The organism is Steroidobacter sp. (genome assembly GCF_036402275.1).
Taxonomy (GTDB): domain Bacteria; phylum Pseudomonadota; class Gammaproteobacteria; order Steroidobacterales; family Steroidobacteraceae; genus Steroidobacter.
Map to the genome: position 1 here is coordinate 56,488 of NZ_DASWTF010000033.1, position 461,373 is coordinate 517,860.

The 461,373-nt window shown below is 62.2% G+C and carries 384 protein-coding genes, 2 tRNA genes, 4 pseudogenes and 1 riboswitch (2 of these 391 cut by a window edge); of the genes and pseudogenes, 179 read left to right on the forward strand and 211 right to left on the reverse strand.

From position 1 onward, the window contains the following. The 4 genes from VGD45_RS15780 to VGD45_RS15795 form a co-directional block, all read right to left on the reverse strand. A protein-coding gene (locus tag VGD45_RS15780) for an MBL fold metallo-hydrolase (protein ID WP_331156288.1) crosses the window boundary here: on the reverse strand, positions 1-388 show its 5' portion. 503 nt of this gene lie to the left of the window's left edge; the window shows 388 of its 891 coding nt (coding positions 1-388); it begins with the start codon at positions 386-388; the stop codon falls past the left edge of the window. 13 nt (positions 389-401) lie between these two features. Beyond that, positions 402-1,052, reverse strand: coding sequence for a response regulator transcription factor (locus VGD45_RS15785; RefSeq protein ID WP_331156289.1), 651 nt, complete (start codon positions 1,050-1,052; stop codon positions 402-404). Then, on the reverse strand, positions 1,049-2,764 hold the full coding sequence (locus tag VGD45_RS15790; protein ID WP_331156290.1) for a GAF domain-containing sensor histidine kinase: 1,716 nt from the start codon (positions 2,762-2,764) through the stop codon (positions 1,049-1,051). Before VGD45_RS15790 ends, VGD45_RS15785 begins: the two co-directional genes overlap by 4 nt. Before the next feature lie 113 nt (positions 2,765-2,877). Further along, the gene (locus tag VGD45_RS15795; protein WP_331156291.1) at positions 2,878-3,510 is read right to left on the reverse strand and encodes a TetR/AcrR family transcriptional regulator; all 633 of its coding nucleotides are present in this window, start codon (positions 3,508-3,510) and stop codon (positions 2,878-2,880) included. 93 nt (positions 3,511-3,603) lie between these two features. Here VGD45_RS15795 and VGD45_RS15800 point away from each other — a divergent pair, with 93 nt between their 5' ends. The 4 genes from VGD45_RS15800 to VGD45_RS15815 all read left to right on the forward strand — a co-directional run bounded on the left by VGD45_RS15800 (position 3,604) and on the right by VGD45_RS15815 (position 7,722). Continuing rightward, complete coding sequence (locus VGD45_RS15800; RefSeq protein WP_331156292.1) at positions 3,604-4,458, forward strand: metal-dependent hydrolase; 855 nt, start codon at positions 3,604-3,606, stop codon at positions 4,456-4,458. Positions 4,459-4,729: 271 nt separating this feature from the next. Continuing rightward, positions 4,730-5,395 (forward strand): energy transducer TonB, encoded by a 666-nt coding sequence (locus VGD45_RS15805; RefSeq protein WP_331156293.1) that lies wholly within the window; start codon positions 4,730-4,732, stop codon positions 5,393-5,395. A gap of 272 nt (positions 5,396-5,667) precedes the next feature. Beyond that, on the forward strand, positions 5,668-5,802 hold the full coding sequence (locus tag VGD45_RS15810; RefSeq protein ID WP_331156294.1) for a hypothetical protein: 135 nt from the start codon (positions 5,668-5,670) through the stop codon (positions 5,800-5,802). Positions 5,803-5,865: 63 nt separating this feature from the next. Further along, positions 5,866-7,722 (forward strand): asparagine synthase C-terminal domain-containing protein, encoded by a 1,857-nt coding sequence (locus VGD45_RS15815; RefSeq protein WP_331156295.1) that lies wholly within the window; start codon positions 5,866-5,868, stop codon positions 7,720-7,722. On the opposite strand, the gene VGD45_RS15820 is transcribed toward VGD45_RS15815, so the two are convergent. Together VGD45_RS15820 and VGD45_RS15825 are read right to left on the reverse strand one after the other, a co-directional pair. Further along, positions 7,719-10,658 (reverse strand): TonB-dependent receptor domain-containing protein, encoded by a 2,940-nt coding sequence (locus VGD45_RS15820; protein WP_331156296.1) that lies wholly within the window; start codon positions 10,656-10,658, stop codon positions 7,719-7,721. The genes VGD45_RS15815 and VGD45_RS15820 overlap by 4 nt on opposite strands. A gap of 239 nt (positions 10,659-10,897) precedes the next feature. Beyond that, complete coding sequence (locus VGD45_RS15825) at positions 10,898-12,655, reverse strand: thiamine pyrophosphate-dependent enzyme (protein ID WP_331156297.1); 1,758 nt, start codon at positions 12,653-12,655, stop codon at positions 10,898-10,900. A 146-nt stretch (positions 12,656-12,801) separates the two neighbouring features. Between VGD45_RS15825 and VGD45_RS15830 the strand changes: the two genes are divergently transcribed. From VGD45_RS15830 to VGD45_RS15840, 3 genes are all read left to right on the forward strand, one after another. Continuing rightward, on the forward strand, positions 12,802-13,611 hold the full coding sequence (locus VGD45_RS15830; RefSeq protein WP_331156298.1) for an SDR family NAD(P)-dependent oxidoreductase: 810 nt from the start codon (positions 12,802-12,804) through the stop codon (positions 13,609-13,611). Positions 13,612-14,291: 680 nt separating this feature from the next. Next, positions 14,292-15,569 carry an NAD(P)H-binding protein gene (locus VGD45_RS15835; protein WP_331156299.1) on the forward strand — a complete coding sequence of 426 codons (1,278 nt, stop codon included), beginning with the start codon at positions 14,292-14,294 and terminating at the stop codon, positions 15,567-15,569. Continuing rightward, positions 15,551-16,015 carry a DUF2269 domain-containing protein gene (locus VGD45_RS15840; RefSeq protein ID WP_331156300.1) on the forward strand — a complete coding sequence of 155 codons (465 nt, stop codon included), beginning with the start codon at positions 15,551-15,553 and terminating at the stop codon, positions 16,013-16,015. Before VGD45_RS15835 ends, VGD45_RS15840 begins: the two co-directional genes overlap by 19 nt. On the opposite strand, the gene VGD45_RS15845 is transcribed toward VGD45_RS15840, so the two are convergent. Further along, positions 15,988-16,554, reverse strand: coding sequence for a hypothetical protein (locus tag VGD45_RS15845; RefSeq protein ID WP_331156301.1), 567 nt, complete (start codon positions 16,552-16,554; stop codon positions 15,988-15,990). The genes VGD45_RS15840 and VGD45_RS15845 overlap by 28 nt on opposite strands. Positions 16,555-16,652: 98 nt before the next feature. Here VGD45_RS15845 and VGD45_RS15850 point away from each other — a divergent pair, with 98 nt between their 5' ends. Both VGD45_RS15850 and VGD45_RS15855 read left to right on the forward strand, forming a co-directional pair. Continuing rightward, entirely contained in the window at positions 16,653-17,207 is a 555-nt protein-coding gene (locus tag VGD45_RS15850; RefSeq protein WP_331156302.1) for an isochorismatase family cysteine hydrolase, read from the forward strand. Between the two features lie 34 nt (positions 17,208-17,241). Then, positions 17,242-19,284, forward strand: coding sequence for an NAD(+) synthase (locus tag VGD45_RS15855; RefSeq protein WP_331156303.1), 2,043 nt, complete (start codon positions 17,242-17,244; stop codon positions 19,282-19,284). Here VGD45_RS15855 and uvrA (VGD45_RS15860) read toward each other — a convergent pair. Both uvrA (VGD45_RS15860) and VGD45_RS15865 read right to left on the reverse strand, forming a co-directional pair. Next, entirely contained in the window at positions 19,281-21,785 is a 2,505-nt protein-coding gene (uvrA, locus tag VGD45_RS15860; protein WP_331156304.1) for an excinuclease ABC subunit UvrA, read from the reverse strand. The genes VGD45_RS15855 and uvrA (VGD45_RS15860) overlap by 4 nt on opposite strands. Positions 21,786-21,831: 46 nt before the next feature. Continuing rightward, complete coding sequence (locus tag VGD45_RS15865) at positions 21,832-22,032, reverse strand: DUF2905 domain-containing protein (protein ID WP_331156305.1); 201 nt, start codon at positions 22,030-22,032, stop codon at positions 21,832-21,834. A gap of 67 nt (positions 22,033-22,099) precedes the next feature. On the opposite strand from VGD45_RS15865, the gene VGD45_RS15870 reads away from it, so the two are divergent. Next, the gene (locus VGD45_RS15870; protein WP_331156306.1) at positions 22,100-22,543 is read left to right on the forward strand and encodes a SirB2 family protein; all 444 of its coding nucleotides are present in this window, start codon (positions 22,100-22,102) and stop codon (positions 22,541-22,543) included. Here the strand turns inward: VGD45_RS15870 and VGD45_RS15875 are convergent. Next, the gene (locus tag VGD45_RS15875) at positions 22,465-23,346 is read right to left on the reverse strand and encodes a universal stress protein (RefSeq protein WP_331156307.1); all 882 of its coding nucleotides are present in this window, start codon (positions 23,344-23,346) and stop codon (positions 22,465-22,467) included. The genes VGD45_RS15870 and VGD45_RS15875 overlap by 79 nt on opposite strands. A 25-nt stretch (positions 23,347-23,371) precedes the next feature. Beyond that, entirely contained in the window at positions 23,372-23,797 is a 426-nt protein-coding gene (gene rnk, locus VGD45_RS15880; RefSeq protein ID WP_331156308.1) for a nucleoside diphosphate kinase regulator, read from the reverse strand. 105 nt (positions 23,798-23,902) lie between these two features. On the opposite strand from rnk, the gene nhaR reads away from it, so the two are divergent. The 3 genes from nhaR (at position 23,903) to secD (ending at position 27,673) form a co-directional block, all read left to right on the forward strand. Next, positions 23,903-24,817 carry a transcriptional activator NhaR gene (nhaR, locus tag VGD45_RS15885; RefSeq protein WP_331156309.1) on the forward strand — a complete coding sequence of 305 codons (915 nt, stop codon included), beginning with the start codon at positions 23,903-23,905 and terminating at the stop codon, positions 24,815-24,817. 86 nt (positions 24,818-24,903) lie between these two features. Further along, the gene (locus tag VGD45_RS15890; RefSeq protein WP_331156310.1) at positions 24,904-25,254 is read left to right on the forward strand and encodes a hypothetical protein; all 351 of its coding nucleotides are present in this window, start codon (positions 24,904-24,906) and stop codon (positions 25,252-25,254) included. A gap of 100 nt (positions 25,255-25,354) precedes the next feature. Further along, positions 25,355-27,673, forward strand: a complete 2,319-nt coding sequence (secD, locus tag VGD45_RS15895) for a protein translocase subunit SecD (protein WP_331156311.1) — start codon at positions 25,355-25,357, stop codon at positions 27,671-27,673. On the opposite strand, the gene VGD45_RS15900 is transcribed toward secD, so the two are convergent. The 11 genes from VGD45_RS15900 to VGD45_RS15950 form a co-directional block, all read right to left on the reverse strand. Next, on the reverse strand, positions 27,581-28,204 hold the full coding sequence (locus VGD45_RS15900) for a sugar transferase (protein ID WP_331156312.1): 624 nt from the start codon (positions 28,202-28,204) through the stop codon (positions 27,581-27,583). The two genes, secD and VGD45_RS15900, sit on opposite strands and share 93 nt — an antisense overlap. Continuing rightward, on the reverse strand, positions 28,183-29,691 hold the full coding sequence (locus tag VGD45_RS15905; RefSeq protein ID WP_331156313.1) for a B12-binding domain-containing radical SAM protein: 1,509 nt from the start codon (positions 29,689-29,691) through the stop codon (positions 28,183-28,185). The genes VGD45_RS15900 and VGD45_RS15905 overlap by 22 nt, the downstream gene beginning before the upstream one ends. A gap of 13 nt (positions 29,692-29,704) precedes the next feature. Then, a complete protein-coding gene (gene uppS, locus VGD45_RS15910) occupies positions 29,705-30,418 on the reverse strand; it encodes a polyprenyl diphosphate synthase (protein WP_331156314.1) in 714 nt (237 codons plus the stop codon). Positions 30,419-30,459: 41 nt separating this feature from the next. Next, positions 30,460-30,849: a transcriptional regulator gene (locus VGD45_RS15915; RefSeq protein WP_331156315.1), complete on the reverse strand. Its 390-nt coding sequence runs from the start codon at positions 30,847-30,849 to the stop codon at positions 30,460-30,462. After that, positions 30,833-31,432: a hypothetical protein gene (locus VGD45_RS15920; RefSeq protein WP_331156316.1), complete on the reverse strand. Its 600-nt coding sequence runs from the start codon at positions 31,430-31,432 to the stop codon at positions 30,833-30,835. Before VGD45_RS15920 ends, VGD45_RS15915 begins: the two co-directional genes overlap by 17 nt. Before the next feature lie 147 nt (positions 31,433-31,579). Further along, complete coding sequence (locus tag VGD45_RS15925) at positions 31,580-33,421, reverse strand: MHYT domain-containing protein (RefSeq protein ID WP_331156317.1); 1,842 nt, start codon at positions 33,419-33,421, stop codon at positions 31,580-31,582. Positions 33,422-33,688: 267 nt separating this feature from the next. Further along, positions 33,689-36,706: a tetratricopeptide repeat protein gene (locus VGD45_RS15930; protein ID WP_331156318.1), complete on the reverse strand. Its 3,018-nt coding sequence runs from the start codon at positions 36,704-36,706 to the stop codon at positions 33,689-33,691. A 91-nt stretch (positions 36,707-36,797) separates the two neighbouring features. Beyond that, positions 36,798-37,166 (reverse strand): hypothetical protein, encoded by a 369-nt coding sequence (locus VGD45_RS15935; RefSeq protein ID WP_331156319.1) that lies wholly within the window; start codon positions 37,164-37,166, stop codon positions 36,798-36,800. Then, on the reverse strand, positions 37,163-38,674 hold the full coding sequence (locus VGD45_RS15940) for a GMC family oxidoreductase (RefSeq protein ID WP_331156320.1): 1,512 nt from the start codon (positions 38,672-38,674) through the stop codon (positions 37,163-37,165). The genes VGD45_RS15935 and VGD45_RS15940 overlap by 4 nt, the downstream gene beginning before the upstream one ends. 8 nt (positions 38,675-38,682) lie before the next feature. Further along, on the reverse strand, positions 38,683-40,146 hold the full coding sequence (locus VGD45_RS15945) for a M56 family metallopeptidase (protein WP_331156321.1): 1,464 nt from the start codon (positions 40,144-40,146) through the stop codon (positions 38,683-38,685). After that, complete coding sequence (locus tag VGD45_RS15950; protein ID WP_331156322.1) at positions 40,146-40,532, reverse strand: BlaI/MecI/CopY family transcriptional regulator; 387 nt, start codon at positions 40,530-40,532, stop codon at positions 40,146-40,148. Before VGD45_RS15950 ends, VGD45_RS15945 begins: the two co-directional genes overlap by 1 nt. A 182-nt stretch (positions 40,533-40,714) precedes the next feature. On the opposite strand from VGD45_RS15950, the gene VGD45_RS15955 reads away from it, so the two are divergent. From VGD45_RS15955 to VGD45_RS15965, 3 genes are read left to right on the forward strand one after another with little or no spacing between them, the layout of a single operon-like run. Further along, positions 40,715-42,028: a peroxidase family protein gene (locus VGD45_RS15955; protein ID WP_331156323.1), complete on the forward strand. Its 1,314-nt coding sequence runs from the start codon at positions 40,715-40,717 to the stop codon at positions 42,026-42,028. Positions 42,029-42,033: 5 nt separating this feature from the next. After that, positions 42,034-42,564, forward strand: a complete 531-nt coding sequence (locus VGD45_RS15960) for a hypothetical protein (protein ID WP_331156324.1) — start codon at positions 42,034-42,036, stop codon at positions 42,562-42,564. Then, positions 42,534-45,182 carry a CHAT domain-containing tetratricopeptide repeat protein gene (locus VGD45_RS15965; RefSeq protein ID WP_331156325.1) on the forward strand — a complete coding sequence of 883 codons (2,649 nt, stop codon included), beginning with the start codon at positions 42,534-42,536 and terminating at the stop codon, positions 45,180-45,182. Before VGD45_RS15960 ends, VGD45_RS15965 begins: the two co-directional genes overlap by 31 nt. Positions 45,183-45,311: 129 nt before the next feature. Here VGD45_RS15965 and VGD45_RS15970 read toward each other — a convergent pair. Continuing rightward, positions 45,312-45,388 (reverse strand) — tRNA-Arg (locus tag VGD45_RS15970). A gap of 482 nt (positions 45,389-45,870) precedes the next feature. Between VGD45_RS15970 and VGD45_RS15975 the strand changes: the two genes are divergently transcribed. Next, entirely contained in the window at positions 45,871-46,530 is a 660-nt protein-coding gene (locus VGD45_RS15975) for a TetR/AcrR family transcriptional regulator (RefSeq protein WP_331156326.1), read from the forward strand. 50 nt (positions 46,531-46,580) lie between these two features. On the opposite strand, the gene VGD45_RS15980 is transcribed toward VGD45_RS15975, so the two are convergent. The 4 genes from VGD45_RS15980 to VGD45_RS15995 all read right to left on the reverse strand — a co-directional run bounded on the left by VGD45_RS15980 (position 46,581) and on the right by VGD45_RS15995 (position 52,772). Further along, entirely contained in the window at positions 46,581-48,191 is a 1,611-nt protein-coding gene (locus VGD45_RS15980) for a GMC family oxidoreductase (protein WP_331156327.1), read from the reverse strand. A gap of 1 nt (position 48,192) precedes the next feature. Then, positions 48,193-50,469 (reverse strand): TonB-dependent receptor, encoded by a 2,277-nt coding sequence (locus VGD45_RS15985; RefSeq protein WP_331156328.1) that lies wholly within the window; start codon positions 50,467-50,469, stop codon positions 48,193-48,195. A 75-nt stretch (positions 50,470-50,544) separates the two neighbouring features. Then, entirely contained in the window at positions 50,545-51,840 is a 1,296-nt protein-coding gene (locus tag VGD45_RS15990) for an MFS transporter (protein WP_331156329.1), read from the reverse strand. Positions 51,841-52,031: 191 nt separating this feature from the next. Then, positions 52,032-52,772 (reverse strand): helix-turn-helix transcriptional regulator, encoded by a 741-nt coding sequence (locus VGD45_RS15995; RefSeq protein ID WP_331156330.1) that lies wholly within the window; start codon positions 52,770-52,772, stop codon positions 52,032-52,034. 194 nt (positions 52,773-52,966) lie between these two features. Between VGD45_RS15995 and VGD45_RS16000 the strand changes: the two genes are divergently transcribed. Next, positions 52,967-53,974 carry an alpha/beta hydrolase gene (locus VGD45_RS16000; RefSeq protein WP_331156331.1) on the forward strand — a complete coding sequence of 336 codons (1,008 nt, stop codon included), beginning with the start codon at positions 52,967-52,969 and terminating at the stop codon, positions 53,972-53,974. On the opposite strand, the gene VGD45_RS16005 is transcribed toward VGD45_RS16000, so the two are convergent. The 6 genes from VGD45_RS16005 to VGD45_RS16030 all read right to left on the reverse strand — a co-directional run bounded on the left by VGD45_RS16005 (position 53,955) and on the right by VGD45_RS16030 (position 61,704). Next, positions 53,955-55,190: an amidohydrolase family protein gene (locus tag VGD45_RS16005; protein WP_331156332.1), complete on the reverse strand. Its 1,236-nt coding sequence runs from the start codon at positions 55,188-55,190 to the stop codon at positions 53,955-53,957. The genes VGD45_RS16000 and VGD45_RS16005 overlap by 20 nt on opposite strands. Further along, positions 55,187-56,587 (reverse strand): amidohydrolase family protein, encoded by a 1,401-nt coding sequence (locus tag VGD45_RS16010; protein ID WP_331156333.1) that lies wholly within the window; start codon positions 56,585-56,587, stop codon positions 55,187-55,189. The genes VGD45_RS16005 and VGD45_RS16010 overlap by 4 nt, the downstream gene beginning before the upstream one ends. 63 nt (positions 56,588-56,650) lie before the next feature. Continuing rightward, entirely contained in the window at positions 56,651-58,843 is a 2,193-nt protein-coding gene (locus tag VGD45_RS16015; RefSeq protein ID WP_331156334.1) for a TonB-dependent receptor, read from the reverse strand. Between the two features lie 159 nt (positions 58,844-59,002). After that, entirely contained in the window at positions 59,003-59,365 is a 363-nt protein-coding gene (locus VGD45_RS16020) for a response regulator (RefSeq protein WP_331156335.1), read from the reverse strand. 2 nt (positions 59,366-59,367) lie between these two features. Continuing rightward, positions 59,368-60,912, reverse strand: coding sequence for an ATPase domain-containing protein (locus VGD45_RS16025; protein ID WP_331156336.1), 1,545 nt, complete (start codon positions 60,910-60,912; stop codon positions 59,368-59,370). A 33-nt stretch (positions 60,913-60,945) separates the two neighbouring features. Continuing rightward, positions 60,946-61,704, reverse strand: a complete 759-nt coding sequence (locus tag VGD45_RS16030; RefSeq protein WP_331156337.1) for a HAMP domain-containing sensor histidine kinase — start codon at positions 61,702-61,704, stop codon at positions 60,946-60,948. A 171-nt stretch (positions 61,705-61,875) separates the two neighbouring features. On the opposite strand from VGD45_RS16030, the gene VGD45_RS16035 reads away from it, so the two are divergent. Continuing rightward, a complete protein-coding gene (locus VGD45_RS16035) occupies positions 61,876-62,745 on the forward strand; it encodes a class I SAM-dependent methyltransferase (RefSeq protein ID WP_331156338.1) in 870 nt (289 codons plus the stop codon). A gap of 24 nt (positions 62,746-62,769) precedes the next feature. Here VGD45_RS16035 and VGD45_RS16040 read toward each other — a convergent pair. The 7 genes from VGD45_RS16040 to VGD45_RS16070 form a co-directional block, all read right to left on the reverse strand. Further along, a tRNA-Ser gene (locus VGD45_RS16040) sits at positions 62,770-62,860 on the reverse strand. A gap of 204 nt (positions 62,861-63,064) precedes the next feature. Continuing rightward, positions 63,065-63,283: a carbon storage regulator CsrA gene (csrA, locus tag VGD45_RS16045; RefSeq protein WP_116808221.1), complete on the reverse strand. Its 219-nt coding sequence runs from the start codon at positions 63,281-63,283 to the stop codon at positions 63,065-63,067. A gap of 345 nt (positions 63,284-63,628) precedes the next feature. Continuing rightward, positions 63,629-66,265, reverse strand: a complete 2,637-nt coding sequence (gene alaS, locus VGD45_RS16050) for an alanine--tRNA ligase (RefSeq protein WP_349263293.1) — start codon at positions 66,263-66,265, stop codon at positions 63,629-63,631. Between the two features lie 24 nt (positions 66,266-66,289). After that, entirely contained in the window at positions 66,290-66,766 is a 477-nt protein-coding gene (locus tag VGD45_RS16055) for a regulatory protein RecX (RefSeq protein ID WP_331156340.1), read from the reverse strand. Positions 66,767-66,890: 124 nt separating this feature from the next. Beyond that, complete coding sequence (gene recA, locus VGD45_RS16060) at positions 66,891-67,910, reverse strand: recombinase RecA (RefSeq protein ID WP_331156341.1); 1,020 nt, start codon at positions 67,908-67,910, stop codon at positions 66,891-66,893. Positions 67,911-68,056: 146 nt separating this feature from the next. Further along, entirely contained in the window at positions 68,057-68,584 is a 528-nt protein-coding gene (gene thpR, locus VGD45_RS16065) for an RNA 2',3'-cyclic phosphodiesterase (RefSeq protein ID WP_331156342.1), read from the reverse strand. Next, a complete protein-coding gene (locus tag VGD45_RS16070) occupies positions 68,581-69,087 on the reverse strand; it encodes a nicotinamide-nucleotide amidohydrolase family protein (RefSeq protein WP_331156343.1) in 507 nt (168 codons plus the stop codon). The genes thpR and VGD45_RS16070 overlap by 4 nt, the downstream gene beginning before the upstream one ends. Positions 69,088-69,192: 105 nt before the next feature. On the opposite strand from VGD45_RS16070, the gene mutS reads away from it, so the two are divergent. After that, a complete protein-coding gene (gene mutS / locus VGD45_RS16075) occupies positions 69,193-71,763 on the forward strand; it encodes a DNA mismatch repair protein MutS (protein WP_331156344.1) in 2,571 nt (856 codons plus the stop codon). 1 nt (position 71,764) lies between these two features. On the opposite strand, the gene VGD45_RS16080 is transcribed toward mutS, so the two are convergent. Next, complete coding sequence (locus VGD45_RS16080) at positions 71,765-72,430, reverse strand: esterase/lipase family protein (protein WP_331156345.1); 666 nt, start codon at positions 72,428-72,430, stop codon at positions 71,765-71,767. Between the two features lie 102 nt (positions 72,431-72,532). Between VGD45_RS16080 and VGD45_RS16085 the strand changes: the two genes are divergently transcribed. From VGD45_RS16085 to VGD45_RS16120, 8 genes are all read left to right on the forward strand, one after another. Further along, positions 72,533-73,459, forward strand: a complete 927-nt coding sequence (locus VGD45_RS16085; RefSeq protein ID WP_331156346.1) for a DUF1080 domain-containing protein — start codon at positions 72,533-72,535, stop codon at positions 73,457-73,459. 23 nt (positions 73,460-73,482) lie between these two features. Then, complete coding sequence (locus VGD45_RS16090; RefSeq protein ID WP_331156347.1) at positions 73,483-74,610, forward strand: Gfo/Idh/MocA family oxidoreductase; 1,128 nt, start codon at positions 73,483-73,485, stop codon at positions 74,608-74,610. A gap of 30 nt (positions 74,611-74,640) precedes the next feature. Next, the gene (locus tag VGD45_RS16095) at positions 74,641-75,543 is read left to right on the forward strand and encodes a sugar phosphate isomerase/epimerase (protein ID WP_331156348.1); all 903 of its coding nucleotides are present in this window, start codon (positions 74,641-74,643) and stop codon (positions 75,541-75,543) included. A gap of 94 nt (positions 75,544-75,637) precedes the next feature. Beyond that, positions 75,638-76,249, forward strand: coding sequence for a DUF1080 domain-containing protein (locus tag VGD45_RS16100; RefSeq protein ID WP_349263294.1), 612 nt, complete (start codon positions 75,638-75,640; stop codon positions 76,247-76,249). A gap of 107 nt (positions 76,250-76,356) precedes the next feature. Then, on the forward strand, positions 76,357-77,577 hold the full coding sequence (locus VGD45_RS16105) for a nucleoside permease (RefSeq protein ID WP_331156350.1): 1,221 nt from the start codon (positions 76,357-76,359) through the stop codon (positions 77,575-77,577). Between the two features lie 32 nt (positions 77,578-77,609). After that, positions 77,610-78,632, forward strand: coding sequence for a LacI family DNA-binding transcriptional regulator (locus VGD45_RS16110; protein WP_331156351.1), 1,023 nt, complete (start codon positions 77,610-77,612; stop codon positions 78,630-78,632). Between the two features lie 37 nt (positions 78,633-78,669). Further along, a complete protein-coding gene (locus tag VGD45_RS16115) occupies positions 78,670-80,451 on the forward strand; it encodes a GMC family oxidoreductase (RefSeq protein WP_331156352.1) in 1,782 nt (593 codons plus the stop codon). Position 80,452: 1 nt separating this feature from the next. After that, complete coding sequence (locus VGD45_RS16120) at positions 80,453-81,091, forward strand: gluconate 2-dehydrogenase subunit 3 family protein (RefSeq protein ID WP_331156353.1); 639 nt, start codon at positions 80,453-80,455, stop codon at positions 81,089-81,091. A gap of 37 nt (positions 81,092-81,128) precedes the next feature. Here the strand turns inward: VGD45_RS16120 and VGD45_RS16125 are convergent, their stop codons facing one another. The 12 genes and pseudogenes from VGD45_RS16125 to VGD45_RS16175 all read right to left on the reverse strand — a co-directional run bounded on the left by VGD45_RS16125 (position 81,129) and on the right by VGD45_RS16175 (position 88,786). Next, positions 81,129-81,803, reverse strand: coding sequence for a tetratricopeptide repeat protein (locus VGD45_RS16125; RefSeq protein WP_331156354.1), 675 nt, complete (start codon positions 81,801-81,803; stop codon positions 81,129-81,131). Then, positions 81,800-82,123, reverse strand: coding sequence for a hypothetical protein (locus tag VGD45_RS16130; protein WP_331156355.1), 324 nt, complete (start codon positions 82,121-82,123; stop codon positions 81,800-81,802). The genes VGD45_RS16125 and VGD45_RS16130 overlap by 4 nt, the downstream gene beginning before the upstream one ends. A gap of 71 nt (positions 82,124-82,194) precedes the next feature. Further along, positions 82,195-82,707 (reverse strand): protein-tyrosine phosphatase family protein, encoded by a 513-nt coding sequence (locus tag VGD45_RS34125; RefSeq protein ID WP_349263295.1) that lies wholly within the window; start codon positions 82,705-82,707, stop codon positions 82,195-82,197. A 38-nt stretch (positions 82,708-82,745) separates the two neighbouring features. Then, positions 82,746-83,173, reverse strand: a pseudogene (locus tag VGD45_RS34365) (DUF2199 domain-containing protein). Then, positions 83,136-83,483: a hypothetical protein gene (locus VGD45_RS16140; protein WP_331156357.1), complete on the reverse strand. Its 348-nt coding sequence runs from the start codon at positions 83,481-83,483 to the stop codon at positions 83,136-83,138. Before VGD45_RS16140 ends, VGD45_RS34365 begins: the two are co-directional and overlap by 38 nt. A gap of 408 nt (positions 83,484-83,891) precedes the next feature. Then, positions 83,892-84,323, reverse strand: a complete 432-nt coding sequence (locus tag VGD45_RS16145; protein ID WP_331156358.1) for a hypothetical protein — start codon at positions 84,321-84,323, stop codon at positions 83,892-83,894. A 46-nt stretch (positions 84,324-84,369) separates the two neighbouring features. Further along, positions 84,370-84,987, reverse strand: coding sequence for a hypothetical protein (locus VGD45_RS16150; RefSeq protein ID WP_331156359.1), 618 nt, complete (start codon positions 84,985-84,987; stop codon positions 84,370-84,372). A 10-nt stretch (positions 84,988-84,997) separates the two neighbouring features. After that, positions 84,998-85,627 (reverse strand): hypothetical protein, encoded by a 630-nt coding sequence (locus VGD45_RS16155; protein ID WP_331156360.1) that lies wholly within the window; start codon positions 85,625-85,627, stop codon positions 84,998-85,000. A gap of 260 nt (positions 85,628-85,887) precedes the next feature. After that, positions 85,888-86,499: a SecDF P1 head subdomain-containing protein gene (locus VGD45_RS16160; RefSeq protein ID WP_331156361.1), complete on the reverse strand. Its 612-nt coding sequence runs from the start codon at positions 86,497-86,499 to the stop codon at positions 85,888-85,890. 115 nt (positions 86,500-86,614) lie between these two features. After that, positions 86,615-87,010, reverse strand: a complete 396-nt coding sequence (locus tag VGD45_RS16165; protein ID WP_331156362.1) for a hypothetical protein — start codon at positions 87,008-87,010, stop codon at positions 86,615-86,617. Continuing rightward, positions 87,007-87,522, reverse strand: coding sequence for a hypothetical protein (locus tag VGD45_RS16170; protein WP_331156363.1), 516 nt, complete (start codon positions 87,520-87,522; stop codon positions 87,007-87,009). The genes VGD45_RS16165 and VGD45_RS16170 overlap by 4 nt, the downstream gene beginning before the upstream one ends. 892 nt (positions 87,523-88,414) lie before the next feature. Continuing rightward, on the reverse strand, positions 88,415-88,786 hold the full coding sequence (locus VGD45_RS16175; RefSeq protein ID WP_331156364.1) for a DUF6717 family protein: 372 nt from the start codon (positions 88,784-88,786) through the stop codon (positions 88,415-88,417). A 1,057-nt stretch (positions 88,787-89,843) separates the two neighbouring features. Here VGD45_RS16175 and VGD45_RS16180 point away from each other — a divergent pair. Further along, positions 89,844-90,173, forward strand: a complete 330-nt coding sequence (locus VGD45_RS16180; RefSeq protein WP_331156365.1) for a hypothetical protein — start codon at positions 89,844-89,846, stop codon at positions 90,171-90,173. A gap of 116 nt (positions 90,174-90,289) precedes the next feature. Here VGD45_RS16180 and aspS read toward each other — a convergent pair whose 3' ends face one another. The 6 genes from aspS to rluD all read right to left on the reverse strand — a co-directional run bounded on the left by aspS (position 90,290) and on the right by rluD (position 98,120). Then, complete coding sequence (aspS, locus tag VGD45_RS16185) at positions 90,290-92,071, reverse strand: aspartate--tRNA ligase (RefSeq protein ID WP_331156366.1); 1,782 nt, start codon at positions 92,069-92,071, stop codon at positions 90,290-90,292. 114 nt (positions 92,072-92,185) lie between these two features. Continuing rightward, positions 92,186-92,638: a zinc ribbon domain-containing protein gene (locus tag VGD45_RS16190; protein WP_331156367.1), complete on the reverse strand. Its 453-nt coding sequence runs from the start codon at positions 92,636-92,638 to the stop codon at positions 92,186-92,188. Between the two features lie 87 nt (positions 92,639-92,725). Then, positions 92,726-95,302 (reverse strand): ATP-dependent chaperone ClpB, encoded by a 2,577-nt coding sequence (clpB, locus tag VGD45_RS16195; RefSeq protein WP_349263296.1) that lies wholly within the window; start codon positions 95,300-95,302, stop codon positions 92,726-92,728. A gap of 120 nt (positions 95,303-95,422) precedes the next feature. Then, positions 95,423-96,274: a ZIP family metal transporter gene (locus VGD45_RS16200; RefSeq protein WP_331156369.1), complete on the reverse strand. Its 852-nt coding sequence runs from the start codon at positions 96,272-96,274 to the stop codon at positions 95,423-95,425. Positions 96,275-96,412: 138 nt separating this feature from the next. Continuing rightward, positions 96,413-97,150 carry a peptidoglycan editing factor PgeF gene (gene pgeF / locus VGD45_RS16205; RefSeq protein WP_331156370.1) on the reverse strand — a complete coding sequence of 246 codons (738 nt, stop codon included), beginning with the start codon at positions 97,148-97,150 and terminating at the stop codon, positions 96,413-96,415. A 4-nt stretch (positions 97,151-97,154) separates the two neighbouring features. Beyond that, entirely contained in the window at positions 97,155-98,120 is a 966-nt protein-coding gene (gene rluD / locus VGD45_RS16210; RefSeq protein WP_331156371.1) for a 23S rRNA pseudouridine(1911/1915/1917) synthase RluD, read from the reverse strand. 135 nt (positions 98,121-98,255) lie between these two features. On the opposite strand from rluD, the gene VGD45_RS16215 reads away from it, so the two are divergent. Then, positions 98,256-99,041, forward strand: a complete 786-nt coding sequence (locus VGD45_RS16215; RefSeq protein WP_331156372.1) for an outer membrane protein assembly factor BamD — start codon at positions 98,256-98,258, stop codon at positions 99,039-99,041. A 31-nt stretch (positions 99,042-99,072) separates the two neighbouring features. On the opposite strand, the gene VGD45_RS16220 is transcribed toward VGD45_RS16215, so the two are convergent. The 3 genes and pseudogenes from VGD45_RS16220 to sucC form a co-directional block, all read right to left on the reverse strand. Then, entirely contained in the window at positions 99,073-100,704 is a 1,632-nt protein-coding gene (locus VGD45_RS16220) for an NAD+ synthase (RefSeq protein WP_331156373.1), read from the reverse strand. A 352-nt stretch (positions 100,705-101,056) separates the two neighbouring features. Further along, positions 101,057-101,926: pseudogene (sucD, locus tag VGD45_RS16225) on the reverse strand (succinate--CoA ligase subunit alpha); the annotation flags it as partial. Positions 101,927-101,968: 42 nt separating this feature from the next. Next, a complete protein-coding gene (gene sucC, locus VGD45_RS16230) occupies positions 101,969-103,135 on the reverse strand; it encodes an ADP-forming succinate--CoA ligase subunit beta (protein ID WP_331156374.1) in 1,167 nt (388 codons plus the stop codon). Between the two features lie 144 nt (positions 103,136-103,279). Between sucC and VGD45_RS16235 the strand changes: the two genes are divergently transcribed. From VGD45_RS16235 to VGD45_RS34370, 5 genes are read left to right on the forward strand one after another with little or no spacing between them, the layout of a single operon-like run. Continuing rightward, complete coding sequence (locus VGD45_RS16235; protein WP_331156375.1) at positions 103,280-104,965, forward strand: HAMP domain-containing sensor histidine kinase; 1,686 nt, start codon at positions 103,280-103,282, stop codon at positions 104,963-104,965. Then, positions 104,962-106,305, forward strand: coding sequence for a sigma-54 dependent transcriptional regulator (locus VGD45_RS16240; protein ID WP_331156376.1), 1,344 nt, complete (start codon positions 104,962-104,964; stop codon positions 106,303-106,305). Before VGD45_RS16235 ends, VGD45_RS16240 begins: the two co-directional genes overlap by 4 nt. A gap of 15 nt (positions 106,306-106,320) precedes the next feature. Beyond that, positions 106,321-107,334: a glycosyltransferase gene (locus VGD45_RS16245; protein WP_331156377.1), complete on the forward strand. Its 1,014-nt coding sequence runs from the start codon at positions 106,321-106,323 to the stop codon at positions 107,332-107,334. Beyond that, positions 107,331-108,029, forward strand: coding sequence for a class I SAM-dependent methyltransferase (locus tag VGD45_RS16250; RefSeq protein ID WP_331156378.1), 699 nt, complete (start codon positions 107,331-107,333; stop codon positions 108,027-108,029). The genes VGD45_RS16245 and VGD45_RS16250 overlap by 4 nt, the downstream gene beginning before the upstream one ends. A 31-nt stretch (positions 108,030-108,060) precedes the next feature. Next, the gene (locus VGD45_RS34370) at positions 108,061-109,956 is read left to right on the forward strand and encodes a hypothetical protein (protein ID WP_414717583.1); all 1,896 of its coding nucleotides are present in this window, start codon (positions 108,061-108,063) and stop codon (positions 109,954-109,956) included. 1,337 nt (positions 109,957-111,293) lie between these two features. Here VGD45_RS34370 and VGD45_RS16260 read toward each other — a convergent pair. Then, positions 111,294-112,526, reverse strand: coding sequence for a glycosyltransferase family 87 protein (locus tag VGD45_RS16260; protein WP_331156380.1), 1,233 nt, complete (start codon positions 112,524-112,526; stop codon positions 111,294-111,296). Positions 112,527-112,661: 135 nt separating this feature from the next. Between VGD45_RS16260 and VGD45_RS16265 the strand changes: the two genes are divergently transcribed. The 7 genes from VGD45_RS16265 (at position 112,662) to coaE (ending at position 120,755) form a co-directional block, all read left to right on the forward strand. Continuing rightward, positions 112,662-114,521 carry a hypothetical protein gene (locus tag VGD45_RS16265; RefSeq protein ID WP_331156381.1) on the forward strand — a complete coding sequence of 620 codons (1,860 nt, stop codon included), beginning with the start codon at positions 112,662-112,664 and terminating at the stop codon, positions 114,519-114,521. 199 nt (positions 114,522-114,720) lie between these two features. Next, positions 114,721-115,251: a pilin gene (locus VGD45_RS16270; RefSeq protein WP_331156382.1), complete on the forward strand. Its 531-nt coding sequence runs from the start codon at positions 114,721-114,723 to the stop codon at positions 115,249-115,251. 110 nt (positions 115,252-115,361) lie between these two features. Next, the gene (locus tag VGD45_RS16275; RefSeq protein WP_331156383.1) at positions 115,362-115,874 is read left to right on the forward strand and encodes a pilin; all 513 of its coding nucleotides are present in this window, start codon (positions 115,362-115,364) and stop codon (positions 115,872-115,874) included. A gap of 202 nt (positions 115,875-116,076) precedes the next feature. Next, positions 116,077-117,816: a type IV-A pilus assembly ATPase PilB gene (pilB, locus tag VGD45_RS16280; protein ID WP_331156384.1), complete on the forward strand. Its 1,740-nt coding sequence runs from the start codon at positions 116,077-116,079 to the stop codon at positions 117,814-117,816. Positions 117,817-117,833: 17 nt separating this feature from the next. Continuing rightward, entirely contained in the window at positions 117,834-119,051 is a 1,218-nt protein-coding gene (locus tag VGD45_RS16285) for a type II secretion system F family protein (protein ID WP_331156385.1), read from the forward strand. Positions 119,052-119,189: 138 nt separating this feature from the next. Then, on the forward strand, positions 119,190-120,047 hold the full coding sequence (locus tag VGD45_RS16290; protein ID WP_331156386.1) for an A24 family peptidase: 858 nt from the start codon (positions 119,190-119,192) through the stop codon (positions 120,045-120,047). A gap of 54 nt (positions 120,048-120,101) precedes the next feature. Then, on the forward strand, positions 120,102-120,755 hold the full coding sequence (coaE, locus tag VGD45_RS16295; RefSeq protein WP_331156387.1) for a dephospho-CoA kinase: 654 nt from the start codon (positions 120,102-120,104) through the stop codon (positions 120,753-120,755). Here the strand turns inward: coaE and VGD45_RS16300 are convergent. Then, positions 120,743-122,158, reverse strand: coding sequence for an OmpP1/FadL family transporter (locus VGD45_RS16300; RefSeq protein WP_331156388.1), 1,416 nt, complete (start codon positions 122,156-122,158; stop codon positions 120,743-120,745). The two genes, coaE and VGD45_RS16300, sit on opposite strands and share 13 nt — an antisense overlap. 163 nt (positions 122,159-122,321) lie before the next feature. Here VGD45_RS16300 and VGD45_RS16305 point away from each other — a divergent pair, with 163 nt between their 5' ends. Further along, positions 122,322-123,212: a DUF72 domain-containing protein gene (locus VGD45_RS16305; RefSeq protein ID WP_331156389.1), complete on the forward strand. Its 891-nt coding sequence runs from the start codon at positions 122,322-122,324 to the stop codon at positions 123,210-123,212. A gap of 3 nt (positions 123,213-123,215) precedes the next feature. Here VGD45_RS16305 and VGD45_RS16310 read toward each other — a convergent pair whose 3' ends face one another. Together VGD45_RS16310 and VGD45_RS16315 are read right to left on the reverse strand one after the other, a co-directional pair. After that, a complete protein-coding gene (locus VGD45_RS16310) occupies positions 123,216-124,694 on the reverse strand; it encodes a glycine betaine ABC transporter substrate-binding protein (RefSeq protein ID WP_331156390.1) in 1,479 nt (492 codons plus the stop codon). Further along, entirely contained in the window at positions 124,687-125,442 is a 756-nt protein-coding gene (locus tag VGD45_RS16315) for an ATP-binding cassette domain-containing protein (RefSeq protein WP_331156391.1), read from the reverse strand. Before VGD45_RS16315 ends, VGD45_RS16310 begins: the two co-directional genes overlap by 8 nt. Positions 125,443-125,554: 112 nt before the next feature. Here VGD45_RS16315 and VGD45_RS16320 point away from each other — a divergent pair, with 112 nt between their 5' ends. The 3 genes from VGD45_RS16320 (at position 125,555) to VGD45_RS16330 (ending at position 130,457) form a co-directional block, all read left to right on the forward strand. After that, positions 125,555-127,966: a membrane-bound PQQ-dependent dehydrogenase, glucose/quinate/shikimate family gene (locus tag VGD45_RS16320; protein ID WP_331156392.1), complete on the forward strand. Its 2,412-nt coding sequence runs from the start codon at positions 125,555-125,557 to the stop codon at positions 127,964-127,966. Between the two features lie 2 nt (positions 127,967-127,968). Then, the gene (locus VGD45_RS16325) at positions 127,969-128,910 is read left to right on the forward strand and encodes a MoxR family ATPase (protein ID WP_331156393.1); all 942 of its coding nucleotides are present in this window, start codon (positions 127,969-127,971) and stop codon (positions 128,908-128,910) included. A 140-nt stretch (positions 128,911-129,050) separates the two neighbouring features. Continuing rightward, entirely contained in the window at positions 129,051-130,457 is a 1,407-nt protein-coding gene (locus VGD45_RS16330) for a VWA domain-containing protein (RefSeq protein WP_331156394.1), read from the forward strand. A 32-nt stretch (positions 130,458-130,489) separates the two neighbouring features. On the opposite strand, the gene VGD45_RS16335 is transcribed toward VGD45_RS16330, so the two are convergent. From VGD45_RS16335 to groES, 11 genes are all read right to left on the reverse strand, one after another. After that, entirely contained in the window at positions 130,490-130,933 is a 444-nt protein-coding gene (locus VGD45_RS16335) for a hypothetical protein (RefSeq protein ID WP_331156395.1), read from the reverse strand. A gap of 345 nt (positions 130,934-131,278) precedes the next feature. Further along, complete coding sequence (locus tag VGD45_RS16340; protein WP_331156396.1) at positions 131,279-131,665, reverse strand: tetratricopeptide repeat protein; 387 nt, start codon at positions 131,663-131,665, stop codon at positions 131,279-131,281. A gap of 379 nt (positions 131,666-132,044) precedes the next feature. After that, on the reverse strand, positions 132,045-132,386 hold the full coding sequence (locus VGD45_RS16345; protein ID WP_331156397.1) for an SMI1/KNR4 family protein: 342 nt from the start codon (positions 132,384-132,386) through the stop codon (positions 132,045-132,047). A gap of 395 nt (positions 132,387-132,781) precedes the next feature. Continuing rightward, entirely contained in the window at positions 132,782-133,702 is a 921-nt protein-coding gene (locus tag VGD45_RS16350; RefSeq protein ID WP_349263298.1) for a stomatin-like protein, read from the reverse strand. Between the two features lie 66 nt (positions 133,703-133,768). Continuing rightward, complete coding sequence (locus VGD45_RS16355; protein ID WP_331156399.1) at positions 133,769-134,206, reverse strand: NfeD family protein; 438 nt, start codon at positions 134,204-134,206, stop codon at positions 133,769-133,771. Positions 134,207-134,300: 94 nt separating this feature from the next. Then, the gene (locus tag VGD45_RS16360; RefSeq protein ID WP_331156400.1) at positions 134,301-135,413 is read right to left on the reverse strand and encodes a hypothetical protein; all 1,113 of its coding nucleotides are present in this window, start codon (positions 135,411-135,413) and stop codon (positions 134,301-134,303) included. Positions 135,414-135,420: 7 nt separating this feature from the next. Further along, entirely contained in the window at positions 135,421-139,092 is a 3,672-nt protein-coding gene (locus VGD45_RS16365; RefSeq protein WP_331156401.1) for an ATP-binding protein, read from the reverse strand. Beyond that, positions 139,082-139,759, reverse strand: a complete 678-nt coding sequence (locus tag VGD45_RS16370) for a DUF4194 domain-containing protein (protein ID WP_331156402.1) — start codon at positions 139,757-139,759, stop codon at positions 139,082-139,084. The genes VGD45_RS16365 and VGD45_RS16370 overlap by 11 nt, the downstream gene beginning before the upstream one ends. A gap of 5 nt (positions 139,760-139,764) precedes the next feature. After that, a complete protein-coding gene (locus tag VGD45_RS16375; protein WP_331156403.1) occupies positions 139,765-141,234 on the reverse strand; it encodes a Wadjet anti-phage system protein JetA family protein in 1,470 nt (489 codons plus the stop codon). A gap of 139 nt (positions 141,235-141,373) precedes the next feature. Next, entirely contained in the window at positions 141,374-143,017 is a 1,644-nt protein-coding gene (gene groL, locus VGD45_RS16380) for a chaperonin GroEL (RefSeq protein ID WP_331156404.1), read from the reverse strand. Between the two features lie 46 nt (positions 143,018-143,063). Beyond that, positions 143,064-143,354, reverse strand: coding sequence for a co-chaperone GroES (groES, locus tag VGD45_RS16385; RefSeq protein ID WP_116808371.1), 291 nt, complete (start codon positions 143,352-143,354; stop codon positions 143,064-143,066). Positions 143,355-143,619: 265 nt separating this feature from the next. Here groES and cutA point away from each other — a divergent pair, with 265 nt between their 5' ends. From cutA to purD, 12 genes are all read left to right on the forward strand, one after another. Next, positions 143,620-143,943, forward strand: coding sequence for a divalent-cation tolerance protein CutA (gene cutA / locus VGD45_RS16390; RefSeq protein WP_331156405.1), 324 nt, complete (start codon positions 143,620-143,622; stop codon positions 143,941-143,943). After that, complete coding sequence (gene dsbD, locus VGD45_RS16395; protein ID WP_331156406.1) at positions 143,940-146,264, forward strand: protein-disulfide reductase DsbD; 2,325 nt, start codon at positions 143,940-143,942, stop codon at positions 146,262-146,264. The genes cutA and dsbD overlap by 4 nt, the downstream gene beginning before the upstream one ends. A gap of 72 nt (positions 146,265-146,336) precedes the next feature. After that, on the forward strand, positions 146,337-146,999 hold the full coding sequence (locus tag VGD45_RS16400) for a TlpA disulfide reductase family protein (RefSeq protein WP_331156407.1): 663 nt from the start codon (positions 146,337-146,339) through the stop codon (positions 146,997-146,999). A gap of 251 nt (positions 147,000-147,250) precedes the next feature. Continuing rightward, positions 147,251-147,700, forward strand: a complete 450-nt coding sequence (gene aroQ / locus VGD45_RS16405; protein WP_331156408.1) for a type II 3-dehydroquinate dehydratase — start codon at positions 147,251-147,253, stop codon at positions 147,698-147,700. Between the two features lie 61 nt (positions 147,701-147,761). Next, positions 147,762-148,223 carry an acetyl-CoA carboxylase biotin carboxyl carrier protein gene (gene accB, locus VGD45_RS16410; protein ID WP_331156409.1) on the forward strand — a complete coding sequence of 154 codons (462 nt, stop codon included), beginning with the start codon at positions 147,762-147,764 and terminating at the stop codon, positions 148,221-148,223. A 58-nt stretch (positions 148,224-148,281) separates the two neighbouring features. Next, on the forward strand, positions 148,282-149,625 hold the full coding sequence (gene accC / locus VGD45_RS16415; protein WP_331156410.1) for an acetyl-CoA carboxylase biotin carboxylase subunit: 1,344 nt from the start codon (positions 148,282-148,284) through the stop codon (positions 149,623-149,625). Positions 149,626-149,645: 20 nt separating this feature from the next. Further along, on the forward strand, positions 149,646-150,569 hold the full coding sequence (gene prmA / locus VGD45_RS16420) for a 50S ribosomal protein L11 methyltransferase (protein ID WP_331156411.1): 924 nt from the start codon (positions 149,646-149,648) through the stop codon (positions 150,567-150,569). A gap of 38 nt (positions 150,570-150,607) precedes the next feature. After that, entirely contained in the window at positions 150,608-151,834 is a 1,227-nt protein-coding gene (locus VGD45_RS16425) for a DUF3426 domain-containing protein (RefSeq protein ID WP_331156412.1), read from the forward strand. After that, complete coding sequence (dusB, locus tag VGD45_RS16430) at positions 151,834-152,832, forward strand: tRNA dihydrouridine synthase DusB (RefSeq protein WP_331156413.1); 999 nt, start codon at positions 151,834-151,836, stop codon at positions 152,830-152,832. Before VGD45_RS16425 ends, dusB begins: the two co-directional genes overlap by 1 nt. Before the next feature lie 137 nt (positions 152,833-152,969). Continuing rightward, a complete protein-coding gene (fis, locus tag VGD45_RS16435; RefSeq protein WP_331156414.1) occupies positions 152,970-153,197 on the forward strand; it encodes a DNA-binding transcriptional regulator Fis in 228 nt (75 codons plus the stop codon). Positions 153,198-153,260: 63 nt separating this feature from the next. Next, positions 153,261-154,832, forward strand: coding sequence for a bifunctional phosphoribosylaminoimidazolecarboxamide formyltransferase/IMP cyclohydrolase (gene purH / locus VGD45_RS16440; protein WP_331156415.1), 1,572 nt, complete (start codon positions 153,261-153,263; stop codon positions 154,830-154,832). Positions 154,833-154,885: 53 nt separating this feature from the next. Next, complete coding sequence (gene purD / locus VGD45_RS16445; protein WP_331156416.1) at positions 154,886-156,175, forward strand: phosphoribosylamine--glycine ligase; 1,290 nt, start codon at positions 154,886-154,888, stop codon at positions 156,173-156,175. On the opposite strand, the gene VGD45_RS16450 is transcribed toward purD, so the two are convergent. The 6 genes from VGD45_RS16450 to VGD45_RS16475 all read right to left on the reverse strand — a co-directional run bounded on the left by VGD45_RS16450 (position 156,176) and on the right by VGD45_RS16475 (position 162,171). Then, positions 156,176-156,556 (reverse strand): hypothetical protein, encoded by a 381-nt coding sequence (locus VGD45_RS16450; protein WP_331156417.1) that lies wholly within the window; start codon positions 156,554-156,556, stop codon positions 156,176-156,178. A 7-nt stretch (positions 156,557-156,563) separates the two neighbouring features. Next, a complete protein-coding gene (locus tag VGD45_RS16455; RefSeq protein WP_331156418.1) occupies positions 156,564-158,966 on the reverse strand; it encodes a protein kinase domain-containing protein in 2,403 nt (800 codons plus the stop codon). Between the two features lie 201 nt (positions 158,967-159,167). Further along, positions 159,168-159,665, reverse strand: a complete 498-nt coding sequence (locus VGD45_RS16460) for a GNAT family N-acetyltransferase (RefSeq protein ID WP_331156419.1) — start codon at positions 159,663-159,665, stop codon at positions 159,168-159,170. 72 nt (positions 159,666-159,737) lie between these two features. Then, positions 159,738-161,015, reverse strand: a complete 1,278-nt coding sequence (locus tag VGD45_RS16465; RefSeq protein ID WP_331156420.1) for a dicarboxylate/amino acid:cation symporter — start codon at positions 161,013-161,015, stop codon at positions 159,738-159,740. 49 nt (positions 161,016-161,064) lie between these two features. Beyond that, positions 161,065-161,562, reverse strand: a complete 498-nt coding sequence (locus VGD45_RS16470; protein WP_331156421.1) for a hypothetical protein — start codon at positions 161,560-161,562, stop codon at positions 161,065-161,067. Positions 161,563-161,670: 108 nt separating this feature from the next. Then, the gene (locus VGD45_RS16475; protein WP_331156422.1) at positions 161,671-162,171 is read right to left on the reverse strand and encodes a DUF2721 domain-containing protein; all 501 of its coding nucleotides are present in this window, start codon (positions 162,169-162,171) and stop codon (positions 161,671-161,673) included. 135 nt (positions 162,172-162,306) lie between these two features. Here VGD45_RS16475 and VGD45_RS16480 point away from each other — a divergent pair, with 135 nt between their 5' ends. Beyond that, a complete protein-coding gene (locus VGD45_RS16480) occupies positions 162,307-163,002 on the forward strand; it encodes a hypothetical protein (protein WP_331156423.1) in 696 nt (231 codons plus the stop codon). A 4-nt stretch (positions 163,003-163,006) separates the two neighbouring features. Here VGD45_RS16480 and VGD45_RS16485 read toward each other — a convergent pair whose 3' ends face one another. Further along, complete coding sequence (locus VGD45_RS16485) at positions 163,007-164,098, reverse strand: MBL fold metallo-hydrolase (RefSeq protein WP_331156424.1); 1,092 nt, start codon at positions 164,096-164,098, stop codon at positions 163,007-163,009. Between the two features lie 72 nt (positions 164,099-164,170). Between VGD45_RS16485 and VGD45_RS16490 the strand changes: the two genes are divergently transcribed. After that, positions 164,171-165,496 carry a M20/M25/M40 family metallo-hydrolase gene (locus VGD45_RS16490; RefSeq protein ID WP_331156425.1) on the forward strand — a complete coding sequence of 442 codons (1,326 nt, stop codon included), beginning with the start codon at positions 164,171-164,173 and terminating at the stop codon, positions 165,494-165,496. A 90-nt stretch (positions 165,497-165,586) separates the two neighbouring features. Here the strand turns inward: VGD45_RS16490 and VGD45_RS16495 are convergent, their stop codons facing one another. Genes VGD45_RS16495 through VGD45_RS16505 form a run of 3 tightly spaced genes read right to left on the reverse strand, consistent with a single transcriptional unit; the run spans position 165,587 to position 168,418 of the window. Continuing rightward, the gene (locus VGD45_RS16495; RefSeq protein WP_331156426.1) at positions 165,587-166,783 is read right to left on the reverse strand and encodes a DUF1501 domain-containing protein; all 1,197 of its coding nucleotides are present in this window, start codon (positions 166,781-166,783) and stop codon (positions 165,587-165,589) included. A gap of 10 nt (positions 166,784-166,793) precedes the next feature. Further along, positions 166,794-167,009, reverse strand: coding sequence for a hypothetical protein (locus VGD45_RS16500; RefSeq protein WP_331156427.1), 216 nt, complete (start codon positions 167,007-167,009; stop codon positions 166,794-166,796). Beyond that, on the reverse strand, positions 167,006-168,418 hold the full coding sequence (locus VGD45_RS16505) for a DUF1800 domain-containing protein (RefSeq protein WP_331156428.1): 1,413 nt from the start codon (positions 168,416-168,418) through the stop codon (positions 167,006-167,008). Before VGD45_RS16505 ends, VGD45_RS16500 begins: the two co-directional genes overlap by 4 nt. A gap of 158 nt (positions 168,419-168,576) precedes the next feature. On the opposite strand from VGD45_RS16505, the gene VGD45_RS16510 reads away from it, so the two are divergent. Continuing rightward, a complete protein-coding gene (locus VGD45_RS16510) occupies positions 168,577-170,592 on the forward strand; it encodes a S9 family peptidase (protein ID WP_331156429.1) in 2,016 nt (671 codons plus the stop codon). Positions 170,593-170,597: 5 nt separating this feature from the next. Here the strand turns inward: VGD45_RS16510 and VGD45_RS16515 are convergent, their stop codons facing one another. The 3 genes from VGD45_RS16515 to trxA form a co-directional block, all read right to left on the reverse strand. Next, complete coding sequence (locus VGD45_RS16515) at positions 170,598-172,445, reverse strand: bifunctional diguanylate cyclase/phosphodiesterase (RefSeq protein ID WP_331156430.1); 1,848 nt, start codon at positions 172,443-172,445, stop codon at positions 170,598-170,600. A gap of 211 nt (positions 172,446-172,656) precedes the next feature. Further along, positions 172,657-173,913, reverse strand: a complete 1,257-nt coding sequence (gene rho, locus VGD45_RS16520; RefSeq protein WP_331156699.1) for a transcription termination factor Rho — start codon at positions 173,911-173,913, stop codon at positions 172,657-172,659. Positions 173,914-174,152: 239 nt separating this feature from the next. Then, positions 174,153-174,482 carry a thioredoxin TrxA gene (gene trxA, locus VGD45_RS16525; RefSeq protein ID WP_322110882.1) on the reverse strand — a complete coding sequence of 110 codons (330 nt, stop codon included), beginning with the start codon at positions 174,480-174,482 and terminating at the stop codon, positions 174,153-174,155. Positions 174,483-174,969: 487 nt separating this feature from the next. On the opposite strand from trxA, the gene VGD45_RS16530 reads away from it, so the two are divergent. Continuing rightward, complete coding sequence (locus VGD45_RS16530; protein ID WP_331156431.1) at positions 174,970-176,460, forward strand: DEAD/DEAH box helicase; 1,491 nt, start codon at positions 174,970-174,972, stop codon at positions 176,458-176,460. Here VGD45_RS16530 and yrfG read toward each other — a convergent pair whose 3' ends face one another. Further along, positions 176,461-177,150, reverse strand: a complete 690-nt coding sequence (gene yrfG / locus VGD45_RS16535) for a GMP/IMP nucleotidase (protein ID WP_414717584.1) — start codon at positions 177,148-177,150, stop codon at positions 176,461-176,463. It abuts the gene before it with no gap. A 116-nt stretch (positions 177,151-177,266) separates the two neighbouring features. Here yrfG and VGD45_RS16540 point away from each other — a divergent pair, with 116 nt between their 5' ends. The 5 genes from VGD45_RS16540 to VGD45_RS16560 all read left to right on the forward strand — a co-directional run bounded on the left by VGD45_RS16540 (position 177,267) and on the right by VGD45_RS16560 (position 180,233). Beyond that, complete coding sequence (locus tag VGD45_RS16540) at positions 177,267-177,797, forward strand: DUF3301 domain-containing protein (protein ID WP_331156433.1); 531 nt, start codon at positions 177,267-177,269, stop codon at positions 177,795-177,797. Positions 177,798-177,823: 26 nt separating this feature from the next. Then, a complete protein-coding gene (locus VGD45_RS16545; protein ID WP_116808299.1) occupies positions 177,824-178,048 on the forward strand; it encodes a YdcH family protein in 225 nt (74 codons plus the stop codon). Between the two features lie 9 nt (positions 178,049-178,057). Beyond that, the gene (locus VGD45_RS16550) at positions 178,058-179,374 is read left to right on the forward strand and encodes a mechanosensitive ion channel family protein (RefSeq protein WP_331156434.1); all 1,317 of its coding nucleotides are present in this window, start codon (positions 178,058-178,060) and stop codon (positions 179,372-179,374) included. 2 nt (positions 179,375-179,376) lie between these two features. Continuing rightward, complete coding sequence (arfB, locus tag VGD45_RS16555) at positions 179,377-179,793, forward strand: alternative ribosome rescue aminoacyl-tRNA hydrolase ArfB (RefSeq protein WP_331156435.1); 417 nt, start codon at positions 179,377-179,379, stop codon at positions 179,791-179,793. 62 nt (positions 179,794-179,855) lie between these two features. After that, complete coding sequence (locus tag VGD45_RS16560; protein ID WP_331156436.1) at positions 179,856-180,233, forward strand: DUF1761 domain-containing protein; 378 nt, start codon at positions 179,856-179,858, stop codon at positions 180,231-180,233. A gap of 35 nt (positions 180,234-180,268) precedes the next feature. Here the strand turns inward: VGD45_RS16560 and VGD45_RS16565 are convergent, their stop codons facing one another. From VGD45_RS16565 to VGD45_RS16610, 10 genes are all read right to left on the reverse strand, one after another. After that, on the reverse strand, positions 180,269-181,465 hold the full coding sequence (locus tag VGD45_RS16565) for a phospholipase A (RefSeq protein WP_331156437.1): 1,197 nt from the start codon (positions 181,463-181,465) through the stop codon (positions 180,269-180,271). Between the two features lie 81 nt (positions 181,466-181,546). Continuing rightward, a complete protein-coding gene (gene plsB / locus VGD45_RS16570) occupies positions 181,547-184,000 on the reverse strand; it encodes a glycerol-3-phosphate 1-O-acyltransferase PlsB (RefSeq protein ID WP_331156438.1) in 2,454 nt (817 codons plus the stop codon). Positions 184,001-184,074: 74 nt separating this feature from the next. Continuing rightward, the gene (locus VGD45_RS16575) at positions 184,075-184,587 is read right to left on the reverse strand and encodes an alpha/beta fold hydrolase (RefSeq protein WP_331156439.1); all 513 of its coding nucleotides are present in this window, start codon (positions 184,585-184,587) and stop codon (positions 184,075-184,077) included. After that, the gene (gene ttcA, locus VGD45_RS16580) at positions 184,584-185,417 is read right to left on the reverse strand and encodes a tRNA 2-thiocytidine(32) synthetase TtcA (protein WP_331156440.1); all 834 of its coding nucleotides are present in this window, start codon (positions 185,415-185,417) and stop codon (positions 184,584-184,586) included. Before ttcA ends, VGD45_RS16575 begins: the two co-directional genes overlap by 4 nt. A gap of 2 nt (positions 185,418-185,419) precedes the next feature. Then, positions 185,420-186,916, reverse strand: a complete 1,497-nt coding sequence (locus tag VGD45_RS16585; protein ID WP_331156441.1) for a carboxypeptidase M32 — start codon at positions 186,914-186,916, stop codon at positions 185,420-185,422. Between the two features lie 455 nt (positions 186,917-187,371). Beyond that, positions 187,372-190,503, reverse strand: a complete 3,132-nt coding sequence (locus VGD45_RS16590; RefSeq protein ID WP_331156442.1) for an efflux RND transporter permease subunit — start codon at positions 190,501-190,503, stop codon at positions 187,372-187,374. Beyond that, on the reverse strand, positions 190,500-191,582 hold the full coding sequence (locus VGD45_RS16595) for an efflux RND transporter periplasmic adaptor subunit (protein ID WP_331156443.1): 1,083 nt from the start codon (positions 191,580-191,582) through the stop codon (positions 190,500-190,502). Before VGD45_RS16595 ends, VGD45_RS16590 begins: the two co-directional genes overlap by 4 nt. A gap of 190 nt (positions 191,583-191,772) precedes the next feature. Beyond that, positions 191,773-192,726: a cysteine synthase A gene (cysK, locus tag VGD45_RS16600; protein WP_331156444.1), complete on the reverse strand. Its 954-nt coding sequence runs from the start codon at positions 192,724-192,726 to the stop codon at positions 191,773-191,775. Positions 192,727-192,813: 87 nt separating this feature from the next. Further along, positions 192,814-193,908 (reverse strand): class III poly(R)-hydroxyalkanoic acid synthase subunit PhaC, encoded by a 1,095-nt coding sequence (phaC, locus tag VGD45_RS16605; RefSeq protein WP_331156445.1) that lies wholly within the window; start codon positions 193,906-193,908, stop codon positions 192,814-192,816. Then, positions 193,905-194,741, reverse strand: a complete 837-nt coding sequence (locus VGD45_RS16610; protein WP_331156446.1) for a poly(R)-hydroxyalkanoic acid synthase subunit PhaE — start codon at positions 194,739-194,741, stop codon at positions 193,905-193,907. Before VGD45_RS16610 ends, phaC begins: the two co-directional genes overlap by 4 nt. Before the next feature lie 216 nt (positions 194,742-194,957). Here VGD45_RS16610 and phaR point away from each other — a divergent pair, with 216 nt between their 5' ends. Then, positions 194,958-195,482 carry a polyhydroxyalkanoate synthesis repressor PhaR gene (gene phaR, locus VGD45_RS16615; RefSeq protein ID WP_331156447.1) on the forward strand — a complete coding sequence of 175 codons (525 nt, stop codon included), beginning with the start codon at positions 194,958-194,960 and terminating at the stop codon, positions 195,480-195,482. A gap of 8 nt (positions 195,483-195,490) precedes the next feature. Continuing rightward, on the forward strand, positions 195,491-196,954 hold the full coding sequence (locus VGD45_RS16620; RefSeq protein ID WP_331156448.1) for a glycogen synthase: 1,464 nt from the start codon (positions 195,491-195,493) through the stop codon (positions 196,952-196,954). Here the strand turns inward: VGD45_RS16620 and VGD45_RS16625 are convergent. Beyond that, positions 196,944-197,414 carry an LEA type 2 family protein gene (locus VGD45_RS16625; RefSeq protein WP_331156449.1) on the reverse strand — a complete coding sequence of 157 codons (471 nt, stop codon included), beginning with the start codon at positions 197,412-197,414 and terminating at the stop codon, positions 196,944-196,946. The genes VGD45_RS16620 and VGD45_RS16625 overlap by 11 nt on opposite strands. A 116-nt stretch (positions 197,415-197,530) precedes the next feature. Then, complete coding sequence (gene glgC / locus VGD45_RS16630; RefSeq protein ID WP_349263299.1) at positions 197,531-198,790, reverse strand: glucose-1-phosphate adenylyltransferase; 1,260 nt, start codon at positions 198,788-198,790, stop codon at positions 197,531-197,533. 273 nt (positions 198,791-199,063) lie between these two features. Here glgC and VGD45_RS16635 point away from each other — a divergent pair, with 273 nt between their 5' ends. The 4 genes from VGD45_RS16635 to VGD45_RS16650 are packed head-to-tail and all read left to right on the forward strand — an operon-like array spanning position 199,064 to position 203,410. Then, a complete protein-coding gene (locus VGD45_RS16635) occupies positions 199,064-199,765 on the forward strand; it encodes a hypothetical protein (protein WP_331156451.1) in 702 nt (233 codons plus the stop codon). Continuing rightward, positions 199,762-200,271, forward strand: a complete 510-nt coding sequence (locus VGD45_RS16640) for a DUF192 domain-containing protein (protein WP_331156452.1) — start codon at positions 199,762-199,764, stop codon at positions 200,269-200,271. Before VGD45_RS16635 ends, VGD45_RS16640 begins: the two co-directional genes overlap by 4 nt. An 18-nt stretch (positions 200,272-200,289) precedes the next feature. Continuing rightward, entirely contained in the window at positions 200,290-201,594 is a 1,305-nt protein-coding gene (locus VGD45_RS16645) for an aspartyl/asparaginyl beta-hydroxylase domain-containing protein (protein ID WP_331156453.1), read from the forward strand. A gap of 10 nt (positions 201,595-201,604) precedes the next feature. After that, positions 201,605-203,410, forward strand: coding sequence for a tetratricopeptide repeat protein (locus tag VGD45_RS16650; RefSeq protein ID WP_331156454.1), 1,806 nt, complete (start codon positions 201,605-201,607; stop codon positions 203,408-203,410). Here VGD45_RS16650 and VGD45_RS16655 read toward each other — a convergent pair. From VGD45_RS16655 to VGD45_RS16670, 4 genes are all read right to left on the reverse strand, one after another. Then, complete coding sequence (locus VGD45_RS16655; protein WP_331156455.1) at positions 203,403-203,918, reverse strand: hypothetical protein; 516 nt, start codon at positions 203,916-203,918, stop codon at positions 203,403-203,405. The genes VGD45_RS16650 and VGD45_RS16655 overlap by 8 nt on opposite strands. Next, a complete protein-coding gene (locus VGD45_RS16660; protein ID WP_331156456.1) occupies positions 203,915-204,616 on the reverse strand; it encodes an alpha/beta hydrolase family esterase in 702 nt (233 codons plus the stop codon). Before VGD45_RS16660 ends, VGD45_RS16655 begins: the two co-directional genes overlap by 4 nt. 60 nt (positions 204,617-204,676) lie before the next feature. After that, positions 204,677-207,682: a TonB-dependent receptor plug domain-containing protein gene (locus VGD45_RS16665; protein WP_331156457.1), complete on the reverse strand. Its 3,006-nt coding sequence runs from the start codon at positions 207,680-207,682 to the stop codon at positions 204,677-204,679. A 468-nt stretch (positions 207,683-208,150) separates the two neighbouring features. Next, positions 208,151-209,140, reverse strand: coding sequence for a retroviral-like aspartic protease family protein (locus tag VGD45_RS16670; RefSeq protein ID WP_331156458.1), 990 nt, complete (start codon positions 209,138-209,140; stop codon positions 208,151-208,153). 177 nt (positions 209,141-209,317) lie between these two features. On the opposite strand from VGD45_RS16670, the gene VGD45_RS16675 reads away from it, so the two are divergent. Beyond that, on the forward strand, positions 209,318-210,622 hold the full coding sequence (locus VGD45_RS16675) for an aspartyl/asparaginyl beta-hydroxylase domain-containing protein (RefSeq protein ID WP_331156459.1): 1,305 nt from the start codon (positions 209,318-209,320) through the stop codon (positions 210,620-210,622). A gap of 69 nt (positions 210,623-210,691) precedes the next feature. Continuing rightward, a complete protein-coding gene (locus VGD45_RS16680) occupies positions 210,692-211,153 on the forward strand; it encodes a hypothetical protein (protein ID WP_331156460.1) in 462 nt (153 codons plus the stop codon). Here the strand turns inward: VGD45_RS16680 and VGD45_RS16685 are convergent, their stop codons facing one another. The 10 genes from VGD45_RS16685 to VGD45_RS16735 form a co-directional block, all read right to left on the reverse strand. Continuing rightward, positions 211,154-211,822 carry a putative 2OG-Fe(II) oxygenase gene (locus VGD45_RS16685; RefSeq protein ID WP_331156461.1) on the reverse strand — a complete coding sequence of 223 codons (669 nt, stop codon included), beginning with the start codon at positions 211,820-211,822 and terminating at the stop codon, positions 211,154-211,156. A gap of 81 nt (positions 211,823-211,903) precedes the next feature. Then, positions 211,904-214,750, reverse strand: coding sequence for a TonB-dependent receptor domain-containing protein (locus tag VGD45_RS16690; RefSeq protein ID WP_331156462.1), 2,847 nt, complete (start codon positions 214,748-214,750; stop codon positions 211,904-211,906). Between the two features lie 315 nt (positions 214,751-215,065). Continuing rightward, positions 215,066-218,020, reverse strand: a complete 2,955-nt coding sequence (locus tag VGD45_RS16695) for a TonB-dependent receptor domain-containing protein (RefSeq protein ID WP_331156463.1) — start codon at positions 218,018-218,020, stop codon at positions 215,066-215,068. Positions 218,021-218,704: 684 nt separating this feature from the next. Continuing rightward, positions 218,705-219,151: a hypothetical protein gene (locus tag VGD45_RS16700; RefSeq protein ID WP_331156464.1), complete on the reverse strand. Its 447-nt coding sequence runs from the start codon at positions 219,149-219,151 to the stop codon at positions 218,705-218,707. 56 nt (positions 219,152-219,207) lie between these two features. Beyond that, the gene (locus VGD45_RS16705; RefSeq protein WP_331156465.1) at positions 219,208-222,114 is read right to left on the reverse strand and encodes a TonB-dependent receptor domain-containing protein; all 2,907 of its coding nucleotides are present in this window, start codon (positions 222,112-222,114) and stop codon (positions 219,208-219,210) included. A gap of 453 nt (positions 222,115-222,567) precedes the next feature. Further along, positions 222,568-228,354 carry an excinuclease ABC subunit UvrA gene (gene uvrA, locus VGD45_RS34135; RefSeq protein WP_349263285.1) on the reverse strand — a complete coding sequence of 1,929 codons (5,787 nt, stop codon included), beginning with the start codon at positions 228,352-228,354 and terminating at the stop codon, positions 222,568-222,570. Positions 228,355-228,503: 149 nt separating this feature from the next. Beyond that, positions 228,504-230,423 carry a M48 family metallopeptidase gene (locus VGD45_RS16720; RefSeq protein WP_331156466.1) on the reverse strand — a complete coding sequence of 640 codons (1,920 nt, stop codon included), beginning with the start codon at positions 230,421-230,423 and terminating at the stop codon, positions 228,504-228,506. A 30-nt stretch (positions 230,424-230,453) separates the two neighbouring features. Continuing rightward, positions 230,454-231,035 carry a LemA family protein gene (locus VGD45_RS16725; RefSeq protein WP_331156467.1) on the reverse strand — a complete coding sequence of 194 codons (582 nt, stop codon included), beginning with the start codon at positions 231,033-231,035 and terminating at the stop codon, positions 230,454-230,456. Between the two features lie 124 nt (positions 231,036-231,159). Next, the gene (aroQ, locus tag VGD45_RS16730) at positions 231,160-232,437 is read right to left on the reverse strand and encodes a gamma subclass chorismate mutase AroQ (RefSeq protein ID WP_331156468.1); all 1,278 of its coding nucleotides are present in this window, start codon (positions 232,435-232,437) and stop codon (positions 231,160-231,162) included. A 130-nt stretch (positions 232,438-232,567) separates the two neighbouring features. Further along, positions 232,568-232,819 carry a hypothetical protein gene (locus tag VGD45_RS16735; RefSeq protein ID WP_331156469.1) on the reverse strand — a complete coding sequence of 84 codons (252 nt, stop codon included), beginning with the start codon at positions 232,817-232,819 and terminating at the stop codon, positions 232,568-232,570. Positions 232,820-233,082: 263 nt separating this feature from the next. Here VGD45_RS16735 and VGD45_RS16740 point away from each other — a divergent pair, with 263 nt between their 5' ends. Beyond that, a complete protein-coding gene (locus VGD45_RS16740) occupies positions 233,083-233,568 on the forward strand; it encodes a hypothetical protein (protein ID WP_331156470.1) in 486 nt (161 codons plus the stop codon). Here VGD45_RS16740 and VGD45_RS16745 read toward each other — a convergent pair. Together VGD45_RS16745 and VGD45_RS16750 are read right to left on the reverse strand one after the other, a co-directional pair. Next, the gene (locus tag VGD45_RS16745) at positions 233,565-234,917 is read right to left on the reverse strand and encodes an ATP-binding protein (RefSeq protein WP_331156471.1); all 1,353 of its coding nucleotides are present in this window, start codon (positions 234,915-234,917) and stop codon (positions 233,565-233,567) included. The two genes, VGD45_RS16740 and VGD45_RS16745, sit on opposite strands and share 4 nt — an antisense overlap. 20 nt (positions 234,918-234,937) lie before the next feature. Beyond that, positions 234,938-235,666, reverse strand: coding sequence for a response regulator transcription factor (locus VGD45_RS16750; RefSeq protein WP_331156472.1), 729 nt, complete (start codon positions 235,664-235,666; stop codon positions 234,938-234,940). Positions 235,667-235,971: 305 nt separating this feature from the next. Here VGD45_RS16750 and VGD45_RS16755 point away from each other — a divergent pair, with 305 nt between their 5' ends. Then, positions 235,972-236,229 carry a hypothetical protein gene (locus VGD45_RS16755; RefSeq protein WP_331156473.1) on the forward strand — a complete coding sequence of 86 codons (258 nt, stop codon included), beginning with the start codon at positions 235,972-235,974 and terminating at the stop codon, positions 236,227-236,229. Positions 236,230-236,336: 107 nt separating this feature from the next. Beyond that, positions 236,337-236,663, forward strand: a complete 327-nt coding sequence (locus VGD45_RS16760; RefSeq protein WP_331156474.1) for a hypothetical protein — start codon at positions 236,337-236,339, stop codon at positions 236,661-236,663. A gap of 5 nt (positions 236,664-236,668) precedes the next feature. Here the strand turns inward: VGD45_RS16760 and VGD45_RS16765 are convergent, their stop codons facing one another. Continuing rightward, complete coding sequence (locus VGD45_RS16765; protein WP_331156475.1) at positions 236,669-237,475, reverse strand: M48 family metallopeptidase; 807 nt, start codon at positions 237,473-237,475, stop codon at positions 236,669-236,671. Positions 237,476-237,502: 27 nt separating this feature from the next. After that, positions 237,503-238,075 carry an SRPBCC family protein gene (locus VGD45_RS16770; RefSeq protein ID WP_331156476.1) on the reverse strand — a complete coding sequence of 191 codons (573 nt, stop codon included), beginning with the start codon at positions 238,073-238,075 and terminating at the stop codon, positions 237,503-237,505. A 79-nt stretch (positions 238,076-238,154) separates the two neighbouring features. Between VGD45_RS16770 and folE the strand changes: the two genes are divergently transcribed. Both folE and VGD45_RS16780 read left to right on the forward strand, forming a co-directional pair. Beyond that, the gene (gene folE, locus VGD45_RS16775; RefSeq protein WP_331156477.1) at positions 238,155-238,802 is read left to right on the forward strand and encodes a GTP cyclohydrolase I FolE; all 648 of its coding nucleotides are present in this window, start codon (positions 238,155-238,157) and stop codon (positions 238,800-238,802) included. A 258-nt stretch (positions 238,803-239,060) separates the two neighbouring features. Then, complete coding sequence (locus tag VGD45_RS16780; RefSeq protein WP_331156478.1) at positions 239,061-239,822, forward strand: hypothetical protein; 762 nt, start codon at positions 239,061-239,063, stop codon at positions 239,820-239,822. Positions 239,823-239,934: 112 nt separating this feature from the next. On the opposite strand, the gene VGD45_RS16785 is transcribed toward VGD45_RS16780, so the two are convergent. The 5 genes from VGD45_RS16785 to VGD45_RS16805 all read right to left on the reverse strand — a co-directional run bounded on the left by VGD45_RS16785 (position 239,935) and on the right by VGD45_RS16805 (position 245,397). Then, positions 239,935-240,726 (reverse strand): endonuclease/exonuclease/phosphatase family protein, encoded by a 792-nt coding sequence (locus VGD45_RS16785; RefSeq protein WP_331156479.1) that lies wholly within the window; start codon positions 240,724-240,726, stop codon positions 239,935-239,937. Then, the gene (locus VGD45_RS16790; RefSeq protein ID WP_331156480.1) at positions 240,698-242,965 is read right to left on the reverse strand and encodes a VTT domain-containing protein; all 2,268 of its coding nucleotides are present in this window, start codon (positions 242,963-242,965) and stop codon (positions 240,698-240,700) included. The genes VGD45_RS16785 and VGD45_RS16790 overlap by 29 nt, the downstream gene beginning before the upstream one ends. A gap of 108 nt (positions 242,966-243,073) precedes the next feature. Then, a complete protein-coding gene (locus VGD45_RS16795) occupies positions 243,074-244,177 on the reverse strand; it encodes a D-2-hydroxyacid dehydrogenase (RefSeq protein ID WP_331156481.1) in 1,104 nt (367 codons plus the stop codon). Between the two features lie 30 nt (positions 244,178-244,207). Beyond that, the gene (locus VGD45_RS16800) at positions 244,208-245,083 is read right to left on the reverse strand and encodes a dienelactone hydrolase family protein (RefSeq protein WP_331156482.1); all 876 of its coding nucleotides are present in this window, start codon (positions 245,081-245,083) and stop codon (positions 244,208-244,210) included. After that, positions 245,080-245,397 carry a hypothetical protein gene (locus tag VGD45_RS16805; protein ID WP_331156483.1) on the reverse strand — a complete coding sequence of 106 codons (318 nt, stop codon included), beginning with the start codon at positions 245,395-245,397 and terminating at the stop codon, positions 245,080-245,082. The genes VGD45_RS16800 and VGD45_RS16805 overlap by 4 nt, the downstream gene beginning before the upstream one ends. Before the next feature lie 268 nt (positions 245,398-245,665). Between VGD45_RS16805 and VGD45_RS34375 the strand changes: the two are divergent. From VGD45_RS34375 to VGD45_RS16820, 4 genes and pseudogenes are all read left to right on the forward strand, one after another. Next, positions 245,666-246,088: pseudogene (locus tag VGD45_RS34375) on the forward strand (cellulose binding domain-containing protein); the annotation flags it as partial. Positions 246,089-246,139: 51 nt separating this feature from the next. Beyond that, the gene (locus tag VGD45_RS16810) at positions 246,140-247,966 is read left to right on the forward strand and encodes a glycoside hydrolase family 6 protein (RefSeq protein WP_414717585.1); all 1,827 of its coding nucleotides are present in this window, start codon (positions 246,140-246,142) and stop codon (positions 247,964-247,966) included. A gap of 96 nt (positions 247,967-248,062) precedes the next feature. Next, positions 248,063-249,769 (forward strand): lytic polysaccharide monooxygenase, encoded by a 1,707-nt coding sequence (locus tag VGD45_RS16815; RefSeq protein ID WP_331156485.1) that lies wholly within the window; start codon positions 248,063-248,065, stop codon positions 249,767-249,769. A gap of 22 nt (positions 249,770-249,791) precedes the next feature. Next, positions 249,792-252,278 (forward strand): cellulase family glycosylhydrolase, encoded by a 2,487-nt coding sequence (locus VGD45_RS16820; protein WP_331156486.1) that lies wholly within the window; start codon positions 249,792-249,794, stop codon positions 252,276-252,278. A gap of 46 nt (positions 252,279-252,324) precedes the next feature. Here VGD45_RS16820 and VGD45_RS16825 read toward each other — a convergent pair whose 3' ends face one another. Continuing rightward, positions 252,325-256,269: an FAD/FMN-binding oxidoreductase gene (locus VGD45_RS16825; protein WP_349263301.1), complete on the reverse strand. Its 3,945-nt coding sequence runs from the start codon at positions 256,267-256,269 to the stop codon at positions 252,325-252,327. Positions 256,270-256,432: 163 nt separating this feature from the next. Here VGD45_RS16825 and VGD45_RS16830 point away from each other — a divergent pair, with 163 nt between their 5' ends. From VGD45_RS16830 to VGD45_RS16845, 4 genes are all read left to right on the forward strand, one after another. Beyond that, positions 256,433-257,110, forward strand: a complete 678-nt coding sequence (locus VGD45_RS16830) for a YceH family protein (protein ID WP_331156488.1) — start codon at positions 256,433-256,435, stop codon at positions 257,108-257,110. An 81-nt stretch (positions 257,111-257,191) separates the two neighbouring features. Continuing rightward, positions 257,192-258,679 carry a DegQ family serine endoprotease gene (locus tag VGD45_RS16835; RefSeq protein WP_331156489.1) on the forward strand — a complete coding sequence of 496 codons (1,488 nt, stop codon included), beginning with the start codon at positions 257,192-257,194 and terminating at the stop codon, positions 258,677-258,679. Positions 258,680-258,779: 100 nt separating this feature from the next. Further along, positions 258,780-259,451, forward strand: a complete 672-nt coding sequence (locus VGD45_RS16840; RefSeq protein ID WP_331156490.1) for a response regulator transcription factor — start codon at positions 258,780-258,782, stop codon at positions 259,449-259,451. A 75-nt stretch (positions 259,452-259,526) separates the two neighbouring features. After that, entirely contained in the window at positions 259,527-260,960 is a 1,434-nt protein-coding gene (locus tag VGD45_RS16845) for a HAMP domain-containing sensor histidine kinase (RefSeq protein ID WP_331156491.1), read from the forward strand. A 3-nt stretch (positions 260,961-260,963) separates the two neighbouring features. Here VGD45_RS16845 and VGD45_RS16850 read toward each other — a convergent pair whose 3' ends face one another. Beyond that, a complete protein-coding gene (locus VGD45_RS16850; protein WP_331156492.1) occupies positions 260,964-261,806 on the reverse strand; it encodes a secretin N-terminal domain-containing protein in 843 nt (280 codons plus the stop codon). A 182-nt stretch (positions 261,807-261,988) separates the two neighbouring features. On the opposite strand from VGD45_RS16850, the gene motA reads away from it, so the two are divergent. From motA to VGD45_RS16920, 14 genes are all read left to right on the forward strand, one after another. Beyond that, a complete protein-coding gene (gene motA / locus VGD45_RS16855) occupies positions 261,989-262,846 on the forward strand; it encodes a flagellar motor stator protein MotA (RefSeq protein WP_331156493.1) in 858 nt (285 codons plus the stop codon). Between the two features lie 12 nt (positions 262,847-262,858). Continuing rightward, entirely contained in the window at positions 262,859-263,887 is a 1,029-nt protein-coding gene (motB, locus tag VGD45_RS16860; protein ID WP_331156494.1) for a flagellar motor protein MotB, read from the forward strand. A 230-nt stretch (positions 263,888-264,117) separates the two neighbouring features. After that, positions 264,118-264,600 carry a hypothetical protein gene (locus VGD45_RS16865; protein WP_331156495.1) on the forward strand — a complete coding sequence of 161 codons (483 nt, stop codon included), beginning with the start codon at positions 264,118-264,120 and terminating at the stop codon, positions 264,598-264,600. 11 nt (positions 264,601-264,611) lie between these two features. Next, positions 264,612-264,785: a hypothetical protein gene (locus tag VGD45_RS16870; RefSeq protein ID WP_331156496.1), complete on the forward strand. Its 174-nt coding sequence runs from the start codon at positions 264,612-264,614 to the stop codon at positions 264,783-264,785. A 1,600-nt stretch (positions 264,786-266,385) separates the two neighbouring features. After that, positions 266,386-266,811: a hypothetical protein gene (locus VGD45_RS16875; protein ID WP_331156497.1), complete on the forward strand. Its 426-nt coding sequence runs from the start codon at positions 266,386-266,388 to the stop codon at positions 266,809-266,811. A gap of 481 nt (positions 266,812-267,292) precedes the next feature. Beyond that, positions 267,293-267,679, forward strand: coding sequence for a hypothetical protein (locus tag VGD45_RS16880; RefSeq protein ID WP_331156498.1), 387 nt, complete (start codon positions 267,293-267,295; stop codon positions 267,677-267,679). An 862-nt stretch (positions 267,680-268,541) separates the two neighbouring features. Then, entirely contained in the window at positions 268,542-268,964 is a 423-nt protein-coding gene (locus VGD45_RS16885; protein WP_331156499.1) for a hypothetical protein, read from the forward strand. Then, complete coding sequence (locus VGD45_RS16890; protein WP_331156500.1) at positions 268,961-269,320, forward strand: hypothetical protein; 360 nt, start codon at positions 268,961-268,963, stop codon at positions 269,318-269,320. Before VGD45_RS16885 ends, VGD45_RS16890 begins: the two co-directional genes overlap by 4 nt. A 315-nt stretch (positions 269,321-269,635) precedes the next feature. Beyond that, the gene (locus VGD45_RS16895) at positions 269,636-270,097 is read left to right on the forward strand and encodes a hypothetical protein (RefSeq protein ID WP_331156501.1); all 462 of its coding nucleotides are present in this window, start codon (positions 269,636-269,638) and stop codon (positions 270,095-270,097) included. A 24-nt stretch (positions 270,098-270,121) separates the two neighbouring features. After that, the gene (locus tag VGD45_RS16900; protein WP_331156502.1) at positions 270,122-270,520 is read left to right on the forward strand and encodes a hypothetical protein; all 399 of its coding nucleotides are present in this window, start codon (positions 270,122-270,124) and stop codon (positions 270,518-270,520) included. Positions 270,521-270,888: 368 nt separating this feature from the next. Then, positions 270,889-271,389 carry a hypothetical protein gene (locus tag VGD45_RS16905; RefSeq protein WP_331156503.1) on the forward strand — a complete coding sequence of 167 codons (501 nt, stop codon included), beginning with the start codon at positions 270,889-270,891 and terminating at the stop codon, positions 271,387-271,389. Next, positions 271,386-271,871 (forward strand): hypothetical protein, encoded by a 486-nt coding sequence (locus tag VGD45_RS16910; RefSeq protein WP_331156504.1) that lies wholly within the window; start codon positions 271,386-271,388, stop codon positions 271,869-271,871. The genes VGD45_RS16905 and VGD45_RS16910 overlap by 4 nt, the downstream gene beginning before the upstream one ends. 416 nt (positions 271,872-272,287) lie before the next feature. After that, the gene (locus tag VGD45_RS16915) at positions 272,288-272,809 is read left to right on the forward strand and encodes a GFA family protein (RefSeq protein WP_331156505.1); all 522 of its coding nucleotides are present in this window, start codon (positions 272,288-272,290) and stop codon (positions 272,807-272,809) included. Further along, positions 272,799-273,167 (forward strand): hypothetical protein, encoded by a 369-nt coding sequence (locus VGD45_RS16920; RefSeq protein ID WP_331156506.1) that lies wholly within the window; start codon positions 272,799-272,801, stop codon positions 273,165-273,167. Before VGD45_RS16915 ends, VGD45_RS16920 begins: the two co-directional genes overlap by 11 nt. Before the next feature lie 14 nt (positions 273,168-273,181). Here the strand turns inward: VGD45_RS16920 and VGD45_RS16925 are convergent, their stop codons facing one another. The 5 genes from VGD45_RS16925 to VGD45_RS16945 all read right to left on the reverse strand — a co-directional run bounded on the left by VGD45_RS16925 (position 273,182) and on the right by VGD45_RS16945 (position 277,995). Beyond that, entirely contained in the window at positions 273,182-273,916 is a 735-nt protein-coding gene (locus VGD45_RS16925; RefSeq protein WP_331156507.1) for a proteasome-type protease, read from the reverse strand. A gap of 81 nt (positions 273,917-273,997) precedes the next feature. Then, entirely contained in the window at positions 273,998-274,798 is an 801-nt protein-coding gene (locus VGD45_RS16930) for a transglutaminase family protein (protein ID WP_331156508.1), read from the reverse strand. A gap of 53 nt (positions 274,799-274,851) precedes the next feature. Beyond that, complete coding sequence (locus VGD45_RS16935) at positions 274,852-275,799, reverse strand: alpha-E domain-containing protein (RefSeq protein WP_331156509.1); 948 nt, start codon at positions 275,797-275,799, stop codon at positions 274,852-274,854. Between the two features lie 142 nt (positions 275,800-275,941). Then, positions 275,942-277,357, reverse strand: coding sequence for a circularly permuted type 2 ATP-grasp protein (locus VGD45_RS16940; RefSeq protein WP_331156510.1), 1,416 nt, complete (start codon positions 277,355-277,357; stop codon positions 275,942-275,944). Between the two features lie 245 nt (positions 277,358-277,602). After that, on the reverse strand, positions 277,603-277,995 hold the full coding sequence (locus VGD45_RS16945) for a hypothetical protein (RefSeq protein WP_331156511.1): 393 nt from the start codon (positions 277,993-277,995) through the stop codon (positions 277,603-277,605). A gap of 180 nt (positions 277,996-278,175) precedes the next feature. Between VGD45_RS16945 and VGD45_RS16950 the strand changes: the two genes are divergently transcribed. From VGD45_RS16950 to rraA, 4 genes are all read left to right on the forward strand, one after another. Then, positions 278,176-278,475 carry a hypothetical protein gene (locus VGD45_RS16950; protein WP_331156512.1) on the forward strand — a complete coding sequence of 100 codons (300 nt, stop codon included), beginning with the start codon at positions 278,176-278,178 and terminating at the stop codon, positions 278,473-278,475. Between the two features lie 245 nt (positions 278,476-278,720). Then, positions 278,721-279,056: a hypothetical protein gene (locus tag VGD45_RS16955; RefSeq protein ID WP_331156513.1), complete on the forward strand. Its 336-nt coding sequence runs from the start codon at positions 278,721-278,723 to the stop codon at positions 279,054-279,056. Positions 279,057-279,215: 159 nt separating this feature from the next. Then, positions 279,216-279,302, forward strand: a riboswitch (cyclic di-GMP riboswitch). 175 nt (positions 279,303-279,477) lie between these two features. Then, a complete protein-coding gene (locus tag VGD45_RS16960) occupies positions 279,478-281,616 on the forward strand; it encodes a hypothetical protein (RefSeq protein ID WP_331156514.1) in 2,139 nt (712 codons plus the stop codon). 98 nt (positions 281,617-281,714) lie between these two features. After that, positions 281,715-282,197, forward strand: coding sequence for a ribonuclease E activity regulator RraA (rraA, locus tag VGD45_RS16965; protein ID WP_331156515.1), 483 nt, complete (start codon positions 281,715-281,717; stop codon positions 282,195-282,197). Between the two features lie 9 nt (positions 282,198-282,206). On the opposite strand, the gene VGD45_RS16970 is transcribed toward rraA, so the two are convergent. Both VGD45_RS16970 and VGD45_RS16975 read right to left on the reverse strand, forming a co-directional pair. Further along, on the reverse strand, positions 282,207-282,998 hold the full coding sequence (locus VGD45_RS16970) for a DUF2182 domain-containing protein (RefSeq protein WP_331156516.1): 792 nt from the start codon (positions 282,996-282,998) through the stop codon (positions 282,207-282,209). A gap of 37 nt (positions 282,999-283,035) precedes the next feature. Further along, entirely contained in the window at positions 283,036-283,812 is a 777-nt protein-coding gene (locus tag VGD45_RS16975; protein WP_331156517.1) for a DUF899 domain-containing protein, read from the reverse strand. Between the two features lie 93 nt (positions 283,813-283,905). Here VGD45_RS16975 and VGD45_RS16980 point away from each other — a divergent pair, with 93 nt between their 5' ends. The 3 genes from VGD45_RS16980 to VGD45_RS16990 all read left to right on the forward strand — a co-directional run bounded on the left by VGD45_RS16980 (position 283,906) and on the right by VGD45_RS16990 (position 286,590). Next, complete coding sequence (locus tag VGD45_RS16980; protein WP_349263286.1) at positions 283,906-285,126, forward strand: helix-turn-helix domain-containing protein; 1,221 nt, start codon at positions 283,906-283,908, stop codon at positions 285,124-285,126. 41 nt (positions 285,127-285,167) lie between these two features. After that, a complete protein-coding gene (locus VGD45_RS16985) occupies positions 285,168-285,809 on the forward strand; it encodes a glutaminyl-peptide cyclotransferase (RefSeq protein WP_331156519.1) in 642 nt (213 codons plus the stop codon). A 109-nt stretch (positions 285,810-285,918) separates the two neighbouring features. After that, on the forward strand, positions 285,919-286,590 hold the full coding sequence (locus VGD45_RS16990; RefSeq protein ID WP_331156520.1) for an acetyltransferase: 672 nt from the start codon (positions 285,919-285,921) through the stop codon (positions 286,588-286,590). A 7-nt stretch (positions 286,591-286,597) separates the two neighbouring features. On the opposite strand, the gene VGD45_RS16995 is transcribed toward VGD45_RS16990, so the two are convergent. From VGD45_RS16995 to VGD45_RS17010, 4 genes are read right to left on the reverse strand one after another with little or no spacing between them, the layout of a single operon-like run. Beyond that, positions 286,598-287,665 (reverse strand): carotenoid 1,2-hydratase, encoded by a 1,068-nt coding sequence (locus VGD45_RS16995; RefSeq protein ID WP_331156521.1) that lies wholly within the window; start codon positions 287,663-287,665, stop codon positions 286,598-286,600. Further along, complete coding sequence (locus VGD45_RS17000) at positions 287,665-290,220, reverse strand: FtsX-like permease family protein (protein ID WP_331156522.1); 2,556 nt, start codon at positions 290,218-290,220, stop codon at positions 287,665-287,667. Before VGD45_RS17000 ends, VGD45_RS16995 begins: the two co-directional genes overlap by 1 nt. Continuing rightward, complete coding sequence (locus tag VGD45_RS17005; protein WP_331156523.1) at positions 290,217-290,906, reverse strand: ABC transporter ATP-binding protein; 690 nt, start codon at positions 290,904-290,906, stop codon at positions 290,217-290,219. The genes VGD45_RS17000 and VGD45_RS17005 overlap by 4 nt, the downstream gene beginning before the upstream one ends. A 24-nt stretch (positions 290,907-290,930) precedes the next feature. Continuing rightward, positions 290,931-291,605, reverse strand: coding sequence for an outer membrane beta-barrel protein (locus VGD45_RS17010; protein ID WP_331156524.1), 675 nt, complete (start codon positions 291,603-291,605; stop codon positions 290,931-290,933). 160 nt (positions 291,606-291,765) lie between these two features. On the opposite strand from VGD45_RS17010, the gene VGD45_RS17015 reads away from it, so the two are divergent. The 5 genes from VGD45_RS17015 to VGD45_RS17035 all read left to right on the forward strand — a co-directional run bounded on the left by VGD45_RS17015 (position 291,766) and on the right by VGD45_RS17035 (position 299,193). Then, positions 291,766-294,426, forward strand: a complete 2,661-nt coding sequence (locus tag VGD45_RS17015) for a glycosyltransferase (RefSeq protein ID WP_331156525.1) — start codon at positions 291,766-291,768, stop codon at positions 294,424-294,426. A gap of 84 nt (positions 294,427-294,510) precedes the next feature. Then, the gene (locus VGD45_RS17020) at positions 294,511-295,008 is read left to right on the forward strand and encodes a MarR family winged helix-turn-helix transcriptional regulator (protein WP_331156526.1); all 498 of its coding nucleotides are present in this window, start codon (positions 294,511-294,513) and stop codon (positions 295,006-295,008) included. A gap of 5 nt (positions 295,009-295,013) precedes the next feature. After that, a complete protein-coding gene (locus VGD45_RS17025; RefSeq protein WP_331156527.1) occupies positions 295,014-296,435 on the forward strand; it encodes an efflux transporter outer membrane subunit in 1,422 nt (473 codons plus the stop codon). Positions 296,436-296,458: 23 nt separating this feature from the next. Then, a complete protein-coding gene (locus VGD45_RS17030; RefSeq protein WP_331156528.1) occupies positions 296,459-297,640 on the forward strand; it encodes an HlyD family efflux transporter periplasmic adaptor subunit in 1,182 nt (393 codons plus the stop codon). Between the two features lie 35 nt (positions 297,641-297,675). After that, positions 297,676-299,193 carry a DHA2 family efflux MFS transporter permease subunit gene (locus VGD45_RS17035; RefSeq protein ID WP_349263302.1) on the forward strand — a complete coding sequence of 506 codons (1,518 nt, stop codon included), beginning with the start codon at positions 297,676-297,678 and terminating at the stop codon, positions 299,191-299,193. A gap of 4 nt (positions 299,194-299,197) precedes the next feature. Here VGD45_RS17035 and VGD45_RS17040 read toward each other — a convergent pair whose 3' ends face one another. Beyond that, positions 299,198-300,289 (reverse strand): Gfo/Idh/MocA family oxidoreductase, encoded by a 1,092-nt coding sequence (locus VGD45_RS17040; RefSeq protein WP_331156530.1) that lies wholly within the window; start codon positions 300,287-300,289, stop codon positions 299,198-299,200. 378 nt (positions 300,290-300,667) lie between these two features. Between VGD45_RS17040 and VGD45_RS17045 the strand changes: the two genes are divergently transcribed. The 4 genes from VGD45_RS17045 (at position 300,668) to VGD45_RS17060 (ending at position 307,591) form a co-directional block, all read left to right on the forward strand. Then, on the forward strand, positions 300,668-303,427 hold the full coding sequence (locus VGD45_RS17045; RefSeq protein ID WP_331156531.1) for a serine/threonine-protein kinase: 2,760 nt from the start codon (positions 300,668-300,670) through the stop codon (positions 303,425-303,427). A gap of 71 nt (positions 303,428-303,498) precedes the next feature. Next, positions 303,499-304,974 carry a tetratricopeptide repeat protein gene (locus VGD45_RS17050; RefSeq protein WP_331156532.1) on the forward strand — a complete coding sequence of 492 codons (1,476 nt, stop codon included), beginning with the start codon at positions 303,499-303,501 and terminating at the stop codon, positions 304,972-304,974. Between the two features lie 196 nt (positions 304,975-305,170). Beyond that, positions 305,171-305,803 (forward strand): response regulator transcription factor, encoded by a 633-nt coding sequence (locus VGD45_RS17055; protein ID WP_331156533.1) that lies wholly within the window; start codon positions 305,171-305,173, stop codon positions 305,801-305,803. A 27-nt stretch (positions 305,804-305,830) separates the two neighbouring features. After that, positions 305,831-307,591: a hybrid sensor histidine kinase/response regulator gene (locus VGD45_RS17060; protein WP_331156534.1), complete on the forward strand. Its 1,761-nt coding sequence runs from the start codon at positions 305,831-305,833 to the stop codon at positions 307,589-307,591. A gap of 3 nt (positions 307,592-307,594) precedes the next feature. On the opposite strand, the gene VGD45_RS17065 is transcribed toward VGD45_RS17060, so the two are convergent. Together VGD45_RS17065 and VGD45_RS17070 are read right to left on the reverse strand one after the other, a co-directional pair. Further along, complete coding sequence (locus tag VGD45_RS17065; protein WP_331156535.1) at positions 307,595-308,065, reverse strand: hypothetical protein; 471 nt, start codon at positions 308,063-308,065, stop codon at positions 307,595-307,597. A gap of 5 nt (positions 308,066-308,070) precedes the next feature. Then, positions 308,071-309,492 (reverse strand): GMC family oxidoreductase, encoded by a 1,422-nt coding sequence (locus VGD45_RS17070; RefSeq protein WP_331156536.1) that lies wholly within the window; start codon positions 309,490-309,492, stop codon positions 308,071-308,073. Between the two features lie 141 nt (positions 309,493-309,633). Between VGD45_RS17070 and VGD45_RS17075 the strand changes: the two genes are divergently transcribed. Then, complete coding sequence (locus VGD45_RS17075; RefSeq protein ID WP_331156537.1) at positions 309,634-310,497, forward strand: pseudouridine synthase; 864 nt, start codon at positions 309,634-309,636, stop codon at positions 310,495-310,497. Here VGD45_RS17075 and VGD45_RS17080 read toward each other — a convergent pair. Continuing rightward, positions 310,494-311,399 carry an acyl-CoA thioesterase II gene (locus VGD45_RS17080; protein ID WP_331156538.1) on the reverse strand — a complete coding sequence of 302 codons (906 nt, stop codon included), beginning with the start codon at positions 311,397-311,399 and terminating at the stop codon, positions 310,494-310,496. The two genes, VGD45_RS17075 and VGD45_RS17080, sit on opposite strands and share 4 nt — an antisense overlap. A gap of 158 nt (positions 311,400-311,557) precedes the next feature. Between VGD45_RS17080 and VGD45_RS17085 the strand changes: the two genes are divergently transcribed. Genes VGD45_RS17085 through VGD45_RS17100 form a run of 4 tightly spaced genes read left to right on the forward strand, consistent with a single transcriptional unit; the run spans position 311,558 to position 316,589 of the window. After that, positions 311,558-312,304 carry a PspA/IM30 family protein gene (locus VGD45_RS17085; protein WP_331156539.1) on the forward strand — a complete coding sequence of 249 codons (747 nt, stop codon included), beginning with the start codon at positions 311,558-311,560 and terminating at the stop codon, positions 312,302-312,304. Positions 312,305-312,323: 19 nt separating this feature from the next. Continuing rightward, positions 312,324-313,988 (forward strand): AAA family ATPase, encoded by a 1,665-nt coding sequence (locus tag VGD45_RS17090; protein WP_331156540.1) that lies wholly within the window; start codon positions 312,324-312,326, stop codon positions 313,986-313,988. Next, positions 313,985-314,842: a hypothetical protein gene (locus VGD45_RS17095; protein WP_331156541.1), complete on the forward strand. Its 858-nt coding sequence runs from the start codon at positions 313,985-313,987 to the stop codon at positions 314,840-314,842. Before VGD45_RS17090 ends, VGD45_RS17095 begins: the two co-directional genes overlap by 4 nt. Positions 314,843-314,888: 46 nt before the next feature. Then, entirely contained in the window at positions 314,889-316,589 is a 1,701-nt protein-coding gene (locus tag VGD45_RS17100) for a phosphate ABC transporter substrate-binding/OmpA family protein (RefSeq protein ID WP_331156542.1), read from the forward strand. 28 nt (positions 316,590-316,617) lie between these two features. On the opposite strand, the gene VGD45_RS17105 is transcribed toward VGD45_RS17100, so the two are convergent. The 10 genes from VGD45_RS17105 to VGD45_RS17150 all read right to left on the reverse strand — a co-directional run bounded on the left by VGD45_RS17105 (position 316,618) and on the right by VGD45_RS17150 (position 330,340). Then, a complete protein-coding gene (locus VGD45_RS17105; protein ID WP_331156543.1) occupies positions 316,618-318,585 on the reverse strand; it encodes a M6 family metalloprotease domain-containing protein in 1,968 nt (655 codons plus the stop codon). 10 nt (positions 318,586-318,595) lie between these two features. After that, positions 318,596-320,161 carry a hypothetical protein gene (locus VGD45_RS17110; protein WP_331156544.1) on the reverse strand — a complete coding sequence of 522 codons (1,566 nt, stop codon included), beginning with the start codon at positions 320,159-320,161 and terminating at the stop codon, positions 318,596-318,598. Positions 320,162-320,395: 234 nt separating this feature from the next. Then, positions 320,396-320,608: a hypothetical protein gene (locus tag VGD45_RS17115; protein ID WP_331156545.1), complete on the reverse strand. Its 213-nt coding sequence runs from the start codon at positions 320,606-320,608 to the stop codon at positions 320,396-320,398. Further along, positions 320,598-321,026 (reverse strand): hypothetical protein, encoded by a 429-nt coding sequence (locus VGD45_RS17120; RefSeq protein WP_331156546.1) that lies wholly within the window; start codon positions 321,024-321,026, stop codon positions 320,598-320,600. The genes VGD45_RS17115 and VGD45_RS17120 overlap by 11 nt, the downstream gene beginning before the upstream one ends. Before the next feature lie 98 nt (positions 321,027-321,124). Next, positions 321,125-322,489, reverse strand: a complete 1,365-nt coding sequence (locus VGD45_RS17125) for a heavy metal sensor histidine kinase (protein WP_331156547.1) — start codon at positions 322,487-322,489, stop codon at positions 321,125-321,127. Continuing rightward, positions 322,486-323,172: a heavy metal response regulator transcription factor gene (locus VGD45_RS17130; RefSeq protein ID WP_331156548.1), complete on the reverse strand. Its 687-nt coding sequence runs from the start codon at positions 323,170-323,172 to the stop codon at positions 322,486-322,488. Before VGD45_RS17130 ends, VGD45_RS17125 begins: the two co-directional genes overlap by 4 nt. Continuing rightward, on the reverse strand, positions 323,169-324,578 hold the full coding sequence (locus tag VGD45_RS17135) for an efflux transporter outer membrane subunit (protein ID WP_331156549.1): 1,410 nt from the start codon (positions 324,576-324,578) through the stop codon (positions 323,169-323,171). The genes VGD45_RS17130 and VGD45_RS17135 overlap by 4 nt, the downstream gene beginning before the upstream one ends. After that, on the reverse strand, positions 324,575-327,742 hold the full coding sequence (locus VGD45_RS17140) for a multidrug efflux RND transporter permease subunit (protein ID WP_331156550.1): 3,168 nt from the start codon (positions 327,740-327,742) through the stop codon (positions 324,575-324,577). The genes VGD45_RS17135 and VGD45_RS17140 overlap by 4 nt, the downstream gene beginning before the upstream one ends. Then, positions 327,739-328,932: an efflux RND transporter periplasmic adaptor subunit gene (locus VGD45_RS17145; protein WP_414717586.1), complete on the reverse strand. Its 1,194-nt coding sequence runs from the start codon at positions 328,930-328,932 to the stop codon at positions 327,739-327,741. The genes VGD45_RS17140 and VGD45_RS17145 overlap by 4 nt, the downstream gene beginning before the upstream one ends. Before the next feature lie 154 nt (positions 328,933-329,086). Continuing rightward, positions 329,087-330,340 (reverse strand): serine hydrolase domain-containing protein, encoded by a 1,254-nt coding sequence (locus VGD45_RS17150; RefSeq protein WP_331156552.1) that lies wholly within the window; start codon positions 330,338-330,340, stop codon positions 329,087-329,089. A 177-nt stretch (positions 330,341-330,517) separates the two neighbouring features. On the opposite strand from VGD45_RS17150, the gene hrpB reads away from it, so the two are divergent. From hrpB to acs, 6 genes and pseudogenes are all read left to right on the forward strand, one after another. Continuing rightward, on the forward strand, positions 330,518-333,064 hold the full coding sequence (gene hrpB, locus VGD45_RS17155; RefSeq protein ID WP_331156553.1) for an ATP-dependent helicase HrpB: 2,547 nt from the start codon (positions 330,518-330,520) through the stop codon (positions 333,062-333,064). Between the two features lie 135 nt (positions 333,065-333,199). Continuing rightward, positions 333,200-333,565 (forward strand): hypothetical protein, encoded by a 366-nt coding sequence (locus VGD45_RS17160; protein WP_331156554.1) that lies wholly within the window; start codon positions 333,200-333,202, stop codon positions 333,563-333,565. Positions 333,566-333,901: 336 nt separating this feature from the next. Next, positions 333,902-334,693 carry a DUF4412 domain-containing protein gene (locus VGD45_RS17165; protein ID WP_331156555.1) on the forward strand — a complete coding sequence of 264 codons (792 nt, stop codon included), beginning with the start codon at positions 333,902-333,904 and terminating at the stop codon, positions 334,691-334,693. A gap of 33 nt (positions 334,694-334,726) precedes the next feature. Further along, complete coding sequence (locus tag VGD45_RS17170; protein ID WP_331156556.1) at positions 334,727-334,996, forward strand: DUF4404 family protein; 270 nt, start codon at positions 334,727-334,729, stop codon at positions 334,994-334,996. An 8-nt stretch (positions 334,997-335,004) separates the two neighbouring features. Beyond that, positions 335,005-335,439: an HIT family protein gene (locus VGD45_RS17175; RefSeq protein WP_331156557.1), complete on the forward strand. Its 435-nt coding sequence runs from the start codon at positions 335,005-335,007 to the stop codon at positions 335,437-335,439. A gap of 16 nt (positions 335,440-335,455) precedes the next feature. Next, positions 335,456-337,396, forward strand: a pseudogene (acs, locus tag VGD45_RS17180) (acetate--CoA ligase); the annotation flags it as partial. A gap of 102 nt (positions 337,397-337,498) precedes the next feature. On the opposite strand, the gene VGD45_RS17185 reads toward acs, so the two are convergent. Beyond that, the gene (locus VGD45_RS17185) at positions 337,499-338,002 is read right to left on the reverse strand and encodes a C40 family peptidase (RefSeq protein ID WP_331156559.1); all 504 of its coding nucleotides are present in this window, start codon (positions 338,000-338,002) and stop codon (positions 337,499-337,501) included. A 167-nt stretch (positions 338,003-338,169) separates the two neighbouring features. Between VGD45_RS17185 and VGD45_RS17190 the strand changes: the two genes are divergently transcribed. The 3 genes from VGD45_RS17190 (at position 338,170) to VGD45_RS17200 (ending at position 340,570) form a co-directional block, all read left to right on the forward strand. Next, positions 338,170-339,771, forward strand: a complete 1,602-nt coding sequence (locus VGD45_RS17190) for a M28 family metallopeptidase (protein ID WP_331156560.1) — start codon at positions 338,170-338,172, stop codon at positions 339,769-339,771. Positions 339,772-339,856: 85 nt separating this feature from the next. Further along, complete coding sequence (locus tag VGD45_RS17195; RefSeq protein WP_331156561.1) at positions 339,857-340,105, forward strand: EF-hand domain-containing protein; 249 nt, start codon at positions 339,857-339,859, stop codon at positions 340,103-340,105. A 222-nt stretch (positions 340,106-340,327) separates the two neighbouring features. Continuing rightward, the gene (locus VGD45_RS17200) at positions 340,328-340,570 is read left to right on the forward strand and encodes a hypothetical protein (protein WP_331156562.1); all 243 of its coding nucleotides are present in this window, start codon (positions 340,328-340,330) and stop codon (positions 340,568-340,570) included. A gap of 417 nt (positions 340,571-340,987) precedes the next feature. On the opposite strand, the gene VGD45_RS17205 is transcribed toward VGD45_RS17200, so the two are convergent. The 4 genes from VGD45_RS17205 to VGD45_RS17220 all read right to left on the reverse strand — a co-directional run bounded on the left by VGD45_RS17205 (position 340,988) and on the right by VGD45_RS17220 (position 344,228). After that, complete coding sequence (locus VGD45_RS17205) at positions 340,988-341,368, reverse strand: LytR/AlgR family response regulator transcription factor (RefSeq protein WP_331156563.1); 381 nt, start codon at positions 341,366-341,368, stop codon at positions 340,988-340,990. Positions 341,369-341,440: 72 nt separating this feature from the next. Then, a complete protein-coding gene (locus tag VGD45_RS17210; RefSeq protein ID WP_331156564.1) occupies positions 341,441-342,145 on the reverse strand; it encodes a response regulator transcription factor in 705 nt (234 codons plus the stop codon). Then, positions 342,139-342,555 (reverse strand): helix-turn-helix domain-containing protein, encoded by a 417-nt coding sequence (locus tag VGD45_RS34380; RefSeq protein ID WP_331156565.1) that lies wholly within the window; start codon positions 342,553-342,555, stop codon positions 342,139-342,141. Before VGD45_RS34380 ends, VGD45_RS17210 begins: the two co-directional genes overlap by 7 nt. 191 nt (positions 342,556-342,746) lie before the next feature. After that, a complete protein-coding gene (locus VGD45_RS17220) occupies positions 342,747-344,228 on the reverse strand; it encodes a CHASE3 domain-containing protein (protein ID WP_331156566.1) in 1,482 nt (493 codons plus the stop codon). Between the two features lie 276 nt (positions 344,229-344,504). Between VGD45_RS17220 and VGD45_RS17225 the strand changes: the two genes are divergently transcribed. The 14 genes from VGD45_RS17225 (at position 344,505) to VGD45_RS17290 (ending at position 355,328) form a co-directional block, all read left to right on the forward strand. Next, positions 344,505-344,933, forward strand: coding sequence for a hypothetical protein (locus VGD45_RS17225; RefSeq protein WP_331156567.1), 429 nt, complete (start codon positions 344,505-344,507; stop codon positions 344,931-344,933). A 48-nt stretch (positions 344,934-344,981) separates the two neighbouring features. Further along, entirely contained in the window at positions 344,982-345,302 is a 321-nt protein-coding gene (locus VGD45_RS17230; protein ID WP_331156568.1) for a BON domain-containing protein, read from the forward strand. Positions 345,303-345,452: 150 nt separating this feature from the next. Continuing rightward, positions 345,453-345,710, forward strand: a complete 258-nt coding sequence (locus VGD45_RS17235; RefSeq protein WP_331156569.1) for a hypothetical protein — start codon at positions 345,453-345,455, stop codon at positions 345,708-345,710. A gap of 90 nt (positions 345,711-345,800) precedes the next feature. Further along, complete coding sequence (locus tag VGD45_RS17240; RefSeq protein ID WP_331156570.1) at positions 345,801-346,652, forward strand: DUF692 domain-containing protein; 852 nt, start codon at positions 345,801-345,803, stop codon at positions 346,650-346,652. Beyond that, a complete protein-coding gene (locus VGD45_RS17245; protein ID WP_331156571.1) occupies positions 346,649-347,434 on the forward strand; it encodes a DNA-binding domain-containing protein in 786 nt (261 codons plus the stop codon). Before VGD45_RS17240 ends, VGD45_RS17245 begins: the two co-directional genes overlap by 4 nt. 30 nt (positions 347,435-347,464) lie before the next feature. Then, entirely contained in the window at positions 347,465-348,148 is a 684-nt protein-coding gene (locus tag VGD45_RS17250; RefSeq protein WP_331156572.1) for a fumarylacetoacetate hydrolase family protein, read from the forward strand. Between the two features lie 4 nt (positions 348,149-348,152). Further along, on the forward strand, positions 348,153-348,791 hold the full coding sequence (gene maiA, locus VGD45_RS17255; RefSeq protein ID WP_331156573.1) for a maleylacetoacetate isomerase: 639 nt from the start codon (positions 348,153-348,155) through the stop codon (positions 348,789-348,791). A 24-nt stretch (positions 348,792-348,815) separates the two neighbouring features. After that, positions 348,816-349,616, forward strand: coding sequence for an SAM-dependent methyltransferase (locus VGD45_RS17260; RefSeq protein ID WP_331156574.1), 801 nt, complete (start codon positions 348,816-348,818; stop codon positions 349,614-349,616). Positions 349,617-349,657: 41 nt separating this feature from the next. Further along, entirely contained in the window at positions 349,658-350,197 is a 540-nt protein-coding gene (locus tag VGD45_RS17265; protein ID WP_331156575.1) for a GNAT family N-acetyltransferase, read from the forward strand. A 217-nt stretch (positions 350,198-350,414) separates the two neighbouring features. Continuing rightward, a complete protein-coding gene (locus tag VGD45_RS17270) occupies positions 350,415-350,708 on the forward strand; it encodes a hypothetical protein (RefSeq protein ID WP_331156576.1) in 294 nt (97 codons plus the stop codon). A 58-nt stretch (positions 350,709-350,766) separates the two neighbouring features. Then, the gene (locus VGD45_RS17275; RefSeq protein WP_331156577.1) at positions 350,767-352,533 is read left to right on the forward strand and encodes a GGDEF domain-containing protein; all 1,767 of its coding nucleotides are present in this window, start codon (positions 350,767-350,769) and stop codon (positions 352,531-352,533) included. A 112-nt stretch (positions 352,534-352,645) separates the two neighbouring features. Then, positions 352,646-353,365, forward strand: coding sequence for a response regulator (locus VGD45_RS17280; RefSeq protein WP_331156578.1), 720 nt, complete (start codon positions 352,646-352,648; stop codon positions 353,363-353,365). Continuing rightward, positions 353,365-354,771 (forward strand): ATP-binding protein, encoded by a 1,407-nt coding sequence (locus tag VGD45_RS17285; RefSeq protein WP_331156579.1) that lies wholly within the window; start codon positions 353,365-353,367, stop codon positions 354,769-354,771. The genes VGD45_RS17280 and VGD45_RS17285 overlap by 1 nt, the downstream gene beginning before the upstream one ends. 119 nt (positions 354,772-354,890) lie before the next feature. Further along, positions 354,891-355,328: a hypothetical protein gene (locus VGD45_RS17290; RefSeq protein ID WP_331156580.1), complete on the forward strand. Its 438-nt coding sequence runs from the start codon at positions 354,891-354,893 to the stop codon at positions 355,326-355,328. A 77-nt stretch (positions 355,329-355,405) separates the two neighbouring features. Here the strand turns inward: VGD45_RS17290 and VGD45_RS17295 are convergent, their stop codons facing one another. After that, positions 355,406-357,427: a DUF4394 domain-containing protein gene (locus VGD45_RS17295; RefSeq protein ID WP_331156581.1), complete on the reverse strand. Its 2,022-nt coding sequence runs from the start codon at positions 357,425-357,427 to the stop codon at positions 355,406-355,408. Positions 357,428-357,622: 195 nt separating this feature from the next. Here VGD45_RS17295 and VGD45_RS17300 point away from each other — a divergent pair, with 195 nt between their 5' ends. The 3 genes from VGD45_RS17300 to VGD45_RS17310 all read left to right on the forward strand — a co-directional run bounded on the left by VGD45_RS17300 (position 357,623) and on the right by VGD45_RS17310 (position 360,936). Then, entirely contained in the window at positions 357,623-358,231 is a 609-nt protein-coding gene (locus VGD45_RS17300) for an acyl carrier protein phosphodiesterase (RefSeq protein WP_331156582.1), read from the forward strand. Between the two features lie 16 nt (positions 358,232-358,247). Beyond that, positions 358,248-359,573, forward strand: a complete 1,326-nt coding sequence (locus tag VGD45_RS17305; protein ID WP_331156583.1) for a metal-dependent hydrolase family protein — start codon at positions 358,248-358,250, stop codon at positions 359,571-359,573. Positions 359,574-359,766: 193 nt separating this feature from the next. Then, positions 359,767-360,936: a TonB family protein gene (locus tag VGD45_RS17310; protein WP_331156584.1), complete on the forward strand. Its 1,170-nt coding sequence runs from the start codon at positions 359,767-359,769 to the stop codon at positions 360,934-360,936. A 58-nt stretch (positions 360,937-360,994) separates the two neighbouring features. Here VGD45_RS17310 and paaK read toward each other — a convergent pair whose 3' ends face one another. From paaK to VGD45_RS17335, 5 genes are all read right to left on the reverse strand, one after another. Further along, positions 360,995-362,299, reverse strand: coding sequence for a phenylacetate--CoA ligase PaaK (gene paaK, locus VGD45_RS17315; protein ID WP_331156585.1), 1,305 nt, complete (start codon positions 362,297-362,299; stop codon positions 360,995-360,997). A gap of 33 nt (positions 362,300-362,332) precedes the next feature. After that, complete coding sequence (gene paaI / locus VGD45_RS17320) at positions 362,333-362,782, reverse strand: hydroxyphenylacetyl-CoA thioesterase PaaI (RefSeq protein WP_331156586.1); 450 nt, start codon at positions 362,780-362,782, stop codon at positions 362,333-362,335. 69 nt (positions 362,783-362,851) lie between these two features. Next, a complete protein-coding gene (locus VGD45_RS17325) occupies positions 362,852-366,061 on the reverse strand; it encodes an efflux RND transporter permease subunit (RefSeq protein WP_331156587.1) in 3,210 nt (1,069 codons plus the stop codon). 21 nt (positions 366,062-366,082) lie between these two features. Continuing rightward, entirely contained in the window at positions 366,083-367,438 is a 1,356-nt protein-coding gene (locus VGD45_RS17330) for an efflux RND transporter periplasmic adaptor subunit (RefSeq protein ID WP_331156588.1), read from the reverse strand. A gap of 210 nt (positions 367,439-367,648) precedes the next feature. Next, positions 367,649-369,094 carry an MATE family efflux transporter gene (locus VGD45_RS17335; protein ID WP_331156589.1) on the reverse strand — a complete coding sequence of 482 codons (1,446 nt, stop codon included), beginning with the start codon at positions 369,092-369,094 and terminating at the stop codon, positions 367,649-367,651. A gap of 124 nt (positions 369,095-369,218) precedes the next feature. On the opposite strand from VGD45_RS17335, the gene pbpG reads away from it, so the two are divergent. The 3 genes from pbpG to VGD45_RS17350 all read left to right on the forward strand — a co-directional run bounded on the left by pbpG (position 369,219) and on the right by VGD45_RS17350 (position 371,520). Continuing rightward, entirely contained in the window at positions 369,219-370,079 is an 861-nt protein-coding gene (pbpG, locus tag VGD45_RS17340) for a D-alanyl-D-alanine endopeptidase (RefSeq protein ID WP_331156590.1), read from the forward strand. Between the two features lie 166 nt (positions 370,080-370,245). Then, the gene (locus tag VGD45_RS17345; RefSeq protein ID WP_331156591.1) at positions 370,246-370,401 is read left to right on the forward strand and encodes a hypothetical protein; all 156 of its coding nucleotides are present in this window, start codon (positions 370,246-370,248) and stop codon (positions 370,399-370,401) included. A 276-nt stretch (positions 370,402-370,677) separates the two neighbouring features. Next, positions 370,678-371,520: an oxidoreductase gene (locus VGD45_RS17350; protein ID WP_331156592.1), complete on the forward strand. Its 843-nt coding sequence runs from the start codon at positions 370,678-370,680 to the stop codon at positions 371,518-371,520. 325 nt (positions 371,521-371,845) lie between these two features. Here the strand turns inward: VGD45_RS17350 and VGD45_RS17355 are convergent, their stop codons facing one another. Further along, positions 371,846-372,202 (reverse strand): DUF1428 domain-containing protein, encoded by a 357-nt coding sequence (locus VGD45_RS17355; protein ID WP_331156593.1) that lies wholly within the window; start codon positions 372,200-372,202, stop codon positions 371,846-371,848. 64 nt (positions 372,203-372,266) lie between these two features. On the opposite strand from VGD45_RS17355, the gene VGD45_RS17360 reads away from it, so the two are divergent. Continuing rightward, on the forward strand, positions 372,267-372,902 hold the full coding sequence (locus VGD45_RS17360; RefSeq protein ID WP_331156594.1) for a glutathione S-transferase family protein: 636 nt from the start codon (positions 372,267-372,269) through the stop codon (positions 372,900-372,902). A 1-nt stretch (position 372,903) separates the two neighbouring features. Here VGD45_RS17360 and VGD45_RS17365 read toward each other — a convergent pair whose 3' ends face one another. Then, entirely contained in the window at positions 372,904-374,847 is a 1,944-nt protein-coding gene (locus tag VGD45_RS17365) for a CocE/NonD family hydrolase (RefSeq protein WP_331156595.1), read from the reverse strand. 111 nt (positions 374,848-374,958) lie between these two features. On the opposite strand from VGD45_RS17365, the gene VGD45_RS17370 reads away from it, so the two are divergent. Beyond that, on the forward strand, positions 374,959-375,345 hold the full coding sequence (locus VGD45_RS17370) for a hypothetical protein (protein WP_331156596.1): 387 nt from the start codon (positions 374,959-374,961) through the stop codon (positions 375,343-375,345). A gap of 51 nt (positions 375,346-375,396) precedes the next feature. Beyond that, complete coding sequence (locus VGD45_RS17375) at positions 375,397-377,331, forward strand: S9 family peptidase (protein WP_331156597.1); 1,935 nt, start codon at positions 375,397-375,399, stop codon at positions 377,329-377,331. A 7-nt stretch (positions 377,332-377,338) separates the two neighbouring features. Here the strand turns inward: VGD45_RS17375 and VGD45_RS17380 are convergent, their stop codons facing one another. The 5 genes from VGD45_RS17380 to VGD45_RS17400 all read right to left on the reverse strand — a co-directional run bounded on the left by VGD45_RS17380 (position 377,339) and on the right by VGD45_RS17400 (position 383,502). Then, a complete protein-coding gene (locus VGD45_RS17380; protein WP_331156598.1) occupies positions 377,339-377,773 on the reverse strand; it encodes a GNAT family N-acetyltransferase in 435 nt (144 codons plus the stop codon). An 18-nt stretch (positions 377,774-377,791) separates the two neighbouring features. Continuing rightward, positions 377,792-378,622: a hypothetical protein gene (locus tag VGD45_RS17385; protein ID WP_331156599.1), complete on the reverse strand. Its 831-nt coding sequence runs from the start codon at positions 378,620-378,622 to the stop codon at positions 377,792-377,794. Positions 378,623-378,633: 11 nt separating this feature from the next. After that, positions 378,634-380,268: an IPT/TIG domain-containing protein gene (locus VGD45_RS17390; RefSeq protein WP_331156600.1), complete on the reverse strand. Its 1,635-nt coding sequence runs from the start codon at positions 380,266-380,268 to the stop codon at positions 378,634-378,636. 187 nt (positions 380,269-380,455) lie between these two features. After that, complete coding sequence (locus VGD45_RS17395; RefSeq protein ID WP_331156601.1) at positions 380,456-382,129, reverse strand: MFS transporter; 1,674 nt, start codon at positions 382,127-382,129, stop codon at positions 380,456-380,458. 29 nt (positions 382,130-382,158) lie between these two features. After that, entirely contained in the window at positions 382,159-383,502 is a 1,344-nt protein-coding gene (locus VGD45_RS17400; protein ID WP_331156602.1) for a DcaP family trimeric outer membrane transporter, read from the reverse strand. A 209-nt stretch (positions 383,503-383,711) separates the two neighbouring features. On the opposite strand from VGD45_RS17400, the gene VGD45_RS17405 reads away from it, so the two are divergent. Then, positions 383,712-384,383 (forward strand): response regulator transcription factor, encoded by a 672-nt coding sequence (locus tag VGD45_RS17405; protein WP_331156603.1) that lies wholly within the window; start codon positions 383,712-383,714, stop codon positions 384,381-384,383. Here the strand turns inward: VGD45_RS17405 and VGD45_RS17410 are convergent. Next, positions 384,380-387,874: a PAS domain-containing hybrid sensor histidine kinase/response regulator gene (locus VGD45_RS17410; protein ID WP_331156604.1), complete on the reverse strand. Its 3,495-nt coding sequence runs from the start codon at positions 387,872-387,874 to the stop codon at positions 384,380-384,382. The two genes, VGD45_RS17405 and VGD45_RS17410, sit on opposite strands and share 4 nt — an antisense overlap. 17 nt (positions 387,875-387,891) lie before the next feature. On the opposite strand from VGD45_RS17410, the gene VGD45_RS17415 reads away from it, so the two are divergent. Continuing rightward, the gene (locus VGD45_RS17415; protein ID WP_331156605.1) at positions 387,892-388,419 is read left to right on the forward strand and encodes a hypothetical protein; all 528 of its coding nucleotides are present in this window, start codon (positions 387,892-387,894) and stop codon (positions 388,417-388,419) included. On the opposite strand, the gene VGD45_RS17420 is transcribed toward VGD45_RS17415, so the two are convergent. Next, positions 388,409-390,178, reverse strand: a complete 1,770-nt coding sequence (locus tag VGD45_RS17420) for a diguanylate cyclase (protein ID WP_331156606.1) — start codon at positions 390,176-390,178, stop codon at positions 388,409-388,411. The two genes, VGD45_RS17415 and VGD45_RS17420, sit on opposite strands and share 11 nt — an antisense overlap. Before the next feature lie 250 nt (positions 390,179-390,428). Here VGD45_RS17420 and VGD45_RS17425 point away from each other — a divergent pair, with 250 nt between their 5' ends. Beyond that, positions 390,429-392,696, forward strand: a complete 2,268-nt coding sequence (locus tag VGD45_RS17425) for a di-heme-cytochrome C peroxidase (protein ID WP_331156607.1) — start codon at positions 390,429-390,431, stop codon at positions 392,694-392,696. Positions 392,697-392,829: 133 nt separating this feature from the next. On the opposite strand, the gene tal is transcribed toward VGD45_RS17425, so the two are convergent. Beyond that, a complete protein-coding gene (tal, locus tag VGD45_RS17430) occupies positions 392,830-393,954 on the reverse strand; it encodes a transaldolase (RefSeq protein ID WP_331156608.1) in 1,125 nt (374 codons plus the stop codon). Between the two features lie 169 nt (positions 393,955-394,123). Between tal and VGD45_RS17435 the strand changes: the two genes are divergently transcribed. Further along, on the forward strand, positions 394,124-395,047 hold the full coding sequence (locus VGD45_RS17435; protein WP_331156609.1) for an aspartyl/asparaginyl beta-hydroxylase domain-containing protein: 924 nt from the start codon (positions 394,124-394,126) through the stop codon (positions 395,045-395,047). Between the two features lie 258 nt (positions 395,048-395,305). Then, on the forward strand, positions 395,306-396,091 hold the full coding sequence (locus VGD45_RS17440) for a hypothetical protein (RefSeq protein WP_331156610.1): 786 nt from the start codon (positions 395,306-395,308) through the stop codon (positions 396,089-396,091). A gap of 10 nt (positions 396,092-396,101) precedes the next feature. Here VGD45_RS17440 and VGD45_RS17445 read toward each other — a convergent pair whose 3' ends face one another. The 5 genes from VGD45_RS17445 to VGD45_RS17465 all read right to left on the reverse strand — a co-directional run bounded on the left by VGD45_RS17445 (position 396,102) and on the right by VGD45_RS17465 (position 400,934). Beyond that, positions 396,102-396,650, reverse strand: coding sequence for a DUF2058 domain-containing protein (locus VGD45_RS17445; protein ID WP_331156611.1), 549 nt, complete (start codon positions 396,648-396,650; stop codon positions 396,102-396,104). Positions 396,651-396,733: 83 nt separating this feature from the next. After that, positions 396,734-397,681, reverse strand: coding sequence for an AraC family transcriptional regulator (locus VGD45_RS17450; RefSeq protein WP_331156612.1), 948 nt, complete (start codon positions 397,679-397,681; stop codon positions 396,734-396,736). A 136-nt stretch (positions 397,682-397,817) separates the two neighbouring features. After that, the gene (locus VGD45_RS17455) at positions 397,818-398,528 is read right to left on the reverse strand and encodes a 16S rRNA pseudouridine(516) synthase (RefSeq protein WP_331156613.1); all 711 of its coding nucleotides are present in this window, start codon (positions 398,526-398,528) and stop codon (positions 397,818-397,820) included. Next, on the reverse strand, positions 398,525-399,661 hold the full coding sequence (locus tag VGD45_RS17460; protein ID WP_331156614.1) for a class I SAM-dependent methyltransferase: 1,137 nt from the start codon (positions 399,659-399,661) through the stop codon (positions 398,525-398,527). Before VGD45_RS17460 ends, VGD45_RS17455 begins: the two co-directional genes overlap by 4 nt. After that, the gene (locus VGD45_RS17465; protein ID WP_331156615.1) at positions 399,651-400,934 is read right to left on the reverse strand and encodes an aminotransferase class I/II-fold pyridoxal phosphate-dependent enzyme; all 1,284 of its coding nucleotides are present in this window, start codon (positions 400,932-400,934) and stop codon (positions 399,651-399,653) included. Before VGD45_RS17465 ends, VGD45_RS17460 begins: the two co-directional genes overlap by 11 nt. Positions 400,935-400,994: 60 nt before the next feature. Between VGD45_RS17465 and VGD45_RS17470 the strand changes: the two genes are divergently transcribed. Then, on the forward strand, positions 400,995-401,930 hold the full coding sequence (locus tag VGD45_RS17470) for a 2-dehydropantoate 2-reductase (protein ID WP_331156616.1): 936 nt from the start codon (positions 400,995-400,997) through the stop codon (positions 401,928-401,930). Positions 401,931-401,936: 6 nt separating this feature from the next. Here the strand turns inward: VGD45_RS17470 and VGD45_RS17475 are convergent, their stop codons facing one another. Next, positions 401,937-402,239 carry a hypothetical protein gene (locus VGD45_RS17475; protein WP_331156617.1) on the reverse strand — a complete coding sequence of 101 codons (303 nt, stop codon included), beginning with the start codon at positions 402,237-402,239 and terminating at the stop codon, positions 401,937-401,939. Positions 402,240-402,347: 108 nt separating this feature from the next. Here VGD45_RS17475 and VGD45_RS17480 point away from each other — a divergent pair, with 108 nt between their 5' ends. Beyond that, positions 402,348-403,175, forward strand: a complete 828-nt coding sequence (locus tag VGD45_RS17480; RefSeq protein WP_331156618.1) for a fumarylacetoacetate hydrolase family protein — start codon at positions 402,348-402,350, stop codon at positions 403,173-403,175. 92 nt (positions 403,176-403,267) lie between these two features. Here VGD45_RS17480 and VGD45_RS17485 read toward each other — a convergent pair whose 3' ends face one another. Further along, a complete protein-coding gene (locus tag VGD45_RS17485; RefSeq protein ID WP_331156619.1) occupies positions 403,268-404,536 on the reverse strand; it encodes a VOC family protein in 1,269 nt (422 codons plus the stop codon). Positions 404,537-404,803: 267 nt separating this feature from the next. On the opposite strand from VGD45_RS17485, the gene VGD45_RS17490 reads away from it, so the two are divergent. Genes VGD45_RS17490 through VGD45_RS17500 form a run of 3 tightly spaced genes read left to right on the forward strand, consistent with a single transcriptional unit; the run spans position 404,804 to position 407,855 of the window. After that, on the forward strand, positions 404,804-405,544 hold the full coding sequence (locus VGD45_RS17490) for a histidine phosphatase family protein (protein ID WP_331156620.1): 741 nt from the start codon (positions 404,804-404,806) through the stop codon (positions 405,542-405,544). Between the two features lie 56 nt (positions 405,545-405,600). Beyond that, on the forward strand, positions 405,601-407,664 hold the full coding sequence (locus VGD45_RS17495; RefSeq protein ID WP_331156621.1) for a carbon starvation CstA family protein: 2,064 nt from the start codon (positions 405,601-405,603) through the stop codon (positions 407,662-407,664). Further along, the gene (locus VGD45_RS17500) at positions 407,661-407,855 is read left to right on the forward strand and encodes a CstA-like transporter-associated (seleno)protein (RefSeq protein WP_331156622.1); all 195 of its coding nucleotides are present in this window, start codon (positions 407,661-407,663) and stop codon (positions 407,853-407,855) included. Before VGD45_RS17495 ends, VGD45_RS17500 begins: the two co-directional genes overlap by 4 nt. Before the next feature lie 148 nt (positions 407,856-408,003). On the opposite strand, the gene VGD45_RS17505 is transcribed toward VGD45_RS17500, so the two are convergent. Together VGD45_RS17505 and VGD45_RS17510 are read right to left on the reverse strand one after the other, a co-directional pair. Then, on the reverse strand, positions 408,004-410,169 hold the full coding sequence (locus VGD45_RS17505; RefSeq protein ID WP_331156623.1) for a xanthine dehydrogenase family protein molybdopterin-binding subunit: 2,166 nt from the start codon (positions 410,167-410,169) through the stop codon (positions 408,004-408,006). Position 410,170: 1 nt separating this feature from the next. Then, the gene (locus tag VGD45_RS17510) at positions 410,171-410,650 is read right to left on the reverse strand and encodes a (2Fe-2S)-binding protein (protein WP_331156624.1); all 480 of its coding nucleotides are present in this window, start codon (positions 410,648-410,650) and stop codon (positions 410,171-410,173) included. 226 nt (positions 410,651-410,876) lie between these two features. Here VGD45_RS17510 and VGD45_RS17515 point away from each other — a divergent pair, with 226 nt between their 5' ends. The 4 genes from VGD45_RS17515 to VGD45_RS17530 all read left to right on the forward strand — a co-directional run bounded on the left by VGD45_RS17515 (position 410,877) and on the right by VGD45_RS17530 (position 413,015). Continuing rightward, on the forward strand, positions 410,877-411,347 hold the full coding sequence (locus VGD45_RS17515) for a polymer-forming cytoskeletal protein (RefSeq protein WP_331156625.1): 471 nt from the start codon (positions 410,877-410,879) through the stop codon (positions 411,345-411,347). Between the two features lie 14 nt (positions 411,348-411,361). Beyond that, entirely contained in the window at positions 411,362-411,712 is a 351-nt protein-coding gene (locus tag VGD45_RS17520; protein WP_414717587.1) for a hypothetical protein, read from the forward strand. Positions 411,713-411,752: 40 nt separating this feature from the next. Continuing rightward, positions 411,753-412,334, forward strand: coding sequence for a histidine phosphatase family protein (locus VGD45_RS17525; RefSeq protein WP_331156627.1), 582 nt, complete (start codon positions 411,753-411,755; stop codon positions 412,332-412,334). A gap of 165 nt (positions 412,335-412,499) precedes the next feature. Continuing rightward, on the forward strand, positions 412,500-413,015 hold the full coding sequence (locus tag VGD45_RS17530; protein ID WP_331156628.1) for a DUF1993 domain-containing protein: 516 nt from the start codon (positions 412,500-412,502) through the stop codon (positions 413,013-413,015). 43 nt (positions 413,016-413,058) lie between these two features. On the opposite strand, the gene VGD45_RS17535 is transcribed toward VGD45_RS17530, so the two are convergent. Further along, positions 413,059-415,995 (reverse strand): choice-of-anchor I family protein, encoded by a 2,937-nt coding sequence (locus tag VGD45_RS17535; protein ID WP_331156629.1) that lies wholly within the window; start codon positions 415,993-415,995, stop codon positions 413,059-413,061. Positions 415,996-416,185: 190 nt separating this feature from the next. Here VGD45_RS17535 and VGD45_RS17540 point away from each other — a divergent pair, with 190 nt between their 5' ends. Continuing rightward, on the forward strand, positions 416,186-417,223 hold the full coding sequence (locus tag VGD45_RS17540; protein ID WP_331156630.1) for a fatty acid desaturase: 1,038 nt from the start codon (positions 416,186-416,188) through the stop codon (positions 417,221-417,223). Then, complete coding sequence (locus VGD45_RS17545; RefSeq protein WP_331156631.1) at positions 417,216-417,584, forward strand: DUF393 domain-containing protein; 369 nt, start codon at positions 417,216-417,218, stop codon at positions 417,582-417,584. Before VGD45_RS17540 ends, VGD45_RS17545 begins: the two co-directional genes overlap by 8 nt. 5 nt (positions 417,585-417,589) lie before the next feature. Here VGD45_RS17545 and VGD45_RS17550 read toward each other — a convergent pair whose 3' ends face one another. The 6 genes from VGD45_RS17550 to VGD45_RS17575 form a co-directional block, all read right to left on the reverse strand. Further along, positions 417,590-418,564: a hypothetical protein gene (locus VGD45_RS17550; RefSeq protein WP_331156632.1), complete on the reverse strand. Its 975-nt coding sequence runs from the start codon at positions 418,562-418,564 to the stop codon at positions 417,590-417,592. Positions 418,565-418,715: 151 nt separating this feature from the next. Next, positions 418,716-419,774: an alpha/beta fold hydrolase gene (locus VGD45_RS17555; protein WP_331156633.1), complete on the reverse strand. Its 1,059-nt coding sequence runs from the start codon at positions 419,772-419,774 to the stop codon at positions 418,716-418,718. Positions 419,775-419,823: 49 nt separating this feature from the next. Next, the gene (locus tag VGD45_RS17560; RefSeq protein WP_331156634.1) at positions 419,824-421,008 is read right to left on the reverse strand and encodes an ABC transporter permease; all 1,185 of its coding nucleotides are present in this window, start codon (positions 421,006-421,008) and stop codon (positions 419,824-419,826) included. A gap of 13 nt (positions 421,009-421,021) precedes the next feature. After that, positions 421,022-422,173, reverse strand: a complete 1,152-nt coding sequence (locus VGD45_RS17565; RefSeq protein WP_331156635.1) for an ABC transporter permease — start codon at positions 422,171-422,173, stop codon at positions 421,022-421,024. Then, complete coding sequence (locus tag VGD45_RS17570) at positions 422,170-422,862, reverse strand: ABC transporter ATP-binding protein (protein ID WP_331156636.1); 693 nt, start codon at positions 422,860-422,862, stop codon at positions 422,170-422,172. The genes VGD45_RS17565 and VGD45_RS17570 overlap by 4 nt, the downstream gene beginning before the upstream one ends. A gap of 121 nt (positions 422,863-422,983) precedes the next feature. After that, entirely contained in the window at positions 422,984-424,234 is a 1,251-nt protein-coding gene (locus VGD45_RS17575) for an MFS transporter (protein WP_331156637.1), read from the reverse strand. 154 nt (positions 424,235-424,388) lie between these two features. On the opposite strand from VGD45_RS17575, the gene VGD45_RS17580 reads away from it, so the two are divergent. Then, a complete protein-coding gene (locus tag VGD45_RS17580; RefSeq protein WP_331156638.1) occupies positions 424,389-424,754 on the forward strand; it encodes a DoxX family protein in 366 nt (121 codons plus the stop codon). Between the two features lie 12 nt (positions 424,755-424,766). Here the strand turns inward: VGD45_RS17580 and VGD45_RS17585 are convergent, their stop codons facing one another. Further along, positions 424,767-425,732, reverse strand: coding sequence for a YafY family protein (locus VGD45_RS17585; protein ID WP_331156639.1), 966 nt, complete (start codon positions 425,730-425,732; stop codon positions 424,767-424,769). A gap of 136 nt (positions 425,733-425,868) precedes the next feature. Continuing rightward, positions 425,869-426,501 (reverse strand): inorganic pyrophosphatase, encoded by a 633-nt coding sequence (locus VGD45_RS17590; RefSeq protein ID WP_331156640.1) that lies wholly within the window; start codon positions 426,499-426,501, stop codon positions 425,869-425,871. 125 nt (positions 426,502-426,626) lie between these two features. Between VGD45_RS17590 and VGD45_RS17595 the strand changes: the two genes are divergently transcribed. From VGD45_RS17595 to VGD45_RS17605, 3 genes are all read left to right on the forward strand, one after another. Then, positions 426,627-427,130, forward strand: a complete 504-nt coding sequence (locus VGD45_RS17595; protein WP_331156641.1) for an adenine phosphoribosyltransferase — start codon at positions 426,627-426,629, stop codon at positions 427,128-427,130. A 109-nt stretch (positions 427,131-427,239) separates the two neighbouring features. Next, entirely contained in the window at positions 427,240-429,015 is a 1,776-nt protein-coding gene (locus tag VGD45_RS17600; protein WP_331156642.1) for a redoxin domain-containing protein, read from the forward strand. A 231-nt stretch (positions 429,016-429,246) separates the two neighbouring features. Beyond that, positions 429,247-429,906 (forward strand): TIGR04211 family SH3 domain-containing protein, encoded by a 660-nt coding sequence (locus tag VGD45_RS17605; RefSeq protein WP_331156700.1) that lies wholly within the window; start codon positions 429,247-429,249, stop codon positions 429,904-429,906. Positions 429,907-430,222: 316 nt separating this feature from the next. On the opposite strand, the gene VGD45_RS17610 is transcribed toward VGD45_RS17605, so the two are convergent. Beyond that, complete coding sequence (locus VGD45_RS17610; RefSeq protein WP_331156643.1) at positions 430,223-431,389, reverse strand: metallophosphoesterase; 1,167 nt, start codon at positions 431,387-431,389, stop codon at positions 430,223-430,225. An 84-nt stretch (positions 431,390-431,473) separates the two neighbouring features. Here VGD45_RS17610 and VGD45_RS17615 point away from each other — a divergent pair, with 84 nt between their 5' ends. Beyond that, a complete protein-coding gene (locus VGD45_RS17615; RefSeq protein ID WP_331156644.1) occupies positions 431,474-433,066 on the forward strand; it encodes a hypothetical protein in 1,593 nt (530 codons plus the stop codon). A gap of 11 nt (positions 433,067-433,077) precedes the next feature. After that, positions 433,078-433,551, forward strand: coding sequence for a GNAT family N-acetyltransferase (locus VGD45_RS17620; RefSeq protein WP_331156645.1), 474 nt, complete (start codon positions 433,078-433,080; stop codon positions 433,549-433,551). A 42-nt stretch (positions 433,552-433,593) separates the two neighbouring features. Here the strand turns inward: VGD45_RS17620 and VGD45_RS17625 are convergent, their stop codons facing one another. From VGD45_RS17625 to VGD45_RS17645, 5 genes are all read right to left on the reverse strand, one after another. After that, the gene (locus VGD45_RS17625; protein WP_331156646.1) at positions 433,594-435,333 is read right to left on the reverse strand and encodes a DUF885 domain-containing protein; all 1,740 of its coding nucleotides are present in this window, start codon (positions 435,331-435,333) and stop codon (positions 433,594-433,596) included. A 106-nt stretch (positions 435,334-435,439) separates the two neighbouring features. Beyond that, the gene (locus VGD45_RS17630; protein WP_331156647.1) at positions 435,440-437,848 is read right to left on the reverse strand and encodes a TonB-dependent receptor; all 2,409 of its coding nucleotides are present in this window, start codon (positions 437,846-437,848) and stop codon (positions 435,440-435,442) included. Between the two features lie 49 nt (positions 437,849-437,897). Continuing rightward, a complete protein-coding gene (locus VGD45_RS17635; protein ID WP_331156648.1) occupies positions 437,898-440,855 on the reverse strand; it encodes a TonB-dependent receptor domain-containing protein in 2,958 nt (985 codons plus the stop codon). A 206-nt stretch (positions 440,856-441,061) separates the two neighbouring features. Continuing rightward, positions 441,062-441,664 carry a rhomboid family intramembrane serine protease gene (locus VGD45_RS17640; protein WP_331156649.1) on the reverse strand — a complete coding sequence of 201 codons (603 nt, stop codon included), beginning with the start codon at positions 441,662-441,664 and terminating at the stop codon, positions 441,062-441,064. Between the two features lie 67 nt (positions 441,665-441,731). Then, a complete protein-coding gene (locus VGD45_RS17645) occupies positions 441,732-442,640 on the reverse strand; it encodes a dienelactone hydrolase family protein (RefSeq protein ID WP_331156650.1) in 909 nt (302 codons plus the stop codon). A gap of 83 nt (positions 442,641-442,723) precedes the next feature. Between VGD45_RS17645 and VGD45_RS17650 the strand changes: the two genes are divergently transcribed. Further along, positions 442,724-444,061: a DUF418 domain-containing protein gene (locus VGD45_RS17650; protein WP_331156651.1), complete on the forward strand. Its 1,338-nt coding sequence runs from the start codon at positions 442,724-442,726 to the stop codon at positions 444,059-444,061. On the opposite strand, the gene VGD45_RS17655 is transcribed toward VGD45_RS17650, so the two are convergent. The 4 genes from VGD45_RS17655 to VGD45_RS17670 all read right to left on the reverse strand — a co-directional run bounded on the left by VGD45_RS17655 (position 444,053) and on the right by VGD45_RS17670 (position 450,333). Next, on the reverse strand, positions 444,053-445,597 hold the full coding sequence (locus VGD45_RS17655; RefSeq protein ID WP_331156652.1) for an ATP-dependent DNA ligase: 1,545 nt from the start codon (positions 445,595-445,597) through the stop codon (positions 444,053-444,055). The two genes, VGD45_RS17650 and VGD45_RS17655, sit on opposite strands and share 9 nt — an antisense overlap. 14 nt (positions 445,598-445,611) lie before the next feature. Next, on the reverse strand, positions 445,612-446,868 hold the full coding sequence (locus VGD45_RS17660) for an RNA polymerase sigma factor (protein WP_331156653.1): 1,257 nt from the start codon (positions 446,866-446,868) through the stop codon (positions 445,612-445,614). Continuing rightward, positions 446,855-447,205, reverse strand: a complete 351-nt coding sequence (locus VGD45_RS17665; protein WP_331156654.1) for a YciI family protein — start codon at positions 447,203-447,205, stop codon at positions 446,855-446,857. Before VGD45_RS17665 ends, VGD45_RS17660 begins: the two co-directional genes overlap by 14 nt. 167 nt (positions 447,206-447,372) lie before the next feature. Then, positions 447,373-450,333: a TonB-dependent receptor gene (locus VGD45_RS17670; protein ID WP_331156655.1), complete on the reverse strand. Its 2,961-nt coding sequence runs from the start codon at positions 450,331-450,333 to the stop codon at positions 447,373-447,375. A gap of 423 nt (positions 450,334-450,756) precedes the next feature. Between VGD45_RS17670 and VGD45_RS17675 the strand changes: the two genes are divergently transcribed. Next, positions 450,757-451,698 carry a YbhN family protein gene (locus VGD45_RS17675; RefSeq protein ID WP_331156656.1) on the forward strand — a complete coding sequence of 314 codons (942 nt, stop codon included), beginning with the start codon at positions 450,757-450,759 and terminating at the stop codon, positions 451,696-451,698. 7 nt (positions 451,699-451,705) lie between these two features. On the opposite strand, the gene VGD45_RS17680 is transcribed toward VGD45_RS17675, so the two are convergent. The 9 genes from VGD45_RS17680 to VGD45_RS17720 all read right to left on the reverse strand — a co-directional run. Then, on the reverse strand, positions 451,706-452,347 hold the full coding sequence (locus tag VGD45_RS17680; protein ID WP_331156657.1) for a gluconate 2-dehydrogenase subunit 3 family protein: 642 nt from the start codon (positions 452,345-452,347) through the stop codon (positions 451,706-451,708). Positions 452,348-452,358: 11 nt separating this feature from the next. Next, complete coding sequence (locus VGD45_RS17685; protein ID WP_331156658.1) at positions 452,359-454,044, reverse strand: GMC family oxidoreductase; 1,686 nt, start codon at positions 454,042-454,044, stop codon at positions 452,359-452,361. A gap of 117 nt (positions 454,045-454,161) precedes the next feature. Beyond that, positions 454,162-455,505 (reverse strand): amino acid permease, encoded by a 1,344-nt coding sequence (locus VGD45_RS17690; protein ID WP_331156659.1) that lies wholly within the window; start codon positions 455,503-455,505, stop codon positions 454,162-454,164. A gap of 4 nt (positions 455,506-455,509) precedes the next feature. Further along, positions 455,510-456,817: an amidohydrolase family protein gene (locus VGD45_RS17695; protein WP_331156660.1), complete on the reverse strand. Its 1,308-nt coding sequence runs from the start codon at positions 456,815-456,817 to the stop codon at positions 455,510-455,512. 24 nt (positions 456,818-456,841) lie between these two features. Further along, entirely contained in the window at positions 456,842-457,315 is a 474-nt protein-coding gene (locus tag VGD45_RS17700; protein ID WP_331156661.1) for a cupin domain-containing protein, read from the reverse strand. Next, on the reverse strand, positions 457,312-458,481 hold the full coding sequence (locus tag VGD45_RS17705) for an MFS transporter (RefSeq protein ID WP_331156662.1): 1,170 nt from the start codon (positions 458,479-458,481) through the stop codon (positions 457,312-457,314). Before VGD45_RS17705 ends, VGD45_RS17700 begins: the two co-directional genes overlap by 4 nt. Before the next feature lie 7 nt (positions 458,482-458,488). Then, a complete protein-coding gene (locus tag VGD45_RS17710) occupies positions 458,489-458,926 on the reverse strand; it encodes an META domain-containing protein (protein WP_331156663.1) in 438 nt (145 codons plus the stop codon). An 88-nt stretch (positions 458,927-459,014) separates the two neighbouring features. Beyond that, positions 459,015-460,322, reverse strand: a complete 1,308-nt coding sequence (locus tag VGD45_RS17715; RefSeq protein ID WP_331156664.1) for an APC family permease — start codon at positions 460,320-460,322, stop codon at positions 459,015-459,017. Between the two features lie 16 nt (positions 460,323-460,338). Continuing rightward, positions 460,339-461,373: the 3' portion of an amidohydrolase family protein gene (locus VGD45_RS17720; protein WP_331156665.1), read on the reverse strand. It continues 996 nt past the right edge of the window; 1,035 of the gene's 2,031 nt are visible here — the last part of the coding sequence; its start codon lies beyond the right edge, outside the window; the stop codon is at positions 460,339-460,341.

Here is a 461,373-nt window from a genome sequence, read left to right on the forward strand (position 1 = left end):
GCAGAAAATCCTGGGGCAACCCGCTTTTGAAGAACGCGCCTTCCTGGGGCACGTAGATCGGCACGCCCGGATTCACCTTCAGCAGATAGGAAAGGCCACTGGTGTGATCGCCGTGGCGATGGGAAATGACAACCGCGTCGAGCCGAGTTAAATCGACACCGAGCGCTTTGACGTTGCGCTCGAAGGTGTCGGCGTGGTTGCCCGTATCGAAAAGAATCCTTTTTCCGTCGTACTCCACCAGAGCAGCAAAACCCCAGTCTTTGACGAGCGTATCGGAAGGCGCGCCGAACGCATCGTAAAGATTGGTGATCCGGCTGATCGTAGCTGCGTCACTCCCCGTTACTGCAAACGCAGCGAGCAAGAACGATGCGAGAGCACGCCGCTTCATGACATTTCTCGCGTCAGCGGCGACCGAGCCCCCGCTGGACAGCAAACAACGCCGCCTGAGTACGATCCTCGAGCTTGAGCTTCGCGAGGATGGTGCTGACATAGCCCTTCACAGTGCCTTCGGTGAGATGCAACTCGTCGCCGATCTGGCGATTGCTCATACCGCGAGCAATGAGTTCGAGCACGCTCCGCTCGCGTTGAGTCAGAAGCGCAAGCGGATCCGCCTGGCGATTCCGCAGTTGTTCGACGAGAGAGCGTTGCGCAAGCGGATGTAACCACGTCTGGCCGCCAGCCACGGTGCGTAACGCAGTAACGAAATCAGACTTAGTGACGTCTTTCAGGATGTAGCCGGCGGCCCCAGCCGCCATGATCTCGCGGACTTGCCCGTCCTCCGCATACGAAGTCAACGCGATGACCTTCACGGACGGCGACGTGGCGCGAATCACGCGAATGGCGTCGCTGGCCGCCATGCCGGGCATTTTCAAATCCATGAGCACGATGTCCGGCTGCAGCCGCCGCACAGCCTCGCAGGCTTCGTCACCATTGCCGGCCTCGCCCACGATGACGAACTCTTCGCCATCGTCGAGCAGCGCGCGCAGGCCTTCGCGGACGATGCCGTGATCGTCCACCAGCAGCAGCTTGATGGTTCGCGCCTCGCCTGTCATGGGGTCATCGCCAGCAGTGGAATACGAATACATACGTTAGTCCCTCGTCCAGGCTGCGATTGAACTTCACAGACGCCGCCGAGCGCGGCGGCGCGCTCGCGCATGGTTTGCAGGCCGATGCCCTGCTCGGGAGTGTCCCGCGTGGCTTCGGCGCGCGCCACGACATCGAAGCCGCGACCGTTGTCCTGAATACTCAGCATCAAAACGTCATCGTTCACCGCCGCACTCACATCGAGCCGATCGCCGCCGGAATGGCGGATGGCATTGGACAATGCCTCGCGGCAGATAAGATACAAGCGCTCCTCCAGCGAAGGCGACTGCGAGCGGTACGCGGCGAAATCCAGCCGGATGCTCGGCGTCTGTGGCGCGAGAATAAAAGCGAATCGTTGCAGCGCCGCTGCAAGCCCCATTCTTTTGACGTCGCCGACGCCGGCATTCTCGATCACGTTCAAGCCAGTATCGCCTGTCGGATCCGGCCGTAATTCTCGCAACAACGCACGCATCTCAGCGAACGCCAGTCGCGCCAACTCTTCGATACGACGCGCCCGACGCTCACCTTCAGCAGGATCACGCCGCCAGGCCGGCACGATGGATTGTGACATCAGGCTGATGGACGACAGCGCCTGACTCACCGCGTCGTGCAAATCGCGAGCGAGGCGCTGCCGTTCACGCATGACCGCCGCCTGCCGCGCCTCGCGCGACAAGCTGGCGTTCTTGATGGCGACGGCCAGGTGATCCGCGATGATCTGAATGCTGGCGACGTCGTCTTCGTCGAACGGATTCAACCCTTCGATGTTGATACAGCCGAATACTTCCTCGCCCAGCACGATAGGCATGGCCAGTTCGGTGCGCACGTTGATCGGGATCGGCGGCGGCACATATCGCGGGTCTTTGCGCACGTCGTTGACGATCTGCGGCGTGCGCGTCAGCACAGCAGCGCCCGTGACGCCTCGCGTAACAGGCATGCTGTGTGACAGATCCATCGCGTCGCCATAGTTACCCGCGTGCCCGTCGAACAACAGATATTCCGCATCCTCGTCGCGATAAAGCAACGGAATGACGACGTTGGGATAGCCCAGATGCTCGTGAATCACTTGCGCGGCCGTCGCGACCAGTTCGTTTGCTTCCAAGCCCGCAGTGATCACGCGCGCGATGTGCGCGATGAGCGTCATGCGCTCGGTGCGTCGTTTTTCACGTTCGTAACGCATCGCGTTCTGAATCGCGATGGCCGCGTGCCGCGCAAATACACGCAGCGTTTCCAGATCGGACGCGCCGAATTTCCGAGGCGGCGGCGCACCGAGGCCGAACACGCCCAGCAAGCCACCGCCAGGGCCATGGATCGGCACACCGATGACCGCATAGTCGCGCAGTTCGGGCAAGGAGATTCGCGCCATCTCACTATAGTGATCGGCGATGACCGGCCGCCCGGTCGCGAGCACTTTGCCGATCAATCCCTCGCCTGGTTCGAACTCCAGACCGAGCTCGCTCAGCGGCAGCTGATGAATGGCCTCGACCTGCACCGTATGCCGGCGCGGCACATACAAACCGATGGTGCCCCCGAACGCGCCGAGCAGGCCGCAGGCGCGCGTGATGATGCTGGTAAGCAGCGGGCGCAGCTCCAGCTCGCTGGCGATTTCTTCCAGAATGGTATTGAAAGGCTCGCTCATGGCGGGCACGTCGCGGCCTTCGAATCGCGGTAGTCCGGAGCTCACGGGAGGCTTCTGCGCGCAGGTGGTGGGCGGAGTATTTGCTGGGTGAAAGCTGCGTTCAAGAGGCGCTCCGGTGCACTCACTTTGGTCAGAAAAGCCTGCCCCCATTCGCCATTTCAGCGGTTTTCCGAGGGTCGCGGGGAGCGATTCGGGTCGAGCACCAGAGGCAATAACGCCCCCATCAACTTGCGCACAGTTTCCCGCTCCCGCCCCACCATCTTGCGCAGCTCGTTACCGATGATAGCGTCGCCCAAGGCCGCGACCGTGACGAACAAGGTCGCCGAAGTCACTCGCTCATGAACCGTGGCCGCATCGCCGTCCGCATCCGCACCGCGCTCCACACTATCGATGTAATCGCGCACGACCTCACCGATGGGCGCGAGATGCATGGACTCACCGGTGAGCGCCATCCATGCCGCCAGCCGGGCCGCGCCGCCGCGATCGAAGGCGTCGAACACGATGTCCACGAAATCCTTCACTTCGCCCTTCCCGGCCCGCAGCCGCATGACCGCCGATTCGATCGTGGTGGTCAGCTCGCTGACCATCTGACGCATCAGCTCGGACTGCAGCCCCGCGGCCGAGCCGAAATGATGAATCAGGTTGGTATGGCTCATGCCCAGGTCGCTGGCCACGGCCTGCAATGTGATTGCATCCGGTCCTTCGGCCAGCAGCAGACGGCGCGCCGAGGTCAACGCCAGGGTGCGTGCCTCCTCGGGGGTTCGCCGTACTCGCGGCGACTGCGACTTCACTGTTTTTGCCGCAGTTTTGCTGGGCGGGCGCGGGTTTTTCTTGGGCTGAGTCACTATTGACAACACTCTCAGTAAGAACTTGAATGGCTGACCATGGACACGCTCAGCACCGGCACGCCGGCCCATCTCACGATCACGCCCCGGGACCTGCAACTGGACCGCGACGCCAGCAGCCCGCGATGGTGGCATGGCGGCGACCCGGTGGCGACGGCGTTTTTCAATGCCCTGTCCGCCTCCTTCCCGCAGGGCGAGACCTTCTTCATCGAGTCGGTGCGCCGTTATCGCGACCAGGGCGACGCGCGCCTGCAGGAGCAGATCGCGGCCTTCATCCAACAGGAGGCGGCGCACACCCGGGAGCATGTGGTGTTCAACAAGCTCATCAAGAACGCGGGATACGACACCACGGCGATGGACGCGGAAACGCGGCGTCGTCTCGATATTGCCCGCTCACGCCATCCGGTGGTTCAGTTGGCGATCACCGTGGCGCTCGAACATTTCACCGCGATCATGGCCCACAGCCTGCTGACCGATAAGAACCCCTTGCCGGGCGCGCCGCCGGAAGTGCTGCGGCTGTGGCAATGGCACGCCATCGAAGAGATAGAACACAAGGCCGTCGCGTATGACACGTTCCTCGCCGTGACGCGCGAGCTATCGCCGATGAAACGGTGGGCCTTGCGGTGTCACGTCATGCTGCTCATCGGCGCGCAGTTCTGGTATTCGAACTTCGAGCGCATGGCGGACTTCTTCCGGCAGGATGGCATCAACACGCCGCGCACCTGGTGGCGCGTGTTTACATATTTATGGTTCAGGCCGGGGATGATGCGGAGGATCTTCTGGCCGTATGTGAGTTTCTTTCGACCCGGGTTCCATCCCTGGGATCACGACGATGGCGCACTGGTTCACAAATTCGAGCAAAGCCTGCGGCTGGGCGAGCCCACGGCGCGCTGACAAACATCGCATTCAAGCCCAGTTCGACAACGCCACTCGCTGAAAAATTCCCTAACCGGACAACCGGAAACTGCTTACTTCCGAGAGTCTCGCGGACAGGCGCAGATTCGTGCTGCGAGTGCAGCGCCGATCGTCGTCCGGCGCGAACACAGGGACATCGGATTGGGGGCCATGGGATTGGGGGCCACCGGTGGGGGCCGTCGCCGCGACTCGCGCAGTGCTCGCTCGTGCGCACGGGCGGGTCATCTAATAACAGTCTGGGAGTAAACGAATGACTGCGACGACGCTCAACAGTTTTCCATCGCTACATAGTTTGAATTCACCGCGCGGATGGGTGATGGCCATCATCGTGCTGCTGCACGTGGGTTTTTTCTGGGCGCTGAGTAGCGGGCTGACGCCTTCCATCATGAAGGTGTTCATCCCGGAGGCGCCCGTGTTACTGCCGCCGCCAGTTCAACCCACGCCGCAGAAGCGGGTCGAGATCAAGGAGCCGGTCATCGATCGGACGCAACTCACGCCCACCTACGTGAAGCCGGTGATCGATTTCCCTGTGGACACCCCCGCCGAAACGCCGACCATCTTCGCGCCGGAACCCACGGTGCCGGGCGATTTTACGGATGCCGGCAGCAACGTCGCGCCGACGCCGGTCGTGGTAGAGCCTCGCGTCGACAGTCGTCGTGGCCTGAGCGAGCCCGTATATCCCTCGCAAGTCATTCGCGAAGGCGGCGAAGGCACGGTGGTGCTTTCCATTTATATCCTCGCGGACGGTCGCGTCGGCGAGGTGAAGCTGGTGAGCTCCAGCGGTTACTCCAAGCTGGATGAATCGGCAATGCGCGAGGCCAAGCGGTGGCGCTTCGTTCCCGGCACCAGCGATGGCACGCCAGTGGCGATGTGGAAACAGTTGCCGGTGACGTTCAAGCTCAACACCCGCATGTAACGTAGGCAGGTAACTTCGGCAGCGGCGCCGGCCTGGAGAGCCGGCGCCGTGACCGCTCGAATACCCATAATCCATAGTCTGTCACCTAACGAGGCGTCGGCTGTGGCTGAACTGTAAGTTCAACAGCGACGCGGATCGCGCCCACCCATCGCATTGCGACTCCCTCGCGCCCGCGTAACCTCTCAGTTGAAAACCTGTTTCGGTTTGGCACGGTCGCTCACGCACCGGGCAAGACATCCCGTGTTGCTCGACGTGCGTTACAGGAGAGACCGATGGACAGCGATTCTGTCGAGCTGGTCGAGCTGGTCGACTTGGGCGATGCCACGGAAGAAACCAAACAATATGTTCCGTTCCCTGCGTTTCCTGACAGCATCTATTTCGTCGGATTATTGCCGGACGCAGGCTGAAGGCTAGAGTCTGAGCACCCGGGTGCATGCCGGTCGAATGCACTCGGGTACCGGGGGTTGCACATGTTTCGTTATATCGCGTTGGCTTGGCGGGCCGACGATGCGGCTCAGTCCGCGGCGGCCCGGGTACTGATGGAAAGGCTGCAGTCTCGGGAAAAATCATGGGGTCGAGTTGAACAGAGCAACGGTCTAAGCGTCCTCGCTCCGACATTCCGGCACGGATCGCTCGAGGTTCACCGGTTGCCGGATGGCCAAGGCATGCTGATCGGCGCGCTGTACCCGCGGCTCGACGACGCGACGGATGAATCAGCCGCGCCTCGATTCATCCCCGATGCTCGACAAAGCAAGCAGATCGTGCTCAGCCGCGGCCGATGGCTGATCGAACATACGTGGGGCAACTATGTCGCCCTGCTGCGCGATCCCGCCGATCGACGCACATGGATATTGAAAGATCCCACCGGCAACCTGCCCTGCCTGCGCACGTCGTTCCGCGGCGTGCATGTGATGTTTGGCGACGTGGCGGATCTGGTCGCGACGGGTTTGTTTCGATTCAACATCAGCCAGCGTTATCTGCAAGCTCGCTTGATCCACGGTGGAGTGTTGGATCAGTCGCCGTTGAACGAAGTCGACACGGTTTCGCGAGGCGAATGCATCGAGCTGAGCGACAGGCCGAATGAGTCGCGCGATTTCTATTGGCGCCCGCTGACCTTCGTCGAACCGAGCAGCACGATCGAGGACGCCGACGTCGCCGCGCGCGCCATGCGCGCCACCTTGCGGTCATGCACGAGGACGCTGCGCAAGGATCATGAAAGCATCTTGCATCGACTGTCTGGAGGTTTGGATTCTTCAATCGTCGCGGCCTGCCTTGCCAATGCACCGAGCCGCGCGCAGCTGACGTGCTACACGTACTACATACCGAGCGGGCGCTCGGATGAGCGCCCATGGGCGCGGCTGGTCGCCAGTCATCACGGACTGAGCCACGAAGAACACGCCTCAGGCCCCGACCTGATCCCGTTGCCGGCGTTGCTGGACATGCCTCCCACGAGCGAGCCCACCGCCGGACTCGGTTATCTGCTGAGAAGCACGCTGGAACAGCGTCTCGCGGAGAACCATCGAGCCACAGCAGTATTCTGCGGCGATGGCGGCGACTCCGGCTTTTGCGGCGACACATTCGCGTACGCCGTTTCAGAGTACTTGAAGCGACATGGCTTGCGCTCGCATGCCTGGCGTCTCGCATCATGGGTCGCGGCGTTGACCGAAGAGTCGTCCTGGTCAGTGATGATGAAATCTCTGCGGCGTTGGCGGCGCGGCCCCGGCATGGAGCACCAACGCAAGTTGGTCCTGGCTACATCGCGCTTGTTAGAACCCGACGTGCGCGCCAGCTACTCCGAGATAGTCGCATTCCCTCACCCGTGGCTGAAGGATCTGCAGCCAATTCCGTGGTCACTGGTCAGGCGGCTCGGCACTCTGCTGGCGACTCCGGAGTTCTACAACGTCGCCGCCGATGTCGATGCGCCTGAAATCATTGCCCCGCTGTACTGCCAGCCCATGATGGAGTTGCTGCTGAGAATTCCTGTCGACGTGCATTTCGAGAATGGTCGCGAACGCGGGCTGGCGCGGCGCGCCTTCGCTTCCGATCTGCCCGCCGAGGTTGTCCGCCGCACCTGGAAAGATCGGGTGCCAGGATTCATGGATCAGCTTGTCGCACGCCACCGATCTTTCCTGCGTGAGCAGTTGCTGGACGGCGTCCTCGTGCAAGCACACCTGCTGAATCGCAAAGCCGTCGAAGAAGCGCTGAGCGATCGGGTTAGCAGCAGTGCGTCGCATCCGGGCGAGCTGTTACGACATCTCGACGTGGAGCTCTGGGCGCGGCATTGGCAACCCGCTGCCGCGCATGCCCGCGCAGTCGGGTCGACTTAGAACTGCTTATCGAACCGGACGTACCACGAGCGGCCCTTGAGATCTCCCTGGGAGAGATCGAATCCGGCGGCGTCGCCCACTTCGGCAAAGGACGGGGGCGCATCGAGCAGATTGGAGATGCCCACCCACAGTTTGATGTCATCCCAAGGGGACGACCTCGGCACCATCCGCCCCACGTTCAGCGATGCATGCACGTCCAGCTGTGTTTGCGCCGCCACTTCGCGGCCGACACGCACGCCGGCGATGGCGTCGTCATAAGAAGGCGTGTAACGCGCCACCCCGGCAAGACCATACGGACCGCGACTCCAGCGCATGGAAAAGATCGCGCGCCATTCCAGTATCGAACCGAGTTGGCTGGCGACGCCGACCCGCTCCATCGCAACCGAGTTCGGAATATCTTGCGCTTGATACTTGTCGAACCAGGTCAGCGACAGCTCCGGGGTGAAGCGTCCCCTGTCGGTCAGTACGTCGGCCTTGACGCCGAAATCGATACCCGCAAGGTTCGCGCCACCCACGTCGGTTCGAGAGGCGTCGATGGAGCGCAGGACCCCGTCGCTATCGCGCGTGATGCGGCCCCGGAATTGCGCCTCGTTAGCCAGCACCAACTGCGGTGGCAAGGCGAGCGCGCGATTGCGCACGTCGATGCGCCAATAGTTGGCGGAAAGTTTCCAGTTCGTGGCCGTCTCTGGAGTAAATACGACACCGGCGGTGTATGACTTTGCGGTCGACGGCCGCAGCTCGTCGTTGCCACCGACAGTCAGCCGTACCACGGCCAACTCGTTGCGCGTCGGATCGTTCACCCGCGCTACCGTCGAGAGCTGCGGCAAATACAGCTCGTACAACGACGGCGGACGAAAACTGCCGCTACCCGACAGATGCACCTTCAGGGAAGGATGCGGCTTCCACGCCAGGCCGAGTTGAGAGCGCACTACATCACGGAGGCCTCCGTAGTGATCCCAGCGGGTCCCGCCGGAAAATGACAGCTCGTGAAACCAGGGCCGCTTGGTCGCTTCGCCCACCAGCGGCACGCGCAGCTGAACGAAGGCCGCGACCACATCGCGATTACGATCGAAAGCGGCCGCGCCTTCGTCCGCGGTAGCCACCGATTCGTTACGCCATTCGCCACCGAGCACCGTCATCACGGGCCCGGAACGTAAGTTATAGATGGGCCCCTGTATGAAGCCGGCGAGTTGTTTGCCCTCGGACGCGAACATATCCACGTCGCGCGGCGCGAACATCGTCCTCAGCAGATCCGGTTCTGCCATCGCACCGGGCGTGAACGGATTCAACGCCGTCGCGGGATTCGAGCTCGCCAGCGCGCTCGCCACCGAGCCGAGGTCCAGCAGGTTGGCGACCCAGGTGTCGGTTTCTTCCTTGGAATACAGCGCCGAGACCTCCCAGTCCCAACGCCCCCGCCGTCCCCGCACCGCCGCCACCGAGCGCAACAGATCGGAGTCGAAGAACTGATACTGCGGCGGATATTCGGCGAGCAAGCGATGCGCGAGCACCGTCGTGCCGAACGGATTGAAGGCATTGCTCGCCGGCACTGGCATGCTGAACAACAGCGGCGGCGCGAACTGATAAGTAGACTGCCGATTTGCGTAGAGCACATCCGCGGATAGCGCCAGCCGCCCGGCGATCTCCGTCGCCGCGCTCGCGATCACCGACAAGCGTCTCGCTTCGGGCACCACACTGGAATATTTCAACAGACTTTCTTTGTTCTCCAGGTTTTCCGTGCTCTGGAAATCCGCCACCGTCACCGGCGGAGTCGCATCGAACAGTGGCACGCTCGCGACTGGCCGATCGAGACCGGGCAGATTGCCAGCGAGAGCGCTGATGTTGCCCGGATCGCTGCTGAGCGACCGAAAGTCGCGACCGCCAAAGCGTGTGTAATCCTGATTCCTCCAGAGCGCGCGCTCATAACCGCGCAAGCTGCCCGAATCGAAATAGTCCAGCACCAGCACGCCGCGCAGCTTGTCCTGGTTGATGCCGCCGCTGAAAGTCATGCGCTCCTGCTGCGCGCCACCGTCCGCCGCTCCGTAACGAGCATTGATCTCGGGCCGCGAGATTTTGTCACGTAACACGATGTTGATGATGCCGCCGATCGCATCCGTGCCATACGCGGCGGACGCCGAGTCGAGCACCAGTTCGATCCGCTCGACGGCTGTGATCGGCACCGAATTCAGATCGAATGCGCTCGCGGCGATGCTGTTGGCGCTCGGCAGCGTGCGTCGGCCATTGATCAGGACGAGCGCCGAATCGGCGCCCAACCCGCGCATCTCCGCATATTGGGCGCCACTGGCCCGATAACCTTCCGGGCGCGTGAACGCGGTTTGTGACAAATTGCGGAGCGCCTCCGACAGGGTCGGCGCGCCGACTGCGTCCAGGTCGCTGCGATCCATCACGACCACCGGCGAGACGGATAACGACAGGTCCCGGATCGGCCAGCCGAGCACCAGCACTTCTTCGGGCAAGCCCGGCGCCACGTCGAAACTGCTCGGCCGCAATCCCGTTCCGGGAAGACTCGCGCCAGGCAACGGCGCGGGCGCGGCGCCCGGCGCCTCGACCGAGATCATGGTCGCATCGATCCAGCGAAAGTGGAGCGTGGATGACCGCAGCAGCACGCGCAACGCCCCTTCCAACGTGAAGCGTCCTTTGAGCGGCCCGACCAGAGTGCCTTCTTCCTGATGGCTGCCCGAGAGATAGCCCACCATGATCTGGTCGGCCTGATCGCTCAAGGTTTCCAACGCCAATACCCGGGCGCTGCGGGGAATATCGAATTCGAACTCTTCGACGCGCACTTCTTCTATGGAGCGCGTCTCTTCCTTTTTCTTTGCCGCGGCAGCGGAACCAGCGAGAACTAACAGAATCGGCGCGAGCAGCCACATCAGCGCCGACTGTCTTCCCACAGACCGGCCACGAGATAATGCGATCATGCGCCCCTGCTCGTCGTTATAATTTCATCCGATGTTGGGATAACGCACTGACGTTCGCAACCTGGATTTCCCTGATAAGGCGACTGGTCAGCTAATAGAAAGATCGGCGAGGGCCGGTGGGGTCATCCTCGTTGCGTGTACCTAGTCCTGTCTGTGACTTCGCGGCGGATGTTCGCGAAAGCTTGTATGCAATGGCGCGAGCCATCGCATTGCGCAAATGGGCCGCGGTCGAGGCATCGCTACGACTGAAGCATGCTGCGCGCCGGCTGCTCGTTGAGCGATTGACGAATCTGTTGCGCGCCGGGCGTGCCCTGCTCCAGCGCTTTCTCCATATTGTCCGCGTACTTTTCGTTGCGCTTCGGCGGCAACAGCGGCTCGTTGGGATCGACGTTCATTTCGACCAGCGCCGCGCCGGGATGCGAGAGCGCCTGATCGAGCACGTAGCCACAATCCTCCGGCAGCACCACTCGATAGCCCTTCAAGCCCATGGCCTCGGCCACCGCCGCGAAATCGATGGGCTGCAGATCGCACTCGTACTCGGGGTTGCCTAGAAACATCATCTGTTCCCATTTTATCTGCCCGAGGGTGTTGTTCTTGATGACGACGATCTTGATGGACAGACCGTACCTCACGATGGTCGCGAGCTCGCCCAGTAACATACTCAATCCGCCGTCGCCCACGAAGGCCACCACCTGGCGCTGTGGATACAACAGCGCGGCCGCGATCGCGTAGGGCACCGCGCAGCCCATCGACGCCATCATTCCGGACCCGAAGAAGACCTGCTGGCCGACAGCGTCGATGTAACGCGCGCATAGACCGGTGTTGTGACCTGAATCCCACGCCACGATGGCGTCATCGGCCAAGCGCTCGCTCAACTCACAAGCGGCGCGGCCGGGTTTCATGGGATGTTGGTCGACCATCGCAGCCTCACGCAGGACGCGACGCCATTCGTTCATTCGCTCCTGCGAGCGTTGCAGGAAGTCGCGCGATTGCTTGCGTCGCAGTTTGGCGTTTAGCATCTCCAGCACCGCCTGCGCGTCTCCGACGAGCCCGACCTCCGCCGGCGCACGCAACCCGATACGCGCCGGATCGGAATCGATCTGCACCACCCTCGCCTGCCCCGGCTTCGGGTAATACTCAATGTATGGAAACGTCGAGCCCACGATCAGCAAGGCGTCGCACTCCTCCATCGCCTCCTGCGAGGGGCGAGTGCCGAGCAGCCCGATGCCTCCGGTGGTCAGTGGGTGCGTATCGGGAACAACCGCTTTGCCGAGCAGCGCCTTGATGATCGGGGCGCCGAGCAGATCCGCCGTACGTAACAATTCCTCACGCGCACCCAACGCGCCACGCCCGGCGAGAATTGCAACTTTCGAAGCCGAATTCAGCAGCTCGGCGGCTTTGTAGACTTCCTCCAGCACGGGCAACTGCAATCCTTCCGCCGCCACGACGGAAGTGTGATGAGGCTGGTTGCGTGTAGACGCTTCCACCTCCTGCAACTCCTCTTCCTGCACATCGACCGGCACCGAGAGGTGCGCGACGCCATGCTTGGACAATGCCGTGCGACACGCGAGCGTCACGACGTTCTCGACATGAGCGGCGCTCATTACTCGTGTGCTGTAAACCGCCACGTCGGCAAACAAACGGGATTGATCCACGTCCTGCTGTGTGAACGTGTCGATAAGATCGTGATAGGGCAGTCCGGTGATAGCGATGACGGCGGCGCCATCGCACTTCGCGTCGTAAAGACCGTTGAGCAGATGCACGCCGCCCGGACCGCTGGTCGCGAGACAACAGCCCAGGCGACCGGTGAGCTTGGCGTGCGCGGTCGCCATGAATGCCGCCGACTCCTCGTGCCGCACCTGGATGAAGCGCACCTTGTCCTGCCGCTGGCGAATCGCTTCCATGATGCCGTTGATGCCATCGCCAGGCAGGCCATAGATCGTATCGACACCGCAGCGTGCAAGCGTGTCGATCAGCAGTTCGGCGGCATTGCTCATGACGAATCTCCCTGGCAAAAGTGCACGGCGCATCTCGCGCGCTGATGCGTCTGCAATGCTCGAGTCCGCACGCGAGTTCGCGCAGGAACACGCACGGTGGCAGTGCGTTGCCCTGCCATAGCCCTTTGCGCCGCTGGAGTTACGTCATGAACACCCCCACCCCGGACCTGCAACGTCCTCTTGCATTAGTTACCGGCGCTTCGAGCGGCATCGGCTTCGAGCTGGCTCGCAAGCTCGCCGGGCGGGGTTACGACCTGGTGATGGTTTCGGACAACGAGGAGAAGCTCAACGAAGCGGCCGAGTCGCTGTCAGAGATAGACGATGTGGCGCAGGTCGAAGTTGTACAGGCGGATCTGTCACAGCGCGAGGGCGTGCGGAAGGTTTACGACAGCGTGCGCGCGCTGAAGCGACCTGTCGCACTGTTGGCGGCCAATGCGGGAGTCGGCGTGTATGGCGGGTTCTCCGATGAGACCGATCTCGAGGAGGAAATCTCGCTGATCAATCTGAACGTCACATCGCAGGTGCATCTGGTCAAGCTGATCTCGCGCGACATGCTCGAGCAAGGCGGTGGCGATATTTTGATCACCTCGTCGGTCGCGGGCGTGCTCCCTGGTCCGCGGATGGCCGTCTATGCCGCGAGCAAAGCGTTCCTGCGCTCGTTCGGCCAAGCCATTCGCAACGAGCTCAACGACAAGGGCGTGCATGTCACAGTGCTCATGCCTGGCCCGACCGACACCGAATTCTTCGAGCGCGCCAACATGGAAGACACCGTCGTCGGCGAAGGCGCGAAGCAGGATCCCGCCGAAGTCGCCGAAGCCGCGATTCAAGCCCTCAACGAGAACATGGGCCACGTGGTCACCGGCGCGAAGAACAAACTGCAAATGGGCGCCGCGAAACTGATGAGCGACGAGACGAAAGCCAAGGTCCACGCGAAGCAGACGGAGCCCAAGCACTGAAACAGCTGCCATTCCGGGGCCTAACGGCCGGTCTGTTCTGGAAGAATAGAAATATAAATCTATTTTCCCCCTCCCAACGGGAGGGGGTCAGGGGGTGGGTCTTACACGCCGGCTATCACGCGCGATCGCTGTGATCGCAAGGCCAGCGGCGAACGCCGCATAGACCGCAACCATTCCTGTGGGACTCACATGCTTTTCAAACCCAGGGCGCAAGCGCCGCGGCGTCAAGTAATAATCAACCACGTAAGCTGTCGCTGCACTAGCGGCCGCTTCCGCGCAATGCTGAATCGCTGGCTTGTGCCGACGACCGCCAAACACAGTCTCATGCATCATCGCCCAGAAAATCGACGTGGCGTGATGAATCGCGTAACCCGCCGCCGTATGCCGCAGCGTTGCCTCACGAGTGTAGGCCTCCGCCTCACCCCACAACCACTGACTTGGTCCATTCAAACCGCCGGCGGCACTGCCTTCATGAGCCGCACTGCAGGCCATCAACGCCGCCGCCGACGCCAGGCTGGCGGCGCTTCCTGACACGACCGCTTCGCCTGCCAGACGTTTCATCATCGAGCGCGGTCGCTTGCGCAGCGTCGCGAGCCGGCGCCGAATCGGGGAACGGTGCGGAACCTTGTGGCACATCGTCAGTTCAACCTCGCAGACGCTTTGGGAGTTCCGTTACTGGCATGGTCATCCTGATCACCGGCGCCACAGGATTCATCGGCCGCCGACTGGTCCTGGCGCTACGCGCCGCCGGGCACCGCGTGATCGTCGTCACTCGGCGTGCCGGCACCACTGCCGATGAAGTTTCAGGCGATTTCACGCGTGACCTGGATCCCGCAACGTGGGTCCCCCGACTCAGAGGCGTCGACGTCGTCATCAACGCAGTCGGCATCATTCGTGAGCAAGGCGCGCAGACTTTTGAAAACATTCACACCCGTGCGCCCCAGGCGCTGTTCTCGGCTGCGGTCACCGCCGGTGTGAAAAGGATCGTTCAGATCTCCGCGCTCGGCGCCGACCGGGGTCGCACTGGGTACTTCATGAGCAAACATGCCGCTGACACGTATCTCGCGTCGCTGCCCCTCGCATGGACCATCGTGCAACCATCGCTGGTGTTTGGCGCTGGCGGCGCCAGCGCCAGCTTATTCACCTTGCTCGCCAGCCTTCCGATGATCCCCCTGCCCGGCGGCGGACTTCAGCGAATTCAACCGATTCACGTCGACGACCTGATCGCCGCCATGCGAGAACTCATCGAAACTTCTGTCATGAACCGCCGACGCGTGGTGCTGGCCGGGCCGGAGCCCGTGACTCTGAAAGATTTCCTGCAAAGATTGCGCGCGCGGATGCAATTGCCACGCGCAAGGTTTATAAGCATTCCCGCCGCGCTGATGCGCGCCTCGGCCGCCATCGCCGAGCACTTGCCCGGGTCGCTACTGGATCGAGAAACATTGGCCATGCTCAACGCCGGCAACACCGGGTCTCCCGAGGACACTCAGCGTCTGCTCGGCCGGCAACCCAAGGCGCCAGAGCAATTGATAGCTGACGAGCAGCGCGACGCACTGCGCAGAGAAGCGCAGTTGGCCTGGCTGCTGCCGCTGCTCCGATACAGTATCGCGCTGGTCTGGATCTGGACCGGCATCGTGTCGCTGGGCCTGTATCCGACACAGCAGAGCTACGAACTGTTAGCTCGTGTCGGCATCACCGGCGCGCTGGCTCCCGTGATGTTGTATGGCGCAGCGGTTCTCGATTTGCTGATCGGCGTGGGCATCCTGGTGTTACGACGCCGGGGATGGTTGTGGCTACTGCAGCTCGCCGTTATCGGCGGATACACACTGATCATTACTTTCAAACTCCCCGAATTCTGGCTGCATCCCTACGGTCCCTTGAGCAAGAACCTGGTGATGCTGGCCGCCATTTACATGCTGTACACGCTGGAAGCGCCCCGATGGAATACCTCGTCGTAAAGTGGGTGCACATCGTGTCCTCGACTCTGCTGTTCGGCACGGGGCTTGGTTCGGCGTTCTATATGTTCTTCGCCAGCCTGACGCGCGACACGCGCGTCATCGCGACCGTCGTGCGCTACGTAGTCATTGCCGACTATGCCTTCACCACGCCGACCATCATCATCCAGCCGGTGACGGGCCTGTACCTGATTCATCTTGCGGGCTTCCCTCTCACCAGCACGTGGATCGTCGCATCGTTCGCGCTGTATTTCCTGGCCGGCGCTTGCTGGCTGCCCGTGGTCTGGATGCAGATCAAGATGCGCGACATGGCGGCGACTGCGACGGCCAATGGCGCGGAGCTGCCCGAGCGCTATTGGACATTTCTAAGGTGGTGGGTGGCGCTCGGCATCGTTGCCTTCTTCTCGCTGGTGGTGGTGTTCTACTTGATGGTCGCCAAGCCCGCCTGATAGTTGCGCTTGCGCTCGAAGCGATGCCTGCGAGTGCGCACCAGCTCCTCGAGAATCGGCACACCGGCGAGCACTGCGAAGCTCGCCAGCAGCAGAATGCCCGCCGCCGTTACCGGCGTCGCCATGGACAGGAGCGGCGAAGTCAGCCCGGCGCCGATCTCGTTCCAATGCAGCACCCCGAAGAGGGCGACGGCGACCAGCGGCAGCACCTCCATGAAACCGTGGATATGCTGCTCCAGCGGGGAGATGTACCGCCGGCCATCGGTATAAGAAACATCCATGTGCGCCAGGACTGAGTGCGCCAGCACCAGTACTACCATCGCGCCGAACACCAGCGCATTCATCTCCAGAAGCACGGCCGCGGCGAACGCAATCAGCAACGCCAGAAACTGCAGCAGGTGATACCAGGATTCCACGCTGCCCGAGGTATGTTCGATGTCCGTCTGGCGATGGCACAAGTAGTCGCCCGCGCCCGCCAGCAGCCACAGCGGGTAGATACCCCATAGCAACAAGGTTTCCAGCAGGGCTTGCAAACTCACAGCTTCTCGCTCGGTCCTTTGCTCATGGAAATTCTTGCTGGGTCCACGCGGTTCCGGAACGCCGAGGAACCAATACCGCGCTGTTACATTGTCAGCACATGCCTCGCAAACAAAGCAAGACCGCCCTGTTGATCCTGGACATGATCTCCGAGTTCGAGTATCCGGATGGCGAACGCATCGTGCGTAGCGCGCGCAAGGCGGCCCGAAACATTGCCCGGCTCCGCGAACGTGCACATGCCGCCGACACGCCCGTCATCTACGTGAATGACACGGCTGGCAAGTGGGAATCCGACCAGAAGTCCTTCATCCAGCGCTGCAGGCAGCCGGAATCCCGCGGCCGCGATATCGCCGAGTTGCTCGCCCCAGCGCCCCAGGATTACTTCATGTTCAAGCCACGGCATTCGGCATTCTTCGGCACGCCCCTGCACACCTTACTCGAGCAGTTGCACGTCCGCCGTCTTGTCGCCACGGGAATCACGAGTCATCAGTGTGTGCTGTTTACCGCCATGGACGCGCACGTCCGCGAATTCGAGCTGCTGATTCCTTCGGACTGTATCGGCGCCGGCGCCGCGGCCGACACCAAGCACGCTTTGTACATCTTTTCACACGCTCTCATGGCAAAGATCAGCAACTCCCGTCAGCTGCGCTTCTAAGGAACCGCCACGGCGGGCCGTAGGTTCATTCAGGATGAGTGCCGCGTTCTATGACATCCACTCTCACGGTCTGGTGCGCATCGCCAGCTGTACGCCACGCGTCGAAGTAGGCAACCCGGCGCGCAATCTTCAGCAAACCGTCGAGCTGGCGCGGCTCGGCCATGAGCAGCACGTGGATCTGATGTTGTTTCCCGAGCTGGGGCTGTCGGCGTACGCCATCGACGATCTGTTTCTGCAAGACGCCTTGTTGCAGAGGGTCGAGGACGAGATCAAATCGCTGCTGCAGACGTCGGAAACGCTGCATCCAGTGCTGATCGTCGGAGCGCCGGTGCGGCGAAGCGGGCGTGTCTACAACTGCGCCGTCGTGATCCATCGGGGCCAGTTGCTCGGCGTGGTGCCGAAATCGTTCCTGCCCAACTATCGCGAGTACTACGAGAAGCGCTGGTTCGCCGCCGGCGTCGGCACCGAAGGCCTGGCCATCGAGCTCGCCGGGCAGACCACCGCCTTCGGTGTCGATCTGATCTTCGCCTGTCGCGACGTGGGCGATTTCATATTTCACGTCGAGATCTGCGAGGACTTCTGGGCCGCGACTCCGCCATCGACGCAGGGCGCGCTCGCAGGCGCGCTGATTCTTTGCAACTTGTCGGCCTCCAACATCGTGGTCGGCAAAGCCGACGAGCGCGCCGTGCTATGCGCTTCGCAGTCGGTTCGATGTCAGGCCGCCTATGTTTATTCCGCCGCGGGACCGGGCGAAAGCACGACGGACCTGGCCTGGGACGGACAAGCCTCTATTCACGAGCTGGGCATGCAGCTCGCCTGCACCGAACGCTTTCCACTCGACAGCCAGATGACGATTGCCGATGTGGATGTCGAGCGCCTGCGACTGGAGCGCATGCGAACGCCGACGTTCAACGATGCGGTAGCTGCCGCCGGTCATCCGGAACGCCGCTTCCGTCGCATCGCATTCAGTCACGCGCGCAGCCCCGTCGACGTGGGGCTGAAGCGGCCCATCGATCGCTTCCCGTTCGTACCCGACGACCCGGCCCGCCTGGATCGCGACTGCTATGAAACATTCAATATCCAGGCCCAGGGCTTGATCAAACGCTTGCAGGCCACCGGCATCGCCAAGATCACCATCGGCGTCTCCGGCGGCCTGGATTCGACTCACGCGCTGCTGGTCGCCGCGAAGGCTTTCGATCTCATGCGCCTGCCTCGCTCCAACATCCTGGGATTCACCTTCCCGGGCTTCGCGACCAGCGAGCACACCAAGAAAAATGCCTGGGCGCTGATGCGAGCGCTGAACATCACCGCCGAGGAGATCGACATCACGCCCATGGCGAAGCAGATGCTCGCCGATCTCAAGCATCCTTACGCGGCAGGCGAGCAGGTGTTCGACGTGACATTCGAGAACGTGCAGGCGGGATTGCGCACCGACTATCTGTTCCGGCTCGCCAATCAGCGCAACGCGCTGGTCCTCGGCACCAGCGATCTGTCGGAGCTGGCGCTGGGCTGGTGCACTTACGGCGTGGGCGACCACATGAGCCATTACAACGTCAACGGCTCGCTCGCCAAGACAATGATTCAACACCTGGTCCGCTGGGTCATCGGCAGCGGCCAGTTCGATGCTGGCACCTCGCAAACCCTGCGCTCCATTTTGGAAACCAAGATCTCCCCCGAACTGGTGCCGGGCAAGGGCGCCGCGCTACAGAGCACCGAAGCGAAGATCGGCCCGTACGAGCTGCAGGATTTCAATCTTTATTACATCACCCGCTTCGGGTTGCGGCCGTCGAAGATCGCTTTTCTAGCATGGCATGCCTGGAAAGATGTGGCTCACGGTGCGTGGCCGGAAGGCATGATCGAAGGCATGCGACGGTCCTATCAACTTCAGGACGTCAAACATTGGCTGCAGGTATTCCTGCGGCGCTTTTTCACGCTGAGCCAGTTCAAGCGTTCGGCGCTGCCCAATGGGCCGAAAGTGATGTCTGGCGGCAACCTCTCGCCGCGCGGCGACTGGCGTGCGCCGTCGGATGGCAATGCCACCATCTGGCTCGAAGAGCTGGAGCAGAACGTTCCTTAGCCGCTCGCGTCCTCGAGGAACTCGGCAAGGTACGGCGCTGTCCGGCTGCGCTTGGACTTCGCCACGTCGGCTGGAAGGCCGGTGACTACGACGGATCCGCCCTCGTCGCCCGCGCCTGGACCCATATCGACGACCCAATCGCTGCCCGCGACCACGCGCATGTCGTGCTCGACTACCACTACAGTGTTGCCGGCAGCGACGAGTCGTTCGAGCTGCACCACCAGCCGCTCCACATCCGATGGATGCAAGCCGGTGGTGGGCTCATCCAATACATATAATGTGTCGCCCTTGGACAGGCGTTGCAGCTCTGTCGCCAGCTTGATCCGCTGGGCCTCGCCTCCGGATAGTTCGGTCGCGGCCTGGCCGAGTCGCAGATAACCCAGGCCCACTTCACGCAGCACGTTCAACGATCGATGGATGTGCGGCTCGTCCGCGAAGAACTCCCACGCAGCGTCCACGGTCATCGCCAGCACTTCGGCAACGTTCTTGTCCCGATAGCGAACCTCAAGTGTTTGCGAGTTGTAACGCGCTCCGTGGCACGTGGGACACGGCGCATACACGCTGGGCAAGAACAGCAGCTCCACCATCACGAAACCTTCGCCTTCGCAGGTCTCGCAACGACCTTTGGCGACATTGAATGAGAACCGACCGGCGTCATAGCGACGCGAGCGTGCGGTCTTGGTGGCGGCAAACAGCTTGCGCACGTAATCGAACAATCCGGTGTACGTCGCCAGGTTGGAGCGCGGTGTGCGACCGATGGGCTTTTGATCCACTCGCACCAGGCGCTTGATCCGCTCCATTCCCGCAGTGATCTTGCCGCCAAGCGTTTGCACGACCGTCCGTTCGAGCTCGCTGCCCTCTTCTTCGTCAGGCTCGACCTGCTGACCGAGGTGCGCCGAGACCAGCTCGACCAGCACCTGACTCACCAGCGTCGACTTGCCCGAGCCGGAAACGCCCGTCACGCTGGTCAACAGCCCGAGCGGAAACTGCGCGTCGAGCTTGTTCAAGTTGTTTCTTGTGACGCCGCTCAGCTTCAACCACTCTCGCGGAGCACGCGGCTCGCGAGCGGGCAACTTGAATTCCGAGAATAAAAAACGTCGTGTCTGCGATGCGTCGACGGACGCGAGGCCCTCCGGGCGTCCGCTATACAGGATCTGGCCGCCGTGCTCGCCGGCCTTGGGGCCGACATCCACGATCCAGTCGGCGTGACGAATGACGTCGAGCTCGTGCTCGACGATGAACAGCGAGTTGCCGGCTCGCTTCAGCTGGTCGAGCGCGGCCAGCAATGCTTTGGTATCGGCGGGATGCAAGCCGGCCGAAGGTTCGTCCAGCACGTAGACGACGCCGAACAAATTCGAGCGCACCTGAGTGGCGAGTCGCAGCCGCTGCAACTCGCCCGGCGACAACGTGGGCGTACTGCGTTCCAGGGACAGATAACCCAGGCCGAGATCGAGCATGACGGCCACGCGAGCTTCCAGGTCTTGCACAATTCGCTGCGTGACCATCGCCTTTTCCGGATGCTCGTCTTCAAGCTTGCGCCAGCGCGGCGCCGTGCCAGCCGCATAAGGCTGCAACAGCTTCGCCAGTTCCTTCAGCGGCAACATGGATATCTCCGCGATGTCGAGCCCGGCGAACTTGATCGACAGCGCATCGAGCTTGAGACGCTTGCCTTTGCACAGCGGGCAGTCGGTGCTCACGAGATATTGCGAGACGCGCTTCTTCATCAGCGCGCTCTCGGTATTCGCGAACGTATGCAGCACATAGCGTCTCGCGCCCGTGAACGTGCCTTGATAGCTCGGCTCTTCCTTGCGCTTCAGGGCGCGACGCACTTCATGAGGCTCGTAGCCGGCATACACCGGCACGGTCGGCTGCTCATCGGTGAACAGCAGCCAATCGCGGTCCTTCTTCGCCAGCTCGCGCCATGGCTTGTCGATATCGAAACCGAGCGTGACCGCGATATCTCGTAGATTCTGCCCATGCCATGCCGGCGGCCACGCCGCGATGGCCCGTTCTCTGATGCTGAGCGAAGGATCGGGCACCATGGAAGCTTCGGTCGCATCGTAAATCCTGCCGAGACCGTGACAGGTGGGGCATGCGCCCTGGGGCGTATTGGGCGAGAACGATTCGGCGTAGAGCAGCGCCTGGCCGCGCGGATAGTCGCCTGCACGCGAGTACAACATGCGCAGCAGATTCGACAGCATCGTCACACTGCCCACCGACGAACGCGTCGTCGGCGATCCACGCTGCTGTTGGAGCGCCACTGCCGGCGGCAGGCCGTCGATCTCATCGACCTGCGGCACACCCATCTGATGAAACAGCCGCCGCGCATACGGCGACACCGATTCGAGATAGCGCCGCTGCGCCTCCGCGTACAACGTACCGAACGCGAGCGAGGATTTTCCCGAGCCCGACACGCCGGTGAACACCACCAGCGCATCGCGTGGAATATCTACATCGACGTTCTTGAGATTGTGCTCACGCGCGCCCCGAACGTGGACCATTCCATCCGCGCGCGCTTCGGATTTTTTCACTACCGGCGGCCTGCGATCACTTTCTGAAAATCATCAGGATCGCCGAAATCACGATGCTGACGATGACCATGGTGGTCAACGGGAAAAACAGCTTGAAGCCGGGCCGGTCGATCATGAAGTCGCCGGGCAGCCGGCCGATCGGCAGCTTGGATACCCAGGGCCAGGCCAGACCGACCAGCGCGATGAGCAAGCCGAGGACGATGAGTGAGCGTTGCATGCAAGTGTCTCCGCAACGCATAGAATACACCCTATGCGGCCGTTCCGACGCGCCCGGACGATCCCAAATGATTGAGTTCTATCCACAGATCAAAGCGGTCCACATCGCCGCCGTCATGGCGAGCGGTCTGCTGTTTCTCGTGCGAGGCGCAGCTTTACACACTGGGATGAGCTGGCCGATGGCGGCGCCTGTCCGTTACGTCACCTACACCATCGACACCGTGCTCCTGGCGGCCGCCCTGACGCTGGCAGTGACCCTGCATCAGTATCCGTTCGTGCAGTCCTGGCTGACGGTGAAGGTGCTGCTGCTCGTCGTTTACATTTTTCTCGGCACGTTTGCGCTGAAGCGCGGGGCGACTCGAATCATCCGGGTCCTGTACTGGATCGCCGCGCTGCTGGTCTATGGCTTCATCATCAGCGTGGCCCGCGCCCATCACCCTGCCGGGTTGTTTGCGGACACTGAGCCCCGCGGCACTATCAGCACATCGCAGGTCGCGGCATCCAGGATCTGATTGGCCACGCTTCCGATCAGGGCGCGCCGCATTCTGCCGATGCCATTCGTGCCCATGACCAGCAGGTCCGGCTGATACATTTCGATGGCGCGTCGGATCGACATGGCCGGATGGTGGTCGCAGATAACCACGCCATAACGCGCATGATTCCCACTGACTCGTCTCAGCAGATTGCGAACCTCGTCCGCCGCCTCGCGCCTCGAATGCTCCACATAAGAAACGACTTCCTCCGAGGCAACACCGGCGGAGCGCATCATGCCTTGATAGGGCGGCTCACAAACATGCATGGCCATGGCCTGCGCACTCGGACTCAAGACCAGAGCCTCGGCGGCACGAACTGCTGCCCCACACTCCTCTGAGATGTCGACTGCGAGCAACACATTGCAATAGTCCGCGTCCGCTTTGCCCCGAACGATGAGTAGCGGACATTGACGAGTGCTCAGGATCTTTTCCGCGATGGTCCCTTCGAGAACATCGCGCACGGGACGCTTGCGATGGGGACCGACGATCAGCAGATCGGAGCGATGCTCGTCGATCGCCTCACGAATCAGCCGCGCCGGGCTGCCGGTGCGGACGGCCACTTGCGGCGCCGGACCGTGACGCCACTGTGGAGGACGTGCTCGCGAGTCGAGGTTCGCGATCGCCAACTGCAACGCCTGTTCGATATTGTGTTCCGGCGTGACCGGTGAAACCACGTGCAATAACGCCAGCTGTGCGTCGAGGCGCTGCGCCAGCAAGCCGGCACGATCGATGGCCGCCTCAGTTTTCGGCAGCAAGTCGGTCGCGCACAACAGCTTCGGCATTTCACAACCCTCCGAGCCGGCGTGGCTAGTGTGCTCCGGCTATTCCTAAAGAACCAGCGTTGGCCGGCTGAAGCACTGCCTCGATCCGCAGGCGGCGGATTCCGCCGGGCATGAGCCATTCGACTTCGTCGCCTTCCCGGTAACCGAGCAGCGCGGTGCCGAGCGGCGCCAACACAGAAATGCGGCGCGCGGCCACATCCGCTTCCGCGGGGCTCACCAGCGTCAGCTCCTGTCGCTTGCCGCTGCTCAAATCCTGGATGCGCACCAGCTTGTGCATGGTGACGACGTTGGCGGAGATTTCGCCAGGTTCCAGCACCTGCGCACGCTCGAGCTCGCTCCGCAGTTCCTCCAGATGTTCCTGGTCATGACTCGCGGCTGCGCGGGACATCAGCAATCCACGCAACACGCGTGCATCTGGCTCGGAAATGACAATCGGACGTTCGCGCATCATTGACTCCACTCAGGTTCGAGACCATGGTGGGCTCGATGCGTATTTAGATCAATTAGAATTATTCTTGCTCAGGCTTCGATATTGTCGAAGCTTTGCGGAGTTGTCATGTCCTCGATCATTCCACGACTGAACTATCAACACCTGCTGTATTTCTGGTCGGTGGTTCGCACCGGCAGCTTGACGCGCGCCTGCGAAGAGTTGGCGCTTGCAGCTCCCACCGTGAGCGCGCAGTTGCGCACGCTCGAAGAGCGGCTCGGCGAGAAGCTACTGGTGAAATCCGGCCGCAATCTGGTGCCCACCGATGTCGGCAGGCTCGTTTACAGCTATGCCAACGAGATCTTCGGCCTGGGCCAGGAGTTGCTCGAAGCGCTGGAACAACGCCCGTCCGCGCGACCTCTGAAACTTCTGGTCGGCATCGACGACGTGCTGCCGAAGGAGATCGCGTATCGGATCGTGGAGCCCGGGCTGAAAATGAAACAACCGGTGCGCCTGGTGTGCAAGGAGGGCACGTTGGAGCGGCTGGTCGCCGACCTCGCCATCCACGAAATCGACGTGGTGCTTTCGGACTCTCCGGTGACGCCGTCTTTGAATGTGCGCGCGTACAGTCATTCGCTTGGCAGTTGCAACGTTTATTGGATGGCGACGCCGACCCTCGCCAGAACATTGCGCCGTGGGTTTCCGAAATCGCTGGATGGGGTGCCTGTGCTGCTGCCCACGGACGACACGGCGATCCGACGCGCGCTCGACGAGTGGCTGGACCGCCAGAATGTGCGGCCACTGATGCTCGGTGAGTTCGAGGACTACGCGATGTTGCGCGAGTTCGCACGCGAGGGGCACGGCTTCGCTCCTGTCCCTTCGGTGCTCGAAGCGAGTTTCCGTCGACAGCATGGCTTCGTGCGGATTGGCCTCGCACGCGGCGTGAAGGCGGAGTTTTATGCCATCTCCGTGGAACGGAAGATCAAACATCCGGCCATCGCCGCCATGACCGACAACGCCCGTCAGCTATTCTATGCAAGCTGAGACATCGGTTGCAGCCGCAAGAAACATGATCTAGCCTGCCGGCACCGATGTCCATGTCATTTACAACCTCGTCGCGGAATCTCCGCATGAACGCGCCAGCGTGGCTCGCGTTCATCGCCATCGTCTGGTGGGCGGCGTTGTTCAATCCGGCGCAATCCCAGCAACGGTTCGTGTCGGGCCTGCTCGACGGCGTCGATGTTCCCAGCGCCTTGATATCGCTGGATCGGCAGCCGTCGTTGCAAACCAACGATCGCCGCCGCGCCGAGCCCACACGCGACGGGAATCCACCGGCGCTGGCAATCCCGGCCGCTCGGCTGAGCAATCTGGCTGCGATTTCTGTTCAACCGCTCGTCGCATTCACTCCGTCGCCGGCCGCGCAGCCGGACCGCTCTCCCGCCCAACCAAGGGCCCCTCCCGTCAGCGCTCACGCTGACTAAAAAACCGGGTCGCATCGACTGATGCGTTTCCTTCTCGTGTTGTATCCGACGCCGTAAGCGTCGGTTCGCGCGCTGCTGCGCGCATTGAAAGGGAGATCTCATGGTTCCGTCTAAATGGAAGCTCGTGCTGTACGCGCTGATCATCCTAGTTGGCAGCGTCATCGCACTGCCCAGTCTGCTATCGAGCGAGCAACTCGCGAACTGGCCTCGGTGGCTGCCGCAGAAACAAATTGCCTTGGGCCTCGACCTACGCGGAGGCGCGCATCTTGTGCTCGAGCTGGACGAGCGCGCACTTCAGAAAGAAAAGGAAGAAGCTGGCTTGAGCGACGCCGCGGCTGCCGAACGCCTGAAGTCTGCGCTTCAGCAAAGCATCGAGATCGTGCGCCGTCGCATCGACGCCATCGGTGTGGCGGAGCCGACGGTGCAAGCGCTTGGGAACAACCGAATTCTGGTGCAACTGCCCGGAATGCAGGATCCGGCATCGATCCGCACTTTGCTCGGCAGCACCGCGAAGCTGACCTTTCATCGTGTGGAGTCGTGGGATGCTCGTGGGCAAGGGACTCCTCGCATCGGATCGATCCGTGTACCGGCGGCCGATGGGCCCGTCGATTACATCCTGGAGCAGCGTCCGATGCTCCAGGGCGAGCGGCTCACGCAAGCCAGCACCACTGTCGACTCTCGCACCGGCAGCCCGGTGGTTTCATTTCGCTTCGATGACGAAGGCGCTAAGAAATTCGCCGAGATCACTCGCGACAACGTCGGCCGGCAATTTGCCATCGTGCTCGACGGGAAGGTCATCAGCGCGCCAGTGATCCAGGAGCCGATCCTCGGCGGCGCGGGCCAGATTCAAGGCAACTTCACCATGGCCGAGACCAGCTCGCTGGCCGCTCTGTTGCGAGCCGGCGCACTGCCTGTCCCGTTGCAGATCATCGATGAACGCATGGTGGGTCCGGATCTCGGCAGCGACGCGATTCGCATGGGAGCAATCACCGGCGCCGCCGGCCTGTTGCTCGTGCTCGCGTTCATGACGGTGCTGTATCGAGGCTGGGGCGTCATCGCCAACGTCGCACTGCTGGTGAATGTGACACTCACTCTCGCCGCAATGACGTTGCTGGGAGCACCGCTGACCCTGCCCGGCATCGCGGGCATCGTGCTAGGCATCGGACTGGCCGTCGATGCGAACGTCCTGATCAACGAGCGCATTCGTGAAGAGACACGCAATGGCAAGTCGGCCATGGCCGCGTTGATGAACGGATTCGACCGCGCGTATGCCACGATCATCGATTCCAACGTCACCGCGTTGATCGCGACCGTGCTGCTGTTCTCACTCGGCTCCGGTCCGGTGCAGGGCTTCGCGGTCACGATGGCGCTCGGCATCGCCATCTCGATGTTCACGGCCGTGGCCGTGGTGAAAGCGCTCATGTCGTTGTGGATTCGTTGGCGTCGACCGAGGCAGTTAGTGATTGGCTCGCTGCTGCCCGCTCGCTGGGTCAACGCCACACCGAAGTTCCAGGTGATGCGGGCGCGTTTCATCGGCATCGGCGTTTCGCTGGTGCTGTCGGTCGCTTCGCTGTTCCTGTTCATGAAGCCTGGCCTGAACTACGGCGTGGACTTCACCGGCGGCGCCATCATCGAAGCCTCCTCGCCTACGGCGATGCGCATCGCCGATTTACGGGCGGGACTCGAACAGGCCAATCTCGGAGAAGTGACTCTTCAGCAGGTGGGCGACGAAGGTACGACCATTCTCGTGCGCATTCAGCAGCAACCTGAAGCGAGCCCGGCCGCGCAAACACGGCTTGCCGATCAGGCGAAGGCCGCGATTCTCGAAGTCGAACCCACGGCGAGCTTCGACCGCGTCGATATCATCGGTCCCAAGATCAGTAGCGAGCTCGCGGACGCCGGCATTCTCGCCGTGCTCTTCGCCGGCGTGGCGATGTTTGCTTACATCTGGATCCGCTTCGATTGGCACTTCGCGGTGGGCGCAATCGCAACCCTGGTGCTCGATACGACCAAGACGCTGGGGTTTTTCGCGCTGACTGGACTCGAGTTCAACCTCACAGCGATTGCCGCGCTCCTCACGCTGATCGGCTACTCGGTCAATGACAAAGTCGTCGTATATGACCGTATGCGCGAGAACCTTCGCCTGCACCCCGACGTACCCTTGCGAGAGCTCATTGATCGCAGCATCAACGAGACGCTGGCACGCTCGGTGTTTACATCCATGACGGCCTTTCTCGCCATGGTGCCCATGGCTCTCTGGGGCGGTGCGACGGTTGCCAGCTTCGCCGTGCCGATGGTGTTCGGCATCGTGGTCGCGGCCAGCTCGTCAGTATTCATCGCCGCGCCGATTCTGTTGCTGTTGGGTGAACGCCATCCATCTACGGACCACGGCCTTGCCTGCGACGTTGCCAACAAATGACAGCGCGACCAGGCGCATATCGAGAAGCGCACTCTGCCGTCGTAAGTACAGGCGGTCGAGACGAGCGCTGTGCCGCGCGCTTCGTCCGCCGACGAGCTGCGCAATTCCGGTGATGCCCGGCTTCATTGCAAAACGCCAGTCGTGGCGCGACGACGCCCAGTTCAGTCGCGCAACGTCCTCTGCCGTCAGCGGCCGCGGACCGACGACGCTCATGTCGCCGAGGCAGACATTCACGAACTGCGGCAACTCGTCGAGCCCGGTTCGCCGCAGCCAGCGACCGACTCGTGTAACAGCTCCATCGCGCATGGAACGAAACTTTAGGATGCGAAACGTTTTGCGTGATGCGCCGATGCGCAGCTGTGTGAAAAACGGCGACCCACCATCGTCCAACCAGATCGCGACACAAATGGTGGCCACGAGCGGCGCGAACACAGCACAGGCGCATGCGGCGAAAGCGATATCCATGGCGCGCTTGCCAGCATAGGCGGGTTTATCGGCGCTCGGGTCGATCACACGCCTGGACTGACGCATTGACTCGCGCGTGTCGGGCTCGCCGGCTCGTCGTCCAGCCGGGATCGGAACTTCAAGTGCCGGCGGCGGGAATGTTCGATGAGCGGACGCCACACGGCAGCCGTCAGGCGATGCTTGATCAATAAGTGCCAGAAGCGATTCGAACGCTTGTAGAGATAGCTCATCGCCAGATAGGAGATCACGGCGCGCGGATCTTCCGGGCGGCGTTTCCAGATCGAGGCGTGCGAGAACAAGCGGTCGTAACACCAGGCGTAGCCGCGATCGAGCTCCTCCTGGCTCATGTGCTTGGGCTGAAACACGACGTGCGCCGTGTCGTACTTATCCCAGTCGCGATGAACGATGCGCCCTTCCGCTTCGAGCTGACGGAAGAACGGCGTGCCTGGATACGGCGTCAGAATATGAAACGTGGCGCATTCCAGACGATTCGCGTCGATCCACCGCACCGTTCGCTCGAACACATCCGGCCGATCGTGATCGAAGCCGAGCACGAAGCTGCCGTTGACCTGGATGCCATATCGATGCAGGAGCGCGACTCGGCGAGCATAGTCTTCCGGGGCCGGCGTCCGCTTCCTCGCATCGCTCAGATTCCCGGCGTTGAGCGACTCGAAGCCCACGAACACTCCAGTGCAGCCGGCAAGGGCCATTTCCCGCACGAGCGTCGGATCGTCTGTTACATCGATCGTCACGGCCGCGCTCCAAATGATTCCCAGCGGCTTCAGCGCAGCGCAGAGTTTCCGCAGGTAGTCCGGTCGCGAACCCAGGTTGTTGTCGACGAACACCGTGTACGGTTGCCCGTCGGCGACGATCTCGTCGACGACCTGCTCCACGTCGCGCATGCGGTAAGGCATGTGCAAGCCATCGGTCGCGAGATAACAGAAGCCGCAGCGATTGTGACATCCACGTGTGGCAATCACGCTGGTCGTGGTGAGGAAGGCTTCACGCGGCAATATGGGTCGCCTTGGCGGAGGATCGAGCCGATACGGCCGTGCGTAATCAGCCGTATAGCGCGGACGCAAAGCGCCGCGTTCGATGTCCTCCAGAATCTGCGGCCAGAGCAATACGCCATCGCCAATCGCGATCGCGTCCGCATGTGCTGCCGCTTCATCGGGACATGAAAGCACGTGCAGACCGCCAAGAACGACGATCGCTCCCTGCGCGCGATACCAACGAGCAAGCGCATACGCGCGCTTTGCAAACGTGAGATGTACAGTGATGCCGACGACATGCGGCAGCGGCTCGCGCGGCGGCGGGCCTTGCAACAGGTTCTCGTCCCAGTAGCGAACCTCCCAATTCTCCGGTGTCGCGCCGGCGATGCTCGTGAGCGCCAACGTCGGCGTGAGCACGTGCTTTCCATAGCTCGCGCGCGGATCTTTGGGATAGAAAGGATTGATGAGCAGTGCGGTTCGAGCCTGCGGCGTCCGGCCCATGACAGGCGCAGGCAACTCGGGCGCAACGGCCATATCGGCAGGCACGGGTGTAGCTCGCATTCGCCTTCCCTGGTCAAGCATGATGAACCTCCGGCGAATCCACAGCCTCGTCGTCGATGCGCCCGTAGCGGCGGTCCCTGCGCGAGTATTCGAGCAGCGCGGATTCGAAATCGTCCGCATCGAAGTCGGGCCACAGTCGCGACACGAAGTACAACTCCGCGTACGCGCACTCCCACAACAGGAAATCGCTCAGACGACATTCGCCGCCCGTGCGGATCAGAAGATCCACGTCGCTGACCGGAACGGAATGATTGACCGTGGCGAGCCGATGCGCGAATGCATCGTGATCCAGATCTACGATGTCGCTCGATATCTGACTCGCCCGCATCAAGCTCCATCGCGCGGAGTAGTCGACGGCGATCCGCAGAATCATTCCTTTGCATTGCTCGGTGGATCGCTCGGAATGCTCGATCGCCTCCAGCAGGCGAGGGTCCAGTCGGTCGCGACGCCCGATGACGTTGAGGCGAATGGACTGCTCCAGGCAGCGCTGCGTCTGTTCCTCGAGATAACAACGGAACAAACGGAACAAGCCTCTCACTTCGGCGAGCGGCCGCTGCCAGTTCGCACACGAAAAGGCGTAGAGCGTCAGCACGTCGATACCGCGACCGGCAGCCGCCGTCACGGCTCTGTCGACAGCATCGGCGCCAACGCGATGCCCCGCGGGCCTCGGCAAACCTCGCCGCTGCGCCCAGCGGCCGTTGCCATCCATGATGATTGCGACATGCATTTGTCGAGTTCTCTGCAATACAGAGTGAATGGGCGAAAAAATCAGCCGCGCGTCGCCCGAATGACCGCCTCGACATGATCGAGATAACGGTTCAGCGCCGCCCTGCCCTGCTCGGTGATGCGATAGTCCGTGCGCGGCCGGCGGTCTTCGAACGACTTGGTGCAACTCAAATATCCAGCGTCTTCGAGCTTGCGCGCATGCGCGCCGAGATTGCCGTCGCTGATGTCGCCGAACAGACCCTTGAGCTCGTTGAAGCTCATCTGTTCGCGGACTGCCAGCGCACTCATGATGCCGAGTCGCACCCGCTCGTAGATCAAGCGCTCGAATTTGGTTTCGCCGTCCTGACGCGTGGTCGATGCGACGGCTTCGAGCTTGCGTCGTTGACGCTCGCTCGCGCCGGCGGGTGTACGTGTCTTAGCTTTGGCGGCCATGAGCAGCCTCCCGGGCGATCAATATTCCGAAAAGAATGTGCAGCCCGCCGAATCCGAGACCGAGCAGAGGAATCTGCAACTCGGCGGGCAGCACCAACGCCAGCAGCCCGAATCCGGCGAAGCACGATCCCATCCAGGAAACGATCGGAGTCGTCGATGCGGAGGCCGAGATCAACGCACACCCATACACCAGCAACCAGGTTCCCGGAATCGCGCCGATGTGATCGGCGCGCCATAGAACGGCTGTCATCACGGCGCCGGCAAATAGAGTGGGCAGCAGTGCGAGCGCAAGTTTGCGGCCCGGCGTTCCCGCCGAAACGAAATGAATGGCTGACGCCGATCTCGCGAGCAACAGTCCGCCGGCGATTGCGGCGACGGGCGCCGCGACCAGCCAGATATAGAGCCAATACGGCCGCAGATTCGGAATCGCCGACAGCGCCGCTGCGGCCGTGCCGACGGCGCCCATCGCGATACCCGCCGATCCGGGCACCGCGACGCTACCGGCCGCATCCATGGAGGCGCGGATGTATCGCAGCGTCGCCATTGCATGGGCGTCCAGATTGACCGTTTTCGCTTGCGACATCGTCCTGACCTCTTGAAAGCGTGAGCCAAGGTACGGCCGCGACCTCACTCCGTCAAGTACTCTGCGATGCAGAGTTTATGATGAATTGTGGCAGAAGAAACAGAGTACAAATGGCTCGGAGGGACGACAGGAAAGTCGCCGGTAGGATCAGCCGGCTCTTTGTCGTTGATCCGGCGGCTCGAAGAAACGTTGCAGATGTGCGGCGAGCTCGTCCTGCAAGTACGGTTTGCGCAGGAACGGCCACGATCCGGCGGCGAGCGCCCGGTCGATGGATTCGCCGGCGTAGCCGGAGCACAGCAGGACCTTGATCGTCGGGCGCAATGACGTCGCCTCGCGCGCGAGCTCCAACCCGTTCATTCCGGCCGGCATGATGACGTCGGACATCAACAGATCGAGCGGTTCCGCCGAACGCAGGATGCTCAACGCACGGTCAGCGTTCTCGACCCGCAGCACCTCGTGCCCAAGATTTCTGAGCATGGTTTCAGTGATGGTGGCCACGGATGCATCGTCTTCCGCGAGCAGCACGTGCAGTGAGCGCTCCTGACCGCGCGGCGCGACTGGCTCAACCGAGGGCTCTTCGGCTTTGCCTTCCATGATGGGCAGGCAAATGGTGAAGCGCGTGCCGCGGCCCGGCGCACTGTGCACGTGAACGTCGCCACCCGACTGCTTGACGAAGCCGTACACCTGACTCAACCCGAGGCCGGTGCCTTTGCCCGCCGCTTTGGTGGTGAAGAACGGTTCGAAAATCCGGCTCATGACTTCCTGGCTCATGCCCTGCCCGGTGTCCGTCACATCCAGTTGGAAGTAGCGGCCGGCCGCGAGCCCCGGGACTTCGTCTTGCGTCAGCGCGCGCACGCCGGTTTCAATGGTGATCTTGCCTCCGGGCGGCGTCGCGTCGACGGCGTTGACGATCAGGTTCAGCAGCAAGGCTTCGAACTGCGTCGGGTCGATCAAAGCGACTGCTGCGTCCTTGCCCAAGCGCAAATTCACTTCGAGCGTCTCGTGAGCCACGCCGCGAATCAGCGGTTCGCATTCCCGAACCAGCTCATTCAGATCGCAACTCACAGGCTGCAACGGCTGGCGCCGCGCGAAAGCGAGCAACTGCGCCGTCAAACGTTCGCCGCGCTTCGCGGCAGCTAGCGCGGCTTCGCCGAGTCGTTTGCGACGCTCGTGGTTTTCCGGATGGCGCAGAATGATGTCGAGCGCACCGATGACCACCGTCAACAGGTTGTTGAAATCGTGCGCCACGCCGCCGGTCAATCGGCCCAGCGATTCCAATCGCTGCGCATGGAGCAGCGCCGCCTGCGCATCCGCCTTTTCCGCGAGGGCATCCGCCGCGCGAGACTCGGCAGCGAGTTTTTCGGCGGCGACCATTTCAAAGCGCCGATCGGATAGCGCGGCGATCAGGCTCAGCAGTAAAATAAACAACGTGCCGCCCGTCACCACGATCGCCAGCGCGATCGAGTCGATGCCGGTCGGGATGAAATCGACCCGCGCCTCCCCAGAGGTGACGCGGACACCCGCCATCGCGGTGTAGTGCATGCCCACGATGGCGAAACCGAGCACCAAAGCGGCGCTCGCCCGCTGCACGAATGTTCTCTCCCGCCGCGCGACCAGCAGCGCTCCCGTGGAAGCAGAAACGGCGACCAGAAATGCGAGCACGACGTAAAGCGTGTCGTTGGTGAGCGTCGCTTGGGTGATCACCGCCGCCATGCCCACGTAGTGCATGATGCAAATGCCAGCGCCCATCACCAGGCCGCCGAGGAACAGATACTCGCGGCCGCGCTCGGCGGCGGAAAAGAAGGCGAACGCGGTGACGCCGATCGGCAGAACCAGCGACAGCAAGGTCAGCGGGACGTCGAAACGAACATCGGCGCCCGGGTTGAACCCGAGCATCGCGACGAAGTGCATGGCCCAGATACTCAACCCCATCGCGGCGGCAGCCGCCGCCAGCCAGGCTCCGCGCCAGAAGCCGGTATGTGCGTGCACCCGCCGGAAAAGATCCAGAGCTGTCCATGACCCCAAACACGCGATCAGCACCGAAGAGGCTACAAAGATCGGAGGGTGAATGTGCACGCAATGGCTTCCGTGACCGCAGGCTGCACATTGTAGCCATGTGGTCGGGGGCGTGCGCTGGGTTGCGGTTCGGGTGAAATACGCAGTGGCGCTATTTGGCGACAGCCCCACAATGGGCGGCCGCCGGGTGACGAATCAACCCTGCCCGCCACCCGGACGGGCAAGGCGCGGAGACCCCGCTCAGTAGTACGCGTCTTCCGCATCCATCAGCTGCGACACATATTTGGTCACGACATGTCCCGCGAGGAAGCGACGGGGATCTCGTGCTGTATAGATCAGATCGTCGTATTGCTCCGCATAAGAGCCCATGACTTCAGCCTGCGCGCGCAACTCCGGAGGCAGGCTGGCCATGGCGTCATCCAGTTTCCGTGCATTCGCAGTCAGCCGAAAAGCGCCTTCATCCCCGGCCGGCATCGAGTCCCGTTGCTTCTGCAGTTCCCGCCACACCTTGGCGAGATCCCTGACCCTCCGCAGATCGTAGCGGACGTGCCGCTGCCGCGGATCGAGCTGAAGCAACTTCTGCTGAAAGATCTCGCGCTCCGCCGGCTCGATGTAGGTCCGCTCGCCCAGCTCGTTCAATTGTTTCCAGGCGTTGAGGTAGCCGTCATCCAGAGCGACGGCGTTGCGGAACGACTGCAGCGCTTCGGCGTATCGCCCCTGCTCTTTGCGCAGATAACCGAGCAGATAGTGCGCCTGCGGCTTCTGCCGGTCTCGCTGTAATGCCTGCGTGAACACCTGCTCGGCGATGCTTTTCGCAGTGGGATCCGCAAAGACGTTCTCACATCCGAAGCAATGACTTTCCACGCGGCCGAAGCTGTCGGGCATCAACTCGTAAGCACGGCGATAGTGCGCGACGGCTTCCTGATGTCGTCCTTGCTGCGAAAGCTGAATCGCAAGCCGCGATTGGATGCAGTAGGCATCCGAGAAACGCGCCAGCGAATCGCGGTACATCGCGAACGCGCGATCGTAGAGGCCGACTTCATGAAACTGGTCGGCGCGTTCGGAGATCCGGATCGCATCGAGAGCTTGCCGATACGTCGCCGCCTCTTCATCCCGACCGCTCGCCGCAACGATATCGGCGAGCACGGCATAAGCGCGCAATCGGTCGTCGGCGGGCTGCTCGCCGTCGGACGGATCGATCTCGATGGCGCGACGAATCACTTCCTCGGCTTCTTTCAGGCGCTTCGCGTCGGCGAGCACCCGCGCTTTCCAGATCAATGGCCGCTCTTCGAACTGATCGCGCAGATAAAGCTCATCGAGCTCAGCGATCGACTGCGGTCCCGAGAGCTTCACCAGCAGCTCATACGCAGCGTCATATCCGGGCGATTTCTTTAGTAATGCGCGCAGCGCGCGAAGAGCGGCGTCGCGCTCACCGTTGTCGGCGAGCGCTCGAGCAGCCGCATAACCCACCGGCGTGCCCAGCGAATCTTTTTGCTCGACGAAGTCGGCAAGGTCGCGCGCGCCCCACTGCTTCGCTTGTTGCAACAACGCCAACGCGTCCTCGGGTCGGTTTGCAGCCACGTAGATTCCGACCAGCTCAACCAGTGCCGCGCGCTTGCCCTCATTGGCCATTCCGAATCCGAACTGCTCGGCTGCCTCGGATTCATCCGGATCCCTTGCAAGCTCAGCGATCGCCACTTGCTGCGCACCGACCGCGTTCCCCATGCGGCGATAGGTTTCATAAACGTAATTCGTTTGCACTCTGCGTTCGTACTCGCTCGATCCGCGCACCATCGGCAGCGCGGCTCGGGCGGCAGTCAGCCCCTCCCTCACCAGCTCTCGCCGCGCCAGCAGACGACCGATGCGCGCGAGGCGGGTTGCGTTCGCGACGTGTTTGAGCACATCGCCGTTGTCAGCGCCCGGCGGGGCCGCGATTTGCATCCGTAGAGAGGCAATCGCGTCCTCGATCCGATTGTTTGCAAGCAGCGCTTCGACCTCGACTGCCGCGAGATTTTTGCTCAGATACGCTGGAAGATTGGGCCGCTTCTTCACCTCGCGAACCAGTTCCAGCGCCTGCTTGCTGCGGCCCACGTACGAGGATTGTTCGATATATACATCCCACGCCAGCAACTCGGGCTGCTTCGAGAGCGCTCCGTGCAGGAACTCCACCAGAGCCTCGCTCTGGCCCGCGTCGCGTAGCGCCTTCACCGCGGCCTCCGGCAGATCCAGACCCGTGCTGGAGATTTGCGCCAATACCGCTTCCGCCTTTTGCTGTTGTCTGCCGACGATGGTGCTCAGCAGATAATAGCTCCCTGCTTCGTCCCGACCGTCGCCGCTGAAAATGCCCTCCACCGACTCGAACGCGCCCGACGTGCTAGCACCGAATCTCTGAGTGATCGCCTCGTACAGTGGCGCGGCGTCGATGGAGTCCAGGAGGCGCCATTGCGGCACACGCATCTGAGCCACGTTTTCCAACGCGAGCTGCCGAGCGAGCCGGCGTGTTTCTTCGCCGCCCTGGATGGACATGACCTGTGGTCCGGTCACAGCCCTGCGCAATAGCGGCGCGGCGCGCTCCGCACCCACCATCGCGACCAGATCGGGCGTCATCAAGGATTCGGGAGCCTCGCCCTTGTCAATCGAATTCAGCGCCGCCTCGTAGGCCGACACGACATCAGCCGGCGTGCCGTACATGGAAGCAAAGATAGACCGCGCGCTCACTACTGTAGCCATCGCCTGTTTGCGGGCTTCGGGGTCCAGTTTGGACGCCGCCGACTCCAGCCTGGCGAATGTCGATTTCACCGCGGCGGCATCGTTATTGAGCGCCTCGGTCAGGAGTTGGACAGCGAGATCGGCCACATCAGATTGCGCGGTGTTCTTCACTCGCTCGACGGCAATCGCGCGCATTTCCGGCCATGCCTCGGGCGCCGGAATGGACGCCAGCATGGAGCGAATGCTCACCGATCGACTGATGTCCGGATCGAAACTGGCCGGATCCATTTCCCGCTGCGGCGCTGGCAGCGCCCGGGCGCGATCCAGCTGCTCGAACCATCGTTCGGCGGCGACTCGCGGCGTGAGTTGACGATATTGCTTGCGGAACTGCTGGACATCCGCAAGCAGTTGCGCCGATTCTGAACGAGCCGCCGACTTTGCAGCGGCGCCCTCGATGTGCTGCAGAACCGAGCGCGCGTCGCGCAGATCGTCGGGCCACGCCAACGGCGACAGCAACGCCAGAATTGCCGCGCCGAGAACCTTTTTCATGAGACTTCCTTGCCGGATGGATGACCGCGGCAAGATGCTAGCTGCGCCCAGACCGCGCGACGTGATCTGGTTCACACAGCCACAAGCAAGCTCAGGAGTTGCAGCGGCTCAGGGCTGCGAACACGCGACCTTCGGTTTCGGAAACGAACCAACCCGCGAGATTGACGATGCGGCCGGCGGTGAAGTCCGCCACCACTTCGGTGCGCAGTTGCTCCAACGTTTCCGTGTCGTTCTGTGAAGCCGCTAACAGCTTTGCGATGACGTCCACCTCGGTGGCGGCGGGTCGTTGGGCGAGATACTCACGTCCAAGCTCGTGAATGGCGTCCATATCGAGCTTGCCGAACATGGTCACATCGCAAGCCGCGCTCGCGCCGAACGCCAGTTGTCGATTCACGGCAGTGGATGCGCCTAATGCAACGAGCAATCCCAACAGCCGACGACGATCTAGTTGCATGTTCATGCGCTCAACCGAGGCCGCAGGTGATCGCCCAGGCGGAACGCCAACGCGAGTAGTGTGAGAGTCGGATTGGCGATGCCGCTGGTCGGAAACACGGAGCTGCCGGCGACGTACAGGTTCTGCACACCATGTACGCGGCAATGCTCGTCCACGACTCCGTTCTTCGCGTTCACGGCCATGCGGGTCGCACCCATGTGATGACGAGACAGAGACATTGCAGCGACCAGATCCGCGGCGCCATTTCGCCATTGCAGGCGCCCAGCTTCGGTGCGACCCAATTCGGTGGCGAACATCGTGAGCATCGGCGTGAATCGCTCGGTCTCGGCGGCGCTGAAGCGCATGTCGAGACGGATGCGCGGCATCTGCAGCTCATCGAGCTCGTCGCGGATCAAGCTCAAACGACTGTCGCGATTCGGTGTGTGCTCGATCACGAAATACGCTTCGCGTCGTTCGCTGATCTTCGAACCCGCCAGCCGCCGTGCGAACGCTTGCGGAGTCACGCCGACGCCTGACCCAGCCCCAATGCCGCGAGGCATGGAGATCGTGAGATTCGTCCCCTTGAGATCGCGCTGTGCGGCGTCGGAAACACCCAGCACGATGTGCACCTTGCCGCGATCCAACGCGTCGAACGGCGTCATCGCCGCGGAGCTTCGGATCAGCATTACCGTAGGTTGCTGTTCGTGCTCGATGACCGCATGTCCTTGGAAAGCGCGTCCCAGCCAATCAGAGTGGTTGCCGATGCCGCTACGATGGACATCGTTCGAAACCATGAGCAGGCGTGCATTCTCGATGCCACCCATCGCGAGAATGTAAGTGCTGGCGCGCGCCTGGTGAGTGCGACCGTTCAGACAACGGACCTCCAGAGAGGCCACACGCTGGCCGTCCGCAGACAGCTTGATCCGCGTCAGATTGGCTTTCAGGTGGATGCGCACCCGCTCGTGATTCGAGGCGGCCAGCTTGTAATCGTGATATGTGCTGTTCGCGACTGCGCCGCTACAGCGAGTGTAACAACGGGGGCGAGCGGTGAATCTGCTCGATTTCCCTGCGAACAATGGCTCCGGCGCGCCCGTCATAGCCTGCGCATCCACATGAAAATGCGGCAGCCCCAGCAGGTCGCAAGCTCGATCGTAGAACGACTGCATCGACGCGCGCGTCACCGGCCAGCCGGAGTGAGCAATCCAGTCCCGTCGCTCGAAATCGAGCGGATCCAACGGCGCGCACTTGCCGCCCCACACATTGCCGGAGCCGCCGAGGTAGCGCATTCGCGAAGCAATCAAATAACCATCCATGTTTCGTTCGGCGTTTCCCGGCCCGCCGAGCGTCATCTTGCCCGCATATAAAGACTGCACCCGCGAGTCCTGCGCCTGACCGCCGGACTCGAGCACCAGCACATCGATGCCTGCGTCGCCAAGTTGCCGGGCCAGCAGCAAACCTGCCATGCCGCCGCCGGCGATAATGACCTTGGCTTCCAACAGCGAGCCGTCTTCGAGCTGTTCCGTGTCGATGAGCATGATTGATCCTACGACCTGGCGCCGTTGGCGCGCAGATAGTCCGCGACATCGTGATGTCCGTGCTTCTCGGCCTCGCTCAACGCGGAGCGCCGTTCAGGCCGCAGTGGCTTGTTGGCAATAGTGGAGAAGTTCACATCGGCGCCCTGCCCGACGAGATACTTCACGACGTTGAGATGCCCTCTTTGAGCTGCGTTGATCAGAGGTGTTTCGTCGTACTCGACGAATGCGTTGACGTTCGCTCCGCCCGCCACCAGCATTGTCACGATGCGCTCATGTCCGGAGGCGGCCGCGGCGATGAGCGGATTGCCATCGCGCAGCGATTCGAGATTCACGTCCGCACCCTTCGCTATCAGCAGTTCCACGAGCTGCGCGTAGCCGTATCGAGCCGCGACGATGAGCGGCGTTCCATCGCGCGAGCGACGATAGTCGAGATCGGCTCCAGCATCGATCAGCTCCACCGCACCGGGCGTGTCCCCTTCGAGCACTGCGTCCAGAAGCTCCGCCCCCGCAGCCGCGCTTGCCTTCGAAGTTGCGATCGAGCTCGTTCGCAGTGACTTGGGCGCGGCGATTTGCGCCATGGCTCCGCCTGCGATCCCGATCAGTGCGACGGCTGCCGCCGCAGCCAGCGGTGTCGAGATCGTCCTCGCCGACGATCCGAGCAGCACAATGCGCTTCTCCAGCTGCGTCGCCGGCTCGATTAACGCCGGCGCGAGCAACGGCGTGCGTGCGTTCGAGCTGGCCACTTCCAGCAACGCGCCGCCATAGGTGACCACATCTTCACCGGAACGCAGCACTCGCGCGTCGCAATCGACTTCCACTGCCGTGCGCAGTCGTTGTAACAACCACCACAGCGGCAAATTCCAGGGCATCGCGGCGATACAAACCAGCGCCGCCAGAATCAATTGCGAATCGCGAGCTGCAAGGTGCTCGCCTTCGTGGAGCACGGTCATCCTTTGCACCGAGGCTTCGGCTTGCAGCATCCATCGCGGCAATACGATGCGGGCTGGGAAGAAGCCAACGACGGCTGGTCCGAGGTTGGCATCGACGAACACTTCTCTTCCCGCGACTCGCGTGCGAGTCCAACTCCGAGCCGCGCGTCGCAGGCGAAGCCAGCTGAGCGCGAAGACAGCGAGCACCAGCGCGCTCAGCAATGTCCAAGCGGCGATCAACGCATCGTCCAACGACACGTCAGGAAGCATTGGATCCATCGTCGCTGGGACTGAGCTGTCAGGCACAACGTCGACGGCACCTTCGGCACTCATGACAGCGAACGTCGTATCGACCATGGATTGCGGCGCGATGTCCCTGGGCGTCACGAGCAACACGACTGGAATCAGTAGCGATGCGGCAATTGCGCTCGCCCATCCCCAGCGCGTGGCCCAACCACCGCGCCGGCTCAACTGCTCGATTCCCAGCGCCGCGATGCCCAACACCGCGGTCAGGATCAGAATGTATGCGATCCATGCGAGCATCACTTGCTCCCCTTGGATTTCGATTCCTGGGCTTTATCGTCGAGCAGCTTGCGCAGCCGCGCGATCTGATCCTTCGACAACTTCTGGTCCGACACGAGTTGCGTCATCAGCAATTCGGCGGACCCCTGAAACAATTTGCTGGCCAGATGACTCAACGCGCTCTTGCGGGCCGCCTGCCGCTCGATCGCCGCGGAGTATCGATACGTGCGGCCCTCTTCCTCGTGCTCGACGTAACCCTTGGCTTCGAGCGTGCGCAGAATGGTGAGCACGGTCGTATAGGCCAGATCGTCCGCCAGCCCCTCACGAACCTCGGTGACTGTGGAAGCCCCGCGCTCCCACAACACATGCATGACGTCGCTTTCGCGATCTGTGAGATAGATGTCCATGACTCGCCACTACTAGAACTCTAGTAGAAGCTACGCGCGCTCCGCAGGCCTGTCAACTAGAAGCTTAGTAGTTAGCTCCTGACGCAACGCGAGCACCAAAACGTGCACGCTGCGAGTGGGAGATTGGCGCGGCCGACAACAGGTTTAGCTCGAACGGCCACGCGCCAAATTGGATTCCGATCATGCTGACCCCACAACAACGAAGCGCGCTCGTGGACGCGATGACGGGCGACAGTCCCAGCGTGCGCACCATCGACGTCGGATACACATATATAGGGCAATTCATCGCCCACGACATTACCGAGCCGGCCCACCCTCGTAACAATCATCATCCGACCGCCGCGCTGGATCTGGATAGTCTGTATGGAACCGCCGTGCCGGCAGCGATCGACGCGCGCGGTCGCTTCGAAATCGGTCGTGGCGAAGGCGACATTCCCGACCTGTTGCGAGACGCTTCCGGCCAGGCGCGAATTCCCGACTTGAGAAACGACGAAAACGTCATCGTCGCGCAGCTGCACTTGTTCTGGCAGCGCTTTCATAACTTTTTGCTCGACCAGAGCCTGGCCAAAAATTTCGACGAGGCGCGCGAGCTCACGATCAAAACATTCCTGCTGGTAGTCGTCGAGGACTATCTGCAGCTGCTGCTGGCGCCCAAAGTCTTCGAGCAATATTTCCGACGCGGCCAGCGACATTGGTTGAATCTGCCGAGCAGCCCGGTGCCGCTGCTGTTCTCGAAGGCGGCGTTTCGCTTCGGCCATTCCATGGTGCGAGATTTTTACGAGCTCGCCGGCCGCGTGCGCGACACCGCCGAGCTGTTTCGTGCCGACCGGCCGCTGACCGCGGACTTTCACGTCGCCTGGCGCCAGTTCTTCGGCTGGCCGGACCAGGCGACGGGCGTGCCGGACGCGCTCGCCATCGACACACTGGTGACGCCGACGATGGTGCGGATCCCGTTTCCTCCAGGCCAGCAGACCAACATCGTGGAGAAAAATATTCTGGCCAGCGAGACGCTGCAGCACACGGGCATGCAACTGGTGGAACAGTTCCTGATGCAAAACCCAGAGTTGGCCAGTGTGTTCGACCTCGCGCCGCAGACTCAGCTGTCGCCCGACCTGAAAAAACTGAAAGGCGTCACGCTCGCCGAGCTCCCGCTGTGGCCTTACATCCTCAACGAAGCCGCTGTCGAAGCCGGCGGCGAGCGGCTCGGCACCTTCGGCAGCCTGATCTGCGCCGAGGTGCTGGCCAACTCGATCGAGGACGCGGGCCTGCTGAGCTGGCCGTTGCAACTTGCCGACGCATTGACCTCGCTGGGCGCGCTCGGGACTCGCATCCGGGAAGTGGCCGCCGTGCATGACCGCCCTCTTCCTGCCGAAAACAGCCCTGCTCAGAACAACGCTGCTCAAAACAACCCTGCTCAGAACAACCGAGGGCGCCTGTTCTGCATGCGCCACTTGATCGAACTGCTCGAACCCACATCCGACACACCGAGGAGCTGACGACCATGGCCGATTCCACTCAGAACTACCCACGGCTTGCCGACAACGAGATTCCGCCCGAATTTCTGCCTTGGGTGGCCACGAGCCAGCACGCCGCCACGGAGGTGACCGATCCTTGTTATATCGATCACCGCGCCGTCGACGATCTCTATTTCTATCATCCGGGGTTTCGCGGTAGTCTGCCGCAGCTTTTCAAACACGTCGCCGCGGTCGACCCCGTCACCGGCGAGCCCTGGATCGTGGTCGACGCTTTGTCGAACAACTGGGATGAAAAGATGGCGGAAGTCATGTGGGCGCTGAAGTTCAAACCCAGCACCGACCCGAACCCCATCCTGCTGGCCCATGGCATCCACGAGGCCGGCACGCGCGACATGCATGGCTGGCTCGTGACGGGCTGGAAGGTCGCGACCGGCCGGGACACGCACGGTGACAAGGTGCATCAGGACTTGATCGAATGGACCAAGACCGTCAACGGCCAGCCGCTCGAGATCGTCTCGATCTTTTCGTGGCGGCCGTATGCGCCTGTCTCGGTATAAGAAGTCACTGGATCCAACAAACTTGTCTGCTCGCGCTCTGCCTGTGGTGCCTGGACATCCAGGCAGAGACGCCCCCACCTCCCACCGCGCAAGAAGTCGCTCGCCAGCAAGTCTTCGCACTACTGCACCGCGCACAGAATGTTGCCGGCCGCCGCGAGCACGATCTGCCCCAGGCCTGGGCCCAGATTCAGCAAGGGCTGCAGCAAACTCACGACGATCCCATCGAGCACGCCCAGTGGATGGGGCCGCTGTGGTTCTACTACTTACTCCAGGACAATCATCGTCGCGCCAGCGAAGTCATCGAACAATCGCTGCGACTGTTGACCGAGTCGGAGGCCGACCCGGATCGGCTGGCGGATGTTCGTATCAGCCTGGCGTATTCGTTGACGCTGCTGGGTAAGTTCGCCCAGGCCAAGGATCATTTGCGCCGGGCGATCGTCAGCGCCGCGCCGCAGGGCAACCGAACGCTGCTCGCCGATTTGTATTTCAGCCTGGCCGACGCCTATCGCAAGACCGGCGAGCCGCTGGTCGCGGAGCGTTACTTCTCGGCGGCGCTGCAATTGGATCAGACCAGCGGCGACATCGGCGAGGCCGCCAGTTCGCAGTTGAAACTCGGCAGCCTGGCGCGCGAATCGCGCAACTACGCCGAGGCGGAGCGGCTTCACAACCGGGCGCTGTCGTGGTTCGAGAACGACGGCAACTATCGGGCGATCGTCGCGGCCATCGAGCTCGCGCGCGACTACGCCGCGCAAGGCAAATTGGACCAAAGTCGCCGCCTGCTCGAAAGCAAAGTGCTGCGCGACTCCAGGACGCTGCCCGAGCAATTGCTGGATGCGAAAATTCTGATGCTGAAGATCGCCAACGACCGGAGCGCTCGCGGCGACACCTCCGCGGTCAACAAGAAGCTTGCGACCAGCCTGATCAGAGAAATCCACGCGTTGCTCACCGCCTCGGCGGCCCGACAGCAATCCGATCTCACTGCTCCGACTCAGCGCCTGCAGTTTGCCGAACAAGCCATTCGACGCCACGCCCTCGAGCGCAACACCGGCGCCGTCATTGCACGAGGAGAAGCAACGCTCGATCTGATCGCGCGCGTCGCCGCCGAGCTGCGCGCCAGCAACGACGACGGGCTCGCCTGGCTCGCCCAGGCGCAACCCGTGCTCAACCAATATGTGAAGGCGCTGTACGAGCTCGCCCCGGATCGGGTCTTGCCGTTGCTCGAGAGTTATTACGACCAGCCGCCCGACACCGTTGCAGCTCGACACATCGGCGCCATCGGACGCGCGTTCGAAACCGAGGCGATCCGGCGGTTCGATCGTTATATCGCGGCGGAGATGGCGCTGGTCGACACAGCAGGCGCCCGGGACGAGGCAGATCCAGAGCTCCGGCACCATTTGCAGCTACGAGACCTGGCTCGGGACTCCTATCTGGCCGGACATGGACAGCAACCGGCCAGCCGCATGCCCCGCCGCGTGGAAGCAATCGCGCGCCAGCGGCTGCCGACCATTCCCGGCGGCGACGCAGTCTTGCGCTACTTCGTCCAGGACGGCGTGAGCTTTGGGATCCTGGTAACCCGTGACAGAACTGAATTCTTCGGGCTGCCGCCGCATCCGACAGTGCAGCGTCTGGTACAGGAAGCGTTAGCGACGGTGCAGGTCGCCAATGTGAGCTTCACGCGACAACGCGCGGCGCTCGCCGCCGCCAGACAGTTGTTGCCTCTCGAAATCTTGTTGGAACGTCTCTCTGTACGCCGTCTGGTCGTCGTGACCGACGACACCGTGCAACCGCTGCCGTTCGCCGCCATCGACATCAGCTCCGACCCGCATGTCTACGTTCCTCTGGTGAGCCGCTTCGAGATCGTTCGCACAAAGTCGATCGCGCGTTACTACGCCAGGCAACCTCGAAACACCGGCCGCGATAAGTCGATCTCCGCGACTTATGACGTTGTCGTGTTCGCGGATCCCAAAACGAAGCGCTCGCTCAAGCTGGCGTCGATGCAACCCGACGTCGCAGCCGGTTGGGCGGAGCAACTCGTCGGCCTGCCCAGCGCACGCCGAGAGGCCAAAAGCATCGCCGCGGCGTTCCCGGATCGTCGCGTCAAAACATATATAGGTGTGGACGCCACAAGTCAGACGCTGCTCGCGCGGGAAGCGCGGACAGCGAAACTCCTGCACATCGCGACCCACGGCTATTTCAACTCGGCCACGCCAGGCGTCGTGGGCTTCGCGACGGCCGCCGTCGACGACAAGCAGCGCGGCTTTCTCGGCCTCACCGAATTGTTCGCGGATCAGTTTTCATCGCGGCTGGTCGTCATCAGCGGTTGCGAGACCATGCGAGGGCGCGACTACAGCGGCTGGGGCGTGCGCAGTCTGGCCGATGGATTCATCACCGGCGGCGCGGGCTCGGTCATCGGCGCGCTGTGGAGAGTTCCAGATCGAACCACCTCGGAGATGATGAACGAGTTCTACCGCGCGCTACGACAGACGAACGGCAACAGCGCAGCGGCGTTACGTGAAGCACAGCTGAAGCAGTTCGACTCCCCGCAATCTCAGCCGTTTTTCTGGGCGGCGTTCGCGCTGGAGTCCGCGAACCGACGTTTCGACCGGCATCTTTTCTAAAGCGAGCCGTATCGCGAAACCGTGAGCGCGGCACTCCACACTCCGCGATAAAAAAATCGCCGACCCCTGAGAGAAATTTGCGCGGGGGCACAGAGTGAAAGATGTGGCAAAAATCAGTGCCGACAAAGATGGCGCGCCCGGAGAGATTCGAACTCCCGACCTCATGGTTCGTAGCCATGCGCTCTATCCAACTGAGCTACGGGCGCAGCACTGATGTGGCCGACGGCGGCCGCCGTCCCTGCTATGGGACCGCGCTGGTGGAGAAGGATTTCCCGAGCAGGATCAAGGGCTTAACCTCGTCTGCCGGACCTTGTACCGAGCCATCCGCTGACCGTCGCGGGCGCTTTGGACGCCGCGAGGGCGCGCATCCTACCACAACGCGACAGGAATGCAGCTAGTCGTGCATCGGTGGCCAGCAAAATTGTCCCGGTCCCCCGGTCGGCGCGCGGAGACACTTCTGCACGCCCGCCGGTTCACTGACCGCACATTCGTCCCTTCACCGCACCCCGGTTGCGAGTGTCGGAGAGCTGTACAGTCCGCACGCTCTACAAGCGTTCGGTCGCTGTCGCTAGCCGAATTTCCCGACAACGATCCGGTGCAGCGATTGATTGCGATGCCTGTCGATCTGCCTCATCATTCACAGGCTTTTTTGCACGAGTCTGGCTGAGGGAAGATTATGGCTGCGCGGGTGAGCGCCTCGAAGGCAAATAAGAAAACCGAAGTGCAGTCGCACAAGCACGAGTTACGGACCGAAGTTCAGGAATTCAAGCGACGGCGGATTCTGGAACAGTCACGCGAGTTGTTTTTTGCGCAGGGCTACGAAGCGACCACGCTCGACACCATCGCGGCGGAACTGAAAGTCACAAAACCGTTTTTGTATTCCTACTTCAGGAACAAGAGCGAGATTCTCAACGCCATCTGCGAGATCGGCATCCGCTCGCCGCTCGCGGCGCTGGACGAAGCGCTGGCCACCAAACTGGCGCCGGGCGACAAACTGCGGCTCGCCATCGAGCGCGTGACCCAGGCGGTGCTGCTGAACCAGCAATGCATCGTGGTATATCGCCGCGAGGAAATGAATCTCGAGCCCGAGGAATGGCAGGTGCTCGCGGAGCTGAAGCTGGAGTTCGATCGCAAGCTGTCTTCGTTGTTGCAGGAAGGCGCGAAGCGCGGCGAATTCACATTCGACGATCCGGATTTCACCGCGTTGTCGATTGGCGGCCTGCTCACGTGGGCGGCTTTGTGGTGGCGGCCGATGGGTCGCTGGTCGCAGACCGACGTGGTCATGCACATGATCAAGAATGTGGAGCGCATGGTCGGGCGCAAAGCGCGACCCAGCCCCACGAATTAATTTCGCCCGGAAGACCCACCCCCTGACCCCTCCCGTGAACGGGAGGGAAATCATCGAGTCAGCAGCTCGGCCCCGCGCTCGGCGATCATGATGGTCGGTCCGTTCGTATTACAAGAAGGCAAGCTGGGCATGACGGATGCGTCGATCACGCGCAGCCGTCGAATGTTTTTCACGCGCAGTTCGGCGTCGACCACCGAATCGGGATCGGCGACATCGCCCATCCGGCACGTGCCCACTGGGTGATACATCGCGAACGAGCCGGCCCGCACGTAAGATTCCCATTGCTCATCCGTGGTCACCGCCTCGCCCGGCAGATATTCCTTTTGAACGTAGTCGCGTAGCTGAGGCGAACGAAATATCGCCCGCATGACGCGCGCGCCGTCTATCAGCGTTCGAACATCCGCGTTAGCGCCTAGCAAAGGATGATCGATGATGGGCGCATCCTGTGGATTCGGCGAACGCAGCCGGATCGCTCCGCGCGCTTGAGGCCGACTGACATTCACGGCCAGGCTGACCCGATTGGCCTCGGCCAGGATGACCTTGTCCGGCGTGACCTCGTATCCCAGCGGCTGAAAATGAATCTGCGCATCGAATGCCGGCAACTCGGGCCGCGTGCGGAAAAATACGCCCACATGAGAAATCGGCGTCGTGGCCGGTCCCTGACGGAGCAACGCAAACTGCAGAGCCCGCAAGCCGAAGCGCCATTTGGAATGGGCGTCCACGTTCATCGTGCGCATGTTCACGTCGTAACTGAGCATGATGCCCGGGTGCTCCTGCAGATTGCGCCCCACACCCGGCAGTTCGTTGACGCAAGCGATGCCGTGCTGCTCTAACTCGCGCGACGGTCCGATGCCCGACAACATGAGAATCTTGGGCGAACCTACAGTGCCAGCGGCCAGCAACACTTCGCGACGCGCCAGGGCAACTTTGCCGAGGCCGTCATGTTGGAACTCCACGGCTTCGGCCACTCCGGCTCGCACCCGGATGCGAGACACGAACGCCCGCGTCATCAGCGTCAGATTCCTGTGATGAAAGATGGGCCGCAGATAGCTCCTCGCCGTGCTACATCGCAGCCCACCCCATTGCGTGGCCTGGTAGTAACCCACGCCTTCCTGCGCGACGCCGTTGAAATCCTCGTTGCGAGGAATGCCTGTAGCCACGCACGCATCGACGAACAAGCGATTGAACGGATGCTTGACGCGCAGGTTGGCGACGCCCAGCAAACCCCGATCCGAATGAAACTTGCTGGCGCCGTTCTCATTGCGCTCGGCGCGCAGAAAATACGGCAGCACCTCAGCGAAGCTCCAACCTCTGGCGCCCTGCTGCACCCAGCGATCGTAGTCGGCGGGATTGCCGCGCAAATAAATCATGCCGTTGATGGAACCGCTGCCGCCGAGCACCTTGCCCGATGGCCAGCTGTCGATGCGGCCGCCGCGCGATGGATCGGGCTCCGTCTCGTATTTCCAGTCGTACATGGGGTTGCCGACCAGTCGTGCCGAGCCCGCTGGCACGTACACGGCAGGACTGCGATCGTCACCGCCCGCTTCCAGCAAAATGACGGTATTACCTGCGTCGACGAGACGGCGCGCGAGCACGCAGCCCGCGGAGCCGCCTCCGGCGATAACGTAGTCGGCTTCCAGAATCTCGGCGGATGAATTCACGTTAGAACGTTTTTGTGAACTGGACGCCGTAGCTGCGCGGGGCTCCGAAGCGCGAGAAGACATCGCCAAGGAACGGAATGGCGTCCACGCGATAGAGTTCGTCGGTCAGATTCTTGCCGAACAATGCCACCTCCCATTGCGCGTCGCGGGCCTGCAGGGCGACGCGCGCATCCAGCAATCCATACGAGTCTTCGAGAACCGTATTCTCGACCAGCCAGGGCATGTCGTCCTGCCATTGATATTCCACTCGCGCATCCAGCGCCAGAGCGTCGTTGATCGGCACAGTGTAGTCGGCGCCGCCGATGAACCGGAACTCCGGCGTGCGCGCCAGGCGATTACCCGAGAGATCGTTGCCGGCGGAATCGATGAAGTCCCGATACTCCGAGTCGAGATACGAGCCGCTCAACCACAACTGCAGCTCGGGCAGTGGCCGCAGCTGCAGCTCCAGTTCGACACCATCGATGCGCGCCGATGCCGCGTTGTCGATGATTAGCGTCAGACCCGCGTCATCGAGCTGCTCCACCTGCAAATCGTCGAACGACGTATGGAAGACCGCGACGTTGGCACGGATACGGCCGCCCGCCCAGTCAGTCTTCGCGCCTGCCTCGTACGTCCAGGCGATTTCCGGATCGTAAGGAAACAACGCCGCTGCTTCGCTGCCAGGCTTGCCTTGCCACCCGCCGCCTTTGAAACCTCGCGCCGCGCTCACATAGAACAGGGCATTCTCAGCCGCGCGCCAATCCAAACTTGCCCTGGGCGTAAATTCGCTCCAGCTCTTGCTGGTGCGAATGTTCCAAACCTCCGCCCCCAGCGGCGCCACGCAGAAAATGAAATCGGGCTGCGCGCCGAAGTCCAGACACTCGGAGCGATTGCGATAGTCCTTGTCGTCGTAGGTATAGCGGCCGCCCACGGTCAACGACAAAGTCTCCGTCATCGCCCAGCTCAGCTCGCCATAAATGGCCGAGCTCTTGGTGATGTTCTTCTGATCGTAGATGAACTCGCCGTCGAGAATATCGCCCACGCTTCCAGGGCCGAGCACCGAAAGAAACGTGGTCGCGATGCTGTTGTCGACGACGTCGGTGTCTTCGCGCAGAAAATACAGGCCAGCGACCCAGCGCAAAGGTCCGCTCCCATCCGCCGGCGAACTCAAGCGAAGATCCTGAGTGATGCCCGTGTATTTCTCGCGCTGACCGTTGGCGGCATCGGTCAGCGACGGCGGCGAGCGTGTGCCCACCAGCGAATAGCGACCGCTGAAATCGCCATGACGCACGGCAGACAGATAAGTGAGCGTGTGTCCGCCGCCGAATCGATAGTCGATGCGCGCAGTCAGACCGGCTGTGTCCTGATCCTCCCACTGGGTCCACGGCGCATCGCTCTCACGCACATTGTCGCTCAGCAAACCGGATCCGACCACTATGCCTACTCCTGGCAGCGACAAATCATCCACCGCCCGCCGTGACTGACCATTGCTCTCGTTGTGACTGAAATCGGCGATCAGCTGGATATCGAGCGCTTCGCTGGGCTCGAACGACAACGAGCCTCGCAGTGCGTAGTTGTCCTGATCGTCCAGCGCTTCATCGAGCAGGGTATTTTGGGAATAGCCATCGTGCTTGCGATAGTAGACGGCCATCCGGCCCGCCACCGTATCGGTCAAGCCGCCGGTCAGATAACCGGACCCTTCCCAAATGTCGCGGCCGCCGAAGGCATCGAACTGACCGTAAGAAACGGCGACCCGCGCCGCGGTCTCGTTGGTGGGCCGAGCGGTCACCAGATTGACCGCACCGCCGACGACGTTCTTTCCATACAACGTGCCCTGCGGACCACGCACGACTTCGACGCGCTCCAGATCGAACAAGGGCGGCGTCGCCGTGCCTCTGCGCCCGACATACACTTCGTCGATGAACAAGCCGACCGAAGGCTCGGCCGCGGAACCTGTCAACCGCAAAGTACCGATGCCGCGGATCACGATTTCCTGTTGATTGCCGATCTGCTGCCCGAACGTGAAGCTCGGCGTGCGGCTCGCGACTTCGGATAAATCCGCGATGCCCGCTTTACGCAAGGCTTCATCGGACAGAACGCTCACGGCGATGGGAACATCTTGCAAACGTTCTTCGCCGCGCCGCCGGGCGCTCACCAGTACTTCTTCGATCGTGCCGGCGTCATCGGTCGCGGATTGCACGTCAGTACCTGAAGCAGCGGCCCAACCGAACGGCGCGAGCATCAGGCCGAAGGGCAACGCTGCAACGCGGGGATGAAACAAAATATTCCTGTAACGCATTGTGAGCTCCGTTCCATTCCCAAGCCCGCGGGGCTGCGACTATAGGACCGGTCGGCGGCGACAAACAAGTCGTGACTATTCGTGCCAGTCGTTCCGCACGCTGCTGGCGGCCAGCAGATAACCGACCGCAGCAGGAATGTTTGCAAGCAGCACAGCGAGCAGGCCATAGCGCAACGAGACCGTGGGCTCGGCAGCAATGAATGCATCGCTCACCATACCGACGACCAGCGCGCCGCCACCGATGCCAAGCAGATTGCTGACGAACAAAGTCAATGCAACGCCCGTGGCTCGCAAGCTCACACCAGCAACGCCATGCGTCGCCGCGAGCGCGGGACCGACATACATCATGCTCATGAACGCAGCGGGTGTGAGCAGCATCAGGCTCGTGGACACCGATGGAGTCAGGACAGCGAATGCATACAACGGTGTCGAAACAACGGTGGCAACGGTCGGCACCCACAGCAACCATCGGCGCTCGATGCGTGACAGATGAGCAGTCACGCTGCCTGCGACGATGGCGCCAAGCCCCGCGACGAGGCCATTGATCACAGCCAACGTTGCGCCGGCCTGCGACGGACTCATCGCATGCACGCGCATGAAGAATGCCGGCAACCAGTTGGCTACACCATAGGTCACCATGGACTGAAAGCCGCCGGCCAGAGCGATGAACAAAAGCGTACGCCGACGTAACAACAGCCCCAGATCGGACCAAAAATGCTTGGGCGCCTGCATTGCGGGCGCAGCGTGCTCGGGCAACGACATGCCGCGCAGTGGCTCGCGAAGCGTCAGCAACACAACGAATGCAACCGCAATTCCGGGAAGGCCGATGATCACCAGCGCCGCGCGCCAGCCATAGAGTTCGGCCAGCAAGCCACCGCCGAGCAGCCCCAGGAAAATTCCCACTGACGCGCCGGCCGAATAGATGGACAACGCTGTCGGGCGATCCGCGGGCCGATAGTAATCGGACAGAATCGAATGCGAAGGCGCGACGCAACCTGCCTCGCCGACGGCCACACCGATGCGCGCCATTAACAATTGCACGAAGTTCGCGGCCATGCCACACAGCGCCGTCATCGACGACCACACGATCATGCATACCGCGATCAACTTCCGTCGCGAGCGCAGATCTGCAAGACGGGCCACTGGCACGCCAGCCGTCACATAAAACAAGGCGAACGCCAATCCGGAAAGCAGGCCGAGCTGTGTGTCGGTCAACTGCAGATCGCGCTTGATGGGCTCGATCAGTACCGACAGCACCTGACGGTCGATGAAGTTGACGATGAATACGACGGTCAACAGCGCCAGGACATAGAACCGATACCCACGCGAGACACTTTCGAATCTCGTCACTGGCGTCGATGTGAATTTCACAAGCGATCCTCGCATCCCGGCGGCCGCAACGGGGCGCTATCATGAGCGAGAATCGAGCTGATGCCGAATACTAACGGTAAGCGAGCGCAAGCGATGCGTATGCAATCGCTCTGCGGAGCTGGTAACTCGAGCGCGCCCTTAGACCGGATGAGATTGCTGGCATGACCAGCGTCGGGCGTCGTTTTTTATTACTAGGTCTGCTCGTTGATGTACCGAGTCGGCGCAGCTCCGAACGCCTTGCGGAACATGGCCGTGAACGCGCTCGGACTGTTGTAACCGACGTCGAAGGCCACCGCTGTCACCGGCTCGCCCGTGGCGAGTCGCGACATCGCCTCCATCAAGCGCACGTGCTGACGCCAGGTGGCGAAGCTCATCTGCGTCTCACGACGAAACATTCGCGTGAAGGTGCGACGTCCCATGCCGGCCACGCGGGCCCAATCGTCCAGCGTATCGGCGTGCGCCGGATCGTCGAGAATCGCCCGGCATACCTTCTGCAATCGCGGATCCTGCGGCATGGAAATGTCCAGCGGGATGCTCGGCGCGCTCGCGATCTCATCAAGGATCAGCCGCATGACGCGACCGTCGCGCCCCTCTTCGTCGTATTCGATGGGCATGCGCACGGCGGCGAGAATCAACTCACGCAGCAGGTCGGAGACTTCGAATACTCGGCAAGCTTCCGGCAGATCGCCGCGTACGCGCTCGTCGATATACAGCGTGCGCACCGATACGTGACCGCGACAGGTCATTTCATGAGCGACGCCGCTCGGGATCCACAACGCTCTCTGCGGAGGAAGAATGTAACTGGCGTGATCGGTGGTGACTGAAGCCACGCCGGAAATCGAGTAAAGCACCTGCGCCCGCTTGTGCGAATGACGCGGCTGGACGGTGCCGGACGCATACTCATCCGCCAGGGCGGCCACTGGACGAGGCACGTCTTGATAGTCGATGCTCCGCGTGCTGCGCGGGGCCGCTTCAGTCGGCGCGGGCGCGCGACTGAGGGCGGATCTGACAGCGCCGCGGCGCTGGCCCGGACGAGATGAATGTTGCTCCATCGGCGACGGCACACCCGTTGGTGACTGCTAGCTTCCCCCGAACAGAGTGATACCACAAATCCGGCTGCCCAGACATGGAACCCAATACATTGAGCGACCCAACCGCCGCAAGCACTTCGGCACGCGGCGCCGATCTCGATCCCGAAGTGCGCCAGTTCGTGAGCGCCGTGAGCCAGGCCTTTGCCAGCCACCCGAATTTCAACAACTTACCGTTACCGGAAATGCGACGCGCCTGTGAACACGTGCGGGCGCCGTGGGCGGCGGGCGGTCCGGTCATGGTCCAACGACAGGAGCGGATGATCCCGACGCCGGCCGGTGAGGTGCGAGTGCGCATCCATAACCCGTCCGCGCGCGCAAATAAGCCGGCGCTCATCTATCTGCACGGCGGGGGTTGGACGACGTTTAGCATCGACACCCACGACCGACTGATGCGCGAATATGCCGCTTGCGCCGATGTGGTGGTGATTGGCGTCGACTATGCCCTTTCGCCGGAAGTGAAGTTCCCAGTGGCTCAGCGACAGATCGCCGAAGTCGTTCGCTGGGCTCGTCGACACAGCGACGAGCTCGGCATTCATCGCGATCGTATTGCGTTGGGCGGAGACTCGGCGGGCGGCAACCTTGCGATCACGACTGCATTGAGATTGCGTGATGAAGGCGAGCCGGATGCCGTCCACGCCATCGTGACCAACTACGCGGTCACCGATACCTACAGCGCTCCCGAGGCGCTCCAGCGCTACGGGTATGAAGGCTACATGCTCGGCGCGGATGAGATGGTGAAGTTCTGGAACAACTATCTGAGCAGCCCGGACGAAGCGCGCAATCCGCTGGTGTGTCCCGTCCATGCCGATCTGCGTGGATTGCCGCCGGTGTTCATGGTCATTCCCGAGTGCGACATCCTCACCGAGCAGAACTGGCGACTCGCCGACCTGCTCAAACAGGCCGGCGTCAAAGTCACGACTTCGTTTTACAAGGGCGCGTCACACAGCTTCCTCGAAGCCATGTCGATCGCCGCGATCAGCAATCGCGCGATCGACGATACCGCTCGCTGGTTGCGCGAGACGCTCACGGCCGGAGACTCTTGATCGCCGGCATGTAGCGATCGCGCAGCTCGGTCTGGTGGGTGGTCAACGAGACTTCTCGACCCTGAATGAGCACCGTCGTCGGCGCCGACGACGGCTCCCGCGGATCGCCATCCCAAATGACCACGTCGCCATCGCGAGCCGGCTCCAATGTTCCGAAGCGATCGGCCACACCCCAAATTTCGGCCGGGGCGCTCATGATGGAGCGCAAGCCATCGATATAGGAGAGACCGTTGGCAACGGCCAGTCCCGCGCCTTCGCGAATCGACAAGCCTGCGTTATAGCTCTGCACGCCATCCAGGCTCATCGCGACGGTCAGGCCGGCCTTACGAAGTAACGCGGCGTTGTCCAGGCGCGAACCCAACTCGTCGAAGGACGCAGGCAGATTGGACATGGGCTCCAGGATCAGAGCGATCTTCGCCACGGCGAGTTGATCTGCCACGCGCCACGCCTCGGCTCCGCCCACAATCACAACGCGAATGCCATAGTCGTTCGCGAGCTTGATAGCTTGACGCAAGTCCGACTCGCGATTCGTGCTGATCGCCAGCGGCGCTTTACCCTGCACGATGGATTCGAGCGCGATGGAATCGGCCGTGCGAGCCGCTCCGGGGGTGCTCGGAGTCTTCGCAGTATCGAGCGCGGCGCGTAGCAACTGCCATTGCGCCGAGCGCGAGCCCACCGTCGAGTTAGCGCTGCGATTGCTGATCGTCACGAACACAGCGACTCGCGCTTGCTCGACGACATCGCCGCCCTCAAACAAATGCAGCAGCGACGCCGAGCCAGCAAACGGCGCGGTGTTACTGGAACTCGGATACGCCAGAGCGCGCGTCACGCCATCGGCGCGCGCGAGATCGATCAACACTGAATTCGCATTGACCGCGAACTGCACGTCGAAGCCCGCGCCGGGCGCACCGGCCTTGGCCGCATGGTCCACCGTCTCAGTGGCCGAGCTGACTTCGATCAATCCCAGCCGCGTCGCTGGATGCATCAATCCTGGCGTGACGGGCTTGCCACCCGCATCGATCACACGAACACCGGCCGGCGGCGCAGCGCTCGCGTCCACCGAGCTGATCTTGCCGTCGGTAATGACGATGGTGGCGTTTTCAATTGCGGCATCACCGGTCAACGTCCACGCTTTTGCATTGACGATGGCGACGTTCTGCGCATGAGCACTGGTCCCGATCAAGAACAGCGCGGCGGCGAATGTTTGTAACCTCATGGCCGGCCTCCCATCTCCGGACGACCCAGCCCGAAATCCGACTCCGGCGAGCGCGCGGGCTCGGCGCTGTCGTAGACGACGGCTCCGTCGATGAACACTCGATCCGGCTTGGTGTAAATGGAGAAGGGATCGCCGGACCACAGCACCAGGTCGGCATTGAAGCCGGGCGCGAGCGTGCCGATGCGATCGCCGAGCCGCAGCAGCTTGGCAGGCGTGCTCGTCACCCACTTGATGACATGCTCGGGCGGCAGATCCAATCCGGCGCGCCGACCCGCACCCGCCGCCTTGGCTGCTTCGATCTGCAACCGCTGACCGACAATGGGCGAATCGGAATGCATCATCGTGCAGACACCCGCTGCATCCGCCATGGCGGCGTTGTCGCGAATGGCATCCAGCAACTCCATCTTGAAACCCCACCAGTCCGACCACACCGCGATGCAAGTGCCTGCTTGCTTCAACTGCGCCGGAATCTTGTAAGCCTCGGTCGCGTGATGAAACGCGGCGATCTTGAAACCAAACTCCTCGGCCACGCCGAGCATGGCAGTCATGTCGCTGGCGCGATAGCAATGCATGTGAACGGGGATGTCGCCGTCGAGCACGGCGGCCAACGTGTCGAGTTTCAAATCGCGTTTCGGCGGCTGCTTGCCCTTGCCATTCGAGTAGGCGCGCCACTCATCGCGATATTCCTGCGCCCGGAGGAAAGCTTCGCGCACGATGGCGATCTCGCCCTGGCGACTGTTGGGCGCCTGGTCCTTGTCACCGAAATAGCTTTTGGCGTTCTCGCCGCAGCTCATCTTCAAGCCTTGCACGGCGCCCGGAAATTTCATGGCGCGCACATTCGTGGCAGGCACAGGCTTCACGACCACCGATCGCCCGGAGAACAAAGGCGTGGAGCCCGGCAGAATCTGCAGCGTGGTCACGCCGCTGCGCAACGCCACCGCGAACGCGGGATCTTGTGGATTCACCGCATGCTCGATCCATGTATCGGCGACATTAGGATCGCTCGTCTCGGAAACATCCGAAGCCTTGCGATCCATCGAGGTCAGCGGCAACACGTAGGTGCCGTTGTGACTATGCACGTCGATGATGCCTGGCGTGACCCACCGACCCTTGCCCTGCACGACCGTCGCGTTATCTCGCGGCAGCCCGCGCCCGACGGCGGCAATGCGTCCATCACGCAGCAGAATCTCACCCCGATCGATGCGCGCTCCTGCGCCATCGAGGATAGTCACATCGACGATGAGCGTGTCGGTCCGCGGCAGCGACCGATACGTGCTGGGATAGGGATCGACGATGAAAGGAGGCGAAGGTTTGGCGGCGTGAATGCTCGCGCCCGCGAAAACAGCGATCAACGCCACACCTACGCGACTGCAGTCGCGAATCCAGCCTGTTCTCATCAATGATTCCAGTCATCGAACCGCCACCCGCGAGCGGCGGTCCGATGTTCAACTCTCGTATTGTTAGAAATCCAGAGACGCCGACACGACAAACGTGCGCGGCCCGCCGAGCACCAGATAGTTGGCGCCGAACGAGCCGCCGACCGACGCCCAATATTCCTTGTCCGTGACATTGTCGACGCGTGCACGAACCGTGATCGCGCGACTATCCCACTCAAACTCGTAACGCGCACCCACGTCCAGGCGCGTCCACGACGGCAGCTCGAGCATGTTGTCCGCGCTCGCGGCCTGCGAGCTGGTGTAAACCAATCGGCCATCCACGCTCAGCCCTTCTACCAAATCCCACTCCACGCCGACATTGGCCTGGGTGTCCGGCACGCCGATCACGTCCTTGCCATCGTTAGCCGGAATGTCGCCGCGGCGATTCTCGGCGTCGAGCAACGTCAGTCCACCGAGCAGGCGAACGGTCTCCATCAACTGACCGTAGATGCTCAGCTCGATGCCCTGATTGCGCTGCTCGCCGGACTCGCGCACTACGTTGCCGACCAGCACAGTGCTCGGCTGAGTGATGCGGAATATCGCCAGCGTGCCGCCGAGGCTGCCGCTGTCGTATTTCGCGCCCACCTCATATTGCTCGGACTTGAATGGCTCGAAGATCTCGCCGGCATTGGCGATGGGCCGGCCGGCGATCACTGCCGGCACTTCTTCTCCCTGCAGCAGCCCTTCGATGTAGTTGGCATACAGCGAAATGTTATCCCACGGCTTGACCACCACGCCGAACACCGGCGTCACCGTGCCCTCGTCATAGGAAGAGGTCTCGGCGCCGGTGTTGAAATCGAAACTCTGCTGTTCGATGTTCTGATGGCGCGCGCCGATCGTGACCAGCAGTTGCTCGTCCATGAACGCCAGCGTGTCGGCGAGCGCGAAGCTGATCGTTTCCGTCTCGGTGGTCGTGTGCGGCGAGAACAGCACGCCGCCGACGAAGGCTGTCGCCGGGGGCTGCGCCAACTGCACCGGGCTGTAGAGATTGAAGGACAGCGCACCGAACGAGGAGATCGCGAACGCGTTCTTCGAATCCAGATTGAAAAACGAAGCCGACGCGACCAGGCGATGCCCGACCCCGCCCGTGTCGAACTCGAAACGCACGCCGGTGTCACCGGTCTTCACCAGATCCTCGCGATAGTTCTCGAACCGGTTGGTCGTCGCGGCTCCGGTGGGTGCGGCGTTCGGGTTCGCCAGGTTGTTGTGCTCTTCGCTGTCGCGAAAACCGGCGGCGAGCCACGCGCTGATGCCTTCGGAGAAGTCGTACTCACCGCGCGCCACGCCGAAGAAATCCTCCTCGCTGCTGAACGTCCACTTCTGAGCGAAGTTCGACGATGAGTCTGGCGCGCGCGGGATGCCGCCGACCGGAGTGACGCTCGGCCGCGGCGCATCGATGTTGTGATCTTGATATCCGACATCCGCGGATAGCCGCGCGTTCGAGCCGCGGTAGTCCATGCCGAGCGAAAACATCGTCAGCTCGCGCTCCTGAAAATCGACCGACGTTTCGCCATCGCGCCGAACGGCATTGGCTCGCACGCCAAAACGGTCGCCGTCGCCGAGGCGGCGCGCGAAGTCGAGAGCGCCGTATCCTTCGATACCGCTCTCGCCGCCGATGGTGATGCGATTGAGATCGCGTTCGGGGGCGCGTTTGGGAACGAGATTGAAGGAGCCACCGATGCCGCTGCCACCGGGCGCCGCGCCGTTCAAAAAGCTGTTCGCGCCACGAAATACTTCGACGCGTTCCAGAAATTCAGCGGCGACGTATTGTCTCGGCAGCAGTCCATACAGGCCGTTGTAACTCATGTCGTCCGAGAACACGGGAAAGCCGCGGACCACGTACAACTCCTGGAAGTTGCCGAAGCCGCGGGCCACGCGGACAGCAGGATCACTTTGCACCACGTCGGCCACGCTGTGCGCCTGCAGATTGCGCATGAAGTCGGCGGTGAAGTTGGTGCTGTTGAACGGCGTATCCATGATGTCGAGATTGCCGAACAATCCGACCCGGCCGCCGCGAGCGATCTGCCCGCCGGCGTAGTCCGGCGGCAGCGTCACCTGCGAGCCGGTCACGATCACCTCATCGAGGATCTCGTCTTTATTGGCGGACTCCTGCGCCGGATCGGCGTACACACTCGGCCCGGCCAGCAGGCACGGCGCGAGGCTCAGAAACCAGGGAACATGCCGCGATACAGCGCGGTCTTTGCGATGGGCCAGCATCGTTGATTCCTCTCGTTGGAGCAACCGGAGGACCAGTGTTCTGTTCGGAGCCGCGATTTCACAATCAGGACTCTCCCAGAGCTTCAGAGTATGTGGCCGCAGCGGGCGATCAAGTTATAAGCGCATGAGCGAGCGCACGGCCGATTCGCCAGCTTTTCGTCAGGATTGTCTCAGCAACTGCGCCACCGTCTTCAATACGGCCATGGCGCGGAATGGCTTGCGCAGAAAAGCGTTGTACTCGGTGCAGGTCTCGCGCACGGCCACTTCTTCCAGCGAGCTCATCATGATGACGGGGATATCGGCGAACGCGCCGTCCTTGCGGATCGCGGTCAGGGTCTGCGTGCCGTCCATGATGGGCATCATGTAGTCGAGCATGATCAGATCGGGCTTGAACTCGCCCAGACGCGCCAGGGCCTGCTTGCCATTGATCGCGGTCGCCACGCGATAGCCCTCGTCCTCGAGGATGGACTGCAGCACCTCGGCCACGCCGAACTCATCGTCGACGACCAGCACGGTTTGCATGCCTAAGCCTTACCACGACGTCGAGCGGGCGCGCGTCGTCCTTTAGCCGGCTTTTTCGCGGGCGTGCCGGAGCGCGTCGCCCGCTTCACGGGGTCGGCGCGCTCGGTGCCGAATCCGGACAGCACGCCTTCGGCATGCTTGAAGCTGTCGAGCAGATGCAGCCCTTGCGGACCGATCTCGAATTCCCGCAGCGTGTGATCGAAACCGCCGCCGCGGATTTTCATGATGGAGATCAGGCGCCGCAGCCGGCCCTGGTACTCGGCGTAACGCAAGAGGAACATGTTCTCGGTGATCGCGGAGATACCTTCGATCGGCAGATGCAGATCCGGCCCGATCAGGTTCTCGGTCTCCACCGCGATGATCGTAGTGACATTCAGACTGCGCAATTCATTGCAGATGGCGGCGAAGAACGGACCGAGCCGTTCCTGCGCCTCGGCGGCCGCGGCGAATCCGCCCCAGCCGTCGATGAACAACCGCCGCACCTTGCGCCGGCGCACGGCGTCGATGAGCTCGTTGCCCAGACTGTCCAGGATGCGCTCGATGGTCGGACGCCACAGCACCTCCAGATGACCCGCCGCGACCCGAGATTTCAGATCGACGCCGATGAGCTGCGCGTTGGCGACCAGCCGCTGGGGCGACTCATAGAAGCCGAAGTGCAGCCCGGGCTCTTCTTTGCTCGACTTCTGTAAAAAAGCGGTGCCGAGCGTGGTCTTGCCCGAGCCCGACGGACCGAGCAAAAGCGTGGAAGTATCGGCGATCAAACCGCCTTCGGTCATGACGTCGAGCTGAGCGACACCGGTGGAGATCCTGCGATCGGTCTCGACGCCTGCGTTTCGGAGAAAGCGCGATTCCGGACGGGGATGCACCACCAGCCCGTCGTCGGTGATCTGGAAGGGATGGCGACCGCGCAGACTGCTCGAACCGCGGAACTTGCGCACCTCCAGCTCGCGCTGTCGACGCTTGCCATACGGCACGTCTTCGAGAGTGATCAAGCCGTCCACCATCGTGTGCTCCGGGTGGTACTCGCCCCGGCGACCGTTCGTCAGCAACAGGGTGCAGCAGCCGGCCGTGGCCGCGTGCGCCTGCAACTCATGGATGAACTTGCGGAACTCCCGGTCCGAGGTGCTGGTTTCCTCGACCGCGATCAAGCCATCGAGCACCAGGATCGTCGCCTCGTGCGCGCGCATCTCCCGGCGCAGCAAATCCATCATTCCCTTCAGCCCGTTCTCCTCCAGCACGCGGAACGCACTGATGTAGTACACGTACTTGGGAATCAGGCGGGCATCGTAAAAGCTCATCTGCTCCAGGTGCTGGAGCATGCGTGCGTGATTTTCGGCCAGCAGGGTCACGAACAGCGCGCGCTTGCCCTGCCGGGCGTGCTGGAAACAGATCTGATTGGCGAGAATGGTTTTGCCGGCGCCCGGCGTACCGCGCACGATGTAGACGGCGCCTTCGAAGAAGCCGCCCTTGAGCACCTCGTCCAGGCCGGGCACGCCGGTGGCGATGCGCTCCAGTCCGGTGTCGGGATTCGAATCTTTGTTATTCACGTGACCGTGAACCCTCGTAAGCCAAGCGTGTCTTCAGCCGATTTTAACGTGCGCGGAGACATCGCGTGGCAATCGCACGCTAAACGTGGAGCCTGAACCCGGCTCGCTCTCCAGCTCCAGGACGCCGCCCTGTGCCTGCACCAGCTTGCTCGACAGCCACAGACCGATGCCGAAACCTCCGCTACGCGCGCCGGATGCGCGCTCGAACCGCTGGAAGATCCTTTCGCGATCGGCCGGCGCGACGCCGATACCGTGATCGACTACTCGCACCATCGCCCATTCAGGGTCGCTCTCCAAGTGGATGCTCACCGGCTTGCCGTCGCCGTAGCGAATCGCGTTCGAGACCAGGTTGTCGAGGATCTGCTCGGTGGCGAGGCGATCCCAGGTGCCGTTGACTGGCGGACGGAGATCACAATGCAATGTCGAGCCGGCGCGCGCCGCCAGCTGTTCATACTTGCGAGCGCAATCGCGAACCAGGTCACATAAATCGAATGTCGTGAGCTCCAGGCGCACATGCTCGGCATTCAGTCGCGTGATTTCGAGCAGCGTCGTGGCGCGATGGACGTAGTGATCGACGGCCTGCTCCAACAGTTCCAGACCTTGGAGCAACGCTGGAGAGGCTTGCTCGCGCCGCGCGCGAGACAACAGCAACTGCACTTGCCCGACGATGGGCGTCATTGGGTTGCGCAGTTCGTGAGCTGCGATCGCGATGAATTCGTCCCGGGCTGCAATCGCCGCACGCAACTCTTCTACGAGGCGCTCGTTATCCGCGTGAGGCGATGGCGTCGTCATCCCATCTGTAATCGTCCGGTAAAACGTGCGCGGATTATAGGCAGGCCCTCTTGCACCGCGCGCGACTTTATCGAGTACATCTTTTACCGACAAACATACGTTAAAGCGCGAGACTTATCCGCGCTCATATATAAGAATCGCGGCCCGCCCCAGACGATTCGAGTGCCGACGATGTTTTCATGGCGACTGTGGCTTTATGCCAGTCGCACCTTTTGGTGCCTGCTTCCGTTCCTCATCTCTCCCATCGGCGTCGCTGCCGAAACGTACGATCAGTGCGAGCAACAGTTCGCGCCGCGCAGTGGCCAACCCGGCAAGGATGTGATGTGGGTGGCGACCATCGATCAGCTGGTCACCGCGATGCTGCGCGCGGCGCACGTCACGAACAAAGATCGAGTCATCGATCTGGGTTCCGGTGACGGCAAGATCCCGATCGCCGCGGCGAAACAATTTGGCGCCACCGCGCTCGGGATCGAATACAACCCCGAGTTGGTTCAGCTCGCGCAGTGTTATGCGCGCGTCGAACAGCTCACCGACAAGGTGCAGTTCGAGCAAGGCGACATATTCACGACCGACTTCAGCAGCGCGACGGTAGTCACGCTGTATCTGGGACCGAGCATCAATCTCCGGCTCCGCCCGAAGCTGCTGAGCATGCGACCCGGCACGCGCATCGTGTCCAACGCCTTCGACATGGCGGAGTGGCAGCCGGACCAGTTGATCGAAGCCGATGTCGGCAATACACGCGCGTTCTTGTGGATCGTGCCGGCGCGGGTGGAAGGCGAATGGAAGTTCACCGAGGTCGGCGGCAAGGAGTCGTTCACGGTGAGACTGCAGCAGCGCTTCCAGCGGCTGGAGTCATCGCCCGCCACGGACTCGCGCGTGGCTGTGCAAGGCGGTCGCCTCGTGGGCAATCGGATGGAGATGGTAGTGTCAGGACTGGAGAAGCACCCGACGACCTTGACTGGTGAAGTCAGCGGCGACCGAATCCTGGTCGCAATGACCAAGGGAACCGCGATCCGCCGCTATGTGGGCGTGCAGTTGTAACTAAAAGTCACAGCTCGGCAGGGATGGCGGAGAGTGAGGGATTCGAACCCTCGATGGGCTTTTGACCCATACACCCTTAGCAGGGGTGCGCCTTCGACCACTCGGCCAACTCTCCGGCGCGGGACTGCCAGGGCGTAACGCCCCAGGAATGCTGATCACAACAGGGGATTCTGGCCCCAGGTCCGCGAAGGCCGGCAAGAATACTGGCCGTGGCCCGAGAGGTAAAGGGTCCGAGCGAGATGCGCGTGCATCTTGCTCATAGCCTCGCGGGAGTGGCGGGCCACGTCACCCCGCGGACAGCACTGTACGAGCTACGAACTCAGGAGCCCGCGCCGGTGATGGGACGCTTTGCCGCGCCACCGCCCGCCGCCTGTTCCTCGCGTTTGATGCGCTCGTAGATCTCTTCACGATGTACGGCAACCTCTTTCGGCGCGTTCACGCCCACACGCACCTGGTTGCCTTTGACGCCTAAGACGGTCACTGTGATGTCGTTACCTATCATCACGGTCTCACCGACGCGCCTTGTCAGAATCAACATGGTTCGCTCCTTGCTGTCAGCCGAATGATCAAGTTGCGTTTGCCGGCGGTGGAATCACCGCCCTCCCACAGCGCGCGCACTTTTCATTCAAATCGAGAGTAGGTCAGCTGCTCGGGTAATGGGGATCGGGATTTCCCTGAATATCGAAATTACCCTCACAAGAAAGACAATATATTTTTTAATATGTTCGCACTATTTAAACCTGAGTGCGACCCGAATTTTCCCCAGTATCAAAAAAATCATACTCATGAGTTTTCGGCCGACAATTCGCGGCAGCCTGAGGAGGCGCGGAGTAGACCAGCTTCCCTGCAGCCGTGCAGTTCGCGCAAATCACTGTTGACAGTTTCAGGCTGATTTTGCCGCGACTTTGGACTCGATCCAGTTCGCGACACCCGCGAGCGCGTCGTCGAGTTTGGCCGGATCGTTGCCGCCCGCTTGCGCCATGTCGGCGCGTCCACCGCCGCGTCCACCGACTTGTTGCGCAACAAAGTTAACTAAATCCCCGGCTTTTACCTTCGCAGTCTGATCCGCGGTGACACCCGCGATCAGCACGACCTTGTCTGCTTCCTGCACGGACGCGAGCACGATGGCCGCGGACTGCAGTTTGTTCTTCAGCTGATCGACTGCGTCACGCAGCGCTGGCGCGTCGGCGCCATCCACTCGCGTAGCAACAACTTTCAAGCCACCGATGTCGACCGCCGAGCTCGACAGGTCGTTGCCTTGTCCACTGGCGAGCTTGGACTTGAGCGCGGCCACTTCCTTTTCCAGCTTGCGGCTACGATCCAGCAGCTGTCGGACTTTGTCCTCTACATCGTCGCGGCTGCCCTTCACGAGCGAGGCCACGTCACGCAGTACGCGATCCGTCTGCGTGATCCATTCGTACGCTCCCTGACCGGTGACTGCCTCGATGCGCCGAATGCCCGCAGCCACACCGCCTTCGCTGATGATCTTGAACAAACCGATGTCGCCTGTACGGCCTACATGGGTACCGCCGCAGAGCTCCGTGGAGAAGCCGCCGAAGCTGAGCACGCGCACCTGGTCATCGTACTTTTCGCCGAACAGCGCCATCGCGCCGGAGGCGACGGCATCGTCGTAGGACATCAGTTTGGTTTCCGCCGCGGCATTCGCACGGATTTCCGCGTTGACCATTTCCTCGATCTGCTTCAGCTCTTCAGGCGTGACCGCCGCGAAGTGCGCGAAGTCGAAGCGCAGCCGATCGGGTGCGACCAACGAACCCTTCTGCGTCACGTGAGTGCCGAGCACCTTGCGCAAAGCCGCGTGCAACAGATGCGTGGCCGAGTGATTGGCCTTGATCGCGCGACGACGCTCGGCGTCAACATGCGCTTCGACACGGGAACCGACGCGCAACTCGCCTTCTTTCAGACGACCGACGTGCGCGAATGCGCTGCCAATCTTCTGCGTGTCGAGAACCTCGAACTTAACGCCAGCGCCGAGCAGCTCGCCCGTGTCGCCGATCTGCCCACCGCTCTCCGCGTAGAACGGCGTGTGATCGAGAATCACCTGCCCTTCTTCGCCCGCGCGCAGCACGTCGACGCGCTCTTTGCCGCGAACCAATGCGACGATGTTGCCGCGGTCAGAAACATTCTCGTAGCCACTAAAGTTGGTCTTGTCGTCCAACGAAACGCCGGCGCGCAAATCCACACCGAACTTGCTGGCTGCCTTACTGGTGTCGCGCTGAACTTGCATTGCGCGTTCGAAGCCCGCCTCGTCGATGGTGAGGCCGCGCTCGCGCGCGATGTCCGCAGTGAGGTCCGACGGAAAACCAAAGGTGTCGTAGAGGCGGAACACCGTTTCGCCTGGGATTTCCTTGCTGCCGCCGAGGCCCGCGATTGCCTGATCCAGCAACACCATGCCCTGCGACAGCGTCTCGGCGAAGCGCTCTTCTTCCTGCTTCAGCACGCGCTCGATCTGCGCTCGCTGCGTGCGGAGCTCCGGATACGCCTCGCCCATCTCTTTTTCGAGCGCGCCCACCAGCGTGTAGAAGAACGGCTGCGTCTGACCGAGTTTGTAACCGTGGCGAATGGCGCGACGGATGATGCGTCGGAGCACGTAGCCGCGACCTTCGTTCGAAGGAAACACGCCGTCGGCCACGAGGAACGAACACGCGCGAATGTGATCGGCGATCACGCGCAGCGAGCTCGATGACAGATCTTTGGTGTTGGTCGCCGCGGCGGCGGCCTTGATCAGATTGACGAACAGGTCGATCTCATAATTCGAGTGCACGCCCTGCATGACGGCGGCTGTGCGCTCGAGGCCCATGCCAGTATCGACCGATGGCTTGGGCAGCGGCGTGAGCGTGCCTTCGGCCGAGCGCTCGAACTGCATGAACACCAGATTCCAGATTTCGATCCAGCGATCGCCGTCCGCATCCGGCGAGCCCGGAGGCCCGCCGGGAATGTGCGCGCCGTGATCGTAGAAAATCTCGGTGCACGGACCGCACGGGCCGGTCTCGCCCATTTGCCAGAAGTTGTCCGATCCGCCGCCCGGCTTATCGCCGATGCGCACGATGCGATCCGCGGCCACGCCGACATCCTTGTTCCAGATGTCATAAGCCTCATCGTCGGTGTGATAGACCGTGACCATCAGGCGCTGCGGATCGATGCCGAGGTACTGCTTGCCCGTCACGAAATCCCAGGCGAAGCGGATGGCGTCGCGCTTGAAATAATCGCCGAAGCTGAAGTTGCCCAGCATCTCGAAGAAGGTGTGATGCCGGGCCGTGTAGCCGACATTCTCGAGATCGTTGTGCTTGCCGCCCGCACGCACACAGCGCTGCGAGGTCGTGGCGCGACTGTAGTTGCGCTTGTCCTTGCCTAAAAATACGTCCTTGAACTGCACCATGCCGGCGTTGGTGAACAGCAAGGTCGGGTCGTTGCCCGGCACCAACGAGCTGGAGGCCACCACCTGGTGGCTACGCTCACGGAAAAAATTGAGGAACAGCGCGCGAAGTTCGGCGCTCGACAGGCGCTTGGCAGTCATGAGAAACCGTCAGGAATGATCCGGATCGAATCCTCCGCCCGGATCGCTGTCCTTTTCCGGCAGGTCGTCCACGTCAGGATCGAACTTCAGGGCGGCGCGGATTTGATCGCTGTTAAAACCGCGATATTGAAGGAACCGCGCCTGCTTTGCACGTTCAGCGGCGGTTTTAGGCAGCGCAGCGCCGAACTTACGCCGCCGGACCTCGGCCGCCAGCCCGTTCCAGTCCCGGTCGGCGGCGCCCATTTCCTCCTGGATCTGGTCGTCTTTGATGCCCTGCTGCCGCAGCTCCGCCCGGATCCGCACCGGGCCCTGGCCGCGCCGGGCATGGTGGTGAACATAATTGGCGGTGAAGCGCTCGTCCGAGACCCACTTTTTCTTGCCGAGTTTGTCGAGCACGGCCTCGATACTGGCCTCGGGATGACCCTTCGCGGCCAGCTTCCGCTTCAGCTCCTCGGTGGAATGCTCACGGCGCGACAGCAAGCGCACCGCCGCAACCTCGACTTCCTTGGCTCGCTGCTTGGCGCGCTCGGCTTGCTCTTCGGGGGTCAGCGCTTCTTCGGGAGCCTCGGGCAGGCCCGAGGCTTCGAAGAGTTCGCGAGTACGGCTGGTCTTAGACCGCCTCACCCTTCACTGCCTTGGTGTCGGGCAACAGCTTCTCGCGGATCTTGCTCTCGATCTCGCGCGCCGTTTCCGGGTGCTGCTCGAGGAAGGTGCGTGCGTTTTCCTTGCCCTGGCCGATGCGCTCGCCGTTGTAGCTGTACCAGGAGCCGGATTTCTCCACCAAGCCCTGCAGCACGCCGATGTCGATGATCTCGCCATTCCGCGAGATGCCCTGGCCGTACATGATTTCGAACTCGGCTTCGCGGAACGGCGGAGCCACCTTGTTCTTGACCACCTTCACGCGGGTCTGGTTGCCAACCACTTCCTCGCCATTCTTGATGGCGCCGATGCGACGGATGTCCAGGCGCACCGACGAATAGAACTTGAGCGCGTTACCGCCGGTGGTGGTTTCGGGATTGCCGAACATCACGCCGATCTTCATGCGGATCTGGTTGATGAAGATGACGATGGTGTTGGAGCGCTTGATGTTGCCGGTGAGCTTACGCAGCGCCTGCGACATGAGGCGGGCCTGCAAGCCGACGTGCGCGTCGCCCATTTCGCCTTCGATTTCGGCCTTGGGCGTCAGCGCCGCCACCGAGTCCACCACGATCACGTCGACCGCGCTGGAGCGGACCAGCATGTCCGTGATTTCCAGAGCCTGCTCGCCCGTATCGGGCTGCGAAACCAGCAGTTCCTGTACGTTGACGCCGAGCTTGGCGGCGTACACGGGATCAAGCGCGTGTTCCGCGTCGACGAACGCGGCCGTGCCGCCCGCGCGCTGGGCCTCGGCGATGACCTGCAGGGTCAGCGTGGTTTTACCCGAAGATTCCGGACCGTAGATCTCGATGATTCGACCGCGCGGCAGGCCGCCGACGCCGAGCGCGATGTCCAGGCCCAGCGAGCCGGTCGAGACCGCTTCCACATCGTAAGTGGCGCTGGCATCGCCCAGGCGCATGACCGAGCCCTTGCCGAACTGCTTTTCGATCTGGCCGAGCGCGGCGACGAGCGCCTTCTTACGATTTTCTTCCATCGGATAACCCACTTGATTGGTTGATCAGCTTCGGGGCCAGTATTTTACAAACCAAGCGGCCGAAACTGGGGAATATCTGTATATTTGCACAGTTATTCCTGTTACGCCACTGTCGGATTCGTGGTAGGCGCGGCCGCGGGATTTTCTTACCGGCTCAGCGGCCAGCGCGCCAGCACCGAATACTGCGAACCGCGGGCGTCGGGCACCGACTCGACCAGCGCGAAATCATTCACTTCCTGGCGCAGCCCCTCGATTTTTTGAGTGGCCCGGCCGCGCCGAAGGTCACGCGCCAGAGTGACGTGCGGTCGAAACTCTCGTTCGTCCTCCCGGACAAAGCTGCTCAGAGAGGCTCGCAATTGCGCAGCTAACTCCATCGCTGCGGCCGGTGTTGTCGACGTCGTGAGGCACAACAGTTTGCGCCCCCACGACTCGACCCCGTCGAAGTTCAGCTCGAACGCCGAGCAGCCGGTGAGTTGCGCGCCTGCCAGCTGAACGGAGTCGAAGCGCTCGGCCGGCACTTCGCCGAGAAACAACAGAGTGACGTGGAAATTTCTCTCTGGAATCAGTCGCCCGCCGCTGGCCTGGGCGATCGCCAGGGTGGCAGCTTGGATTTGCGTGCGAAATTGATCGGTCGGCCACAGCGCAAAAAATAAACGCCGGGCAGGCGGCTTCATGGCTTCCGCTGCAGCTGACTCAGCTCGCGAAGCGCGCGCGCCACCGATTGACGGCGAATCGCTTCCCGGTCCCCGGTGAATGTCTCCAGCGCGACGCGAGTTTCTATCTCGCCGTTGTCTTTCCAGGCCCACGCAAACCAGACCGTACCGACGGGCTTGCCCGGCTGCGCGCCCGCGGGGCCAGCGATACCGGTCACTGCGAGAGAAATGTGACCGCCGAGCGCTTCCAGCGCGCCGATCGCCATTTCGCGCGCGGTCGCCTCGCTGACCGCGCCGTGCGAAGCCAGCGTCGACGGCCGCACGCCGAGCAGAGATTGCTTGAGCACGTTGCTGTAAACGACCACGCCGCCGTCGTACCACGCCGAGCTGCCAGCGATATCGGTCAACAGCTTGGCCACCCAGCCGCCGGTGCACGACTCGGCCGTGACCAGCCGCCGCTCGGCGTCCAGCAGGTCCGCGCCGGCCTGGGTGGCCAGACGCATCAAGTCCTCATCGTTGTTCATGCCACGCATGCTTCAAGCTCTCAGGGATCAACGTCAAGCTGGGCATATCCGGATTCGCGCAGGCACAATTCCGCGCCTGCCCTATAACGAGCCAACCACCTCGAAATGTCCGCCGCCCTGGAAACTCACACCCCGTCCATGCAGCAGTACCTGCGCCTCAAAGCGCAGTACCCGAACGAGCTGCTGTTCTATCGCATGGGCGACTTCTACGAGCTGTTCTTCGACGATGCCAAGCGGGCCGCGCGCCTGCTGGATATCACCCTGACCGCGCGCGGGCAATCGGCCGGACAGCCCATACCCATGGCCGGGGTTCCATACCATAGCGCCGAGTCCTACTTGGCCCGGCTGGTCCGGCGCGGCGAGTCCGTCGCCATTTGCGAACAGATCGGGGATCCCGCCAAGTCCAAAGGCCCCGTGGAGCGCGCCGTCGTGCGCGTGGTCACTCCCGGCACAGTGACCGATGAGGCGTTCCTCGATGCGCGTCGGGACACGCTGCTCGCCGCGTTGTATCGGGAAGGTCAACGCTTCGGCCTCGCGTGGCTGGAGTTGTCGAGCGGTCGTTTCAGCGTGATGGAAGCCGCTGGCGAGGAAGCGCTCGCCGCCGAGATCGAGCGGCTGAAACCCGCCGAGCTGCTGGTCCCTGAATCCGGGGCGCCCGCGGGCATCACTGTCTTCACGCGCGAGCGGCCGCAGTGGCATTTCGATTTGGAAACATGCACGCGACTGCTGTGCGAGCAATTTTCTACGCGCGATCTGTCAGGCTTTGGCTGCGCCGATTATTTCTTCGCGATTCGCGCGGCTGGTACGTTGCTTCAATATGTTCGTGACACGCAGAAGGCTGCCCTGCCCCATCTTCGCGGGCTTCGCACCGAGGAGCGCAGCGAAGCGGTGCTGCTCGACGCAGCGACCCGTCGCAATCTCGAACTTGATGTGAGCCTGACGGATCGGCCGGAATGCACCGTCGCAGCCGTGCTCGATGAAACAGCAACCGCGATGGGCGGTCGTGAGCTGCGCCGCTGGCTGCATCGACCGTTGCGCGATCGCGGCGCTGTGGAATTGCGGCTGCAAGCGATTTCGACCTTGATCGATCGCGCGCTGTACACGCCGCTGCACGACGTGCTGAATCACGTCGGCGATATCGAACGCGGCCTCGCGCGCGTCGCGTTGAAAAGCGCGCGCCCCCGCGATCTGGCGCAACTGCGCGATGCGCTCGGCAGGTTGCCTGATTTGCAGCAACTGCTTGCGAGCATCGATTCTCCGCTGCTGCGAGAACTTGCCGCTCAGGCGGGCACCCATCCCGACCTTCATGACGTGCTCAAGCGCGCCATCATCGAGACACCGCCGCCGATCTTGCGCGAAGGCGGCGTCATCGCGCCGGGCTACGACGCCGAGCTCGACGATCTGAAGCGCATCAGCGAGCACAGCGATCAATATCTGGTCGAGCTCGAAGCCCGCGAACGCGAGCGCAGCGGCATCTCGAATCTGCGCCTCGGTTACAACCGCGTGCAGGGCTACTACATCGAGATCAACCGCAGCTTTGCCGACAAGGTGCCGCCCGATTATCACCGCCGTCAGACGGTGAAGAACGCGGAGCGTTACATCACACCCGAGCTGAAAGAGTTCGAGGACAAAGTGCTGGGCGCACGCGATCGAGCACTGGCGCGCGAGAAGCAACTTTACGACGAGCTGCTGGATCTGCTGATCGCCAAGCTCTCCGAGTTGCAGGCATCCGCGGCGGCGCTGGCAGCACTCGATGTGTTGTCGAATCTCGCCGAGCGCGCCGTGACTTTGCGCTATTCGCAACCGGAGCTCTCGGACGATCCGGTGTTGCAGATCACCGAGGGACGTCATCCCGTGGTGGAGCGCTTCATCGATCAACCGTTCGTGCCCAACGATCTTCGCTTGAACAACGACCGTCGCATGCTGGTGATCACCGGCCCGAACATGGGCGGTAAGTCGACGTTCATGCGACAGACCGCGCTGATCGTCATCCTGGCGCGCATCGGCAGTTATGTGCCCGCGAAGGCCGCGCGCATCGGACCGGTCGACCGCGTCTTCACGCGCATCGGCGCCTCGGACGATCTCGCCGGCGGTCGCTCGACGTTCATGGTCGAGATGACAGAGGCAGCGAACATTCTCAACAACGCCACGAACAACAGCCTGGTGTTGATGGATGAGATCGGTCGCGGCACCAGCACGTACGACGGTTTGTCTCTCGCATGGGCGTGCGCGAATCACATCGCCCGCTCCGTACGTGCGTTCACGTTGTTTGCCACGCATTACTTCGAGCTAACGTCGCTGGCGCAGGACCTCGACAACTGCGCGAACGTGCACCTGGACGCGACCGAGCATGGAGAGAAGCTGATCTTCCTGCACACGGTGAAGGAAGGTCCCGCGAATCAAAGCTACGGCCTGCAGGTCGCCGCACTCGCCGGCGTGCCCCCGAAGGTGATCAATGCCGCGCGCAAATATCTGCACGAGCTCGAACGCCGCTCGGCGGCCGCCGCTCAGCAAGCGAAGCCTCAGCAGGAACTGCTGCTCGAATTCCCGCAGGACGAGGAAGAGGAAGAGCACGAAGCTGTCGCCGCCCTCCGCAGCGTCGACCCAGACTCCATGACGCCTCGCGAGGCGCTGGACGCACTCTACAGGCTGAAGAAGTTGATCGCGGCGGGCTAGCTCAGCGCCGGAAGGTTCCTGTTTGCAGGAACCATTGGGCCTGCTCGGCGACCTCGGTCGAGAACAGCATGCCGGTGTGCGATATGGACAGGATGATGTGATCCTTCGCGCCCGGCAGCTTCGTTTCCTCGACGAGCACCGTGCCGTCGTGATCCGCGTTCAGGTCGGCGAATAATCGCCCGAGCCCCAATCCCATGGAGCCCGCGATGATGCCGACCTCGCGATGGCCGCGCCATTCACGCGGCTCGCAATCGATACATTCAGCATTGACAGCCGCGCCAAGAATCGCCCTCCCGAAAGGAACGACGCGCGCCACACCCTGCGCCGCTTTCGAGCCTTGCGATGGAGTGCCCAACAGCACCGCCCGGCCCGGAGGTAAGTCGTCCGTGAGTTGCAAGGCGCGCAGGATGACGAGCCCGCCAAGACTGTGACCGACGAAATGCAGCTCCGGCACATTCTGCGCGCGCGCGAAATCCAAAAGCCCGCGCACGTGCTCGCTCATCGAGCCGCTCACCGTCGGATACGAAAAAGAGGCGACGCGAAACTGGCCGCCAGCCTCGAGCCGGTGTTTCAATATCCGCAGCTGGAAGCCCGACATCCACAGTCCATGGACCAGCACGATGGTGGCAGGCTCGGCCGCACCTCGTTGCCTGGGATCGTTGCTCAAATCGCCATTGCCCTTGAAAGCCGTGACAAGCTATGGTCGCAGCGGGCGCCGACCGGGCGCAATAGAAACCAACCAGGTCCACGGACCACTTTTGGGGGATGCATGCAGACAGCGATGAGGCGGCCGAGCAACGTCAGCGCCTTGCTGGCGACCGCTTGCGCGCTGGTCGCAACTTCGACGTCGCTGGCGCAATCCAGCCCGCCGGCCAAACCGCAGCCCAAGCCGGAAGACTGGATCGAGCTGTTCAACAGCCGCGACCTGACCGGCTGGACGCCGAAAATCTCCAAGCACGCGCTCGGCGAGAATTTTGCCGATACCTACCGGGTCGAGAACGGCGTGCTGCAGGTCCGCTACGACAAGTATCAGAGCTTCGACGCGCAGTTCGGCCATCTGTTTTACAAGACGCCGTATAGTTATTACCGGCTGGCGATCGAGTATCGCTTCGTCGGCGAGCAGGCCAAAGGCAATCCCGGCGCCTGGGCGTTTCGCAACAGCGGCGTGATGGTTCATTCGCAGGATCCGCGCACCATCACTCGCGATCAGGACTTCCCGATTTCCATCGAGGCGCAGTTCCTCGGCGGCAAGAGCGACGGCAAAGCGCGCCCGACCCTGAACATGTGCTCGCCGGGCACCGAAGTCGTCATCGACGGCAGCTTGTATCCTGAGCACTGCCTGAACTCAGCCTCCAACACCTACGACGGCGATCGATGGGTACGCGCCGAAATGCTGGTGCTCGGCGCCGGCCAGATCACCCACATTATCGACGGCCAGAAGGTGCTGGAGTACGCCCTGCCGCAGTTCGGCGGCGACGCGGTCCATCACCACGATCCGAAGGCCCAGCCGGTCGGCAAACTGATCGAAGGCGGCTACATCGCGCTCCAAAGCGAATCGCATCCCATCGACTTCCGCAAAGTCTCGCTGCTGAACCTGGCCGGCTGCATGGACGCCAAAGCCAGCAACTACCGCAGCTACTACGTGAAATCCGAGCCGGCGACGTGCCAATATGGCCGCCCGGCCGCTAGTCCCTAACCCCCACTGAGCCCCGAATCGCCATGTCCAAACCTCTCCGCGCGGCAGTAATTGGAACCGGTTTCATCGGCAGAGTTCATGTACGTTCTGCACGACTGGCCGGCGCTGAAGTGGTCGGCGTCGCGGCCTCCTCGCCGGACCGTTCGGCCGAAGCGGCGAAGGAGCTCGGCGTGCCCCGCAGCTATGCCTCGGGACTCGAAGCGGCCCGCGACAAGGACGTGGATGTGATCCACATCTGCACGCCCAATGCGTTCCACATGGAAGTCGCGAAGGCTGCGCTCGAATCGGGCAAGCACGTCGTCTGCGAGAAGCCGCTCGCCACTTCGCTTCAGGATGCGCAGGCACTCACCGATCTCGCCAAGAGCAAGGGCTTGATCGGCACGGTGCCGTTCATCAACCGCTATCACCCAATGGTGCGCGAAGCCCGCTCGCGCGTGCAGAGCGACCAGACCGGCAAGTTGTATTTGATCCAGGGCTCGTACCTGCAGGACTGGCTCATGCAGGCCGGCGATACGAATTGGCGTGTGGACGCCACGGCGGGCGGTAAGTCGCGAGCATTCGCCGACATCGGCTCTCACCTTTGCGATCTGCTGGAGTGGATCACGGGCGAGCGCTTCACTTCTCTGATCGCATCGCTCGGCACTCCGATCGCACAACGCTCCGCCGCCGCGAGTCGCGTCGCGTTTCAGGCCAGCGGCGAAGTGAAGGATACGAAAGCTGTCGACACCGAAGACGTCGCCTGTCTGATCCTGCGCACCGATCGCGGCACACTCGCGTCGCTGACCATCAGCCAGGTTTCAGCGGGCCGTAAGAACCGACTGTGGTTCGAACTGGACGGCGCACAGCAAAGCGTGATGTTCGATCTCGAGAGCCCCGAGCAGCTGTGGATCGGTCGGCGTGAAGGCACGACATTGCTGGTACGTGATCCATCGCAAGGCTCGCCCGAACATCGACGTCTGGCCTGGCTGCCCGCCGGACACGCGCAGGGCTGGGGCGATTGTTTCGAAGCCTTCGTGCGTGATTCATATGCGGCGATTCGTGGCGAAGCGCACGTCGGACTGCCCACGTTCGCAGACGGCGCGCGCTCGATGAGCATCGTCGAAGCAGTGCTGCGCTCCTCCGCCAACAATCAATGGACTCCGGTCAACTAATAATCAGGTCACCGAACAGGAGAGATGAGCATGATCACGCGTCGCAGCTTTCTCGAGGGCAGCTCGCTTGCTGTATTGGCCGCCATGACCGCTGGAAGAAGCTTTGCCGCAGGGTCAGGCACCGGCCCGTTGGGTCGCCCCATCGGCCTGCAACTGTACACCGTGAAGGAAGAAGCCAATCGGGATCTGCTCGGCACGCTGAAGCAGCTGCAGACGATCGGCTATCGCGAAGTCGAGACCGCGGGTTTCTACGGCAAGTCTGGAAAGGAGCTGCGCAAGATCCTCGCGGATCACGGCATGACCGCGCCGTCCGCGCACTCCAGCATGGGCGAGATTCAGAAGAACATGCAAAAGCTGGTCGACGGTGCGGCCGAGATCGGCGCCAAATATTTCATCTGCGCTTTCCCGGCCCGGCCCGGCAATGCGCCGCCGTCCGCCTCGATTGCCAAAGACATCACCCTGGACGATTGGAAGTGGAACGCCGAGCAGCTCAACAAGCTGGGCGAGGCCGCGAAGAAGGTCGGCGTGCAGGCCGGTTATCACAATCACAACATGGAGTTCCGTTCGTATAACGGCGTGGTCGCGTTCGACGAGCTGCTGAAGTGGACCGATCCCAAGCTCGTGACCATCGAGCTGGACCTCGCCTGGGTGGTGACAGCCGGGCTCGATCCGACCAAGTATCTGAAGCAGCACGCGGACCGCATCTCGCTGCTGCACGTCAAGGACGTGCGCAAGGACGCGGTGACCACAGCGGACGAACTGAAGTCGCAAACCGTGGAAGTCGGTCGCGGCAAGATCGACTGGAAGCGCATCTTCGCCGCCTGCGATCCGAAACATCTGAAACATTATTTCGTCGAGCAGGAAAACTTCACGGGCTCGACCATCGACGCCGTGCGCGCGAGCTTCGAGTACCTGAGCACGCTCAAGGCGTAACGCTGATCAAAGGAGCAATCTCATGTCGTTCAAGAAATCTGCTTTGCGCCCGCTCGCGGCGGCGTGCGCCGTCACGCTGGGCGCGGCCTGCTTCATGACCGCCCATGCCGATGAATCCGGCAGCAAGGGCAGCGAGTGGAAGCCGCTGTTCAACGGTAAGAACCTCGACGGCTGGAAGCACGTCGGTCCCGGCGAAATCGTCGTGGAAAACGGCGTTCTCAAGACCGTCGGCGGCATGGGCCTGCTGTGGTACACGGGCGAGAAGATCGGCAACTCCGTCATCCGCGTCGTCTATAAAGCGCCGGATGACAACGGCGGCGGCAACTCGGGCGTGTTCATCCGCATCCCCGAGCAGCCCACCGAGCCGTGGATGCCCGTGAACAAGGGCTACGAAGTGCAGATCGACGACAGCGACGACGACTGGCATCGCACCGGCGTGCTGTACTCCTTCACCAAGACACTGGCGCAGCCCAAGACCGGCGAATGGAACACGATGGAAATCACCATCGAGGACGAGCGCACCTCGGTCACCGTGAACGGCGTCAAGGTCACGGATTTCCGTGAAGGCTCGCCCGTGCCCGAAAAGAAACAGAAGCACGAGCCGGATCGCGGCAAGCGCGCCGCCAGCGGCTACATCGGGCTACAGAATCACGGCGCCAAGGACACGGTGTACTTCAAGGAAGTCAGCGTGAAGAAGTTGAAGTAACGCCACCTTCGCGCTGTAATTCGTTTCAAACTCGAACTCCAAACAGTGGGACCGCGCGACCTGACGCCGCATCGGAACATGCGGCGCACGGGTCATAAGGGGGACTTTTGAATCCGATCACTCTTCGGCTCAGCGTCATGATGTTCCTCCAGTTCTTCATCTGGGGAGGATGGTTCGTCACGTTGGGGACCTTCCTGGGCGCTGCCTTCTCGGCATCGGGCGGCGAGATCGGGCAGGCGTACTCGACTCAGAGCTGGGGCGCGATCATTGCGCCGTTCATCGTCGGCCTGGTCGCGGACCGCTACTTCAATGCGGAGCGCATCCTGGGCGTGCTCCATTTGATCGGCGCGCTGCTGATGTACCTGATGTACAGCTCCAGCGACTTCGCATCGTTCTATCCCTATGTGCTCGGCTACATGATCATCTACATGCCGACGCTGGCGTTGGTGAACTCCGTGTCGTTCCGTCAGCTGACGGATCCCGCGGCTCAGTTCGGGAAGATCCGCGTGTGGGGCACGATAGGCTGGATCGTTGCCGGCCTGTTCATCAGTGCGGTCAGCTGGGATGCACAGCAAGCCGTTGCAGCAGGGGCGCTACGTAATACGTTCCTCCTGTGCAGCATCACCTCGCTCGTCTTGGGCGTGTACAGCTTCACCCTGCCCGCCACGCCGCCGGTCCGGTCTGCGACCCAGAGTGTGATCTCGCAGGCGCTGGGGCTGGATGCTCTGCGCTTGCTCAAGGACCGGAATTTCGCGGTGTTCTTCGTGTCATCGGTCCTGATCTGCATTCCTCTGGCGTTCTATTATCAGAACACCAACCTGTTCCTCGCCGAAATCGGCGTGGCCAACCCCACCGGCAAAATGACCGTGGGTCAGATGTCCGAAGTGTTGTTCATGCTGTTGCTGCCGGTGTTTCTCCATCGCTACGGCATCAAGATCACATTGCTCATCGGCATGGCCGCGTGGGTGCTGCGCTATGTGCTGTTCGCCTTCGGCGCGCAGGACTCGGTACTGGTGCTGCTGATCGGCGGCATTGCTCTGCACGGCGTCTGCTACGACTTCTTCTTTGTCTCCGGGCAGATCTACACCGACTCCAAGGCAGGCGAACAGTACAAGAGCTCGGCACAGGGGCTGATCACGCTGGCAACGTACGGCGTGGGCATGCTGGCCGGCTTCAAAGTGGCCGGCATGATCTATGATCAGTATGCGATGACGGGCGGACACGACTGGAAGGCGATCTGGCTGATCCCGGCGGCGCTGGCCGCGGGCGTGTTCGCGTTGTTCGCACTTGCCTTCAAACCAGAGTCGATTCAGCGAAGCGGCGCATAATCCGCTAGAGCCGTACACCACAAGAGCATCCCGTGTCCTCCAGTCGCGCCACTTCGATCCGCCAGGTCGCCCGCCAGGCCGGCGTGTCGATTGCAACCGTCTCCCGCGCCTTGACGACGCCGGACAAGGTTTCCGACAAGACCCTGAAAAAGGTGCTCGCGCAGGTCGAGCGCAGCCGCTACAAGCCCAACCTCCTGGCGCGCAATTTCCGCAGCAAGCGCGCCTTTTCGATCGTCGTGCTGGTGCCCAACATCGCCAACCCGTTCTTCGCCGAAATCATCCGCGGCATCGAGCAGGTCGCGCAACAACACGGCTACGCGGTGCTGCTGGGTGACACCGAAGGCCGCGAAGATCGCGAGGCCTATTACGTGGGCCTGGTCGAAACACGTCAGGCCGACGGCTTGATCCAACTGCACCCGCGCCTGCCTAAAGCGGCGCGCGGTGCGAACGGCGGGCTGGAGATTCCGCTGGTCAACGCCTGCGAATACATCGAGGACGCACCTTGTCCCCGCGTCGGTATCGACAACGCCGCGGCGGCTCGCGAGATGACTAAGTATCTGCTCGACCTCGGACACCGCCGGATCGGCGTCGTGCTCGGTCCGGACTCCAGCCCGCTGACGAGCGATCGTTTGCGCGGCTACAAGCTCGCGCTGCGCGCGGCGAAGATCGCCGCGGACGACGCGCTGATCGCGCAAGGCGACTTCACCATGACTTCGGGCAGCGCCGCCGCCGAAACACTGTTCAAGGCCAAGCAGCCGCCCACCGCCATCTTCTGCTTCAACGACGAAATGGCGCTGGGTGCGATCCGCTTCCTGAAAAGCACCGGCCGTTCGGTGCCGCAGGATGTGTCCGTCGTCGGCTTCGACGACATCGAGTTCGCGAGCTTCTGCGACCCGCCGCTGACCACGATCGAGCAGCCCACGCGCGAGATCGGTAACAAAGCCATGTCGCTGCTCTTCGACATGCTGAACGGCGGCAAGCCGGAGCCCACAATGCATACGTTGCCGATCAAGCTGATCGTGCGAGAGAGCGCGGCGCCACCGCCGCGGCGATGATTCAGGTTGAGGCAAAGCCAACCAAGGGAAGTGAGCCATGCCGCTGATCGATACTGCAGGACTACAGAAGGAGTACGACGTGATCGTCGTCGGCTCCGGGGCCGCGGGCGGCCAAACGGCTTACACACTGACGCTCGACGGCGCGAAAGTGCTGATGCTCGAGGCGGGCCGCAACTATGTGCCCGAGATCGAGACGCCGATGTTTCATACGCCGGACCAGGCGCCGCTGCGGGGCACCTCGACGCTCGATAAAGAGTTCGGGTTCTACGACGCCACCGTCGACGGCGGCTGGCAGATTCCCGGCGAGCCTTACTCCAGCGCTTCGACCGACGCTGACCGGACGTTCTGGTGGTGGCGCGCTCGCATGCTCGGCGGACGCACGAATCACTGGGGCCGCATCTCGTTGCGTAACGGGCCGTACGATTTCAAACCGAAGACCCGCGATGGCCTCGGTTTCGACTGGCCGATCTCCTATGACGATGTCGCGCCCTATTACGACAAGGTCGAGATGCTGATCGGTGTGTACGGCGACAACGACGGCTATGAAAACACGCCCAACTCACCCGCGGGTTGTTTGCTGCCGCCGCCCAAGGCGCGCGCCGGCGAGCGACTGATTCAGAAACATGCGAAGGCTGTGGGCGTGCCCGTGATTGCTGCCCATCGCGCCGTTCTGACACAGCAGCTGGATTTCAAACGCGCACCTGCGCTGCTTCATCCCGGCAATCCGCGCGCGCAACAGATCGTCGCTGACAGCATGCGCAGCCGCGCTCCTTGCTTCTGGGCGACGGACTGCGGCCGTGGCTGCTCGATCAAAGCCAACTATCAGTCGACCACGGTGCATCTGCCGCCGGCGATGGCGACCGGCAATCTGGACATTCTTCCGAACGCCATGGTCCGTGAAGTGGAGATGGGAAAAAACGGCCGCGCTACCGGCGTGATCTTCATCGACAAGACCTCCGGCAAGGAAGTGCGCGCGAAAGGCCGCATCATCGTGCTCGCGGCCAGCGCCTGCGAGTCGGTGCGCATCCTGCTCAACTCGAAGTCCTCGCAGTTCCCCCAGGGCCTCGCGAACTCCAGCGGCAAAGTCGGCAAGTATTTGATGGACACGGTCGGCGCGAGCGTCAGCGGCCAGATCCCGGCGCTCGAAGATCTGCCCCCGCACAACGAGGACGGCGCTGGCGGCATGCACGTGTATTCGCCGTGGTGGTTGTACAAAGAACAACTCGCCGGCAAGCTCGACTTCGCTCGCGGTTATCACATCGAAATCGGCGCCGGCCGCGATATGCCCAGCTTCGGCGCCACTGCCGGCCTGGCCAACTTCGTCGGCGGGTACGGCAAGAAGTTCAAGCAGGACATGCGGCGCTACTACGGCTCGTTCGTGAGCCTGGTCTGTCGCGGCGAGATGATTCCCAACGAAGACTCGTACTGTGACATCGATCCGCAGAAGAAAGATCAGTACGGCATTCCGACGCTGCGGTTCCATTGGAAATGGTCCGAGCACGAGAAGCGTCAGGCGGTTCATTCGCACAAAGTCTTCACCGAGGTCATTCAACAGATGGGCGGCCGGGTCACCGGCAAGCAGGATCTGCTGCCCGGCGGTTTCATCATTCACGAAGTCGGCGGCGCCATCATGGGTAGCGACGCCAAGAGCTCCGTGGTGAATCAGTGGGGCCAGACGTGGGACGTGAAGAACCTGTTCATCACCGACGGCGCTCCGTTCCCTTCGAACGCCGACAAGAACCCCACGCTGACCATCATGGCGCTGGCGTGGCGCAGCGCCGATTACATGCTGGCCGCTATGAAGCGGCGGGAGCTGTGACATGGAAACGTTCAACGATTCGCTGCGCATCGATCGACGCACGGCCCTGAAGTGGGTGCTGGCCGCGAGCGCGGCTCTGCAATTGCCGACTCCGAGCCTGGCTCAGGACACCGTCAACAGCGTCAGTGGCTACGGCAAGGATCCGAACCTGCTCAAGATCCATCAATTGGGCGAACTGTGGCCGCTGACCTTCAACGAGGCCCAGCGGGCGACCGCGACGGTTTTGAGCGATCTGATCATTCCCGCCGACGACGAATCGCCTGCCGCATCGAAAGTTGGCGTCGTGGATTTCATCGACGAATGGATCAGCGCGCCATATCCCGACAATCAGCGAGACAAGCCTATGGTGATTCAGGGCCTGGCGTGGCTCGATCAGGAAGCGCAGCGGCGCTTCAAAAACAACTTCGCCGCCCTGATGGAGAAGGAACGCACGGCCATCTGCGACGATATCAGCGCTGCTAAACCCGCCGCTCAGTTCACCGAAGCCGCGAAATTTTTCGCGCGCTATCGTTCGCTCACCGCCGGCGGGTATTACACGACGCCGGTCGGCATGAAAGATCTGCGGTACGTCGGCAATGTCGCGATGACCACGTTCGAAGGACCGCCGCCGGAGGTGCTGAAGAAGCTCGGGCTGACCTGACCGGCGTCTCGAAGACCTCTTTGCCGGCCCCTTTGCACTACCTGGGCCGGTGACTTGCGTCCCATTCCTTCGAACGCTGCTTGCCTTCGCGAATCTCGGCCTTGCTCATTTTTTTCTGCAGCTCGTCCAGAGCGCCTCGAACACGCCACTTCAACTGCATGTTCTCGGACCGCTGGGAATAGAAGCGCGCAAGGTCCAGCCACTTGTATGCCTCCACTCGATCGACCGCTACCCCGGCGCCTTGCCAGTACGAAACGCCGACGTTGAGCATGGCGTTCAAGCTGCCCTTTTCCGCCCCTTTCAGATACAGTTCGACAGCACGCGCCCGGTCCTGAGAAACACCTTTGCCCAGGTCATATAGATAGCCGAGATTGGTGTACGCCTCGCCGTAGTCTTGAGCTGCCGACTTCTCGTACCACGCTGCGGCCGCTGCTTCGTCCATCGGGACGCCATCGCCGTACTGATACATGGAGCCGATGCAGTTCTGCGCGGCTGCATGCCCCTGCTCCGCCGCCTTCAAGCACCAGTTCGCAGCCTGCCCCAGGTCCTTCTGAACTCCACTGCCTGCATCATAGGCCAGGGCGAGCTCATACTGAGCCGCGGCATCGCCTTGCTCGGCCTTGGACCTCAACTCATTCACGTCGAGCGCTGAAGCCAGATTCGTCACGAACAAAGTGGCCCAGACGAGAGCAGTGAAAAGTCGAATCTTCATGGTGTGCTCATTACATTGCGCGCGACGACGAAGCCACTGAACCCAATGGCAGACTCCAACCGCCATGCTCGCATACTGAGAGTGTTCAATTCCTTGGCGTACTGCACAGCGTCGCCTCTCCAATGCGCCAGACCGTGCTCTCGCGCGAACGTCGACAGCATGGCCGCCTTCTCGGTCACCACCGCCGCCGGATCGACTTCTTCGATGTCCGTGATGATCGCGCTCATCGTGTGCTTGAAGTGGTAACAAGCCACGTCACTGAACTCGATCTTCGATTCCTGCTTTTCGATACCAGGATGCTCGTAAACTAGGTCGAGCACGATCCTGGCTCCGGAATCGAGAACGGAATAGCCTCTGAGATGAAAGTCGTGGAATCTCATTCTGGCCAACTTCACCGCTCGAGGTGACATTTCGCGACAGCTGCCTCATGCATCGAGAGCCACTCCGCTTGCTCCACCGTGTCTGGCACTCGGACCCCTCTGGCCTTGCAGATAGCCGAAAACGCATCGCGAACGGTAATTCCACAGTGAAGCAGAACGGCTGCTGTCACAAGACCAGACCGGCCTATCCCCGCTCGACAGTGAATAACAACGCCGCTGCCACCTGCGCACAAATGATATAGCTGACATGACAGGCGCGAGAGGCTCAACGGCGAACTGGGAACGCCACGATCTGCCACGGGATACGAATGAAACCGCAGGCCCGCCGCCGCACAATATGCCGCCTCATCTGCAAGGCCAATCTCGCCGGCTTCAGCCGGCTCCAACGAGGACACAACATCAGTCACTCCAAGCTTTGTCAGACCCGCAAACTCGTCAGCAGCCCATTCGCCAGCTCGCGGACGTCCCATCATGGCTAGTCGACCACTGCCGACGGGCTGGATCTGATAAAGGGTTGGTTGCATCACAGATTGCGCCGTGGCCTGATCAATCGCAGAAACCGTCAATGCAGCGCCGCTTCGGCAATCTCACGTACTCGCGCCATGGTTATGCCATGTAACTGCTCGATGGATAAAGGATGTTCCGTCGGCTCGAGCTCGGACTCGCGCCCTTCCGTGTGCCAGAGTTCTGAAGCGCGGAGGAAATTCTTCTCGCTCAGCGACACCCATGCAAGCCGGCAGAATGGCTCCGGCCCATCCACGACCGGCAGGATGATCCTTCCCAACACGAAGTAGTGCTTATCGTCATGATGCACTGATCCGACGAAAGTTCGCCACGCTTATCGCGCTCTTCTTCCGACATCTGCAACCAAAGCGCAGGCGCTGGCGGCTCGAAACACATGGGCAGCTCGTCATGCCACTGGCCGCAAGTCGCGCAGTTAAATCCCATTTTCTCAGTCTCTTTTCTTAAGACGGAATACCCGGAACACATGGGCGCTCGCACCGATGCCAAACATCAGAATGAGAGTACCCGGAATCAGCGAGATCACTGAGCGCACAGTGTCCTGGTACGGCCAGCCCGAGCCAACCAAACCCCACATGTACCAACCGAAATACAACCCAATGGAAGCGCTGATGAAGTACACCACATACTGCGCCCAACGCTTCTCCCGCCACAGGCCAATGGCAGCCGCCGCGGACAGGCAGCCACTCAGAAGCGCAGAAAGGCTCAGATATTCGTATACGCCCCAGAAACAGTAAGCGGCATGCAATCCAAAGAAAAGAGAGATGAGCTTCAACATGGATCAGCCGTTTCCGCGGAAAGGCCGAATGTAAAATCAGACACCTCGAAGCGGATATCAGGCACGCAGCCGCTCCAGTCGTTCACGCAGTTTCTTCACCGCATCGGCTCGGCCCTTGTTGGCAGGCATCGACTCCAGGAGAACTATCTCGTGTTCGAGGTCATGAATACGGCGAACGCACGCTTCTGCTCTCCAAACAGGTGAGCACGCCGCGACCTGTGGATCGCTTCATAAAGTGCATCCCACTCGCGAACCTTCAGCTTGGACGGAACCGGGATGTAGCCAATGCATTCGCACGGTTTCGCACAGCTCCGACATCGAACGTCCTTAGCCAAAGGCGAACGGCCGCGGCAGTCCGACACGAGAATCAAACCCAACCGTGGTTCTCCATGGATGCCCACCCGCAAATCAACTGCTAACCGAAGCTCTCTCGAATCTAACCTTGATCTCTCCAAAATAGGCCATGGCCAGCGCAGCGCCCCACAGCAGCATCGATATTTCGGTGAGCATGGTAGCCCAGCCGGAATAGAGGGATGGACCAAGGAACGGATAGCTCAACATCGCCAGCACAGAAATCCATAGCGAGAGCCAACGACTCCACGGCTTGAACAGCAACAGCCCGACCATTCCGGCCACGGCGCCGATCAGCAGAACCAACGACAGAGCACCCAACGCAAGGACATACGACATCGTTGGCTCCTCGGCAGCCGTCCACGCCACGTATGCATCGTCGAGATCTGTGGGAATCAAGCCTGGGATAAGGTAATCCAGAAATTCGCCAAGGATCGCCATGGCAAACGACGCCACAACGAACAAGCGGAACATCGTCGCTTGATTCATTCGGCTCTCCCTTCGCTACTACCGCGTGCATTTCCCATGTCACAATTCATATTGTTAAGCCAACCTGTTGGAGAGCCGCATCTCCGTGCTCTGCCTGGCCCTTCGCCAGGAGTTGTTTGTTGGTCGCAATGCGCGCCACGTGTACTCCCAGCAGCTCCTCGATCTGCAGCAGGCGCAAGAGAGGGCATTGAAGTTCCGCGGTCTGCGCGGCCGCGAACAAGCGGAGCTCCTTGAGGCACGCCTGGAACGATTCGTTGACGATGCATTCCAGCTCGATGCCGTACTTCGCCTTGATGTTGGCCTTTATCTCCGCCAGATGCCCCAGCTGATTGTACTGGGCCTGTCCCTGACTATCCTTGACGATGGGACTCCACAACATGAAGTGGCGCTCGTACTCGGCGAAGTACTTGGCTGCGTATTCGATGTCTCGCGAAAATTTGTCCGTGAGTTTCTGGACATTGTTGGGACGCTTGTCCTTGACGTACTGCAGCCCGGTGGTGAGGTGGATGGCGACCTCGCAGATGTACACCTTCTTCTGTTTGAGATCGATGCCGACGACGTCGATCTCACCCTGCGCCTCGACAGTGTACAGATTCGCTTGAATGAACTCGCAATTGCGGATGTAGCGCAAGTACGATGAAACAAGCTGCTCGCCGACGTTCATCGCACCCACATCAGGCCGTCTTCGCGCATCGTGGGAACCGGGCAAAGGCAGCGGGCGTGTCACTCGGGAAAGATGCGCTTCGGGTCTTTCCAATCGTGATGGGCGCATTCACCTTCGGATAGACACGACGCAGGTAATCACTGATCTCCGAGGTTTTCTGCTCCACGGACTCAGGCTCCTCGAGTGTCGGGGCACTCCGGTCATACAGATATCGATAGGTTCCAACGGGCAACGACGGCGGCAGGTTGGCTGAGATGTCTTCGAATATCGCCTGCGGCGAGAACTTCCCCAGGTACACCACCTGCCCGGCGGGCACGTCGAAGGCAACCGTCGATCGGTTGAAGCACGCTCCCCAAGAAACGCCATACCCGACGTTCAGCGCCTCGAACGCATACGTTCCGGCCGGCGCCGGCGCGGCGTAAAAACGGGTCACAGTGTCCTTCGGATCCAGGAAGTCCATGTGAACCCAGTCGCCCAGCGCGGAAGACTCTGTGGCGGCATCGGCGGGGTAACGCGAGAACGTCAGGAAGTAGTTCATCGAAATGACGCTGAGCTGCCCTTCCTGGGTCTGCAGGATGCCGCTCTCCGGATCGATTTCGATCAGGATCAACCCATTCTTGGAGGATGCATCGATCGCCACCTTCGCCGGCGGCGTTATGCATCCGCCGAGAAACAGCAGTAGAAGGCATATGGCGCTTTTCGTATGAGTGCTTACAAACATTTCCCTGCCTCGCTATCCTTACGACCTGACTCCGCGCTGCGCCTCTAACTTAGCACGCGCCTATTGCAAACCTGAAACCACGTTTCCGCAGAAACGCACTCCCAGGTCGGCGCATCCTCCAGCTGGAGCATCAACTGTTAAATTGGAGCGCTGAGACCTCGCGCTCGGATTCAAAGGCATCATGCGCCATCTGGACGCCCGACCAACGTGACAAGAGTCGGCAGCGCGCCATATCTCAGCACAACCACGAGCGCCATCGCCCTCTCGTGATCCTGCTCCGGTGACGGAATCTGCAAAGACTCGCGAAGCGCAGCTGTGACCGTCGACTCGATCAACACTCGGCCGTCCAGCGTGAGACGAGCAACCTTCCCAACGTTGCGCGATGTTATCGCGTGCAGGCGATCCCCAGCTTCCGGCAGCAGGCGTAGTTGGATCACATTGCGTTCGTCCAGATAGGCGAGATTAGCCTGTTCGATGTCCCGGTCAGTGAACAACACAGCAGAATGACCCACGAACGACGCCTTGAGCCTTCCCGCTGTTTCATAAAGGTAGGCAACGGTGGATGGCTCCGGCGCTTCGCCTTTGAACCGAAATGTTATCTTCGGCCCGTCCACTTCGGATTCGATCGACGAAAACATGGATGAGCGAAACTCGCTGAATCGAAACAGAATAATACGACGCACTTGTTCAACGACCTCAGGGTCTGATGTGTGCACCCTCAGGTTCAACGTTACGTCCGGCGTACGCGCGCAGCCCACGAGGAGGAACGCGAGCAACGCGGCGAGCGCCACGCAATATCTCTTCATGAAAGATGCCCGATCGGGCTGATAGCTTGATGTGAACCGAACATTCTCAACCTCCTTGTGCGTCCAACTGGAAACGGCTTGTCATGGACCCGCGGCTCGTTTATGCATTCTTTATCACGAAGTGAATCTGCAGAGCGACCGTGCTCTGTTCTGCCCGGGCGTCGATCTCTGACAGAGAATCGTAGAACCGTTGCAAGAGCTCTGTGGTCAGATCGCCTTGAAAGGACATTTCGAATGCGGGCTCGGCGTCCTTGCTCAAGGACACCTGCAAAAGGATCTCGCCGCCTTCTTTGAAGGGCTCCGCAGCCCGCGTGAGGACCTCCTGAATGTAACCTATGAGCCTGGCGAGATCCTGAACGGTTGTATTTCTCTCGAAATCGGCTTGCGAACTCAGCAGTCGCACCCCCGCGTTGGTGACTCGCCCCTTCTGGTCGACAATCCCGCCTTCTGGAAGATATGTCTTCCAGTTCACCGAGCCATGCTTCAAGGGTTTCAACGCTGCGATTCCTTATCTTTACGCACGCCTTCGAGTACTTTTATCTCTGGCTCCGCACCCTCCAAGAGTTTGGTTCGCGTACAGCTATCGGTTTCCATGACTTCGTCTCCCTCTACAGTCCGCGCATACAGCAACAGACGCTGCCCCGCCTTAAATCCCAGGCCGCAGGCTTGCCATTCTGCCTCCGTCTGAACCGCAACCAAGCCGTGATGTGCGCCCTTCCAATAGCGGAGCGCGGAGATCTGCGCAAGAAGCTTGGGTTCGCTCACGGTCTCTACAAAATCGTGATACTGCTTGTCCGTCCAACTCCATCGTTTCCCAGACACTTCCTTTGACACCATGACGACCGACGTTGAAATGATTTCTACTTCCGCCACGACGTCCGAGTCTCGGACGGCTGCTTTGACCTGCTCGGCGAGTGGCGAGTCGTCAGACGGACATGAGCACGCCAGGACACCCAATGGCAACCCGGCAACGCAGAACGCCGAAGCTATGATTGCGGAGACTTTCATCTTCAGTCTTCTATCGCCGCCGTTACGCACGTGCAATGGCCTGTTATGTGTTCGTACCCTTGCCATGCCACCTCCGGCCCACTTCGTAAGAGTCGAACCCGCCCACTTTGACCAGGATCCAGCGATAGATGAGATAAGCCGCACCGGCTCCGACGCTGCCTCCGACAAGGACAAGCCACAACATATCTTCCGGGACTTTCGACTCCAGTGACGCTCCGGACGCCAACATCCATATGAGCATTGGCGCAGGTATGCAGGCAAGCAGAACGCAGAACGCGATCAATGAGGCGGCCGCCTTGGCCACAGCTCTACGAATTGTTTGTTTCTGCTCTGAGTCTATTGGCAGTTTCATAGTGCTCCGTGGGACCTGCTGTCACTGAAGCGACTCGCCGTGATCCACACTGACGCGCCAGAATGTACGGCGATCCCATCGACTGAGTGATGTATTCGATCTGGAATCTCATAACGCACGCGTCATGCTGTGCTTCTCGGTTGAGACAGCAGCGATACAGTGTCGGCGCACGCCTCTTCCAGGCTCTTTGGTTCGACAGTGCGCTGGGCAGCAGCCCTGGCGCCAAGCTCCTCGACGATCCATCCGTTCGGCTGCCGCACGATATAGACGACTCGAGTCCACACAGTTATTCCCTGAGGAGTCTCATTGGGTCCGGACGCAACTCCAATCGTCTCTCCCATCACCCATTCGCGTTCGAATGCGTGAAAGCCGCGAGCGCTGAAAAACGCCACCGCTTCCGCCTTCGTCATTTTCTTGCCGCCTGACGCCAGTATCCCTTTTCATATCGCCGATCGACTTCCGAATGAGTTCGCAACGTGATGCCCGTACACCGGACATCTTTGAAGCTGCGCGACGGGTACCGCAGAATGCGCACGCGCTTCACCGCGTGGGCTCTTTTGTTTTATCCGGCAAACGAGCGCGGAACTGAGCATAGAGCCTGGCGGGCAGCGACTCAAAGTACTTCAGCAGCGCAGGACAGAGCCATCCCTCCATGCCAAGTGCTTGGCTGCGGTACCAGTTGCCGCTCATATCCGCCCGGACCCACTCCAGTTCCAATTGATATCCAGGAAAAGCGCTGCCGGAGAAGATCAACGTAAAGCCGTCTTTTGCGTTCGGTATGTCCGCGACCATGTGCTCGATGATGACGTCCGCGCCAGAAATGAAGGGCTCCTCACGGAGACCCACCGCGGCGTCATCGAATACCCAGACTCCCTGCGTCATGTAGGGATGAATTGCGATTATGGCATTCATAAGCTCGTCACTTTCCAATGCGAGTCGTGCGAAGCATTTCGCGTTTCAGTCTCTATGAAAGATGGGCTGAGCTTTGCCACCGCGAACGATAACAAAACTGCCGCAAGGATCATCGTCGCGCTGGCAGGTCCCGGTTACTTCTGAACCTGGAGGAGGAACCGGTACCTCTTCGGAGCACTGGCCAGGGGCTTCGCACCTGACCGTGAAGTCGATCATGCATTCGCCTTCACATTCTGAGGAATCCCGGCACAGCTTGCCAGCATCACTATAAGCCTTGACGCAAGTGAGCCTCTGAGCGATACACACGCCTCTCCACTCACCTCCTGCGCGTTTGCATTGAGTTTCATCGATTCGAGGCGGATTGCTCGAACTGCAGCCGACAGCAAAACCAAACACGACGACCAGGAGGATGACTTGCCTTCTCATGGAGCCCACACACAGCGAATGAGTCGGTCAGCTTGCCCGTCAAGGGCCGGGACTTAGGAATGCCTGCAACCTGGATGCGCTCGAAGGTAATGACGAAACTTCGCAAGGAATTCTCGAGCTTCCGACGCGTCCTCGAGGTCGTAATCGTGGCAACCGGCGTGAGTGGAAAAGCCACCCGAGACCCTTGTCAACATCACAAGTTCGCCAGAGAGTTGGGTAGCGACCGCGCTATTGCTGTGGAAGGTCAACATCGTTCGCGTATGGATACTCTCGATTGGCTTCAACCATCCCAGGATCCGACGGCGCTGCTGGAATTCCGAAAATGACCGGCACTCGATCTGACTGCAGCTCCTTGCCGTGCAGCGCGCAGTAATGGAAGACATCTCGGACTTGTGAGAACCCAGATATAAGCAGCCCGTGCTTATTTGGGTGAGTCGAGAGCGCACGGCGTGCGAACTCGGGCCGATGGTCAGGCTGAGATCGCCGGAAAGATCTGTCGCAAGGTGTCATCGCTCACAGGTCCTTCCTTGTCGTCTAGAAGAAAAATTCGACCAACGCCGGCTTCTTCGGCCGCCAGCCTGAATGCCCGCAATTCAGCTGACGTATAACCGCCCTCCAGGTGAGGTATCAAATGAACCAGCGCTGTGGGTTTCACAAAACCGAAGCGGAATGCTTTGAGATCGCGCAGAGCAGCCGCAAAGGCGCTGCGAATACTCTCGTGATCTCCGAACAGCGATCGAGGGTGGTCCATGCCCGCGCAGTCGAACCGAACGTCGTGCGTCTCGCCAACGACGCGCGCAAAGAAATGCCCGCGATACCCCTGTATGTAAACAAACTTTCGCAGCATATTTCAATCGTCCCACCCGCGATGCACCGCTACCTTCCGGACGAAGGGATGACCCTTGGGAAACGTCAGCTTTCCGCAGAAACGTCGAATGTAAAATTCCACGCCGACGTCTGAGGCGCGCGGCGACAGGCACGAAATGTTTTGCGCGCTGGCACGCGCGGCTGAATGCGCGAGGCGCGTGCGCGGTGATGGCGGGACGCGCGTTGCGCGCGCCCGCGCCTTATCGGGCGTTAGCCTTCGACCTTCACCGGCAACTTGACGCGAACGTGCAGCTCTTTCAGCTGCTCTTCGCTGACGGTCGTCGGTGCGCTCGTCATCAAGTCCGCGGCAGTCTGCGTCTTCGGGAACGCGATGACGTCGCGGATCGAATCCGTGCCCGCCATGAACATCACGATGCGGTCCAGGCCGAACGCGATACCACCGTGCGGAGGTGTGCCGAATTTCAACGCTTCGAGCAGGAAGCCGAACTTGACCTGCGCCTCTTCGGGAGAGATGCCGAGCAGGTCGAACACGGTGGACTGCATTTCCGTGCGATGGATACGCACCGAGCCGCCGCCGATTTCAGAACCGTTCAGCACCATGTCATAGCCCTTCGACAAGGCGTTCTTCGGGTCCGCGCGCAGTGCTGCCGCGTCTTCGATGCGCGGGGCGGTGAAAGGATGATGCAGGGCGGCCCAGCGCTTCGCATCGGGATCCCATTCGAACATCGGGAAATCGACGACCCACAGCGGATGCCAGCCGGTCTTGGTGAGCTTCAGGTCGTGACCGACCTTGATACGCAACGCGCCGATGGAATCGTTCACGACCTTGGCCGTGTCCGCGCCGAAGAAAATCAGATCGCCATCCTGCGCGCCGGTGCGCGACATGATGCCGCTCACGGCGTCGTCACTCAGGAACTTGAGGATGGGCGACTGCAGACCGTCGCGGCCTTTGGCCTTCTCGTTGACCTTCACGTACGCCAGACCCTTCGCGCCGTAACGGCCGACGAAGGTCGTGTAATCGTCGATCTCTTTGCGAGACAACTTCGTGCCGCCCTCGGGCACACGCAAGGCGACGACTCGACCTTCCGGGTTCGACGCCGGGCCGGAGAACACTTTGAAATCCGAACCTTTCACCAGGTCGGCGACATCGACCAGCTCCAGCGGAATGCGCAGGTCCGGCTTATCCGACGCGTAACGGCGCATCGCCTCGGCGTAAGTCATGCGCGGGAACGGCTTCGGCAAGTCGTCGCCGAGCACGGTCTTGAAGATGGAACGGATCAGCTCTTCCATCAGCTGCATGATCTGCTCTTCGCTCAGGAACGAAGTCTCGATATCGAGCTGAGTGAACTCGGGCTGACGTTCGGCGCGCAGGTCCTCGTCGCGGAAGCAGCGGACGATCTGATAGTAACGATCGTAGCCCGCCATCATCAGCAGCTGCTTGAACAGCTGCGGCGACTGCGGCAGAGCGAAGAACTGACCGGGATGCGTGCGGCTCGGCACGAGATAGTCACGAGCGCCCTCTGGGGTCGCCTTCGTGAGCATCGGCGTTTCGATGTCGATGAAGCCGTTGTTATCGAGATAGTCGCGCATGGCGCGCGTCACCTGGTGACGCAGGCGGATGCGCTTCTGCATGACGTCGCGACGCAGGTCGAGATAGCGATACTTCAGTCGCAGCTCTTCGTTGACCGGCTCGTCGTGATGGAACGGCGGGGTCTCGGAGCGGCTCAGGATCTCCAGCTCACGGCAAAGCAACTCGACCTGACCCGAGGCGAGGTTGGCGTTGGCGGTACCGCCCGGCCGGGCGCGCACCACGCCAGTGATCCGGATGCAGAACTCGCTGCGCAGGCGCTCGGCGTCGGCGAACACCGCCTTGTTGTCCGGGTCGAACACGATCTGCAACAGACCTTCTCGGTCGCGCAGGTCGACGAAAATGACGCCGCCATGGTCACGCCGGCGGTGCACCCAGCCAGCGACGCTGACTTCCTTGCCGATGAGGGACTCGTTGACCTGGCCGCAATAATGGGAGCGCATGGAAAAGGCTCGGGACGTAGGGAGCGCGCGATGTTACGGACGCCCCGGAGGCCGCGCAACTAAAGGCTCCCGGCCACCCCAGGTCGGTGGGCCGGGAACCTCTAAGTCGTTGGATTAGCGGCGCTTGGCCTTCTTCTTGGCCGGGGCCGCCTTCTTGGGCGGCGGGCGCTTGGCCGGCGCCTTGGCGGCCGGCTTCTTGCCCTTGGACGGGGCAGCCTTGGCCGGGGCCTTCTTGGCGGCCGCGCCGGTCTTCACTTCCGGCTTGGCCTCGGCTTTCTTCGCAGGGGCCTCAGCCTTCGCCTCGGCTTTGGTGTCGCTCGCGGCCTTGTCCTCGGACTTCTCGGCGACCTCTTCGCGGTCGGCGAGATTGCGCTTGTCCTCACCTTCGGACTTGAAGTCGGTCTCGTACCACCCGTCGCCCTTGAGGCGGAACACCGGCGCCGAGATCAGCTTTTTCAGTGTCTGCTTTTTGCAGCTCGGGCACTCGCGCAACGGTTCATCGGAAATCTTCTGCAGGGTCTCGACGTAGAACTTGCAGTTGCTGCATTCGTATTCGTAAAACGGCATGGTTATTCTCGTACAGACCAGGGCGGCTCGGCGTCGCCGCATGATAGTGGGCGACGCCGATTGTTCAAGTTTTCAAACGTTGAAATTTCAGCCTTTCTGAAACGCGAGCTCGCCGTCCTTCACGGTGACGCGAATCCGCGACGCCGGGCCGAACTCGCCGCGCAGGATGCGTTGAGCCAGCGGATTCTCCAGCTGCTGCTGAATGGCGCGCTTCAACGGCCGGGCGCCATACACCGGATCGAATCCGGCTTCGGCCAGCCGATCGGTGGCGGCCTCGTCCAGCACCAGCTCGATGTCCCGGTCGCCCAGGCGGCGGCGCAGATAACCCAGCTGAATATCCACGATGGCGCGCAGCTGATTCCGGCCCAGCGGATGGAACACCACCAGGTCGTCGACGCGGTTGATGAACTCGGGCCGGAAGTGCTGTTGCACGATCTCCAGCACGGCTTGTTTCATCTTGGAGTAATTGGCCTCGCCGGCCAACTCCTGAATGACGTGCGAGCCCAGATTCGACGTCATGATGATGACAGTATTGCGAAAGTCGACCGTGCGGCCCTGGCCGTCGGTGAGCCGGCCGTCGTCCAACACCTGCAACAGCACGTTGAAAACATCGGGATGGGCCTTCTCCACCTCGTCCAGCAGTAGCACTGAATACGGCCGACGCCGCACGGCTTCGGTCAGATAGCCGCCTTCCTCGTAGCCGACGTAGCCCGGAGGCGCGCCAATCAGTCGCGCCACGGAGTGCTTCTCCATGAACTCCGACATGTCGATGCGGACCATGGCCTCTTCGGTGTCGAACAGGAATTCGGCCAGCGCCTTGCTCAGCTCGGTCTTGCCGACGCCGGTGGGACCGAGGAACAGAAACGAGCCGTTGGGACGGTTCGGATCGGACAAGCCGGCACGCGAGCGGCGGATCGCATCGGATACCGCGGACACCGCCTCGGCTTGGCCGACGACTCGCTTGCCGAGCTGTTCTTCCATGCGCAGCAGCTTTTCTTTCTCGCCTTCGAGCATCTTGGAGATGGGGATGCCGGTCCACTTGGACACGACTTCCGCGATCTCCTCGTCCGTCACTTTGTTACGCAGCAGCTTCTTTTGATCCTGCTGCTGTTCGGCGGCCGTGGCCTGCGCCAGGCGGCGCTCCAGCTCGGGAATGCGGCCGTACGCAAGCTCGGACATGCGCGCCAGATCCTGCGCGCGGCGCGCCGTTTCCAATTCGATCTTGGTGCGCTCCAGCTCTTCCTTGATGCCCGCGGCGCTCTGCACCGATGCCTTTTCGGCCTTCCACACCTCTTCAAGGTCGGAATATTCCTTTTCGAGGCCGCCGAGCTGCTCGTCCAGCGCTTTCAGGCGCTTCTTGGAAGCCTCGTCGGTTTCTTTCTTCAAAGCCTCGCGCTCGATCTTCAGCTGGATGATGCGCCGTTCGAGGCGATCCATGGCCTCGGGCTTCGAATCGATCTCCATGCGAATACGCGAACCGGCCTCGTCGATCAGGTCGATGGCCTTGTCCGGCAGCTGACGATCGGTGATGTAACGATGCGAAAGCGTGGCCGCGGCCACGATGGCCGGATCGGTGATCTCGACGCCGTGGTGAACTTCGTATCGTTCCTTCAGGCCGCGCAGGATGGCGATGGTGTCTTCCACCGACGGCTCGTTGACCAGCACCTTCTGGAAACGACGCTCGAGCGCGGCATCCTTCTCGATGTACTTGCGATACTCGTCGAGCGTCGTCGCGCCCACGCAATGCAGCTCGCCACGCGCGAGCGCGGGCTTGAGCATGTTGCCGGCATCCATCGCGCCCTCGGCTTTGCCGGCGCCGACCATGGTGTGCAGCTCGTCGATGAACAGGATGACGCGGCCTTCCTGCTTGGCGAGATCGTTCAGCACGGCCTTGAGGCGCTCTTCGAATTCGCCACGGAATTTAGCGCCGGCGATCAACGCGCCCATGTCGAGCGCGAGAATGCGCTTGTTGCGCAGGCCTTCCGGCACCTCGCCGTTGACGATGCGCTGAGCCAGGCCCTCGACGATCGCGGTCTTACCGACGCCGGGCTCGCCGATCAGCACGGGATTGTTCTTGGTCCGCCGTTGCAAGACCTGCACGGTGCGGCGGATTTCGTCGTCACGGCCGATGACCGGATCGAGCTTGCCCTGCTCGGCGCGCTCGGTGAGATCGACGGTGTATTTCTCCAGGGCCTGACGGCTTTCTTCGGCGTTGGCGTCGTTCACTTTCTCGCCGCCGCGCAGCTCGTCGATGGCCTGCTCGATGGAACCCTTCACCGCGCCCGCATTCCGCAACAGCGTGCCGACCTGACCCTTGTCTTCGAGCAGGGCGAGCACGAACAGCTCGCTGGCGATGAACTGGTCGCCGCGCTTCTGCGCGAGCTTGTCCATGACGTTCAAGGCGCGGCCCAGCTCGTTGGAGACGTGCACTTCGCCGGCGTTGCCCTCGACCTTGGGCAGGCGATCGAGCGCCTCGCCCAGCTGCGAGCGCAGCAGGTTGACGTTGACCCCGGCCTTGTCGAGCAGGTGGCGCACGGTGCCGCCCTGCTGGTCGAGCAGCGCGACCAGCAGGTGCGCCGGATCGATGTATTGATTGTCGCGGCCCACGGCCAACGACTGAGCATCGGCCAGGGCCTGCTGGAATTTGCTCGTGAATTTATCCATTCGCATAAGAATGCTTCCCCCGGCGCACCCTGCATCGGCGCCGTTTACCTGGCAGCGATCTGGGGCGAAAGGTCGGAAAATTCAACTGTGTTCCCGAGGCAGGCAGCTGCCTGCCTGGGATCAATGGGCCATGCTGTGGCTGAAGTAAATCACCGCCACGCCGAGCACGATGAACACGAGCTGCCAGGCCCCCGACCCCGGATCGACCTTGCGGTGGAGGCCCGGGATGAGGTCGGCGACGGCAATGTAAAGAAAGCTCGATGCCGCGATGGCAATGACGTAGGGCAGCACTTCCTGGACCTGGGCCATGGCGAAATACGCCACCACCCCACCGAGCACCGAAGTCACGCTGGCGACCAGATTGAGGGTCAGCGCCTTGAGGCGGCTCATGCCGCCGTTGAGCAGGATGGCCAGATCGCCCACTTCCTGCGGGATCTCGTGAGCGCACACGGCCATGGCCGTGACCACACCCAGGTGGACATCGGTCATGAAGGCCGCGGCGATGAGCACCCCGTCCAGCACGTTGTGAAAGCCATCGCCGATCAGGATCAGCATGGCCGAGGCGTGGTCCCGACCCTGCTGGTGGTTATGGTGGTGGTGATGATGGTTGTGGCCCATTGGATGAGCATGGGCGTGCGTGTGCCCATGCGGCTCCGGGTTCACGTGGACCTCGCAAACGTCGGCATGGCAGTGCCGCCAGAGCACCATCTTTTCCAGCACGAAGAACAGCAGCAGGCCGGCGAGGAGCGTCAGGCCGATCTCATGGGTGTCGGCGGCGCCTTTGGATTCGATGGCATGCGGCAGCAGACCGAGCAGCGCCGCGCTGAGCAAAGCACCGGTCGCAAAGCTCACCAGATGCGGCAGCACACGCGACCGAACATGGTCCGGCACAGCCAGGAACAGCGAGGCGGCCAGCGCGCTCAGTACGCCGCCGATGGCTGTGAATAAAACAATCCAGCTGAGCAGATGCATGTTTTGAAATTCGGGGCCGTCCGTCGCTGGCTGCCGCCGGCACGGACTGGGTCGCTAATGACGCTGTTGGTATGACCGGCAGGGTAGCATGCGTGTCAAGAGCCAGCCGGCGCGGGAAAGGCTTCCCGACAGCGCCTGCTAGGGTTCGAGCCAGACCAGCGTGCCCATGCGGCCCGTGCGGCTCTCGCGGCGGTACGAGAAGAAACGTTTGCTATCGGCGAAGCACTGAAAGCCGCCGCCGTACACGGCGGCGACGCCAAGCCGCGCCAGCTCGTTACGAGCCAATTGATATAAATCCGCCTGCCAGCGGCCGCGGGCATTGGTTTGAAACGCCGCCGCGTTGCCGGTATCGAGCTTCAGGAATTGCTCGCGAACTTCATCGCCGACCTCGAACGCGTCCTGCTCGATGGCGGGTCCGAGCCAGGCCATCAGTTGCCCCGAAGGAACATCGAGCGCTTCGATCGTGGCGCCCAACACGCCACCTGCCAGACCGCGCCAGCCGGCATGCGCGGCGCCCACGCGCGTTCCTTCCCGATCGCAAAAGAGCACGGGCAAACAATCGGCCGTCATTACGACGCAGACGGCGCCCGCGCTTCGCGCGAACGAAGCATCGGCATTCGGCACGGCCGCTGCGACTTGCGCGGCATCCACCACGTCCGTTCCGTGAACCTGATTCAACCACGCTGGTTCGGCCGGCAATGCGAGCGCGGCACGGAGCAAACGTCGGTTCTCGGCGACCGCGGCGGGATCATCTCCTACGTGCGAGCCCAGATTGAGGCTCGAAAACGGGCCTTCGCTGACCCCGCCCGTGCGCAGGGTCGCGGCCGCTTTTACTGGCGGCGGCGCGGGCCAGTCGGGAGTGATCCACTCGGGCATGAGCTCAACTCTTTTTGACTGACGCGGCGTCGCGCGCCAGCACTCCTAACAACGCTTGCATATCGTCGGGCAGCGCCGCTTCGTTCTCGACAGGTTTGCCGCTCACTGGATGCTCGAACGCGAGCCGCGCCGCATGTAGCGCCTGACGCTTGAACCCGCGCAATGCTTCGATCAACTCGGGAGCCGCGCCCTTCGGCAACAGCATGCGCCCGCCGTACACACGATCGCCCACCAGCGGATAGTGAATATGCATCATGTGAACGCGGATCTGATGGGTGCGGCCGGACTCCAGTTTCAGCCGCACATGAGTGTGGCCTCGGAACCGTGTGACCACTCGATAGTGCGTCACTGCCTCGCGACCATCCTCACGCACAGCCATCTTGAGACGATCGACCGGATGACGACCGATGGGAGCATCGACCACACCGCCGCCCGTCATCACTCCAACGCAGACCGCCTCGTACTCGCGCTCCACTTCGCGCGCCTCGATGGCGCGCACCAGCGCTGTATGAGCCTCGACTGTGCGAGCCACGACCATCAACCCGCTGGTGTCTTTATCGAGTCGATGGACGATGCCGGCGCGCGGCACCTGGGCCAACTTTGTGTCGAAATGTAACAACGCATTCTGCAAAGTGCCGGCGGCGTTGCCCGCCCCCGGATGAACAACCAGCCCGGCCGGCTTGTTGATCACCAGCACGTGCTTGTCCTCGTGGACGATGTTCAGCCCGATCTGCTCGGGCTCCACGTTCACCGCGTCCGGCAGGGTGGCCCGGATTTCGACGCTCTCCCCGCCCAAAACCTTGTCCTTGGGCCGTAATTTCGCGCCGTTCACCAGCACCTCGCCGGCGTCGATCCACTCTTTGATGCGGGTTCGGGAATACCCTTCGAGCAATTCGGCGAGCACCTGGTCCAGGCGTTGCCCGGCGTGCTCGAACGGAACGGTCAGTTGGTGATGGACGGCTTGGGACATATCGGGGGGAACTGTGGCTATACTCGCCGCCTCCAATAGCCTGATAGGGCCCGCGGGCCCGCTATGGACACAGCCGAGGCGTTCAAAAGCCCGGCACGAGTACTAGAATCGCTTGCAAAGGGCCTGAATTCTCGCATGCGGATCATCGTCTTGACCACGGCAGCGCTGCTGGCGCTGAACCTCTCCGGCTGCGGCAACAAGCCACGCGAGCAGGTCGGCAACGCCGATAAGCTCTACGAGCTGGCCAAACGGGCCTCGGATAACGGCAACTATCGCGACGCCACCCAGTATTACGAGCAGCTGGAGGCGCGGTTTCCGTTCACCAACGCCGCCCGCCAGGGTCAGCTGGACCTGATGTACGCCTACTACAAGAACCGCGAGCCGGAGGCGGCCATCGACCAGGCGGACCAGTTCATCCGCGAAAATCCGGCCCATCCGCGCGTCGATTACGCCTACTACATCAAGGGCCTGACCCAGTTCGAGCGCAACCCGAACTTCCTGGAGCGCTGGTTCAACGCCGACCTGTCGCAGCGTCCGCCGATCGACGCGCGTAAGTCGTTCCAGTCGTTCCAGACGCTGGTCCAGCGGTTCCCGAGCAGCGAATACGCCGAGGATTCCCGGCAGCGCATGGTCTTCCTGCGCAACCGCCTTGCCTCCTACGAGGTGTACGTGGCCGGCCATTACCTTGAGCGCGGCGCCTATGTGGGCGCGATCAACCGCGCCAAGTACGCTATCGAGAACTACGACGGCTCACCGCAGATCCGCCAGGCGCTGCAGATCATGGCCGAGTCGTATCGCCGCCTGGGGATGACGGACCTCGCCGCCGACACCGAGAAGGTGCTGAGCGAGAACTATGCGAATCTGAATCAGCCGGCGGTCGAGCCCGAGCAGGGCAAGGATCACTGGTGGAAGTTCTGGTAGGACTCTGAGGTCGAGGCCGTCGCGGACGGCCTCAGACCTTCGACTTGTAACCCGATGTAATCGGATAGCGCCAGTCGCGGCCGAAGGCGCGGTCGCTGATTCTCACGCCCGGCGGGGCCTGGCGACGTTTGTATTCGTTGCGCTTCACCATCTCGAGCACCCGCCCCACCGTTGCGCGATCGAAGCCGCGCGCAGTGATCTCGTCCACCGACAGGTTGTCCTCGATGAACAGCTCCAGAATGGCGTCGAGCACGTCGTACTCGGGCAGTGAGTCCGAATCTTTCTGATCGTGACGCAACTCGGCCGACGGCGGCCGCTCGATGACACGCTCCGGAATCACGCGGCCAATCGAGTTGCGGTATTTCGCCAGCCGATACACCAGCATCTTGCTGCAGTCCTTAATGGGCGCGAAGCCGCCGGCCATGTCGCCATACAACGTGGCGTAGCCCACCGCCATCTCGCTCTTGTTGCCGGTCGTGAGCACCATGCGACCGGTCTTGTTCGAGATCGCCATCAGCAGCAGGCCGCGGCTGCGAGCCTGGATGTTTTCTTCAGTGGTGTCGGGCTTGCGGCCGGCGAACACGTCTTTGAGCGCATCGAGGGCGGTGGCGAACATGCCTTCGATGGAAATCACGTCGTAGCGGATGCCGAGTGTGTTCGCTTCGGCGGCGGCGTCATCGAGACTCCATTGCGACGTATAGCGTGACGGCATCATGACCGCATGCACGCGGTCGGCGCCGAGCGCGTCGACGGCAATGGCTAATGTCAGCGCGGAGTCGATGCCACCTGAGAGTCCGAGCACGATGCCCGGAAAACCGTGCTTGGTGACGTAGTCGCGCACGCCCATGACAAGGGCGTTGTACACGCTCGCCTCTTCCGACAACGGCGGCTCGATGTGCGCGGGCCGCGGAACGGCGCGACCGTCGACGAGATCCACGTCGACAGGAAACAAACCTTCCACGAACGGCGCGACGCGCTGGACGACCTCGCCCTGCGCATTCATCACGAACGATCCACCGTCGAATACCAGCTCATCCTGGCCGCCCAACAGATTCACATAGACGACGGGCAAGCCCGTGTCTTTCACACGCGTGCGGACGACTTCTTCACGCCGCTCCTGATAGCGCAGCGAATAAGGCGAACCGTTGATGACGACAATGAGCTGCGCGCCATTTGCCTTGGCGGCGCGGGCGGGACCGGGCTCCCAGATGTCTTCGCAGATCAGCAGCGCGACGCGCATTCCCTTGATCTCGAAGATGCAGGTGTCGAGACCGTGCTCGAAGTAGCGCTTCTCGTCGAACACGCTGTAGTTCGGCAGCTCCTGCTTTCGATAATTCGCCACCATCGCGCCATCGCGCAGAATCGCGGCGGCGTTGTAGATGCCTTCCTCGGCGTACTCCGGATAGCCAGCGACGACCGAGATGCCGCTGATCTCACCGCGTACCCGATCCAACGCAGTTTTGACCTGCCGGCGCAGGCCGCTGTGGAACAACAAATCCTCGGGGGGATAGCCGGAGAGACTCAGCTCCGGAAACAACACCAGATCGGCGCGCAGCTCATCCCTGGCCTTGGCGGAGGCATCGATCAATCGCTGCGCATTCCCTGCGACATCTCCGACGAACAGGTTGAGCTGAGCGAGCGCGATGCGCAGAGAGGCGGACATGGCCTTGATGATACCGCTTGCGGAAAAGAGACAATCGGCGGCCAGAACGTGCTCGCGGCGGATGAAACACCCGCCGCGAGCCTGACCTCAGTTACTTCTTGCGAGCCGGCTTGGTCTTCGATTTGGCCGGCGCGGCCTTCTTGGACACTTTCTCGGCTGGGGCTTTCTTGGCCGGAGCCTTCTTGGTCGCCGGAGCCTTCTTGGCGGCCGCGGCGGCCTTCACCGGCTTCTTGGCGGCAGGCGCTTTACCAGCCGGCTTCTTGGCGGCCGGAGCAGCTTTGGCTGCCGGCTTCTTCGCAGCGGAAGCGCCCTTCTTCGCAGGCAGCGACACGACCTTGCTCTTGCGGCCGGACTTGCCGAGCTGCTCGGTGATGGCCTTGCCGAGGTCGGCGGGGCTCTTCACCGTGCGAACGCCAGCGCGCTCGAGGGCCGCGAACTTATCGGCCGCGGTGCCCTTGCCGCCGGAGACGATGGCGCCGGCATGGCCCATGCGCTTGCCCGGAGGCGCGGTCACGCCGGCGATGTACGCGACCACCGGCTTGGAAACATTTTCACGGATGAAGTCGGCAGCCGCTTCTTCATCGGCGCCGCCGATTTCGCCGACCATGATGATGCCTTCGGTCTGCGGATCTTCTTCGAAGCGCGCCAGCACGTCGATGAAGTTCATGCCGCGCACCGGATCGCCGCCGATGCCCACGCAGGTGCTCTGGCCGAGGCCCGCGTTGGTGGTCTGGAACACGGCTTCGTAAGTCAGCGTGCCGGAGCGCGACACGATGCCGACCTTGCCCGGCTTGTGAATGAAGCCCGGCATGATGCCGATCTTGGCTTCGCCCGGAGTGATGATGCCGGGGCAGTTGGGACCGATGAGCAGGCTGCCGTAGGACTGCAGCGATGCCTTCACCTTGACCATGTCGTTCACCGGAATGCCTTCGGTGATGGCGACGATGAGCTCGATGCCGGCGTCGGCCGCTTCGATGATGGCGTCGGCCGCGAACGGCGCCGGCACGTAGATCATGCTGACGGTCGCGCCGGTTTCCTGCACCGCTTCACGCGCAGTGTTGAACACCGGCAGGTTGAGGTGGGTTTCGCCACCGCGGCCCGGCGTCACGCCGCCGACCACTTTGGTGCCGTAAGCGATGCACTGCTCGGAATGGAACGTGCCTTGCTTGCCAGTGAAGCCCTGGCAAATAACGCGCGTGTTCTTGTTGACGAGAATAGACATGGTAGTGCTGATATCTGTTAACGGTTGAACGGAGCGCGAGGCTTACTTCGACTTGGCGGCGGCCACGACCTTCTTGGCCGCGTCCGTCAGGTCGCTGGCCGGCGTGATCGCAAGGCCACTGTCGGCCAGGATCTTGCGGCCCAGCTCGGCATTGGTGCCTTCGATGCGCACCACCACCGGCACGCTCACGCCCACGTCCTTCACGGCGTGGATGATGCCTTCGGCGATCATGTCGCAGCGGACGATGCCGCCGAAAATGTTCACCAGAATGGCGCGAACGTTCTTGTTCGAAAGAATCAGATTGAACGCCTCGGTGACGCGCTCGCGCGTGGCGCCGCCGCCCACATCGAGGAAGTTGGCCGGCGAACCGCCGTGCAACTGAATCAGGTCCATGGTGGCCATCGCGAGGCCGGCGCCATTCACCATGCACGCGATATCGCCATCGAGCGACACGTAGTTCAGCTCGTGCTCGGCCGCGGCGCGCTCCATCGCGTCTTCCTGGCTGGCGTCACGCCACTTGGCGAGGTCCTTCTGACGGAACAGCGCGTTGTCTTCGATGTTGATCTTGGCGTCGAGCGCGACCAGCTTGCCGGCGTCGGTCACGATCAGCGGATTGACCTCGAGCAGGCTGCAGTCCTTTTCCAGGTACAGCTTGTACAGCGCCTGTGCGATCTTGCCGAACTCGGCGATCTGATCGCCTTCGAGCCCGAGCCCGTAAGCGAGCACGCGGGTCTGCGACGGCTGCAGGCCGGTGGCGGGATTGATGTTCACGCGGATGATTTTTTCCGGCGTGTGGGCCGCGACTTCCTCGATGTCCATGCCGCCGGCGGCGGAGGCGATGAAGGCGATGTGGCCTTTGTCGCGATTGAGCACGAGGCTCAGATACAGCTCGCGCGCGATCTTCGAGCCCTGCTCGACGAACACCTGGCGGATCGGCAGACCTTCCGGACCGGTCTGATGCGTGACCAGCCGCTGGCCGATCATGGCTTCGGCCGCCTTGTCAGCCGCTTCTGGCGAGTCGACCAGCTTGACGCCGCCGGCCTTGCCGCGGCCGCCCGCGTGAACCTGTGCCTTGACGACCCATTTCGATCCGCCAAGCTTGCGGGCCGCTTCCGCAGCTTCGCTGCCGGTGGCCGCGACGAGGCCCTTCGGGACCGGGATGCCGTAACTGGCGAACAATTCTTTCGACTGGTATTCGTGCAGGTTCATGGGCGCCTGAGATGAGGTCTAGCTGAATCCGGGGACCGGGTAAAATCGCGTGCTGTCCAAAATAACGACAGTCAAAGGCCGCGTATTCTGGAGGAATTCGGCCGCGATGCAAAGGCGAACGCTTGAAATGACGGAGAACTTTTGTTGAAAGCCGCCGAATCGGCCTCGGAATCCACGCCTTCGCGAGCGACGAACGCTGCCTTCGAGCCGTCGACAGCGCTGCCGTGGGGTTCCTCGACGGAGCTCGCCTGGCGCGTGCTGGCGCTCGTCAATCTGTTTCGCCTGCTGATTCCGCTGCTGTTGATGGTGCTGTATTGGACGCTCGAGCCGCGCCTGGTGGGCCAGGCGAACTCGCAGATGTTCTTCATCACCAACATCGCGTATTTCCTGTTCGCCGCGCTGTCCATTCCGAGCGTCAAGCGGCGCTGGCCCGATCGCCTGGTGCAGACCGCGTTCAATGTCGGTGTCGACGTGCTCGCCATTTCGCTGCTCACATATTCGAGCGGCGGAATGAACAGCGGCCTCGGCGCACTGCTCGTGCTTCCAATTGGTGCAGCGAGCTTTGTCGTCGGACAGCGACTGGCGCTGATGTTCGCCGCCGTGGCCGCGCTCGCCCTATTGTTACAGCAAGCTTTCACGACGCTCGCCGCGACCAGCGATCCGGGTGATTTCGCTTCCGCCGGCATCGTCGGCGCACTCATGTTCATCGTCACGCTCGGCGTGGGGCCACTGGCGCGCAATTTGAGGGAGAGTGAAGAGCGCGTACGCCAACGTGAAGTCGACGTGGCCAACCTCGCCGAGTTGAATCAATTCATCGTGCAACATTTGCGTGAGAGTATTTTGGTCGTGGATGACCACGACGTGATCCGTCTGATCAACGAGTCCGCGGCTTCCATGCTGTACGGCAATCCGGTGCCAGCGGGCATTCCGCTGAGCGAAGTCTCGCCACGACTGCTGTATCTACTCGATACCTGGCGTCGTCACTCTTATGACTGGCAGCTGAGCTCGCTGTCGTTGATGACGTTCGATGGCAGCAGCCTCGTGCAGCCGCATTTCGTGTCCCTACGCAGCAGCGGCGGTGGCGGGCCGACGTTGATCTTCCTCGAAGACACCACGCTCATCGCGGAGCGCGTTCAGCAATCCAAGCTCGCGGCGCTCGGACGGCTGAGCGCCAGCATCGCGCACGAGATTCGCAATCCGGTGGGCGCCATGAGCCATGCGGCTCAATTGCTGGGCGAAGCTCCGCAACTGACGGCGCAGGAACGCCGCCTCACCGACATCATTACCAAGAACGGCGAGCGGGTCAGCACGATCATCAATAACGTATTACAGTTGTCGCGCCGGGACTCCACGCGCCCGGAGCGCATCGAGCTCAACGGCTGGCTCGAAGACTTCGTGGGCGAATTCCGGCAGACCTCGCAGATCGACGCCAGCAAGCTGTACATCACCACCTCCGCGCCGGAGCTGGAAGTGCGCATCGACCCCTCGCACCTGCACCAACTTATGTGGAATCTGTGCGAGAACGCACTGAAGTACGGCCGCAAGTTCGATTCCAATGACGCCATCGAGATCCGCACCGGGCGCATCTCGACCTCCGAGCGGCCCATGCTGGAGGTGCTGGATCGCGGCCCGGGCATTTCGCAGCCCGACGCCGAACGCATTTTCGAGCCGTTTTTCACGGCCGGTAAGGGCGGCACGGGCCTTGGGTTGTTCATCGCAAGAGAGCTGGCCCAGTGCAACCGCGCCGTGCTGATTTATGAGCCCCGCCAGGGGGGTGGTAGTATTTTTCGTCTCGTGTTCGCCGATCCACAACGTTGGGAAACACAGTGAAGAAGCCCCGCGCGCTCGTCGTGGACGACGAGCCGGACATCCGCGAGCTGCTGAGCATCACGCTCGAGAGAATGAATCTCGAGGTGACCGCGGCCGACACGATTGGCGCAGCCACGCGTGAGCTGCGCGCCAGTCCATTCGATCTTTGCCTCACCGACATGCGCATGCCGGATGGCGACGGTTTGAGCCTGGTCGAATGGATTCAAACCCATAAGCCACAGACGCCGGTCGCGGTCATCACCGCGCACGGCAATGTCGAAACGGCGGTGCGCGCGCTGAAACTCGGCGCGTTCGATTTCATTTCCAAGCCGGTCGACGTGGCAGCGCTGCGCAGGCTCATCAACTCCACGCTCAAGCTGGGCGGATCGATCGAGAACACCATGCAGCTGCCGCAAGTGAAGCTGCTCGGCGGCTCGCGCGTGATGGAGCAACTACGCGAAATGATCGAACGCGTGGCGCGCAGCCAGGCGCCCGTGCACATCTACGGTGAGTCCGGCACTGGCAAGGAGCTGGTCGCGCATTTGATTCATGAAGCCGGTCCACGGCGCGACGGGCCCTTCGTGCCCGTGAACTGCGGCGCGATTCCCACCGAACTGATGGAAAGCGAGCTGTTCGGCCATCGCAAGGGCAGCTTCACCGGCGCGGTCACCGACAAGCAGGGCCTGATCCAATCCGCCGAAGGCGGCACCTTGTTCCTGGATGAAATCGCCGACCTGCCGCTGCACATGCAGGTGAAGCTGTTGCGCGTCATTCAGGAGAAGAGCGTGCGGCCAGTCGGCGACTCGCGCGAGCAGCCCATCGACGTGCGCATTCTTTCCGCCACTCACAAGAATCTCGCCGCGCTGGTCGCGGAAGGCAAGTTCCGCGAGGACTTGTTCTATCGCGTGAACGTGATCGAGATTCGCGTGCCGCCGCTGCGTGAACGACTGGAAGATATCGACGAACTGGTCGACTCCATCGTCACCAAGCTCGGCCGGCAAATCGGCAACCGCTCCTTGCGTATCACCGACACGGCTTCGCGAGCGCTGCGCGATTATCACTTCCCCGGCAACGTGCGCGAGCTGGAGAACGTGCTGGAGCGCGCCGCTACATTGTGCGCGAACGGCGTGATCGACATCGGCGATCTGCAGCTGCGGCCGAAAGTGGCCGCCACGGAAGTGCCGATTCCGAACAGCGTCGCGCCCGGCGAGCGGCTCGGCGACGCGCTGGAAGACATCGAGCGCGACGCCATCGTGCGCGCGCTGGAACAGACGCGTTACAACAAGACCAAGGCCGCGCAACTGCTGGGCATGACGTTTCGCTCGCTGCGATATCGGATCAAGAAGCTCGGGATCGAATAACCGCCATCAGAAGTCATGACTTCCACTCCGGCCTCGTTCAATCCTGACGTGACGCAACGGACCGCGGCAGCAAACATCGCCGCGCTCGCGCCTCGTATCGCGGTACTGATCCCTTGCTACAACGAGGCCGAGGCCATCGAAACGGTGGTCAAGGACTTCGCCGCCGCGCTGCCGACGGCGACGATCTACGTTTACGACAACAACTCGAAGGACGACACGAAAGCCCGCGCCGCGCGCGCCGGCGCCATCGTCCGCACGGAAACATTTCAGGGCAAAGGCAACGTCGTCCGGCGCATGTTCGCGGACATCGAAGCGGAAGCGTATGTGCTCGTCGATGGCGACGGCACTTACGACGCCGCGAGTGCGGCTGTCATGGTCGATACTTTGCTTGCGAACTCGCTCGACATGGTCAACGGCTCGCGCGTGCCGGTTTCCTCCGCGGCGTTTCGTCCTGGTCATGTATTCGGCAACAAGCTGCTGACCGGCACGGTCGCCGCGATCTTCGGCAATCGTTTGAAGGACATGTTATCGGGTTACCGCGTCTTCTCGCGACGGTTCGTGAAATCGTTTCCGGCACTCGCAACCGGCTTTGAAACCGAGACCGAACTCACTGTGCACGCGCTCGAACTGCGCTTGCCGCTGGCTGAAATCCAGACGCCGTATCGCGATCGCCCGCCGGGCTCGAAGAGCAAGCTGAATACGTTCCGCGACGGCTTCCGCATCCTACGCACCATCGTTTATCTGGTGAAGGAAGAGCGGCCCATGCAGTTCTTCTCGCTGCTGGCGCTGGCGCTATTCGTCGCTTCGCTGGCGCTCGGCTGGCCGGTGGTCGTGACCTTTCTTCAGACCGGACTCGTGCCGCGACTGCCGACGGCGGTGTTGGCGGTGGGCATCATGATTCTTGCTGCCGTCAGCTTCATCGCTGGCTTGATCCTGGACACCGTCACGCTGAGCCGGCGTGAAATGAAACGTTTGCACTATCTGGGCTTGCAGGGCCCGACGTTTCGGGAACGGCGGCGAGCGCCATGAGCACTCAGCCCACCGAAGCCTATACGGGCGTCGACAATCTCGAAGTAATGCAGGAGGCGGTGAACTACAACCGCTATCTGCTCGACACCGTGCGCAAACAAGCGCCAGCCCGCGGCAAAGTGCTGGATTTCGGCGCCGGCGGCGGCCAGTTCGCCGCGCCGCTGAGCAAGCACGGCATGGACATCACCGCACTGGAGCCCGACCAGTTCTTGCAACAGCGGCTGCATGCGCAGGGCTTGAGCGTCGTCGGCTCGACGCAGGAGTTGGCCGACGCCTCCATCGACTATATCTACACGCTCAACGTGCTGGAGCACATCGACGACGACGAGGCGGCGCTACGCAGTCTGCATGCGAAGCTGACCGCCAAAGGAAAATTACTGATCTACGTTCCGGCGTTTCCAGTGCTGTACACGAGCATGGACGCAAAGGTCGGTCACGTGCGGCGCTACACCCGCAGCACGCTGGCCGCTCGCGTGAGCGCCGCTGGTTTCCGCATCGAGCGGATTGGATATACCGATTCGATCGGGTTCTTCGCCACGCTGGCGTTCAAGCTGATCGGCAACAAGGACGGCGACGTAAGCCTCGGGGCGTTGAAGTTATACGACCGCGCGATATTTCCTCTCAGCCGCGCGCTGGATCTGGTAGCGCGACGCTGGTTCGGCAAGAACCTTCTGCTGGTCGCAAGCAAGTCATAAAGACGTTCCTCACTTAGAGATCCTGCGACCGATGCCCTCCATTGCGAATCGATGGATTCTCCCGGCCATCTGGCTGGCGGTGAGCGTGTTCGCGGCGTTGACGTGCAGCGTGCAGTACTCCAGCGCCCGGCTGCACGATGAGTTCATTCCGGTCGGCAACGACTCCTTCTATCACGCCCGTCGCATCGTCGACGCCGTGCGTGCACCGGAAGATTTCTATCAATTCGACGCGAAGATCCATGCGCCCGAGGGCAGCTTGCTGGTATGGCCCTGGGGTTATGACTATTTGATGGCAGGCATCGTGCGCACCGGCATGGCGCTGGGGCTCAGCTCGGATCCCATGGCGATCCTGGTGTGGATTCCGGTGGCCGCGTTGTTTCTTTCCATCGGGCTCACGGTCACGATCGGCCGTCAGCTGTCGCTTTCCGCCCCGTTGATCCTGCTGGCCGCACTGTGCATGGCGTGTGCGCCATCGACTCGCCTGCTGCACGGAGTCGGAGAGATCGACCACCATTTTGCCGAGCTGATGTTTCTGCTGGCCTCGCTGGCGGCAGGGCTCGCCTGGTTCTTACGGCCGAGTGTACCAGCCGCCGTACTGCTGGGAGCCACGCTCGGCATCGCGCCTGCGATTCACAATGGTTTGTTCGTTCTGCAGGTCCCGTTGCTCGCAACGTTCCTGCTGCGTTGGCTGCAGGGGCTGAGCACTCCACCTCGCCCGACCCTCGTGCTCGCGCTCACCTTAGTGCTGACGACGTTCGCGGTGCTGGCGCCCTCGATGGCGTTCCAAACGGGCCGATTCGAGTTCTATACGTTGTCGTGGTTTCACGCGTACATCGCGGCCGCGACCGCAGTGCTGGTCCTCTTCCTGAACAGGATGCCGGCTACGCGCAACTCCATGCTCACGCTGGCGGCCATCGGGGCGGGCCTGCTCTACGGGGTTTTCAGCCAACTGGACATCGCCGCGGGTTTTCTCGGCGGCACCTTCGAACGGCTGAAGCTGATCCAGGAAATGCAATCGCCGTTCGAGCGGGCTGCACGCGACTGGATCGGGCTGACGAAGTTCTACTCATTCCTCATCTGGCTCGCGCCGATCACGTTGATCGTGTGCGCCGTACAGTCCTGGCGGCAACGCAATTCGCCACTGCTGCTCTTCTGGGTCACCGCGACTTTCGGACTGGTGCTGCTGTCCACGCAGATGCGCATGCACTATTTCGGCAGCTTCGCGTTGTATCTGCCTTGGTTGATTCTCGCTCAGGAATTCGCGAGCAAGCGTCCGGAACATCGTCGAAGCTTGCTGCTAGGCACCTCACTGGCGCTATTGCTGGCGTACGCTCCGCAACTCCGCAACGAGCTGCTCAACGCCCCGCCCAAGGCGGCCGATGTCTGGTACGAGCGCATGGAGCCGCTGCTGCCGATCTTGCGGGATGCTTGCGCCGAGGATCCCGGCATCGTGCTGGCCGATACCAACGCGGGACATTACATCCGCTACGCGACCGACTGCTCGGTGATTGCAAACAACTTTCTGCTGACGCCGCAGCACTTCGCGAAGGCGGACCGGGTCGATCAGCTGTTCTCGCTGTCCGCCAGCGAACTGTTGACGGCTGCTCCGTATCCGAAATACGTCCTGGTGCGAGCCGGGAGCATCGCGCGCGCCGCGGGCGGCGGTTATCGCCTTAACTTTTTCGGCCCAAGCCCGCATCGGCTGGCGCCGGAGCTTTTGTCCTCGCCCGCGGGCTCGCTGCCCTCGCAATACCGGCTGCTAGGAACGGTCCCGCTGCCGATGGTCCCGGGCGTTGCCTATGCGAAGCTTTATAAGATTGACCAGACTGACAGCCGCGGTCGCCGTGAGCACGAAGAACAACGGCTCGATCAGAAAGCGATAGCGAAAATTCTCCCCGAGCTCGAGCATCGTGCCGACCGCATATAAATAAACGGCGGTCAGGACGATGAAGCCCATGACGATGGCTCTGGGCTTGGCTTCGGCCACCCCTCTCAGCACCCCTTGCCGCGCCTGCCAATAGCCGTAAGGCAGCACCAGCAGCCAAAGCGCGATCATTGCTTTGGAGACGTTCATTTCGAGCGTCCACCCGGTGTTGAGCCCGAAATGCGGTTGATCCACCACATTCGACGCCGCGCTCACGCCATACAACAGCGGGTTGAACCATCGTTCCATCGGCGCCACGGCCGCGCGATTGTGAGCGCTGAAGTACATGTTCATGTTGGACGGCGAGAAGAACAATCCATTCGCAAGCACCAAGCCGTACACGTAATTGAACGGGTACCTGCGGATCGTCGTCAGCGCATCCTGCTTGTAATACTCACCGATGAGGACGATCTGCCGGTTGTTGAAGTTGTAGCGGCCGGTCGACTTCCGCACCTGGTCGAGAACCGGGATGCCGGACGGCGGCAGTTGCTGGGGCGTGAACAATTTGTCCATCTCGCGATAACGCGAGACCAGCGCGAAAGGCGTCAGTCGTCCATCCGCCACGAGCGGCTGCAATTCCTGTCGCGTCGCCACCAGGGTGGAAATGTTCGACAGGCCCAGCCCCATCCACGTGCTGCTCGAGAACACGCCGAAGTAGTAGTAGTTCTTGCCATACCACGCAGCCACCACCAGCAGCGGCACGATCGCCGCAAGCAACGCTTCTTTGCGCCGCTCGCGTAGGCAGGCAAATAGCGCCACCGCGACCAAAATCATCCACGCGAGGTGAAACAGGCTGCGCGTCAGCAACAGGATCGCCAGCACACCGAAGAACGCCGCGCACCACTTTGTCTGACGCGTCTCGACGTAGCGATACAGCATCCAGGCGGAGACCGTCAGCATGATGGCGGCCGGAAAGCTGTACATCAGCCAATTCTCGTAGAGCACGAAGGACGGGCTGAACACCATCAGCCCCGTGGCAGCGACAGCCGCCGCCCGCGCGCCGCTGAGCCGCAGGGTGAGCACGTACACAGTCGCGGCAGCCAGCAGTCCGAGGAGATGAAAGACGACACTGAAGAAAATGTCGGCACGGACGCCGAATAGTTTCAGGCCCAGACCCGCAAACAGGTTCAGCAAGGGCGGATTCGCGTGGTAGTACCACAGCGATTCGAGCAGCCGCGTCTTCAGCAACTCCACGTCGATGAACTGCATGTAGTTGGGCAAGGTAGACGCGTCGAACTCCACCCCGAGCCAGGCATACAGCAGGCGCGAGCTCACGAACAACCCGGCGATCACCCACAGATCGCCCCGAGCGAGGCCGAGGGTGGCGAAAACGCGAGCGATCATGGCTTGAAAGACGTATTGAGGGGCTCTCGCCGCATCTGTTGCGCGTGCAATGCCAGCGCGGCCAGGCCCATGAGCAGCAGCACCGGCGAGATCGGCAGGTTCGAACGGCCCAGATTGGTCACGCAGGGCGAGAGGGCCGCGATGATGCTCACCATGATCAACGCGAAACGGCTCAACGATTGAGAACCGACCAGTAACGCCGCGATGACGCCAAGCGCTCCCATGTCGTAATTGAAAGCATAGGGCGAGATCACGAACGTGCCGCACGCCAGCGTGAATATTCGTTGCAGCGGATCGGTTTGCCAGCGCCATGCCCAGAGCACCACGGCTGCGCCGGCGATCGAGAACGGCCATTGCACCATGTATGCCGTGTCGGGCGTGTAATCGAGAGTGCGCATGCTCGCGAACACAGTCGGCATCATGCGGAGGAAGAGGCCAGACCAGTCCGTCATGACCGAGCGCTGATAGTCGAGCGTCTCCGTCAGATAAGACGCCCAACTCTGTGTTCCGTACCAAGCGGCCGACAACGCCACCAGTGCTACGGTGAACAAGGCCGACCAGCCGATCGTGCGCCAATTGCGATCCAACACCAGCAGCACGGGGATCAGCACACCCAGCTGCGGCTTGATCGTCAGCAGGGCGAACGCCAGGCCTGCGGCGACCGGCCGCGACTTCATCCAGGCCAGTCCGAACAACAGCAGGGCGCCGGTCAGGAACCCGTTCTGAGTGGTGTAGATCATCAGCAGTGAGTAACCGAAGACGGCCAGCGCCAGCAGCGGCACAGATGAATTCGGCGCATAGGCGCGCCGAAACACCAGCGTGGCCATCACGAACAGCGCGAAGGTCGCTGTCAGGAACGCAACCATCGCCGCCTTGTAGCTCAGCAGGCCCAACGGCCACAGCAACAACAGGAAGTGCGGCGGGTAACCCCAATTGTGAATGGGGTAGTTCGCGCCGAACGTGGCTTCCAGATGCCCGTAGTAGACCGGAAAGGAGAACAGATCCTGCTGCATGCCGGCCGTCGTCATCACGCCCGCCATCCAATAATTGACGAAATCCACGTCGATGACGTTCAGCGGATAGCCCTCGCCAAGCATCCCGGCCGTGAAATCGATCAATAGCGGCGCATGAGTGACCAGCGCCAGCAAGGTGAGTACGCCGATGCACAACAAGGCGGGATTGCCAGCAAGGCGCGTGCGTACGCTTACGGCATTTTCGACTGCGTCCATGTGTATTCAGCGAGCATCGCAGTGACGAGCGGCAGCGCATTCTATCGACTCATCGCCAAAACAATGAGAGCCAGCGCACTATCTGCGGCGCCGGTCGGCAGCTATCCTCCGCGCCGAGCCGGCCAGGAACCTCGCATGCGCCTTCAGATTCGCTCAACTCCGCTGCTGCTATGGCTGGCGGTCAGCTGTATTGCCGCGTTGTCCTGCAGCTTGGGCATATCGGCCGCACGCATCGGCGGCGAATACTTTCCTTTCGGCGTGGACAGCTTTTATCACGCGGTCCGGATTCTCGACGCTGTGGACGATCCCGGCTCGTTCTACGAATTCGATCCGAAGATCCATGCTCCCGAAGGCAGCCAGCTGGTCTGGCCGTGGGGCTACGACTATTTCATGGCCAAGGCGGTAAGCGCAGCGCTGGCGGTCGGCCTGGGATCGGACCCGCTGATGATTCTGCTGTGGATTCCAGTGGCCGCGGTGTTTGTCGGCACGGGACTGTTGATGCTGGTCGCACGCCGCATCGGACTGGGGGATTGGGCGATGGCCCTCGCCGGACTGTGCATGGCGCTGAGCTCGAGCACACAACTGCTGTATATGTTTGGCGAGATAGACCATCACTTCGCCGAGCACATTTGCATCCTAGCCGCGCTCGCCGCTGGTCTTTCGTGGTTCAAATCGCCGAGCAACGCATCGGGCGTAGCGTTGGGAGTTACGTTCGGCGTCGCCATGGCAGTTCACAATGCGCTGTTCATTCTCCAGGCGCCCTTCCTGGCGACGGCGCTGGCGCACTGGCTGCAAGGCCAGCGCGCCCCGCTGCGACCCGTGTTTGCATTCGTCGCGGCGTTGTTGATCTCCGCGCTCGCGATCCTGGTGCCTTCGGATCCGTTTCGAAACTTCAGCTTCGAGTTCTACCTGCTTTCCTGGTTTCACTTTTATGTGGTGTGCGGCACGGCCGTGGTCATGGTGCTGCTCACTCAATTGCAGCCGACGCGCCGTAACTTCGGCGTGCTGATGGCAATCGCGGCCATCTTGGTGGCGCCGCTGTTCAATCAGATCACCTACGCGCGCTCGTTCGTAGACGGCAGCCTGGGCATGCTCGAACAGGTCCTGGAGATGCGCTCGCCACTGCAAATGGTTCGTGACGGCGAGTTTGGACGCCTCACTGCCTTCTATTCGGCGCTGTTTTTCCTGGCGCCCGTCACTTTCGCCCTGTGCGCCGTGCGGCTGTGGCGGGAACGAACCAGTCACCGGCTACTGTTCTGGATCTGGTGCGTGTTCGGATTGGCGCTGATGATGACGCAGATCCGCATGCACTACTTCGGCACCTTCGCCTTGTATCTGCCTTGGCTGCTGGTCGCGCAAGAGATCGGCTCACGGCATCCGGAACGGCACAAACAGAGTTTACTGGCTGCTTCGCTGCTGCTCGTTCTGGCCTACACCCCAGCGCTACGCTACGAGCTCATCGCGCCCGCGCCGAAGGCCGGCGAGCGCTGGTTCCTGCCCCTGTATCCGATGTTCGAGCCGCTGCGTAAGGCGTGCGCTGAAGATCCAGGGGTGGTGCTCGCCGACACCAACGCCGGGCACTACATCCGGTACTTCACGAATTGCTCGGTCATTGCCAACAATTTCCTGTTGACCGCGCAGCATTTCCAAAAGGTTGACGAAGTTTATCGCCTGTTTTCCCAGCCACAGGAGCGGTTCACCGAACGTGCGCCGTTCGTGAAGTACATTCTGGTGCGCGCTGGCGAGATCAAGCCAAAGGGAAATGGCGAGTTCGATTATGCGTTCTACGGTCAGCTCGCACCGGTGCTCTCCCAGCAACTGCTGCTCGCTCCCGCCGCATCGATCTCGCCGGACTTCAAACTGCTGTACGAAGTCTCGATAAAGATGCCCACGCCGAACGGCGAGCCTCAGGAAGTCCCGTACGCCAAGTTGTACAAAGTCGTAGCGGCGCCGGCGTCGCCACGGACGACGTCGGTGAACGACGTCAGCCAGTGACGCGAATTGTCACTAACTGTCATGGGCGCGCAGGGAGCACCGCGCTCACGCTGTCATAACGTGGACTGTCTCTCAGAAAAGGACAAGATCAAACAGTAACTTAGCAACGTCCGAAACGCCTGGCACGCGCCTTGCTTTAGTGCAGTAGCCGACGCACCAGTCGCTGCTGAGTTTGTTTCTCACCGAGGAGAGTTTGAAAATGTCGAAGGCTCAAAAGGGTTTCACCCTGATCGAATTGATGATCGTGGTCGCGATCATCGGCATCCTGGCGGCGATTGCGTTGCCGGCTTACCAGGACTACACCATCCGTTCGAAGGTGTCTGAAGGTCTGATCGGCGCTTCGTCCGCGAAGGCGTCGGTGAGCGAAGCCTTCCAGACGGATGCGATGGAAGGCGTCGATGCCGCTGCCAACGCCTGGAACAACCAGATCGCCGGCACTGCGACCAAGTACGTGGGCTCGGTCAACATCGACCCGGCCACAGGCGACATCTTCGTCACCTTCCAGACCGGCAATGGCAACGGTCTGCCTGAAGGCGCTACTGGCATGGAAAACAAGGTGCTGAGCTTCCAGCCGCGCGTCGCTGGCGCTGCACTGGACGTCGATTCGGTTGGCTCCATCGACTGGGCGTGCGTGTCCGAGACCACGCAGACTGCGACCAACCGCAACCTGGCGCCTACCACGATCGCGAACGGCGTGCCGTCCAAGTGGGCCCCGTCCGAGTGCCGTTAATCGGTATCGCGGATGCAGCCTTGAGCTGATACGGAGGGGCGCCCACGGCGCCCCTCTTTTTTTGGGCGTGACTCTTAGGGTAGAACGTACAAAAAGGAAGGTTTTTGCCCATGCGCCAACAGTCTGGTTTCACCTTGATCGAGCTGATGATCGTGGTGGCCATCATCGGCATCCTCGCCGCCATCGCCGTGCCCGCCTACCAGAACTACACGGTACGCGCCAAGGTCTCCGAAGGCCTGCTCGGAGCAACGGCAGCGAAGATGCATGTCAGCGAGTCTTATCAGGCCAACTTCGTGCCGGGCCTGGAGAGCGCAGTGGCGTCATGGAATATCAACAGCACGCGCACCAAGTACGTCAACAGCGTCACGCTCGACGTGACTGGAGTCGTGGTGACGACCTTCATCGCGGGCAATGGCAACGGATTGCCGGCCGAAGTGAACGATACGACCTTGGTGCTGACTCCCTCCATGAACGGCCAGCCTCTCACCTCCATGCTGAGCGGCACGCTGGAGTGGGCTTGCACGTCGGAGACGAGCAGCACTGCCGAAAACCGGAATCTCTACGTCAGCCCCGACGTCCAGGGCACGCTGCCAGCTAAGTACGCCCCCTCGGAGTGTCGCTAAGTTCGCTACAGACGCAGCGGGGGAGCACTGCTGCCCCGCTGGGATGGATTGCGGTATCTTCCTCGGCCGTCTCCTACCCGGCGTCGGCCGGGTTGTTCAGGCAGCCGCTGTGAGATATGTCACGCAGCCTCTGCCGCCGGTGTGAGACCATCGGATCAATTTGACAAATACCGCCCTGCGGCGGACCACGGCACGCATTTCAATGGCTGAGAACGTCTCCACAATCCAACAGCGCATGGTGCTGCAGGGACTGCCCCAGCGGTTGATCCAGGATGGGCTGGTCAACGAGCAGACCATGACCCAGGCACTGGTCGCCACCAAGGAAACGGACACCAATCTGGTGTCGCATCTGGTGAGCAATGGACTGGCGGATCCCAAGGAAATCGCCATCGCGGCCTCGCAAGAATTTGGCGTGCCGCTGCTCGATCTCGACTCCGTTCAGATGGACCTGGACGTAGTGAAGCTGGTCTCCGACAAACTGCTCGCCAAGCATCGCGTGCTGCCGCTGCTCAAGCGCGGCAAGCGGTTGTTCGTCGCGGTCTCGGATCCCACCAACCTGCACGCGCTGGACGAGATCAAGTTCCAGACTGGCCTGTCCATCGAGGCGGTGGTCGTCGAAGACGACAAGCTCCAGAAGATCGCCAACAAGACCATGGAGCAGGTCGACACGCAGATGCCGGCGCTCACGGATGACGACCTGGATCTCGAGAACCTCGAGGTCACCGGCGGCGACGACGACGAAAACGCGGCGGCGGCTGCCGGCCGTGACGACGTCGAAGACGCACCCATCGTGCGCTTCGTCAACAAGGTGCTGCTCGACGCGATCAAGCGCGGCGCATCCGACATTCACTTCGAGCCGTACGAAAAGTCATATCGCATCCGCCTGCGCCTGGACGGTTTCTTGAAAGAAATCGCCAGCCCGCCGGTGCAGCTGGCCGTGAAGCTCGCGGCCCGTATCAAAGTCATGTCGCGTCTGGATATCGCCGAGCGCCGCATCCCGCAGGACGGCCGTATCAAGATGCGCATCTCGAAGAATCGCGCCATCGACTTCCGCGTGAGCACCTGCCCCACGTTGTTCGGCGAGAAGATCGTCGCGCGTATTCTCGATCCGTCCAGCGCCATGCTCGGCATCGACGCGCTCGGCTACGAGGAGGCCCAGCGAGATCTGTATTTGAAAACGCTGGCGCAGCCGCACGGCATGATTCTGGTCACCGGCCCGACCGGTAGCGGTAAGACCGTGTCGCTGTACACGGGTCTCAACATCCTCAACAAAGAGGACACGAACATTTCCACCGCCGAGGATCCGGCGGAAATCAACTTGCCCGGCGTCAACCAGGTCAACGTCAATCCCAAAGTCGGTTTGACGTTCGCATCCGCGTTGCGCGCGTTCCTGCGCCAGGACCCGGACGTGATCATGGTCGGCGAAATCCGAGACCTGGAAACGGCCGAAATAGCCATCAAGGCCGCCCAGACCGGCCACCTGGTTCTGTCCACCTTGCACACCAACGACGCGCCGAAGACGCTGACCCGTCTGATCGACATGGGCGTGAAGCCCTACGCGATCGCGACCTCGGTGTCGCTGATCATCGCGCAGCGCCTGGCGCGCAAGTTGTGCAACAACTGCAAGACGCCCATCGACATGCCGGCGGAAGCCTTGCTCAAGGAAGGTTTCACCCCGGAGGAAATCGCCGAGGGCATCAAGATTTTCAAGCCGGTGGGCTGCAGCTCCTGCACCGACGGCTACAAAGGCCGTACCGGTTTGTATCAGGTCATGCCGGTCTCTGAGGAGATCCAGCGCATCATCCTGCAGGAAGGCAATGCGGTTGACATCGCCGCCCAGTCGGCCAAAGAAGGCATCTGGGATCTGCGCAAATCCGGCTTGGCCAAGGTGAAGGCAGGCATCACCAGCCTCGAAGAAATCAACCAGTGTACGGTCGAGTGATTGCAAGGACTTAGCCCATGGCCCAAGTAGCATCCAGCCAGCAATTCCCATTCGTCTGGGAAGGCACGGACAAGAAAGGCAAGCGCATCAAAGGAAAGATGCTGGCCGTGTCCGAAGCCGCAGTGAAAGCGGACCTGCGCCGCCAGGGCGTGCTCGCCAAGAGCGTGCGCAAGGAAGTGCAGCTGTTCAAGAGCGCGAAGAAAATCACGACCGAGGACATCGCGCTATTCGCCCGTCAGCTCGCCACGATGCTGCAGGCGGGTATCCCGATGGTCCAATGTTTCGACATCATCGGTAACGGCCATGACAAGCCGTCCATGCAGAAGCTGGTGCTGGCCGTCAAAGCCGATATCGAGTCGGGCACCTCGCTGCACGAGGCGCTGAGCAAGCACCCATTGTACTTCGACGATCTGTTCGTGAATCTGGTGGAAGCCGGCGAGCAGGCCGGTGCGCTCGAGACGCTGCTCGACAAGATCGCCACCTATAAGGAAAAGACCGAGGCGCTGAAGAAGAAGATCAAGAAGGCGCTGTTCTATCCGACGGCGGTGCTCGGTGTGGCCGTCATCGTCACGGCCATCCTTCTGATTTTCGTGATCCCGCAGTTCGAATCGTTGTTCCAGAACTTCGGCGCCGATCTGCCGGCGTTCACGCAGATGGTCATCAATCTGTCTAAGTTCGTGCAGGCCAGCGGCATCTACATGGCCATCGTGATCGGCGGCGCCGGTTATGCATTCTTCTACTTCAAGAAACGCTCGCGCCCGATGCGTCGTTTTCTCGATCGCATGCTGCTGAAGGCGCCGATCATCGGTCCGATCATGGTGAAGGCTGCCATCGCACGCTATGCACGTACGCTGTCGACGATGTTCGCCGCCGGCGTGCCGCTGGTGGAAGCACTCACCTCCGTGGCCGGTGCGACCGGCAACATCGTCTACGAAGAAGCCACGCTGAAGATCCGCGACGAGGTGTCGACCGGTCAGCGCCTGCAGCGCTCGATGGAAAGCACCGAGTTGTTCCCGAACATGGTCATCCAGATGATCGCCGTCGGTGAAGAGTCCGGCTCGCTCGACTCCATGGCCGCCAAGGTGGCGGACTTTTACGAAGCCGACGTGGACGCGGCGGTGGACGCGATGAGCTCGCTGATCGAGCCGTTGATCATGGCCATCCTCGGCGTGCTGGTCGGCGGTCTGGTCATCGCCATGTACCTGCCGATCTTCAAGCTCGGCGCGGTGGTGTAAGCTCGCCGCCAGCGAGTTTCGTTCCAATAACTAACGACGCCGCGCTAAAGCGCGGCGTTTTTTTACCCCCTTATGCAGGATGTGCTCGGCTCATTGGTCTACCTGCTGACGACGTCACCAGCCGCATGGATCGGGCTGATGCTCGTCCTCGGCCTGCTGGTGGGCAGCTTTCTCAACGTGGTCATCCATCGTCTGCCCATCATGATGGAGCGCGAATGGAAGGCGCAGGCCGAAGAGATTCTCGGCGCGAACCCTTACGACCCGCCGCGGGCCGAGCCCGTTTCGAACCCGCCTTACAACCTGGTCGTGCCCCGCTCCGCCTGCCCCAAATGCGGCGCGATGATCACAGCGCTGCAGAACGTGCCGATCGTCAGCTACGTGTTCCTGCGCGGCGCCTGCGCCAATTGCGGGGCGAAGATCTCGATTCGATATCCGTTGATCGAGTTGTTCACCGGCCTGCTCTCGGCGGCCGTGGCGTGGAAGTTCGGCGTGACCTGGTACTGTGGAGCGGCACTGCTGCTCACCTGGGCGCTGGTGGCGCTGAGCGCCATCGACTTCGATCATCAACTGCTGCCTGATCAGATCACTCTGCCGCTATTGTGGTTGGGCCTGCTGCTCAGCCTTGCGCCCACGCTGCCGACGCTTGGCCTTCCAGTCGATACCTCCTCCAGCCTCATCGGCGCGGCCGCGGGTTATCTGGCCCTGTGGAGCATTTATCACCTGTTCAAACTGCTCACCGGCAAGGAAGGCATGGGCTACGGCGACTTCAAGTTGCTGGCCGCCCTTGGCGCCTGGATGGGTTGGCAGTCGCTGCTGGACATCATCCTGGCGTCGGCGTGCGTCGGCTCGGTGGTCGGGATTGCGCTGATGATGCGGGGACGGGATAAAAACATTCCCATTCCCTTCGGGCCATTCCTCGCGGCTGCGGGCTGGATCGCGTTGATGTGGGGCGATCGCCTGCCCGGCCGACAGATGCTGGCGGGTAGTTTTTATTAATACTGCGACGTCTGCATTTGCCCAGGCAGCGACGGACTCCTACACTCCAGGACGATGTCCTCGTCCACTAACAGACCTTTCCGGCCACTGCTGATCGGGCTCACCGGCGGCATCGCCAGCGGTAAAAGCGCCGTCGCGGAGATCTTCGCGCAGCTTGGCGCACCAGTGCTGGATACCGATCAGATCGCACGCGACGTGGTCGAGCCTGGCACACCCACGCTCGCAAAACTGGTCGCGGAATTCGGCAGCGAGATTCTCGATGACAGCGGCCGCCTCGATCGCGCTCGTATGCGAGAACGGGTATTTGCCGATCCTGCGCAACGCAAGCGTCTCGAAGCGATCACTCATCCAGCGATTCGGGAAGAACTGGCCGCGCGGGCCCAGCGGGCGGAAGGCCCCTACCAGATTCACGTGATTCCTCTGCTCATCGAAAGCGGCCGCGCCGAGCTTTACGATCGCGTGTTGCTGGTGGACACCAGCGAAGAAGAACAGATGAAGCGCTTGATGGCGCGCGACAACTCCAACAAGGAGTTGGCCGAGCAGATGCTCGCCGCACAGGCCTCGCGAGAAGATCGTTTGGAGGCCGCCGACGACGTCATCGTCAACACCGGCACGCTGCAGGATCTGCATCGGTTCGTGCAGACCCTGCACCGTAATTACACGCTGCTCGCCAAGCGGATCAACGCGGAAGAAGCTCAGAACTTATAAGCGACCTGCGCGCTGACGATATCGACGGCCGACTCCTGCTCGCCGATCAGGAAGCCACGCGCGGCGGGATTGCCATCGTCCTGATTCATCCGCGCATCCTCCGCGAACAAATGCGCGTAACCGACGTCGACAACCCACGAGTTGCCGGGATTCCACTGCGCGCCGACGGCCACCCAGGTGCGATCCGAATCGGGAAGCCGAGCCGTGCGGGTGCTGTCTGGAACATTGGTTTCGTCGTACGCGACACCGCCGCGTAACTTCCATTGATCGTTGAGCTGATACGTCGCGCCCACCGCATAGCGCCAAGTATCTTCCCAGCGCTCCGGCGTCACTGACAGCACCTGCCCGGAATCGCGCACGATGCGTAGCTCTTGAATGCTGCTCCAGCCCGTCCATGCGATGTCGGCCATCAACTCGACCTTGCCCATGCGGTGATACAAAGACGCGGTCGCGATGTCCGGTAGTTTCAAATCCACGCTCGCCGGACCGGTCGCGAGTTGACCGCCTGGCGCCGAAGCAGCGGCGATGATGCCAGCGCCGATGGGATTCGATGTGGTGGCAGGACGGAAGCGCACGCTGCCTTCCAACGTGTAGTCCACCGTCGAGCGATACGACAAGCCTACGCGCGTGTCATCTGAGAATTCATATAACAGGCCCGCATTGAATCCCCACGAGCTGTCATCGCCTCGCACGGCTGTGTGACCTTCGAGACCACCATTGGCCTGGATGAGTCCCGGAATGGACGAAGCGGGCAACTGACCTGCCGCGACGAGGCTCTGCAATCCTTGCGCGACGACCGCGGTGTAGTTCACGGCATTGGTCAATTCGGCCTGGATGCGCTGATAGTTCGCACCGACGCCGATACTCAGCTGCTTGCTCAAGCGCCACGACACGGACGGATTGAAGTTATAAGTCTGGATTTCTGAATTGAGCGCCTGAAAACGTCCCATCCAGCCATCGTCATACTCCAGCTTCAGGCCGAACGGCGCATTCACGCCGAGCCCCACCGCGAACTGCTCATTCAATGGCATCGCGAAATAAGCGGCAGGCACTGCGTTCCAATCGCCCGCGTCGCCCCCGTCGTTACCGAGCGGCTGGCCGAGAGCAGCTTGTGAGTTGCCATTCTTGAATTCCGAACCGATGAGCACGCCGCTGGCCACGACCATCAGTTCCTTGTCAGTGAGCCTGGCCATGCCGGCGGGATTGTAAAAGATGGTGCTGGCATCGTCGGCCGCAGCCGCGGTGCCTGAAAACGCCGTTCCCAGCCGACTCGCGCTTTGCTCCAGCAATGCGAAGCCCGAGGCAAACGCACTGCCCGATGCGCAACAGAGCAGCGCTCCCACTGGCAATGCATACCGACGCACCGTCCAACGGTTCGCCACGGACAACATTCCTTCACTCATGATAGGCACCCATCTTGGACCGAAAGACAAATGCAAGAAAAATCAACGCGCGCTTGCAGACATAGTTCCGATGCAGCATCGGGTCTTGACCGAGCGTGCGCGAATATCGCGAAAAGCGAAGCCGCGGTCGGGCACCTAGCCCGGCCATGGACCGTTTCGAAACATGGGATCACTGCAGCACAGGGCTCGTATTCGTATCGGGATTTCCGGGTGGCGCTACACGCCATGGCGCGGAGTGTTCTATCCGAAGGATCTGCCCCAGCGCCTCGAACTGCACTATGCCTCGCGCGAGCTGCCAACCATCGAGATCAACGGCTCGTTCTATTCCCTGCAGTATCCGGCAAGCTATCAACGCTGGCATGACGACACACCGGCGGACTTCGTGTTCGCGGTGAAGGGGCCGCGGTTCATCACGCACATGAAAAAACTGCGCGACGTGGAAACGCCGCTGGCGAACTTCTTCGCCTCGGGCGTGTTCAATCTGCGCAATAAGCTCGGGCCCATTCTCTGGCAATTTCCACCCAACTTCCGATATGACCCGCAGAAGCTCACAAAGTTCTTCGAGCTGTTGCCGCGAGACACCGAGGCGGCGCTGCAGCTGGCACGCCGGCGCGATGCTCGCATGAAGGGGCGCTCGAAACTCTCGATCGACGCACGCCTGCCGCTACGGCATGCATTCGAGATCCGGCACGAGAGCTTCTGCGATCCCGGCTTCATCGATCTGCTTCGCGATCATAACATCGGGCTGGTGATCGCCGAGACCGCCAAGCGCTTCCCGATGATGCACGACATAACGGCCGACTTTGTATACATGCGTCTGCATGGGGACAAAACGCTCTACCAAAGCGGCTATAGCGATCGCGCGCTGGAGAAATGGGCAAGGCGCATCAAGGCGTGGCAGCGAGGCAGCGAGCCGCGCGATGCGGAGAAGATTTCGAAGCGCAAGCCGCCTACTTCGAAACCGCGGGACATCTATTGTTACTTCGACAACACGGATGTGAAGTTGCGTGCACCCGTCGATGCCCGGACGCTGATTCGCAAGCTGAAGCTGTAGAGATTACTTCGCAGTCACCCAACGGCGCTCGATCCAGCCGAACACCCATTGCACGAGCAGCGCGAGCACAGCTGCGGGCACTGCGCCTTCGAGAATTAAATTCGTGTCATCCAGCCGGATGCCCGTGAGAATGGGCTGACCATAACCACCGGCGCCAATCAGTGCGCCGAGCGTCGCCGTGCCTACGTTGATCACGGCCGCGGTTCTTATTCCTGCAAGCATCGAGCGCGCCGATAGCGGCAGCTCGACAAAGCGCAAGCGAGCCATGCGTGGCAAGCCGAGCGCTTCGGCAGACTCGCGCAGGTCGCGAGGAATATCAGCCAGGCCGGTGTGAGTGTTCCGCAAGATCGGCAGCACGCTATACAAGAACAGCGCGACGATGGCGGGCGCGTAACCAATGCCGAGCCAGGGAATCAGAAACACTAACAGGGCGAGCGCAGGGAGCGTTTGCAACACATCGGCGACAGCAAACACGACGCGACCGACACCGCGACGATAGAAGGCCACGATTCCCAGCGGTACCGCCACCAGTATCGCGAGCCCCAAGGAGATCCCGACCATCGCGAGATGCTCCTTGGTTCGTCGCCAGATGCGTGCCGATCTCGAATCCACTTCGATGTGGGACACGACGCCCAACTGCTCGTGAAGGAAGCTGGCGGCAATCTGCGACTCGGGCTCGCGATCCAACGCAGCGCGGGCATTCATTTTCGTCATGGCCTTTTCGTCGATGCGACCGCCGAGGCGGTTCAGCGCATCGCGGATTGCATCCGGCACGTCGTCGCGACAAACGAAAATGGCGTCGTAGACTGGAAAGAACTTGGCATCGTCGGCGAGCGTCGTGAGATCGTAGTGCACGATCTCGGCGTCGGTGGAATACAGATCGGTGAGATCTAGCGATCTCGACGCGAGCCCGCGGTACGCCAGATCATGGGACAGCCCGCGAACATCCTGCTGCGGCAAATGGTAGTGCTCACGGATCCCCGGCCATCCATCGCCGCGCTCCATGAATTCATTGCTGAATCCGAATCGAAGTGTCGGATGATCCGCCAGCTGGGACATGCGAGTGATGCCCAACTCCGCTGCGCGGTCGCGCCGCATGCCCAGCACATAGGTGTTGTTGAAACCGAGCGACTTCGAGGTCCACATCGATTCGCGCGCCAGGACCTCGCGCAGTTCATCGTCGCTGCGCAGAGGTTGAGTTGCGAAGATTTCGGTTCGCAGCGTGCCTGTGTACTCGGGATAACACTGGACATCGCCGCGGACCAACGCACTCCACAGCACTCGAGTGCCGCCGAGCTGGCGGCGATGCTCGACATCGAAGCCTGCTTCCTTTGTGAGCTGCGCGGCGAGCTCGCCGAGAATCACCGACTCGGTAAATGCCTTCGACCCGATGACCGTCGTTGCCGCGAGCGTAGTAGCACTCGACATCAGTCCTGCAACGATCAGCGCGAGACCTGAGAACCAGCTGCGAGTTTCAGACATCGAGCGCCTCGGCATGCAAGCCGCGCTGAGCCTTCACGAAGTCGCTCACGAACTGCTCCGCGGGCGAGTCCATGAGATCGCGATACGTTCCATGCTGGACGATCTTTCCCTCCCGCATCAACACGATGTTATGCGAGAAGAACGCCGCCTCCGCCATGTCATGCGTCACCAGCAACACGGACTTGCGCAGGCGCTGAAACAAACGACGCAGATCCTCCTGCAAACCATGCCGCACCATGGGATCGAGCGCACCCAGCGGTTCGTCCAGCAACAACACCGCCGGATCGAGCATCAGGGCCCGCATCAGACTGACCCGCTGCCGCTGGCCACCGGAAAGATTATTTGGAAAGCGATCGAGAGCATCGCGTGGTAGCTGCACCAGCTCTGCGAGCTCGGCGACGCGATCTGCGATCCATTGGCGTTCCCTTTTTAGGAACCGCGCTGCGAGCGTGACGTTATCCACGGCGCTCAAATGGGGAAACAGGCCGCCGGACTGGATCACATAGCCAATACGATGACGGATCTCCAACACGTTGTCCGGCGCGAGCTTGCGATCGGTGACAACTACCGAGCCCTGCTGTGGCCACACCAATCCGGCCGCGAGCTTGAGCAACGTGGACTTGCCGCAGCCGCTGGGACCGATCAACGCCACCGTCTCGCCCGCGTCGATACGCAGGCTCACATCGTCCACCGCGATCGCGTGCGGATAGCGGTGGCTCACATGCTCGAAGGCGATGGCGCAGCTCATGAGCACGACAGCTTAAAGCAAACCACGCACCACTCCCACCCAGCAGCACAAAGATGCATGTCTTGAATGCTTCGGCTATACATGCAGCAGGGGAAGGAACCTGAGCGATCCAATGAACAACAAGGCCTGGGATGGATGGTTGGATGGCAAGCGCCGGCCCGGGCCGCCTCGCATCTTCGCTGCTCTGCTGTTCCTCGTCGGCCTGATTCTCGCTCTGGGCGGCGGACGCCTGGTAACACTGGGCGGATCGTTCTATTACCTGATCGCCGGATCCGCTCTTATCGCCTCGGCCATCGGGCTGTGGCGGGCGCGGCTATGGGGCGCATACCTCTACGGTGTGTTGACGATCGGCACACTCTGCTGGGCGATCGTCGAGGTCGGTTTCGATGGCTGGGCATTGGCGCCGCGCATTCTGCCTTTCCTGGTGCTCGGACTGTTTCTATTACGGCCCAAGACCCGTCGCGCACTGCTCGGCGCCAAGCCTCGACGTTTGCGCAGCCATCCGGCGACCTGGACGGCGATCGCTCTACTGGCGCCGATCGGTGTTCGCGTAGCACTGCACTCGCCTTATCCATCGCTGCCCTATCCGGACGCTGCCGAGGCGCCGAACTCCCCCACGAGCGATTGGCAACACTGGGGAGGCTTGGCCGCGGGTCGTCGCTATGCCGCGTTCGATCAGATCGACACGAGTAACGTTTCCAAGCTGCGGATCGCGTGGACTTATCGAACCGGAGTTGGCGGCGCTTTCAAAGCCACGCCTCTGCAGATCGGCGACACGCTGTATGTCTGCCTCGCGGGCAACATCATCACGGCGCTGGACTCCGCCTCTGGCGTCGAGCGCTGGCGCTTCGATCCCAAACTCAACGACTCGAAGGTTGGCTTCACGACGACGTGCCGCGGTGTCACGTACTACAAAGCGCCGGAGGGTCAGCTCGAGTGCCCTGAACGAATACTCACTGCCACCACGGATGCACGGTTGATTGCTGTCGATGCTGCCACCGGGCAACGATGTGCCGGCTTCGGCGCGAACGGTGAAGTCAGCTTGCTCACCGGCATGGGCGACGTGAAGCCCGGCTTCTACTATGTGACTTCGCCTCCGACGATGGCCAGCGGCGTCGCCGTGCTCGGTGGCTGGGTCGCGGACAACGTCGAGGTGCAGGAACCGTCCGGCGTCATTCGGGGCTTCGACCCTACCAGTGGCCGGATGTTATGGGCATGGGACATCGGCCGTACCGAGCCCGTGACCGAGCTGGCGCCGAACGAAACATTCACACGCGGCACTCCGAATGCGTGGAGCGTGTTCAGCGCCGATGACGAGCTCGGCATGGTCTACATTCCTACCGGCAATGCCACGCCTGATTATTACGGCGGGCATCGCTCGCCGGAATCGGAACGATTCGCCAGCTCCGTCGTCGCGCTCGATGCGAAGACCGGGACGCTGCGCTGGTCGTTTCAGACTACGCATCACGATATCTGGGACTACGATGTTCCTTCGCAGCCCGTTCTCGTGGATTTCACACCTTCGGACAAAGCCGAGAAAGTCCGCGCACTCATCGCTCCGACCAAGCGCGGCGAGCTGTTCTTACTCGATCGCGCAACGGGCCAGCCATTGGCGGAAGTTGAAGAGCGTCCGGTCCCGCAAACCGATGTTCCTCACGAGTGGACGGCGAAGACACAGCCATTCTCCGTGGGCATGCCGGGCTTCAATCGCGAGCCGCTCACTGAAGCCAAAATGTGGGGCATCACGCCCATCGATCAGATGCTTTGTCGCATTCAGTTTCGTCGCCTGCGTTATGAAGGGCCGCTCACGCCGCCGTCGTTGCGTGGAAGCATTCAGTTTCCAGGGTTTGCGGGCGGCATGAACTGGGGCAGCGTTGCCGTCGATGAGCGCACTGACGTGGTCATCGTTAACGTGCTGCAGTTCGCGAATCACGTGCAGTTGTTTCCTCGCGCTTCGGTGAACAACGAGACAGTGCTTGGTTTTGGCGGCGGTCGTCAGCTCGGCACTCCGTATGCCGCGTTCACGACTCCGTTTCTGTCGCCCATCTTCGCTCCGTGCCAACAGCCACCTTACGGCGAGATTGCCGCCGTCGATCTGCGTACGCGCTCGGTGCTCTGGCGGCGGCCGCTGGGCTCAGCAAACGAGCTGGGGCCTCTTGGTTTCAAGTTCCGGCTCCCGATTCCCATGGGCGTGCCGTACTCCGGTGGCACTGTCGTCACCAAGGGCGGGCTCATCTTCATGGGCGGCACGATGGATCGCCGCTTCCGAGCGCTGGAATTGAGTACGGGCAAGATACTGTGGAGCGACGTGCTGCCTAACAATGCGCAGGCCACGCCCATGAGTTATGTGTCTCCTCAGACTGGCAAACAGTACGTTGTCATTGCCGTTCCCGCGGTGAACACACCCGAAGACAGCCACGCGGCCGAGCCAGAGGCGCAACGGGGCGCAGGAACGGCCGCGCCGGCTGCGGATGCCGGTGGGTGGCTGATTGCATATGCGTTGCCCGAGGTGGACACTCAGTAGCTATGGCTGACATTCCAAGCATTGCCGCGTCCGTTCCTTCTCTGAAACAGCATCTGGAAGCGCACCGCTACATTTGCTCGGATCAGATCGCTACGGCGGTCTATCTCGCTTATCACCTGCGCAAACCGGTGCTCATCGAAGGCCCGCCCGGCGTCGGCAAGACCGAGCTGGCCAAAACCACGGCGCAGATGTTCGAGCTGCCGTTGATCCGCCTGCAGTGCTACGAAGGCTTGGACGAAGCCAAGGCGCTGTACGAGTGGAAGTATGGCAAACAGTTGCTCTACACGCAGGTGCTGAAGCAGACGCTCGACGAAGTTCTGCAGGGCGCGAAGGGCTTCGCCGAGTCCGTGAAGCGGCTGCATGAGTTCGGCGATATCTTCTTCTCGGAGGAGTTCCTGGAAGCGCGCCCGCTGTTGAAGGCGTTACGCGAAGAGCGCGGCTGCGTGCTGCTGATCGACGAAGTGGACAAGTCCGATCACGAGTTCGAGTCGTTGCTGTTGGAGATGTTGTCCGATTACCAAGTCTCCATTCCCGAGATCGGCACTGTAAAGGCGAAGCACACGCCACCGCTGGTATTCTTGACCAGCAACAACACGCGCGAGATCTCCGACGCGCTCAAGCGTCGCTGCCTGCACTTGTACATTCCGTTTCCTGACATCGCGCTGGAACAACGCATAGTTCATGCTCGCGTGCCCGAGATCGCGCCTCAGTTGCGCGAACAGCTGGTGCGCTTCATTCACGATCTTCGCGAGCTCGATCTGAAGAAGGTGCCTTCGATCAGTGAGACGATCGACTGGGCTCGCACACTACTTCTGCTGCATGCCGACCGGCTCGACCCGGAACTGGTTCGCAACACCATGAACGTGATCCTGAAGTTTCAGGAGGACATCGAGAATGTGCAGCCGGAGCTGAGGACGCTGACGGATAAGGCCGTGCGTTCCTGACCCTGCGCCGGATTCTTATCATGAGCATCGCTCGATAGTTCTGGAATGCCATGGACCAGTTGCTGACCAACTTCATCCGTGCGCTTCGTAACGCTGACGTTCGCATTTCTCCGGCGGAGACGCTGGATGCGTTCAGCACGGTGCAGCTGGTCGGCTATAGCGATCGCCAACTGCTGAAGCACAGCCTCGGCCTCGTGCTTCCTAAAACGTTGGACGAGAAGGCCGTGTTCGATACCTGCTTCGACCAGTTCTTTTCTTACCGTGAACGCACGTCACTGCGCTCGCCGGACGCACCCCCTCCCTCGGATCAGGACACGACGCCAGGTGATCGCAGCGACGATCCGCAGGCCGGCAACGGCGATGCCGGCGGCGACGCTCAGGGCAAACGCACTGGCCGCGGTGATGGTGGTAGGGACGCAGCTATCGTCACTCGCGAAGCTGCCGATCCCGGCGAGCTTCTCGACCCCGGCGAAATGTCCGCGCCTCAATCCGCCCTCGGCCAGCTTCTGACTCGCGCCAACTCAATCGAAATCAACATCGCCATCAACGCCGCCGGCCAGCAAGTCAACGTGCACGAGATCGAGCTATTTACGCAGAAAGGTGTCTACACCCGTCGCATCCTCGAAGCGATGGGTCACTCCGACCTTCAACAGGAGATCTTTTCTCTCATCGACAGCGCAGCCATCCCCGACTGCCGCCTCGCCCAGGACCTCACCCGCCGCCGCGACTGGCTCCGCGAACGCGTGCGCGATTACGTCGAGCATCAGTTCCTCTTACACGCCGACGTCACTGGCCGCCGCCTTCGGGAAAGCCTGCTGAAAGATCTTCGCCTCTCGTCCGTGGAACAGCGCCATCATCGCCTGCTTCGCGAATTGGTCCAGCGCATGGCCCGTAAACTCGTCGCCGCCTACTCCCGCCGTCGCAAAGTATTCCGCCGCGGCCAATTGCACGTGCCTCGCACCCTGCGGCGGAACATGAAGTACGACGACGCCATCTTCGACCTGCACTGGAAGTCCGTTAAGACTGACCAACCTAAAGTCTTCGCCATCTGCGACGTCAGCGGCTCGGTCGCCAACTACGCTCGCTTCATGCTGATGTTCCTTTACAGCCTGGAAGAAGTGCTTCCGAAGGTCCGTTCCTTCGCCTTCTCCTCCGACCTCGGCGAAATCTCCGACCTCTTCGCGCGCAACGACATCGAAGACGCTATAGCCCTGGCGTTACGCCAATACGGCAACGGTTCCACCGACTACGGCCAGGCGCTCTCCGACTTCCGCAAACTCTGCCTGGACGACATCGACCGGCGCACGACGGTGATCATTCTGGGCGACGCGCGTAACAACTACGGCGACGCGCGGACAGATGTGTTGAAGGAAATCTACGACCGTGCCCGTCGCGTGCTCTGGCTCAATCCCGAACCTCGATCGATGTGGAACACGGGCGATTCAGAGATGCGGTATTACGGGCCCTATTGTCATCAGGTGCAGGAGTGCGGCACCGTGACGCAACTGGAAACCGTGGTAGCACGGCTGCTGCGATTGAGCAGTTAGCGCTAGAGCCTTTCCACATCGGGGCCACTGAGTTACCGAGTGCTTCTAGGCGATTTTGCAAGCTCGATAACGAGACCCAGCAGATCGGGCTCCGCAAGGAATGGGTCGCCCAGCAGCTTGTTAGTCAATCCTCGATGAAAGGGATATTTATATCTCAAGGCAGCTATGGTCCGGTTCTCCTGCCGAACGGTGAAGCTGCGCTCGGTGACCGATTGCTTCAGGTCGATCGAGACTGGCCCGCTGGACAAGTCGAAGATCGAGCTATCGATCACCAGCCATAGCTGCCGAGCATAGTCTGGGGCGGTCTCAGCAGAGGCGCGACTGCCGGCGAAATAAGCAACGAATGTCTTGCCGATCGAAGTTTGCATCCAGCAACCAAAACCCAGCACCTGAGCCTCATCGCTCCATTGGGTAGCGCCACCGACCTTAATATCGACATTGTTTATTTCAAGCACATAGGCATTGACTCTATCCATGAAATCCCGCACCACCACTCTCGGCGGTGCAAACGGATGGGGCGACGTACCGGGAGCGCCATTCATAGTAGCGGAAGAAATAAATCTTTCCCCTTTATCCTATCTCTTCGGCTATCGGTATCTACGCCGCCGCTTGGCTGCAGGGGCGCGCTTTCTCCGCTTCTGAACGTGCTCCATCATCACAAAGACGATGCTCAAAAGACATACCGTCAGGCTTGCGACAGCCTCGTACCCTGGGTAAAACCGCTTGGCCAACAAGATCGCGCACAGCACCGCACCAAAGAATCCACCGACTCTAGTCAGAAAGGCTTTTGTGTCTTGCGACAGCTTCATTTGATACAACACTCACAGCGAACGTCGCGCCGAAATCCGATCGAGCAACGCGTCCGGTTCGCCCAAGCTCAGCGCCCGTTCGTACCAGCGACGCGCTAGCGTATACCGTCCTTCATTCCGATAGCTCACTCCGATGTTGTACGCACCGGAAGCGTTGCCCCGCGCAGCTGACATTCGATAGCAAAGCACGGCCCGTCGTTTATCCGGCCTCGTGCCGATGCCTTCATCATAGAAGTAACCTAGATTCAGGCGAGCGGGGGGCTCACCTTTACGCGCCGCGAGCTTCATCAGCTCGAAAGCTTTCCGATGGCGTCCGCCATCCCACAGCGCGCACGCTTGTTGCCATAGCTCGATTGCCTTCGGACTATTCGAGCGCGTCCTGCCTCGCCCCGTCGTCATGTCCTGGTTACCGCGTTGCTGTACGCATTCTCCAGCGCGAGGAGCGCAGGTAGCACTGAAGGATGCCTTTCAACCCACACCGAACCCAGGCATTCGGCCACGGATTTGCCATTCAACACAGCATTGAGCCCCGACAATGCCTCGCTGATGTCTGCCGTGGCGCAATGCCTTCCCAAGTCAAGTGACCGGTTCATGACTTTCTCGGCGACCGCATGATCCTCCGGTCCCGTCGCTTCGACCCACTCCTTTTAAATCGCGGAGGTCAACTTACCGGCACACCGATGCAATTCGTTTCGGTCTTGACGTCTCATACTACAACTCGATCGCTCGAAGACTTTCGCTCACGTCCGCTTTGCCTGTGAGTGGCAGTTTAGTGCCTCTACCAGTCGTACGCCCGCGTCTCGAGCTCATCGACCCAATCCTCCAACTTATAGTCACGACGGATGAGCTCTTCCAGGAACTCCGTGAAGCTCGCCGAAATCTTCGCGTAAACAGGCTCGGATCGAGATAAGTAGTAGATATGGCGCTCCGAAGCATCGAACGCATAGAAGTTACCCAGACCATCCTGCGCGAATATCGCACCTCCTTTGAGTTGGCCGGTGCGAATCGCTGCAAACCACTGCGCACGAAAGCTTAGGTCATCATCAAGGTCTCCGTAACCGACCTGCAGCAGCCACTCGCGTAAATCATCCGGCAGCGGCACGCCAATCGTAGTCTCCACTGCGTGTATCTGTCGGGCGAAGCCTGCGCGTACGGCCTGAATATCGAATTTCGCTTGGAAAGACCTTTCCGAGTTGCTGCAAGAACTACCTGTACGAGCTCAGCAATTGTCATCGGTGCGCCGCTTCGATTCCACCATCAAGCACTCGGCTTACTTCAGCGATCAATATGAGTGATGCACGGTAAGAGCATTGATGCACTCCTCCTGGAGCGCGGCGATCGAGGGTCGCACCGAAGAATGCTTCTCGACCCACACCGGATCGAGGCATTCAGCGACGGATCTGCCATTCAATCCTGACGTCTCAATCCTTAACCCTCAGGCTCCTAGTCTCAAGCTCACTGCGAGATCGCCGGCGCTGGCGGCAAACCGCGCAGCGCCGGATTTGAATCAGCCGATCAGCCAGCCACCTTGCTCTGCTGCTTCACCACGCTCGTCGCCATGGCGATCATCGAAGAAATATCGCTCAGCGTGGCCGGCACGATCAGCGTGCTCGACGCCTCATCGGCCAGCTTGCCGAACTGTTTCACGTACTCCTCGGCGACGCGAAGTTGCATGGCTTCCATGCCGCCGGGGCTGGCGAGGGCTTCGCCGACGCGTTTCAGGCCTTCAGCGGTGGCGGTGGCGATGGCCATGATGGCTTGGGCCTGGCCCTGCGCTTCGTTGATCTGCTGTTGTTTGGTGGCTTCGGACTCCTTGATGACGCGCTGTTTCTCGCCCTCGGCCTGGTTGATCTTGGCGTCGCGGTCGCCTTCGGAGGTCAGCACGACGGCGCGCTTTTCGCGCTCGGCGCGCATTTGCTTTTCCATGGCGTGCAGCACGTCTTTCGGCGGGTTGATGTTCTTGATTTCGTAGCGAAGGACTTTCACGCCCCACGCGCCCGAGGCGTGATCGAGCTCGCTGACGACGTTGGAGTTGATCGTGGCGCGCGCCTCGAAAGTGCGATCGAGATCGATCTTGCCGATCTCACTGCGCAGCGTGGTCTGCGCGAGCTGGATGATGGCGAACCGATAGTTGCTGATGCCGTAGGAAGCGCTGCGAGCGTCGAGCACTTGCAGATAGAGCACGCCGTCGACGCCGACCTGCACGTTGTCCTTGGTGATACAGACCTGCTCGGGAATATCCAGCGCCTCTTCCTTCAGCGTATGTTTGTAAGCGATGCGCTCGACGAACGGGAACAGGATGTGGAAACCGGCCTGCAGGGTGCGGCTGTAGCGACCGAGCGTCTCGACGACGAACGCGCTCTGTTGCGGCACGACGATGGCCGTCTTCATCAGGACGATGACCACCAGGACGAAAATGGCCAGCACCACGTACATGGTTGTGCTCACGAAAACCTCCGGTTTCTTCGAGTGTCGTCAGTTTGTGAAATCGTGGATGGCGCGCTAAGCGACGGCGCGCACCAGCAGAACCAACCCGTCGATGCGCGCGATCACCGCTTCGCGACCGGCTTCGATCGGTCGCTCGTCGACGTTGCGCGCGGTCCAGGATGAGCCGCGGTAGTCGACGCGGCAGGTTTGTGAGGGTTCCAGTCGCACCGGCACGGTGACTCGGTCACCGACGGTCAGCCGCTCTTCGACATGGCCGGTACGCAGGCGCACCAGCTCATACGCACGTTTACGGAACGTCACCATCGTGGCGACGGCGAGCACGGACAGGGCCAGCCACTGCGCCCAGTCCGGCAGATTCAAGCCGCTCAGGCCCAGCAGGCCGACGACGGCGGCGGAGATACCGAAAAACACCAGATAGAACTGCGCATCGAACACGAACATTTCGATCGCGAGCGCCAGTGCGGCGACGACCATCCAACCCCACCAAGGCATGGTGCTTCTCCCTTCGCGAGCCCGGGCAAATCTTACCAGCAGCGACGGCGGACTGACCGGTATTAGACCGCAATCGACCGGTACATCGGATTTTTCAGTCGGCCATTCGCTCCTGGTCCCAGCAGCCCAACGTGCGCACGGCCGGCAACAATGTCTCATCCGCAAAGGCGCACCCAGTTGAGCCCGGATCGACTTGTCGATGGCCGGTCGGCCGGTTACCGCCACCGCTGGCGGCAAGCTCGGTCAACATAGGCTCATAACCCGGGCGCCATGCCGTGATTCCGTCAAACCGTTGGCGCAGCGTTTTCAACATCTGCATGCTGGCGAAATCCAGATCGCCCCAGAAAAACAGCGGTCCCAGCGCTGCGACATCGCCAAACCACCAGCGCTCGAACTGTTCGCGCCGGTCGATGCCAGGACCGCCGTAATGCAGCCGCACGCCCTGGCGGCTGCGAATGCGCGCGGCCGTGCCACGAAAGCCGTGAAGAAACACAATAGCTAATTCCGTGCCGGCGGCGAGCTCGCCATCGATGGCGGCGCTGTAGTTGTCCTGGTTCTCGATGAACAAAACGCCGTCGAAACGCTCCGGAAGATGCACGGTCACCACGATCGGGCGCTCTCGAACAGGCAGATCGGGAAACAGCGCAGCGATCAGCTCGCCGCGATCGTCCAGCACTTTGGAATCGCCCCAGAATGCGAGCTTGCTGAGTTGGCGCAACGTAGCCGGCCGTCGGACCGAAGCAAGCCCGGCCAGCGCCGTCACGACCTCTCGATCGTTACGACCGGGGCAGGCGATGCGACGAGTCAGCAGCAGCTCATGACCGGAAGGAAACAAATGCGCCTGCTCCTCCACCGCACGACGCCATTGAGCCAGGGACGACTCGGCGCGCGGCCGCTGTAACCACTCCCGCAATACAGGCTCAGCGCCGGGGACAAAGGCGAGCTTGGCATTGTGCCAATCAGGGTCGAGCGCGCCATGCCTGGAGCGCCGGATCTCCAACACCTCGGCGTCGGCCAGCTCTTCGATCAGCGCCCAGGTGTGATCGGCCTGCTCGTCGGCCCGGGCCAGACTCAGCAGATAGCGTTCCGCCGAAAGAAACGTTGCGCGACTGCGATGCTCTCCCGACTGCTGATCGAATCGGTCGAGCGCCGCGGCGAGCAGCGCCCGGATTTCCGGCTCGTCCTGCAACCAGGAAGGAGCGCTCATCGCATCCTCAGCGACGCCGGCCCGCAACCTTGGTACGGGCGGACTCCTGTTCGGTCACGTCATCCATGAAATCGAGCTCCGCCTGCTGCCGCACGGTGCGGCGGTGTTGCGCCCACAGGTCGCGGATGCGGTCCTGGTTACATTCCTTGCGGTCCACCAGCACACGTGTGTTGAGCTGACCGCGCGGAGCGCTTGGCACCTTGGCGAACACGAATTCGTTGCTGATCAGGTCCATGAACGGGCCGCACTTGCTGGTGGGCATGATGAAGATCAGCTGCAAGCCCAACGAGCGGGTCAGATAATCGATCACCTCGCGCGAGCGTGTTTCGTCCATTTTGGAGAACGCTTCGTCGACCAGCACCATGCGCAGGTGATTGACGCCCTCGCCATAGCGCAAAGCCGAAGTGATGCTGGCTGAGCGCACGATATAAGCGGGCGTTTCGAGCTGGCCGCCGCTGCCAGTGCCGTATTCCGACAAAGCGATTGGCGGCTTGCCGGCGACTTCCTTGTAGATTTCGTAGCGATGGTAGTTGCGATAGTCAGCAATTCGCTCCAGCTCTCGTTGCGATTGCTGCTCGTCCTCGCCGAGCAGTAAATCCATCAGTGCATCGCGGACCGCTGCGGATTTCGGCGACAGTTGGGCTTCGAACAACGTCGTGCCCTCACCCATCGCAGGACTGCGCACGACCTCTTCGAGGAAGCGCCAATATTCCTTGAACTCCGGCACCCACTCGGCGGCGAAACGAAACTGCTCGCGATCCGAGCCGAAGCGATGGTTCACCAGCTCCTTGTTGAGCCCATCGAGCTGGCGCTGGCCCTCGACGATAGCCTGATAGATTTCCTGGCAGAGATGCGCGACAAAGGCATCGTTGAAACTCTGCTTCAAGCGTCGCAACTCGTCGTGCTTCTCCACCAGCACGTTGTTCTTGAGGATGTTGTAGATGCGGTCCAGCTCGCGCCGCAGCTCGCAGATGCCTTTGAACAAGGCGGCGTCGAACACGCCGTTGAATGCCGTATACACCACGGCATCGGACGGCCGGCACTTCTGATTGTGCTGCAGGATGACCGTGCTCATCGCGCGCTCGCTGCTGGCGAGACGACTGTCGATGTGTTCCCGCTCCTTGGCGGCGCGTTCCGCATCGAAGGAAGCGGCCTCTGCATCGGCGAATTGGAAGCGAGCTTCCACAGAGAATTCCGGCCAGACCGCATGCACCGCTTGCAACGCGTGCTCGGCGTCGAGCATCCCTTCCTGAGCATTATCCTTTCGCTCGGCCAGGCTTTCGATCTTGCCGCCGAGCTGTTCGATTTTGACCTGTAGCCTGCCGCTCTCAGTACGCAATTCGCCAAGCTTGCTCAGCGCCTTCTGCTCTTCGTCCTTGAGCTGTCGCAACTGTATATCCAGCGACTCATACTCACTCACATCCAGCTGCGAGATCAGCAACTCGGCGGCGCGAATCTCACGATGCACGGACAGCACCGTGCCGATGGAATCCGCATAGGTGGAAGCTTGCAGCTTGTCGACCGTTTCGAGCAGTCGTGCGGTTTCCTGCATACGTTCGTTCGCTTCGTTGCGAGCAATCAGCAGCTCGTTCAACTCGGCTCGTCGGGCACGAAGGGCACGCTCGCGCGCGGCCGCGCCAAACACGAGGTCCGCATCGGAAATATCACAACGGAACATCGAGTAGTTGCCCGACCCCATCCCGTCCGCGGTCACGCCGCGAGCGGTCTGTCGCAACTCCTCGGCCGACTCAACGCGCTCCACTCCACCATAACTCGCAGTCAGGAAGGCCTGGGCAACGGCGTGCGTGAATTTCAAAACGTGCACGATCGAGTTGGCCGCCGGCTTGATGCGAGCGGCATCCCGCAGCGCCTTGGCGCCCTGAATGATGCGCGCACGATTGTCCCGACCCGGGAACGACCGCACCAGGCGAATCGCATCGGCTTCGTATTCGCTATCGACGATGATGTTGAAACGCGCGCCGCCCAAGTAACCTTCGACCGCCATCTGCCAACGCGGATCGGTGACTTCGATGTGATCGCAAAGCACTCGCGGGTCGGCTTTGGGAAGTTGCGAACGAATGGCGGCGAGCACCCGCTCGACATACGCCGGATACACCGCCTGCTTCGCTTCGAGCCGCTCGACGTCGGCTTGCTTCTGCGAACATTGCGCGGAGATTTGATCGTACTTCTGGCGTCGACCGTGGTGCGCCTCGCCCAATTGATCGCGGCGACTCGTCGCACCGGCGACGCTGCGTTTCCAATGATCGACCAGCTCGTTGTGTGCACGCTGAGCGACACGCGCGTCGTCGAGATGCTTTTCCAGCATCGCAATGTCGCCGGTGTGATCCCGCTGCAGCAGCCTTGTCAGTTCGATGTCGCCCACCTTGTCGCTGGCGCAGGCATGCTCCGCCAGCTGGCGCGCGTGCATGTCCGTCAGTCGAGGTAATTCCGCGATGAGCGAAGGAGACGCCAGTAACCCGCTCAGCTGGCGAGCGCTGCGTAAGTTTTCTTGCAGCTGCTGGTCCTGAATCAGCAGGTCCCGAGCCAGCGTCGCAAACTCCTGGTTCAAAGCCGACGCGCGCTTTTCCAATTCGTCCTTACGCCGAAGCGGCTCGACGTTGTGGCGCTGCGCTTCGAGCAGCACCACCGCCTCATGCGCCTGAGTTCGGCGCTGTTCGGTGAGCGCCAGTTCCGTGGCATTCGAGGCGAGCTGACGTTCCAATCCATCGCGATCCTGCCGCGCCCGCAAATACTGCGCTTGAACGTCGAGGAATTCCGCTTTCGCTTGCACATAGCTCGCGGTCTGCCGTTCCGCCCATGCCTCGATGAAAGACTGCGCGTGATTGCCGGCGGCTTCGAGCAACTGCGCGCTGTCTTTGTACGACTGCGCCTCGCGCTCCATGGCATGAATGGTCTTGAGCTGCCCGGACACGGAGCGGATGGCCTCACCGAGATCCTTACGCTCCAGCACTTCTTCAGCGACGAATGCATTGATGCCGCTGATCGGCTTGTAGGCCATGAAGCGGGAGAATGCCTTGGCCGCCGTCATGGCCTCGCGCTCGGTGACCGAATCGCGCTTGCCGCGCAACGCGGCGTACAAACGACGCAGATAGGTGCGTTTCTGGTCGTAACGTTCGACCACGCCCTTGCGATAGCGTTTGATCAACGATTCCTGGATCTCATCACGCAGCACCACGTGTCTGGCATCGCCACGCTGCTTGATGAAATCGTCCAGCGCCAACTCGATGCCGGGCAGCACGAAGAACAGCGTCGGTTCTTCGCGCGCGGTGGGTTGCTTTCCGGATTGATCGAGCCAGGCGCGCATGGCGACGACTGCGGTGAAAGGCTCCGCCGTTTCGCCTTGAGTCGGATGAAACACGGCCGCAAGGTAACCGTCAGTGGCTTCGGTGCGTGCGTAACTGCCGTCATCGCAACCGAGCACATAAGACGCCAGCGTACGAACTCGCTTGCCGCCACGACCGCGTTGGGTGGTCTCTTCCTGCCCCGGGTTGTAATGAAACAAGTTCTCGTGGGCGGCGGTCATGACCGTCTGAATGGCGTCGGCCGCGGTGGTTTTGCCGGAGCCGTTGCCGCCCGAGAACAGGCTGATGGGACCGAAATCGAATTCGCCGTTGGGAATATTTCCCCAGTTGACCAGCACCAGCCGCTTAAGAAACACGCTCGGCCTCCTCGGGCTCGGCGCCGCTCTTGGGAGTCGTCAGGGCGTCGATGGCGTCGTTGCTGACGAAGTCGACGATCATGGGGTGCACGCGAATCCATGCCTCGGCCTGTTCGAGGTCGTCGTCCTCTCGGTATTCGATCAGCTTCAACTGACGCAGCCGTTTGAACACCGCGCGGCGTTCGGTGGTTTTTTCCGGCAGGCTGCGACCCAGCCAGTTTTTCATCGCCAGCCCAATCGCCTCCAGCGGTTCGGTGGCAAAGCCGCGATCGTCGAGCTTGCCCTCGCGCACGGCCTTGTCGTACTGAGCACGCAGCACCAGGATCAGCGCGATTTCATGCTGGGACAGGCGAGCGCGCAGGCTGCCGCCGAACGCCTGTTCTTCCGCGTGATCCATGCCGGGCCGACGGCTGCCGGGCGGATACAACCGCACATATTCGAACTTCCGCTCGTGATGCAGTTCGATGCCGTAAAGGTCGAGCACCTCGATCACGATCGGTTCGATGCGCCGAAACCGATCATAAAGTTCTCGAGCCGTCTGGGATTCATCCCGCACCAGCACGCCGTAGTTGAGCAAACGAATCAGCAGCTCCTGTAGCTGCTCGTAAGTGACCGCGGCCGACTCGAGACGACCCTCCAGATACTGTTGCAAACTGCCCTCGGGCATCGCGTCTACCTCGCCACCGATGGCGCGTCGGCCACCACACGAATCACGAACTCGTCCATGCCGTCGAAATAGTCATTGCGGGTTCGTTGACCCGTTTCGCGCACATCGAAGCGATAGCCATAGCTCGCCGCGCTGGCACTGCCCAGCTCGATGGCATGCGCCGAGTACAACAGCTGTCGCGCATCCGCGATCGGCAACGTGGTCGTGCGCAGTTCGTGACCGCCGGCAAGTGCATCGACCACGTAGTCGTAGAGCTGCTTGTTGTTCACGGCGAATGCGCGTTCCAGCGCCTGCTCGACGAACAATCGGCGGCGCGCCTCCGGGTTGTCCTCCACTTCAATGGGTACGACCGTGTTCACCACGCGTTTGCGCTCTAGGTTGTAGAGCCGCAGGTGATCGGGATCGACGAAACCAACCTCCAGCACCGCCATGTGCTCGGCGGCGCGCGCCAAACATTGGTCTTGCTCGGAGGGCGCTAGCTTCGACAGCTCACCAAACGCGTCGAGGAGTGCGTGTTGACTGGCTTCGGAGAAGCTCATCTGCCGCAGCAGGATATCGGCGCGCCGCGTGAACCCGTGCAGCGCGTTGCGCAGCGCCGGTAACATCGTGTCGGCAGCGCTATGTAAGCGGTTCTCGATTTGCTCCAGGACGTGCCAATACACGGACCGCGCGCTGTCCTGAACCAGTTCGGGCGCCACGCGTCGTAACTCACGCTCGACTTCGGCTTTCGTTTCGCGCCGCTGAGCGCGGGCGCTGCGAAGTAACCCATCGAGCTCGTCTCGATACTTCACCACGCTGTCTTCGGAGAAACGCACCGCGAGGTCGGGCATGAAGCGCTTCTCCATGAAGTCGAAGAACTCCTCGCTCGCCCGCTGCACCAACTGCTGAGCTTCGACCTCACGCACCAGCTCGCGTTTGCGCTCGTCGAGCTCCGCGATCACATCGGAGAAGTCGGCGACGATACGCTCGGAATGCTCGTAAGCATCGAGCAGGTCATAGACCTCTTTCTTTTCCAGGAAGGATCGCAACGCACTGCAAGTGTTTCGGGTGTTGCGGTGGCGGGTGCGAAAGCGGCCGCTTTCGAGCTCATGCATGGGTTGCGTGAACAACCGCCCGATCCGCGAGAAGGCATAGGTGCTGGTGAGCGTGGCCTCGTCGACATGACGCTCGATCCAGCCGTGTTCGAGCAGCAGGTTCAACATCCAGTTGGCTTGCTCACGCTCGCCGCGCGGCGCGGGCGACCATCCGTCGTCGGACTCGTCGAACACCGGCGTACGCACGATCGTCTCCTGAAAGACCTCGATCACCAGGTCTCGCTGCACGACCCGGCTGTAATCCGCCAGCGAGCTGTACAAACGCGCGTAAAGGGCTCGCAGGCAGGCGAGCACCTGCTCGCGATATTTGCCGGTCAAGGGACGGAAGAAGTGCAGCCTGTCGTCAGCGAAGAACTGCAGCCGATACTCCCCGGAATTCATGGGGCCGAAGTGTCGCACATGATCGGATCAAGCAAAAAGAAAAGCCCCGCCGAAGCGGGGCCTTTCGAATCAAACAGGTGAGAACCTGTAAGCGCCGGCGTCGCAGGCGGCGCGAGCCACCTGCGACTGACGAAACAACTTACATGTCCATGCCACCCATGCCGCCCATGCCGCCCGGAGCGCCGTGAGCGTGATCGGCCTCTTCCTTCGGGGCTTCGGCGATCATCACTTCGGTCGTCAGCAGCAGGCCGGCCACGGAGGCGGCGTTCTGCAGAGCCAGACGCGTCACCTTGGTCGGATCCAGGATGCCCAGCTCCAGCATGTCGCCGTAGTCGCCGGAAGCGGCGTTGTAGCCGAACGTGCCCTTGCCTTCCTTCACCTTCGCCAGCACCACAGCGGCGTCTTCACCCGCGTTGGTGACGATCTGACGCAGCGGCTCTTCGATCGAGCGCGCCAGGATGCGGATGCCGAAGGCCTGATCTTCGTTCTTGCCTTCCAGCTTCTCGACAGCCTTCTGCGCACGGATCAGCGCCACGCCGCCGCCCGGAACCACGCCTTCTTCAACGGCCGCGCGGGTCGCATGCAGCGCGTCTTCGACGCGAGCCTTCTTTTCCTTCATTTCGATCTCGGTGGCAGCGCCGACCTTGATCACGGCAACGCCGCCGGACAGCTTGGCAACGCGCTCCTGCAGCTTCTCCTTGTCGTAGTCCGAAGTGGCTTCTTCGATCTGACGACGGATCTGCTCGACGCGAGCCTTGATGTCGCTGTTCTTGCCCTTGCCGTCGATGATGGTGCTGTTTTCCTTCTCGACCACGATCTTCTTGGCTTCGCCGAGGTCGTTCAGGGTCGCCTTCTCGAGCGACAGACCGACTTCGTCGGAGATCACGGTGCCACCGGTCAGCACGGCGATGTCCTGGAGCATGGCCTTGCGGCGATCGCCGAAGCCCGGAGCCTTCACAGCGGCGACCTTCACGATGCCGCGGATGGTGTTGACGACCAGCGTCGCCAGTGCCTCGCCTTCCACGTCTTCAGCGACGATCAGCAGCGGACGGCCGGCCTTCGCGATGCCTTCCAGCAGCGGCAGCATTTCGCGGACGTTGGAGATCTTCTTTTCGTACAGCAGGATGTACGGGTTGTCGAGCTCGGCGGTCTGGTTCTGCTGGTTGTTGATGAAGTAAGGCGACAGGTAGCCGCGGTCGAACTGCATGCCTTCGACGACATCCAGCTCGTTCTGCAGGCCCGAGCCTTCTTCGACGGTGATCACGCCTTCTTTACCGACCTTTTCCATCGCGTCGGCAATGGTCTTGCCGATCGACTCGTCGGAGTTCGCGGAGATCGTGCCGACCTGCGCGATGGCCTTCTGATCTTTGCAGGGCTTGGAGAGCTTCTTCAGCTCTTCGACAGCAGCGGCGACGCCAGCGTCGATACCGCGCTTGAGGTCCATCGGGTTGGCGCCGGCGGCGACGGCCTTCAGGCCTTCGCGCACGATCGCCTGGGCGAGCACGGTGGCGGTGGTGGTGCCGTCGCCAGCCTCGTCAGAGGTGTTGGAAGCGACTTCCTTCACCATCTGCGCGCCCATGTTCTCGAACTTGTCCTTGAGCTCGATTTCCTTCGCGACCGACACGCCGTCCTTGGTGACGGTGGGTGCGCCGAAGCTCTTCTCGAGCACCGCGTTGCGGCCCTTGGGACCCAGCGTCGCCTTGACGGCGTTCGCCAGGATGTTCACGCCCTTGAGCATGCGGGCGCGAGCGTCGTCGCTAAAACGTACTTCTTTAGCTGCCATGTGAGTTCAACCTCTATGCGAATTCTTTGGTGGGAAGAGCGATCGATTACTTCTCGATCACGGCCATGACGTCTTCTTCACGCATGACCAGCAGCTCCTCGCCGTCGACCTTCACTTCGGTGCCGCTGTACTTGCCGAACAGAATGTTGTCGCCGACCTTCACGTCCAGGGCGCGCACTTCGCCGTTCTCGAGGATCTTGCCCTTGCCGACGGCAACGACCTTGCCCTTGATCGGCTTCTCGGTGGCCGAGTCCGGAATCACGATGCCACCGGGGGAGGTACGCTCCTCTTCCAGGCGCTTGATGATCACGCGGTCGTGCAGGGGACGAATCTTCAGTTTGTCAGCCATAGCTCAAACCTCGGCAAAGCTAGTTTGCGAATGGATTGATGTGGAAAGAGACAGTTATTCGAAATGTGGGCCGGGGTGCGGACCACGCTGCAGGCGTTAGCACTCACCCCATGCGGGTGCTAATAATAGGCAGCGAAGGGGATATTTCAAGTCGAATTTGGCCCCCTGTTCGTTGCCATGCGGAGCTGCTAGCGCGCTGACAACGAGGGCCGCGAAGGCTATGCTGCGGGCCGCGTCGAGTGAGGCTAAGTCCATGACCGAGCAAGTGATTATCGCCCTGTCCACCTGTCCGGACGAAGCCGTCGCGCGGCGTATCGCCGAAGCCTTGGTGAGCGAGCGATTGGCAACCTGCGTGAATCGGGTGACTGGCGTCGCTTCGACTTACTTCTGGGACGGCCGTCTCCAGGACGATGCCGAGATTCTGTTAATCATAAAGACCACGGCGGCGCGCCTGGCAGGGCTGGAAGCCCGGCTCACGGCCCTGCACCCTTATGAATTGCCGGAGCTGGTGGTCCTGCCCGTCGCGGGCGGGAACGAACGCTATCTGCAATGGGTCCGAACCGGCGTATCCGGATGAAAGCCAACCAATTGAGCAGCAACTTGAACAGTCACTTGAACACTGGCGGGCACCGATCAGGGTCGATGGCGTGGCTCACGGCGGCGGCACTGGCATGGCTGGCATCCTTCCAGCTCGCATGGGCCGCGGACGACTTCCTGCCTCCCCAGCAGGCCTACCGCTATACCGTCAAAGCCGAGGGCGATCAGGTCGTCGTCAGCTGGAAAATCGCTCCCGGCTACTACCTCTACAAGAAGAAGATGGGCGTGGCTTCGACCATGGCGACGGTGCAAACCGCCGAGCCGGCGTGGCCCAAGGGCGAGGAGCACACCGACGAATACTTCGGCACGCAGGAGATCTATCGGGGCAACATCGACGTCCCCGTTGCGTTCACGGTCCACAGCGGCGAGCGCCCGAAGCAGCTGGCCCTCGAATTGAAGCTGCAGGGCTGCGCGGACGCCGGCCTGTGCTATCCCCCGCAGCGCTGGAAGACGGAAGTCGATCTGTCGGCTCCGGCGAGCGGCGGCGGTGGATTGAGCTCGTTGTTCAAGTCGAAGTCCGGTCCGCTCGGCGCGGCCAAGCAGAAGGACGAATTCCTGCCACCGGACGAAGCCTTTCGTTTCGGCCCCGGCATGGAGCAGCCCGATTCGGTCGCGCTGACCTGGATCATCGCCGAGGACTACTACCTCTATAAGGACCGCATTCAAGTCACGACCAGCACGCCGGGCGTGACGCTCGGCAAGCTGCAGTTGCCCAAGGGCAAGCCCAAGCACGACGAGTATTTCGGCGACACCGAGGTCTATTACGAGGTCCTCGAAGCGTCGCTACCCATCGCACGCCCGGCCGGCGCCGGCACGCTGGATTTGAATGTCACCTATCAGGGCTGCGCCGAGGGCGGGCTTTGTTACAACCCCATCTCCAAGAAAGTGTCGCTGGAGCTGCCGCCGACCGATCGGGCGACGACGTTGCCGGCGGATGCGCAGTCGGAAGGCTCCGGCGGCACGACTTCCGCATCTTCGTCGAAACCGCCGGTGGCCGAGCAGGATAAGTTGGCCTCCCTGATTCGCGACGGCAATCTGTTTGCTGTGCTCGCCACGTTCTTCGGTCTGGGTGTGTTGCTGTCGCTCACGCCCTGCGTGCTGCCGATGATTCCTATTCTTTCCGGCATCATCGTGGGTCAGGGCGGCACGGTGACTCCGGCGCGCGGTTTCTCGCTTGCCTTTACTTACGTGCAAGGCATGGCCCTCACCTACGCTGCCGCGGGCGCAGCCTTCGTGCTTGCATTCAAACAAGCGCCGCAGGCTTTTTTCCAGCAGCCATGGATCATCGGGCTGATGACGCTGTTGTTCGTCGTGCTCGCGTTGGCGATGTTCGGCGCCTTCACGTTGCAGCTCCCGAGCGCGCTGCAGACCCGGCTCACGGATGTCAGCAATCAACAGAAGTCCGGCACGTTTGTCGGCACCTTCATCATGGGCGCGCTGTCCGCGCTCGTGGTCACGGCTTGCGTCGCTCCGGCCATCATCGCGGCATTGTCTGTAATTAGTCAGACGGGCCAGATCGCTCGTGGCGCCGGTGCGTTGTACGCGACGGGGTTGGGCATGGGCGTACCGCTGTTGATCGTCGGCGCATCGGCCGGCTCACTGCTGCCAAAAGTCGGGCCGTGGATGGACACGGTGAAGTCGCTGTTCGGCGTGCTGTTCCTCGCTGTCGCGGTTTATCTGGTATCGCCGCTGCTGCCGGATGGCGCAGTGATGATCTTGTGGTCGCTGCTTGCCGTGCTGTCGGGCTTCTGGGTGTTCTCGCTCAAGGCGCGCGATGGGGCGCCGGTAGCAGCACCGCTCCGCGCGACGGGGTTGGTCGCGGTGGTTTACGGCGTGCTGCTGCTGATTGGCGCGGCGTCGGGAAGCAAGGATCCGCTGCAACCATTGGATCGCTTGAGCGCCGGCGGCAGCGGCGCGGGCACGCAGGAACACGCGCTCGTGTTTCAGCGGATCAAAACGGTTGCCGACCTGGAAAATGCCGTCGCCGCCGCCAGGGCCGCCGGTCGACCGGTGATGCTGGATTTCTATGCCGACTGGTGCGTGTCGTGTAAAGAGATGGAAAAGTTCACGTTCCCCGACCCCGGCGTGCAAAGTGTGCTCGCCAACGCGGTGCTGCTGCAGGCGGATGTGACGGCCAACGATGACGCCGACAAAGCGTTAATGAATCGCTTCGAAATCTACGGGCCGCCGACCATCGCCTTCTACGGCGCCGACGGCGTCGAACGCAAAGACTTCCGGCTGGTAGGATTCGTGGAGGCCGAGCGCTTCCGCGAGCACGTTCAAGCTGCCTTCGGCAGCTGAACGCCGGTTTCTTGCTTGCGCCGACCGAGGTCCGCGGCAATCATGAGCCGCGCTTAGTTGAGACAGCTTCATATGAAACCCATCGGTTATATCGTCGTCGCGGTCATCGCGGCGGCCGCGGGCTTTGGCATTTATCAGTTCGGAATCGCGCCACGCGCGACCACCGAGAGCGCGCCCACTCAAGCTGAAGCGCCGGCTGCGCCAGCTGCAGAGCAAGCCACCGAGGACGCGCTCCCCGAGACACTGCCCGACTTCACGCTCGCCAATCTCGAAGGCCAGCCGCAATCCATCCGCAGTTGGCAAGGCAAGTCGATGATCGTGAATTTCTGGGCCACCTGGTGCGCGCCCTGCCGTCGCGAGATTCCGCTGCTGAACAAGATTCAGTCGGAACATGGCGCGGAGGGCTTTCAGGTAGTCGGCGTTGCCGTGGACTTCCGGGAAGACGTGCTGAAGTACGCCAAGGAGATCGGCATCCAATATCCGTTGCTGATCGGCGAGCAGGACGGCATGGATGCCGTGACCAAGTTCGGCCGCGGCTCTCTCGGTTTTCCCTTCACGGTTTTCACCGATAACCAGCAGCGCCTGGTGCTTTTCCACCTCGGCGAGATCCATCCGCCGCAGGCCGAAGTGATGCTGGCGGCCGTTCGCAAGGTCAACAGTGGCGAACTGACGCCGATTCAGGCTCGCACCGTTGCAGCCAAGCAACTCGCGGAATTGCCGCACGCGCAAGAGTAAAGCTGGCCGACACTCGGATATCGGCTATGATGCCGCCCCCTGTTTTCCTGGGCGGGGCGGCCAAACCTCCGGTTTGCGCCCATCGCAGCCCATTCGCGGCGCTCCAGCCGCTGTTGCGTATTTACCTACGAAGTGCGCGGCAAAGGCCGTCGACGTGGCCTGACTGTGGCGCAAATCATCGCCAAATTGCTTCCAATCTGGTTAAACTCGCCGCCATCTTCGGTAAAGTGAATCGACGGTGACCCGGCCCCATGGCGCATTTGCTGCTTCTCAACGGACCCAACCTGAACCTGCTCGGCACTCGCGAGCCGGGCACCTATGGATCCGTGACACTGGAGCAGATCGTGTCGCGGGCGAGTCAGCTGGCCGCCGAATCGGGCCATCATCTGTCAGCCTTCCAGAGCAATGCCGAGGCCGAGCTGATCAGAAACATTCACGAGGCCCCGGCCTCGCATGTGGCCTGCATCATCTTCAATCCCGCGGCGTTCACGCATACCAGCGTGGCGCTGCGCGATGCGTTGCTGGGCGTGAAGATTCCTTTCATCGAAGTGCATCTGAGCAATGTGTATGCGCGGGAGCCGTTCCGCCATCACTCCTACTTCTCCGATATCGCCATCGGCACGATCTCGGGACTGGGCGCTTTCGGGTACGAGCTGGCGCTACGCGCGGCGGCGAATTACCTGACCCTTCCCCGTAAGTAGCACTGGCGTTTCTTTCCGCACTCTTTCCGCGCTTCCGCAGGAAAAGAACAAGAGGATCCGTATGGATATTCGCAAGGTCAAAAAACTCATCGAGCTGCTCGAAGAATCCGGCATCGCCGAGATCGAGATCAGTGAGGGCGAGGAGTCGGTGCGCATCAGCCGCTATCCGCAAGGTCAGGCCGCGGCGCCGGTCGTGCATTACGCCGCTCCGCCGGCAGCAGCCCCGATCGCGGCGCCAGCCGCCGCTGCTGCTCCTGTAGCCGCTGTCGCTCCCGCCGCGAGCAAGGCCGATCACACCGTGACGGCGCCGATGGTTGGAACGTTCTATTCCGCGGCCTCTCCCGGCGCGAAGCCCTTCGTCGACATCGGCAGCGAAGTCAACGTCGGCGACACTCTCTGCATCATCGAAGCCATGAAGATGATGAACCAGATCGAGTCCGACAAGGCCGGCCGCGTCACCGCGGTGCTGGTGAAGAACGGCGACCCCGTCGAGTTCGGTCAGCCGCTGTTCATCATCGAATAACTTCCATTCGCGTGCCGGCGCGCTTCGCGCGCGGCACTCGCGGTAACAAAGAATCAACATGCTGGAAAAAGTAGTCATCGCCAATCGCGGCGAGATCGCGCTAAGGATTTTGCGCGCCTGCCGAGAGCTGGGCATCAAAACCGTCGCCGTGCATTCCACGGCCGATTTCAATCAAAAGCACGTGCTGCTCGCGGATGAATCGGTGTGCATCGGCCCACCGGCCTCCAAAGAGAGCTATCTGAACATGCCGGCGATCATCAGCGCCGCGGAAGTGACCGACTCGGTCGCGATCCATCCCGGCTACGGCTTCCTGTCCGAGAACGCGGACTTCGCCGAGCGCGTGGAAAAAAGCGGTTTCATTTTCATCGGTCCCAAGCCCGAAACCATTCGCATGATGGGCGATAAAGTGTCGGCCATCCGTGTGATGAAAGCAGCCGGCGTGCCTTGCGTGCCCGGCTCCGGCGGTCCTCTCGGCAACGATCCGGATGAAAATTTCCGGATCGCGAACGAGCTCGGTTATCCGGTCATCATCAAAGCTTCCGGTGGCGGGGGTGGCCGCGGCATGCGCGTCGTGCACAGCGACGCGACATTGGTCAACGCGATCAACGTGACGCAGGCGGAAGCGTTGGCCGCGTTCGGCAACGCCGAGGTCTACATGGAGAAGTTCCTCGAAAAGCCGCGCCATATCGAGATCCAGGTGCTCGCCGACAACTACGGCAACGTGGTTCATCTCGGCGAGCGCGACTGCTCGCTGCAACGTCGCCACCAGAAAGTCATCGAAGAAGCGCCCGCGCCCGGCATCACGCCCAAACAGCGCAAGGCCATCGGCGATCGCTGCGTGGCCGCCTGTCGCGAAGTCGGTTATCGAGGCGCCGGCACGCTGGAGTTCCTGTATCAGGACGGCGAGTTCTATTTCATCGAAATGAACACGCGCGTGCAGGTGGAGCATCCGGTCACCGAACAGATCACCGGCATCGACATCGTGAAAGCACAGCTGCGCGTCGCTTCCGGCGAGCGCCTGCAGTGGACGCAGAACGATATCCAGATCCGCGGCCACGCCATCGAGTGCCGCATCAACGCCGAAGATCCGAAGGGCTTCATTCCTTCGCCGGGTCCGGTGAAGCTGTTCCATGCGCCGGGCGGTCCGGGCATCCGCGTCGACAGCCACTTGTACAGTGGCTATACGGTGCCGCCTTACTACGATTCGATGATCGGCAAAGTCATCGCGTACGGCGAGGATCGCGACACCGCTATCGCGCGCATGAAGAACGCGCTGTCGGAGATGGTGATCGAAGGCATCAAGACCAACATCCCGCTGCACCAGGAAATCTTCAATCACGCGGCCTTCAAGGCTGGTGGTCTGGACATCCACTACCTCGAGCGGCGTCTCGGAATCAAATAACCGGGATCAAATAATCGAAGATGGCCTTCCTGCAGCTCATTCTTCCGATCGGCGCAGCCGACCCTGCGCCGTACGAGGATGCGCTGCTCGCGGCCGGCGCCTCCTCCATCACGCTCGAGGACGAGGGTGATGATCCCGTTCTCGAACCGCTCCCCGGAACGACCCCGCTCTGGCCGCGCGTGCGGCTCAAGGCGCTGTTCGACGGCGACGTGGATCCCGAGGATGTTCGGCAAATCCTGAACGACGAGCTGAGCGGCGCGTTGGCCGAGCCGCTCGGCCGGGCACGTTTCGAGACGCTCGCGGATCGCGCCTGGGAACGCGAGTGGCTGAAAGACTTCAAGCCCATGCGTTTCGGCAACCGGTTGTGGATCTGCCCTGGCGGTCAGCAACCCGACCCTGAACAACTGCGCGACAGCCCCTCCCCCGTGCTGATCGAGCTGGATCCGGGCCTCGCGTTCGGCACCGGCACGCACCCGACGACGGCTCTGTGCCTCGAATGGCTGGATACCGCGGCCGTCGCCGGCAAGCGGGTGATCGACTACGGCTGCGGCTCTGGAATTCTCGCCATCGCCGCCGCGAAGCTGGGCGCGGCCGAAGTGGTCGGTATCGACATCGATCCTCAGGCGCTGCTGGCGACTCATGACAATGCTGAACGCAACCGCGTTTCACACCTGATCAGCGCCCATCTGGCTGACGATTCGCAGGACGCGCCGGCGGACATTCTGCTGGCCAATATCCTGGCCGGGCCGCTGGAAAGCCTGGCGCCGGCCTTTGCCGCCCGCGTCCGGGCGGGGGGCCGGCTGGTACTGTCGGGAATTCTGCTGAATCAGGCAGAAGCGGTGGCAACCACGTATGCGCCGTGGTTTGATATCGCCCCTGTCGTCGTCCGTGACGATTGGGCGCGCCTCGACGGCGTGCGCCGCCCGCCCACTGCCCAGTCTTGATGTCCCAGTCTTGATGTCCCAGCCTTGATGATCCGAGCATGCTGACTCAGTGTCCCAGCTGCCAGACGACGTTTCGCGTCACGAGCGAGATCCTCCGGGTCGCGCACGGCCAGGTGCGTTGTGGCCGCTGTCAGACGCAGTTCGACGCGCTCGAGCGGCTGATCGAGGAAACCGACGACGGCGCCATCGAAAGCGGCCGCTACATGCGCCCGCCGCGCGCGATTCCGCAGCCGCCGCCGCAGCCAGGCGAGATCGAGGTCGACGAACCCATCGAGCACGAAGACATCACGCTCGAAGGCCGTCACATCGAGATCAGCGGCGTCTATGAAGCCATCGACGAAACTGGCCAGGGCAACCCGCAGATTCGCGAGGAAGTGATCGAAGAGTGGGTCGAGATCGACGACGCCGATAACACCACCGACGTCGACCACAGGCTCGACGCCGAGCCCGAGGCCGAAGAAGTCATCGACATGCGCGAGGAATATTCCAGCGCCGCCGACGATGACAAGTACGAAAACGAATACGCGCAAGAAGACGAAGACATGCAGGCCGCGGCCGCCGAATTGGAAGCTCAGCGCCTGGCTTCACAATCCGGCCGATGGGCGCAAGCACAGCCCCAGCAGCCGCAATCGAATTTCGTGCGAGCGCCGGCCGGCACGCGCACACGTCGCAATCCGCGCGCGATCACCGTTGACGAATCGCCCGCAGTCGAATTCGATTTCCCGACGCAGCAACGCTCCACCGAGACCGTGTCACCGCTCTGGAAAATCCTGGCTGCGCCGTTGGTCCTGCTGTTGCTCGTGCAAGTCGTACATCACTATCGCTCGGTTCTGGCGCGGCATCCGCAGATCGGAGCGCCGTTGCAGAGCATCTACGGAGCGCTCGGTCTGAACTTGCATCCCGACTGGAACCTGCACGCCTACGAAGTGCGTCAATGGGGAGTGATTGCCGACCCATCCGCGCCCGGAACATTGAAAGTGCGCGCCAGCGTGAAGAATCTCGCCGACTTTCCACAACCTTATCCCTTGATCAAGTTGGTGCTCGAAGACCGCTGGGGCGATCAAGTTCGCGCCCGCGAGTTCGACCCCTCGGAATATCTGGATCCCACCGCCGCGCCGGATCGTATGCTGGCGCCGGCACAGCAGACGAACGCGAGCATCGCGATCGTCGATCCCGGTCCCGACGCCGAAGGATTTCGCTTCGACGTGTGTCTGCGCGGCGCGCGCGGCCCGGTCTGCGCCGCCGATGTTCCAGGCAAGCTGTGATGCAGATCGGCCGTTACAAACTGGTCAACAACCTCGCGCTCGCGCCGATGGCGGGCGTGACGGATTTGCCGTTCCGGCTGTTGTGTCGACGCATGGGAGCGGGCCTTGCCGCTGGAGAAATGCTTACTTCCGATGTGCGTTTATGGCACACCGAGAAGTCGCGTCGGCGCATGGACCACAGTGGCGAGCCTGAACCGCGCGTCGTGCAGATCGCCGGCGGCGATCCGGAGATGATGGCCGAGGCCGCGCAACGTAATGTCGACGCCGGCGCGCAAATCATCGACATCAACATGGGTTGCCCCGCCAAGAAAGTTTGTAATAAGGCGGCGGGCTCCGCGCTGATGCGCGACGAACCGTTGGTGCGACAGATTCTGGAAGCGGTTGTCAAGGCCGTGAGCGTCCCCGTTACATTAAAAATGCGCACGGGTTGGGATCCGGAACATCGCAACGGCCCCAGCATCGCGCGCATGGCTGAGGCAATCGGCATACAAGCGCTGGCGATTCACGGCCGCACGCGCGCCTGCATGTATCAGGGAAGCGCCGAGTACGAAACCATCCGCGCCATCAAGCAAAGCGTGTCGATTCCGATTTTTGCCAATGGCGACATCGACTCAGCGGCGAAAGCGAAGCACGTGCTTGAACAGACGGGCGTAGATGGCTTGATGATCGGGCGCAGCGCACAAGGTCGGCCGTGGATCTTTAGTGAAATTCTCGCCGACATGAATGGCGATCGGTCGTTCGTCCCGCCTTCCATCGAAGCAGTCCGTGATATCATGCTCGCTCATTTGCGCGATCTGCATGCTTTCTACGGGGAGGAGGCGGGAGTCCGGGTCGCGCGTAAACACATCGATTGGTATGCGAAGAGTCGCGCGTCCGCGCCGGCTTTACGACAAGCCGTGATGCAGGCGACCGACGCGACGACACAACTCGATCGCGTACAGGCGTATTTCAATGCGCTCGCAGAAGCGCCGGAAGAGAGTCTGTCAAGCGCGGCATGACGATTGTCGCGCGCCAATGAAGGGCACGCGACGTGGACGAATTTTTGATTGCAGAGAAGTTTGGCGGAGAGGCCATGGCCCCCAGAAAAAAAACCAGAGCTCGGCGAGAGCCGCTGGCACGACCCGCGACGCGGGCGATGCCGTTAAGGACGATGACGGCGGAGGCGCTCGATTCTTATTTCGCGACCTTGAACGGTCACAAGCCCGGTCAGTTGTACGACCTAGTGCTGCGTGAAGTCGAAGAGCCGCTGTTCAAGCGCGTGCTCGAGTACGCCGAGGGTAATCAGAGCCGCGCCGCCGATATTCTCGGCATCAATCGCGGCACTCTGCGCAAGAAGCTGAAGACTTACGGGCTGGCGGAGTAGCCGCCGCGGTTTTTTCGACCGGATTTCGGTCCACATTTTCGATTTGCGAGAGATCGACAGCTCATGTCAATTGCCGTGCGCCGCGCGCTGCTGAGTGTTTCGAACAAAGATGGCCTGGTGGAATTCGCGCAGGCATTGCAACGTCGTGGCGTAGCGATTCTCTCGACGGGCGGCACCGCGAGCCTGCTGGAGAAGCACGGCGTCAAAGTTACGCAGGTGTCCGCGCACACCGGCTTCCCCGAGATCATGGATGGCCGCGTAAAAACGCTGCATCCGAAAATTCATGGCGGCCTGCTGGGCCGGCGCGACATCGACGACGAGATCATGCGCACGCATGGCATCGATCCCATCGATCTGGTCGTGGTGAATTTGTATCCATTCGCCGCGACTATCGCCAAACCCGACTGCACCTATGAAGACGCCATCGAGAACATCGACATCGGCGGCCCGGCGATGGTGCGCGCAGCCGCGAAGAATCACGATCGAGTCACTGTGGTGGTCGATCCCACCGATTACTCGGTCGTGCTCGACGAGCTGAACAATTCGGATGGCGTCGTCTCCGAACAAACTCGCAAGCGCCTCGCCGCCAAAGCGTATGCGCACACCGCAAGTTATGACGCAGCGGTCGCGAGCTACCTGTCGCGCGTGACGCAGCCGGATCAAGGCACGAGCAACGAGTATCCCGATCCCCTGTCGCTGCAGTTCCGCAAGCGTATGGATCTTCGCTACGGCGAGAATCCGCATCAGACATCCGCGTTCTACTCGGTCGCCGACACGCCGGGCGCGAGCATCGGCACTGCGAAACAACTGCAAGGCAAGCAGCTCTCGTATAACAACATCGCCGATGGCGACACTGCGTTCGAATGCGTGCGTCAGTTCGACGAGCCCGCTTGTGTGATCGTGAAGCACGCCAATCCGTGCGGCGTCGCCGTCGCCGGCGACACGCTGGCCGCGTACGACCGTGCGTATCGCACGGACCCCACGTCAGCATTCGGCGGGATCATCGCTTTCAATCGTCCGCTCAATGCGAACACCGCGCGCGCCATCGTGGAGCGGCAGTTCGTGGAGTTGATCATTGCGCCCGAAGTCGACGCGGACGCGCTCGAGATCTGCGCGCGCAAGGAGAATGTTCGCGTGCTCGTGACGAGCGGCCTGAAGGCCACCGGCCTCCGTCATGAATACCGCAGCGTCAACGGCGGCCTGCTCGTGCAGACGCGCGACGAAGGTCGCGTCGGCAAGAGCGATTTGCGTGTCGTCACCAAGCTGGTGCCGACGGACGAGCAATTCGCCGACTTGCTGTTCGCGTGGCAGGTCTGTAAGTACGTCAAATCCAACGCCATCGTGTATGTGAAAGATCGCATGACCATCGGCGTCGGCGCGGGTCAGATGAGCCGTGTCGTGTCGAGCCGCATCGCTGCCATGAAGGCCAAGGATGAAGGTCTGGAAGTCGCCGGTGCAGTAATGGCGTCGGACGCGTTCTTTCCGTTCCGCGACGGCCTCGACGTCGCCGCCGAGCTCGGCATCAAGGCCGTCATTCAGCCGGGCGGCTCGATGCGAGACAATGAAGTCATCGCCGCCGCCAACGAACATGGCATGGCCATGGTGCTCACCGGCATGCGGCATTTTCGACACTGAGACAACGCCGGTGCGGCTTCGCCGCCGGCGATGTTCGCTGTAGCTGAGAAACAATGCGCGTACTAATCCTTGGTTCTGGTGGCCGCGAACACGCGTTCGCGTGGAAGATTGCGAATACTCCGCGCGTGAGCGCGGTATTCGTTGCACCGGGCAACGCGGGCACCGCGCTGGAATCCGGCGTGACGAATGTCGATATCGCCGCTGATGACATCGAGAAGCTGGTGGAGTTCGCCAAGCGCGAAAAGATCGATCTCACCATCGTCGGCCCCGAAGCGCCGTTGGTGATCGGCGTGACCGATGCGTTCGAAGCGGCCGGCTTGCGCTGCTTCGGCCCTCGCAAGCTCGCGGCGCGCCTGGAAGGCTCGAAAGCTTTCACCAAGGAATTCTTACGTCGTCACAAAATTCCCACCGCGGCTTACGCGACGTTTACCAAAGCAAACTTCGACGCCGCTTGGGTGCGCGCTCAACGCGCACCGTTGGTGGTGAAGGCTGACGGCCTCGCGGCCGGCAAAGGCGTGATCATCTGCGCGACGCAGGAAGAAGCCGTCGCCAGCGCGCAGGCCATGTTCGACGGTCAATTCGGCTCGGCGGGCAACACCGTGGTGATCGAAGAGTTTCTCGAAGGCGAAGAAGCCAGCTTCATCGCCATCGTCAGCGGCAAGCACATTCTGCCGCTCGCCACGTCGCAGGATCACAAGCGCCGCGATGACGGCGATCAAGGTCCGAACACCGGCGGCATGGGCGCCTACTCGCCCGCTCCCGTCGTTACTGACGAATTGCACGCGCGCATCATGCGCGAAGTGATGCGGCCGACCGCCGAAGGTCTGATCAGCGACGGCACGCCGTACATCGGTTTCCTTTATGCCGGCTTGATGATCGCGCCGGACGGCACGCCCAACGTGCTGGAGTTCAATTGCCGCTTCGGCGATCCGGAAACGCAGCCCATCCTGTCGAGATTGAAATCGGATCTCACCGCGCTCTGTGAAGCCGCGCTCGATGGCCGGCTCGATCGAGTGAACGCCGAATGGGATCCGCGAGCGGCGCTGGGCGTCGTGCTGGCTGCAGGCGGTTATCCAGATTCGGTCCGCAAAGGCGACGAGATCAGCGGCCTCGAACAGGCGGCTGCTTTGCCCGGCAAGGTCTTCCATGCGGGCACCGTGTTGAACAACGGCAAAGTCGTCACGAACGGCGGTCGGGTGCTGTGCGCGGTCGGCCTCGGCTCGACGGTCAGCGATGCGCAGAAGGCTGCTTACGCTCTCTGCGACAAGATCACTTGGAACGGTGTGCAGTATCGCCGAGACATCGGCTACCGGGCCGTGCAGCGGGAAAAGTCCGCGAAATAGTTATTCGCTCGGTGTCGTCGGCGTGATTTCGATCACGCTGCGATCTTCGGGCTGCGCTTCCGGTTCGGCTTCCAGGATCACCTGCAACTGCTCGGTCGCCGACACCGGAAAATCGCGCATCAGACGCTCCGCGAACGTGGTCGTCTGACCGAGTTGCTCGAGCTCGCTGCGCGGGATCGTCAGCCACAAACCGGTGGGATCGCTGTCCAACTGCCAACCGCCGCGGTCGGCGCTCATCGGCGATGGCCGCACGCTCACGCGAAATGCGTGATGCCGGGGCAAGGCGACGACCAGATCGACCGCGCGACCGGACACCAATCGTTCCAGCTCAGCACGGCTGATCTGACAATACAGCGCCTGTCCGGAGAATCGCACGTCCACGGCGCGATCAATCGTCGTCCACGATGATGACAGCGGCGCTGCTGCGCTCGCCGAGATTCACGCCTTCCTCGTTGACCTGCAGCTCGACCAGGAACAGCTCGGTGGTTTCCTTGATCGAGTCCTGCACCAGCGGGATGGTGATGTGAGCTTCGCGCACGCCGGCGGGAATGCGCTCGGAGCCAGGCCCGATGCCGGCGAAGTCCGAACCCATTTCAGCGGAGTTGCTGCGCAGGTTCCAGGTATAGGAAACATCGCGACGCGTCGATCCGGTGCGACGGATGAGCAGACGAACCGAGCCGTCGCCTTCCGAAGTGACGTAACTATCCTTGTCGAATTCGATCACCACCGGTCGCGCCGAGCCCGAAGTGGGCGCGGGAGTTGGCGCCGCCGATGGGGCCGCTTTCTCAACCTGCGTGCGAGATGGCTGCTCACTCGGCGCCGGTTCTCTCGCGGGCAACTGAGCGACTCGATTTTCCGAACGGCCCGGCTCGGTCGCTGGCGCGGCTACCTCGGCACGATTCTGCGTCGTCCCGTTCGACGGGGGCGCCTGCTCAGATGACGGCAACGGCGCGACCGCCGGCGGCGTAATCGTTTCGACCGGTCGCGAGTCCACGGTGTCGTCCGATTCCACGTCCTGATCGAGCGCTGCATTGCCGCCGGCCGATTCGCTCTGCAACTCGCGATCTCCCGTCGGAAGATTCACCGGCAGCACGTTTGTCAGGTTCTTGGGCAACAGACCGTACTGCCACACCAAATAGCCACCGGCCACGAACACCAGAGCGAGTAACAGGGCACTAGCGACGCGATGAAACCGCGAGCGCGACGTACTCGGCATCGACAGCTCCGAAGGCAGTCCGAGCCGATTGGGAGCGTCGCCACAACCCAAGGCCGCGAGCAGCTCGACGACATCGATGCGACGCTCGCCGCGAGTCCACAGCAACGCGCGCTGTAGCGCCTGCTGTTGCTTGCCGCTCAAGCCTGGAATGCGCTGTGGTTGCCGCCCATGCGCGCGAGCCAGCGGCGCCGATCGACCGCCGAACGGATGGCGACCGGAAAGCAGTTCGTAGGCGATGCACGCCAGGCTGTACACGTCGTCGCTGGGATGCGGGTCGCTGCCATTCACGCGTTCGACGCTGGCATAGGCAGGCGCCGCGACGGGCCCCTCGTTCAATCCCGAAGCTGTGTGCAGATCGAGCGGCCGATCGCGCGCGAAACCGAAATCGAGCACGCGCACTTCGCCCGTCGACATGATCATGATGTTGCGCGGCTTCAAGTCGGCATGAACGATGTTCCGCCGATGCGCATGAGCCAGCGCCGCGCCCACGCTGCTGATGATGCCCAGCGCGTGATGACGAGCCATCGGCTGACCATCCAGCCGCTTCAGGATGTCCGCGAGCAGCTCGCCTTCGAGCAGCTCCATGACGATGAAATAAACATTGCCGTCGCGATCCAGGTCGAAGACGCTGACCACGTTGGGATGCGACAGCGACTGCGCTTCGTGAAACTCGCGCTCGAGCTGCGCCAGCTCGTCGGGCCGGTCGTGGTAGTTGAGCTTGAGCACCTTCACGGCCACACAACGCGAGGCGGCATCCAGATGCGCGCGATGGCGGTCGACGGCTTTGTACACGGTGCCACTGCTGCCGCGGCCCAGGATGGAAATCAGCTCGTAACGGTCCCGAAGCACATCGCTCGTCAGACCTGGTGGCGGCACCGCCGAGGCTCGCGCAGGCCGGTCGCTCGCGAGGTCATGGGCCCGCGTGGTCGAAGTGATGTCGTCCTTGCGGTCCCTCGACGGGAGGGTCTCGTCTTCGGTCAGCTTGATGGCCGGCGGTGGCCGCGTCAGCGGCTCCTCCATCTCGCGCCGGAATGCGGTCGCATCGTCGTCGCGGGTGCGGCGGAAAGAAGTAGCGTCGTCGTCTCTGGGCCGACGGAAAGCAGTAGCGCCTTCGTCGCTCGGGCGACGGAAAGCCGTGACCTCCTCGTCGCCGCGCCTTGTTGACGGATCCACGACCGCCGGTTCCGAATTGATCGAATCCGGATCCCGGTCGGCGATCAGCTTGCGCCAGCGCGAGCCGGTCGTATCGATGGTGACGTCGGTGGTGTCGTGCTTGTCGCCTGCCTCCTCATCCTTGGTCTCGGTTTGATTGGCGACCCCGAACACCAGCTGCGCGATGTCGGTCTTGAGCGAGCGGGCCAGCGCCATGTCGATGCGGCCGCGGCGCTGATACTGATCCAGCAGCGCGAGCGCGTCCCAGGGCGCGTCCGGGTTGCTGCGGCAGACGGACAAGAACTGGGCTTGCATGTCGGCACGATCGCACCGGCCGGCGATGTAGTCATCCAGCCAGCTGGCGAGGACCGCCCGTGCATTCTCGCCTTGCTCTCCAAGGTCCTTGTCGATGGACAGGCTCATCACCGTTTGCAGTATTGCCCCAATCTCTTAAGTCGTTAGTCGGTCCGTGAGCCCATTCGTTCGATGGCGCTCGTGTGCGGCGGAACCGTGTCCGGCTCCAATCTATCGGGGCGGCCAGCTGAACGACACCTGTCGCCCCGTTCCGACCGAAGCGACCCCGATTGGCTCTGGAGGGCGGGCGCCCCGACCCGCGGGGCCATATCAGGGCGCCTGCAGCGCCTTTTCCATTCGATAATCATCCATTACGAAACCGCCGCCGATGTCCATCACCAGCTCTGCGGCAATCCGGAAGCCCAGCCGCCGATAGGCCTGCACTGACGGATTACCCTTGTTGACGGTCAGCCATAACAGAGAGAGCCCGCGCCGCCGGGCGAGCCCCTCAATGAACTCCATGCATCTACGCCCGGTTCCCGAACCCCGGGCCGCATGGTGCAAGTAAAACTTGCTGAGAAACATCACCCTTCCGGGTTGTTCCTGAACGGCGCAGTAGCCGATCTCGGCGGCGGGGCCGGTCGCATCTGCCCGCCGCACAAGGAAGTATTCGTAGCCCTGGTCGATCTGGGCCTGCATGGCGGCGGCGCTCTGGAACTTGCCGACCATGTAATCGACCTGGGCCCGGCCGATCAGGGGTACGTAAAACTCGTACCAGATGGTGTGGGCCAGGGCTGCCACCGTGGCCACCTGCTCCGGGGTGGTCACGGGGACGAATTCGATGTCCGCGGGGTCGGACGGCGGGACTGGGGAGGGGGCGACTGAGCTCATCGGCCCATACTAGCCCAGTTCCTCCCGCAGGCGGTTTTCGTTCAGCGCCCGACACCACTTCGCGACCACGAGGGTGGCCACCCCGTTGCCCACCAGATTGGTGAGGGCACGGGCCTCGGACATGAACCGATCGATGCCGAGGATCAGCGCCAGCGCCGTGACGGGCAGTGTGCCCAGCGCCGATAGCGTGGCGGCCAGGACGATGAAGCCGCTGCCAGTGACGCCGGCGGCGCCCTTGGAAGTGAGCAGCAGCACCCCGAGCAGCGTGAGCTGGTCGAGCAAGGTCATGGGCACGTTGGTGGCCTGCGCGATAAACACGGCCGCCATGGTCAGGTAGATGGACGTGCCGTCGAGGTTGAACGAATAACCGGTGGGAATGACCAGCCCGACCACCTGCTTCTCGGCGCCCGCCTGCTCCATCTTCGCCATCATCCGCGGCAACACCGATTCGCTGGACGACGTACCGAGCACGATGAACAACTCTTCGCGGATGTAACGAACGAAACGCGCGATGCTGAAGCCATGCAGTCTGGCGATCGCGCCGAGCACGATGAAGACGAAGAACAGGCACGTGGCGTAGAAGCACGCCATCAGCTTGCCCAGCGAAGCGAGCGACGCCAGGCCGTACTGGCCGATGGTGAACGCCATCGCGCCGAACGCGCCGATGGGCGCGAGCCGCATGATCATGCCGACGATCCTGAACAGCACGGCGGAGAAGCGATCGACGAAATCGAAAATGGGTCGGGCCCGGTCGCCGACGGCGTGCAGCGCGAAGCCGAACAGCACCGAGAACAGCAACACCTGCAGGATGTCGCCTTTGGCGAACGCATCGACGATGGTCGAGGGAATCACGTTCAGCAGGAAGTCGACGACGCTCTGCTGCTCGGCCGCCTTGGCGTACGACTCCACCGCTTTGGCACTCAGCTGCGAGACGTCGACGTTCATGCCCTCGCCGGGCTGCACCACGTTGACGATCACCAGCCCGACGATCAGCGCGATGGTGCTCACGACCTCGAAGTACAACAGCGCCAGGGCCCCGGTCTTGCCGATCGCCTTCATGTTCTCCATGCCGGCGATGCCCGTGACCACGGTGCAGAAGATGATGGGCGCGATCATCATCTTGATGAGCTTGATGAAGCCGTCGCCCAGCGGCTTGAAGTGCGTGGCGGTTTCGGGAAAGTAATGGCCGAGCAGCACGCCGATGGCGATGGCGATCAGCACCTGGATATACAGCGAGCTGTACCAGCGGGTCGGCGCCGCCGGAGAAGCGTGGACGTCAGTCGCCATCGAGGTCCGCGAGTAAGGAAGGAATGCGGACCAGTCTACATGAGCTGGCTTATATGGGCGCGGCCTGGCGAACGTTGGGGTCCGAGGTAGCGTTGACCCAGATACGCCCATTCCGCGGATCGAGCCGCACGATCAGGCCCGCCGGTCGATTGAACTCCTTGCACTCCACCGGCAAGCGCGCGTCGGCGAAATACGCCTTGGCGAGATCGATCACCGTCGCCGCCGGTCCTTCCATGCCGGGCATATCGGGCGTGTGACCGAAGATGCTCACACGCCAGCTCTGCTTGCGTGCGCCCGCCGAGCGCAGCTCCTTGCAGAAACGATCCATCAACAACAGATCCGAGCTCAACGTGTTGTCGGTCAGATCGAGAGGCTGATCGTTGGCGATGGCGACATAGCGAAGATGCAGCAGACCGCCGGCCGGCTGCGTGTCGTCGTAGACACACACCGCCAGCGCGCCGCGCAGCTCACAAGCGAGCAGCGTCGATTCCTTCGAGACGCGAAACGCATCGGGCTGAACCACGAGTTCTGGCGGCGGCTGGATCATGAGACCGCGATGATGCCGGGCGGCGCGCGCACCGAGTTGTGCAGTGGATCACGGAATCGCGCGAACCGACGAGCACCGGCACTTTTGCGCCAAATTTGTCCGTGGCTGTCATTCTTTGGCGACGGGCTTCGCGGCCGCGGCTTTGTCGACGGCGGGCGACACCGGCCGCACGCCGCCGAACGATAGCGAGTTGGTCGCGAGAATCACTTCGCGCAAGAAATAAATCAGCGCCGCCGCGAGGGCGAGCAACGCGATCACGAACGTGATCGCGATGGGCGCATCGAGGTGAATGCCGAGCGCGGAGCTGATGAACAACGCCGCGACCACCAGCGATACCAGCAAGCCGCATGTCACCGACAAGCCGATCGCGCGATTGATCAGCGTGGCGCGCTTGGACAGTACGCGCAGCAGCTTGTGCAGTTCCTCCGCCTGCTCCGGACTCGCGTGCACCAACCTGTCTTCCAGCGTACGGGCGCGATCGATGATGCGACCGACGCGCGTCGCGAGCGCGTTCAATGTCGTACCGACGCCTGCCAAAAGAAACACTGGCGCCACGGCCAATTGAATGACCTGCCCCAGGTTGGCGACCTGCGGACCCATGCTGAGCATGCAAAACCTCGAATGACTGTCCGGCGAACGATACACCAGCCGTTCGCTCAATGCCGCTAGGCAGTTGCAACCCCCCATTGCAACCCTTCACGCATCCGCCGCGTCCAATCCTGCAAATACGACGGAGGTGCGACCATGAAGAACAAACTGGCGGTGTTGGGCGCGGCGGCTCTGGTGCTGGCGAGCCCGCTGCTGTGGGCCGATGGCGAGGATATATCCAAGATCAACGGCTCCATCCGCGTCGACAGCGGCCGGAAAGTGGGTTCGGTGGAAACCGTCAATGGCTCGATCCGGCTGGAGGACTCGGTCACCGCCGGCGACCTCGAAACCGTCAGCGGCTCGATCGACATCGGCCGTGACGGCAGCGTGGGCGATGTCGATACCGTCAATGGCAACGTGAGTCTGGACCGCGGCGCCAAGGTCGAATCCATCGAGTTGGTCAACGGCCGGCTGCGCATCGAAGAGCAGGCACAGGTGCGCGGCGATGTCACCTCCGTGAACGGGTCCATCGTGCTCGCCAAATCGGCCCAGGTGGGCGGCCACGTGCAGAACGTCAACGGCGACATCGAGCTCGACGGCGCTCGTATCGGCAACGGTATCAAGACCACCAACGGCGACATCGAGATCGGCGCCGGCTCGCGCGTCGACGGCGGCATCGTGGTCGAGAAGCCCGACTCCTTGTTCTTCTCGAACAATCGCAAGCCGAAAATCACCATCGGTCCGGACGCGGTGGTGAACGGCACGCTCCGTTTCGATCGCCCGGTCGAGCTGCGGATCAGCGAGCGGGCGACCGTCGGAAAAATCGTCGGTGCCCATCCCATTAAAGACTAGGCCATCAAAGAGTGATGTAATTGATGAGTCCGGCGCGCCACTCGCGTCGGACTCGACCCGCATGAACCAGATACTCCAGATGCGCCAGCGCCTCCCCCAACGCCAGGAACAAGTGCATATCCTTGAGCTCACGGCGAAACATAAATGGCAGCACGTCCATGGCGACCTTTGGCTCCGTGCAGAGCGCCGCCAGTTTGTCGAGCTGCTCCAGGTGATGGCCGGTGAGATCGTCGACCCGCTGCCGCAGTCCGCGAAACGGCACGCCATGCGCTGGCAACACCAGCGTGTCTTCTGAGAGCGCGCGCAGTCGCTGCAACGAGCTCAGGAACGAGCCCAGCGGATTGGGATCGCCATGTCCGAACATGAAACTGATGTTGGACGAGATGGTCGGCAGCACTTGATCGCCGCTGATCAACAGCCGCAGGGTGGGGTTCGACAGGCACAGGTGGCCTTCGGCGTGACCATCGGTTTCCAGCGCGGTCCATTCGCCCACGCCCCAGCGTAGAACCTCCTCGTCGGCGACGAAGCGTTCGACCGTCGGCATGCCGCTGGTCATGCGGGCGAAGCGCTCGGGTCGAAACATCGCCCGGATCTGGGTCTCGTCGGTCACGCCGTGCGATTGAAAGAACTGCTCGGCCTCGCTCAACAACGACCTGCCCTCGCCGCCCCACATGGCTCGCGAGAGCTCGTGCGTCCGCCGCGACATGAGCACGGGAACGCTAAACCGTTCTTGCAACCACGCCGCGAGGCCGATGTGGTCTGGATGTATGTGCGTGGTGAATACCGCTCGCAGGGGCCGCTGCGAAAAGTAATCGCGCTCGATGTTCTCCCACGCGTCCTTGCCGATCGACGCGGCCATGCCGGTGTCGACCACGATGCAACCGTCGTCGGTCTCCATCAGCCACACGTTGATGTGATTCAGGTCCAGCGGCAGCGGGATGCGGGCCCAGCGCACTCCGGGCGCGATGGCGACGCTCTGGCCTGGGCCAGGCGCGTCCATGTCCACGTACTGCAAGCGCCGCGGGGCGGACGGAAATGCCTCACCTTCCGCGGTCACCGCGGGTGCGGGCGTGTTGCCGGGTTCGGAAACGCTCATGAGGTTTGGGAAGATTCAGCCTCGGGCCCTCGCGTATCATGCGGCCTCTCGACCGAAAGAGGAAATTCCACTATGCGATCTGGCTCACGCGATCTGGCGCGCACGTTCGTTGCCCTCGCCTCGCTTGCCTGCACGCTGCCGGCCTATTCCGACGTCAAGAAGAACCCATTGGATACAACGGAACAGGCGCTGGTCAGCCACGTGACCGCCGGCGAAAAGGCCTCGATCGGGCTGCTGGAGCAGATCGTCAACGTCAACAGCGGCACCATGAACTTCGCCGGCGTGCGCAAGGTCGGCGACCTGCTGCGGCCTCGTTTCGAGGCGCTCGGGTTCAAAGTCACTTGGATAGACGGAACGCCGTTTAAACGCGCCGGGCATCTCGTCGCCACGCGCCCCGGCCGCGGGCCGCATGTGCTGCTCATCGGACATCTGGACACGGTGTTCGAGCCCAATCATCCGTTCCAGCGCTGGGAACGCGTGGATGAAAACATCGCTCGCGGTCCGGGCGCGGCTGACATGAAGGGCGGCATCATTGTCGGGCTGGCCGCGATGGACGCGCTTCAGCAGGCGAAGCTGCTCGATTCGTTGCAGCTCACTGTGGTCCTGCATGGAGATGAAGAAGATTCCGGCCGGCCGCTCGACCTCGCCCGTCGCGATCTGATCGAAGCGGCGAAGGCCGCCGACATTGCCATCGGCCTGGAGAACGCTGCCGATAACCCAAAGACTGCCGTGACTGCTCGCCGCAGCTCGACGGGCTGGGTCGTGAAGGTCAAGGCCAAGAGCGCGCATTCGTCGCAGATCTTTTCCGACGACGTCGGCGCGGGCGCTGCGTATGAGCTGGGCCGCATCCTCAATGGTTTCTACGAGCAAGTGCGCGGCGAAGAGTTCGTGACGTTCAATCCCGGCCTGATCGCCAGCAGCACTCAGGTGGACTTCAAGGGCCAGCCACTCGGCGCGTCGCTCTCCGGCAAGAACAACATCGTCACGCCGGTCGCGATCGCGTCAGGCGATCTGCGGACCTTGACCGTCCAGCAACTGGAAGACACACGAGCGAAAATGCGCAAGGTCGTGGCAGCGAGCTTGCCGCACACGTCGGCGGAGATCGAATTCACCGATAGTTATCCACCGATGGCGCCGACTGAAGGTAACCGCAAGCTGCTGTCCATGTACGATGCCGTCAGCAAGGACCTTGGTTTCGGCGCGGTGACCGAAGTCAACCCACGCAACGCCGGCGCGGCGGATATTTCTTTCGCGGCCGATCACGTCGACATGGCCCTCGACGGCCTCGGCCTGCTCGGCGGCGGCTCGCACACGCCGGAAGAATTCGCCGATCTGCGCACGTACAAGATTCAGACGCAGCGGCTGGCGGTGCTGTTGTATCGGCTGGGGAGGAAGTAATCAGCGCCTGTTAATCCAACGCGGGCTCGCTTGCGCGAGTTCGCGCCCGCGCAAGCAACTGGGCAGCAGATTGCTGCCCAATTCGTGCTGCTAAGCCTTGCGCACGAGTCCTTCTAGCGGCTTCGCGCGCCCGCTGCCTGGAAACACGCTCGTTTCTAGGTCAGCCTCGCTCGCGAGCAGATGCTCGGCGAGTACGCCTTTGAAGACAGATCTCAGATCGAGCGTCGGCTTGAGATCGCGCTCTTGATATAAGTCGCTGCTGGCCAGACCTGGCCAGTCGGCGATCACGCGACCGCCGGCGACGGCGCCGCCGATTAGGAATGCGCACGTCGCGGTGCCATGGTCGGTGCCGCGACTGCCGTTCACAGCGACGGTTCGGCCGAACTCGGTCACGACGAGCATCGCGGTGTCCTTCCATGCCGCGCCCAGGGAAGTGCGTAATGTTTCCAAGCCCTGATCGAGGCTGCGCAAACGATTCGCCAGCTGCCCTTGCTCGGCGCCTTGATTGGCGTGTGTGTCCCAGCCGCCCACTTCTATCACGGCGATTCGTGGGCCATCGGGCGCGGCGAGGAACTTGCCGGCTGCCGAAGTCACGGACTTGAAGCCGTTGAGTGGGTCGCGCTTGCCATCCATCATCATTCCTTCGCCGGCAATGCCATCTGCGGCTAGGGCCGCTTGCAGGCGAGTGGCGAAGTACTCGTCCGTGGAATACAGGTCGGCGATTCGTTGCAGCGTGTCTTCATCCGCGTCCGGCAGGCGCGAAGGCGCCCAGGAGTTCACGGCTGCTTCGCCTCGCAAGACCAACGGAACGTTTTGCGCAAGCGCGACTGCAATTTGATCGGTGCTACGCGCCTTTGATGCTGGCATAACGCCCAGCGCACGGTTGAGCCATCCATCACGCGCGCCTTCGAGCTGCGCGGTGCCGCTCTCTAACAGGTCCTGCCCATCGAAATGCGACCGCTCGCGATAGGGCGAGGCGACGGCATGAAACACGACCAGCTCTTTCTCGTGATACCGCTGATACAAGTGAGTCAGCGAGGGATGGAGCGTGAACATGCCGTCCAGCTTTTGCGATGGCGACGTGATCGCAAGCACGCCCCGCTTGGCGGCGTAGCTGCCATCGCCGTACGCAGGCACGGCCGCAAGCCCATCAAGCGCACCCCGCAAGATCACCAACACGAAGCGCGCATCACTCTTCGTCGCCGCCAACGGGACCCGCGGAAACAAAGTCGCCGCACTACCCAGCACGGACGAGATCACGAACTCGCGTCTGTTCAATGTTCCCACTCGCATCACCTCACGCGCACAAGTCCGCGACCGCTGCTTTTCCGAACCCGCGGCAGGCATCAACAAACCCTGCGGCGGGCGCGCGCATAAGCCCGCAATCGCTTGCTTTTACGAGCCGGCGGCGGGCATCAAGAAAACCTGCGGCGCGCGGGCGCGCAAGCCCGCGGTCGCTCGCTTTTCCGAGCCAGCGGCGGGCATCAAAAACAACTGCGGCGGCGTTATTCATCGGCGCTGAAACTCCGGGCTGGCCAGCAGCAGCGCCATTCCTTGCGCGCCACTTTCCGCACGAGAGATCGCCACGCGAGTGCGCTCGCTGAGCGCGCTACCGAGCGACTGCGTGCCGACGTCCAACGGATGCACATTCGAACCCACGCGCTTACCAACAGCGGTGGCCCACTCGATACGCTTGAGCAAGGCGTCTGGGCCGTCCCACTGACTGGCCGTGTCCGGCCAGCCGGCCGGCGAACCGGGCGTGTACGGCCGCTGACCGAGTTGTTGAAATGGCGCCAGAATCTGCCGCGGTTGGGGCGGAATGAAATCCAACATCCGAAACGTCGAGACCACATAGTCGTGCGGCGTTTTGAACTTTGTCGACACCTGTTCCCAAGCTTCAGGACACTCAACCAACGCACGATGCAATGACGGCAAGTCGCCTTCAGTGTCACGAAATACTTTCGCCAACCTCTCAACCGCGCTGCGCGGCGGCTGGTCGGCGATGAAGTGTCGCGCCAACTTGGTTGCTACGTGCGTTGCTGTCGCGGGATGCATGGCAAGGTCATGGAGCACTGCGCGCGGCTGCGCGACACCGTCGTCCTTGTAGCTCTTGCCCAGAATGCTCTTCGCGCCCGGCTCATGCACTTGCTCACGAAATTGAAATTGCCCGACGCGCTCCGACTCCTTGCCACGCCCATTTGCAATGGACCAGCCCGTCAGAGCAAGAGCAAAGGTAGTGACATCCTTCTGCGAGTAGCCGCCGTCGACGCCCAATGTGTGCAGTTCCAGAATCTCACGCGCCAGATTCTCGTTGATGTCGAGCTTGGGATTACCCTTGGCGCGTTTCGCCGCCCGTTGCGCGAGAAGCGAGCTGGGCCCGATGGACGCCTGATTGTCCAGATAGAAAATCATCGCCGGGTGCGACTCGACCGCCAGTAACAAATCTTCGAAGCGCCCGGCAACGTTCGGCCGGACCGCCTCGTTCTCCAGCGCCCCAGCCAGCCCCGCCACTTGCGCCTTGTCGGCGGATACAGCGAAATGATTGGTCCAGAAATGCACCAGCCGCTCGCGAAACGGCTCCTCGGTCCGGACAGCGATACGGTAACGAGCAGCGACTTGCTCCAAATAGATGGCCGCGAGCTTCTCGCGCGGCTCGTTCTCCATGCGCGGCTTGTCATCGCCTTTAACTTCTTTCTCGCTCGGCGCGGCGTTCCGTTCCTGCCGACGCCGCCGCAGGGCCTCTGCAAAGAGCTGAAACGCTTCGGCCGAAGACGCCAGCCCGCTGAGCTCCCGCGGCGCCGGGCGTGCATTCATGATTTGCTTCAGCAGCCAACCTCGAGCGTCGCCGCCAATGTCACGCAACTCGCCCGGCCGGGCTCCAAGCCCGAAGCGATTAGCGGCAATGATGGCTCCGAGTGTCACTGTTAAATTCTCTCCAGCGCTGCTTACGTGATTGAACGTTCGTCCAGCTTGCAGGTTGACACTACTCAGCGAATCCCTGAATCCCCCAGCACTGAGCTTTGCACGAACTACAGATATACTGCGCGAACAGGAAACAATTACAGCACCGAGGATGGGAGATGACACGCGTTCAGGTAGCCGCCATGGCTGCGGTTTCGCTGTTGTTGGGAACATGGACCGTGACTGCGCAAACAGCGGAGCCAGCGCGGCCGCCGGTCGCCGCCTTCGGCGCGATCCCGGCGATGAGGACCCCGGCGCTGAGTCCGAACGGCCAGCAGGTGGCCTGGATCGACAATAGCGGCGCGCGCCCCGTCATCGAGGTCCTCGATCTCGCCAAGAACACGAGACTGCTACGCACCGGGGCCGACGAAAAGAACAAGATCCGCGGCATCGAGTGGGCGGACGACGACATTCTGCTGATCCATCAGAGCGTCACCCATTCGGTACGCCTGTCCAACGGCAAGTACACGGCATTCGAATGGTGGCGGATCAACGCCCTGAACGTGCGTACGCGCCAGTCCCGTTTCCTGTTGGACCGGCCGGAACTCTCTGACGTCACCGGCATGCAACTGGTGGCGCCCCGCACGACCACGCCGAAAAAAGTGTTGATGGCGAGCTGGTCCTTTTCCGAAACCAATTACCGGCAGGAGACCGGCTCGCATATCGCGGGCGGCCGGAAGGATGCCGGCTGGACTTACGACTTGTTCGAAGTCGATACCACCACCGGCGAGGCCCGCACGCTCGGCAATGGTACTCCTTATACCGAAGACTGGATCGTCGGTCGCAACGGGCAGCCGGTCGCGCGCGTCGAATGGCACCCGCAACGGCAGCGCTTCGAGATCTTTCACCGGCGCGACCAGAGCTATAAAGAAATATTCGAGCTGGAGACTGGCGAGCAACCCACGGTCGCGGGCGTCACGGACGACGGCTCGGCGCTATTGATGTTCGCTGCCTTGGGGCGTCCTCACACCGCACTGTGGCGCCTGCCGGTGGCGGGCGGAGCGCCGGAAATCCTGCTCGAGGATTCGCAACACGAGATCGCCGCGCCGGTACTCGACCCCTATACCGGCCAGGTTCAAGGCGCATGGCTCGAAGGCCTCCAGCCGAAGATCCAGTGGATCGACGAACGGGCGCGTAAGCGAGCTGAAGGCCTGCTCAAGACTTTCAACGGCGTCCACGCGCATGTGCTGGGCCGCTCCGAAGACCAGACGCGCGTGCTGGTCGACGTATTCACGTGGTCGAAACCTTCGACCTTCTATTTGATCGATTACAAGCGTGGCGCGGCCGACATCCTCGGGGAGAAATATCCGGGCCTGGAAAACGCAACCCTGGGCGAGGTACAGGCCATCAGCTACCAGGCGCGCGACGGTTATGAAATTCCCGCCTATCTCACATTGCCCGCGGGTGTCGAAGCGAAACAGCTACCGCTAGTGGCGTTGCCACACGGCGGACCTATGTCGCGCGACGAGCCCGGGTTCGACTGGCTGGCCCAGTTTCTGGCTTCACGCGGTTACGCCGTGCTCCAGCCGCAGTTCCGCGGCTCGACCGGCTTCGGCGAAGCGCACGTCAAAGCCGGCTACAGGCAATGGGGCGGACTGATGCAGGACGACGTCACCGACGGTGTCAAAGCGATGGTGACGCGAGGCATCGCGGATGCAAGCCGCATCTGCATCGCCGGCGCCAGTTATGGCGGCTACTCCGCGCTCGCCGGGGCGGCATTCACTCCGGAGCTGTATGCATGCGCCATCAGCATCAACGGCGTGACCGATCTGCCCATGATGCTCAAATACGAACGTAGCTCGAGCGGCGAGGAGTCGGACGCCGTGGCTTACTGGTCCGAGCACATCGGCTCACACACCGATGAAAATGTCGCCGCGAAGTCGCCGGCGCGCGCAGCCGATGGGATTCGCGCCCCAATCCTGCTGCTCCACGCCAGCAGCGACACAGTAGTGCCGCCCGAGCAGGCGCGCGTCATGCTGAAAGCGCTGGAGTCCAAGCGCAAACCCGTGAAGTTCGTCGAGCTGCCCGGCGAGGATCATTGGTTGTCGCGTGGCGAATCGCGTATTCGCGTGCTTACCGAGATGGAAACATTCCTGGCGGAGCACCTGGCGCCCCGAGGCAAGAGCGGCAGCTGAACAACTCAGGCGCTGGTCATCAGCTGCTCCATCGGCAGCATATCGGACGACGGCCGGCGAGCGGCGGCGAGAAGATCCACGATGCGATCGTCGCTGCGGAGGACGAAGCTGTTGCCAGTCTGCTGCTTGGCGTATTTCTTCACGTGCGCCAGCAGGTGAGCGACGGCGTCCGCGCTGGTGGCGCCCATGGTCTCCGAATCCAGCGCAGCGACGGACAAGGTCAGCAGAGGGAACTTGCGCTGCCGTCCGTCGCGGTCGATCGCGGTGATGGACTTGGCGGCGGCGTGCTCGGGTGAATAGAAGTTGCCGACAGTTTCAGAGAAGCGATCGAGCACGTTGACCACGCGCTCCCGCCAGTCGGCCGAACGCAGCACCACCAGAAAGTCGTCGCCACCGACGTGGCCGATGAAATCCAGCCGTGCCGAGGAATGATTCTTGAGCAGCGCGGCCAGGTGCAGAATCACCTGGTCGCCGTGCGCGTAGCCATACACATCGTTGTAAGGTTTGAACGAATCCAGATCGAAGTACGCGACGACGAAACGTTTGCGCGCCTCGATGAGCTTGTCGATGGTGGCGCGGACCGCGGCGTTGCCGGGCAGCAGGGTCAGCGGATTGGAATGTTTCGCCGACTGCAGCTGCTGCTCGGTGATCAGCCGCAGCACGTCGATGGTCTGGCCCAGACCGTGATAGCGCCCATCCTTGGTGATCACGAACTCTTCGGTGAGGCGCGGCCGGCTCTTCTGAGTCACCAGACGACTGACCTGCTCCAGGCGCAACTGGCCGTCGATCATCAGCGTGGGCGATTCCATCACGGCGGTGACCGGCTTCTTGTTGAAGATCTCCGGATGCAGCGGCTTGGCGAGCAGGTCGAACAACCGTTCGCGACGGACCACGCCCAGCGGGCGGCCGTCCTGCACTACTGGGAAACTCAGATGCTCGGGATTGTCACGGAACAAATCCGCGACCTCGGTGACGCGCATTTCCGGAGGCACCGGCTGCACGTAGTTCGCGATGTGCTCGGCGCACAGCACCGCGTAAGTAACGATGGAACGATCCAGCGACTCCACCTGTTGTAACGCCGCCATCGGCGCCATGCTCGGGCGACCGAACAAATGACCTTGCAGACGATCGAGCCCGAGATCCACGAGCTCGCGACATTCGCGCTCGGTCTCCACGCCCTCGGCGATGACACGGCACCCCATGGCGCGACCCATGTCGAGCATGGAGCGGACGAACTCGAGCTTGGTGGCGTCGGCATCGATGCCGGTGACGAAGTAACGATCGATCTTCACGTAATCTGGCTTCAGCTCCGACCACGTGCGCAGCCCCGACGAGCCGGCGCCGAGGTCGTCGATGGCGACGGCGCAACCGGCTTCGCGCAAACGTTGCATCGCCGAGCGCAAACGGTCGTAGTCCTCCAGCAGACTTTCCTCGGTGAGCTCGATGACCACGCGATCGATCGGCATGCCGGCGCTGCGCGCGAACTCGACGAAGCGTTCGGCGAAATTCGGATGTTCGTAAATCGTGTCGGGAGAAACGTTGATGAACAATTGCCCGGCCACGCGCGCAGCCACGAAACGCTTGAAAGCGTTCTGGATGCAAAGAAAATCGAGCTCGACTTTCAGGTCCGCGCGACGCGCCGCTTCGAAAAGATTTTGTGGGGCGTGCAGCCAGCTGTCCGAAGGACCGCGCGTCAGCGCCTCATGCGCGACGATGCCACGCGAGCGCGGATCGACGATGGGCTGAAACAGAGTCGTGATGCGACCCTCGCGCATGAGCTCGGCAAGCTCCAGCGCCGATGCGTCCAAACGGCGCAAGCGTAGCGTCGGCGAATCGGAGCGTGAGTCGGACATGCGCGTGCGCCGGGTTCACCCGGCCTTCCCTTCGGTTCCGTAGGGCCCTCGATTCATACAAGTTAATTAGACGGGGGCCGGGGAACAGAGAACGGTTTCGCATCGACGGCCGACGTCACTGCGAATAACACGTAGCGATGTGAAATTTGTGATGGAGCGCACATCGGGCGAGCCCTCCCGGATGGGAGGGCGGCGCCGATACGTTAAGAAATCAACGCTTCATCGCGTCGAAGAACTCGCCGTTGGTCTTGGTGTCCTTCATCTTGTCGATGAGGAACTCGATGGCCGCCAGCTCGTCCATGGGGTGCAGCAGTTTGCGCAGGATCCAGATCTTCTGCAGCTCTTCGGCGGAAGTGATCAATTCCTCGCGGCGGGTGCCGGAGCGATTGATATTCACGGCCGGGAACACGCGTTTTTCCGACACGCGCCGATCCAGATGGATTTCCGAGTTACCGGTGCCCTTGAACTCTTCGTAAATCACGTCGTCCATGCGCGAGCCGGTGTCGATCAGCGCCGTGGCGAGAATGGTCAACGAGCCACCCTCTTCGATGTTACGGGCCGCGCCGAAGAAGCGCTTCGGGCGCTGCAGGGCGTTGGCGTCGACACCGCCGGTCAACACCTTGCCGGAGCTCGGCACCACGGTGTTGTAGGCGCGAGCCAGACGCGTGATCGAGTCCAGCAGGATCACCACGTCGCGCTTGTGCTCGACCAGGCGCTTGGCCTTTTCGATCACCATTTCAGCGACTTGCACGTGACGCGTGGCCGGCTCGTCGAACGTCGAAGAGACCACTTCGCCGCGCACGGTGCGCGCCATTTCGGTCACTTCTTCCGGACGTTCGTCGATCAGCAGCACGATCAGATAAACATCGGGATGATTCGAAGTGATCGAGCTCGCGATGTTTTGCAGCAGCATCGTCTTACCCGCTTTGGGCGGGGAGATGATCAGGCCGCGCTGACCCTTACCGATCGGCGACACCAGATCGATGATGCGCGCGGTGAGGTCCTCGCTCGAGCCGTTGCCGCGCTCCAATTTGAAGCGCTTGGTCGGATGCAGCGGCGTGAGGTTCTCGAACAGCACCTTGTGCTTGGCGCCTTCGGGGGAGTCGAAATTGATCTCGCCCACTTTGAGCAGCGCGAAGTAGCGCTCGCCGTCCTTGGGCGGACGGATCAGGCCGGAGATGGAGTCGCCGGTGCGCAGGTTGAAGCGGCGGATCTGGCTGGGGCTGACGTAGATGTCGTCGGGGCCGGCCAGGTACGAGCTGTCGGCCGAGCGCAGGAAGCCGAAACCGTCCTGCAGGATTTCCAGCACGCCGTCGCCGTAGATGTCCTCGCCGGAGCGCGCATGCGCCTTGAGGATGGAGAAGATGATGTCCTGCTTGCGCGAACGGGCCAGGTTCTCCAGCCCCATCTTCTGCGCGATCTCCACCAGCTCCGGCACCGGCTTCAGCTTCAGCTGAGTCAGGTTCATGGACTGGCGGGATGCGGCCAGCTCCGCTGGGGAAATTACGCCGACGTCGTCGCCGTCGAACGCGTCATCCATCGGCAGGTCGTCGTGTTGCGCTCCCTGCCCACGGTGATCGTCGTTGTTTCCGCCGCGGTTGCCGCGATTGCCGCGGTTGCCGTCGTTGTTGCCGCGATTGGAGCGGCCACCGCCGCCGCCGCCTTTGTTGCCCGGGCGATTACGGGCCTGATTGCCGAGATAGCCTCTCACAGTTTGCTGTCCAGAAATGCGGCCAGGTCTGATTTACGGAGGGCTCCCACCTTCTGGCCTTCGACCTGACCGTTCTTGAAGAGAATCAGGGTGGGAATGCCGCGCACATTGAATCGCTGCGGCGTCTTGGGGTTTTCGTCGATGTTGAGCTTGGCGATCGTGACCTTCTCTTTATATTCGGTCGCGATCTCGTTCAGCATCGGCGCAATCATCTTGCAGGGCCCGCACCATTCCGCCCAGAAGTCCAGCAGGACCGGGCCCTTGGCCTTGACGACGTCATCTTCAAAGCTGGCGTCGGTGACATGCACAATCGTCTCGCTGCTCACCAGAAAACTCTCCGGGGGTGATGGATGGAATGGACGGGGGTGGTTGTTGGGAAAATGAAGTGTTGGTGTGCGCCGTCAGGGGTCGGCGAAAAATGACCGGGTGACTTGAGTGTGTCCGGTCGGGCACAATGCCCGGGCCTACTGCCACTTAGTACAACGTGGGTTGCCTTGGACCGATCTCCATACGAAGGCCGCGTGAAATTTGCTTGGAAAAACCTGTGTGAGCGGTGCTCGTGCTCGAAGTAAGCCAGTCTGCTCGGTCTCGTTACTCGCGCCATCCGATCAATGGGCCGCTTGAGTATCCCCTTGAGCACCCTCTTGAGTATCGCAAGAGATACTCCACCAAGGGTCACGTCTTCGAGGGGCTTGGAGCCAGTGCTCCGTTCGGGGCAGGTGCGGATGAGTCCGCTTCGTTGAGGCTTATTAAAACCGGGTGCCTGCCAATTTGCAAGCGCCCCCCTCTTTTCCAACAGGTAATTCATATCGAATGGCTGATTCGCACTTAACCGAGCTGTCCTTTTCCAGCCTGCATCTGCCGGAAGCTCTGCAGAAGGGCCTCGCCGACGCCTCGTTCGAGCGTTGCACGCCCATCCAGGCGCAAACCCTGCCTCAGGCGCTCGCCGGCCTTGACGTGGCGGGGCAGGCGCAAACTGGAACGGGAAAAACCGCGGCATTTCTAGTGGCAATGTATGCGCGCCTGATGCGAGAGCCGCCGCCGGCGTCACGCTGCTTGAATGCACCGCGGGCTTTGATCATCGCCCCAACGCGCGAGCTGGCGGTCCAGATCCATCGCGACGCCGAGGTGCTCGGCTCGCACACTGGCCTGCAACTCGGACTCGCGTTCGGCGGCGTCGATTACGAAAAACAGAAGCATCATCTCGAGCAGGGCGTCGACATCCTGATGGGCACGCCGGGCCGAATCATCGACTTCGTCAAGCAACGTGTGATCGATCTGCGCTCGGTTCAAGTGCTGGTGCTCGACGAAGCCGACCGCATGTTCGATCTCGGCTTCATCGCGGATATCCGCTACATCCTGCGGCGGCTGCCCGATCCGCAAGCGCGCTTGAACATGCTGTTCTCCGCGACGCTGTCCCATCGCGTGCTAGAGCTCGCGTACGAGCACATGAACGAGCCGACCCTGGTGCGCATCGAGCCGGACAAGATGACCGTGGACCGAGTCCGTCAGGTTATCTATTACCCGTCCAACGACGAGAAACCGCGCCTGCTGGTCGGGCTGCTCAAGCACATGGATCCGCGACGCAGCATGGTGTTCGTGAACACTCGCCGCGCAGCCGAGGAAATCGAAGCACTTCTGCGCGCGAACGAAATCAACGCGGAAGCGATTTCTGGCGACGTGCCTCAGCGTAAACGTTTGCGCATGCTTCGTGATTTTCACGAGGGCACGCTGGCGGTGCTGATCGGCACCGATGTCGCTTCACGCGGCCTGCACATTCCCGATGTGAGTCACGTGTTCAACTACGACCTGCCGCAGGATCCGGAAGACTACGTTCACCGCATCGGGCGCACCGCGCGTGCCGGCACCGAAGGCGATGCGATCAGTTTCGGGTGCGAGGAGTACGTGATTTCCCTTCCGGACATCGAAGCGTACATCGGTCGCAAGTTGCCGGTCGCCGGCGTTGCGAGTGACATGCTGCCGGAGATCGTCTCTCCCGCGCGAGTGCCACGACGCCACTTTGCTGATCGTGGGGGCGGCCGAGGCAAAGGCAAGCCCGGCGGCGGTCGCAGCGGCGGCCGTCGCGACGATCGTCGCCGTGGTGGCGGTGGCGGCGGTCATTCAACGCCTCGCCTCGCGCCTGCTGAAGCGCCCGCGCCCCAAGTTATCGCCGCAGATTCGAGCGCACCGAGCGCCAACGGCGAAAGCGCGCACGAAGCACCGCCGAGAAAGAGACGTCGTCGACGTCGTAGCAAACGTTCGAGTGGAACGAACGCCGCGCCACCGTCTCCGGAAACGACCTGATCAACTGCGTCGGTGGTCGCCTCGACCGAGCTCATCGAGCAGATGACTCACGGCTTCCACCGACATGAACTCGGCGACATTTCGTTTGTCCATGGTCGAGTCGGGCTTGGAGATCGCGAAAATATGCGCGATCCCGTGCCTCTGCGCCGCTCTGAGCACGGCATGACTGTCATCGACGAATAACGTCCGGGCCGGGTCGAAGTGGAGCGCCGCTTCGAGCTGGCGCCAGAAGTCCGGGTGTTCCTTGGGCACGCCGAAGCTGTGCGAGCTGAACACCACGTCGAAATAATTCAGCAAGCCGGTCTGCGTCGCCTTTACTTTCAGGCTGTCTCGATGCGCGTTGGTTACCAGCGCGATCCGGACGCCCTTGTGGCGTAACGCGCGCAGAAACTCTTCCGCGCCGGGCAGGAAGCGCACGTGCTCGCGCACTTCGTGTTTCATTCCGGCGATGTCGAGCGACAGCTCGCGCGTCCAAAAATCCGTGCAATACCAGTCCAGCGTTCCCTGCGTGGCCAGGAACATCGGCCTCAGCACCTCGCGGGCACGCTCCAGCGTGAGGCCGTGCTGGGCGGCGTAGCGCTCCGGAACCAGATCCAGCCAGAAATAATTGTCAAATCGAAGGTCCAGCAACGTGCCGTCCATGTCCAGTAATACAGTATCGATAGCCTCCCACTGCGGCAGGGAGGTCACGGACCCGGCGGCGGAAATCAGTGACGTGCTCAAGCGAAATCTCGACTTCTTCGGAACGACGGCGGCCTTATGATAGGGCAAGCTGTGAGTCGGCTTGAGCCGGGAGACGTGGGTTAATGGAATTGGGTTGGGGCACTTTGGTGCTGCTCGTGTTGGCCGCCGGGGTCGCCTGGTTTCTGCAGGACAGCCTCGCGGCGCGTGAACGAGCCAACATCGCGGCCATGGAGGCTTGCCAGCGTCTCAGCCTGCAGTTCCTGGACGGCACTGTCGCGTTCGCGCGACTGTCGCTCGCTCGGGAGCATGGCCGGCGGGCGCTCCGCCGTACGTACGTGTTCGATTACACGGCCAACAGCATCGAGCGCCGTCAAGGATTCGTCATCATGCTCGGCCGGCGAGTCGAGTCAGTGGGTTATGCACCCGGCGAGGAGCGGCGCAGGCAGCCGCCTCAGTCGCCGTCCGTGACACTGTCCGCCACCTTCACCCCGCCGCCGCCCGCCGAAGCAGCCGCCCCGCCGGCTCCGGTGGAAAGCGCCCAGGTGTTCGATCTCGCCGATTGGCGAGCTCGCCGCCGTGGCGCCGATCAGCAGCCATCACCCTCACAGCGCCGCACAACGGGCGCTTCGGATGGCCAGGATCAACATCACTAGTCCGGCTTGCGCTAAAGTACGCGCCGATGAGCGAAGCGGAAAACAACGTCGAGACTGAAACTTTCCGACGCCTGGAACGGCTGCGGGAGTTACGCATCGAACATCGCGACCTGGACGATGTGATCCACCGCTTGCAGATGGACTTGTACGTCAACGAAGTGCAACTGAGACGGCTCAAGAAACGAAAACTAATGTTGAAGGATCAGATCGCTCGCCTGGAAAGCGAGCTCATCCCCGACCTCAACGCTTGACCCTAAACCATGCAGGAATTGCTGCATAACGCAGGCCTGGCTCTGGAGGCCCTGCTCACCCCGTCGTCGCTATTACAACTGGCAGCGATCGCCCTCGCCATCCTGGTGGCGTGGTGGTTCGGCCGCCAGGTGCGCGGTACCGAGCGCGGCAAGCTGGCGCTGGTCCAGACGGGCTTTCAGGCCCGGCTGACCGAAGCGCTGATCATCGTCAGCCCGCATCTGGCGGCGCTGGTTCTGATCGCCGCGTTTGGCGGCGCGCTGCATGCGCTGAAGGTCGAAAGCAAACTGGTCGATCTGGCGATCACGCTGTCCGGCCTGCTGCTGCTGATCCGTTTCGTCGTCTACGTCGTGCGCGTCTCGCTCGGCAACCGCACCAAGGGCTGGGGCAACGTCATCACCTTCGTGATCTGGGGCCTGCTGGCGCTGCACGTGCTGGGCTGGTTCGATCCGCTGGTGCAGGCGCTCGACAGCGTCGGCATCACCGCCGGCAACAAGCGCATCACGCTGTGGTCGGTGATCAAGATCCTGTTCACCGTCGGCGCCTTCATCATGGTGGCGGTGTGGATGGCGCGCTGGGTGGAGCGGCGCCTGATGTCCATGCAAGGCCTGGCGCTGAGCATGCGCATCGGCATCTCGAAGTTCTCGCAGGCGTTCCTGATCGCACTGTCGATTCTGCTCGGTCTGAACGCCGCCGGCCTCGATCTCACCACGTTGAACGTGCTCACCGGCGCCATCGGCATCGGCCTGGGCTTCGGCTTGCAAGCCATCGCGGCCAATTTCGTAAGCGGCTTCGTGCTGCTGATGGACCGCTCGATCAAACCCGGCGACGTCATCAGCTTCACCGGCACCACGGGCACCAGCACCGAAGGCTTCGGCTGGGTGCAGGAGTTGCGCGGTCGTTACGTGGTGGTGCGCGATCGCGACGGCGTCGAGACACTGGTGCCCAACCAGAATCTCATTACCAACCCCGTCATCAACTGGAGCTACACCGATCCGCGCGTGCGCCTGAAGTTGCCAGTGCGCGTGAGTTACAAGGACGATCCGGAGCATGCCTTGGCTATTCTGCTCAAGGCGGTCGAGGATCAGCCGCGTATCCTGCGCGATCCCAAACCGGTATCGCGCATGATGGGATTCAACGATTACGGCTTCGACCTCGAGCTGCGCTTCTGGATCGCCGATCCGCAGGAAGGCGTCAACAACGTGCGCTCGGATGTGAATCGCGCCATCTGGCGCCTGTTCAAACAGCACAACATCACCATTCCTGTCGCTCAGCGCGAAGTCATTCTGGAGATGCGCGAGCGTGGTCCCGTCGCGCGCGACGTTTAGTCATGGCACTCGCGAACGAGCTGGGCATTCCGGAAGAGGCGATCGAGTTGCGCTTCATCCGCTCTGGCGGACCGGGCGGTCAAAACGTCAACAAGGTCGCAAGCGCCGTTCAGCTGCGTTGTGACCTGAAGGCCTGGCCTTCACTGCCAGAACGGGTTCGCGACCGCCTGCGCACCCTCGCCGGCCGTCGCCTGACTGCCGACGACGAGATCGTCATCAGCGCGCAACGCTTCCGCACTCAGGAGCACAACAAGCGCGACGCACTGGAGCGATTGGGCGAAATGATTGCGCAAGCTCGCATCGAGCCGCGTGTCCGCAAGCCCACCAAACCGTCGCGCGCCTCCAAGGAACGAAGACTGCAGGGCAAGCAACAACGCAGCGATATCAAGAAGGCAAGGAAGGTCACGAACGACTGGTGAAGACGCCGTTGCCATGGCTTGGCCGCCTCGCGAGAACAGTTCTGTCGAAGTGAGGATGCACCATGCAAGACATCAACTTTCTGGCGGTGATCGTCGCCGCGGTCTCGAGTTTTCTGGTCGGCGGCCTGTGGTATTCGCCCGCGCTGTTCGGCAACCTCTGGAACCGTGAAAACCGCTCGGACCCGAAGTCGCAAGGCGCAGGTCATCCCGCCAAAGTCTTCGGCGTGAGTTTTGTTTTCTCCCTGATTGCCGCGTTCGCCTTCGCCTGCTGGCTCGGCCCCTCACCCGCCCTACCCGACGCAGTCGTTCGCGGCCTGCTCGCCGGCTTCGGCATGGTTGCCGCGAGCTTCGGCATCAACTATCAATTCGCCAATCGCAGCACGCTGCTGTGGCGGTGGACGGCGGCTATCACACGGTGCAATTCGTTTTGTTTGGAGTAATCCTGGGACTGTGGCACTGACGGGTCGTCGACAGCCTACAACGCCACCGCGATTCCCAGCCGCCATTGCGAGTCCAGCTTGCGGTTGTAATCGAGCAGGCTCTCCCCGTAGCCGTTGAAGTACTGCAGGGTCAGCCAGCCGGTGAGATCGCCGCCGCTCAGCTTGGAGAGCGGATAGGAAGCATTGAGCTCGATGCTGCCGTAGTCGCTGCGTTGGCCCTTGCGCAGAGTGGTCCAGAAATCCAGGCCGCCTTTGGCGCCGAAGCCGAGCACCCAGTCGACGTAGCCACGGTAGTCCTTGAGGTCCGGGTTCTCGTCGTCGGAGATGTAGTTGTGGATCAGGGGCGCGGCGAAGAAACGAAGTCCGGCCGGATCGCCGAGTGTCAGTGTCGGCCGGGCGTAGAGCATGTTGAAGCTGCGAGAGTCCTCGCCTTCCTTGCCGTTCGACTCGTGTCCGAATCCCGTCTCCACGCCCACGCGCAACTGACCGTCGAAGAAACGCGCGAGGTCGTAGTTCGAGTAGAACAATCTCGGCCGATAGCTTGAATCTTTGAAGGGCTTGGACAAGTCGCCGAGATCCCAAAGCGAGGTCTGTGAATACGACAAGTACAGGTCATCGATCCACGGCAGCCGGCTCGCCAACGCGCCGCGTCCGTCGAACAGTTGATAGCGCAGGCTGATCTGAAACTTCGCGTTGAGCCCACCGTCGCCGCCCACGATGAAATAAACAGGCTCGTACACGGACACCGCCAACGGCGGCGGCTTATCTACCAATGCGGTGGTGTACGAATCCCTGGACTTCGAATCCTCCGCCGTGCGCACGGCCTCATGGGTCGCAATCGAGTTGGCATCGGGCGCCGGCGGAAGAATTTGCAAAGCCACCGAGTTCGACGCCAATCCCGTCGGCACCAGTGTCGCAACTCCTTCCACCTGAGCAGGCAACTTCCCCTGCAGCTTCACTCGAGTGAACCCGCCCGGCGCGACCTCGATGGCGCCGCTACGCTCCGGCTCCAGCTCGATGATGGACAGCGCCACCGGCGTTTCGAAGCGAACGTGCAACCCGGCCGGCAACTCCACCACCAACGGCTGTGAATCGCTATTGGTGATGGTCAGGTCGAGCTGGAAGGCGGTGCCGGAGACGACCTGCGCATGCGGCGTGGACAGAATGATGTCGGCGCGCGCGACGCCGCTCGCCAGCAAGGCGAGCGCAAGTAACAGCTTGGAAATATTCATAACACCTGCCAGACCGCAGCGACAAACTCGCTGAAGCGTACCGGGCCACGACACGCACAGCCAGCCTGAAAATCAAATGCGTCAGCGATGCGTAACTTGGAGCACGCTGTTCCGGATCTGTTCGTGCAACACCAGCTGCGCATCGTCCGCCACGGCGGGCAGCATGTCCGTGTAAGTCAGGCGACCCTCGGCGTTCACGCCCAGCACATTTCGAGCGCGCAGCAGGTCGATGAAGTTCTTGAACAGGATCTTGTCGAAGAACTCGGGCGAGTTCAGCTCGTACAGCAGCGACATCCGCTGCGCCATGAGCTGACACTGCGATTCGAGCGCGTCCTGGCTGATTCGTCCGCTGCCATGTTTCAACAGCACGGCGATCACCAGATAGTAACGCTCGATGATCTGCACCGTGACCTGCGCCAGCATCGATAGCTGCACGGCCTCGGCCGAACCCGTGGGCGGACGGCGCCATTGCGCCCCCGCTTCGACCGACTCCAGCAGCCCGTGATTGGCGAGATCGTCGAGCGTCTCTAACGTGACCGCGCTCATTTCTTCCTCGGTCCAGCGCAGGAACAACTCGTCGCGCACGTAGGGATAAATACGCCACATCAGGCGCTGAATGTCCTCGGTCCGCATGGTGCGATTGTTCAGAAAGCAGCACGCGATCAACGACGGCAGCGCCAACAGGTGCAGCACGTTGTTACGGAAGTAAGTCATGAGCACGGAGTTCTCTTCCGTCATCTGCATGACGTCGCCGAGCGGATGCTTGAGCCGCTGGATCACGCCCATGCGCTCGCCATGGCGCACGATGGAGGCTCCATCGTTTTCAGTGACCCAGACCAGCGGTGAATACGGCGCCTGACGCAACAGCGAAGCGAGCAGTTCGAGCTGCCGCGCCAGATCGCTTTCCAGCATGGATTGCTTGGGCGTCGCCAGCAGCGCCGTGGCGATGAGATTCATCGGCGCGACGCAGGCCGCGCTGTTGATGCTCATCATGATGCGAGTCGCGAGCTCGTCGACCGCCGCAGGCAACCAGGAGGGTCGCTCCACTTTTTCAGTCGCGCGCCGGTTCTCCGGATCGTGCCGCTTCAACACCTCGTCGAGATGAATCGGCTCGCCGAAGCTCACATGCACTTTGCCGAAGCGCTTACGCAGCGCCGGTAGGGTGCGCAACATCGTGAAGATGGATTCTTTTTCCTTCGGCTTGCCGAGCATCTCGTTGACGTAGGTCTTGCCCTCGATCAAGCGCTCGTAACCGAAGTACACGGGCAGGAACACGATGGGCCGGCGCGGATCGCGCAAGTAGCTGCGCAAGGTCATCGACAGCATGCCGGTCTTGGGCTGCAGTAAGCGTCCGGTGCGGCTGCGGCCGCCTTCGATGAAATATTCGATCGAGTGGCCGCGCGCCATCATCAGGCCCAGGTATTTCATGAACACCATGGTGTACAGCGCATTGCCTCGGAAACTGCGGCGCATGAAGAACGCGCCGCCTTTGCGCAGGAACGGACCCACGCCCGCCATGTTCAAGTTGATGCCTGCGGCGATATGCGGGATGGCGTAGCCCTTGTAGTAGATGACATACGACAGCAGCAGATAATCGATGTGACTGCGATGACAGGGCACGTAAATGACTTCGTTGCCCTCGATCACTTTCTGCAACTGCTCGACGTGATGCAGCTCGACGCCGTCGTACAGCCGCGTCCAGAACCAGCTCAGCCCCTTGGCCATGAACGCGACGAAAATGTGCGAATAGTTGGCGGCGATTTCCCAGACGTAGTCCTGCGCCAGCTTCAACGCTTCGCGTCGTGAGATCTTTTTCGAGCGCATCTCATCGGCCATCGCCCGGCGCACCGCGCCGGCGCGCAACACTTGCGTGGCCATGGTCCGACGATGAGACAAGTCCGGCCCGATGGTCGCGGCTCGCTGACGAGCCAGAAGCAAACGTAAGGTACGAGTGAGGCGGCGCACCGCTCGGGGCTTGTCGCGCCCTTCGGTCACCGCGGCTCGCAATGAAACAGGCTCGCCAAACTGAACGAACAAGTTGCGCCCGTTCACCATCAGCGACAGCAGGCGGCGGAAGCGCCCGACGCGCTCCCAGTTTTCGGAGAGCAGAATGCGCAGCCAGGAATCTTTCCGATTGGGCGCGCGTCCCCAGAGTACGGTCACCGGCACGAGATCGACATCGAGCGTGGGATCGTCGAAGGCGGCGGCCACCAGCGAGCGCATCGAATCGGAAATGCGATAGTCGGTGCGATCGCCCCAGAAGCCGGCGCGCCGCTCCAGGAACAGCACGGACTGCGATGGCAGCGGTTTTTTCAGAGCCTCCAGCGGCGCCGGCAGCCCATGCGCAGCGCAGACTTTCTCCAGCACGACCAGATCGGCGACGGCGGATTCGTTCAGCACATAGCAGATCGGCCGCTCACGCTGTGCGTAGCGGGCGCGCAGGTCTTCAGGCAACACATGCGGACGCGCCCATACGGAAACGGGCGCGCGCAGTAAACCCAGCCAGAGTCTGTCGAGTCCGGGAAGATCGGCCATCGTTAGCTTCGCGACGCGCTATGCGGCGGTCGGGTGATCGTTTCGGGGGCGAATAGTAGCAGCAGCGCCTGCTTTCAGGTTTTTGTCAGCACGCGGCGCAGGAACTGGTCCAGCAATTCGCAGACTTCGGTGAGGTTGGCGGTGAGCCGATGATCCGAGTCGAGGATGTGCAGCGCGCATTTGTACTGACGCGCATAGCGGATGCTGTTCTCGACCGGCACGATGTCGTCGTTCCAGCCGTGCACGATGTCCACAGGGCACGCTGGCGGCGCGGGCGTGTATTTCTCATAGCCCGCCATGAAAAACGCCGGCGCGAGCAGATACAGCCCGCGCGTGAGCACCTGAGTCGACACCGTCGTGCATACGTGCGCGCCGAGGCTCGAACCTACCAGCAGCAGTTCGCCCGGCAACTTCTTGCAAACCTCGAGCAGTTTGGAGACGCGCGCGGCTGGATCGGCCATGCCGCGATAATCGACCGATTCGACCGTGAGCCCATGACGCCTGGCGACTTCGGCCATGGCTACGATTTTCGTGCCCCAGGGGTCGCCATCCTGGCCATGCGAGAACACGATGTATTGCTGGCTCACTCGAACAGCTCTCCGGGATTGTTAGTGACCGGACCTTCCGGCGTCGGTCGTTTATTGAAATCGAAGCTGGCGGGATCGGCGAGGTGCGAGGGCACCACGTTACGCAAGCTGGAAAAGATCGACTCGGTGCGGCCGGGATACTGGCGTTCCCACTCGCGCAGCATCTTCTTGATCTCCACGCGCTGCATATTCTCCTGCGAGCCGCACAGAGAGCAGGGAATCAACGGGAATTCGCGAGCGCGCGCGTACCTTTCGATTTCCGATTCGGCCACGTATGCAAGCGGCCGGATCACGATGTGACGACCATCCTCCGAATGCAGCTTCGGTGGCATGGCCTTGAGCTTGCCGCCGAAGAACATGTTCAGGAACAGCGTCTCGACGATGTCGTCGCGGTGATGGCCGAGGGCGATCTTCGTGACGCCGTTCTCCGCCGCATATTTGTACAGGGCTCCGCGACGCAGGCGCGAGCACAGGCCGCACATGGTCTTGCCTTCGGGAATGACGCGTTTGACGACGCTGTAAGTGTCCTGCTCGATGATGTGGAACGGCACGCCGAGCGCCTTGAGATATTCGGGCAGCACATGCTCCGGAAAGCCCGGCTGCTTCTGATCCAGATTCACCGCCACCAGCTCGAAGTCCACCGGCGCGCTGCGCTGGAGCGACATGAGAATGTCGAGCAGCGTGTACGAGTCCTTGCCGCCCGACAGGCACACCATCACCTTGTCGCCCGCCTCGATCATGCGGAAGTCTTCGATGGCCTTGCCGGCGAGGCTGCGCAGCCGCGCTTGCAGGCGCTTGAAGTTGTTCGAGTAGTCGGGAACGGCGGACATGATCAGGTTTCCAGGTACTTGCCTTCGATGTAGCGCAGCCAGGCGGCGGCGGACAACGGTTTGCCGGTGGCGTTGCGAATCAGATCGGGCGTGCTGACGCTGGCGGCCAGCGAATGCACATTCTGCCGCAACCAGTCGAACAACCCCGTGAACTGGCCCGCGGCGATCTCCTCGTCGAGCTGCGGGCGGTCGGAGCGCAGACTCTCATACAACTGGCCGGCGATCACCGCGCCAATCGCGTAGGACGGAAAATAACCGAACGAGCCCACCGCCCAGTGCACGTCTTGCAAACAACCCTCGGCATCGTTGGCCGGACGCACGCCCAGGCGATCGGCCATGCGGTTGTTCCAGGCTTCGGGCAGGTCGCGGATCTTCAGACCGCCGTTCAGGATCTCCTGTTCCAGCTCGAAACGCAGCAGGATGTGCACGACGTAAGTGACCTCGTCGGCGTCGACGCGGATCAGGCTGCGCCGGACGCGGGTCAGCAGCCGGTACAGATTCTCCACTTCCCACTCGGGGCCGGTGACACCGAAGGCTTTTTCCAGCAGCGGCTTCAGGTAGCGCAGGAACGGCCGGTTGCGGCAGATGAGCATTTCCAGCATCAGCGACTGGCTTTCCTGCACGGTCATACCACGATCACGCCCCACTGGCTGGCCGCGCCAGGCTTCGGGTAAGCCCACGTCGTACATCGCATGACCCGTCTCATGCAGCACGCCCATCAGGCCGGTCAGCGGGTCGGTGGGATTGAAACGGGTGGTGATGCGGATGTCGCCGGGAATGCCGCCGGTGAACGGATGCTCGCTCTCGTCCAGGCGGCCTCGATCGAACGGAAAGCCCATGGTCTTCATCAACTCGGTGGCCAGGTGGCGCTGCTTGCTCACGGCAAAGCGGCCGGTGATCTCCACCGGCGTGTACTTGGCCTGCACGTCGATGGCTTCCTGAATCAGGCTCGGCAGGCGGCGGCCGAGGGTCGTAAAGATGGAATCGATCTCGGCGGTGGTCAGGCCCGGGCTGAACTCGTCGAGCAAGGCGTCGTAGGGGTCGAGCTTGAGCGCCTTGCCCAGCAGCTCGGCCTTGTTGCGCACCAGGTTCGAAACTTCCTCGAGGTGCGGGGCGAACAGCGAGAAGTCGCTTTTCTGACGAGCCTCGATCCATTTGATCTCGGCGCGCGAGGTCGCCTTCGCCAGCCGTGAGACGAGGTTCTGCGGTGTGGCGATGGCGTGATCGCGCTCCCGGCGCATCTCCTTCAGATTGGCCTGCTGATAGTCCTCCAGGCCCTGCAGGTTGGCCTCGGCGCGATCGAGAAGGCGCGAGACGCGAGGCGAAGTCACCAGCGAGTGGCACTCGGTTTCCAGCGCAGCCAATTGCTCGCCGCGCAGGTCGGAACTGCCCCGCGGCATCATCACGGCGGAATCCCACCGCAACAGGCTGGCAGCGCTGCGGAAGGCGTGCAGACGCCGGAATTCCTGTTCGAGTTGTTGATAAGGCGTCAGAGCCATGGCGCGATCCGGAGGGTCCAGAAGGGGGACCGTCAAAGACGCGCATTCTATCAATGAGGCGGTCGACCTAGTTCGCCGGACCGCGGAGCGGTTTTCCAGGCGTCGGCGACTCGCGACGCATTGGTAAATTTTCCTAACTGATGGTCGCGCACCCCTGTGGACTGGTGCGGGTATTTATTCCAAAAATGTATTTCTGAATTACAAAATATTTAGGGAACGAGGTGCGCTGACCGTGGTCTCATACACCGTCCTCCTGCGAGAGTGGTTGTGAGCCGCTCTGGGACAAGAAGCCGGTATGTGTTGCAGCCTACCGGCTTTTTTTCGGGCGCCGGATCGGGGCTCCTGCCCCGCCCGACGCGGCGATTTGGCAAAAGGCGTGACTTTTGCCGCTCGCCCGCCGCCGGAGGGCGGCGGGTACATCCCTGTACCTGGGGCGGCTATTCCAATCGTTTGTTTTATCTTTCGGCGTCCGGTGCAGGCAGTTGTTTGCTGCTTGCCGAGCGGAGGCGCTCGATCATCTGGCTGATGTACTCCGGCGACTGGGTGTTGCGCGCGACGAAGGCGTAGACGACTGGAACCACGTACAGCGTCAGCAATAACGAGAACGTGACTCCGTAGACGATCACCGATCCGATGGTGCTGCGGCTCTCCGCGCCGGCGCCTGAGGCGACCAGCAGGGGCACCGCGCCGAATACCGTACACAGACTGGTCATCAACACCGGCCGCAAGCGGATGGCCGACGATTCGATGATGGCCTCGACGAACTCGACGCCGCGGTCGCGCAGCTGGTTGGCGAACTCCACGATCAAGATGCCGTTCTTGGCCGCGAGGCCAATGAGCATGATGCAACCGATCTGGCTGTAGACGTTGATCGACCGATCCGTCATCCACAGTCCGAGCAACGCGCCAGCCACCGCCAGCGGCACCGTCATCATGATGATCATCGGATGGCGGAAACTTTCGAACTGCGCCGCCAGCACCAGGAACACGATCACCAGCGCCAGCATGAAGGTGATGTACAACGCGTCGCCCGAGCGCTTGAACTCGCGCGACTCGCCGTCGTAATTGATCACCGCATGAGGCGGCAGCTCGGTGCGGATCAGATTCTCCATGTAGTCGAGCGCTTCGCCGAGCGAATAGCCGGGCGTCAGATTGGCGGACAGCTTGACCGAGCGCAGCCGGTTGAAACGCTTCAGCTCGATCGGACCGGCCGTCTCTTCCACGGTGACCAGATTGGACAGCGGCACCAGCTGACGCGTCGTCGCCGAGCGCACATAGATGTTCGTCAGATCGCTGGTGGTCGCGCGGTCCGTATCCTTGGCCTGCAGGATGACGTTGTACTGCTCGCCCCGATCCAGATACGTCGTCACGATGCGCGAGCCCATCATTGTTTCCAGCGTTCGTCCCACGGCGGTGAGCGACACGCCGAGGTCACCGGCGCGATTGCGATCCACCGAGACACGGATCTGCGGCTTGCGTGCGTAGTAATCCGATTCGAGGTTGGTGAGGCCGGGATTCTCGGCCGCCTTGGCGAGAATGATGTCTCGCCACCGGGTCAACTCCTCATAGTCGCTGCCACCGAGCACGATCTGCACGGGATTTCCCGAGCCGCCGACACCGAGTCCGCCGGGAGTGCCGACGTTCACCCGCACGCCGACCAAATTGGACAGTCGCTCGCGCAAGCGCGCAGCGATCTGCATCGCTGACTCGGAACGCTCGTTCCATTCGCTCAGGTTCAAAGAAACGAAGCCCGAGTTCACGTCGCTGCCGCCGCCAAAATTGTTACTGCGCGCGTTGAAGCGACGCACGTTGCCTCGCTCCACTTCCTCGAGCGCCACTTCCTCGACCTGCCGCAGATAACGATCCAGATACTGCAGGCTCGAACCTTCCGGAGCGGTGATGCGAATGAAGACGCGCTGGCGGTCCTCGGTCGGCGCGTATTCGGAAGGCAGATTCTTGAACAGGATGAACACCAGAGCGAACGCCAGCGCACCCGCCACGACGACGATCGCGGGCGAGGCCACCGCGCGACGCAAGCTGCGCTCGTACGCGCTCGACAGCCACTGGAAAAAGCGATCGACTGCATGCGCCACACGCCCGCGCACGATGCCGCTGGCAAAAATTTTCGAGCACATCATCGGCACCAGCGTCAGCGACACGAGCGCCGAGATGCCGATGGCCGCCGCGATGGTGATGCCGAATTCGCCGAACAGCCGGCCGATGTTGCCGGGCATGAACGAGATCGGCACGAACACCGCCATCAACACCAGCGTCGTGGCGATGACCGCGAAACCGATCTCACGACTGCCATCCACGGCGGCGAGCAACGGCGCTTCGCCCAACTCCATGCGACGCACGATGTTCTCGAGCACCACGATGGCATCGTCGACGACCAGGCCGATGGCGAGCACCGCGCCGAGCAGTGTCAGCACGTTGACGGAGAAGCCGAACATCGCCATCACGACGCAGGCAGCGATGATGGACACCGGAATGGTCACCGCGGGGATGATGGTGGCGCGCACGGTGCCGAGGAACAGATAGATCACCACCAGCACCAGCAGCAGCGCGACGACCAACGCGTGCTCCACCTCGTAGATCGACTTGTCGACGAACACCGAGTCGTCGATGCTGATGTCCAACACCAGATCGGCGGGCAACGTCTTCTGGATCTCGGCCATCTCCGCGTACACGCCCTTGGAAACATCGAGCACGTTGGCAGTGGACTGGGGCACGATGCCGAGACTCACGCCCGACTTGCCGTCGGTGCGGGCCAATGAGCGCAGATCCTCCGCGGCGACTTCGACCGTCGCGACTTCACCGAGTCGCACCAGATAACCGTCGACGCCGCGACCGATCACGAGCTGCCGAAAATCGTCGGCAGAGCGGAATCCGGTGTCCGTGCGCAGCGTGAACTCGCGTTCCAACGATTCGATGCGCCCGGCGGGCAATTCGACGTTTTCCTCGCGTAGCGAATCTTCAACGTCCTGGACCGTCAGTTGGCGCGCGGCCAGCGCCTTGCGATCCAGCCACACGCGCATCGCGTAGCGACGCTCGCCACCGACCCGAATGGTCGCCACGCCGGGCACCACCGACAGCCGATCGACGAGGTAGCGATCCGCATAGTCGGTCAGCTCCAATTGGTTCCGCGTGGCGCTGGTCAACGCCAGCCACATGACCGGCTCGGAGGATGTATCGACCTTCGCGACCTGCGGCGGATCGGCCTCCTCCGGCAGTTGCCGCACTACTCGCGCGACACGATCGCGCACATCGTTCGCCGCCGATTCGATGTCACGATCCAGCGCGAATTCGATGGAGATGCGCGAGCGCTCATCGAAGCTGGAGGAGCGCAACGTCTCGACGCCTTCCAGGCCCGCGATCTGATTCTCGATGACCTGCGTGATCTTCGATTCGATGACCGCGGCGGACGCGCCCCGATACACGGTGTCGATGCTGACCACCGGTGGCTGAACGTTCGGCGTCTCACGCACGGTGAGCCGGCCCAACGCCATCAAACCGATGATGGTCATCAGCATGCTGATGACCATCGCGAACACCGGACGGCGGACCGAAACCTCGGAAAGAATCATGAGGCGACCTGCGGGGCGGACTCGGTCCGCGTAGCCACCGGCGTACCGTCGTGCAAGTTCAGCGTGCCGTCGATCACGACCGTGTCTTTTTCTGTCACGCCTGTGAGGATCTCCACTTCGCCGGGGCGACGCCGGCCGATCTTGATCTCACGCTTGCGCGCTCGGCCGTCGGCTACCACGAACACGAAATGCTTGCTGTCCTCGGGAACGATGGCGCTCTCAGGCAGCATCAGCGCCATGCCAGCTTTGCGCACGAGTTGCAGCGTCATGAACATGCCGGGACGCAAGCGGTGATCCTTGTTGTCGATCAAGGCACGCACCACGATGGCGCGAGTGGTGGGATCGACGCGCGTGTCGACGCTGTCGACGCGCCCTTTGAACGTCGTGTTGGGATAAGCGGTGGTCTGCGCCTCGACGGTGAGCCCGGGCTTGAGACTGGAAAGAAACAATTCCGGCACGGCGAAGTCGAGCTTCACGATGCTCAGATCGTCGAGCGTGGTGATCACCCCGCCAGGGCTGACCAGCGAGCCCAGACTGACATTGCGCAGACCGACCCGGCCGTCGAACGGAGCTCGGATGAGTCGATCGTTGAGTCGCGAGCGGGCGGCAGCAACGCGAGCCTGATTCGCGAGCATGGTGGCTTCGAGCTGATCGAGCTGCGCTTCCGACAACGCACGCGTCTGGAACAGCTCCTTACTGCGTTTGAACTGACTGCGACTGTCGCGCTCGGCCGCTTCGGCGGCCGCCAGATCGGCGCGCGCTTCTTCGTTGTCCAGTTCGACCAGCACCTCGCCCTTGCGAACCTGCTTGCCTTCCTCGAAATGAATCGCGGCGACCCGATCGGCGACCTTCGCCGTGATGTCGACGGACTCCTTGGCGCGCACGGTGCCGAGCGCTTCGACTTCGAGCGCGAAGTCCTTGAGCTTGGGCTGAGCCGTCGTGACCGGCACTTCGCGCGGGCCGCCGGCGCGGCCGCCCTTGTTCCCTTTGGAATTCGTACCGGAATCCGTACAGGCGCCCATCCCGAGCACGAGCGCGAGGAGCAGCAGAGACAGACGAGGGATGTGCTTGGGATTCACGAACCCGCCACAGTTTGATCGCCAGGAGAGCCGGTCATTCTCCCAGCTGCACTGCAGCTTGTCTGCGCAACAGTTATGCGAAATGGGCGGGCGCCGTCGTGAACGTTGCAAAAAATCGCTAAAACAAGGACCTGCGACCGCGGACCGGAAATCCGATCCGCGGCGTCAGCTTACAAAATTGTCAGATAACTCAGATGACCGTCGCCGGCTCCGCATCCGACGCGTCGGGAATGCCTTCGAACAGCACCGTCGACAGATAGCGCTCGGCTGTGTCGGGCAGCATCGCGAGAATCACCGAGCCTTGCGGCGCCTTCTGCGCGACCTTCAGCGCCGCGGCCACAGTGCCGCCGGCCGAGATGCCGCAGAAGATGCCTTCCTTCGCCGCGAGCTGACGCGCCGTCTGAATGGCTTCGTCATCGGTCACCGGCAGGATCTCGTCGGCCACTTCGCGATTCAGCACGGCCGGCACGAAGTCCGGGGTCCAGCCCTGAATCTTGTGGGGTTTGAATTCGCCACCCGCCAGCAACGAAGCGCCGGCCGGCTCGGTCGCGATGATTTTCACATCGGGGCGCGCCTTTTTGATCATCTCGCCGGCGCCAGTGAGCGTGCCGCCCGTGCCCCAGCCGGTGACCCAGAAATCGAGCCGGCGACCGGCGAAGTCGCTGAGGATTTCCGGGCCCGTGGTGTTGCGGTGATATTCGGGGTTGGCCTGGTTCTCGAACTGCCGCGCCAGGAACCAGCCATGCTTGTCGGCGAGCTCTTGCGCCTTGCGCACCATGCCCGAGCCGCGCTCGGCGGCGGGCGTGAGAATCACTTTCGCGCCGAGCATGCGCATGATCTTGCGACGCTCGACCGAGAACGTCTCGACCATGACGGCGACGAACGGGTAACCCTTGGCCGCGCACACCATGGCCAGGGCGATGCCGGTGTTGCCGGACGTGGCTTCGACCACCGTCTGTCCCGGCTTCAACGTGCCGCGACGCTCGGCGTCCTCGATGATGGCGATGGCGAGACGATCCTTCACCGACGACAGCGGATTGAAGAACTCGCACTTGGCGTACATCGTCACGTGCGCGGGCGCCAGCCGATTGATTTTGACGATGGGCGTGCGTCCGATGGTGCCGAGGATGTTGTCGTAGATCATGGCTGGAACTACAGGTTATTGGGAGGGAGCGGCAGATTGCGCGCGGGCCCGGATGCCGTCAACAACCCTTTGGAATGTGGGGATTCCCTAACTTTGGTCACGCTCGCGTAACCAGCCGGCAATTTTGTCCGGGATCTCCCGCTGCGCGGTGCCGCTCACGTAAATACCGATGTGACCACCGCGGAATTCGTGGGTGCTGTAGTCCCTGCTGCCGGTCAGTTGCTCCAGCGGCTTGCTGCTGGAGGGCGGCACCAGATGATCTTGCGTGGCATAGATATTCAGCAGCGGCATCCCAATCTGCTTCAGGTCCACTTTGCGGCCGCCGATGGTCAGCGTGCCGTCCTTGAGGCGGTTCTGTTTGACGAACAGCGTCAGGAACTGACGGAACATTTCGCCCGCCTGGTCGGGGCTGTCGAAGATCCACTTTTCCATGCGCAGGAAATTCTCCAGCGTCGCGCCGCTGGTCTTGGCATCGTTGAGCTGATGCAACAGGTCGACGTATTTCTGGCTGTTCAGCCGGAACGGCATCAGGCTCACGAACAGTGCATTGAGCGCCTCGCCGGAAACATTGCCGGTGGCGGCGACCAGCGCATCGACGTCCACGTGCCTCGACCACTTGGTCAGCAGGTTCTCCGGCGTATGAAAATCCACCGGCGTGACCATGGTGATGAGATTGCGCAGCCGCTGTGGATACAAGGCCGCGTAACACAAGCTCATGGTGCCGCCCTGACACACGCCGAGCAGATTGATCTGCTCATGACCGCTGGTCCGGCGCACGAAGTCCACACAGTGCGGCAAATAACGCGTCACGTAGTCTTCGAGCGCGAGATAGCGATCGGCGCCGTCGGGATAACCCCAATCGATCAGATAAACATCGACGCCCCGCTGCAACAGACCGCGAATCAACGAGCGATCGGTCTGCAGATCCATCATGTAAGGCCGATTGACCAGCGCGTAACAGACCAGCACCGGCGTGCGCACTCGCAATTCGGGCGCGACGACTTCGGACGGCCGATAGCGATATAACGTCACTTTGTCTTCGCTGAAGACCGCGTCTTTCGCCGAGCAGCCGATGGTGACTTCACCCGCGTTCGCCAGAGCCGCCAGTCCCTGCGACATGCGCCGCATGAAGTCGCCGGTGACCGCGGCAAGCTCGGAAGAGCCTGGAGTGGATTCGCTCATGATCGTTCCTCGCCGCGCGCCTCGGCCAACTGCGCTTCCAGCGTAGCCACGCGCTCACGCAACTCGCGCATTTGCTTGTGCACGGTATTCAACTCGGAGCGCGTCGGCAGATCGAACTGTTTCAACAGGCGTTCGAGCATGGCCTGCTGGCCGGCGCGCAAACGAATGGCGGCGTTGCCGAGCTGCGCCTGCAATTTGCAGTAGGGCTCGCTGTGCGCGACTTGTGAGAAAACTTTCTCGCCGCACTCGACCCATAAGTTATAAAGCTCGCGATACTCGCCGACGCCGCCCACGGCGCCTTCGGTGCCTTGCGCCTTGCGCTCGCGAATCAGACGCTCGAGCATCGTCAGCGCATCCGTCTGAACCTTGGTCCACACGGTGCGCAACTCTTGTTCGAGCTGGTGATACTCGGCCTGTGCAGCCATGAGCTCGCGCCACGCTTCGGTCTGCTCGCGGGCCAGGCCAAGCGCCGGCAATCGCGAGATCAAATCGGCGAACTGACGCGTCGCGCCTTCGCCCGCAGTGGCGGCGCCAGCCCAGGCGCCCTGCCAGGCATTGAGCATGTCCTCGCCGAATTTGAGTGGCGGCTCGCCAGCCGCCGCTCCGGCCGCGCTTCGCTGCGCGAATTGCTGCCAGCCTTGCAAATACGCCTGCCCTGCTTCCAACCAGCGCATGCCGATGTCGCGAACCTGATCCGAAACCTTGTCCCCGCTGGCGCTACCGGTGGCGGGATCCGCACTGCTGCTCGGCATACCTGCACGCCGCAGCTGCTCGCGCTGCTGCTCGATCCATGCCTGGATCCAGTCGGATCCGTCGTTTGTCGACTCGGTCATTGCCGCTTCCCGCCGTTCATCGGCCCGGCATTATGACCTGCGCGAGGAGCGAATCGATGGGGTCGCCTCGCTTGAGCGCCTCTGGGGTGCAATGCGTGTTGCACCGCCAAATGCGCGTCGTTACAGTAGCCCGCCGCCGGCGCCGGGGATCTCGGCCGCGGGTCGCATTGTTGTATTCCATGCCGGGCTGCGCGCCAAAAGCCTGTCGAGCTGAGCATGAGCGAAGAACGACTGATTAAAAAATATGCGAACCGGCGCCTGTACGACGCCGCGCAGAGTCGTCACATCACCATCGACGATATCCGCAACATGGTGATTGCCGGCACGCGGGTCAAGGTGATCGAGGACAAGAGCAACGAGGACATCACGCGCCTGGTGTTGCTGCAAGTGATCGCCGACCAGGAACAATTCGGCCGGCCCATTCTTTCGACCTCATTGCTCGAATCGATGATCCGCTTCTACGGCAACTCCATGCAGAGCCACTTCAGCAGCTACCTGGAAAAAAGCGTCGAGACCTTCATCCGACAGCAGGAGGTCATGGCGCGGACTCTGAACAACGGCAGCGCCAGCAACGGGGTCAATCCCATCGCCGAGCTGGCCCGGCAGAATCTCGAATTGTGGGCCAAGATGCAGGAAACCCTGCTGGCCACCTTCGCGCCGCCGCGCGACACTGCCAAGGACAAGACCGGCAAGCCTGGCAGTAAAAACAACACGCCCGACAGCGGCGACGACCCGTCCTGACTTTCCGCATGCCTTTGAAAATTTGTTTCGTCGCGTCGGAAATCGCGCCGCTGGCCAAAACCGGCGGTCTCGCCGACGTCGCCGGCGTGCTGCCGCGTCATCTGCACGAGCTCGGGCACGACGTTCGTGTGTTCATGCCGTTGTATTCAACCATGAGCAACGGCGCGGTCCATCACGCTCCCACGCTGGACAATGCGCGCCAGGTGCCCTTGGCGCTGGGCCCGCATCGCTACACATTTTCCCTGCTCGAATCGCAGCTGCCGAATTCGTCGGTGCCGCTGTATCTAGTGCACTGTCCGGAAGTCTACGATCGGCCTTCGCTCTACACTTCGGGCGTGGACGAGCACCTCCGCTTTCTGGTGCTGCAACGAGCGGCGCTGGACGGCTGTCAGCGCATGGGCTTCGCGCCCGACGTCATGCATTGCAACGACTGGCACACGGCACTCATGCCGATGATGCTCAAGAGCGTGTACGCCTGGGACGGTTTGTTTGCGAACACGCGCTCGGTGCTGTCGATTCATAACATCGGCTATCAAGGCATCTTTTCCGCCGGCACGACTTACGACATCGGCGGCGAGGTGCGACACCTGGTGTCGCCTGAAACATTGGCGGGCGGCGCGTTCAACTGGTTGCGCGAAGGAGTCCGGCACGCGGATCGGGTCACCACGGTGAGCCCGACTTACGCGCAGGAGATTTGCAGCCCCATCGGCGGTCACGGGCTCGACGGCGCGCTACGTGCGCGAGCCGATGGCGTCGTCGGCATTCTGAACGGTGTCGACTACAGCGAGTGGAATCCGGCCACCGACCGGTATTTGAAACATCACTTCTCGCCGCAGGATCTGTCCGGCAAGCTGGCCACCAAGCGCTCCCTGCTGGATTGGTTGAATCTCTCGGTCAGCGACAGCGCGCCCATGATGGGTATCGTGTCGCGCATGACGGTGCAGAAAGGTTTCGATCTGCTGTTCGACTCGCTGCCGCACATTCTGGCGACGCGCGACATGAGCCTGGTGGCGCTGGGCAGCGGCGAGCCGCACTACGAAGGTTTTTTCGTGGGCCTACAGCAGCGCTTCCCGGATCGAGTGGTGTTCCATCGCGGCTATCACGAGGAACTGGCGCATCTGATCGAAGCGGCGAGCGATATGTTTCTAATGCCGTCGCAGTACGAGCCGTGCGGCCTGAATCAGATGTACAGCCTGAAGTACGGCACGGCGCCCATCGTCCGCCGCACCGGCGGCCTCGCCGACTCGGTGCAGATGTGGGATCCGGCGACCCGCCAGGGCACGGGCGTCGTGTTCAACGACTTCGACGTCCCGGCGGTGACCTGGGCCATCCACACGGCGCTGGATTTCTTCAAGGATCAGGACGGCTGGCGGCAGCTCATGCGCAACGGCATGGCCCAGGATTTTTCCTGGGACAAGCAGACCGGCGAGTACGTGAGACTCTATCGAGACCTCACCGGCATCACTTCATGACGTCGAGGTTGACGCTGCCGGTTTCGTTGAACGGAATCTTTTTCAGAAACCGGATGTCGGTGAGCAGCTTGCCCTCGACCGTGTAATTCACCTGCGTGCGGCCATTCAGCCGCGACAGCAGTCGCCCGATGCCGCTCACGAAATTGGTCCGTATCGTCATGTCGAAATCGGTCTCGCCGTTGGCCGGCACCGTGAACGGGCGCTTGAGCGTGCCTTTGGCGAAGCTATCGCCTTCCAGGAACACCTTGTAGTCCAGCCCGGTGATGGGCAACTCGCGATCGTTCGGATTCTCGATGTTGACGCGAATCAGGAACTGCTGATTGAAAATGTCCGCCGAAGTCATGGCGACGCTCATCAGCGCCAACCGCGGCGCCTGCAACTCCGGACGCAAGACGCTGCAACTGCTGGCGGTGATGAGCAGCGCGAAGACCAGCGCGAAACGCGTAACGACCTTGTTCATCTATGCCCCCAGGGGAAACTGGGGGCGAAGAATAGCAGAGCCCGGGCCGGACTCCTGTGACGCACAACCGATCCGTGACCCGCGCCGGCTCAGGCCGGCTGCAGGGATTCCCTCTCTCAGCCTCGCTGCAATCGAGCCAGCATGTCCCTGGTGACCAGCGCGACGCCTGCCTCGCTCATGTAGAAGCGCCGGGCGTCGTCTTCGCGATTGACGCCGATCTGCGTGCCGGGCGGGACGACACTGCCGGTATCGACGATGGCGCGTTTGATCACGCTGCCCGCGCCGACCTTCACGTCGGGGAAGATCACGGACCGCTCTATGTAGCTGCGTTCCTCGACGCGCACGTTCGAGAACAGCAGCGACTGATTGACGGTGGCGCCGGAGATGATGCAGCCGCCGGACACCATAGAGTTGATGGCCACGCCACGTCGGCCGTCCTCGTCGAGCACGAACTTCGCGGGCGGGTACTGGCGCTGATAGGTCCAGATCGGCCAGTGCTCGTCGTAGATGTTCAGCTCGGGATTGACGTAGATCAGCTCCATGTTGGCGTCGTAGAACGCATCCACCGTCCCGACGTCGCGCCAGTAGTGTTGCACGCGGGTCTCGGTGTCGGTGAACGGGTACGCGATTACCTTATGAGTGCCGAGCGCGCCGGGAATGATATTGCGGCCGAAGTCGTGCGACGTATCAGACCGCTGAGCCTGTTCCTCGAGCAGCCGGTACAGCAGCGCGGCTTTGAATACATAAATGCCCATCGACCCGAGCGCCATGTGCTCGCGCCCCGGAATGCCCTCCGGCTCCTTGGGCTTTTCGGAAAATTTAGTGATGCGATAGTCCGGATCGACGCTCATCACGCCGAAAGAGCTCGCTTGCTCGCGCGGCACTTCGACCACGCCGACGGTGATGTCGGCGCGCTTGGCGACGTGCGACGCCAGCATCACGCCGTAATCCATCTTGTAGATGTGGTCGCCCGCCAGCACCAGCACGTGCTTGGGGTTGTGCAGTTTGATGATCTGCAGGTTCTGATACAGCGAGTCGGCGGTGCCGCGGTACCAGAAATCGCCCATTTGCTGCTGGGCCGGGATGATCTCGACGAACTCGCCGAACTCGCCCCGCAGATAGCCCCAACCGCGCTGGATGTGCTGAATCAGCGAGTGAGCCTTGTACTGGGTCATTACCTGAATGCGCCGGATGCCGGAATTCACGCAGTTCGACAGCACGAAATCGATGATGCGGAATTTGCCGCCGAACGGGGTGGCGGGCTTGCATCGAAAATCGGTCAAGTGTTTCAAACGTTCGCCGCGGCCGCCGGCCATGATGACGGCCAGGGTATTGCGCGTGATGCGACTGACGTAACGGCGCGTCCGGATCTGCATCTCGCCGTTGCGTCGGGCCAGATCTTCCCTCGATCGAGCGGGCTCTGCTCTATCGTCCATATCCGCAATTCTCGTTTCTCGTAGGGCGGCCCCGTCGGCACGCGGCCCGTCCCTGAAGTTGGCCGACTTCAGTGTCGGCGAAGACCTCCGCCGCTTGCCTGCAGGGCGCAGCTTCGGCATTGTGGGTTGCTCGCCATCCCGATAAGGACCGGGACGGCGAGGTTCCGGCGCTACAGTCTGCCGGAACCCCTCATCGAGAGTAAGCATACCCGCATGCTGCAACGGTTCAGTGACGACGTCGTTTTCCCGCTCAGACATGTCGGAGCCTCCTCGCAGTTTGCGAGCCGGCTTCGGTGCCTGCCCGCAATAACGATCTGGTGGTTAACGTTGGGAGTGACCTGCAAGGTCCATGCTCAGCCGCCGGTTGCGGAAGATGACAACGCTAGTAGCGCGGCCGCCCCTGCCGCATGCCTGCCGGACGGCCGTGGCTACCTCAAGGCGCGCCTCTCCGGCGCGGTGCAAGCAGAGCTGGTTTGGGGCAACGACGGCATGGAATGCACTGGCGCCGTGCGCCCGGACGGCGGTCTGCGAATTCGTTTCAGCCATCCGGACGGCAGCGAAGGCGGCCGGCTGGTGCTGCTGTTCGGCGTGGCCGGCCTGCGTGAAGGCCAGTCGGCCAAGACGCTGCCAGTCAATGTGACGGTGATACGAGAAGGCCAAGGCGAGTTTTACAGCACGCAGGGAGATAACAAATGCACCCTGGACGAGGTCGCGCAGCAGCCCATCACCGGTATACCGCACCGCTCGCGATCGTACCGAATTTCCGCCCGTGGATTTTGTACGGGACCCGCGCGGGCGGTGAACGGCAAAGGCGCAGTGATGCTCTCGCGCTTTGACTACGTGGGTCGCGTGGATTTCGATGAGCAGGATACGGAACAGCCCGAAGACAAGATGATGGCAGTGAACCAACCATGACGCAGCGTGCAAAGTACCTCCGTGCCTTTTTCGCCGCGGCGGCGTCGTTCTGGCTGGCGGTCAGCCATGCGCCAGTAGCCCGGGCGGATGAGGCCACAGCGCAGCTCGATCAGTATTTCCGCCGTTCGACACTGCAGATCGCGACGCCCGACGCGCGCCTTCACAAATTCGACGTGTGGATCGCCGACGACGATGCACGCCGTGCGCGCGGCCTGATGTTCGTCACCAAGATGCCCGATCAACAGGGAATGCTCTTCATCTACGACAAGTCACAACCGGTGGCCATGTGGATGAAGAACACGCACATCCCGCTCGACATGCTGTTTGTCCGCGCCGATGGCCGCGTCGAGCGCGTGGTTGAAAGCACCACGCCCATGTCGACCAAAACCATCGAATCGGGCGCGCCCGTGCTGGCCGTGATCGAGCTCAACGCAGGCGTCGCCAAACGCAATAACATCAAGGCGGGCGCTCAGGTCATTCACCCGGCGTTCACGACCGCCCCGTGACGCCATGACATAAACGCCATGACGCAGGCTCAGGTCGATCCGGCCGAAGTGCAGTCCTGGATCCAGCAGGCCGAGCAGGCTTTGCAGTCCGGTAACCGGCCGCAGGCCGAAGCGTTGATGGCTCGTGTGCGGAGCGCCGCGCCGGAACATCCGGCCATCCTGAACGCCACCGCCGTCGGCGAGATGCAAAGAGGCAACTGGGCCAGCGCACGCTCGCTGCTGGAACGTGCGGTCGCCCAGGAGCCCGCGAACACCCGGCTGTGGATGAATCTTGCCGCCGCGCTACGTGGCCTCGCGCTCGATGCAGATGAGATGCGAGCCTTGGAGCGCGTGCTGGAAACCGAGCCGCGGCACCTGGCTGCTCTGCTGCAGAAGGGCGCCCTGTTGGAGCGGCAGGGCAAACCCAAAGCGGCGGCCAAGGTCTATCACAACGCGTTGCAGACCCTTTCGGCCAACACCCAGCTGCCGATCCAGCTACGCACGATGGTGCAGAGAGCGATCGATGTCACCAATGCGAACGATGCGGCTCTGGCAGATCATCTGGCGACACAGCTGCGCGAGCTGCGCCAGGAACACGCGGACGAAGATCAGTCACGCTTCGATCACTGCATCGACAGCTTCGTACACCGCCGACGCATCTACACGCCCCGACCGACGTTCCTGTGCTTCCCCAAGCTTCCGGCGCTGGAGTTCTATCCACGTGACCTGTTCCCGTGGCTCAGCGTCGTCGAAACGGCCACAGACAGCATTCGCGCCGAGTTCGAACGCATCTTCGCGGAAGATGCGGACCGGCTCGAACCCTATGTCGCCTATCCCAAAGGTCGGCCTCTGGATCAGTGGGCGGAGTTGAATCATTCGCGCAAGTGGAGCGTTTTCTATTTGTGGCGCGACGGCGCGCCACAGCACGAGCATCTGGAACGGTGTCCACGAACGGCCGAAATTTTGCAGCAGTTACCGATGCACGATGTGCCGGGTTTTGCGCCGACTGCGTTCTTCTCCATCCTCGACGCAAAATCCCACATCCCTGCACACACCGGCGTGACCAACACGCGCGTGATCACGCATGTGCCATTGATCATTCCCGAAGGTTGCCGGTTTCGTGTCGGCTCCGAAACGCGCGAATGGCGTCCCGGCGCCGCGTGGGTATTCGATGACAGCATCGAGCACGAAGCCTGGAACGACAGCGACGTGCCACGCGCCATCCTCATCTTCGACGTGTGGAATCCGTTCCTGTCCCCCGCCGAGCGCGCCCTGGTCAGCAAGGCAGTGCGCGAAATGAAACAGTACTATCAGGACGAGGCGCCCCTGAACGGCACGTTATGAGTTGAGTCGGATGAGCGCGGAGCTGGCCCGAGTCACGACCCTGGTGCGGCAAGGGAAACTCGCCGAGGCGGAAGTCTGCTGTCGTGACATCCTGACCCAGTCTCCGCGGCATGCGGCTGCCACTCACCTGCTGGGTCTGATTCGCAAGGACCGCGGCGATCTGCCCGATGGCGAACGCCTGCTGCGGGAGAGCATCGCGCTCGAACCGCGCCAACCCGAGTTCAAGGCCAATCTCGCCAACCTGCTCCGCCGGACCGGCCGACCAGCGCTGGCGGAGTCGCTCTATCGCGAGGCGCTGCAGCTCGCTCCCAATCAAAGCGGCGCGCGCGTGGGCCTGATCCGCGCGTTGAGCGATCAGGGCAAACATACGACTGCCGAAGCAGAGGCGCGCACGCTCGTGGCTGCAAACGAGCGTGACAGCACTGCGTGGTCGCTGTTGGCCATGACCCTGCGCGAACAGCTGCGACTGCCGGAGGCCGAACAGGCTTATCGACGAGCCGTTCAGGCGGCGCCCACCCAGCCGCATGCTTATCACAATCTCGGCTCGGTACTGACGCGCATGGATCGGGCCGAGGAAGCGCTGCAGGCGCTGGAGCAGGCTCAATCGCTGGGGCTGAGCGGCCTGGAGCTGGAAATGAACCGTGGCATTGCGCTCACGCAATTGCTCCGGCTCGATGACGCCGAGCGCGCCTTCCAACGCGCTGTCGCGCTGAACCCGTTGCACGGCGAAGCGCAGATCAATCTCGCGCGTGTGCGTTTCATGCGAGGCGATCCGGATTTTTCACGCACCCTCGCGGAGACCGCGACCGAGCGTTCGGATCCCGATCTGAAAATCCTGTTCAGCCTGTTGTTGCGACGGGCGGGTGACTTGCGGCGCGCCGAGTCCACGCTCCGCGATGCGATCCAACGACATGGCTCGACGCCCGATGCGTCCGCTGCTCTGGCCGAAGTACTGCTCGAAGGCGGTCAGCTCAAGGACGCGGAGACTTACGCGCTCGAAGCGGCCGGCGCGCGACCCGACGACCCGCGCTTCAGCGACATCCTGGTGTCGATCCTTCTGTCCCGAGGTCGCGCGCAAGACGCCCTGCCCTTCATCAAGCGGCAACGCGAGTTGAATCCATCGGTGCAGAGCTGGATCGCTTATGAAGCGACTGCGGCGCGCGTGCTCGGCGATCCGTTATATCAGGAGCTGTACGACTACAGCCGGCTGGTGCGCACTTATGACATCGAAGCACCGATAGGCTGGTCATCGATGCAAGAGTTGAATGCGGCGCTGTTACGTGCATTGGACACACGCCATCCCTTCGCGAAACATCCGCTCGATCAAAGTCTACGCAACGGCAGTCAGACGGCGCGCAACTTGCTGATCGAGTCCGACCCCGCGATCCGCGCCATCCTCGAAATCTTCCAGCTGCCATTGCAGGACTACCAGCAGCGGATCGGCGCCGATTCGAAACATCCCTTGAGCTCGCGCAACCAGGGGGCTGCCGACATTGTCGCCGCATGGTCGGTGCAACTGCGCCGAGAGGGTTATCACGTCAATCACGTGCACCCTCAGGGCTGGATCAGCTCGGCGTATTACGTCGCCGTTCCCGAAGAAGTGAAAGATGAGAGCTTGATGTCCGGTTGGCTCAAGTTCGGAGAGCCGCGCTTTGCCGTTCCCGGCGTCGGCCCCGAGGCCGTGGTGCAGCCACGCCCCGGTCGACTGGTGCTGTTTCCTTCGTACACGTGGCACGGAACCAATCCCATCCATGGCTCGGAGCCTCGCACGACCATCGCGTTCGACGCCGTGCCGCGCAAGCCACCGACTACTTGAGCCGCGTGACGTGCGTCGAGCGATTGCCGATGATCATGCGGTACGAGCCCAGCATTCCGGCATCGATCGTGACTTTATCGCCAGGCTTGGCGGCGAAGTAGCGCTCCTTGCGCTTCTGCGCCCAGACCTGGCCGTTGTCGAGCGTGATGACGAGCTCGCCATGCGGCTTCGACCATACGGCCGTGACCACCGCGGTCAGGCTCTCGATCGCCTCCTTGTCACGCGTCTGCTCTTGCTGCTCGTCGCTGCGCTGACGAGCGACCGCGCTGCCGGTGACGCCGAACTCATTTTTGGAATTCATCGCGGGAGCGGGCGCCGGCGAGACGGGCGCTCCTGATCTCTTGGCAGCGGCGACTGCGTCGTCATAACAAGCGAGGCGCCGCGCATCGTCACGCTCGTCAGCGCAGGCAACGACGCGTTCGGCGTCGAGGCGCTCCGCCGCGTTCGCTGCCTGCAGGGTCACGACCATCGCCGTCGCGAGGACGATACGTTGCAATTTGGTCGTCATGATCGATAAACCTTCAGCCAGTCCCAGGCGGCCTCGTTGACCTCCCGCGCCACGTTGCCGTAGCTGTGAGTGCGCCCCGGCAGGATCGTGAGGTTGGAGGGATGGCCGGCCTCCTGCAAGACCTCATATGTCTTACGGACATCGTGCAACCGAAAATACTCATCGCGCTCGCCGACGAAGATGGCGACCGGAATGGCGCGTCTGGCGTGAGGCACGGCGATGAATTCGTTCGGCTGGCGCCAGGCGCCCGCGTACACCGCCGTAGCCGCAAAATGTTCCGATTCCAGCATCGACAAGGTGAGCGCGAAAACAGCGCCACCGGAATAACCGAATAAATAAATACGACGGCGATCGATGGGATGCAGCCGCTCGACTTCATCGACCAGCGCGCGCATGAACTGAGGACCATCCGCCCGGATCTGCCATGCCGCCGGCTGCCGCGCCACCGGCGCGACCACCATCAGCCCAGCTGCGCCCGCTATCGGCATCCAGCTCTCGATCATGTCCTCCGCCCTGCCATGGGATCCGTGCAAGGCGAGCAGCAGCGGCGGCGGTGTGTCCGCGGACATCGCGGGCGAGTAGAGATAAAACGTGCGGCGTAACCCTGCCGCCTGGAACGTGTGTTTGCCGGTCTGTTCCGCCGCCGGAGCGGACGAGACGAACAACAGCAGCACGATGGCAAGCGAGCGGATCGTCATAACCCTGCCAAAAAAAGACGGCGGGCATCGAGCCCGCCGTGCAGTTTCGATCCAAGCCGATTAGAAATCAGCCGTCAGACCGACGAAGATAAACCGCCCCAGGGTGTCGTACACCTGCGGGAAGGTGTTGCCGTTACACAGCACCGACGGGCAGTTGTCCTGACCGATCAGCGGCGGATCCTTGTCCATCACGTTGTTGATGCCCAGGCGGCCGGTCAAGCTGTTGACCGGGCCCATCTCCTGGAACGTGTAGGACGCGGACAGGTCGATGTAGCTGCGCGAACCCAACCGGGCGTCGGTGAACGCAAAGCCAGGGCTCGCCAGATCCGGATCGCTGCTGGAAGCATCCAGCTCGGTCTCGTCGATGTAGCGCCAGGTCACGGCCAGATCCATACCCCACGGCGACAGCCAGTTCGCACGCAGCTTGTGGCGCCATTCCGGAATCGCGGTACCGCAAGTGGTGCCGTAGAAGCCGACGCAGTCGTACTTGGGATAGCCCGGCAACGGCTCGGTGATGAACTCTTCGGTGTGGGTGCCGACCAGGCTGAACGCGATCGCGCCAGCGGGGCCGACTTCCAGCCGGTAGTTGGTCTCGATGTCGATACCCGAGGTCTGCAGCGAACCCGTGTTGAGGTACGGATCCTGGACATAGCCCGAGTCACCCAGCCACAACGAGCCATCCGCGATCGTGCCCGGCGCCTGGATGCGGTTGATGCGACCGCAGAACGCCGGATCGCCCGACAACAGACACTGGTCGATGATGAAGTCCTGGCCGATCTGGTCGATCTGCTTCTCCACCTTGATGTCGAAGTAGTCCAGGGTCATGGTGAAGCCCGGCAGGAATGTCGGTGTGAGCACCAGACCGTAAGAGTAGGTGTCCGACTCTTCCGGATCGAGAGTCACAGTGCCGCCCACCAGACCGTTGTACTGCGCGGACGGGTTCTCCAGGATGTTGCCGTACTGTGCTGCCGTCACACCCGAACGTGCGCACTGCTCGAAAGTGGCCGTCGGCTCATCGCCCGCGCAAGGATCCTGGTTGCCGTTCAGCTGCACGCGCTGCTGCAGGAACAACTCCTGGACGTTCGGCGAACGGACCGCGCGCTGATAGCTGCCGCGCAAGCGGATGCTCTCCACGGGCGCCCAGTCGAGACCGAATTTGTAGGTGTCCGTCTGGAAGCCCAGGTTGTAGTCCGAATAGCGATAGCCAGCCTCGACCGACAGGGTCTGCGCGAACGGCTTCTCCTGCAGGATCGGCAGGCGCACTTCGCCGAACACTTCACGCACGTCGAACGAGCCCACCGTGTCGAGCGTCGGAGCGCCCTGACCCGCGAGATCGTTTGTCTGGAACGCGTTATCGGTGCGCAGCTCGGATCGTTCCGAGCGGTACTCGGCGCCGAACGCCACCCCCAGGCCGTCATTCGCCGTCGGCAACTTGATGCCGTACTCACCGAGGTCGCCGGCGATCGAGCCGCTCAGGATCTGCTCGACGGTGGAACCGGTCGAGATACCCGGAATCTGCAGGTAGTCCAGAGCTTCCGGCGTCACCCCGCCCAGCTGGAAGATGTTGTACGGCACGCAAGCGGGATCGTTGTTCAGCGGATTGCCTTCCTGTGTCGAATTGAGCCGGCAGACGATCTCGCCGGTGTCGCTATCGACGACCGCATTCAACGCGTTGCCCAGGCGGGTGCGCGACATGTCGTTGTTATAGCGCTCGGACAGCACCGTCTCGCCGTACATGGCGTACACGTCGTAGTTCCAGGCAGTGGCGAAATCGCCGCGCACACCCAGCACGCCGCGATATGAGGTATGACGTAGGTCGTCGATACGACCGCCACCTTCGACGTTACGACGACCCAATGTCACGTTCACGTCGCCCGCGGCAGTATCGCCACCGCACCAGCCCTCGACCATGCTCGAGCTCAGGTACGGGTTGTCGCAGTTGATGGCCTGGTCGCCGAAGAACGGCGGGAACGCCGGGCCGCCACCGATGAACGCGCCCGACGGCGCGATCTGCGCCAGGGTGCGGTCGTCCATGAACATGAACTCGGTGTAGATGCTGGCCGCTTCGCTGAAGTCATAGTGCGCGAACACGCCGGCTGTCTTGCGCTCGTCCGGGCGCTGGTAATAGTTGTCCGGCGCGAAGTTGTACAGGTCCGCGTCGGTCCAGTCGCGCAGCTGTCCATCGTCGCCGATGGTGCTGTCCAGATCGCCGAACAAGAAACGGCCGCGCGCGGAGGTCGAAGAGCCGGCGCAGAAGAAATCCGTATCGCCATCTTCTTCGTAGCCGGAGCCCAGGGCGCAGGCGCTGAAGTCGCGCTGGTCCTGCCTGAATGCATCGAGCTCGCGGTAGCCGACGTACACCGTGGCGTTACCACGGCCATCCGGCGTGTTGATGCCGGCGATGAAGGTGATCTCCTTCTGGGTGCCGTCGGTCACGTTGCTGTCAGGCGTCGCGAAGCCCTGGCCGCGCACGATGTCACCGATGCGGCTGTCGTTCTCGTGTTGATAGAAACCGTACTGAGTGTCGACGCGGATGCCTTCGAAGTTGTCGTTCATGATGAAGTTGACGACACCCGCGACGGCGTCGGCGCCGTACACCGCGGACGCGCCGCCCGTCAGCACTTCGACACGCTCGATCAGCGCGCCGGGGATCTGGTTCAAGTCGGGCGAGGCAGCGCCGTTCTGGGTCGGGTCGCCCGGCATCAGCCGGCGGCCGTTGACCAGCACCAGGGTGCGTTCGGAGCCGAGGTTACGCAGGTTGACCGTCGCGGTGCCGGTGGCGCCGTTCGACAGGTTGCCGCCGAAGTCGGCGAAGGCTTGCGGCAGGTTGTTGATCAAGTCTTCGACGCGGACCACGCCTTCGATCTTGATCTGCTCAGAGGTCACGGCAGTGACCGGGCTGATGCTGGTGAGGTTGGGCTGCGGAATTCGCGAGCCGGTCACGATCACTTCCGTGATCGCGGGTTCTTCCTGCTGGGCTTGTGCAGGCAGCACCACTGTTGCAGCAGAGGCGCCAGACAGCAGCACGTAGCGAACTGCGCGTCGTATCGACGTACTAGTGGACATTTAATATCTCCTCCTGCGAGAGGGTGTGGGCGGATGTGATCTCCCTGTGTGATCTCCCTGTGTTGTCAGTCCTGGCCCCGGGTCGTAAACAGATGTTTCATCTGCATCGACCAAGCGTCGCGTTGAGCATACAACCGTGATTGACCCATTTAAAGCCTGTTGCGTGCGATCACCAGCTCATCCCCGGCAAATGCTTGGACTTGCTGCGCGCAGCGCACATTGCCGCGCACGCTTGTTGTATACCGTTGCTAAGTCACCACACGCAGGCAAGGTGGCGTTTCGTGAAAAACGAACAATCTGTGCCCACATCCGGCGGGTTGTTGGCTGACAGGCGGAGAGTGTCCGAACGTGTATCGCTACACGCAGCGCATCATTCCGTGCGAGTTGTGTACTCGCCCGGCGAACTGATGACATCGCAACAAACAGGAAACAATGCGGCGGCGCCGCCTTCGTGGAATTGCCCGCTGCTCAGCGGGAGCGCACCGTGATGCCGCTGGAGCGTGACTTGAAACGCAGCTCACGGCGTCGGTAGTCGATCACGATGACTTCGAGAACGCCGAGCACGTCCATGCCCACCAGCAGCGCGGGCTCCTCGGCCAGTCCCCATACATCGAACACATGCATATCGCCGAAAGCGACGTTGACCTGCGCCATGTGCATGTTGCCGATGCGGATGAGCGGCGCCGCGGCCAGTTCGCCGAGCTGCACTCCGGTGGTCACGCCCTGCACGGAGATATACGTTGGCATGCGAGAGCCGCTGTCGAGTTCCAGGGCCTCGCGCAAGGCTCGATTGCCCAGCGTGTGTTGCGCTCCGGTGTCGATGATGGCTTTGACCCGCACGCGCCCGACATATCCGTCCGCGAGCAGCAGCCGTTCGAAGCCAAGCTTGACCGGGACGCTGGTCAGGTCGCGCCAGCGCTTGCTGCTCGAATTCAAGATCTGAATCCGGTCGCGCTTGAAGTCGACCACGATGATCTTTTCGTCCAGTCCGTGCATGCCCAGCACGCCGTCGGCTCCGGACCACACCGAAGCGAGCACCGGGATGCTGCCGTTCTCGATCAGCAGGTCGCCGGCTTGAAACCTCGCTACGTTGGTGGTCGCGACCAGAGCGGAGCCGGTCACACCGCGCAGGCGGACAGGTTCCTTCGGATCGACGGCCAATCCCAACTGCTGCGCGAGGCGTTCCGACACGGCCGAGTGCGTGGCGCCGGTGTCCACCACGAAACGGAAAGGGCCCTGGCCGTTGATCATGACCGGGGCAATGATTCTGCCGATGCGATCGCGCCGGGTCGGCGATGCGTATAACGGCTCGTCGGGGTCGAGGACCGCCTCGGCTGCGCCGGTATCCCGGGCCTGACTTTGCGGTAGCGACGGATCGACGAGCGGCAATGGCTCCGTCCCCGCCGATGCTTCGGCGGCCAGAACCAGCAGCAACAATGCGCTACCCAGAAACAGCATGATCGATTTCCACCGGCTCACTGTATCGCCCCGGCGCGCGAGGCGAGCGACAGCCTGCCAACACTCCTGCCGCCCGGCGTCGCAAATCCGAGAATAGTTATGACTCTTTGGGCGCTTCCGTAGCCGAATCTGCTGATGTGACGCTACAGTACCGCAACGGGAGGGAATACGAACTATATGACGACGACTCCGGTCGATGAAGCTCAGGTTCGCAACTTAGTACAACAATCGGAACGCGCCTGGGCGAGCGGGCGACGCCCCGAGGCGGAAGATCTCTTGAGGCGCGCCAGAACATTGGCGCCAGAGCACCCGTTGGTGCTGAATGCCTCGGGAGTACAGCAGTTGCACTGGGGAAACCTGGCCGAGGCGCGCCGTTTGATCGAGCAGGCCATAGAGCGGGACGCGCGCAATCCGGCGTTCTGGATCAATCTCGGCTCGGTCCTGCGTCGCCTGAACCTGCCGGAGCAGGAAATGACTGCGCTGGATCGCGCGCTGGCCATCGAGCCCCGTCACCTGCTGGCCCTGCTGCAGAAGGCGTCGCTGTTGGAAGCGACGAACCAGCGGCGCGCCGCCGCCTTGGTTTACTTCAATGCATTACAGACGATTCCGCCAGGCTCGCAGTTGCCCGAGTCGCTGCGCGCGCCGATACAGCGAGCCCGCCAGGCAGTCAGCGATAACAATGCCGCCCTGGAGGAGTTCCTGCGGAGCAGGCTCGATGAAGTTCACGCCCAGCATCCCGGCGAGGACCGTAGCCGATTCCAGCTGTGCGAAGACGCCTTCCTCGGCAAGCGTCGCATCTACACGTGCCGCCCGACCTTCCTGCACTTTCCCAAGCTCCCTGCGCTGGAGTTTTATCCCCGTACCGAATTTCCGTGGCTCGCGCGGGTTGAAGCGGCGAGCGCGGAGATCCGTGCCGAGTTCGAGCGCATCTTCAGTGAAGACAGCGACAAGCTCGAGCCTTACATCGCCTATCCCGAGGGCCTGCCGCTCGATCAGTGGCGCGAGCTCAATCATTCGCGCCGCTGGAGTGTTTTTTATCTCTGGCGGGATGGCAAACCGATCCAGGAACATCTCGATCGTTGTCCGAAAACCGCCGAGCTGATCGCCAGCGTGCCGACGGTGGATATCCACGGCGTCGGGCCGACCGTGTTCTTTTCCATTCTCGATGCGAAGTCGCATATCCCGGCGCACACGGGCGTGACCAACACACGCGTGATCGTGCATGTACCGCTGGTGATTCCGCCGGGATGTCGCTTCCGGGTCGGCGCGGACACCCGCGAATGGCGCACGGGCGAAGCCTGGGTGTTCGACGACACGATCGAGCACGAAGCCTGGAACGACAGCGATGCGCCGCGCGCCGTACTCATCTTCGACGTTTGGAATCCTTATCTCAGCGCGGCGGAGCGAGACTCGGTGCGAGCCATGGTCGGCGGCATAACCGAGTACTATGGTCCGCACTCGCCCGCCAAAGAAGCGCATTGATCGAGAGGTTACAAGTTGTTCAAGGGATGCCGACCGAGGTCTGACATTTCGTTCGCCTGCCTGGCAGTCATGCTCTGGTCGGGCGCGTCTCTCGCGAATCCGCCGGGCAACGCTCTGCCCGAGTCGCTGCGTACTTGCGCGTCGATCAAGCGGAGCAGCGAGCGCCTTGCCTGCTACGACCGGACTGTCGAGCAGCTGGCCGCGGCGGACGGGCGCCCGGACGCGACGTTCAAGCCGTCGCCGGAAGCGATGTTCGGCACGACCGCCAGCAAGCCGCAAGACGCGTCCCCCGCTTTGCCGGAGCGCGAAGAGCTGTCCGCAGTGACGGCGCGGATCGCCACCTTGACGACCGATGGCGAAGGCATGAACGTCGTCGAGCTGGACAACGGGCAGCAGTGGCGCCAGATCAGCGGCTCGAAGACACTGTTGTTGAAGGAAGGCGATGTCGTGACCATCACACGCGCGGCGCTGAACTCCTTCCGGCTGTCCACGCCCAGCGGGCGCATCGCCAAGGTCAAGAGAATCCGCTGATCAACGCCCGCGCTGCGCGCCCTGCAACTGAAACCAGCAGTTGAAGGCGACGGTGATGCGCTCGCCCTCGCCTTCGAACGGCTTCACGTCGTGCAACACCCAGGAGGGGAACAGGACGAGTTGCCCGGCTTCGAAGCGCACGTGACGAATGCTGGGCGAGTAAGCGCCAGCGAGATTGGCGTTGGCCGCGTCCATGTGCATGGCCGAGGCAACCGAGGGATTCACGAAACTCAGCAACCCGCTGTCGCGCTTGCCCGGATCGTGCCGGCCCGGATCCACGCAGTACACGCCCGACCACGAAGCGTTGGGATGATTGTGGAGGCCGAAGAAACCGCCGCGCCGGGTGACGTGAAACCACGCGTCGGAATAGATCAGCAAACGCTCGCGGGTGGCCTCGTCATAGTTGTTCAGCTCGCAGACCAGCTTGAGCAGGTGCCACCAGCAGAATTCTTTCAGTTGCTTGAGGCAGGGCTCGGTGGATCGGAACAGGTCGAAATTACTTTCGAACACCTGCGAATTGCGCTGAGTCAGCGGACGCGGGTTGGCGTGCGCATCTCCCTCCGCAGTGCGCGCCAGGAACAGCGCGCGTAATTGCTGATTCAGCGCTTCGGCGTTCTCCAGCCGGGCGAACCCGAACGGAACGGCGAAGAAAGGCATGATGTCGGGCATGGGCGCCTCCCGTGCCGTGTGCTGGAAAGGAAGAAGGCGGGGAACGATCCCCGCCTTCTCGAGGGCTCTCGATCGAGACGATCAGAACTTCACTTGCAAGCCCGCGTAACCGTAACGACCGATCGGATCGTAAGTATCCGCGGCGGTCTCGGTACCGGTGATGTGCGAAGCACGCAGCTGGTTCAGCACCGGCGGCAGCTTGTCGAACACGTTATCGACGCCCAGGTACACGCTGTACTGCTGCTCGGCGCCGAACTGGTAACGCAGGTTCACGTCGTGATACACGTACGAACCGACCGTGTTCCCTTCATCATCGGGATCGCCGCCGTTCTCGATCAACGTGTCCTTCATCTTGCTCAGGTAGTTCATGCGCCAGGTGGCGGTGAAGTCCCCGATGCCGTAGTTGATGGTGCCCACCGCGCGATGCTCGAAGCCCGCGCCCAGGCGGCCGTCGCCGCTGAGCTGACCGACGTTGTTTTCGACCGGCTCGCCGGCGCCCGACTGCAGCGTGAGCTTATCCAGGTAGGTGTAGTTCACCGCGAAACGCAGACGCTGGTTGCTTGCGAAATCGAAGGTGTAGGACGAGGCAACGTCCACGCCGCTGGTCTTGATCGACGCCGCATTGATGTAATTGGAGTCGATGTTGAACAGCGTGCCCGGTGTACGCGGACGCGGCGTGCCGATGTCTTCGCGTGTCACCAGCGCGCAGCGCTCGGAAGTGCCGCCGGAGAAGGCGCACTCGTCGATCGCGGTCTGACGCGGGATCAAGGTGATGGCATCGTCGATCTCGATCTGGAACCAGTCGATCGAGGCCGTGAAGCTCGGCAGGAACGCCGGTGTGAGCACCACGCCGACAGTCCAGGTCTTGGCTTCTTCTTCCTCGACATCCGGGTTGCCCAGTTCGCGACCTTCGATGCTCTGGATATCGCTCTGCGTGTACTCGAACACGCCGTTCGCGGCGATTTGCTCCGCAATCGCCGGGATCGAGCGGCAGTACGCATCGGCCGCGCCGGTGCTCGTCGCGGTCACGCCTTCGCAAGGATCGACCAATCCGGTCGGGAAGGTCTGGTTCGCACCCTGGTAGAGCTCACCGATGTTCGGCGCGCGGGTGGCGACGGAGTACACGGCACGAAAGCGCACATCCTCGATCGGCGCATAGGTCAGGCCGGTCTTCCAGCTGAAGACTTCATCGACGGTGGAGTAGTCGCCGACGCGGAAAGCCGCTTCGAAATCCAGCGCATGGGCGCCGGGAGCATCTTTCAGCAGGGGCACCAGAGCTTCGACGTAGGCTTCATTGACGGTGTAGTCGCCGTCTGTGTTGGTCAGGGCGTTGCCCATGGTATTGCCAGCCTGAGTGTCCTCCGAGAAGCGCTCCGAGCTGTCTTCCCAGCGACGCTCCAAACCCGCCGCGATCTGCAGATCGCCGGCTGGTAGAGCGAACAGCGAGCCGCTGATGTTGGCCGCCACGACCTTCTGTTCGACCTCGGCCCGATACCAGTCGAGCTGACCGCCGTTAGTGATGTAGTCGGCCGCTTCCGGCGAAACGGAATTGAAGCCGAACGGATTGAACGGCGCGCAACCTGCGGCACGCGCCGCGTCGTTTCGGCAGATCGGCGTGCCACCGGGCCCGGAAATCACATCGAGCGCGTAGTAATAACGGTCGCGCAGCGCGGTTTCAGACGCGGTGTATTCCTTGGTGCGGCTCTGGTTGTAGTACACGTCCCAGTCCCAGCCGTCGAAAATTTCGCCCTTGAAGCCGACCACGAAGCGATGGAAGTCGCGGTCGTTGACGTTGGAACGGTCGAACACGCCGTTCATGCGCTTTCTGAACCCCAGGGTGGTGGCGCCGTTGGCGATCATCTCCTGCCGGATCGGATCTGGAATGAAGGGATTATCCAGCGACAAGCCCTGCAGAGGCACGCCATTCAGCACCGCGTCGGAGTTGTCGGTCGCGAGCGGCTCGAGGCTGGAGTTCGACTCCATTTCGCTGTAGCTGCCTTCGAAGAACACCTGCGTGGAGTCAGTGATGTCGTAATGCGCGAGAGCCGTGTACAGCGTGCGCTCCAGCGGCACCGCGATGTAACGCTCGGCGTTGCGGTTGAAGCCGTTGACCGGGGTGTTGAAACCTCGCTGCAGCTGGTTGTCCGGATTGTAGGTCCAGGTGGCGCCGCGCGGGACGATGAACGAGCCTTGCGGCGTCAGGGAGCTGCGCGCCGGATTGTCGTTCGCGGAAATCGCGCGCTCGCGCGAACGCAGGCCGTCGTCCTTGTCGTACTGGACATTGAACGTCACATTGCCGCGATCGCCGATGTTCTTGCCGAGGGTCAGGGAGACCAGATCGGTGCCGCGATCGCTCTCGCTGCTCGTGCCCGTCTGGGCGCGCAGGCCCACACCTTCGAAATCGTTCTTCAGCACGAAGTTCACCACGCCGGCGACGGCTTCGGAGCCGTACACCGCCGAGGCGCCGCCGGTGAGGATCTGCGTGCTCTCGAGGAGGTCGGTCGGAATGTTGTTGATGTCGACCGTGGAAGTTCCGCCCACGCCGGACACGACGCGACGGCCGTTCACCAGCACGAGAGTGCGCTTGTCGTCCATGTTGCGCAGGTTGATGGTCGAGACGCCGTTGCCGGAAGTCAGGAAGTTGCTGTTGGTGCGCGACAGGCCGGGCGTACCGACGCTTGGCAACTCGTTGATGATGTCCGCGATGTTGGGCGAACCCTGCTGCAGGATCGCGTCGCTGCTGAGAACTTGAACGGGAGTGGATGCCTCGACTTCAGGACGCGAGATGCGCGAGCCGGTGACCACCACTTCCTGAATCCCTTCTTCCTCGGCGGCGAGCGCCGTGGAGATTGGCGCAGCCATCGTGGCCGCGGCGCCGAACAGCAGCGCGGTACGAACCGCCCTGCGTAGGAGAATGTACTCGGACATCAAGAGACTCCTTCTGCAAACTAAGTTTGTCGTTGACCTCACGCCCGCTGCCCCGGATTCCTGGATGGGCCGCCGCCCACCGCAGGCGTTTGCTCGAAAATCGGCGTGATTTGACAGGTGTCGCGATGCTGCGTCACACCAGCGTGGTAAGGAGCATACAGCGCCGCCGCAAGCAATAGAAGGCACGCGCCAACCACCCTGTGGCAGGAACGATACGTGCGGCAGGGGCCAAATAGGCGCGAGGTATACAAAGTCGGCCTGCCAAAAAAACGGCGGGCCGAAGCCCGCCGTCGTTCCGAACATCGACCGAGTCGATCAGAACTCCACGGTTGCGGTCATGAAGATCTGACGGCCCAGCGCGTCGTAGGCCTGCGGCCAGGTGTTGCCGTTGCAGGGACCCGTCGGGCAGGTGGTGCTGCCGTTGAGCGGCGGATCCTTGTCCAGCAGGTTGTTGGCGCCGAGGCGGAAGGTGTAACGCTCCGCCAGGGTCATGGCCGCCGACAAGTCGACGTAGCTACGGCTACCCAGCCGCGAATCCGTCGGCAACGTGCCCGTGGCCGTACCCAGGAACGCCAGGAACTCGTTGCTGTCCTCGGCGTCGCGCTTCACCTCGTCGAGGTAACGCCAGCCCAGGGTCAGCGACAAGCCGCTCCACGGCGTGTTCCAGGTCGCGCTCATCTTGTGCTTCCACTCGGACAGCGGCGCGCCGTTGGGGTTACCGCTGGTGCAAACGCTGCCGTAGAGGCCGGCGCAGTCGTAAGTCACGCCCGGCTGCGGCGTCACTTCGTACGAGTCGAGCAACGTGCCGGTGAACGCAAACTGGATGTCGCCGAGGCTGCCGACCGGCAAGCCGTACGAGGCGTCGAAGTCGAAGCCCTTGGTGCGGATCTCGCCGATGTTCTCCAGCGTGTCGACGACGAAGCCCTGGTCCGTCTCGAACAGCGAGCCGTTCACGTCACGCTGGATCTTCGAGCACAAAGCCGGGTCGCCGTTCAACGCGCACAACAGCAGCGTGAAGTCCGCGTTCGGATTCTGAATCGCGTCCTCGATCTTGATATCGAAGTAGTCGATCTGCACGCGCAGGCCCGGGGCAAAGCTCGGCTGCAAAGCGACACCGAAGGAGAACGTCTTCGCCGTCTCCGGCTCGACCTCGGTATTGCCGCCGATGAAGCCGTTGTACTGGGCAGCCGGGTTCGCTTCGATGTTGCCGTAGGTGCCGGAGGTCACACCCGTGCGGGCGCACTGCTCCAACGTCAATACCGGGTCATCGCCCGCGCACGGATCGACCGTGCCACGCAATCCAACCTGCTGGACATTGAACAGATCCGCCACGTTGGGCACACGCACCGCGTTTTGATAGCTCGCACGCAGGCGGATGTCCTCGATCGGGCTGTACTCGACGCCGAACTTATAGGTGTCGGTGTTCCAGTCCGTGCTGTAGTCCGAGTAGCGATAGCCGAGCTCCGCCGACAAGCTTTGGACGAAAGCCTTGTCCGAGACCAGCGGCACGCGCGCCTCAGTGAAAATTTCCTTCACGTTGTAACCGCCTGCCAGCGGCAGTGTCGCGCCGCCCTGGCCGGCGCCGTCGCCGGTCTGGTACGAGCCGTCGGGCAGATAGGCGCTCTTTTCCTCGCGCCATTCCAGACCCACGTTGACGATCACGCCGGAATCGGCCGAGGGCAGCTTCACGCCGTAGTCGGTCAGGTCGCCGGTGACGGACGCGTTCACCACGCGCTCGTCGACCGAACCACGCGCCAACAGCGGATTCTGTACGTACGCCAGAGCGTCCGGCGTCACGCCGTTCAGGGTCCAGATGTTGTACGGAACGCAGGTCGTGTCGGTGCCGTCGAGCACGGATTGGCAAACGGGGCTGCCGGTGGTGGGATCCGTGACCACATCCAGCGCGCGGCCGGTACGTGAAATCGACAGGTCCGCCATGTACACGCTGTCGGCGCTGGTCGTGCCGTACTGACCATACGCGTCATAAGTCCAGGCGTCGTTGATGTCGCCACGCACGCCGAAGACCGTGCGATAGGACGTGTGCTGCAATTCCTGCTGGCGTCCGCCGCCTTCGACGTTGCGACGATTGACGGTGATGCCGACGGTGTCATTCACGCTGAGGCCTTGCGAGCCGCAGAATGCATTGAATTGCGCAGCCGACCACAGCGGGTTCGAGCAATGCACGGTGAACGTGTCGCCGAACACGCCGCTGGGCGCGATCTGCGCGACCGATGTGTCACGCATGAACATGAACTCGCCGTACACCTCGGCCTTTTCGCTCACTTCGAGGCTGGTGAACACGCCCGCCGTGTAGCGCTCGTCGGGACGCTGATAGTAGTTCAGCGGGCCGAAGTTGTAGGGCGCGGCCGTACCTGTCTGCAGCGCACCCGTGGTCGGATTCAAAGTGTACGAACCCTGGGTGACGCCGGCGTCATTGACGGGACGGAAGCGCGCCGGGAAGGACGTTCCAGAGCCACCGCAGCTGAAGGTGTCGCCCGAGTTGAGCGTGCACGAGCTGTAGTCGTATTCGCCTTGCAGCACCGCGTCGACATCGCGATAGGTCGCGTAGAACGTGGCGTTGCCTTTGTCGTCGGCGAAGTTCGAGCCCATGACGATCGCGAAGTCCTTCGCGTAGCCGCCGCGCACGCTGTCGTCCGGCAGTTCGGCTGTCCGGCCGATGATCGACGCCACGGCGTTGTCGTTTTCGTGCTCGTAGAAGCTGTAGTTCGCTTCGATCTTCACGCCTTCGAACTTGGTGTCCATGATGAAGTTCACGACACCGCCGACGGCGTCGGCGCCGTACACGGACGAGGCGCCACCGGTCAGCACTTCCACGCGCTGCACGAGCGCGGTGGGGATCTGGTTCAAGTCGGCCGCGAACGTCTCAGAGTTCGGGTCGCCGGGGCCCAGACGCCGGCCGTTGACCAGCACCAGCGTGCGGTTGCTGCCCAGGCCGCGCAGGTTGACCGTCGCGGTACCGTCCGAGTCGTTCGACACGTTGGAACCCTGCGCCGCGAACACTTGCGGCAGGCGGTTCATGATGTCTTCGATGCGGGTCGAGCCCTGGACCTTGATGTCCTCGGCGGACACCGAGCTCACCGGGCTGATGCTCGCCATGTTCGGCGAGGAGATACGCGAGCCCGTGACCACGACCTCCTGGATGCTTTCGTTTTCCGCGTCCTGCGCGTACGTGGGGAATGCAACTGCGGCCGTCGCGCTCGTCAATAGAACGTATTGAACGGCGCGCCGCAGCGAATAGCTAGTCGACATGAGATTCCTCCTGCGAGAGGGGTTTGTTATTCCGAATCACCCATCGCGTGATGCCCGCGATGCTCCCTTCTTGGCGTCTACTGGATTAAGACTTTAAGCGGACCAAGCGTGGCGGCGAGCATACAGCTGCATTGCGATTATTTGAAGCCTGTGGCTTGAAACCATCGGCACAACGCCCGCGAATCAGCGGGGTTGGCGTACATTGCACACAAGGCGGCGAAGCTGCATGTATACCGTTGTTATTGCGCCACATCGGTGCGGATGGCGAGCTGGGAACGAACCCTCTGCGCCGCAATGGTGCAGAGCGGCCGCCGGACCTCGAGTCGATTGTCTGAACGGGCTCGTGGAACGTCCCGAATTTTTTATTGCGCGGGTTGCGGCGGGACCACAGGGTAGTGGTTCTTCTCGCGAACCGGTCCCTAACTAAAGTTAGGGTCGACTCCTTCCGAAAATGAGCGTGGAGCCGAATGTGATGCCGCTGCTCGCCGGCGGGGCACTTCGGCGCGCTCACGCACCGCGCCGCTCAGTGCCCATATCGGCGCATGCAGTTTCCGTTGCTGCGACCGCAAAATGTGCTTGAAAACCACGCGTTTGGCGGTGGCTTGTATACACGCGCAAGGCCACGCAACGAGATTGTGCTAAGTGAGCCGAGACCGATGACCTGCACTATTTTTTTTGAGCCAACTATCTCAGGCGTTCGACTTTGATCATCCGGCGCACGCCATCGACGTACATCCGATAGCCGCCCAGCACGCCTCGCTCGATCCGGGCGCTGTATTCGTGGCCCGGCTGCAACTGCTGGCTTCGCGGTGAACGCTCGGTTTCACGCCATAACTGGCCATCGGCCGTTGCAAACAAACCCCGCCCCTCGGCGGAGTAGCTGACTGAAGCGATCCGCACTTCGACCTGCTCGGGGCCGTCGTCCGACTCGCGTCGGCTCCTGAGTTGCTCCGCGCCGAGGCTCCGGTTTGGCCCATCGACATCGCGCGCCTGCAGTGCTCGTTCCAGGCAATCGATATGCGCGGCAGGATTGTCGGCGTGCGCAGCCCGACAACTCGCGATCACATCCGTGTCGGCCAGCGCCACGGACGTGGCGAGTCCCACTAAAAGAACGGTGCTTCGTATGGACATGGTCAGAAGATGCATCGGGTCGATGGGGGCGGAGCTTGCGCTCCGCCCCGCGACGCTCACATCCGCACCTCGACTCCGAGGAAGTAGCGGCGTCCCAGCACGTCGTACAACGAGGGATCGGTGCTCGCCTGCACGTTCGGGGTGTACAAGCGCGGCTCCTGATTGGTGAGGTTGTTGATGCCGAGTCGCACTGTCGAGTTCGGCGTCAAGTTGTAACGACCGGTAAGGTCCACGTACCAGGTCGAGTCGACACTGGTGTTGGACACCGGCGAGCCACCACTGACTACGTTACGGTGACCCATCGCGTCGATGAACCGAGCGGATGCCTGCACCTGCAACTCGCTCCAGCTGTACGTCGTGATCAGGGAGCCCTTCCATTCCGGATTGGACGTGCCTGTGGTCGAGCCGATCGTTCCGCCATAGTCATACACTGGATCGTTGGGCGTGACCGCGGTCTGCTCTTCGAACTTCTCGAGCCAGGTGGCGATCAACCGGAAGTTCAGGTCGCCGACGCTGCCCAGGCCGAAACCCCAGTCCAGCGTCAGGTCGATGCCGCTGGTGTTGGCGAACGCCTGGTTGGCCTGCAACTGGTTCAGGTTGATCACGCCGCCATTGGCTTGATCGCGCACGAACATCTGGCACCACGCGTTGCCCGGATCGTAGGTCGGATTCGAGCCTTCACGGTTGAAGCAGCGCTGCACGGTGGTCGCGGCCTCGATGGATTGAATGCGATCCTCGAGCTCGATCGACCAGTAGTCGAGCGAGACCGCGGTTCGCTCCAGCCACGACGCATCGAAATTGCTCAACACGAAGCCGAAGCTGTACGTGTCCGCTTTCTCGGGCGTCAGGTTCTGGTTGCCGCCCACCAGGCCTCGGGCCTGACCGGCTGGTTGCGCATAGGTCGGACCGCCGGCTACCGCCGACTGCGCGGCACACAGCGCCTGCACCGCCGCGCCGTTCGGACCGTTGCGATACTGAGCCGCGATAGCGCCGGTGGTATTGCAAGGATCCTGGTTGGTGAACGTCGGGAAGTTGTTCACCTGCGGCTGATACAACTCCGCGATGTTCGGGCTGCGCACGGCATATGAAACGCCGCCGCGGAACCGCGCCCAATCGTTGAGCGACCAGTCGAGACCTACCTTCCAGGTCGTATCGTCACCGAAAATATTGTTGTCGGTGATGCGGTAGCCGCCGCTGAGCGACAGCGACTTCACCAGCGGCAGATCCGCCAGCACGGGGACCAGGATTTCAGTGAACACATCCGTGTAGTTGAGCTGGCCGGTGATGGGCAACTGTTCGTTGAACCCGGCGACTTGACCCGGCTGCAAGCCGCTGTCCGGCTTGAAGTCGAAGGACAGGTCGCGATACGACGCGCCGAACGCCATCAGCGCGGCGCCGGCGGGCAAGTCGAACAATTCGCCGTTGACCACGCCTTCGATCACGTTCTGCTCGGCCACCGTGAGGTTTTTCGCCTCCAGACTGATGAAGGCCTTGCACGCGTCGCTGATCGGCACGGAGCCGAACAAGTTCAAGCCCCCCGAGCACAGCGAAGCGCCGCCGTCAGCCGCATCCAGCAACTGCTCGGTGCGCGTCAGGCGCACGTTGCCGCCCTGAATTTCCGTCTGCACGGAGCGGCCGTACGAAGCGTACAGGTCGTAGCTCCAGCTGCCGACCAGCTCGCCCTTGGTGCCCACCAGCAGCTGCCACACGTCGTGATTGTTATATCCGGTGCGGCCGCCGAGATCGTTGAAACGTTTGTTGAACGTGAAGTCGGCGGTCGGATTGGCCCGGCTCGCCAGCAGCGTACGCATCGCGGCGGGAATGAACGGATTGGTCACTGGCACCGTGAAGCCGGTCGCCGGCGTCGGCGCCAGCTCCTGCAACGCGTTGTAGTTGGTGTACATCGCCTGCGCATACGGCTGGAAGCGCGCGCCCATGTCGAGATCCATCCGCGAGAACAGACTCCAGCGCTCCATCGGCAACACGAGGATGTTGTCGGGCTCGAAATTGTATGAAAACAAGTCTGGATAGAACGCCTCGGCGATGGCCGAATCGGGCCCGGTGTAGCCGACGGCATCGCGCGTGGGATCTCCAGCGACACCGGTGCAGAACAGCGAGCCGTCGGGATTGAACCCGTAGCCCGCCGAGCCGCCATTGGCATTACACATGTTCGGGCCGAACAAATTCGCGACCGCGGCGGCCGACGGCGTGTTCGTGCCTGGCGACCATGAGCCGCCGGGAAACGTGCCGGTGGTCGCGCTGGCCTGCGACGAGAACTCGCGTGCATCTTTATAGATCGCGTCGCGCTTGAAGTAGCTGGCGTTGAACACGGCGCGGCCGCGGTCATCCGCGAACTTGCCGCCGAAAGTCATACTGGCGCCCCACTCCTCGCCGTCGTTCTCGTCGGTGATGTGATAGCTGCTGTCGAGGGCGACACCGTCGAACTCCTTCTTCATGATGAAGTTGACGACACCGGCCACCGCGTCGGGACCGTAGGCCGCGGCGGCGCCGCCCGTGATCAGTTCCACGCGTTCGATCAGCGCCGCGGGAATGGTGTTGATGTCCACCACGCCACCGCTCGTGGACCCCATGCCACGACGGCCATCGATCAGCACCAGGTTGCGGTTCTCGCCCAGACCGCGCAGATCGATGAAGGCGCGTCCATTGGAACTCGGGTTGTTGGATTGCGAGCTGATCGCGGGAACGACCTGCGGCATGGTGTTCAGGAAGTGATCGACAGTGGTATGGCCGCTGTCTCCGATCGCATCGGCATCGAAAGTAACGATGGGACTTTCAGCAATGGCGTCGCGGTTGGCAGTGATGCGGCTGCCAGTCACGATGACCTCCGAGATGGCCGCGGGCTCTTCCGATGCACTGACGGGCGCTGCGCTCATTGCAGCCCCGGCGGCGCCGGCCAGCAGTGCATAGCGCACCGCATATCGAATCGAATCCTTCGTCGACATAGATCCTCCTGCGAGAGGTTTTGAGTTTTTGAGTCAGGTCCGAGGAACGCCTCCGTGATGGCCAGATGTGAGGCGTGGAGCCTCGAAGCGGCGCGACATGTTGCAGCGATGCCGCACCGCGTCCGGAGAATACGGCTGTGGCGAATACTTAGAAAGAGCGATGCGTAAGTTGCTCAACGACTCAGTTGAGCCACGGAATTTCTTTGCGGAGCCAGTGATTGCAGAATTGCCGCGGCGCGGTCCCATGCCGGGTCAACAGCCCTGTAATTTGTATACAGTGGCAGGCCTGCCACAGGACGCACAGGAAACGTCGAACGGCTTGCGAGCACTTAAAGCAACAAATCCCGGCAATGACGGGGCCGGAATCGGCTAAGTACACGGGGCAACCTGCAGCGAAGCTGCATACAGGTTGCCCCGAGAATCGAATGAGCCCCGAGAGGACTCAGATTGAGATCAGGCGCGGCGCCGATGTTCCGAGGTCGCGGTCGAATCGTCCTTGCGCCCTCGTTCGCTGAGGAACTCGCGCAAAATGCGCGCAGTGTGCGAGCGCCGGGCTTCTTCGACGACTGCTTCGGGCGGACCTTGCAGAACCACCTGACCGCCCTCCGCGCCGCCTTCCGGTCCCAGATCGATGATCCAGTCCGCCTCGGCGATGACGTCGAGATCGTGCTCGATGACCACCACCGTGTTGCCGGCGTCGACCAGACGATGCAGCACACGGATCAGCTTCTCCACGTCCGCCATGTGCAGGCCGACGGTCGGCTCGTCGAGCACATACAGCGTCCCTGGCAACTTCTCTACGACCTCGCCCGGCTCCGGCGTGCGGAGCATCCTGGACTCCCGCACCTTGGACAGCTCGGTCACCAGCTTGATGCGCTGAGCCTCGCCGCCCGAAAGCGTGGGGCTCTGCTGTCCCAATGTGAGATAGCCCAGGCCCACGTCCTGGAGCAGCCGCAGACAGTGATGGACCTTCGGATGCGCGCTGAAGAAGTCGACTGCTTCGTCGATGCTCATCATCAGCACGTCGCCGATGCTGCGTCCCTTGTATTGAACGCTCAGAGTGTCCTGATTGAAGCGTCGACCGCCGCAGCTGTCGCACATCACGCGCACGTCGGGCAGGAAGCTCATCTCGATCTTGCGCATACCCTGGCCTTCGCACGCTTCGCAGCGGCCGCCGGCGGTATTGAACGAGAATCGCGACGGCGTGTAACCGCGCATGCGAGCCTCCGGGGTTTCGGCGAACACTTTCCGAATGGCGTCCCAGAAGCCTATGTAAGTCGCCGGGCACGAACGCGGCGTCTTGCCGATGGGCGTCTGATCGACTTCGAGAATGCGCTCGATCTGCTCCCAGCCCGCGATCTCCTTGCAGCCGCGCCACTCGAGCTTGGCGCCTTTGCGACGGCCGAGCGCGGCACGGAGGTTGTCATGGAGCACGTCGCGCGCCATGGTCGACTTGCCCGAGCCGGACACGCCAGTCACGACCACGAGACGATCCAACGGCACCTTGCAGGTTTGCTTACGCAAGTTGTGCAGCGACGCTTCCTTCACCACCAACGCAGGCGAGCGCGGCGTAACGGCGCGACGCTGCCCGATGGGATGTTGTAGCGGCTGCGCCAGCAGACGACCTGTGACCGATTCCGGCGAACGCTCCAGCTCTCGCGCCGTGCCCGCGGCGACTACGCGACCGCCCCGAGTGCCCGCACCGGGCCCGAGGTCGAGCACGTAATCGGCGCGTCGAATGGTTTCCTCGTCATGCTCGACCACGAGCAGCGAATTGCCCTTCGCCGCCAGCTTGTCGAGCGTATCGAGCAGGATGCGGTTGTCGCGCGGATGCAGGCCGATAGTCGGCTCGTCCAGGATGTAACAAACGCCCTGCAGGTTGGAGCCGAGCTGAGCTGCCAGACGAATGCGCTGCGCTTCGCCGCCCGACAACGTCGGCGCGGAACGATCGAGCGCGAGATAACCCAGGCCCACGTCTTCCAGGAACGCGAGACGAGAGTTGATTTCGGTCAACACGTCGCGCGCGATCTCGCTGTCGCGGCCCTTCAGTTTCAGCGTGTTGAACTGCTTGCGCATGTCGCCGACCGACTGCGCCGTCACCGCCGCGATCGACTGATCGCGGAAGCGAACGTTGCGCGCAATCGGATTGAGGCGCTGGCCTTCGCAGACTTCGCAGACTTCCGCTTCCTGCTCGAACCATTCGTTCCACCAGATCTCCTCGCCGCTTTGCTCCTCGTCGAAGCCGCGGATCTGCAGACCGGTGCCGTAGCAGTCCTCACACCAGCCGTGCTTGGAGTTGAACGAGAACAGGCGGGGATCGAGCTCGGCGAAGCTCTTGGCGCACGAAGGGCACGCGCGTCGGGTCGAGAAAATCGACAAGCCCGCATTCGCGGCCACGACGTCTTTGCTCGATTTCTTGGTCGCCGGCGCCTTCTTCACCTTGACACTCTCGTCCAGCAAATGAACCACGCCCTTGCCGAAATCGAGCGCGGTGGTCAGTGCTTCACGCAGCTCGCGCTCATTACGAGAGGAGACCTGCACCGTCGCTACCGGCAGCTCGATAGTGTGTTCCTGGAAACGCGACAGGCGCGGCCATGCGTTCGTCGGCAGCAGGTCACCGTCGACACGCAGGTGCTCGTAACCTTTTTTCGCCGCCCACGCTGCCAGGTCCGTGTAGAAACCTTTGCGGGCCACCACCAGTGGCGCGAGCAAGCTCACACTCTTGCCTTTGTAGTCCCGGCAAATGCGAGCAAAGATGGACTCGAAGCTCTGCGGTTCGATGGGCACATCGCAATCCGGGCAGTACTGCGTGCCCAGCTTCACGTACAGCAGACGCAGGAAGTGATAGATCTCCGTGAGCGTCGCCACCGTGCTCTTGCGACCGCCGCGACTGGTGCGTTGTTCGATCGCCACCGTCGGCGGGATACCGAAAATCGCATCCACGTCGGGACGTGAGGACGGCTGCACGAACTGGCGCGCGTAGGCGTTCAGCGATTCCAGATAGCGACGCTGTCCCTCGCCGAACACGATATCGAATGCGAGTGTCGATTTGCCCGACCCGGACACACCGGTCACGACAGTGAACTTGTCGCGCGGCAACTCCACATCCACATTCTTCAGGTTGTGCTCGCGAGCGCCGTGGATGCTAATGGCATTGGCGCGCGGCCGATGAGCGGCAGACGCAGCCAACGGCACCACGGTGCGCTGATCGGTGATGTTCCAGCCGCTCTCGACTGCGCGCAGCGCCTTGCCCGTGTGCGAGCCCGGAACCTTCATCACTTCAGTCGGTGTGCCGACGGCGATGATCTCGCCGCCGGCCTCGCCGCCTTCCGGACCCAGATCGATCAGCCAGTCGGACGCCGCGATGACGTCCAGGTTGTGCTCGATCACCAGCAACGAATGGCCAGCGGCAATCAGGCGTCGGAACGCGCGCAGCAGCTTGGCAATGTCGTCGAAATGCAAGCCGGTGGTCGGCTCGTCGAATAGAAACAACTTGCCCGGCGTTTCATCGTCCGGCCTCGCCGTCGCGCTTTCCGCCAGGTGACCGGCGAGCTTCAGACGCTGCGCCTCGCCACCGGACAGCGTGGGCACTGGCTGGCCGAGCCGCAGATAATCCAGACCCACTTCCGCGAGCGGACGCAGCGTCGCGAGCACTTCGCGCTCGCCGGCAAAAAACTCGACCGCTTCGGAGACCGTCATGTCGAGCACATCGGCAATGCTCCGGCCAGGGCCGGGTCCGCGATTCAATGTGACTTCGAGAATCTCGCCGCGATAACGACGGCCGTTGCAATCGGCGCAGCGTAAGTACACGTCCGACAGGAATTGCATCTCGACGTGCTCGAAGCCGTTACCGCCGCAAGTCGGGCAGCGGCCGTTGCCGGAATTGAAGCTGAAGGTGCCGATGGTGTAGCCACGTTCTTTCGCGACCGGCTCGTTCGCGAACAATTTACGAATGGCGTCGAACGCGCCCACGTAACTGGCGGGATTGGAACGCGTGGTGCGACCGATGGAGGTCTGGTCCACCATCACTACCGCGCTGATGTTCTCCGCGCCGTTGATGCTGTCGTGTTCGCCCGGCGCCTCGGTCGGCTTGCCGAAGTGCTTGAGCAGCGCCGGATACAGCACATCCTGGATCAACGTGGATTTGCCAGAACCCGACACACCGGTGACGCACACCAGTCGCTGCAGCGGGATCGAAACGTCGATGCCTTTGAGGTTGTGCTGGCGCGCGCCCTTGATCGTCAGGCTCGCTGTCGGCGCGGGCTGCGTAGCGGCCGAGCCCGATGCGACCTGTTTACGACCGAGCAGATAATCGGCCGTGAGTGAGCGCTTGGCATCCTTCAGTTCCGGCGGCGTGCCGAAGAAAACAATCTCGCCGCCCTTCTCGCCCGGCCCGGGACCGACGTCGATCAGCCGATCGGCGGCCTGCATGACCTGCGGATCGTGCTCGACCACCACCAGCGAGTTGCCGGCGGCCTTGAGCCGACGCATCACGTCGATCACGCGCCCCATGTCGCGCGGATGCAAACCGATCGATGGCTCATCGAGCACGAACAACGTATTCACCAGCGAGGTGCCGAGGGCGGTCGTCAGATTGATCCGTTGAACTTCACCGCCCGACAAAGTGCGCGACTGCCGGTCGAGGGTCAGGTAACCGAGACCCACGTCCATCAGATATCCGAAGCGCCCGCGAATCTCACGCAGCACCAGATCGCTCGCTTCGTCCAACGGCGCGGGCAGGGTCAGCCGGTCGAAGAATTGTTTGCAACGATCGATGGGCAGCAGCATGAGCTCGTGAATGCCGATGCCTGGTAGCTGCGCCAGCTGCTCGTCATTCCATTGCACGCCGTTGGGCTTGAAGCGGATCTCCTTCGGCAGAACCGCGGCAGCATCCGCCTTGGTGCCGAGCCGCCACAGCAGCGCATCGGTTTTGAGGCGAGCGCCATTGCAAGCCGTGCACGGGGTGTACGCGCGATACTTCGACAGCAACACGCGGATGTGCATCTTGTACGACTTAGTTTCGAGCCACGCGAAGAAGCGCCGGACGCCGTACCACAGCTTGTCCTCCCAGCTGCCCTCGCCTTCCAGCACCCATTGCCGCTGCTGCTCGGTGAGCTCGCGCCAGGGCACGTCGACGGGAATGTTTCTTTTGCGCGCGTACTTGATGAGATCGTCCTGGCATTCGCGATACGACTCGGTCTGCCACGGACGGATCGCGCCGCCTTTTAGCGTCTTGCTCTCGTCGGGCACGATGAGTCCGAAATCGATGCCGATGATGCGGCCGAAGCCACGGCACGACTCGCACGCGCCCAACGGAGAATTGAACGAGAACAGGCTGGGCGTCGGCTCGCGATAATGAATGTCGCAATCGGCGCAATGCAGATCGGAGGAGAAGCGCCACGTCGCCGCCGTCTTCGGCGGTGACGCGTCGTTCTCACTGGTGCGAGCGCCGCCGTTTGACGAGTCGAGCACATGCACGCACACGCGGTCGCGGCCCACGCGCAGCGCCGATTCCAACGCCTCGATGACTCGCTCGCGATCGGTGTTGTCGAAGCGGAAGCGGTCCTGAATCATTTCCAGGCAAATGGTCGCCTGCTCTTCCGCGGCGCCTTTCTTTTTCGACACCTTCTTTTTTGCGGCCTTGCCTGTCGCTGGCGCACTGACGGGCGCGGGCGGCGCGAGCCGCTGGAACAAGCGCGTGTAGCCCTGCTTCTCCAGCAGGCTCAACACTTCAGCCTCGGTGAAGTTCGACGGCACGGGCACCGGGAATGTCACAACGACACGCGCATCGGCGCGGCCCAAGGCTTTCAGTCGCTCGCTCAACTCGTCGTAGATGGTCTGCGCGGTGTCGCGCTTCACCGGAGCGGAGCACTGACGGCAATAAACGTGCGCGGCGCGAGAGAACAGCAGCTTCAAATGATCGTTCAGCTCGGTCATCGTGCCCACGGTCGAGCGCGAGGTGCGCACCGGATTGGTCTGATCGATGGCGATGGCCGGCGGAATGCCGTCGATGCGCTCTACTTGCGGCCGATCCATACGATCGAGGAACTGGCGCGCGTACGGCGAGAACGTCTCGACATAACGGCGCTGCCCTTCGGCGTACAGCGTGTCGAACACCAGCGAGGACTTGCCCGACCCGGACACGCCGGTCACGACGATGAGCTCACCCGTGGGCAGCTCGACATGCAGATTCTTGAGATTGTTCTGGCGCGCGCCACGAATGACGATGGACTGGGACATGCTCACCATTGGCCGTGGGCCAGGAACACTGTAGGAAAAACGGAGGGCCCGGGAACCGGGCCAATCGCAGGTAGATGCGGATTGTAAGCGCGGCTTCAACCGCGCCCAACCCACCGCGCATTGAATCCCCGAAATCTGTCAGCCGATGTCTAGTTAGATTCGGTGGGGGCTACTAGCGGCGGCAGCGGACAGTGCAAAGTGGCGCAGACGGCTCGCAGAAGCTCGGCTTCGCCGAGCGTAAGTCGCTGATCGTGGGTGACGGTCTTGACCAGCGCCTCCACCAGCTGCTCCTTCATGATGGGCGCCAGCTGATCCAGCCGGCTCAGAGCCAGATCGAGCGGCTGCGCCCAATGCGGAATGGCGGTGAAGGATGGCCGCTGCCGGGGTAACAGGTGGTGCACGCCCACTTCGTAAGCGTGGCGGGCCGAGGCGCCGTCGGCATGGCCGTGCTGGGCCAGCACCGAGAACAGCACCTGAACATCCTTCTGCACGGCGCTCAACGGCAACTGCCGCGTGCGCGCGGCGGGGCTCATTTCATCTTTCAGCTGCACCTGGGCCAGCTTGCGCAGTACATAGCTCTGCAGCGAGATCCGGCCTTCCCGCTGCAACATGCCGTTCAAGGTCGACATCAGTTGCAGACGCTCGTCCCGAGTCAGCTGGCGCAACGCCGGGAATGCCGTGAAGAGCGCGGGCATGCGCTGTTCCGGCTCGAGCGAATCGATCGAGCCTTGCAACTGAGCGATGGCGTCAGCGGTATGGAAACCCAGCTGCGCGGTAATGTACTGCCTCTGGCGCTCGCGAGCCTCTGGATTCGGATCGAGCGCCAGCGCCAGCAATAGCTGCCGCGCCGATTCCGGATGCCGGCCCGCCATAACTACGGCATCCGGCAACGACTTACGAATATCTCGCGCCACCTGCATATGGATGGTGCTCGGATTGCCAACCAACCCGGCGACGGCCGCTGCGCCAGGCACATTGATCAGCGACTCCAGACGTTCCGCTGAGCTTTTCTTGGGAGCTGCCTGGGTTTTCGCCTGCTCCTCAGCGAGCAGCATTTCGGCGCGGACGCGATCGATTTCCTTGGGATCGAACCGCGGATCGATGGCTTTGAGCCGATCTTCGAGCGCAGGATGCGTGGCGAAGAAGCGGCCGATACCGGGCGCGAACAGCATGTGCGCCACTTCCTCGACCTCGGGATTGCCGATCTTCGAACCATACGAGAGCGCGCCGATTTTCACGAGCGCGTTCCGCAGTCCCGTTGGGTCGCGCGTGAACTGAACCGCCGACGCATCGGCCAACGATTCACGGCTGCGCGACACCGCGGCCTGAATCAAACGTCCGAAGAACAAACCCACGTAACCGATGACGAGCACGGCCATCGCGATCAGCATCACCGGCCAGGCTTTCTTTGAATCGCGCGCGCCCTCCGTGAGTCGCAATACAGTGCGGCCGATGAGCGCGATCACCAGCAGCCCGAACAGCAGGCCCATGAGACGAATGTTCAGCCGCATGTCCCCATTCAGGATGTGACTGAATTCATGCGCGATCACGCCCTGCAACTCGGCGCGATTCAAAGTTGTAAGCGTGCCGCGCGTGACGCCAATCGCCGCATTCGCCGGATTGTGACCCGCCGCGAAGGCGTTGATGCCCCGCTCCTGCTCCAGCACATAGACCTCGGGCATAGGCACGCCGGAAGCGATGGCCATTTCCTCGACCACGTTGAGCAGGCGGCGCTGCTGTGGATCGGTGGTATCCGGCGAAACGCGAACGCCACCGAGTGAACGCGCCACCACGCCACCGCCGCCACCGAGCACCATCGACTTGTACAAGCTCGCCAAGCCGATGACGCCTGCGACGATCAACGTGGTCACCAGCAGAGTGCCGGTATGCGTGCTCATCCACTCGCCGACGGTCGGCATGTACCCGAGCGTGCGCTCCTCCGCCTTGGCCAGGACGAAGCACACGACGACGTTCACGGCCGCGATCACCGCCAGCACGGCGACGGCGAACAGCACGACGAGCAGGCGCGACGAGCGCCGCGATTGTTCCTGTCGCTCGAAGAAGTTCATTCCTACGACCCGCCGCAGGCGCTCTCGTTATTAGAACTTCACCACCGGCACCGCGCGCTTCTCCGGCGATTCGATCTCCAGCAACTGCGCCGGCAGGAACGCGAACATGTTGGCGACGATGCTGTTCGGGAACATCTCGCGAGTGTTGTTGTAAGTCATGACGGCGTCGTTGAACGCCTGCCGGGCGAACGCGACTTTGTTCTCGGTCGAGGTCAGCTCTTCCGAGAGTTGCATCATGTTCTGATTGGCCTTCAGATCCGGATACGCTTCGGCCAGCGCGAACAAACGTCCCAGCGCGCCACTCAGCGCATTCTCCGCGCCGGACAGCTGTTGCACGGCATTGGGATCGCCCGGATTGGCGGCCGCGTTCTTCAGGCCGGTGACCGCCGCGTTGCGGGCTTTGATGACAGCCTCGAGCGTTTCGCGCTCGTGCTTCATATAACCCTTCGCGGTCTCCACCAGGTTGGGAATCAGGTCATGACGGCGCGTGAGCTGCACGTCGATCTGCGCGAACGCGTTCTTGTAGGCGTTCCGGCCGCCGACCAGTCGGTTGTAGATCGAAATGAAAAAAAACGCGACCAGGACGATGACGATCAAAACGATCCATTCCATCTGACGACCTCCCCGGCGAATGCCGCTATTCAAAGCATACCGAATGCACGCAATTCATGACCTGGACTGCCGGCCAATGGCCTGCCGCCACCGGCCAACGACTTGGCCGGCACCGGCGGGCGACTCAGTTCTCAGCCTTGGCGCCGCCGGCGGCGATCGCGCCATCCAACCAGGCTTTTACCGCGCCGTCGGCGATCTGACGTTGGAGCCAGGCATCGACGTGACCGCGCAGCGCCTCGTCCCGCGGCAGCAGAATCGCTTTTTCGCTATGAGTAAACGTCGTCGAAGTGGCGCGGCAGAGCCGTTTGTCATGGCGGGCCTGCAAGTCCACCTCGACATCGTCGGTCACCATCACGTCGGCGCGCCCGCCGGCGATCTCGGCGAAGATGCTGCGATTGTCGGGATGCACGGTGACCTGAGCGTGACTCAACCGTTCCCGCACGAACTGCTGGTTGGTGCCGCCGGGATTGACGACGACGCGTACGTCGGGGCGATCGATTTCCGCCACCGTATCGAAGCGCGACTCGGTGCCGCAACGAACGATGGGTGTCTTGCCGCCTTGGTGATAAGGAACCGAAAAGGTCGCGACCTTGGCGCGTTCCGGAGTGATGCTGATGCCGCCCAACGCCACGTCGAAGCGACCGGCCTGATAGTCGCGCATCAATCCGCTCCAGCTCGTGCTCACGAACTGCGGCTGCGCGTCCAGCGATTTCGCCAGAGCCTCGGCCATCGCCACATCGGCGCCCGACAGCTCGCCGCCACGATCCAGCGTGAAGGGCGCGTAGTCGCCGGTCATGCCGATTCTCAAGACTTTGCTCGCCTTGATGCGATCGAGCGGCGGCATCGACGCAGTCCGCAACCGGGATAACGATTTCAGGAGGGCTTGTCTGTCGTCATCTTGCAGACCAGGTATATCGATCCTGGCGGCATACGAGCCATAGCGTGAAGCAAAGTCGGCGGCCGCCAGCTCGGGCAATGCGAGGTAAATCGCACGCAACAACTGCTCGCCAAGACGATCGAGCTGTGGCCGCAGCTCCTTGCTCAAATCACGCACAGGCTCGTCGCCGCGTCCGTTGGCTTTCCAATCCGATATGAAATGCTCTTGAACGTCGCGCGCCATCCGAATCTGCAATTCGAACAACTCGCGCGCCGACGCGCCGTCGATGCCGAGGCGCTGTGCCTGCGCGACGGTCGCGTTCAATACTTGCTGCTCGCGAGCCGCATCGGTAACGGGAACGTTATTGGCATGCTTCCACGCAGCCACGGACGGCATGACCTGGAGACGCTGCTGCATGAGGTCGAACACCTTGGCCACTTCGCCTTCACCGCTGAAAGTCGCCGGGAAGGCGAGGTTCGTCGTGAGGAACAGTGCCAGCGCGATGCAAAGACGGTGCAATGTCATAGCCTTCCTCGAAAGACGCAGCAATGTAGCATTTCATGCCATGAGCCATGAAACCGAGCGCTCAATAAAAAAGCCCGCCGGCAGGCGGGCTTTCGCAGCGGCGTTGCCGCTGAACGCGTCGAGCGATTGCTCAGCGGCGAGGGCCGAACAGATCGAACACGCGACTCAACAGGGTCGGCTCGAACACTTCGACTTCGATGTCGGCGCGCATGACCGGAACGTCGGCGAGGTTCACTCGAATCTCGTCTTCGCCACGCGGCCTGGAGAAGTCGAACACTTGCGTGGCCGGACGCTGCGGTTGAGCGGCGGGATGGGGTGCTTGCGAAGGCGCGGCCGCGGCGTTGCGACGAACCTGAGTTTGTACGGGGCTGGCAGCGCTCATCAAATCCTCCATAAAGACGACGGTCACGAGTCGCTGGCAGACTAGAGGAAGCGCGAGCGACGCCGTGTGAGCCAAATCACGTTCGCATCAGCGACGCTCGGCAACACTGTTTTATGTCGAGCAGCTGTCGCCCGCCACAGACGGCGAAGCATCTTGCGTCCAGCCGTGAAATAAAGAACGTTCGCAATCCGCGCTCGAGCCGCGATCCATCGGCGCTCGTGTGACGGATTTTGTCAGTCGTGCAATTCGCATCGGAAAGACCCGTGAAGCCTTCGTTACTCACCCAGCAGATTGCAATCGTCCTTGCGGCGTCACTACTCGCGACCGCTTGTTCCAAAGAACAACCAGCGGCCCCCAGTGCACCGCTGGTCGAGCAGCGTGCCGCCGATCCGGCGCCAACGCCCACTGACGAGTTTCGTGGCTCATTCGCTCCAGGCGGCGTCGCTGCGACTTATCGCGCGACGTTCAGCGACCGACAGATTCAGACGTTGGAAGAAACTCGAAAAGCGACCTCACAAACCGGCACGTATGAATTTCGCGGCGCGCGGTTGATGAAGTATCGAGGCGCCGCGCTCGGCTCGAACGACGACATCGAGCTGGAATTCGATCTGCAAGGGAAAGTGCTAGTCGCTCGAGCGGGCGATAAAGAGGTGAGCGCCGAGGAGATCACTGCGATTCGCGACCGCGCGCAGTCACTGCGCAGTCATGCAGTCGCCCAGCACGCCGTGCAAGGACACGATCGCAATTAGTCTCTTCGCAAGGGCAGCCGAATCTCGACGCGCAGTCCACCGCTGGCCGCGTTCTGCGCGCGGACCTGCCCTTGATACAAACCGACCACCCGCGCCGTGATGGCGAGCCCGATACCGGTGCCGCCAGAATCTCGATCGCGGGATTCAGCCACGCGATAGAAAGGCTCGAAGATCCGCGCCAGCTCCGCCTCGGGGACGCCCGGCCCGTGATCTTCGATTGCGATGACAGCATCGCGATGCTCGCGGGTAAGTGAAACAGACACGGCCGACCCTGGCTTGGTGAAACGTACGGCGTTCCGAAGCACGTTCTCGATGGCGCTGCGCATGAGATCGTGATCGCCGTTGAGCCACAGGCTTTCGCCCGGCGTCCAATCGACGTTTTTATCCGCGGCGCTCGCTTCCAGGCGCGCATCCTCAACCACCTCGTTCAGTAACGTGGTGACGTCGACGGGCTCCAACGGCAGCGTCGGTTTCGCTCGCAGCTGGGACAGCTGCAACATCTGTCCGATCAGCGTATCCAGGCGCTCCGCTTCGAGCTCGATACGATCCAACTGTTTGACGATGTCGGCCTGCGGCCGCCGCGCTAAACCGGATGCGACACGCAACCGGGCCAGCGGCGAGCGCAACTCATGTGACATCGCCCGCAACAGATCTTCTCTCGATGCAATCAACGTACGGATGTGATCCGCCATCGTATCGAAGTCACGCGCCAGCACGCCCAACTCGTCGCGCCGGCTGGAAAACTCTTCACCCACGCGCGCTTCGAGATTTCCCGCCGCCAGCGAGCGCGCGCTCGACTGCAAACGCTCCAGCGGCTTGCTGATGTAATGCGCCAGCCACCAGCACACCAGACCGCTGATGACGAGCGCGAACGCGAGCACGACCAGTCGCACATCCGACGCCTGCAACGGACTCAACGCAGAGCTCCGCCCGATCATCACCGTGTACACGGTGCCGTCGCGATCGGTGAACAAGGGAGTCAGCAGCAGCGGATCGTCGCGACCGCTCGGCGGGGGCTCGCGACCGAAGAAACCGGCGTCTTTGAGTCGATTCGCGTAGCTGCGATAGGTCGGGGGCAGCGGCCGCTGCAAAATATCCTGGCCGTCCGGGCGCACCACATAAATATCGCGGCCGGGATATCGTTCCTGAGCGCTCTCGATCCACTTGTAGAGATCGGTCATGCCGCCGACCAGCAGGCGATTCGAGGCTTCCGAAGCCAGCTGGCGGATATCGGGCGAGGCGGCTTGATCGCGCTGGAAGCGATACCAAGCCACCGCCGCGGTGGTGGCGAGCACGAGCAGCGTCGCCACCCAGAAAGATAAAAAGATACGGAGGAACAGCGAGCGCACGTGATGTTCTTTGGCGGCTATCAGGCCCGCGGCTCGGCACGTGCTTCGCCGGTGGCGATCAGCACGTAGCCCGCGCCTCGTATGCTACGAATCTCCGGCAGCCCGTTCTCACCCAACCCCAGCTTGCGACGCAGGTTGCTCACATGCGTGTCGATGCTGCGATCGTAGGGAGTGAGGCGGCGGCCCAACACTCGCTCCGTCAATGACTCGCGCGATTGCACTTGCCCGACCGCTCGCATCAGCACTTCCAGCAGGCGCAGCTCGGTGCCGGTGAGACGCACCGACTGGCCCGACAACGTGACTTCGAACGTCGCCGGATCCAGACGCAACGGACCGACGCTGACCGGATGCGCGGGCGTATCGGCATCGCGAGGCGAGAAACGCCGGAGCACGGCGCGCACGCGAGCCACCAGCTCGCGTGGATTGAAAGGTTTGGACAAGTAATCGTCGGCGCCCAGTTCCAGCCCGACGATGCGATCCACGTCCGCGCCATGAGCAGTCAACATGATCACTGGCACCGACAGACTGTGTCGCAGGCGGCGCAGGACTTCGAAGCCGCTCAGCGACGGCAGCATCACGTCCAGGATCACGAGGTCGAACGGGTGCGATTCGCCGGTCAGCCGCTCCAGGGCCTCGGCGCCATCGCGCACGATGGACACCTGGAAACCCTCGCCGGTCAGGTATTCGGTGAGCATCTGACCGAGCTCGCGGTCGTCGTCGACGATCAGTACGGAGGCGGGCAAAGTCATGGTTCGATCCATAGGGCGGGTCCCCGGCGCTGCGGCTGGACCATGGCATAACGAAAACGCATCGGTTGCGAAGTTTCGTCAAGTTTACGCACCGCGTGGCACAACGACAGGCGGGATGCCGGCAGTTCGCTTTGCGCAGACCCGTCGATGCATGTCCTGGGCAGTCGGCGGATGTCCGAAATTCTCCGGGCGCGCGTACTCCCGCAGGATGCGCTACCCCGCCGCCGGAACCGTGTTTTACGGCTCCGCGTTGAGTTCGGGCTGAAGTGACGAGACACGAACCGTCGATCAACGAGGAGACGATCATGACCCGATTGATTGCATTTGTTGCAGCGGCCCTGTTGTCGGTCACGGCCTTCGCCGGCGACAACAAGGACAAAAAGGACCACTCGATGAAATCCTCCGCCGTGACGTTCGATTCCCTGGACAAGAATGGCGATGCTCAGCTGAGCAAGACCGAAGCGGCCGCCGACAAGACGCTGGCCGACAGCTTCGCCACCGCCGACACCAACGGCGATGGCTACCTGAGCAAGACCGAGTTCACCGCCCGGCAGAAGAGCTGAGCTGAGCCGAGTCGTTCATCGTGAGGAACGGGCCTCACCCACCCGCCTGATTCTTCCAGAACAGGTCGGGTGCGGTGGGGCCGTGTCGTCTCTGCTACCCTAATCGCATGGCCGTACCCTGGTTACAGATCGTTCAGCTGGTGCCCTCGATCGTCGAGGTGTCTCGCGAGCTATTGAAGCGCACCAAGCGCATGCCCGAGCCGCAGGAGCTGCCCGTCCCACAGAACGTGGATGAGCTGGCGCAGCGGGTGCTCACTCTGGAAGACAACGAGCGCCGCCAGGCCGAGCTGGTCAGCCAGATGGCCCAGCAGATGTCGATCCTGTCGCGCGCCGTGTCGGCGCTACATCGTCAGGTGCTGTGGCTGGGCGGCACGGCGGTGGTGGCCATCGTGGTCGCTATCGTTGCGATCGGCATGGCCGCCACCGGCGGATGAGTTAGTTACTTCGCGGCTGCCTGATATAGCGGCAGCACGCGCGGCACATTCTTCTCCAGATCTTTGATGCGCGACTCGCCCGACGGGTGAGTGCTCAGAAATTCGGGCGGGCCGCCGCCACCGGCCTTGGACATCTTCTGCCACAGCGTCACGGCCGCATTCGGGTCGAAGCCGGCGCGCGCCATCAATTCCAGGCCGATGCGATCGGCTTCAGCTTCCTGCTCGCGACTGTGCGGCAACGTGAATGTCACAGCGGAGATCTGACTGGCAATCTGCATGGTCGATTGCTCGGCCCCAGTGGCAACGGCTACGCCAGCGAGCACCAGTTGTTCGGCATACGCTCGTGACAATCGTTCGCGTGAATGTTCGCGCAGGGCATGCGCGATTTCGTGGCCGATCACCGCGGCGAGCTCGGCGTCCGTCGGTTTGATGACGTCGATCAGGCCCGTGTAGACCATGATCTTGCCGCCGGGCATGCAGTACGCGTTCACGTCTTCGGAGCTCTGCACGTTGACTTCCCAAGCCCAGCCGGGAGCGTCGGGACGGAACGTCTTGGTCTGCGGGATCAGCCGCTGCGAAATCTTCTGCACGCGGTCGTAAGTCTGTTTGTCCTTGTTCAAGGCGCCCGCCGAGCGCGCCTTGTTCACTTCCTGGTCGTAAGCAGCCTTGGCGCCCTCGTCCACCTTTTCGGCGGACACGGCCATCATTTGTTTGCGGTCCACGCCGATCGTTCCGGGCTGAGTGGTCTGCACGGTTTGACACGCCGTCGCCAGGACCGCGGCGGCGGCAACCAACAAGGCACGAATGCGCATGAGAATCCTCCTAAACGTGCAATGTTTTTATTGCTTGGGTGGTTCCGGCGTCTGCTTGGGCTGTTCCGGGTTGCCCGCGGTGACGTAGCGCGCCAGCCGCTGCAGCTGACCGCCGAGCACCTCGTCGACGATGGGCGCCCAATCGGACAGCGGCCGGTCGGCGAAGCCGCCGACGTTGTATGTAAACGTGATGCGGGAGCCGCCCGCGGCCGATTCGATCTGCCAGGTCATCACGCCGTTCACGCCGAACTCCTGCAATGGCCCGAGCGCACCGTTGATTCGTAACGTCTTCGCCGGCTGCGCATACACCACGGTCCCATGCTCGATGCCAGCATAAAGGCTGAGCTTTTCACAGAAGCAGCCGCGCACATTCGGCTCGAGAGTGAGATTGCGAGCGTCGCCCGAATAGGTGTGCTCAGGGTCCCACCACTTGGCGACATCGGACAGCGCGGCCCAGATCACCGGCGGCGCGACGTTGGGCGCCTCGACGGTGTGGCGCAGATTGAAACCGCTCGGAGCGGCGCTGACGATCTCGGCGCGCACCGCGCCGGAGCCGAACAGGGCGGCCATGACGACCATCGAGGCCAGGCAAGCTCGCATGTTGTTTCCTCTTCCTCGTTGACCCGCTGAAGGCCGCGCATGGTAATCCCTGCCGGTGAAGGATGGTAACCTAGCCTCCATGACCAAGAGAAAAGGCCCGACCACGAAAAAGTCCGTCAACGGCTGGATCCCGGAAGCGCACGTACAGGCGCCCACGGTGAGCGAAGAGGACGCGCGCCAGGCCGTCGAAACGCTGTTGCGCTGGGCGGGGGAAGATCCGCTGCGGGAGGGCCTCAGGGACACCCCCAAGCGCGTGGTGACCGCCTATCGCGACTGGTTCTCGGGCTATCTCAGCGATCCCGCCGACTACCTGCGCCGCACTTTCGAGGAGGTCGAGGGGTATGACGAGATGATCGTCCTGCGCGACATCGAGTTCGAGAGTCATTGCGAGCATCACATGGCCCCCATCATCGGCAAGGCGCACGTGGGCTACCTGCCGACCAACAAAGTGGTCGGCATCAGCAAGCTGGCCCGGGTCGTGGACGGCTACGCGCGCCGCTTTCAGGTCCAGGAGAAGCTCACCGCGCAGATCGCCCGTTGCATCAACGACGTGCTCAAGCCGCGGGGCGTGGGCGTCGTCATCGACGCCATCCATCAATGCATGACCACTCGCGGTGTCCACAAGCGGGGCGTGTCCATGATCACCAGTAAAATGCTCGGCGACTTCCGCGAAGACGCGCGCACGCGCAACGAGTTCCTGCGCTTCATCGACATCGCGAACGGTTGATGCGCTCGCCTCGTTTCCGATCCTGTTTCCGAGAGAAAAATAAAAAAATGGTTTTCCCCTCCCGTGCACGGGAGGGGGCAGGGGGTGGGTCTTCGGTTGATGCCCCGCACTCAAATTTAACACTTGCCCTGTTGCGCTCGGGGACTCCCGCAAATTGTCGGCGGGCGACCACACGAGCCTGCGCGAGTGTGACGAAGTTCTCGTTGCCGACTTCGTCACAGTCCTAGCATCCCGATCCAGTGGCATTGCCTTCGTGCAATGACGAAGCTCGGATTCAGAGGTCAGGATGTGAACGCAGCGGCCGAAACGACGATGCAGGAGCCTGAAGCACGCCCCGTCCGCGCTCGCGCCGAACACATTTCCATCGAAGGGGGCCATGACGAGAGCCTGGCCGCTCCAAAAAAGCGCCCCCATCGCAAGACTCGACTCAATTACACCCTGGCTAGCAGACTGCGCGGCTGCGTGACGCAGCTGGCGTTGCTCGACGATCATTTCCTGTCGGTGCAGCTCACCCGCCCGGACATCGAGCCCAAGAAGTACGATTTCGATCTGCGTTTCGCTAATGCCAAGCCGATGATCGTGCGTCACATCGCGTGGTTCTGGCTGGCGCTGGCCGTCAGCCTGGCGGCGCTCGCCACCGCCGCGCTGTCGATGCTGTGGCCGCAGACCGCCGCGGAGTGGCTCAGTCCTGTGCTCATCACCGCGGTGGCCGCGCTGCTGGCTTCGGTGGGATCCGTGTTGATGTTTCTACGTCGCACCACCGAATCGCTGGAATTCACCAGCGTTCACGGCGGTGTCACGTTGGTGAGCGTGACCGGCGCCATCGGCAGCGCGCGTGAGGGAAAGAAGTTTTTCGTCGAGCTCATCAAGAGCATCAATGCCGCCAAGGCCGCGCGACCGCAGCCTCCACAGACGTTCCTTCGCGATGAGATGCGCGAGCATCATCGCTTGCGCGAGTTGGGCGTGCTGACGGAAGCGCAGTACGAAACCAGCAAGTCGAGGATTCTGGCCTCGCATTAAGAACAATACGGGTACAGGGATGTACCCCGCCACCACAGGTGGCGAGCGATCGGCAAAAGTCGCGCCTTTTGCCGACTCGCACGAGGGTCGTGGCAGGATGCCCGATCCCGAGTCATTTAAGATGGAATCGCTCCACGTCGATCTCAGCGCGCAACGGCAAATGATCTGACGCTCGCTTGGCCAGCGGCGTGCTGTGAACCTTGACAGAGACGATCGCTTGCACTGGCCGTACCCAGATTCGCGTCAGTGCGAGAAACGGCCAGAACGACGGAAACTCCGGCGGCGCCAGGGCTTCGCCCAATATTTTATGAGCGTCGCGCAATGTGCCCGCACTCGGGAACCATTCATTCATATCGCCGAGCACCACGGTCGGATGCTCTGGCGGCGAAGATGAAACCGCCGCGAGGAGCTGCCGCCACTGAAAGCGCCGCTCCGATCTGCTGAGGCCCAGATGTGTGGCAATGACACGCAACGCGCGGCCGCCCACATCCAGTTCGACATCGAGCGCGCCGCGCGGCTCCAGCCATTTGCCGTAGCTCAGGTCATGTCGATGCACGCTGAGCACTGGAAAGCGAGTCAGCAACGCATTTCCATACTCGCCACTGTGTCGCACGATGCGCAGGCCGGGGATCGCCGCCATGTCCATCGCTTCGGAGAGATATTCGAGCTGCTGCGAATCGTCCTCCTCGCCCGGCTCGTTATCGACTTCCTGCAAAGCGTAGATGTCGCAGTCGAGCTCCTTGAGCACGCTGGCGATGCGCGATGGCGAGCGACGCAAGTCCATGCCGACGCAACTATGGATGTTGTACGAACCGATGGAGATGCGGCGCACGCCGGGCGCCGGCGTCTCGACCGCGTCGCCCTGGACGTCGGTCTCAGACAGTGCGCGCGTCGCGGACGCCATCTCGCGAGTGACTTGCTGCCGACGATATCAGCCAACGCCGCACGAACCAGGTTGCGCCGCCGAGCAGGAACAGCACCAGGGCGATCGCCCAATAGTTGATGCGAGCGGGATCGTCGAGCCACGCCGACAGCTGATCGCCGAACACCGTCGACGTGAGCGTGCCTGGCAGGATGCCGATCGCCGTCCCTAGCAAGAACTCCCACATGCGCATGCGAATCGCGCCGGCCACGACGCCTTCCACGGCGAACGGCGCCAGCGGTACGAGTCGCAACGCCGTCATCGCGAGCAATCCGCGACGACGCAAGACTTGCAGAATCTGGTCCAACTTCGCGCCAGCCATGCGCCGTACCGTGCCGGGCTCGAGACGCTTGCCGGCCACATACGTGGTCCACGCCGCGACCTGGATGCCACTCATGGCGATGATGAAACCCCAGATCGGTCCATAGGCGATCACCGCGAACAACGTGATCAACGGTCTGGGAAACATCACGTACGAAGCAGGCGTGTACGCCAGCAGCGTCAGTACGGGCACCCACCATGTCTTACCTACGTCGCGCGCCCAGCCGGTGATGCGATTGCCGTCGAGATATTCGGCGAGGGGCGTGAACTGCCATAGCGCCGTCAGAGCGATCAATCCCGCGGCGATGACGGCGAGCTTGCCCCAGGAGGGTCCGGTGGGAACCGGGGTCGCGTCCGTAAACCCGGACTTGTCGGTGACAAACGCGCCGCCATGTTGCTCAGCCATGCTGGGCTCGGGGGCGCGCGGACTGAAGATCAGCGCAAGATCGCTCAGTTCGACGGGTCTTTCCGGATCCGCGACGCTGATGACATTCATCAACGTTTCCGAGACCGGCGGCGCTTCAGACAGCGGACGGAGAGTACGATCCTCGCGCTGCAGATGTTCGATAGCGTCTCGCAGATTGCCGGCGGCAGCGACCGCCTGCTCGACCTGCTTTACTTCGAACCCGAGATGCTCGGCCAGCAGCAGCGAGCGCAACTCGCGGATCTGTTGCTGCACATCTTCCCTGCCACGCGCTTCGATAGTGAGGTCGCATTCGGTGTCCAGGCCCATGGAACGATTCGCCAGGTTGGCCGAGCCGATGCGCACGATGTCGTCGTCGATCACCATCATTTTGGAATGGACGTCGATGCAGGTGCCTTCCTTCAATCCGGCAATGAACGGATACAAGGCGCGGAAACGGTTATATCGGTCCGCGTCCCGCAACTTTTGCACCAAACGCGTACGCAAGGTCTGCATGGTCAGCTCTTCCAGCCAGCCATGACTCAGCTCACGCAGCACCACCACGACCTCGGGACCATCGGGCTCGGCCAAGCGTGCCGCTAGGGCGTCGCCGACTTTGTCCGCGGTGAAATATTGGTTCTCGATATAAATGCTGTTTTTCGCCGAGGCGATCATGTCCAGGTACAACGCCTCGATCTCTCGGACGCCTTCGCTGCCGTTGACCGCAGGCTCCGTGCGCGAGATGCCGACATGCACATCTGAAACATTAGCGGCGAGAGACTGCGGCCAGCGCGACGTCTTCATCTCCTCGGCGGCGGCTTTGCGACGAAACATTCGTCGTTGCGCGGCCGGCGGACGAATGACTTCGCCAGTGGCTTTGCGCCAGCGCTCACGGACCAGATCGCCGAGCGAGCGCGCGGCGTCGCCCTCGACCGCCATCATCAAATCGTGAAACGGCGGATAGGCGGTGCCTTTCACCTGGCGATGCTCGTTGGTCGGCGAGTGCTCGTTGGTGTCCCAGCGACGGAACGTCAGATCGATCCCGCCGTTGAACGCCACGGCGTCGTCGACGACCACGATCTTCTGATGATGCGAGCCGCCGGTGGGATGAGTGTTGTCGTAACGGAAGTGCACGCGCCGGTGCGGCTGCCATCCAAGGCCGTAGAACGGCGCCCACTCCCGATCCAGGCCGAAGATCACGGGGTAGTCCCAGATCAAGATATGAATATGCAGATGGCGATTGCGCCGGACCAGCCCGTTCAAGAAGTCGCCGAGCTCCAGCTCGCAATCGCTGGGATCACGGCACAACAACCGGGTGCGGCTGTGAAAATCCCAGCCGGTGATCAGGATGGATCGCTTGGCTTTGCGAGCGGCGTCGACGAAGGCGGTGAAATACGCGTCGCCGTCGATCATGAACGCCGCGCGCTGCGCCTTCTCCACTCGCCAGCAATTGCGGCCGGGTTGGAACAAAGAAGAGTTACCGTTACGCGCGGACATCGCTATGGAAACTTGCAAAAATGCCAAACGAGGTAGTGTCGGCGAAACGCTCGCAGCGAGCGGCCGGTTCCGTTATCGGCCGCAATCGCGAAAGCCGACTGTCGGTTATCAATAGCCGCGCGCTACGTCGACCACCGACAACATCTTGTCGCCCGCCGCGTAACGTCGCAGGTTCTCGCGCACAACTTCCATCTGCGCGTCCTGGCCGAGATCCGAGCTGCTGGAGATGTGCGGCGTGATGATGACGTTCGGCGCCTTCCACAGCGGATGATCGGAGGGCAGCGGCTCGGGATCCGTCACGTCGAGACCCGCGCCCGCGATCTTATTACTCTTCAACGCATCAATCAGATCCGATGTCACGACGCTGCCGCCGCGTGCGACGTTGATCAGATACGCAGTCGGTTTCATTTTCGCGAACAGCTCGGCATTGAAGATGCCTTTTGTTTGTGGCGTCAGCGGCGCGGTATTCACGATGAAGTCGGCCTCGCTCGCCAGCTTCGGCAATTCATCCGGCAGGCCGACGTAACTCACGAAGTCGGGGCCGGTGCGACCGCTGTTGCGCGTCGCCGTTACTTTCATGCCGAGTGCGTGCGCGCGCTTCGCCACTTCGGTGCCGATACCGCCGAGCCCCACCACGAGCATGGTCTTGCCGTTGACCACAGCCATACGACCCGGCGGCACGCTTCGATCCCATTCACCACGAGCCTGCGCGGGTATATACAAATCGAGACCACGCGTGAACGCCAAGGTCATGGCAATGGCGTGCTCGGCAATGATGGGGCCGGTAATGCGCTGCATGTTGGTGACGAGAATGTTTCGTTCCTTGACGGCGGGAATGGACACGCAGTTCTCGACGCCCGCGGTCACCAGCTGAATCCATCGAATGGACTTGCCGGCGTTGACCATGTCGGCGTCGCAGACGCCGATGACTGCGTCGACGCTCGCGATCTTGGATTTAGCTTCCGGCGTGCCGGCGACGATGAATTCCACGCCCGGCGCAACGGACTGCAGCACCGGGCCCGACCGCGCGGCGAAGCCGCCGATCAGAATGCGCTTGGGCTGTCGCCAGCCCTTGCGCTCCTTCACGGGCGTGTCGCCCTGTTGCAGGCCGTAGTGCTCGATGACATTCGCGGCGGAGCTTTCCGCGCCGCTGGCGGAAGCTGCCGACAACACACCGAGACAGGCGCTGATCAAGAGCGAGCGACACTTCATCCAGAATCTCCGCAAAGGGGGTTAGCGATTTTACGCCACGCCGTACTTCTTGAACCACGCCAGCATCTTCTGCCACGCATCCTTCGCGTCTGCCTCGACGTAAGACGGACGGTAGTCGGCGAGGAAGGCGTGCGGAGCCTCTGGATACACGACAATCTCCGCATCCACCTTCGCCTTCTTGAGCGCCACACGCATCTGCTCGACGGTGTCGAGCGGAATGCCCTGGTCCTTGCCGCCATACAGGCCGATCACCGGCGCCTTCAGATCAGGCGCCACATTGACCGGATGTTTCGGCTGATTCTCGCTGGGATCGCCAACCAGACGTCCGTACCAGGCCGCGCCGGCCTTCAGTTGCTTGCTGTGCTCGGCATACAACCACACGATGCGGCCACCCCAGCAGAAACCGGTGATGCCCAGCTTCGCCACATCGCCCTTGCCGGACTTCTGCGCGAACTCCACCGTGGCGTCCAGATCGGCCATCACCTGTGCATCGGGCACTTTGGCGACGATGGGCCGGATCTCATCGATCGTCTTCAGCTTGGAGACATCGCCCTGTCGGAAATACAACTCGGGCGCGATCGCGTAATAGCCCGCCTTGGCGAAACGACGGCAAATATCCTTGATGTGCTCGTGCACGCCGAAGATCTCCTGCACGACCAGCACCACCGGGAACGGTCCGCCCTTGGCCGGCATGGCGCGGTAGCCCGGCAGTGTTTCCTCGCCGACTTTGATCTTCACGTCGCTGGCTTCGATGCCGCTGGCGTCGGTGATGATGGTGGCGGCCCCGATGGGCTGCACGGCAAGCGCGAAGCCGGCCGCGGCCAGACCGCTGACCATCATGTGCCGGCGATTCAGCTCCATGCGCGAGAACACGTTGGCGATATCGGTGTGCAGATCCCGGCTCATGACGTTCCCCTGTGATGAAAGTGAACGAGTGTAGCGACGCGGTCGCTGCCTGCAAAGAACGAGCGCCGGCAACCGACGACAGCAAAAAATTCGTATCCGTAGAGCGCGCACCACGGTGCGGCGTAGATATCGAACGATTGACTGCGCAATGACTCGCCCTGCAATCGCAATAATGCTGATTTGCTTGCAAACAAGCGCTTGCCGCTTGTCTGTTCATGTCTCCAATTGGCTCGAATGGCAAAACTTTGCATGTTGACAGCGTTAGTCAATTGGCCCATGGTGCGGATCGCTCGAAACCAAGGATCGTTACGCATCGCTGCGAATGCGCGAATAGACGCACGAGCACGATGCCTTCTCAGGGGGTCGTGACATGGACGGACGACATGGGTCCTGGGGACCCGCAACTGCGCTGAAAACTCGCACTCGCGCCGGCTCACGCTACGGGCCGCGGCGAGGTTAGCGCCTCAATTCCAACTCAGCCTTTCTCGAGTGCCGGCGCCGGCTTCGGCTCCGACCGCGTGCGCCCGTCTGTCACGGATCGGCGCGTGCGCCCGCTATTCGCCGCCGATATGGGAGGACCACATGCTTTGCTCATCGATCTGGAATCGCGAACCTGTCGCGCCCTTGCACGCGGTTCGCTGGTTGTTTGCTGTGCTGTTCGTTTGCTGTCTGGGCGTAACGCAGGCTTTCGGTCAAGCCGCCGGTTGTCAGGTCACGTACACCAAGAGCTGGGAAGGCGGCAACGGCTTCGGCGCGAACCTCGCCATCATGAACACCGGCCCGGCGATCACCAACGGCTGGACGTTGCAGTTCACGTTTACCAACGGAGAGCGGATCCAGAACGGTTGGCCCGTAACGTTTTCTCAGCCTGCCGGCAGCGCGCAGGTGACTGTGTCGAGCAACGCGTCGTGGAATCAGAGCATCGGCAGCGGTGCGACGTTCACTGCGGGCTTCAATGGCACGATGACCAGCACGGCGGGCACACCCACCGGCTTCACGCTCAACGGCACGGCTTGCAACGGTGGCGGCACCGGCAACACGGCGCCGATCGTCAGCTTGTCGAGCCCGACCAGCGGTCAAACATTCCCCTCCGGCTCGGCCGTAACGCTTGCCGCGACAGCTAGCGATCCGGGCGGCGCAGTCAGCCGCGTCGAGTTCCGCGTCGATGGCAATCTCGTGAGCACGGACACGACCTCGCCCTATAGCTTCAATGTGACGGGTCTTGCTTCGGGCAGTCACACTGCACAGGCCACCGCATTCGACAACGGCACGCCGGCGCTGAGCACCGCGACCGCCAATGTGCCCTTCACCATTCAGGGAACAGTCACGCCGGCCATCAGCGCGACGCCGAGCACGTTGTCTCTGGCGGGTGGCGCTAGCGGCACATCCTCGATTCGCTTGAACGCCTCGCCGGCGAGCCCTGTCACGGTGACGCTTACGCGCTCGGGCAGCACGGCGATCACGCACTCGCCCACCAGCGTCACGCTCAACAGCACGAACTGGAACACGGGCGTGAATGTCACGTTCACAGCAGCCGCGGGAACAGCAGCTGCAACTTCGACGTTCACCGCCGCTGCTTCGGGTTACACATCGGGCACAGTCTCAGTGACGCGCACGGGTCCAGTCACCGGCCGCGTCGACAACCCGTACATCAGCTCCGGCGTTTATAACAATCCGCAGTGGCGAGCGAACGCGGCCGCAAGTGGCGGCAGCGCGATTTCCATGCAGCCCACTGGCGTGTGGCTGGATCGCATCAGCGCGATTGCCGGCAACAACAGCCCCACCACCGGCACGATGGGTCTGGTCGATCACTTGAACGAAGCGGTGGCGCAGGACCAGGCGAACGGCGCCACGCCCATGGTCATTCAGATCGTGATCTACAACCTGCCTGGACGCGACTGCTCCGCCCTCGCCTCGGCCGGCGAGCTCGGCCCGAACGAACTGCCACGCTACAAGGCCGAATACATCGATCCCATCGCGGCCATCCTACGGCGGCCCGAGTACGCCAGCCTGCGCATCGTGCTGATCATCGAGATCGACTCGCTGCCGAATCTGGTCACGAACGTCACGACCCGCCCCACCGGCACGGCGCAATGTGACACGATGCTGCAGAATCGCGGCTACGTTGACGGAGTGGGCTATGCGCTCGCCACCTTCGGCGCGATTCCGAATGTTTATAACTACGTCGACGCCGGTCATCACGGCTGGCTCGGCTGGGACACCAACTTGGGTCCGTCCGTGGACATGATACGGACGGCCGCGACCGCCTCCGGCAGCACGCTGGCGAACGTACACGGCTTCATCACCAACACCGCCAACACGTCGGCGCTGCAGGAGCCGTATATCGTTGTCGATAACACTACGCGTCCGTCGCGCTGGATTGACTGGAATCAATTCAACGACGAGCTGACGTACGCGCAGGCGTTCCGCCAGCGTGCTGTCACGGCCGGCTTCGACGCCAACATCGGCATGCTGATCGACACGTCGCGCAACGGCTGGGGCGGCCCGAATCGTCCGACCGGTCCGAGCGCCGCGGCCGATCTCAATACTCGCATCGACGCCTCGCGCGTCGACCGACGCATTCATAAAGGCAACTGGTGCAATCCGAGCGGCGCAGGCTTGGGCGAGCGTCCACGCGCCGCTCCGGCAGCTGGCATCGACGCGTATGTCTGGATCAAGCCGCCTGGCGAATCCGATGGCGCGAGCGAGGAAATTCCGAATGACGAAGGCAAGGGCTTCGACCGCATGTGCGATCCAACGTACGGCGGCAACCCGCGCAATAACAACAACGCGACCGGTGCGTTGCCCAATGCGCCACTCTCCGGTCATTGGTTCCCCGCGCAATTCCAGCAGCTGTTACAGAACGCGTATCCGCCGCTGTAAGAAACAAACGCCAGAGCCGGCGCCGCCTCGCGCGCCGGATCTGGCGGAGCAAACATCGGAGCGAGGCACGGGACTTCAGACTTCAACGGAGGATGTATGAGGCTCGACGCACTACGGACCATGCTGCTGACAGCGCTGCTGCTCATCGTGAGCGGCGCCAACGGCCATGGTCTCATTCAGGACCCGCCGGCACGCAACTGGTTCTGCGGCGCCATCACTAAACCCGATCAAGTTGCGAACGGGACCGCGCAATATCCGGTCTGCGGCCAGGCGTTCACCGCGCCCGGCATCGATCCCAACGCCGGCTACAGTTTCATGAGCGTGCTCACGCACACCACCGGCCGCTCGGGCGTGGGGCCGCGAAACAATGTTTGCGGCTTCAACTCCGAGAGCTGGAACGGCGCGGCCACTCCATGGGATCAGCCGATCAACTGGCCCACCGTGCCGATGACCGCCGGATCAAAGGTGTTCACCTGGAATATCTCGTGGGGCCCGCACTTCTCGGACACCGAGGAGTTCCGCTACTGGATCACCAAGCCGGGCTTTCAGTATCAAGTCGGCACGCCGCTGTCGTTCAACGATTTCGAGGACCAGCCGTTCTGCGTCCTGAATTACAACGACGCGACTCCGAACGCCAACCCGGACGTGATTCCCAATCCGGGCGCCGCGACTTTTCAGACGCGTTGTAACGTGCCGGCGCGTACCGGCCGGCATGTGATCTACGCCGAGTGGGGACGCAATCAGTGGACGTTCGAACGTTTCCACGGCTGCATAGACGCGATGTTTCAGGGCGGGACGGGACCGACGCTGGATGCGGCGATCGCACTGTCTCCTGACGTCGCCGAGTTCGAAGGCGCCGGCTCGATCACGCTCGATGGGCGCGGCTCGATCGGTTCAAACCTGAGTTATCAGTGGACGGTTAGCTCGCAGAATCCTTCGCTCTATACATTGACCAACGCCAATCAGTCGGTCGCGACACTGACGATGGGCACTCCGCAAGCGTCCGCCAACGTTACTGTCTCCTTGGTCGTATCGAGCGGCGGTTCTTCCGATAGTGCGACGCGCACGTTCGTGCATCGACCGGCAAACACTGCCTCGCAGTGGTTCGATCTGGGACCTCTGACTTCAGAGTCGCGCACACTCACAGTTGGCGACCGCGTTTCTGTTCGCACAGTATCGACGAGCGGACAGGATGCGTTCTGGCCAACGACTCCGCTGACGATCACCGCAGCAAACGCTGCCGCCACCGCCTGGCCGCTGGCCTTGGGCCAGGCCGTCAATGCAGGGAACGGCGCAGTCCGCGTCGGTGTGCTCAATGCACAAAGCCAGGTGGTGCCACAGCAGAGCGCAACCGCCAATCGCGTGTACGCGCAGAACTCGGCCGGCATCCAGAGCGCGTTCCTGCAGGTCACGCCACCCACTACTGGCAACGGCGGATTGACGGTGACGCCGGCCATCACTTCCGCGAGTCCGTACTACAACGAGCAACAGCTGCGCATCTCCAACACCGCGGCGGTTACTGCGTTGTCGGTCACGATCGTCGTGCAGAGAACCACGGGCGTCAGCTACGCCGGCCAATACAACACGCTTGGCGGCCAGGTCACGCAGACCAACTCGAGCACGAGCTCCGCGATCACTTATCAATACACGCTCGGTTCGGGACTGACGCTCAGTCCTGGAACGAATCGCACGTTCGCCGCGCAGTTTGGCGGCACGGGCACGAGCCATCCGACCGCGGGTGACACCTACACGGTGACCTACACCAGCGGTGGAACGCAGTACACCCAAAGCGGCACGTTCTGAGGCATCAACACGGAGGATGATCATGCTTCGTTCATTCGTTCATCGTACGTCGGCAGCGCCTGTGCTGCGGGCGAAGGGGCTTCGGCCTCTTTCGTCCGCGGCCCCGGTGCGATGGATCCTGTCTTGCCTCACGTTGGTTGTTTGTTACCTGGCGGCGGCCTCGGGCGCCTTCGCGCAAAGCGCGGCTTGCCAGGTCACCTACACCAAGAGTTGGGAAGGCGGTAACGGCTTCGGCGCGAACATCGCCATCATGAACACGGGCCCGGCCATCACCAACGGCTGGACCTTGACGTTCACGTTCACCAATGGCGAGCGCGTGCAGAATGGTTGGCCGGTCACGTTCTCCCAACCGGCCGGCAGCGCGCAGGTGACTGTGTCGAGCAACGCGTCGTGGAATCAGAGCATCGGCAGCGGTGCAACGTTCACGGCGGGCTTCAATGGCACGTTTACCAGCACGGTTGGCACGCCGACGGGCTTCACGCTCAACGGCACGGCTTGCACCGGTGGCGGGACTGGCAACACGCCGCCGACGATCAGCCTGAGCAGCCCCACCAGCGGTCAAACATTTCCCGCTGGTTCGGCGGTGACACTGGCCGCGACAGCGAGCGATCCTGGTGGCGCGGTGAGTCGTGTTGAATTCCGTGTGGATGGCAGCCTGGTGGGCACGGACACGAGCTCACCGTACAGCTTCAACGCAACGGGCCTGGCTAACGGTAGTCACACCGCGCAAGCAACGGCGTTCGATAACGGCACGCCGTCCTTGAGCACGGCGACCGCAGCGGTGCCGTTCACGATTGGCGGGACGTCGACGCTTTCTATCACCGCGACGCCGACTTCGTTGCAGCTCCCTGGCGGCACTACCGGCACTTCCTCGATTCGCTTGGGCGCTTCGCCGGCGAGCCCGGTGACGGTGACGATCACGCGCACGGGCAGCACAGCGATCACGCACTCGCCCACTAGCGTCACCCTCAACAGCTCGAACTGGAACACGGGCGTGAATGTGACTTTCACCGCGGCTGCGGGTACGGCGACAGCAACTTCGACATTCACCGCTGCTGCCACAGGCTACACCTCGGCGACGATCACCGTGTCGAGGTCGACCAGCTCGGGTGGCGCGGTGTTCCGCGTCGATCCTACTGGCCGCATCACCAAGAATGGCCAGGCGTTCCCCGTGCGCTGCGGATCGTGGTTCGGTCTGGAGGGTCGTCACGAACCTTCCGACGATCCCATCAATCCCAGCGGTGCGCCGATGGAGCTTTACATTGGCAATACCTCCTGGGCGAACGGCAACGCCGGCACTGGCCGCACGATTCAGCAGACCATGACCGAGATCACCGGCATGGGCATCAACGTGGTGCGCCTGCCGGTCGTGCCGCAGACACTGGATGCAAACAATCCGCAAGGCCGCGACCCGTATCTGAAGAATCATTCATCCGTGCGCGTGGCCAACTCGCGGCTGGCGCTGGAGCAATTCATCGTAGCGGCCGATCAGAACAACATCGAGGTCATGCTCGACGTCCACTCGTGCTCGAACTATGTGGGCTGGAGAAAGGGCCGTCTGGATGCGCGTCCACCTTGGGTCGATGCGACTCGCGAAAACTATGACTACACACGAGAGAACTACTCGTGCGCGGCCAGTGGCAATCCGAGCACGGTGACCACCACGCATCCGTACAACCAGGCTACGTGGCTGGATAACCTGCGCACGCTGGCTGGCCTCGGAACACAGCTCGGTGTCGACAACATCATCGGCATCGACATTTATAACGAGCCGCACGACTACACCTGGGCGGAGTGGAAAGCGCTCACTGAAGCTGCGTATACAGCCATCAATTCCGTGAACCCGAATACGCTGCTGTTCGTGCAGGGCATCGGCACGGTGGCTGGCACGCAGGACGGCACGCCGACCTCGACCACTGCGGTTCCTCACGGAGCCGCGGCATCCAACCCGAACTGGGGCGAGAACCTGTTCGAAGCAGGAACCAACCCGATCAATATTCCTAAAGAACGCTTGGTGTTCTCGCCGCACACTTACGGTCCGTCGGTGTTCGTGCAGCGGATGTTCATGGATCCGGCTCAGCCTCAGTGCGCTGGCTTGGAAGGCGACGAAGCCGGCGACGCGAACTGCAACATCGTGATCAACCCGACGCAGTTGCGGGCTGGTTGGGAAGAGCACTTCGGCTATCTGAGGGACCAGGGTTACGCCGTGGTGGTTGGCGAATTCGGCGGCAACCTCGACTGGCCGCTCGGCCAAGCCAGCATCCGCGATCGCGACCGCTGGTCGCACATCACGCCCGGCGTCGATGCGCAGTGGCAGGACGCGTTCGTCGACTACATGGTCAGCAAAAACATCGAAGGCTGCTACTGGTCCATCAACCCAGAATCCGGCGACACCGCCGGCTGGTATGGCCACGCCTACGACCCAATCTCCAACACCGCAGGCTGGGGTCAGTGGCAAAACTTCGATCAGCGGAAAACCAATCTGCTGAATCGGTTGTGGGGACGCTGACCTAGAACTCCGGGGCTGGCTGCACAGGCCAGCCCCGGCTTTCTAATCACACCAGCACGCGCTCGATGCCGCCGGCGTTAGCTTTCTGCACATACTCCGGCAGCCAGTTCGCTCCGAGCACGTGCTTGGCGATCTCGACAACGATGTAGTCAGCATCCACATCCGCGTCGTCGTTATAACGCTTCAGGCCCTGCATGCAGGATGGGCACGACGTCAAAATTTTCACGTCACCCTTGAAGCCATCGGCGCGAAGTTTCTCCGCGCCCTTGCGCATTTCGATTTCCTTGCGGAAGCGAACCTGCGTGGCCACGTCGGGACGAGAGACAGCGAATGTGCCGGACTCGCCGCAGCAGCGGTCGTTCTTCTCGACCTTGCCGTTCACCTGATCGTTGATGAGCGTGTTCACGACCTTCAAAGGGTCGTAGCTCTTCATCGGCGTGTGACAGGGGTCGTGATACATGTAGCGCACGCCGGTCACGCCTTCGAGCTTCACGCCGCGTTCCATCAGGAACTCGTGAATGTCGATGATGCGGCAGCCCGGGAAGATCTCGTCGAATTTGTAGCCCTGCAGCTGATCGAAGCAGGTTCCGCAACTGACCACCACCGTCTTGATGTCGAGGTAGTTCAACGTGTTCGCGACGCGATGGAACAGCACGCGATTGTCCGTGATGATCTTCTCGGCCTTGTCGAACTGCCCCGCGCCTCGCTGCGGATAGCCACAGCACAGATAGCCCGGCGGCAGAACCGTCTGCACACCGACCTTCCACAGCATCGCCTGCGTGGCCAAGCCGACTTGCGAGAACAAACGTTCCGATCCGCAGCCAGGGAAATAGAACACCGCCTCCGAATCGCTTGTCGTGCGCGACGGATCGCGAATGATGGGCACGTAGTGCCGATCCTCGATATCCAACAAAGCACGCGCCGTCTTCTTCGGCAGCCCACCCGGCATCTTCTTGTTGACGAAGTGAACCACCTGTTCGCGCACCGGTGGCTTGCCCGTCGTCGCGGGCGGACGCGCCGTCTGCGCATTGGCCACCACTTTGAACGCGCGATTCGCCATGCGCTGCGCCTTGAAGCCCCACTCCATCATGGCCGTGCGCGCCAGTTTGATGGTCTGCGGATTGGTGGCGTTCAAGAAGAACATCGCCGAGGCCGTGCCGGGATTGAAGCGCTTCTTGCCCATTCGACGCAGCAGATCGCGCATCGCCATGGACACATCGCCGAAGTCGATGTTCACCGGGCAAGGCTTCTCGCACTTGTGACAGACCGTGCAATGGTCGGCCACATCCGAGAACTCGTCCCAGTGACGCAGCGACACGCCACGGCGCGTCTGCTCTTCGTACAGGAACGCCTCGATGAGCAGCGACGTCGCCAGAATCTTGTTACGCGGCGAGTACAACAAGTTCGCGCGCGGCACATGCGTCGCACACACGGGCTTGCACTTGCCACAACGCAGACAGTCCTTGATGGCGTCCGAGATCGAGTTGATGTCGGACTGCTGCATGATCAGCGACTCGTGTCCCATCAGGTTGAAGCTGGGCGTATACGCATTGCGCAGATCGCCGCCCGGCATCAGCTTGCCCTTGTTGAAGTGCCCGTCCGGATCGACGCGATCCTTGTAGCGACGGAACTCTTCCGTTTCGGCGTCCGTCAGGAACTCCAGCTTGGTGATGCCGATGCCGTGCTCGCCCGAGATCACGCCGTTCAGACCGCGAGCGATCTTCATGATGCGCTCGACGGCGTGATTCGCCGTTTGCAGCATCTCGTAATCGTCGGAGTTCACCGGAATGTTGGTGTGCACGTTGCCGTCGCCGGCATGCATATGCAGCGCCACCCACACGCGACCACGGAGCACGCGTTTGTGGATTTGTTCCACCGCCTCGAGGATCGGGAGGCACGCGCCGCCGACGAACAGGCGACGCAAATGGGCGCGCACTTCCGTCTTCCACGACGTACGCAACGAACGATCCTGCACTAGATCGAAAATACGAACGTGCGGCTCGCGCTCGACGCGACGCTCGAAATCACCCCGCAGCGGGGCAAAGCCGAGCGAAGTCAGCTGCGGCAACGCCTCGCTGAGCGGTGTATCCAAATGTTCGGCGAGATACGTCCAACGCGCGAGCGTATCCGCGATCACCTGCTGAGCCTGGATCTGCCGATCGCCGAGCAACTCGGCGCGCGACACGCTGACCAAATCGGGATCGTCGACCTTGCCCAATGGCAGCTCAGTCTCGAAGAAATCCCGCAGCTCGCGGAGCATCTTGATCTTGTTGGCGAACGACAGCTCGATGTTGATGCGCTCGATGGCGTCGGTGTAGTCGCCCATCCGCTCCAGCGGAATCACCACGTCTTCGTTGATCTTGAAGGCGTTGGTGTGTTTCGCGATCGCGGCCGTGCGCGAACGGTCCAGCCAGAATTTCTTGCGCGCGTCCGGGTTGACGGCAACGAAGCCCTCACCGGCACGGCTATTGGAAATACGCACGACTTCGGAAGTCGCACGCGCCACGGCGTCCTCGTTGTCGCCAACGATGTCACCGAGCAGCACCATCTTGGGCAAAGCGCCGCGCTTCGACTTCGTGGCATATCCGACAGCGCGCAGATAACGCTCGTCGAGATGCTCCAGACCGGCCAGCTGCACACCGGTGGTGCGCGCTTCGTTGTCGAGGAATGTTTTGATTTCGACGATAGACGGAATCGCATGCCGCGCGTGCCCGAAGAACTCCAGGCACACGGTGCGCGTGTGCTTCGGCATGCGATGCAGGATCCAGCGCGCCGACGTGATCACGCCGTCGCAACCTTCCTTTTGTACGCCGGGCAGACCACCGAGGAATTTATCGGTGACGTCTTTACCGAGCCCGGCCTTACGGAACTTGCGACCTTCGATATCGACGCGAGCCGTGCGCAGCACGCGGGCACGCGAGGGATTGTCGCGACCGTCCTTCCAGATCAATTCGAACTTGGCGACTTCGACATCGTGAATCTTGCCGCGATTGTGATCGAGCCGGGTGACCTCCAGCCAGTTGCCGTCCGGGTCGACCATGCGCCACCACATGAGATTGTCGACCGCCGTGCCCCACAACACCGCCTTCTTACCGCCGGCGTTCATCGCGACGTTGCCACCGATGCAAGATGCATCCGCGGACGTCGGATCCACAGCAAACACCAGGCCAGCGCGCTCGGCCGCATCGGAGACACGACGAGTCACCACGCCAGCGCCGCTGAAAATCGTCGCCACCTTCGCATCGGGCGCGGAAGCACCGGGAATGTCGATGGTCTCGATCTCGCCCAATGTTTCCAATTTCTCTGTGTTGATGACAGCAGAGAGCGGCGTCAATGGGATCGCGCCACCGGTGTAACCAGTGCCACCGCCACGAGGGATGATGGTAAGCCCGAGCTCGATGCACGTACGCACCAGCGCGGGAATCTCATGTTCCGTATCCGGCGACAGCACCAGGAACGGATATTCGATACGCCAATCGGTCGCATCCGTCACGTGCGACACACGCGCGAAAGCATCGAAGCGAATATTGTCGTCGCGAGTGTGACGTTCGAGCAGACGCCGCGCGCGCTTGCGAAGCTGCACCAGGCGATCGAAGTCGGTCGCGAACGATTCCACGGCGCGCCGCGCTGCCTGCAGCAACTCGCCGACTTTACGGTCGCGCTCAGGATCGGAAACGTCGCGGCGGCGCTCGATCTCGTTGAGCCGGTGATGCAGGGCCTCGATCAGCAGCCGGCGACGCTTGGGGTTGTCGACCAGGTCGTCCTGCAGATAGGGATTTCGCTGCACGACCCAGATGTCGCCCAGCACTTCGTACAACATCCGCGCCGAGCGGCCGGTGCGGCGCTCGCTGCGCAGCTCGTCGAGAATGGCCCACAGCGGCTCGCCCAACAGGCGGATCACGATTTCGCGATCCGAGAACGAGGTGTAGTTGTAGGGGATTTCGCGCAGACGAGCAGCCGGACCAACGGCGACAGCCGGATCCGGCTCCATGGCATCGAGCGGTAGGGACAGGTTGCGCAAGGTAGTAAGGCTGCTTAAGCCCGGGGCGTGGTATGGACCGTGATTGTAGTGGTAACAGTCCGGTCGATGAAGGCACGATTTCCTAATTGGGCCAATCCTTTATATTCCCCAAACCAAACTGCATAAGCGGCTTATGAACACCTACCTGTCCGCCCTGGAAGCCCGGTTGATCGGCAGCCTGATCGAAAAGGCCATCACCACGCCGGATCAATACCCGCTGTCGCTCAACGCGCTGACCAATGCGTGCAATCAGAAGAGCAACCGCGACCCGGTGCTGAGCCTGGAGGAGCGCGCAGTGCAGGAGTGCGTCGAGGGCCTGGTGAAAAAGCATCTGGTGCTGGAAAAGTCGGGCTTTGGCAGCCGCGTGCCCAAGTACCAGCACCGCTTCTGCAATACCGGCTTCGGCTCGTTCGAATTCACCCCGGTGCAGACGGCCATCATCTGCGAGCTCCTGGTCCGCGGGCCGCAGACGCCCGGCGAGCTGCGCTCTCGCGTGCCGCGCATGGCGGAATTGAAAGATGGTGCGGAAGTCGAGTCGGCCCTTGAAGATCTCGCTACCCGCCCCGATGGTCCGTTCGTTAAGCAGTTGCCGCGCGAACCCGGCCGTCGCGATTCGCGCTATGCGCACTTGTTCAGTGGCGAAGAAGTGTTTCCGTCCACATCCGAAGAGGGCGCCGCTGAACCGCAGCCAAACGCGCCGACCACCGCGCCGACTCCCTCATTACAAGCCCGCGTGCTCCATCTGGAGGAGCAGGTGGCCGCTTTACGCCAGGAATTGGAAGAACTGCGCGCCAGCATTAAAACGCCGTAATAAAGCCTACTTGCCGCAAACTTTGGCGGGGGTGGGGCGTCTCACCAGCATTGGATTTAAAACCTCGTGGGAGGAGCAACAATGCTTGTCAGACAACGCTTCAATCGAGCTCGCGTCACCGTGGTCACTGCGGCCACTGTCCTTGGTATCGCCATGGCCGGCTGCTCCGGCAGCTTTGCGGAGAACAGCCCGGCTCAGACGGCTGCATCGAGCCCGCCGCCGGCGATCGCGACGGCCTCGCGCAATGTCGCCGCGGCCCTGCCCGATTTCGCGTCCCTGGTTGAGCACTACGGCGCCGCCGTGGTGAATGTCGCTGTCGTCGGCAAGGCGCAGCCCGTGGCCGACATTCCGGGCATGTCCCCCAACGATCCGTTCTACGAGTTCTTCCGCCGATTCGGACAGCCCATGCCCCGCGGCGGCCAGCAAATGCCTCAGCCCCGCGGTGAAGGCTCCGGCTTCATCGTGACCTCCGACGGCTACATCCTCACCAACGCGCATGTGGTGGAGAACGCCGAAGAAGTCACAGTGAAGACCACCGACCGCCGTGAGTACACCGCGAAGGTGATCGGCTCCGATCCGGCGACCGACGTGGCCGTGCTGAAGATCGATGGCAAGAACCTGCCGACCGTGAAAATCGGCGATGCTTCCAAGCTGCGTCCCGGTGAGTGGGTGATCGCCATCGGCTCGCCGTTCGGCTTCGAGAACAGCGTCACCGCCGGCATTGTCAGCGCAACGTCGCGCTCCATGCCCGGCAGCAACTACGCGCCGTTCATTCAAACCGACGTGGCCGTGAACCCGGGTAATTCCGGTGGCCCGCTGTTCAATCTGGACGGCGAAGTCGTGGGCATCAACTCGCAGATCTACAGCCGCAGCGGCGGTTACATGGGTCTGTCGTTCGCCATTCCGATCGATGTGGCGAGCAACGTGCAGCAGCAGCTGGTGTCCAACGGCAGAGTCACTCGCAGCCGCATCGGCGTGTCGATTCAGGACGTGAATGCCCAGCTCGCCGAGTCGTTCGGCCTCGACCGTCCGCGCGGCGCGCTGGTCGGCATGGTCGAAGACGACGGTCCGGGCGCGAAGGCCGGCATCAAGGCGGGCGACGTGATCCTCAAGGTCGACGGCGCCGAGATCGAAACATCCTCGCAGTTGCCCGGCATGATCGCATCCAAGAAGCCCGGCAGCACGGTCAACATCGAAGTGTGGCGTGACGGCGGCACCAAGCGCCTGACCGCGAAGCCGGTGGAGATCGTCGAGAAAGGCGTCAAGGTCGCCAACCGTGACGATGTCGAAGCCGACGAGACGGCGAAGCTTGGCCTGGTCGTGCGTCCCCTGGAGCAGGAAGAGAAGCGCCAGGCTGAGACGGACGGCGAGCTGGTCGTCGAAGACGCCGATGGTCCGGCCGCCATGGCCGGCGTGCAACGGGGCGACATCATCCTCGGCGTCAACGGCAAGGCGGTGAAATCCGTGGACGATCTGAAGAGCGCCGCGCGCAAGACCAAGGGCAAGATCGTCGCGCTGCTGATCGAGCGCGAAGGCGGACAGATCTTCGTCCCGGTGCGCGTGGGCTGATGTTTAGCTGACGTTTGAATGCTGACTGGCGATGGCGGACACTTCTCCTCGGTCTTCCCCCTCCTCGCCATCGCCGGTCAGTTCTGCGCACCTGGATTGCATGAAACTACTGCTCATCGAAGACGATCTGCAGGCCGCCGAATACCTCATCAAAAGCCTGCGCGACAGCGGTTACAGCGTCGATCACAGCCCGGACGGGCGTGACGGTCTGGATAAAGCCACGCAACGTCATTACGACGTGATCATCGCCGACCGGCAGCTGCCGCATGTCGACGGGCTCACCATCATCACCACTCTGCGCGAGCGCAACGATCGCACTCCCGTGCTGATCCTGTCGGCGCTCGGCACGGTCGACGATCGCGTGCATGGTTTGAAAGCCGGTGGTGACGATTACCTCACCAAGCCCTTTGCTTTTGCCGAGCTGCTCGCGCGCATCGAAGCGCTGAGCCGTCGCGGCTCGGCGCTGGCCGAATCGAGCCGCCTCAAGGTGGCCGATCTGGAACTGGACCTGCTGGCCCGGAAAGTGACGCGCGCCGGCCAGAACATCGATCTCACCACCAAGGAATTTCAGCTGCTGGAGTTCCTGATGCGGCGGCCCGGCCAGGTGGTCACCCGCACCATGCTGCTCGAAGGCGTGTGGAACCTGCACTTCGATCCGCAGACCAATATCACGGACGTGCATATGAGCCGCCTGCGCAATGCCGTCGACAAAGGGTTCTCCCGTCCGCTGATCCACACCGTGCGCGGCGCGGGGTATGTCCTGAAGGAATAGCGACCCGGGCGGCCGGGACGCGGGTTCCTGAGTAGAATGGCCGCCATCTCTACGTCAATTCAGAGCAGCGAACGCATGACCGACTCCGGCCGTCCGGATGCCGCCGGGCCGAAGACGCGCCCGCGACCGCGCATGCGACTGTCCACGTCGCGGCTCGCCATGCTGTTCATCGTGATCTTCGCCGTCGGCGTCACGCTGGTGCTCACCGCCGTTTATATCCTGACGGCGCGCGTGCTCGACCAGGAAGTCGACGCGGTCATCAACTCCGAGGTCAACAATCTGGTCGACGACTATTCGCGCGGCGGGCTGCTGCAGCTGGTCGCGACCTTGCATCGTCGCGCCGACGGTTGGGGCCGGTCCGGCGCGGTGTATCTGCTGGTCGAGAATAATGGCTTCCCGATCGCCGGCAACCTCGCGCGCTGGCCGCAGGTCGTCAGTCGGTATAACGATTGGGTCGAGTTCGAGATCGACGCGAGCGAAGCCGGCGGCGCGGTGTCGCACCCGGTGCGCGCACAGATCATTCGCTTGCCAGGCAACCGCTGGCTGCTCGTCGGCACGGACATCCTGGATCGCAGCCGACTCGCCTCGCGATTGCGTACGGCCATGTTCTGGGGTGTTGGCGCGAGTGTGCTCTTAGCTACGTTGTTCGGCTTGAGCTACAGCCGGCGCATTCGCCGTCGCGTTCGTGCCGTCGCGGCCACGTGTGAGTCCATCATCGGCGGCGATCTGTCCCGACGTTTGCCTGTCGAGCCCGCGCACGACGAGTTCGATGCTCTCGCTGCCGCCGTGAACCGCATGCTCGAGACCATCGAGCAGCAAACAGAGATGCTCCGTACGACCTTCGATAGCGCGGCTCATGATTTGCGCGGCCCTCTGTACCGCGCTCGCGTGCGCATCGAGGAGTCGTTGCAACACGAGGGGCTCGCCGACAATGTTCGCGAGACGATGGAAGCCACGCTCGCCGAGCTCGATCGCGTGCAACGGACGTTGGGAACGTTGTTACAAATCGCGCAGACCGACGGCCGCGGCCGCGACGTTCCCACCGAAGACGTCGATGTCGCCGCGCTCGCCCGCGAACTGGTGGAGTTGTATCAACCCGAAGCCGGCAACAGAAACATCAGCCTCGACTATCGCGGCGACACGACAGCCACGTTACACGGCAATCGACAATTGCTCGCGCAGGCGGTGGTCAATCTGCTGGAGAACGCCATCAAGTACGTGCCCGACGGCGGCAAGGTGGAAGCCGGCGTGCGCACCACAGGCGATTCGGTCACGCTGACGGTCGGTGACAATGGCCCCGGCATTCCCGAAGCCGACCGCACTCGCATCCTGCAACCCTTCGTTCGCCTCGAACGCGACCGCGATCAAGTCGGCAGCGGCCTCGGCCTGAGCCTGGTCGCCGCCGTCATGCGCTTGCACCGAGCCACCATCGAGCTCCTCGACAACCGCCCCGGCCTGCTCGTGCGATGCGTGCTGCCGGTGCACGTCAAGCGACTCTCTTCCACCTAGAACTTACTGCGGATCCACCTTCACCCAGATCGCCAGTTCGTTGGCGCCGGTGCTGTAGTTGCGACTCAGAATGCCGCGATCGGTGCGGGACGAAGACTCGCTGACGCTGCCCAGTTGGATCCAAGTGCCCAGGCGACCCATCACTTGCGTATTCAACGATTGCGATTGGATGCCGCCGCCGGAGACGCGCTCGTCCTGTTGTGAGATATCCAGAATCACCTGATCGCCGGCGACACGCGGCGTGACCGTGAAGCCGCGTTGTAGATCGCGATGTTCGATCGCGCCCGCGACGAAGGGCCGCCGCCCGCCGCCGACTGCGACAGCGGTCACAATCGGCACGCTCGTACCCGTAGCAATGAATGCTGAGTTGCCTTCGAGCACCGACACGCTGGACACACTGGAGTTCTGTGTCTGCAGAGTGCGCTCGCCGGCGCGCACCGTGACGCCCGATCCGGAACGCGGCCGTTCGTTGACTGAAATACTCCCGTCGCCGGTGCGCAGCGTGCCCGACGCAGACGCCTGTTCGCGCTGAATGTCCTGCGCGGTGCTCCGGCGTACGGAGACCAACATTTGTCGCTGTTGCCTGTCCAATTGCTCCACCGCGGAGCGAAGCTGCGCGAGGTTGGCGCTGCTAGCGCGGACGAACAACTTGTAGTCCTGCCCGGTCAGCGCGCCGCCCTGTTCGAGCAGCGGTTGGAGCACGGGAATGATCTCCTCGGCGCGCCGATGCTTCAGTTCGATGACAGTCAAGGACTGCGCCCACACCACGGCCGCCATCAGGCAGGCGCCGATGCCGAGCCAGGAACGTCGCCCCAGCCGACGAATCTGTTTGCGTGAATCGCTCATGTAGCCTCGTTGCACGGGCTAAGTGCCTGTGCGCAGCTGATTAAACACCCGGCTCAGGCAAACACCTAAGCACAATCAGCGGGTTTGCCAGGGCCGTCGCGGCTCAAGCCCACCGGGATTATGCCGAATCAGGCTGTGTGCGGTCCTTGAACCGCGGCTCGCCTGTTGGTCCCGGAAAAGCAATGAATCTGATCCTCGGCATCGTGGTGGTGTTCGGCTGCGTGCTCGGCGGCTTCGCCGTCCATGGCGGCCAGCTCGGCGCGCTGTGGCAACCGTCCGAACTGCTCATCATCGGCGGCGCCGCCGTCGGCGCGCTGATCATCGCCAATCCGTTCAGCGTCACCAAGAGAGTGGCGGCCGGCATTCCCGCCCTGCTCAAAGGCTCGCCGTACAAGAAGGATCATTACCTCGCGCTGTTCTCGGTCATGTACGAGCTGCTGTCGATCGCGCGCAAGGAAGGCATGATGGGCCTGGAGCGCGTCATCGAGGAGCCGGAGAAGAGCGAGCTGTTCAAGAAGCGGCCGCTGATTCTGGCCGATCGTCACGCCGTCGAATTCATTCAGGACTACCTGCGCCTGATCATCAGCGGCGACATGGACCAGCATCAGCTCGAAGCGCTGATGGACCTGGAGATCGAGACGCATCATCACAGCGGCGAAGAGCCAGCTCACGCGTTGAACAACATCTCCGATGCCATGCCCGGCTTCGGCATCGTCGCGGCGGTGCTCGGTATCGTGAACACCATGGGCTCGCTTGGCGGCCCGCCCGAAGAAATCGGCATCAAGGTTGCCGCCGCGCTGGTCGGCACGTTCCTCGGCATTCTGCTCGCGTACGGTCTGCTCGGCCCGATGAGCAAAGCCATGGAGCGCCGCGCGCGCGACGAGACGGCGTTCTACACGGCCATCAAGACTTGCATCATGGGATTCCTGCAGGGTCATCCGCCGCAGATCGCGATCGAGTTCGGCCGTAAGTCGACGCCGGCGGATCTGCGCCCGAGCTTCAAAGATCTCGAAGCGCAGCTGCGCGGCAAGAAGGCCTGATCGGGGTACGCCATGGCACGCGGTAAAGGTGCGGACGGCGAGGCTGTCGCGCCGATCATCATCAAGAAGGTCAAGAAGCGCGGCCATGGTCATCATGGCGGCTCGTGGAAAGTCGCGTTCGCCGACTTCGCGACGGCGATGATGGCGTTCTTTCTGCTCCTGTGGCTGATGGGCTCCACCACCGAGGAACAGAAAGGCGCGATCTCCGAATATTTCAACAATCCGTCCGCAGTGCCGGGCACCAGCACCGCGCCCTCGCCGACGTCCGTGCAAGGTCCAGGTGGCGCAAGCACGAGCATGATTCAGGTCGGCGGCGGCATGGAGCTGCACACGGCCAGCGATACTCAAGACGCTCCGCCCGCGATGGATGACGATGACGACGACGCCGAGAAGCGTGCGGAAGAAATCGATCGTGAGCGGCTGGCTGCACTGATGAATCAGTTGAAGGAGGCCATCGACGCGCGCGAGGCGCTGGCCAAGTTCAAAGATCAGATCCTGCTGGACATCACTCCCGAGGGTGTGCGCATTCAGATCATCGATCACGAGCGCCGCTCGATGTTTCCTCTCGGCAGCTCGCGGTTGGAAGAGTTCACGGCCAAGATCCTTTACGAGCTGGCCGACATCATCAAGACGGTGCCCAACCGCATCAGCATCAGCGGTCACACCGATATCAAACCTTACGTCGCCAACAACTACAGCAACTGGGAACTCTCCGCCGACCGCGCCAACGCCGCTCGCCGCGCTTTGATCGTCGGCGGCTTACCCGAAACCAAAGTCGGCCGCGTCGTCGGCCTGGCGTCCAGCGTACTACTCGACAGCGCCGTGCCCGACAGTCCGGTGAACCGACGCATCAGTATCATCGTGATGAATCGCCGCACCGAAGAAGCCATCCTGCATGAGAACGGCACCCTGCTCGCGGTTCAGCCCGACGGCGCGTCCACCCCAGCTAGCGGAGCCTCCAGTGAGGAGGCTCCCGCCGACGATGCTGGTGGAAGTACCGCTGCCCCCATCGCGGCCGCCGTCGTCTCACCGGTCAGGTGACATAAGAGCCGACGCCGCTACATTTACGCTTCACAGCCCGAGGCGACTTCCGGTTCTGTGAATCAGTCGACATAAGAACTCCTGGGCGAACTGCCCAATATTGAACCCTAAGTCGCGAACAGATCGGACGGGGTTACACCGCACGTTTGTGGCATCCGGAAGTACGCCCCGTGCGGACTACCGGATTCGGGCGGCTCATACCAAGAGTGAGAGTTCACGGAGAGTGATGCATGGGAAGCGAAGCTAAATTTCCGGTACCTGGAACGGTGCTTTGGGCGGTGGATGTAGAGCTCGAGCGAGAAGTATTTCGCTCAGGCGCATCGGGAAAGCCAAACGTCGATTACCTGCGCTGGATCGACATCGGTGTCGATGACAAGGAAGGACGTATTCCGGAAGAGGAGCTGGAGATAGGCCTCAAGCCCGGTCAGGGTATCTCGTTGTTCCTGGAGCGCATGATTCCCGAAGGTATGGTCGTCATGGACGCGGCATCGTGGAAAAAACTCGACAAGTACAAGCGAAAAGAGGTCCATTGGTGGGGCATAGACCAGGGCCACCCACTGCCGAGCGGATTGTCACTGGTATACGATGGTAAGCCTCCCGGCCACTGCACGCTCACGATCACCAGACCCATGGCCATCAAGTCGTTCCTTAGTCTTGTAGCGTTGATTCCTTTCAGCAAGAAAGGTAAAGAGTTTTACGGCGCCACTCACTGATGGAACAAGTCATGAAAGCGATCGAACTGAGCGAGAAGGAAATCACGTATACCCTCATCGCACTGAGAAGGTACGAGAAGGCCCTGTTGGAGCAAGACGATGAGGAGATGGGAGATACGTTAACCGATCTCCTCATGGTCCAGTCGCTCATCAAAAAACTCAGTGCCGCGAAGCAAGATCGATAACGGAACCAGTTCAGATCACGCTAGCGAAGCGAGGTGCGGAGCGGCGCTCAGACTTGCGATCGGGTTGCTCTCGCCTCTGTCCTTGATCGTGCCTGCGCTTGCGTCTTGGCTCGTTTTGTCGGGACCACAAGCTTTCTGGGTTTGTGGTCTGCTTGTGGTCGGATCGATCGGAGCCGCTGGAATTAACAGTGCGCGTTCCAGCTGGAGGATCCCGCCAACCGATTCCATCCATATGACCCGATGCACCCGCCTTGGCGGTGGCATGGCTTCACAACTAGAAGTCAGATGATTAGGTTTCACGACAACGGCACGTACGACGCTAAGTTTCAGCAGGAGGTAGCCGTCCGCTGCCCGAGATGTCAGCGCCGCGCGTATGTGTTCGCCGATGGCAATGGCTACCGCGCCAATAGTGCAAAACTCTCGTGCACTTCTTGCGGGTACAGCGCATCTTGGGATCGCCGGAGCTACAAAGGTCCCGCTATAGGCATCGCGAAACGCCGATGCCGATATTGTGGACGGTGGCTCCAGAGAAAGTACTTCGGCTCGCCTCACACTCATGAGGCTCGCCTGAGGTGCCCCGGCTGCAACACGGAAATGCGGGAGCCGATCTCTTGGTCGCGTAGCTGGGCTTCTACGCCTTGCGATCCATATTTCGGATATCCGCTGTGGTTTGTCGGCGTAGTGAAGGGGAGCGTGTTCTGGGCATATAACGCAGCGCATCTGTCGTTCATACGAAATTACGTGCAAGCGACTATCCGTGTCCGAGAACCGAATAGAAATTCATCGCTGGCAAGCAGGCTTCCTCACTTCTTGCTGGACCTGAAAAATCGCAAGGCAGTCTTGAAAGAGATTTCCGTGTTGGAGAGAGCGTGAGACAGGTCGAGGAGCTGGGCGGGCGGCCTATCGAAAGCTCGCACAATCCGGACGCTGTGTTGGATTCTACTTATTCAGAGGCAAGCGAGATTGGCTATCCACGTGGAGAGAGCTAACACGCGCCTGCACGCGGTGTTGGAATTTCAGGGAACACATGAAACGACACGCGATCTCTTAGCACTATGAGTTGCGTACTTCGAGTCAGTGGTACCGACATGGAACCGACGGATCTGCTCGTTGGATGTCCGCTCGCAATTCATCGCATCTGGCGCAAGGGAGAGCCGAGGCGGCCTACTGGCCCAGCCTCGCAGCAAATAAATGAGCGAGGTGGCTTCGCTATAGTTGTAAGCGAGGCGGACGGCGATCGTGTGCGCCAGCAGGCTGAAGATGCGACAGCGTACTTGACGAAGAACGCCGTGCATCTTGAGGCGATTCTGTCCCATCCGTCTGTGGAGGAGCGCTATCTGGATTTCGCTTGGTGGTTTCCAGTCGATGGTTCTGGCCCGGCTGCTCAGGCCACCCACTTCCCGGCAGGGCTAATGGCGCTTTGTTCGAAGCTGAGGCTGGGTCTGGAGATGACCGTGTATGCGACGGCGGACGAACACCTCTAACACAATAGGGCCGACGCAGTGAAACCAACGCGGGCGTTCCACATGAAAACACGCGGGGTCGTTCTTGCTCTGCTCGCGTGCACAATGGTTTTCTGGAAAAGAAAATGGCTCCCGTTATGAAACATTCGCGTCGCCAGGTCATGAACACACCGCTCTTCGGATTGATTCTGCTCGTGCTTGCGGGAGCGGTCGTCGCCGGCGAGGCGGTAAGCAAACGCTATGAGTCCTTCGAAGTACGAAGCCAGGACGGAACCAGTCCAACGTTTATCTTCTCTGCTGCCGATGCAACATCGGAGTCACCGATCGTCATTTCCGTACCGGGGCGGAAGCTAACCGAGGCAGATCGACAACACAGGGTGGGCCTCCAGAAGTACTGGCTATCGAAGAATGTGCCGAAAGACTTTGAGTATCGGGTCCGGAGCCTCGTCGAGTGCGGCCTACAGCGTCCGGGTGAGTTTGCAGCGTGTGATCACTACGTGTTTGTCGATCCGAAATCAGAGCAAGAATTCCATTACTACATCTATGTGGGCAATTGGCCTTGAACCGGCCCAACAACGCGCTGCAGGCGACGCGCGAATCGGATTCGCCTGAGCGCGGACGTTATGTGGCGCGCGAACGGGCGGAGATACGTTCATGATAAGCCCGAAGACCTCGGTCATATTGGGCCTCGTCTTCTCGATAGCAGCCTGGTTGGCGCTTCTCGGAGGCTTCGGCTATGCCCTGCTCGAGTCGGACGTCCCAGTTCAGCCGGGGGATCTGTCGCCTCGCCGTTTCACGATGGCGATGAGCACCGGATATGCCTTTGCTTTTTCCGGAATCGGCTGTGTGCTGGGTGGCGAAGGTTTAGTCAAGAAGGTGGTATCCCGCTCGTGCACGCATCGCTGTCCAACTCAGCGCCCCACTGTTGCTGGTTATCGGGGCGGCCCTACTCTGGCGCCAGTTGCGCTCATGAGCCGTTGGCGACTGATGTACTGGCACTCCTGCAAAGATCGTTGGTATTGACCGCGACGTTGAGATCGAGCCATGAAGAAGACGGATCTCGTGCATGTAGTCGGACTACTGTTCGTCACGTTGGTAGTAGAGAACTTTCTTTCCGCATCCTGGGATAATTCTTTCGTTTCCGGTCGCGCTTGGTTTCCTGGGGTCGCGGAACTGGTTGAAGCTCTATTCTTTGTTGCGGTGTTTGTGCCGGCGGGCTTCGTGTTGGTGCGTCTGGTAGAGACGAAAAATTCCGCCCGATTCGCGGCTTGGTTCGGAGTGGCGTATGGGGTGCTGAGCTTGCTGCTCTTCCGTCACAGCACTACAGCGTCGAACCCGCTGGATGTGTTGTTTTTCTACGCAAAGTTCGCCGTTCCGGCGTGGGCGGCATGGCTCGGTGCAGTTATATCGGCGCGCATGCGGAGCGTGTGAGCATGCTACGTTAGGCGTATATGACTCATCTCATTACATTCACGAGCTCCGAGTTCGATCCGGTGGCGGAGGCGCCGAATCCGATCAATCCCATTGCCGGTGAAGGCATCCTCAACTGGCTTCGGGAGCAGCTTCGCGACGCCGGATATGAGGTTACGGCGCCGGAGCCCGAGGACTGGGGTTGGTACGTTTATGTAAAAGACCGGGAGAGTTCATGTCTTATCGGTGCGAGCTCGGACCTTGATCAGCCGGCGCCGAGAGAATGGATAATCCAGATTCATCGGAAACGGTCATTGACCGACAAGATCTTTGGCCGAAATAAACTTGCGGATAACGATGCGGTGTCCGCGTGCATCGAGGCTTTGATTCGAAAGAGCGGCGGAGCGCAAGACGTTCGGGTGAACAGGCGCGCCTGACAACGCAGCGACGCGCGAAGACGCGTGCTCCGGATTAACGGCGGCGTTAGACTGTCTCCAAGGATCCTGCCGTACGGACATGAGTGAAGAGCCCAAAGGAATCGACTCTGAAATCCACACACCGTGTGCCAAGACGGGCGTGGCTTCTCGCTTCGGCAGCGGCGTTGGCAGGGATTTGCGCCGCCATTGTGGCAGTCCTATTCGAGGGTTCGCTCCGAGCTGTCTTCGGAGGAGCTGCGGTCGTTCTCACTGTCACAGCATTCTTCTGCTTTGGTGCGACCTCATTGGAGTCCGCCAGTGGCCCGCCTTTCGATCCCGACGAGCCCTCACCGATTCCTCCTGTTCCGCAATCTCAGGTAACGCTCGTTTACAACCCTGAGAACATGCCAGACGAAAGCGACTCGACAAAGCCGCATGGCTCAGGCTGACCGCGGAACAAGAAATACATGAAACGACACGCGATCTTAATGACGCTGGCCGGCGTGAGCGGCTGTGCGACCACCACTGAACCGGAGCCCGTGTTCATAGACAAATATATCGGCGAAACGGGACCGGCGACACTGACCCTTGACGTGATTCGAGAGCTTGCGCTTTTGCCCGAATCCGGATGGGTGAACTCTGTCGACAAGAGGGCAGCCGACGGCAGGTTCCAAGCCCGTAAGCGTGGCCCGATCAAATATGAGCTCGAGCCGAACTATGTTGCATTTCAGGAAGTCAAAGACGGCAAGCACCCCAACGGGAAGTACTCCTGGCGCGATGGCGTCCTGACGATCTGCATGTTGACCCTGATGCCAGGCACGGTTGGAGACAAGCTGGCGTTCCGATTCGACTATGACACCTGTGCCGTTATGACGAAGGTTTCACGATGACGACTGCCTCGTTTCGCTTCGGTGAGGGCGACGTCCATGAGCTTCGGATGGAGTTCTCGTGGTTGGGGGCCGAACGGTACTATGTCGGTGACAGCCTAGTGTTCAAGCACTGGAGCTTGATGCCTTCCGGCAGTCGCGAGTTCAACGCCGCCGGTCATGCCATTCGCATCTCCATACAGATCGGTCGAAGGCAGATCGCAGGCCAGGCGTATGTGGACGGCTCGCTGAAATCGGGAGATCTCTTCCCGGAGCTGAATCGAAAGCTGCAACGACGCAAGCCATTTTGGGTTTACGTTGCAACCTGGCTCGCCATCGCATTCTTTTCCTTCACGTTGACTGTACTGCTTGGCGGATGAATCCCGCGTGAGAAGTGCGCGACCCGAAGTGGCAGATCTCTACGAGATCTCTTTCATTTTTTGCGGCATATTCTTCTGCGCGCGTTGTAACGCTTCTTCGCCTGAGTTCGGAGAAGTGAAGCCGTACTCCGATCTGGCGTACTACCGAACAGCAGAGCTTGCCTATGAGCAAGGTTGGCGGCCCACTCCCGGAGATGAGCATAAGGCGCTGTGTCCAGCATGCATTGCCCAACAAGGCCATGCTCGCGACGGCGGGCAAACGTGAAGCCTCTAAAAGAACATTGGAGCCGACGTGGTGAAACCAGTGCGTTCCACATGAAAATCGCACGCGCCGTTCTTGCTCTGCTTGCATGTACAAGCGCAGCGGCGCACGCCGAGGTGTCGGCATGTCAGCAGACGCTGAAGCCGATTCACAGGCCAGCGCCAGACTATCCCTCGTCGCAACAGGCGGAGCCGTATGTCAAAGGTTCGTCGTACATGCATGTGTTTGTGGCGGGCACAGTCACTGTAGAGCTCGTGGTGAGTCGAGACGGAACCGTTTCAGATGCACGAGTTATTCACTCAGTGTACGACCTCGTGGGGCGCAATGCGTCAGTGTACAAGCCTGGCCACTTCAAAGGATTTCTGGAAATGAACGTGGTTCCTGTTGTGAAGACCTGGCGCTTCTCTCCGATACCGAAGCCCTGTACAGGCGAATTCAAATTCACCTGGCGATTGCAAGATGAGCAGATCAAGCCGTCGCAACCGAATGCGCGCGAAAACGTGCGCTCCAACTGAATGGGATAGCCGACGGAAGAACATATGTATGCCAAGTCTTACTACTCGATGATGCTGCTCGGAATCTGTGCCGGCCTGTCATTTTTCGTATTCATTGGCGTGCAGATCGCCTTGGCGCGAATAGATATGGACGATCCTGCGACGTGGCCAAACATGGGCCCACAGATGGCGTATTTTGGGATACCGATGTTCAGCGCGTTTGTAGCGATCCCGTCCGTTCTCATCAACGTGCTTTTGGACCTGACGAAGCAAAGGCGAGTAAGACTGCCGATGCATTGGTTTTGGTTGGGCGCCGCCTATAGTCTGCTCGGAACCTCGTATCCAATGGCAGTGGCCGGCATGAATGGGACTGCCAGCCTCCTCATTGGGGGTGCGGCCGCTATCGCGGCTGCTTTCATCGTAAGACGGCATTGGGCGGCATAGTATTCGGCGCAGCGGGGCTCATCTTCGCGCCATCACCTGCATACGATCCCGGCGGTTGGGGGTACTGCGGACTATCTTCAGCTTACCCTGTCTATTTGCCAGAACCAGAGAAGGTCATTGGTGAGAACTACTTCTGCTTCGACTGCTATGACTGCGTTGCGGATCCTCTCGGAGTCCTCATTCTGTTGATGTACTTGGCCGCTGTGGTCATGATCTCAGGTGCTCTAGCTTCGCGAATAGGTGAGGCAGTGCCTGTAACGATGAGCGACGCAGTCATGACAATCCGCAGGGTATTTAGGACGCGACAATCCGGGTGGGCGGTGTCATCACATATTCTCCCTAACACGCCGCCGGCTCCTGGGGTGCTCGTGAGAACCTTTGGCAACTCGTTCTCATCCATTCGCGGCGCCTTTTATTTCGCCGGAATCCTCTGGCTTGCTCTGTTCGTACTTTTCGTGTCGCTCGACCGAATCCATGCAGACCTGCCGTCGCGGCTGATGTCATCGATCATTTACAGCTTGGGAATCGCGTCGATTCCACTCGTCGCGATCGTTCCAACATGCGCGTTCGCGATTCGAGTTGACGCCAGCTCTGTCAAACACGTTTTTCTTGGTCGCGTAATCCTGTCAGCTCGGTCGCTCGATGATTTGCGGGCGGTGGAGATCGGCTCTGGATGGGGAGCGGTAATGAAATTCGAGAAGCAGAGGCCCATTCGGTTTCTCGGGGCGAGCCTGCCAGAGCTTCAGTCCTTGTGCGTCCATTTGTCGAAGTTGCGACCGAATCAGATCTCGTCCTCGGCCGGACTGGTGGCGGGCGGACTGCTCGAGGTTGAAAATCAGATGCGCAAACGTGGGCGGCATGACACATGAGATACGCTGTAGCCCTGTTCATTGGCCTGTGCTCGATCGCCGCATTCGCCACCCTGCCGTTACAAGCGACTTTGGAGCAGCTTGCGAGCGACAGCGATCACATCCTGGCTGGTCATGTGATCGGCGTCGATATGGTCGGTGCGGACGGAAAAGAGATAAGCGACGAAACGGCAATGACCGGGCCGGGTCGTCAAACGAAAATCCGCTTGATCATCAAGGTCGACAAGGTCTTTTTCTCGCGCGCCAAGGCAGTGCCCGATACTATTCGGGTACCGCTCGATCCGATGATGCATTTCAGCTTGGGACAGATCAGAGAAGCTCATCGAGAGCCCTCCAGAACCATGCTCCTTATACTGAAAGGGGGATCCTTCGAGCCTGTAGTGCCCGGAGTATTCTTCCGCGAACTGGACGAAGCACAGAAGGCGCTGGACATTCGTGCGAGGGCGCAGCGATCTAACGATACAATGGAGTCAACGCGGTAACGCGCGACTGAAGGGGTTCATTCTGGCGCTTCGGCGTCGTTGGGCAAGGAGCATATGCCTCCCTCACAAACTGAATGTGTGTCGACACCACTCGAGGAATGGGTGTCGGCTATGTGCAAGCGGCCGGGTATGTATGTAGTGGACGCCGATCTAGGGCGGGTCTGTGCATTCATCGACGGATTCAATACTGCACAGGCTGGCGGCCCGCTGATGGGCCTGCATCAGTGGCTCGTTCTGCAGATCGACGGGGCGGACAACGTTTCCTGGATTGGCAATCTCGAGTGCCCGGTTCGGCAGAGGGTGGGAAACTCTGCGTCGCCGGAAGCCTCAATCAGCGCAGCGGGTGAGATTCTGGGAGAGTTCTTCAGCTACCGTCAGGCGAATGGGCTCACTAAAATCTTCAGCGACTACGCTAAATGGCTTCTCAGAAAGACTTGGTATCAAGGGCCGTTGCGGAACAGCCCAACAAGCCGTGCAACCCGATCGCGCGCGAAGACGAAGCCGCGCGCCTGAGCACAGATGAACTCGATCGGGTAGTCGGTCCGTTCGAGTTGTGTCACTGCAATCGTTGCAAGAAAGTGAGTGGCTCCGCGTTCATGGCGGCGATTGGTGTACGTCGCGAGGACTTCAGGTGGATCTCCGGTCGCGAGCTCATCAGGGCATTTGAGGCTCCGCTGCTGCAATCACCACCCGCTTATCGCGTGTGCTTCTGCACGGTCTGTGGTTCATGTGTGCCCGACCCCGAAGACAGTTCGGAGCTCTTCGAGATCGCCGCCGGATTACTCGACGACGATCCTCGGCTCCAACCGGACAAGCACATCTTTGTCGAGATGAAGGCGCCGTGGTTCGAGATCACCGATGATCTTCGGCAAATGGACAAGAACGCTTTGTTAAAGCACCGTCAGCAAGTTAGACAGACAGAAGAAGATGGAACCTAAATACATCGGCCTGTTATTGCTCCTACCACTAATTTGCCTGGTGTTCTGCGTGGACGCACTCAACACCTCCGTCGACCGACGTATTGGATTGACAGGCCTCGGCCCACTTGTTTCTCCCAAGCGCATGTTAGCCTTTAGTCGCATCCTGAGTGGTGCACTGCTGATATTCGGCTTCGGTGTCTTCTTGTGGAATGGGGATCCATGGGGCTGCGCGGTCGCGGCTGGTGGTATTGCACTGGGTAGCGCTCATCGCGCCCTCGTTCGCATCGATCAACGCCTCGATGAGTGGGTCTCTCAGGCGAATGCAAGCGCTTCTAACAAAGCGCCCGGCCGGACGATCGAAGACTCGCGCCGTTGAAAATATGGACGGCTTCAGCTCCTCCGCATCCACTCCGGATCGGGAATCTCGTGAAACGCGTGGCGGAGGCTTTCGCTCCAGCGAGTGCGGATCATTCTGAAGTAGGCGTGGTTCTCGTCGATGTTCACGTGGCTGTGGACTTTGAGCTCATCGCGTTTGATCGACAGCAGGTCCAACGGGACCCCCACCGATAGATTCGACCGGATCGTCGAATCCATCGAGATCAGCGCGCACTTCGCCCCTTGAGCCAGGCTGGTAGAACGTGAGATCACGCGATCCAGGATCGGCTTCCCGTACTTGGACTCGCCGATCTGGAAGTACGGCGTGTCCGCGGTGGCCTCGATGAAGTTGCCTGCCGCGTAGATACAAAACAGCCGCGGCTCTTCGCCGCCGATCTGGCCGCCGAAGATCAGCGACGCGTTGAACTCGATGTGATGCTCCTTCAAAGCATCAGCATCGCGCCGATGAATCTCACGCAGCGCTGCGCCGACGCTGAGCGCGGCCTCGAACATGTTCTTGGCGCCCCAGATGCTCACGCCCGGCTCGTTCTCGTGCTCGTGCAAAACATTCACGACGGCCTGCGAAATTGCCAGGTTGCCGGCGGTGAGCAGCACCATCACGCGCTCGCCCGGCCGCTCGAAACACGTCACCTTGCGAAAGGTGCTGATCTGATCGACTCCCGCATTGGTGCGCGAGTCGGACAGGAACACCAGGCCGGCATCGAGCAGCATGCCTACGCAATACGTCATAGCAATGACTAACGAATGGTCAGAAGGTGGGCACCATAGCCGATACGGGCCGCGCTCGACCAGAGAGATTGCGGCTTCTGACTATTGCTGGGCCGAGGTCGCGATACGGACCGCGACCTGCATTTCTTCTGGGCCGCCGCCGCGACGGACGCCACGAACTGGGCATGCGTCCAGGTAGTCGCGTCCCACGGCCAGCCGGCAGTGCCGACCGTCGGTCGGCATGCGATGGGTGACGTCGATGGACATCCAGCCTTTTTCCCGGCCGGTCCACACATCCACCCAGGCATGGCTGGCAATCTCGCCGTCCTTGTCCACGTAAAAGTAACCGCTGACATAGCGTGCAGGAATGCCGGCGCTGCGGCAGCAGGCTATGTAGATATGCGAATGATCCTGGCAAACACCCGCGCCTCGCGCGAACGCTCGTGAGGCCGACTCGTGGACATCGGTTGCGCCTTTTTCATACCGCACTTCTTCACACACGGCTTCAGCCAGACTGAGGAGTTTGGCTCGCATGTCGCCGCTGCCGTGCAAGCGTGGTTGGGCGAAAGCGGCGATGGCTTCATCGGGGCGCGTCAATGGCGTTTCGGCGAGGAACGCCAATGGCGAGATTGTTCCTTCATCGGACATTTCCGCGGCGTCGGCAGTCTCCACGACGCCGTCCACGACGATCCGGATCTCGCGATGCGGTTCGTCCAGCGTCAACAGATGCACGATGTTGCCGTAGGCATCCACCTGCGGGCGGCAGCGTCCGGGCACGGACATGTTCCAGCTGAGCGCGCGTTGCATCGGATCGCGACGAGGGGTCAGGCGCAGATTCTGCACGCTGCGTTTGACGGGCTCGCCGTAGCGATAGAACGTTTCGTGTCGGATATGCAGATGCATGTCGTTTCACCAACAGGGCATTCCCGGCTTCGCCGGGAATGCTTGAATATAGTTCAATCCGCCGCCGACACCAGGAAGTCACGGGACACGCGGTCACCCAGATCTCGCACCTGGCCTAGGAAACGAACGAGGTATTCGTGAAGCCCCATTTCGAAAACGCTATCGATGCGACCGAAGTGCAGCGATGCCTGCAACTCGCCGGCGCGTCTCTCGGTTTCCGACGACTGCGAATTCCGCACTGATTGCAGATGCATGTGAACTTGGGACATGCATCGTCGCAACGAACGCGGCATATCATCGCGCAATACCAGCAACTCGGCGACGCGTCGAGGCGTGATCAGATCGCGATAGACGCGTCGATAAATCTCGAACGCCGACACGGAATGCAACAGCGCGCTCCACTGGTAGTAGTCAGCGGCGCCGCCTGCCTGCTCGCCGCGAGGAAGCAGCAGGTGGTACTTCACATCGAGAATGCGGGCGGTGCTGTCGGCGCGTTCCAGGTAGGTGCCCAGCCAGGTGAAGTGCCACGCTTCGTCACGCAACATCGTGCCCTGGATGACTCCGCGGGCCACATGCGCGCGGTACTTCACCCACTCGAAGAAATTGCCCACTTCGGCTTCATTCGAAGACCGAAGTCCGGCCACGCGCATTTCCAACCACGTCGCGTTCAATGTTTCCCAGATTTCCGATGTGAGCGTACCGCGCACTGCGCGCGCGTTTTCGCGAGCACCGCGCAGGCAGCTGTAGATGCTCAGCGGGTTGTCGCGATCGAAGGCCATGAAGGCGATGACGTTCGACGAAGTGACTGCGTCATAGCGCTGACGGAACGCGTCCATCAGACCGATGATGGTTAGCGTTGCTACCCAGCCTTGCTCGAGAATCTCCGCGCCCTGCGGGAGCAGGGACATGCGGGAGTTCACGTCGAGCATGCGAGCCAGATTCTCGGCGCGCTCGGTGTAGCGCGCCATCCAGTACAAATGATCGGCCGTGCGGCTCAGCATGCTCGTACGCCCTGCGGGCTCCCTCGCCCAGAGAAGATTTTTTTGTTTCCCTCTTCGGGGGAAACGGCCCTGACCGGAAACCCGATCCTCTCCTCATTCCCCGAAGGGGAGATAAAACCCACTGGCGGCGTTATGCGCGAGCTCATCGCTCCAGCACCCACGTATCCTTCGTCCCACCACCCTGCGACGAATTCACGACCAGCGAGCCTTCTCTGATCGCGACGCGAGTCAGGCCGCCGGGAACCAAGGTGACTTCGCGGCCGGACAACACGAACGGTCGCAGGTCGATGTGCCTCGGCGCAATGCCAGCTTCGACGAACGTGGGACAGGCCGATAGCGCCAACGTCGGCTGGGCGATGTACTTCTCCGGTGAGCGTAGGATGCGTTGGCGGAAGGCGGCTAGTTCCGCGCTGCTCGCGGCCGGGCCGATCAGCATGCCGTAACCGCCAGCGCCATGAACTTCCTTGACGACGAGCTCGCCAAGGTGCGCCAGCGTGTAGTCCAAATCTTCTTTCCGACGCAAAACAAACGTCGGCACGTTCGACAACAGCGGCTCTTCGCCGAGATAGAAGCGGACCATCTCCGGCACATAGGGATAAATGGATTTGTCATCCGCCACCCCCGTGCCGATCGCATTCGCGATGGTCACTCGTCCCGCGCGGTACGCCGCAAGCAGGCCGGGAATCCCCAGCATGGAATCCGGCCGAAACACCAGCGGATCCAAAAAATCATCGTCGATGCGACGATAGATCACGTCGACCCGCTGCGGGCCGCGAGTGGTGCGCATGTAGACGAACTCGTCGTCGACGAACAGATCCTGCCCCTCGACCAGTTCGATACCCATCTGCTGCGCCAGAAAGGCGTGTTCGAAATACGCGCTGTTGTAAGCGCCGGGCGTGAGCAGCACGACAGTTGGATCGTTCACGCCCGAGGGCGCGACGCTTCGCAGATTCTCCAGCAGCAGATCGGGGTAGTGCTCGACCGGCGCCACCGAATGCAGCGCGAACAGCTCGGGAAACAATCGCATCATCATGCGCCGGTCTTCCAGCATGTACGACACACCGGACGGCACTCGTAGATTATCTTCTAGAACATAGAACTCACCCGCGCCCGCGCGCACCACATCCACGCCCGCGATGTGCGCATAGATGGAGCCCGGCACGTCGATGCCCTGCATCTCCGGCCGATACTGACCGTTACAAAGCACCTGCTCGGCCGGAATCCGCCCTGCCTGCAGGATCTCCTGCGAGTGATAAATATCGTTGATGAAGGCATTGAGCGCGCGCACGCGCTGCTTCAATCCCGCAGCCAGATGTTTCCATTCGGCCGCTGGGATGATGCGAGGAACGATATCGAAAGGAATCAGCCGCTCGGTGCCCGCTTCCTCGCCGTACACGGCGAAGGTGATGCCGACGCGATGAAACAACGTGTCGGCCTCGGCACGTTTGTGAGCGACGCGTTCGGTCGGAGTGCGCGCCAGCCAGGAAGCGAAGGTCTTGTAATGCTCGCGTACCTGGCCGTCGCCGGCATGCATTTCATCGTACGGGCTCGCCGACATCCGGACCTCTGTTGTGACCCGGCCGAGTCATTTCGGCGGGCGAGCCCGGGCGACGATGCCGCGCGGCTCGAGCTTGATGTCAGGCGATGGAGCGAAAAACGTGCCAGTCGGAAGGGGCCTGAGATTTTGCGTGATTCAAGGGCAGGCCAAGACAGAGGCCATCCATCATGCACCAACGCGAGGCCTGCACGGCCGGCCTCGCGCACGATGATGGGGCGGCTTTCCCCATCACCCTGATCGTCGATTTACGGCATCTGGATCTTGCCGCCGCCGCGCCCACCGCCGGTGATTCCCGGCACCGGTCCCTGCGGCACCACCAGCTGCGAGGCCTGCTGACGGCGCATTTCCTGGATCTGCTGGACCGTGCGCTCGATCGCCGCCTGCGCCGCCGGCGCGAAGCCCTTGACCGCCTCGGCCAGAGTGGGGCCTTCGATCTCGAAGTTGATGGGCACGGGGCCCATGTTGGTCATGATCTCGGCCTGGCCGATGAACAGCACCGGGCGGGTGGGGTCGGCCGAGCCGTCCGCGCGCACCGGAGACAGGCGACGAATTGCGCCGACGCGCCGGTCGGTGAAATTGTCCTCCTGATACAGCGCGTCGGCGTCCATCTGCGGGTCCTGATTACGATCGTCGGCCATGTGAAACCTCTAATGAATTCGCCCGCTTGCGGCGGGCTTCGTAAATGGCGTTGCCTTATGACAGTAGACCAGCCAGGGCCGCCGTCTTCAAGGCAGTGACAGTATTCGTCAGCGCCTCCAACGCCGGTACAATGGGGTCATCTTTAATGAGAGCAACGGGCCCCCGGCCCGAGCAATGCCATGCAGGAAACCGACAACCCCTTCAGCGAAGCCTTCGGCAAAGCCGTGGACCTGGGCAACCGGATCGCCGACACGGACGACAAGGCCGACATCTGGGACATCGCCGACGGTCTGCTGGCGGGCGCCGTGCAGTACTGGCTGTACTCGCGTCAGCCGTGCTCGGATCCGGAGTGCGAAGAGTGCCAGCCCATCAGCACCGCGCAGGGCCGCATCGAGGAACTGCGCAAGCTGATGCGCCAGTTCGCCGAAGAAAGCGAATATTTCCATTCGCCGACCGATCGGAACGTCGGGCGCGCTTAATCACGCGCTGCTTGCGAGTAAACGAAACGCCGCACTCGACACCACGTTAGTGGCTCATTGTCAACGCTGCGCGCATTAATTTTTTGCAGCAAAAAATAGTTCGCGCGTACGTGCTTGATCTGTAACGCGGCGTAAATGCAACAGCGGAATGCGACCGCGTTTTGCGATCCAGCGCACACCGCGCGAAGCGTGTCGCCCTTCACACTTTCTCCCGTGACCTCGTGCGGGAGACCGATGCGGTGGGAATGTTGAAGAACTTGAAGCTCAGACATCGCGCGTACGTGTGCGCATACAACTCGTTTCGATTCGCCGCGCGGCTGCGTGGCGACCTGAGCGAGTTCGCGCCCTCGATCGCCGAAACACTGGAAAGCGTGGGCGACGAGCTCGCCGCGCTGGCGCGGGACAGCTGCCCGAACGAGAACGAGCGGCGGCAGCTGATCGAAGGTTTGGAGGGCGCCCTGCGAGCGCTCGGTTTGTCCGATGCCGCCCAGGTGCACATCGTTTCTCAGCTGGCGCCGCGCATCATGGCGGGCGAGCCGGCCAGCGCGAGCAAGGAAGCCTGGACGCGCATGGCGGTGTAACAAAACAGTCTGGATACCGCCAGAAAATTGACCGGATGAGACATAACCTCAACGCCATGGCAGCCCGTTACCTGTCGCCAAATACACATGTCTGCTGAAAGCGACCGGACTGCTTGACTTATGGCTTAGGCGTGCCGATTATCGAAGCCGTTCCTAGTCGAGATTCCTGGGCAAACTCGCCGAAAGGCGAGGACGCAAAGCTTCCGGTCTAACGGATTCATTTCCTAAGACAGCGGGGTTGCCACGGGGCCGCTTACGACGGCGGCAACGGTTTCGCCACACAAGAAAACAGCGAAACCGCCGTGCACGAGCGCCATGCGCATACGCGCGCTCACTTCCCCGTCGAAATGTCTCCGTCAGCGAAGCTGCGTCCACCGCAAGCGGGCGGTGTTACGGCAGCGAAACGGGTTGGGGAAGAACAGTGGACGACAACACCAGCAAGGTTTACGTAGAGCCGGACAGCTCACAGCCGCCGCTCGTGCCCCCGAATGGGAGCCCGGGCACGCAGCTGTTTGTCATCAACCTGTGCGCGTCGATCGCGCCGGTGTCGACGACCGGAAGAAACATGCCCGGTCTCGAGAACTACAAGCTTTATCAGGTCGCGCGCGTCGAGGACGGACGCACGCGCCATCGTCTGCGCCTCGGCTTCTTCACTAACGAAGCGCATGCTGAACGCGTACTCACCGTCGTTCGCCAGCAGTATCCGACTGCGTTCACCACCAGCCTCGGCGATGAAGACCGTCGCTTTGCGCGCGGTTATCTGCCTGAACGTTCCGCCCCCGCTCCCGCTCCGCGTCCCGCTGTTGCTGTCGTCAACACGCCCGCGCCTGCTCCTGTTGCTGCGGCTCCTGCGCCTAAGGCCGCTCCTGCTCCTGTCGCTGCTAAACCCGCTCCGGCCCCGGCGGCACAGCCTGCCGTCCAGCCTGCCGTGGCCAAGCCCGCTGCTGCTGCCAAAGCGCCCGCCCCCACACCGAAGCCGAGCCAACCCGCGAAGGCTGCCGTCAAGGCTCCTGTCGAAGAAATCGTCGAAATGACGTGGGAGCCGGACGAAGAAACCAAAGCCGCGGTCACGTCCGCGTCTTTGCCGAAGATCAAAGCGTTGACCGAGGCCGTCGGCCTCGACGAGATGAGCTGGGACGACGAGCCCGCGCCGACGCTCACGCCAGCCCCGGCCAAGGAGCCGCTGGCTGTCGGTCTGTTAAGCGGCAAGTTCGCGGCGCTCGACACGACCAAGCTCAAGGTCTCGAAAGCGGCCACGCCCGCACCTGTGGCGGCTAAACCTGCCACGCCGCCCGCGCCTGTGGCGGCCAAACCTGTCACGCCGCCCGCGCCCCAGGCCGTGCCGCCGAAGCTCGATACGGCAGCCAGCGTGCGCGTGCCCGCCTTGACGTTCTCCGATCCCGCGCCCACGCCGGCCAGCGCGCAGAAATCGAACGCTGCGCCGAACGAGCCGTATCACGTTGGCAAGGGCGTCCGCATCGAAGAAGTCGACGCGTTCGAGCTGGATCTCTATGACGACGCGCCGGCAACGCCCGCTGCTCAGCAGCCTCCGGCCGCGGCGGCAAAGAAGGGTGCTCCTGCGAAACCCGCGGCCAAGCCCGCCGCGCCCGTGGCCAAGAAGCCCGAGCCGCCCGTGGCAAAGCCAGCGGCGCCGGCTGCGGCCAAGCCTGCTGCTCCGATGTTGAAGCCGGTGCCGCCCGCGCCGGTTCGCGAGTCGTCCCTAAAGCATCCCAACCTCGACAGCACGCAGACCATCCGCGCGCTGACGACGGAAGAGCTGAACGACGGCGCACAGGAAAAGTGGTTTGCGATTCAGCTGGCCGCGTCCGAGCAGCCGGTGAACCTCGACACCATGCCGCACCTCGATATCTTCGAGGCCTATAGCCTCTACTCCGTTGCCACCGCCGGCAGCGGCAAGATCGTGCATTCGCTGCGGCTGGGCTTCTTCAAGGAAGCTGTGTCCGCCGAGGCGGTCGCTGGCTATCTGAAAACATTCTTCGCCTCGCCGTCGGTGCTGCGTATCAGCGTCGCCGAGCAGGCGCGCTTCAAGGATGCGCCTCAGCCGCGTCGCGCCGATCCGGAAGAGCCGAAGAACAACGTCGTCGAGCTGAACAACGCCCGCGCCAATCGCGCGCCGGTGGTGCCGACGGTCACGATGGAAGTGGATCCTTCGGCGACGGGCGCTTTCCGTCCGAATGCGACGGGTGCCTTCCGCCCGAACGCCACGGGCGCGCTGAGCTCCGCCACTGGCACGTTCAAGCCTGGCGCCACTGGAGCTTTCAAGCCCAACGCGACTGGCGCGTTCAAAGCCAATGCCACGGGTGCGTTCAAGCTGAACGGCACCGGCGTTCATAAAGCGCTGGACACCAAGGTCGCGGCCAAGTCCGCGAGCCCTGCGACCAAGCGGTCCGATCCGACCGGGAAGCACAAGTCCCTGAAGAAGAGCTTGGCTGAAGAGCTGCTCGAAGAGGCCCGCGAAGTCGAGCTGTCCGAGAGTGGCATTCGGAAGCTGCCGCAGAACAACTCGTTGTTGTCTCGGCTGCTCGGCAAGAAGAAGTAAGAAATTCGCGGCGCGGCGCCTGCCGACGAGGCGGCGACTGGCCCGATTCTTCCCTGTCCGGCAAACTTCGGCGTCTTGATTCAACTCGGGACGCCGCCGTGGACATCAGAACCGCCGATCTCTGCGATCAATTCAGCGACGAGCTGGAAGTCTGCGAACCTCTGTTCGGCGACTTCGGCGGTCAGCTGCAATTCGGCGGGCAGATCGCCACCATCAAATGCTTCGAAGACAACTCTCTCGTCCGCGAGCTCACCGCCGAAGCCGGTAACGGCCGCGTACTCGTCATCGATGCCGGCGGCTCCATGCGCCGCGCCGTCGTCGGCGATCTCTTAGCCAAGAAGGCGGTGGACAACGGCTGGAGTGGCATCGTCGTCTACGGTTGCATCCGCGACTCCGCCGCCATGGCCGACATGCCCATCGGCGTCAAAGCCCTCGGCACTCACCCTCTCAAAACCGACAAACGCGGCGAAGGCCAGCGCGACCTCCCCGTCCGCTTCGGCGGCATCTCCTTCCGCCCCGGCGACTGGCTGTATGCCGACGAAGACGGCGTCATCGTCGCGCGCCGCTCGTTGATCGGGTAAACAAGCAGATCACGCGAGCCCAACCGCGCGGGCGATTAGAGACATTCCTGCGCAGATGGTGACAGCGCCGATTGCGCGAGCGACGTGTTGGGCGGCGGGCGCGAGGCGTTCGAGGGTGATGGCGATGGCGACGATGGCCATGGCGCGGATGTCCATGACGCCGATGACGAGAAGGATGGCGGTGAGGCCGGCGCAGCAGTAGCTGCAGTGAAGGCCGAGGCGGAGGCCGTGCTGCCAGGCGCCGCGCGATGTGGATGAAACAATGGGCTTGCATAGCGATGCGCCGCGGCAGCAAGCGAGGTGATGAGCTTTCCAGGCGGTGAACTGAAGCGCGCCGGAGATGACGACGACGATGCCGACAGCGATCGGCACGCCGCGAGCCAGAGCGGGTAGTTGCATCTCGAGCGCGGCGAGCGAGACGCCCAACGGAAAGGCAGCCGCTCCGACCAAGGTCCAGACGAAGAAATATCCCGCAGCAACCAGTGCAGTGAGACGGCCAAGAGGCACTTGGCCGTCCGCACTCACGGCCCGTCGATACCGCAACAGCATGGGAAGCAACGATGGCAGCATCATCGCCACCATCATCACCGCCCACATCGCCACGAACGACAGAGCTGCGCCAGCCCATGTTTGTCCGGGCATTCGCATCCATGCCATGGACATGGTCCAGCCGCCGGGCATGGGCATCCCGCTCATTGCCGACATGGACGAGCACCAGACGAATGTCACAACCGCGCTCGTCACGAAGAACAATGCCGAGACGCAGAAGAAAACCCGCTGCGAAACTTGTTCGGTAGCCATGCGTGAAATCTCCTGCGCTCGTTCCATCTACCAAAGCTCAGCGCGCACCGGCCTGAGCGTACTCGTCACGACGCCGCCACCAGACGTTCTGCTCGTTCCGCCCCTTGGGCGCGCGATCGAGCCACTGGAACATGCCCCACAAGCCGTCCAGTCCTCGCGCGTAAGTGGAGTACGTGTGATAGACAACGCCATCCTCGAGCACGAACGCGCTCAGGCCCGGCCGATCGCGCGCGTAAGTGGCGACATCGGTGCCGCACATGATCGCGTTATCGGAAACCGGAGGCGGCACCTGCGTCGCCGCGTCCATGGCGTGCTCACCAACTGCGTAGTTGTATTCGATGGCGCCTGTGCGCTGCTGCTCTTCCGTGAACGAAACATTGAAGTCGAAGTTGAAATCGCCGCCGTGCGAAGAAGCCCACGGGAACGTCCATCCCGTCCGCCGCTTGTACGCCTGCAGCTTCGCCAGCGGCGCGCGTGATACGGCAGCGAGCGTTACGTCGTGGTTGGCCAGGTGAGTAACGTTACCTGCGAATCCGTCCGCGACGGCCGAGCAGGACACGCAGCCTGCCTTGTAATCCGGCCCGAACATGAAGTGATAAACCAGCAGTTGCGAGCGGCCTCTGAACAGGTCCGCCAGCGTGGCGAGGCCCTCATCGGTGTCGAATCGGTAGTGCTTCTCGACGCGCACCCAAGGCAGCGCCTGACGTCGCTGCGCAAGTTCATCGGCGCGGCGCGTGTGCTCCTTTTCCGCCTTGAGCAGATCGAGCCGAGCCGCCAGCCATTGGTCGCGTGTTCCAGTCGTATGTGAGGTCATAATCCGGTCTCCTGTGCGATGTCCGCATCGTTCGTGAGTTAGATTAGGGCCGGGCAATCGCACCTAGGGAGTGACAAATTTGGCGGGATTCCGATGGACTCGATGATCACAGCTGCCGCACGCGCGCTCGCGGCGGGCGATCCGCTGGGCGCCTTGAAGCGCGTCGCCTTGCGCGACGACGCGCCGGCGCTGGCGTTGCGAGGCATAGCAATGGCGCAGTTAGGAGACTTTGTTCGAGCCAAAGCGCTGGTGCGAAGCGCCGCGCGCGCTTTCAGCCCGAAGGAATCTGTAGCCAAGGCTAGATGTGTGGTCGCCGAGGCTGAAATTGCATTCGCCATGCGCGATCTGGGCTGGCCGCCGAAAGCGCTCGACGCAGCTCGCGCGACGCTCGAAGAGCATGGCGACTTTGCAAACGCCGCCCACGCGCGATACCTGTCGATGCGACGCCTTCTTCTGATCGGGCGCATCGACGAAGCAGAACGAACGTTGACGGAATTCGATCCCGCCACCTTCCCGCCCGCGTTGCGAGCCGCTCACGAACTGGTCGTCGCAGGCATTGCGATGCGCCGTCTTCGCACGAAAGCAGCTCACGATGCGCTCGATCGAGCCAGGCAAGCGGCCTATCGAGCAGCCATTCCCGCGCTGGTGGCGGAAGTGGAAGGCGCGTATCTGGCGTTGAAGACGCCAGCTGCACGTCTGATGAAACAGGGCGAAGAGCGCCTTCTGTTACTAAATGAAGTGGAAGCCGTCATGGCGTCGAATGCGCTGGTCGTGGACGCATGCCGCTACGTTGTACGCGACGCGCGCACCACCATCTCGCTTGCTACACGGCCAGTCCTATTCGAGCTGGCATGCGCCCTTGCAGAAGCCTGGCCCGGAGATGTTCCGAGAGGCGCCCTCATCGCGCGAGCATTCAGAACCAAGCACGGGGACGAATCGCACCGAGCGCGCTTGCGTGTCGAGATCGGCCGCCTCCGAAAAATGCTGAGCACATTGGCAAGCGTGGATGCGACCAAAGACGGCTTCACACTAACGCCGCGTCGAGCACCGGAAGTCGTAGTACTAGCGCGACCAGTAGAAGAAGAACACGCCGCCGTGCTCGCTTTCCTGGCCGACGGTGAATCCTGGTCGAGCTCCGCCCTGGCGCTCGCGCTCGGCGCCAGCCAGCGCACCGTGCAGCGCGCGCTAGATTCACTGGCCGCGGAGGGCAAGGCGCAGTCGTTCGGCCGCGGCCGGGCGCGCCGCTGGATGACTCCGCCCCTGCCGGGATTCACGACGACCTTGTTACTCCCTGCCCCGCTGCCCAGCGACTAGTATGAGACCACCGATCGCACTTCCTGCCCGAGGGCAACATCATGAAAAAAGCAGCAGCCACCGTCCTTCGTGAATACGGCCCCTTCGAGGGGGTGGAAAACGTGGGCGGCGTGTCCTACGACGGTCAGCAAGTCTGGTTTGCCTCCGGCGACAAACTCAACGCCATCGATCCGACCAGCGGCCAACGAACCCGCACGCTGGATATCGCCGCGCATGCCGGCACGGCCTTCGACGGTCAGCATTTGTTTCAGATCGCCGAGGATCGCATTCATAAGATCGACCCGAAAACCGGCCGCATCCTCGCCACGATTCCAGCACCTGGCGGCGGCGCCGACTCCGGGCTCGCCTGGGCGGAAGGAACGCTCTGGGTCGGTCAATATCGCGAGCGCAAGATTCATCAAGTCGATCCGCAAACCGGCGCGATTCTCCGCACCATTGAATCCAATCGTTTCGTCACTGGTGTGACCTGGGTCGATGGCGAGCTCTGGCATGCGACGTGGGAAGGCGACGAGAGCGAATTGCGTCGCATCGATCCGCGCACGGGAGAAGTGCAGGAGCAACTGGACATGCCGGCGGGCGTTTTTGTTTCGGGGCTCGAGTCCGACGGCGCCGATCGATTCTTCTGCGGCGGCGGCGGCAGTGGAAAAGTGCGCGCCGTGCGCCGCCCGAAGCGCGGCGCCTGACGTACAGGGGCGGCATCATTGTTATCGGTGCCTCACCGACAAATTTTGTTGATCCGCTATCGGCGAAGTTAAACTACCCGTTCGACTGTACGCCGAAGCGGATCCAGCAATGACAAATCGCACGCCGCAGGAATCACGTCACCTCGTTATTGTTGGAGCGGGCGGTCACGCCGTCAGCGTCGCAAGCGTGGCACTATCGGCCGGCTACGAAATCAATTGCTTCGTCGACGCCAACAAACGTGGCGCGACGCTGCTTGGCATTGGCGTCATTGGTAACATTTCAGAGCTGGACCTGAAGGACGAGCTTTCATTTGCCATTGCCGTCGGCGACAACGCGGTCAGGGAGCGCCTACACGCCGAGTTGGTGCGGCAGTACGGAGACTTGCGATTTCCTTCGCTCATACACCAATCCGCCGTGCTGTCGTCCTTCAGCGAGATAGGCGAAGGCACGGTCGTCATGCCCAAGGCAGTCATCGGCCCCAACTCGCGCGTCGGCCGCTTCTGCTTGCTCAATACACAAGCATCGATCGATCACGATTGTGCGATGTTAGATTTTTCCTCTTTGGCGCCGGGGGCGATCACGGGCGGCACGGTGCAGATCGGAAGACGTTCCGCCATTTCGATCGGCGCAGTGATCAAGCACGGGCTGAAGATCGGGCATGACACCGTGGTCGGGGCCAACAGTTACGTCAACAGAGACCTGCCAGACAATGTGGTGGCCTATGGCAACCCGGCAAAAGCAGTACGAAGCCGCAGCGTCGGCGATCCATATCTGAACTAACCGGCGCCTAAAGGCGCATCTTCTTCGCGTAGCCAGTCATCTCCAGATAACCGCGGCCGATGGGTTTGTCGTTTTCGAAGGCGCGCACCGCGCCTTCCCAGTAGATGGTGCCGGTGCTGCCGCTCGCGTCGTTTTCCTGGTCGTCCATCAGGGGGCGGAGCGTGAGCACACGATCGCCGACAGTGACCTGCCATTCGACGGGATACCGAACACCGGTGCGCGACGAGCGCCAGTGACGCAGTGGCTTCCATTCCACGGCTTCCGGTTTATATGACAGCGCGTCGTTAGCATTGGCGGCGCGCCACTTGGCTGCGGCCCACAGCTCGCTATTCTGCGGGCCGCGCATTTGGAACATCATCAACGCCCCACCGTCGTCGAGATTGAGCCCGATCCAGTCCCAGCCTTGCGCGCGCTCATCGACGATGGCGCCCGACCATTCATGATCGAACCACGCGACACCGCGCACCGATTGATCCCGCCCATCGATTGCAATGCGCCCCGTGACCGCGAGCTGAGGCAGGCTGTAGTAGTAGCTGGCGGAGCCAGGATTCGGGCCCTTCTGGCTGAAACCGCGGTCGCCCTGTAACAGAGGCGGCGCCTGCGGCTGCAGCTTCAAATCGAGTTGCAGGTCGTCGGTTTTCGCGACGGCAATGTATGTGTCGCCCTCTCGTCGCAGCCGCCAATCGTCGATGTGAACATCGAGCGATCCTTCCGCCGCCTCCGCGAGACCGAAGCCAGGACGCGCCGACTTCTCGTGATGTAACAACGATCCCCGCTTCGGATCGCTCACGGCAAGATGAGCGAACAGGGCCTGCCGCAGAGCGAAGCGCGACGGATTGTTCTCATCGATGCCGGTGCGAGAGCGAAAGAACGTCAGCTGAAAGCCAACAGGCCCGGAGGCGCCTTCGACCCAGCCCGTGACGTACCACCACTCGGTCTTGAACTGAGGATGACTGCCTTCGTCGCGAGGCAACTCGATTCGATAGCCGGGCACGACCTCCGGATAGACAACATCGGCGCGCCCGGTCGAAGCCAGCACCGCCAGCAGGCCGATCAACATCGAGCGGATGCGCATCACCAATCCTCCCGGACCGCGCGCACGACTTCCCCGCCCATGGCTTGCCGTCCGCTTACCACAGCGATCAGTGCAGCGGACGCAATCAGCGCCACGCTCAGGCAAGACAGCAAGCCGAGCGGCGCATGCAGATCCATGCTCCAGTGGAACGATTGACGGTTCACGACGTAAATCAGAATCAAGCTGATGACCGCGCCGGCGAGCAACCCGACGATCACCCCAAGCGCACCGAGCACCGAGCCCTCGATCGCCAGCATCCCCGCAACCTGACGGCGCGTAAAGCCCAGGTGGCGTAGCGCACCGAATTCGCTCCGACGTGCCAGCACCTGGGCGCTGATGCCAGCCGCGATACCGAACAACCCGATCGTCACCGCCACCAGCTCCAGCAAGTAGGTAATAGCGAACGTTCGATCGAACGCCGCGAGCGACAACGCACGAATCTCGCGTGGCGTGCGCAGGTCGTGCTCCGTGCCGGGCGGCAACAGATCGCGAATGGCGTTGCCCACCTTGGCGATGTCGGCCGACTCTTCCAGCCAGAACCACACGGTGTTGATCGCGCGATCGCCGGTCAGGGCCAGATAATCGCTGCGATCCATCACGATGGCGCCGTTCTGATGTTCGTAGTCACGCCACACGCCCCGCACCGAAGCTGCAACCGACTTACCACCGAGACTGAACTGAATCTCATCGCCTGGCTTCAGTGCGAACAGATCCGCCGCTGCTTCACTGATCCACACCGGCAGCGATCCGTCAGGCAACTCATTCGAGGCCGCGCTCATCATCCACAACGCCTCGCCGGGATGCTCACGATCCAGCGTTCGGGCAATCAACGTCAGGGCGGGGCGATCGGCTGACAGTTGTACGCGAGCGAAGCGGCTATAGGCGACATGATCGACGCCTGCCATACGCGCCATCGACTGAGCCAGTGCTTCGTCGAGATAGGCGGACTGGCCCACATAGCCGACGCGCACATACAAATCCGCGGGCAACACTTTCTGAGTCCATTGATCGAGCGAATCGCGGAACGACGTGACCATGATGGCCATCGACGCCATCAAGCTGAAACTCACGATGATGGAAGACACGCTCAAGGTTGCGTAGCGCGCCGTGCCGGAGATCTGCGAAATTGCGATCTCATAGGGAATCTGCCTTGCCCGCGGCGCATGGCGCAGCACGAAGCGAACGACCGACGGCATACCGACCACGCACGCGATGAGCAACAGCGCGATGGCGATGAAGCCAGGCAGCGGCAACCCGGCGATGGGAGGCATGCTCACGGCAATCGCCGCCAGCACACCGAGTGTCAGAACGATCCAGCCATGCGGACGAATCTCACCGCTGGTGATATCGCCTGCTTTCAGCGCGCTCGCGGTCGGCACGCGAGCTGCATCGAGCGCCGGCCGCAACGCGCCGGCGACAGCCACGCCGATGCCCAGCAAGGAGAACACCGCGATCTCGGCGACATGCACATTCAAGCCCGGCGCCAAGCCACGAAAGTAGCCAGCGCCAAGATCCGCACCCAACGCGCTCAAGCCCAGGTTCGCAATGAACACACCGAGCATGATGCCGATCAATGCACCCAGCACGCCGACGAACACGCTGCCCGAGAGCATCAACATGAGTTGTTGGAAGCGCGTGACGCCGATGGCATGCATGACCGCAAACTCGCGACGCCTTCTCAAGGCCGCGAGCGACTGCGTCGAATAAACGAAGAACCCGCCGGTGAACAATGCGACCAGCGCCAACGCAGTGAGATTGGATCGATAAGCGCGCGACAGTCGTAACGCGTCGTCGCTCGCCTCGCCGGGCGTCGTTACCTGCACGTTCGCCGGCAATATCTCTCTGAGCGCTGCCTTGACTTGCTCCGGACTGGAGCCCGTCACCAGCCGCAAGTTGATTCGAGACAACTTGCCGAGCTTGCCGAACACCCACTGCGCCGTGGCGATATCCACGACGCCACCAAACTCCTGCAGAGCCGCGGGCGGCAACACGCCGGACACACGCAGTCGCTCGCGTTGTACGCCAACTTGGAAGTCGATGAAGTCGCCTTTCGCCAGCTGCAACTCGCGCGCCGCGCTGGCGCTCAGCAAGATTGCGCGATCGTCGAAATCGCTCGACGCCTCGTCGTCCGATTCCTGGTCCGCGGCCGCCCGATCGTCGGATCCACCACCGACGACGGCGGCGGCAAACGCTGGCTGCAACTGACTCGAGCGAAACCCGTCCAATCCGATCAGTGTCAACGCGCCGCGCTGGCCGACCAGCTTCGCCTCGACTTCCACGACGGGACTCGCAACTGCCACACCAGGAATACGGGCAATACGCGGATATAAGTTCTCGTCGAATCCATCGCTGCCGCCCTCGACAGCGAGATCCGCCAGTCCGTACAGACTGCGAGCAGCGAGCGAGATTTCATCGGCAGCGGACCGGTTGATGAGATAGATCGCCAGCCCGAGCGCCACTCCGAGCGCGATGGCCAGAACCGCGAGTAAGGTCCGTCCGGGCGAACGGCGCATCGGCCCGGTGATCGCGGCTTCGATGAGCAGCGGAGGGATCACGATCGAGGGGCGATGGCTGCGGCTCGCGGCGCCAGTCCTTGTCGGGAAAGTTGCAGGATGCGATCGGTAGTTGCCGCCGCGAGCTCCGAATGCGTCACGAGAATGCCGGCGGCATTATCGCGCTTGAGCTGAGCAGCCAGCAGTTCGAGCACCTCGGCCGCGGACTCCGCATCGAGATTGCCGGTGGGCTCGTCCGCCAGAACCAATGCCGGACGATGAGCCAACGCACGAGCCACGGCGACACGTTGCATCTCGCCGCCCGAAAGTTGCGAAGGAGATGCACCGGCCCGCTCCAGCATGCCAACGGCATCCAGCAACTCGCGAACCCGATCCGCGGCCTCGCGCCCCTGCTGTCCGTTCAGCGCCAGCGGCAATGCGACGTTACGTTCGACACTCAAGTGCGGCAACAAATGAAAGGCTTGAAACACGAATCCCATGCGCGACCGACGCAAGCGCGTGCGCGCATCGTCGTCGAGCGCGCCGATATCGCGACCGTCGAGCGAGATACGTCCTGCGTCCGGCGTATCGAGTCCCGCGATCAAATTGAGCAGCGTCGACTTGCCCGTGCCGGACTCGCCCATGACGGCGACGTACTCGCCAGGGGCGAGCTGCAACGAAACGCCACCGAGCACACGGCGCGGTGGCGGTCCGCCGAAGGACTTGCTGATATTCTCGACCTGGAGCATCGCGGGCGCGACTTGTCTCGTCGATCAGAATGCCCAGATGAGGCCGAGCGCCGCCGAGTACTGCAGGAGCGTGTCCGACTTCGTGCGAATCGCGCACGTGCCCACGCCACTGTCGGAGACGCAGAAGATATTCCCGTCTGTGTCCAGCAACGAAACGAACGCGCGCGCATCGAAACGCACCCCGAAATGATCGGTCACCGGCACTTTGAAGCCGCCGGCCACGGAGAACGCGAACTTGGTTTCATCGTCGAGCCCGGGGCCGTCGGGGCTGAAGCGCGCCGCGCCGATCGTCATACCGAAATACGGGATCACGCGCTCGGCATCGGGATGACTGACCGTGCCGCCGATCTGCAGAAACTGCACATCCAGGTCCATGGGCGCGGCGCCGCCGACCTCGGTGCTCTGCTGGCTGTAGAGCAGCTCGTAATGCCGCCATCGATCCACGGCGGCGTTGAAGATCACGCCGAAGTTGTTGTCCTCTTCGATGTCCCGATCGGTGTTGGTCGCGGGATCCTCGAACTCGCCGCCGGCCATGTAACCGAAGAAGGGCGTGATCTCCCAATTCGGATAGTCGTTGGTCGGCGCTTGCGCACTGGCCGTCCCGGCCGCCGCCAGCAGTGTTGCGCCAAGCGCGGCTCGCATCACGCCGCGCGCAGAAATCTGTCGTGGAAAGAACCACTTACCAATATGCCAATGCATAGCCTAAAGACTCCTTCAGATGCAGGCTCGGCGACCCGGCTTGGGGTCGCGCCGGCTAAGTTAACATGTCGCAGGTTCATTACCTGAACGTCGCCCTCACCTCACGCTATTCGCAGCCGCGCCTCAAACGGTCGCGACTTACTGACGCAACGAAGACATCATGAAGTGGTCGGGTTTTCTGGTTGCCGCCGTGTTCGCGGCGCTCACGTTCGGCCTGTGGGCCTACGTGAACCGGCCGACCGCCGAGCCGCCCTGGCCGGCGCACGTACAGGGAATGGCGTTCTCGCCGTTCCAGGCGGGCCAGGACCCGGTCGTGCAAAGCCTGCCCACCGAGCAGCAGATCGACAGCGACGTGCGCTTGTTGGCCGGCAAAGTGACCGCCATTCGCAGCTACTCCACGCTGAAGAGTCTGAGCCTGATCCCGGAAGTCGCCGCCCGTCACGACATGAAAGTGACGGTAGGCGCCTGGCTGGATCGCAGACTCGCCACCAATGACCTCGAGGTGGCCGGCGCGATCAAGCTGGCCAACAAGCACGCCAACGTGATCCGTGTCGTCGTGGGCAACGAGTCCATCCTGCGCGGCGACCTGACTGTCGCGCAGCTCGTCAAACAACTCGACCGCGTGCGCGACGCAGTGGCGCAACCGGTCAGCACCGCCGAGCCCTGGCATGTGTGGTTGCGATATCCCGAGCTGGTCGAGCACGTCGACTATCTCGCGGTTCATATGCTGCCCTACTGGGAAGGCATTCCGGTGGAGCGCGCCATCGACTACATCGATTCCCGCATGGACCAGTTGCAGCGAGCCTTCCCGGGCAAACCCATCGTGATCGCCGAAGTCGGCTGGCCCTCCGACGGCCGCACTCGCGAAGGCGCGGTGGCGTCGACCAGCAATCAAGCGATGTTCCTGCGACGCTTCCTCGAACGCGCCAGGGACGAGGGCTACGTCTATTACGTGATGGAAGCATTCGATCAGCCCTGGAAGGCGCGCTATCAGGGCGCCGTGGAAGCGTACTGGGGCGTCTACGATGTGTATCGCCAGCCGAAGTTCGCCTTCGTCGAGCCGATCGTACGCATTCCACAATGGCAGACCCTCGCCACGGTTTCAGTCGCGATCGCCACCGTGATTCTCTGCCTGCTGTACGTACACAGCCTCGCATTGGGCACTCGCGGTCGCAGTCTGCTGGCAGTCGTGGCGTACGCGGTTGCAACCACGATGGTGTGGATCATTTATGACTATTCGCGACGCTATCTCACCGTCACCAGTGTTCTGATCGGCACGTTGCTGATCCTTGGCATGCTCGGCGTGATCGCCGTATTGCTGACCGAAGCGTTGGAATGGGCGGAGGCCCGTTGGGGCAAACCGCGCAAACGGCCGTTCGTTGTCGCACCTCCCGGCGCCCCGTTACCGAAGGTCTCGATTCATGTGCCGGCGTACAACGAGCCGCCGGACATGCTCATCGAAACGCTCGATGCCCTCGCCCGGCTCGATTATCCCGATTACGAAGTCATCGTCGTCGACAACAACACCGCGGAGCCATCGGTATGGCAGCCGGTGGAACGGCATTGCCGTCAGCTCGGCAAGCGTTTCAAGTTCTTTCACGTCGCGCCGCTGTCGGGATTCAAGGCAGGCGCGTTGAACTACGCACTCCAGCACACCGCCGCCGATGCTCACGTCGTTGCGGTCATCGACAGCGACTACAAGGTCGAGCCGCATTGGCTGCGAAGCCTCGTGCCCGCGTTCGCGGACGAGAAGCTCGCCATCGTCCAGTCGCCGCAGGACTATCGAGACGCCGAAGAGAACGCGTTCAAAGCGATGTGTTACGCGGAGTACCGCGGCTTCTTTCACATCGGCATGGTGGTGCGCAACGAGCGCAACGCCATCATTCAGCACGGCACGATGACACTGGTGCGACGCTCGGCTCTACAAAAGGTTGGCGGCTGGGCGGAGTGGTGTATCACCGAAGACGCCGAGCTCGGGCTGCGACTGTTCGAACATGGCCATGAAGCGCAGTACCTGCCAGTCACTTACGGTCGCGGGCTCATGCCCGAAACGTTCGTGGACTATAAGAAACAACGCTTCCGCTGGGCCTACGGCGCGGTGCAGATCCTGTGCGCACACGCCAAGGTTCTATTGAGCGCCGACGAGCGGCTCACCCAGGGCCAGCGATATCACTTCATCGCCGGCTGGCTGCCGTGGATGGCCGACGGCTTGAACCTGATCTTCAACCTGTTCGCCTTGATCTGGTCGGCCGCCATGATCGTTGCGCCACATCGCTACGATCCGCCACTGATCATGTTCTCGGTGCTGCCGCTGGCTTTGTTTGCATTCAAGATGGCGAAGCTCGCGCATCTATACTCATCTCGAGTGGGCGCGAACATCCGGCAGACGCTGGCCGCGGCGTTGGCGGGACTTGCGTTATCTCACGCAGTGAGCGTCGCGGTGGTCAAAGGATTGCTAACGCGCAATGAGCCTTTTTTCCGCACGCCCAAATTCAAACGATCGCATGCTTTGATCGGCGGCTTCGCGGCTGCCCGTGCCGAGACGGCGTGGTTATTGGCGCTGGTCGTTGCCGCTGTCGGCCTCACGCAGCAGTTCACGATCGCCCCCGGCCTGGTGCTTGGGATTCCCGAGGAGTTGAAGGCCCCGGACGTCTCGTTGTGGGTGGCAGTGCTGCTGATCCAGGCGATTCCCTACGCCGCTTCCCTGCTTATGTCGTTCATCAGCGCCCTGTCCCTGCCCGCGCGATGGTTGGGACGCCCACCGAAGAGCACAGGCGTACCGGCGACGACGCCGTTTCGTGCTCCAGATTCCGCGGACTAGTTCCTGAAAACGCGTTTTGGCGGCTTGCCCGGCAGAGGCCCCGGCCTATAATGCCTGCCTAGGCAGTCATTGCCGAGGCAACAAATGCCCAAGCAGCATTATCGACCGGATACCTTTCACTCTCGCGACAGCATCGGTTACCTGTTGAAGCGCTCTCAGCGCCTGCTACAGGAACGGATCGAGATGCGGTTCGCCGAGCAGGGCTGCACCCTGCAACAGTGGGTCGTGCTCATGCATGTCCGCGACGGCCTCGCCATCACCGTCGCCGACCTGTGCCGCGAGCTGCGCCACGACAGCGGCGCCATGACCCGCCTCATCGACCAGCTCGAGTCCCGCGATCTGGTGGAAAGGCGTCGCACTCAGAGTGACCGGCGCGTTATCGAGCTGTCGCTCACCAAGGCGGGCGAAAAGCTCCTCGACAGCCTCATCCCTACCGTCTGTGACGTGCTGAACGAGTCGTTGGACGGCTTCACCCGCGAGGAAGTGAAGACGCTGCAGTCGATGCTCGGACGCATGCTCACTCAGTTGGAAAATCTCGCCGCGTCGTCGTCCGGAACGCCGGCCAACGCGGACAAGGAGTAAGCGTCATGAAGACGCCGATACATTTCTCTTCGCGCACGGCGGCGCTGCTGCTCGGCATCGCCACTGCGCTCAGCGGCTGCGTGACGCCGCCGAAGACCGAGCCTCAACTGCATACCCTCGCCGACCAGAATGTCGGACTCGGCACGACGACGTCGCCGGTCGTGGAAGAACGCTGGTGGGAACAGTACGGCGACCCGCAGTTCGATCAGTTGGTGACAGCGGCGCTCGAACGCAATCCCAACCTGCAACAAACATTGGCCCGTCTGCGCGCGGCTCAGGCGCAAGTGCAGTTGGCTACGGCGCCACGCCAGCCCGGCGTGACGCTGAACGGACAGGAACAACGCAGCCGTCTGCCCGAGGAATATCTCATCCCGCCGCCCTTTGGCGGCGGCACCTATTGGTCCGGCCAGTTGCTGGCGAATCTGTCGTGGGATCTGGATTTCTTCGGTCGGCAGGCCGCGCTCATCGATCAGGCCAAGGCGACCGAAGAAGCGGTGCGTCTGGACTCGGCGGCGGCGCGACTCGCGACGACCGTGGCGCTGTCACAAACGTATCTCGATTTGAATCGCGCCATCGCGCTCGCCGATATCGCGCAACAGTCGCTGGTGCAGAGGCAGCGCATTCTCGATATCACCAAAAAGCGCATCGGCGCTGGCCTCGACACCAATGTCGAGCTGCGTGAAGCGGAATCCGCAGTTCCACAGGCGGAGCTTGCGCGACTGCAGGCCGAAGCTGCCCGCGAAGTGGCCGTTCATCGCCTCGCTGCATTGATCGGCGAAGGCGCGGATTCATATGAACGCATCGGCAAGCCCACGCTGAACCTGGAAACGGCATTGTCGATTCCGACGGAGTTGCCTGCGGACCTGCTCGGTCGTCGTCCCGACATCCTCGCAGCCCGCGCGCGCGTTGAAGCCGCGACGTCACAACGTGCTGCTGCTCGCGCGGCGTTCTATCCAAATATCAACCTGAGCGCGTTCGCCGGTTTTCAGGCCATCGGCCTGGACAATCTGTTTCAGGCAAACAACCGGACCTACGGCGCCGGCCCTGCGATCAGCCTGCCGTTGTTCGATTCGCAGCGGTTGGAGTCACAGTTCAATGCGGCCACGGCCCTGCAGGACGAAGCGGTCAGCGAGTACAACGGCGTCGTGCTGTCAGCTGTGCAGCAGGTTGCGGATCAACTGAGCCAGGTGAACTACAGCGCGCGACAACTTCAAGAAGCACGCTCCACGCTTGCGTCCGCCGAAGAAGCTTACCGGCTCGCGCACAAGCGTTACGAAGCCGGCCTCGCAAATTATTTGTCCGTGCTCACGACCGAAACTCAGGTCTTGAACGCACGCACCACTTTCGTGGACATCCTTCATCAACAAGCGCTCGCACGCGTGTCGTTGTTGCTCGCCGTTGGCGGCAACTTCAGCGCCGCCAGCTGACCGCCACACATCACGGAATCCATATGAGCGATACCACTGCTCCTGCAACCAACGGCAACGGCGCCCGGCGAAAGGGGCTGTTGATCCTTGCCGCCGTCGTCGCGCTCAGCGCGATCGGTTACACCGCGTATTGGCTGACCGTCTCTCGGTACTACGAGAGCACCGACGATGCCTACGCCGCCAGCGACATCGTCCAGATCACGAGCGAAGTCTCGGGCGCCGTGCTGGGCGTACACGTCGATGACACGCAGACCGTGGAACGCGGTCAAGTGCTGGTCGAGCTCGACCCGGCGGATGCGAACATCGCGGTCTCGGCCGCTGAAGCCGAGCTCGCACGCACGGTTCGCGAAGTTCGCGCTCTGTATGCGCAAGCCGAACAGCTGCGCGCTCAGATCGCCGAACGTGAGACGGACCTGAAGAAATCTCAGAGCGACTACACACGACGTCAAGCCCTCGTCGCTGACGGCGCAGTGTCGGGAGAAGAACTGGCGCACGCGCAGGACACAATCGCGCAGGCGCGCGCAGCATTGCATGCCTCGCAACGCCAGCTCGACGCCACCCTGGCGCAGATCGAAGGAACGACGCTCGAAGATCATCCCAATGTGCTCGCCGCTGCAGCCCGACTGCGTGACGCTTCCTTGGCCCTGCGCCGTACGACGATTCGTTCGCCAGTGACAGGTACTGTCGCCAAGCGTGGCGTGCAGGTGGGCCAGCACGTGAACGCCGGCGCGCCGCTGCTCGCAGTGGTGCCGCTCGATGACGTGTGGATCGACGCCAACTTCAAAGAGAGCCAGCTGAAGCACGTGCGCGTCGGTCAGCCTGTCACCGTGCACGCCGACATTTATGGCGACGACGTGGAATACACGGGCACGGTGGCCGGTCTCGCCGCGGGCAGCGGCAGCGCCTTCGCTCTGTTGCCTGCGCAGAATGCGTCGGGCAACTGGATCAAGATCGTCCAGCGCGTACCGGTGCGCATCGCACTCGATGCCGAACAGCTGAAGAAGAATCCGCTCCGCGTGGGCCTGTCGATGCACGCGGAGATCGAAGTGCGCGACACCTCCGGGCCGCTGGTCGCCTCGCAGGTCCGCAACACGCCGCAGCCGTTACAGAAGAGTGTCGGTGAGGATCCGGGCATCGAGCAGCGCATCGCCGAGATCATTCATCGGAATGCCTCCGCTCCGACGGCCACGGTTGCGAGCACGTGAGTACCAGCGCCGCAGATGCATCTGCGACCGCGCCCATGCAGGGCGGCGCTCTCGCCGTCACTTCACTGGCGCTGGCACTCGGCACCTTCATGCAGGTGCTGGACACGACCATCGCCAATGTTTCCATTCCGACCATCGCCGGCAACCTCGGCGCATCGGCGGACCAGGGCACCTGGGTCATCACCTCGTTCGCCGTCGCCAACGGCATCAGCGTGCCGCTCACCGGCTGGCTGATGATGCGTTTCGGCATCGTGCGCACCTTCCTGGTCTCAGTATTCGCGTTCACAGTGGCGTCGTTACTGTGCGGCCTCGCATGGAACTTGCCCTCGCTGGTGTTCTTCCGCGTGTTGCAAGGAGCCGTATCCGGCCCGATGGTGCCCGGCTCGCAAGCCCTTCTGCTATTGCTGTTCCCTCCAGCGAAAAAAGGCCTGGCGCTAGCGCTCTGGTCCATGACCACGCTGGTCGCGCCCATCATGGGCCCGATGCTGGGCGGCTGGATCTCGGACAACGCCACCTGGCCCTGGATCTTCTATATCAACGTGCCGATCGGCTTGTTCACCGTGGCGGTGTGCTGGTTCCAGCTGCGTCATCGTGAAACGCCGACGCGCAAGCTGCCCGTCGATCAGGTCGGCATCGCGCTGCTGGTGATCTGGGTGGGCGCGCTGCAGATCATGCTCGACAAGGGCAAGGACGAGGACTGGTTTTCCTCGCCGTTCATCGTCGTGCTCACCATCGTCTCGGTGGTCGCATTCGCCGCCTGGCTGATCTGGGAGTTGACCGAGAAGCATCCCATCGTCGATCTGTCGTTGTTCAAGCACCGCAACTTCACGTTTGCGCTGATTCCGATGTGTCTGGGTTACGCGGTGTTCTTCGGCAACATCGTGCTGTTGCCGCTGTGGATGCAAACCCAGCTCGGCTACACGGCGACCTGGGCTGGATTGCTAGCCGCGCCTGGCGGTCTGGTCGCGGTTCTTATCTCGCCATTCGCGGCGCGCTTCCTCGCGAAATTCGACGCGCGCTGGCTAACGTCCCTGGCGTTCGTCGCCTTCGCTGTTTCTTATTACATGCGGGCGCAGCTGACCGCGGACGCGGCGGTCATCGACTTCATCATTCCGCAGCTGATTCAGGGCCTGGCGATGGGCACGTTCTTCGTGGCCATTCTCACCATCATGCTCGACGGCATCGAGCCGCCGCGCGTGCCGGCAGCCTCGGGTCTGGCAATCTTTCTAAGAACCATTGCCGCGAGCTTTGCCACATCCATCACCACGACGTTCTGGGATCGCCGCGAGGCGTTTCACCAGTCCCATCTGGCATCCGGATCGAGCGTCTATGACCTGCAGACGCAGCAGGCGCTGAACCACATGCACTCGCTCGGCCTGTCGGACAGCGCGGCGCTGGCGGCGCTCAACAAAGAAATGGTGGGCCAGGCGTATCTGCTGTCATCGCTCGATTATTTCTGGATCTCCTCGTGGCTGACGCTCGCGATGATCGCGCTGGTATGGTTGGCGCGCCGACCATCATCGGGCGGCGCGGCGCACGCAGCAGCAGATTGACCGATCAGATCCGCACGGCGCGACCCGTGCGGATGGATTCGTAGATCGCTGTCATGATCTTCACGTCCTGCATTCCTTCCTCGCCAGGAACGATGGTCGGACGACGCTCCTTGACGCAGCGGGCGAAGTCGTCGATCTCCGCGGCGAACATATCGACCGCAGGAAACGACAGCGGCTTGCCGTCGCTGCGCGAACCTTTGATTCCGCCGTAGTAATACGCGGGATCCAGCTCGAACCAGCCGCGCTCGCAGTTGGCCCGGAAGTTCTTGATGCCGCCCACTTTGAAACTGGCCGTGCAGTAAGCGGTCGCGCCGCTCGGGAACTGCGCCGTCCACGTGACAGTCTCGTCGACTTCCTTGAACTTCACCGGATCGGTCTTGGTTTCGGTCGCAGTCACGAGCACCGGCTCTTCGCCAGTGAGATAACGCGTCGCCTGCAAGGCATACACGCCGACATCCATCAACGCGCCGCCGCCCGACAGCGCATGTTTCACACGCCACTGATCGGGCCGGCCGACATCGATGCCGAAGCCCGCTTCGATGATCCGCACCGCGCCCAGCTCCTGCTCGCGCGCGATGCGAATGCACTCCAGATGATGCGGCTCGAACCGGCATCGATACGCCGTGCCCAGCATCCGCCCCGCCGATTTGCACGCATCGATCATCTGCTGGCAGCGCTCCACCGAGATCTCCAGCGGCTTTTCGCAAAAGACGTGCTTGCCCGCCTTGGCGGCAGCGACCGTGTGCTCGAGGTGAAGTGCGTTGGGAGTGACGACGTAGACGATATCGATATCGTCGTTGTCAGCCATGCGATGCATGGTGTCGTAGCTGTAGACGCTGCGCTTGGGCAGGTCGTACTTCCTGCGCCACTCGTCCGCTTTGCCGGGAGTGCCGGTGACGATGCCGGCCAGCCGGCAATGCTCGGTCTTTTGTAACGCCGGCGCGATTTGATTGGTGCTCAGGTTGCCGAGCCCGCAGAGGGCCACGCCCAGCTTTTTATCGGGGCTGGCGGCTCGCGTGGCGGTGCTGACGAACGGGGCCGCGAGCGTCGCGGCCGCTGCGCCTTGCATGAAACGACGGCGGGAAAAATCCTGCATGGTTGCTCACTTTGCTGAGTTGGCCGAAGCGTGAGCTTACGACCTCCCGCGGCGATGAGCACCTGCTGCCGTTTTTGCACAGTCGGCCAGGTCTGTTTCTGCGCCGACTCGCCGAGCCGGCGATTAGCTCCTTCGTACCCTGGCGTTGACTAATAACGTCGCAGGTTTAGGATGCAGCCGACTATTCCGATTGCGGTCGATAAGGCCGGACGTGGCGACCTACACCGCCACCGCCAAACAGGCCCTTGGAGAATTCTGCTGCTGCGTCTTGCTGCTCGAACATGGGCGGACTCCCAAAGCCTCTGACTCGAGGAAATAGTTGCACAGGCGGTGCGAGATCGACAACTGATCCTTGGTACCTGCCCACCGAGCCTTGCCATGACCTCCGGTCACCACCCCCTCACGGAAATTCGCAAACACTCGCTGGATGAGATCCTGGCGCGTGCGCAGACGCTGCCGCCGGATCAGCAGTTGCAATTCATCCGAGCGGCGTGCGCCAGCGAGCAGCTCGCGTCCGGGGAGGTGCACAACGGGGAGCTGTCGCGCCAGGAATGGTTCAATACCGATGGCCAGGTCGAAGATCGAAGCGAGGATCCGAGCGCTGTGCCCGTCGAGCGCCCCGATCCAGCCGGCCAGCTCATCGGTCCCTATCGCCTGGTGCGCAGCCTGGGTCAGGGCGGCATGGGCGAAGTGTTTCTTGCCGAGCGGGCCGACGATCAATTCCGCCAGCAGGTCGCCATCAAGCTGGTTCGCCACGGCCTGCTATCGAAACACGTTCAGGGTCGGCTGAGGCAGGAGCGCCAGATCCTGGCGACGCTGGACCACCCGAACATCGCGCGCCTGTACGACGGCGGCACCACCGAAGACGGCACGCCCTACATCGTCATGGAATATATCGACGGCGAACCCATCGATATTTACTGCGACCGTCGTGGCTTGACCATCGAACAGCGCCTGCGGCTGTTCATCACCGTGTGCTCGGCCGTGCATCGCGCGCACCAGGGGCTGGTGGTGCATCGGGACCTGAAGCCGTCGAACATTCTGGTGACCTCCGACGGCGTGCCGAAGTTGCTGGACTTCGGCATCGCCAAGATGCTGGACGACCGCGAGCTCATGCATACGCTGGCGATGACGCAGGAGGACGTCCGCGTCATGACGCCCGACCATGCCAGCCCGGAGCAGGTTCGCGGCGATCTGATTTCGACCGCCAGCGACATCTATGTACTGGGCGTGCTGTTGTATGAACTGCTGTGCGGTTACAAACCGTTTGTCTTACGAGGCAAGCGCCTCGCCGAGCTGGAACGTGCGATTTGCGAGGACCAGCCGCTTGCTCCGAGCACGGTGATCGCCACAGCCGAGAGTCAGAAGGACGGCGGCATCTCGCAAGTGGCCGCCCAACGTTCGATCAGCGTCGCCAGGTTACGCCGCCAGCTGAGCGGCGATCTGGACAACATTGTGACAATGGCGATGCGCAAGGAGCCCGAGCGCCGCTATTCGTCCGCCGAGCAAATGGCCGGCGACGTCGATCGTTATCTGCAAGGCCTGCCGGTGCTGGCGCGGCCCGATTCATGGAGTTACCGCGCCGAAAAGTTCGTCCGCCGTCATTCGATCGGCGTGGCGCTGTCCGCCGCGCTGGTGGCCACGCTGATCGGTTTCACCACGACTGTTTACCTGCAATCTCTGCGAATCGAGAAAGAGCGCGACCTGGCTCAGACCCAACGCACGGTGGCCGAAGCTGAACGCGAGCGCGCCGAAGCGGTGTCGGCCTTCCTCATCGACTCGTTCAAAGTCGTCGACCCCTTTGCGCAGGGCAGCTCCGTCACCGCTCGCCAGATTCTCGACAACGGCGCCAAACGCATCGGTGGCGAGCTCGGCAATCAACCGGCCATCAAAGCCGCCGTGCTCGACACCATCGGCAGCGCGTATCTGGGCCTCGCCTTGCCCGAGGAAGCCCAGCCGCTGATCGAACAAGGCCTGGCCATCCGGCGCTCGCTGTTCGGCGAGTACAGCGAAGCGGTGGCCAGCAGCTTGTACAGTCTGAATCGCGTCTATGAAAAAAAAGGCGATCTGGCGCAAGCCGAGGCTCTGGCGCGACAAAGCCTCGTCATCAATCAGCAACAAACCGGCGCCGACAGCGTGCAAACCGCAGTGAGCCTGTGCCGGCTCGGCGTCATTCACGGGCTGAAGGACGAGCTGGCCGCGGCCGAGAAACTTTTTCAGTCCTGTCTGGATATCAGGCGCGCGCGACTGGGCCAACATCACGAGTCGCTGACCGCGCCGTTGGACAATCTGGCGCATATCGCCTCGCATCGTGGCGACAACGCGCTGGCCGAGAAATATTTGAATCAGGCGCTGGAGATCGATCGCCGGACGCGCAGCGAGGAACATCCGCAATATTTCCGTCATCTGCTCCGGCTGGCCATCGTCACTCACGACCGCGGCGCTGCGGACAAGGCTGCGCCGCTGTTCCGCCGCGCCGTGGAGCTCAGCGAGCGCGTGCTCGGCCCGGAGCATCCCGAGACGCTCGACACGCTCAGCGCCATGGGCACGTTCCAGATGGAAAGCGGCCAGCTCAACGCCGCCGAACGCACCTTATCGCGTGTGCTGGAGATCAACCGCCGCGTCCGCCCGGGTCATTTCTATGTCGGTAACGACCTGGAGAATCTGGGCCGGCTGGCGTTCAAGAAACGTGACTTCGCCAGCGCCGAGCGCTACCTGAACGAAGCATTGGCCGTGTACCGGAAGGAGCTGCCGCCCACCAGCGGCTTCATCGCCACCACCCTCAATATGTTGGGACGCACTCATATCGAGCGGCAACGGCCCGCGGATGCAATCAAACCGCTGACGGAAGCCGCCGCGGCATGGCACGCCGAATATGGCGACAAGAGCGCAGGCTACGCAATCGCCACCGCCCTGCGCGCCCGCGCGCAAACATTGCTCGGCAACTACACCGAAGCGGAACCGGCGCTGCTGGCGGCCTATCCCCTGCTGAACAACTCCACTCGCGTCGGCGATCGCGAGGCGGCCAACGACATTCGCCATTGGATCGAAGATCTTTACAAAGCCATGAACCGGCCCGCCGCGGCGAAGGAATATTTCTCCTCGTTGCCGGCGCCAGCCGAAAAGTCTCAGCGCTAGAGCATTGGTTCAGTTGCGCCTGCAGTCGGCGGGCTGCAGTATCGCGCATCACAAAACAAGAGAGGCTGCCCATGCGAATCCTGATCGCGGACGATGAAGTCGCTCATTCCAAGACACTGCGTCCGCTGTTCGCGGCGGCTGGCAAGGGTAAATCGAAGGTCCGCGCCAGCGCGGGCGCTCCCGATATCGGCAGGCTGATCGTCGCGCGCGCGACGCGAGCCGTCTCCAAGAAGGCCAAAGGGCGCGCCGGCGGTGGCCAGCCGGGTGGTGACAGCCTAGATCTCGGCGATCAGCCGGAACAATTGGCGACCATCCTCGACGCGCTCGGCATCGCATTGTTGAATCGCGGCATGCTGGAGGAAGGCGCGAAGCTCATCGAGCTGGCCCTGCAGATCCGGCGCAAGTTTTTCGGCAACGATCATCCCGCGACGGCGCTGAGCCTGAACAGCTTCTCGCGAGTGGAGCGTGAGCGCGGTAATTACGAATCGGCCACCGCGACGGTCCAGGACGCTTTACGTATCAATCGCAAAGTCTACGGCGATCGCGCGCTGCCCGTGGCCGTGAGCTTGAACGAGCTGGGCGTCGTGCAACTGCTGCAAGGCCGGTTCACCGAGGCCACGAACTCGGCGAACGAGGGCCTCGACATTCTGAAACAAACCGGGCTGTACGATACGGACCCAAATACCACGCGATTGCTCGACGTGCTCGGCCGCGCGCAAGGCGCGCTCCGCCAGCTGAATGAGGCGGAGCAAACATACAACACTCTGCTCGCGCTGGATCAGAAACAACTCGGCACGCGCAAGCATCCCAAATACGCCACGCATCTGGCGAACTTCGGCCTGGTGCTCGAACAGCAGGGCAAGCGTGGCCCGGCGATCCGTGCGTACAGCAATGCGATCGACCTGTACGCCAACACGCTGAATCGCGAGCGTCATCCGAACCTGATCGACGCCTACGCCAATCTCGGATCGCTGTTGCGCCGGCTGCCGAAGAAATCCAAGGAAGCCGGCCAATACCTGCAGAAGGCGCTGGATCTGGGCGTGATGGTCCGCGGCGAGTCGCACCCCCTGGTGGGCAACGACTACGCCAATCTGGCCCGCTGGCAATACGACAGCGGCGACCCGGATTCGGCGAACAAGGGTTTCTCGCAAGCCCTGGCCATCTATTCCCGCAGCACCCGCAACGGCACGCTCCCGCCCAATCATTTCTTTATCGCCGAGGCGCTGACCTGGCGGGGCCGGATCGCGGTCGAACGCGGCACGGCCGCCGGGGGCAAGGAAGGCGAGGCGCTGCTGAATCAGGCGTTGGAGATCTGGCCGGCGCAACTGGGCCCAGGCACCCCGGGCGAATCGCTCTCCCGGGCCTATCTCGGCCGGGCGCTGGCGCTGCAGGGTCGCGATGCCGACGAGGCATGCGCCCTGCTATGCGAGGGTTATCTGGAGTTGAAGCGCGATCCGCAAGCAGGTTCCGACATCCTGCGCCGGCTGAAGGGCTGGCTGAAGGAGCAAGGCTGCACCTGTGAGGACACGCCGCCGACCGCCGCCTGACCCCAGCCCCTTCTCATGACGAGCCCCGCCGCCGGGGCCCGTCACAATCTTGCCCCGGCTGCACGAAAGGGTCATTGCCCGCCCCCTAACGCGGAAGTACGATGGCCTGGAGTTCACATCGGGAATACAACCGATCCGCACGGCGATGGAGCGCCCTGCAAGCATCCTGGTAGGGCAACTGGTTTGGGGCAGTGTCATGAAAATCCTCATCGTCGACGACCACCCGTTATTTCGCGCCGGTTTCCATGCGGTGCTCGAGCAGAGCGACCTGGACGCCGGGGTGCTGAGCGTGTCCTCGGTCCCCGAGGCGCTGCAGACGTTGCAAACGGATGGCGACATCGGCCTGGTGCTGTTGGACATCCACCTGAAGGGTGAGGACGGCTTCAACGCGCTCAAGATCATCGGCGAGCGCTTCCCGACCACCGCCTGCATCATGATTTCCGGCGACGAGCAGCAAGCCGTCGCGGCTCGTGCAGTCGCCGCCGGCGCCTCCGGTTTCATTCCCAAGTCGTTCACCGCCGGTGAGATGATCGCCGCGATCCGCAAGGTGCTCTCCGGTGAAGTGTTCGTGCCTGAAACCACGAATCTCGCCGCCGCCGAGCAGCCCAATGGTTTGACGCTGCGTCAGCTCGAAGTCATCAGCATGCTGGGCCGTGGCTTCTCGAACAAAGAGATTGCGCGCGCCCTGGATGTGGCCGAGCGGACAGTGAAAGCTCACGTGAGCGCGGTGTTCGAAGCGCTCAATGTGCGCAATCGCACCCAGGCCGTGCTGGTCGCGCAGAAGCGGGGCTTCCTGCCTTCTTCACCGGCTTACGCGAACGCGCGATAACGTAACAACTAACAAACTCTCCGCCTCATGGACGCCGCGCTGTTGCGACGCGTTGAGCAACAGCGCGTGGAAATGTTGTATGGCAATGCGTTAGCCGTTTCCGGCTCTGCATTGCTGATGGTGGCGATGATCGCCGTCATCACCTGGCCGCACACCTCCCACACTCGAATCGTCAGCTGGTCCGTCGTGGCGCTGCTCGTGCAGGTCGCCATGCTCGGACTCACCACGTGGTATCGCGGGGCCGACGATCGAGCCACTGCGTCCGGCGCGTGGGGCTGGCGCTTCGCCGCGCTCTCGGCCATCGCCGGTGTCGTGTGGGGTTCGTCAGCATTCGTGCTGGTCGACACCAATCAATCGCTGACGCTCGCACTGATCGCAGCGTGCCTCGCAGGCCGCGCTACGATCAGCGTCATCACTCACGCTCATTTTCCTCCGGCGCTGCATTCGTTCACTGCGCCGGTGTTCGGATTACTGGCGCTGCGTTACATCTCGCTCGGTGGCTACGGCAACGCTGCGCTGGGTGTGATGTGGTTCGCCGTGCTGGGCTATCTGCTGTTGTTCGGCGAGCGCCAGGCGCGCGTCATCGTGGCGCAGATCCGTCTGCGTTATGAGAACGAGCAGCTCGTCGGTCAGTTACAGCAGCAATACGCGTTGGCGGATCAGGCTCGCGCACGCGCCGAGTCCGCGAGCCGTTCGAAATCGTTGTTCTTCGCCGCCGCCAATCACGATCTGCGCCAGCCGCTGCACTCGCTGGGTTTGTTCGCAACGGCGTTGCGTAATGGCAAGGTCGACGAAGCCGGCAAGCGCATGATCGACCAGATCCTCCAGGCCACCGAATCGCTGGAACAGTTGTTCGATAACCTGCTGGATATTTCCAAGCTCGACGCCGGCCAGGTCGAAGTCAAAAAGGAAATCGTGCCCGCGAACCTGGTGCTCGACCGTTTACGCAGCACGTTCGCCGTTCCAGCAGAGGACAAAGGACTCAGGTTGGTCGTGCGCCGCTCGCGCGGCGTGTTGTTCACCGATCCAACGCTGCTGTTTCGCGTGCTGTCCAATCTGGTCTCGAATGCACTGCGCTATACCGAGAAAGGCGGCGTGATCGTCGCCTGCCGCAAGCGCCAGAATGGAGTGAGCATCGAAGTGTGGGACTCGGGCATCGGCATTCCGGCCGAACAGCACGAGCGCATTTTCGAAGAGTTCTATCAGCTCAATAATCCCGCTCGCGATCGCAGTCGCGGCCTGGGCCTGGGCCTGGCGACGGTGCGCCGTATCGTGAATCTGCTCGAACATCCGTTGTCCGTGCGTTCCACGCTGGGGCGCGGCTCGCGCTTCAGTATCGAAGTACCGTTGGCCGATCCGAACAAGATTCACACCGGGGCCGCCACCGTCGAGCAGAAAGTGCCGAACCTGATCGGTGGCAAGCTCATCATGGTCATCGACGACGAAGAGTCGGTGCGCCTGGGGATGCAGAGCCTGCTGGAAAGCTGGGGCTGCAAATGCATCACCGCGATGGATGCCGAGGAGGCCTTGGGCAGCATGAACGGCCGCGTCCCGGACTTCATCATCGCGGACCTGCGTCTGCGCGGCGACCGCAACGGCATCGACGCAATTCGCGAACTGCGCGCGAAACTCGGCGATGTTCCGGCAGTGCTGATCTCAGGTGACACCGCACCCGAGCAGTTACGCAAAGTCAGTGCAGCGGGACTGACGATGATGCACAAGCCGCTGAAAGCAGTGCGCCTGCGCGCCCTGCTCAATCACGAGTTCGCCAAGAAACAGCGCGCTTGAAGATCAGACCTTGCTGAAGGACGGATCGCTGCGATACGTGAATGGATTGATGCAGGCAACGACCTTGCCGCTGTAGACGATGGTTTCGCGCTTTGGATCGGGAACGCGGAAGAAGTTGCTGCCGATCAAATATTCCGTCAGCACGAAACGCTCCAGCCCTTCGAGACCGCTGCGCGCCTTGGCGATGTGCGCTGGCAGCCAGGGCACGAAGCGGTCGGCGAACACGGTGGCTTTCACGGCTTTGCGTTGCATCCGTTCGCTAGCCAGGATGTCCTTGATGAACGCTTGCAGGGAAGCGCCATCGAGATCGATGCCTGGCAAGTTCTCTCTCACCACGCTCTCGACCCAGGTCGCGCGATAGTTGCTGAGCGTGCCCCACGAGGCCGCGCCGAATATTCCCAATGCAAGCGTGCCACCGGCGCCTGCGATCAGGAGCTTGCGTCGGCCGGGCGAGAAATTGCTGGTCGCTTTCATAGGCATCACGCGATCAGAGCGGCGCTGCGCAGAGACAGAGCAGCCACGCTCAGGCTGGGATTCGAATTCGGGCCCGAAGGAAACACCGACGAGCCGACCACCACCAGATTGCGGACGTCGTGATGGAGCTGTTTCGCATCGATCACCGAGGTCGCGCGATCCGTGCCCATGCGCAGCGAGCCCTGAATGTGAGATTCAGTATCGCGCATGCCCTTGAAGTCGATGCGCTCCACCGGCAGCGGCTCCAACACCTTTTTGATGTTGTCCAAGGAAGCCTGCACGCCCCGCTTGGCGTACTCGGAAATGTCCGGATGCAGCACCTTGGGCATGCCATCGCTGTCGAGCACGACACGATTGGAATCCTGCGGCAGGTCTTCCACCACCACGACCAGCGGCGCGAGTTGACGCCAGCGGCCGTATTCCTTGCGCAGGCCATGCGGCCAGCGGTTGTCGAAGTAGATCAACGCGCCGCCGTAGTCCTTGCGAAACGGGCCGTCATAGAGCGAGTAGTTCAAGGCGGTGGTGATGGTGCTGCCGTCGAGACTGTCGACGCCGTCGAGCAGCACCTCCAGCGAATATCCCACCTGCTCGTGAATGCCGACGCCGGTCAACGGATGATCGAGCCCGGAACGTAACAAGATCGCCGGGCTATGAATGGCGTTCGCGCCGAGCACGAACAGATCTCCGGTGACTCGATGCTCTGCCCCGCCCTTGCGATACACCGCCGCGCGCGCCACGCCGGCAGCATGATCGAGGTGCGTGACTTCACAGTCGGTACGAATCTCGACGTTCGGAAGCTCGCGTAGATTCGCGAAGCCGTTTTCGAAGGTGAACTTCGCGTTGATGGGACAGAGATTGCAACGCGCGGAAGCGCAACACGGCGGACGACCAGCGGTCGCCACACTGGCGCGAGCAGTCGCAATCGGGAAATGAAACTGCGGCTGGGCCCGCCGCATGATCGCGTCCACAGCGGTGGGCTTGTGCGGCGGCTGAGGAAACGGCGCCGAGCGCGGCAGGATCTCGCCCATCTCGGGCGAGCCCGCGACGGACATCTTGGTCTCGGCCGCGAAGTAATAAGGCTCCAGCTCGTCGTAATCGAGCGGCCAGTCCTGCGCGACACCGTACTTGCTGCGCATCCTGAAGTCGCTGGGATGGAAGCGCGGTGTCTGCGCATACCAACAGTTGGTGCCGCCGCCCACGCCGATAGTGAAGTTCCAGACCTTCTTTGCCGCGTCGGTACGGAACGTGGAGTCATGCGGAAGCGATGAGTTCTTGCCGTGCTCCAGCTGCCACGCGTGCGAATTGAACGTGCCGCGCTCGAGCATCAGGATTTTCGCCGTCGGTCGCTTACTAAGGTAACCCTCGACAAAAAACAATGACCCGAAACCCGACCCGACCACGACGACGTCGAAATGCTCTTGGACCATGCGTCCTCCCAAACCGCATCGGAGTTTAACTGACCAGCTCCCGGGAAGTTCCATCGAGCGGCACTTTTGCGCGCTTGCCTGAGGGCGTCGTCGGGGATTGCGTGTAAGCTGCGCCCCATTGTCTTCAGACCCCGACACTCCATGCGCAAGCCCCAAGCCGCTCCTGCCTCCACCGCCAAAGGCGTACGCCTGCAAAAAGCCATGGCCGACGCCGGCCTCGGCGCGCGGCGCGATTGCGAAGACATGATCACCGCCGGTCGCGTGAAGGTGAACGGACGCGTCGTGGACACGTTGCCCTGCTTCGTCGATCCCGCCAACGACGTGGTCGAGCTCGATGACGAAACGATCGAGCTGCCCGTGCCGGAAGAAAGCACCGACGCACCAGCCAAGGCCGCGACCAAGCAACGCACTCTGATCTACGTGTTGATCAACAAACCCAAAGGCGTCATCACCACCACCAGCGATCCCGAAGGCCGTCGCAACGTGCTCGACCTGGTGCCCGACTCGCTACGTCGCGACGAGCGGCTGTTTCCAGTGGGCCGGCTCGACGGCGACTCGACCGGCTTGCTGTTGATCACCAACGACGGCGATCTCGCCTACCAGCTGACGCATCCGAAGTTCGGTATTGCAAAGGAATATCGCGTGCTGACTTCCGGTCTCGCCACGGACGAGCAGTTGCAGAAGCTGCGCGCCGGCATGTACCTCGTGAATCCGGCGGCGGATGGCACGAAGTCGTCGAAGCGAGCTTCGATGGAATCGGTGCGCATCATCAAACGTTTCGTCGATCGCGCCCGCGGCGACCGCACCATGCTGAGCGTGACCTTGCGTGAAGGTCAGAATCGAGAGATTCGCCGCATGCTGGCGCGCGTCGGTTTGAAAGTTCGCGAGCTGGAGCGCGTGGCGATCGGCCCGCTGCGCGCGGGCGATCTCAAACCGGGTCAGGCCAAGCTGCTCGGCAAAAAAGATGTCGAGAAGTTACGAGCGGCGACGCTCTCGCAAGACTAGCCGGCAGGCTTATCGAGCAACCGGATCAATCCTTCCTGCGCCATCGACGCGACCAGCTTGCGGTCGCGATTGAACATCTCCGCGCGCGTGAGTCCACGAGCACCGCCGGCAAACGGGCTCACCGCCTCGACCAGTATCCACTCATCCGCGCGCGGCGGATTATGGAACCACATGGCGTGATCGAGACTGGCCATCATCACATCCTTGTTCATCATCGCCGCCGGATGTTTCAACAAAGCGGTCGAGACCAGGAAGTAATCGGAGAGATAGGCGAGGCCCGCGAGCTGAGTCAGCGGGTCATCCGGTAACGGCGACGCCGAGCGGATCCAGTACTGCGCGCGTTGCATGCTCTGCTTGCGAAGCATGAACATTTCGGGATTCACCGGCCGCAGCTCGACGATGCCCTGCTGCGAGGCCAGCGCCGTGGCGTTCCTCGGCAGGCGGTCGCCAAATTTTTCCAGTAACTGACGCACATCCATCAGATCTTCCGGATCGGGCACGTCGCCGCTCACGGTGACGTCGTGCTCCAGTCCTTCCTCGCGCCGGTGGAACGACAGCTCCATATGGAAAATCGGTCGCGAACGCTGCCGGGCAACGACACGCCGCGTCGAGAAACTGCCGCCATCGCGCGTCAGCTCGACGTCGTAGATCACGGGGATGTCGCTCGCGCCGGCCAGCAGAAAATAACCGTGCAGCGAATGGCAGACCCGGTCGGGCGCGACGGTCTGCGTGGCGGCCATCAAGCCCTGGCCCAGGATCTGGCCGCCGAACAGCGTGCGATTGACGTTGATCTGGTTGACCTGGCTGCGGAACAGGTTGGTGTCGAGCTGTTCGAGCTCCAGCACTTCACGCAGGCACTTGGGAGCGGGGGGCGCCGGGGGCGGCGAGATCTGAGTGGCCATGCCCGGCAGTGTAGCACCGCACCGGCCGGCGCTCTCAGGCCACTCACCGGCAGCCCGCCGCCGCCGGCCCGCGATCTCTACTCGGCACCGGCGAATTTCGCTACCCTTTACGCAATTTTTACGATCTTCATTATCTGGCCCGGACCGAAGGAGGGTGCATGTTCAGCCGACTTGGGAACCTCATCAAAGGCTTCTTTTCCCTCTTCATCTCCGGCCTGGAGAAACGCAATCCGGAGGCGCTGCTGGAGCTCGAGCAGGAGAATCTCCGTAAGCAGATCGCGAATTTCAACCAGGGCCTGGCCACGCATGCCGGCCTGTGCGAGCGGATCATGGGCCAGGTGCGCAAGCTCGAGAGCGAGCAGAAAGATCTGCGCGCCAAGACGGCCGCGCATCTGCGCGCCGGCAACAAGTCGGCCGCCGGCCAATATGCGCTGCGCCTGCAGACCATCGAGTCGCAGCTGGAAGAGAACCGCAAGCAGCTCGAGCAGGCCGAGGGCACGTACAAGAATCTGATCAAGGCCCGTGACGTGGCGGTCCAGACCGCGCGCGCCAAGATCGAGAGCCTCAAGGGCGCGATCAACGATCTGAAAATGAATCAGGCCATGGCCGAAATCCACGAGATGGCCTCGGGCATGATCACGAGCATCGGCGGCTCCGGCGACACGCTCAATCGTCTGCACGAGATGGTCGAGGAAGAGCGCACCAAAGCCGCCGGTCGCGCGCGTATCGCCAAGGACTCCATCGACATGAGCGGCGTCGAAGTACAGGAAGCCGAAATGAATGCGCTCGCCGATCAGGCGCTGGCCGACTTCGCCGCTCGCGAGGGCATTTCGATCGAAGGCAGCGCGCCGCCGGCGCCGGCCGCCACGCGCACCATGGGTGCGCAATCGGAATCCCAATCGTAATCAGCGGAACGTAACGTCGATGCCAGCACCGCACGGCGCACCGGCTTGGGCCAACGAGCTCGCGCTTGCTTACGAAAGCGGCGCGCATGGGCAGTTCATTCTGTACGGCAACGTGCACGATCGAATTGCCGTCGGCGCACAGCTCATCGGGCTCGCGGGCTATCTCGAGAACCAGCTGCTGTCGAGTTTTCAGATCGTGCTCTCGTACGATCTGGGCAGCGGGCTCACCATCGAGCGCGGTGGCGAAATCGTCGAGAAATGGGGCGGCGCCGATCTGAAGTCATTGCCGCGCGAGCCGCAGCCGGCGCTGCAATGGATCAGCCGCTATCTGCGTTACCTCGGCAACTTGCGAGCGCTGGGTCGTGAGGTGAAGGAACACGTCGCCGTAATCTTGCGCGGCGTCGATCACATCGTGCCGGCCGATGGCGCGGGCTTCGAGCATGGCAGCCTGACGAGCGTATTGCGCGAGTGGTCGTCGGAAGCGCCGTTCGCCGATCTGCCCTTCACCAGCATTTTGATTGCGGACAATCTCAACGATGTCGAGCCGCTGGTCGCCTTCAGCACGCACGCTTCGCGCATTCGCGTGCCGTTGCCGGACTCGGCGGAAATCGAGCGCGCGTTAACTCTGTTACGCACACACGAGCCGAAGGCGTTTGCTCCAGACGCGAACCTGGCGCAGATCGGCGCCGCGCTGGTCGGTGTCACGCTTTCTGCATTGGAAAGTCTGATCAAGGTGCGCGATCACTCGGGCCAGGCCCTGAACAGCGCGGATCTCACTCGCATCAAGAAAGAACTGGTGGAGCGCGACTCCGCGGGCCTGGTGGAGTTCATCGAGTCCACTCGCACGCTCGATGCCTATCACGGCCAGGACGCGCTCAAGCGCTGGCTGCGCCAGGACATCAAGCTGTGGCAGACCGGCGATCTCAAAGCGCTGCCCATGGGATATCTGTTGTGCGGTCCGGTGGGCACGGGCAAAACGTTTCTGGTCGAGTGTCTCGCCGGCGAGGCAGGCGTACCGGTGGTCAAGCTCAAGAACTTCCGCGATCGCTGGGTGGGCTCGAGCGAAGGCAACCTGGAAAAGATCTTCCGGCTGATCCGCGCGCTCGGCCGTTGCATGGTGTTCATAGACGAGGCGGACCAGACGCTCGGCCGTCGCGACTCGGGCAGCGGCGACAGCGGCCTGTCCGGACGTTTGTATTCCATGATCGCGCAGGAAATGTCGGATAGCTCGAATCGCGGTCGCGTGCTGTGGATCCTGGCGTCCTCGCGGCCCGACCTGATCGAAGTGGATTTGAAACGGCCGGGGCGCGTCGATGTGAAAGTGCCGCTGTTGCCGACCTCTACCACTGCCGAGAGCGCTGCCTTGGTCGGCGCGCTCGCCAAGCGCTATGGCCTGCAATTGAACGATGCGGATCTCACTGCGCTTCAGTCGCGCATGCCGTTGTTGCTCACACCGGGCGCGGCCGAGGCGCTGGTCGTGAAAGCTTATCGGCGTGTGCGCACGGAGAATCTCGAGCCGCGCGCGGCGCTGGAGGCGTGCCTGGTCGGTTATCAGAATCCGGTGCCCGCCGACGTGCTGGAATTCCAGATGCGAATCTCGATCCGCGAGGCGACCGATCTCGCGTTCGTGCCGCCGGCGTTTCATAAATACGCCGAGCCTGCTGCCTCTTCGATCGCGCCATGAGCGCCCCACGCTCCTATCTCGCCGCCGCGTTCAACGCGCGCCCTTTCGGGATGCCCTTGCCGCCGAACTGGTTCGGCATCGCTGCGTTCGCGTTGCTGGGTGCGTTTGTGAATCCGGGTTTGTGGTTGATCGGCGCGGGGCTGGAGGGTCTGTATCTCTGGGCGCTGTCACGCAATCCGCGCTTTCGTGCGACTGTGGATGCGGGCGGCAAGGGCGAGGATTGGGTCGCCCGCTACAACGCGCTCAGTTATCACCTGGACGAAGATGCTCGCTTTCGCCAGGAGTCCATTGAGAATCAGGCGCGGGAGATCATCGATCTCTTGTCGCGTACTGGCGCGACGGAGATGCAGAAGAGCGATGTGCGGCAGATGGCGTGGCTGCATCTGAAGTTGCTGGCGGCCCGTGCCTCGATATTGCAGGTCATCCATGCAGCCGACCGAGAGAAGCGCGCGCTCGAAGAGCAGGAACGTCGCGTCATCGATCGGCTCTCGGAAGAAACGCTCGGCGACGAGCTGAAGCGCAGTCTCGAACAACAACTCGAAGTTCTGCGCTCTCGCCGCGCCGGGCACACTGACGCCCAACATCGTCGCGAGCTCATCGAAGCCGAGTTGGAGCGCCTGCGCCAACAAGTGTCACTCGTGCGCGAGCAAGCGCTGCTTGCCACGGACGAGCACAGCGTCGCCTCCTCGCTCGACGCGCTCTCTGCCTCTTTGAATGAGGCGAATCGCTGGCTGCGCGATCAACGCGAACTGTTCGCCGGCCTCGAAGGCCTCACCGACGAACCGCCGCCTGAGGATCTGCTGCGCGCCCGCGCGCCGGCCGGTCGCCGCAAACGGGAACGAGTGGCGCAGTGAGTTTCGCCCGATCGACGATCAACAAGCTCTCAGCAAGGACTCTTCAATGAGCACATACAAAAGAATCCACCGCGGGTCCGCCGCCGGCAATCTCATCACGCTGTTGTTGTTGCTCGGGATCATCGGCCTGGGCGCTTATCTGTGGCTGGGCAAGAAAGGTTCGGACGGCGCCGACTCCGCGAGCACCAGCGGCACGACGTCGTCGCAATCGAAGACGTCCGACAGCAGCAGCGGCGGCGATGCGCCTTCGCCTATCGAGCCGGTGACCGGCACGCCCGCGCTGGAAGCCGCCGCGACTTACACGCCCAAGGACGGCGTCTTGCAAATCGATATCAGCGAGTACGCCGGCTACGGCGGCCTGATCGTCGCGAACGGCGGCATGGAGCCCAACCCCGATTCGTTCTTCGCCAAGGAATATGGCTTCAAGGTGAAGATCACCAAGAGCGAGAGCGAAACCTGGGGTGCGCTCAACAACGGCCGCCTCGCCGCCACCGCCACCACCACTGACGCGCTCGCCGTGCTCGGCCGGCAGTTCGACGCTGTCGTCCCGCTGCAAATTGGCTACTCGCGCGGCGCCGACATGGTCGTCGTCGATCGCGGTATCGCTTCGATCAATCAGCTCGCCGGCAAGGTGCTCGCCGCCTCGCAGTTCAACGAAAGCGAGTTCTTCATTCGTTACCTGGCTCAGGAAGCCGGCGTCCCCGTCACAGTCCTGCGCGATCTCGACTCGAAGCCTTCTTCCGGCGAGCTCGGCCTGGTGTTCTACGAAGACGCGTTCGTCGCCTGCGACGCCTACGAGCACGAGCTGAATGGCTCGCAGCGTTTGAACGGCTGCGTCGGCTGGACCCCGCGCACCGACGAAGTCGTGGAGAAATCCAACGGCGCGGCCAAAGTGCTCGTTTCCAACCGCAACCTGCTGGTGATCGCGGACGTGCTCGCCGTCAACGGCGGCTTCGCCAAAGCCAACCCGGACATGGTCCGCGGCCTCGTGCACGGCATTCTGGAAGGCAACCGTCGCCTGCGCGATCAGCAGGCAGCAAACATCGGCATCGTCGCGAAGGCGTTCGGGTGGAGCGAGGCTGACGCTCGCGACGAGCTGTCACGCGTGCATCTTTCGAATCTTCCAGAGAACCGCGCGTTCTTCTCCGGCACCATCGATTCCGCCGGTTCCTTTGGCGGCATTTTCCAGTCGTCCGTGCTGGCCTACGGCAGCGTGATTCGCAATCCCACCGATGCGTCTCGCTTCGCCGACGTGACCGCGCTCGATGCACTCGCGAAAAAAGGTCTGTTCGCCGATCAGAAGATCGCCATCGCCCCGATCCGCAGCAGCGCCCAGGCCACGCTCGAAGGCGACCCGCTGCTGAGCAAGGACATTCGTTTCTTCTTCGAAGCGAACTCCGCCACGCTCGACAAGAGCGCCACTCAGAATCAGGAATACCTCGATACGATCAAAAGCTTCCTGCAAGTGAGCCCCGGCTCGACCGTGGTCCTTCGCGGCCACGTCGACAATGCTCGCGTCAACGAATTCCGCGATCAGGGCGGCGAACAACTGGTGAAGAGCATGGCCCTCAAAGCCATGGAGCTCTCTCGCCAACGCGCCCTCGCCGTCAGCGAAGCCCTCCGCGCCCGCCACAAAGACATCGACGCCTCGCGCATCGAAGCCATCGGCCGCGGCTGGGAAGAACCCGCCGGCCCGGATAGCGAGCTGAATCGTCGCGTGGAAGTGCAGTGGTTTACGCTGGAGTGACGGGCGTCACCCGCCACTCCACCGTTTGTTATTGCTGCGACGTCGTGGGCTCGACCGACACGACGTCGAGCTTCATCTCCCGACCTTTAGCGGTCTCGGTCCATTTCACGACGGCGTCCACGACCACCGGCTTGCCCAGCAACGAAGACAACCCTTCCTGCTGTTTCGGATTCTGCGGCAGTCGCGGTTCGAGAGGTTTGTCCACGAGCACTTCGATCGCCGTGCCGTCTTCGCTGACCAGCGCAATCTTGCGGTCGCGCGCCTTGAAGTAGTCGCCGCCAATATTTTCGAGGACGCCGACCGCGCGCACATGAGTTCCCTCGGCAAGCGCCTGCAGCGCTGCTAGATCGGACGCCGGCTCTTCGGCCGAGGAAACCTGTTCCGGCGGTCCGGATGGCAACGGTGCGGCAGCCGGAGCGCAGGTATTCCGGCTCACTCGCAGATCCATGGTCATCGCAGCCGCCGGCGCCGAGATATTGCAGACAGCGATACGGCCCACTGACGCCGGCGTCGTGTTCACATCGAACAAGGTGGCGTTGCTGGTCCCGGGAAACACGTCGCCCGGCTGACCGCGCTCGGCAGGATCGTTCAAGCTCTTGTTGCCATCCGCCTCGACCAGCTCCACGCCCCGATTGAACTCGTTGGCGTTCACCCGGTTGTTCCGGATCGCACTGTCGATCACGGTTTGATTGATCTTCCAGATCTGCAATCCTGCCGCCGGCAACTTGTCGTTGAAGCCGCGCTGCTGCACGTTGGCCAGCAAGTAGTACATCTTGCTCGAGATGCCCATCCGGTACGCCAGCCGCGAGTCCTGGATTTCCTGCAAGCTGGCGCCGACTTGATCGGCGACCACGTTCCTGGCGTCGATCCAGCCCAGGAATTCCTTGGCCCAGGGCGACATATGGCTCGGGCGCTGCGGGCTCCTGCCGTCACCGCCCCACGAACCGCCCGCCATCAGGCACCAATTGCCAACGCCTGCGGATTCGCCATTGGAGCCGTCCGTATCATACAAATCCGGCAGACCGAAGGCGTGCGCGAACTCGTGCGCGAACACGCCGATCTCGATCATGGTCTTGTTGTCACAAGCGAGGCCGGGCTGGATCACATAGTCATCGATCATGATGAATCCGCCGCCGTGCCTGGCGCTGCTCGTCTGATGCGCGCTGCCGGCGAGGCTGGCGAGATTCCAACGATGCGACCAGATGTTTCGATTGCCCGGCACGTCGCATTCGCCGCCGGATTCGGAATGCACGAAAGCGACGAAATCGACGTAGCCGTCGTCGTCGCCGGAATTGGGCGCACCGTCCGGGCCGTCGTTGTCGTAGCGACCCCAATCGATGGCGGCGTTAGCCGGCGCGGACAGCGCCTCGCTCAGCAGCTGCCCCACTTTGTTGGTATCGCACATGCCAAAGCACGGCTCTTTCTCGCCCGTTTCTTCGTTGACGAAATCCGCGCCTTCGTAGTGCATGCTCTTCTTGGCCGCCGTCACCCAGGCAGTGACTTTGCCGGTGAGGTTGAGACGCCCACCGGAAATCTCACGGTAATAGTCGCGCATCGTGCCCGTGGGCCAGGGACCGTCGAACAACTGCGTCTGCAGGTTGGTAGCGGGATATGGCGGCTTGCCGTGTTCCGCGAACTTGATCGTGATGACGGGAACTTCCCGCCGACCATTCACGTGCTGAGCCTCGGCGAGATTGGCGACGCTGCCGAAGATCTTGGCAATCGCCTCCTCCTGCGCGTCCGGCAAGCCTTGCGGCGACACCAATGTCATTTGCGCGATGGCCCGGGCGAGCAGCGCGCGTTGCGTCACCTGAGTGAGACTTCGGTTGTATGTGAAGGCTGGCACATTCGCCGGCAGCGCCTCTGCACGCTGCTGGAACGCTGTCGGTAGAGAGCCTCCACCGCGAGGCGGTGGCGTTGCGATTGCACTATCGATGCACAGAACCGTCGCCAGCGCCAACGCTGCGCGTGACCGGACCAGGCTCAACGGCTTCATACGAGACCTCCTAGCGCGCTTTGATCGTCAGCGTGAGTAACAATCCTCCAACCCGCTTCGTCGACGTGGGAATCTCGCCTTCCAGATCCGCGGGCACGGGCTGACCGAGACTGAAGGTCTGCCCGAGCTTGCGAGTCTCCTGATAGTGATAGGCCAGGGTCAGGAACACCAGGTCGCGGCGCATCGAGAACGACGGCCCCAGATACAGACCGATATCGCCATCCGATTCGCCGCTGCCGATGGCCGCGCCAAACGAGACATGCACCGCGCTATCCTGCCAGGGAATATCGACGACACGCGCATTGAGCTGGCCGACGAACGCCAGCTTGGTGCTGGCTTCGTCAGTCACTGCGACGACGCTGCCCAGCGTCGCGCCGCCGCTGCCGTCGGGAATCATGCCGGCCTGACGGCCGAATTCCTTTTGATCGATGAAGCTGAGGCCCGGACCCACCGAGAACGTGAGGGCCGGCCGGCCTGCTCGCAGCTCGCCGAGCGCGAAGACCTGCGCCGGTTCCTTGGTGTTCAGGCGATCTTTGACGACGAGGCTGATCTTGTGAACCACCGCCTCGTCGTGGCTCTGGATCACTTCGACGGAATTGAACGCGCTGGCGCTCGCGAGCGTGCCCTGTAAGTCCGCCAGCGTCTTTGCGTAGGACTCCTGGTTGTCTTTGAGCTCCTTGGCCAGTTCTTCGAAAGCGCTGCTGGCCTGCGCCGTCTGCTTCGCGAAATCCGAGCTCTTGGCGGCCACTATTGCCAGGCGCGCCGCGCATTGTTTTACTTGCGCTTCGGAGAGATCCATGCGGATCTGCGCCGGGATCGCCTCGACGGAGGTTTTCAGCTCTGACAATTTGGTGACATGACGCTGCAGGTCGTTCGGTTTGACGAGCTGCCCGAGCGCTTGCTCGGCCCCTTCCGCGCTCTCGCACAGGCTGGGACAAGCCGCGGTCGTCACTTTCGCATCGGTGACCGCTTTGTGGAATTTCAGATACTGGGCCTTGGATGCATTGAGCTGCTCCGCCGCGGCTTTGGCCGCTTCGAGCGCGTTGGCGCGCTGCTCATACGCGCGATCGATTCGCTCGCCATACGGCGCGAGCAGCGTGACACACTGGTCGTTTGATTGCGCGCCCTTCGTCCACGCCGCTGCGGCCTTCTGCACGGGCGTTACTTTGGCGGCGCTCTCCGTTGCATCTTCCTCGGCGTCGGACAGCAACTTGTCGATGTTGGGGAAGCTCAAAAAGCCCAGCCCCGCTCGCAACGTATCGCGCTCTACGAACTGGGTCTCGGCCGCGATGGAATACTCGTAGCGGAACGGGTTTTTGTTCCTGAGCACCACCTGGATATCGGCGCCGCTCGGAAAACTGCGGCGTCCCGTCAACTTTTGAGTAGTGACATCGACGGTCACCGTCATCTCGGGATCGGTCACCGGAACGACATTGCAGCGATCGGCGCACGAAGCCGCGTGGACCAACGGAGCAAAACAGTGCAGCGCCGCCCCAAGCGTCATCGTCCATGCAAGCGGGGGCAACAATGATTCCGCGCGCAGCCATCCGATAACTTCGATCAGCCGTGATCTCATACAATTGCCCCAATCCCGAAATGACAACCGCACGCACGGTGACGTCGGAGTCCAAACGACCCCGGGCACGCGGACGCGTGCTATGTCACAACGTGGCCCTTCCCTCGCCCGCGAACGCTTTGTTGCAAATATTGGCGCGCTGCGAGCTGACTAATCTAATTGTTGGGCGCGACTATACATCCGGCCATGAAAAGATTTCAATGAGAACGGCAGGAAACATTGCCGCCGCTGTTATCACTTGAGATCCAGCTGATAGTCGTTTTTTGCGGCCAGCTTGATCGAGCGCAACAGGCCATCCATGTCCTGCAGCTTCTCGTCATATTTGAGCTGCTGGTCTTCGTCAGTGGACATCGAGGAAAACTTTTCCAGGCGTTCCTGATAGTGCTGCAGAGCTTCCCACAGCAGATGGTACTCACTGACGATCGGCTGGATGCCCTTAACCGACATTTGACTTACCTCCCGCGACGTCATCCACCCGCACGACCCTCGATCGATCCAGGCCCAGTTCCTCGAGAGCGCCCAGATATTTCTTCAAGGGCATGGTCTTGGCCGGCGCCAACATGTAATGACCTTCGTGCCCCGGACGCAGGTCCTTGACCAGTTTGAGCTCCTTCGGCAACTCCGCGCCCTTCTTGATGCGCCAGATCTTCTTGCCTGGTTTTTTCATGACAGGGGTAAGGTGATCGTACGCCGAAAATCCGTTGCCATTGGCCAGGACCGTGTCGATGCCATCCTGCTGCACGATGACGACATCGACACGAGCGCGGTCTTCGGTGAACGCGGGCCAGGTGGCGTTTCCCATGCGATACAGATCCTTGGTGAAGGTGGCCACATCCATGATGAAGAGATTCTCTAGAGCGACCATGTCGCACGTCCTTATGTCAGATTTGAGCACGTAACCGCTGTACGACCTGATTATTATCTGACCGTACGGGTATCGTCCATCAGCCGGCGGTGGCTCGGCTAAGCGCGGGCCACCGTGAACCCGATCGTCGTAGCGCCGTTTTCGCTCTCCGCGAAGACGGTGCCGCCGTGCATGGTGGCGACGGCGCGGACGATGGCGAGGCCGAGGCCGTGGTTCTCTCGGCTGCCGCTGCGTGAGCTGTCGACGCGATAGAAGCGGTCGAACAGGCGGGAAAGGTGCTCCCGCGCGATACCGGAGCCGTTGTTCCGCACCGAGACGCGAATCGCGCCCGGCTGCTGCAAAACGAACACGACGATCTCGGCACCGCGCGGGGCGTGCTGGACGGCGTTCTGTAACAGATTGGTTACAGCGCGCCGAAACAGAGATGTCTCGATACTGGCCTGCGCATCGCCTTCGATGCGCACACGCACGCCAGCTTCTTCGAAGATGAACTCCAGATACTCGACGGCGTGGGCCACTTCCTGCGCGATCGACACTTCGATCCGGTTCGGAGCGCGTTCACCGCGATCCGCACGAGCCAAGAAGAGCATGTCGTTGACAATGGCGCGCAGCCGTTCGAGATCCTCAAGGTTAGAGTGCAATGCTTCTTTTAGTTCCGTGACACTGCGCTCGCGCGACAATGTGACTTGAGTTTGACCGATGAGATTTCCCAGCGGCGTGCGCAACTCGTGCGCCACATCGGCGTTGAACGCTTCGAGTTGCTGATACGCCGTCTCGAGCCGCGCCAGCGCGCCGTTGAAAGAGTCCGCGAGCTTGGAAAGTTCCGGCGCGAGCGTGTCGGTCTGCAATCGTCGCGATAGATGCCCAGGCGACAACGCCTGCGCTTCGCCCGACAAACGCTCCACCGGCCGCAAACCCACGCCGGCGATGTAATAGCCGAGCGCCGCCGCGCCGAGCGCGCCGACGAACGTCAACGCGATCAGCCCCACCGTGAACGACTGCAAAGTTTCCACGAACGGCGTCGAATCGATGCCCACCATCAATCGCACCGTCGGGCGCTCGCCGCGGCCTTCGACCGGCCCCGAGAATGTTTTCAGCGGCGCTTCTTGATCGGGCACCGAGATTTGCCCGAAGCCTTGCATGCCAGCCGTGCGCAGCTGCGCCTCGTTCAGCGACGATCCGTAGCGAAAGCGGGCATCCTCACCCAGCACCCAGACTTTGACGCCGCTGTTCTCCGACAGCGAATTGTCGAACTTGGCGCAAGTGATGCGCCAATGCGAAGCCTCGTCGTTGCGCATGACAAAGGGCTTGTACATCTGCCAGCGAGCCTGCAGCTCATTATCCTGATGACGCCCCAACTCGCGCTTCAACAAGCCGTGCATGGCCACGCTCAGCACCGCCAGCATGACGAAACTGGCGACGGCGAACATCGCGGCGAGGCGCTGACTGATCGAGAGCTTCATGCGTCCTCGCTCTGATCGCGGACTTCGAGCACGTAGCCCATGCCGCGCACGGTATGGAGCAACGTCGGCTTGAAGGGATCATCGAGCTTGCTGCGCAATCTTTTCACCGCCACTTCGACGACGTTGGTGTCGCTGTCGAAGTTCACGTCCCAGACCAGCTCGGCGATGGTGGTCTTGGACAGGATTTCACCCTTACGACGCGCCAGCGCCGCGAGCAACGCAAATTCCTTGGCCGTGAGATCCAGTCGCTGACCGTTGCGCCACGCCTTGCGCGCCAGCAGATCGATCTGCAGATCGGCGATGCGCAGCTGCATCGCTTCCTGGCCGCGGCTGCGACGAGTCAGCGCCTGGAGCCGAGCGACCAGCTCAAGAAACGAAAACGGTTTGACCAGGTAATCATCCGCGCCTTCGCGCAGGCCGCGCACGCGATCGTCGACGCGATCCCGCGCCGTCAGCATGATCACCGGCGTCTGCTTCTGCTCACGCAAAGCGTGCAGCACGGAGAATCCGTCGGTCCCGGGCAGCATGACATCGAGCACGATGACGTCGTACTCATATTCGAGCGCCATGTGCTTGCCGTCGAGCCCATCGCGAGCCACGTCCACGACGTAGCCCTGCTCGCGCAGTCCACGTTCGAGGTAATCGGCTGTCTTGGTCTCGTCTTCTACGATCAGAACTTTCATTGCGTCGCGGGCACCAGGCCCATGGACTGATAAACATTCACCAGGCGGATGGAGACATCCGCCGTGGCTTGCGCGGCATTCAACTCCACCGCATAAACGCTGCGCTCCGCATCCAGCACTTCCAGCAGCGACAACGCGCCGGCCGTGTACTGCCGCCGAGCCAATTGCGCCGCGCGCCGTGCGGATTCGGCCGCCTGCGCCAGCTCCTGTTGTCGAAGCTTACCCTGCGTGTACAGCACCAGTGCAGTCTGGGTTTCTTGGAGCGCGGTGCGCGCCGTTTGTTCGTACGTCAAATACGCCTGCTCTTGAACGGCGTCCGCGGCGTCGATGGCCGCACGGATGCGGCCAAAATCGATCAACGGCGCCAGCAACCCGCCACTGACCGACCAGGTGCGGGTGCCTGTATCCAACAAATCGCTGACCCGGGCGTCTTCTACACCAAGCAGACCGGCGAGCGTGATGCGTGGGTAACGCAATGCCGCCGCGACATTGCGCTGTTCGGCCGCCGCGATCAAGCGGCGTTCCGCCGCCTGCACATCCGGCCGCCGCGCGATGACATCGGCGGGCGTGAGCAACACTCGTTCCGCATCGCTGTCCGGCAAGGCGCCCGGATCGCTGGTTGAGGCCGGCAACAGACGATTCAAGGTGTCCGGCGTCGACGCCGTCAGCAGAATCAATCGGTGACGCGCCGCTTCGGCTAACTCACGAGACTGCGGGATCTGCGCCCGCGTGGTCCGAAGGGACGAAATCGTGCGTTCCAGATCGAGCCGGCTGGCGAAGCCTTCGTTGAATCGGGCCTGCGTGATGCGGACCGTCTCCTCCTGCGCCTGCGCGTTCCGCAGCGACAGCTCGGTCTGCACTTGATACAGCCGGAACTCCAGATAATTTCGAATCACCTCGGCGATCAGCGCCAGGCGAACGCCATCGCGGTCCGCCTGCACGGCGCTCAGCTCCGCATTGGCGGCGCGAGCTTCGGCTCGCAGTCGGCCGAACAAATCGATTTCCCAACTCGCGTTCGCCGCGGCGGTCGCGCTTTCGTCGATCTCGCTGGTGTCAGACCCCGCGCGGCGACCTCGCGAACGCTGTGCATCGACCGAGCCATCGATCTGCGGCGCGAGGTTCGCCAGTGTCGCACGACGTTGAGCACGCACTTCTCGCACACGCGCCTCGGCCACACGCAGATCGAGATTGCGTTGCTGAGCCAGATCGACGAGCTGATCGATAGTCGAATCGTCGAATGCTTTCCACCAGGTCAACGCCGTGGCGTCAGCGGGAGTGATTGCTCGCTGCTCGTCCACCCACGACGCCTGCATGTCATCGGGCAATTGCTTGACCGGCTGACTGCAAGCGGCCAGCGCAGCCAACCCAAGAACCGGCAGCACGCGGAGTGAGATTGGGCAGCTCATCGCGCGGGCTCCGGGATCACGGGCACTTCGGGCTCCGCCGAGTGCGAATGTTTATGAAACACGCGGTCGAGTGTCAGATAAATCACCGGCGTCGAAATCAACGTTAGAATCTGACTGATGACCAGGCCACCGAAGATCGCGAAGCCAAGCGGCTGACGCAGTTCGGAGCCGGTGCCGAAGCCGAGCATCAAAGGAATGGAACCGAGCATCGCAGCGATCGTGGTCATGATGATGGGACGGAAGCGGACCAGGCAGGCTTCGTGAATGGCCTCCAGCGGCGACATGCCGTTGTTACGTTGCCGCTCCAGCGCGAAGTCCACCATCAGGATGCCGTTCTTCTTCACGATGCCGATCAGCAGCACCACGCCGATGAGCGCCATGATGGAGAAGTCCTGCCCCGCCAGCCACAACGCCAGCACTGCGCCGATGCCGGCGGACGGCAGCGTCGACAGAATCGTCAGCGGGTGCACGAAGCTCTCGTACAGCACGCCAAGAATGATGTACACCGCGACCAGCGCGCCAAGGATGAGCAGCGGCTGTGTTTCCAGCGATTTCTGGAATTCTTGAGCGGTGCCGCGGAAGTTGCCGCTGACCGTGCTGGGCATGCCGATCTCGGCCTGCGCCTGTTCAATCAACGTCACCGCGTCGCCGAGCGCCACGCCCGGCGCTAGATTGAATGAGATGGTGACCGACGGAAACATTCCGTCATGCGTGATCGACAGCGGCCCGGTGCCCGGCGGCTCCATGCGCGCCACGGCGGACAGCGGCACCATCTGGCCGCTCAGCGGCGAGCGCAGATAAAAATTCTGCAGGCTCTCGGCGCGCCCACGCTGCGACTCGTCGATTTCCAGAATGATCTTGTATTGATTGGTCTCGGTTTGATACTCGCTGATCTGGCGCTGACCGAAGGCGTCATACAGCACCTGGTCGATGTCGACGGTTCGCAGACCAAAACGAGCGGCCGCAGCCCGATCTATATTCAGGCGTGTAACAGCCGCACCGAGCTGCAGATCATCGGAGACATCGCGCAATTCATCGTAGCCTTGCAGCTTCTGAGCAAGCTGGCGCGCCCATTCGGCCAACTCGCCGCTCTCGGGTCCGCGGAGCACATATACATATTGTGCCCGACCGCCGCCCGCCCCGAGGTTGATGTCCTGCGCGGTACGCATGAACAGCTGCAAGCCCGGGATGCCCGAGACCTTCGGCCGCACGCGATCGATGAACTCTTCCGCGGATACGTCGCGATCGCCGCGATCCTTCAGCACGATGAAGATGCGACCGCTGGCCATGCTCGTGCTGCCCAAGCCACCGCCGACCACGTGCGCGATCGCCTGCACGGCGTCGTCCTGCGCGATGATACCGGCAGCAACCTGCTGCTTGGCCTTCATGTCTTCATAGGAAACGTCGTCCGCGCCTTTGGTGGTTACGAAGATAAAAGCCGTGTCCTGCAATGGAAAGAATCCTTTCGGGATGAACACGTAACCGAGCACCGCCACAGCCACCGTGGCGCCAAAGCTCACTAGCACGGCGCGCTGATGCGACAGCGCCCACTGTAGGACGCGGTCGTACCGAGCAATCAATCGCTGCGCGAACCCCGGCTCCGCATTCTCGTTGTGCTTCATCGGCTTCATGAAGCGGGACGCGAGCATTGGCGCGAGCGTCAGCGACGCCGCCACCGATATCAGGATCGCAATCGTCATTGTCACTGCGAATTCACGGAACAAACGTCCGACCACACCGCCCATGAACAGCAGTGGCACGAACGCGGCGATGAGCGAGAAGCTGATGGAAACGACGGTGAAGCCGATCTCCGCCGCACCCTGCCTGGCCGCATCGAGCATGGATTCGCCAGCTTCCAGATGACGGTGGATGTTCTCGACCACCACGATGGCGTCGTCGACCACGAAGCCCACCGCCACCACCAGCGCCACCAAAGTGAGATTGTTGAGACTGAAACCCAGCAGATACATCGCGCCGACCGTGGTTATCAGCGCCACGGCGAGCACGGCCGCGACGATGGCGGTCGCCGACAGCTGCCGGAGGAACACGCCCATCACCACGACCACCAGCAGCACGGTCACCACCAGCGTAACTTCGACCTCATGCAACGACGCACGAATGGTGCGAGTACGATCGTTGATGACTTCCAGCTCCACGCTCGCGGGCAGCAGTTCCTGCAGTTGAGGCAACGCTTCGCGAATCCGATCGGCGGTCGCGACGATGTTGGCGCCGGGCTGGCGGCGGATCACGAAATGAATGCCCGGCTTGCCGTTCTGCCACGCCTGTACATATTCGTTCTCCGCGCCAAATGTCACATTGGCGACGTCGCGCAGAAATACGGGAGCATTGTCGCGATAGGCGACGATCAGGCCGTCGTAGTCCTGCGTGGTGAAGATCTGGTCGTTGGTCTGCAAGGTCGAGACCCGGTCCGCGCCGAACAGCGCGCCCTTGGCTTGATTGACGCTGGCTGCTTGTATCGCCTGGCGCAGATCCGCGAGCGTCAAGCCCAACGCTGCGAGCTTCTCCGGAGCAGCTTGAATACGCATGGCAGGCTTACGCTGACCGTTGATCGGCGTCTCCGCCACGCCCTCGATCTGACTCAACTGACGCCCGACCACGGTCTCCGCGATATCGCTGAGCTCGGTGAGGGGCATGAGATCCGACTGCATTCGAACGACGAGAATGGGACCGTCGTTGGGATTCACCTTGCGCCACGTCGGCAAGTTCGGCAGATCCGCAGGCAATCGCCCGGCGGCCGCGTTGATCGCCGCCTGCACTTCCTGCGCGGCCACGTCGATGTCTTTAGTGAGTACAAACTGCAGTGTGATGGTGGTGCTGCCGAGCGAGCTGCTCGAAGTCATTTCGGTGATGCCGGGCACCGAGCTCAGCTGCACTTCCAACGGTGTAGCCACCGCCGACGCCATGGTCTCCGGGCTCGCGCCCGGCAGATTGGCGCTGATCTGCATGGTCGGCAGCTCGGCCTCGGGCATGGGCGCGACCGGCAACAAGGGAAACGCAACGATGCCCAACAGCACGATGCCAAACGTCAGCAGCGTGGTGCCGATGGGATGGCGAATGAACCAATCGGACAAGCCGGGCCGCGTGAGACTCGCCTGGGCCCGGCTTGCCGGGTCCCCGTTATTATCCGCGCGACTAGCGCTCATCGTCCCGCGCTCCCGTTCGGGCGCTTCGGCTGCACTTCCGCGGAGAACAGCGTTGCAGGGACTTCCACCAATTTCACTTTCGCATCCGGCGTGAGACGCGAGTGGCCGTCGGTCACGATGCTGTCGCCCTTGGCCAAGCCGCCTTCGATGACCGCGATCTCATCGTTGCTGTAGCCGACCTGTACCTGCACCACTTCGGCTTTCTGCTCGCGCACTCGGAAAACAAAGGGACCTTGCAAGCCCTGCCGCACGGTGCGCGCCGGCACCACCAGCGCGTTGCCGCTGACTCCGGTTTGCAAACGAACGGTCACGAACTGGCCGGGCCACAACTTGCCTTCGTGATTCGCGAACTCGGCGCGCAGACGAATGGTGCCGGTGCTCGCATCGACTTGATTGTCGATGGTCGTGAGCTTGCCTTCGGCCAACAACACACCGCCGTCTCGATCGTAAGCACCGACGTGCGCCTCTGACTCGCCGTTCGTGAGCCCCTGCACTCGGGTCAACAACTCTTGCGGCAACGTGAAGATCACGGAAATGGGATCGACCTGTGTGACAGTCACCAAGCCTTCGGCATCGCCGACTTGCACCAGGTTGCCCGGATCCACGCGCCGCAGGCCGACGCGACCGTTCACTGGCGAGGTGATTTTGGTAAATGTGAGCTGCACCTGTTGAGCGGCTATGGTCGCTTCATTGGCGCGAATGGCGGCTTCGAGCTGCTCGACCAGCGCCACCTGCTGCTCGACGGTCTGACGCGAGATGGCCTCTTCGGCGAGCAGATTGTCGTAACGTGACTTATCGAGCTGCGCGGCCTTGAGCTGCGCCTGATTGCGCGCCTTTTCCGCTTCCGCCTGGTTCAGATTGGCGAGGATGGTGCGATCGTCGATGCGCGCCAGTAGTTGACCGCGCTTCACCTGCTGACCTTCCACGAACAGCACTTCGGTGACGATGCCGCTGACCTGCGGGCGCAGGACGACGTTGTGTAGCGACTGTACCGTGCCGATGCCCGCCGCGAGTTGCGGCACGTCCCGTTGCTCCACCGTCGTGACCGACACCGGCACGGGCGGCGGTCCCCTCGGCGGATCCGCGGCCAGCGAGCTGGACAACAGCCGCCACGCAATCAGCACTACGACGACGAAGGTCAAAGCTGCGCCGATCAGAGCGCCGCGGGATTGGGGAAGTCGGATGGACATGGCGATGGACACGAAAGCCTCTAAACGAGGCTGGGAGCAAAATAGCCCAACGCCGGGTGCCAGAACATGACTCGCAGCTGACGCTGCTGTCAGGAAACGATCCCCGGCGTTGGTTGTAAAACAACGCTGCAGTTAGAAACTGACGCGGAGTGCGCTATTCCTCGACGATGGCCTGATACGTCAGCGAGCGCGACAGTGCCCGCAAGTCGGGCATGTCATCGCCGCGCTGCTGAATCATCCCGATGACGATCAGCTCGTACACCGGATCGATCCAGAACCAGGTGCCGGCGTAGCCGCCCCAGAAATAAGTACCTTCGCCCCCGTAACCGCCCGCCGCGGCCGGATCTTCAACCACCGCGAAATCCAGGCCGAAGCCCGTGCCCGGCCCCATGGTGGGCGCGGACGCGGGCAGCATATTGGTGCGCATCAGCTTCACGCTGAGCGGCGAGAGAATGCGTCGACCGTCGAGCTCTCCGCCGTTCAGTAACATCTGACAAAAACGCATGTAATCGCTGGCTGTCGACACTAAACCGCCGCCGCCCGACGGAAACACCGGCGGCTTGGAGTAATCGGCAATGCCGGGATGCTTGACGGTCTTGCCGTCCTTGCCCCGGAAATAGAACTCGACGAAACGATTCATCTTTGCCGGCGGCACGTGGAAGGCCGTGTCCACCATCTGCAACGGACCGAACAAATGTTCCTGCAGGAATTCGGGGAACGGCTGGCCGGAGAGCTTCTCCACCAGATAACCCTGCACGTCGACCGAGAGGCTGTAATGCCAGCGCTCGCCGGGCTGAAACAGCAGCGGCACCTTGGCCATGCGCTCGATCATGGTCTGCATGGGCTGGGTCTGATCGAATACTTTCTGCTCGCCGTACATCTTGTCGACGGCCGTGCCGCCGAAGAAGCCATAGGTGAGCCCGCCGGAATGCGACATCAGCTCGCGCATGGTCATCGGATGATCGGGCTCGACGTTTTTGACGCTGCCGTTGGCGGGATCGACCTTCGCCACCTTCAGGTCGGCGAACTCGGGAATGTGCTTGGACACCGGGTCGTTCAGCTGCCACTTGCCCTGCTCGAACAGCAGCATCATGGCGACGCCGGTGATGGGCTTGGTCATGGAATAGATACGGAAGATCGAGTCCTTCTGCATCGGCGTGCCCGCTTCGAGCTCGCGCTTGCCCGCTGCCTCGAAGTGCACGACTTTGCCTTTCCTCGCCACCATGGTCACCACGCCGGGCAGCTCGCCCCGTTCGGTGAGTGCTTTCATTTCCGTGGTGAGCCGGCCGAGCCGTTGCGCCGACATGCCGACGCTTTCCGGCCGGGCGCTGCCTAGATCGGCGGCAGCCACGCTGCCGACGACGCACGCGAGCAGCAACGAACAAAACAAGCGACGCGCTAGCTTCATGAAATTCCCCTGTGTTGGGCGTGGTGTCCTGTCGCGCCGAGTGTAGTCATACGCCGATGTCGAAAGGAACCGCGCTCCGGTCTCTCGCGGGATTCCCGCGGCCGCGCTCCTTTCGTCGCACAGCCTTCCGGTCAGTTTCGCAGTACGAACCTGACGGTCGTGCTTCATAATGACGGCGTGAACCGTTCAGTAACCACGCTCCCCATCGAACAAGCGCTGCCCGAGTTGCGGCAGACCCTGGCCAGGCACCGTAACGTCGTTCTGCAAGCCCCGCCCGGCGCCGGCAAGTCTACTGGCGTACCGCTCGCGCTTTTGCCGGAAGCCTGGCGTGGCGATAGTCGAATCGTGATGCTCGAACCGCGGCGACTCGCAGCTCGTGCTGTCGCCACTCGCATGGCGCAGACATTAGGCGAGGCCGTGGGTCGCACCGTTGGCTATCGCACGCGACTGGAAACCAAGGTCAGTAAGGACACACGCATCGAGGTCGTCACCGAAGGCATCCTCACTCGCTGGCTGCAACGCGACCCGACTCTGGAAGGCGTGGCGCTGGTGATATTCGACGAGTTCCACGAACGCAGCTTGAATGCCGATCTGGGCCTGGCGCTGTGTCTGGATGCTCAAGAAACCGTGCGCGAGGATCTGCGCTTGTTGGTGATGTCTGCAACGCTCGATGGCGCGGCCGTCGCGAAGTTGCTGGGCGATGCCCCAATCGTTACAGCCGAAGGCCGCGCCTTTCCCGTTACCACGCACTACCGCGAGCGGCTGGATCAGCGCAGCGCGCGGCCTCACTACGAGGACATGGCACAAATCCTGGCTCGAACCATCATCCGAGCCATCGAGGATGAAGACGGTGACGTGCTCGCGTTCCTTCCCGGCCAGGGCGAGATCCGTCGGGCGCAACGTTTTCTCGAAGAAGCTTCGCTACCCAGTGGCGTAAGAGTGCTGCCGTTGTTCGGCGAGTTGTCCGTACAGGAGCAGGATGCAGCAATCCAACCCAGCCGCGGCGGCGAACGCAAGATCGTGCTCGCCACCAACATCGCCGAGACCAGCTTGACCATCGAAGGCGTCCGCATCGTGGTCGACAGCGGCCAGGAGCGGCGCTCGCGTTTCGATCCGTCGACCGGCATGAGCCGGCTCGAGCTCGGCGGCATCTCGCGCGCCTCGGCGGATCAACGTCGTGGGCGCGCCGGAAGAATCCAGACCGGTGTGTGTTATCGGCTCTGGAGTGAAGTCGAACATGGCGCGTTACCGGCGCAGACAGCACCCGAGATCGTCGGCGCGGATCTCGCGCCGCTGGCGTTGGAGCTGGCGAATTGGGGTATCTCCGATCCATCCGCGCTACGTTGGTTGGATCCGCCACCGTCCGCGACGTTTGCTCAGGCTCGCGATCTGCTGCGTTCTCTCGACGCCATCGCAGCCGACGGTCGCGTGACCGAACATGGTCGCGCGCTGGCCCGAATGGCGACGCATCCACGGTTGGCTCACATGATCGTGCGAGGCCCGGAGCTCGGTTTACGAACGACTGCGCTCCAGATCGCGGCCGTCCTCGGGGAACGCGATCTGCTTCGAACCCAAGGCCAGGATCGAAATGTCGATCTGCGCTTTCGTGTGGAGGCGTTGCGCGGTGAGCGCAGTCTTCCCGCCGGCGTGTCGCTCGATTCGGGCGCGAAGCAGCGCGCGCTCCGGAGCATCGAGTTGCTGGGTCGGCAATTGGAACATTCAGCTACCGCCGACACGAAGCTTGGTGACTTCGATGTAGGTCGCTTGTTGGCGCTGGCCTATCCCGACCGCATCGCGCAGTCGCGTGGCAGCGGCGGCCGATATTTGCTGTCGAGCGGTCGTGGCGCGCAGCTGCCGCCGGCGCAGAGCCTGGCGCAAGCGGAGTTTCTGGTGGTCGCCGATCTCGACGCTGGCGATCGCGAGGCGCTGATTCGACTCGCCGCGCCGCTGACTCGCGAGCTGCTCGAAGCCGACTTCGCGGCTCATATCGAGCATCGCGAACGTTTCGAATGGGATTCGCGCGAGCAAAGCGTCATCGCTCAGGATGAGCGCTGGCTCGGCGCGTTGAAACTCTACGAACGTCGGATCGACAAACCCGATCCAGCGCGCATGCTGGAAGGCATGCTCACGGGCGTGCGCGAGCTTGGCCTGTCCGCGCTGCCGTGGACTAAACCTGCTCGCGCGCTGCAGACCCGAATGATTTTCGCCAAACGTTTCGACGAACGCGCGCCCACACCCTGGCCGGATGTGAGCGATGCGGCGCTGATGGAGCATCTCGACGATTGGCTGGCGCCATGGCTGACCGACATGAGTCGCCGCGATCACCTCGCACGCCTCGATCTGCACGCCATTCTCATGTCGTTGCTGGACTGGAATGCCCAACAGCGTCTGGAAACGATCGCGCCCACTCACCTCGCCGTTCCCAGCGGCTCGCGCATTCCCATCGACTACACCGAAGATGCACCGACTGTATCCGTTCGGCTGCAGGAGGTCTTCGGCATGCACGAGACGCCGACAGTCGCCGAGGGGCGTGTCCCACTGACCCTGCAATTGCTCTCACCGGCCCATCGTCCGGTTCAGGTCACCCGCGATCTGGTGAGCTTCTGGGCACGCGGCTACCTGGATGTAAAAAAGGAACTGAAAGGCCGCTATCCCAAACACTACTGGCCCGACGATCCCCTCACCGCCCAGGCCACCGCCCGCGCCAAACCCCGGCCGCGCTGAGTCGCGAGCGCCACGCTCGCTCGACCGTTGCACTCGCAAAGCCATTCACGATCGCGCTAGTATCGGCGCGGCTTTGCCGCCTTGCTGCGGGCTACACAGTGCTCAAGGACTTGAAACAGCAACGGAGTTGTTTAGATGCGCAAATTGAATTGCCTGATGACGGTCGCCGGCGCGATGTTGATTTCGTTCGGCGCGCACGCCGGAGAGATCTACGAGTTCGCCAGCATCAACTCGATCGAGCAAGAGAACTATGAGAATCTGGTGACGTGGAACACCACGATCACCGGCGTGCAGGTTGGCCAGACGCAGATCACCTGGTTGTGGGTGCCCGGTTGGAATTCGTCGGTACCTGGCGTGTCGTCTAATTGCACGGCGCAGCTTTTCAAGATGCTCGAGAACCCCGGCGTGTTCACGCTGAGGTTGGACATCGAGTGGGCCTACAATTCGAGTGGAGCGCCGTATACCCAGTATATGAGGAGCTGCAAGCTGCAATGGAATTAGCGATCTTCGCTGAGTAACCGCGCATCGCGCGAGCACGGCACGGTGCTCGTGCGGTGCGCGCGACGATCTGCCGTGATCGGAGAACGGCATGAACGGCTCAGGTCGGTTGCCGGCCAGGACAATTCCTCGCTGGCTCGGCGCGTTGAACCTATACGAAAGTCGAATCGACAAGAACGGCGAGACAAACCTAGAAAGGCGCAAAGCCATGTCCGCGGGCCCTCGCCGGCCAGCGCTGACGGCCAAGAGGGAAAAGAGAGGACGCACCCACGCTCCGACGGCGACATAAAAGCCGCGGTGTCCGGTAGAATCCCAGCACCGCTTCGGAGGGGGAACTCCATGCTAGTCCGCACGCTGCCGCTGTCTCTGTTGCTCGTGACCCTGACCGCCGCGCACGCTGGCACCAAGCTGGAAACGGTCAACCGCGAGCTGTCGGGGAACCGCACCACCACCATCAACACCTGGGCCCAGGGCGGCATGATGCGGGTCGAGACTCAGCCCAACGAGTCGACCATGATTTTCAAGGACGACACCATCTACGCCATCAGCCACAAGGACAAGAGCTACATCGCCATGGATCGCGCTTCCATGCAACGCATGGCCGAGCAGCTGAACCCAGCCTTGCAAATGCTCCAGGAGCGCATGAAGGACATGACGCCCGAGCAGCGCGCGCAGATGGAGAAGATGCTCGGCGGCCGCATTCCCGGCGCTGCCGGCGAGCCCGAGAAAAAACAGGAAATCAAGCGCACCTCACGCAATGACAAGATCAACGGCTACAGCTGTACCTTTGTCGAAGTGCGCGAAGACGGCGTGCTCACCGACGAGCTGTGCGTCGTGCCAGGCAACGCGCTCAAGGGCTCAGCCGAGCTGATGGTGTCCGCCCGCAAAATGGCGGCCGTGCTCGAGGACATGTTGGCCAACGTCGACATGCCGTGGCTCAAGCAAATGTCACAGAAACAAATGCAGAACTTCGAGGCGCTGGGCGGCATTCCGGTGCTGAGCCGGCACTTTTACGAAGGTAAGCCGCAGAGCGAGACCACGCTCAGCAATATCACCAGCGAAACGCTGGCCGCGACGCTGTTCGAGGTGCCGGCGGGATATACCAAAAAAGACATGATGGCGCCGCGCTAAGATTTAGCGAGGCCGACGACGGAGACCCATCCAGTGACACCAGACATTCAGCAGCACATCCTCGCCCTGCACGACAAGCTCGAGCGCCTCGATCGGGATTCGATCGACTCGCGCACGCGCGACTCGCTCATGTTGTTGCTCAACGACTTGACGCGTCTGCTGGGCGCGGCGTCTCTCGACAACGAAGATCACCCGCTCACCGAGCGCCTCGAGCAACTCGCGGTGAGCTTCGAGGCCGAGCATCCTGCGGTCGGCACCGCCGTGCGTCAGCTGATCGACGCGCTGGCCAAGGCCGGCATTTAGGAGGCGCGATGTACGACCAGAGCAATGTGTTCGCCAAAATCCTGCGCGGCGAAATTCCAGCATTCAAGGTTTACGAAGACGCGCAGGCCCTGTCCTTCATGGACGCCATGCCGCAGTCCGACGGCCACACGCTGGTGATTCCCAAGGTAGAAGCGCGCAACTTCTTCGACATCGCTCCGGCGGCGCTCGCCGATCTCATCAAGGCGACGCAGCACGTCGCCCGCGGCGTGCAGCAGGCTTTCAAGCCCGACGGCATGCGCATCATCCAGTTCAACGAGCCCGCCGCCGGCCAGACCGTATTTCATATTCATTTCCACATCGTGCCCTGTTACGAAGGCAAATCGATTCGTGGACACAGCCGCGATTGGGCCGACAAAGCCGTGCTCGCCGAGCACGCCGAAAGGGTTCGCGCCGCGCTGGCCACCTTGCCACCCCGACAATAATCGCTTCGACACGCACATGAGTCAGAAGATCTATAAAGTTCCCGAAGATTTCGCCGCGCTGGCGCATCTGCGCCTGGCGGACTATCAGCGGTTGTATCAGGAATCGGTGCGCGACCCGAACAGCTTCTGGGCGCGCATCGGGCGCCGGCTCGATTGGATCCAGCCGTTCGCGAAGGTCAAAGACACCAGCTTCGACGAGCACGACTTTCGCATCCGCTGGTATTACGACGGCAAGCTGAACGTGGCGGCCAACTGTCTCGACCGCCACCTGACCAAGCGGGGCGACAAGACCGCCATCATCTGGGAAGGCGACGATCCGAAGCTGTCGGAGCGCATCACGTATCGGCAGTTGTATGAGCGCGTGTGTCAGTGCGCCAACGCGCTGAAGTCGCTCGGCGTAAAGAAGGGCGATCGCGTCACCATCTATATGCCGATGATTCCCGAAGCGGCCGTCGCCATGCTCGCATGCGCGCGCATCGGCGCGGTTCATTCGGTGGTCTTCGGCGGCTTCTCTGCCGACTCGCTCGCCGGACGCATCGCGGACTGCGGTTCTTCCGTCGTGATCACTGCTGACGAAGGCATTCGCGGCGGCAAGCGCGTGCCGCTGAAGACGAATGTCGATCTCGCACTGACCATGCCAAAGACGGACTGCGTCAAGCACGTGCTGGTGGTGAGACGCACCGGCATTCGCGTGCCCATGTACTCCCATCGTGACCGCTGGTTCGACGACGTCGTGAATTCGCAGCCGAAGGAATGCGCGCCGGAAGTCATGGATGCGGAAGATCCGCTTTTCATTCTTTATACGTCCGGCTCGACCGGCAAACCCAAAGGCGTCTTGCACACCAGCGGCGGCTATCTCGTGTATGCGTCGATGACTCACGAGCTGGTGTTCGATCTGCGCGAAGACGACATCTTCTGGTGTACCGCCGACGTGGGCTGGGTCACCGGTCACAGCTATGTCGTGTACGGGCCGCTCGCGAACGGCGCGACCACGGTGATGTTCGAAGGCGTGCCGAATTATCCAGACAGCGGACGCTTCTGGCAGGCCGTCGACAAGCACAAAGTCACATTGTTCTACACCGCACCGACTGCCATCCGCGCGCTGATGCGCGAAGGCGAGGAGCCGGTGAAGGAATGGTCGCGCAGCTCGTTGCGCTTGCTCGGCACCGTCGGCGAGCCGATCAATCCCGAAGCGTGGGAGTGGTATCACCGCGTGGTCGGCGACAGCCGCTGCCCGGTCGTCGATACCTGGTGGCAGACGGAAACGGGCGGCATCTTGATTTCACCGCTGCCGGGCGCGATCGATCAGAAGCCCGGCTCGGCCACGCTACCGTTCTTCGGCGTGAAGCCAGCCATCGTCGATAACGAGGGCAACACGCTCGAGGGCGCGTGCGAAGGCAACCTGATCCTGAGCGACAGCTGGCCGGGGCAGATGCGCACGGTGTTCGGCGATCATCAGCGCTTCATCGATACTTACTTCAAGACCTTCCCCGGTCGTTACTTCACCGGTGACGGCGCGCGACGCGACGAGGATGGTTATTACTGGATCACGGGTCGCGTCGACGACGTGTTGAACGTCGCCGGCCATCGCCTGGGCACCGCTGAAATCGAAAGCGCGCTGGTGGCGCATCCGAGCGTCGCCGAAGCGGCCGCCGTCGGCTATCCGCACGACATCAAGGGCCAGGGCATCTACGTCTATGTGACTTTGATTGCCGACGCGCAGCCGACCGAGGCGCTTCGCACCGAGCTGCGCGATTGGGTGCGCAAGGAAATCAGCCCGATTGCTTCGCCCGACCTGATCCAATGGGCGCCGGGCCTGCCGAAAACCCGCTCCGGCAAAATCATGCGGCGGATCCTGCGCAAGATCGCGGCCAACGAGCACGATCAATTAGGCGATATTTCCACGCTCGCCGATCCGGCGGTGGTGGAGAACCTGGTGCGCGAACGCATGAACCGCCCGGCCGCGGAGCTTGCCGCCGCCAAACAGGCCGCTGCGCCGGCAGAGCCGGCGAAACCGGCCGCCAAGAAGAAGAAAAAGAAGGCCGTCGAGGGCTGACGTCTAGAACAACCGCCCTGCGCCCGCCAGGCGCGGGCGGTAGAAGTCATCGTCGAGCATGCGCAGCTCGACGGGGCGACCGGTTTGCGGGGCGTGCACGAAACGCCCTTCGCCGGTGTAGATCGCGACGTGAGAAATGCGCCCCTTGATCTTGAAGAACAGCAGATCCCCCGGCTCCAGGTCGCTCACCTCCACCGGGGTCGCGGCCGAGTACTGCTCGGCGGCGGTGCGCGGCACGAATATTCCGAGTTGATCGTGAATGAATCGCACCAGGCCGCTGCAGTCGAACGAGGTGGGCCCATTGCCGCCCCACTCATACGGCGCGCCCAGTAGCGAGATGGCGCGAATCGCGACTTCGTTGCCCACCGACGTGGGCGGCGCGACCGGCGGCCGGATCTGCGTCGACGTGGGAGTCGGCGGCACATAAGGCTGCGGCACGGCGCATCCCTGGAGCGCCAAGCTTGCAGCTGCAAGCGCGAAACAGAGCGTGATTGCTGGACGGTTCATATCGACACCGTGAGAAGCATGCCCGAGGTCCAGGCTATGAGCCAAGCACTGAACATGGGATGAACTCGGGTCGCCAGCGGAATCGCCGCGTCAATGATACTGTTGCGGCCCGTCGCCCCTGTAACCCTTACGCCATGGTCCGATTGCCTGTCTCACTAGTGCTGTTGATGTCCGCCGCCAGCTTGCCGGCCGCGGAGCGCGGGGCTTGGAGCGAAGTGCAGCCCGAGACCATCCGCAGTCACGTTGAATTTCTTGCAGCCGATTTGTTGGAAGGTCGCGCCACCGCGTCCCGAGGCTACGACATCGCGGCCGCGTATGTAGCGTCACAGTTCCGGCAGGCCGGGCTGCAACCGGCCGGCGACGATGACAAAAGCTATTTGCAGAAAGTGCCGCTGCTCGAAGCAACACCCGTGCTGCCGGGTTCGTCGGCGGAGCTGGTTCGCGAAGACGACACGTACACCTTCGAATACGGCACTCACTATCTGCCGAGCGCCGACTTCACCTCCGCCAGCTCCACGCTCAGCGCGCCGCTGGTGTTCGCCGGTTTCGGCATCGACGCACCCGAGCTCGATTACAACGACTTCGAGAACATCGATGTGAAAGGCCGCATCGCCGTGATCTTCAGCGGCGCGCCGGCCAGGTTTTCGAACGAGAAACGCGCGTACTACTCGTGGGAAGACCGCAAGCTGACCACGCTGGTGGACAAAGGCGCGGTCGGCGTCATCACCGTCGATTCATCCGCGGACATCAAACGCACGCCATGGGAACGTCGCGTCTCCATGAGCTGGATCCCGCAGATGCGCTGGCTCGACGAAGCCGGCACGCCGCAGAATGCTTTCCCGGCGTTGAAGCTGCGGTTTCGTTTCAATCACGACGCGGCCACGCAGCTGTTCCAAACGGCACAAAGCAGTTTCGCGATGGTCTTGGCCGCCTCCGACGAAGGCACGCCTCAAGGCTTCGCGCTGCCGGGCATGCTGACCTTGTCGGCGACCACGGGGCTGCGCAAAACCGAGAGCGCCAACGTCGTCGGCATGCTGCCCGGCTCGGATCCGCAGCTGAAGAACGAATACGTCGTGGTCACCGCGCACCTGGATCATCTCGGTCGCGGCACGGCGGTCAACGGCGACTCCGTATATAACGGCGCTCACGATAATGCAGTCGGCATGGGCATCATGCTGGAGCTGGCGCGAGCGCTGCACGCCTCGAATGTGAAGCCACGCCGCTCCGTGCTGTTCGTGGCAGTGACCGCCGAAGAAAAAGGTTTGCTGGGCTCGGACTTCTTCGCGCACCAGGCGTTGGCGCAGGAACAGAAGCTGGTCGCCAACATCAACATGGACATGCCGCTGACATTCGAGCCGGTGCAGGACTTCGTGGCGCTGGGCGTCCAACACTCATCGCTGGGCTCGCTCGCGCGACAAGCAGTCGCCGCGCAGGGTTACCGGCTCAGCGCCGACGCCGCGCCCGAGCAGGTGAGATTCATCCGCAGCGATCAGTTCTCGTTCATCCGTCGCGGCATTCCGGCGCTGGTGCTCGGCGCCGGCTACCAACCGCGCAATCCCAGCGTGGATCTGGACGAATTGCGCCGGCAGTTTCTATCGACTCACTATCATCAGCCGAGCGACGATTTAACGTTGCCGATCGATTATCGGACCGCGGCCGACCTGGTCCGCATCAACTTGCGCATCGTGCTCGGGGCGGCGAACGCGGCGTCGGCGCCACGTTGGGCAAACGGCGATTTCTTTGCGGAGAAATTTTCCGCGGACAGGTAAGATTTACTCGCCTGGCCTGCGACTCCGAACGTGGAGTCGTAACACTTCAGTAATAAAGAGATCGCGGTAACAAAGGATGAGCGCAATGACGGACCTGGATGCAGTCAAGGACATCGACGTGGACGCCGACGACCTGAAGGAGCTGAAACAAAGCTTCGACGCCTGCGACAGCAACGGCGACGGTTGGATCGTGGTGCAGGAGTTCAGCGCGCTGTTGCGCTCGCTGGATCAGGACATGTCCGAAGATGAATGCCTGCTGGCGTTCGAGCTCACCGATGCCGACGGCGACGGCTCGATCAGCTTCGAAGAGTTCATCGGCTGGTGGACCGAGTAGCGCCCGCGCGCATCTTTGACATTGCGCAATCTGGCATTTAGTTAAAAACAAACACGCGACAATTTGTGATCCGGCTCACACGCACTGCGCGTACAGCGCGTGACGTAATGCTCATTCCCGGCACGAATCGGGGGCTTAATGCTTTCCCCTAGTCGAACATCAACAACGTAGCCCCTAACCTAAGACGCTGCTCGTGCCGATAGTGCTGAGTAAGGAGACATCATGAGCAGCGAAATGAGCGAACAGGTGCGCGCCCGGTTGCGCATCGGCGACCCGGTCCGCCTCAAAGACAGCGACGTGGATTTACGTGGCGACGTCTGGCAGCTGCGCACCGGCCGCTACGTCGTGGTGCGTTGGCAGGACGAATGTCGCAGCACTCATTCCGAAACCGCCGTCGAATACGACTCCTCGCGCAGCCGCGCCGAGTGGAGTCGCAATATCAGTCACGAAGACAGAGAGCGCTAAGTGCGCCGATTGAACAACCCGGGTACATGGATGTACCCCGCCACCGCAGGTGGCGGCGGAGGGAAAAAACCACGCTTTTTTCCCGGAGCGCGACCGTCGTGACAGGATGTCCGATCGGTCGTTTTAAAAAATACATAAAAATAGGCCGCGCTCCATTAGAAGCGCGGCCTTTGAAGTGCGCAGCCGTCAGCATGGTGTCCGATGGGTTCTCAGCGGGTGCCCCCATCGTCCTGGGGAGGTCCATGTAACGAGTTGCGCAGGGTTCTGGGCTAATCCATTTCGAATTCCGTTCGTCTCACTTTCAAATTCGGCAGAAAGGGTCCGAGTCGACCCACAACGCACGACCAGACGCGCAGGATCCTGAGTATGTTCCGTGATTCGGCTGCGGTTTTGTTTCGGCAGTTACGGAGAGACAAATCAGGCAGCGTCGATCTGCAACAACACCTCGCGTACTTTGTGAAACTCCGAAGCCTTGTCGAAGAAATGATCGGCTCCGCACTCCCGGCTCGCAATCCGGTAATCATCGGATGGATGATTCGTAACCACGATCACGGCTTCGGGCCTGCTAAGGCTTGTCCGCAGTTGCTTGAGCACCTGGAAGCCGCTGCCGCCGCGTAGCTGGATATCGAGGATGAGCACTCGCGGCTGCGACTTGCGCATTCCTTCGAGCGCAGCAGCCACCGCATCGGCGCTACCCACCACCTTGGCGTTGGGAATATCGCCAACCGCTTCCACCAGACGCTCCATGACCGCGGGCGAATCCTCAACGATGTAGATCGTCAGCTCGGATCCAGCCATGATGCGCGCCTGGGCAGGAGGGGAGCATTCCGTCCGCTCATCCCCACTCTCCAGCTCTAGTGCAACTGTGCCTCACTCCACCAACTGGTTGCGAACCGCGTAGGCGGCGATCTCGGCGTTACTGCGCATTCCCATCTTCTCGAGAATGCGAGCCCGATACGTGCTCACGGTCTTGACGCTGAGGCCCAGCTCGTTGGCCATCACGGCCGGCGAGACGCCACGCGCAATTCGTGTGAACACTTGCAGCTCGCGCTCCGACAACCGGTTGTGCATCGGACCTTCTTCGTCCGCGGCACACTCCGATGCGAGCAGCTCGGCCACCAGCGGCGTGATGTAACGACGCCCTGTGCCGACGGCGCGCACCGCTTTCACCAGCTCTTCTGGCACGATCATCTTCGGCACGTAGCCGTTCGCGCCGGCGCGCATCAGGCGCACTGCGAAGCTGCGCTCCGGATGCATGCTCAGCACCAGAATCGCCAGCTCCGGCTGATCGCGCTTGAGCTGCTTCAGCAGATCGATGCCGCTCTGGCCAGGCAGGGTGATGTCGAGCACCACCACGTCGACCTGCAAGCCGTTGCGCAACTGCTGAAGCGCATCTTCGGCGGAGCCCGCTTCGGCGACCACTTGGAGATCCTGCTCCTCCGCCAGCATCTCGCGCACTCCGGCGCGGAGGATGGCGTGGTCGTCGACAATCAACACGCGAATCGGCGTGTGCAATGCCTGAAACGCGTCCCTGGCCTCATTTTCACGAGTGCCTAGTTCGTTGGGATTCAACATCGCTGCGGTACCTCGGTCATGGCTTCACGGAGGTCGCCCCCCTGCAAGGTGGTAATGGCCACGTCCTGACCGTCATTCAAGCCGTAATCCATGGCCAGACCCTGCGCGCGGTATGCATTGAGGCGGTTGTATAGAGTCTTGAGACTCACCCCCAGCAACGCCGCCGCGCGGGTCTTGTTTCCCCCGCACTTCTGAAGCGTTGCAAAGATCATCCAGCGTTCCACGTCGGCGAGGTTGGTGCCGACGGGGATGCGCAATGCAATCGGCGCCTGCGCATGACTGCGCTCGCCGCTCACAGTGCCCTCGCCCGACAATTCCTCGTTCGACAATTCGTCGCCCGAATGGGCCTCATCGCCCGCGTAGTTGGCGCGATGATCATTGTGGGTTGCCCTCTCGACATGATTCTCCATGCGAACGCTCCTGACGGTCAGCTTTACACTTCGTGGCCCGATGGATCACAACGGCGTCAGGGCGAGGAAAAGTTCCCCACAAAGTGAAGTTCGTACCGTCAGACGTTTCCTACGTATTGACCGCGGGGTCGCATTGCACTGGGTTGAGGCGCTTGCCACCCAGAAGACCCACCCTGCCTTTCGGGAATGGCTCAGGCAGAGATGGCAGTCGCATTGGTGGCGGGAATGAAGGCTTCGACGATGGTGCCGGTGCCTTCTTCCGGGCGGCGGATCTGGAATTTGCCGCCCATCTGTCGCATTCGCTCACGCATGCCGACGATGCCGTGGGATTTGGGTTTGCTCAGCGACTCTTCGGCCACGCCGACGCCGTCGTCGATGATCCGCAAGCGGATCCCGCCATCTTCGCGCGCAAGTGCGACATGAACGCGGCTGGCTTGCGCGTGCTTCGCGATGTTGGTCAGCGACTCCTGGGCAATCCGATAAAAGGCGATGGATCGGGCCGGGTCGAGATCGTCGAAGTCCTCCTGCACATCCAGGTCGCAAGGCAGGCCGGTGCGGCGCGTGAACTCGCGACAGTGCGAGCGCATGGCGAACGCCAGGCCCAGGTTGTCCAGATGACTGGGACGTAAGCCTTCGATGACCTCGTGCTTGAGCTCCACCGTCTCGGTCAACATCTGCAGGACCCGTTGCAGCCGCTCCTTGATCTCGCGCGTGCCTTCCGGCAGGCGGCGTTGAATCCAGTTCAAGTCCATGTTGATGGCGGTGAGATTGCTGCCCAGGGTGTCATGCAGCTCGCGCGCGAGCTTGGCCTTCTCCTCCTCCGAGACACGGATCAGGTGTTGCGAAAGCTCGGTGAGCTCGGCGGTACGCTGCTCGACCTGCTCGTTTAAGGCTTGGTTGGCCCGCAGGATGGCGTTCTCGGCCGTCTCCCGATCGCGCACGTACTTGCGCAGCAGTTTATTGAGACCGATCAGCACAGCAACGGTCACAACCGTGGTCAGCAGAGCCAGGCCGCCAGCCACGAGCAGATCGCGTAACACTTCGCGACGCAGAGCCTCGATGCGCGCGTCTTCCTCGGCCACCATGCGATCTACGATTCCGCGTACGCGATCCATCGTCGTCGTGGCCCGCTCGGTGCCCGCGACGTCGGCTGTGCCATTCGGGCCCGGTTGCGGGCTGCGGCTGATCGTCGCCTTCAAGCGGCTGATGGCCGCTGCGGTGAGCTGTTCCAGCGTGGCAATGTCTTTCTGGCGGGCTGCGTTTTCCGAAGTCAGGCTGCGCAGCTTGTCGATCTCCGTGCGCCAGCTACGCATCGCCACGTAATACGGCTCGAGATATCCCGTCTGCCCGGTGAGCAGATAGCCGCGCTGCCCGGACTCGGCCGCGGTGATCACCGATTGAAACGTGCTGAGCGAGCGTTTGATTTCATACGAACGCGCGTATTGCGCGTGCGAGTCCATGGTGGCCGCGGTGTTGATGATCAGCAGCGTGGCGTTGACCATCAGCAGCGCGATCGAAATCACGATCACGATGCGCACGTGCAAGGGCACACCTCCGGTCGCCGCCGGCGGCGTGTTCAACGTTGCATTCGACGAATGCCCGCTGTGAGTTGCTTCGACCATGGCCTCCTGCAGGCAATCAGAGCAGTCGTGACCTGCAACGGCTGTGTACATTTTTTGGTTCCTTCGTCAGCCGTTGCCGACGGACAACGCCCATGTCGCCGATTGCGCGCGGAGCGTTCATACAAACTCATGTAGAAATGCCGTGCGTACCTGTCGCAGCGCGACCGCGCGCCACGGTTGTGCGCGGAACCTTGCATTCCATCGGCACGTTATCGACGCGAATTCCACGCGCTGCCAAGCAGTTGCATGAATCTTGGGGGAACTGGCTGTTTCGCAGGAGGATTTAGTCAGTAAGCGCGCGGTTATCACTCAACTGAGGGTATGCACATGAAGAGCAATGTTTGTTATTTGATTCTCGCCGCGGCCGGCCTGGCGCTGGCGGGCTGCAACAAAGCCGAGTCGCCTGCCGACGTCCAGCAGGACGTGACGAACGCACAGGCTGAAGCCCAACGCGATGTGACAGACGCGCAGGCCGATGCTCAGGAATCGATGGCGGATGCACAGAAGGATGTGGCGGATGCGCAGGCTGACAATGACGCCGACGACGTGGCCGATCAGGCTCGCGACGCCAGCGAGACCGCCGCGCAAGGCGACTTCAAAGTCGCGGTAGCCCGCGCCGAGGCCACGCATAAGATTGCGGTCGAGAAGTGCGAGGCGCTGCAAGGCACGGCTCAGGAGGATTGCAAGGAGCGTGCGGACGCCGATCTGGAGAACGCCAAGCGAGCGGCTGAAGCGCGTCGCGACGGCGCGGGTTGATGAGACACTCACTTAGTCAGGAACTTGAATAGTTCAGGAGCGATGGATATGGCACGGCAAAACACGGCGGCATTGTTGTTGGCCGCGATCATGGCCTCGACCGTCGTCGCCTGCTCGTCGACCCCGACGCAGCAATCGACCGGCCAGGCTATCGACGACGGCGTCGTCACGGCCAAGGTCAAGGCCAAGCTCATCGAGGATCCGGTGACCAAGGCGCATCAGATCAACGTTGAGACCTTCAAGGGCACGGTGCAGTTGAGCGGCTTCGTCGAGAACGACCAGGCTCGCACTCGCGCGCTGCAACTGGCTCGCGACGTTGACGGCGTGAAAAGCGTCAAGGACGCGCTGGAGGTCCGCAAAGGCGGCTGATCCCACGTCTTGCGTAGTGGGACAAAGGGGGCGGGTGAGCGATCACCCGCCCCTTCCTTATGTCGCCCCGTCCTGAATCCGATTCCCGGCCGACTGCGTATACTCCTGCGCTTCGCCTTCGAAGCGGACTTTCCACGAGGAATGGCATCGATGACCCACGGCAAGAAACTTTCTACTCTGGCACTGGCGACCGCGGCTGCGGTGATGTTCAGCAGCGCGCCGCTGACGGCCGCCAATGCGGCGGACGAAGCCAAGGTGAAGTGCGAAGGCGTGAACGCGTGCAAGGGCACCAGCGCCTGTGGCACGGCCGCCAACGCCTGCGCCGGCAAGAACGCCTGCAAAGGCACGGGCTTCCTGATGTTGAGCAAGGCTGAATGCGACGCCGCCAAGGCCAAGCTGAAGAAATAACTTCGGCTCCGGCCCGGTCTCTATGAACGGGGCGGCGCGACCATTATGGCAACGTCGCGCCGCTTTCCGTTCTCGTAATACGAGCATTACGTGTCTAAACCGTCTTCCCTCCCATCGCTGGGCTTCGGGCTCGGTGTCCGCCCGGTGCACTACGAAGCGCTGCTGGGCGAGCGCAAGGGCAGTGTCAGCTGGCTCGAAGCGCTGACCGAGAACTATCTGCTACCCGGCGGCAAGCCGTTGCACTACCTCGAACGGCTGCGCGCTGAATATCCGGTCGTGCTGCATGGGGTGTCGCTTTCCATCGGCGGCACCGATGCGCTGAACGAGACTTATCTTCGCGAAGTCAAAGCACTGGCCGACCGTGTCGAACCGGCGTGGGTGTCCGATCACCTGTGCTGGACCGGCGTGGACGGCGTTAACCTGCACGACTTGATGCCCATGCCATTCACCGAGGTGGCGTTACGGCATGTCGTCTCGCGAATCGCCGCCGTCCAGGAGCGGCTCGGACGACGCCTCGTCCTGGAAAACGTGTCCAGCTACGTGAGCTTCACCAGCTCGGACATGACCGAATGGGAATTCCTGCGTGAAGTCGCCGAGCGGGCCGACTGTCAGCTGCTGCTGGACGTGAACAATGTGTACGTCAGCAGCGTGAATCACGATTTCGATCCCATGGCTTATCTGCGCGGCATTCCGGTGGAGCGTGTCCAGCAGTTCCACCTCGCCGGACATCGCAACATGGGCGACTATCTGATCGATACGCACGACGCGCCGGTGTGCGACGAGGTTTGGGAATTGTTTCATGCGGCGGTGGAGCGCTTCGGGCCGGTGTCGACCATGATCGAGCGCGACGACAACATTCCCGATCTGGATGTGTTGCTGGCCGAACTGGATCGTGCTCGCGACATCACGACGACCGCGCAGACGTCGAAGTCCGCCGCATGAGCGCTCAAGACACACGCGCATTGGCCGACTTGCAGCGTGATTTTCAGCGCCATGTCATGCATGGCCACGAGCGCATCGTCGATGCCGTCGGCGGCACACCGCGCGTCCCGGCGATCCTGCGCCTCGCCATTTATTCCGAAGCGTATCGCCTCCGGCTGACCGATGCGCTCGCGAGCACCCTGCCCCGCCTGCAACAGTTCATGGGCAGGGACCAGTTCGCGGCGCTGGCGCTCGAATATATCGACCTGAGCCCGTCGACCTATCCCTCGATCCGCTGGTTCGGCGATCAGATGCCGCGCTTACTGCAGCGCTCGTTCCCCGAGCAGCCTTGGCTCGCCGAACTCGCTGCCTGGGAATGGACCATCGCCGCGGCCTTCGACGGTCCGGATGCGGGACCGGTGGGTGTCGACATCTTGGCAGCAGTCGCCCCGGAGCAATGGCCGGCCTTACAGTTTCGGTTTCATCCGACGGTGCATTGCCTGCAGCTGCGGACCAACGCGGCGCAGCTGTTCAAGGCGCTGACAGAAGAAAACCTGCCGCCTCCGGCGGTGGCGCTCGACGAGCCGCAGCCCTGGCTGATCTGGCGTGAAGGATTGAAGACGCAATATCGCTCGCTCGATGCCGACGAACATGCCGCCTTGGAGTGCATGCGCGCGGGCGGGACGTTCGAAGCGCTCTGCGACACCCTGTGCGCATGGCACGAAGCGGAGGCCGTCCCCATGCAGGCGGCAGGCATGCTCAAGCGCTGGGTGGTCGAGCAAATGATCGTCGGAGTATCCTAGCGGCCCGAAACATTTCGGCCGCGAGTATCCATGTCCTTCGTCTTTCCGCCGCCGGCGCCGCCCGCCGTGGCTATCGTCGGGCGTACCGAACGCTTTCCCGTGCATCGCATTTATTGCGTCGGTCGCAATTACGCGGCGCATGCCCGCGAAATGGGCAAGGACCCGGAGCGCGAAGCGCCGTTCTTTTTTACCAAACCCGCCGACGCCGTGGCGCCGAGCGGCGCGCAGCTGCCCTTTCCGTCGCGCACCTCCGACTTGCATCACGAGATCGAGCTGGTGGTCGCCATCGGCACCGGCGGCGCGAACATCGGCATCTCGCAGGCGCTGTCACATGTGTACGGCTATGCGGTAGGTCTCGACCTCACACGGCGCGACCTACAGGCAGAAGCCAAGGACAAGGGACGGCCCTGGGACACGGCCAAGGGTTTCGACCGCTCCGCCCCCATCGGCGCGATCACTCCCGCGTCGGAAGTGCAACTCGCTGGTAGCAAGATCTGGCTCAAGGTCAACGGCGCGGTACGCCAGCAAGGCCAGCTCGCGGACATGATCTGGAGCGTGCCGGAAATCATCGCCGAGCTGTCGACGCTGTTCGAGCTGGCGCCGGGCGATCTCATTTACACCGGCACGCCGCCCGGCGTGGCCGCCATCCAGTCCAACGACCGGCTCGAAGGCGGCGTCGACGGACTCGAACCCCTCATCGTGACGCTGATCTAGTCGAATGAAGCTCTACAACTTTTTTCGCAGCTCGGCTGCGTTCCGTGTGCGCATCGCCCTGAACTTGAAGGGGGTCGAATACGAGCGCATCGCCAAGGTGTTCGCCAAGAACGAGCATCGCGCGGCCGACTATCTCGCGTTGAATCCGCAAGGCCTGATCCCGGCGCTGGAAGTGAATGGCGACGTGATCTCGCAATCGCTGGCCATCATTGAATATCTCAACGACGCGTATCCGCAGCCGCCGCTGCTGCCGACGGAGCCGCTGGCGCGCGCCCACGTGCGCTCCATGGCGCTGGCCATCGCTTGTGACATTCATCCGCTCAACAACCTGCGAGTCCTGAACTATCTGCGCCAGCGACTGGGGCAGAACGAGGATGGTGTGAATACCTGGTATCGCCACTGGGTGAGCGAAGGCTTCCGCGGCCTGGAGCAGCAAGTGGCCAGGTATTCGAGCGAGCAGCGTTACTGCTTCGGCGACAGCCTGTCGCTCGCCGACGTGTGTCTGGTTCCGCAGATGTACAACGCACGTCGCTTCGACACGGATCTCACGCCGTTTCCGAAGCTGGTCGCGATCAGCACTCATCTCGAGTCGTTGTCTGCCTTCGCAGCCGCGAAGCCCGAGGCGCAGCCGGACGCAAAGTAGCCGCGGTAAGGAGCGAGCAAGCACATGAATCGAAGCGGGAGTCTGGTGTGCGTCGGCATCGGCATGACCCTCGGATCGCACCTGACGCCGCTGGCGCGTGACCACATCCAGAACGCCGACGTGGTGTTCACCGGGCTGTCCGACGGCATCATCGAGATGTGGGTCGCCGGCATGAACAAGGACGTGCGCAGCCTGCAGTCGTTGTATCGGGAAGGCAAATCGCGCATGCAGACCTATCGCGAGATGGTCGAGACCATGCTCGCCGAAGTGCGCGCCGGCAAGCGCGTTTGTGCCGCGTTTTACGGCCATCCCGGCGTGTTCGCGTGGCCGACTCACAAAGCCATCGAAACCGCGCGCAGCGAAGGTTATACCGCGCACATGGAGCCCGGCGTGTCCGCGGCCGATTGCATGTACGCCGATCTCGGCTTCGATCCCGGCAAGTACGGTTGCCAGCACTACGAAGCCAGTCAGTTCATGTTCAACCGGCGGCGCCTCGACACCGGGGCGTACCTGATCCTGTGGCAGGTGGGCCTGTCGGGCGATCAGTCGCTGGCGCGCTTTTCCACCGGCGCGGCGTATCGACAAGTGCTGGTCGACGTATTGAGCCGCGATTATCCGCTGGACCACGAAGTCATCTTGTACCAGGCGGCGACGTTACCGACGTTCCGGCCCAAGATCGTTCGCGTGCCGCTCCGTGAGTTGCCGAGCGCCGAAGCGGACATGCATTTCACGCTGGTGATTCCACCGGCCCAGCCCTTGCAGCCCGATCATCACATCCGCGAGCGCCTGTCCGCGCTCGATCGCGAGCCGGCCGCACAGAGTTAAGCGCCGTGCACGTGTTTCCAGTCGAAACGCCGAGGCTGAGCATGCGGCCGATTGTCGACTCGGACGTGGCGCTGTTCGAGCATCTGTACACAGATGCCGAGACCATGCGCTACATCGGCCCGCCGCTGACGCCCGAGCGGGCCGCGAAAAGCTTTCGAAGCGCGCTCGCGGGCATGCGCCGACAGCCCATCGAGCGACTTTTTCTCACGATCGTGGAAAGCGCCACCCGCACCGACGTGGGCATCTGCAGCCTGCAATACTTCGACGCCGGCAAGCGCACCGTGGAGGTTGGCATGATGTTCATCGGCCCCGCGCGCGCCAAGGGTTATTCCAAGGAAGGACTGTTGGCGCTGATTCCGGCGGTGTTCGCGCATTTGCCAGTGGATGAATTGTGGCTGCAATCCGCCGCCGACCATGTGGCTGTGCAGAGGCTGGTCCTTAGCGTAGGCTTTGCACGCCGTGGCGAAGTCGTCCGGCAGGACGCAGCTGCAGGGAATGCGCCAGCAAATGGGCAACGGAGTGCCTGGTCGGTTCGTCGCGATTCGTGGTCGCCGCCATCCGCTGTTCGGAATCGGCAATGACCGAGACGGGCAAATGCCGACTCGCCCCCGCCGGGCTCATCTTGTGCCGTCCCTTGGCGCCGAAACGGGCATAATTCTGTTAAGTCGCTCGATTCGGACCGGTGGATGAATGTTTCTGTGGAACGTTCGAGAGCCGGCCACCGCGGCGGTTTGTTACAACCCGCCGCTTGGAGCAAGCGACCACGCACAACAATTCGGGGCAGAGGAGGAGCATATCGTGTCCAATGTGGTGGATCTGTTGGAGAGACTGGGTCAGAGCTCGCGCCTGCAAGCGCTCAGCGGCGAGCAACTGGCGCAAGAGCTGTCGCGGGCGGGCATGGACCCGGCCGTGCAGGCAGCCATCCTGGCGCAGCGGGCCCGCCAGCTCGAGGAGCTGATCGGCGCGAGCTCCAACGTCTGCTGTCTGGTCCACGCGCCGCAAGACGACGAGCCCGATGAGCAGCAGCCCGAGCAGCCCGCGAAAGACAACGATCTCACATTGTCCGATCGCCGTGTCGCGCGCGCAGGTTGAGAAATCACGCAACGTAAAAGATTCCGCCCGGCACTGGCTGTTGGGCGGAATCGCTCATTTGTGTCTGCTGACAGGCGCGCCGCTGCACGCGGCCGCTCCTGAAGATTTCGCCGCGACGTTGCAGCGGGCGGACGCCGTCAAGACTGTCGATTCGATTGAATTCGCACGCCTGCTCGACCATCTGCAGGAACAGAAGGATCGGCTCTCGGCCGAACAGCAATATCACCTGCAATACCTGCAGGGCTGGCGCCACGCGTATGCGGGCGAGTACGCCGCGTCCATTCCACTGCTGGAATCGGTCGTCGACGGCTCATCCAACCCGACGTTGCAATTTCGCGCCGGCTCGACCGCCGCCAATGTCGGCGTGCTCTCGTCCCAATACGAAGGCGCGTTCCTGCAGCTCAACAAGCTGTTGACCAAGCTGCCGGAGGTCACGGATAAGGATGCCCGTCTGCAAGGCATGTCCGTCGCCGCGGACATCTATCAGATGGTCGGCGAGTACGACCTCAGCGTTCACTACGCCGAACAGGTCATCAAGGAAAATGCGCGCGGCCGTGGCGTGTGCCGCGGCCAGCAGCTCCGCCTCGACTCGCTGTGCAAAGCCAAGCGCCTGAAGGCGGACGATCCCGATTTTCAAACCGGCGTCAACGCCTGCTTGGCGCAAGGCGAATCGCTCCCCGCCAATATCATTCGCATGACCCGGGCACGCGTGCTCATGAGAGAGCAACGGCTGGACGACGCCATCGCCCTGCTCGAACGCCACTATCCGGATATCCAGGGAACGCACTATCCGCGCGGCATCTCGGAGTGGGAATCGCTGATGGCTCAGGCTTATCAAAAGCGCGGTTCGGGAGCCGACGCCCAGCGTCTGGCGATGCGGGCTGTCGAACACAGCGTCAAGGGTCAATTCACTCAGCCGTTGGTGCCCGCCTATCGCGTGCTCTATGAAGCAGCCGAGCAGCGCGGCGATCTCGCTAACGCCATCGGCTACCTGAAACAATCGGCCGCCGCGGACAAGACTTATATCGACGACGTGACCGCGCGCCAGCTTGCCTACGAGCGCGTCAAATCGAACGCGCTGGCCGCCAAATCGCAGATCGACGCCCTGAATCAGGAAAAGAATCTGCTGCAATTACAGCGCGAGCTGGACAGCAAGGCCGCCGAGACCAGCCGCCTCTACATCGCGCTGCTGATGCTGGTCGTGGTGTTCATCGCGCTGTGGGCCTATCGCACCAAGCGCTCGCAGCTGCATTTCATGAAGCTGTCGCAGGTGGACAGCCTGACCGGCATCGCCAACCGACCGCGCTTCATCCAGCTCGCCGAAGCGGTGCTGGAGACGGCCCGCAAGTCGCAGCAGCATGTAAGTGTCGTGCTATGCGACCTCGATCATTTCAAATCCATCAACGATCTCCACGGCCACGCCGCGGGCGATCACGTGCTCCGCCAGGCAGTGCTCGCATGTCAGGCGCACTTGCGAGTCAGCGATATCTTCGGGCGCGTCGGCGGCGAAGAGTTCGGCATCGTGCTGCCGGGTTGCGGCCTGGAGGACGCCCGGCAGCGCGCCGAAAGGCTGCGCCAGGCGTTGATCGCCGTCGAGCCACAGTACGAGGGCGTGCGCTGTCCCGTCTCGGGCAGCTTCGGCGTCACGTCCACTGAGCAGTCGGGCTACGAACTGCGCCAGCTGCTCGCGCACGCCGACGCGGCGTTGTATCGAGCCAAGGCCGCCGGTCGCGATCGCGTCACGCCCTTCGATGGCGGCGGCGTGGTCGCCGACAAACCCATGGTCGGCGTGAACGACGCCCTGCGCAGCGCCGGGCACGCCTGACAATCGTTACGCACTGTGTCGGCTCGGCCGGGCGTAACACTTAGTTACAATGTTCCCGGGCGCGCCTCGCGGCCATTGGCCATCATTGCGCGTGTAGCATTGACGTGACGCCATGACCGAGTCCCGCCACATCCTGATCGTCGACGACGATCGCGAAATCCGTACGCTGCTGGGCGACTACCTGCAGAAGAATGGTTATCGCGCCACCGCGGTCGCCGACGGCAAAGGCATGCGCCGCGCGCTCGAACAATCGCACGTCGATTTGATCGTGCTGGATCTCATGCTCCCCGGCGAGGACGGCCTGAAGCTGACGCGCGAGCTGCGCACTCATTCGCACGTTCCGATCATCATGCTCACTGCGCTCGGCGAGGAAGTCGATCGCGTCGTCGGCCTGGAAGTCGGCGCGGACGACTATCTGTCCAAGCCTTTCAGTCCCCGCGAACTGGTCGGAAGGATCAAGGCGATCTTGCGCCGGACAGCGCACATGCCGCGCGATCCTGCGCAAAGCCAGGTGGCGAATTATCGCTTCGGCGACTGGAAGCTCGACGTGACCGCACGCTCGCTCACTCACGCCGACGGCTCGCAACATGCCCTGAGCGGCGCGGAGTTCCGTCTGCTCGCCATTCTGCTGGCGCATCCAACGCGAGTGCTGTCACGCTCGCAGTTGATGGAGCTGCTGCGGGGACGCGATATCGATCCGTTCGACCGTAGCGTCGACGTGCGGATCAGCCGGCTGAGACAAGTCCTGCGCGACGACGCGCGCTCGCCGAAGATCATCAAGACGATCTACGGCGAAGGCTATGTGATGGGCGTTCCCGTCGAGCAGGAATAATGGCCTGGCCCGCGCTGTTGCCGGACACGCTGTTTGGACGCCTGTTCGCGGCGACCGTGGGCGTGATCGGCGCCATGCTGTTGATCTTTGTGCTGCTGATCGTGCGCGAGCGGCGCGAGCTCGCGCTGCTCGACAGCGGCGCGGGCAGCTCGGCCAACATCATTGCCGAGACCAGCCTGTATCTGGCGGGGTTGTCCAAGGAAGAGCGCGACGACGCGCGCACCAAGCTTCGCGAAGAGCGCCTGACGCCGAACGATTTGCGCCCGCCTCCGCCGCGGATCCCCGATAAAGAACAAGCAGCGCTGGAGCGCTCATTCGCTGCTCATCTGCAGCGTCACCTGGGGCCGGACTACAAGGTTTCCACCGGACCGCCGCGCGCACGTCGTGGCGAAGTCATTCCTTTGCATTTCTTCCGTCGCGAGCCGCCGCCTCCGGAGGGCACGCTGCGCATCCGACGCTTCGAACGGATATTCGACGTCACGGTGACTTTGCCGGACGGCGACAAGGCCACCTTTCGCACCGTCGCGCCTCGCTCCGGGCCGCCTCTGCCGCGAATGATTTTCTTGGAGCTCGGCATCCTCGCGATCGCCTTGAGCATAGTTTTGTATGCGATGACGCGCACCATCACTCGTCCTCTCGGCGAACTCGCTCGCGCCGCCGATGAAGCAGGCCGAGGCGCCACCACGACACCTTTGCAGGAAGGCGGGGCGCGCGAAATCCGCCGGGCGACGCGTGCGTTCAATGCCATGCAGGAGCGCTTGCGCCGTTATCTCGACAGTCGCACGCAAGTGCTGGCTGCCATGTCACATGATTTGCGCACGCCCCTGACGCGGCTCAGGCTGAGGGTCGAATCCATCGACGACGATCAGCTGCGTCAGCGCTGCGTCGAGGACCTGGACGAGATGTCCAGCATGATTCGCGGCGCGCTCGGCGTGTTCCGCGGTCTGAACGACGAAGAAGCAGCGGTGCCGGTGGACATCGACGCGCTCGCCCTGGAGCTACAGAGACAACATGCCGAATTGGGTGACGACGTGAGCATCGTCGGCTCGGCCCGCGCGCCCTACGTTGCCAAGCCGCTCGCGTTGAAGCGCTGTCTCGGCAATCTGGTGCAGAACGCGATCCGTCACGGCGTGCGCGCCACCATCCACATCGAAGACGGGCCGCAGCTGATCCTGCGTGTTTGCGACGAAGGACCGGGCATTCCCGAAGATATGCTGGAGAAAGTTTTCGAGCCGTTCTTTCGCCTGGAGCAATCCCGTAATCGCGACACCGGCGGCACCGGCCTGGGCCTGAGCATCGCGCGGGACATCGCGCAGGCCCATGGAGGTTCACTGTCTCTCCACAATCGTCAGAGCGGCGGTCTGGAAGCCCGGCTGACACTGCCTCGCGAAGCCACAAAGCGCTGATCCTGCAGGGCTTTTTGGCATTACAGTTGGTAACACTTCATTACCGCGGCGGCGCCGGCGCCGGCCTAATCTGTCAGCGTGTTCTCAAGGACACACTTCCACCCAACGGAGAGACAGCGATGAAAACCAAAGTCACCCTGCTTGCGCTTGCCTGGCTTGCCAGCGGCGTGGCCTTTGCCGCCGATACGACGCCGACCCCGGCCGCTCAGACCGAGGCCGGCCCCGGCAAGCGTGGTCCGGACATGGACCGCATGGCGCTGCTGCTGGATCTGAACGACTACCAGAAGACCGAAGTCGAAAAGATCCTCAAGGAACATCATGAACAGATGCGCGCCTCGTTCGACGCCGCTCGTGCGTCGGGCACGCGTCCCACGCGTGACGAGATGAAGGCGCAGCGCGAACAGTCGAAACAGGAGCTGAACACCAAGCTGAGCGGCGTGCTGACGCCGGAGCAGCTGAAGAAATTCGAAGCGCTGCGCGAGGGCGGCCCGCGCCGTCACTTCGGCAAGGGCGGTCATGACAAGGATGATTCGACCGGCGACAGCTCGAGCAACTGATTCTTGATTCTGGTCAGGCGATATAAGGCGACGGCGGTGGATCTCACCGCCGTCGTCGTTTCGAGCTTCTGAGAATCTCAGCGGATCGTGGTCTGACCCACCGTCAGGCCGGTGATCCCTGCCGGCAGAGCACCCATGTCCGTGGCTCGGCCGTTGCTGAGATCGATCGAGTACAGACGCGTCGCCGAGCCCACGGTGAGCGCGGCAAAGGCCGAGCCGGTCGCCGCCGCCGCAGGGGTCGTCACCCGCACTGTCGACGGAATGTCGAAGCCATTCGCTTCGGTGAAGTCCAGCGTGTTGCCATTCAACGTAATGGTCTGTCCGGCGGTGAGCGTGCCGTTGTTGGGCGGGTTCTGGATGAACAGCATGTTGCTGAGCGGATCGACCACATACTGCGTGGTCGCGCCGCCGGCCGCCTGGCCGAAGCTGTTGGTGTAAGCCGCGGCGGTGACGCCCGTCGAGCCGGCCGGTTGCCCGTTGATCGAGCCGTCCGGATTGTTGCCGTCGGCGGCGGCGTTGCCGTCGACCGGCACACCCGTGATTTGATTCAGCCGGAAATTCAACCCCGTGCCGGTGACGATGCGGATGCGATCCACGGTGGGATTGAAGTCGAAGCCATAGCCCGCGGAGACGGGCGGCAGATCGACCACCGCGCCCGTTGCTGTCACGAACGCGATCGAGCCTGCCGTGCCTACGGCGCTGGCCGCGCCGGACTGCGGATCGATGATGTAGATCGTGCCGTTATCCGCGGTGGCGTTCACGCCGAACGAATACAACTGGCCGGTCTGCGGACGGAAATCGATGCCGACCAATGTTTCTCCAGCCGTGATGCCCGAGATCGTCACGGTCGCCGGGGAGTTGAGCGCAGTGCTCAGGAAGCGCATCAGCTGAGTGCCATCGGCGGACAGCGCGAACAGCGGCGTGGCCGCCGGTTGTTGAAGCGCGATGCCAATCACGCCCGTGTTGTTGAGTGGGCCGGAGGTGGTGACACCGCCCGTCGAGAGATTGATGTTCACCAACTCGTCCTGCGTGCGACCGGACGCACGAACGACCGCGGTGCCTGATCCCGTGGCCACCGAGTTAGAGGCGTTCACTGTCACGGAGGGCGGGATATCGAAACCCTGCACGGTCTCCACCGTCACGGACAATGGCATGCACATCGTCTGTGTGCCCGCGTTCGGCGGATTCTGGATACAAAGCGTGTCGGTGGTTTGATCGATCGTGTACTGAGTCGTCACCGTCACACTGGGCGCACTGTTGGTATAGGCCGTTTCGTGCACCGATACGGTCGGACCGTTGATGCCGCCATCCATGTTCACACCCGCCGTCATGGTGTCGCCATCGACCAGCGCGCCGTTGTTGGGGTTCATGCGGAAGTTTTGACCCGCGCTATTCACGACGCGGATTCGATCCACGGTCGGATTGAAGTCCAAGCCAAACGTGGTGCTCGCATCCACACCGATGCGCACCGGTGCGCCGCTCGCATCGACGAAGCTGCCGGCAGTTCCGATCGGAGTGGCGACGGCTGTTTGTGACGAGATGCTGTACAACTGCACCGAGCCTGCGGTGGCGTTGTAGCCCAGGCCGTACAGGAAGCCGTTTTGCGGGCGGCGATCGATGCTGACCAGCTTCTCATTGCCGTCCACGCCGCTGATAGTCGTGGGAGTTTCGAAGCCCGCCGGGAACGAGGCAGGAAACGCCGCGAGCATGTTGTTCGACAATAATGCATTGCTGTCGGACGCGGGCACCATGACGTTCTGCGTGTAAGCCCGGCTGTCGGTGCCGGAATTATTTTGGGCCATGATGGTGAACGAGTACGAACCCACCGTGGTCGGCGTGCCGGTGTACTGGCCGCTCGTGCCGTCGAGCGTCAGTCCCGGCGGCAGGGAGCCCGTGCTCACGCTCCACATGACATCCCGGCCCTGGGACATGAAGGTCGCGCTGAAAGGAACACCGAGAGATGCAGGGGGCAGCGGCGTATCGGGCGACGTGATGCGCGGCCGGTTGGCTTCGTCATTGCCGTTATCGCCGCAGGCGCTCAGCAACGCGACGGACGCGCAGATCAGGACCGCGGTCGAGCCCAACTTCATCAGTCTCATGGGAATCCCTTGTGGTTTGCAGGCGACCTCGGCCGTGGCCGTTCAGCTCACGGCGGGATCTGCAGCCTTATTCGGAAAGGGGTCCCACGCGGATGCAGGTTGTCGCTGAATACCGTGTCTCGTGTGCGCGACATCCGCCTCGACGCATATGAACGGCTAGGCTAAATTGCCCGGCATTCACTGCAAGGAACTCTCTTGAATTGGCTGGCCCATGTGTTTTTGTCCGAGCCGGACGTCGAATTTCGCCTCGGTAATCTGCTGGCCGACATCGTCAGAGGAGAAGAGCTGCGCCGGATGAGCGCGAGGTTCCAACTCGGCGTTCAGAAACATAAACAGATCGACGCCTTCACCGACGCGCATCCACTGGTGAAGCGCAGCCGCTCGCGGGTCGGCGCGGAGTTCCGGCGCTTCAGCGGCGTGCTGGTCGACGTCTTCTACGATCACCTGCTCGCCACGAACTGGGACCGCTACTCGCCCATCGTGCTCGATGCATTCACCGCGAAGTTTTACGCCGACATCGAAGCCAACAGAATCGAGCTTCCCGCCTCGGCTCGAGTGACTCTCGATCGCATCATTCGTCACGATCTGCTCGGCTCGTATCGACGCGTCGAAGGCGTCGAACGTTCGCTCCGTCGGATATCGGCGTATCTCTCATCGCGTTGGCGCCGCGAGTTCGCTCTCGAAAAAGGCGTCGCGGATCTGCTGGCGAATTTTGATGGATTCGAGGCGGATTTCGCAGAATTCTTCCCGCAGTTACAGGCCGCCGCGGCCACCGATCGCGTTACACTGCGCGCTTCGTCATAAATACAAGGGATCGTCCATGCCCGTCCGCGCTATCCGGAACGCCGTAGCAATTGCATTGTTGGCCTGTTCGACGCTATCGACTCAGGCAGTGGCGCAGACCAGCGGTGACGGCGTGGTGCTGGTGCAAGCGGGACGACTCCTCGATCGGCCCGGCCAGGCGCCGAGAGGCAACGCCACCGTCATCGTTCGCAATGGCAAGGTGGAAGCCGTGCGCGATGGGTTCGTGGGCGCCGAGAATTATCCAGGCGCGCGAGTGGTCGATCTGCGTGAGCGCTTCGTACTGCCGGGACTGATGGATTGTCACGTCCATCTCGACAGCGATCGCGCCGGTCAGGAAGGTTTGCTCGAATCGCTGACCAACGAGCTTCCCTATTTCGCGTACGAAGCGGCCGTGAACGCGCGAAAAACTCTGGAAGCCGGGTTCACGACGGTACGGAATCTCGGCAACGACGGCGGCGTGACACTGGCTCTGCGCGACGCGATCGCCGCCGGCAAAGTTCCAGGTCCGCGCATCATCGATGCCGGCACTTCCATTTCCGCCACCTCGGGTCATGGCGATCAGACACTCAGCCTGCGCCACGAAATCGGCGAGCACATGTCACAAGAAAATCTTTGCGACAGCGCCGAGTCATGCCGTCGCGCGGTTCGCATGCAAGTCCGTCGCGGCGTCGACGTGATCAAGATTCTCACCACCGGCGGCGTCAACAGCCGCATCGGCGCGGGCATCAACAAACAGATGTTCGACGACGAGGCCAAAGCGCTGATCGAGACCGCGCACCTTTATAACAAGAAGGTAGCGGTGCATGCCCACGGCGCGGATGGCATCAACCTGGCGCTCAAGTACGGCGCCGATTCCATCGAGCACGGCACGCTGATCGACGACGAGAGCATCAAGCTGTTCTTGAAGTACGGCGCATACTACGTGCCGACGCTCTCGACGGTGAACGGTTATCTCGAACGCCTCGCCAAGGACCCGAATGCGTATCCGCCCGAGGTGCGCTCGAAGATCGAATGGCGCATCGGCATCACCGGCAAGGCATTGGAAAAGGCCTATCCGCGCGGTGTGAAGATCGCGTTCGGCACCGACGCGGGCGTGTCCAAGCACGGTCGCAATGCCGACGAATTCGAGTTGCTGGTGAAGCACGGCATGCCGGCGGCGGAGGCCATCAAGGCCGCCACCGTCAATGCAGCGGACCTGCTCGGCATCACGGCCGAAGCTGGCACGCTCGAACCCGGCAAGCGCGCCGACCTGATCGCAGTCGCGGGCGATCCGCTCGCCGATGTCACGGTGCTCGAGCAGGTCGCCTTCGTGATGAAAGACGGCCGCGTTTTCAAACAATAGCGAGAATCAGAGCGCTTTTTGCCTACACCTGTCGCGGTCTCCCGTGGACTCGCCAACGGGAGACCCGTTGTGGAAGTTGCGTAATTAGGACTTCCGACCACTGACAGCGAATTCCGAATGATCTACCGTGGCCTGCAGAGTGAGCCCGCTGCCGCTGTGCTGCAGCAGGGTTCCCGCACTGGGGAGCAAGCGCATGGCCACCGATACTGCGCGCGTAGAGCTGGAACTGGCGTCCGGACGAAATGAAATAACCGCGCCGTTTCAGCAGACCGCCCAACGCAGGCGGAAACAACACGAACTGGTAGCAGCATCGGTGGGTGCGCCGGCGATTCCCTTCGTCGTCAACCCCGCACGTCCCTCTTGGATTGCTGTTGGCGGCGCCTTGCTCGCCGTCGCAGTCGTGGTCTGGTGGGTGATGTCCCAGCGCATGCCGGATATCGATCCGCGCGAAGTGATTTCGCGCAACCTCAACAATGCGCAGACGGCCATGGCCGACGGCCGCTACACCGATCCGTCGGAGCGCAGCGCATTTCATTACTACAGCACGGTGCTGGCGCTGGATCCAAACAATGCCGAGGCCCTCGCCGGCATCGACGCCATCGCCGATCGCCATCTCACTCAGGCCCGTGTGTTGCTGGCCGATCAAAAAATCGCCGAAGCCGGCGTGGCACTGGAGAAAGCGCGGCGCGTGCGGCCGGAACATCACGGCCTCGTGCAGTTGGAAACACAATGGCGTACGGAGTTGCGAAGGCTGCTCACCGCCAGCACGGTCGTTGCGAAGACCATTACCGAGCCGGCGGTAAAACCCGCGAGCCCGAAGAGACGAGAGCAAACATTGGCCGCCGCACCCAAGGTCGAGAACGCTCCCTCGCAAACCGGCAGCACGCCTGCCATCAAGAAGGCGCCGACTGCGCAGCCAAGAGTAGCAAACCTGACTGCAGCCACCGCTGCTTTAGCTGCGAGGGTTCCATCGACTCCGCTGAGCGCGACGGCGCTGCCAGCAAGCGCGCCGGACGCCACTGCGTCGGATACAGGCGCGAATATCGTTGCGGAAGATGTCGCACCTACGCCTGAGCCGGCGCCAGTGGTGGCCAGGTCGAGCGAGCCCAAGCTCATCAAGATGGTTCAGCCGCAGTACCCGCAAGAAGCCCTCATGCGCGGGCTCGAGGGTTGGGTCGATGTCAGCCTGCAAATCTCCCCCACGGGCGATGTGATCGAACCTCGCATCGAGGACAGCAGCCGCGGCCGCATGTTCAATCGCGCCGCCTTGAACGCCGTCCAGCAATGGAAATATGAACCGCGCGGCGATGGCTCCACCAGCGAACGAGTGCTCGTACGTCTGCAATTCCAACGAGCCCATTGATGGGCAGCGTTGATCCACAAGGCATCAACGCTGCACTCCGAGCACGGTGAGCCGGGGTTTACGACAGGCGGCGGCGATCGCTGACCCGTTTCGCCTTGCCCGCGGAGCGCTCCAGCGAGCTCGGAGGATGAACCACCACGGTGGTGGTGACGCCGACATAGGATTTGATGAGCTGAACCAGCTCGTTGCCGATCCGCTCGCGCCTGGCTGGATGATCTTCCACCTCGGCCAGCAGCTCGACATTGACCGTGAGCGAGTCGAGATGGCCCTCACGGAATATTTCCAAATGATAATGCGGAGCCAGCACGGCTTGTTTGAGGATCAACTCTTCGATCTGCGTGGGAAACACGTTGACGCCGCGGATGATCATCATGTCATCGGTGCGTCCCGAAATACGTTCGATGCGACGCATGGAGCGCGCCGTGGGCGGCAGCAATCGCGTCCGGTCGCGCGTGCGATAGCGAATGACCGGTAGAGCTTCCTTGGTGAGCGACGTCAACACCAGCTCGCCCTCTTCGCCCTCGGGCAGCACGCGACCCGTGTCAGGATCGATGATCTCGGGATAAAAATGATCTTCCCACAGCACCGGCCCGTCCTTGGTGGTGAGACATTCCATCGCGACGCCCGGCCCCATCACTTCGGACAGGCCGTAGATATCGACGGCGTCGATGTTCATGCGCGTCTCGATTTCGCGGCGCATGGCGTTGGTCCACGGCTCCGCGCCGAAGATGCCGACGCTCAACGAGCAGGTGGTTGGATCGATCCCTTGCCGCACGAACTCTTCTGCGATTGCCAGCATGTATGACGGCGTGACCATGATGATCCGCGGCTGGAGGTCGCGGATCAGTTGCACCTGTTTTTCCGTCTGCCCGCCCGACATGGGCACGACCGTGCAACCCAGTCTTTCAGCGCCATAGTGCGCGCCCAGGCCGCCAGTAAAAAGACCGTAGCCGTAGGCGACGTGAACGATATCTCCAGCACGTCCGCCGCCCGCGAAGATGGAACGCGCCATCAAGCCCGCCCAGTGATCGATGTCGTTACGAGTGTAAGCGACGACGGTAGGTTTGCCGGTGGTGCCGCTCGATGCGTGTAAACGGACCGCTTGTTCGCGCGGCACAGCGAGCAGACCGAAGGGATATTGGTCGCGAAAGTCCTGCTTCACCAGAAACGGAAAGCGGCTCAAATCCTCGAGCGAACGCACATCGGCCGGATGCGCGCCGGCCGCGTCGAACGCCTTCTTGTAATGGGGAACGTTGCTGTACGCGTGCTGGAGCGACCATCGCAAACGCTGCAGCTGCAGCGCTTTGAGCTCGTCGATGCTGGCACGCTCGATGGGTTCGAATGTTTCTTGGTCGGGCGACATGCTCTCCTCCTGCAACGATGCATTCGAGAGGCTTCAGCTTGGCGCTCCGTGCATTGCGGCGTCCGGCTCGCGAACCTGATGCGAGCGGCCGCGGAACAAGGCGATGGTGTCGCCCCGCTGATTGGCGACGGTTACCTCATATACACCGTTGCGCTTGGAACGCCAACGTTCGGACGCCACGGCGGTCAACTCGTCGCCGCCATGGGCGGGTGCAAGAAAATCAATGGAGGCCGCGGCCGCGACAACCGCGCCGCCATGCGAGTTGCACGCGAATGCGAATGCGCTGTCCGCCAAAGAGAAAATCAGTCCGCCGTGACAGGCCGAGTGGCCGTTCAGCATGTCCTCGCGCACTCGCATCGACACTTTTGCATAGCCGGGCCGCGCTTCGAGAATGTGGATGCCCAAGCCCTGGGACGCACGGTCGCCGTCATACAGCGCTGCGACGGATCGCTCGGCAAGCAATTGGGCGGGATCGGAGGACACGCGCGGCTCCGCGAATAAAGGTGTGCCGTAACATGACACACCATTTTCCGCGGCTCAACCTTCGACGTGTCAGGTGGTATGAGGCGCGCCGGCGGGATCGGAAGAACCTGTCGCACCAGACTCGACAGGCACGTCGGCGTGCGCCATCTCATGATGTTCCTGACCGCGATGCCAGTAAGTCTTCACTCGCGCGGTGAAGCCGTAGATGTAGGTGTAGAACACCGGCACGATCAGCAAAGTCAGCAGCGTCGACGTGATGACGCCACCGATCACCGCGCGCCCCATCGGCGCCAGCAATTCGCCGCCGGCGCCGACGCCGATGGCCATGGGCAACATGCCGAAGATCATGGCGAGCGTCGTCATCAGAATCGGGCGCAGACGCACCTGCCCGGCTTCGAGAATCGCTTCGCGCACGCTCTTTCCGGCGCGGATCGCCTGATTGGTGAAGTCCACGAGCAGAATCGCGTTCTTGGTCACCAGGCCCATCAGCATGATGAAGCCGATGATGGAAAAGATGTTGAGCGTGGTGCCCGTGAATAGCAGCGCCAGCAGCACGCCGATCAGCGACAGGGGCAGCGACACCATGATGGCGATGGGCTGCAGGAAGCTGCCGAACTGCGACGCCAGCACGAAGTAAATGAATATCACCGCGAGCAGCAGGGCCGCGCCGGCCGCAGCCGACGTCTCGTTCATTTCCTGCTGGCCGCCGCTGATATCGAAGCGATATCCCGGCGGCAGCTGCATGGCCTTCACGATGTTTTCAGCGTCGGTGCCCACGTCGCCCGACGGGCGGCCCTGCGCGTTGCCATAGATGGTGATGCGTCGTTGCAGGTTCAGGCGTTTGATCTGCTGCGGGCTGGTGGTGTCGACGAAGTCGGCGACCTGACGAATGGGCACCAGCAGCGGGTTGCCGTTGGCATCGGTGCGAGTGCTGGTCACATACAGATCGCCCAGATCGGATGCGATCTCACGACGTTGCTTCGGCAGCTGCACGATGACATCGTAATCCTGACCGTCCGGACCGAGCCAGGTGCTGATCTGATCGCCCGCGATCAGCGGTCGCAACGCGTTGCCGATGCTGGCCGTCGTGAGACCCAGATCGCTCGCCAGCTCATTCTTGATGCGCACGGCGACAGTTGGATTGGAGCCGCGCTCGCTGCTCTCCAGGTCCGCGATGCCCGGAATGGTCGACAGTCGCTTCATCAGCTCTTGCGACAGTTCGGTCAGCTTGCTGTTCTCGGGACCGAGAATGGAGATCACCACCGGTTGATTCATGCCGCCCATCGTCAGACTCAGGCCCGCGAAGCTCGACAAACGGTTGCGAATCTGCGCTTCGATCTCTTTCTGCGACGGTCGATCGAACAGCTCCTTGTCCTTCAGCAGCACGCGCACCCGCGCGTAGTTGCGACCTTCGTCGGTGCCGATCGTCGAGACGATGCTGTCGACGCCTTCGATTTCGCGGATCGCCGCTTCGGCGTCGCGGATCTTCGCGTCGGTGTATTCGAGGCTCGAGCCGATGGGCGTGTTCATGCGGATGAACATGATGCCTTCGTCCTGTTGCGGCACGAACTCGGTGCCCACTTTCGGCACGAGGAAGAAGCTGCCGACGAACGAAACCAGAGCAATGAGCAACGACACGGAGCGCGGGCTGAGGCTGACCCGACCGGCGATGCGATAACGCCGGCCGCTCAACACCCAGCGCAGCAACCGGTCGTACACGTGGTGCGCATATTCGATGACGCTCTCGACGCGCTCCATCACCCTGCCCAGCCAGGGCGCGCGACGGAAGCGGTTCTTGGTCGGATCCGGCCACACCGACGACAGCATGGGATCGAGCGTGAAGCTCACGAACAGCGACACCAGCACCGCGACGGCGACAGTGATGCCGAACGGCTTGAAGAACTTGCCGATGATGCCGTCCATGAAGGCGACCGGGATGAACACCGCCAGAATGGCGAACGTGGTCGCCATGACCGCGAGCCCGATTTCGCTGGTGCCTTCGAGCGCCGCGGTCCGATGGCTCTTGCCCATATCGGCGTGACGCACGATGTTCTCGCGCACCACGATGGCGTCGTCGATCAGCAGACCGATACACAGCGACAGCGCCATCAAGGTCATGAAGTTCAGCGTGTAGCCGAACGCGTTGAGGGCGATGAAAGTCGCGATCACCGAGATCGGCAGCGTCAGGCCGGTGATGACGGTGGACCGCCACGAGTGCAGGAACAGGAACACGATCAGGATGGTCAGCAGCGCGCCTTCGAGGATGGTTTCCTTGACGCGATCCAGCGAGCCTTCGATGAACTTCGCATCCGACCAGAGCGTGCGAATGACGATGTCGGGCGGCAGCCGCGAGGAGAGATCGGCGATCGCCTCTTCGACACCTTTGCCGACCTCGACCATATTCGCTTGCTGGACCTTGTAAACGTCCAGCGAGACCGAGCGCATGCCGTTGCTGCGCGAGATGGACATCTCTTCCGCCTCGCCGTCGACGATGTCCGCGACCTGATGCAGATAAACGGGCGCGCCGCCCTGGTTGGCGACGATGATGCGCTCGAAGTCGCGCGGGTCTTTCATCTTGCCTTCGACGCGAACCAGCTGTTCCTGCGGACCGCGCGAGATCATGCCGGCGGGCAAATCCTGATTCGCCGCGCGCACCGCTTCCACGACCTGATCGACGCCGACTCTGAAACTCTGCAACGCCTCGGGCCGCAGGAAGATCTGCACCTGCCGCTCGACCGCGCCGCCGACGGAAACACTGCCGACGCCGTACGAGTTCTGCAGCCGCTTGACGATCTGCTGATCGGTGATGGTCGAGACTTCCCGCAAGCTGCGCGTCGTCGAGTACACGACCAGGCTGACCACCGGCTCGGTGGAGCTGTCGTTGCTGGCGCGAGAGATCATCGGCTCGCGCACATCTTCGGGCAGTGAAGGACGAACCTGCGCGACTTTGTCGCGGATCTCCTGGGTCGCCGCGACCGCGTCGACTTCCATTCGGAAGTCGATCATCAGGAAACCATTACCCTCGCGGGCGGTGGCGTAGATGTTCTTGACGCCATCCACGCCGTTGATGACGTTCTCCAGCGGCTTGATGACATCGTTCTCGATCGCCTCGGGCGAGGCGCCCGGATAACTGACCGAGACGAAGGCCTGCGGAACGTTGATCTCGGGCATCTGCTCGACCGGCAGCAGCCGATACGAATACAGGCCGAGCACCACCAGTGCCAGCATGATCATGGTCGCGAAGACCGGCTGATTGACGCTGGTTCGAGTAATCCACATGTGAGTTACGCCGGCGAGCTGTTAATTGCGGGCGACTTCGCTCGCGACTGCCGCAGTCGCTTCCGACTTGCGCACGCGCGCCACCGCCCCGGCCTTGTCGTCGCCGATGTCGGCGACGATCACCTGATCGCCGGCGCGCAGACCTTCGCGGACTTCGACGAACGCGTCGCCCTTGTTGCTGGGGCCGAGCTTCACCGGAGTGCGAACGATCTTCTCGTCGCGCAGGACATAGACATAAGTGACGCCTGCTTCATCACGCACGGCGCGCTGCGCGACTGCGAGCACTGGCTCGGTCGCGTTCAGCATGAGCTCGCCTTGCGCGAACATGCCGCCCTTGAGCGCGCTGTCCGCATTCGGAACGGCGATGTAAATCATGATGGAGCGCGAGCCATCGGCGGTCATCGGATTGATCCGCTGCACTTCGCCCGCGAACGTGCGGTCGCCAAAACCGCTGACGCGGAAGTGCACCTTCTGTCCGACGCGCACCGCCGGAATCTCGGCGGAGGGTACGGCAGCCTCGAGCACCATTTGTTTCAAATCGACCAGCGTGACGATTTCCGAATCCGGCGACACCTTCTCGCCCGGCTGCACCAGCCGCTTGGCGACGGTGCCGGAGAACGGCGCGCGAATGACGGCGTCGTCGAGGTTGATCTTGGCGACGCGCGCCTGGGCTTCGGCGAGCTTGAAGCTCGCGACGCTGGCGGCGTAGGCGCTCTCGGTCTGTTCGAACGTGTTTTGTGAAATGAACTTCTGTTCGAGCAGCGCGCGATTCTTGTCGCGATTCAGCCGGGCGAGATCGAGATCGGCGCGCGCCTTGTCGACCGCCGCCGCTTCACGATCGTATTGAGCCTGCAGATTGCGAGTGTCGACGCGGGCAATCACGTCGCCCTCGCGCACGTCCTGACCTTCGCGCAGCCGCAGTTGCTCGACCTCACCGCCGACTTTCGACTTCAACGTCGCCTGCACGAACGGAGCGATAGAGCCGGACAACGGCAAGGCGCGTGACAACACACGAGATTCGACAGATGCAACATCGACCGCCGCGAGCTCGATCGGGGCTGCAGCGGCAGCAGGCGTGCCAGGCGCCGCCGCGGCCGGCGACGCCGCCGGATCGCGCATAGCAAACCATGCGATTGCGCCCGCAATGGCAAGCAACGCGACGATGATTCCGACTTTCATCGGGTCGATGTGCGAAAACGAGCCGCCGCGATCCTGTTCAACCGTCGCTCCCTCCTGGCTGCCTGTTTCCTGGACCGGCGCGGCGTGCCGAAATTCCGCAGGACGCGTCGGGAACGGCGTGACCGCCGCGGCATGGGGCGGATCCGTCCGATCGACGGTGTCGAAACGCGCGGAAGGCTGGTTTGCACTGGTTTTCATTGCGGATTCCACGACCGGAGTGTCCTGAGCCGGCGGCAAAGTCAGGCTTAGAACACCGGACTTCGCCTCGAGTTGCACCCGTTCCCTGTTGGCCAGAGGGCGCGGTTCCTGATTTGACGACGCGAAAGCGTAAAAGGTTACAAGCCAACGAAAATTCTTTCCGAGACTTCGGTCCGTGTCCGGAGCGCCGGCCCCGAATTCAGGGTACGCCTATACCTGCTTCAGCTTCCAACGGCCGCGCCGGAACAGCACCAGGCTCCACAGGGCCAGCACCGAGAACCCGATCGGCACTGCAATGAATACCCCCAGCGGCCCGAGTCGGAAAAAGTCCGCCAGCAGCCAGGCGAGCGGAATCTGAAACAGCCAGAAACAGAAGAAATTCAGCCGCGTCGGCGTCCAGGTATCGCCCGCGCCATTGAACGCCGCCTCCAGGCACATACCCGCTGCATACAATGGAAATGCCAGGCTGACTATCCACAGCGCGCGAATGCCATGCTCCAGCACCGGCGGATCGTCGGTGAACAACCGCACCAGCGGCCCCGAGCCGAACACGAACACCAAGCCGACGACGCCGAGAAACATCACATTGAAGCGGGTCGCGATCCGGATCGCCTCCTCGGCGCGCTCCGGTTTGCCGGCGCCCAGATTCTGTCCCACCAGCGTCGCGCCCGCGTTCGCCAATCCCCACGCCGGCATGAGCGCGAACATCACGATGCGCATGGCGATGGTGTATCCCGCCAGCGCGGCGCTGCCGAAAGCCGCGAGAATTTTGAACAACCCCACCCAGCTGGTCGTGCCGATCAGCAGCTGCGCGATGCCCGTGCTGGCCGTGGTCATGATGGATTGCAGATCCACGAGCACTGGCTTCAGATGACGCAGCCGAACCCGTACGCGGCTATGGAATCCAGCGAGGTGCCACAACTGATACAGCACGCCGGTGCCGCGGCCGATGTTGGTCGCCACCGCCGCGCCGGTCACACCCATTTCAGGGAACGGTCCCCAGCCGAAAATGAAAAAAGGACCGAGCACAATATTCAAAGCATTCGCCAGCCAGAGCGTGCGCATGGCCAGCACCGCATCGCCGGCGCCGCGGAAGATGGCGTTGATCAGGAAGATCATGAACACCGTCACATTGCAGCCGAGCATGATGCGCGCGAAGTCGGAGCCGAGCGACACGATGCTTTCGCTGGCGCCCATGAGCCGGAGAATGTCCGACGCAAAGTAGCTCATCGCCAGCCCCATGGCCGCCGAGAGCGTGACACCGAGCAGGATGATTTGGCCCGCGGCCTGGGCGGCGCGCTCTGCATCCTTTTCTCCGATGCGCCGGGCAACGATGGCGGTTGCCGCGAACGAAATGCCGATGGCCACGGCATAAACGAGCGTCATCACCGATTCGGTGAGGCCGACTACCGCGACGGCGTCCGAGCCGAGCCGCGACACCCAGAACACGTCGACCACGGCGAACAGAGATTCCATGATCATTTCCAGGACCATGGGCACCGCCAGCAACAGCACGGCGCGATTCAGCGGCACCGACGTGTAATCGAGGTGCTCGCCCTTCAGCGACAGGCGCACCACCTGCCAGAAGGAAAGATCGGGCTGCGCGGCGGCAGGCTGGACGGTGGAGCTGGACATGAGGGCGGCGATTGTACTCATCCGGCACTTGTATTGCCGCCCGCAACCAATGACGTAACCAGGGAAAAACTCACATTCGCAAGCGCTGCAAATCGGTTACCTTTGTGTCTTCCGACCAACAGTAAAGAAAGGCACGACCTCGGCGATGCTCCCTCCCTTCCGACTGCGCAACTGGCTGCTCGCAATCCCCGCTTCCCTGATCGCCGCCGTCTCCTGGTCCCAGCCGCTGCCTGCCGGAAAACCGCAGACCAAGTCCGCCTCGGTGCTGGTGGTCGATGAGGGGGACGCCACGGTGCTGTTCGCCAAGCAGTCGCAGAAGGTCATGCCGGTGGCGTCGATCACCAAGCTGATGACGGCGCTGGTGGTGCTGGAAGGCAAGCAGCCGCTCGACGAAGTCGTGACCATCCAGCAGGCCGACCGGGATGGCACCAAGGGCAACGCCTCGCGTCTGGCCGTTGGCGCCAAGCTCACTCGCGGCGAGTTGCTGCATCTGGCCCTGATGTCCTCCGAGAATCGCGCCGCCCAGGCGGTGGGGCGCGCCTACCCGGGCGGCTTGCCCGCGTTCATCAAGGCGATGAATGCCAAGGCCAAGGCCCTGGGCATGAAGAACTCGCGCTTCGTCGATCCCACAGGCTTGTCCAACGGCAACGTGGCGACCGCCTCGGATCTGGTCAAACTCGTCGTCGCTGCCTCGCATGAGCCGCTGATCGAGAAGTACTCGACCAGCGAGAAGCTGACCGTGCCGGTGGGGCGTCAGTTGCTCGAATTCCGCAACACCAACTCGCTCACGCGCAAAGACGATTGGGATATCTCGGTGCAGAAGACCGGCTTCACACAGGACGCGGGCCAGTGCCTGGTGATGAGAGCCACCATTCAGGATCGTCCCACCGTGATCGTGCTGCTGAATTCGTTCGGCAAGCTCACGCGCGTCGCCGACGCACGTCGCATCCGCCGCTGGATGGAAGGCGGCTCGAGCGGCACGCAGATCGCCCGCGCCGGCAAGTAACTCCTCTTCTCCTCCGCCGCTCCGGCATTCACCGGCGACCCACCGCGGTTCGCCGGTAGTTCGCTTTTTTCGCAATTGCCGTTGCAACCCTTTTTGGAAAGCTCGCGTCAGAAGCTACGAACACCGCGATAACGCGGAGCAACCAAGAGTAAAGAGGAGATAAATCATGTACGCCGTCAGCAAAGCCACCCAGAGCACTCAGCGCGCTGTTTGCATGTTGATGTCCGTCGCCATCGTCGCGTTGTCCCTGACCTTCGGCGCGGTTGGCGTGAAGTCGATGGAACACGTCGGTTACAGCGTGACTGTGACGCAGCTGCAGTGACAGGAGCGCTGATCATGCGCTCTACAAGCTCAACTCCGCGGACTGTTCGCCTCATCGGCGGCAGCCGCGGAGTCAGAGGGACCGAGACCCGCTCGGTAGCATGGATGCCTGGTATCGCTCTCGCCTGATTCCCGCCAGTTTTGCAGGATCGGGCCAGAAGCTGCCCGGATCTTGCTACCGCGCCCCCGGCGCCGATTTCTAGACTGCCTCCCGTGTTCTGATTCTTCGGTCGACAGTGGCCAAGGCCCTTTCGATACAAACATTGGGAGCCGTCAAATGTCACAGCAGAAAGTCTGGTTCATCACTGGCGCTTCGCGCGGCATCGGCGCGGAGATCGTCAAAGCCGCGCTCGCAGCCGGCGACAACGTCGTCGCCACCGGCCGCAATCGCGATCAAATCGCCGCCACGTTCAAACAGTACGGAGAGCGTGTGCTGGCGGTCGAGCTCGATGTGAGCAAGGAGTTGCATGCGTTCGCCGCGGTGGAAGCCGCCGTCGCACGCTTCGGCCGCATCGACGTGCTGGTCAACAACGCGGGCTACGGCCAACTCGGCGTGTTCGAAGAAAACAGCGCGGCCGAGATTCAGCAACAGTACGACACGAATGTGTTCGGCACGTTCAACGTTACACGCGCGGCGCTGCCGATCATGCGCAAGCAACGCAGCGGACACATTTTCAATGTTTCTTCGATGGGCGGCGTCACTGGCTTTCCGGCCGCGGCGATTTATTGCTCGACCAAATTCGCCATGGAAGGGTTCGCCGAATCGCTGGCGCTGGAAGTGGCGGAGTTCGGCATACGCGTCACCCTCGTCGAGCCGGGCTTCACTCGTACGGACTTCCTGGACAACAGCTCGGCGCGGTATGGCACGCGCAAGGTGACGGGTTACGAGCAACTATCGCCCAAGCTCAAAGCCGAGTACGACAGCTACAACCACAAGCAGGGCGGCGACCCCGCGAAGCTCGCGGCAGCATTGGTGACACTGGCCAACAGCGCGCAACCTCCACTGCGTTTCGCATCAGGCTCGGATGCTTTCGAGCGCATCACCAGCAAGCTCGCCGGAATGCAGCGCGAGTTGCACGACTATCAGAAACTGTCGGCGTCGGTGGACGGCGCTGGCTGAGACGCCAGCACAGGATAAGAGGAAGAGGCGTCGGTGGTTTGCGCCGTCCGAGGTGACCTCCCTCCTTCCGGCACCGTGCTCCCCCTCAGTCGCGCTCACGCGCGACGTCGTCGGGTCCCGTCCCTGGGCGCACTTTGCCGAAAAGGTCCCTCTTTCTCGACAATGCCGGAAGAAGGGAGGTCACCTCGAACGACGCCTCAGCGTTGGATGGCACATTCCAACTCCGGAAAGCCCGCCGCAGGCAGAATTAATAAATATCTTAATTCCCCCTCCCGTCCACGGGAGGGGGCTAGGGGGTGGGTCTTCCGGCCGGCGAGTGCGAAACTCAAAGATCGACGAATACGGTAAAGCCACCGTAGCTCATGCGCTTCATATCGAACGGCATTTTGTCCATGTCCGGGGCGAGCCGCGGGTCTTTCATGACCTTGGCGTTGACCTTGTCGCGATGCGCGCGCGACTTGTAAAGAATCCACGAAAACACCACGACCTCGTTGGTCTTGGGCTTGGTGAGCTTCGGAAACGGCGTACCGAATTTCACTTTCAGATCGTCGCCGACACATTCGCAATATTCCAACGCGCCGTATTCCTTCCAGATCTTGCCGGCTTTTTTGGACATGGCCTCGTAGGCCTTGAGATTTTTCTTCGGAACGACGATGACGAATCCGTCGGCGTAGCGTGGCATGTCGTGCTCTCCCGAGGTTGCGGCGGTACACTTCAGATTAGCACGTGCAACCAGGAGCCTCGCCATGCCGGACAGCATCGTGTTCTTCCACAACCCGCAGAGTCGCGCCCGCATCGTGCACTGGATGTTGGAGGAAGTCGGCGTTCCATATAAAACGGAACTGCTCCGCTTCGACCGCGGCGAGCACAAATCGAAACAATATCTGGCCCTGAATCCCATGGGCAAAGTGCCCGCGATCAAGCACGGCGACACTGTCGTCACGGAAGCGGCCGCGATCTGTGCATACCTTGCGGATGCATTTCCTGCCGCGAATCTCGCGCCCGCAGTCAATTCACCCGAGCGCGGCACATACTATCGCTGGATGTTCTTTGGCGCGGGCTGCGTCGAACCTGCGATCGTCGATCGCCTGTTCAATCGCCCCCAAGTGGACCGGCCGGGCGCGCTGGGCTACGGCAGCTATGAAGATACGTTGCACGCGCTGGAACAAGCGGTCTCACGCGGCCCGTTCATTCTCGGCGAGCGCTTCAGCGCCGCCGATGTTTATATCGGCTCGCAGATCGTTTGGGGAACGCTGGTCAAGGCGCTCGAGCCACGCAAGGCGTTTCAGGACTACGTGGCCCGGTGCAGCGAGCGGCCGGCGTTCAAACGCGCGGCCGCTCAGGACGAGAAATATATAAAGGAGCTGCAGCAGCAGGCGTGACTCAGCGCGCCGTCACCACCGGCAGCTCGATCGCGCTGGCCTTCTCCGGCGTGCGCCAGATGCGCTGAGTCGCCTTCACGTAGCTCTCGGGTTTGGCGAACATGATGTTCGGCACGAACGTCTGCGGATTGCGATCGTACAGAGGGAACCAGCTCGACTGGATCTGCACCATGATGCGATGCCCAGGCAGGAAGGTATGGCTCGTCTGCGGTAGCGCGATCTCATACGACAGAGCTTCGTTCGCGGTCAGCGGCTGTGGATTGGCGAGGTCGGCACGGTAACGGCCGCGGAAGATATCGGCCGACAACATCTGCTGATAGCCGCCGAGGTTCGGGCGCGAGGGCACTTCGTCCGGCCACACGTCGATGATCTTTACAACCCAGTCCGAATCGCTGCCGCTGGTGGAAGCAAACAAACGCGCGATCGGTTCACCGGCGAGCCGCACTGGCTCGGTCAACGGCTCGGTCTGATAGACGAGCACGTCGGTGCGCGAGCCCGCGTGACGCTGATCGTCGACCAGCCATTCGCCCCAGCCCGACTCCGCCGCGCTCATCGGCAGCGTCGGCCGCTGCCGATACGGCACGGGCTTGGCCGGATCGGAAATGTATTCGTCATAGTCGCCCTCGCCCGCACCCGGCGCTTCGAACCCCAGCCGCCCGCCGGACAGCAAGTAGAGCGAACGTGATTTCTGCTCGCACGCATCGGCGCAGGAGCGTGGCCAGTGATCGTACTCGCGCCATTCGTTGGCGCCCGTCTCGTACACCAGCACGCGAGGCGTGTTCGGCTTCGGCGCGTCCTTCAAGTAGTGATCGAGGAACGGCTGCATGACCTTGCTGCGAAACCAGCCGGCCGTGTCGCCATTGAATTCGAGCGAACCGAGGCTGCGGCCTTCGCGACGTCCCTGGCCGTGATTCCACGGCCCCATCACCAGGTGCACCAGCTCGCCATTCGGATCCTTGGGTGCGAGCGTCTTGTACAGCGCCGGGCTGCCATAGATGTCCTCCTGATCGAACAGGCCGCCCACGATCATCATCGGCACCTTGACCGGCTGCCTGGCGAGCAACTTGTCGACGGCCTGCTCCTGCCACCACGAGTCGTAGCTCGGATGTTCGGAAATGGCGCGCCAGAATCCGAGTTGTTCCAAGCCGCGTGATTTGGCCAGCGCACCGGCAGATCCGGCGCGCAGGAACGTGTCGTAGATGTCGTAGCTATCCCACCACCATTTGAAGGAACCGCTGCGCGTGGACTGCTGACCGTAGATGAACTCCAGCGCAGCGCCCTGGCGGAACGCGCCGTTATGAAACCAGTCGTCGCCCATCCAGCCATCGATCATGGGCGCGAACGGCACGGCCACTTTGAGCGCGGGATGCGGGTTCACTGTCGACATGACAGTGGTGTAACCCTCGTACGAACCGCCGATGGTGCCGACACGGCCGTTGCTCTCCGGCACATTCTTCACCAGCCAGTCGATGGTGTCGTAGGCGTCCGTGGCGTGATCCACTTTGGTGGGATTCAACGGCCCGCGCAGCGGGCGAGTCAGCACGTAATCGCCTTCCGAGCCGAATTTCCCGCGCACGTCCTGATAAACGACGATGTAACCCGCTTCGACATTCGTGTCATTCATCTGTGGCACGACCGCGGCCAGTCGCGGGCTGTTGAAGCGAGACACGCGGCCGCCGGCGTTATAAGGCGTGCGCGTCATGATCATCGGCGCCTTCGCATCCTTGGTCGCGCCTTTCGGGATCAGGATGAAGGTCTTGAGCTTCACCCCGTCGCGCATCGGAATCATGACTTCGCGCCTGGTGTGATCGTAGCTCTCGACGCTGGGTGTGAACTTTTCCGGCGTTTCGCTCGGCAGCGATTTCACCCCCTGCGCAGCGCCGGCTTGCAGGCTCATGCCGAGCACCAGCACGCCGACCAGATGACAACTATTCCGCTGGGCCACCTTGTCCTCTCCTCGTGGGCAAACGATGCAGGCCGGCGAGCTTAGTCAAGATGGATCCAAATCGCGACACTCGCTATCATCGCCACGTCTCCCCCGTACGCCGAAGCCCGGATGCCGCACATCGAACTGCCGCGCGCGCTCGAGGATTACTTTGCGTTCGCTGAAACCGAGCCGACTCGTAACGGCCGTCGGTTCTCGATCACATTGCCGTATCTGGATGGCGAGCGCCTGGACCGGCTGCAGTGGTGGTATCACATCACGCCGGCGCAGGAGCAGATGTACGAGGGCGGAGGCCTGGCATTCTTTCGAAACCGCGCCATCGAGCGGTTTTGCCGGCATATAGAGCGCTGGCTGGATATCACGGCGCAACGGTTTCACGGCGACGAACCCATTCCACGACTCGGCTCACGGCAGGCCGGCTCCGCCGCTGCCACTATTGCGCCAGTTACATCGGCGCAAGCAGAGCTCGCGCCGGTCGAACGAGTCGTCAACGGTTAATACAAAGGGCCCGCAAGGGCTCGCAGCCGTATTGCATACAGGGATTCCCCGATGCCTGGCCGCATCCATTCGCTGTTGCCCGCGTTAATTGCGGCAATATCTTTTCAGAGCGCCCGAGCCGAACACCTTCCCATCACGGCGTTCGCGCGCATCCCCGCCATTCGCAGTGTCGCGATCTCGCCCAACGGCGAGCGCCTGCTCTATATCACTGGGCACGAGGACCGGGAGGTCCTGGTGACCATGCCGACCGCGGGCAATACGCCGCTTCACCCGGTGGTGGGCTCGCAGCCCGGCGAGTTCGATCTGAAGTGGTGCGGCTGGGCCAATGACAATCGCATTCTCTGCGGCGTGGCCGCGACCAGGACGATTCAGGGCAAGGTGTTTCCGATTTCACGGCTGGTCGCCGTGAACGCCGATGGCAGCAAGATGAGGGTGCTGATTCAGAACACCGATGCCGGCACGGCGCAGTTCCAGGACGAGATCCTGGACTGGACCCCCGAGGAGCCCGATTCGGTGCTGATCGAGCTCGACATCGAACGCACCGGGCATCCAGGTGTGTACGAGTTGAACGTCGACACGGGTCGGCAGGGGATTCGAGCTCGTCCGCACACGTCCATCCGCACGTTCTCCACCGACGGCTCGGGGAATATTCGTCTCGGCATGGGCTACACCAGCAACAGCACCACGCTGCAGTACTTCGCCCGCCTCGACAATGAAAAGAAATGGCTGCCGCTGACCAAGGTCGATCAGTTCAACGCCGGCGGCAGTCTCACCCCGCTGGCCGTGATCCCCGGCACCAACCGCGCGTTCGCGAGCGGCTTCTACGAAGGCCGCGAGGCGCTGTGGGAAATGGACATGACCGACCAGGCAAGCCCCACGCTGGTGTTCTCGCACCCGCTGGTGGATGCGGCCGACCCGCTGCTGACGCCGGATCGCAAGCTCATCGGCATCTGGTACGAGACCGACCGCCCGTTCGTTTATTACACCGACGAAGACCGGCGCGCGCTCATGAAGGCGGTCAACAAAGCGCTGCCAGACACCTTCAACTACATCAGTGACTACTCACAGGATCGCAAGACCTACGTCATCAGCGCATTCAGCGACGTCGAAGCCGCGACCTTCTATCTGCTCAGCGCCGAGACCAACAGGCTCAGCCGCATCCGCACGGCTTATCCGGAGCTGGATCCGAAGACGCTGGGACGCATGCAGAGCATCACCTATAAAGCGCGCGACGGCGTGGAAGTCCCGGGCTATCTCACCGCGCCCGTCGGTGTGCGGGCGGAGAAACTACCGCTGATCGTCATGCCCCACGGCGGACCGATCTCGCGTGATTCCTGGGACTTCGATTTCTTGCGTGCGTTCCTCGTGAATCGAGGCTACGCCGTGCTGCAAATGAACTTCCGTGGCTCCTCCGGCTATGGCGACGCCTGGTACAGCGACGCTCACCAGGATTGGGGCGGACTCACTTACAACGACATCACCGACGGCACGCGCTGGGCGATTCAACAAGGCATCGCCGATCCGCAGCGCGTTTGTATCGTCGGCTGGAGCTTCGGCGGCTATGCGGCCCTGCTCTCTGCGGTTCGGAACAACGATCTGTATAAGTGCTCGGCCAGCATCGCCGGCGTCAGCGATCTGAAAGATCTGCTCCGCGAGGCGCGCTACTACTACTCGAAGGCGTTCATCCGCGAGCAGATCGGCACTAACAAGGAAAAGCTGATCGAGGACTCGCCGGTACGACACGCCGAAAAGATCAACATGCCGGTGTTCCTGATCCATGGCGATCGGGACGTGCAGGCGGACGTCGAGCATTCGCGGCAGATGGTCTCGGCGCTGAAAAAGGCCGACAAACCATACAAGGCCATCTTCCTCGAAGACGCCACGCATCAGCTGCGGCGCCAGTCCGATCGCGTCACGCTGCTGACAGAGCTCGAGAAGTTCTTGTCACAGCATCTGGGACCTGGCGTCGCCGCGCCCGGACCGTGAGCGCGATTCAGTCGTCGGCGACGAGCCCCGTGCCGAGCGCGTGCTGCTCGTCCTCGAATTTCGCCATCGCGGTCAACATGCGACGGAAGCCGAGCTTGCGATAGAAACCTTCCTTGCCCGGATTCGCATACAGAATGATCTTACGGTGACCGGCCGACAACTCGGTGAGCTTGGCGACCAGCGCCTTGCCGAGGCCGCGACCCTGATAGTCCGGATGCACGACGATATCGCATAGATAGGAGCAGTCGCGGCCATCCGCCAAAGCGCGACCCGCTCCGATCAGCTTGCCATCCTCGAGCACGAAACATTTGAACCGGCTGTTGCCGAACACCAGGCGCAGATGGTCCGCGCTCTTGTTGCCCAGCGGCGCGATCCGATACAGCTCCGACAGCTCCTGCCAGTCGATGGAGTCCTGCTCGAACAGCCATTGTTCGGTGCTCATGGTGCTACCGATACTGATCTATCGATATTGGCGATCGCGGGTCTTGAGCTCGATCTTGGCGCCGAAGTGATACACCACGCTGAAGCTGATGGTGCCGATTTCCTGCTCGCGGTCGACCACCGAATAGCCCAGCGCGACACCCAGCGAATTACCCATGAATTCCGGCTGATGCTCGATCTCGATGCCGTACGTGTCCTGCTCGTACAGATCGCCGCCCGAGAGCGTCACGCGCACGCTGTCCAGCGGATACCAGCTGGCATTGAAAATATCCGATTCGAGCTTGGGACCGTCCTCCAGTTCGGTGGAGGTATGAACCGCGCCCACAGTGAAGTCCCACAAGTAGGCTTCGGCGGCGACGCGATAGTAGTCGGTGCCGAGACTGTCATCGCCAGTGGAAACGAACACCGACTCGTCGCCGCAGTCCGAGGACAGCTCGCCCTGGCCGTACGAAGCCGAAATTTTGCCGAGCGTCGGCCGCCGCGCGAACACCGTCGCCGCGGCGTCGTAATTATTGAAACGGCACGACGGACGCGAACCTCCCTGTGAAGCCACGTCGAGCAAAACGTCGCTGGTGCGCGCCGTGGTGCGCGAATAGTTGCCTGCCAGCGAGGCGCCGAACCACTCGCCGATCGGCAGCGTGGCCACGCCGTTCAAACCGAAAGTGCCGTTCGACGTGCTGTCCTTGGTGTCGCTGTCGCTGGCGATCAAGCCGAGCGAGAAGTTGGTCGACTCCACGGCGCGTCGAGGCGTGTCGCGAGCAAAGTCCTGCTCCGCGCCCACAGCGACGTTGCCAACCAACTGCAGCGCTGCCAACACTGACGCGCCGATGTAAATTTTTTGCGAGGTCATGATGTACGTGCTCACAGAGCAGGCGTGGGCTGCACGACGATTTGCGAGCTGCCGGCAACGAACAACGTGCCGCCGTCAGGCGTGATGGCCATCCGTACGCCGGTGCCCGGGTCACCCACGAGTGGCACGGCAGCGCCGAGTGGAGCGTACGCGGCTTCGTCCCGATCCACACTGACGTCGTAAACCACGATGCCGCCCGCCGTCGGATCGTATGCATAGGCGCGCTTGCCATTCGGCTTGAGCACGACGGCAGCGGTCGTAGTCGGCAACGTGCCGAGGAATGCGAACGCACCGTCATACACGCGCAGGCCGTTGAGCACGACTCGAGTGACACTGCGGTCGATCGCCGGCGGCACGGTGTTCTGCCGCAGCGTCGGCGTTCCCGCGGAAGAAAGCTGGTTGCCCGCTGTCAAATATTTGTAGACAGCCACATCGCTGGTCAATGTCGGATCGCCCTGGACAATCACCGCGGCGCTGCCGTTCGCGGCCATCACGGGCGTGCCGTTATTCAGCTCGGGGCTGGCGATGAGGAGCACTGCGTTAGTGCCCGGATCGTAGATATATCCAGGCGTCGTGCCGCTGGTGGTGAGACTGGTCGTGATCAGCGCGCGATTGTCGTTGCCCACCACGATGTTCTTCAGCGCCGAATTCGTTTCGAGCGACGGCGCTGAGACCGCCGTACCGAGCGCGAGCGTCACCGGATCGATCGGCACGAGCGTGGTCGAGGTGATGCCGAAGATCTGCGAACCGGTCGCGGTCAAGGCGGCGTCGAGCAATGCGGCCGTGGCCTGCGTCGGCGTGGACCATGCTCCGTTCTCGTAGGCGTAGCGAGCGAGCGGACCCGACGCCGCATCGGTCACCACCAGCAACGCGCGCCGCTCGAAGTCGTAGGACAGCGATCGAACCACGCTGGCTCCGGACGGATGCGCCAGCGTCGTGGCGGCGTATGCAACGGGATCGACCACCACTAGGTTCACCGAAGTTGGGATTTCGCCGTCGTGGTCCGGTGCCATCAGACGAACCGGGTACGTACCGGCTGGCAGCGGGCCATGGGTGGCGGCTATCTCGGTGCCGCTGCTGTTGATGTTGTTGGTGTCGATATTGATGGCCGGCGTATCGCCAAATCGCACGCCGTTCACGTTGAAGTTACGAAAGCCGAGACCGCCAATGAGGACCGTGTCCGTGGTGTTGGCAACCGCCACGTACGGCGCGACTCGCTGAATGACGGGCGAGACCTGATAGTTGACGGAAACCGTCGCTGAACTGCCCGCCGACAGGCGGGTGCACGTGGCGTCGGCGCAGGTGTAACCGGTCACCGCGACCGCTCCGACGAAAGCGCCGGGGCCGATCGTGTTCGCCGCCGCCGGCGTGACCGTGATCTGCGCTGTACGGCCGTTCAGCACTGAGGTGGCCGATGTGATTGCTGCGCCACTATGCACGACGGCCAGATGCGCAATGTCCTCACCGAATGTGGCGGTGAAGGTTTGCGCAGGTACCGTCGCGTCGAGGGTCGCCGCGCGGAAAGTAATCGCATTGGTGGAGATTTCGGTCCGGGTGGCTTCGTCGCCCCCGCCGCCGCTGCAACCGGCGAGCACCCCGATCAATAAAAACCCTGCTACGCGGCGGGCACCGGGCAGATAGTGCACTTGCTGTGTTCCTACGACATTCGGAAAAGGCGGCGATTGTCGCAGGAAGGGAGGGCTAGTGCACCTACGACGGTACGCGACCCTCCCAGGGTTAGCTGAACCCTGCCGTCAGGACGGCCCGCGGAGCACACTGTAATCAAGCATCCTTCGCAGGCCGCCGTCCTTTGATCCGCCCCAGGGCTTGGCCCTATAAGCCCTTATCCTTGGTCTCCCTGAGGAAGAACGTGCCGACGATGGCCGTCATGACCGCCACCGCGACGGGGTACCACAGGCCGTTATAGATATTGCCGGTGGCCGCCACGATGGCGAACGAGGTCACGGGCAGGAAGCCGCCGAACCAGCCGTTGCCGATGTGATACGGCAGCGACATGGAGGTGTAGCGGATGCGGGTCGGGAACAGCTCCACCAGCCACGCCGCGATCGGGCCGTACACCATGGTCACCAGAATGACCAGGTAGGTGCACAGCGCGATCACCATCGGGTAGTTCACCTCGTTCATGTTGGCCTTGGCCGGATAGCCCGCCTTGGCCAGCGCCGCCTTCAGCTGCGCGGTGAAACTGTCGCTGGCGGTCTTGAACTCCGCCTTGGCCAGCGTGTTGCCACGGAAGGAATTCAGCACCACGGCGTTGTCGCCCGTGCCGATGCGAACCTGCGCCACCGTGCCCGGCGGCGCCGCTTCGTTCGCATACGGCACACCCGTCTTGGCCAGCGACGACTTCACCACGTCACACGATTGAGTGAATGCCTTGCGACCGACCGGATCGAACTGGAACGAGCAATCCGCCGGATCGGCGATCACGGTCACCGGCGCGCTGGCCACCGCGCGCTCCAGCGCCGGATTGGCGAAATGCGTCAGTCCCTGGAACACCGGGAAGTAAGTGAGGGCCGCGAGCACGCACCCCGCCATGATGATCGTCTTGCGACCGATGCGATCGGACAGCGCGCCGAACACCACGAAGAACGGCGTGCCGATCACCAGAGCCGCGGCAATGATGAGATTCGCGGCCTTCGCATCGACCTGCAGAATCTTTTCCAGGAAGAACAGCGCATAGAACTGGCCGCCGTACCACACCACGGCCTGACCGGCGGTGGCGCCGAACAGCGCCAGCAGCACGATCTTCAGATTCTTCCAGTTGCCGAACGCTTCGGTGAGCGGCGCGGTCGACAGCTTGCCTTCGCTCTTGATTTCCAGGAACGCCGGCGATTCCTGCAGCTGCAACCGGATGTACACGGAAATGCCGAGCAGCACGATCGACAGCAGGAACGGAATGCGCCAGCCCCAGGTCTCGAACTCATCGCCCAGGGTCACGCGACAGATCAGAATGACCAGCAGCGAAAGAAACAAACCGAGCGTGGCGGTGGTTTGAATCCAGCTGGTGTACAGACCGCGCTTGCCGTTCGGCGCGTGCTCGGCGACATACGTCGCGGCGCCGCCGTACTCGCCGCCCAAGGCCAAGCCTTGTAACAAACGCAACAGGATCAGAATGATGGGCGCCGCGACGCCGATGGCCGCGTAGCTGGGCAACAGGCCGACGATGGCTGTCGACGCGCCCATGATGACGATGGTGATCAGGAAGGTGTGCTTGCGACCGATCAGATCGCCCAGTCGCCCGAACACCAGCGCGCCGAACGGGCGCACGAAAAACCCGGCGGCGAACGCCAGCAGCGCGAAAATGAAACCGGTGGTCTCGTTGACGCCGGAAAAGAACTGCTTGGAAATGATGGCCGACAGCGAGCCGTACAGATAGAAGTCGTACCATTCGAACACGGTGCCGAGCGATGATGCGAAGATCACGCGGCGATGCGAGCGGTCGATGCCGCTGGTGGCGGCGCCCGACAGCGCCTGTGGAGTGGTGGCCATGACTTTCCCCTGCAACGAATCCCGTTAGGTCAAAATGAATATCTCGCGACTGCTTGCACTCGTCGCATCGAGCCGCTCGCGCCGCTTTCTATTTCACGCTCGGCATGGCGCAGCTCGATGCCCACGTCGAGCTTCGCCACCGGCGAATAAAACGTATTGATAGCCCAGGACCAGCTCGACTTGTTCGCGCTGGCGCCAGTCAAAATTACATCGTTGTCGTATTCCGAAGCGGACAGCATCAAGGTGCTGCGCACCCGATCGTTCCACACATGGCGCCACGCCGCGAATGCCGCCCATCCGGAAATCGCTTCCAGCTCGCCCGTGGCCGTCAGCACCGCGTCGTTGGTGAAATTGACGCCGACATAACGGCCCAGGCCTTCACCGCCGGTGATCGAGAACCGCAGGTCGTGCGGACCGAAGTTGAATTTGCCGGCCAGCGACAACGCCGCGCCCTCGGTGCTGTCGTCGACTGCTGTAGCGCCTGTAGTCTCATATTTCAACTGACGCACCAGCGCCGCCGCACGCAGATACCCCTTGCCCCACTTCCAAGTGTAAGCCGCGGTGAGGTCCGGAATATTGTTGTCATCCGAAGCGATGCGCGTGCCGCCGCCGAACGGCGTGATGGTGGTCTCGGGATTTTCCGCCGAGAAAGACCAGTTGCCGAGCGTGTAACGGACCATCGGCTCGCGCACGAACACCGTGCCGTCGGTGGGACCGATGTAATCGGCGGTCTCGGGCAAGGCGCCCGCGTCCATGAAGTTGCTCCAGGTCTGACCGACCAGCCAGTTTCGATATTGAACGTAGGCGTGGCGTAGCAGGACACCATATGTGTTGGTGGCGCGCTCGTCTCCGAGCGACGAGCCGTACAAATCCACTTCGAAACGCGACGACAGCAAACCGCCGCCGGCGAGATCCGTGTCGGTGCCGAAGATGAAGCGCGATTGTTTGACGTGCGAGTCGAAGTCGGCGCCCTCGCCTACGCCGCCGACGGGAATGGTCGACGGCAGGTAGAAATCGCGGCCGATGCTGCCGTCGGCGATTTCGCCGTCGTCATAATCCGACCACATGCCGTCGAGCTTGACGAAGCCGCTGTACAGGAAGCGTGTTCCCGGCACGGCGTTCGGCGCGATGGGCTTGGGTTGCAGGGCCGGCGGATCGATGGGTGGCTTCGAGACGGCGCTCGCTGGCGCGGGCGCGCCGGACAGCTTTTGAGTCAGCTCTTGCAGTTGTCGCTCCAGTTCTTGTACTCGCGCTTCCAGCTTGCGCTGTTGCTCGTCCGCGGCCGCCGATTGTGGCTGGGCCTGCAGAGTCAGCGGCGCGCCAGCCATGCTGGCGACCGCCGACACGATCAAGACCTTCCGTAGCTCGATCATTGTCCATCCCCCGATGACAAGTCGGCGCGAGCATGCGCGCGCGGCTTGCGGACCGGCCATTCATCTTTGGTCGAAGCGGCGGCGGCCGCTATTCGACGAAAGTCGAATACTGACTCGACGCCTTTTCGGGAGAAGCTTGCGGTGGCGCGGTCGTGTCTTAGGCAATGGAGTTGCCGCCAGTGACTCAAGCATGGAGTATTGCGCGCTCAATGAAGCGCGCCGTCCTGATCGCCGATGACCATCCCCTGTTTCGTGACGCCTTGAAGCTCGCGGTGGCGCAAGCCGTTCCAGGCGCGCAGATCGTCGAGGCGGACACCGTCCACTCGCTGTTCGCCGCGCTCGACGCTCATCCCGATCCCGAGCTGTTGCTGCTGGACTTGAACATGCCCGGCGCGCACGGCTTCAACGCGCTCGTCCAGGCGCGAGCGAATTTTCCTACGGTGCCCATCGTCGTGATTTCCGCACGCGAGGACCGACGCATCATGCATCGAGCCCTGGGCCATGGCGCCGCCGCCTTTGTGCCCAAGTCCGCGTCCATCGATCTCATCGTGGCGGCGCTGCGCGCAGTGCTAGGCGGCGACACCTGGCTGCCAGCCTCGGCGACCAGTGGAAGCGGCGATCCAACTCCACTCGATCAACAGGAACTCGACGCGACTGCGCGCCTGGCGACCTTGACGCCGCAACAGTTTCGCGTGCTATCGATGCTGTCCGCGGGGCTATTGAATAAGCAGATTGCGGCCGAGCTGGACGTCTCGGAGGCGACCGTCAAAGCTCACGTGAGCGCGTTGATGCAGAAGCTCGGGGTCAGCAATCGCACTCAGGCGGTGTTACTCGCGCAGCGGCTCTCGCTCGATCAAGGACCGCCGGATAGCGCGACCTAGCTGGCCTGCGCCGCGTCTTCGATCTTGGGACGCGCCAGCGCTACTAGCAGCGCGCGCAAAGCCGCCGGACGCAGCGGCTTGCGCAAGACCTGGAATCCCAGCTCATTCGCTCGTTGCGCCAGAGTGGCCGTGCCATCGGCGGTAACCAACGCCCCCGCACGCAAGCGAACAGGATCGCGCGGCACCAGCTCGTCGAGCACATCCAAGCCCATCGGCTCACCGCCGAGATGATAATCGGCGAGCACCAGATCCGTGGGCTGCGTTCGCAAGACCTCGCGCGCTTGCACTGCTGTCGCGACGCAAATCACTTCGATGCCCCAGCGTGTCAGCAACTCGCGCATTGCATCGAGAATGTTTGGATCATCCTCCACGCACAGCACCTTCAGTCCTCGCAGTCCTGCGATGTTGCCTACGGGAGCCGTCGCAATCACTGGTTGACGCACGACACCCGTACCTCGCGGCACACTCACACTGAACGCGCTGCCCCGCCCTTGCACCGAGCGCACCGTGAGCTGCGTTTGCAGAATGCTCGCGATCCGATCGCAGATGGACAAGCCCAGGCCCAGGCCGCGCTCACCCCACGGCGAATGCTGATCGAGTCGACGAAACTCCTCGAAGATCACGCTCTGGCTTTCGGCCGCGATGCCCGGGCCGGTATCGATGACCTGAAATTCAATCCGATCGCCGGCGCGCCGACGAACTCCAAGCACCACCCGACCGCTGCGCGTGTAGCGCAACGCATTGCCAATCAGGTTTTGCAGCACTCGCCGTAGCATTCTCTGATCGGTGTACACCTGCACTCGAGTCGCATGCACTCGCAACTCCAGATTGCGTTGGGCTGCGACGGGCGCGAACTGTTCCTTCAACGATTCCAGCAGCGCGCCGGCGGAGAAGTTGCCGGGCTCGGGTCGAATCGCGCCCGAGTCGAGCCGGGAAATATCGAGCAATCCGTCGAGCAGTTCTTCAGCGGCATGCAACGAGTTCTCCACTCGATCCGCCAGCTGTTCGACCTGCGGACTCTGTAGCTGACTGGCTTGCCCGCGCAAAGCGGCGTTGAACAAGCGCGCCGCGTTCAACGGCTGCAACAGATCGTGGCTGGCAGCAGCCAGGAATCGCGTCTTGCCCAGATTGGCTTTCTCCGCGACTGCAGTAGCCTCGGCGAGCTGACGCGTCCGCTCGGCAACACGCTGCTCCAACGTTTCATTGATCTCGCGCAGCTCATCTTCGACATGCTTATAAGTCGTGACGTCGTTGAACGTGCTGACATAGCCGCCGTCCGGCAAAGGCTGTCCCCGCACTTCGATGACGCGACCGTCGCTACGCCGCCGTTCCGACAGATGCGTGGAGCCGGCGCGCATGTGCGCCAGCCGCTTTTCGACATGCGTTTCCGCATCTCCGGGCCCATACCAGCCGCGCGCCGCGTTGTATTTCATCAGCTCCGCGATGGGCCGGCCGGCGCGCATCAACTCGGGCGGATAATCCAGCAGCTCGACATAGCGACGATTCCACGCCACCAATCTCATATCGGCATCCACGACGCTGATTCCTTGCGGCATGTTCTCCATCATGGCTTCCAACAGCTCGCGATTGAAACGCAACTTCTGCGACGCCTCGTCGAACAGCGTGACCACTTCACTGAATTGCAGGCCGGCGCCGCGCAATGCGCTGGTCAACACCATGCGCCCCGAAGCCGCACCGAACGCACCGGCCAGCTCACGTTCCAGCCCTTGTAACAAACCAACGTCGGCGCGCTGCGTCGGCGAGTACTCGCGATCTTGCTCCTGCGCATATTGTTTGAACCAGGCTTGCGCGGCCGCCGGCCCCAGCAGTCGCGCAGCCAGCAATTGCAGGTCGGCGACCGTGGCCGATCCGGGCAATAACTTCGCACGTCGCGCATCGGAGCCAGCAATGCGAGGCGCAAGTTGCAAACGTTCGCCGATGGCGGGCGGCGAATACAAAGACATGCCGACCAACGTGGCGATGTTCACCAAGAGCGACCAGAACACACCGTGACTGAGCGGATCGGGTCCGGCAAAACCCAGTAACGAATGGGGCGCGAGCACGCCGATGCCGAACGGCCCCTCGGCGATCCACGAAGGCATCACGCCTTCGACGCTCGCGAAGGTCGGCAGCAGCAACGTGTATATCCAGATCAGAAATCCGCCGCACAGCCCGGCCAGCACGCCGACCCGACTCGCGCCTGACCAATACACCGCGCTGACGACCGCAGGAGCGAATTGCGCCACCGCCGCGAACGCGAGCAAACCGATGGAAGCGAGGCTTGAACCATTTGGCACGAGGCGAAAGAAACCGAACGCGACCAGCAGAATGGCAAGGATGGCGCCGCGACGGATCCAGAGAATGCCGCCGACCGCGAAACCGGGAGCACCGAGCGCTGGCCGCCGCCAACGCAACAGCGCGGGCAGCACGAGGTCGTTACTCACCATCGTCGACAACGCCACGGTCGCGACGATCACCATGCCCGTGGCCGCGGAGAAACCTCCTAAATAGGCCAGCAGTGCCAACCAGTCATGACCCGCGCTGAGTGGCAACCAAAGCACGAACGAATCCGGCGACACCGAGCCACTGGCGGCGCCCGCGGCAATCGCCGCAGCGGCGATGGGCACGACCACGACGCTGATGAGCGCCAGATACAACGTGAACCACCAGCGCGCATGACGCACATCGTCGACATCGGCGCATTCCACCACGCCGATCTGAAACTGCCGCGGCAAACAAAAGATGGCGGTCAGCGACAGCAGCGTCTGCGTGACGAACGAAATGGAATGATCGACTCCGGCCGGCATCTGGCGCGCCGTTTCGAGCAGCGGCCCGACGCCGTCGAGCTGCGTGAGCGCGAAGATAGAGACGAACAGCAGCGCCACGATTTTCACGAGCGATTCGGCAGCGATGGCGAGGACCATGCCGGGATGATGTTCGGTGGCATCCACCTGCCGCGCGCCGAACAGGCTCGAAAACAAAGCGAGCATCAGCGCCACCAGCAGCGCACTGTCGCGATACCACGCCACCGTTTCTGCCGGCGCGCCCGCCGACAGTACCTCGATGCTCATCGAAATGGCCTTCAGCTGAAGCGCGATGTATGGAATGGCGGCGGTCAACGCGATCAGTGTGACTGCCACGGCCACTTGCGGAGAGCGGCCGAACCGGGCGGCGAGCAGATCGGAAATCGACGTGGCGTTCTGCTGCTTGGCCATCCGCACCAGCCGCTCGAAGAACGGCAGTAGGAACACGAACACCAGCATGGGCCCGAGATAAATAGGCAAATAACTCAGGCCGTCGCGGACCGCGGTGCCGACCGCGCCATAGAAGGTCCAGCTGGAGCAGTACACGGCCAGCGCCAGGCTGTAGATCAGCGGCCGCAGTCGGACGTGATCGGGATAGAAACGACGGCGATCGCCCCACCACGCGATGGCGAACAGGCCACACACGTAGACCAGCGAAGCGACCAGGAGCCCCCATCCCGAGATCATGGCCGCATAATACTCAAGTGATCAGCTACAACGTATTCCTGGATCGCGACCGGTTGCCGGCCGCCACCGACTGGGCTCGCCTGATCCGCGAGGCCGGTTTCGACGTTCATCTGGATACCGGGTTCGAGCCCGCCTCGCATAGCGGTTATCTGCCCTGCCCCGACGATCGCACCGGCTTCGAGTATTACCTGGAATCGTTCGCCGAGCCGACCCTCGAAATCGGCGAGGCCGGCGCCAAAGCCATCGGCGCGCGCAATACCGTCGCGAGCCTGCGCTTCAGCGGCCGCCCGTCAGACCGCGCCGCTGCGGTCGCCGCCGCCGCGACTCTGACCGCCATGACCGACGGAGTGTTGTTCGATACCGAACCGGGACATTTCATTGCCGCCGACGAAGCGTTGGCCTGGGCCCGCAACGAGCGTTACCAACCCGTGGCGGTTTATCGGCGGCGTTCAGCACGTCGGAAAGCGCGTCTCACCGCGCCCGTCATCCTGCGACTGCTGATCATCCTGGTGCTGGTGATCGCGATCTACTGGCTCAGGAAATAGCGGCTCGCGCCGGCGTCGGCGCTTCCTGTTCGTTCCGATCGTGGTAGGCCACCACGCAGTTGCGCCCCCGCTGCTTGGCTGTGTAGAGCGCGGAATCGGCGGCTTCGAAGAATTTGTCCGCGCTCTCGAAGCGATCCCGCCCCAGGCAGGCATAGCCGATGCTGATGGTGATCGCCAGATCGCCATGCAATGTTTCTTCGATGATCCGCCGCAGCCGTTCGCTCATGATCGCGGCGGTCTGACAATCGACTCCCGGCAGAATCACCGTGAATTCTTCGCCGCCATAGCGGCAGCCGAGCAGCGGCTTGCGAGCGAACTTGCGTAGCGCGTGGCCCACGGCCTTGATGGCCTCGTCGCCGCGAGCATGACCGTGCCGATCGTTGTAACTCTTGAAGTGATCGATATCGAGCACCAGCAACGACAACGGCCGCTGCTGCTCGCGAGCCACCGCGAACTCCTCCGGCAGCCTGTCGTCGAACAGGCGGCGGTTGCCCAGCAAGGTGAGCGGATCGGTGCGGCTCTGGTGCTGCAGCTCGTTCATGCGCGTGCTCAGCGTCATGGACAGCAGGATCATTTCCAGCAGCGAGCCGATCTGCCAGCCGTTCTGCGTGATGAACGTGTGCGGCAAGACGCCGAAGGTCTTCAACAGAAACACCACCGAACCGCAAAGGAACGAGCTCCACGCGATGACGTAGAAGCGCGCCGGCCGAGAGCCCAGCAGCATGGCGCATACGCCGAGCAGCAACATGAAGATCACGCCGACCAGCACCAGCAGCGCGATCGGCGAAATGATCGTCGAATACGGCACGAACGGCGAGGCGACCAGCAGCGTCGCGGCGACGAGTTGCAGACCACGCGCGGCCAGGTCCAGGCGCGGTATCACTTCCTTCGCGCGCAGGATCATGCGTGAGAACTGCAGGCCTGCGAACAAGGCAATGCAAATCAGCGCGACCAGACTCGTGTTGCCCCAGCGCGGGCTCTCCGGCCACAGGTACTGATAGGCGAGCCCGTTGTGGATGAGCATGTACAGGCCGAACGTCGCCACGTAGGCGAAGTAGGCCAGGAATGCCTTGTCGCGCACGGCGATGAAGACCAGGCTGCTCCAGACCAGCAGCATGATCACGCAGCCGTAATAAATGCCGTACGCCAGCTGCTCACGACTGAGAGACTCCAGCAGCTCCGGCGAGCTGTAAAGCGACAGGCTGATATCGATGGGGCCCTGCGACTGGTAGCGCATGTAGACCACGCGCTCGGCCCCGGCCGGTACGTGGATGGGGAAAACCAGGTCGCGATGGGCGATGTCACGGGCCGCGAACGGCCGGCGGTCGCCGGTCTTGTGACTGCGCCACTCCCCTGGCCCCGTCTGCTCGTAGACATCCAAATAGTCGATCAACGGATAGGTCTGCCGCAGGTACAGCTCCCGCTCCCGCGAACCCTCGTTACGCAATGTGACACGGGCCCACCAGACGGAAGGCGTAAAGCCGACATTGGCCGCGGCCAGGGTTGCGGGAGTGAATGTTGATTGCGTCACATCGTCGATGGACAGCGCGCCCTTCGGGTCTTCGAGCAGCCCGATGTGACGACTGAATTCTTCGACGTGGAGACGTTCGGCGGCCGGCAGCACGAACACTGGCGCGGCCGGATCGGAAGCGGCCCGCACGGCGACGCTCGCGAGCACGAGCAGGAGCCACACCGACATGCATGCCGCGACCCGCCAACCAAGGCGCTGGGTGGAAACGGCAATACGAACCGGCGTCATCGGCACTTTCTCCTCCGTCTCGGTGTGCCCCGCTGCCTACGTACGAAATGGCGGCAACGAACGGCGCGCAGTATGCGACACGACGCACTCGCCCGCGACGTCCCCGGCCATGAAATATTGGAATTGTGATCTCGTCTGCGGGCGTCGTGTGAGCCTGTCGGTACCTTGCGCTACGCCGATGTGACGCATTCGTGTAAGCGGTCGGGAGACCTCGCCGCCGGACTCAACTATCAAAACAAGGAGCGCTTCAATGCGGCGGCTAATGAAATGGTTATTGGCGCTGGCGGCCCTGGTAGCCGTGCTGGCCGTGGCCGGCTTTACCTGGTTCGTGCTGTGGCCGGTGCATACCATTCCGGCGCTCGAGCAGGTCGACGAGTACATGTGGCTCGACCAGAACTGGGGCGACGGCCAGAACAGCCCGCAGCGGCAGGCGTACTACTACACCGCCCAGGGCACGTCGATGCCACAAGGCGCCTCGGCCGGCGCGGTTCGTTACGACTGGTTCGTGCATCTGGAGCTGCCATTCTCCAACGAGCGCTTCGCCGCGCCCGACCACATGCGCAAGTACCGCTTCCTGGTCGACCCGCAGCCGAGCCCGGCCAATCCGGACCAGTTGCCCATCGGCTTCACCAAGCATTTCGATCCGGCCATCGGCGAGCACGTGCTCGACATCACCTGCGCGGCCTGCCACACCGGCGAAATCCACTTCACCAAGAACGACCGCACCTTCGCCGTGCGCATCGACGGTGGCGCGGCGATGCATGCCTTCACCGACTTCTCTCGGGGCGACTTCGCGCCGCTGCTGCTGGCCTCGCTGATCGATACCGCGGTCAAGCCCTGGAAGTTCGATCGGTTCGCCCAACGGGTGCTCGGTCCGGGGTATCCCGACGCCAAGCCCGAGTTGAAGTCGGCGGTGTGGGCGAGCATCAAGGCCATGCTCGGCAGCGGCCAGAACAATCCGTTCCGCAAGTTGTATCCGGTGCACGAAGGATTCGGCCGCACGGATGCGTTGGGGCGGATCGGCAACACCGCGTTCGGCGATCACCTCACCGCCGATAACTATCAGGTGGGCGACGCACCGGTCAGCTATCCCTATCTTTGGAACATCTGGAAGTTCGACTGGGTGCAGTACAACGGCTCGGTCGCGCAACCGCTGGCAAGAAACATCGGCGAGGCGCTCGGCGTCGGCGCCATCTCTCCATTCCGCAGCGACATGAAACAACCGCTGCCCGCCGATCATCGGTTCCGCAGCAGTGTTGACATTCCGGGCTTGCAGCACATCGAGCATACGTTGCAGAAGCTCGCGCCCCCGGCGTGGCCGGAGCACATTCTCGGCCCGGTGGATCGAGCCAAGGCCGAGCAAGGCGGTAAGCTGTTCGAACAGTACTGTCGCGAATGCCATGGTCCGCACGTGTCCAATGCCGCCCGTCAACAGGCGAGCGCGCCGTTGAAGCCGTTCCCGGAAGTGGAATGGCGTATCGAAGTGATTCCGCTCGATCACATCGGCACGGATCCGAACGCGGCGAAGGGCTTCATGGAGCGTCGTTACAATCTTTCTTCTACCGGATTGACGAATGCTCAGCTGGCCGATGCCCTTCGGCCTCTGCTGGTGCGATCGTTGGCGCGCGATGCCCGCTTCCGTTTGCGCGAAGTCGTGCGATTGCGTGAAGAGCAGAAGTTGCCGGTGGGCGAGCTGCCTGCCTTGCTGGCGAGCTACCCGGATCCCGACGCGAACGCCACGCCGAGCTTGCCGCAGGAGAGCTTCGGCGCCATCGATACGGCGCTGGAAACATTGCTGTCGCCGCTGCCGGTCGTGTCCGCGACCGAGCCGGAAGATCCGCTCGACTGCGGACTCGATTGCAATACGCTCAATCTGCTGTGGGATGTTCGCAATGGCGCCGCCAATATCGAACAGACGGTCGGCGCGCTGGATGTGACCAAGCTCAGCGAAGGTATGGCGCTGAACCTGGTCGGTATCCTGATCAAGAATCGCTTCTATGCCGACTACGGCATCGACTACGCCACTCAGCAGTGTCTGGAAGGCTTCGGCGCGCTCGACTTGCCGCAGCAGATCCTTGGTTATAAACCGCGGCCTCTGCAAGGTGTTTGGGCAACGCCGCCGTTCCTGCACAACGGGTCGGTGCCGTCGCTGTATCAAATGCTGTTACCGCCCGAGAAGCGCGACCAACGTTTCTTCGTTGGCCGCCGCGATTTCGATCCGGTGCATGTGGGATATGCGACACGGCCGGACGAAGAGGAAGGTGACGATGGGTTCTGGCTCGATACGACCATTCCCGGCAACCGAAACATCGGCCACGGCTTTTCGGCGGATGCCGCCACGTGGAACAAACATTTGCAGGACCCGAAGGCGAACCCACTTCCTTCAGGCGTCATCGGACCTTTGCTCACTGACGACCAACGCTTCGCCTTGGTCGAATACCTGAAAGTTCACCAGGACCCGCCCACACCGGAAGGCTTCACCCCGCCGCAATGTGAGTTGTTCGGACGGTCGCTCTGAGATAGCTGAAGACCCACCTAATCCCGTCCGAAGAGGGTGGCACTTAGCCGGGGGTCCTGGCTCTGCACGGTCGGGGTGAAGGAACTGGCGGAGCGTCGAGGGAAAGCCTCGACGCTTCGTCCATTGGGGTTTCTTATTTCCCAGCCCGCTTCGCCAGCGTCGCGAGCAAGGCGTCGAAGGGCTCCTTGAACTTCTTCACGCCTTCGCGCTCGAGCTGCTCGCTCACCGACTTCAAATCGATGCCGAGATTGCGAAGGATCTGGACCGTTTCCTTCGCTTCCGACAACTCATCCTCGATGCGCACCGCTGGGTCGCCGTGATCGCGATACGCGTCGACAGTGGCGGGTGGCAGAGTGTTGACGGTGTTGGGCGCGATCAGCGCTTCGACATACATCGTGTCTTTGTACGCCGGGTCCTTGCTCGACGTGGACGCCCAGAGCAACCGTTGTGGCTTCACGCCCTTCTCGGCGAGCGCGCGCCAGCGGTCGCTGTTGGTCCACTGCTTGTAGTGCTGATACGCGAGACGCGCGCTGGCGATGGCGGCGCGGCCGCGGCGGGCCTTGGCTTCGTATGTATTCATCTTGTCGAGCTTGGCGTCGACCAGCGAATCGATGCGGCTCAGGAAGAAGCTCGCCACCGAAGCAATCTTGTCGATAGGCTTGCCGGCCTGCACACGCCGCTCCAGCCCCGTCAGATACGCATCGACCACCGCGCGATAACGCTCGACGCTGAACAACAGCGTGACATTGATGTTGACCCCGGCCGCGATCAGCTCAGTGATCGCCGGCAGTCCCGCCTCGGTGCCCGGCACCTTGATCATGGCGTTGGGACGATTGAACGCCTGCCAGAGGCGCAGACCTTCGGCGACCGTGCCCGCGGTGTCATCGGCGAGGTGAGGCGACACTTCCAGGCTGACGAAGCCATCGTTGCCGCCGGCCGCATCGTAGGTCGCGCGAAACAAATCGGCGGCCGCCTGCACGTCTTCGAGCGCTAGCGTCTCGTAAATGTCGTTGATACTGCGCCCCGCCCGGGCCAGCGACGCGATCGCGTCGTTGTACTCGGCCCCTTCGCTGATCGATTTGGCGAAGATGGCCGGGTTCGAAGTCACGCCGGCGAGCGCATCTTCGGCGATGAGCCGGGCCAGATGCCCGTCCTTCAGCCAGCCGCGACGAATGTCGTCGAGCCAGATGCTCTGACCCAGGCGGTGAACCTGGCGTAACGGATTCGAGACCCCTTCATTCGTCTGCGTGGCATTCATCTGTATTTGGCTCCGACACTACTCTGCGATGCACCAGCCTGCATTGTATAGGACCGACGTGCGATTACCGATGTAGCGGCAACACTGCAATTCCGCCGAATGCCTTTTTCTTCCGGCAGCGGCCCGTATCCTCGGGCCAACACCCGAACAATCCCAACAACGCCGCGTAATGTATTACTCGCTCCTGACACCTCGAGCACTGGTCCTGGCGACTTTCGTCGCCTGCGTGACCTTCGTCCAGTTTCGCGGCCGCGTGCGGCACAAGTTCTCGCGCCTGCTGGCGGATCACGCCAACCTGCTGGCCCCGTACAACACCCTCATGTATCTGTTCTCGGCGGTGAAAGCCAAGCCCTATGCCGACGTACGGGAGTTTCCCGAACTAAAGCAGGTCACCGAGCAGTGGCAGACGATCCGGGATGAAGCACTGAAGCTGTTCGACGAAGGTCACATCCGCGCGGCGTCGGGATACAACGACATCGGCTTCAACACTTTTTTCAAGCGCGGCTGGAAGCGCTTTTACCTGAAGTGGTACGGCGACTTCCTGCCCTCGGCCTCGGCGCTGTGTCCGAAGACGGCCGAGTTGCTGGCGAAAATTCCTTCAATCAACGCAGCAATGTTTACACTTTTGCCGCCGGGCTCGCGCCTCGGCGCGCATCGCGACCCGTTCGCGGGATCGTTGCGTTATCACCTCGGGCTGGTGACGCCCAACTCGCCGGATTGCTACATCGTCGTCGACGGCGAGAAGTATTACTGGAAGGACGGCGAAGCCGTGATGTTCGACGAGACCTACATCCATCAGGCCGAGAACCGCACCGACGTCACGCGCGTGATTCTTTTCTGCGACATCGAACGGCCGCTGTCTAACCCCGTGTTGCGATGGATTAATCGCACTATCGGGCGCGGCATGATTCGCGCGGCGGCAACACAGAACGTGCCGGGCGAGCACGTCGGCCCGCTGAATCATATATTTTCTTACGTTTATCGAATCCGCGCGCTCGGCATTCGCATCAAGGAGTGGCACAAGCCGCTTTATTACGCGCTGAAATGGTCGCTGCTCGCGGCCATCGGCTACGGCGTCGTTGTCGGATTCTGAAACAGTGTTTGCGCCGGCCCAACATCGGCCTGCCCGCCACGCGGATGCGGCCGCCGTCGAGGCGCGCAATTATTTCCTCCGCCGCGCCAATCGACGCAAATAGTTTGCGTTAACCCGCTCGCCGCGTCGGGATGTCGATGCGATCCAAAACACCGCATGGAACTTCCGTGCGTGCGTGTCGTTGCTTGCTTATCCTCGGCATAGATTCTGCAAGCCTGATTGGCCAAGAAGGTTTGATGTCGAAGGACGGGAGCAACGATGATGCGTCTCGGACTCGCCTGTCTGGTTCTGCTGTTTCCTACGCTCGGCCTCACCTGTGAAAGCGTCAATCGCGAGCAGTGCAAGCAGCGATTCACGGCGCTGGTGACCTACCGCACCCAGGCCATCACCACCGCTTTCGGCGATCTGCTCGACACCTTGCCCACCGCGCTCGAAGTCCGTTTCGTGGGCACCAAGGAATTGGTGGACGGCAAGGAAATATACGATCAGGAGCAACACACCCTGGTGTTTCCACGCCGCCTGCTGAGCTCCAAGGTGCCGAACCCGATCCGCGCGGCCGCTTATTACTGGCCGTTCTATGAAAACGAACAGTATCGGAATGCGTTCCCGGTGGTGGAGACCATCGATCAATTGATCTGGACCGCCTACCTGCAGGAAGCGGCGAAAGCGCGCGGCCTGTCGTGGCCGCACAAGGACTGCAAGTCGAGCGACCTCGCGCAGCGGCTGCCTTGCGAAATGCTGGTGGAAGGCATCAACGAACATCTGAAGGAAGTGCGCACGCCGATCTTCAACGCCAACCGGCTCGACCTGATCTGGCCCGAGGACTTCGCCCGCTTCCGCCGCGGCCTGTGGAATAAAGGCGATCAGACATATCTGGACGTGCAGCGGTACGGCGGGATTTTGTTAATCGGTCCGCTGATCGATCAATTCGGCGTGCCGCGCGCGCTGGCATATTTCGCGCAGACTCCGTTCCAGATCGAGGACAATAACGTGCGCCTGTCGGCACAGCGCTATCAGGAGCGCGCGCGACAAGAGCTCGACTAAGGCAAAAACATCACCACATCAGATCGTCCGGCACCACGAAGTCCTTGTACGGATCGTCCTCGGCCGGCTTGGCTTCTTCCGCATTCAGTTTCACCACGGAACGCTCGTCGCGCTCGCGCAGGCGCTCGGCGATTTCCGCCGGCACCAGGTCATAACGGCCTTCGCAACGAGCGATCGCGATCGTGCCGGCCATCAGCTTTTCACGCAGCGCATTGTCGGCGGTGATCCGACGCACCTTGCCGCGGTCGATGAAATTGAAATAGTCGTCGCTCTCCGGCTTGGGCAGCCGGTGCTGTTCGATGATCTGCTTGATCTGCGCCCAGCGCTCCTTGCGCTCCTGATTTTCCTGGCGCTTGCGGTTCAGCTCGGCATCGCGCGCCGCCTTCTCGGCCTGCGCTTTGGCGCGCGCTTCGGCGGCGCGCTTTTCCTGCTCTTCACGCAGCTGACGGTTTTTGGCCTGCTGGTGTTGCTGCTGCTTTTGCTGCTGATCGGCCTGGCGCGCCTGCTTCTTGCTGCCGAGGCCGGCCGCCAGTAACTGCTCGCGCAATGACATGCTCATCGAAGGCTCCGCACGGACTCCTTTTGGGACGGCGCCATTCTACGCAAACCACTCCCGAGGGCGAGTGCGACAGCGGTCGAAATTCACGCAGGTTGCAGGTCGCCGCCGCGCACAGTCTGAATTTCCCGGCGCGGCGGGGCGCCGAACAGGCGGCGATATTCGCGGCTGAACTGTGACGGGCTTTCATAACCTACGCGATGCGCGGCAGCGGCCGCTTCCAGTCCTTCCGTGAGCATCAGGCGGCGCGCTTCGTGCAAGCGCAGCTGCTTCTGGAATTGCATTGGCGACATCGCCGTCACGGCCTTGAAACGGTGATGCAACGACGACTCGCTCATGTGTGCGGCAGCGGCGAGATCTTCGATGCGTAACGATTCGGTGAATCGCTTGCGCAACAGATCGATGGCGCGCGCGATCCGATTCACTTGACTGTCCACCACACACAACTCGCGCAATCGATGCCCCAACTCGCCAGTGAGCACGCGGTAATGAATCTCTCGCAGCACCAGGGGTGCAAGGATCGAGGCGTCGCGCGGCTGTTCCAGCAACCGAGTCAGTCGCAAAACAGCGTCGAGCAACTGCGGGCTCGTGCGTGCGACATACAAACCACGATCGGTCGACGGCGGCACCGCGCTGCGTCCTACTTGCAACAACAGCTCGCCGATCATGCGCGCGTCCAGCTCCAGACGCAGGCACAGATAAGGCTTCTCCGGCGTCGCCTCGAGCACGTGACCGATCGCCGGCAAGGTGACGGACACGGTGAGGTAGTTCAGGGCGTCGTAGTAATAGACCTCGTCGCCCAACATGGCCCGCTTCCGACCCTGCACGACGATGCACAAACTTGGGTCATACAGCGACGGCGTCGGCACCGACGGCGAGTTGGCGCGGATCAACGTCAGGGCGGGAACCGCTGACGGATGCAGACCCTCCTGCGGGGTCAGGCGAGTCACGAGCTCGGCCAGCTCGGCCTGCTGCTGATCCAGGTTGGGGAGCTCGACAACGGGGGTTTCGGGGGTCGAAATGGCTGCGCTCATGGGGCTGCGCCCTCGGCGACGATCAGGCTATGCGGTGAGTACCCATCTCAGCACAGGACGGTGCTTTTGTCCCCACTGGGCAGGCCATCTTTGCAGGATCAGGCAAGAATCAACGAGGAATCGCTCAGCAGCGTGTTCAGCGGCCAGGGACGGCGAACAGACGCTCGCGGTCCGCGGCATCCAGCAGCCGCCACTGGCCCATGGGCAGATCGCCGAGCTCGAGTCCACCCACGCGACTCCGATGCAGCGCCTCGACGTGATTGCCAACCGCCGCGAACATGCGTCGCGCCTGATGATAACGACCTTCGGTCAGCGTGAGCCGCGCCTGTCGCGGCCCGAGCACTTCGAGCACGGCGGGCGCGAGCGGCTCGCGTTCGGATTCGAGCATCAACTTGCCGCTGGCGAATATTTTTACTTCGTCGCCTCGCAGGTCGCGCGCCAGCGTGGCCTCATAAACTTTGGGCAGCTTGGATTTGGGCGCGACGATTTTATGCAGCAGTTTTCCATCGTCGGTCATCAACAATAATCCGGTCGTGTCGCGATCGAGCCGGCCCACTGTCGCCACCACCGGATCGCGAAGTCGAAAGCGCGGCGGCAATAAGTCATAAGCGACCTGGCCGGGATCGCTCGTCGAGCACGTGTATCCCGTCGGCTTGTGCATCATCAGCAACATGCCTGGCGGCGGATCCAACGGTTGGCCATCGATACGAACGCGGGAGTGCTCGACTTTGTCGTCCGAGTACAGCACTTCGCCATCGACATCCGTGATGCGACCGTCACGAAAGATCGCGAGCACTTCCTTGCGGCTGCCGTAACCGAGATTGGCAATGAGCTTGAGCAGTTTCATCGCGCACTCTTACCGGCTTTCGCAGTGGCCTTTTTCGAGACAGATTGGGCACGCACCGCTTCGATGATCTTGTAACCGTGCTGCTGAACCACGGTATGCACGCGATCGAAGCTTTCGCTCAGCACCGTCTCGTACGGCAAGTGACGATTGGCGACCAGCCATAACTTGCCGCCAGGACGCAGCGAATCCGCGGCGACGGCGATGAAGCGGCGTCCGATGTCGGGACGATCGATGCCGCGCTGCGCGTGGAACGGCGGATTGGTGACGATCACGTCGTATGTATCCGGCAATCCGGCGGCGACATCGTGCCATCGATAGTCGATGGCCGTGCGCGCTTCGAAACTTTTCAAGTTCACGCGCGCGAGCTCCAAGGCGCGATTCTCGGCTTCATAGACATCGAGCGCAGTGATGCCGGGACAACGCGTCAATAACTCCGCCGACAGATAACCGAATCCTCCGCCGAGGTCCGCAGCGCGACCCGTCAGCGTTGCCGGCAAATGTTCCGCCAACAGTGCCGAGGCCACATCGATGCGATCCCACGCGAAAATTCCCGGACGGCTCATGAAACGTCCGTCGGCGATGGGCCGCGGCTCGTCCAGCGACTGCCAGTGCGTCAGCAAAGAAAAATTCAGCCGGGCAAGCGAGGCGGTCCAGAACACCCGACATTTGTTCTTGCTCATGGACTCGACGTCGCCGGTGAGCTGCGCGAGATCGGCTTCACCTGAACGCGCGCCTTCATCGTTGCTCTGGCACGCGATGATCCGACCGCCGGGCTTTGTCATAGCGACCGCGCGCGCCATCAAAGCACGCGCCTCATCGCGTTGACGCGGCGGCAGGATCAGTACCAGCTCATATGTTTTGGGCGCGCCATCGACATTGACGGCGAACCCCGCCTGCGTCAGCGCGTCCGCTTCGGGCTTGAATGTCTGCTCGCAGAACAATCCGGGCAATGGCTGTTGATGCATTGGCCAGCCGTCGCGCGCGCGAAGAAACATCGCGCCGCCGGCAGGCCACTGCAAGCGTCCTTCACTGAAGGGCAGGAACAGCGTTTCTAGGGCCGCGTCGCTCCGGTCTCTCGCGGGATTCCCTCGGCCGTGCGCCTTCGGTCGCACGGCCTTCTGGTCAGCCGGCATGCGACTGCAACAGCTTTTCGGTCGCGGCGAGCAGCACGCAAACAGCCACGCCTTCGGCGGCCTGAGTCACTTCCGGCAGCTCCGGGAAGCTCGGCGCGATACGAATGAAACGATCGTTCGCATCCTTGCCCAGCGGATGCGTCGCGCCCGCGGGCGTCAGCTCCACGCCAGCTTCCTTCGCCAGCTGCACGACGCGCTTGGCGCAACCGTCGAACACTTCGAGCGAAATGAAATAACCGCCCTTGGGCCGCGTCCAGCGCGCCACGCCGGAATCGCCCAGGACTTTTTCGAACGTGCTCAGCACCTGCTCGAACTTGGGCGCGAGGATCTCGCGATGCCGGTCCATCAACGCGGTCACGCCGCCATTGGTGTTGAACAGGCGGATGTGACGCAGCTGATTCACCTTGTCGCCGCCGATGGTCCGCATGCTCATGTTCTTCAGATACCAGGCCGCGTTGTCCTTGGAACCGGCGAACAGAGCGACGCCCGCGCCTGCGAAGGTGATTTTGGAAGTCGAGCCGAAAATAAACGCGCGATTCGGATGACCATGACGCGTGCACGCTTCGTCGATGCTGGCGATTTCGATGTGTTCCGCGGTCAAGTGATGCACGGCGTAGGCGTTGTCCCAAAACAAACGAAAGTCGCGCGCCGCGGTCGGCATCCTGGCGAGCCGCTCGATGGTTTCGTTCGAATACACCGTGCCGCACGGGTTGCTGTATTTGGGCACGCACCACATGCCTTTGATCTGCGGGTCGGCGGCGACCAGCTTTTCCACCACGGCCATGTCCGGACCGGTGTCGAGCATGGGGACCGGAATCATCTCGATGCCAAACTGCGCGCAGATGGAGAAGTGTCGGTCGTAGCCCGGCACCGGGCACAGGAACGCCACGCGGGACTCGCGCGACCAGGGCTTGTCGCTGTCGACCGTGCCTTTCAGCATGGAATAAACGACCGCGTCATGCATCAGCGACAGACTGGCGTTGTCGCCGAGAATCACGCGGTCCGGGCTCACGCCGAAAATCGGCGCCAGCTGCACACGCAGCTCCGGCAGGCCCTGCAGTTCGCCGTAATTGCGAGTGTCCACGCCGCCGGCCATGTAGTCGGCGCCCGGGAGGCGCATCAGCTCGTTGCACAGGTCCAGCTGTTTCGACGACGGTTTGCCACGGGTCAGATTGAGCTTCAGTTTCCGCTCGGCGAAAGCCTGGTAGCGACGGCGGATATCTTCGTGGGCGGCGCGCAGCTCGGCGACGCCTGAGGTCGTCAGATTGGGCATTGAGAGGGCCAGTTTGGGGGTGAATTCGCGGCTGCGGATCTTAGCGGCTATTCTGACTGCATGACATCCATACTCATCGTGGGCGCCGGCGCGGTTGGAGCCCTGTTCGGCTCCGCGCTGGCTCGTCAGGGCGCGCAGGTGTCGGTGGTTTGCCGCTCGGACTACGACGTTGTCTCGCGGGACGGTTACGACATCGTCAGCCCGCTGCTCGGCAATCATCGCTTTCACCCGCATCGGGTGTTTCGCGAGGTGGCCGAATGTCGCAACCCGCCGGATTTCCTAATCCTGACCGTTAAAGTCCTGCAAGGCGTAGATCGCGCGGCCCTGATCCGTCCCGCCGTCGGGCCGCGCACGGTGATCGTGCTGATCGAGAACGGCATCGACATCGAAGGTGAAATCGCCGCCGCCTTTCCCGAGAACGAGTTGCTCAGCGGCCTGGCGCTGGTCGGCGTGGGGCGCGCCGCGCCGGGCAAGGTCGACCATCAGATGATGGGTCAGCTGAACCTGGGTCGTTATCCGGGCGGCGCTTCAGCGGCGGCCGACGAGCTCGCGGCGATGTTCAACGCCGGCGGCATCGGCTGCAAAGTGACCGACAACGTGGTCAGCGCCCGTTGGCAAAAAGCCGTGTGGAATGCGACCTTCAATCCGGTCTCCATCACCGGCGGCATGCTCGACACCGCGGTCATGCTGGGCACGCCGGAGTCGACGGCGTTCATCCGGCGAGCGATGGAAGAAGTCTGCGCGGTCGCCGCGGCCGCGGGCTATCCCATGCACCCGAAGCTCATCGAGCAACTGATCGGCGGCACCAAGGCAATTCCGCCGTACCACACCAGCATGGCGCTGGATTACAAGTACGGCCGGCCGATGGAGATCGAGGCCATCCTGGGCAACACGGTTCGTGCCGCCCGGAAGCACGGCGTCAGCGCTCCGATCCTGGAAACGCTGTACGCCCTGACGAAGATGATTGAAGCGAGAGTTTCGGCGGCGAGGAGCTAGGCGCGCTCAGGTGCCGGCGGCCTTTTTCGCCCGGGCTTTCGGCGGCTGCTTCACCGCATGCAGCACGTTATCGGCGACGCGCGACATCCAGCCGCCCGAGTACAGCATCATCTTCAACGTGTGCAGCAGCACCTGGCCCGGCCCTTCCACGGCCAGCCGGCAGTCTTCCTCGATCTTGCAATTCTGCATTTCGAAGAGCCCATTGCCCTCGATGATGAGATTGGTGTCCTTGAAGTGGCAATCGACGAACGACTTGCCGTCGAGAACCACGCGCTGCCCGTCAAAGGTTTTCCCGCGTACCTGTTTCATCTTTATGTAACTACTGCGCGTCGTGCGCGCCCATGATCGAGGCGGTCTTTCTACACGAATGCGCCGGCTCTTGCACGGCCCGGCGGGGTAAGGGAAGCTGCCGGCCGCATGCGTTTATGTAGATTCGACACCGACAGAGTGGGGGTGCTTCGCGGCGACATGGTCGTCGATGTGACCTCCGTCCTTGATTCCATCCCCGCCGCGCGCTGGCCCATCGACCCTGGGGATCTGCTGATCGCCAACTTCGACCGGTTGCGCGGCATGATCGAGCAGACCGCGCTGTCCGGCATCCCGCGCCATCTGGCCGACTGCGCCCTGAAGAGCCCCGTCGCCAACCCGAGCAAGATTCTCGGCGCGCTGAAGAACTATCACGAGCCGGCCGACGACGCCGATTATCCGGGCAGCACGCTGGAGCGGGACGGCCTGTTCCTGAAGGCGACCAGTTCGCTCGCCGGTCCGTCCGACGGTGTCGAGCTCACTCTGCCCGGCCGGCAACACGATCACGAAGTGGAGCTGGCGGTCGTCATTGGCTCCTGGTGTCGCAACGTCAGTCGCGAGCGCGCGATGGATCACGTCGTCGGGTACACGGTGGCGCTCGATATGACAGTCAAAGGCGGCGAGGAACGCAGCCTGCGCAAATCTCCGGACGGCCATACCGTGCTCGGCCCGTGGCTGATTACTCGCGATGAAATAGCAGACCCAGGAACCCTCGGCCTGTGGCTGCAGGTGAATCGTCAGGCACGCCAGCGCGGCAACACTCGCAATCTGCTGAATGACGTGCCGCGCCTGATCGAATACGCATCGTCATTTTTCACGCTGTATCCGGGCGACATCATTCTCACCGGCACTCCGCCGGGCGTCGGCCCGGTGGTGTCGGGCGACGTGGTCGACGCCGGCATCGTCGGCATCGGCTCGATGCGAGTGGAGATTCGATAGAAGACGGGGTCGTCGAATCCTTCGACGACCCCGTGCTACCTAGCTACCAACTTTTTCTGGTCAGTTAACTAGCCCCATCCCTGGGTCAGTAATCACTTCCCCTTTCGCGGCTTTTTCGCCGCCTTCTTCTTTCCCCCTGAGCGCGTCTTGCTCTTGGCCTTGGCGCTTTTCTTAGCGCCCTTTTTGGCCGCGGTCTTTTTGCTGCCGGCGCCTTTGGCCGCCGGACGCTTCTTGCTCGACTTCTTGCCTGCCTTTTTCTTGGCAGGGGTCTTGGACGACTTCTTCGACGGCGCTTTCTTGGCTGGGGCCTTCTTGGCCGGAGCCTTCTTCGCCGGAGACTTCTTGGCGGGCGCCTGCTTCGCGGGCGCTTCTTCGGTCGGCGCCTCGGCAGGCGGCGCTTCCTTGGCGGGCGCCTTCTTCCGAGCCGGAGCCTTCTTCGCAGGCTTCTGCGCCGGCTCTTCCGGCGGCTTCTCGGCCGGCGGCGCCTCCTGCTCGGCAGGCGTTTCCGGATCCTGCACCACGGGCGGCGTGGTTTCTTCCGTGTCCAACTTCAACTGTTCGGGTTGTTTCATTTGCTTGGCCTGCTTGGGCTTCTTCTCGGGTTTCTTCATGTCGGCGGCGAGGGCGTGCGCGGCGAACATCGCGCCCTGCGGATCCACTGCCTGCACGATCCAGTCTCCGCCCGGCACTTCCATCGGGCCGTTGATGACCTTGCCGCCGGCGGATTTTACTTTCTTGGCGGTCTGGTTCACGTCCTTGACCTGCACATAGCTCAGCCACGACGGGCCCGGACCGGCGTTCATGGTCATCATGCCGCCGAACGGCACGTCGCCAAAGCCATAGATCAGGTAGGTGCCCATCTCGCCCAGGTCGTGCTCCACCAGATTCTGCCAGCCGAACAGCGCCGAGTAGAACTCGAACGCACCCGCGTGATCGGTGCTGATCAACTCGTGCCAGGAGTGCTCCCCAGGCTGCGGCGGCGTGATCTTGCCGTACTCTTCGGCGGATTCATATATGCCGAACTTGGCGCCGTACGGATCCTGCAGCACCGCGTAACGGCTGCCGCTGGACAACGTGGCCACATCCTTCACCACCGAGCCGCCCTTTTGCTTCGCGAGCTCAATGGTCCGGTCGATATCGCCAGTGCCGACATACGGCAGCCAGTGCGGGGCGGAGCCGTTGCCCGCGACGGTCGCGCCGATCGGACCGCGCTTGGCGGCAAACATTACGTAAGAGGCGTCTTCTTCCCAGGGCTGGCTCTTCCAGCCGATCGCCTTCCCATAGAACGCATGGGCGGCATTGGAGTCCGGCGTCACCAGCTCATGCCAGACGAATCGTCCACGGACACTCTGATCTGCCATCGCGATCTCCCTCGATGAGACTTTGTTAGGTTGTCAGCGGTGTATCAAGTGACGTTCATTGGCGGCTGAGCATACTCCGCTCGTTGGCGCAAAAGTAGTCAACACTCGACGCACATTCTCACATTGCCCTCACATTGCCCCTCACATTGCATATGTGCTGCGCGCGGCTCGCATGCGGACGCCGAGCATACTTGCCAAAAAATGACGATGAGGTACAACAGCACGCCTGGATCTCGCACCACCATCTGCACTATCGCAACGGATCACATGAGCACCACGCCTGAAGCGCGGCGGACCCGCCGTGCATTCGTGGGTCTTCTCGGCGCATTGGCGATCGTCACCTCGCTGCCCGCGACGGCGGCGCTGGCGGACGATCCACCGTTGCAGATCTGGTTCATCCGTCACGGCGAAAGCGAGATCAATGTGCCGGGCAACCCGCGCACCGTGCCGGATGGCGGAGTGAGTTATCCATTGACGCGGCGGGGCGTGGAACAGGCGCGCGAGCTGGCTGCATCCTTGCGTGGCGCACCCATCACGAAGATCTATACCAGCACCCATCTGCGCGCCGTTCAGACTGCCGACGCGGTGGCGTTCGATCACATCCTGCCCTTGCAGCTCGCGCCTGAAGCGGTCGAGATCGACTTCGGCATCCGCCCCAACGGCGCTCAGGATGGGCGCGCCGTATACACCGAGCTCGCACGTAAGTGGTTAATCGAAAAAGACCTCGAGGCGCGCAATGGCGAGGGAGAAAGCTTTGCCGACGTGCAGCGCCGCTTCTTGCCGTTTGTGCGCGAAGTAATGAACCGTCACGCGCTGGACACCGGCATCGTCGTGATCGTCGCGCACAGCGCCACGCTGGGCTTCATGGTGCCGGTGCTCGCCAGTAACGTGCCGGCCGATTTCGCCTTGCGCCATCCGCTGCCCAACGGGGGAATCATCAAGACCGAGTTGCGCGACAGCCGGCTGTTCTGCACCGATTGGGCCGGCGTCACTGCCTTTGGTGAATGAGCGGCGCTGACGCTACCATGCCGCCGCACGAATAACGGGGGCGTGGGCGGGTAGCAATGATACGGAAAGCGTTCTGGATGCTGGTGGCGCTGGTCGGCGCGTTCGCGATCGGCGGCATCGCGATTCATCGCGGCGAAACCATCAACGCCATGTGGATCGTGGTGGCCGCGATCTGCGTGTACAGCCTGGGCTATCGCTTTTACAGCGCGTGGGTCGCCGCCAAGGTCCTGAGCGTCGATCCCACGCGCGCCACGCCGGCACTGCGGCTGAACAACGGCCGCGACTTCGTGCCGACGCATCGCTGGATCGTGTTCGGTCACCACTTCGCCGCCATCGCCGGCCCCGGCCCGCTGATCGGTCCGACCCTGGCGGCCCAGTTCGGCTACCTGCCCGGCACCTTGTGGATCCTGGTCGGCGGCGTGCTCGGCGGCTGCGTTCAGGACATGACCATCCTGTTCCTGTCGACACGGCGCAATGGCCGCAGTCTCGGCCAGATGGCGCGCGACGAACTGGGCCCGGTCGGCGGCTTCGCGGCCATGCTCGGCACACTCACCATCATGATCATCCTCATCGCCGTGCTCGGCCTGGTGGTGGTCAATGCGATGAAGCACAGCCCTTGGGCCACCTCGACGGTGTTCGCGACCATTCCGATCGCGGTGCTGATCGGCGTGTACCTGCGCAATATCCGCCCGGGCCGCGTGCTGGAGGGGTCGCTGATCGGACTCGCCCTGCTGCTATTCGCGGTGGTCGGCGGCGGCTGGGTCGATTCGCATCCGGCGCTGCGTGAGCTGTTCAATCTCGAAGGCAAGCCGCTGGCGTGGTTCGTCATCGGCTATGGATTTATCGCTGCTGTGCTGCCGGTGTGGCTGCTGCTGGCGCCGCGTGACTACCTTTCCACGTTCCTGAAGCTCGGCACCGTATTGCTGCTGGCCCTGGCCGTGATCCTGATGCGGCCCGAGATCCACATGCCGGCGGTCACGCAGTTCATCGACGGCACCGGGCCGATCTTCGGTGGCGCGCTATTCCCGTTCGTGTTCATCACCATTGCGTGCGGCGCCATCTCCGGCTTCCACGCGCTGGTGTCCAGCGGCACCACGCCCAAGCTGATCGGCAACGAAGCCGATGTGCGGATGATCGGCTACGGCAGCATGATGCTCGAGTCCGCCGTCGCGGTGATGGCGATGATCGCGGCGACCCTGCTGCAGCCTGGCGTGTACTTCGCCATCAACAGCGCACCGGGCGTCGTCGGCGCCACGGCGGAAGCAGCCGTCGCGACCATCACGAGCTGGGGCTTCCCAGTGACGGTCGAACAGATGCAGTTCCTGGCCAAGGAGATGGGCGAATCGACCTTGTTCGCGCGCACCGGCGGCGCGCCTTCGCTGGCGGTAGGCATGGCCAGCATTTTCTCCAGCGCCTTCGGCGAGAGCATGCTGGCCATCTGGTACCACTTCGCCATCATGTTCGAGGCGGTGTTCATCCTGACCACGCTCGACGCTGGCACGCGCGTCGGCCGCTTCATGTTGCAGGACGCGCTCAGCCACGTGTGGAAGCCGATGGGCGAGACATCGTGGTATCCGTCGGTGCTGATCGCGAGCGGTCTGGTGGTCGCCGGCTGGGGTTACTTCCTGTACATCGGCGTGGTCGATCCCAATGGCGGCATCAATATTCTGTGGCCGCTGTTCGGCATCGCCAATCAGCTGCTGGCCGGCATCGCCTTGTGCGTGGCCACCGGCATCCTGATCAAGCAGGGCAAGCTGCGGTATTGCTGGGTCACGGGCGCGCCGCTGGCGTGGCTGGCCATTGTGACGACGGCCGCTACTTGGGAAAAGGTTGTGTCGAGCGATCCGCGCGTGGGCTTCCTGGCGGCAGCTGACGGACTGGCCGCGAAGCTTGCCGCCGGCACACTGCCCGAGGCGCAGGCGGCGGTGGCCCCGCAGCTCATTTTCAATCAGCGGCTCGATGCGGTGCTGGCCGTGCTGCTGGTGTTGATTCTCTGGGTAGTCATCGCCGACATGCTTCGCGTGAGCGTGCGCGCCGTGCGTGGCCAGCCGGTGCCTCCGAACTCGGAAGCGCCGCATGTCGATATCAACTCGATCAAGATCAGTGCGGAGGCAGCATGAGCATGCAACGACTGACGCTATGGGCGGCAGCGGCCTGGAACATGATCCGCTCGCTCGCCACTGACGACGCCTACGACAAGTACCTGGCTCATCACGCACACGCGCACGCCGGCTCGCCGCCCATGAGCCGCCGCGCCTTTTATCTCCAGCAGCAACAGTGCAAGTGGACTGGAGTGTCGCGCTGCTGCTGATAAACGAAATCGACGCGGATGCCGTAGCAGCGCCAGGGATGTGCAAGCAGGACGCCCGCGACAGCGGGCGAAGGCGGGTGCGCGTTGCCGGAAGGACACTCCCCCTGCCCAGGCGGCGCCGCCACCGACGCCGCCCCTCTTCACCCTCTCAAACGACGAACCCTTGCTTAGCGATCGGCAGCTTACGAAGCCTCTTCCGAGTCGCCGCGTAAATAGCATTACAAACAGCAGGCGCGACCAACGCGACCGCGGGTTCGCCCATGCCGCCGGGTTTCTCGTCCGTGTTCAGCAAGTGAATCTCGATGACCGGCGTCTCATTCAGACGGAGCAGACGGTAGGTATCGAAGTTCTGTTCCTGAACCTTGCCGCCGACCACGTTGATCTCGCTGAACAGCGCGGCCGTCAGGCCGAACACGATGCTGCCTTCCGCCTGGGCCTGGACGATGCCGGGGTTCACCATCTGACCGCAATCGATGGCGCAGACGATGCGATGGACTTTCAGGTTGTTGCCCTCGAGCGAGATCTCGGCGACCTGCGCGAGATAGGTGTCATATCCAGACATCAAGGCCACGCCTTGATGACGCCCCGCGGGCGGCTGCCCCCAGTTCGCCTTGCGCGTCGCCACGTCGAGGACCGATAGCCAGCGCGGCTGCTTGCCGAGCAGCGAGCGCCGGAACTCCACCGGATCCATCTGTGCCTCGGCCGCCAGCTCGTCCATGAAGCTCTCGACGGTGAAACAGTTGAGCGCGTGACTCACCGAACGCCAATACCCGACTTCCAACCCCACTTCGTGCTGCAAATAGTCGATATATAAATTCGGCACGGCATACGGGAAGTTGTGAGCCGCCTCGACCGCGAACGGATCCGGTGTTCCCTGCGGCACGGCGCCGGGCGCCCATCGCGCCGTGATAGATGGCGCGACCAGGTGAAGCTTCACTGTATCCAGCTTGCCATTCGAATCGAACGCGCCGGACATGGTGTTACGCGCGGGCGGACGATATTTGTCATGAGTCGTATCGTCCTCACGCGTCCACAACAACTTCACCGGCTTGTTGAGCGCCTTCGCGCATTCGACCGCGGCGGGGATGAAATCGACATCGAGCCTGCGCCCGAAGCCACCGCCGAGGAACGTCGTGTGCACGAACACCTGTTCCGGCGGTAAGTTCGCCGCCTTCGCAGCCGCGGCCTGCGCCATCTGCTGCACCTGAGTGGGCACATACAAATGACAGGCGCCGTCGCGAAACTCGACCGTGCAGTTCTGTGGCTCCAGCGTCGCGTGCGCGAGCATCGGCAACTCATACGTCGCCTCCACTCGCCGGCTGTTTGCTTTCCAGCCCGCGTCGGCGTCGCCTTCCTTGCGTACGTCCAGGCCTTTGCCGCTCGATGCGTTCTTGAGCCCGGCATAGATGGCAGCATTGTTCAGCTTGGCAGCGGGTCCAGGATTCCACTGGATGTCCAGCGCGTCGCGCGCCTGCTTCGCTTGCCACCAGGAGTCCGCGACCACCGCGACGCCCGACGATGTTTGTAACACCTCACGCACACCGGGCATCGTCTTCGCCTTATCGGCATTGAAGCCCTTTACGGTGGCGCCCAGCTCCGGCGGCTGCGCCAGCGCCGCGTACAGCATATTTGGCAAGCGAACGTCGATGCCGAACTGCGCGCTGCCATCGACCTTCGACGGCGTATCCGTTCGGGTCGCGGTCTTGCCGATGTATTTGAATTCGTTCTTGCCCTTGACCTGAACATTCTGCGGCGCCGGCAACGCCGCGGCCGCTTCGGCCAGCTCGCCGAACGACTTGCGCCGGCTGGTGAATAAAACATAGCCATCGGCGACCGTGCACGATTGCGGCGGGGCTTTCCATTCATTGGCCGCGGCTGCAATCAATCGAGTGCGCGCTTCGGCGCCAGCCATGCGGATCTTGTCCCACGCTTCGCGCACGCTCGTGCTGCCGCCGGTCGCCTGCGCGCCGAGCAGCTTGTTCACGTACTCAGGACCAGGCGGCGCGAATTCAACTTTGACGACATCCGGTGCGACGCCCAGCTCTTCGGCGAGCAACGTCGGCAACGCCGTGTACACGCCCTGACCCATCTCCGATTTGTCACAAAACATGGTGATCGAACCGTCGGTGCCGATCTGCAGGAACGCATTGGCCTTGATCAGCTTCGGCGGCCCGACATTCTTGGCCGCTTCCTCCGGCTTACTGCAGCCAGGCAGATAACAAGCGATCACCAGCCCGCCCGCGGCGGTCGCAGTGGACTTGATGAACCCGCGGCGAGACAGATCGCCCAGCAACGAACCAGGTGTAGTTGCCATCTCAGCCACCCTCCCTTCCGGTCTGCCCGGCGGCGAGCGCCGCAGCCCTATGGATAGCTTTGCGAATGCGCGGATAAGTGCCGCAGCGACAGATGTTGCCGCTCATGGCGGCGTCGATGTCCGCATCCGAAGGCTTGGGATTTTGTTTGAGCAAGGCCGCGGCGGACATGATCTGGCCCGACTGGCAGTAGCCGCACTGAGGCACGTCGATTTCCATCCAGGCCTGCTGCACCGGATGACTGCGATCCGGCGACAGACCCTCGATGGTCGTGATCGCCTTACCGGCCGCGCTTTCCACGGGAGTGACGCAAGCGCGCGTCGGTGTTCCATCGACATGAACGGTGCACGCCCCGCACAGGGACATGCCGCAGCCGAACTTGGTCCCCGTCAGCCCTAACGAATCTCGTAACACCCAAAGAAGCGGCGTATCCCCGGCCACATCCACTTCGCGTGGCTGGCCATTGACCGTGAGCTTAATCATTTAGAAATCCTCACCGGCTTAGAGTTGTGCGCGCCGACTATAGGCTGACGAGAAGAAATTCACACTCCGTAGTCTTGCAGCGCAAAAGCCGCAACTGAACGCCGCGCATGAACGAACAGCAGTTCGACACAGTGTCGTCTGGGCGCGACGTTTCATGTCGGAATGTTTGACACCTTTTAGTCGCCTGTGTAATTAACCGCAGCTCGTTCAACTGAGGAGTGCCGACATGGCGTTGTGGAAAGATCAGTACGGTAGGGAACAGAACACACCCGATCCCGCCCCCGAAAAAACCGTGGCAACAGTTGCCGCTGTCGACACACCTCGCGCCGCCGCGCCTGCTGCGCGTCCGGCCGCCGCGGTCGAGGGCAAGGAATCCGTGCTGGCCGCGGGCCTGACCATCGAAGGCAAGATCGAAGGCTCCGGCAATGTTCGCGTGGCCGGTAACTTCAAGGGCGACGTGCACGTGAACGGCAACCTGACCATCGAGCAGGGCGCCAAGATCACCGGCAGCGTCCGCGCCAACACCGTCATCGTCGGCGGCGAGCTGGAAGGCAACATCGACGCGGCCACCCGCGTGGAGCTGTTGCAGACCGGCGTGCTCAATGGCGACCTCAAGGCCGGCTCGCTCACAGTCGCCGCGGGCTCGCGCATGCGCGGCCGAGCGGAATTCGGGTGGGACGATAAGGGCGGCAAGTAACCCCGATGCCCGTGATCAGTACGGGACGGTCGGCCGCGGCGGGCAAGACGCGCATCTGCCCACACTGCAAGTCGACCATCCTCGAAAGCGCGAGCATTTGCCCAGCCTGTCAGCATCACCTGCGCTTCGATCCCAAGGCCGTCGCCGAACGGCGGGCGCAGGCGACGTTCTCGGCCTTGCGGGTCGAAGGCGCTTTCCGCCATCCGGCGGAAGGCGACGCCTGGGAATACTCGATCGTCATTTCGGTGCGTAACGACCGGGGCGACGAAGTGTCGCGCCAGGTGGTCGGTGTCGGTGCGCTCGGCGCCAATGAAGGGCGCACCGTCACAGTGTCGGTGGATGTATTCAAGCCGCCAGAAAAATAATGCAAGGGAAATAACCCCGGAAATAACGCAAACTGGCGACATGCCACGTTTGTATCTGGTCAGACACGCCAAGCCCGCTGCCTCGTGGGGCGAGGATCCCGATCCGGGCCTCGACCCCACTGGCATGGAACAAGCCCGCGCCACGGCCGAGAGCCTCGCTGGTTCGTTGTCCCGCCTGCCGCTCTACACGAGCCCGATGCGCCGGTGTCGCGAGACTGCCCAACCGCTCGCGCAGATCTGGTTCTGCGACGCTGTACCCATGGCGTCAGTCGCGGAGATTCCTTCTCCGCCCATCGATCTCACCGCACGTCACGACTGGCTCATCGCTTGTATGCGCGGCACGTGGCCGCAGTTGCATGCGAATGCGCCGGCGGGCTCGATCGATTATTTGGAATGGCGTCGCTCGGTCGCAGAGTCGCTGATAGCGATCGATCACGACTGTGTGATCTGCACTCACTTCATCGCCATCAACGTCGCCGTCGGCGCCGCGCAGAAGCGCGAGGAAGTGGTGTGCTTCCGCCCGGATCATGCTTCCGTCACGGTCGTCAGCAACGACAAAGGCGAGCTGCGCCTGATCGAGCTCGGGCGCGAGGCCGATACGCTCGTGCTCGCTCGACAGTAACCCACGAAGCAGTTGCCTGACACTGCGAGACTGCGCGGTATCAGGCAACAGACTCGTGCTCCAGAGCGCTCAATAATTCGGGCTCCAGGCGGAGACCGGAATGTTACCCGGCTCCTATAATCCGCGCCTCAACCATGAGAAGCCCAGGGGGCCGGAGTTCTTGCCATGAGCCTGTCACTGTACGAAGTCACGATTCCCACGTTTCTGCTGTCGCTGCGCAACTTGAAGGCCATCCTCGAAAAGGCCGTCGCGCATGCCGAAGCCCGCAAGTTCGATCCCAACGTGTTCGTCTCGATGCGTCTGTACCCGGACATGCTGCCGTTGAACCGGCAGGTGCAGATCGCCAGCGATGCGGCCAAAGGCGCGGCTGCGCGACTGAGCGGTACGGAGCCGCCGAAGTTCGAAGACACCGAAACCACGATGCCCGAGCTGCTCGCGCGCGTTAACAAGACCATCGATTACCTGCAGAGCTTCAAGCCCGAGCAGTTCGGCGGCGACGACAGCCGCACCGTCACGATCAAGACGCCGCGCGCGACGTTGAATTTTAAAGCGGCGGATTTCGTGCGCCATTGGGCGCTGCCGAATTTCTTCTTCCATGTCACCACCACGTACGCGCTGCTGCGCCATGGCGGCGTGGAGATCGGCAAGACCGATTACCTGGGCCAGGTGCCGCAGGTTTAAGTCGGCTCGATGGGGCCGGCCGCGAGCCGGCCCCGCAACTGCTTCAGTCTTGCTCGCGCTCGATCTTATAGAGCGTAACTGTGCCGCTGACCTCGTTCGCCACCACCAGCAGCGGCGTGCGAGTCGGGCTGTCCTTGGCGTCGATGAACAACAGACCTTCGGGGCCGAGATCTCCGGCCGCCGGCGCCTCCGCGGGATCCACCGAGAAGTCACGGTTGTTCGTGTAGTCGACAAACATCGGGGCCAGCGGATTGGTGATGTCGTAAGTCATCACGCCGCCCATGCGCTCCAGGCCCACGAACGCATAGCGACGATGACCGATCGTTCCAAGCACCAGGCCTTCCGGCTCCGGACCTTTGTTATCGGAGCGGCTGTCGAAATTTCGATCGTCGTTGCTCGCGTTGAAGAACTCCGGGTTGCTCGCCGCGGTCACGCGCTCGAAGTCGCTGCCGCTGTCGAACACTTGAGTGCCGTCAGTCGTCCAGATCGAGAACGAGCGGCCACCCAGTGTGTACAGCGACTCGTACACGCCATCGCCATTTGCATCGCCCAGCGTGCTGGTGACATTCAGGCGGCCGAGGTTGTCGTTCTCCTGCAGCGCCTCCGCGTCGGGGAATGCCGCTGAGTCCAAGGTCAACGAATTCACGCGCTCTTCTTCTTCGAGGCCATCCCAATCGCGCGCGTCACCTTCGTTGGCGGTGACCAGATAGGTCTTTCTGCCCGAGCGGAACGAGGCGATGGCGTCGGGCTGGTACATGCCGAACACGGGCCAGTTGCGAATGTTGATGGCGCCGTCGCGATCGGAGGCATCGAGACCCGGCGCCTTCAACAGGCCCAGCGTCACATTCTCCGGCTGATAGCCGGGCGCGAGCGTGAACTTGCCGGTCGCGTTGTCGATGACGACGCCAGCGACGCCGAAGTCGTTGTCGTTGACCAGCGCGAGCTGACCATTGCCGAGAACCGCCAGGCCCTCGATCTTTTCCACCGAGGCATAGCCCACGGCGGAAAGATCCACATGCAGGGCCTTGGTGACCGGCGCGACACCCACTGCCGCCAGTTCCTCGACGGTCATCTGATCGACACTCTTCTGCACACCGCCGACATTGAACAAGCCGAGCGAGGAAACATCCGTCGCGCCGTCGAGCTTGAAGGAATAGATCTTCTTGGTGATGGTCTCGATCGGATCCTCCGGCAGAGCATCGTCATCACGCTCCACGACTAGGAAACCACCGCCGGGAAGCGCAGCGGCATCGCCGATCTTGTCGGCGCGCGTGTCGTCGGCGCTCACCGACGGCGGATTGTCCATCACATACAGGAACTGGCGAGTCGCGCGCGTTTTCGGATCGTATTCAACGACGCGCACATTCTTCATCGCGTTCAACGCACCATTGCTCAATGTCGCCGGGCTGCGCAGCGGGCTCTGCACGAAGGCATAGACCTTACCGTCTTGAATCACGACAGCTTCGAAGCCGCGATTCTGACGACGCTGCGCGATGACTGCGGGCAAAGCTTCCACGCCGAACACACCTGCCCTGCCCGGCTGCGGCACCGGCTTGCCGGCAGCCGCGTGCGTTCCGATCGGCACGAGACGCTCGATCAATTTGCCATTGCTGGTGAAGTGATAAATCGCCGGACGATATTCGTCGACCATCCAGAACGAGCCGTCTTCGGCGATGGCGATTCCTTCGAGGTCCGCGCCCAGCGGATCGACGGCGATGGGCTTGCCGAACAGGTCGACGCCGACTTCGTCGTTGTACGGTTGATTCGTGTCGTTCGAGACGCCCGTGTTGGGCAGGCCGCTCAGGGGCTTGCCGTTGGCTTGCTTCAAATAAATCTGTTGTTGCAGCTCGAATTCGCCGGTGGCCGGGTCGAGCGTGAAGCGCACGAGGCGCGGCGTGAACTCGGGCAGCAGGAACGGACGATTGATTCCCGTGGGCTCGCCGTTCGGACCGCGATCGGTGTGCGTGATGAACTTCAGCTTGCCGTCGCCGGTCGTGCCTTCGAACGCGAGGCCGGAGAAACCACCGAGAAACATTTTCTGTCCGCCGACGGTGGTGCCGATGGACGGCAGCTTGGTCCACTCGTAAGTGGCCGCGGTGAACGGCTGCTCGCTGTAGTCCTTGTAGCCGAGCGGTAGCAGATTCGTCACCGAGGCGCGCTTCAGGTCGATCTCGGCGATGGCGTTGTTTTCCTGCAGAGTCACATACGCTGTGCGCGAGTCGTCGGCGACTGTGATGTATTCAGGCTCGAAATCCTGAGCCGCGGTCGCGCCGGGCCCGTAGATGCGAATGCCCTGTGCGCGCAGCTTCGCTTCCTGGCCGTTGAATTTCTTGAACGACACGGTGCGAACGTCACGGTCGCTGAGCTGCTTCCACTCTTTCCAGTGGCGCGGCACGGGAACGATGCTCACCGAGCCTTCCGGATCGACGCGCCCATCGCCATAGCCGCTCGGCTCGCCTTCGTTGGCCGTCAGCACGTAACCGCCATCGGGAGTGAAGGTGATCATGTCCGGCAACGCGCCGGCCCGCACGGCTTTGATCAGTTTGCCGCTGGTGTCATAGAAAGCGATGTGGCCGGGGTCCGTTTTCGGATCGCTCTCGATGGCAATGGCCACCACGCCATCACGTACTGCGACGCTGTTCGGCGAGCCGAACTCGGTGGTGTCGATGGTCGAAAGTTTTTTTGGGCGCGACGGATTCCGCACGTCGAGAATGTCGACGGTGTTTGTTTCCGCGTTCACCAGGAACAGGCGCTTGCTCGCCGCGTCGAAGGCGACGATCTCGGCCGAGCCCGCTTCGCCCGCGTCGTAAGTGGCCAGCGGCTTCAGTTTGATGCGGCCCTGATCGTCGTCATGATGCCGGGGCCAGTCCCAATCGCCCCAGTTCCCGTCGTGCCGATCGCCCGCGAAGGCTGGAAAAGCGCAATTGAACAATGCGGCCGCGACGGCCGCGGCCACGCAGGAACGAGACGCAATGGACATGAAAGCTCCGGATCACGGACGAATATTGTTTGGCGCCCTGCCTGAGCCTCGTCCTTGAGGCAGCAATCCGTGCCGGGCTTATACGAGGGCGATTGTTGCCGGGATGTGTGACGTCTTTATGACAGCAATTCACGCCGAGTCGTCTGCATAGGCGTACACTCATCGTGGCCGAAGAGCCGGATTCAGGAATATGAGATCCGATCGAAGCACGAAGATTTCAAGCATTTCACGGACTCGTGAAATTCCAGAACCTGGTGAAGGATCGGCCAGCCTGGCCGCAGCAGGCACGACGATTTCAGACTTTTCTCGAACCCGCGAAGCGGGAGGAATTTTCGAACGTTCGGCCAGTTCGATCCGGGAACAGCTGCTGCAATCTGAGTGGCTGCGCCCCTCGGACGCATATGGTTGGCGCGCCATTCTGCGCAACGTTTTGCCGCTGTTCGCGCTGCTCGGGCTGGCGCCCGCGCTCGCCGGCGTTCATGCTTTCCTGCCTTGGCTGCTGAGTCCCGCGATCGGTTTGTTTCTTTATCGCATCACTATCGTGATGCACGATTGCACCCATCACACCTTGTTTGTCAGCCGCAAGATGAACACACGCGTCGGCGGGCTGCTGGGCGCAGTCAGCGGTGTCGACTTCCACAGCTTTTGCCTGCAGCACTGGAAACATCATCGCTTGTATGGGAGAGCCGGCGACCCGCAGGCATTCCATTACGCCGATCTGGCTCGTATGACCCGCGGCCAATTGCGCAGGCATCTGGCAAAGCCACTGCTCGGCTTGAACCTGCGGAGCGTCGTTGCAGAAAGTCTGCTCGCGCCTCGCAATCTCGCGAGGTCGTTGCGAACAGGAGAGATCGCACTCGTCATTCTGGTGCAGGTCGCGATGCTGACGCTCGTGACCGGGTTGGGTCGCTATCCACTGCTCGCCCTGCTGCCGTTTGCATCGGGCGCGACGTTTGCTTTGTTCTTCAGCCAGCTGCGAGGCATCGCCGAACATGGCGTGCTCGACGGATCCGATCCGTACATCGTGCGATCTCATCAGCCGAGCTGGCTCGACCGCGCTCTACTCTACGACCTGAACTTCAATCACCACGCGGAACATCACGCACATCCCCAGATCCCAAGCTGCCACCTCCCAGCCGTGCAGCGCGCGACCGGAACGCAGCCAGCGCCCAGATCGATGTTCGGCACCCTGCACGCCATGTTCGAGGAGCGCAGGCGCCATGTCTAAGGTCAAGGTGTATTACAACAGCGCCTGCCCCGTCTGCGACGCCGGCATCAAAGGCCAGCGCCAACGCATGGAGTCTTGTGGCGCCGAGGTCGAGTGGATCGATATTCACAAGGACGCAGAAGCGGTTTGCGAGATCGGCGCACAGCGCGAGTTCGTGAGAGAACGCCTGCACGTCGTCGACGAGCGAGGCGATGTCAAAATCGGCGCCGACGCCTTCGAGGTCCTCTTCCGTCACACACCCACGCAGGCCGTACTCGCAAGAATCATCCGACTTCCGATTCTGCGAACTGTCGCGCGATGGCTATACAACGGCTTCGCGGCCTGCCTGTACGCGTGGAATCGCTTCCGCAAACGTTGGTGATCGTGCTAGCCCACCATCGGCGCGAGTGCAGCCTGAACCCGCTGCATTTGCTGGCGCGTCGCCATGCTCGACAGCATCTTGTTGAAATGCGGATGCTGAGCACCGGAGACGATGTATTGCCAGCGATAGGCGCGCTGCATGGTCCGACGGATTTCCTGCTGTTCGGCCGGTGAGAAAGTGCGTTCACACAATCGCATGAAATAACCGGCGTCCGCCGACGACTGCGTGCAGACCACCTCGTCGAGCAGGCGAAGCAGCGCGATGAAATCGTCGACGGCGATGTCGCGCTCGGCGGCCGTGAGGTTGCGATCTTCGCGGCACCATTCGATCTCGTCCATGACCGCATGCTGACATTCTTCCAGCCAGTGAAAGCGGAACACGTCGCGATACAGATCCGACAGCTCGTCGTCGCGCTCCAGGCTTTCGCGATAGTGCGCCTGAGTGAACAGCTCGATGTGACAAGTCAGCGCCAGCACTGCCCAGGTGGATTTGTTCAGCACCTGACGCGCCACTTCGTTGGCGTCGGCGATCAGCGCATAGCCGCCCGGCATGCGGCTCGCCAGCGCGATCTCGATGCGACGGAACAGCTCCTGATGTTTCAGCTCTTCGTCGCTGAACCGCACCAGGCCTTCCAGCGCCACCTGGTCGCCCAATCCCTGCTTGCTGGCCAGCTCCAGAGTCTTGGCGCTGATGAAACGTTCCACCAGCCCGAACAGACAGGCATAGCTGCGCCCTTGCACATGACTCATGGCGCGCTTCTCGTCCACGGACAGGAAGGCCAGGTCGTTGACCTTGGTGAGGCCGTCCGGGAGGAACTTGCGGCGGAAATCGAAGGCCCGGCCACGAAACACGTCGGCGTCGATGTCCCAGCGCACTCGCTTGGACGCCTTGATGCAACGTGCATAACGGGCGCGGTCGGAATTTTCCTGAAACAGTTTTTCGGCGGCGGGCGACACCACCATCGCGGCTGCGGCGCTCATACGTTTCACTCGCGTGGGCTTTTTCAAAGTGCGCGAATGTTGCGGATTTATGGCAAGCCGCGCATGAGGCGAAAGGCTCATTCGAGCGCGTCAACGCCTGGGACAAATGTCCCTGTACTGGACGTGGTCTAAGCGAACTTGCCCGAAAGGATCAGGCGACGCCGCGGTCGCGAGCCACGACGATGGCCCGGGCGCGCGAATCGACGCCCAGCTTCTCGAAGATATTCGTCAGGTGGTTGCGGACCGTCTTTTCGCTGATGAACAGGCGACTGGCGATTTCGCTGTTCGCCGCGCCCTGCGCCACTAGCCGCAGGATCGCGTTTTCGCGCGCCGTGAGCTCCGCCAGATCCACTGGTCCGTCGGCCGTCGCCTTCGAACTGACACCCATGCATTCGTCGAAGGTTTCGCAAAAGCGGGCCCACGCCGGCTCGCTCTCGATGAGAATGTGATTGCGGCTTTCCAACGTCACGAAGCTCGCATTCGGAATCTCCGCGGCGAGCAGCCGGCCTTGCTCGAAAGGAATGCGCGCATCGCCACGGGCATGCACCACGATGGTGGGCACTTTCACCTTCGGCAACAACGCTCGCACGTTGATCTGCCCGAACGCCTCGATGATGCGCGCGGCGATTTCCGGCTGAGTGGTGGTGCGCATGAGGTCCGCGAACCAGCGCACCTGTTCGGTGGTGGCGTCGGGAATGAACAAGGAAGCAAACAACAAGCGAAAGGCCGGATTCTCTTGGCCCCAACCCTGGCGGATCAGCTCGACCAGCGCTTCGCCATGCCGGCGCGAATCCTCGCCACGCTGCGCCCAGCCTTCCGAATAGCAGCCATACAGCACCAGCTGCGTGACGCGCTCCGGATGACGCACGGCATATTCGATACAGGCCGCGCCGCCCTGTGAGATGCCGAGCAACGGGAATTTATCGAGATCGGAAGCCTCGACAATGGCTTCCAGATCGGCGACCTGCGCCGCGTGTGACAAATCGGTCGCATCCCAATCGGACAATCCGCAGCCGCGCGGATCGAAACGAATCAGCTGGCGGCCCGTCGACAGATAACGAAACCAATGGCGCCACACCGGGCTCTGCCAGTCGAACTCCAGGTGCGACAGCCAGTTGGCCGACTTGACCAGCGGCGGCCCGTGTCCCGACGTGGCCACCGCCAGACGCGTGCCGTCCGCGGATTTGATGAAGCGAATCGTTTGTTGCATGGGGGCGCCCAACCCGCCCCCAGAATAACCCGAACGAGGGCGCTCGCGGCTAAACCGCCCTTAAGGCCATGGCCACCGGCAGGCGCGCGGCCCGCATGGCGGGGAACAATCCACCCAGCACACCGATGATGCAGGCCCAGACGATGCCTAGAATCATCAGCTGCGGGCTGACGCTCAGCTCGAACACCATCTGCCCCATGCCGCCGCTCACCGTGCTCACAGTGTTGCCATTGAAGAAGAACCATGCGATCGCCGCGCCGATGGAGCCGCCGATCAACGCCAGCACCAACGCCTCGGCCAGCACTGACATCACCATGGCGGTCGAGCCAAAACCCAAAGCGCGCAATGTCGCGATCTCCTGTAGTCGCGCACTCACAGCGGAGTACATCGTGTTCAGTGCCGCGAACACCGCGCCTACCGCCATGATGCCGCCGACGACATAGGCGACCACGGAAATGATGGTGCTCATGGTTTTGGATTGTTGCCGGTAATACTCGCGCTCGCGTACCACATCGACGCTCAGTCCAGGATTGGCGCTCAAAGAGTCCTTGAAGGATTGAAATGCCGCCGGCGACTCCAGCATCGCAGTCACGCTCTGGAACGCGCCGCGCTGATCGATGGAGATCAACGTCTCCGCATCCGTCATGAGCGAGGACTCGTGCGAATCGCCGCCAGTGTCGAATATTCCGACCACCGTCCAGTTAGCGCCTCGCGAGGTGACGACATCGCCGACCTTCAATCCTTTGAACTGAGCATGGGCCGACTTGCCGACGATGACTTCGGTCACCGCGGGCTGGAACATCCGGCCCTCGACGATCTTGAGCTCCGGACGCACTTCGAGGAGCTTCGGTCCGACGCCGCGCAGGATGACGCTGATCTCGGCATCGTCCTCCTTCTTGCGCAAAGTCAGGATGCGCATGGTCTCGGCCGACAGGATCGGTTCGCCCTGCGCGTCGCGCTTGATGCCCGCGCCATCGACGATCAGTCGCGCCGAGTTGCGGTCCAGCGCGCTCGAGGTTTCGGCGACAGAGCCATTACGCATCACGATGGCGCGATCGTCGCGACCAGTGCTCTCCATGGTGCGAATCAGCCCCGTGGACATAGCCAGCACCGAGACCAATACCGCGACCACGCCGGCAATGCCGATGACCACGACCAGCGACGTGCTCACCCGTTGCGGCAAGCTGCGAAAGTTCATGGCGGTCACGGCGCCGATCTGACGAAGCATTTTCATGATGCGCTCCCGCTCAGCGTCCAGCCAATGCGTCGACGATGTTCAGCTGGCGCGCTCGCCAGGCCGGCGGAAACCCGCTGACGAACGCCACCAGCACGGCAATGCCAGCTCCCATGGCCGCGACGATGCCCGGCATCGAGAAATTGCCGAACAGTTTCTGCAGGGTCGGCGACTCGAATACCAGCGCCGCCAGTGCTATACCGAGCGCGGCGGCGAACAGGCACAACAACAGGGCTTCGGTGAGCACGAGCACCAGCACCTTGGTATCCGAATAACCCAGCGTCTTGAGCACCGCGAGCTCCGACGTCCGCTCGCGCACCGACTGCATCATGGTGTTCGCCGTCAGAAACAGCAGCGTGAACAACACGGCGCCGACGATGGCGTTGGCGATGAAATTGATGTCGCCGAGTTGCTTGAGCGCCATCTGAGTCAAGGCATATTCGGTCTGCGTGCGCGTCTCCACCGACGAGTTGGCGAACATCGCGTCGATTTCGCGCGAGATGCGGTCGCCTTGCTTCGGGTCCTGCACGGACAGGATGTAATAGTGCAGCTCGCCCGTGCCGAACTGACGCGCTTCGTCGAAGTAGCTGTAGTTCATGTAGAACGAGGGGAAGTTCGCACCGTACGCGCTGGCGTCAAAGGTGCCGACGATGTCGAACTCCCAGGTATTGCTGCCGGCCTTGTTGGTCCAGATGGAGGTGCCAATGGGCACGCGATCGCCGACCTTCCAGCCGTACTGCGCCGCCAGCGCCTCGCTGATCAATGCGCCCGTGCGCGTCTTGACCATGGCGTCGACGTATTCCGGACGAATCTTGATTTCCTTGTAGACTTTGAACAGCTCGGCCGCGTCGGTGGCGAACGCCGGAATCGGCTTGCGTGCGTCCTGATAGTAGCCGCCGAAATATGCCCACAACGACACGGCACGCACGCCCGGCACATTCCGAATGCGAGATAGATACGAAATGGGCATGCCGTCGACGATGCCGGTGCGCGCCGTTACATACAGACGATCCACGTCCAGGCTGGCCATGGCCGTGCCAAAGCCCTGGTTGATCCCCTGCAACAGGCCGAACAGCAGGAACGCGATCACGACCGAGATCATCGTGAACACGGTGCGCGTCTTCTTGCGCCACAGGCCGGCCCAGACGAGCCTGAAATATTTCATGCCGCGCGCCTCGAATCGTTGGTGAGCTGGCCCTTGTCGAGATGCAGCTCGCGCGAGGCGTATTCGGCCGCCTTGGGATCGTGCGTCACCATCACGATGGTTTTGTTCTGGCTGCGGTTCAACGCCTGCAGCAGGTTCATGATCTCTTCGGCGTTCTGGCGGTCGAGGTCACCGGTGGGCTCGTCGCAGACCAGCAGTGTCGGATCGGAGACGATGGCGCGCGCGATGGCGACGCGCTGCTGCTGACCGCCGGAGAGCTCGTTCGGCTTGTGGCGGGCGCGGTCGGCGAGACCGACCAGCTCCAACGCGACCTGCACGCGGCGACGGCGCTCAGACTTGGAAAGATTGGTGAGCAGCAGAGGCACTTCGACATTGGCCTCGGCGGTCAGCACCGGCAGCAGGTTATAAAACTGGAAAATGAATCCGATGTGCCGGGCGCGCCAATCCGACAGGTTGCCGCGCGACAGCTGGTCGATGCGATCGCCGGCGACCAGCACTTCGCCGCTGGTGGGCTGATCGAGACCGGCCACGAGATTCAGCAACGTGGTCTTACCGGAGCCGGACGGCCCCATCAGTGCCAGGAATTCGCCGCGCTCGATGCTCAGATCGACGCCGTGGAGCACTTCCACTTTCTGCTTGCCGCGAATATAGCTCTTGGTGACATTGCGCAGGGTCACGAGTGCAGTCATGGCGCTGATCCGTGTCGGCTATTGAAGGCGCGGCAGTGTACCCACTCGATAGCGACGCGTCAGGAGGTTTGCCGGCGAAATACGGCTGAACGCCGGCAATGGCTGGACCGCGCCCCTGTCCCTAGGCTGGCGCCGCCGCCGGCTGCGCCTGCAACTTCTGCTCGCGAATCGGCAGATTCACTATTGCCGCGAGCAACGCCAGCGCGATGTCCGCGTACCACATCCATTGATACGAGTTGGTTTGTGACACCACGATGCCGCCCAGCCAGGCGCCGAGGAAGCCGCCGACCTGATGGGACAACAGCGTGAGGCCAAACAGGGTCGCCAGATAACGCGTGCCGAACAGTTTTCCCACGAGCCCGGCGGTCGGCGGCACGGTCGCCAGCCATGTCACGCCGAGCGCGGCGGCGAACATATAGATGTTGAGCGCCGTCTTGGGCATCACGATGTAGATTGCGATGATGACGGCCCGGCTCGCATACACCCACGCGAGCAGATATTTCATTCGGTAGCGCTGGCCGAGCCAGCCGATACCCAGACTGCCGATCACGTTGAACAGGCCGATCAGGCCCAGCGAGTTGGCCGCCACTTCCGGGGTCAGGCCGCACAGCTGTAGGTCACTGGGCAAATGCGTGACCAGGAACGCGATGTGAAATCCGCACGTGAAAAAGCCGGCGTGCAGGCACAAGTAGCTGGGATTGCGAATCGCGTCCCGTATCTGTTCGCTCAGTGAAATGTGCGCAGTGGCCACTGCCGCTGTCGCGGAGGAAACAGCACTGCGCGCCGAGCGTATCAGCGGCAGCACCAACGGAATCGTCAACAACGCCGCGAACGCCGTAGCAAACATCGCAGTCGCCCAGCCCGCCGCGCCGATGATGAACTGCACGGCCGGTGCAAACACGAACTGACCCATCGAGCCACCGGCGTTGATGATGCCCGACGCCATCGAGCGCTTCTCGGGCGGCAGCCGTTGCGCGGTGATGCCGATCAAGATCGAAAAGCTGCCTGCCGCTGCGCCGGCCGCTCCCAACACACCCATGCTGAGTAACAACCCGGAACTGGAAGTCATGAACGGCGTCAGCACCGAGCCGAGCGCCAGCAACAGCGCGCCCGCGATGATGACTTTGACGGCGCCGTATTTGTCCGCGATGGCGCCGAACACCGGCTGCGCCGCGCCGAACACGAACTGCCCGATAGCGAGCGCGAAGCTGAAAGCGACGATCGATACGCCGGTACTTTGCGTGATGGGCAACAGGAACAAGCCCGACGTTTGCCGCACGCCCATGGTGATGAGCAGGATGGCGGACGCGGCGAGAACCAGTCCAAGCGTGCTGGCGGACGCAGTGGCTTGAGGCGGTGTGGATGTGCTCATAAGGCGCGGCAGTATTGCGCGTTCCTTCGCCGCATCACAGATACAGTTGAATGAGAAGTGGTCATCACTCTGATGACGAAAACTCCGCAATGGCTGCAATCACCTACCTGCTCCCTTATGATCCGCGCCTTTCGTTTAGGACAGCTGATCGATCATGAAGATCTCTTCAATCATCGTGGTGCGCGTCGCGGTGGCGGCGATGTTCATCATCCACGGCGTCGCGCGCGTGTTTTACGAGGCGGTGGGACCGTTCGGACCGTTTCTGGAATCGCGGGGTTTGCCGTTCGGGCTCGCGTGGGCCTGGGCCGTCACCATCATCGAAATCGTCGGCGGCACTCTGATGGCGCTGGGCCGCTACACGTCGGTGCTCGCGGCGTACTTCATCCTCCAGACCGCGCTGGGCATCTGGTGGGTGCACTGGAAGGCGGGCTGGTTCGTCGTCGGTCTCGGCCGCAACGGAATGGAATACAGCGTGCTGATCATCGCCTGCCTGGTGGCGGTGCTGCTCGGGAAAAAATAATCAGACCAGAGATCAAGTCGTTGCGGCGACCACCCTCTTCGCCTGATTGCGCAGCTTCCGGCGCAGCTCGGTGGGTTGCACGATGTCGGCCTCGAACACGAGGTCGAACAGAATCCGCAGCGCCGCTTCTTCCCGCTCGAAGTCCAGCGTCACCGGCTTACGGCCTTTGAAATTTTCGCCGAGCGGTTCGAGCCGCAGGCGAAACCAGTTCCCGAAGCTGTCGAGCAGTTGCTGCTTGCCCTTGGCCGAGATCATCAGCTCCACCGGAAAGCTCACCGGTGGATTCTTTTCGAACTTCTCGCACCAGGTATTCCAGAACTTTTGCAGATCGAAGTCGGGATCGCGCGTGAAATGCGTGCCGGTGGTCTGAAGCGCCAACATCCGTGAGATGCGGAAGACGCGGGTCTCGCGTTTCACACGGCCGATCAGATACCAGGTGTCCACCTTCACGACCAGCGCGTAGGGCTCGACCAGATAGTCCTTCACTTCATTGTTACTGCGTCGGTAGTTGATGTTGACGCATTCGTCCTTCCAGATCGCCCCACGCAGCGTATCCAGGTAAGGATTGGCATCGTACGAGCGGAACCAGGGTTTCGTATCGAACAACAATCGGCCGCGTGCATGCTGGGCACGCAACTGATGCATCGTCGGCACGGCGGCGGCGAGTTTGTCCAACGCAGTTCGCGTCGGCGCCGCGAGATCGCGAACACCGATGCCGGCGGGACTGGCGATCAGAGCCAATGCTTCAGCTTCCCCGGAAGACAGGCCCGTGAGATCGGAGCTGTATCCTTCGACCAGCCGGATGCCGCCGCCCCGTCCCTGCTCGGTGTAAACCGGCACGCCCATGGTGGAGAGCGCGTCGACATCCCGAAAAATCGTCCGGACGGAAACCCCCAGCCGCTGGGCCAGCTCACCTGCGGTGAGCGCCTGCGCCCTTTGCAGGGCCATGAGAATGGCGATGAGTCGTTCGGCGCGCATGTCGGGATTACAACCTCAAACGCTGACATCGTATGTCAACGAAGACGTCATCCAAGACGAAGATCACCGACGGAGCCCCCTCGGGGCGAGGGGGCTCCGCATTAAGGCGAGCTAAAACTCGCCGCGCCGGTGATCTTCAGCGCACGCCCATGAACGCCGCGGTGTAATCCGCCTGGCTGCGACGAATCGCTTCGTACGCTTCTTCGCGGCCGTAGGTGTGCGTGATCTCGACTTTGTGATCGGGCGAACCGGGGGCGTGCTTGTACGTGAGGAAGTAGTGGCGCACGCGCTCGATCACCGCCTTCGGGCACTGCGAAATATCCGTCAGGTGGCCGTACAGCGCGTCGTCACGCATGACCGCGATGATTTTGTCGTCGGCCTCGTTGTCGTCGATCATACGGAGACCGCCGATCGGGATCGCCTGCACCAGCACGTCGCCGTGGCCGATGGATTTTTCGGTGAGCACGCAGATGTCGATCGGATCGCCGTCGCCCTTGATGTCGGTCTTGCCGGTGCGCTCTTCGCAATAGGCGGCGACGCGCTCGGCGCACAGGGTGCGCGGCAGGAAGCCGTACAGCGACGGGCAGATATTCGAGAACCGCTGCGGCCGGTCGACCTTGAGCAGGCCGGTGGCCTTGTCGACTTCATACTTCACCGTGTCGGTGGGCACGATTTCGATATAGGCGGTCACGATGGACGGGGCTTCGGCGCCGAGATCGACGCCATGCCAGGGATGGGCACGAAAGGCAGAAGGAAACATGGTCGACATGGATTACGGTAACGAATGACTATGGGGAGTGAAAAACCGGGGGTTTGAAGCGCCCAAGAGGATCTTGGGCGACAATGAGCGCCCGGCAGTTTACCTGAAGGACGCCCGGCCCGACCGGCGAGCTCATGACAGATCTGAAGCGCCTGATTCGCGATGTGCCCGATTTCCCGCAGCCCGGCATCATTTTTCGGGACATTGCCCCGTTATTGCGCAGCCATTTCGCAGCCACCATCGAGGCCATGAGCAGCCTGCTGAACGCGGCCGAATGGGCCCGGATCGAGGCCGTTGCCGGTATCGAATCGCGCGGTTTCATGCTCGGGGCGGCCCTGGCCCTGCGCCATGGCAAGGGCTTCGTGCCCATCCGCAAAAAGGGCAAGCTGCCGCCGCCCGTGGTCAGCATTCCGTATCAGCTGGAATATGGTGAAGGCGTGCTCGAGATGCAGGAGGGCAGCGGGCGGGTGTTGTTGATCGACGACGTTCTGGCCACCGGCGGCACCCTGCGAGCCGCTGCCGATCTGTGCGGAATCGCCGGTTACCGGGTCGACTGCCTGGCGGTGCTCATCGACCTGAACCTGGTCACGGACTTCCATTGGCAAGGATTGCCGGCCCGCACGGTGCTCCGATACTAGAGCGTTACAACTACTGACAAATCTTCACAGGGGGCCAGAGTGCCCCGTTTCGCGCCCTCGTTGACAATGATGTGCATAGCGTGGATCAAGGATGTCTTGGGGGTTTGCAATGAAAGACGCAATCAAGCGCGCACTGGCGGTGCTGGGCATTTCAGCGGCGTTGAGCGGCGCGGCCTGGGCCATCGAGCCCGGCCAGGTAGTCGACAACTTCCGCTTGCTGGACCAGGCGGGCAAATCGCACGAGCTCTATTACCTCTCGGACATGAAGGCCGTGGTGATCATGGTCCAGGGCAATGGTTGCCCCATCGTGCGCCAGGCGCTGCCCGCCCTTGCCGAAGTGCGCGCGAAGTATCGTGCCCAGGGCGTGGAGTTCCTGCTGCTCAACTCGAATCTGCAGGACACGCGCGAGCTGGTCGCCAAGGAAGCCGCCGATTTCAAAATCGACTTCCCCATCCTGCTCGACGAATCGCAACTCATCGGCGAAGCGCTCGGCGTGGTCCGCACCTCCGAGGTGTTCGTCATCGAGCCCAAGGGCTGGAAGCTCAAGTATCGCGGCCCGATGGATGACCGGCTGTCGTACGAACGGCAGCGGCCCGCCAAACATCACTATCTCACCGACGCGCTTGACGCCGTGCTGGCCGGCAAGCCGGTAAAGACGCCGTATGCCGACGGCGTGGGTTGCCTCGTCAATTTCCCCGAGCGCGATCGCAAGACCTCGCACGCGCAGATCTCATATTCGAACCAGATCGCGCCGCTGCTGAAGGATCGCTGCGTCGTGTGTCATCAAGTCGGCGGCGTCGGTCCGTGGGCCATGACCAGCCACGCCATGGTGAAGGGCTTCGCGCCCATGATTCGCGAAGTCCTGCGCACCCAACGCATGCCGCCATGGCATGCCGATCCTCACTACGGCACGTTCCACAACGCACGCGCGCTCACCAACGACGAACGCAAACTGCTGGTCCATTGGATCGAAGCCGGCGCGCCGCGCGGCACGGGCGACGATCCGTTGCTGGCCATCAAGCCAGACGTGAAGGAATGGAAACACGGCAAGCCCGATCTGATCGTCTCGGTCCCCGCTTTCGACATTCCCGCGACTGGCGTGATCGAGTACCAATATCCGCGCGTAAAGAATCCGCTCGGCCGCGACGTATGGATCACCGCCGTCGAGATTCATCCGGGCGCGAAGCAGGCAATCCATCACATCATCGTCAACGACCCGGTGATCGCGGGTTCCACGGGCGAGCGCAGCGGCGGCAACATCGCCGGTTTCGCGCCGGGCATGGAGCCCATCGTGTTTCCGGAGAACACCGGCGTGCTGTTCCCGAAGGACGCGGATTTCGTGTTCCAGATGCACTACACGCCGAACGGCCAGGCAGTGACGGATCACAGCAAGGTGGGCTTTTATTTTCGCGAAGCCACCGATCCGCCGAAGTATCCGCTGCACCTGACGGCGCTCACCGACTTCAAGTTCGAGATCCCGCCGGGCGCGAAGGAACATACGACCGTCGTGACTCGCCCCATCCAGCGCGACATGCTGATCTACAACATCATGCCGCACTCACATTTGCGCGGCCGCGCCGGCACGATGACCGCCGTGTATCCGGACGGTCGCCAGGAAATTCTGCTCAACGTGCCCAAGTACGATTTCAATTGGCAGACGGTGTACGAATACCGCGAGCCCAGGACCATTTCGGCCGGCTCGAAGCTGATCTGGAGCTTCACCTGGGATAACTCGCCGCAGAATCCCGGCAATCCCGATCCCACCAAGCCGGTGCGCTGGGGCGATCAAACGTTCGAAGAAATGGGCATCGGCTTCGTGCGCTTCCGTTATCTCGACGAAACCACCGACAAGCCGGCGAAGACGGCCAGCACCGCGGGCCATTAAGTTTTCGTCAGACGCGACCAGCAACTCTTACAGGGCGGCTCCCTTTTTTATCGACGGGCCGCCTTTTTCGCGGCGTTTTTCTGAGCGCGAGAGCTGTACAAATACTTACCGCACAGCTGTCGCCAATTGGCGAACGCGTTCATTAAGCCGCCATCCCGGCCATTCAGTTTCGCTATAGTTCGCGTCTGCCGACACTACGGCCGTAGCGAGACTTATAAGGAATCCGTGCTGATGTTGAGAAAGGTGCTGCTAGCGCTAACGCTGGTGCTAGGACCGGCGTCCGCCTTCGCCGCGACGATGTACATCTCCGATGAGCTGACGGTTCCGTTACGCCGCGGCCCCTCGAACGGGCACAAGATCGTCAACGCCGCCCTGCCGAGCGGCCTTGCGTTGGAAGTTCTCGGCGAAGACAAAGGCTCGGGCTTCACTCAAGTCCGCACACCCAACGGCACGGAAGGATGGGTACCAACTCAGTACCTCACCGGTCAACCCGTCGCGAAGGACCGACTGGCCGCGGCCACCAAGCGCGTCGAGACACTCGAAGCTCAGCTCAAATCCGTACGCGACAACTATCAGGATGTCCGTGGCGCGCGCAGCGAGATCGAAGGCCGCGCCAACGATCTCGCCAAGGAAAATCAGAAACTGCAGACCGAGCTCGCGGAGATCCGTCGCGTGTCGGCGACGGCCATCACTCAGTTCGAAGAAAACAAAACACTCAAGGCCGACAATGCCTCGCTGCAGACCCAGGTCACGCAATTGACCGAGGAAGTGCAGGATCTGAAGCGCAATGTGATGTTGCGCTGGCTGTTGTCCGGCGGCGGTCTGGTGTTGCTCGGATTGGTGTTAGGCGCCTGGATCAAGGCGCGGCCCAAGCGCAGCACCTGGGCCTGATCGGATGTATGGGCCCGATGTTTTAAGAGAAGCCTGTGAACGATCGCGGCGTCAGTGTTGAGAGATCGTTGTGCCGTGGCCTGCAGGAGGACACCGATGGCCTAAGCAGCAACGGGCCAACTCGCAAAACGTAATCGCCTCGATCGCTCACAGGCAGGCTCACAGATTGATATGAGACCAGCACGATCACATCGGACCCGGGAGCAGACTCGCAGTTTCGAATGAGCTGCTTGATGGTATAGATCTGGCGGCCCGCCGGAATGAACCCCCTCGATGCTCGAAAAAACATGGTTGCCTGCGAACTAACGGCAACGCATCAGGGGCGGGGCAACATTTCTCGGCTGCCATCGACCCGCGCACGGAACATCTGGCCCTTCTGAATCGACAGCGCTTCCATCACGGGTACGTGTGTCTGCTCATCGCGATGAGGATAAACCTGCACTGCAATCACACGTCCGTCATACAAAGCAGTCACAGTGGGCACGACGGTGTGCCCGACCAGAATGGCTTTGACGCCGAAACGTTCGCGAATCCGATCGATGTCGGCCGAGTCCGCTAGAGGCATGCCCGACTTGCGCGCCGCTTCTTCGAAATAGCCGCGATACCACAGCGGGCCGGTCTGGCCCATCACGAAGGGGCCGTGCTCACCCGGCATCCCTGTCTGGGTCAATGCAGATCGAACGGTCTCATTGACCGACGACAACGTGAGCCCCCGATCGATCAACTCGCGCGACACGCCGCCGTGCAGACAGAGATATTCGCCGAGCCGGAACATCGCCGCCTTGCTTCGCAGCCATTGTCCGAGCAGCGAGTCCTCGATCCATAGCGACGTATAAGTTTCGGCGCCGAGCAACGAAGCGACGCGAGGATATTTGGGATTGAGATAACGAAGGTCGCCGGTGAGCACCATGGATTCGTGATTGCCGATCGCCAGGTGCACGCCGCCGCCGGCGCGCGCCGCTTCCGCTTCGAGCTTGTAGATCAGCCACAGCAACTCGGTGTGATTCGGACCGCGATCGAACACGTCCCCGAGCACGGCGAGATGGCCTTTGCCGAAGGACCAGCGCAGCCGATCGTCGATCACGCCGTGACTCTGCAACAGCTGCGCGGCGATCTCGAATTCGCCATGCGTGTCGGCCATCACGAATAGCGGCGTGCGCGCCGTGACTTTGATTTCATCGGCGGCCGGCTTGGCCGGGCCACGCAACTTCACGTCGAACGCCGGGAAATTCCCAACCGCCGCCACCGTGACCGCATCGCCGACTTTGACCATTCGCTCGCGAACCTGCGCCGACTCGGACTCAATCCAGCGCGCGGTCCAGCCGCCATCGGCGGAACGCGTGACGTACGGACCGTCCTGCAAAGACCGGCTCGATCCTTCGTCGGCCCGGCTCGGACCCACGACAACGAACACGAGCAGCGCCATCGAAACCAACAGCGAGCGCAGGCTCATCCGTGACTGCATTTGAGTGAGATGCGACATGGCTGCGCATCATAGTGCAAAAAATTCAGTTGTGACGGGTGGGCGCGCCCGTGCCGCCCGTCTATAGATATGAGGGGAGGCGTCATGGCGGGCGACATAATCGTGCTGAAGTTTGGCGGCTCGGTGCTGCGCAGCCCGGCCGACGTGCCCACCGCCGTGCACGAGATCTACCGCTGGTATCGCGCCGGCTGGCGTGTTGCTGTGATTGCCGAGCCGCTCGCGATAGGCGAGCACAAACCAGCGGCACTGTTCGACAGCGCTCTGGAGCGCGTCGGAATTCCCGCACGCGTCGTCGACGGCGCATTCGACGGCGAATGGCCGACGGTGCGCGTCGAACGATTGCAAACATTGTTGGAATGCACGCCCGTGCTGGTGTTGGCGGGATTCGGCCACGACAGCGACGGCGGTCTGCCGATATCGGAGCCGGGTGGATCGGATCATTCCGCGGTGTATCTCGCTCACGCCTTGCGCGCACATCGTTGCCGCCTTCTCAAGGATGTCGATGGCGTTTATGAAGCGGATCCCGCCCTGGCGCCCACCTCGTCATTGCAACGATTTTCGGCGTTGGGTTATGCCGATGCATTGGAACTGGCGACGTCATTGATACAACCGAACGCGGTACGCCTGCTCGATCGTTATCGGGCGCGCGCCGAAGTGGCCGCGATCGCTTCGCCCTACGAGTCCGTCATCGGCCGCTTCGGCCGCACGCCAGCGCGGCCCGCGGCGATTGCCCCCACGCGCGTGCTGATTCTCGGTCGAGGAGAAATCGGTCGCGGCATCCACGACCGTGTCGCGGCCATGAACGAGCACTTCACCGTCGTCGGCGCGCTGATCCGCGATCGCTGCAAACATGCAGCGGCGGGCACATCGCTGTTCGATTCGGTGGACGCGGCGAAGAACCTGCAGCCCGACGTGGTCATCGACGCCCTGCCCGGGCTCGAACCGGCCCAATGCCTGGTCAGTCATTTTCTCGAGCGCGGCGTCAGCGTCATTTCCGCGAATGTCCCGCTGATGGCCGAAGTCGGACGTAAGCTCGGCACGCTCGCCGCCCGATGCAACGCTTATTTGAAATACAGCGCCGCGGTCGGCGGCAGCGCGCCCATGCTCGAGACATTGCGTCGTGAACATCATCATCACGATGTCACCGCCATCGCGGCGGTGTTCAGCGGCGCGACCAACCACATTCTGGATCGCTGTGCCAACGGCTCGGCGCTGAACGAGCTGATCCTGAACGCCGCGAACGAAACCAGCCCCGGGCGTCTGCACGAAGAGCTGTCTGGAGCTCATTCCGTGCACAAGCTGCGAGTGCTGGCGCGCCATGCATTCGGTCGCGACCCGGATGCGCTGCGCGTGGCCGCGCTCGATGCTGAATCCTTACAGCGGGCCTGCGAAGCGCTAACCGAGAACTGCACACTCCGCCTGGTGGCGCGCGCGTGGAAAATCAGCCACCGGGTTTTCGGTCAGCTGCAGATGGAAACGCTGGAGAGGCAAGACCCCCTGGCGCAGGGATCACCCGAATGGAACAGGCTGCTCATCACTCGTTCGAACGGACAGGAACTGGTCATTCAGGGACGCGGCGGCGGTCGCTGGCCCGTGACCGAGGCACTGATGGCGGACTTGCTGGACGTGCGCTTTGCGCAGCTGGCCACGGCCGCTTTCGTGCCGAGAATTAGTTAATATCCAACTCGATGAGCATCATCACCCTCGGTCCCGCGCGCATGGGCGATGCACCCGCGATTGCCCACCTGTCGCGCGATCTGGTCGAAGCCGACCTGCCCTGGAGCTGGACGCCCCGGCGAGTCGCCGGGCTCATGCGCCAGCGCGAAAGTGCGGCCGTGATCGCGCGCGATAAGAATCGTCTTGCGGGCTTCATCCTCGCGCAGTATGGCGATGAGTCTGCGCACATCGCCCTGCTCGGCGTCGCGAACGAATATCGCCGGCAAGGGATAGGCCGTCGCCTGGTGCAGTGGGTGGAGGAGACGGCGACGAGCGCCGGCCTGTTCCTGGTGCGATTGGAAGTTCGCGCCATCAAGCGTGAAGCGCGCCATTTCTACGCCACGCTCGGTTATCGCGAGGTCGATCGCGTCGACGGCTACTACAGCGGTATCGAGGACGCGATCAAGATGTCTCGGGATTTACGGGCGCTGTCGACCTCGAAATGATTTCCAGCGGCCTCCCCCTCCGGGGGAGGCCGCTAGATAAATTTAGAACAGCTCGCCCGCCGGCCCCGGCAGCATCTGCGAGCGCACCAGCGGAATCGGCGGTCCGCCGTACGACAGGAACTGATCGTTGAACTGCTTCCAGGCCTCGCGCCCGCCGCGGCTGCCCGCCCAATCGTCGCGCAGCTTGCGGATCATCAGTTTGCCGAGCGTGTAATTCAGATAGCCCGGGTCGTACGTGCCGCGCGCCGCCTGCTGGCGAGCGTTGCCGGCATCCTGAAACGCCTTCTCCTTGAACATCTGCTCGCACTCGCCCACCGTCATGCCCTTGGTGTGCAAACCGATCGCGCACATGTAGCGCACGTTCCGCAGTAACGCGTTCAACAATTGGCCGACGTGCAGCTCCGGCTCCTCCCCCGCGATCCCGTGCTCGATCATCAGCTCCTCGCCGTAGTGCGCCCAACCCTCGGCGAACGCATAGCCGACGAACAACTGCCCGAAGCGCCAGGACGAGCGATTGGAATGCAGGAACTGCAGGAAATGCCCCGGCCACACTTCGTGGATCGAAGTGAACATCAGGTCTGCTTTGCCCGGAATGTAGGCCTCCTGCTCGGCCTTGGACCACTTCGGATCCGGCGGCGCGATGTAATACACGGACGGCAGCTCCTGTTCGAACGGTCCGGGAATATTGATGTATGCGAAGTTCTGGCGGCGATACGCGGGCGCCTCTTCGACCTTGGCTTCTTCCGTGCCCGGGATACTGACGATGTCGTGATCGAGGATGTACTTCTTGATGGTTTCCAACTGCGCCCGCGCGCCAGCGACGGCGCCGCCTTCGGGCTTGTCCGCATTCATGCGCGCGACACACTCTTCGATGCTGGCGCCTGCGGCGAAACGCTTGCAGGCTTCATTCAGCGCGGAGAGATTGCGCTCCAGATCCGCGCGACCGATGGCTTCGATTTTTTCCAATGGCACATCGACGTTCTCCGTCATGCGCAACATCGCGGCGAAACGTTCGGGGCCGAGCGCGTAAGCGTCGTTGGCGTTGGCGCGTTGTGATTCCAGCCACTTTGCAAAATCCTCCATGGCTTTCGCGGCGGGCTCGGTCGAGGCCGCCAGTTCCTTCTTCAGCTCCTCGGGCACATCGGCGAACGCCTGCGGCACGTCGTTGCGATAAAAGTCCGCGAAGCCGCCGAAGCTCTTCACGCTGAAATCGATGAACGTACGCGGCAGCGGCAGCTCCAGGTTCGTCTTGATGTTCTCCAATGCAGCGGGCACCTGTTTCACATAGGCAATGAAGGCGCGCGCCCGCTGATCCGGCGGCGCATAGGGCACGTTCACATAGGTGCTGGGATCGAGGCCGGAATTCAGATACCACGCCGGATTGGTGTACGGCATGCGCGCCTCGCGCAGGGCGAACAGATCATTGTCGATGCGGCTCACGAGGTAGTCGCGCTGAAAGCGCTCCTCGGGCATCAGACTGTCGTCCTTGAAGCCGACGGCCTTGGCGCGCATCTGCTCCATCCGCGCGATTTCCTTCTTGATGCCCGCGGCGCTCCAGTCCGGCATCTGGCCGTCGAATTCATGCCGGCCCTGCCACACAGCGAAACTGGGATTGGCGCGGAAGTAACTTTCGACGAATTCGTCGACGTACTTGGTCCATTCGACATTCACCACCGGCGCCGGCGGCTCGGTGGCCCGCGTGTTGGGTGGAGAAGAACGATCGCATCCGGCCAGCGCGGCCAGCACCATGATGATGCACAGAGTGCGACGTGAACCTGTCATTCCCAGTCCTCGGCTCCAAGAAGTGAGCGGGCATGATAACCGCTCCGCGCCGGTACTGGGGATGCTGGGCAGGATGCCCAGCATCAGTCAGCAATTTTTACTTCGTTCAGAAATTCATTCGCAGCGACACGCCGTAAGTCCGCGGCATGTTGGTCAGATAGCCGACGCGGGCGCGCGTGCCTCGCTCACGATCCAGCGACAGGAACGCACGCTCGTCCCATACATTGTTCACGAACGCCGCCGCCTCCCACACGTCGGACCTCACGCCGAAACGCAGATTGCCGATTTCGTAGCTGGGCAGCTCCGGATCGAAGGTGAATTGAGTGATGGTCGGCGCGCCGAACGCGAAGAACCCCGGCGCCCCCGGACAACCCACGCATCCGGTCGGCGGCTCCTGATCGGCCAGCTGGGTGTAGGACGAGCCCACCATCTGGAAGGTGAAATTCGCGAAGCCTTCCAGCACGTTCGACAACGGCCAGTTGTACGTGGCGCTGAGCGCTGCCTGGAATTCTGGCGAGGTCGGCAGCCGGTTGCCTTCGCGAATGCCGGCGATGGGCGCGCCGGTGGCGCTCAAGCGGGACTCTTTGATCTCGGCCTGTACATAGGTCGCCGACACTCCCAAGTCCCAATGCTCGTCAGGCCGCGCAAACAACTCGATCTCCGCGCCGACCGCTTCGGCCTGCGCATTGAGCACGATGCGCGAGGAGCACGAGCCTGCATCCGCGATGACCTGCAGATCGTCGATGTCGGAGTAGAACACGGCAGCGTTGAATGTGATGCGGCGATCGGCCAGCAAAGTCTTCGCGCCGATCTCGTAATTCAACACCGTCTCGTCCTCGAACGTCGGCTGGCCGCTGTAGGTAACGAGATCGTCTTCACTGCACAGCCCGACGTTGAGCGGATCGTTGATGCCACCCAATCTGAAACCGCGCGCCACTTGCGCGGTCAGCAGCACGTCCTCGTTGGGCTCGAAGGAAAGAATCACACGCGGCGAGAAGCCATCCGAGCTGGTCTCGCCCGGCACCCTGGTGTAACCCACGTCCGCGAACGCGCCGGCGAAAGTGAGGAATCGCTCCTCTTCGAAATCGTAGTAACGCAAGCCGCCCGTCAGGCTCCACTGGTCGTTGAAATGCCAGGTGCCCTCGCCGAACAGCGCCATCTGCTGAAACTCGTACGGCACTTGGGAAAAATAGGGAGTGTCGGGCGGAGCGTTGAAAGTGGCGCTGGTGCCCATGCCGAGCCGGATCAACAAGGCGTCGTAGCCGGGCGTCGGCAGGCTCTGGCCGTAATCGCGATCGATGTCCTGATAGAAAGCGCCGACCAGCCATTCGAACGCGCCGCCGCCATCCGAAGCGAGACGGACTTCCTGGCTGAAGGATTTGAGCGAAGTCGTGTCGTACAGCGGCGAGTTCAGCCGCACGTCGGCCGGCGTCGCGATGCCCCTGCCTCGGTCGAAGGAGATCGTGACACTGCCGCTCAACTGCGTCGCGTCGCGCAGCACGACCAGATCGCGATCGGTGTACGAGCTGACGGACGTGAGCGTCAGGCCGCCGAGGCCGAACTCCATTTTCAGATCGGCCAGCGTGATCTCGTCGTCGATGCCTTCGCGGAACTGAGTCACTTGACCGCGCTCTCCAGGATTCACGGCTGGCTCGGTGGTCGTGAACGGATTGCCCAGAATGTTGTAGACGTCGATGCGAGGATAACCATCCGTCTCCAGCTTCTGATAAACGATGCGAGGCGTGATGGAAATGTTTTCCGTGGGTTGGATCAACAACGCGACGCGCGCCCCGCTTTTCTCGCCGCTGTTTACATCCTCGCGAACGGCGCGACCGGGATAATAGGAATCGATGAAACCGGCCTGCTCGTTGTAGTAGCCGACCAGTCGCAATGCCGTGGTCTGCCCCATCGGCGCGTTGATCATGCCTTTGAGGCCGCCGCCCCAATCGGTGTCCGTGCCGGTGTAGCCTCCGACTTCGACGGCGCCCTCGAATTCACCCAGCTTCGGCTGACGCGTGATGTAACGAACCGTGCCGGACGACGAGCCTGCGCCGAACAATGTTCCCTGCGGGCCGCGTAACACTTCGAAACGCTCCAGATCGAACAGATCCAGATCGGGCGTGAACAACGCCACCGAAATCGCCGACTCGTCCAGATACACACCCACCGACTCTTTCACACCGGGCTGGTCGCGCACGACCTGACCGGCGCTGATGCCGCGGATGGCCACCTGGCTCTGGCCGGGGCCGAGATCGGTGATGGTCAAACCCGCGAAGTTGCGCGACAGCTCGACGATGTTGGCCGAGCCTGAATTTCTGATTTGTTCTTCACCGGCGGCAGCCACTGAGAATGGCACGTCTTGCAGCGCCGTCGCGCGCTTCTGCGCGGTCACGATGATTTCAGCGAGGATCTCCTCATCCGCCTCTGGAGTAGCGGCCGCGGCCACTCGCGGCGTCATGGCCAGTCCCACGGCGGAAGCGATCGTCCCCAAGATCACGATATTGTGCTTGGTCATGTCTCCCCCCTCGATTCGATCGACGTGCGATTTATTCGATGTGCCGCCCTCAGAACTTCAGCGCCGCTCGAGCATGGAAATATCTTCCCGGCACGGGATACAGCGTGCCGTCGTAGTTATTGAGATCGCAGCTCAGGCAGGGCGGCGGATCTTCGTCCAGCAAGTTGTTCACACCCACCGCGAGCTGCAGTTGCTGATCGAACACCGGCGGCGTCCAGCTCACCCGCAGATCGGTGTAAACCTTGCTCTCCATCTCGTTGGTCAGTCGCGCCGGGTTGGAGCACAGCTCCTCCACCAGCTCGTTGTCGATCACAGACTGCGGACAGGTCTCGGTGAGATCGCTCAGATAGCGCAAGGTGAGCGAAGTCACGAAATCGTTGAACAGCCAGTCCGCGCTCAGTGTCGATTTGAATCGGACGTAGCCGCGGGTCGGCGAGCCCACTTCGATGCCGGCGCGCTCACGGCCGACCAGTCCGCTGGTGCCGACCGTGAACTCCTTGTAGCCGGCCAGATAAGTGTTGGCCCACTGGAATCGCAGCGAGCCGATGCCGCCCAGCTCCGACGTCGCCAGCAGCACCGTCCAGTCGAAGCCATCCGTTTCGATGCGCCCGATATTGGTGAGCTGATTGGCGAAGGCAGTGATGGAGCCGCCGGGGCCGCGCACGATGCCCTCGCAGAACAGCGGATCTAGCGTGTTCACGCAATTGGTCAGCAGGACCTGTGCGGTCAACGCCTGAATCGCGTTTTCCAGTTTAATGTCGTAGTAGTTGACGTCGAACGTGAGCTGGTCGATCCACTCGGCGTTCTCGGCCCAGGACGGGTTATAAGCGAAGCCGAAGTTGATGGTCTCGGACGTTTCGGGCGTCAGCGCTTCGTTGCCGCCGGTCTGCACGCTGATCTGCTGGTTGATCTGCGTGAACGTCGTCGGCACGCCTAGCGCCGCGCAATTGGCTCGTACGACTGGCGACGGGTTCGCGGTGTAGTTGGAGCACGGATCGTTGATGTTGCTGTCGAAGCGCGAACCGGTGTTGAACAGCTCACCGATGTTGGGTGCACGGAATCCTTCGGAGTAGCTGGCGCGCAATGACAGATCTTCGATCACTCGCCAGTAGAGCCCGCCCTTGAAGACTTCGTCACGGCCGATGCGATCGTAGTCGGACGAACGCACCGCCGCCGAGACTTCGAGCCGCTGCACGGCAGGCAGATCTCCAAGCACCGGCGCGCGCAGCTCCAAGTAAGCCTCGCGCACTCGAGTATCACCGGCGGTCGGCGCTGCGGGCACGTCGGCGGTCTCGCCCGCCTGCACTGTAGCGTCTGGCGTGAACGAACCTTCCTCCTTGCGATACTCGAAGCCCAGTGCGTACGCAAACGGGCCGGCGGGCAGATCGAACAAATCGCCGCTGACGTTGGCGATGATGTCGTTGAGCTCCTGCTCGCTCTGATCGTTCTGCGTGAACGTCGCCCAGTCGAGCATCTCTTGCGTGATGCTGCCCTCGCCGTTCGCTCCCTGCCCGCCGAAGATATTGAATGGCACGCAGCCCGGCACGGCCAGGCAGGCAGCTTCCGGTCCGAGCGCCAGCGCCAGCTTGCGCGAATTGAAAATGTTATGACCCTGCTGCGAGGCGTTGTTACGACCCCAGTTCAGGCTCACGTCCCAGAACATCGGCCGATCGCCGAGTTGCAGCTCGCCGCTCAACGAGCCGGATATCATGAAGGTATCGACGGTTTGATCGAAGATGCGTGGCCCCGCTTCCAGCGGCCGGCGCCCGATGGTGATGAGATTCGATCTGCCATCCAGGTCGATGCCGAACGGGTTGTAGCGCTGATCCGCCGGAATGAAAATATTGTCGAGATAGAAGCCCGAGCCGGCGTCCGAGCCGAGAAACAGCGGATTCGGCGCCGCCTGATTGCTCGACTTCCGATTGGTGTATGCCGCAGTGAAGCGCAGCGTGACGCTCTCGGACACGTCGTACTCGGCCTTGCCGAACAGATTCACTCGCCGGTTCGGCGTGATCAGATAATTGTAGGGCCGGAAGTTGAACCGATCGGGAGTGCCGAAGGCGTGGAAATCGCCGCTGGCCGGATTGTTCGGATCGTACGTCGGCAGCGTCGCTCCATTGTTGACCACGCCGTTGTTCAACGTGACATCGACCGTATCTGGCTCGCCGTCGCCATCTACGTCGCCGCGCGGATCGAGAAAGATGAAACGACCCTGTGGCGTGCCGGAGCTGCCGCCCACACCCGGAGGCGCTCCGTAGATCACTTGGCTCGACAGATCGCGGTCCTTCGAGTAGACGGCGTCCTGCCGCGAGTAGCTGGCTGTAAAGAATGCGCGGCTGCGTTCGGCGCCGGCGCCGAAAGAAATACTGTAGTCCTGCGTGTAACCGTCGCCCTCGTCGTAGGCCGCTTGATTCGTTTCTAAATCGAAGCCGCGAAAGTCGGAGCGCGTGATGACGTTGACCACGCCGGCAATGGCGTCCGAACCGTAAATGGGCGACGCGCCGTCCTGCAGGACTTCGATGCGATCGATGGCCGAGGTCGGGATGGTGTTGAGATCGACCGCGCCCGACACGCCGCTTGCCGACGAGCCACGCACCCAGCGCTTGCCATCGACCAGCACCAGCACTCGCTTGGAGGTGAGATAGCGCAGGTCGATTTCGCTGGAGCCGGCGCCGATGCCGCCGCCATCGGGAGGAAAGCCGAGGTTGCCGCTGGAATTGTTGGAGCGGTTGATGGCCGAGCCGGAGATCGGCAGGCGTTGCAGATAATCGGCCACCGAGATTTCACCGCTGCGGTCGATATCCGCGGCGGTGCTCATCTGCAAAGGCGCGACGCTCTCGACCGGGTTCTGACGGATGCGCGAACCGGTGACGATGACTTCTTCAGGTTCGCGCTCGGCGGCCGTCGCGAATGGGCCGCAAACCATGCATGTTGCCTGCACGATACACAGGCTCAGCGTTGCAGGTAAATGACGGGCGCTCCAACGATCGATCTTTATTCTTTCCATGTCCGACCTCCGCTGGGAGATGGTCGGAACGTAGCACCGATCAGGGTTGCGCCAATACGTCTATATACTGAACGTCGATAGCTGCATACATTGCACGCAATTCATGCTTTTTGGCTGCCGCTTTCTCGCATCACTTGCATAGTGCACCGCAATGATTTGCGCGTATACAACGCGCGCGGAAGTGCGGAAATCAAAGCGGCAAAAACTCAAAACAAATTAGCGAAGAAATATCCGTAGGCGCTCGGGGCGAGCAAGGCGACGTATACCAAGCCGGTGATCGCGCCCCCCAGATGTGCATCGTGATTGATCCGTCCGCGCGGATTGCGAGCTGCATACCAGGTGTAGGCGAGATACCCGATGGCGAACAACGGAGCCGGAATGGGTACCGGAATCGGAATGATGAACAGCTTCTGATCGGGAAACAGCACGATGGCCGCGAACAGAATTGCCGAGATCGCCCCCGACGCGCCCAGGGTGGCGTACTCGGGATTTTTCTTGTGCTTGAAATAGGTGCCGAGGTGGCTGATCACCAGGCCGGCGGCATACAACAATAGAAAATGAGTCGAGCCGATGGCGCGCTCCAACAGGAAGCCGAAGAAATAGAACGTCAGCATGTTGAAGATCAGGTGCATCAGGTCGGCGTGCACGAAGCCGCTGAGCACGAACGTGTCGTACTGCCGCCGGCGCAGAAACCAGTAGGGCCGGAACAGGCAGCGGTCGATGAGCTTGGGATTGGCGAACAGGCCGAGCAGACTGGTGGCGATGGTGATGACGAAAATGACCAGCGCGGCGGACAGGGACAAACTCACGTGAAGGTTTCCTGCGGGCAAGAGAAGGCGGCGCCATTGTGCCGGATTCGTCCGACGCGGGCGCGGCTCAAACGTGCAAAACCTGCTTGATGAAAGCGGCGACGATGCGTCGGGACGCGGCGAACGCCTCGGCGTCGTGGCCCAGCGTCGGGTTCAACGAGAATCGCTCGATGGCTTCGGTGGCGGGAATGTCCGTGCCATCGACCGAAATCTCGCCGTCGGCGCCTTCGCTCAGCAAGGCGCCGTGATGGGACCGCACTCCTTGTAATACCACCGGCTGCGACAGCAGTGGCCAATCGAAAACGTGCCGGGCGCCGGGAAACTCGTGCAACTCGATGTTCGCGCCTGCCTGGCGGGCGCGAGCCACGTAATCGCGACACGGTCCAATAGGATTCAGATCGTCGGACACGCCATGCAGTACGTGAACGGGGCGGTCGACCAGCTGTTCGTCGTGCCGATAACGGATGTGACATGCCGGATAAAACGACAGGTAGCCGGCGAATTCGCCCCGTTTTGGACCATGCATGTTCTGGAAGCGCCGCACGGCTGAGTAGAGCGCCGCCTGCCCGCCGCGTGAAAAGCCCATCAGCGCCACGCGCCCGCCGTCGATGCGCGGGTGACCGGCCAGTACATCGAAAGCGCGATACGCGTCGACGATCATGGCGAGGCGGCCCAGCAGTTCCTGGTTTGCAAAAGTCGTGTCGATGCCGCGGCCGGTGAAGCAATCGAGCATCAAGCTAGCGACGCCGTGATCGGTCAGGAAGCGCGCCCATTCGTCGACGTAACCGGACACGCCGCCGGAACCATGCATCAGGACGATCGCTGGGACCTTCGCCATGCCGGGTGGCAGACGCAGCGCCGCCGTGAGCGTCACGGGCTGCCCTTCGCGCTGGCCGGTGAGGAATTGCCGATCTGTAAGCGTCGTGGACGGGACCGCGTGCAGTTCGATCTTCCACGTGCGAAAGCCTGTTTCCATGCGGGCTAGTGTAAGGCAGACTCGGCTCACCAGCACCGGCGAGCCGCACTCCTCGCCGCAGTCATCGTTACCCGTCGTCCGCTATGTCCTCCGAACTCGCTCCGACGACAACCGACGATCGTATCGGCCTGCTCGATACGACGCGCGGCATCGCCGTGCTCGGCATCTTGATGATGAACATCACGGGCTTCGGCCTGCCGTATGCCTACGACGATCCCACGGTGTGGGGACTGGAGTCGTCGGCGGATCTCGTTGTATGGCGAATCATGGCGCTGTTCTTCGAAGGCACCATGCGAGGCTTGTTCACTCTCCTGTTCGGCGCCAGTGCGCTTTTGTTTCTGGCGCGACATGCAGCTCGCGCTTCCGATCTGCGCCCCGCGGATTTGTATTTCCGTCGCACGCTCTGGCTGATGGTCTTCGGCTTGATCAATGGTTACGTGCTGTTGTGGAGTGGTGACGTGCTGCTCTACTACGGCGTCGCCGGACTGCTGCTGTTCGTATTTCGCAACTTGCCGCCTCGACAGCTGCTGCTGTTGGCAACGGCGTTCATGGTGCTGCAAACCATGATCACGGTATCGGAGTGGAACGATTACCGTGAAGTGCAAATGCTCGCCGAGGCAGCGACCGAACGTCGGTCGGCGGGGCAACCGATGACGGACGGCGACCAGGAAGCGCTCGATGCGTTCGAAGCTCTGCAAAACGAGATGCGGCCCGCACGCGAGAACCTGGAGTCCAGCGTCGGCAACGTGCGCGCGAGCTACCTGTCGGCTTTCGCAGTGCTAAGCGGCGACACGTGGTACATGCAGAGCCAATTTTTCTTTCGACACGGGCTGGTGGAATGCCTCGGCATGATGCTGCTCGGCATGGCGCTGCTGAAGCTCGGCGTGCTTTCGGGGGCGAGCTCGACGCGTGTTTATCTAGCGATGGTGGTCATCGGCTATGGCTTAGGGTTGAGCGTGAACATCGCGGAGGTCCGGCAAGTGGAGGCCGCGCAGTTTTCAGCCGAGGTCATGCTCCACACATTCATCACTTACGATCTTGGCCGGATTCCGATGACTCTGGGGCATCTGGGCTCGATCGCATTGTTATATCGCACGCGATGGTTCGCCAGCGCGTCACGCGTGCTCGGCGCCGTGGGGCAGATGGCTTTGACGAATTATCTGACGCAGAGCTTGTTGTGCCTGCTGATTTTTACCGGCGCAGGACTCGCATGGTACGGACAGCTGGCGCGACACGAGCTGTATTACGTGGTCATCGCGATCTGGATAGTGCAGCTGGCATGGAGCCCTTTGTGGCTGCGCCAATTCCGCTATGGCCCCGCCGAATGGCTATGGCGCTCGCTCACGTATCTAAAATGGCAGCCCCTGCGCCGCTCCTCGGCGGCGGCGAGAGTCACTGCGCCGGTTCAAAAATCAACCTGACTGCGCCTCGAATATCTTTCGCACCGACTCCATAGTGTCTGCATCCTCCAGACGCTTGTCGTCACGATAACGTTTGACTCGTGCTAGCCGCAGGGCGAGGCCGCCCGGATATCTCGGGCTCGCCTGTAAATCGCTGAACGCAATCTCCACGATCAACTCCGGCCGCACATACACCGTCCAATCGTCGCGATGCGTTTCGCGCGCCAGAAATTCCTTGGTCTGCCATTCGAGCATCGCGTCGGTCAGGCCTTTGAACGTCTTGCCCAACATGACGTACTCACCCGTCGCCGGATCGAGCGCTCCAAGATGGAGATTGGAAAGCTTACCGGTGCGCCGACCATGACCCCATTCGGCAGCGAGCACCACCAGATCCAGCGTGTGCGCCCGTTTGATCTTGAGCCAGCTCGCACCCCGATTGCCCGCTTCGTACGGCGCGGACAACGACTTCGCCATGATCCCTTCGTGGCCAGCGGCAATCGCCGCGTCATAGAACGCGCTAGCCTCCTCCTCCGACGCCGTGACCAAACGAGGAATGATCAACTCCGCAGGCACCGCGCGGCCGAGCGCTTCGTAACGATCCCGCGTCGGCCGATCAGCCAAACTCTCATCGCCGAGACGCAGGCAGTCAAAGAAATACGCGCGCATCGGCAGCTCCGCCTGCAGCTTCGCCACATCCAGCTTTCTCCCGAAGCGACGCATCGTGATCTGGAACGGATGTGGCCGACCCGCGGCGGTGAACGCAATCGCCTCGCCATCCAGAATAACTTCACGCGCGGGCAACTCTCGGACCAGCGCGGCAATCTCGGGAACAGCGGCAGTCACGTCGTTGAGACTTCGCGTATAGATGTGCACGGACTCGCCGCTCTTATGGACTTGAATCCGCGCACCGTCCATCTTCCATTCGAATACGGCGTCCTCGCCCAGCTGCTCCAATGCCTCGCCGACGTCAGCCGCCGTTTGCGCCAGCATCGGAGCCACGGGCGAAAGCAGCTCGAGTTGAAAATTCGCCAGAGCGCTTTCGCCTTCGACCAGTGCGGCGTGCGCGACAGCTCCCAGGCTCTTTGCGTACATCGCGGCTCGTCGCACCTTATCTACAGCCAGCTGAGCCGCAGCCGCGATTGCATCGACCATGACGCCGGCGAGCGCACCTTGGCGCAGCTCACCGATCAGCAACCGAATCAAAAAATCTTGCTCGGCTGCAGTGGCGCGAGAAAACAATTCGCGCAGCGCTTCGGCGCGACGCGTTGTCGAGCCGCTGCCCCGGATACCAGCGATCTCATTCAAGCGCTGATCGACTTCCAACACGGTTAGCACCGGCTCGCCAGCCGACGCTGCGTCGCTAGCGTTCTTCAGCACGGCATAGCCAATGCCAAATTTTCCTTGAGGTGTTTCGCCGGAAAGATACGCCACGCCCACCACGATCTCGTCCGGCTGGAACTGCCGCAAACACGCGGCCAACTCGCGCACCTTCGCGGTCCGCGCCGATGTGGCCGCGACCTTGGACGATGTTTCGACGATGCTCGCGAGCAAGGTCATGAAGGCAGCTTCGATTACGTCTGTTTGGCAGCTTTGGCGCGACGACGGAACAACTCGGCCAGCGTATCGCTCTCGGCCAGATCGGCCGCCGCGCTGAACTCGGCCGCGGCCTGATCGTGTTCCTCGAGCGCTTCGTGCAACTCCGCGACGGTGGCGTGATAGACCATTCTATCCTGGACTGCGTGCAACTCATCGCTGGCACGCAGCGCCCGCAATGCCTCTTGCGCGCCACGTGCGTAACGTAACGCGATGACTCGATTCAAAGTTGCAATGGGACTGGGAAACAGCTCGCACAGCTGATCGTAATGACGCACGATCTGCGCCCAATCGGTCGTTTCCAGACTGCTGGCGCTGGCGTGCGTGACCGCGATGGCCGCCTCGATGTGATATCGGGTCACCGCGTCGCCGCGAATCGATTGCGAAAAGTACTCCATGCCGGCATCGATGACCTCGCGATTCCATCGCAAGCGGTCCTGTTTGGCCAGCGGCACGGGATGACCTTCCGCATCCACCCTGGCCGGCGCTCGCGCTGCGGTCAGGTGAAGCAAGGCTGCCAAGGCGTGCGTCTCGGGCTCCGCCGTCAACGGATGCGCAGCCAACATCCGGACCAGCCGCAAAGCATCTTCGCACAGCAAAGGCCGGAACCACTGCGGATGGCGCGGGCTGAGGTAGCCCGCATCGAACAGCAGATAAATCGCATTGAGAATGCGCGGCAGCCGCTCCTGCACCAACTCGCGGGGCGCGATATCGAATGTGACTTGCGCCTCGCGCAGATCGCGCTTGGCGCGCACGATGCGCTGATTCATAGATTGCGGCGTAGTGAGCAATGCGTGCGCAATCTCATCGACACTCAAACCGCACGCCAGCCGCAGCGTCAGCGCCAACTGTGACGCTGGCGTGAGAGAAGGATGACAACAGAAGGCGATCAGCCGTAGCAATTCATCGTCAAACGCGGCTTCCGTGGAGAAGGCGTTATCCGGATCGGCTGCCTGCTCTTGGGTAAATTCCGTGGGTATCTCGAAGCGCGCGCGCCGCAGCCGATCCGTCAGAGCATTGCGAGCTGCCGTGTAGAGCCACGCCGTCGGATTGTTCGGCACGACGTTCATCGACCAGTTGCGCATCGCTGAGACAAGCGCGTCCTGCACGGCGTCCTCGACCATATCGATGCGCGCGACGCCGACGCGACTGGCGAGCAGCGCGATCAACCGACCCGATTCACGACGAAACAGGTCGGCGACCAGGCCCCGAGCTTCAGCTTCACGGGATGACATCGATCTCGCGCAACTCGATCCAGCCGAATTCCAGGTGCGGGCCGGGAGCGAGCAATGCCTGCGCCTGTTCGTAGCTGTCGGCGGTGAGGACGAACAGGCCGCTGATGACGTCCTTGCCTTCGGCGTAGGGACCGTCGCTCACCACCATCTTGCCCTTGTCTCCACGCAGGTGACGACCGCCCTCGTCCTTCAGCTTCTTGCCCACCGTGACCAATCCCTGGGCGCGCAGGCCGCCGATCCATTCGTGATAGCGCTGAATCAGCGCCTGCATCTCGGTGGGGCTGAGATTGCGGGTGCGCACGGGATCTTCGTGCAACAGAACCAGATATTCGGCCATGGCGGACTCCGTGAGGTGACGAACAGCATACCTGTCCGGGTCCTTGACGAACCGTCCGGAGGAAAAGTGACATGGCCCAAATAAAAAGGCACGGCGCGTATCCCTGCGCCGTGCCGAGTGCAGGATGAGCGGGAGGCGCCCTCTCCTGCCGAACCGTAGCGGCCGGACTACTTGCCGGCGCCGCCGAACGTGCCCCGAACGCCCAGCAGAATCCGGCGCGAGCCCGATTCGAAGGCGAACGGCAGGTTGTCGTATTGCAGGTACTGGCTCTGGTCCTCTTCCGTCAGGTTGATTGCTTCCAGCGTCAGGCCGATGCTGTCCGTGACCTGATAGCCGAGCTGCGCATCCAGCTGCCCATAATCGCGATTCCACACCCCGAAGGTGCGGGTCGAGTTGTCGTCGGAGAACTGGAAGTTGCCGTCGAACGACTCGTCCCGCCAGGTGTAGGACAGACGCGCCTCGAAGCCGAAGTTCTGGTAGTAGATCTGCGCGTTGTAGGCGTGCTTGGCGACACCCGGAATCGGCAAACCTTCGTCGACGTCGTTGCTGAACGGCGATTCCGAATCCGAGTAGGTGTAGTTGAGGTTGAAGCCGCCGCCGAAGTCGAACGCATACTGACCCGAGACCTCGAAGCCTTCGATAGTGCCGCCCTCGCCGTTGATGGGCCGCGTCACCGGTCCGAAGCGACCGCCGGCCTGATCGGGCACGAACACCGATTCGGTGATCACGGTAATGAACGAATCCACGCTCTTGCGGAACGCGGTCACCGCCGCGAGGCCCTGCGAGCCGAAGTAATATTCGTAGCCCAGGTCGAACTGCTTGGCGCGATACGGCTCCAGCTCCGGATTGCCCGAGCTGCCGTTGGTGAACTCGAACAGATCGGTGACCGGATTGCGCGTGAAGTTGGTCTCGAAGCCGCGGCCCAGCTGGAACAGATCCTGTCTCGCCACGACCTTCGCGGCCGACACGCGAATCTTGTGCCCCTCGGCCACATCCAACACGATGTTGGCGCTCGGCAGAACGTCCGTGTAGCTGCGGTCGACGACATTCGTATTGAATTCGCGCAGCACCCCGTTCCAGCTGTCCGTGCCCCAGTAGGTCGGATTGGCCAACGCCTCGTTCTGCGCGACCGAGAGGTCCGTGCGTATCACGCGCGCGCCGAAGTTGATGTGATATCCCTCTTCCGGCAGCCCCACATCCGCCATCAGATAAGCCGAGGTGGTTTCTTCCTCGACGTTGAATGTTTCCAGCGGCGAGGGGAAGAACGTGAACGGCGTGTCCGGATACAGCGACTGGATCCACGCCAGCGCGTTGCTCATCTGGCTACGGTTCTGCACCAGCACGCTGTTGGTGCCGGCGTTGCCGGAGCTCCAGAACCCGCTGATGCGTTCGACGCGCCCCGGTGAGCCGGCCATGGTCTGATACGGCACGATCATCGCCGGCGCGGTGTCGAAGCGGCTGTTGACCGGACAGTTGGGCCGGCCCGGCGTGCCCAGCGGCGCGCCACCTCCGCTCAGCGAGTCGCACGCCTTCGGACCGATGGCGCCGTCCTGGAAATAACCGAAGTTGGTCCAGTTCGCGCCGTAATCGATGCCGTCCAGATCGCTGTAGCCATGATAGTCGGCGAGGTAGCGGCCGAACTCGTAATCGATCTCACGCTTCGCCCCGCGCACGCCGCCGCTGAACGTCACATTCTTTTTGCTGAAGAACGCCGGATCCCACTGCAGGTCCGCACGCAGCGAATAGTTCTCCGCGTCGGTGCTGTCGCCGAACGCCCAGTGCGACTTGAAGAAGCCGTTGTTCGGATTGGTGAACAGGTCCTGATTGCCCACCAGAGTGAAGCTCGGCAGCTCGCCGCCGTTGTTGTCGTATCTGAACTGGTAGTTGGGCGGGGCCGAGCCGTTGGGCGCGAAGCCGGGGCCACCATTGATCGCACGCACCCCGTACTGGGTGTAACGCACGTCGTTGTTGGCGCTGCCACTCTCCTGATCCGCCTTCGAATAGGCCGCCGCGCTGCTGAGGCGCACCGAGCCGCCGTTGTCCCATTTCAGGCTGAGCTGGAAATTATCCGAACTGATTTCCGTGTTCTTGACGAACGAAATCGCCTCGGCCGAATTGGCGGTGTACGTGCCGTTCAACAACACGCCGTTGGCGTCGATGGCGTACGGCTGCGAGGTATCCAGACCCGGAGTCTCCGCGGAGAATGGAAACTTCAGCGACGCTTCCTCGGTCAGGATGTCGAGATCGGAGTGAAACCAGATGCCCTCGATCTCGAGCGAATCGGTGGGACGGAACGCGACTGAGAGCGACGCGCCCAGACGCTCGCGCTCTTCGTCGCGATCGGTGGCGTAGCGATATTCGGGCGCGAAGTAATTCTGCGACACCCGGTCGCGATCGGGACGCTGGCTGAACTTCCAGCCGCCGCGATTCTGGCCGCCGAGCACGTCGGTCTGGAACACCTGCTTGTCATAGGAAACGGACGCGAGCACCGCCAGCCGGTCGTTGAACTGATGGCTCGCGACGATCGCGCCCAACGGTTCCCAGCCCTCACCCGCATCGGCATAACGCAGGTTGCCCGCGATGTTCGTTCCCTGACCCAGCGAGAACGGGCTGCGCGTCTTCAGGTTCACGATGCCGCCGAGGCCGCCTTCGAGCTGCGCGGCGTTTGGGGACTTATAAACATCGACGCCGCCGAGCAGCTCCGAAGGAATGCCTTCGAGCGAGTCGGTCTCGCGGAAGTTGCCTTCGCCCTGGGTGTAGAGCTCGAGGCCGGTGAGAAAGATGTCGCTGTTGAGCAGCGTGACGTTCTGATCGAGACCGCGGATGCGCACCTTGGTGCCCTGGCCGTTGGAGCGATCGATCTGCACGCCGCTCAGGCGCTGCAAAGCTTCCGCCACGTTCTGGTCGGGAAACTTGCCGATGTCCTCGGCCGCCACCGACTCGATGATCTGGTTGGACTCCCGCTTGTTTTCCAGCGCATTGGCTAGCGACGCGCGAAAGCCGGTGACGACCACTTCCTCCACGACGCCCGCTTCCTCGGTCTGGGCGTTGACGTTGGCCATGGTCAGACCGCCCAAGGACGCGGCGGTAAAAGCCAGGGCGCGTGAATACTGTCGACGGTTCCGCATGTTTTCCCCCAATGCGATCGCCATGCGATCAAAGTTCGTGCGAGCTGATGTCGGCCCGATGAGCCTTTGTGTGATTTCCCCCGACGGTGGTCAGGCATCCCTGCGACCGTCGGCGCCGATCTTGCGGCGGTCTGTCCATCGTTGTCAATGCCCACTTGTCGTTGTTAGCGCTTTCAAGACAACAATGTTGATTTTATTGGCGTTTATTTATTTGACAGCGAGAGCCATAAAATCGCCATCCATGCGCCGAGGCGGACGCCTCCGCGACAGGCGGAACGAGGGTTCGCGGGCTGGGGCGAAAGCGATTGCGTCATTCGTGCAACGGTTTTGGGACCGTGCAGGACTTGCATCGGCTTGTGCTTGGCGCACGAAGCGGCGGATTTGAGAAGATCGAGGACCGACGCGCTCCTCGTTACCCGCTACATGAAAAAATGGGCCCCGCTGCTGTGGATTCCGCTGCTCGTTCTGGCCGCCGCCTGGGTGCTGGCCGATCGTCTGCAGAGCATCGACTTCCAGGATGTGAAACAACAGCTGCTGGCGCAGCCGGCCAGCACCGTGATGCTCGGGCTGCTGTTCAGCATAGGCGTCTATGCATTGGTGGGAATTTACGAAGGCATCGCCGTGCGCATGGCGAGTGGACGCACCATGCCCGCGGTGGCGTTTCGAACCGCGATCATCTCGAATCCCATTGGCCGCGCCATCGGCCTCGCGTTGGTGAGTGGCGGAGCCTTGCGATATCGCATGTATGCGGCCGCGGGATTATCGGCACGCGAGGTAGCGTCGGTGATCGTGCTCGCCGCCATGCCTTATTTCTTCAGCGTGGGCTGGCTGATCGATTTGTCACTGTTGCTCAACGCCGAAACCGCCGCGAAGGCGCTGCGCCTCTCGACCGGCGTCGTGCTGTTGCTGGGCGCGATCGGTCTCGCCAAGGACATCGGTTGGCTGACGTTCGTGATTCGTCGCAAAGAGCCGATGGTGGTGCGCGGTCAGCCGCTGCCAGTGCCGACGCTACGCGACACGTCGGTTCAGCTGGCCGTCGGTCTGGTGCAGATCTCGCTGATGACGGGCATTCTTTATATCTTCATGCCCGCCGAGCTGGCCATGAGCTGGCCGGCGTTCATCGCGATTTACTGTATCGCCTTCGTCGCAGGACAACTCAGCAACGTGCCCGCCGGCCTGGGCGTGCTCGAAGCGGCGCTGTTATTGATGTTGCCGCAAGTTCCGCCGGGCAAGCTGCTCGGCGCAATCCTCGCCTATCGCGCGGTGTACGAGATCCTGCCGCTGCTGGTGGCGCTCGGCTTGCTGGTGATGTTCGAATCGACCAGCGCCAGCGGCGTTCTGCGCCGCCGGCTGCTGCGTCGTTGAGCGTTCGTTAGAACCGACCCATCGCTTCCTGCGCCCAGGCCTTGCCATTGCCCGCTTGTGCGAGCGGCACGCATGCCTCGAACTTGCCAGGGATGGCGACGTATTGCAGAACCTGCGTTGCGCCCGGCTCCGAGCAGAAGAAGCCAAGCAACGTCAGTTCCTTGGTCATGAGAATGAACGGCCGTTTCAGATCCTTCGGGCGCGGGTCGTACGCCAGCTCGGTCGCGACGGCTTCATCGTTGGCTTTCTGCACCAGCTCGGTCTGCTGGCCCTTGCTCAACTCCACGAACGCCTTGCCGTGCGCCTTGCGAGCCGCGTCGTCGAAGGCCTGCAAGCCGGTGACGAAACGATCGCGATCTTCCTGCGTGTAGACATCCTTGAGCATGGTGTCGATGAAGGCCGGCACGCCGACGTCTTTCGCGCCGGGAGTGTCGGTGCGCGGAATGATGATCTCCGCGATCTCGCCGACCAGCGCGCCCTGCTCCTTCGTGAGGAACACCGGCGTCCACGACGCCTCCTGCTGTTTGGGCGCGCAGCCGTTGAGGATGCCGAGGACTGCTGGCGCGGATACGACGCCGCCCATGAGATAGGCGACCCGCTGCAACACCTGCCGACGGTTCATATTCATATCCAGATTTTCGGGCTTCATGGCGGGCGCCCTCAGATGTTCATCTTCTTGAGCTCTTCCACCGCGTGATTCGCAGCACGCGCGGTCAGAGCCATGTAAGTCAGCGACGGGTTCTGGCACGCCGCCGACGTCATGCACGAACCGTCCGTGACATAGACGTTCTTACAAGCATGCACCCGGTTGAACTGATCGAGCACGGAAGTCTTGGGATCGCGCCCCATGCGCGCCGTGCCCATCTCGTGGATACCCAGGCCGACGCCCGTCTCGCGATCGTAGGTGCGCACATTGCGATAGCCGGCCGCTTCGAGCATTTCGGCGGCGTCGTTCGCCATGTCCTTGCGCATCTTCAGCTCGTTTTCCCTGAGCACGGCGTTGAAGGACAGCACCGGCATGCCGAACTTGTCCTTGCGCGAGCGGTCGAGGGTCACGCGATTCTCGTGATATGGCAGGATTTCGCCGAATCCGCCGACTCCCATGTACCAGGGGCCCGGCTGCGAGGCGCGTTCCTTCAGCTCCTTGCCCAGCGTCTCGTCGAGCATCAAGCCAGTCCAGCCGCCGCGAGAAGCGCCGCCTTGGTAGCCGAAGCCACGGAGGTAATCGCGCTTATCCTTGCCGACGTTGCGATAACGCGGGATATAGATGCCGTTCGGTCTGCGGCCGGTGTAGTACTTGTCCTCGAAGCCGTCGACCATCGCACGCGCACCGACATCCAGATGGTGATCCATGATGTTGCAGCCGAGCTCGCCGCTGTCGTTGCCGAAACCATTCGGAAAACGGCTGGAAGTCGAGCTCAACATGATGTGCGTCGAGCCGAACGTCGAGGCGCACAGGAAAATCACCTTGGCGAAAAAGTCGGTGGTCTGGCGCGTTTCCGCATCCATCACGCGCACGCCGGTGGCGCGACCCTGCTTCTCGTCGTAGATGATCTCGTAGACGATCGAATTGGGGCGCAAGGTCATGTTGCCGGTTTTCTCGGCCGCCGGCAGCGTGCTCGAATTGCTGCTGAAGTACGCGCCGAACGGACACCCGCGAATACACATGTTCCGATACTGGCAGGTGCCACGCTGCGGGCTGTGGGCCAGCGGGGCGGTCAGGTGCGCGACCCGGCCGATGGTGATCTGGCGGCCGAGCTTGTCGGCCACTGCTTGTTTGAAATGCTTCTCGACGCAGTTCATTTCCATGGGCGGCAGGAACTTGCCGTCGGGCAACTGCGCGAAACCTTCGTTCTGGCCGCTGACGCCGATGAAGCTTTCGACGTGGTCGTACCACGGCGCGACATCGTCGTAGCGGATCGGCCAGTCGACCGCGATTCCGTCCTTGGCGTTGGCCTCGAAGTCCATCGGGCTCCAGCGGTAGCTCTGCCGGCCCCACATGATGGAACGACCGCCGACGTGATAGCCGCGGATCCAGTCGAAGCGCTGGACCTCGGTGTAAGGAAATTCGGTGTCGTCGACGAACCAGTGCTTGGTGGCCTGGGTGATGGCGTAACCGGTGCGGGCCGCGGTCTCCTGTCGTTGAAGGTCCTCGGCAGTCGCGCGCCCGGCATATGGGAAGTCCCACATGTCGGTGGTCGCGGTGGGATAGTCGGCAACGTGGTTGACCATCCGGCCTCGATCCAGCACCAGGGTCTTCAAGCCCTTTTCGGTCAGCTCTTTGGCGGCCCAGCCGCCGCTGATACCGGTACCTACCACGATCGCATCGTAACTGTTCTCGTTCATCCAACCCCCTCTCGCGCCGCCGCTCCGGCGGTCGAATCTATGGCTAGTTCCCGGAGTGTAACCGGTTGCATTCGCCACCACCACGCATTGCGGCAGACCGCATCGCCGACGCGGCGGTCAGTATCGGTCAGTGGGTGGGGTGGCCGGCGAGCCCGCCGACCGTTTCATCGCCCAGTAAACCGGCATCCCGGCCGCGAACAGCGCCATGCTCCACCAGAAAGCTTCGGCCCCGGCGCCGAACAGCGTCCACAGCGAGTACAGGGCCGCAAGCATTGCTATGAGCAAGAATAGCGACAAGCGTCGGCCTGCCTCGCCCAGCGCCCCACTCCAGCACAGCTTGAGCGCGGCCACGGCGCAACACAGGTACATCACCAGATAGGTCGAGGTGGCCACCAGGATGATGAAAGTGAACACCTGGACCATGGAGCGGCTGTAGTTCATCAGCACCAGCACGGTGAGCAACACGCTCGTGATCCCCAGCGACGCCCCAGGCGTGCCATGCCGCGACTCGCGAGCAAACAGCTTGGGAAATACGCCTTCGTTGGCCAGCACGCGCGGCATTTCTCCCTGCAACAGAATCCAGCCGTTGAGCGCGCCGAACCCGCTGATGAAAGCAAATAACGCCAGCGTGCTCGCCACTTCATCGCCCCAGAACATTCGCATGACATCCGCGAACGGTGCGCTGGAGGTCGCGAGCGTCGAGCCCGGCAGCAACAGGACGACCACGGAGCAGGCCAGTATGTAGATGCCTGCGGCGATGAGCGTGCCCCACAAAGTGGCGAGCGGCACGTTGCGTTGTGGATTTTCTACATTGTCCGCCGGCACGGTGGCGGACTCGAGGCCCAGGAACGCCCACAACGTCAGGATGGCCGAAGCATTGACCGCGGTCAGTGAGAACGGCGTCGGCTCCATCTCCACCACCGATGCGTCCGCCCTGATCAGCAGCCACATTCCGAGCACGATGATGGCGATCAGCGGCAGCAGTTTCAGCACCGTGGTGACGATCTGCAGCTCGCCCATCTGACGAGTGCCTCGCCAGTTCACATAGGTGAGCACCCAGATGATCGCGCACGATGCCAGGGCCGGTCCGCCCGGCGTTTGTTTGATCCACGGGATCAGCTCGGCGAGATAAGCAACGGTTGCGATGGCGATGGCGGCGTTGCCCACCCAGATCCCCATCCAGTAGCCCCATGCCATAAAGAAGCCGACACCGTCGCCGAACGCGACGCGCGCGTAGACGTAGGGCCCGCCCGCTTTCGGAAACAGCTTCGCGAGCCGCGCGAATACGACGGCCAAGGCGATCGCGCCGCCCGAAGTAACGATCCAGCCGAGAATGCTGTTGAGTCCGTATGGCGCGAGCGAGGCCGGCAACAAATAAACACCGGAGCCGACGGTGTTGCCGATCACCAGCGCCAGACACATCCAGAAGCCCATTTGACGACGCGGCGACTGGACGTTCATGGCTTCAGTCCAGACGGATCTGCCGGCCGGCTTTGATGACGCCGCGAACCTGTCGCAGCTTATCTATGTCGAGCAGCGGATCGCCTTCGACTGCGATCAGGTCCGCGAGCTTGCCAGCACTGATCGAACCCAGCTCCCGCTCCTTGGCGAGCAACTGGGCCGAGCCCAGCGTGGCGGAGCGGATGGCGTCCATCGGCGTCAATCCATAGCGCACCATGTAAGCGAACTGACGCGCATTGTCGCCATGAGGGTAGACGCCACTGTCGGTGCCGAACGCGATACGAACTCCGGCCTTCACCGCCTTCGCGAAGCCATCGCGCTGCTGCTGTGTGGTCTCGTCGTTCTTACGCATGATCTCCTCGCTCCAGTGATCACGCCGGCCGGTCTCCGCGATGTAGTCGCCGTTGTAGATATCGGCCACCAACCATGTGCCATGTTTCTTCATCAGCGCAATGCCTTCGTCGTCGAGATACGAAGCATGCTCGACGGAGCGCACACCTGCTCGCACCGCTCGCTTGATTCCTTCAGCGCCGTGCGCATGCGCTGTGACAAAGATTCCGTACTGCGCAGCTTCGTCCACTGCGGCTCGAATCTCGGCTTCAGAATATTCCGCCGCACCTGGTGTGGTGCCTGCGGTGAGCACGGCGCCTGTTGCGATCACCTTGATAAAGGTCGCGCCGCCGCCGATCAGCTCTCGCACTCGCTGCCGGATTTCGATTTCCGAATTGGCGACGCCGCGCCGCATTTCTTCAGGAACGACTACGTCGGGCGCGAATCCGGTGACTTCCCCTCCGCCACCGCTGACCGTGATGTATGCCCCGGCAACGAACATTCGCGGACCGTCGACAATTCCGCCGTCGATGGCGTTCCGCAGGGCCACGTCAGTGAAGGCGCGATAGCATCCAACGTCACGCACTGTCGTGAAGCCGGCACGCAGCGTGCGTCGAGCGTTCTCGACACCTTTCAGTACATCCTCGGCCGCCGAGCTATACAAAGGTGCGGCGATTTCCGAGGACATGATGCTGCCCACCAGATGAGTGTGCATGTCCATCAGACCCGGCAGCACGGTATAGCCGGACCAATCTACCCAGCGGCCGCTCGGATCATTCTTATGGTCGGCGACAGCGACGATGCGCTCGCCATCGATACGAATCGCCTGGTTCTCGAGCACGCGGCCGCGCTCTACATCGATCAGCTTGCCCGCGCGCACCCAGAGAGTTTCGGCCTGCGTGCTGCAAGCGAAGGTCAATCCGAACAGGACTGCCGCAACCAGGGTCGACTTGAAACGGCGGAGCGAGATTGAGTGCGTCATGTCTCTCCGCCGCGTTTCAGCGTGCTACAGCAGCGCTGCGTACTTTGACAGCTCACCCACGAAGTGCGCTCGATGATCGGGCAAGTCCGCGGTGAATTGAAATCCCGAGAACTCGAACCCGGGGCTAACGGTGCAGCCTACCAGCGTGTACTCACCGAGGCTGCGCGCCGCCTGCCAGACGCCCGACGGAATGACGCCCACAGGCCGAGCCTCCGAGGCAACGTTGTGGATGATGTGACGGTTCAGCTGCCGCGAGCGAGGATCGTATGCGAGCAACTCCAGCGGCGCTCCGCCATAGAAGTGCCAGATCTCGTCGGCGTCGACGACGTGCCAGCGGCTGAGCTGCTGCTGTTCCAGCAAATAATAAATGGCGGTGGTGGCGCTGCGGGTCTGATCGCCACGCTGAACACGGTCCGTGGAGCGATAAATTTCGCGATACCACCCGCCTTCCGGATGAGGCGCGAGCTGCAGGGTCTGAATCACGTCCTTGGCTGTCATGCTCGCAACATACTGCGCGAGACCATCAGCAGCAACATCGAGAACGCAGCGAGCACGGCGGCCGTGATAAAAGTCGCGGCCGGACCGCCGTGATCCCACATCACTCCGGCGATCACGCTCGCCATCAGCAACAACAAGCCGCGCATCAGATTGAACACGCCAAACGCGGTCCCGCGCAGGTCGATCGGAGCGGCATCGGCGATCATTGCAGTGAAGACGCCCTCGGTCAGGCCCATGTGCAATCCCCAGAGCGCCACGCCCAGCAATACGACGCCAGCATCGGTCGCGCCCGCGAGCATCAGATTGGCGAGTACCAGCACGGCTGCACCCAGCATCAGCAAATGGTGCCGGGGCATACGGTCAGCGAGCACGCCCGCGGGATAAGCTGAACACATATAGGCGATGTTCATCACCACCAGGATCAGCGGCGTCCACGCGATCGTCAGCCCGATGTCGGCGCCGCGCAGAATCAGAAAGGCTTCGGAGAACCGGGCCAGCGTGAAGAACGTCGCGACGATGGCGATGACCCAGAAGGGTTTGGGCAGATCCTTGGGCCGCAGATCCACCACGCGCTTCGCCGTCGGCTTGAGATCCGCGGGTTCCTTGACGGCGAACCATAGAATCGCCACGGCGATGAACGCTGGAATGACCGCGATCCAGAACACGGCGCGAACATCGTTTGCCAGCAACATCAGCAACACAATGGCGAGAAGCGGACCAATGAACGCGCCCACTGTGTCGAGTGACTGACGTAACCCGTAAGCCGCGCCACGCTGTTCTGGCGATGTGTAGTCGGCGACGAGTGCATCGCGCGGCGCGCCCCGGATGCCTTTGCCGATTCGATCGATGCAGCGGGCTGCGAACACCGTGACGGCGCTGCCCGCCAAAGGAAAGAGTGGTTTGGTGACCGCGGCCAGCCCATAGCCCAGCAGCGCAAGCGACTTGCGCTTGCCCCAGCGATCCGACAGCGCGCCGGAAAAGACTTTGACGATGTTGGCCGTCGCCTCGGCCACGCCTTCGATCACTCCCAGCCAGACGGCGCCGGCGCCGAGCGTGCCGACCACGAATACCGGGAGCAAGGCATGGATCATCTCCGAGGAGATGTCCATGAACATGCTGACCAACCCGAGCGCCCAGACGCCGGGAGGTAGGGCAGCGCGCCGCACGGCAGTGTTAGAGATTCCTGGCCTCGAAACGTGCGATCACGGCCTTCTGCTTGTCCAGCAGCTCCAGCTGCTGGCCGACGAAGCGCCAGTCGGTGGCGACTCTCATCGCTTGGATCAGCCCGGTCTCGGTGGACATATCGGAGCAGACCATGCGCGTGGCAATCACCTCGCCGAAGCTGATTTTCGAGCCGGTTTGTTTGTAACTGGTCGAAATGCGATTGCAGCCGGCGTAACCCACCACGGCGGCGTCGTTCGAGTTGAGCACGATATAGGCCTCGCGGGCGCCCTCGCCGAGAGTCACCGCTTTGTCGCCGAGTTGCACGGGCACCCAGCGGGTTCCCACCAACTCGTGCGTCACTTCATCCGACCCTTCCGCGGGATCGTTGCTATGACAGGCAGCCACTGCAAGCAGCGTCGCGATGAGGACGTACTTGGCTGGACCCATACGTTGTAACTCCAGGTGCGCTCGGTCAGAAAATCGAGGACCCGGTAAAATACAACCTGAACCGGCCGCCGTCGAGCGGCGGCGCACGCTAGGCGTTGGGCTGGGGCACGGGCCTCAGCTGCTGCCAGGCCACGTAGTAGAGCGCACCGATGGCGCCCCAGCCGAGCAGCACATAGTAAGGACGGACATCGGCACCGAGACCGAGCACGATGACGGTCAAGGCGCTCACGACGCCGGCGTAGCCCCAGAGCCGCATCGCGTTGGGGCTGAACTTGAAGCGCGCGTTCTCATAGAGATCCGGATGCTCCTTGACCACCTTGGCGGCGCACAGGCTGGTGGTCACGTACTTGAGCAAGGTCGGAATGCTCACCGATAAGAACAGGAATGTCAGGCTCATCGGCAACGCCAGACAAACCACGCAGCACCCGAACACCGCCAGACAGGCCATGTGGGGCGTGCCCCAACGAGGATGAACGGCGGCCAGCGCCGGAGGCAGCACGCCGGCGCGCGCCATCGCGAACAGGCTTCGGCTGAACACCATAAAAATGGCGTTCAGCGACTTGCCGATGGCCACGACCGCCGCCAGCACGATGACCGGTTTGGCCAGTGGCCCCATGAAGCGTGTGGCCGCATCGAGAATGGGCGTGCGACTGGCGGACAGCACGTCCGTACCGAGAATGCCCAACGCGACCACTGCCACCAGCAAGTACAGCGCCACCGCCGAGGTGATCGATAAAGCGATGCCGAGTGGAATCATCCGCCGTCCGTTGCTGACTTCGTCGCCCACTTCGGTGGCCGCCTCGATGCCGAAGAACAGGCTCACCAACAGCGGCACGGCGGCCAGCACGCCCGCCCAGTTCAAGTTCTCGGCCACCGAAAAGTGAACCGCCTCGACTGCCGTGGCGCCCCAACCCGCGAAGATAAGAAACAGCACCACCAGGGCGGCCATCAACGTCTTCTGCACGCGCGCCGCGATGCCGACCCCGAACAGATTCGCCAGCAACACCAGCGAGAACAACAACAGCATGGTCGGCTTCGTGGGTACCGGCACGAGCATCGATACATACTGCACCAACACCAGCGCCAACACGATCATGGCGCTGCTGCTACCCGCGATGCGCAGCCATGCAATGAAGAACCCTACCGCAGGATGAATGAAGCGACGCGGCCATTCATAGGAAGCGCCGGACGTCGGCAACGCCGAGCCCATGAAAGCGTAGTTCACGGCGATGACGAACATCGGCACCGCTGCGATGAGCACCGAAAGGAGCATGCCCGTACCGGCCAGTGCCGTCGCCGGCGCGATCACTGAGAAAATCGCCACGCCGACCGCCGTACCCAAGCCCAGGGCAACGACGGCGGCAAGGTCCACGCCCTGCTTGAGTTGTGACTGCAATCGATTGATTCCGATATCAGCTGGCCGGGCCGCTCAGGGCCGGCGCGGCGGTGAAGGGCTTGATGCCCAGCGCCTGATAGATTTCAGAAGGGAAATACAACAGCCCGTCCTTCATGACCAGACGGATCTGCCGAACCGCGGACACATTCCTCGTCGGATCGCCGGGCACGAGGAAGAAGTCGGCGAACTTGCCCGCTTCGATGCTGCCCAGACTCTGCTCGAAGCCGAGATACTTCTCGCAATCGTAGGTGGCCATGCGCAGCACCTTGGCCGCGGGGATGCCGGCCTTCTCGTACAACTCCAGCTCGCGATGCACGGTAAAGCCCGTGGTGTCGTCGGTGCCCGGCAGCATCTGAATGCCTTCGCTGTACAGCACTTTCATCAGATCGAGCAGCTTGTCCACCGAGCTGAGATAAGCCTCGTCCTCTTCGTGGTCCTTGAACTCGACGAAGGAGCGCTTGCGGTAGCGCTGGTAGCCGATGGGCATGTGATCCAGATACGGCGCGTCGCCGGCCTGCACCTTGCCCGCGCGACTGGCCATCAGGCGTTCGAGAATGACGGTCGTGGTATCGAGCGCGATCTTGTGTTCCTTCATCAGCGCGATGGTGGTGCGCACCTTCTCGCTGTTCAGATCCAGCTCCGCGGTCTTAGCCATCCGAGTGAGTCGCAGCGTGGTGCGAGTATCGTCCTGCGGGGTGGTGAGCCAGCCGAGCACCAGCTGATTGATGTGGTTGATCTCGTTGTATCCGTCGCGGATCGCACGATCGGGCGACATGAACGCCGGCACGTGTCCGCTCACCCGCATGCCCAACCGATGAGCTTCCTGCGCGACGGGCGCGACCCAGTCCGGATTGAACGAGTTGTAGATCTTCATTTGCCGGTAGCCGTGGTCCGAATACCAGCGCACGATCTCGATCGCTTCCGACAGCGTCTCCGGAATGCGGCCGATGCGCGCCGAATAGGAACTGCGGCCTTCGATCAAACCAGCGCGCACGATGCGTGGGCCCGGCAGCTCGCCTTTGTCGATGCGTTGAACCAGATCGAGCAGCAG

Excerpts from the sequence above, each read along its gene's own strand:
- VGD45_RS15785 (WP_331156289.1), bottom strand. The coding sequence starts at position 1,052 with ATGACAGGCGAGGCGCGAACCATCAAGCTGCTGCTGGTGGACGATCAC.
- VGD45_RS15800 (WP_331156292.1), top strand. The coding sequence starts at position 3,604 with ATGGACACGCTCAGCACCGGCACGCCGGCCCATCTCACGATCACGCCC.
- VGD45_RS15805 (WP_331156293.1), top strand. The coding sequence starts at position 4,730 with ATGACTGCGACGACGCTCAACAGTTTTCCATCGCTACATAGTTTGAAT.
- VGD45_RS15810 (WP_331156294.1), top strand. The coding sequence starts at position 5,668 with ATGGACAGCGATTCTGTCGAGCTGGTCGAGCTGGTCGACTTGGGCGAT.
- VGD45_RS15815 (WP_331156295.1), top strand. The coding sequence starts at position 5,866 with ATGTTTCGTTATATCGCGTTGGCTTGGCGGGCCGACGATGCGGCTCAG.
- VGD45_RS15820 (WP_331156296.1), bottom strand. The coding sequence starts at position 10,658 with ATGATCGCATTATCTCGTGGCCGGTCTGTGGGAAGACAGTCGGCGCTG.
- VGD45_RS15825 (WP_331156297.1), bottom strand. The coding sequence starts at position 12,655 with ATGAGCAATGCCGCCGAACTGCTGATCGACACGCTTGCACGCTGCGGT.
- VGD45_RS15830 (WP_331156298.1), top strand. The coding sequence starts at position 12,802 with ATGAACACCCCCACCCCGGACCTGCAACGTCCTCTTGCATTAGTTACC.
- VGD45_RS15835 (WP_331156299.1), top strand. The coding sequence starts at position 14,292 with ATGGTCATCCTGATCACCGGCGCCACAGGATTCATCGGCCGCCGACTG.
- VGD45_RS15840 (WP_331156300.1), top strand. The coding sequence starts at position 15,551 with ATGGAATACCTCGTCGTAAAGTGGGTGCACATCGTGTCCTCGACTCTG.
- VGD45_RS15850 (WP_331156302.1), top strand. The coding sequence starts at position 16,653 with ATGCCTCGCAAACAAAGCAAGACCGCCCTGTTGATCCTGGACATGATC.
- VGD45_RS15855 (WP_331156303.1), top strand. The coding sequence starts at position 17,242 with ATGAGTGCCGCGTTCTATGACATCCACTCTCACGGTCTGGTGCGCATC.
- uvrA (WP_331156304.1), bottom strand. The coding sequence starts at position 21,785 with ATGGTCCACGTTCGGGGCGCGCGTGAGCACAATCTCAAGAACGTCGAT.
- VGD45_RS15865 (WP_331156305.1), bottom strand. The coding sequence starts at position 22,032 with ATGCAACGCTCACTCATCGTCCTCGGCTTGCTCATCGCGCTGGTCGGT.
- VGD45_RS15870 (WP_331156306.1), top strand. The coding sequence starts at position 22,100 with ATGATTGAGTTCTATCCACAGATCAAAGCGGTCCACATCGCCGCCGTC.
- VGD45_RS15875 (WP_331156307.1), bottom strand. The coding sequence starts at position 23,346 with ATGCCGAAGCTGTTGTGCGCGACCGACTTGCTGCCGAAAACTGAGGCG.
- rnk (WP_331156308.1), bottom strand. The coding sequence starts at position 23,797 with ATGATGCGCGAACGTCCGATTGTCATTTCCGAGCCAGATGCACGCGTG.
- nhaR (WP_331156309.1), top strand. The coding sequence starts at position 23,903 with ATGTCCTCGATCATTCCACGACTGAACTATCAACACCTGCTGTATTTC.
- VGD45_RS15890 (WP_331156310.1), top strand. The coding sequence starts at position 24,904 with ATGAACGCGCCAGCGTGGCTCGCGTTCATCGCCATCGTCTGGTGGGCG.
- secD (WP_331156311.1), top strand. The coding sequence starts at position 25,355 with ATGGTTCCGTCTAAATGGAAGCTCGTGCTGTACGCGCTGATCATCCTA.
- VGD45_RS15900 (WP_331156312.1), bottom strand. The coding sequence starts at position 28,204 with ATGCGTCAGTCCAGGCGTGTGATCGACCCGAGCGCCGATAAACCCGCC.
- VGD45_RS15905 (WP_331156313.1), bottom strand. The coding sequence starts at position 29,691 with ATGCGAGCTACACCCGTGCCTGCCGATATGGCCGTTGCGCCCGAGTTG.
- uppS (WP_331156314.1), bottom strand. The coding sequence starts at position 30,418 with ATGCATGTCGCAATCATCATGGATGGCAACGGCCGCTGGGCGCAGCGG.
- VGD45_RS15915 (WP_331156315.1), bottom strand. The coding sequence starts at position 30,849 with ATGGCCGCCAAAGCTAAGACACGTACACCCGCCGGCGCGAGCGAGCGT.
- VGD45_RS15920 (WP_331156316.1), bottom strand. The coding sequence starts at position 31,432 with ATGTCGCAAGCGAAAACGGTCAATCTGGACGCCCATGCAATGGCGACG.
- VGD45_RS15930 (WP_331156318.1), bottom strand. The coding sequence starts at position 36,706 with ATGAAAAAGGTTCTCGGCGCGGCAATTCTGGCGTTGCTGTCGCCGTTG.
- VGD45_RS15935 (WP_331156319.1), bottom strand. The coding sequence starts at position 37,166 with ATGAACATGCAACTAGATCGTCGTCGGCTGTTGGGATTGCTCGTTGCA.
- VGD45_RS15940 (WP_331156320.1), bottom strand. The coding sequence starts at position 38,674 with ATGCTCATCGACACGGAACAGCTCGAAGACGGCTCGCTGTTGGAAGCC.
- VGD45_RS15945 (WP_331156321.1), bottom strand. The coding sequence starts at position 40,146 with ATGCTCGCATGGATCGCATACATTCTGATCCTGACCGCGGTGTTGGGC.
- VGD45_RS15950 (WP_331156322.1), bottom strand. The coding sequence starts at position 40,532 with ATGGACATCTATCTCACAGATCGCGAAAGCGACGTCATGCATGTGTTG.
- VGD45_RS15955 (WP_331156323.1), top strand. The coding sequence starts at position 40,715 with ATGCTGACCCCACAACAACGAAGCGCGCTCGTGGACGCGATGACGGGC.
- VGD45_RS15960 (WP_331156324.1), top strand. The coding sequence starts at position 42,034 with ATGGCCGATTCCACTCAGAACTACCCACGGCTTGCCGACAACGAGATT.
- VGD45_RS15985 (WP_331156328.1), bottom strand. The coding sequence starts at position 50,469 with ATGCGTTACAGGAATATTTTGTTTCATCCCCGCGTTGCAGCGTTGCCC.
- VGD45_RS16000 (WP_331156331.1), top strand. The coding sequence starts at position 52,967 with ATGGAACCCAATACATTGAGCGACCCAACCGCCGCAAGCACTTCGGCA.
- VGD45_RS16005 (WP_331156332.1), bottom strand. The coding sequence starts at position 55,190 with ATGAGGTTACAAACATTCGCCGCCGCGCTGTTCTTGATCGGGACCAGT.
- VGD45_RS16010 (WP_331156333.1), bottom strand. The coding sequence starts at position 56,587 with ATGAGAACAGGCTGGATTCGCGACTGCAGTCGCGTAGGTGTGGCGTTG.
- VGD45_RS16015 (WP_331156334.1), bottom strand. The coding sequence starts at position 58,843 with ATGCTGGCCCATCGCAAAGACCGCGCTGTATCGCGGCATGTTCCCTGG.
- VGD45_RS16020 (WP_331156335.1), bottom strand. The coding sequence starts at position 59,365 with ATGCAAACCGTGCTGGTCGTCGACGATGAGTTCGGCGTGGCCGAGGTG.
- VGD45_RS16030 (WP_331156337.1), bottom strand. The coding sequence starts at position 61,704 with ATGACGACGCCATCGCCTCACGCGGATAACGAGCGCCTCGTAGAAGAG.
- VGD45_RS16035 (WP_331156338.1), top strand. The coding sequence starts at position 61,876 with ATGTTTTCATGGCGACTGTGGCTTTATGCCAGTCGCACCTTTTGGTGC.
- csrA (WP_116808221.1), bottom strand. The coding sequence starts at position 63,283 with ATGTTGATTCTGACAAGGCGCGTCGGTGAGACCGTGATGATAGGTAAC.
- recA (WP_331156341.1), bottom strand. The coding sequence starts at position 67,910 with ATGGAAGAAAATCGTAAGAAGGCGCTCGTCGCCGCGCTCGGCCAGATC.
- thpR (WP_331156342.1), bottom strand. The coding sequence starts at position 68,584 with ATGAAGCCGCCTGCCCGGCGTTTATTTTTTGCGCTGTGGCCGACCGAT.
- VGD45_RS16070 (WP_331156343.1), bottom strand. The coding sequence starts at position 69,087 with ATGAACAACGATGAGGACTTGATGCGTCTGGCCACCCAGGCCGGCGCG.
- mutS (WP_331156344.1), top strand. The coding sequence starts at position 69,193 with ATGTCCGCCGCCCTGGAAACTCACACCCCGTCCATGCAGCAGTACCTG.
- VGD45_RS16085 (WP_331156346.1), top strand. The coding sequence starts at position 72,533 with ATGCAGACAGCGATGAGGCGGCCGAGCAACGTCAGCGCCTTGCTGGCG.
- VGD45_RS16090 (WP_331156347.1), top strand. The coding sequence starts at position 73,483 with ATGTCCAAACCTCTCCGCGCGGCAGTAATTGGAACCGGTTTCATCGGC.
- VGD45_RS16095 (WP_331156348.1), top strand. The coding sequence starts at position 74,641 with ATGATCACGCGTCGCAGCTTTCTCGAGGGCAGCTCGCTTGCTGTATTG.
- VGD45_RS16100 (WP_349263294.1), top strand. The coding sequence starts at position 75,638 with ATGACCGCCCATGCCGATGAATCCGGCAGCAAGGGCAGCGAGTGGAAG.
- VGD45_RS16115 (WP_331156352.1), top strand. The coding sequence starts at position 78,670 with ATGCCGCTGATCGATACTGCAGGACTACAGAAGGAGTACGACGTGATC.
- VGD45_RS16120 (WP_331156353.1), top strand. The coding sequence starts at position 80,453 with ATGGAAACGTTCAACGATTCGCTGCGCATCGATCGACGCACGGCCCTG.
- VGD45_RS16125 (WP_331156354.1), bottom strand. The coding sequence starts at position 81,803 with ATGAAGATTCGACTTTTCACTGCTCTCGTCTGGGCCACTTTGTTCGTG.
- VGD45_RS34125 (WP_349263295.1), bottom strand. The coding sequence starts at position 82,707 with ATGCAACCAACCCTTTATCAGATCCAGCCCGTCGGCAGTGGTCGACTA.
- VGD45_RS16140 (WP_331156357.1), bottom strand. The coding sequence starts at position 83,483 with ATGTTGAAGCTCATCTCTCTTTTCTTTGGATTGCATGCCGCTTACTGT.
- VGD45_RS16145 (WP_331156358.1), bottom strand. The coding sequence starts at position 84,323 with ATGAATCAAGCGACGATGTTCCGCTTGTTCGTTGTGGCGTCGTTTGCC.
- VGD45_RS16150 (WP_331156359.1), bottom strand. The coding sequence starts at position 84,987 with ATGAACGTCGGCGAGCAGCTTGTTTCATCGTACTTGCGCTACATCCGC.
- VGD45_RS16170 (WP_331156363.1), bottom strand. The coding sequence starts at position 87,522 with ATGAAAGTCTCCGCAATCATAGCTTCGGCGTTCTGCGTTGCCGGGTTG.
- VGD45_RS16175 (WP_331156364.1), bottom strand. The coding sequence starts at position 88,786 with ATGAATGCCATAATCGCAATTCATCCCTACATGACGCAGGGAGTCTGG.
- VGD45_RS16180 (WP_331156365.1), top strand. The coding sequence starts at position 89,844 with ATGAACCAGCGCTGTGGGTTTCACAAAACCGAAGCGGAATGCTTTGAG.
- aspS (WP_331156366.1), bottom strand. The coding sequence starts at position 92,071 with ATGCGCTCCCATTATTGCGGCCAGGTCAACGAGTCCCTCATCGGCAAG.
- VGD45_RS16190 (WP_331156367.1), bottom strand. The coding sequence starts at position 92,638 with ATGCCGTTTTACGAATACGAATGCAGCAACTGCAAGTTCTACGTCGAG.
- clpB (WP_349263296.1), bottom strand. The coding sequence starts at position 95,302 with ATGGATAAATTCACGAGCAAATTCCAGCAGGCCCTGGCCGATGCTCAG.
- VGD45_RS16200 (WP_331156369.1), bottom strand. The coding sequence starts at position 96,274 with ATGCATCTGCTCAGCTGGATTGTTTTATTCACAGCCATCGGCGGCGTA.
- pgeF (WP_331156370.1), bottom strand. The coding sequence starts at position 97,150 with ATGCCCGAGTGGATCACTCCCGACTGGCCCGCGCCGCCGCCAGTAAAA.
- rluD (WP_331156371.1), bottom strand. The coding sequence starts at position 98,120 with ATGTCCCAAGCCGTCCATCACCAACTGACCGTTCCGTTCGAGCACGCC.
- VGD45_RS16215 (WP_331156372.1), top strand. The coding sequence starts at position 98,256 with ATGCGGATCATCGTCTTGACCACGGCAGCGCTGCTGGCGCTGAACCTC.
- VGD45_RS16220 (WP_331156373.1), bottom strand. The coding sequence starts at position 100,704 with ATGTCCGCCTCTCTGCGCATCGCGCTCGCTCAGCTCAACCTGTTCGTC.
- sucC (WP_331156374.1), bottom strand. The coding sequence starts at position 103,135 with ATGAACCTGCACGAATACCAGTCGAAAGAATTGTTCGCCAGTTACGGC.
- VGD45_RS16245 (WP_331156377.1), top strand. The coding sequence starts at position 106,321 with ATGACTTCCACTCCGGCCTCGTTCAATCCTGACGTGACGCAACGGACC.
- VGD45_RS16250 (WP_331156378.1), top strand. The coding sequence starts at position 107,331 with ATGAGCACTCAGCCCACCGAAGCCTATACGGGCGTCGACAATCTCGAA.
- VGD45_RS34370 (WP_414717583.1), top strand. The coding sequence starts at position 108,061 with ATGCCCTCCATTGCGAATCGATGGATTCTCCCGGCCATCTGGCTGGCG.
- VGD45_RS16260 (WP_331156380.1), bottom strand. The coding sequence starts at position 112,526 with ATGGACGCAGTCGAAAATGCCGTAAGCGTACGCACGCGCCTTGCTGGC.
- VGD45_RS16265 (WP_331156381.1), top strand. The coding sequence starts at position 112,662 with ATGCGCCTTCAGATTCGCTCAACTCCGCTGCTGCTATGGCTGGCGGTC.
- VGD45_RS16270 (WP_331156382.1), top strand. The coding sequence starts at position 114,721 with ATGTCGAAGGCTCAAAAGGGTTTCACCCTGATCGAATTGATGATCGTG.
- VGD45_RS16275 (WP_331156383.1), top strand. The coding sequence starts at position 115,362 with ATGCGCCAACAGTCTGGTTTCACCTTGATCGAGCTGATGATCGTGGTG.
- pilB (WP_331156384.1), top strand. The coding sequence starts at position 116,077 with ATGGCTGAGAACGTCTCCACAATCCAACAGCGCATGGTGCTGCAGGGA.
- VGD45_RS16285 (WP_331156385.1), top strand. The coding sequence starts at position 117,834 with ATGGCCCAAGTAGCATCCAGCCAGCAATTCCCATTCGTCTGGGAAGGC.
- VGD45_RS16290 (WP_331156386.1), top strand. The coding sequence starts at position 119,190 with ATGCTCGTCCTCGGCCTGCTGGTGGGCAGCTTTCTCAACGTGGTCATC.
- coaE (WP_331156387.1), top strand. The coding sequence starts at position 120,102 with ATGTCCTCGTCCACTAACAGACCTTTCCGGCCACTGCTGATCGGGCTC.
- VGD45_RS16300 (WP_331156388.1), bottom strand. The coding sequence starts at position 122,158 with ATGAGTGAAGGAATGTTGTCCGTGGCGAACCGTTGGACGGTGCGTCGG.
- VGD45_RS16305 (WP_331156389.1), top strand. The coding sequence starts at position 122,322 with ATGGGATCACTGCAGCACAGGGCTCGTATTCGTATCGGGATTTCCGGG.
- VGD45_RS16310 (WP_331156390.1), bottom strand. The coding sequence starts at position 124,694 with ATGTCTGAAACTCGCAGCTGGTTCTCAGGTCTCGCGCTGATCGTTGCA.
- VGD45_RS16315 (WP_331156391.1), bottom strand. The coding sequence starts at position 125,442 with ATGAGCTGCGCCATCGCCTTCGAGCATGTGAGCCACCGCTATCCGCAC.
- VGD45_RS16320 (WP_331156392.1), top strand. The coding sequence starts at position 125,555 with ATGAACAACAAGGCCTGGGATGGATGGTTGGATGGCAAGCGCCGGCCC.
- VGD45_RS16325 (WP_331156393.1), top strand. The coding sequence starts at position 127,969 with ATGGCTGACATTCCAAGCATTGCCGCGTCCGTTCCTTCTCTGAAACAG.
- VGD45_RS16335 (WP_331156395.1), bottom strand. The coding sequence starts at position 130,933 with ATGGATAGAGTCAATGCCTATGTGCTTGAAATAAACAATGTCGATATT.
- VGD45_RS16340 (WP_331156396.1), bottom strand. The coding sequence starts at position 131,665 with ATGACGACGGGGCGAGGCAGGACGCGCTCGAATAGTCCGAAGGCAATC.
- VGD45_RS16350 (WP_349263298.1), bottom strand. The coding sequence starts at position 133,702 with ATGTACGTGGTGCTGGCCATTTTCGTCCTGGTGGTCATCGTCCTGATG.
- VGD45_RS16355 (WP_331156399.1), bottom strand. The coding sequence starts at position 134,206 with ATGCCTTGGTGGGGTTGGATGGTCGTCGCCGCACTGGCGCTCGCGATC.
- VGD45_RS16360 (WP_331156400.1), bottom strand. The coding sequence starts at position 135,413 with ATGAGCGCTCCTTCCTGGTTGCAGGACGAGCCGGAAATCCGGGCGCTG.
- VGD45_RS16370 (WP_331156402.1), bottom strand. The coding sequence starts at position 139,759 with ATGCCCGAGGGCAGTTTGCAACAGTATCTGGAGGGTCGTCTCGAGTCG.
- VGD45_RS16375 (WP_331156403.1), bottom strand. The coding sequence starts at position 141,234 with ATGAATTCCGGGGAGTATCGGCTGCAGTTCTTCGCTGACGACAGGCTG.
- groL (WP_331156404.1), bottom strand. The coding sequence starts at position 143,017 with ATGGCAGCTAAAGAAGTACGTTTTAGCGACGACGCTCGCGCCCGCATG.
- cutA (WP_331156405.1), top strand. The coding sequence starts at position 143,620 with ATGACCGAGCAAGTGATTATCGCCCTGTCCACCTGTCCGGACGAAGCC.
- dsbD (WP_331156406.1), top strand. The coding sequence starts at position 143,940 with ATGAAAGCCAACCAATTGAGCAGCAACTTGAACAGTCACTTGAACACT.
- VGD45_RS16400 (WP_331156407.1), top strand. The coding sequence starts at position 146,337 with ATGAAACCCATCGGTTATATCGTCGTCGCGGTCATCGCGGCGGCCGCG.
- aroQ (WP_331156408.1), top strand. The coding sequence starts at position 147,251 with ATGGCGCATTTGCTGCTTCTCAACGGACCCAACCTGAACCTGCTCGGC.
- accB (WP_331156409.1), top strand. The coding sequence starts at position 147,762 with ATGGATATTCGCAAGGTCAAAAAACTCATCGAGCTGCTCGAAGAATCC.
- accC (WP_331156410.1), top strand. The coding sequence starts at position 148,282 with ATGCTGGAAAAAGTAGTCATCGCCAATCGCGGCGAGATCGCGCTAAGG.
- prmA (WP_331156411.1), top strand. The coding sequence starts at position 149,646 with ATGGCCTTCCTGCAGCTCATTCTTCCGATCGGCGCAGCCGACCCTGCG.
- VGD45_RS16425 (WP_331156412.1), top strand. The coding sequence starts at position 150,608 with ATGCTGACTCAGTGTCCCAGCTGCCAGACGACGTTTCGCGTCACGAGC.
- dusB (WP_331156413.1), top strand. The coding sequence starts at position 151,834 with ATGCAGATCGGCCGTTACAAACTGGTCAACAACCTCGCGCTCGCGCCG.
- fis (WP_331156414.1), top strand. The coding sequence starts at position 152,970 with ATGCCGTTAAGGACGATGACGGCGGAGGCGCTCGATTCTTATTTCGCG.
- purH (WP_331156415.1), top strand. The coding sequence starts at position 153,261 with ATGTCAATTGCCGTGCGCCGCGCGCTGCTGAGTGTTTCGAACAAAGAT.
- purD (WP_331156416.1), top strand. The coding sequence starts at position 154,886 with ATGCGCGTACTAATCCTTGGTTCTGGTGGCCGCGAACACGCGTTCGCG.
- VGD45_RS16455 (WP_331156418.1), bottom strand. The coding sequence starts at position 158,966 with ATGAGCCTGTCCATCGACAAGGACCTTGGAGAGCAAGGCGAGAATGCA.
- VGD45_RS16465 (WP_331156420.1), bottom strand. The coding sequence starts at position 161,015 with ATGGCGACTGACGTCCACGCTTCTCCGGCGGCGCCGACCCGCTGGTAC.
- VGD45_RS16470 (WP_331156421.1), bottom strand. The coding sequence starts at position 161,562 with ATGATCCAGCCGCCGCCAGAACTCGTGGTTCAGCCCGATGCGTTTCGC.
- VGD45_RS16475 (WP_331156422.1), bottom strand. The coding sequence starts at position 162,171 with ATGCTCAGCATGGGTCCGCAGGTCGCCAACCTGGGGCAGGTCATTCAA.
- VGD45_RS16480 (WP_331156423.1), top strand. The coding sequence starts at position 162,307 with ATGAAGAACAAACTGGCGGTGTTGGGCGCGGCGGCTCTGGTGCTGGCG.
- VGD45_RS16485 (WP_331156424.1), bottom strand. The coding sequence starts at position 164,098 with ATGAGCGTTTCCGAACCCGGCAACACGCCCGCACCCGCGGTGACCGCG.
- VGD45_RS16490 (WP_331156425.1), top strand. The coding sequence starts at position 164,171 with ATGCGATCTGGCTCACGCGATCTGGCGCGCACGTTCGTTGCCCTCGCC.
- VGD45_RS16500 (WP_331156427.1), bottom strand. The coding sequence starts at position 167,009 with ATGAATAACGCCGCCGCAGTTGTTTTTGATGCCCGCCGCTGGCTCGGA.
- VGD45_RS16510 (WP_331156429.1), top strand. The coding sequence starts at position 168,577 with ATGACACGCGTTCAGGTAGCCGCCATGGCTGCGGTTTCGCTGTTGTTG.
- VGD45_RS16515 (WP_331156430.1), bottom strand. The coding sequence starts at position 172,445 with ATGTCCGACTCACGCTCCGATTCGCCGACGCTACGCTTGCGCCGTTTG.
- rho (WP_331156699.1), bottom strand. The coding sequence starts at position 173,913 with ATGAACCTGACTCAGCTGAAGCTGAAGCCGGTGCCGGAGCTGGTGGAG.
- VGD45_RS16530 (WP_331156431.1), top strand. The coding sequence starts at position 174,970 with ATGGCTGATTCGCACTTAACCGAGCTGTCCTTTTCCAGCCTGCATCTG.
- VGD45_RS16540 (WP_331156433.1), top strand. The coding sequence starts at position 177,267 with ATGGAATTGGGTTGGGGCACTTTGGTGCTGCTCGTGTTGGCCGCCGGG.
- VGD45_RS16545 (WP_116808299.1), top strand. The coding sequence starts at position 177,824 with ATGAGCGAAGCGGAAAACAACGTCGAGACTGAAACTTTCCGACGCCTG.
- VGD45_RS16550 (WP_331156434.1), top strand. The coding sequence starts at position 178,058 with ATGCAGGAATTGCTGCATAACGCAGGCCTGGCTCTGGAGGCCCTGCTC.
- arfB (WP_331156435.1), top strand. The coding sequence starts at position 179,377 with ATGGCACTCGCGAACGAGCTGGGCATTCCGGAAGAGGCGATCGAGTTG.
- VGD45_RS16560 (WP_331156436.1), top strand. The coding sequence starts at position 179,856 with ATGCAAGACATCAACTTTCTGGCGGTGATCGTCGCCGCGGTCTCGAGT.
- VGD45_RS16565 (WP_331156437.1), bottom strand. The coding sequence starts at position 181,465 with ATGAATATTTCCAAGCTGTTACTTGCGCTCGCCTTGCTGGCGAGCGGC.
- plsB (WP_331156438.1), bottom strand. The coding sequence starts at position 184,000 with ATGGCCGATCTTCCCGGACTCGACAGACTCTGGCTGGGTTTACTGCGC.
- ttcA (WP_331156440.1), bottom strand. The coding sequence starts at position 185,417 with ATGTCCGCCGTTCCCGACTACTCGAACAACTTCAAGCGCCTGCAAGCG.
- VGD45_RS16585 (WP_331156441.1), bottom strand. The coding sequence starts at position 186,916 with ATGGCTCTGACGCCTTATCAACAACTCGAACAGGAATTCCGGCGTCTG.
- VGD45_RS16590 (WP_331156442.1), bottom strand. The coding sequence starts at position 190,503 with ATGATTCTTTCCGAGGTTTCGGTCCGCCGTCCGGTGTTCGCGATGGTC.
- cysK (WP_331156444.1), bottom strand. The coding sequence starts at position 192,726 with ATGATCTACGACAACATCCTCGGCACCATCGGACGCACGCCCATCGTC.
- phaC (WP_331156445.1), bottom strand. The coding sequence starts at position 193,908 with ATGAGCGAATCCACTCCAGGCTCTTCCGAGCTTGCCGCGGTCACCGGC.
- VGD45_RS16610 (WP_331156446.1), bottom strand. The coding sequence starts at position 194,741 with ATGACCGAGTCGACAAACGACGGATCCGACTGGATCCAGGCATGGATC.
- phaR (WP_331156447.1), top strand. The coding sequence starts at position 194,958 with ATGAGCGAAGAACGACTGATTAAAAAATATGCGAACCGGCGCCTGTAC.
- VGD45_RS16620 (WP_331156448.1), top strand. The coding sequence starts at position 195,491 with ATGCCTTTGAAAATTTGTTTCGTCGCGTCGGAAATCGCGCCGCTGGCC.
- VGD45_RS16625 (WP_331156449.1), bottom strand. The coding sequence starts at position 197,414 with ATGAACAAGGTCGTTACGCGTTTCGCGCTGGTCTTCGCGCTGCTCATC.
- glgC (WP_349263299.1), bottom strand. The coding sequence starts at position 198,790 with ATGCAGATCCGGACGCGCCGTTACGTCAGTCGCATCACGCGCAATACC.
- VGD45_RS16635 (WP_331156451.1), top strand. The coding sequence starts at position 199,064 with ATGCTGCAACGGTTCAGTGACGACGTCGTTTTCCCGCTCAGACATGTC.
- VGD45_RS16640 (WP_331156452.1), top strand. The coding sequence starts at position 199,762 with ATGACGCAGCGTGCAAAGTACCTCCGTGCCTTTTTCGCCGCGGCGGCG.
- VGD45_RS16645 (WP_331156453.1), top strand. The coding sequence starts at position 200,290 with ATGACGCAGGCTCAGGTCGATCCGGCCGAAGTGCAGTCCTGGATCCAG.
- VGD45_RS16650 (WP_331156454.1), top strand. The coding sequence starts at position 201,605 with ATGAGCGCGGAGCTGGCCCGAGTCACGACCCTGGTGCGGCAAGGGAAA.
- VGD45_RS16655 (WP_331156455.1), bottom strand. The coding sequence starts at position 203,918 with ATGACGACCAAATTGCAACGTATCGTCCTCGCGACGGCGATGGTCGTG.
- VGD45_RS16660 (WP_331156456.1), bottom strand. The coding sequence starts at position 204,616 with ATGACGATCCGCTCGCTTGCCATCGTGCTGCTGTTGTTCGTCTCGTCC.
- VGD45_RS16665 (WP_331156457.1), bottom strand. The coding sequence starts at position 207,682 with ATGTCCACTAGTACGTCGATACGACGCGCAGTTCGCTACGTGCTGCTG.
- VGD45_RS16670 (WP_331156458.1), bottom strand. The coding sequence starts at position 209,140 with ATGCTGTTTCTGGGTAGCGCATTGTTGCTGCTGGTTCTGGCCGCCGAA.
- VGD45_RS16675 (WP_331156459.1), top strand. The coding sequence starts at position 209,318 with ATGACGACGACTCCGGTCGATGAAGCTCAGGTTCGCAACTTAGTACAA.
- VGD45_RS16680 (WP_331156460.1), top strand. The coding sequence starts at position 210,692 with ATGCTCTGGTCGGGCGCGTCTCTCGCGAATCCGCCGGGCAACGCTCTG.
- VGD45_RS16685 (WP_331156461.1), bottom strand. The coding sequence starts at position 211,822 with ATGCCCGACATCATGCCTTTCTTCGCCGTTCCGTTCGGGTTCGCCCGG.
- VGD45_RS16690 (WP_331156462.1), bottom strand. The coding sequence starts at position 214,750 with ATGTCCGAGTACATTCTCCTACGCAGGGCGGTTCGTACCGCGCTGCTG.
- VGD45_RS16695 (WP_331156463.1), bottom strand. The coding sequence starts at position 218,020 with ATGTCGACTAGCTATTCGCTGCGGCGCGCCGTTCAATACGTTCTATTG.
- VGD45_RS16700 (WP_331156464.1), bottom strand. The coding sequence starts at position 219,151 with ATGTCCATACGAAGCACCGTTCTTTTAGTGGGACTCGCCACGTCCGTG.
- VGD45_RS16705 (WP_331156465.1), bottom strand. The coding sequence starts at position 222,114 with ATGTCGACGAAGGATTCGATTCGATATGCGGTGCGCTATGCACTGCTG.
- uvrA (WP_349263285.1), bottom strand. The coding sequence starts at position 228,354 with ATGTCCCAGTCCATCGTCATTCGTGGCGCGCGCCAGAACAATCTCAAG.
- VGD45_RS16720 (WP_331156466.1), bottom strand. The coding sequence starts at position 230,423 with ATGAACTTCTTCGAGCGACAGGAACAATCGCGGCGCTCGTCGCGCCTG.
- VGD45_RS16725 (WP_331156467.1), bottom strand. The coding sequence starts at position 231,035 with ATGGAATGGATCGTTTTGATCGTCATCGTCCTGGTCGCGTTTTTTTTC.
- aroQ (WP_331156468.1), bottom strand. The coding sequence starts at position 232,437 with ATGACATTGCACCGTCTTTGCATCGCGCTGGCACTGTTCCTCACGACG.
- VGD45_RS16735 (WP_331156469.1), bottom strand. The coding sequence starts at position 232,819 with ATGAGCGCTGCCAGCCCCGTACAAACTCAGGTTCGTCGCAACGCCGCG.
- VGD45_RS16750 (WP_331156472.1), bottom strand. The coding sequence starts at position 235,666 with ATGACTTTGCCCGCCTCCGTACTGATCGTCGACGACGACCGCGAGCTC.
- VGD45_RS16755 (WP_331156473.1), top strand. The coding sequence starts at position 235,972 with ATGACCCGATTGATTGCATTTGTTGCAGCGGCCCTGTTGTCGGTCACG.
- VGD45_RS16760 (WP_331156474.1), top strand. The coding sequence starts at position 236,337 with ATGGCCGTACCCTGGTTACAGATCGTTCAGCTGGTGCCCTCGATCGTC.
- VGD45_RS16765 (WP_331156475.1), bottom strand. The coding sequence starts at position 237,475 with ATGCGCATTCGTGCCTTGTTGGTTGCCGCCGCCGCGGTCCTGGCGACG.
- VGD45_RS16770 (WP_331156476.1), bottom strand. The coding sequence starts at position 238,075 with ATGCGAGCTTGCCTGGCCTCGATGGTCGTCATGGCCGCCCTGTTCGGC.
- folE (WP_331156477.1), top strand. The coding sequence starts at position 238,155 with ATGACCAAGAGAAAAGGCCCGACCACGAAAAAGTCCGTCAACGGCTGG.
- VGD45_RS16780 (WP_331156478.1), top strand. The coding sequence starts at position 239,061 with ATGACGAAGCTCGGATTCAGAGGTCAGGATGTGAACGCAGCGGCCGAA.
- VGD45_RS16785 (WP_331156479.1), bottom strand. The coding sequence starts at position 240,726 with ATGGCGTCCGCGACGCGCGCACTGTCTGAGACCGACGTCCAGGGCGAC.
- VGD45_RS16790 (WP_331156480.1), bottom strand. The coding sequence starts at position 242,965 with ATGTCCGCGCGTAACGGTAACTCTTCTTTGTTCCAACCCGGCCGCAAT.
- VGD45_RS16795 (WP_331156481.1), bottom strand. The coding sequence starts at position 244,177 with ATGAAGTGTCGCTCGCTCTTGATCAGCGCCTGTCTCGGTGTGTTGTCG.
- VGD45_RS16800 (WP_331156482.1), bottom strand. The coding sequence starts at position 245,083 with ATGAGCCGGGATCTGCACACCGATATCGCCAACGTGTTCTCGCGCATG.
- VGD45_RS16805 (WP_331156483.1), bottom strand. The coding sequence starts at position 245,397 with ATGCGTAACGATCCTTGGTTTCGAGCGATCCGCACCATGGGCCAATTG.
- VGD45_RS16815 (WP_331156485.1), top strand. The coding sequence starts at position 248,063 with ATGAGGCTCGACGCACTACGGACCATGCTGCTGACAGCGCTGCTGCTC.
- VGD45_RS16820 (WP_331156486.1), top strand. The coding sequence starts at position 249,792 with ATGCTTCGTTCATTCGTTCATCGTACGTCGGCAGCGCCTGTGCTGCGG.
- VGD45_RS16825 (WP_349263301.1), bottom strand. The coding sequence starts at position 256,269 with ATGGAGCCGGATCCGGCTGTCGCCGTTGGTCCGGCTGCTCGTCTGCGC.
- VGD45_RS16830 (WP_331156488.1), top strand. The coding sequence starts at position 256,433 with ATGAACACCTACCTGTCCGCCCTGGAAGCCCGGTTGATCGGCAGCCTG.
- VGD45_RS16835 (WP_331156489.1), top strand. The coding sequence starts at position 257,192 with ATGCTTGTCAGACAACGCTTCAATCGAGCTCGCGTCACCGTGGTCACT.
- VGD45_RS16840 (WP_331156490.1), top strand. The coding sequence starts at position 258,780 with ATGAAACTACTGCTCATCGAAGACGATCTGCAGGCCGCCGAATACCTC.
- VGD45_RS16845 (WP_331156491.1), top strand. The coding sequence starts at position 259,527 with ATGACCGACTCCGGCCGTCCGGATGCCGCCGGGCCGAAGACGCGCCCG.
- VGD45_RS16850 (WP_331156492.1), bottom strand. The coding sequence starts at position 261,806 with ATGAGCGATTCACGCAAACAGATTCGTCGGCTGGGGCGACGTTCCTGG.
- motA (WP_331156493.1), top strand. The coding sequence starts at position 261,989 with ATGAATCTGATCCTCGGCATCGTGGTGGTGTTCGGCTGCGTGCTCGGC.
- motB (WP_331156494.1), top strand. The coding sequence starts at position 262,859 with ATGGCACGCGGTAAAGGTGCGGACGGCGAGGCTGTCGCGCCGATCATC.
- VGD45_RS16865 (WP_331156495.1), top strand. The coding sequence starts at position 264,118 with ATGGGAAGCGAAGCTAAATTTCCGGTACCTGGAACGGTGCTTTGGGCG.
- VGD45_RS16870 (WP_331156496.1), top strand. The coding sequence starts at position 264,612 with ATGAAAGCGATCGAACTGAGCGAGAAGGAAATCACGTATACCCTCATC.
- VGD45_RS16875 (WP_331156497.1), top strand. The coding sequence starts at position 266,386 with ATGAAACATTCGCGTCGCCAGGTCATGAACACACCGCTCTTCGGATTG.
- VGD45_RS16880 (WP_331156498.1), top strand. The coding sequence starts at position 267,293 with ATGAAGAAGACGGATCTCGTGCATGTAGTCGGACTACTGTTCGTCACG.
- VGD45_RS16885 (WP_331156499.1), top strand. The coding sequence starts at position 268,542 with ATGAAACGACACGCGATCTTAATGACGCTGGCCGGCGTGAGCGGCTGT.
- VGD45_RS16890 (WP_331156500.1), top strand. The coding sequence starts at position 268,961 with ATGACGACTGCCTCGTTTCGCTTCGGTGAGGGCGACGTCCATGAGCTT.
- VGD45_RS16895 (WP_331156501.1), top strand. The coding sequence starts at position 269,636 with ATGAAAATCGCACGCGCCGTTCTTGCTCTGCTTGCATGTACAAGCGCA.
- VGD45_RS16900 (WP_331156502.1), top strand. The coding sequence starts at position 270,122 with ATGTATGCCAAGTCTTACTACTCGATGATGCTGCTCGGAATCTGTGCC.
- VGD45_RS16910 (WP_331156504.1), top strand. The coding sequence starts at position 271,386 with ATGAGATACGCTGTAGCCCTGTTCATTGGCCTGTGCTCGATCGCCGCA.
- VGD45_RS16915 (WP_331156505.1), top strand. The coding sequence starts at position 272,288 with ATGGCTTCTCAGAAAGACTTGGTATCAAGGGCCGTTGCGGAACAGCCC.
- VGD45_RS16920 (WP_331156506.1), top strand. The coding sequence starts at position 272,799 with ATGGAACCTAAATACATCGGCCTGTTATTGCTCCTACCACTAATTTGC.
- VGD45_RS16925 (WP_331156507.1), bottom strand. The coding sequence starts at position 273,916 with ATGACGTATTGCGTAGGCATGCTGCTCGATGCCGGCCTGGTGTTCCTG.
- VGD45_RS16930 (WP_331156508.1), bottom strand. The coding sequence starts at position 274,798 with ATGCATCTGCATATCCGACACGAAACGTTCTATCGCTACGGCGAGCCC.
- VGD45_RS16935 (WP_331156509.1), bottom strand. The coding sequence starts at position 275,799 with ATGCTGAGCCGCACGGCCGATCATTTGTACTGGATGGCGCGCTACACC.
- VGD45_RS16940 (WP_331156510.1), bottom strand. The coding sequence starts at position 277,357 with ATGTCGGCGAGCCCGTACGATGAAATGCATGCCGGCGACGGCCAGGTA.
- VGD45_RS16945 (WP_331156511.1), bottom strand. The coding sequence starts at position 277,995 with ATGGCCGACGATCGTAATCAGGACCCGCAGATGGACGCCGACGCGCTG.
- VGD45_RS16950 (WP_331156512.1), top strand. The coding sequence starts at position 278,176 with ATGCAGGAAACCGACAACCCCTTCAGCGAAGCCTTCGGCAAAGCCGTG.
- VGD45_RS16955 (WP_331156513.1), top strand. The coding sequence starts at position 278,721 with ATGTTGAAGAACTTGAAGCTCAGACATCGCGCGTACGTGTGCGCATAC.
- VGD45_RS16970 (WP_331156516.1), bottom strand. The coding sequence starts at position 282,998 with ATGGCTACCGAACAAGTTTCGCAGCGGGTTTTCTTCTGCGTCTCGGCA.
- VGD45_RS16975 (WP_331156517.1), bottom strand. The coding sequence starts at position 283,812 with ATGACCTCACATACGACTGGAACACGCGACCAATGGCTGGCGGCTCGG.
- VGD45_RS16980 (WP_349263286.1), top strand. The coding sequence starts at position 283,906 with ATGGACTCGATGATCACAGCTGCCGCACGCGCGCTCGCGGCGGGCGAT.
- VGD45_RS16985 (WP_331156519.1), top strand. The coding sequence starts at position 285,168 with ATGAAAAAAGCAGCAGCCACCGTCCTTCGTGAATACGGCCCCTTCGAG.
- VGD45_RS16990 (WP_331156520.1), top strand. The coding sequence starts at position 285,919 with ATGACAAATCGCACGCCGCAGGAATCACGTCACCTCGTTATTGTTGGA.
- VGD45_RS16995 (WP_331156521.1), bottom strand. The coding sequence starts at position 287,665 with ATGCGCATCCGCTCGATGTTGATCGGCCTGCTGGCGGTGCTGGCTTCG.
- VGD45_RS17005 (WP_331156523.1), bottom strand. The coding sequence starts at position 290,906 with ATGCTCCAGGTCGAGAATATCAGCAAGTCCTTCGGCGGACCGCCACCG.
- VGD45_RS17010 (WP_331156524.1), bottom strand. The coding sequence starts at position 291,605 with ATGCATTGGCATATTGGTAAGTGGTTCTTTCCACGACAGATTTCTGCG.
- VGD45_RS17015 (WP_331156525.1), top strand. The coding sequence starts at position 291,766 with ATGAAGTGGTCGGGTTTTCTGGTTGCCGCCGTGTTCGCGGCGCTCACG.
- VGD45_RS17020 (WP_331156526.1), top strand. The coding sequence starts at position 294,511 with ATGCCCAAGCAGCATTATCGACCGGATACCTTTCACTCTCGCGACAGC.
- VGD45_RS17025 (WP_331156527.1), top strand. The coding sequence starts at position 295,014 with ATGAAGACGCCGATACATTTCTCTTCGCGCACGGCGGCGCTGCTGCTC.
- VGD45_RS17030 (WP_331156528.1), top strand. The coding sequence starts at position 296,459 with ATGAGCGATACCACTGCTCCTGCAACCAACGGCAACGGCGCCCGGCGA.
- VGD45_RS17035 (WP_349263302.1), top strand. The coding sequence starts at position 297,676 with ATGCAGGGCGGCGCTCTCGCCGTCACTTCACTGGCGCTGGCACTCGGC.
- VGD45_RS17040 (WP_331156530.1), bottom strand. The coding sequence starts at position 300,289 with ATGCAGGATTTTTCCCGCCGTCGTTTCATGCAAGGCGCAGCGGCCGCG.
- VGD45_RS17045 (WP_331156531.1), top strand. The coding sequence starts at position 300,668 with ATGACCTCCGGTCACCACCCCCTCACGGAAATTCGCAAACACTCGCTG.
- VGD45_RS17050 (WP_331156532.1), top strand. The coding sequence starts at position 303,499 with ATGCGAATCCTGATCGCGGACGATGAAGTCGCTCATTCCAAGACACTG.
- VGD45_RS17055 (WP_331156533.1), top strand. The coding sequence starts at position 305,171 with ATGAAAATCCTCATCGTCGACGACCACCCGTTATTTCGCGCCGGTTTC.
- VGD45_RS17060 (WP_331156534.1), top strand. The coding sequence starts at position 305,831 with ATGGACGCCGCGCTGTTGCGACGCGTTGAGCAACAGCGCGTGGAAATG.
- VGD45_RS17065 (WP_331156535.1), bottom strand. The coding sequence starts at position 308,065 with ATGAAAGCGACCAGCAATTTCTCGCCCGGCCGACGCAAGCTCCTGATC.
- VGD45_RS17070 (WP_331156536.1), bottom strand. The coding sequence starts at position 309,492 with ATGGTCCAAGAGCATTTCGACGTCGTCGTGGTCGGGTCGGGTTTCGGG.
- VGD45_RS17075 (WP_331156537.1), top strand. The coding sequence starts at position 309,634 with ATGCGCAAGCCCCAAGCCGCTCCTGCCTCCACCGCCAAAGGCGTACGC.
- VGD45_RS17080 (WP_331156538.1), bottom strand. The coding sequence starts at position 311,399 with ATGGCCACTCAGATCTCGCCGCCCCCGGCGCCCCCCGCTCCCAAGTGC.
- VGD45_RS17085 (WP_331156539.1), top strand. The coding sequence starts at position 311,558 with ATGTTCAGCCGACTTGGGAACCTCATCAAAGGCTTCTTTTCCCTCTTC.
- VGD45_RS17090 (WP_331156540.1), top strand. The coding sequence starts at position 312,324 with ATGCCAGCACCGCACGGCGCACCGGCTTGGGCCAACGAGCTCGCGCTT.
- VGD45_RS17095 (WP_331156541.1), top strand. The coding sequence starts at position 313,985 with ATGAGCGCCCCACGCTCCTATCTCGCCGCCGCGTTCAACGCGCGCCCT.
- VGD45_RS17100 (WP_331156542.1), top strand. The coding sequence starts at position 314,889 with ATGAGCACATACAAAAGAATCCACCGCGGGTCCGCCGCCGGCAATCTC.
- VGD45_RS17105 (WP_331156543.1), bottom strand. The coding sequence starts at position 318,585 with ATGAAGCCGTTGAGCCTGGTCCGGTCACGCGCAGCGTTGGCGCTGGCG.
- VGD45_RS17110 (WP_331156544.1), bottom strand. The coding sequence starts at position 320,161 with ATGAGATCACGGCTGATCGAAGTTATCGGATGGCTGCGCGCGGAATCA.
- VGD45_RS17115 (WP_331156545.1), bottom strand. The coding sequence starts at position 320,608 with ATGTCGGTTAAGGGCATCCAGCCGATCGTCAGTGAGTACCATCTGCTG.
- VGD45_RS17120 (WP_331156546.1), bottom strand. The coding sequence starts at position 321,026 with ATGGTCGCTCTAGAGAATCTCTTCATCATGGATGTGGCCACCTTCACC.
- VGD45_RS17125 (WP_331156547.1), bottom strand. The coding sequence starts at position 322,489 with ATGAAGCTCTCGATCAGTCAGCGCCTCGCCGCGATGTTCGCCGTCGCC.
- VGD45_RS17130 (WP_331156548.1), bottom strand. The coding sequence starts at position 323,172 with ATGAAAGTTCTGATCGTAGAAGACGAGACCAAGACAGCCGATTACCTC.
- VGD45_RS17135 (WP_331156549.1), bottom strand. The coding sequence starts at position 324,578 with ATGAGCTGCCCAATCTCACTCCGCGTGCTGCCGGTTCTTGGGTTGGCT.
- VGD45_RS17140 (WP_331156550.1), bottom strand. The coding sequence starts at position 327,742 with ATGAGCGCTAGTCGCGCGGATAATAACGGGGACCCGGCAAGCCGGGCC.
- VGD45_RS17145 (WP_414717586.1), bottom strand. The coding sequence starts at position 328,932 with ATGTCCATCCGACTTCCCCAATCCCGCGGCGCTCTGATCGGCGCAGCT.
- VGD45_RS17150 (WP_331156552.1), bottom strand. The coding sequence starts at position 330,340 with ATGAAGCTAGCGCGTCGCTTGTTTTGTTCGTTGCTGCTCGCGTGCGTC.
- VGD45_RS17160 (WP_331156554.1), top strand. The coding sequence starts at position 333,200 with ATGCGCAAATTGAATTGCCTGATGACGGTCGCCGGCGCGATGTTGATT.
- VGD45_RS17165 (WP_331156555.1), top strand. The coding sequence starts at position 333,902 with ATGCTAGTCCGCACGCTGCCGCTGTCTCTGTTGCTCGTGACCCTGACC.
- VGD45_RS17175 (WP_331156557.1), top strand. The coding sequence starts at position 335,005 with ATGTACGACCAGAGCAATGTGTTCGCCAAAATCCTGCGCGGCGAAATT.
- VGD45_RS17185 (WP_331156559.1), bottom strand. The coding sequence starts at position 338,002 with ATGAACCGTCCAGCAATCACGCTCTGTTTCGCGCTTGCAGCTGCAAGC.
- VGD45_RS17190 (WP_331156560.1), top strand. The coding sequence starts at position 338,170 with ATGTCCGCCGCCAGCTTGCCGGCCGCGGAGCGCGGGGCTTGGAGCGAA.
- VGD45_RS17195 (WP_331156561.1), top strand. The coding sequence starts at position 339,857 with ATGACGGACCTGGATGCAGTCAAGGACATCGACGTGGACGCCGACGAC.
- VGD45_RS17200 (WP_331156562.1), top strand. The coding sequence starts at position 340,328 with ATGAGCAGCGAAATGAGCGAACAGGTGCGCGCCCGGTTGCGCATCGGC.
- VGD45_RS17205 (WP_331156563.1), bottom strand. The coding sequence starts at position 341,368 with ATGGCTGGATCCGAGCTGACGATCTACATCGTTGAGGATTCGCCCGCG.
- VGD45_RS17210 (WP_331156564.1), bottom strand. The coding sequence starts at position 342,145 with ATGTTGAATCCCAACGAACTAGGCACTCGTGAAAATGAGGCCAGGGAC.
- VGD45_RS34380 (WP_331156565.1), bottom strand. The coding sequence starts at position 342,555 with ATGGAGAATCATGTCGAGAGGGCAACCCACAATGATCATCGCGCCAAC.
- VGD45_RS17220 (WP_331156566.1), bottom strand. The coding sequence starts at position 344,228 with ATGTACACAGCCGTTGCAGGTCACGACTGCTCTGATTGCCTGCAGGAG.
- VGD45_RS17225 (WP_331156567.1), top strand. The coding sequence starts at position 344,505 with ATGAAGAGCAATGTTTGTTATTTGATTCTCGCCGCGGCCGGCCTGGCG.
- VGD45_RS17230 (WP_331156568.1), top strand. The coding sequence starts at position 344,982 with ATGGCACGGCAAAACACGGCGGCATTGTTGTTGGCCGCGATCATGGCC.
- VGD45_RS17235 (WP_331156569.1), top strand. The coding sequence starts at position 345,453 with ATGACCCACGGCAAGAAACTTTCTACTCTGGCACTGGCGACCGCGGCT.
- VGD45_RS17245 (WP_331156571.1), top strand. The coding sequence starts at position 346,649 with ATGAGCGCTCAAGACACACGCGCATTGGCCGACTTGCAGCGTGATTTT.
- VGD45_RS17250 (WP_331156572.1), top strand. The coding sequence starts at position 347,465 with ATGTCCTTCGTCTTTCCGCCGCCGGCGCCGCCCGCCGTGGCTATCGTC.
- maiA (WP_331156573.1), top strand. The coding sequence starts at position 348,153 with ATGAAGCTCTACAACTTTTTTCGCAGCTCGGCTGCGTTCCGTGTGCGC.
- VGD45_RS17260 (WP_331156574.1), top strand. The coding sequence starts at position 348,816 with ATGAATCGAAGCGGGAGTCTGGTGTGCGTCGGCATCGGCATGACCCTC.
- VGD45_RS17265 (WP_331156575.1), top strand. The coding sequence starts at position 349,658 with ATGCGGCCGATTGTCGACTCGGACGTGGCGCTGTTCGAGCATCTGTAC.
- VGD45_RS17280 (WP_331156578.1), top strand. The coding sequence starts at position 352,646 with ATGACCGAGTCCCGCCACATCCTGATCGTCGACGACGATCGCGAAATC.
- VGD45_RS17285 (WP_331156579.1), top strand. The coding sequence starts at position 353,365 with ATGGCCTGGCCCGCGCTGTTGCCGGACACGCTGTTTGGACGCCTGTTC.
- VGD45_RS17290 (WP_331156580.1), top strand. The coding sequence starts at position 354,891 with ATGAAAACCAAAGTCACCCTGCTTGCGCTTGCCTGGCTTGCCAGCGGC.
- VGD45_RS17295 (WP_331156581.1), bottom strand. The coding sequence starts at position 357,427 with ATGAGACTGATGAAGTTGGGCTCGACCGCGGTCCTGATCTGCGCGTCC.
- VGD45_RS17305 (WP_331156583.1), top strand. The coding sequence starts at position 358,248 with ATGCCCGTCCGCGCTATCCGGAACGCCGTAGCAATTGCATTGTTGGCC.
- VGD45_RS17310 (WP_331156584.1), top strand. The coding sequence starts at position 359,767 with ATGGCCACCGATACTGCGCGCGTAGAGCTGGAACTGGCGTCCGGACGA.
- paaK (WP_331156585.1), bottom strand. The coding sequence starts at position 362,299 with ATGTCGCCCGACCAAGAAACATTCGAACCCATCGAGCGTGCCAGCATC.
- VGD45_RS17325 (WP_331156587.1), bottom strand. The coding sequence starts at position 366,061 with ATGTGGATTACTCGAACCAGCGTCAATCAGCCGGTCTTCGCGACCATG.
- VGD45_RS17330 (WP_331156588.1), bottom strand. The coding sequence starts at position 367,438 with ATGAAAACCAGTGCAAACCAGCCTTCCGCGCGTTTCGACACCGTCGAT.
- VGD45_RS17335 (WP_331156589.1), bottom strand. The coding sequence starts at position 369,094 with ATGAGTACAATCGCCGCCCTCATGTCCAGCTCCACCGTCCAGCCTGCC.
- pbpG (WP_331156590.1), top strand. The coding sequence starts at position 369,219 with ATGCTCCCTCCCTTCCGACTGCGCAACTGGCTGCTCGCAATCCCCGCT.
- VGD45_RS17345 (WP_331156591.1), top strand. The coding sequence starts at position 370,246 with ATGTACGCCGTCAGCAAAGCCACCCAGAGCACTCAGCGCGCTGTTTGC.
- VGD45_RS17350 (WP_331156592.1), top strand. The coding sequence starts at position 370,678 with ATGTCACAGCAGAAAGTCTGGTTCATCACTGGCGCTTCGCGCGGCATC.
- VGD45_RS17355 (WP_331156593.1), bottom strand. The coding sequence starts at position 372,202 with ATGCCACGCTACGCCGACGGATTCGTCATCGTCGTTCCGAAGAAAAAT.
- VGD45_RS17360 (WP_331156594.1), top strand. The coding sequence starts at position 372,267 with ATGCCGGACAGCATCGTGTTCTTCCACAACCCGCAGAGTCGCGCCCGC.
- VGD45_RS17370 (WP_331156596.1), top strand. The coding sequence starts at position 374,959 with ATGCCGCACATCGAACTGCCGCGCGCGCTCGAGGATTACTTTGCGTTC.
- VGD45_RS17375 (WP_331156597.1), top strand. The coding sequence starts at position 375,397 with ATGCCTGGCCGCATCCATTCGCTGTTGCCCGCGTTAATTGCGGCAATA.
- VGD45_RS17380 (WP_331156598.1), bottom strand. The coding sequence starts at position 377,773 with ATGAGCACCGAACAATGGCTGTTCGAGCAGGACTCCATCGACTGGCAG.
- VGD45_RS17385 (WP_331156599.1), bottom strand. The coding sequence starts at position 378,622 with ATGACCTCGCAAAAAATTTACATCGGCGCGTCAGTGTTGGCAGCGCTG.
- VGD45_RS17395 (WP_331156601.1), bottom strand. The coding sequence starts at position 382,129 with ATGGCCACCACTCCACAGGCGCTGTCGGGCGCCGCCACCAGCGGCATC.
- VGD45_RS17400 (WP_331156602.1), bottom strand. The coding sequence starts at position 383,502 with ATGATCGAGCTACGGAAGGTCTTGATCGTGTCGGCGGTCGCCAGCATG.
- VGD45_RS17405 (WP_331156603.1), top strand. The coding sequence starts at position 383,712 with ATGAAGCGCGCCGTCCTGATCGCCGATGACCATCCCCTGTTTCGTGAC.
- VGD45_RS17410 (WP_331156604.1), bottom strand. The coding sequence starts at position 387,874 with ATGATCTCGGGATGGGGGCTCCTGGTCGCTTCGCTGGTCTACGTGTGT.
- VGD45_RS17420 (WP_331156606.1), bottom strand. The coding sequence starts at position 390,178 with ATGACGCCGGTTCGTATTGCCGTTTCCACCCAGCGCCTTGGTTGGCGG.
- VGD45_RS17425 (WP_331156607.1), top strand. The coding sequence starts at position 390,429 with ATGCGGCGGCTAATGAAATGGTTATTGGCGCTGGCGGCCCTGGTAGCC.
- tal (WP_331156608.1), bottom strand. The coding sequence starts at position 393,954 with ATGAATGCCACGCAGACGAATGAAGGGGTCTCGAATCCGTTACGCCAG.
- VGD45_RS17435 (WP_331156609.1), top strand. The coding sequence starts at position 394,124 with ATGTATTACTCGCTCCTGACACCTCGAGCACTGGTCCTGGCGACTTTC.
- VGD45_RS17440 (WP_331156610.1), top strand. The coding sequence starts at position 395,306 with ATGATGCGTCTCGGACTCGCCTGTCTGGTTCTGCTGTTTCCTACGCTC.
- VGD45_RS17445 (WP_331156611.1), bottom strand. The coding sequence starts at position 396,650 with ATGAGCATGTCATTGCGCGAGCAGTTACTGGCGGCCGGCCTCGGCAGC.
- VGD45_RS17450 (WP_331156612.1), bottom strand. The coding sequence starts at position 397,681 with ATGAGCGCAGCCATTTCGACCCCCGAAACCCCCGTTGTCGAGCTCCCC.
- VGD45_RS17455 (WP_331156613.1), bottom strand. The coding sequence starts at position 398,528 with ATGAAACTGCTCAAGCTCATTGCCAATCTCGGTTACGGCAGCCGCAAG.
- VGD45_RS17460 (WP_331156614.1), bottom strand. The coding sequence starts at position 399,661 with ATGCCGGCTGACCAGAAGGCCGTGCGACCGAAGGCGCACGGCCGAGGG.
- VGD45_RS17465 (WP_331156615.1), bottom strand. The coding sequence starts at position 400,934 with ATGCCCAATCTGACGACCTCAGGCGTCGCCGAGCTGCGCGCCGCCCAC.
- VGD45_RS17470 (WP_331156616.1), top strand. The coding sequence starts at position 400,995 with ATGACATCCATACTCATCGTGGGCGCCGGCGCGGTTGGAGCCCTGTTC.
- VGD45_RS17475 (WP_331156617.1), bottom strand. The coding sequence starts at position 402,239 with ATGAAACAGGTACGCGGGAAAACCTTTGACGGGCAGCGCGTGGTTCTC.
- VGD45_RS17480 (WP_331156618.1), top strand. The coding sequence starts at position 402,348 with ATGCGTTTATGTAGATTCGACACCGACAGAGTGGGGGTGCTTCGCGGC.
- VGD45_RS17485 (WP_331156619.1), bottom strand. The coding sequence starts at position 404,536 with ATGGCAGATCAGAGTGTCCGTGGACGATTCGTCTGGCATGAGCTGGTG.
- VGD45_RS17490 (WP_331156620.1), top strand. The coding sequence starts at position 404,804 with ATGAGCACCACGCCTGAAGCGCGGCGGACCCGCCGTGCATTCGTGGGT.
- VGD45_RS17495 (WP_331156621.1), top strand. The coding sequence starts at position 405,601 with ATGATACGGAAAGCGTTCTGGATGCTGGTGGCGCTGGTCGGCGCGTTC.
- VGD45_RS17500 (WP_331156622.1), top strand. The coding sequence starts at position 407,661 with ATGAGCATGCAACGACTGACGCTATGGGCGGCAGCGGCCTGGAACATG.
- VGD45_RS17505 (WP_331156623.1), bottom strand. The coding sequence starts at position 410,169 with ATGGCAACTACACCTGGTTCGTTGCTGGGCGATCTGTCTCGCCGCGGG.
- VGD45_RS17510 (WP_331156624.1), bottom strand. The coding sequence starts at position 410,650 with ATGATTAAGCTCACGGTCAATGGCCAGCCACGCGAAGTGGATGTGGCC.
- VGD45_RS17515 (WP_331156625.1), top strand. The coding sequence starts at position 410,877 with ATGGCGTTGTGGAAAGATCAGTACGGTAGGGAACAGAACACACCCGAT.
- VGD45_RS17525 (WP_331156627.1), top strand. The coding sequence starts at position 411,753 with ATGCCACGTTTGTATCTGGTCAGACACGCCAAGCCCGCTGCCTCGTGG.
- VGD45_RS17530 (WP_331156628.1), top strand. The coding sequence starts at position 412,500 with ATGAGCCTGTCACTGTACGAAGTCACGATTCCCACGTTTCTGCTGTCG.
- VGD45_RS17535 (WP_331156629.1), bottom strand. The coding sequence starts at position 415,995 with ATGTCCATTGCGTCTCGTTCCTGCGTGGCCGCGGCCGTCGCGGCCGCA.
- VGD45_RS17540 (WP_331156630.1), top strand. The coding sequence starts at position 416,186 with ATGAGATCCGATCGAAGCACGAAGATTTCAAGCATTTCACGGACTCGT.
- VGD45_RS17545 (WP_331156631.1), top strand. The coding sequence starts at position 417,216 with ATGTCTAAGGTCAAGGTGTATTACAACAGCGCCTGCCCCGTCTGCGAC.
- VGD45_RS17550 (WP_331156632.1), bottom strand. The coding sequence starts at position 418,564 with ATGAGCGCCGCAGCCGCGATGGTGGTGTCGCCCGCCGCCGAAAAACTG.
- VGD45_RS17555 (WP_331156633.1), bottom strand. The coding sequence starts at position 419,774 with ATGCAACAAACGATTCGCTTCATCAAATCCGCGGACGGCACGCGTCTG.
- VGD45_RS17560 (WP_331156634.1), bottom strand. The coding sequence starts at position 421,008 with ATGAAAATGCTTCGTCAGATCGGCGCCGTGACCGCCATGAACTTTCGC.
- VGD45_RS17565 (WP_331156635.1), bottom strand. The coding sequence starts at position 422,173 with ATGAAATATTTCAGGCTCGTCTGGGCCGGCCTGTGGCGCAAGAAGACG.
- VGD45_RS17570 (WP_331156636.1), bottom strand. The coding sequence starts at position 422,862 with ATGACTGCACTCGTGACCCTGCGCAATGTCACCAAGAGCTATATTCGC.
- VGD45_RS17575 (WP_331156637.1), bottom strand. The coding sequence starts at position 424,234 with ATGAGCACATCCACACCGCCTCAAGCCACTGCGTCCGCCAGCACGCTT.
- VGD45_RS17580 (WP_331156638.1), top strand. The coding sequence starts at position 424,389 with ATGAAGATCTCTTCAATCATCGTGGTGCGCGTCGCGGTGGCGGCGATG.
- VGD45_RS17585 (WP_331156639.1), bottom strand. The coding sequence starts at position 425,732 with ATGCGCGCCGAACGACTCATCGCCATTCTCATGGCCCTGCAAAGGGCG.
- VGD45_RS17590 (WP_331156640.1), bottom strand. The coding sequence starts at position 426,501 with ATGTCGACCATGTTTCCTTCTGCCTTTCGTGCCCATCCCTGGCATGGC.
- VGD45_RS17595 (WP_331156641.1), top strand. The coding sequence starts at position 426,627 with ATGACAGATCTGAAGCGCCTGATTCGCGATGTGCCCGATTTCCCGCAG.
- VGD45_RS17600 (WP_331156642.1), top strand. The coding sequence starts at position 427,240 with ATGAAAGACGCAATCAAGCGCGCACTGGCGGTGCTGGGCATTTCAGCG.
- VGD45_RS17605 (WP_331156700.1), top strand. The coding sequence starts at position 429,247 with ATGTTGAGAAAGGTGCTGCTAGCGCTAACGCTGGTGCTAGGACCGGCG.
- VGD45_RS17610 (WP_331156643.1), bottom strand. The coding sequence starts at position 431,389 with ATGTCGCATCTCACTCAAATGCAGTCACGGATGAGCCTGCGCTCGCTG.
- VGD45_RS17615 (WP_331156644.1), top strand. The coding sequence starts at position 431,474 with ATGGCGGGCGACATAATCGTGCTGAAGTTTGGCGGCTCGGTGCTGCGC.
- VGD45_RS17620 (WP_331156645.1), top strand. The coding sequence starts at position 433,078 with ATGAGCATCATCACCCTCGGTCCCGCGCGCATGGGCGATGCACCCGCG.
- VGD45_RS17625 (WP_331156646.1), bottom strand. The coding sequence starts at position 435,333 with ATGACAGGTTCACGTCGCACTCTGTGCATCATCATGGTGCTGGCCGCG.
- VGD45_RS17630 (WP_331156647.1), bottom strand. The coding sequence starts at position 437,848 with ATGACCAAGCACAATATCGTGATCTTGGGGACGATCGCTTCCGCCGTG.
- VGD45_RS17635 (WP_331156648.1), bottom strand. The coding sequence starts at position 440,855 with ATGGAAAGAATAAAGATCGATCGTTGGAGCGCCCGTCATTTACCTGCA.
- VGD45_RS17645 (WP_331156650.1), bottom strand. The coding sequence starts at position 442,640 with ATGGAAACAGGCTTTCGCACGTGGAAGATCGAACTGCACGCGGTCCCG.
- VGD45_RS17650 (WP_331156651.1), top strand. The coding sequence starts at position 442,724 with ATGTCCTCCGAACTCGCTCCGACGACAACCGACGATCGTATCGGCCTG.
- VGD45_RS17655 (WP_331156652.1), bottom strand. The coding sequence starts at position 445,597 with ATGACCTTGCTCGCGAGCATCGTCGAAACATCGTCCAAGGTCGCGGCC.
- VGD45_RS17660 (WP_331156653.1), bottom strand. The coding sequence starts at position 446,868 with ATGTCATCCCGTGAAGCTGAAGCTCGGGGCCTGGTCGCCGACCTGTTT.
- VGD45_RS17665 (WP_331156654.1), bottom strand. The coding sequence starts at position 447,205 with ATGGCCGAATATCTGGTTCTGTTGCACGAAGATCCCGTGCGCACCCGC.
- VGD45_RS17670 (WP_331156655.1), bottom strand. The coding sequence starts at position 450,333 with ATGCGGAACCGTCGACAGTATTCACGCGCCCTGGCTTTTACCGCCGCG.
- VGD45_RS17675 (WP_331156656.1), top strand. The coding sequence starts at position 450,757 with ATGAAAAAATGGGCCCCGCTGCTGTGGATTCCGCTGCTCGTTCTGGCC.
- VGD45_RS17680 (WP_331156657.1), bottom strand. The coding sequence starts at position 452,347 with ATGAAGCCCGAAAATCTGGATATGAATATGAACCGTCGGCAGGTGTTG.
- VGD45_RS17685 (WP_331156658.1), bottom strand. The coding sequence starts at position 454,044 with ATGAACGAGAACAGTTACGATGCGATCGTGGTAGGTACCGGTATCAGC.
- VGD45_RS17690 (WP_331156659.1), bottom strand. The coding sequence starts at position 455,505 with ATGAACGTCCAGTCGCCGCGTCGTCAAATGGGCTTCTGGATGTGTCTG.
- VGD45_RS17695 (WP_331156660.1), bottom strand. The coding sequence starts at position 456,817 with ATGACGCACTCAATCTCGCTCCGCCGTTTCAAGTCGACCCTGGTTGCG.
- VGD45_RS17700 (WP_331156661.1), bottom strand. The coding sequence starts at position 457,315 with ATGACAGCCAAGGACGTGATTCAGACCCTGCAGCTCGCGCCTCATCCG.
- VGD45_RS17710 (WP_331156663.1), bottom strand. The coding sequence starts at position 458,926 with ATGGGTCCAGCCAAGTACGTCCTCATCGCGACGCTGCTTGCAGTGGCT.